Genomic DNA, 461,373 nt, shown 5'->3' on the forward strand with positions numbered 1-461,373 from the left:
AGTTATAGGAGCAGATGATGTTGTTTTAGGAGGAAGTCCAGTGTTTACGTTTGCAAGTGCAAATGTAGGCACAGGAATTACGATCAATACAAGTGGATATACAATAAGTGGAACTGATTCAGGAAACTATACGTTAACACAACCAACTTTATCAGGAGATATCACAGCTGCTACATTAACTGTAGTAGGTTTAACAGGAGATGATAAAGCATATGATGGCACGACAGCAGGATCAGCTTCAGGAACGGCAACATTAAGTGGAGTTATAGGAGCAGATGATGTTGTTTTAGGAGGAAGCCCAGTGTTTACGTTTGCGAGTGCAAATGTAGGCACAGGAATTACGATCAATACAAGTGGATATACAATAAGTGGAACTGATTCAGGAAACTATACGTTAACACAACCCACTTTGTCGGCAGATATCACAGGAATAGCATTAACCATCACAGGTTTAACAGGAGATAATAAAGTTTATGATGGCACGACAGCAGGAACTGCTTCAGGAACAGCTACTTTAAGTGGAGTTCTTGGAGGAGATGATGTAAGCTTAAGCGGCTCAGGAGTGTTTACTTTTGCGAGTGCAAATGTAGGAACAGGTATTACCATTACTACTTCAGGGTTTACCTTAAGTGGAGCAGATGCAGGAAAATATACCTTAACACAACCCACTTTATCAGGAGATATTACTGCTGCTACATTAACTGTAGTAGGACTTACAGGAGATAATAAAGTTTATGATGGGACGACAGCAGGATCAGCTTCAGGAACTGCTACTTTAAGTGGAGTTATTGGAGCAGATGATGTTGTTTTAGGAGGAAGTCCAGTATTTACTTTTGCGAGTGCAAATGTAGGAACAGGAATTACGATCAATACAAGTGGATACACAATAAGTGGAACCGATTCAGGGAATTATACCTTAACACAGCCAACTTTATCAGGAGATATTACACCTCCAACAGTGAGCTTTGCTGCTACGACTAGCAATGGTGCAGAAAGTGTAAGTTCAGCCAATCTTACAGTAAACCTTTCAACTGTTTATACAGCTGATGTGAGTGTAAATTATACCGTAACAGGTACTGCAACTGGAAGTGGAACAGATTATACATTAGCAAACGGGACTTTAACAATTACAACTGGAAATAGTAATGGTGATATTACTATTTCTGGAATTGTAGATGATGCAATTTTAGAAGCTAATGAAACAGTGATTGTAACATTATCTAATCCTACCAATGCTGCATTGGGAACAAATACAGTTCACACCTATACAATTAATAATAATGATGCAGCAGCAGTAACAATAGCTGATATAAGTGGAAATGAAAATAATGGAGGGATCACGGTAACTGCTACTCTAGATAATGCTGTTCAAGGAGGATTTACTGTAGATGTGAGTACGGCTGATGGAACAGCAACTACTGCAGATAGCGATTATACTGCAATTGCATCTCAAACATTGATTTTTGTTGGGAATGCAGGAGAAATGCAAACCTTTACACTAATGCCTACAGGGGACACTAAAGTAGAGACTAATGAAACAGTATCTATAAGTCAAAGTAATTTAGCAGGCACAACAACATCAGTTACAATTACTGACGGAGCAACTGTAACCATTAACAATGATGATTTAGCAATGGTTACCATTGAAGATGTTGCCGTAGGAGAATCTGACGGTACAGCAACAGTAACACTTACCTTAAACAATGCAGTAGACGGAGGTTTCTCTGTTGATGTTAGTACTGCTGACGGAACAGCTACCATAGCTGATAATGATTATACTGCAGTAGTTTCTGAAACAGAGGTCTTTGCAGGAAATGCAGGAGAAACTCAAACAGTAACCATTACCATTGGAAACGATGTTATTGGAGAAGACACAGAGAACTTTACAGTTTCTATGGACAATTTAGTTCCAATGACAGTAACTGCTGGTAATATTGACATTACCGATGGAGCTACCGTAACTATTAATGATGATGATGCTCCCGTATTAACTGCTACTACACCTGCAGATGATGCTGTTGATGTAGCTATAGGCTCCAACTTAACGATGACATTCAATCAAAATGTGATGGTAGGTACAGGAAATATCTTAATCAAGAATGAGAGAGATGATAGTACGATTGAATCGATAGATGTAACAGGTTCTCAGGTAACTATTGTTAACAATGTTGTAACAATTGATCCTTCTAGTGATTTACCAAGTGAAACTAAGATTTATATTGAAGTTCCAGCTGGAGCATTTGAAAATGCTAGTAACCAAGGAAATGATGCTATTACAGGAAATGCTGCGTGGAACTTTACAACTGAAGACATTACTTCACCAACAGTTACATTAAGTACAACCACAAGTTCACCAACAAACCTTCCGTTTACAGTAAATATTTTATTCTCGGAAGCGGTGACTAATTTTGACTTAACTGACATTACAGTAACTAACGGAACTGCGAGTATATTCAATCAAATAAACACACTTTCATATAGTGTATTAGTAACTCCAACTACAGACGGAGATGTAACTGTTAATATTGCGGCAGGTGTTTTACAAGATGCATCTAGTAATGCAAATGATAATTTAGCCTCCAATACGCTAATGCTTACCTATGATATTACCAAGCCAACATTAGATATGACTACAGATGTAACAGACCCAACTAATGGGGCATTTACGGTTACATTTACTTTTAGCGAAGATATGGATAGCTTTGAAGCAGCAGATTTAGTTCTTACCAATGCTTCAATTAGTGATTTTGTGATGGTAAGTAATTCTTTATTTACGGCTACTATTACACCAACTACTGATGGATTGGTTACTTTAGATCTTCCTGCTGATTCAATAGATGATACTGCAAACAACTCAAATGAAGCAGCAACTTTTAGCATTACATATGATGGAACAAATCCATTCTTTAATAGTGTTACAACTACTGCTGCAGACCCTACGAACGGGGCCTTTACATTAACATTTACTACAAGTGAAGACATTTTAGGTTTCGATGTAGGAGATTTAGTAGTTGCTAATGGTGCAGCTAGTAACTTTGTAACAGTTTCTCCTAGCGAATACACAGCGTTAATTACGCCAACAATAACTGTTAATGGAAACATTACAGTAGATGTGCCTGGAGGTTCAGCAACAGATGCTGCTGGAAATCCTAATCTTGCCGCTGGTCAATTTAGTATTGCTTTTGATGATATTAAACCAACGGTAGTAATAACTTCTGACGCTGCTAATCCAACAAATACCAGTTTTACAGCTACTATTACGTTTAGCGAAGATGTAACAGGATTTGATATTTCTGATATTGAAGTTGAAAATGGAACGCCAAGTAACTTTAATGCAGTAAGTGCTTCTGTTTATACAGTAAGCATTGCACCAGATTCAGATGGAGATGTAAATATAGATGTAGCAGAAGATGTAGCTTTTGATGCAGCTACCAATGGAAATGAAGCTGCAGAACAATATTCTGTAGAATACGATATAACCAGACCTACAGTTGTAGTTACATCAGCAGCTGCAAATCCAACAAATGGAGCTTTCGATGTAACAATTACTTTTGATGAAGATGTAACTGGTTTTGAAATGGCAGACTTAATAGTAGTAAATGGAACACCAAGTAACTTTATGACAACAAGTGCTAGTGTATATACAGTTACAATAACACCAACAATTGATGGTTTTGTTACTGTTGAAGTCCCAGAAAATGTTTCACAAGATGCAGCAACCAATGGAAACGAAAGTTCAGAGGTGTTTGAAATAGATTTTGACGGAACAAGACCTACTGTAGTTATTACGTCTTCAGTTCCAGATCCTACAAATGCAGCTTTTGATGTTACGATTACTTTCTCTGAAGATGTTACAGGATTTGAAATGTCAGATCTAGATTTAGGAAATGCAACAGCAAGTAATTTTGCTGGTACAGGAAGTGTTTATACAGCTACTATTACTCCAACTGCAGATGGAGGAGTTATTGTACTTATTCCTGAAAATGTAGCAGAAGATTCAGCTACCAATGGGAATGAGATTTCTGATGAGTTCTCTGTAGACTATGACGCAACTCGTCCAACGATTGTAATGAACACAACAGCTGCTGCACCAGTAAATGCGCCATTTACTTTAGATATCGTCTTTAGTGAAGATGTAACAGGATTTGATATATCAGACTTGGTAGTAACCAACGGAACATCAAGTAGCTTTGTTGCAACAAGTGCAAGTGTTTATTCAGTAGTATTAACACCAACTGCAGCTGGAGACATTATAGTAGATATTGCCGCTGATTCTGCACAAGATGCAGCAACCAATGGAAATGAAGCTTCACAGTTTATGATTGAATACGATAACATTCCACCAAATCCACCTCAGATTACACACATCTCTGAGTTTACTTGTAGTGGAAATATTACAACAACAGGAGATAATACCTTAGAGATTTCAGGAACTGCAGAAAGAGAGTCTACTGTAGAAGTATTTATTGAAGGAATTTCTGTAGGAACTACAATTACCGGGTCAAACGGATTCTTCACTTTTGATCATACAGGAACCACTCTAGCAGATGGTACATATAACATCACAGCTCGCGCAACTGATATAGCAAATAATACAGGAGCTTTATCAGCAACCTTTACCATTACAATTAATACAGTTGATTCAGATGGTGATGGAATCGCAGATTTCTGTGATGAAGATGATGGAGGAAATGGAGTAGATGATACTGAAGAAGATTGTGATGGAGATGGTATTGTAGATAGCTTAGATACAGACAATAGTTCTTGTGCGGCTCCAATCCAACAAACTAGAACTTATGGATTCTCTCCTAATGGAGATGGGATCAATGATGGATGGGTGATTGAGAACATTACAGCGTTCCCTAACAATGTTGTTAGCGTATATAGCCGATCAGGAAAGTTAGTGTTTAAGAAGAAAGGTTACCAGAATGACTGGCAAGCTGTATCGAATCAGGTTAGTAGTGGAGGTTTAGATAATAAACTACCCGTAGGTCCTTACATCTATGTAATTGATCTAGGAAATGGAAGCGCACCAGTCAGAGGTTGGTTATACATCAATTATTAATAAAGCAAAATGATTCAAGAACACAAAAAGAGAACAATCATGAAAAAATCAATCATAACACTTATCACGATCACTTTTGCTTTGTTAGTAGGAACCAAAGCAGAGGCACAACAAGACCCGAATTTTACCTTGTATAATTTTAACATGAATATTATCAACCCAGCTTTTGCAGGGATTAAAGAAACGCCAGAGTTAAACTTGGTATATAGAAATCAATTTTTAGGAATTGACGACGCGCCAAGGACTATTTCGATGGCCTATTCTAAACCTATGGGGAAGAACTTAGGATTGGGAATTTCGGTAATCAATGACCGCGTATTTGTCTTAACCGAGACCGATATCGCTATTGATGTTTCGTATAAGATTCAGATCGGAGAGGCCACAAATATGTACTTTGGATTAAAAGCTGGAGGAGGTTTTGTAAACATAGACCTTACGAAAGCCAACAATTCTGGATTGGATCAATTGTTTAACCAGAATCAGAGTTTTTTCAATCCACATATTGGAGCAGGATTGAACATTCAGAATGAGAAGTTTTATATCAGTATCTCAACACCGAATTTCTTAAGAGGAGACAGATATGAGAAGCAAGGAAACAGACCAAGTGCAGCGGTAGATCAAGCTCACTTTTATATGGGAGGAGGCTATCATATAGCAATCAATGATAACTTGTTGTTAACACCAAGATTTATGATGCGTTCAGTACAGGGAGCACCAACGAGTTATGATATAGGATCATCATTAGAGATTAACAAGAAGTTTACAGCAGGTGTGAATCTAAGAGTGGATGAGACCGTATCAGCTTATGGATTGTTTCAGGTTATAGACAAGCTAAAGTTTGGAGCAGCCTATGATGTAACAACAATGGATGCTAGTATCATCAACGACAATGGATCTTTAGAATTGATTTTGAAATATCAATTTTAATTCTAAGAATATACAGTAAAAAAAGCCTCAGAATTTTCTGAGGCTTTTTTTATACCTTATACACTAAATAAACTTAAAAATATTCCGATGAAAAAAATACTGACAGTTTTACTACTTGTTCTAACCATAACTGCGCAAAGTCAAGATAAAAAGAAACATGATTTTTCTAAAGAGATTGATGTGCAACTTTGGGAAAAGTTTGTAGAAGCCTACAATGCGAGAGACGCTAAAAAGTACAATGCAATTCATACTGACGATATTGTAAGAATTACCAAAAACGGAATTCGTCAAGGAAAAGTCTTTAAAGAAGGAATCATCAATTCCTATGGAAGAAAAAATCAACCTAAAAGAGAGATAGAATTTAAGCATGAACACAGAATTCATGAGAAAGAGATTGCCTATGAAGTAGGTTATTTTAAATTAACCTATTTCAACAAAGAATTAGGAAACAAAACCTATTATGGTAGATTTAGCGTAGTGCTAAAAAAAGAAAAGGGAAGATGGAAAATAGCCCAAGACTGGGACGTTGATCAAATAAATGGAGTTCCCATTACCGCAAAAGATTATGAGAAATTAGAGTCGAAAATTATAGCTAAAAAAGAATGATCTAATTACACTGTCCGTTTGAAATATTGCTCACGGAAGGGTTGTATAAATTCCCCAAGATAGAAATATCAACATAAGAATTAGTGTCAATTAAATTTTTGATACCGCAAAAGTCAGATAAGTTTAAATTATTGTGAAAGTCGAGATAATTCACAAAAATTAAATTTGACAAAGCATCTATATTTTCTAAAGAATCATTTTCTGAAACAGAAATTCCGCTTCGAGTAAATTGGTTCAAATAATTTAAATTTTCTAACCCTTCTAAATTTAACAAATCGTCATTATTAAATATCAACAAAGACTCAAGCGTAGAAATGTTTGTTAAACCCCTAATATTCTTTAAAGAGCTATTATTATCAATTGAAACTTCTCTTAATGTATTATTTAAGTTGGATAAAAGACCATCGATATTTAATAAAGAACTATTATTAGAAATAGTAATTCTTGAAATTATATTCGTAAGAGCATCTAATCCGTTTAGGTTCAATAAACCTTGATTGTCTATTACATTTAATGTGCCAATTGAATTCACATTTTGCAAACCTTCTAGATTGATAAGGCTATGATTATTTATCACTGACAAGGTACTTAGAGCGTCAACATTTTCACAAAACCCCTCAAAATTTATTAATGAACGATTATTTCTTATGGTCACATTATATTCAATTGAAATTAAGCTATCAAAGCCGCCAAGTGAAGTTAGATTTTCATTTCCGTCTAAAAAAAAATGATTGACCGAAGTAAGATTGATTAAAAACCCATTTAAACTTTCTAAAGAACTATTATTTCTAATGATGATTCCTCCTTCAATATAAGTAACACAATCTAACAACCCATTTAAGCTCATTATAGGATCACCTTTAGAAGGATCTTCAATAATATTTATTCCTCCAATAATAGAAGTGTATCCTAACTTATCAAAATCGTCTAATTCTTTTTGCGTTGTAAACGTAATATCATCATAATACGTTTTTAACCCAGAACCGCAACCTTCGTTTTCTTCCAAACCGTTTTTTTTACTACACATAGTTAAAAAAGGAATAATACAGAAGATGAAGAGGGTTTTAATTTTCATAACTTAAATAGAAAAAGAGTTTTAGGGTTTGATTTTTAAAATTAGTAATTTTTCGTGAATGAGTTATGCTTGTTTTTTTATGGCTTTACAATCTTTTTCAATATTTAATTAAAGTTAGAAAGTAGAGTTGTGCTAATATAAAAATCAAACAACAACTTCTCCAAAAGAGACTCCAATGAGCCTGAGGTTTTCTATTCATTAATTTAGTTAATCCAAAAATAACAAGTATTAAAAAAATGATGAAAACAACATTCCACAAAATAGGATAATTACCATAATTAATCACAAATGATAGTGTGTAGAAATTAGTGATAATAACAAGCATGGTAATTATTGCTAATATCTTTCTTGGATTCATTTTAGTCAAGGGACTTATTCTTGAGTTACTTTTTTAAAGTTAACCATTTTGTTTTAGCTTATTTGTAGCAAAGAGTAATTCTTTATTTCAATAGTTTAATAAAGGGCATAAAAAAACCAAGACTCTACCAAGTCTTGGTTTTTTATATGTACTCAAGGTGGGAATCGAACCCACACTCCCGAAAGAACTGGATTTTGAATCCAGCGCGTCTACCAATTCCGCCACTTGAGCATTATCTGAGACTTCTAAGTTGTCGAAGCTTTTCTTTTCCAACTCCAGATTTCCAATATTTTTCACGTTCTCTTGCTTCAATTCTAGTATTCATTTCTTCAGAGAATAACAAAACAAAAGGTTTGTATGGTCTGGTTGTCCTCTCATAACCATTATTATGTCTGGTTATTCGACTTTTCAGATCAGAAGTCAAACCTACATAAATATAATTTCTATTCAAACTAGAAATCGCATATACATAGAACATATTTCTTTTTTTTAGCAACTTTTACCACCTAAATGGTTTCCAATTCCGCCCTGTCTGCCGACAGGCAGGCACTTGAGCATTATTTGGGACTGCAAATCTAAAAAATATTTTACGATTCTAGTATTTAATCGGGAAAACTCATCAAATAATTTTATTTTTGTTGCGAACAACAACACAAACTTTTTAATACACAACTAAATGTCACAAAATACCTTAGCGCCAAAGCTATTTGCATGTTCACAAAGCATGGAATTAGCAGAAAAAATTGCAAAAGAATACGGAGCTGAATTAGGAAAGGTAAAAACAACACACTTTAGCGATGGAGAATTCCAACCTGCTTTTGAAGAATCAGTTAGAGGACGCCGCGTTTTTATTATCGGATCTACATTTCCTAGCTCTGATAATTTAATGGAAATGCTGCTAATGCTTGATGCTGCAAAAAGAGCTTCTGCTAGACACATTACTGCCGTGATGCCCTATTTTGGATGGGCTCGTCAAGACAGAAAAGATCAACCAAGAGTAGCTATTGGAGCAAAACTAGTTGCTAATTTATTACAAGCAGCGGGTGCTACCAGAATTATGACCATGGATTTGCATGCAGATCAAATACAAGGATTCTTTGAAAAACCTGTAGATCATTTATTTGCTTCTACAATCTTTATGTCATACATCAATAATTTAAAGCTAGAGAACTTAACAATTGCTTCTCCAGATATGGGAGGTTCTAAAAGGGCTTATGCTTACTCTAAATACTTAATGTCTGATGTGGTTATCTGCTACAAACAAAGGAAAAAGGCTAATGTTATTGGTCATATGGAGCTAATTGGAGATGTAGAAGGGAAGAATGTAATCTTAGTTGATGATATGATAGACACAGGAGGAACCTTAACCAGAGCAGCAGATTTAATGATAGAAAGAGGAGCGTTAAGCGTACGTGCAATATGTACTCATCCTATCCTTTCAGGAGGTGCTTATGAGAAGATTCAGAACTCAAAATTAACTGAGTTAATTGTCTCAGATACAATTCCTTTAAAACAGGATATTTCTAAAATAAAAGTTGTATCTTGCGCGCCCTTATTCGCCGATGTGATGCACAAAGTTCAGAACAATACGTCGATAAGTGACCAATTTTTAATGTAAATTATATTTAACAAAAAGTAATGAAATCAATTACAATCAAAGGATCTCAAAGAGAAAGCGTGGGTAAATCGGCAACGAAAGCCTTACGTAATGCTGGAAAGGTTCCTTGCGTATTATACGGAGGAGACAAGCCTGTTCACTTTTCAGCAGAAGAAAAAGCGTTCAAAAACTTGGTGTATACTCCAAATGTATATACAGCAGCGATTGAACTTGATGGACAAAAATTTGCAGCAATTTTACAAGACATTCAGTTTCACCCTGTAAGTGATAAGATCTTACACGTAGACTTCTATCAATTATTTGATGATAAAGAAGTAACAATGAACATTCCTGTAAAATTAGTTGGAACTTCTCCTGGAGTTTTAAATGGAGGATCTTTACGTTTTACAAATCGTAAATTAAAAGTAAAGGCATTACCAGCAAATTTACCTGACTTTATCAATGCAGATATTTCTAAACTTAGAATTGGAAATAAATTGTATATCACTGAATTATTCAATGATGAGTATACATTTATGCATCCTGATAACACGGTTGTTGTACAAGTTAGAACTTCTCGTAATGCAGTTGCTGAAGAGGAAGAAGAAGCAACAGAAGAAGTTGCAGCTGAAGCAGCAGCTGAAGCGCCTGCAGCAGAATAAATTTTTGAAAGATAAAATTCATAAAAGCGCTACAATTGTAGCGCTTTTTTATTTTGCTATTTTTACGGGATGAATATCTTAAGATTCTTTTCTAGAAAGTCAATAGAAAGTAAAGAAGAACTCATGAAAAAATTTTTAATCGTTGGATTGGGAAATATCGGAGAAAAGTATACCAATACACGCCACAATATTGGTTTTCAGATTGTAGATGCTTTGGCAAAAGAGCATGAAGCAAAGTTTGAAACCGATAAATTAGGAGATGTAGCTAGTTTCCGATTCAAAGGAAGAACCTTTGTATTACTCAAACCAAGTACGTTTATGAATTTAAGTGGAAAAGCAGTAAAGTACTGGATAACTAAAGAAAAAATATCTCTTGAGAATGTTTTGGTCATTACCGATGATGTAAATATAGACTTTGGAACCATTAGAATTAAAACCAAAGGAAGCGCAGGAGGTCATAACGGATTAAAAGATATTGAAGCCAAACTAAGCAATCAAAAATATGCGCGTTTTCGTTTTGGTGTGGGTGGAAATTATCCTAAAGGACGTCAAGTAGATTTTGTTTTAGGTCAATGGACCAAAGAAGAAGAAAGTCAGCTGATAGAAAGAATTCCAATGTCTATCAAAGCAGTAGTATCTTTTGGCACTGATGGAGTTGCCAACACCATGAATAACTTTAATGGGAAATAAATTCGATACTCAATAAAGAGTTACCTCTGCACCATTAACCATTAACCATTAATAACCGCTTCCTAATTATTGTCTAAAGCAAACCACTCAGCAAAAGACGTCTCTGTTTCTTGCAGTTTAATAGAGAATAACTTAATGTTTTCTGGTAATCTTTTCTGGATTTTTGCAGCAAAATCAATCACCATCATTTCACTTGTAGGTTGGTAATCAACCAACAAAACATGATGTCCTCTATCTTTGAGTTCTTTAGCCAATTCTACATGAGGTGTATTCTTGTTAAACACAGTAGCATGATCAAAAATATCTACAATCTCTTCATTTACAATTTTTTTCAAGTCACCAAAATCAATCACCATTCCGTACTTCACATTTGATGTATCATCAATAGGTTTTCCTACAACTGTTACCGAAAGTTTATAACTATGACCATGAACATTTCTACACTTACCATCATAACCATATAAGGCATGTCCTGTTTCAAAATTAAACTGTTTGGTGATTCGAATTGTACTCATGAAAAAAGTTTTGTCAAAATTAACTCTTTTCCACTAGTGGTAAAAACTTTCTTCTGAATTTGATAACCAAAGGAAGCCCCCTCGCTACAATCCAAAAAATAAAAGTATACCAGATTCCATAAAGATTTAGATCAAACCAATCGAAAAGTAAAAGTGCAGGAATAAAGATGATAAAAGTTGCAAATAGCAATAAATTCCTTAAAAAGGCCGTTAGCCCCATGCCTTTGAACATTCCATCAAAAATAAAAGTAATAGAACATAAGGGTTGCATGATTAAGATGATCCAAAAAACTTCGTAAAAACGATCTAATACTTCTTGATCTTTAATAAAAACTTCTCCAATAACATTGTAAAAAAGAAAACCAAAAGCCGCAAGGCTTAGTCCCGTATAAAATCCATATTTAGTGAGTTGATTCCCTAATTTCACCAAAGTATCATATTCTTTGGCTCCTAACAATCTTCCAGATAAGATATTTCCTGCGCTAGAATAACCATCAATAAAGAAAGCTCCAAAGAACCACAGTTGAATTCCAATTCCGTATGCAGCTAAAGCATCTGTACCATAACTGGTTGCTTTATATACTGCGAAAATAAGCGCTGCATTAAGCGCTACAGTTCTTAGGAATAAATCAAACACCATTTTTATTAATCGAGGGATCTCTTTGTTAAAGGGTAGCACTATTTTTAATCGAATTGAAGTTTTCTTTAGTAAAAGAATAGCAGCTGTTATTGCCATAGCTACCTGAGAAATTACACTTGCATAAGCGGCTCCATCTATATTCATTGCAGGAATCCACCCTTCAATTCCATAAACAAGAATTAAATCAAAAACGACATTTAAAACAGCACCCATAATTGCAATAATCATGGGATAAAAAGTATTTTGCAAACCTCTAAATGTTCCAAAAACTGCAAAGACAAATAATGTAAAAGGCAACCCAAAAACACGAATTTCATAATAATCTATAGCGTAGGCTAAAATCGTATGTTCAGCTCCATAAACTTTGAAAATATATTCTGCAAAAGGAAATGTTGTGGCAATGATTAGCAAACCAATACTCACAACAATTAAAAAGGATTGAGCGGGAAGTGTTTTAACTTCTTCTAGTTTATTGGCGCCTAAATACTGGGAGATTATAGAAGATACAGCACTTCTAAACTGAGCAAAAACCCAAATGAGCATTGATAAAAAAGATCCAACAATGGCAACAGCGCCTAAACTTTCTTTGGCGTGAAAATCTATGTTCCCAATAATAGCAGTATCAGTTATAGAAATAAGTGGTTCTGCTATTCCAGCAATTAAAGCAGGAATAGCCAAGTTGTTGATTTTTTTAAAACTAATATCTGTTTTCAAGAGAAAAGGTTGAAATACAAAAGTAAGGATAAGACCTGTTTTTCTCTCTAGATTTACATTTTAAAAAAAATGTACCTTTGTGTGAAACCAAAGTCGCTACCATGAAACATATCTTAGTTCCAATTGGCTCGAAAGAGAATGCTAAAAACACTTTACAGTACGCTATTGATTTGGCATCAGAGTTTAATGCTCAGCTAACTGTTTTTAGAGCTTACCAAGTAATATCAAAAGCAGGAACAATGACGAATGTTGATGAATTTATGGCTAAAGAAACTCAGTTGTATTTGAGATCTACGGTAAACTCAGTAGACAGAAAAAACATCGATATAAAAATAGCAGCAGCCAAAGGTGGAGCAATAGAAAGTATCAATGCGATAAAAAACGAAATCGGAATCGACTTAGTTGTTGTAGGTCCAAGAAGTAACTCAATTAAAGAGGAAGTTTTTTTAGGGAATACATCAGGAAGCATTGTCAAACAAACAGATATACCTGTTTTAGTTGTTCCGGAAGGATATAAGTTTCAACCATTTTCTACTGCATTAACAGCTTTTAAATCTGGAATTTTAAAGAAAGAAGGGATGTTAACACCTTTGTTAGACATTAAAAAAGCGTTCAATACGTCTGTTAACTTATTATTGGTAAAAACTCCAGAGTATAAAGAAGAGGACTTGGTTATAGATGAAGCATTATTGGCTATAAAAAGCACATTAAATACTACTGAGAATGTAACTACATTTCAAGGGGTTTTAGAGCATTTTCAATCTAACAATCCAGATTTATTATGTGTCTTCAGAAGAAAACGAGGGTTCTTTAAAAAGTTATGGGAAAAGAATACCGTTTTAAAATCAGAATTCCACTGTACGATTCCATTATTAGTTCTTAGCGGAGCACAATAATTTTTTGGGGCATTAGCTCAGCTGGCTAGAGCGCTACACTGGCAGTGTAGAGGTCATCGGTTCGACTCCGATATGCTCCACAAGTTTTACGAGACAACAATCTAAATGTGATGATATATACAAATAGATTGTTGTCTTTTTATTTTTATTGAGTAGGAGTTTGTTAGTGAGTCTTTTAGAAATTAAATGAACGGTTTTGTCTTTTTATTCTTGAATCAATAATCATTCCTATAGCAATAATTACAATTGCAGCTGAAATTACACCAATTTTAATACTCGTATCAATATGTTTTTGAACGGCAAAAGCAGTTGCAAATGAAATTCCGAAACCTGCGGTTAACGTAGAGTAATAATTAGCAGGCACAAAGCCTAGTTTATTTTTTAAATACTTTTTAAACAAGATTAATTTTTTCTTGAAAATTTCATTGTTAAAGGAAGGTATTTTTTCAAGTTCCAAGTACTCTAAATAACGTTCAATTCCTTCTAACTGTTCTGGACTTAACCCTTTTTCTCTAAGTCTCGTTAAAATGCTAATAAACCTCTCAAAGGTTTTGATTTCAGATTTTTCACCGGTTTTATTCAATTGTTTTTTTAAAAAAACAATAGTTGCTTTTATATCAACAGTTTCGGAAATAGTTCCTTCTTTAGATAGTTGACTTAATTCCACATCTAGAGCACTTGCAATTCTTTTTATGGTTTCGCCTGTAGGTGTAGATTCATTATTTTCAATTCTTTGAATTGTTCGTAAACTTACTCGAGATTCTTCTGCTAAATACTCTTGAGACATACCTCTCAAGGCTCTTAATTCTTTTAATTTTTTTGCTAAATTTTTTGTTTCCATTTTGAATGTAATTTTTGTTTCAGCAAATGTATTTTAGGTTCCATATTAGAAATAACGTCAAGTTTACGACATCTTTACGTAATGAACTATTGCTCGTTTATTTACGTTTTTACAATTTCTTTTGATATAGGTTGTTAATAGATAGTGGCATTTCTTTTTCTCCAACCTTCTTAAAACCTAGTTTTTCATAATATTTACAAAGACTGATATTGTTAGAAACTGCGTCTAACCTTAGATACTTACAATCGTTTTTTAACGCTCTTTTTCCTATAGCATCAATTACTAGAGAACCAATTCCTTTTCCATTATAGGTTTCTTTGATGACTAAAGAATGAATATATTTTGCCTTTTTGTTTTGTTCGCCCCAATACAAGAAATCTTCATTCATGATTCTCACCATACCGATGTTTTCATCGCCTTCAAGATTGATAAAAAAGAACTCATTATTTTGAATCCCCTTTTCAACCCATTGTATTTTTTCTTGAGGTGGATTTTTCCAATATTGCCAATGATCAACATTCATTTTATGAATCTTTTCAGCAGTTTCTTTGAATAGATTTAGAACAGTTTGTTTGTCTTTGATTTCTATTTGTTTGAATTGAATATTCATTAGCAGCTTAGTTTAAAACGGCAATTCTTCAGGTTCTTTAAAAGACATTAATGGATTGTATATTTCAGCAATAACCTCTCCAATTTTTTCAATAGCTAGCTCTAATTTTTCTTGAGTAATTTCATAATCAGGACTACTGTAATTGGATGAGAAATTGATTCTTAAAAATCCATTTTTTAGATTCTTAAAAGAATAAATACCAGCTTCTAACTTCAATTCCTTTTGAATTTGTTGTTCTTTTGTGAAGAGCAAAGAATATAGTAATACTTGAATTGCTTTGCTATACTTATAATCTTTGATGAGATTTAAATCAGGAATTTTAAGATCGTTCGCATTTACCATTCCTGTTTTATAATCAATTACCCTAGTTACTCCATTTAACTCATCAATTCTATCTACAATTCCTTTAATCTTAATAGGAAAATCTATTCCTGTAACATCGATAAAGGTTTCTAATTTTTGCTCTGTCGCAATAATTTTTAATTGATTCTTTTCTTTTAATAGCTGCTTATCTGAGGCTAAAAATCGTTGAACATACTTGTTTGCTACTTCAAAAATGAGACGGTTTTTACCAGTGTTGATGTCACCTTTTCTAAAATGTTTCAAGAAATACTTTTCAACAAAAGACCTCGAAACTTTTTCCATAGAATCTATATCATCGACTTTTAAAAACTGATTGATACAAGGTTTATAGAGTTCTTCTAAAGTATCATGAACAATGGTTCCTAATGTATTGGCAGCTACTGTTTCTTCAACTTCCTCAAGTTCTTTAATTTCTAAAATTTTGTCTTTATAAAAAGCTATGGGATTGTATAGGTAATTTGTTATTGCTGACGGAGAAACCCCTTTTTTTGCTAACAACCTTAGTTTTTCTGTAATTTTTGAATTTTTTTGAATCTCTTGCAGCGCTCTTTTGTTTGTTATTACTTTTTGATGAATAAACTGAGTCTTAACGTCTGAACGTAAAAGTTCTAATTGAGAAATAAATCGACTCTTTTCGCCATTTCCAAACGAATCATTCTCAGTATTATACAGTAGGTATACATTTTCAGCTCTTTGTAGCAACCTGAAGAAATGGTATGAGAAAATAGCATCTTTTTCTTTATACGTTGGTAATCCAAACTGAAGCTTTACATCAAAAGGAATGAAAGTGTTTTGAGTACTATTAGAGGGAATAACATTTTCATTTACCGATGTAATAATAATGTTTTTAAAATCTAAAACTCGAGTTTCTAGCATTCCCATTAACTGAAGTCCTTTTAAAGGCTCTCCTTTAAAGGAAAGCTTTTCTGAAGCGATAATCCTTCTATAGAAAACAAATAAGGTTTTTATATTCTGAAAGTAACCATAAGAACCATTAAGATTTTTTAATTGAGTGAAAGCGGTGTAAAACCTAAAAAGGTATTCTTTCTCCAATGTGGAAACATGATTTCTTACATGTTCAATAAAAAGAAGAATACGATCTATAAAGTTTTCTACTTCTTGTAATGGACTAAAAATAGCTGTAATAACAGATAACGTCGATTCATTTAAGGTTGAAAAATAGGAGCCTATATCTTCTTTGCTGATAAACGATTTATTGTCTTTGGAAATTTTACTTTGAATATCTAAAACTATTTTTTCTAAAGTTTCATTCAAAATCATTTGACTCACCAATGAGTTTTTAAAAAAACGAAGCACATCTTTATAATAAAAAACATTGCTTTCTGTTTTTTGCAATTTTTCTTGAGTGATAAACAGTTGAAAAATTGAAGTGATAAAATTAGAAGTAGGAACATTTTGCAACGGATATCCCATGGTAATGTTAATTGCATTTACTTTTTTAGGAATAGAATTCAAAGCAACGGGCAATAAAGATTCATCACCCAAAACCAAGGCAGAATCTTGATAATCTTCAAAATTTTCAAGAAGCTCGCCAGCGTATTTTAACTGTGAAATATTCTTAGCAGCTCCAATAACCTGAATGTTTTTATGCTTGTTGAAATGAGAACCCAACAACTTTATATCTCGACCTTGATAGTACTTCCATTGGGTTTTGTACTTTCTAATAAAACTTCCTGCAGAATGATTACTCTCAAAAAAAGCCTTGTCAATATCCCAATAAATTTCAGATCTATTGGTTACTAAAAATTTTTGAAACAAAAATTCTTCAGCTTTATTTAAAGCATTAAAACCAATAAAGAAAAATTTTTTGCCTTTGTTGTTCTCAATAAAACGATCAACTTTTTTAACAGCTTCTCTATATATGAGACCTTGGTATCCAACATTTTTTTCTAATAAAAACTCTTGCAAATGCTGATAATATTTGCCAAGTCTTTCCATGAAAATAAAATGATCCTTTATAAGGTCAGTTTCTTTAAACTCGCCTTTTACAGACCATTTTCTCAGACGTTGTATATCTCGTAAATAGGTAAAAATATCATTAGAATTTACTAAATATTGATCAACTTCATTAAAATCTTGTAATACAACAAAAGCCCAAGATGAAAAAATCTCAAAAGAATCTGGATTCTCTTCAATCTCACAGTAAATTTTGTAGAAATGAAAGAGTAGTTGAATCGTATCTATATTAGAAACTTTAGATATTTTTTCTGAAAAATGCTCAATAGTTAAAATCTCAGGTAAAAACCCATTTCCAATTCTATCTCTCAAATTGTTTTTTACAAAGACACCTGCTCTTTGAGAAGGCAAAACAAATACACAATCTTTAAAAGAACTGTTGGTTAGAAGTATGTCGTTTAAAGTTTCTGAAATAAAAGTTTGCATAGATTGTTCTTACTTTCTTATAACAATGTACAAAATTGTTATGCTAATTTTATAATATTGTTTAAAATTTACTAGCATGCAAGAAGCACTTACTGTTGTTGCAATTCAAGCCAATTTAATTTGGGAAAAAACACAAGAGAACTTAGACTTATTTGAAAGTAAAATCAATGAGTTGTCTGAAGATGTTGATTTAATCATTTTACCAGAAATGTTTTCTACTGGATTTACAATGGAACCAAAATCTGTAGCAGAAAAAATGAATGGGATAACTGTTCAATGGATGAAGAAAATAGCAATAACTAAGAAGATAGCTTTGGTTGGAAGTGTTGTGATAGAAGAAGATAATAAATATTATAATAGAGCAATTTTTATTCACCCAAACGGACTAATTGAAACCTATGACAAAAGACACTCTTTCAGTTTAGCTGGCGAACATAAAGCTTATACTTCAGGGAAAGAAAAACTAATTGTAGATTATAAAGGATGGAAATTACTCCCTCTGATTTGTTATGACTTAAGGTTCCCGGTTTGGTCTCGTTCCAATAATGATTATGATATACTGTTATATATGGCTAACTGGCCCAAGCCAAGAATTGTAGCTTGGGATTCTTTATTAAAAGCTAGAGCTATTGAAAACATGAGTTATTGCATTGGTGTGAATAGAGTAGGAGAAGACAAAAATGGTCATCAATATATTGGACATACAGCTGTTTATGACTACTTAGGAGAGCAAATTGGTTTTACCAAGGAAGCCGAAGAAGGGTATTTGAAAACTACATTATTCAAAAAGAGTTTACAAGAAACCAGAAAGAAACTTAATTTTTTAAATGATCGAGATCAGTTTTTAATTAAAGATTGATATGGTCTTTAATTACTTTTTCGGTTTGTGTAAGAACTTGAGCAATATTAGCATCTTTTAGAGGAATAGGCTGGTGACTTTCCAAAGTAATTTTATTAAAGATTCCTAAAGGAAAACTTCCATAACGAAAGACTTTCCATGAATTGTTAATAGAAATAGGAACTATATAAGCCTCTGGATTATATTTGATCATCATTTTTAATCCGTTTACCGAAAACTTTTTTGGAACACCATTTCTACTTCTGGTTCCTTCTGGAAAAATAGCTGCAGACCAACAATTGTTGTGAATTCTCTTACCAAAATTCTCAAGTTCTTTTAAAGCTTGATTAGGGTCCTTTCTGTTAATTAATGCAGCCCCACCGTGTCTTAAGTTAAACGAAACACTGGGAATACCTTTTCCTAATTCTATTTTTGAAACAAATTTAGGATGATGCTTTCTCAAATACCAAATCATAGGAGGAATGTCAAAAGTTCCTTGATGGTTAGCTGCAAAAATAATGGTTGTGTTTTCAGGAATAGGGTAGTGTTTGACAAAGTTAATTCTGTTACCAAGAATTAAAAGAGCTTGAATCAAGCACCAATTCATTATGTCTACGATGTTCTTATGAGACTTGTACCCGAATTTCAGTCCAACCCATTGTAATGGATGAAATATGAGGAGAATTAAAAAAAAGACAACTCCAAAAATTAGAGAAAGGAGATAGCTAATTATTTTCATGAGGATATAAAAAAACCTGAGAATATCTCAGGAATTTATATTAGAATGCTGGCCATTGATTCCAAGGAATTCTTGCCAAGATTAACACAAGTGCAATTCCGTAGAAAATAGCAAAGGTTTTAAATTTTGCACTATCATCAGTTTTCTTTTTGTGTTTAGACCATCCAATAGTGATTAGCACAATTGCTAAAATCATCAAGATAGGATGTTCTATAGCTAAGAGTCTTGAAGCAGAGTCTCCCATAACTTCACTTCCATTTGATTTTAATGCTTTATAATACGGACTAGCAAAATACCAACCTAAACCAATTAGCAATTGAATGTGAGAAACAATTAATGTAAACAAACCTATTCTTAGGTCTTTACTGTTGAAGGTTCTTTTTTTGGAAAGTCCAGAAATTGCATTAAAAACTGCAACAACTAGCATAATAACTACGATGTATGCCCAATAAGAGTGAATTAGTTTCATTATGATAGAATTTAGTTATTGTAAAAATACAAAAACCACCTCAAATGAGGTGGTTTTTTATATGTATAGATTTCTCTAGTTTAGAAACGATATCTTACAGTAAAGTTCCAAGTTGTTCCCCAACCAAAGAAAGCTTTGTTTGAAGTATCTATACCTTGGAAAGTTGCATCTCCAGGGCTAGCAAAAGTATTTGTTAACGATTCTGCGATATAAACTTGATCAAATAAGTTGTTTACGTTTAATCTAAAGTTAACAGAATCATCATTCTTCATGTTCCAACGGTAAGAAAGACCTAAATCAGATAAAGAATATCCTGGTAATTCTAAAGAACCTTGGTGATTTGGAGTATCAAAATCATCTGCATTAATTCTTGCATATAATCTCTTTACAAATCTTTGGCTATAGTCTACTCTTAAGTTGTCAGTAATATTTACATCAATACCTAACCTACCAGTAGATTGTGCAGCATCACCTACTTTTACTCCGTCTAAGTATAGTTGAAGTGTACCAATAGGGTTTTGATTTTGATCTAAAGCAACACCAGAAACATCTCCTCCGTATTCCCAATCTCCTACAGATAACATACCTACTACACGAACATTGTCAGTAATGTTATAAGTGAAATCTAATTCAGCTCCCATGTGGATTTGCTCAACTCCTTGGATATCTGCGCTAGCTTGCTCAAATACTCCAGGGCTTACTTCAATACCTCCACTTACAGAGATAAATCTGTCTTTCCATTGAGTTCTATATAAGTTCACATTAGCTCTGAAGTTTTCAGATCTATATCCATAACCTAATTCAAAACCAAGTACTTTTTCGTTTCTTGGGTCTGGGTTTACGTTGTTTTGGAAGTTTAAGAAAATTGCATCAAAGAATGGTTGTTTAGAGTAGTAACCTGTGTTAGCAAAAACGTTGTGGTTTTCATTAATGTTCCAGTTAATACCTCCTTTAATATTACCTCCTAAGATGTTTTCCCAATCAGTTTCTCTTGCAGGGTCAGTGCTTAAGAAATTGAAGTAATCTATTCTCTTAAATCCTTGTTGAGAAGCTCCTGCTTGAATGAATGCAGAAACATCATCATTTTTATATTCTAATTGACCGAATACTCCAAACCAACGAACTAAACCGTCATTGTGGTAGTCAATTTTTTCTTCATCGTCAGTGCTTTTGAAAACATTCCATAAGCTAGATAAATCAGAGCTATACTCAGTTGTTAAAACGTTTCCAGCTGTATTAAGATCGTCAGATACTCTATATCCGCTAGCTCCTAATAAGTTGTCAATTCTTCTGTAGTGAATACCTTTATATCTACGTAAATCGATACCAAAATCTAAAGATAACTTATCGTTTAATTGAGTATTGAAGTTAGATAATAATCCAACCCAGTTGTGAGAGTTAATAGAAGCTCTTCTTGTTAAACCATTGTTGCTTCTATCGTTGATGTTTCCATCAGTTAAGTCTCTTTGGTAAGTGTTTCCGTCAGAGAAAACAACAGCTTCACCTTGGTTATATCTTACGATATCATCCCATAAAACAACTCCAGTACCTTGGTCTCTAAAGATAGAGTTTGAAGCAAATCTAAATCCAGGAAGTCTTCCGATATCTCCTGTTCCACCTCCACGTCCAAAAGAAACGTAAGCAGATGTAGTTAATGTAGAGTTGTCGTTGATTGCCCACGTCCAGTTTAATGAAGTTACTGGTTTGTGGTAGAAATTCTTTCTCCAGTTAAATTCTTTACCATTTAAATAACCATGGTTAAAGTTATATTTTCTACCGTAACGTAAGTATCCACTTAATCTAGCAGTGTTAAAGAAACTTGTAGTTCTTTGGTTGTGAGTTTGAGGTGCTCCAGTTAACATGAACTGGATATTGTGATCACCTTTATCCCAACCTAATCCAACGAAGTAGTTGTATCCTTCAAATTGAGTTCCTTGAACATATCCTTCTCCAGCAGTTCTACTTAATAAGAAAGAAGCGGCAAAACCGTTTTCATTTTTACCAGTAGAGTAAGAGAATAAATTCTTAAAATAACCATCGTTACCAACAGAACTCATCACAGTTCCTCCTTGTTTTTTATCTGTAGTCTTAGTAATAATATTGATTGTACCTCCTACAGAAGAGATTGCTAATTTAGAAGATCCTAAACCTCTTTGAACTTGCATTGCAGTTGTTACATCAGATAAACCAGCCCAGTTAGACCAGAAAACTCTTCCGTTTTCCATATCGTTTACTGGAACTCCATTGATTAATACAGCAATGTTTTCTTGAGCAAATCCACGAATGTTAATTCTTGCATCTCCAAAACCTCCACCAGATTTAGTTGCATACACTGAAGGTGTATTGTTTAAAATCTCAGGAAATTCTTGAGAACCTAATTTGTCTTGAATCTCTGAAGCTTTGATTGTAGAAACAGCCACAGGTGTTTCTCTGTCTTTAGCTACGTCAATAAGTCCTTTGATTACGATTTCATCTAAGATGTTTCCATCTTCTTCTAATTTAATAGTTCCTAAGTCTCCGGCACCAGAGAAAGAAACTTCCTTAGTTTTGTAACCAACAAAAGAGATAACTACAGTACCGCTATTAGAGTTTGCGCTAAGTGTAAACTTACCATCAAAATCAGTTTGAGTTCCGTTAGTTGTACCTTTAATTACAACACTAGCTCCAGGAAGACCTTCATTAGTTTCATCAACTACGGTTCCTGAAATTCTTGTTTGTCCAATTACTGTAGCAGCACAAAAGAATAATGCTACGAATAATAAGTTCTTAAAGTTTTTCATTGTAGAATTTTAATGTTATTAAATGCTTTGCAAAAGTCTTCTATTTTGCGGGGTGCAATGTTAAGTAAATGTTAAGCTTTAACAGACTTTTAACTAAAGTAAAAGTAAGGGTTTCATTGATAAAAACCTGTTTATCATCAAGTTAGATATTAACTAGGTTATTAACAAAATGTGAAAGCCAAATTAAAGTAAAAAATATAGATTTTTTTAAGCCTTATTAAGGAGTTTTTTAGCCAATTCTTTTCCTAGTTCTACACCAAATTGATCATAGCTAAATATATTCCAAAGAACACCTTGTACAAAGATTTTATGCTCGTACATAGATACTAATTCACCAAGTGATTCTGGAGTTAACTTATTAAATAATATGGCATTACTAGGTCTATTACCTTCAAAAACTTTGAAAGGCATTAACGTAGAAATCTGATCTGTATTTCCCGAAAATTTTAATTCTAAGTGTACTTCTTCTTTACTTTTTCCAAAAGCTAAGGCATCCATTTGAGCAAAGTAATTTGCCATTAATTTTTTGTGATGATCAGAAAGTCCGTATAAAGATTGTTGATAACCAATGAAGTCAGCAGGAATTAATTTTGTTCCTTGATGAACCAATTGCATAAATGCATGTTGCATATTAGTTCCTGTACTTCCCCAAACAATAGTTCCTGTTTGATAGTTGATAACTTCACCATCTCTATCAACACTTTTTCCATTACTTTCCATAATCGCTTGTTGTAAATATGGAGCCAATTTTGTTAGGTATTGAGTGTAAGGTAAAATCGCTTCAGACTCGGCATTATAAAAATTATTATACCAAATACTTAAGAGTGCTAAAACAACTGGAATGTTTTTATCAAATCGAGTTTCTCTGAAATGAATGTCCATTTTTTCAGCTCCATCCAACAAAGATTTGTAATGATCAAATCCTACTGATAAACTTATTGAAAGACCTACAGCAGACCAAAGTGAAAAACGACCACCAACCCAATTCCACATTGGAAAAACATTTTTGGAGTCAATTCCAAAAGCATCAACAGCTTCTAGATTGGTAGATACAGCAACAAAGTGTTTTGCGATGTCAAATTGAGAAGCAGATTTTAAAAACCAATTTTTAATAGTATTAGCATTTGTGATGGTTTCTTGAGTGGTAAATGTTTTAGAAACAATAACAAATAACGTAGTTTCTGGGTCTAATTTTTTTAGAATTTCAGATACATGATCTCCATCTATATTAGAAACAAAGTGTGTGTTTAGGTGGTTCTTATAATATTGTAAAGCTTCAACAATCATATCTGGACCTAAATCAGACCCTCCAATACCAATATTTACAATATCTGTAATTTTCTTTCCTGAGTACCCTTTCCATTCACCGGAAATTACTTTGTTGGAAAAAATGCGAGTTTTACGTAACGCTTTTTTTACAAGAGGTTTGATATCTTTTCCATCTACCAAAACCGGGTCTTCAGAATTACTTCTTAAAGCGGTGTGCAATACAGCTCTACCTTCGGTTACATTGATTTGATCTCCAGAAAAATATTTTTCAATAGCATCTTTTAGATGTAACTCTTCAGCCAATTCAACTAGTAAATCTATAGTTTCTTTTGAGATTCTGTTTTTAGAATAATCCAAATGTAGATCATTGAAATCAATTGAAAAATTATCTTTTCTATTTGGGTCTTCTTTGAAAGATTGTTGGATAGAAAAAGAATTCATTTCTTGAAAATGATGTTCCAATTTTTTCCAAGCTTTTGCTTTTGTTGGATTGCTATTTAATAAAGACATGTTCAGTTAGTTAGTTTTGGGCAAGAATTTTCACAGATTCGGGTGCCTTTTTTTCGGGATAAGGAATATTGTTTAGTTGCTCTTCTAAGGGGTTTATAAACTTTAAATATGCAGGTTTTAAACTTTTCTTTAGAGGTTTTGCTGAAGGTAATTTTTGTTTAAAGGGATCTACTTGTCTTCCGTATTTCCAAAAACGATAGCAAACATGAGGTCCGCTAGTGTTTCCGGTCATTCCTACCCAGCCAATGATATCACCCTGTTTTACATATTGTCCTTTTCGCACTTTTCTTTTTCTCATATGCAAATACTGAGTAGAGTAGATGTTGTTGTGCCTTATCTTCACATAATTTCCATTACCACCTCTTCTTGCTGATTCTACCACTGTTCCACTAGCAGTTGCCATAATTGGAGTGCCAACTTTTGCAGCAAAATCTGTTCCGCGATGAGGTTTAACTCTTCCGTAGTAAGCAATCTTTCTTTTTAAATTATATCGAGAGGAAACTCTGTATTGAAATTTGATTGGTGATCTCAAAAACTGACTTCGAAGCATGTTTCCTTCTTCGTCATAATATTCTGGAATTCCTTTGATAGAGTCAGGAATAAATCTATAAGCATATAAATCTTTTCTGTTATGATTAAACAGTGCAGCTTTTACTTTTCCATAACCAACAAAAATGGTATCGTCTATAAATTTTTCTTCGTAGATAAGTTTGAATTTATCTCCTCTTTGTAGTTTGTAGAAATCTAAGGTCCATGCATAGATGTCAGCAACCGCATAAGTTAGATTTGGATTTAAATGAAGACTATCCATTGCCTCAGATAGTGTAGAGTATATTTCTCCAGCAATTTCTTTTTCAACAACTTTTATAGGTTTTCTGTATTTATAAGCAGTAATGGTTGAATCTTGAAAATCAACAATTGTGGCTGTAGCTCTACTGTCTTTGTAAATAAAAACTTGAGCTTTTTCTGTAGAATCTTTCTTGGCAAGAATCATATAAGGTTTTCCTGCTCGAACTCTTCTAACATCAAACGTGTCTTTAATTGTTTTGGCTATTTTGTTGATTTTAGGATAGAATACATGATGTCTGTCTAAGATAATCCCGAAACTTTCTCCTCTTTTGATTGTATCTTTAATAACCTTGTAATCATTTAGTTTATAACCAAATTCATAAATAATTTCAGGGATTGATGCTTTGAGGTTTTCTGTTTTAGGAAGGTCGATTTTTTTATCTTCACCGCAAGAGAATAGTATAAGAAGACCGATAAAAAAGACTACAAATTTTTTCAACAGAAAAGGGTTTATCTATTTTTTGCGGTAAAAATACAATTTAATCGAATATGATTTTAAATGAATTTGCTAATCCTTTAAATGCTTTTAACTCTGCTCTTAAAGAACCAACCGCTAAAGCAGCTTTTAATTTGATTGGAATTTTATTGTCATCTGCAGTTACCCATATAGTTACACTTTCATTTTCTTTAAAAACTCGCCCAGCTTGAACAATAGGTCTAAACTTGAGGGTTTTTATCTTTCCAAATCGAGTTTTTAAAATCTCTGTACCTAAAAATTTTAGCTTGAAGGGAAATGTCTTCGAATCAAAGAACATGTCTAAACTAATTTCATCACCAGATTTAAGAGTGTCAGTTTTTATATTTCGCAGATAATAGAAAGTAGAAATCATGTCTTGTACATCTCCTATTTCTGCTTGCTTTACTGTCTTGTATTTATAATCATGAATGGTAGCAATTTTATTCTTATGATCAAATTTCGTATCTCTTTTAATGATGTGACCACCTTCGTTTACATCTCTTTTAAACAAGTAGGGTTTAGAATCTTCTTTGTCAAAATAAGATTCGTAGGTATCTCTTACTTTAAAGAACCATCCAACAAATGTGCTAGTTTTTCCAAATCCTTTAGCATAGAAGACTTTTTTTCCATCAAGTAGGGTTTCCTTAAGCTCAAGTGTAGCAGTACCAGCTTTTAAAAAACCGCTATAACTCATTTTGTACTCAAGCCATTCACCACTCTTATAGGGTTTTACTTTTTTTTCTTGTCCAAAGGAAAAGACAGAAACAAAAAATAGAATAGCAATTAAAATATTTCTTTTCATATGAGTTCAAACTTATAAAAAATGCATGACAAATAATATTCCGTAAAAACAAAAAGCTATCCGAATTGAAAATCAGATAGCTTTTTTAACGAATCTTTATCATTTTTTAAAAGGTTCCCCAGTCTTTAAGTTCTTGATCGCTCCATAAATAAGGGAAGAAAATTCTTCGTTGGTACTTTGGATGCATATATTTTCTCCAGTTACTTCCGCCAGTTGCTTCCAATTCTTCATCACCTCCACCTAAATATTTTCCAGCAGCATTGTAATGTGCCATTACCCATTTTACATTTACAGTATAATCATAATGACGCATAGCTTTGATAAGATCTTTATCTTTTTGAACTTCATCGGGCAGTTGTTTAAACTTTTTAGAAAGATTACATTCGTTATAATCTTCCATAAAGTCGATAAAATCTCCCATATATTTTTTATCAAAAAGTTTAATTAAGATCGATTTTTCACCTGTTTGATGATTTTTTCCAGCTGCTTGCCAATACAAATGATCGTAGGCGTTTTTGAAAGAAGAATTCCTATCGATAGTATCTCTAAATCGCGCATCGATCAAATTAATTAACTCTGTTGATGCGAATTCTATCTTTCGGTATTGGGCACTTTGAAAACCGCTAGCCGGAGTTAGGGTATTTCTAAATTTCAAATACTGTTCGCGTTCCATACCATCAGCCATGACAGTAAAAGAACTACAAAGCATATCAAAATAGCGACTAATCCTCATCAAATGCATGGAAAATTTTTCTGCGCTAACATTTTCTACTCTGGCTACTTGATCTATTTCCCACAAAATCATTTTAAATAACAATTCATTTACCTGATGGTACATGATAAATACCATTTCATCGGGTTGATTTGTTCTTGGGGTTTGCAATCCAAGCAGGGCATCAGTTTGAATATAATCCCAATAGGTAATAGGAGTACTCCATAGTAATCCTTCCAACATAGATTCTAAGGGAACACCAAGCTCTTGGTATTTTTCCTCTATTGCTTTTAATATATCGTCTTTACTCATTTTTAATTTTTATATAAACATTTATTTTACTTTCCAATTTATCTATGTGAAAATAGATTTATGAAAAGGGTGATTTAATGTTTCTATAATTATGCATTTGAGTTAGAATTTTATTATAAAGTTCCTCTTTTTTGTTGCTCTCTTTCAATAGATTCAAACAATGCTTTGAAGTTTCCAGCGCCAAAACCTTTAGCTCCCATTCTTTGAATAATTTCAAAAAACAAAGTAGGTCTATCTTCTACTGGTTTTGTAAATATTTGTAATAAATATCCTTCTTCATCAGCATCTACAAGGATTGATAATTTTTGAAGCTCTGCAATATCTTCTTTCATAATATCCATATGAACACCTAGGCGATTAGGAATCTCATCATAATAAGCTTGAGGTGGAGGTGGTAAAAACTCAACGCCTCTTGCTTTCAATTGAGCAACGGTTCCAACAATGTCATCAGTAGTAACAGCTAGGTGTTGTACTCCTTCTCCTTCATAAAAATCTAAATATTCTTCAATTTGAGATTTCTTTGCAGCTTTTGCTGGCTCATTGATAGGAAACTTGATACGACCATTTCCGTTACTCATTACTTTACTCATTAAAGCAGAGTATTCTGTATGAATTTGTTTGTCATCAAAAGATAAGAAGTTTACAAACCCCATAACATCTTCATACCATTTTACCCATTTATTCATTTGATTCCATCCAACATTACCAACCATATGGTCTATGTATTTCAATCCAACAGAAGTAGGGTTGTAGTCTGATTTCCATTCTTCGAAGCCAGGTAGGAAGACACCGTTATAGTTTTTGCGCTCTACAAAAATATGAACGGTTTCTCCGTAAGTGTAAATTCCTGATCGAACTACTTCTCCGTGTTCATCTTTTTCAACTGTGGGTTCCATGTATGGTTTTGCACCACGTTTTGTGGTTTCCTCAAAAGCACTTGTTGCGTCTTCAACCCATAATGCAATTACTTTTACACCATCTCCGTGTTTTACAATATGATCATTAATAGGTGATTTACTATTTAAAGGAGTGGTTAAGACCAACCTAATTTTATCTTGCTTAAGTACGTAGCTTACAGAATCTTTAGATCCTGTTTCTAAACCTTTATAAGCATAAGATTGAAACCCAAAAGCAGTTTTATAAAAGTGGGCTGATTGTTTTGCATTACCAACGTAGAATTCTACATAATCGGTTCCAAGCAATGGAAGGAAGTCTTTAGCTTCCTCGAATATTTTTTCTAAACCGTAGTTTACTGATTTTATTTCTTTTGACATGATGTTTTATTTAATAGTTAATGTAATAATTGAATGAATTTACTTCTCATCAACTACCACATTGCTCTTAAGTGTGCTGTTATGTCTATTCTTTTTTCTAGCATGTTATTCTAGCCAAGATTTGTAATAATCTTCGTCTGCAATTTTCATTGCTTCTTCGGTTACTTTTAAAGGTTTAAAAGTATCAACCATTACGGCCAGCTCTTCGGTAACAGTTTCTCCAATGCTTCTTTCCGTTGCCCCAGGATGCGGTCCGTGCGGAATACCAGCAGGATGTAATGAAATGTGGCCGGCATCGATATCATTTCTACTCATAAAATCACCATCTACATAATACAGAACTTCATCAGAATCTATATTACTATGGTTATATGGAGCTGGAATTGCATCTGGATGATAGTCATACAAGCGAGGTACAAAACTACAGATAACAAAAGCATCTGTTTCGAAAGTTTGATGAACAGGAGGTGGTTGATGAACGCGTCCAGTGATAGGTTCAAAATTATGGATAGAAAAAGCATAAGGATAATTATATCCATCATAACCAACAACATCGAAAGGATGAGATGCGTAGACCATTTCTATGATTTCGTCTTGCTTTTTAATCTTCATTAAAAAGTCTCCTTTTTCATTATGTGTTTCCAATTCTTGAGGCTGACGAATATCTCGCTCACAAAAAGGAGAGTGCTCTAATAATTGACCAAACCAGTTTCTGTATCTCTTAGGAGTATAAACTGGACGATAGGATTCAACAATAAATAATCTATTGTCTTCCGAATCAAAATCTAATTTATAAATCATTCCTCTAGGAATAACTAGGTAATCTCCATATTTGAAATCAAGATTCCCCATATGAGTTCTTAGTTTTCCTGTTCCGCGATGCACAAAAATTACTTCATCTGCATCGGTGTTTTTATAAAAATAATCTTTAGTTGATTTCTTTGGGGCAGAAAGGATGATGTTACAATCTGAATTGGTTAAAACAATTTTTCTACTTTCTAAATAATCCTCTATTTGAGGAACTTGAAATCCTCTAAATCGATAGGATTGAATGTTATTTGCTTTGGCAATTTTTGGAGCTACAGAATATTGTTTTCTGATTTCTTTGACCATGGTTGGTCTGTATTCATGATACAAATTCGACGACATTCCATCAAAACCAATAGTTCCAAACAACTGCTCGTAATAAAGACTTCCGTCTTCTTTTCTAAATTGTGTATGTCTTTTGGGAGGTATCTTCCCGAGTGTATGATAAAAAGGCATTTTTTAATGTAATAATATGTTAATGTGAAAATGTAATAATGAGGGTATGCATTGCTACATTGATTAATTACTCAATTGCTACATTAAATAAGCTACTCAGGGTTCCTTTTAATAAGGTTTTTTAACAAGACTAATAACTCTAACCAGTACATAATAAGCGTTTTAAGAATAACGCTCTACAAATATAAATAAAAGTATGAATGATTCTTAACTCTCTGGAGCTAATTCTACTTCCAAACCATCTAATTCTGGCGTCATTTGAATTTGACAGCCTAAACGACTGTTATCTTCTACATAAAAAGCTTCTGCTAACATTAGATCTTCGTCTGGACTCATTTCAGGTAATTCATGGTTAGATTTCACATAGCATTGACAGGACGCACACATTGCCATACCTCCACAAACACCAATAGTTCCCTCAGGAGCCAATTCGTATGAGCGAACAACTTCCATGAGATTCATAGCCATATCAGTTGGAGCTTGTATTTCGTGCAATACTCCATTTCTGTCTGTTATTTTAATTGTTATATCTTCCATAAAGGAGCTAGGTTTTAGTGCCTAGTTTCTTAGCGTTATTTAATGACTTTATTAAACCAGAAATCATTTTTGCGATTTCATTAGAATTTTCAATTAACCTAGAAGCTTCTTTTTGAGTTAAAAATTTTAACCGAATTGCTAGATAAAGCATTGATCTTACTTCACTATTTGATGCTATTGCAAAGTAAAGAAATCTTTTAAAATCTGGGTTGGTACTCCTGTCAAAACCTTCAGCGATATTGTTAGATATTGAAACAGAAGCTCTTGTTATTTGATCTTTAAAAGAATAATCTCGGTTATTTTTAAAAGCCTCATATATATTAACCGATAAATCTTGAGCTTTTTGCCAGACAATAATGTCTTCAAATCTTTTTATTCCCATGATATTGCAATTTTTAGTAAATATACTAATACCTGGGAACTAACAAGCTAATTTATCTTCTTCACCACTGCCTTCGGAGCTTCTTTTTTGGTTCCGTCAAAACCTTCTACACCACCAACGGTTGTGTATTTCATCACATATTTTTTGTCAGGGAAAATACGCTGATATGCACTTTGACACATCAGAGTCGCTTCATGAAAACCACATAGAATTAATTTTAACTTTCCTGGGTATGTGTTTACATCGCCTATGGCATAAATTCCTGGAATGTTGGTTTGGTAATCCAAGGCGTTATTGACTTTGATGGCATTTTTCTCGATTTCTAAACCCCAATCTGCAATAGGTCCTAGTTTAGGAGATAATCCAAATAATGGAATAAAATGATCACACTCTAAAGTAACTTTTTCGTCTTTATTTTTAATAATTGAAACTCCGCTTACATGATTTTCTCCATGAATCTCTTTGACTTCAGCAGGAGTGATTAATGTAATCTTCCTAGCATCTTTTAACTCCTGAACTTTATCTACAGAATCTAAAGCTCCACGAAATTCGTTTCTTCTGTGAACTAATGTTACTTCAGAAGCAACGTCTGTTAAGAAGATAGACCAATCTAGGGCAGAATCTCCACCGCCAGCAATGACAACTTTTTTATTACGATAAATTTCTGGATCTCTAATAATGTACTCTACACCTTTATCCTCGTAGTTGACAATGTTTGAAATAGGTGGTTTTCTAGGTTCAAAACTACCTAAGCCTCCTGCAATTGCTACAACAGGAGCATGGTGTTTAGTCCCTCTATTAGTAGTAACGATAAATGTATCGTCTTCTAGTTTTTCAATAGTATCAGCTCGCTCTCCTAGAGTAAATCCTGGTTCAAATGGTTTAATTTGTTCTAATAATTTATCGGTCAAATCTCCAGCTAAGATTTCAGGATAAGCAGGAATATCGTAGATAGGTTTTTTTGGATAAATTTCTGAACATTGCCCTCCAGGTTGAGGTAATGCATCAATTAAGTGGCATTTTAGCTTTAACAATCCTGCTTCAAAAACGGTAAATAATCCAGTGGGTCCAGCGCCAATAATTAAGATATCTGTTTTGATCATTCTTTCTGTAAATCGAGGTAAAAGTAATGGTTAGGTGTTTTTAAAAAACTGATTTTTATCAGTTATTCTACATTGATGACTTCCTGAATATTTGGAGCGTACTTTTTAATAGTAGCTTCTACTCCATTTTTCAAGGTCATTTGATTTACAGAACAACCAATACAAGCTCCTTCTAATTGAACTTTTACAATTGCATCTTCTACAGATAATAGTTTGATATTTCCACCATCACTTTCTAAAAAAGGCCTGATTTCATTCAGTGCTTTTTCTACATTTTCTAATGTTTCTTGTGCTGTCATATCTTTACTTTTTAACAGGGCTACAACCACTCATTGTTGTAATACGAACAACTTCTGTTGGTGGTAAGTTAGCATTTCTTTTTAATAATTCAGAAACCATCTCTTTGGTAATATCTCCAAAAGCTTTTTCTAAAGGAGTATTTTCTTGCAAGGCTACTGGATGTCCAACATCTCCAGCTTCACGAATACTCTGTACTAGAGGAATTTCACCTAAGAACTTTGTTTGAATATCTTCTGCCAAATGTTTTGCTCCATCTTTCCCAAAGATATAATATTTATTATCGGGTAATTCTTCTGGAGTGAAATAAGCCATATTTTCTATAATCCCTAATACTGGAACTTTGATACTGTCTTGTTGGAACATAGCTACTCCTTTTTTGGCATCTGCTAAGGCAATATTTTGAGGAGTACTCACAACTACAGCTCCATTAATAGGAACAGCCTGTACAATTGATAAGTGTACGTCACCTGTTCCAGGAGGTAAGTCAATTAATAGAAAGTCTAATTCTCCCCAATCTGCATCAAAAATTAATTGATTTAATGCTTTAGAAGCCATAGGACCTCTCCAAATTACAGCTTGGTCAGGATTAGTAAAGAACCCTAAAGACAACAGTTTTACCCCATAATTTTCTATAGGTTTCATTTTTGAACGACCGTCTACATTCACAGACAGAGGTCTTTCTCTTTCTACATCAAACATCAAATGCATTGAAGGGCCATACACATCGGCATCTAAAACTCCAACTTTGAATCCCATTTTTGCTAAAGTAATTGCTGTATTAGCAGTAATGGTAGATTTTCCAACACCTCCTTTTCCAGACGCAATGGCGATGATGTTTTGAATGTTGGGTATTTCTTTTCCGCGAATTAAATTAGGATCTTCTTGTTTTGGTTTTGGAGCTGATTTTACATTCACCTTTACATCAATCTTCTGATCAACATGCTGATGAATAGCTTTCATAACTTCAACTTCAACTTTCTTTTTGGCTTGTAAAGTAGGATTGCTAATGGTTATATCTACAATTACTTCATCGCCAAAAACAACCACATTGGTTACATTTTTATTTTCAACTAAGCTTTTTCCTTCACCGGAAGCGGTAATGGTTTCTAGAGCTTTGTATATATCTTGTTTTTTAAAAGACATTCGACTTCTTTAAAATGTCAGGTCGAGCGCAGTCGAGACCTTCATTCTCATTGCCCAACCTCTCGACTGCGCTCGAGAGGATAAACGAGTTTATATAAAACCGTTCTAAATTGACTGCAAAGATACAGCTTAGAACTCAGAAAATAAAGTAAGTAAATCTCTAATATTGATGGGTTGATAATGGAAATTTATGAAAGCTCTTTCATAGGATCCCAAAAGATTTTATCTAAGTCTTGGATTTGATTTTCTTTCACAACAATTCCTTCATTTTCTAAGAGTTGTTGCATCAAATTAGTACCTTGGAAATGATGTTTTCCCGTGAGCAATCCTTTTCGGTTTACAACGCGATGTGCAGGAACATCTTCATGTTTTCCAGAGCCATTCATGGCCCAGCCTACCATTCGCGCAGAACGAGCTGCTCCTAAATATTTGGCAATGGCGCCATAACTTGTTACTCGGCCGTAAGGAATCAAACGAGCAACAGCGTATACCCTTTCAAAAAAATTATCGTTGTTTTCCACTAAGTGAAAGTACAAAAATTAATATTTCAATTTGAATTTAATATAGGTAATAGGCTTTCCTTGTTCTAAGTATTGTTGTTCGTAGAAAGTTTGGGTTTCTGTAACTTCTTGAGGAGAAGATTTTAGTTTGTATACATCATGACTTGCGTGTAGTACTTCATGACCTTCTCCATGTAGTAACCCAAGTGTATAACCATGCATAAATTCGCTATCAGTTTTCAAGTTCATTATACCATCTTCTTTAAGAATGTGATGATATTTTTTTAAGAACTCGGTATTGGTCATTCTATGCTTAGTACGTTTGTATTTAATTTGTGGATCTGGAAATGTAATCCAGATTTCATCAATTTCATTTTCAGCAAATATGTAATCAATCAATTCGATTTGAGTTCTAATAAAAGCAACATTTTCTAATCCTTCTTCTAAGGCAGTTTTAGCACCACGCCAAAAACGAGCACCTTTGATATCAATACCAATAAAGTTCTTGTCAGGATTTTTTTGTGCGAGTGCAATAGTGTATTCTCCTTTACCACACCCTAACTCTAAAACAATAGGCTTGTTGTTCTTAAAAAAAGAATGCCATTTACCTTTGTAAGAAAAGTTATTGATAACTTCTTCTCTTGTAGGTTGAATGACATTAGCAAACGTCTCATTTTCTTTGAAACGTTTGAGTTTGTTTTTGCTTCCCAAAACGAAAGATTAAGCTCTATCTTCTGTTCCTTCTTTAACGAATCTTCGAGATTCTTTCATCCAATACCAAAGAAGAACCAATAAGACAGCTAAAAAGAGCCAATTGATAACATTAGCAGACCACCAGTCTGATTGTCCTAACGTACGAAGTGCATTGAAAGGAATGAATAAAAAATTAGTGAATAATTCGCCAATCCAAGTCCAAATATTGAGAGCTATCATATCTTGAGTATATTTACGTTGCAAAAATATAAAAACTAACAATGCTAGCCAATTTTTTTGGAAAATCTAATCCAGCAAATTTTATTCTTCTTTTTTTACTCTTTTTAGGGTTCTTTTTTGCTGCTCTTTTTTCTGATTTTTCTTTAGTTGAAATAAAGTCAAACGATTGGGGAATGTATCTTACAACCATAGGGTTATTTATATTGTTGTTTTTCTTTTTCAATTTCATATTAGCGAAGAATAAACTCACCTTGTATAACTCTTATGGGTTTTTATTTTTTGTGTTGTTATTTGGTATTTTCCCCATTACAATGTTTGATAGACATGAGTTAGTTGTCAATCTGACCATTTTAATTTTGCTAAGAAGAATTTATAGTTTAAGAACTCCTAAAGTGGTTCTTAAGAAGATGTTTGATAGCGGTTTTTGGCTTTCAATTCTTTTTATTTTAAATCCGTTTACATTGGTGTATGGAGTTTTGTTATGTGCCTCTATATTTATATTTCAAAAACTAACAATTAGAACGTTCTTAATCCCAATTGTAGGGTTTGCAGCTCCTTTATTATGTTACTTTACCTACTGCTTTTGGTATGACAATATAGATTCGTTTTTAGACTTATTTGCCTGGTATACAAACTATGATTTTCAATTGTACAAAGAACCAAAACTTTTAATACCATTAATTTTTATTGGTGTTGTTTCTTTATTCTCTATTCTATTTAAGACACCTAAAGCTTTTCTAATTAGTGGGAACTATAGAAAATTCTGGTCGTTAACAATTTTAAACCTACTAGTTTCTGTAGCCTTAGTTTTGTTTACAGTTGAAAGAACTGGCGCAGAACTAATGTGTTTATTCTTTCCTATAGCTGTAATTTTAACCAATGGAGTAGAAGGGTTGTCAAAACGATTCTTCAAAGATTTAATCTTAGGAATTTTTCTTCTAATTCCTATTATCCTGCTTATAATTTAGATCCAAAAGCAAGATCACCAGCATCACCTAATCCTGGTACTATATAACCTTTGTCATTTAAAGTCTCATCAATATCTGCAATCCATAAATCTGTATCTTCAGAAAAATGTTTCTGAATATATTCAATTCCTTTTGTTGCTCCGATTACTGACATTAAATGGATTTTTTTAGGAGTGCCAAATTTTAAGATAGCATTATATACTGTTACTAATGATTGACCTGTTGCCAACATTGGGTCTGCAAGAATTAAAGTTTTTCCATCCAAAGAAGGAGAAGCAAAATACTCTACCTTAATTTCAAATTCATCGTCATTTTTTGGGTGATAACGATATGCTGAAATAAAAGCATTTTCAGCAGCATCAAAATAGTTAAGAACTCCTTGATGAAGAGGTAGTCCAGCTCTTAATATAGAGCAAATGACCAGATTATCATTTATGATTTCTGATTCTTTGACACCTAAAACAGTCTGAATCTGTTCAGAACTAAAAGATAAATCTTTACTCAACTCATAAGAAAGTACTTCGCCGATTCGTTCTATATTTCTTCGAAACCGCATCGAATCTTTTTGAATATCCTGTTCTCTTATCTCTTTTAAAAATGTATTGAGTACCGAGTTGTTTTTGGCTAAGTGATGAATTTTCATTTATGGAATTGTCTGAACTTTATGATTAGTGTTTCAATAAAATTTGTATCTTTCGACTGTTCAAAAGTAAACTATTTCATCAATTTACACATTGATAATCTTTTTATAAACAACCAAAAGTTACACAACCAAAACGAAGAAAGAGTCTAAACAGACTCTTTTTTTTATGATAAAATAGTATTGATTTTTTCTACTACAGTTTTTGGAGAAATAGATTCCATTACATTTTCATAACCTTCAAAAATGCTATTGCCATAAATAGAACAAGGAATTTTTGGGTACTTTTTTAAATCGGGAAGAAGACAATAATCTTGCGGTTGATTGTAAGGCGCAAACCCAGCATAAGGATGTGTTACACCCCAAAGAGTTACTGTTTTAATTTGTTGCATAGCAGCCAAATGCGCATTTCCAGAATCCATAGAAAGCATCAAGTCTAAATGGCTAATAAGTACTAATTCTTCTTGAAAAGAGAGTTTACCAGCAATGTTGATAGTATTGTTATATGTCTCTTCAAGTTTAGTGAGAATGTTGCTCTCTTTTTTACCACCTCCAAACAATAAAACTGTATGCTTTTTTGACAGTTCAGTAATTACCTCTTTCATTAATTTAATAGGATAAACCTTCCCTTCAAAAGCAGCAAAAGGAGCAATGCCAATCCATGAATTTTTCTTGTCTCCCGTCAACTCAATTGTTTTTTTTGAAAGAGTTTCTTTATCAAGTGGTTTTGGCTGAGTTATGTTTATTTCAAATCCTAAACTCTTCAAGACATCAGCATAGCGTTCATGAGAGGTTTTTAGTTGTTTGAAAACTTTGTTGCTTTCTCTTGTTAGTGCTCTTTTTTCAGCTCTCCCTTTGTCAATTTTAGCAATAGAAACTTTGGTAAATGAAAAGAATCTTCTTAGAATTTTAGAACGCAAAACATTATGAAAATCGGCAACATGCGTAATTTTTAATTCCTTTAAATCTTTAAATAATTGATACAGCCCTTGAATACTTTTGTGTTTTCCTTTTACTTCAGCAGCAAAGAAAGACACATTAGGAATGTCTTTAAAAAGAGGTTTTAAAAAAGGCTTAGAAAGTATAGTAACCTTACAGTTTGGATGTTGCTCTGTTAAGGCTCTTATCACTGGAACAGTCATGGCTACATCTCCCATAGCAGAAAGCCGAATGATTAATATATGTGTTTCTTTTGCCAAACAAAAAAGCTTTGAGGGTAAAAGTAATCTTTTCTGTACAAAAGCAAAAAGAGAGTTGGTTTAAGCAAAACCACACCTAAATAAAAATGTATCTTTGTGGCTTATTTAAAAAATGATTCATGATTCAATCCATGACAGGTTACGGGAAATCCGTATTGCAATTACCAAATAAAAAGATTACGATTGAAGTTAAGTCTTTAAACAGTAAAAATTTAGACTTAAATGTTCGTGTTCCTTCTTATTACAGAGAAAAAGAGTTGGCTGTAAGAAAAGAATTAGCTTCTCAGTTGGTAAGAGGAAAAGTTGATTTTTCAATCTTTGTTGAAATGACAGCTGATGAAACTTCTACGACAGTCAATAAAGGCGTGGTTAGTGAATACATGCAGCAATTAAAAAATGTGGTTCAAACTGGAGCTTCAGATGATGTAGAATTGCTAAAAATGGCAGTAAAAATGCCTGATGCCTTAAAAACCGAACGCGAAGAATTGGATGAAGAAGAATGGAATAAAATACATCAGCATATTCAAATCGCTACCAAAGAAATTATTCAATATAGAATTGATGAAGCCGCTTCATTAGAAGAAGATTTTAAATTAAGAATTCAAAATATTCAAAAATATTTAGAAGAAGTTAGGTCTTTAGACGATGAACGAATTGATCATGTAAAACAACGTTTACAAAAAGCCATCTCAGAACTTAAAGCAGAAGTAGATGAAAATCGTTTTGAACAAGAACTGATTTACTACTTAGAGAAATTAGATATTAATGAAGAAAAAGTTAGACTAGCTAATCACTTAGATTATTTCTTAAAACAATTAGCAACCAGTGATTCTAATGGAAAAAAGTTAGGGTTTATTGTACAAGAGATTGGTAGAGAGATTAATACCATTGGATCTAAAGCTAATTTTGCCGCGATGCAAAAAGCAGTAATTCAAATGAAGAACGAATTGGAAAAAATTAAAGAACAAATACTAAACGTATTATAATGTCAGACTTCAAAGGAAAGTTATTTGTGTTTTCTGCACCTTCAGGATCTGGGAAAACAACAATTGTTCGTCACTTGTTAAGTCAAGAGCGCTTTGGATTAGAGTTCTCTATTTCTGCAACTTCTAGAGAACCTAGAGGAAAAGAAGTAGATGGAACCGATTATTATTTTATATCCTTATCAGAGTTTAAGCAGAAAATAAAATCTGAAGAATTTTTAGAGTGGGAAGAAGTTTATAAAGACAATTTTTACGGAACATTAAAATCAGAAATTGAACGCATTTGGGACAAAGGGAAACATGTGATTTTTGATATTGATGTTGCTGGAGGGCTAAGAATAAAAAGAAAGTTTCCTGAAGAAACATTAGCAGTTTTTGTAAAACCTCCAGATATTAATGAGTTAATCATCAGATTGAAAAAAAGAGGAGAAGAGAGCCCTGAGAAAATTGCGATGAGAGTAGCAAAAGCTCCTGTAGAAATGGCAACAGCGCCTCAGTTTGATCAAATCATCAAGAATTACGATTTGGATGTAGCTTTGAAAGAAGCGGAAGATTTAGTAGAAGAATTCTTAAAAAAATAACATGAAAGTTGGGCTGTATTTCGGATCGTTCAATCCAATTCACGTTGGACACCTGATTTTGGCCAATCATTTGGCTGAATATTCCGACTTAGATGAAGTTTGGTTTGTAGTTACACCACAAAGTCCACACAAAAAGAAACAATCTTTATTAGACAATCACCATCGATATGAGTTGGTTTACACGGCTGTGGAAAACTATCCAAAATTAAGAGCATCTAACATAGAATTTAAACTTCCTCAACCTTATTACACAGTTCATACCTTAGCTCATATTTCTGAAAAATACCCCAACAAAGAATTCTGTTTGATTATGGGAGAAGACAATTTGAAGACTTTTCACAAATGGAAAAATTACGAAACCATTTTAGAACATCATCAGATTTATGTATACCCTAGGATTGGCGGAGGAAAAGTAAAAAATCAATTTAGAGATCACCCTAAAATTCATAGGGTTGATGCACCTGTAATTCAGATTTCAGCAACTTCAATTCGAGAAGGAATCAAACAAAATAAAAATGTAGAGCCTTTGCTCCCTAAAGAAGTTTGGAAGTATATCGATGAAATGAACTTCTATAGAAAATAGAATATATCATTGAATATCGAATGCTGAATTTAGAAAGCAGAGAGTTAAGAATTTGAACTAAACAACTATCTTGTTAATTTTATCACAACATCAAAATACCCTAATAAGGGTTTCGTTGTATATTTGTATCAATACACAAACAAAGTGGCTGAAAACAAAAAAAAGAAAGGAAGGCTAAAACAAAAGCTTACCAATAAATATAGATTGGTTGTTTTAAACGAAAACACCTTCGAAGAACGTTTTGCGTTAAAACTATCCAGACTGAATGTATTTGTTTTTGGAGGAATCTTTTCTGTCATTCTTATTGTAGGAACCATTTTGTTAATTGCCTTCACACCAATTAAGGAATACATTCCTGGTTATTCTTCTACACAATTGAAGAAGGATGCAGCCAGATTAACTTTTGAATCCGACTCTTTAAAGAATAGATTATCAGTTATAGAAAATTATACAAAAGCCATACGACCTATTTTAACAGGTGAAGTAGTAGGAGATGATCCTATAGATTCTATTCAAGATCTTAATAGAAGAACACAGATAGATGAAACTAAGCTAAACGCTACTCGCCAAGACTCTTTGTTTAGAGAAAAAATCGAAAGTAAAGACCGTTTTCCTTTGTCGGATGAATTACAAAACAAAGCCAAAATTGTATTTTTCGCGCCTATTTCTGGAAGCATCTCACAAGCTTTTAATGCAGAGAACAAACATTTTGCCTTAGATATAGTTGCCAAAACAGGAACACCCGTAAAAGCGGTGGCAGATGGAACCGTAATTTTTGCGGAATGGACAGCAGAAACGGGTTATGTGATTTTGATTAAACATGCAAACAATTTTATTTCAGTATACAAACACAATGGAACCTTGTTAAAACAACAAGGCGATTTGGTAAAATCTGGTGAAGCCATTGCCAGTGTTGGTTCTACAGGAGAATTAACCACGGGACCTCATTTGCATTTCGAGTTGTGGAGTGATGGCTATGCTGTGAATCCAACAAATTATATAGACTTTGAGTAGATGAGTGTAAAAACTGTATTTGCAATACCTTTTGCCAAGCGAGTAAGAAAACGAGTTTATAAATGGGCATTTCAACCCCATAGAACCCAAGAAAAAGTATTCAAAAAATTAATTTCCAAAGCAAAAAATACTGCCTTTGGTAAAGATCACCATTTTGATAAAATTCAATCGTATACAGATTTTAAAAAGTACGTTCCCATAAATGATTATGAGGGACTTCGGTCTTATGTAGATAGGATTGTTGCAGGTGAAGAAAATGTACTGTGGAAAGGGAAACCTATCTATTTTGCAAAAACGTCAGGAACTACATCGGGAGCAAAATATATTCCCATCACCAAAGATTCGATGCCTACCCATATCAAAGCGGCAAGAAACGCTTTGCTCTTTTACATTGCAGAAACCAATGATGCAAGTTTTGTAGATGGTAAAATGATTTTTTTACAAGGAAGCCCAGTTTTAGAAGATAAAAATGGAGTGAATCTAGGAAGGTTAAGTGGAATAGTTGCACACTACGTGCCTAAATATCTGCAAAAAAATAGATTGCCAAGCTGGGAAACCAATTGTATTGAAGATTGGGATACCAAAGTAAATGCCATTGTTGAAGAAACGATTAATGAAGACATGACTGTGATTAGTGGAATTCCTTCATGGGTACAAATGTATTTCGAGAAGTTAATTGAGAAGACAGGAAAAACCATCACAGAACTCTTTCCAAATTTCAACTTCTTTATTTATGGAGGCGTGAATTTTGAACCTTATAAAAATAAGTTTGAAGCTTTAATAGGAAAAAAGATAGATTATATTGAATTGTATCCTGCTTCGGAAGGATTCATCGCCTATCAAGATTCTCAGAATGAAGAAGGAATGCTGTTGCAACTAAACAGCGGAATTTTCTATGAATTTATTCCTGCTGAAGATTTCTTTAATGAGCATCCTACTAGAATCTCTCTAGAAGATGTTCAGTTGGGGGTAAATTATGTAATCATCTTAAATACAAATGCAGGTTTATGGGGTTATAATATTGGAGATACAATAGAGTTTACCTCACTTCTACCTTATCGAATTAAGGTAACGGGACGTATCAAGCATTTTATCTCAGCTTTTGGAGAACATGTGATTGGAAAAGAAGTAGAGAAGGCTTTGAATGATTCTATCAAAGGAACTGAGACGAATGTGAGTGAATTTACAGTAGCACCACAAGTAAATCCAGAAGAAGGATTACCTTATCATGAATGGTTTATAGAATTTGAAAATGAACCTGAGAGTTTAGAAGACTTAGCGGCAAAGATTGACGCTTCAATGCAAGAACAAAACATTTATTATTTCGATTTGATAGAAGGAAAAGTATTACGTCCGTTGATTATCCGAAAAGTTAAAAAAGGCGGATTTCATGAGTATATGAAATCCATCGGAAAATTTGGCGGACAAAATAAAATTCCGCAACTATCTGACAACAGAAAGATTGCAGATGTCTTGCAGAACTTTTTAAAAGAATAGTACAATGAAAATAGTCTCAACAAACATCGGCGAACAAAGAGAAGTAGAATGGAAAGGAAAAACCATTACGACCGGAATCTTTAAAAAATCGGTAAGTGGACCTATTTTTTTAGACGTGGAGACCGTGAAAGGTGATGCTATTTGCAACAGAGAATATCATGGAGGAATTGATCAGGCGGTGTATGGATATTCCTTAAAACATTATGACTATTGGAAAGAATTATACCCTAATCAAGATTGGGAGTATGGAATGTTTGGAGAAAACTTAACCATTGATGATCTTGAAGAAACACAAATTCACGTAGGAGATACCTTTAAAGTAGGTGAAGTAATTATTGAAGTAACAAAACCTAGGCAACCTTGCGAAAAGTTAGCCATGAAATTCGATACTCGAAAAATTGTACCACAATTTACAAGATCTACCATGAGTGGTATTTATTTTAAGGTTTTGCAAACCGGACATGTCCAAGCTGGGGATGTTTTACAGCAAATTAAATCTTGCCCTGAAAACCCAACGATTGCTGAGGTTTACAAAGAAAAGAATCTTTAAAAAATGCCAAGAATAGTTGTAGAAACCTTAATAGATGCTTCAAGAGAAGAGGTTTTTAATTTAGCTAGGAATATTGATTTTCACACAAAATCTGCGGCACATACTAAAGAGAAGGCAATAGCAGGAAAAGTTTCTGGTTTAATTGAATTAGGAGAAAGTGTTACTTGGAAAGCTAGACACTTTGGAGTATGGCAGACATTAGAGAGTAAAATCACAGAATTTGATTTTCCAAATTCTTTTGTTGATGAGATGCAAAGAGGAGCTTTCAAATCGTTTAAACATATACATATATTTGAAGAAGAGAATGGTCAAACAAAAATGATTGATGTATTTGAATATGTGTCTCCTTGTGGCCTTTTAGGAAAGCTAGCGGATATATTATTTCTTAAAAGCTACATGATCAAGTTTCTTACTCGTAGAAATGAAATAATGAAAGATGAAATAGAAAATAATATTATGTCCTGAAACTTTAGTATGAAGGTTGATGTAAAAAATATACTTACGTTGAAAAGTAATTCTCTCTTTGGGTATTCTGTTATACTTTACTGTTTATCTATGTTTCTGCCAGTTTTTTGGGGAGAATGGGTTTTTTTTGGCTTTCATGCCTATGTTATAGGGATGTCTAGTGTTTTTGAGTATGATCTTTTATTTTCGTTACCGTGTATGGCTAATGTTCTTTATATAGTATCTCTTTTAATCCGAAAGAAAAATATTTCATTAAGAATTTTGATTTCAATTTTTACAATTGCTTTTAGTTTATTCTCTTTTCTTTTTACAAGAATACCTTTAATACATACAGATTTAGGAGATTTTGAATTTTATCTAGGACCAGGTTTTTTATTTTGGATAACTAGTTTCATACTATTATTAGTAAGTCAAATAAAAGAATACAAAAAAACACCCCAACATTTAATTCAATAAAGAGTTGAGGTGTTCAAGTTTATAATGAACAAAGTTTAGCTTTTTCTCAAAAAGATATCACCGCTAATGGTATCCAAATCCAACGTTGCAGAACCACTTTTTACGGTTGCACGAATTCGATTGCTGTGATTTCTCTTTTTGTTTTGACTAAAATCAATATCTAAGTCAGAATAGATTCCTCCAGTCAATGTTTTTGCTTCAAAGGTTGCATCCGATACATAGATATCAATATCTCCACTAATGGTTTTCAACTTCATGTTTTGAGAGTGCTTTTTGATATCAATATCTCCACTGATGAGGTCCAAGTTCAAGTATCCAGCATAGGCATCGGCTTGCACGTTTCCAGAAATGCTTTTTACTTTTAAGTTCATCCCTTTTGGAACATTAATTACATAGCTGATTTCCATAGTGTACTCGATACAATCACAGTCATCATCATCGTCATCATTTTTTATTCTTTTACTTTTTCCTTTTCGGTAATAATTGCGATACTTTTTAAAGTAATCTCCATAATCCGACTTCACCGTGAATGTAGATCCAATTTTATCAGTTTTTAAGCTGAAATAATCGTTGTGTTCATTGTCGTCAATATTCACTGTGGCTGTTACAGATACTTCTTTTTTGTTCCATTGCACGATTTCAATATTATCGGCAAACTTTACATGAACATATACATCTTCAATTCCTGTGCTGCGGTCGTTGGCAGTCACTTTTTTCTGAGCTGATAGGTTGCTAATAGTCAATAACAATCCTATGAAGAAGACAATTCTTTTCATTATTAATTGATTTAAGTTTTAATTGAAATGTTTTAAATGTCACATCGAGCACAGTCGGGAAGCAATGGAGAATGTTGAGGATTCCTAATTCTCGACTGCGCTTGAACTGACAGTTTTATTCTTTCTTTCTAAGGTAAATGTTACCCATTGAAGATTTTAGTTTGATCTTTACACCACCACCATTTAAAGACTTTTCGATATTTTTCAATCCACTTCTGTTTGGCAATCCTTTCTTAGGAGGTGCTTTAAAATCGAAGTTTGTGTATACAGTTCCGTTGGTTCTTACACTCAAATTTGCTTTGGTGTTAGAAGGTAAGGCTACATCAATTTCTCCTACAGAGCTTGAAATACTTATGGGTGAAGACTGACTAACATTTGTAAAAACAACACTAATGGTTCCAGTACTTGTGTGTGCAGTAATAGGACCTGTTACATTCTTTAAAGTAATTTCACCTACATTGGCATCAGCTTCAACCTCAGAGGTAAATCCATCTATAACAATTCCGCCTAAGTTTCCACTATCGATATCAATATTCATAGTTTTTGGTAAAGTTACTTTGATATCTTCTCTTTGAAAGTGAGATTTAAGGTCTTTCACAATTAATACACCATTTTCTGTCGTTACTGAGAATCCAAACCCGTCAGTGTTATCTTCTCCTCCAGGATAAATTGCTCTCAATCCTTTTTTACGATCTTTTTTCTTTTTGTTATCGTCAAAATGACCTGGAAAACGATCGTGGTTGTCTTTATTTCCCATCTCAGTTAAGATCAACTGTGATGTGTTTCCTGCAACTACAGTAATATCTGCGCCGCTTTCAATTCGTACTTTCTTTATTCCTTGTAAAGATTTTTTATATGTGTTCTTTTGTGCAAAAGCTACTGATGAACAAAAGATAAATAATAAGATGATTTTTTTCATGATATTTTGTTTTTCTAGGATAAACTAGGGATGTTAAATTGTATTTCTTTTTTTACATATTGAGGAACGTCTTCGTTGTCTAGTAATCTCTTCATAGGAGGGAGCGCCCTTTTCTCCTGAATTTTTACTAAAACTTGAATGAGTTCTATTTGGATCGCTGGGTCTTTGTCTGTTTCCAACGATTTTATCAAAGCTTGCTTAACCATTTCTAAAGATGAGAATTTTGCCAAGGCTTCTACTGCAGCTAGACGCACACTGGGTTTTTCATCATATAACAAACGGTCAACTATAGCTTGTATAATTTTTTTATCTGTGGTTTCAATTTCTTCTGAGAGATTCATCGCAGCAATACGCTGACTCGCACTCTGATCTTCAATCTGCGTTAAGATGCTAGCAACCTGAGGATTTACAACAGCATTTCCCGGATCAGAATATTTACCAATCAAAAAGGCACTTACTACAATTAAAATACTTGCAGCAACTTGCAGATATGATTTCCAAGACCTTCTTTCTTGTATAGAGATTACTTTGGTCTCTTTACTTCGACTTTGCTCAGCACTAGCTTTAGCTTTTTCGGAAGCCAACATTTCCTCAAAATTTGAACGTAGAGAAGGACTAGGCTGTTCCATTTCATCTTCTGCCATGTCAAAGAACAACGCTTTCATGTCTTCAAGTTCTTTGTTGCAGTCTTGACAACTATCTGTATGTTCTTGGATTTTTTTCATGTCCTCGTCGTTTAAATTCTGATCCAAAAAATCAGCTATTTGATCTTGTATGTTTTCGCACTTGTTCATTAGTACTTAGTTTTTATTGCCTAGTAATTAGGCTTCATTTTCCTTACTCCTTACTCTTTTCTTCTTTCTCCTTATTAGATTGTTTGAAAATAAACTTCCTTTAATTTTTTAAGTGCTCTATGCACTTTTACTTTTACAGCTCCTTCAGAGCTTCCCATGATTTCTGCAATCTGACTGTATTTGATTTCCTGAAATCGATGCATTACAATCAATTCTCTGTCTGAATTGCTAAGCATCAACAACGCTCTTTGCAAATGACTTAACTCCTCTTCATTACTTTCAGTAATTAATATTTCTCCAGAATCTGTCATGTCATCGTTAATCATATGACTTCTCTCTTTTTTCTGCTTTTGGTAATAGGTTGAAAATATATTTCTGGCTATGGTAAAAATCCAAGAAGCAAAATTCCCTTGATTGTAAGAACTTCTATACCGAATTACCTTGGCAAACACATCTTGAGTTAAGTCTTCGCTAACAGCTTGATTTCGCACCATTTTTTGAAAGAAATTATAAATTCTTAGATGGTAACGATCAAACAGATGTCGCAATTGATCTAAATCTCCTTTAGATACTTCAATCATAATTTGTTCGTCTGTAGCTCGACTCAACGGTGTTTGTTTTTGGTTGGTTTCTATCTTGTAAACCAGCGTTTTTAGAAAAGGTTACATCCAAGGTAAAAAAAAATGAAATATTTTTTTGCTTTTAGTTTGAAGTTGATTCCCGTTCTACATTTTCAGATTACCCGAATTTATATTAAATGCAATAAATTCTAATATTCTATATTTAAATTGATGACACTCATAGAACTTATCCATTATTTCAGATCAGGAGGAAACGAAAACCAATTTATAAAAGAAAATTCTTTAGACCCAGAATCTGAAGTAATTGAAATCTATATGCAAAAGCCTTTTAGTTTTGATAAGGAAATTGCTTTTTTTGAAGCTGAAAAAACTGAAGGGAAAATTGAGTTTGAATTCGAAGATAGCAAGTATTATAATCTCATGGACTTTTACTATTTACATGATTTTATAGAAGAATCTAGGATGGAACAGCATAAAAACTTATCTAATATTGAATTGGCTAAAATATTTTTGAATTACTGTTTGAATGATGGTTAGCCGGATTTAACAAAATCACATTCTGCATAAGTTAACTAAACTGTCTCCTCCTTCTTATGCAAAAAACGTGTCAATTTCATAGAAAGATCTAGTAAAATAATCTTTGCATTTCCGTTACGTTCTATATGATACAAGGCATCGTTCAATTCTTTGGTGATTTCTTGAATGTTCCCACTATGAACAAACGGAGCAAAGTTTTTCAGATCAAACTTAGGCGTTTGTGTTTCTAAGAACACCAAGTCAGGAGATTTGTAATTCAACAACAAAGCCTGTCTAAAGAACTGTAAACAATAGGCTAAGAATCGCTTTTGAGTTTCGCGTCCCGATTTGGCAATCTCGTCACTCCACGCAACCAAATCCTGAATCACAGCTGCATTTCCTTTGGCCTTAAAGGCAGCACGAATCCATGTAATAAACCATTGCTCAAATTGTAAATCACTAGAATCTTGGTGTAGTAGATGCACAGCTTTGTTGTAATTTCCTTCTGATTGATGTGCAATTTTTACAGCTTCATTTTCAGAAATTTGCTCTCGTTCCATCAAAGCACTTGCAATATCTTCCTCACTTAAGGCAGGAAAATGTAATGATTGACAACGCGATTTGATAGTATTGATAATCTGATCTTCATTTTCAGTAACCAACAAGAAAATTGTTTTTGCAGGAGGCTCTTCTATCAACTTCAGTAATTTGTTAGCGGCGGCAATATTCATTTTTTCAGCCATCCAAATAATCATGACTTTAAAACCACCTTCATAGGATTTGAGTTGTAACTTTTTTACAATTTCTAGAGATTCGTCTACACCAATTAATCCCTGCTTATTTTCTACGCCAATAAATTGCAACCAATTGAACAAACTACCATAAGGGTGCTCAGAGGTAAACTCGCGCCAATCTTCCAAAAAGAGATTACTTACCGGATGTTTCTTTACCGAATCGTTTGTAGTAACAGGAAAAGCAAAATGTAAATCAGGGTGCTGTAATTTTTCAGCTTTCAGCTTTGTTGCTTCAGGATTGTTAGATGATTGTTCTAACAACAATTGAGCGTAGGCAATTGCCATGGGAAGTGTTCCACTTCCTTCTTTTCCTACAAATAATTGAGCATGCGGAATCCGACCATTTTCAGCTGAAGTTTGCAAATGGTTTTTAATATGATGTTGTCCGATAATGTGATCGAAAGGCATGGAACAAATGTAAAATTAAGAAATTAGAATTGCGAATTATGAATGATGAATTTTAATGTGCAAAAGTTACTATTGGATTTTAAACTTTAACGAACGGTGACTGAAGCTTACTAGGATACGAAAACGTTCTCTCAATTTTTAGAATTTTGCCTTCGGCATACGTATTGAAATGGTTATTTTTGTTTCGCTTTTAGGCAAAAAAGAATACAAGACTTTGAACTATAAATAGAAACGTTCCATGAAAACCATTCACGATTTTAATTTCGAAAACAAAAAAGCACTCATCCGAGTTGATTTCAATGTGCCGTTAAATGAGAATTTTGAAGTCACAGATACTACACGTATTGAAGCTGCAAAATCTACAATTATCAAGATTTTAGAAGATGGTGGATCTGCGGTTTTGATGTCGCATTTAGGTCGTCCAAAAGGTGTAGAAGAGAAGTATTCTTTAGAGCATATTGTAGAAAAAGTTTCTGAAGTAATTGGTGTTCAGGTAAAGTTTGTAAACGATTGTGTAGGCGAAAAGGTAGAAGAAGCAGTTGCTAATTTAGAAAATGGAGAAATCTTATTGTTGGAGAACTTACGTTTCTACTCTGAAGAAAAATCTGGAGACAAAGCATTTGCAGAGCAATTGTCGAAAAACGGAGATATTTATGTGAATGATGCTTTTGGAACTGCACATAGAGCACATGCTTCAACTACGATTGTGGCAGAATTTTTTCCAGAACACAAATGTTTTGGAAACTTATTAGCCAAAGAAATTGAAAGTATAGATAGAGTCTTAAATAATAGCCAAAAACCTGTATTGGCAGTTTTAGGAGGAGCTAAAGTATCTTCTAAGATTACAGTAATTGAAAATATTCTGGACAAAATAGATCACTTAATTATTGGTGGAGGAATGACCTTTACTTTCATCAAAGCACAAGGTGGTCAGATAGGAAATTCTTTGGTTGAAGATGATAAATTGGATTTAGCTTTAGAAATTCTAGACAAAGCAAAAGCAAAGAACGTGCAAGTTCACTTGCCTGTAGATGCTGTAATTGCCGATAGTTTTAGCAATGATGCCAATACAAAAACCGTGAGAGTAAATGAAATTCCTGATGGATGGATGGGTCTAGATGCAGGTGAAATTTCTGCAGAAGTTTTTGATAAAGTTGTGGCTCAGTGTAAAACAATTTTATGGAACGGGCCTTTAGGTGTTTTTGAAATGGAAACTTTTTCCAAAGGAACGATAGCTTTAGGAAATTCAATCGACCAAGCTACTCAGAATGGAGCATTTTCTTTAGTAGGAGGGGGCGATTCAGTTGCTGCTGTAAAACAATTTGGTTTTGCAGATAAAGTAAGCTATGTCTCTACCGGAGGAGGAGCGATGTTAGAAACCTTGGAAGGGAAAACGCTTCCTGGAATTAATGCAATACTAATTTAGTTAAGTTGTTTATTTGTGGATATGTTTATGTGTTAAACAGTCACAACAAATAAACGAATCAATAGAAGAGAATTAATAATGTCATTTCGAGCAAAGTCGAGAAATCTCACTAAATTAGTTTAGAGTTTTATCTATTGATGTGTTTGGAGATGAATTCAATAAAAAATAGAAAACGAATAAACTGTTTAAACAAATAAACACCTAAAATGAAATACACCACACTACCCAATACGGATGTAAAAGTGAGCAAGATATGTTTAGGAACCATGACTTGGGGAAAACAGAACACAGAAGCTGATGGTCATGAACAAATGGATTACGCTTTAGAACAAGGAGTTAATTTCTTTGACACTGCAGAATTGTATGCAGTGCCAGCTTCAAAAGATACTTACGGAAAAACAGAAGAGATCATTGGGACGTGGTTTAAAAAAACAGGAAACAGAGACAAAGTAGTATTAGCGAGTAAAATTGCTGGAGCTGGAGATTATACTGCTCATATTCGTACAAATGGATTTGCTAAAGAGGCTATTGTTGAGGCTGTTGAAGGGAGTTTAAAAAGATTACAAACAGATTATATTGATTTGTATCAATTGCATTGGCCAGAACGCGGTGTGAATTGCTTTGGCGTGCGCGATTATCCATATCAAACATCGGCAAAAGAAGCTGAAAATCATTTAGAAATTTTAGAAGCTTTAGGAGAATTAATCAAACAAGGAAAGATCAAACATGTAGGATTGTCTAATGAAACTCCTTGGGGAACAATGCAATATTTGCAAACTGCCAAAGAAAATGGTCTGCCAAGAATGATTACAATGCAGAATTCATACTCCTTAATTCACAGAGGATATGAAGTTGGAATGTCTGAAGTTTCTATGAGAGAAAATATAGGATTATTGGCATATTCGCCATTAGCACAAGGAGTCTTGTCTGGAAAATATATTGGCGGGAAAACTCCAGAAGGAGCAAGAGGAACATTATTTCCAAATTTTATTGCTCGATACAAAAATCCTGGGTCTGAAGAGGCTGTAAAAAAATATTTAGACATTGCCAACAGACATGGGATAACATTAACTGAATTGTCTTTAGCTTTTATCAATCAATTACCATTTGTAACTAGTAACATAATTGGAGCTACAAAAATGGATCAGTTGAAAGAAAACATTGGAAGCATTCATATAGAACTGTCGGAGCAAATTTTAAGAGAGATTGAAGAAGTTCATCAATTAATTCCAAATCCAGCTCCTTAAGTGAATCTTATGACATAAGAGAACAAAAACCGAAATCGTATAGATTTCGGTTTTTGTTTTCCTAACTCATTTATTTTTTATCAATTAACGTAATCGATTCTGCTCTAAATCGATCGCCTTCAATTTTTCCAATAACTTCTCCTTTTCTAACAACCTCACAAAAACCAGTTTCTTTGTCGTGAGCATCACCAAAATCATCGATGTGAGCGCCATCTACAAAATAAGCTTTGTCATCAATTCTTACTGCAAGATCACAACCATCTTGAGTTTTTAAATCAAACTGACATTGTCCGCAAGAGACTTCAGCAACAATGGGTTTTTCTTTCTTTCCAGTACAAGAAAAAACGAATACTAAAGAAACGAATACTAGTATTTTTTTCATGATAGATTATTTTATAATTCGTCTACTTTCAATTTCTTCTTTAATTTTTCTCATCATTTTAAATTGATGAGGCAAGGTTCCAAAACAAAAAAGACCAACTACTAAAATAGATAAAAAAACAGGATTGTTATCTTTTGTTATCAGCCCATAAACAGAGGCGCATATCAATACAGACAACATAACGATTAGAACAATTACTACAACTCTAGTTTTTTTTAAACGTGATTTTAATTGTTCAGTTGTTAGCCTTTTAATGTATTGAGGAATCATTTATGAACTTTGTTTTTTAGCCCAACTATCGCGCAAACCAACGGTTTTATTGAATACTAAATTCTCTGAAGTAGAATCGTTATCAACGGCAAAATATCCTAGTCGTTGAAATTGGAAACGGTCTCCAATCTCAGCTGATTGTAAACTAGGTTCTACAAAAGCATTAATGACTTCCAAAGAATTTGGATTTAAGAACTCCATAAAATCTTTGTCTTTATGACTGTCAGGAGCTTCGTCTGAAAACAAACGGTCATAAGCTCTTACTTCTGCTTTTACTGCATGATTAACAGAAACCCAATGCAAGGTTCCTTTTACTCTTCGTTTACTTTCTTCAGTTCCGCTACCAGATCTACTTAAAGGATCGTATGTACATTGAATTTCGGTAATATTTCCTTCAGCATCTTTTGTACAACTTTCCGCCTTTATAATGTAAGCATTCTTTAAACGAACCTCTTTACCTAATTTTAATCGGAAGAATTTTTTATTAGCTTCTTCTCTAAAATCTTCTTTCTCGATATAGATTTCTCTTGAAAAAGGAACTTCTCTAGAGCCAGAATTTTCATCTTCAGGGTTGTTTTCTGCAATCAACATTTCCTCTTCTCCTTCAGGATAATTGGTAATCACCACTTTTATAGGGTTTAAGACTCCCATGACACGATTAGCAGTTTTATTCAAGTCTTCTCGAATCTTAAATTCTAATAAAGCTACATCAATTACATTCTCTCTTTTCGAAACTCCAACGGTTTCAATAAAATTCTTGATAGAATTTGGAGTATAACCACGTCTTCTCAATCCAGAAATAGTTGGCATTCTTGGGTCATCCCAACCAGAAACAACACCATCTTCAACCAAACGCATCAACTTACGCTTACTCATAATAGTATAACTTAAGTTCAAACGAGAGAATTCGCGTTGTTTTGGAATATGCGGATAATCTGTTTTGCTATACTCGTACACGTTGTCACGGAACCAATTATATAATTCTCTATGAGGTTTAAATTCTAAAGAACACAATGAGTGAGAAATTTGTTCTATATAATCACTTTCACCGTGAGTCCAGTCATACATTGGATAGATACACCAATCATCTCCAGTTCTATGATGTGTTTTAAAAAGCACTCGATACATCAGCGGGTCGCGCATCAACATGTTCGGACTAGCCATATCTATTTTTGCACGTAATACATGCTCACCTTCTTTAAAATCGCCATTTTTCATTTTTTGGAATAATTCCAAATTCTCTTCTACAGAACGATTTCTAAAAGGACTATTGGTTCCTTCTAGAGTTGGAGTTCCTTTTTGCTCAGCAATTTCCTCCGAAGTTTGACTATCTACATAGGCTTTTCCTTCTTTGATTAATTGAACAGCCCAATCGTATAATTGCTGAAAATAATCCGAAGAATATAATTCGTTTTCCCACTCATACCCTAGCCAAGAAACATCATTTTTAATAGCATCTACATATTCTTGTTCTTCTTTTGCAGGATTGGTGTCATCAAAACGAAGATTAACAGGAGCATTGTATTTTTCTCCTAAACCAAAACTAATTCCAATAGCTTTGGTATGGCCGATGTGTAAATAGCCATTGGGTTCTGGAGGGAATCGAAAACGTAAATTTTCTTTCGGCATACCATTTGCCAAATCCTCCTCAATAATTTGCTCAATAAAATTAAGCGACTTCTTTTCTTCAGACATTTGAATCAATTATAAATTGAAAGGGCAAAATTAAGGAAAATCCCTAGATTAAATCCTCATAAAACAAGTTTCTATAGAAGTTGATGATAATAAATTGTTGTAATTTTGCTCTTTATCTTAAAAATGGAAAAAAAACCAGATTTAGTAGTGTTTAATGAAGAGACACAACAGTACGATGCGTCTCTAAAACCCTATGGAACTAATGCCAGTGCTCCAGCAATTACTCCATTGGACACAGCTACGTGGAAGAATGATGGAGTTGATAAGGTAAATAAACAGTTGAAAAGTAAATTTGATGAGATTAAAAAAGCATATCAGGAGTTAATGACTCAGTTTGAGTACAATGACCTTGTGTACAATGCAAAATTTAATTTTGAACCTGTTATTGGAGAGATTTATCATTTGTATAATAACAAAAAGCAAGAACCTTTTCTTTCTTTAATCTCACCAGATCAATGTAGTTTTCATCATTTAGGATCATTTCGATTGAACTCGCAAAAAATGTGGGAAAAAGTATAGCATGGGAAAAATTCAGGTAAATAATATTAAAATCTACTCCAATCATGGTTGTTTAGAAGAAGAAGCTAAGATTGGTTCTTGGTATCGAGTAGATGTTGAGGTGGAAGCTGATTTAACAAAATCTTCTCAAACAGATGAATTGACTGATACAGTAGATTATGTTCATTTAAATTATATTGTGAAACAAGAAATGGCAATTCGATCGAAACTTCTAGAAGAAGTTGCACAACGAATTTTGAATCGCTTTTTTGATGAACTCCTTATGATTGATAAAGCTATAGTTAAAGTAGCTAAGATTAATCCGCCAATAGGAGGAAATGTAGAAGATGTGACCATAATTTTAGAGCAAAGCAGATAAACGCAAAAAAATAGTGCAAAAAGCAAAAAAAATGTAAATTTGCACACTCATTAGGTGTCGTGGCCGAGTGGCTAGGCAGTGGTCTGCAACACCATCTACAGCGGTTCGAATCCGCTCGACACCTCTAAAAAGCATCGATTTTTTCGATGCTTTTTCATTTAACGAACAAAAACTACCATTCGTCGAGGTTTGACATCCATTAAACTAAAGCATACGTAAGTTCATTCTTTTTTAATGATTTTTGTACTCGAAAAACCAATGACAAATCAATGAAAAAATTAAAAATTCTATTAATTGAAGATGATGATATAGAACGCATGAAGTTTTCTAGAGTTGCATCTAAGCTAGGAGGACACTCAATTATTGAAGCTGAAAATGGAGAAAAAGCTTTAGACGTTTTAGATCAAATAGAATCACCTAGTTTAATCATCTTAGATTTGAATATGCCTAAGATTAATGGCCTAGAATTTTTAAAGACTCTTAAATCCAACAAAAACCTTCAACATATTCCTATCGTAGTTATGTCTACATCAAATAATTACAACGATATTAAAAAATGTTATGAGATTGGAGTTTCAGGTTACATGATTAAACCTTTGCATTATGAAGATTATCAAAAGAAAATTAGTAATTTGATCAACTATTGGATGGATAACGAACTAATTATATCGTAAATGAAAGGTATTGTTTTTACAGAATTTCTTGAATTAGTAGAAGCTAAATTTGGATTAGAAACAGTAGATGAAATCATTGAAAAATCGAACCTCCCTTCCAAAGGAGCTTACACATCTATTGGAACATATGATTTCTCTGAAATGATTGCTTTAATTAGTAATTTGAGTGAGAAAACAAACCTTACCATTGATGAGTTGTTATATGTGTATAGCTTACATTTTTTTAGTGTCTTAGAAAGAGATTATTCTATGATTCTAAAAACGTATAAGAATCCTATGGAATTACTTTCATCTGTTGAAAGTCATATTCATGTAGAAGTTAGAAAAATATATCCTGATGCAGAGCTGCCTAGATTTGAAATAAAAAATCAAACAAAAAATAAATTAGAATTAATCTATTATTCTTCTAGATCTATGTATGCATTTGCTCATGGTCTTATAGAAAAAACATTTGAACACTATGGAACTTCAGCTTCAGTTTCCTACCAAAAAATAAAAGAAGATGGTTCTGAAGTAAAGTTTGTAATTTTGGAGAATGAGTGATGAAAAAATTCATATTCTTCAAAAAGCCTTAGAAAGAGAAAGACTTGCCAGAAAAGAAGCTGAAAAGATTCTTGAACAAAAATCATTAGAGTTATTTGAAAAGACAGAAGAATTAGCTTCTATCAACGAAAATTTATCAAAAGTTATCGATGAACAAACCATCGAGTTTAATGATATTTTTGATAACATTATAGACTCCTATATCTTAATGGATTTGCACGGGAACGTTTTAAAGATGAATGAACCTGCAACAAAATTCTTTGGATATAACCTAAAAAAAGAAAAGTTCAATGTCACAGAAATTATCTACGAAGGCGACTATGAATATGCATATGAGTCTTTTTATAAGCTAATTGAAATAGGGCATTTTGAAAATTATCAGGCTCGCATTTACACAAAATCGGGAGAGATAAAATGGGTGCAGATTAATTCTAGAATCATTCGAGATGGAGAAACAGAACCTAGGTTTGCACACGGAATTGTTAGAGATATTACCGAAGCCAAAGAGAGACAAGAAGCTTTCGAAGCGCAAAAACAACAATTAGATGCGATTGTAGACAATTCTTCTTTAGGAATTGTACTTACAAAAAAGGGAAGAGTTTTAAAGTCTAACAAAGCTTTTCAAGAAATCATTGAATATTCAGAAGAAGAACTTATTGGAATGACTGTAGGGGATGTCTCTATGGGAGATGATGAAGAGTTATCTTATATGTACCTTAATAAACTCTTAACGGGCGAACTAGAAGAGTTTACAGTGAATAAGAGGTATATGTCTAAAAAAGGAAAGATCATTTGGGCAAAAACTAGTGTAGCAGCTGTAAGAGACCCTGATGGTTCTATAAAGTATGAGGTAGCTTTAGTAGAAGATATTACTGAGGAGTTAAAGCAAGGAGCTTTATTAGAAGCATTAAATAACTTAATGTCTTCTATTCTTGGAAAGACAAATATCTATGAAATAGCATGGGAAATTACCAAAAACACAATCGGACTTTTAGGGTTTGAAGACTGTGTTATTTATTTGTTAGATAAAGAAAAGAATGAATTGAATCAGATAGCTGCCTATGGCGAAAAAGTTTCTTCTGACAATGAAATTTTAAATCAAATAGCTATTCCGTTAGGAAAAGGAATTGTAGGTACAGTTGCAAAAACTGGAAAAGCTGAAATTATTGCTGATACAAGTAAAGATAATAGATACATTGTAGACGATAAGTTGAGGTTTTCTGAAATAGCTGTACCAATTATAGCTAACGAAGAGATTATTGGAGTAATAGACTCAGAACATACAAGCAAAAACTTTTTCACAGAAGATCATTTAAAAACGCTTCAAACTATTGCAAGCTTAGCCGCTACTCAGTTAAAAAATGCATTGAGTTTACGATTGAGAGAAAAAGCAGAAAAGGAGAAAGAACTGGTATTAAAAGATTTACAAAAAAGTAATCAAGAATTAAATGATTTTGCTCATGTAGTTTCACACGATTTAAAATCACCGTTAAGAAGTATGAATACTTTGGTAAATTGGCTTAAAGAAGATAGCGCCGAATTTGCCAATGAAGAAATTAATCAAAATTTTGAATTACTCTTAAAAAGAGTAGACAGAATGGATCTTTTAATCAATGGAATTCTTAACTATGCTAGTATTGATAAAGTAGAAAAAATCAACAAGAAAATCGATATACAAAATATTGTTGATGATATCTTAGAAGGAATACATATTCCTGAAAATTTTATAGTAAAAGTTGCTGAAAAACTTCCTGTAATAAAAGGAGACTCCTATAAACTCATCCAATTATTTCAAAACTTAATAAGCAATGCAATTAAATATTGCGATAAAGAAAAAGGACTTATTGAAATTAATTGTAATGAAGAAAAAAAGCACTGGAAGTTTAGTATTTCAGACAATGGTAAAGGAATTCCTAAGAAGTATCATGAAAAAATATTTCAAGTATTTCAAGTACTAGAAGAATCTGAAGATTCTACAGGAGTTGGCCTTTCCATTGTTAAAAAGATTATCGACTTTTATGAAGGAGAAATTTGGTTAACATCTAAAGTTGATATAGGAACTACATTTTATTTCACCTTACCCAAGTAATATGGAAAAGCCTAATTTGAACTATATTAAACAACTATCTGACGGTGATATTGATTTTGAAAATCAAATTTTATCAGTACTAAAAAGAGAGTTGCCCGAAGAATTTGAAGAGTTTTTAAAAAATTTTAAAGAAAAAAACTTTATAAAAACTGCGGAAAATGTCCATAAAATAAAACATAAAATTAGTATATTGGGACTCACAAAAGGTTATGAAGAAGCTGCTCTATTTGAGAATGATCTTAGAGATCGTCGAGAAACAAAGCGCTATGACTCTTTTGTAGAAATTATAAAATCCATGTTGGATTTTTTAAGCCCCACTAAAATATAATTGATCATGAATTGCATAATCATAGACGATGATTCGGCCGCTAGACTTATAGTATCTAAGCTATGTGGTGAAATTCCAGAACTAAATGTGGTTCAGGAATTCTCTAGTGCTATCGAGGCAATTAAATACCTCAATGGAAATGAAGTTGATGTGATTTTTTTAGACATTCACATGCCAACCTCTTCTGGATTTGACTTTATGCAAACCTTAAAGAACCCGCCAAAAATAATTTTAACAACATCTGATAAAAACTTTGCTTTAGAAGCTTTTGAATATCCGAGCGTGGTAGATTATTTGTTGAAACCAATCAAACTAGTTCGTTTTGAAAAAGCGATTAAAAAGCTGTCAAGCTTTGTTGTAAAAGGAGAAAAATCTGTTTCTTCCGAGGCTTCAGATGAAACCAAAGAACTTTATGTGAATGTTGATCGAAGATTGGTAAAAATTAATTTTTCGGATATCAATGTTATTGAAGCAAAAGGAGATTATATTCGAATTAAAACCGACGATAAAAGTCATATTGTTCATTCTACTTTAAAAAAGGTAGAAGATAAATTACCTCAAGAATTATTTTTAAAAGTACACAGATCTTACATTATAAATCTATCCAAAATTATTGATATAGAGGATAATAGTGTGTTAATCAAACAAGATATTATTCCTGTTAGTAGGTCTAACAAAAGTGAGTTAATGAAAAGACTTAACTTGTTATAACCATTCAACTACACTAACGGTTTGTTTATCCATTTTCATTTCCCTTTAAACGATTAAAAACCGTTTGTAACACCTTCCATAGCTAATTTTATGGCTATGAAAACCAACATGCTTTTTGCTGGAATCATTATTTTAATGATGTCCGGTCTTCACGCGCAAACATTAGGTGATTTGGTAAAAGAAGGCGAAACTCTTTTCCAGAAGACCCAATCTATGTTGGCTTTTCCAAAATCTTCTCAATGGAATCCACTTCAAGATTTCTATACAAATTTAGACACTATTAAGAATGTAAACCTTTTAGAAACTCAATTAAGAGAATTTCAATCTCAGCAATATATACAAGATGTTGGATTAGTTTTTAAAGCTAATGCACAGTACAACTTTAGAAACAATTTTGATGAAGAAACCAACAATTTTAATATTGGAAGAATACGAGCTGAATTGGAATGGAATATCTTAAGCTCTGGTTACACTTACAATAGAACAAAATCAAAAAGATTAGAAAATGAAATAAAAATGCTGCAAAATAATCGAATCAGAGATGAAAGGATTTTAATGAGAAGACAGTTTAGAATCGATTATACCTACAATATCAATCAAGAAACAATCAATTTGTTTGAGAACTTTATTCGATTTGAAAATAAATACTTCGACTTTTTAAACAAACTGTACTACAAAAAACACATAAAAAGAGAACGAATTATTGAAGTAAGTCAACAAATTAGTGTACTCAAAAATCAAATTCAAGTACTAAAAAAACAGAACAATATTATAAAAGATAGTGTTTCGCAACAATATCTTACAAAGAGAGAACTTCCTTATTTAAAATTACAGATAGACTCTCTATATTATTTAAACAGTACTAAAAACCTATATCTTCAAAAAGAAAATGTTCGTCTTCAACACAAACCTATAAACGATTTAAATTTCTCATTGTACGTTCAAGAAAGTTTTAATTATTCGAGAAACGGACACCGTTTTGTGCCTTCAGTTGGAATTCGGTTTCGAGCTCCTATCAGATTTAATCAAAGAAAGAAGATTGTAGAAACAAAACTCAAAATCTTAACTGCACAGCACATTGATAAATCTGTTGGAAAGCAAAATAGAATAATTACACTAATTGCTGGATATAATGAAAAACTAAAAGATGTTCAAAATCAATTCAAGAACTGGAAAGTAGTAGAAGAAAGAATAAGAATTTTAAGTGTGTTAAAATCTGAATTAAATCATCAAGAAACAGGAACACTTGTATTGGAACTACAAGAAGAGCAATTTAAAATTTTAGAAAATATTTTGCAGTTAAAACGTCAGTTATATACAACAATAGCGCACATTTTTGAAGTTACTGAGTTTCCAAAAATCACTATGATTGTTGAACCGATCGATTTTAGGTCATCATTACAAACACTAGAAATTTCCTTAAAACATAGTGATGTGTTTAATCTTGAATTACAAATAGAATTTTTAAAAGCTAAAAACTATAATCACATAGAAGTATTAGAAAAAGATATTGCTATTCAAGAAGCTTTAAAGAAAGCAAACATAAAATTTAATAAAGTAAAAACAACAACACTGCCAGAGTTAGAAAATGCAATTCTGTTAGAGTTAAATCAAATACAAATTAAGTCATGAGAAAGTTTACTTACAAGAAGAATACTGCGGTGATTAGAACCCTTAAAGAGCCAAAAGTAAAAAAGAAAAAATGGAATATAGACAGAGTCATTTATTTCATCATCTTAATATTATTACTTTTTTGGTTGCTGAAGTTTATATATAATAAAACTATTTGGATAGAAGGAAATGGTCAAGTATTAATGGAAAAGGTTGATGTAAACTTTACAAATGATATACGTGTTAAAGAGATTTTCATTAATGAAGGAGATACAGTATCCGTTGGAAAAAATTTGTTTAATTATTTTCAAAATGACTTTGATAGTGATGCCTCAATTGTTTTAAAAAGCCTAGATAAAAAAGAACGACTGAACAATAATTTACAAGATATTTTAAAAGACATTCTTAAAAAACGAATTCAGCTAAAGAACCTGAAAAAAAGATTACAATTATTGGAAAAACAAGAGGAACAAGTTACAAAGCTAATCTTACTAGATGTATACACGAAAAATAAATTAGAAGAAGTAACCTCGCAAAAACTTCTGATTAAAAATCAAATAGATTTACTAAAAAACGAACTTTATTTTTTAGGAGCTCAAAAAGAAATGGTAAAAGGAAATAAAGAATCCTATCAAATAGGAGGAAACGGGAGCTTTGGAAATACATATACATCTCCTATTAAAGGAGTAATAGGTCAGATTTTAAAGAATACTGAAGAATCATGCTACAAATCTGAAAATGTAATGACCATCCACAACATAGAAAAAGTATTTATCAAAGCGTATTTTAATTTAAAAGACTTAGCAGAGGTAAAAAAAGGAAGCGTTGTTGATGTAGAATTTCCAGATAAAACTACTTCTAAAGGAATTATAAACAAACTCTATATCTCTACCTACAAAGCTCCTTCAGAGTTTCAGAAAAAATATGAACCAACAGAAAGAAATATTTTGGCTGAAATTGTTCCGTTAAGTAAAGAGCAAATTCCAGAATGGGGCAAATTTTACAAACTTAATCTCAAAGTGAAAATAGGAAAACTCTAATATCTATCAAACCCTCAAGTTCGTCGCTTGAGGGTTTTTCGTTAAATGGAATCTAAAAACCATTCGTCTAAACGAATCATCTTTTTGTCTACAGAACAAACTCAATAAGCTAATATAAACTGCTTAATTACAAATACCAGATAATTTAGCTGTATCAAATAAAAACAAAGTTTAACCCTTTTAATACAAGCAAAAATGAGTTTAGCACAATTAAAAACAGAAAACTATAAGACGGCTAATTTTCCAAAGCTAGCTTACAAGAAAGAAAAACTATTCCACCAATTAATAACAAAAAAGGAAAAGATAGCTGTAGTTGGTTTGGGATATGTAGGATTACCTTTAGCAGTTCATATGGCTGAGAAATTTAAAGTCGTTGGATTTGACCTAAATGAAAACAAAGTAATGCAACTAATTCAACATAAAGACCCATGTGAAGAATTGGCTGAAGAAGAATTTAAAGGGAAAGATATTAGCTTTAGTTCTAATGAAGAAATCTTAAAAGAAGCTAAATTTTACATTGTTGCAGTTCCTACTCCAATAGATGATTTAAAAAAACCAAACTTAGGACCAATTAAATCTGCAACAGCTACGATTGCTAAGTATTTAAAAAAAGGAGACACTGTAGTGTTTGAGTCAACAGTCTTCCCAGGATGTACAGAAGAAGTATGTGTACCTATTTTAGAAAGAATATCAAGGTTAAAATTTAATGAAGATTTTACAGTAGGGTATTCTCCAGAAAGAATTAATCCGGGAGATAAAGAACACACCTTTACCAAAATACAAAAGATTGTCTCAGGAAGTACAGAAGAAGCTTTAGAGTTAATTGCTAATGTATACAGTACAGTAGTTGTTGCAGGAGTTCACAAAGCACCTTCTTTAAAGGTTGCTGAAGCAGCAAAAATAGTAGAGAATATTCAAAGGGATGTAAACATTGGTCTGATGAACGAATTGTCTAAAATTTTTAGTGTATTAGAAATCAATACAAAAGAAGTTTTACAAGCAGCAGGAACTAAATGGAATTTCCACAATTATTTCCCAGGTTTAGTTGGAGGACATTGTATAGGTGTAGATCCATACTATCTAATAAATAAAGCTAGAGAAATGAAATATGCGCCCAAATTATTAGAGCAGGTGAGGCATGTAAATGAAAGTATGACTCAACATATAGTAGAAAGGTTAGACAGAAGATTATATGCCAAAAAATTCAGAAAGAATAATGTTTCTGTTTTAGTAAAAGGAATTGCATTTAAAGAGAATGTAAATGATATTAGAAATTCAAAAACTGCAGAACTTTGTCAAGAGCTAATGAATAAAGGATATAATGTTGTTGTTCAAGACTATATGGTAGATCCTAAAGAAGTAAAAAGACATTATGGAATTGAAGTTAAAAATACTCTTAAAGGAGAATTTGATGCCATAATTCTTGCCGTAGATCATGAAGATTATAAGCACTTATCCTATTACGATTATTTAAAAAATGGAAACCAAGAAACTGTCATTTTTGACGTAAAAGGAGATAAGAAAGATAAGTTTCCATCAGAAGTATATATGTCCTTATAAATTCAAAAAAGTATTAAAAGACTATATCTGTGTTAAATTTAGTTAGACATACAAATAATTCAAGAAAAATCATCCAAGACGGTTATTCTCTACTCTTGGTGTCACACGTAAGTGAATTACAAAAAGAAGACTTATCGCTTTTGGATGGTTTTATTATCAACACAGATTCACAGATATTTATAAAAGAAATCATTGTTAGTATTAGAACAAATTCTGATATAAAGATAGCCTTAAAACCGCTCTTTATCAATAGTATTTATCATCTACCAAAACAAACAGCAATACATTTAGACGGTAAAGTAGAGCTTTCAATGATAAGCTCTTATATTCAAAGAATACTTACCATTACTAAAAGAATTAATAGTGTTGAACAACCCAGACTACTATCCCATGATGTATTAATTCAATACAAAACCTTGGCGTATTTGCACACAAGAAACACTCAGTTAACAGCTGTACAATCAAGAGATAGTTTTATAGGATATGAATTTCCATTCATTTCACTCTTCTATAAAAAAACAGAAGCCATTTCTTTATTAGAAAACCTAAGAAAGGCTTCAGAAAAGAACTATTTATCGTTTAAATTACAAGACTATATTCACCTGTGTAAAAGTTGTTCAGGTAATTATTTGAATTTTAGAGAATCTTGTCCTCAATGTGATTCAATAGATATTGATGCACATGATATGATCCATCATTTTGTTTGTGCTCATGTAGCTCCAGAAAAAGACTTTAAAAAAGAAGAAGCTTTAGAATGTCCAAAATGTGATAAGCATCTTAGACATATTGGGATTGATTATGACAAACCTTCTACAATTTATTCTTGCAATTCTTGCAGTCACGAATTTCAAAACCCAGGAATGCTCTCGTTGTGCGTAGATTGTGGAACTGAAAATAAATTAGAAGAATTACTGCGAAAAGCAATTGGAAATTATGCAATAACGCAAAAAGGAGAACAATTACTATATCAAAAAAACAATACTAAGATGTCTAAAGGAATAGATCATTCTGAAGATATTGGAAGCTTGGATGTTAATTTGTTTAAAATTCTTCTCAATCAAGAGATTAAGAGAGTGAATGTTACAAAAGGCGATAGCTTTTTTGCAACTATAAAATTTCAAAATAATCAATTACAATTATTAAACAATTCAGCTAAGAAAGGTTTAAGAAAAGAAATAGCTCAGATTATCAAATCCTATTTAAACGATACAGATATTCTGTCCTCTCAGAGCTTTAATAACTACTATTTATTACTACCAGAGACTAAAGAAAATCAACTAGATAGATTAGAATTAGTAGAATACAATCTGTCCAAATTATTGTCAGATAATTTAAAAGATGAAAAACAAAAAATAGAAATAATGATACATAAGATCAAAGGAACAGATCTTTTACAAAATTACTTTTTATAATGTTTTTTAGTATACATAATTTATTGCCAGAATACTTGAACTATTGGTTTGTAGTTGGTTTACAGAAGTTCATAAGAGTATTCTGGTATTTTGTTATTTTCGAATTCACGCGTTATATAATTATCGATTATGTGATAGCTTTTATCTTTTGGCTTACTGGGAAATCTAGAAATGAAAAATTTGAGAGGGCAAGACAAGAACTCTTTACAGAAAACCCTTTTGTATCTGTTATTATTCCAGGGAAGAATGAAGGGAAGCATCTTTTTAAACTAACAAAATCTTTAGACGAACAAACATTCAAGAATTTTGAGTTAATCATTGTAGATGATGGGTCTGATGATGACACCCCAATTATTGGTAAAAACCTTGAAGAGCTTGGATTAATAGATATGTTCATACGAAACGAAATGAGAGGCGGAAAAGCATCTGCTGCAAATCTAGCTTTACGGTATAGTAAAGGAAAATATATTGTTCATTTAGATGCTGATTGTTCTTTTGATAGAGATGCCATAGAACAAGTATTAATTCCTTTTTATTTAGACAAAAAAATTGGTGCCGTAGGAGGTAATGTAAAAGTGAGAAACTACCGAGAAAGTCTATGCGCTAAACTTCAGGCAATTGAATATTTAAAAACTGTCTCTGTTGGTAGAATTGTAACATCATATTTAGGAATCTATAAAATTATATCTGGAGCTTTTGGAGCTTTTAGAAAAGATGTTATCGATAGTATAGGAGGATGGGATATTGGCCCTGGTTTAGATGGAGACATTACTGTAAAAATTAGAAAATCTGGGTACAAGATTTTTTTTCAACCCAAAGCAGTTTGTCTCACAAATGCTCCTTCCAAATTTAAAGTACTTACAAAACAAAGACTTCGATGGGATAAATCTATTATTAGGTTTAGAGTCCGCAAACATAAAGATGTATACCTACCCAATGCTAATTTTAATTGGTTGAACTTTTTTTCTCTAGCAGAAAATGTGTTTTACAACGTGGTTTTAGATATTTTATGGTGGATATATATAATTGATATTGTAGTTAACTATTCAGGTTCATTAAAGTTTATCATTCCAATGAATTTTACACTCTACTTTGTGATGTCTTATGTACAAATGTTTAGTATATACATGTTTTCAGAACGAAAACAAGAAGAAAAATATTTATGGCCTTATGTTTCCTTGATGACTCTTTATACAGGAACATATTTAAGAATTGTTAGAACAGCGGCGTACTACAAAGAATTCTTTTTCAAAAGATCATACGAAGATGTTTGGAACCCATATAAATCCTCGATAAAAGCCAAAAAAGCTGGATTGTAAACCATTCGTCGAAAGAGGTGGGTAGCTCAGCGAAAAATCACTTAAAACACCTATTGATAGAGGTAGTTTTACATCAGAAATAATAACAAATTAACTATGTTTTTACAAGCAGAATTATCACCAGTTCTATCATTACAATTACTAGATCTTGTATTGGAAAATCAATATACATTAATTATTGTAGGGTGCATATTTGGGATTTATATGCTGAGAAAAACAACCAAAAACATTAATGAGATGATAACACAAGAAAAGAAAATTTACAAGAATTTTCAACAAGCGCTTTTAAAAGTTCTAATACTATCATTATTTTTTGCATGTCAAGAAAAATCATACGAAGATGAAAGCTTAGACATAATTGCCGATGAAGTAGCAAGACCCTATTCCGTAAATAATGATGCAAATTTACTCTCAAACAGAATCAAGTATATTAGAAGAACAGCAACTATAGAACCCGTTGTTAGTGGCCTTACAACTAGAGCAGCAAACTCAAATATAAACGGAGCACAAGAGTTGTATTATTGGGAACATGTAGCAGAGGTAGATCCTCTGGTAATAGAAGGAAAAACATTAAGCGCTACCCATATTTCGCTGGCAGATAACAAAGCTTATGTGAGTTATCATAAACAAGGAAATGATCATGTGGGAGCGATTGAAATTATAGACCTTTCCAACCCTAACTTTCCAATAATAGTCAGCCAGGCTTCGTTTCTTAAATCAGATATAAATGCAGTAACTTCAGATTTTGAAGGGAGTATTACTTCAAGAAAAATATGGCTTGCAATGTCGGATGCATTGCATGGAGCACAGGTCATAGAAATAGAATCTGTAGGAGGATTACTAACAGAAAATTATCAAAGAGTTAATCTGTCAAATATTTTAGAAGGTTCGGGTGTTTCAGCTTCAGCAAATGGAATTACATCAACAAACAATTACTTATATGTAACTTCAGGAAAAACATACGGAGGAACTGTTGTGTTAAATAAAGATAATTTAAACGGACTCTCTTCAGAGAGTTATAGTGATGCTAAATATGTGGCAGTAAACGGCAGAACAAATAATGCCAAAGTTGTTAGTTTAGTTACTGGCGACAATGCATCTATAAGAGTAGGAAATGTTGGAAGTGACTTAAGCACTTCTTCATATGGCATAGGATCTATCTTTCACCAAAATGTAATAGAAACTTATAGGGGAAAATCTACAATGGAGTTTTCACCTAAAAATAATAACAACATATATGTGGCAAAAGGAAAAGATGGAATTGCATTGGTAAATATAAATTCAGGAGATATTGTTTCGGAATCAAAAGGAACAATGTTAATAGCTGGAAATACTAATGGAGTAACAACCGATAACGACTATATATATGCTGCAAATGGCTCTGACGGAATTTCTATATCTCCTCACCCAGAAGCTGGAGGAGATATCGAACCTATTTTTTATTGGGATTTAGCACAAGAAGATGCTTCTGCAAACTTTATTATGGCAGATGGAGAATGGGTATTTGTTGCCAAAGGAGGAGGAGGATTTAAAATTCTCAGAAAGAGAACAAAAGACGAGTATAAGACGATAACAACTTATAACGACAAAGGGAAACCAGATGGAATGGAAGAGGATATTACAGTTTGTAGCACATTGTTGCCAAATATTTACGCTAACGTATTGCCAGAACAACAAAATGCTATGGAATTACATCCTGAATTTTTCGAGAATCCAGTCAAGAATATTACTGTAACAGAAGAAACAGAATTGTATTTAACTTTTATTGATGAAGGAGCTGGATATAAAAATGTATTGGGTTACTACACTTACCAAGAAGGAAATGTACCAACCTCAGAAGAACAATTAGATAAAATTGTGATTTTCCCAAATGCTTCTGCGCAAGGTTCTGGAGGTGAGTTAGTCAGAGGAAATACAATGAGGCTTTTAGGAACTTTCGAACCTGGAACTGTAATAGGATTCTTCGTCATTGCCAATGGATGGAGAAATGGTCAAATTACAGATGGTTATTACTCACAACATACAAATATTGATTACAATTTGAGCGGAAGACAACAAAGCCTCATTTTTTACGATGCAACTTGTAATTCTACAGTAATAGCTTTTGAAGACATTACCGTTCCTAATGGAGATAACGATTTTAATGATGCCATCTTTCAGATAACATCCTCAAACCCTAATGCTCTGGATACAAGTTCATTTATTCAAATAGGAAATTAAACCATTCATCGAACTAAACCAGCACTTTATCGAAAAAGAATGCTGGTTTAGATTCGATTAAATTAGCTTTATACCTAACTAAGAACAACTTAACATTATTTTTTATGGGGGTAAAAAATTACACTATTGTTCAAAGTTCATATAAACAAAGAACTTTAACATTCAAGAGAATTCCATTCTACTTATGGAAATTAAAAACAAGAGGATTTAACGGAGTACAATTGACAATTGTGACAGCATTAATGTCATTTTTTGTATTTGCTTTTGTGTCATTAATCTATTTCTTTATTACAAAAGGACTTTAATGCATTGCTTATGAAGTATTTACAAATCATGCCGCCAGAAGAATCCTTTTTTCAGCCTGATATGGGTTTGATAATAGCAATTTCCGTGATTCTTATTATGGTTATTGTATTATTTGATAGATCCAAGCTCTTATCAAGCTTGTTTGCTAGAAAGAAATAATAGGATTTCCGTTTAACGACACAAACCAACCATTCATCGAAGGTTTGTGTCTCCAGAACGAATAATCAAATGAATTATCTAAAAAAGATTGTTTTTTTGTAGTAGAAATCATGACAATAAAATTTGGGGGAATTTTATTAAACTTATGAACAAGCGGTACTAATTTAGTACCGCTTTTTTTATGAACCCTCTTTACATACCTTTTAAGGATTTTGTTAACATAAAATTCAGCTTTTTTCTGCATCTTTGTTAACGATGAAAATTTATCCTATAGAAACAGGAAATTTTAAGTTGGATGGCGGCGCTATGTTTGGCGTTGTGCCAAAATCTATTTGGCAAAGAACCAACCCTGCTGATGACAAAAATATGATTTCTATGAGTATGAGATGTATGCTAATAGAAGATGAAGATAGATTAACACTTATTGATACTGGATTAGGATCAAAACAATCAGATAAATTTTTTGGATATTACTACCTATACGGAGATGCTTCGTTGGACACTTCTTTAGCGCAATTTGGTTTCCATAGAGATGATATAACAGATGTTTTTTTAACACATTTACATTTTGACCATTGCGGTGGAGCAATTCAATGGAATAAAGATAGAACTGGATATCAACCAGCTTTCAAAAATGCACGTTTTTGGAGCAATCAAAACCATTGGAATTGGGCAATCGATCCTAACCCAAGAGAAAAAGCATCTTTTTTAAAAGAAAATATCCTCCCTGTTGAAGAAAGTGGTCAACTTAACTTTGTTCAATCCAATGCTATAGAAAAGCTGGGATTTGATGTATTGTTTATGGATGGTCATACAGAAAAACAAATGCTTCCTAAAATCAAATATCAAGATAAGACAGTTGTTTTTATGGCAGATTTGTTACCAACAACTGGGCATATACCACTTCCTTATGTAATGGGATATGACACAAGACCTTTGCTTACAATTAAAGAAAAAGAGCAGTTTTTAAATGAAGCTGCAGACAATGAATACTTCCTTTTTTTAGAACATGATGCATATTCCGAAATATGTACAGTGAAACATACCGAAAAAGGAGTGAGATTAAAAGAAACCTTTAAGTTTACAGATATATTTAATTAGAAAATTATGAGAATTTTAAAACCAGCATTGTACACGCTATGCATTGCTATAACAATTTCAAGTTGTAAATCAACTTCATCAATTACAAGTATTGCTGTTCCAGCAGGATCAGAAACGGCTATTGTAGCAACAGGTAAAAAAATTGCATTAACAGAAGATGAGAAAAAATCTTGGGGACATGCAGATCTTGCAAAAGACTCAATCCCAGGAATGAGTGTACAACAAGCTCATGATTTTGTAAAAGGAAAAAAAGGAACACAAGTAATCGTAGCGGTTGTAGATTCAGGAACAGATTTAGAACATGAAGATTTAAAAGATGTTGCATGGGTAAACCCAAAAGAAATCGCTGGTAATGGAAAAGATGATGATAAAAATGGTTTTGTAGACGACATCAATGGATGGAATTTCTTAGGAAAGATATATAAGGAAAATGCAGAGCTGTATAGAATCGTAAAGGATTCAACCATTGCAGATGCTGAAACTTACAAGAGAGCAAAAAGTGCTTATAAGAAAAAAGTAGCAGAGGCTACAACAAACAAACAAAGATATGGGCAAATATTACAAGCAGTAACATTTGCAAACACAAACATCATTAAAAAATTGAATAAAAAAGAGTATAAGAAAGAAGACTTAAAATCTATTGATGCTTCAAGCCCAGAAATGGCAAGAAGTGTTGCTATTGCAAATCAAATGTTTGATTTAGGGCTTTCTTCCTTACAAGAAGCAATTGATGAATTGACTGATTTAGTGAAAAATGCAGATGATTTGTTAAGTGGTAAAGCGCTAAAAACAAACTACAGAACAGTGTTAAATGATGATGAAAACTCTATGACAACTAAAGTCTATGGAGATAACAAATCTGGACACTCCGTTAAGAAGGAATCACACGGAACTCACGTTTCTGGAATTGTAGCTGCTACAAGAAACAATGGCAAAGGAATGAATGGTGTTGCTAACAATGTAAAACTGATGGCAGTAAGAGTTGTACCAGATGGAGATGAGTATGATAAAGATGTAGCGCTAGGAATCAGATATGCTGTTGATAATGGAGCTAAAGTAATCAATACCAGTTTCGGAAAAGGTTATTCGCCAAAAGTTCAGTGGGTATATGATGCGATTAAATATGCAGCAGAAAAAGATGTATTAATTGTAAATGCAGCTGGAAACGATTCAAAAGATATTGATACCAATGTTACCTATCCGAACGACACACCAGATATGGTAAATGAAATTTCAGATAACTTCATTACTATTGGAGCAATTAGTTCTAATTATGATGAAAACTTACTAGCTACATTTACCAATTATGGGAAAATAAATGTAGATATCTATGCGCCAGGAGTGCAAATTTATTCTACAACACCAGAAAATGAATATGCTTTCAAAGGAGGAACGTCAATGGCTTCACCAGGAGTAGCAGGAGTTGCTGCAATGATTCGTTCATATTATCCACAATTAAGTGCAAGTCAAGTAAAGAGAATTATAATGAATTCTGGTACGAAATTGGATTTAGAAGTCATCAAACCAGGATCTCCATCAAGAGAAAACCCTAACGGAGTAAAAGTTCCTTTTACAGATTTATCAGTTACTGGTAGAATCGTTAATGCTTACAATGCTCTTAAGATGGCCGATGCAATTGTAAATGGAAAATAATAGTATAAAACAATATAATATCATGAAAAAAATCACCGCTTTACTTTTCTTGTTTAGCGTTGCAGTTTCTGCTCAATCAACAGGATATTGGCAACAACATGCAGACTATACTATGGATATAGACATGGATGTAAAAACTTTTCAGTACAAAGGAAAACAAAAGTTAGTATACACAAATAATTCACCAGATGAATTAAACAATGTGTATTATCACTTGTACTTTAATGCTTTTCAACCAAACTCTCAAATGGACATAAGGTCTAGAAATATACAAGATCCAGATGGGAGAGTTAGAGATAGAATTAGCAAACTTACTCCAGAAGAAATTGGGTATATTAAAGTAAAATCGCTAAAGCAAGATGGGAAAGAAGTTTCATTTAAAACTGTGGGAACCATCTTAGAAGTAAAGTTAAACTCACCAATCAAACCAGGAAAAAAGACAACTTTTGAAATGGTTTTTGACGCTCAAGTTCCTAAACAGATTAGACGTTCTGGTAGAGATAACAAAGAAGGAGTTGCCTTATCAATGTCTCAATGGTACCCAAAAATGGCTGAGTATGATTTTGAAGGATGGCATACACCTCCATACATAGGAAGAGAGTTTCATGGTGTTTGGGGAAATTTTGATGTAAAATTACACATAGACAAAACCTATGTCGTTGGTGGAACGGGATATGTTCAAAATCCGCAAGAGGTAGGACACGGATATGAAAACAAAAACAAAAAGTTAAAGAAACAAAGAGGAGATAAATTAACCTGGCACTTTAAAGCACCTAATGTTCACGACTTTACTTGGGCAGCAGATCCAGAATATAATCATGATGTTTTAACTATGGATAATGGAATCGATTTGCATTTCTTCTATAAGAAAAACATGGAAGAGAAATTCTTAAAAAACTGGAAAGACTTACAGCCTAAAACTGCTGAATTAATGAAGTTTTTTAGTGAAAGAATCGGTCAATACCCATACAAACAATATTCTGTAATTCAAGGAGGAGATGGCGGTATGGAATATGCCATGTGTACGTTGATTACCGGTCAAAGAAGCTTTGGAAGTTTGTTTGGTGTAACCAATCATGAGTTAGCACATACTTGGTTTCAGTTCTTATTAGCAACCAATGAAAGCAAGCATCCATGGATGGATGAAGGTTTTACAAGTTATATTTCTGCTAAAGCTGGAAACGAAATTCTTAAAAGAGGACTTTCAAACCCACACACTGGGTCTTATGGAGGTTATAACTATGTTGTTAAAAATGGACTGGAGGAAACCTTGTCTACCCATGCAGATCGCTACCATACCAATACAGGTTATGGAGTTGCCAGCTATAGTAAAGGAGCAATATTTTTATCTCAGTTAGAATATATAATTGGAGCTGAGAATGTAGAGAAAGGATTAAAGAAATATTTCAAAGATTTTGGATTTAAACACCCAACACCTAATGACGTTAAGAGATCTATGGAAAAAGTATCTGGAATTCATTTAGATTGGTATTTAAATGAATGGACTCAGACGACTCATACAATAGATTATGGAGTAAAAGAAGTGAAAGGAAAAACAATTACTTTAGAAAGAGTAGGGCAAATGCCAATGCCAATGGATGTAGAAGTTACTTATGAAGACGGAACCAAGGAAATGTTTAATATTCCTTTAAGAATGATGAGAGGTCAAAAAAAGACCAATGCTACTGTTATAGATGATTGGACTTTCGCACATCCATCCTATACATTCACTGCTTCTAAAAATGTGAAAAGTGTACAGATAGATCCTTCAGGATTGATGGCCGACATAAATTCGGAGAATAATAAACTGGATGTAATTAGTCAGAAAGAAGAAATTAAAGAATAAAAAATAAGCGAGGTTTTTACCTCGCTTATTTTTTTTCTACTTGTTCTAAAAGAGTATTTATTTTAGCATCCTTCGGTAAAAAACTTTTTAGCATAAAAAAGACACCAAAGACGATTAATAAAATGCCCATAATTCGTTTTATTCTATAAATAACGAGCGGAGTCATTTTCTTTTTTAGCTGTTTAGCCAAAACTATTTTCCCTATATCCGTTACAAAATAGCTCACAATAATAATAGTGAAATAATAAAAAATATGAGTAGGGTTCATATCTAGTGTGGGTCCAATAACAACAATCAAACCTAGCCAAAAAGCAAGAACTCCAATATTAATAAAGTTTAAAAAGAACCCTTTTAATATGAGTTTAAGGTAATTATTGTTTACAGGTAATTTAATGGATTCTTCAACTTCTTTTTTTGCCGACTTATCTAAGTAAGTAATTGTTCCGTAAACAATTAGAATTAATCCTCCAATAAAGAACAAACGGGGATCATCTTTAATTCTTTCCAGTAAATGTCTACTCCCATAATAAGCAATGACAATAAAAGCAACATCTCCTAGAATGACTCCTGTGTTAAAAGCAATAGCTGCTCTGGCACCTTTTATGATACTAGTTTGAATCAGCATAAAAAAAACAGGTCCTATCATAAAAGATAAAGCGAACCCAAATAACACAGCATTTTTAATGTCGTAAAAATCCATCGTCTAAATATACAGATTTTTACACATCATCATAGTCGATAAATATTTTGGATGTTGTAGGGTGAGCCTGACAAGTCAAAATAAAACCATCTTCAACTTCAGCATCGGTTAAAATGCTGTTTTTAGTCATCACAGCTTTTCCTTTAGTTACTTTCGCCAGACAACTAGAACAGACACCTCCTTGACAAGAATATGGAGCGTCTAATTTATTACGAAGAGCAGAAGATAAAATATCATCTGTTTGCTTCATAGTAAAAGAAGTTTCCTCATCATCCAATAAAACAGTTACTTCAGTTTCACCATCTTTAACTTCTGAAGTATCTTCTTCAGAAGAAGCGGTAAACAATTCAAATAAAATATTGGAATCATCAAACCCATTAGTTTTAAGAGTTTGTGAAACAACATTAATCATTTCTTCAGGACCGCATAAATAGGCTGAATCAAACGAGGTGTTTTTGTATATGTTCTTTACATAATAGTTGGTAAATCCTTCATCAATTCTACCAAATAAAGATCCTTCTACATTTTGTCTACTAAAAACATAATGTAGGTTAAAACGTCCTGAAAAATCGTTTTTAAGAGTTTCTAATTCTGATTTAAAAATGGTATCTGATTCAGTTTTGTTTCCATAAATCAATGTGAAAGTTGCATCGGAGGTGTTTTGCAAAACTCCTTTGACCATTGATAAAACAGGTGTAATTCCACTACCAGCAGCAAAGCCAATGTAATTTTTTCCAGCAGTAGGCTCAAGAACAAATTTACCTTCAGGCTCATGAACATCAATTATATCTCCAGCTTTTAATTGCTTGGTAGCATAAACAGAAAAAGTTCCATTTTCAACAGCTTTAATAGCAACTTTTACTTCGGTACTATTTGGAGAGGAACATATAGAATAAGCTCTTCTAACGTCCTCGCCATTAATTTCTTTTTTAAGAGTGATATACTGCCCCGGCTTGAACGAAAAATTAGACTTCAAATTTTCGGGAATATCAAAAACAACAGAAACCGCATGAGCGGTTTCCTGAATAATATTTTTTATAGATAGTTTATGAAATGTACTCATTGAGTTTTACTAGATTATTTTCTACTAAATATTCTGCAATCTGCACTGTATTTGTTGCAGCACCTTTTCGTAGGTTGTCAGAAACGATCCACAAATTTAAGGAGTTTTCTTGAGATTCATCTCTACGAATTCTACCAACAAAAACGTCATCTTTATCATGAGCAGTAATTGGCATAGGATACGTATTTGTGTCTAAATTATCTTGAACAACAACACCTGGAGTTTCGCTTAAAATCTTACGAATTTCATTGATGTTAAAATCGTTTTCAAATTCTACATTTACAGATTCAGAATGCCCTCCAGCAGTTGGAATTCTAACTGCGGTAGCAGTTACAGAAAAAGAATCATCTCGTAAAATCTTTTTAGACTCTTTTACCAATTTCATTTCTTCTTTGGTATAACCATTTTCTAAGAATACATCGCAATGAGGTAAGGCATTTCTTCCAATAGGATGTGGATAAGCCATTTCGCCTTCAATACCAGCTTCTTCGTTGGCTAATTGTTGAACAGCCTTTACGCCAGTTCCAGAAACAGATTGATAAGTTGAAACAATAACACGTTTCATAGTATATCTTTCATGTAAAGGAGCTAAAGCCATTACTAATTGAATTGTTGAACAGTTTGGATTTGCAATAATTTTGTCTTCCTTAGTTAATACATCTCCATTAATTTCAGGAACAACTAACTTCTTTGTAGTGTCCATTCTCCAAGCAGAAGAATTATCTATTACGGTAGTGCCAACCTCAGCAAATTTTGGAGCCCACTTTAAAGATGTGTCACCTCCAGCTGAAAATAGAGCTACATCAGGTTTTGCATCAATAGCATCTTGCATTCCTACAATAGTATAGTTTTTCCCTTTATAAGGAATTTGTTTTCCAATAGATCTCTCAGAAGCAACTGGAATCAACTCTGTTACCTCAAAATTACGTTCTGCCAAAACCTTTAGCATTACATTTCCTACCATTCCGGTAGCTCCTACAACTGCAACTTTCATGTTTTTTAAATATTGTTCTGCAAATATTGCAAAAAAACAAAATAGGAATTATAAAAAAGTTGCTAAGAATTTGACAAAGTTTAAGAATGTTTCTAAATTAAACATAATGTTATATTTCAAACATTATTCTGCTTTCTTTGTTTTTGAGGCTTTTGATCGTCCAATGTTCTTTATAGCAATAACTTTTCCTAATATATCAAACCAAAAAGGTGCGCCAAAGCTTAAAGAACCAGCTGTAACTAATATCCCAAATAAGTAAAAGATAAAATTGCTACTGTTTTGATTTCTATCATTGATATACTTTTTAAGAGCTGTAGTATTCTCTTCTTTTTTATCAGGATCTTTTTTACTACAGATCCAGCTTAAAGGAGCACTGTCTTTTTTCCAACCAATAGGAAGGCTTAAGTCAGCAATCATATTAAAAGCTTCGTTAGTTTTAGTGTATTTTTTTGCAGCAACAGTATCTGTCATGATAAGAAGTTCTTCTACTTTACCTAAGTATTTATTTATCTCCTCTTTATTCATAGCTATTGTGCTTTTTTTGCTAGTGTCAATAGTTAAATCTGATTTTGCTTTTTTGAGACCAATTTTAGAAACGTTAAATAATTCATCGATATTTTCACGTTGATTCTCATCCAGCTTTTGGTATTCATCGTTTACATTTTCAGCTACTGAAACTAATTCATTTCTTAAGGCATCATTTTTACTAATTACATTGAAAAGAAAAACACTGTCAACGTTGAGTAATATAGCAACAAGCAATCCAGTTACAAAGAGCTTAGGGCGTTGTTTTTTCTTGTACCAGCTAGAAGTTCTTTTCATAAAATCTTCATACCAGTCTTCCACGTATCCTTCAAATTCTGCTAGATTTTTTGACTTAAAATGAAAGGCTTCTAAGAGTTCTTTTAGCTTTGAATCTTTATCCATTGAAGTAATGGCTTTTTGAACTACCTCAATAGGTTTAGTGGAAGTAGCTGTTTTATCTTTCTCTACAGTTTCAGTTTTTTTAACCTCTTCATTAATGGTGTTTTCTCCCTTAAGAATAATATCAGTAAAAACCTGAACAAAAAGTTCTTTAGAAATATTATCAGGCCTTTTGTTTTTATCTGTAATCTGTCCTGAAATCATGTAATGTTTATAGAATTCACCTGCAAGCTTTTGTCCCAATAACAAGCCAATATTTTTTTGCAGATTTTCGGCTCTGATGTTTTTGATAGAGTTCCAAAGCTCTAAAAGAATAGATACTAGAATACTGAGGAGTGAATAAATAAGAATCATTGAAATGATGGTTCCAATAATTGAACTGTTTAAAATTCCCATGTTAAAAATTTTTAGTTATTAAAATAAATTGAGTACCGTAATAGAATGATTCTATCAGGATCTAAAATTTTGAGGAGACAAATTACCTTTTCAGGTGCAAAAAACTGATAGTCACTAAACTATATAAAAAACAATTAGAATTCAATCCCCATTTATAGGGATTTTTTAAAAACTAATAGTACTTTTGCATTCAGTCAAGAGACACTAGATTTATTAATTATTTAACTCAATTCGTATAGCATGCAACTGTACAATAAGTTAAGCGCCAAAGAACGCGCTGCATTAATTGATGAGGCAGGAAAAGACCGCATCACTATTTCTTTCTATCAATATCACAAGATAGAAAACCCACAACTATTTAGAGACAAATTATTTTTAGAATGGAACAGCTTAGATGTTCTAGGAAGAACCTATGTTTCTTATGAAGGAATCAATGCTCAAATTTCTGTTCCAGCAGAAAATTTCAATGCATTGAAAAATCAATTGGATGCGATTTCATTTTTAAATGGAATTCGATTAAACGTAGCTATTGAGCAAGACAATAAATCTTTCTTGAAACTAAAAGTGAAAGTGAGAAATAAGATTGTTGCCGACGGACTAAATGACGATACGTTTGATGTAACCGATAAAGGAGTTCATCTAAATGCGAAAGAGTTTAATGCGATGCTAGCGAACCCGAATACGGTTTGTGTAGACATGAGAAACCATTACGAAAGTGAAATTGGTCATTTTGAAGGAGCCGTTACGCCAGACGTAGATACATTTAGAGACTCTTTAGATATTATTGAAGAGGATTTGAAAGAGCATAAAGAAGATAAAAATTTGTTGATGTATTGTACAGGAGGGATTCGTTGTGAGAAAGCTTCTGCGTATTATAAACATAAAGGGTTTAAAAACGTCTTTCAATTAGAAGGAGGTATTATAGAGTATACACGTCAAGTTAAAGCAGAAGGAATTGAGAATAAATTCATAGGAAAGAATTTTGTGTTTGATCACAGAAGATCTGAAAGAATTTCTGATGATGTGATTGCTAACTGTCACCAATGTGGTAAACCTTGTGATACACACACAAATTGTGCAAATGAAGCTTGTCATTTGTTGTTTATCCAATGCGATGAATGTTCTGAATCTATGGAGAACACCTGTTCTTCAGAATGTCAAGAAGTTATTCATTTACCTTACGAAGAACAAAAGACATTGAGAAAAGGCAAGCATGCCAGCAATAAAATATTTAAAAAAGGACGTTCCGAAAAATTAAAATTTAAAAAATAAAATCAGCCTCGTTTAGAGGCTTTTTTTATGATTTTTTTCGATTTCCCTATTCCTGTAGAATCCTTATATTTACTGATTAAATGCACTCCTTTGTTTTATCAAAGGGAATTTGCTTAGAAAAAGACTAAATAACTAAAAATCAATTAAGAACAAGAGGAGGTTTTTAACTTCTTTAAAAATATAGTCATCTTATGGGATGTAGTAGTTGTGGTACTGGTACAGATGGCAAACCTAGAGGCTGTAAAAGCAATGGAAGTTGCTCTACAGGAGGTTGCGAAAAATTATCAGTATTTGATTGGCTGTCTAATATGACATTGCCTAGTGGTGAAGCTCCATTTAATATATATGAGATTCGTTTCAAAAACGGTCGTAAACACTTTTTTAAAAACCCGGAAAACTTAAGTATTACAATGGGCGATGTGGTAGCCGTAGAAGGATCGCCAGGTCATGATGTAGGTGTTGTTTCTCTTGCAGGTGAACTTGTGAAAGTTCAAATGAAAAAGAGAAATGTTTTTTTTGATGATGAAAACATCAAGAAAATATATAGAAAAGCTACTCAGAAAGATATCGATGTTTGGCAGAAAGCAAGAGACAGGGAATTAGAAACGCAAACGAGAGGAAGAGAGATTATAGGGAGATTGGGACTTAAAATGAAGCTCTCTGATGTAGAATATCAAGGAGATGGAAATAAAGCAACATTTTATTATACTGCCGATACTAGAGTCGACTTTAGACAGCTAATTAAAGACCTAGCCTCAGCATTTTCTATTCGAATTGAAATGAAACAAGTTGGTTCTAGGCAAGAAGCAGCTCGTTTAGGAGGAGTAGGATCTTGTGGTAGAGAGTTGTGTTGTTCAACTTGGCTAACCGACTTTAGAAAGGTAACTACAACAGCAGCTCGTTATCAGCAATTATCGTTAAACCCATTAAAACTTGCAGGCCAATGCGGAAAATTAAAATGCTGTTTAAATTTTGAATTAGACACCTACTTAGATGCCTTAGATGATTTCCCGAAACAAGATGCAATTCTTAAAACAGAAAAAGGAGATGCTGAATTTGTAAAGATGGATATCTTCAAGCAACTGTTGTGGTATACTTACAAAGAAGACAGAGCTAAATGGTATAAATTAACCTTAAATCAGGTTCAGGAAATTATAGAATTAAATGAAAATAATGAACTAGCAATTCCGTTAGAAGAATATGAATCTGAGATAGAGGAAATTACTAAAGTTGATTTCGAAAATGTTGTTGGGCAAGATAGTCTAACTCGATTTGATGCACCTAAAAAGAGTAGAAGAAGACGCAATAGAAGAAATAACAAGAAAAAAACAAGCGTAGGAGTTAAGCAAAACCAGCAAAAACCTAGGAAAAAAGAACAGCCAAAAGGGCAAAGTCAAAATCAACCGAAGTCTCAGAAAAATCAACAAGGTCAAAAAAAGAAACCGAATAATAGAAGGAGAAATCAAAAACCGAATGGGAATCGAAATTAAAAGAAATAGAACACTCATTTATCTTTTTGCGCTACTAATAACATTTGTTTCGTGCGATTCAAATAGAGTTTATGACCAGTATGTAGCTGTTGAAGGAAATAGTTGGAGCCAAGAAAATCCGATTGAGTTTGAATTTCAGATTAAAGATACTCTACTTAGAAACAATTTATACATCAATATTAGAAACAATCAAGATTACGCCTACAGCAATTTGTTTTTAATAACACATTTAAATTTCCCAGATGGCAAGAAAATTGTTGATACACTAGAATATGAAATGGCAGATAAAACAGGACGTTTTTTAGGATCAGGGTTGTCAGGAATAAAAGAAAGTAAATTATTTTATAAAGAAAGAAGCATTTTTCCATCATCCGGAGATTATAAACTAGCAATATATCAAGCAATGCGAAAAAATGGAGACCCTGAAGGCTTGAAATCTTTAGAAGGAGTTACCGATGTTGGATTTAGAATTGAAAAAATTGAATAGAAATGGCTAAGAAAGAACAAACAAATTATAAAAAGTATATCAAAAGATTTTGGATCCTTGTCTTAGGAGGATTTGCATCGTTATTACTTTTATTTCTTCTAACTTCTTGGGGAGTTTTTGGAGCACTTCCAACTTTTGAAGAATTAGAAAACCCACAAAAAAATTTAGCAACAGAAGTCATTTCTTCGGATGGTGTTACCCTTGGAAAATACGCTTTTCAAAACAGAACTCCTGTTGGATATAAAGACTTACCCGAAAATCTTATAAAAGCTCTTATTGCAACAGAAGATGAGCGTTTTTATGATCATTCGGGAATTGATTTTAGAGGAACAGCTAGAGCAGTTGTTAAAATGGGAAAAGGAGGAGGAGCAAGTACTATTACGCAACAATTAGCTAAAAATTTATTTACAAAAAGAGCTTCAAGTAATACCTTTAAAAGGATTATGCAAAAAGCAAAAGAATGGATTGTAGCTATTAAACTAGAACGCCAATACACCAAGAATGAAATCATTGCCATGTATTTAAACACGCAAGGATTTTTATTTAACGCAGTTGGAATTCGTTCTGCAGCTAGAATTTATTTCGGAAAAGAACCCAAAGATTTAGATCTACAAGAATCAGCAATTTTAGTAGCAATGCTAAAAAATCCAAGGCAGTTTAATCCTTATAGAGAAGTTTCAAAGAAAAAATCGTTGGGAAGAAGAAATGTAGTCTTTGCTCAAATGGCGAAAAATGGTTTCATCTCAGAACAAGAAAAAGATTCATTACAAAAGCTTCCACTAAAAATTAACTTCACTCCAGAAAGTCATAATGATGGATATGCAACTTATTTTAGAGAATATCTAAGAGCTTACTTGAAAAAGTGGGTGAAAAACAACCCAAAACCCAATGGAGAGTTGTACAATATCAATCGAGATGGTTTGAAAATATATGTTACAATAGATTCTAGAATGCAAAAGTATGCTCAAGAAGCAGTTTATGAGCACATGGCAAACCTTCAGAAGTATTTCTATAAAGAGCATAAGAAAAACAAAACAGCACCATTTTACGATTTGGAAGACGAACAGATTGAGATGATCTACAATAGAGCAAGAAGAAATTCAGATAGATATAAAAGGATGAAGAAAGCAGGTAAGTCTGAAAAATACATAGACTCAGCTTTCGCTGCAAAAACAGAAATGAAAGTTTTTTCATGGAAAGGAGAAATTGATACAATAATGTCTCCTAACGATTCTATCAAATACTATAAATACTTTTTACGTTCAGGATTATTATCTATTGAACCGCAAACAGGACATATCAAAGCTTGGGTTGGAGGAATCAATCACAAGTATTTTAAATACGATCAAGTTGAACAAGGAAAAAGACAAGTAGGGTCTACATTTAAACCTTTTGTATATGCAACGGCAATCAATCAGTTAAGAATGTCTCCTTGTGACAAACTACCCAACACTCCATACACTATTCCAAAAGGTAAATATGGAATTCCAGAAGAATGGACACCAAAAAATTCTGATAAAGAATATGGAGGAGAGCTTACATTAAAAGAAGCATTAGCGAAATCAATTAATGTGATTTCAGCAAATTTGATAGATCAAGTTAGCCCAGCAAATGTAGTTCGTTTAGCGCAATCTGCTGGAATAGAAAGTAAAATTCCACAAGCGCCTTCTATTGCCTTGGGTTCAGTTGAATTGTCACTAATGGAAATGACCAGTGCATATGCAACATTTGCTAATAAAGGATTAAGAGTAGAACCAAACATGTTAACAAGAATAGAAGATAAGAACGGAACAGTTTTGGCTGAATTCACTCCAAAAACTAAGGAGGTTATGAGCGAAGAATCAGCCTATGTAATTCTAGACCTTCTTAAGGGAGTTACTTTGGCTGGATCTGGAGTGAGACTGAGAACCAAAGATCATTATTACAAAGATATTATTACTGGGTTTCCTTATCAATTCACAAATCCTATAGCAGGAAAAACAGGGACAACACAAAATCATACAGACGGTTGGTTTATGGGAGTAGTTCCCAATTTAGCTACAGGAGTATGGACCGGAGGAGAAGATAGAGCAACGCATTTTGAAAAAATTGCTGAAGGACAAGGAGCTACTATGTCATTGCCAACTTGGGCTCTTTTTATGAAAAAGGTATATGCAGATAAGAGCTTAAATATTAGCCTTGAAGATTTTGAAAAGCCAGAGTATGTTGGGATTAATATCAATTGTGGTAAAGAACCGAAAGAAGATGAAAAAGGGGAAAAAACAACAAAAGTAATAGAAGAAGACGATACAGATTTTTAACAACACAAACAATGATTAATAAAAAAGTAGAGAATGTTCAGCAAGCTTTGCAAGGAGTTGAAAGCGGAATGACATTAATGCTAGGTGGATTTGGATTATGCGGAATCCCAGAAAATTCTATTCAAGAGCTAGTGCGTTTGCAAGTAAACAACGTAACATGTATCTCAAACAATGCCGGAGTAGATGACTTTGGATTAGGGTTTTTACTTCAAAATAAGCAGATAAAAAAAATGATCTCTTCTTATGTAGGAGAAAATGATGAGTTTGAAAGACAAATGTTATCAGGTGAGTTAGAAGTAGAATTAACCCCTCAAGGAACATTAGCTGAGAAATGTAGAGCCGCACAAGCTGGATTTCCAGCATTCTACACACCAGCAGGATACGGAACTGAAGTTGCAGAAGGAAAAGAAACTAGAGAGTTTGATGGAAAAATGTATGTCTTAGAACCTGCCTATAAAGCTGATTTTGCCTTTGTAAAAGCGTGGAAAGGTGATGAAGCAGGAAACTTAATTTTTAAAGGAACTGCCAGAAATTTTAATCCGTGTATGTGCGGTGCAGCAACCATTACGGTAGCAGAAGTAGAAGAATTGGTTCCTGTAGGAGAATTAGACCCAAATCATATTCATATTCCCGGAATTTTTGTGCAAAGAATCTTTCAAGGAGAGAAGTACGAGAAAAGAATAGAACAAAGAACTGTAAGAAAAAGAAGTTAATTATGTTAGACAAGAATGGTATAGCGAAAAGAATCGCTAAAGAAGTACAAGACGGTTATTATGTTAACTTAGGAATTGGAATTCCAACATTGGTGGCAAATTTTGTAAGAGAAGACATAGAGGTAGAATTTCAAAGTGAAAACGGTGTCTTAGGAATGGGGCCTTTTCCTTTTGAAGGAGAAGAAGATGCAGATATTATCAATGCAGGAAAACAAACCATTACTACATTACCAGGAGCAAGCTTTTTTGACTCTGCAACAAGTTTTTCTATGATTCGCGGACAGCATGTAGATCTCACAATTTTAGGAGCCATGGAAGTTGCTGAAAATGGAGATATAGCAAACTGGAAAATTCCAGGAAAAATGGTAAAAGGAATGGGAGGAGCAATGGACTTAGTAGCTTCAGCAGAAAATATAATTGTTGCTATGATGCATACCAACAAAAGAGGAGAATCAAAATTGCTAAAGCAATGTTCCTTACCACTTACAGGAGTTGGATGTGTAAAAAAGATTGTAACCAATTTAGCAGTTTTAGATGTTAAAGATGGTGTTTTTCATTTATTAGAAAGAGCACCAGGTGTAAGTATTGAAGAGATTCAAAAAGCAACAGAAGGAACCTTAATTGTAGAAGGAGAGATCCCTGAAATGACGCTATAATATGAAGATAATTTCATACAACGTAAACGGAATTAGAGCTGCTATTAAAAAGGGCTTTTTAGACTGGCTGCAACAAGCCAACCCAGATGTAATTTGTATTCAAGAAATCAAAGCCCAAAAAGACCAAATCAACCCAATGGATTTTGAATTGGCAGGTTATCCATATCATTATTGGTTTTCAGCCCAAAAAAAAGGATACTCAGGAGTTGCCGTTTTTTGTAAGAACAAACCTAACCATATTGAATACGGAACCGGAATTGAAAGCATGGATTTTGAAGGAAGAAATCTTCGCGTAGATTATGATAAGGTTTCAATCATGAGTATGTATTTGCCTTCTGGAACTAATGATGAACGCCTTGGTTTTAAGTTCAATTATATGGATGAAATTTTAAACTATGCAAATGAGCTTAGAAAAACCATTCCAAATTTGATCATCTGTGGAGATTACAATATTTGTCACGAAGAAATAGATATTCACAATCCAAAAATGAAAGGAGTTTCTGGGTTTCTGCCAGAAGAAAGAGAATGGCTAGGAAGGTTTATAGATAGTGGGTTTATAGATAGTTTCAGGCATTTAAATAAAGAACGTCAAGAATTTTCTTGGTGGAGCTACAGAGCCAATGCAAGAGCAAATAACAAAGGATGGCGTTTAGATTATGCAATGGTTGCAGAGCCTTTAAAAGACCAAATTTCAAGAGCGTATATATTGCCTGAGGCAAAACACTCAGACCATTGCCCGATAGTTGTAGAACTAGATATTTAACAGATGTATAAAAAGCTACTTTTTCTTTTATTCTTTTTATCGATAAACCTTTTTGGTCAATCAGAAAGAGACTCGATACCCGCTAAGTTAGATTCTATAAAAATTCCAGAAAACGACTTTTTTTCTGATGTAGATCTAGCTATTATAGATAGTCTGGTTTTAGAATCTAAGTACAATTCACCTTTATACGATACGGTGAGTTATTATATAAAGGATGCTGATAAGAAGAAAGTAAGCGATGTTACATTAACGGCAAACCTACTTAAAGAACGATTAAAAACAATTGATGCTAAAACACCTTTTCACATAGCGTATAATCCAGCTCTCGAAAAAGTTATCAAATCCTATTTAAAGTATAGAAAAAAGTACTATCCAAATTTAATGGCTAAGGCAGCTTACTACTTTCCAATGTTTGAAAAATACTTAGATCAGTATGACATTCCTTTGGAGATGAAATATCTAGCAATTGTAGAATCTGCACTAAATCCAAAAGCTAGATCAAGAGTTGGAGCTACAGGATTGTGGCAATTTATGTATCAAACCGGAAAACAATACAAGCTTAAAGTAAGCTCATATGTAGATGAAAGGCAAGACCCTATAAAATCTACCATAGCCGCTTGCGAATATCTGAGTGATCTTTACAGAATTTTTGGTGATTGGGATTTAGCATTAGCGGCATATAATTCAGGGCCAGGAAATGTTTCTAAAGCAATTAAAAGATCTGGCGGATATAAAAATTATTGGAACATCAGACCCTTTTTACCAAGAGAAACTGCTGGATATGTTCCTGCTTTTTATGCAACGATGTATTTGTTTGAATACTCAGAAGAACACGATTTAGTGAGCAACGCTCCCAAAATCCACCATTTTGCTACAGACACATTAACAATCAAAAGAACTGTAAGCTTTGATCAGATATCAGAAAAAATTGGAGTAGATGCAGAATTGTTGGCTTTTTTAAATCCTGCATATAAATTAGATATCATTCCCTATATCAAAGGAAGAGATTACAAACTAATACTTCCTAAGGCGGCTACAGGAGGATTCCTAAAAACTGAAAAAGAATTATATGCATTAGCAGACCAAGACGACGCTAAAAGAGAAAAACCATTACCTAAATATTTTGAAATGGATCAACGAATTCGATATAGAGTTCGTAATGGAGATTATTTAGGAAAAATCGCTAACCGCTATGGAGTTCGAGTAAGCGATATAAAAAAATGGAACCGATTAAGAAATAATAGATTACGAATAGGACAGCGATTAACAATTTATCCGAAACGGTTAAGAATTCCTAAGCAAAAAACATCTTCTATAAAGAGTAAAAACAACCAACCTAAAGGAGAATACACAATCTATACCGTGAAAAAAGGAGATTCTTTATGGACTATCGCAAAAAAGTTTCCAAAAGTTTCTACCGAGGATATTAAAAAATGGAACAATATTTGGAGTGCCAAGTCTATAAAACCTGGAACAAAACTAAAAATATACAAAAGCTAATCAAGATGAAAAGAATTTTTATATCTCTAATAGCACTGCTCATACTAAATTCATGTGGTAATGATGAGCTAATTTTACCATCTTCTGTAGGAGCATTTGGAAAAGTTATGGTGGTAACAAACAATAGTAATTGGCAAGGTGATGTAGGAGATGAAATAAGAAAGTCGTTTGGAAAGTTGCAAGTAGGACTTCCACAACCAGAGAAAACACTATCTGTATCACAAGTTGCATCTAACGGATTCTCATCAATGATGAGAAATAGTAGAAATATTTTTATTGTAGAAATTTCAGACAAAGAAGGAGTTAATGTAATTCAAGATAAATACGCCAGACCGCAAACATTGGTTTACCTCACAGCTAAAGATAAAGAAGGGTTGCTTTCTATGATTAAGAAACACAGCAATGATATTATAAACACATTTAGAGAATCTGATGTACATTATCTTCAAAAACTTTTCACAAAGAGAAGATTAGATGACTCTAAATACAAAACATTCCAAAACTTAAACATCTCGCTTACCATTCCTAAAGAATTCAGAACAGTAGATGATACAGGGGATTTTTTATGGCTAAGACAGCACTTAAAAAGTGGAATAGCTAGAGGAACAGGAAGTAATAATATATTAGTTTATTCTTTACCTCTAGATGATGAAACGAAGATTGCAGACAATATTATTTCTATGAGAGATGCAATTGGAGAAAAATACATTCCTGGGGCTAAAGAAGGAATGTATATGATCACAGAAGCTGCATATACACCTTATACTATTGAAACAAAAATCAAAGAAAATAAAGCCTTTGAAACGAGAGGAAAATGGGAAGTGAAAAATGATTTTATGGCCGGACCTTTCCTAAATTACGCTATAGTTGATAAAAAGAATAATCGACTTTTAGTGGTTGAAGGTTTTACATACGCTCCTTCTGTAGACAAACGAAATTTTGTGATGGAGCTAGAGGCAATTGCCAAATCTGTCCAAATAAATTAGATAAAAAGATTGTAAAAACCGAAGCTTTAAGTTTCGGTTTTTTTATACTCTATTGTAAATCAAAGCGTTATTTGATTATATTTGAGTATTAACCAAAACTTTTTTTATGGAACCAAACTATTTATATCTGGCACTAGCTGCTTTAGTTCCCCTTGTGATGGGATTCATTTGGTACGGGCCTATGCTATTTCAAAAAGCATGGATGAAACAAATGGGATTCACTGAAGAATCTTTAAAAGGAGGAAACATGTTACTCATTTTTATTTTGAGCTATGTGTTTAGTTTTTTGCTAGCATTTTTCTTACAGTTTATTACAATTCACCAAACCGGTGCATTTTCATCAATGCTAGAGTCTGGAGCAACAGAACTAACAGGTGATGCTCTGGCGTATTTCGAAGATTATATGTCGAAATATGGAAATAATTATAGGACTTTTAAACACGGTGCGTTGCACGGAGCCATGGGAGGAATATTCTTTATCTTACCTGTATTAGCAACTCAAGCAATGTTTGAAAGAAAAACAGTTAAATATATCGCAATCAATGCTGGTTATTGGATTATCTGTTTGGCTTTGATGGGAGGAATTGTATGTCAATGGGGATAGTAGAATAAAATTTATCAAATAAAAAAAGCCTCGCATTCGCGAGGCTTTTTTTAATATCCTACTTTAATTCGTACTCTTTTTAAAACTTCTTGAGCAACCTTTCTGGCTTTTTCAGCACCAATAGCTAAAGCATCATCAATTTCATTTTTGTTTTTCATAAAATGATGATATCGTTCTCTTATAATAGCAAACTTATCTATAATGAGTTCATAAAGCTCTTGCTTTGCATGACCGTAACCATAATTTCCTCCTTTGTATTTGATTCTCATTTCAGCAATTTGATCTTCAGAAGCTAATAATTTATACAAAGCATACACATTATCTGTGTCAGGATCTTTTGGATCTTCAAGAGGAGTACTATCTGTTTTAATAGACATAATTTGTTTTCTCAACTTTTTATCTGGTAAAAAGATATTGATTATGTTATCTCTAGATTTACTCATTTTTTCGCCATCAGTACCAGGAACTAATTTTGTATGCTCTTGTACTTTGGCTTGAGGAGGAACTAATGTGTCTCCAACAATATTATTCAAACGATTAGCCACATCTCTAGTCATTTCCAAATGTTGCAATTGATCTTTTCCTACAGGAACAGTTTCTGCATCATATAACAGAATATCTGCAGCCATCAACATTGGGTATGTAAACAAACCAGAATTCACATCAGAAAGACGATCTGCTTTGTCTTTAAAACTATGAGCAAGTGTTAATCTTTGATAAGGAAAGAAACAGCTTAAATACCAAGATAATTCAGTTACTTCAGGAATATCACTCTGTCTGTAAAAAACACTCTTGTTAATGTCTAAACCACAAGCTAGCCAAGTTGCAGCGGTACTATATGTATTCTCTCTTAAAAGATTTCCATCTTTTATCTGAGTTAACGAATGCATATCAGCAATAAATAAAAACGATTCATTTTTAGGATCATTTGCCATTTCTATTGCAGGAAGTATTGCTCCTAATAAATTACCTAAATGAGGAGTTCCAGTACTTTGTACGCCTGTAAGTATTCTAGACATAAGTTCAATTTTGTTCAAGCAAAAATACAGTTTTCATTAGAAAAAGAGTCAAACAAAAGAATATTACTACATTCGCTACATGAAATGGGTAAAGATTCCTTTTTTGTTACTTTGGAGGGTCTGGTTTTACATATTGTTATTTTGTACCATTATTGTTATGGTGCCAGTATTACTTGTACTTACAGCTAAAGAAAGTTATTATCCTACCTTTTGGAAATTGGTAAGAGGATGGTCACATCTATTAATTTACGGGATGGGGTTTCGTTTAAAAAAACAATCAGACCAAGAGTTAGATAGAAACCAGAGTTATTTGTTTTGCCCAAATCACGCTTCTTTAATGGACCCTTTTGTATTAATCGCTTTGAGCAAAAACCCTATCGTATTTGTTGGCAAAAAAGAACTCGTTAAAATTCCAATTTTTGGATTTTTCTACAGGAGAGTAGTAATTATGGTAGATAGAAGTAGCCCAAAAAGTAGAAAGAGGGTTTACGAAATGGCAAAGAAAAAATTAAGAGGAGGTACAAGTATTGGTATTTTCCCAGAAGGACTTGTCCCGGAAGACGAAGTAATTTTAGCACCTTTTAAAAACGGAGCATTTAGTTTAGCAATGGAGTTTCAAATTCCGATAGTTCCTCAAACCTATTACGATTGTAAGCGATTGTTCTCTTGGAACTTTTTTAAAGGAGGAATGGGAACTTTTCGTGTCAAACAACACAAATTTATAGAAACAAAAGGGTTAACTTCAAAAGAAGATATGGAAATTTTAAAACAAAAAACTTTTGATGTTATATACAATGAGTTGTCTTCAGATAAGTTATATATGAAAGATACTCAAAGAAAAAAATGAAAGAACATTTAATAACAAGATATTCTGATAAAGAAGAGCGGTTAAATGTAATTACTCACGGTTTTGGACTCCTATTAAGTAGTATTGGATTCCCTTTTTTAATTCTTAAATCTTTAGATTTTGAAGGATTTATGAAGTCTTTAAGCTTTATAATTTATGGTGTTAGTATGATTGTTTTATACGCGGCATCCACATTTTACCATTTATCTAAAGAAGCCAAACTTAGAAGGAAACTAAATATATTTGATCATGCAGCAATTTACATTTTAATTGCGGGCACGTATACACCATTCACATTAATAGTTTTAGAAGGAACTATTGGTTGGGTTCTATTTGGATTAACTTGGGGTTTTGCATTAACAGGAGTTATTTTGAAGTTATTTTATACAGGAAAGTTCGATAAACTTTCAACGGTTATGTATGTATTAATGGGTTGGCAGATAATTTTCGCAATCAAACCTTTAATTGAAAACTTTTCAAGAGAAGGATTGTCATTTTTAGTAGCTGGAGGTGTTTTTTATACTATTGGAGCTATTTTATATTCGATAAAAAAGCTACCCTACAATCACGCTATTTTTCATGTCTTTGTGGTTTTAGGTAGTTTCAGCCATTTTTTAAGTATCTATTTTTATATATAATTTAAGGAAATGTTAAATTCTTTGCATTTCTTTCAAGGTTTTAAAGTACTTTTCGTAAAAATCTAGAAAATAAAACGTTATCGATTTCGGAATTTACAAAAGTCATGGAAACGTTTGTGAATCAGCAAAAAAGATTTATATTTGCGTACCTGAACGGGAGATAATAAATTTATTATTCGAACGTTTAGGTATTATAAATCTTATTTTAGGGGGTAGGTTTATTAAATTTCCTCGAACTTTCAGTTCGAGGTTTTTTTATACCCATTTTTGAAATGGGCTTTTACAAAGATTAGAATTGTAATATTTTTCTTGACCGGTTACTTCATTACCTAAATAAGAAGGAGTTTCAAAAACTTCTTTTTCATGAGAAAGTTCTACTTCCGCTAAAATCAATCCTTTGTTATCACCTAAAAACACATCTATTTCAAAAATGTGCTTACCTATTTTGTGGTAGTATCGATGTTTTTCAATAATTCCTGGTTCACAAAGAGTCATTAAATCTTGTGCTTCAGAAACTGAAATTTCTTGTTCCCATTCAAACCTAGTAGTGCCGCTAGAATTAGAAATTCCTTTAATGGTTAAAAAAGCAGTATCATCTATTATTCTAATTCGAACAACTCTGTTTTTATCAGAATTCAGAAACCCTTGTTTTATGTATTTCTTTTGATTGCTTAGCTTTTCAAAATCAGAATTAATTACCAGAAATTTTCTTTCAATTTCAACACTCATCAATACTATTTGTTTTGTACTAATGTAAAGGATTTATCGTTATCATATAAAGAAATACGATATATTTGATTTCAATTAATTTCTATGCGAAAATTTGTAGTAGTATTAGCATTATTTTTATACTCCACCTTATCTGCTCAAGTAGACTTTAGCGATTCATGGGAAGATTTTTTTTCCTACAACAACGTCAAAGATTTTGTAAAGGTTGATAATACTCTTTATGCTTTATCTGACAATGCAATTTTTACGTATAATATTACTACGCAAGAAATCCAGAAGCTTTCTTCAGTTCAAGGATTATCAGGTGAGACAACAACTTCTATACATTTTAGCAGAGCAACAAATAGACTTGTAATAGGATATGAAAATGGATTGATTGAAGTAGTAGATGAAGATGGTGGTATTACCATATCGGCAGATATTGTCAACTTTAATCAATCAGGAGAAAAGAGCATTAATGATATTTATGAATACCAAGGAAAGCTTTATTTATCAACAGCTTTTGCCGTTGTTGAATATGATATTAACGAGTTAGAATTTGGCGATACTTTTTTCATTGGAAATAACTCCACTGATGTTAAAGTAAATGAGATTGCAGTTTTTAATGATTTAATTTATGCAGCAACTGATGAAGGAGTTTTTTATGCAGATGTTAACAGTCCAAATTTAATTGACTTTAACAATTGGCAGCAGATTGTTGGTGGAAATAACTTGTTTAAAAACATAACAGTGTTTAACAATAGATTATTTACAATACTAAATACTGGACTTTTTGAAATTGTAAACACAAATGGGTTATCATTTGTTAGAGATTTTTTTGAAACAGTAAACGGACTAAAAGAATCTTCTACGAATCTTACAGTGGCTTTAAATCAATCACTATTTGTTTTTAATTCTTCATTAAATGTTGTTTTACAAAACAGTGCTAATACAGCATTCAACTATAACTTAAATACTGCTTTTTCTGAAAGCAATATACTCTACCTAGCAACGCAACAGTATGGAGTATTATCATCAAGTTTTGGAAATCCATCAAGTTTTACAGAAATACATCCCGAAGGACCCGTTTCTAATGATGTGTTTTCTATAAGTGCACAAAATAATCATGTATGGATTGTATACGGAGGATATACACCAACTTTTGCTCCCATACAAAGAAGATTGGGATATAGTCATTTTAATGGCGAATCTTGGTTTACAGCTCCTAATGATCCTGCAAACCCTTTCCCAGATTTGGTAGATGTTACTATTGATCCTAATGATGCAAACAATGCATTCATCAGTAGTTTTGGAGATACAAATTTAACTAACACTATAAATACAGGTGGTCTTTTTGAAATCCAAAACAATCAAACAACGAATTTTTATAATCATTTGAATAGTGGACTAGAAGAGATAGACCCCACAAATGCATCAAGAGTTACAATTCGCCTTAGTGGAAGTGTTTTTGATTCTCAAGGGAATTTATGGATGACCAATATTGGTACACCTAACGAATTAAAGAAGTTCTCTGGAGGAAGCTGGTCTAGTTTCGATATTAGTTCGGTAAAAACTCAGAATTCATTTGGTCTTTCTGAAATTGCTATTGATCGTAACAATAGTCTTTGGATTGGAACAAGAGGTGATGGAGTAATCGCTTTTAATGAAAACGGAAATAGATTAAAAGCACTAACCACAACTACAACACAAGGAAGTTTGCCAAACTCAAGAATAGAAAGTGTAGCAGTAGATAAAGACAATAGAATTTGGATCGGAACAATTTCTGGATTGGTAGTTTTTAATAACCCTTCAGGAGTTTTTGATGCAGATGTTACAGATGCTCAGCCCATTATTATTCTTGACGATGGAGTTCCTAGAAGATTATTAGGAGAGCAAATTGTAAATACAATTGCTGTTGATGGTGCTAATAATAAATGGTTTGGAACTGATAACGGAGGTGTTACCTACACCAATCCTAATGGACAAACAACTATCGCAAATTTTAGTTCTGAAAATTCTCCATTACCATCCAATAGAATTGTAAAAATAGCTGTTGATGAAGAAACAGGGAAAGTTTATTTTGCTACAGATAAAGGTGTGGTAGCATATAATAGCAATGTATCTCCTTTTGGTGATACCTTAGGAGAAGTCTACGCTTACCCAAATCCTGTTAGAAAATTCCACAATACTGTAACTATAGACGGTAGAAATGGAACAAGTTTACCAAGAGGCACTAATGTTAAAATAATTGATGTAGCAGGAAATTTGGTTTATGAAACTAATGTTGTAGAAGGTCAAGAGTTGCAAGGAGGAAAAGTTGTTTGGGATAAAACTAATTTGGCAGGAAAAAAAGTAGCCTCAGGAGTTTATATTGTTCTTTTATCCAATGAAGATGCAACAGAAACTTCTACTACTAAAATAGCAATCATTAATTAATGGCTATTGTATCTACCAAAGCAATTGTAATAAGTACCATAAAATATGGCGATTCTAGCTTGATTGCTAGACTTTATACTAATGAATTTGGTCTTGTTTCCTATTTGATAAAAGGAATCTTAAAATCTAAAAAAGGAAAACTTAAAGCAGCCTATTTTCAACCACTTACTCAGTTAAATATTGTAGCAAGTCATCAAGAAAAGAGAGGTTTACAATCTATTCGAGAAGCTCAAGTGATTAATATGTATAAGACGCTTCACCTCAATATAGTTAAGCAGTCAGTTGTGCTATTTTTAGCTGAGATGATGTCTGGGGCTATTCAAGAAGAAGAAGAGAACCAACCATTATACAATTACTTAGAAAAAGCATTCCTTTGGCTAGATAACCATGATAATATTTCTAATTTTCATTTACTTTTTTTATTAAACTTAACCAAGTTTTTAGGGTTTTATCCAGATACCTCAGAAATCCATAAAACTGGGTTTCATCTAAGAGAAGGGACTTTTACAGACTTTGAACACGAAAAAGAAGTTGTTAAAGGAGAAGAAATACTTCAATTTAAAAAGCTATTAGGCATAAATTTTGATACTATAGAATCCATAAATTTTTCTAAAAAACAAAGACAAGATTTATTAAGGATGTTAATTCAATATTTTGAATTACATTTGGGCGGATTTAAACACCCCAAATCTTTACATGTTTTAGAAGCGGTATTTAGTAGATGAGGACATTAGGATTTTTTATACTTTTTTTGATTGGATTTTCATCTTTTGCTCAAGAAGTTAAAGTAGTAGATAAAGAAACTGGAAGACCTATTAGAAACGTAAATGTTTTTAATGAATCACAGTCTTATAGTTCTTTTACAAAAGACGATGGTATTGTTGATGTAACTTCAGTAAAAGATAATGAAATACTTATTTTTTCACATATTTCTTACGCCTTAAAGAGAGTTAAAAAATCAGCTTTTCAGAAGAACAATTTTATTGTTTATCTAACCAGAGAATCAGAGCAATTAGATGAGGTTGTTTTATCGGTGTTTAAAGGAGATGCTAAAACCAATAGAATTGCAGAACAAATTGCTGTAGTAACTGCTAAAGATATTCAACAAATTTCTCCACAAACTTCTGCAGACTTATTGGCAGCTGTTCCGGGAATAAAGGTTCAAAAGTCTCAATTTGGTGGTGGAAGTCCTGTTCTTAGAGGAATGGAATCTAACAGAGTTCTTCTAGTTGTTGATGGAGTTAGAATGAATAATGCAATTTATAGAAAGGGACATTTACAAAACTCAATTACTGTTTCTCCAAATTTGTTAGACAGAACAGAGATTGTTTTTGGGCCATCATCTGTTGTTTACGGGTCAGATGCATTAGGAGGTGTTATTCATTATTATACAAAAACTCCAACGCTTTCTGAAAAAACAAATGTAAGCACAAGTTTTTTTAATCGTTTTTCGACCATTAACAACGAAATTACAACGAATGCTTCCGTAGAAATTAGCGCTCAAAAATGGGCTTCATTTACAAGTGTTTCTTATAGTAAGTTTGGCGACCTTACCATGGGGAAAAACAGATCACATGGATTTGATAACTGGGGAAAGGTTTTTGAATACTCTCAAAATACAGATGATTTTTATTCAGCAACAGCAACTGTAAACAACGATCCTAACGTACAGAGAAATTCAGGATTCAATCAAACAGATCTCTTGCAAAAGTTCTTTATACCCTTATCTTCAAAAACAGACTTAAAGATTAATCTTCAATACTCAACTACTTCAGATATTCCTAGGTTTGATAGATTGGACGAACAATCGGGAGGAACGCTAAAGTTTGCTGAATGGTATTATGGGCCTCAAAACAGACTTTTGATTTCTCCTCAAATTAATATTAATCCTGGGAAAAATTGGTTAGACAAAGGAGCGTTTACTTTGGCATATCAAAAAATAAAAGAATCAAGAATTCAAAGAAGATTAAATAGTTTAGATAGATCCTACAGAGAAGAAGAAGTAGATATTTTTAGTATCAATGGAGATTTTTCTGTGCCATTAACAGAAAACAAAAAAAGAAGTTTAACCTATGGATTTGAGTTTTCGCATAATGATGTTAACTCTAATGCTTATGGTAGAATCTTAAACGTTTCTGGAAATGAAATTCTAGGATTCTCAGGAGAGTTTGCTGTTCAGTCTCGTTATCCTGATGGAGGAAGCAGTTATATGAGTTCAGCAGTTTATACAGGATACCGTCAAGATTTAAATGCTAAGTCAACATTAAATACAGGAATTAGGTTTACTCGTACAAATTTAAAAGCTACATGGATAGATCAAACCTTTATAACATTACCTGCAACAGATATTGAAGCAAATAATTCTGCATTAACACTAACTACAGGTTATGTATATAGGCCTAATAAAAACTGGCAACTAAATGGGGTTATTTCTTCTGGTTTTAGATCTCCAAATATTGATGATGTAGGAAGAGTTCGTGAGAAAAGCGGTAATGTAACAGTTCCTAATATTGATGTAAGGCCTGAGTTTGCATATAATGTAGAAATAGGAATTCAAAAATATTTCAACGATAGAAGATTTAGAGTTGGATTTAATACTTATTACACGCTCTTAGAACATTATATAATTAGAGATTATTTCACATTAAACGGAGCTTCTACAATTACCTATGACGGAGAAGTTGGAAATATTGTAGCCAATCAAAATAGAAAAACAGCCTATGTTTTTGGGTATACTGCTAGTTACCAAGGTAAATTATCTGAAAAAATAAACACTTCTGGATTTATTACTTACACCAAAGGAAGAACCTATGATACGGATGAACCTTTATCATCTATTCCGCCTTTATTTGGACAGTTCGACTTAAATTATGTTGATAATAAATTCCAAATTGGAACAAGCTTGCGATTTAATGCCAAAAAAGATATTTCAGATTTTAATATTACTGAAGGAATAGATAATCATGATCTAACGCCAATTATAAACCCTAATGGAGCTACAGAAACTGAAATATATTATGGTTCTCCAAGTTGGATGACTTTAGCTTTAAATAGCAGTTATTCGTTTAATCAGAATTGGAAAATTCAGGGAATGATCAATAATATTTTCGATGAGCATTATAGAGAATTTGCCTCAGGAATATCTGCTCCTGGAAGAAACTTTTCCTTTTCTTTAATTACTACTTTTTAGTTTTTCTTTTTCCTTCTTGATCAAAGTTTTCATTCAATGCTTTTTCGGTTGTAATAATACAAACGATGAGTGTGAAAAATAAAAACCCCATAGGAAACCATGAGTTCATCAAATTAGGATAAAGGTATGTAAGTGCCAAAGCAGCAACAAAGCTAATGGCTGAGTATTTTAAGAGTGTCTTGGTAAATAAACTATTTGAGAAATTCCAAACATCCTCATTTTGCATTGTTCTATGTGTTCTATATCCATAAAGATTATTGATTTTTTTAGGTGGGAAAAAATGAAAGATTATACTTAGAAAAAAAAGCAATCCGTTTACAGTTAAAACATAGATATATGGGTTCATAATTATTTCTTTTTAGGTCTCATTAATCCTTCTTGGGCTACAGAGGCAATTAGTTTTCCGTTTCTAGTAAAAATATTTCCAGTTGCCACTCCTCTGGCTCCAGAAGCACTTGGTGATGTTGTAGAATATAGCATCCAATCATCAAAATCAAAATCTCTAAAGAACCACATAGAATGATCTAAACTAGCCATTTGTGTATTTCCAAAATGCGCTTTACTGGCATTGGGTTTTAAAGTTGCATTTAAAATGTTATAATCAGAAATATAGGTAAGAATTTGATGCTTGGTAGGTAGGGTAAGATTATTGTTGTTGCCTTTTAATTTAAACCAAACATTTTCTATTGGGGGTAAATCTTTTTGTTCTAGCGGATTCATAACCTCTACAGGTTTAAAATAAACCGGTCTTTCAATACTTAAAAAAGCTTTCATTTTTTCGGGTAAGAGATCTCCCATTGTTTTTAAAACATCGTCCCAACTCATCAATTCTTCAGGTTGCTTAATATCTTTTGGTAAAGATTCTTGATGTTCATAACCTTCTTCTTTTTGATGGAAAGAAGCCGCTAAAATAAAAATCGTTTTGTCATTTTGTATCGCAGTAACCCTGCGCGTAGAAAAACTACCACCGTTTCTCATTTCGTTTACCACATATTTGATAGGAATAGTCATATCTCCAGGTAACAAAAAGTAGGAATGTAAAGAATGTACAAATCGATCTTTTGGAATTGATTGATAAGCCGCATGCAGAGCTTGGGCTAGCACTTGTCCTCCAAATACAGCAGGAGTACCCACAGTTTTGCTAATTCCTGAAAATGTGTGCGAATCTAACTGGGCAAGTCTTAAAATGTCAAGTAGGTCATTGCTATTTTTCATACGCTATTTGATCCCATTTTAAACGGAAATTTCTGATGGAATTCAGTTGGTTGAATTCTCAACAAAAATAATTTTAAAAATTTATTTGTAATCGTTTTTTTATGACGAATATAAATAGTCATATGTTCTGGAATTGCTCCAACAGAACTTTTAATTTCGCTAGCAGTCCTGGCAAAATTTATGGTGTCTAGTTTTTGTTTAATGGCAATGTCTATATAATCATATAACATTCGTTGATAAATGGCAAATTGTTTATTGTAACGATAATCTATGCCAACAAAATGGGCATCTAATATATTCTCATGAATACTACCTGATAGAAAACCCACCATTTTGTTTTGTAACCAATACGATTTTAAAATATAGTCTTCTTTAAATTGTTCCTTTAAATCTTTATATGTTTTTAGATTAAAATCACCTAAGTTAAAATATGCCTTAGAGGCTACTTTTTGATATAAATTGGTCATAGACACCAATTGATCATCAATATTTTTAGAAGTAATCTCAATAGTTTTAAGTCCTTTACTTAGCTCTAGCGCTCTCTTAGCTTTCACTCTAAATTTAGTTTTTAAGGCATTTAAATAATCATCAAAAGAATTCCAATGAGAATTTACATTTAGCTTCATATTGGGTTCAACATTAAATGCATAATACCCTAAACTGATTAGTTCATTACTGATAGGTAAAGACTCTTCAAGAAAATCTTTGATAATAAAAATATCAGGGTCTTGATATTGCTGTTGTGAATATTTTAAAATGGCTTTAGCTAGTTTCCTTAAAACCTTTCTTTTGTTTTGATCAGATTTGATAAAGATTCCATGCTCACCACTTACAAAAGTGTTTCCGCAGTTTAAAATCTTAAGAGGTTTCTCTCTAGGTAAAATCCTCAACTTACGACCTATACAGGCAATATTAGTTAAGATACTTTGGTTTTCATTTTGAAGTGAGTCAATAAAGAAATCAATCATTTGCACACTCGCAAAAGCAATTGCTTTGTTGTGTTCATTTTTCAGTACTACATAAAAGAAATCAAGATGAGAATTGTTTTTCTCTAAAGCAGCTAAATACTTAGGGTGGAAGTAGAGCTTGTTATTACAATCTAAATCATTCCAAATATCTTGTGATATTTCTGAAATCTGGTTGAAATATAAAGTGTTTTGTAATGTTTGATGATTTCCCAATAGATAGGTTTTGTTAGGATAAAGATAAAAAAAGAGACCTAAAGCCTATTTTATTAAAATCCAAAACAATTATTTTTATTTATTCTAAATAAATGATTATTTTTGCATCAAAATTCCGTTAAATGATTGTTTTTTATACAAATCAGCCTAGAGTAAAACAGCTTGTAAATTCAAGTTGCGATAATATTTGTGATGCTAGTTGTATAAAACCAAAAAGTAAGTGTTGTCATAAGTACAAAAAAAAGGGCATCAACTGCAAGCGATGCCCAAATATATTGTTGCAACAAGCTTCTTAATTTTCTTGAGATTCTAATTCTTTCCCATGGAATGGGCAGTAAGACCATTTCCCACTAAATAATTTCTTTCCTTCAGGGCATTTTTTTTCTAGAAGGAGACTGCTTATAGGAAGATCCATTGTAACTTTAAAGTCATTTAATCCAAAATCGATCTTTCCTTTTTCCCAAACATTAATTGGGTTCTTTTTGTCATTTTTAAAAACAAAAACTTGCATGTTTTCTCCCATTTGTCCCATCATGTTTTTCATCATAGGCCCTATAAGAGTTATGAAGTTTTTTAGATCTGGATCTAAATTGTCTTGAGGAATATGTTTAAGTCCAGATCCATTATAAAAAACCTTTAGACCTTTTAAAATATTCTCTCTAGATTCATAAGTAACACCTCCGAACATTCCGACTTTTCCTTTAATAGCTATTACCAAAACATGTTTTTTTAGCATTTCGACTATTATTTTTGTTTCTTCTGAACTAGTATATTTGTCTTTGGAAAAAACAACTTCCCAATATTCTGATGGCATCCACCAAATCATTTCTATTCCTTCAGTTTGATCGTTGGAAAACTGAGTTTCTTCAATAAATTTTTCAATATTTACTTTATCTAATTCCTTTCTTTGAGAATAACAAAGAGAAAATCCTAAAGTCAATGTTAGGAAAGTAAGTATAATATTCTTTTTCATATTAGTTTTTATTTAAATGCATTTAAGCCTGTAATATCTAAACCTGTAATGAGTAGATGAATATCGTGTGTTCCTTCATAGGTAATTACACTTTCTAAATTCATAGAATGACGCATTATAGAATATTCACCGGTAATACCCATTCCGCCTAACATTTGCCTTGCTTCACGAGCAATATTAATGGCCATGTCTACATTGTTTCTTTTTGCCATAGAAATTTGAGCGGAAGTAGCTCTTCCTTCATTACGTAAAACACCTAATCTCCAAGTTAATAACTGAGCTTTGGTGATTTCTGTAATCATTTCAGCTAACTTTTTTTGTTGCAATTGAAATTGTCCAATTGGTTTTCCAAACTGAATACGCTCTTTGCTATAACGCAATGCAGTATCATAACAATCCATAGCAGCACCAATAGCTCCCCAAGCAATACCATATCTAGCAGAATCTAAACATCCAAGTGGGGCACCCAATCCAGATTTGTTTGGTAACAGGTTTTCTTTAGGAACTTTAACATTGTCAAAGATTAGTTCACCAGTAGCTGATGCTCTTAACGACCATTTATTATGAGTTTCTGGAGTAGAAAAACCTTCCATACCTCTTTCAACAATCAATCCATGAATTCTTCCTTCTTCATTCTTTGCCCATACAACAGCAACCTGTGCGAAAGGCGCATTAGAAATCCACATTTTAGCACCATTTAAAAGATAATGGTCTCCCATATCTTTAAAGTTGGTTACCATTCCTCCCGGATTAGAACCGTGATCAGGTTCAGTTAATCCAAAACACCCCATCCACTCACCGCTAGCAAGCTTAGGTAAGTATTTTTGACGTTGCTCTTCATTACCGTACTTCCATATTGGATACATTACTAGTGAAGATTGTACTGAAGCAGTAGAGCGAACCCCAGAATCGCCTCTTTCAATTTCTTGCATAATTAAACCATATGAAATCTGGTCTAAACCAGCACCTCCATATTCTTCAGGAATGTAAGGGCCAAAAGCACCAATTTCGGCTAATCCGTTAATAATTTGTTCTGGAAATTCTGCTTTTTGCGCATACTCTTCAATAATAGGTGATACTTCTCTTTTCACCCATTCTCTAGATGCATCTCTTACTAATTTGTGTTCTTCAGTTAGTAATTCATCTAATTGATAATAGTCAGGAGCTTGAAATAAATCGGGCTTCATTTTTTTTGATTTGTTAGGTCAAAAGTAGTAATAATAAAGGGTTAAAAAAAACTACCCTTTTTGGGTGGTTCACATAGTATATTCTAGAGCTATTTTTGTCTAAAAGATGGTATTGAGAAGAAAAAGTTCTTGAACAGTTTTATGTAATTAGTTGTTAAAGCGCCATAGTTATATGGCGCTTTTTTTATAATTTGTAAGAATCTTGAAGAAGCTTTTTTTTATATTATTTCTATATAGTCATTGGTTGTTTTCCCAAGATTTAATTCACTATTCTACTGAGGACGGACTTCCTCATGATATTACCTATAATATATATTCTGATGACAAAGGGTATATGTGGTTCGGTTCTGACGATGGATTGGTGAAATTTAATGGGAAAAAGTTCACGATTTTTAACGAAGCAAACGGGCTAAAAAACACTTATGCAATAGATGTTAAGCCTTATGCTAAAGATACCCTAGCCATTGCAACTTGGGGAGGTGGATTACATCTTTTGGCAAAAGACACAATTTTTAAAATAATTAATTCTACATCTACTAAAATAAATGAATTAGTTACAGGTAGTAGAAGGGTTTTTAGCTATATAGCAGGCCAGACAGTTTATTATGAAAAGAGAAATGGAAAATGGAAAAGTATAGCAATAGGTGTCAATAGTCAGATAGAGTATATAGAAAGAGAATCACAAGCTATCAGAGATAGAAAAATATATTCTCCAAGAGTTACCATTATTAGAGGAAAAGAATTTTTGCATAATAGATTTATAAAAGAGGCTAATATGCGAGAATTGAAAGGTGTTTTTATACTAAAAAAGAAGAAATTAATTCCCGTTTTTTCTTTTCTAAAAAACAAGGTAATTACTACCTTAAAAGATTATGGAGATCGCTATATCTGTAGTACAAAGGATAGTTTGTTTGTTTTTAACCGTCAAGAAATACTGCAAAAAGAAAAGTTAGAGATTGACGGTCAAGTCATTTTAAAAATAATTCCTTTTCTAGACACAAAAATTCTAATCTTATCCGCCAACAAAAATGGATTCAAGGAAGCTCACCAATATGATTTAAAAACAAAAGAACTTGTCAAATTTCGTGAGAAATATAGCATTAAGTCTAACATCTCTGATATTGGATTAGATTTTGAACAGAATATATGGATGACCACCAATGGTGAAGGCATATATCAAATTCCTAATTACAGTTATAATATTAAGTCTATACTAGAAAACAAAGACATTCATAAATTGATTGTTTTTGATGACAAAGTATATGCACTAAATCCTAGTAGATTGTATGAATTTTATGAAAAGAGGAATACAAAAAGTTATGAATTAAAAGGGTTTGGAAAGTTTTTAAGTGTTCACAATAAAAAGCTAGAAGTAAGCTCATATTTAGAAGGTAAAGAAAGAGAGATTACTAGCAAAATAAATGAGGTAAAGGGAACCTATTCTTTCTTTAACAAGGATATTAAAATTGTTGGTTTAGACACAATTTTAATTAATGGTAAGTACAATTTAAAACTCCCAAGCTCGGTTAAAAACGCTTGTGATTTTGAAGGCAAAGTATATTTTGCAACAGACTTTGGAATGTTCATATATGATAAAGAAACTGAAAAGATTGTAAAGTCTAATTATTCACAAATTAATAATAAAAGTGTAACAGATATTATAAAACAAGATGATTTTTTATGGGTTTCTACTTCAAGAGGACTCTATAAGTTAGATGAAGAAGGAACATCTTTGTATGATGTTTCAAAAGGGTTAATTAGTAATAATATTAAAGACCTATTGGTAACATCAGATAACAAATTATGGATCGCAACAGTGAAAGGAGTTTCCGTTTTTGATGGGACCTCTTTTTTTAATTTAACCAAAAACGAAAACTTACCATCAAACAACATCAACCATCTTTTAGAAGATAAAAAAGGAAATGTTTGGATCGCATCGGTAAAAGGGATTTCTGTTTTAGATAATCAAAAACAATCAATTCCTCAAAAATTACCAAAAATCAATGTTTATCAAAATAAAAGTGCTTTTAAGTTTGATGTTATTTCATATAATAGCTCTCATACAATTTTCGCACAGTACCAGATAAATAATGAACCTTGGGTAACAACAAATTCAAATGAGTTAAATTTCAAAAACTTCAAAGAAGGAAAATATACCTTTAAGATTAGAGCTAAAAAACCCAATAGCGATTGGCAACTAACTCCTATATATTCTTTTGCTATTGAAATACCTTTTTACCAAAAGAAGAGCTTCATCATATTTACTATTATGATTGTTTTTATTACAATTATACTCTTTACTTTACATAGACTTAGAGTTAGTAAACAATTGAATAATCGTTTGCATCAAGCAATTGACAAACAAAAGAAGCTGGAAGAAAGAATATCAACGGTGAGAGATCATATCGCAGAAGATTTTCATGACGATTTAGGGAATAAACTAGCAAGTATTACTATTCTAACAGACATTCTCTCTCAAAAAGTTACAACAAAAGAGTCTAGAAGTATTGTAAATCAAATTTTAACTAATACAGACAGCTTGTATAAAGGAACCAAAGATTTTGTTTGGTCATTAAAAAAAGAAAGTGATCAGGTTGAAGAGATGGTTACTTATCTCTCAGATTTTGGAGAAGATTTTTTTCAAAATCTAAACATTAAGTTTAGAATAGAGAAAAGTTTAGAAACAGACGTTAAGCTACCACATTACTGGAGTAGACAGTTAATCTTAATTTTTAAAGAAGCAATGACTAATGCAGCAAAACACTCTAATTGTAGTGAAGTAACTATAGTTTTTAGCTTTTTAAAAGGAAAATTAGAAATTAGTGTTACTGATAATGGCATTGGCTTTTCAACTGAAAAACTAACTCACAAAAACGGATTGAAAAACATCGTGAACAGAGCTAAGAAAATAGGAGGAGATATAAAAATCAACTCCTCAGAAGTAGGGACAGAAGTAAAGTTCTCTGGAATTATCTACCCAAAACAGGTAGTTGGTTGAATCTATAATAATTTTAAATTTATTCCCATGAAGAATGTTGTCGTTGTAGAAGATAATAAAACGCTAAACACTGCTTTTACTAGAATTATTAATTCTAGCACTAAATTTCAAGTTTCTGGAAGTTATGATAACTGTGAAGATGCAATTCAGAACTTAAAAGAAGACCTGCCAGATATTGTTTTAATGGACATACAACTTCCAGGAATTAATGGAGTAGAAGGAACTCGAAAGATTAAAAAAGTAGCTCCTAAAACAAACATATTAATAATCACTGTATATGAAAATTCAGAAACTGTTTTTGATGCTTTGTGTGCTGGAGCTATTGGATATCTCACTAAGAATACGACTTCAGAAAAATTATTAGCTGCATTAGAGGAGGTATTGGCTGGAGGAGCGCCCATGAGCATTCATATTGCAAAAATGGTGGTTTCTTCATTTAAAAAAACAATACATTCAGATTTAACATCAAGAGAGCTTGAAGTTTTAACTCTATTATCAAAAGGGAAGAGCTATAGAAGTATTGCTGAAGTATTATTTATTAGCACAAATACCATTAAATTTCACATAAAAAACATCTATGATAAACTCCAAGTTAAATCAAAAGAAGAGGCAATTAATAAAGCCAATAGTCAAAATTTGATTTAATACTACCTAAAATAGGTAGTACAGCGAGTAGCTTTCCTGAATATATTTGTTGTAGTAAAAGTAAAAGTGTTGTTTTCAATAACTATTTATTGGATTCTTTAAGATAGAAGATCACTAAATATTAGAGATTATTGCATTATAAAATTAAGTTCATCAAAGTAAAAAAATAAATATAATTGACCCCTCAAGTAAATTATCATTCTGCTTGCGAACATAACATTGTATAAAATAAAATCTAATTAAGGGGGAGAGGTTACAAGGCAATAACATAAATATAAATCAGGAGGGCACACCTTATAATACTTGTTTTGATTTCTAACTACTCCAAAACAAAAGCCGAGATTTAAATCTCGGCTTTTTAATTTTCAAAACTACCTAATTTGTGTAGTATGGTTTATTGCAGGATTAAATACTTTTAATCAAACAACTTCCTCCGTAAAAAACGTCAATATATTCATTAATGTTTGATAAGCTATTTTACAAGAAAAAGTATATAATGATTCAAATTTTGAAAAAGAATTGTCCTAAGTGTAAAGGAAAACTTAATTATAGAGAAAGAAGAAATTTTCTCCAAAGATTGGTTCCTTTTTCTAAAAAATTTAGGTGCTTACGATGCAATAAATCATATTTAAAAATAACCTAGGACTATATTTTTAAACAAATTTTTGTTTTTAAAGACATACAAACTACTGTTTTCTGTAAGTTTGTAAGTAATGAGCAATACATTTGGAAAACAAGAAAAATTAAAAAGTAGAAAACTAATAGGAAAGCTGTTTGATGAAGGCCGATCGATTAAAAAATTTCCAATCAGATTAGTCTACTTAAAAACAGAACATACTTCAGATTTTAAAGTCCAAGCAGGATTTTCTGTTCCTAAACGAAATTTTAAAAAAGCGGTGCATAGAAACCGAATAAAAAGATTGCTAAAAGAAGCTTACAGGTTAACAAAAAAAGAGGTTTATGATGAGTTAAATCAGTCCTACATTTTAATGTTTACCTTTATTGGAAAGAAAGAACCTTCATATAAAGAGGTAGAGCAAAAGATTCGAGAGATTTTAGCGTTATTTATTAAGGAAGTAAAAGATTCATCACAATGAGACGAGTTAAAGTAAAAAAATACCAAGTAATTATCCTCCTTATAGGAGTAGTATTAACCACATATTCCTTCAAATCAAAATTCTTTGAAGTTGCAAAACAATTAGAAATTTATACAACCTTGTATAAAGAGTTAAATATGTATTATGTGAATGAGATCAATCCTGCTGAGTTTACAGATAAAGCAATTAAGAATACGCTGAAAGATTTAGACCCATATACAAACTATTATGACGAACAAGAAGTAGAAGAAGCGAGAATAAGAAGAGAAGGAGAATATGCAGGAATAGGAGTATCTGTTTACTATGATGAAAAAGGAATTACACTTGCAGAAATTTATAAAGGATATGAAGCTGATAAAAAAGGATTGAAAGCAGGAGATATTATTACCAAAGTAGATGGTCAACCAATACAAAATATGGAAAGTGATGAACTTTCTCAATTTCTAAAAGGAGCTCCAAACTCCAGTGTAAATATAGAAGTTGATAGGCAAGGAAAATTAATGAACCTTACTGTAGTAAGAGAAAAAGTAGTTGTAAACCCTGTGCCTTATTATGATATGATTGATAATGAAACAGGATACATTGTACTAACTCGATTTAATGAAAAAGCATCTTCAGAAGTTAAGAAAGCATTTAAAGCCTTAAAAGATAAAGGAATGAAAAAACTTGTTTTCGATTTAAGAAGTAACCCAGGAGGATCATTACTAGAAGCTATTAATATTTCAAATTTCTTTCTACCAAAAGGAAGCACTATTGTGTCAACTAAAGCAAAAGTTAAGAAATGGAGTAATACTTATAGAGCTACAAATAAACCTTTAGACTTGGAAATTCCAGTAGCTGTTTTGGTAAATGATAGGTCGGCATCTGCATCAGAAATTGTGAGTGGAGCACTACAAGATTTTGATAGAGCTGTGGTTTTAGGAGAAAGATCCTTTGGAAAAGGGTTGGTGCAACGATATAGACAATTAACGTACGGGACTCAACTTAAAGTTACAATCTCTAAATATTATACACCCAGTGGTAGATGTATTCAAGAATTAGACTATGCAAATAGAGATGAGAATGGAAAAGTTCCAAAATTTTCTGACGGAACAGTAACTGCATATAAGACTAAAAATGGTAGAACCGTTTATGATGGAGGAGGAGTTCAGCCAGACATAGTTGTTGGTTTTTCAGAAAGAACAGAAGCAACAAAAGAATTAATAAAAACAAGAGCGATTTTTAATTTTGTTACCGATTTCACCATCAAAAACCCAACAATTTCAGCTGCTCCGGACTTCACTTTTAATCAGTTTAATAAGTTTCAAGATTACATTTTAACAACTGACACATCTTTTAAAACCGTTCAAGAGAAAATGTTTTTAAAAGCCTATGAATCTCTAGAAAGCGAACAATTACTTTCAAAAGAATATCAACAAATCAAAAAGAAGTTGAACAAAAATAAAGTGGAAGAAATCTCAAAAAATAGAGATTATATTTCTAATTTAATTCAAAATGAAATCTTAAGCAGATATTACTTTAAAGAAGGAAGCTATCAGAATAAACTTAAAAAAGACAAAGTAGTTTTAAAAGCAGTAGATGTTTTAAAAGATACAAAACAATACAGTAAAATCTTAAGTGGCGCTTAACTGTAGCTAATTTCTTATCTTTGAACCCTAAAAACATATGTCACAAACCAAACACAAGGAAAGAACACGTGCTCAAGAATCTACAAATGCCATAGAAAAACTATACATTTCTATGCGTCACCTTTTTAGTAGAGGGTTTTATAAACCTATGGGTGTTTCGGGTGAGACTCTAAGAAAATCCTTATTACTCTTACGACCAGAAATTTATGGTTCTATCGCAGAAGATAGAGTCGAATTGAATGGATTGGTCTACGTTATAGAACGTTTGCCAGAAGGAATTGAAGAATGTCAGTTTATTAATTTAACTGCTGATGAAGGATACGCTAATTCCCATTTTAAAGTTATAGTACCTCCCAAGAGAAGGAGAAATTGTTATAGAATTGATAGAGATCAGATGAATATAGAAATCACTAGAGGTAGATCTGAAATCTATGACATTCTTACACATCTTACATTTCTATTCATCGAATCACATAAGATAAAAGAGAGAGTTCTTTTAAATCTCGAAGAAAGTGTAACAAGAGAATGGGAACATTTAGAAGAAATAGTATTAAACAATAAAGCTCTTTCTGATGAAGAAAGAGAAATAACCATTGCTCATTTAGGAAATATTTTAGGAAGAACCTACGATGAAGTTGCTCATGCATATAAAAGCTTTACCAGTTCGGAAAACCCAGATAGATTTTTTCAAATTATATACTGGTTAGGAAAACTAGCTATTAATGAAAGCTGTCATCAACGCAAAAGAACTGTAACATTTAGTTCTGTTTTAAGCGAAAGTATCGGACATCATATTTACGGAGAAGTATGGGCTAATAATATTAAAAAAGTTTTAAAAGATAATAACCTTTTAGAAAGACCAATACATATTATAAGTGCAAATATGCATAGTGTGTTAAATTCTATTTATGCACCAAATGCTCTTCCTAACGAAGCCAAAAATAACGAAGGATTCGAATTGTATCAGCTGTTAAGTAATGATGAAAGTAAACCTTTGCATAAAAAGATAAAAGAATATGCTTCTCATAACGGTTTAATTTACATCAAGGATACATCAGGAACCAATATTAATGTTCAAGTAATAGACACTCAAAAAATCAATTTTAACGAGATATCTTTTGAAAAGAAAAATTCAAAAGAGCAAGATCCTGTAATTATTGTTATGGATTATGCTTTTGGAGAGCAAGCCTATGAAACGATGGACGAATTGCTAAAACCTTATAAAGAAAACGGAAATTCAACTCACTTAAATGTAGAGTCTGTTTCTATCATGGGTAAAGCGGGTATTTTAGAAGGTGGTAAAGGAGATATTATGATTCCTTCATCTCATATTTTTGAAGGAACAGCAGATAACTATCCGTTTAAAAACGAGTTAGCTAAAGAAGACCTAGAAGGATTTGGAGTTCAATCATTTGACGGAGCTATGGTTACTGTATTAGGAACATCGCTTCAAAATAAAGACTTGCTAAAATTCTTTCATGATTCAACTTGGAACGTTATTGGACTGGAAATGGAAGGAGCGCATTATCAAAAAGCAATTCAATCTGCATCAAAAATTAGAGGAAATATATCTGAAAATGTAAAAGTTAGATACGCATATTATGCTTCAGACAACCCTCTAGAAACAGGAGCAACATTAGCTTCAGGAGGTTTAGGAATGACAGGTGTAGTGCCAACATATGCTATTACACAACGAATTCTAGAACAAATATTTTAAAGATTAATTAATCAACCAGAATATGTCAACAAATCATCAAAATAAAGAAGAAGAAGTAGATTTAGGCTCTTTGTTTATTATCATAGGAAACGGGTTTAAAAAGCTTTTCAATTTTATTTGGAAAGTTTTACTCGGACTATTTGATTTTATCATTGCAATACTTCTTTTTATTAAGGGAAATATTGTAAAACTTACTATTGCAGCAATTATTGGAGCTGGAATAGGTACATTTTTAGAGTATAAAAAAGAAACTACTTACGGATCAGATTTATTAGTAGAGCCAAATTTTAAGAGTTCGAGACAGTTATATAATAACGTTAGTTTTTATAATGACCTTATTAAACAAAAAGATACATCTTCTTTAGTAAAGATATTTAAGATAGATAAAAATCAAGCAGGTTCATTGAGGAAATTTGAAGTTAGTCCAGTTGTAACAGACAATGATGTTTTAGAATTGTATGATGAGCTTATACTATCTGTAGACACTTTAACAGCTAAAAGCTATTCTTTTGCTCAGTTTAAAAAGGTATTTACAGATTACGACTATAAAGTGCATGCTATTCATGTAGAGGCAACAGATAATAAGGTTTTTTCCAAATTAGATGATGTTATTATTTCTTCTATTGTGGAGAATGAATATTTTAATAGATTAAAAAAATTAACAAGAGAAAATTTATACCGAACAGATTCACTCTTGAAAAGTAATTTAGTTCAAATAGACTCATTAAGGAAAGTCTATATGGAAGTATTACTCGAAGAAGCGGGCAAGGAATCTAGTGGTACAACCATAGATTTGGGCGGAGAAAATAGGACTACAAAAGAATTAGAATTATTTCAAACAAACAGAACAATAAATAAAGACTTGAAAGAAGTCTCTGAAGAGATTTCGGAAAAATCGGAAGTTATTAATGTAATTTCTAATTTTCAACCTGTTGGTTATGAAATTAAAGGAATAGAACGAAATTATATTTTTATTCTTGCAGGTGCTGGAATGTTAATTGTTTTTGCATTCCTGATGTTAAAAGCTCTCAACACATATTTAGAAGAGTATAAAAACAAGTAAATGCGAACTATTTTAGTTACTGGAGGAGCTGGTTTTATAGGTTCCAATTTTGTACCCTATTTTTTAGAGAATAATCAAGATGTTTATGTTGTCAATTTAGATGTATTGACTTATGCTGGAGATCTTGAAAATTTAAAAGAGATAGAGAACCACTCTAGATATACATTTGTCAAAGGAGATATTTGTGATAGAGAGTTGGTAGCATCTCTTTTTAATGAATATAATTTTACTGGAGTTATTCACTTTGCTGCAGAATCGCATGTAGATAACTCAATCAAGAATCCAGATGCATTTATTAGAACCAATGTATTCGGCACATTTAATTTGTTAGATGTGGCAAAGAATTACTGGATGAGCGGACCTAATGATATAAAACCTGAATTTAAATCTGCAAGATTTTTACACGTTTCAACAGATGAAGTATACGGTACTTTAGGTGAAACAGGTTTGTTTACTGAAGAAACCTCGTATGCACCCAATAGCCCTTATAGTGCTTCAAAAGCATCATCAGATTTTATGGTGAGAAGTTATTTTCATACTTATGGAATGAACGTTGTTACCACAAATTGTTCCAATAATTATGGACCAAAACAACATAATGAAAAGCTGATTCCAACCATTATTAAAAAAGCTATCACAGGTGATAATATTCCTATTTATGGAGATGGACAAAACATTAGAGATTGGTTATATGTATTAGATCACTGTAAAGGAATTGAATTGGTTTTTGATAAAGGAATATCTGGTGAGACCTATAACATTGGAGGAAGAAACGAAAGAAATAATCTGTACATTGCAAATAAGATTTGTGAAATTCTAGATGAAGTAAAAGGAAAAGATGTTTCTTACAAAGAGCAAATATCATTTGTAACAGACAGACCAGGACATGATTTTAGGTATGCTATAGATGCAACAAAGCTTGAAGGAGAGTTAGGCTGGAAAGCAGATGAAAACTTCGAGTCTGGAATTTTAAAAACAATCGAGTGGTATTTACAAAAATATCAAGACTAATATGAAAGGAATAGTTTTAGCAGGAGGTTCGGGAACAAGACTACACCCTCTTACCATTTCGGTAAGCAAACAGCTCATGCCTGTTTATGATAAACCAATGGTTTACTATCCGGTTTCTACATTAATTTCCGCTGGAATTAGAGAGATTTTAATTATTTCAACTCCTAGTGACTTGTCTTTATTTAAAAAACTATTAGGCGACGGGAGCAGAATTGGGTGTAGGTTTGAATATGCTGTACAGGAACACCCTAACGGATTGGCAGAAGCATTTGTAATTGGAGAATCTTTTATTGGAGATGATAAAGTAGCACTCATCTTAGGAGATAATATTTTTTATGGATCAGGACTATCGTCTTTATTACAAGCAAATAACAATCCTGATGGAGGAATTATTTATGCTTATCATGTTCATGATCCAGAAAGATATGGAGTTGTCGAGTTTGATGAAGATGGGAAAGCAGTATCAATAGAAGAAAAACCTGAGCAGCCAAAATCCAATTATGCGGTTCCAGGAATTTATTTCTATGACAATTCTGTAGTTGAAATAGCGAAAAACATCAAACCTAGTGATAGAGGTGAGTTAGAGATTACAGATGTGAATAGAGTTTACTTACAACAAGGAAAATTAAAAGTAAGCATACTAGACAGAGGTACAGCTTGGTTAGATACTGGAACATTCCATTCTTTAATGCAAGCATCTCAGTTTGTTCAGGTTATTGAAGAAAGACAAGGACTAAAAATAGGATCTATTGAAGAAGCTGCTTATAGAAGTGGTTTTATTTCAAAACAAGAGTTGCATGATTTAGCAAAACCTTTGCTAAAAAGTGGTTATGGTAAACATTTATTAGACTTATAATGACAGTAAAAGAGACCGAGCTAAAAGGGTGTTTTATTATAGAACCTAAGATTTTTGATGATGGTAGAGGTTATTTTTTTGAAAGCTTCAACCAAAATAAATTTCAAGAACTTACAGGACTCAATCCAATTTTTGTGCAAGACAATCAGTCTATGTCACAAAGAGGAGTTTTAAGAGGACTGCATTTACAAAGAGGTACTTTTGCACAAGCAAAATTAGTTCGAGTAATTAAGGGAAAAGTCTTAGATGTTGTTGTGGATCTTAGACCTGAGTCTTCTACCTATGGCAGGTCATTTTCTATTGTTTTATCAGAGGAAAATAAAAAACAATTATTTGTATCAAGAGGGTTTGCTCATGGCTTTTCTGTCTTAGAAGACAATACTATTTTTTCGTACAAGTGTGATAATTATTATAACAAAGAATCGGAAGATGGAATTATATATAATGACGCTGAATTGAATATCGATTGGATGTTAGAAGAGAGTGAAATTCAGTTATCTGAAAAAGATAAACTATTGCCTAATTTTAAACCTCTTTGATAATGAAGTATGATTATCTTATTGTAGGAGCAGGATTGTTCGGTTCTGTTTTCGCGCATGAAATGACCAAAAAAGATAAGAAATGCTTGGTGATTGACAAAAGAGATCATTTAGGAGGAAATGTATATTGTGAAGATATAGAAGGAATCAATGTACATAAATACGGAGCTCATATTTTTCATACCAACGACAAGAAAATTTGGGATTATGTAAACTCTTTTGTTGAATTCAACCGATATACAAATTCGCCTGTAGCGAATTATAAAGGTGAGTTGTATAATTTGCCGTTCAATATGAATACATTCTATCAGTTGTGGAAAGTAAAAACTCCCGAAGAAGCTAAAGCCAAGATTCAAGAACAAGTAGAAGAGTCTGGAATCAAAAAACCTAAAAACTTAGAAGAACAAGCTATTTCATTAGTTGGAAAAGATATCTATGAAAAACTAATCAAAGGCTATACCGAAAAACAATGGGGAAGAAAAGCAACAGAATTACCTGCATTTATTATTAAGCGACTTCCTGTACGTTTTACTTTTGATAATAATTATTTCAACGATAAATATCAAGGAATACCCATAGGAGGGTATAATAAATTGATAGAAGGGCTTTTAAAAGGAGTAGAAACCAAAGTAGGAGTAGATTATTTCGAAGAGAAATCTATTTATGACGAAATGGCCGATAAGATTGTTTTTACTGGAAAAATAGATGAGTATTTTAATTATAAATATGGAAAATTAGAATATCGCAGTCTCGACTTTAAACACGAGATGCTACAGATTCCTAATTACCAAGGAAATGCTGTAGTAAATTATACTGAAGCAGAAATTCCTTTTACTAGGATTATAGAACACAAACATTTTGAGTTTGGCAAACAAGATAAAACTGTTGTTACTAGAGAATATCCTAAAGAATGGGAAGAAGGGAGCGAGCCATATTATCCAGTTAACGATAAGAAAAACTCGGATATTTATGGGAAATACAAAAAATTAGCTGAAGCATCTGAGAAAGTAATTTTTGGAGGAAGATTAGCTGAATATAAATACTATGATATGCATCAAGTAATTGCTTCTGCACTAACGGTTACAAAAAAACAATAGAAGATAGATGAGTAAGATAGCTTTAATTACAGGGATTACAGGTCAAGATGGAGCATATTTGACAGAATTCTTATTAGATAAAGGATATATAGTACATGGGATTAAAAGAAGAGCCTCTAGTTTTAATACACAGAGAATAGATCATCTTTATCAAGATCCTCATATTGATAATCGAAAACTTGTTCTTCATTATGGAGATATGACAGATAGCTCAAATCTTATAAGAATTATCCAAGAGACACAACCTGATGAAATATATAATTTGGCTGCTATGAGTCATGTTCATGTATCTTTTCAAATGCCGGAATATACTTCCAATGTTGATGGATTAGGAACCCTAAGGTTATTAGAAGCAATTCGAATATTAGGTCTAGAAAAGAAAACAAGGATATATCAAGCTTCTACTTCTGAATTGTATGGAAAAGTTCAAGAAGTTCCACAAACAGAATTAACACCTTTTTACCCTAGAAGTCCATATGGAGTAGCTAAATTATACGCTTATTGGATATCTGTTAATTATAGAGAAGCTTATGGCATATTTGCTTGTAATGGGATTTTATTTAATCATGAATCGCCTATTAGGGGAGAGACTTTTGTTACAAGAAAAATAACAAGAGCAGTTGCAAAGATTGCTTTGAATATCCAAGATAAAATTTACTTAGGAAATTTGGATGCTAAACGAGATTGGGGTCATGCAAAAGATTACGTAAGAATGATGTGGATGATTTTACAAGCAAAAGAACCAGAAGATTGGGTAATAGCTACAGGAAAGACTACCACAGTAAGAGATTTGCTAAAAATGGCTTTTAAACAAGTTGGAATAGAACTGGTTTTCAAAGGAAAAGGAATAAATGAAAAAGGATATGTCTCATCATGTATGAATAAAAAATACCAAATAGAAATAGGTAAAGAAGTTGTAAATGTCGATTCTAATTATTATCGCCCTACGGAAGTAGATTTACTTGTTGGAGATGCTTCAAAAGCGAAAGAAAAATTAGGCTGGGTGCCAGAATATTCTTTGTTGGATATGATAAAAGAAATGATTGATAATGATATTTTGTTGATGCAAAAAGAATTGTATTTAAAAAAAACAGGAAACACAATGTCTTAAAAAATGGAAAAGCAATCTAAAATTTATATAGCTGGCCATAGAGGACTTGTTGGGAGTGCCATTCTTAAGGAACTAACTAGAAAAAAGTACACTAATATTATAACTAAAACACATAAAAATTTAGATTTAACTGATCAGAAAGCAGTTGCAGATTTTTTCGAAAAAGAAAAACCTGAATATGTGTTTTTAGCCGCTGCTAAAGTAGGAGGAATAGTTGCAAACAATACTTATAGAGCAGATTTTATTTATGAAAATCTGATGATTCAAAATAATGTAATATATCAAAGTTATAAATGTGGTGTAAAGAAACTTCTTTTCCTAGGAAGTACATGTATTTATCCAAAAAATGCTAATCAACCGATTAAAGAGGACTCATTATTGACGAACGTTCTTGAATATACAAATGAACCATATGCTATTGCTAAAATAGCAGGAATAAAAATGTGTGAAAGTTATAATATCCAATTTGGAACTAACTTTTTATCTGTTATGCCTACAAATTTATATGGGCCAAATGATAATTTTGATTTAGAGAAGTCACATGTACTTCCTGCTTTAATTAGAAAAATTCACTTGGCAAAAATGTTTTCAGAAGGGAGAAAAGAAGAGTTGATTAAAGATTTAGGAGTTAGAGATTATATTCAAGCATTAAAGATTTTAGATCAATACGGAATTGCAGTAGATAGTGTAGAAATTTGGGGATCTGGTAAACCAATGAGAGAGTTTTTGTGGTCAGAAGATATGGCTGAGGCATGTGTTTTTATAATGGAAAATGTAAATTTTGAAGATTTATATAAGAATAAATTAGAAATTAAGAATACTCATTTAAATATTGGAACAGGAATAGAAATCTCTATCAAAAATTTAGCTTATTTAATAAAAAAAGAAATAGGTTATAGTGGAAACTTCATTTTTAATACTGAAAAACCTGATGGGACTTTAAGAAAAGTAACTGATGTTTCAAAATTAGAGTCGCTAGGCTGGAAACATACTATAGGACTAAAAGAAGGGATCAGAAAAATATATGATTGGTACCTTAATAATGAATTAATTAAACACTAATATAATTGTAAGAGTATGTGTGGTATTAATGGGATCTATTCTAAGAATACTGTTAGCGAAATAAAAGCTAGAATAGAGTCAATGAATGATTCTATTTATCACCGAGGACCAGATTCAGGAAGCTTTTACTTTGATGAAAGTAAACTGGCACTTGGGCATAGAAGGTTAAGTATTATAGACGTAAGAGAAATTGCTAATCAACCCATGCACTCTAATAATGAACAGTGGCACCTTGTTTTTAACGGAGAGATTTATAATTTCCAAGAAATAAAAAATCTTGTAGATTATGATTTTAAAACAAGTTCAGATACTGAGGTAATTTTAGCGTTAGTTCAAGAATTAGGGATTGATGATTTCCTTGAAAAAGCTAATGGTATGTATAGCATAGCACTATACAATTCAAAAAACAAACAAATTACTTTAATACGTGATAGAATGGGAATTAAGCCATTATATTACTATAAAGATGAAGAGAATCTTATATTTTCATCAGAAATTAAAGCAATATTATCAAGTGGATTAGTTGAAGCAAAATTCAATGAAAATGCAGTAGATGAATATTTGGCTAACAGATATATTAGATCTCCTTATACTTTTTTTGAAAACATATTTCAAGTTCCTCCAGGAAGCTATTTAACTCTAGATAAAAACTTAAAGATTAAAGAAACTAGTTATTGGGGTCTACCAGAAGAGTTTAATAGAGATTCAGAATTCGATGAGAAAAAAATAGCTTCACAATTGGATAATAAGATTACCAAAGCAATTAAGTATCGATTAATATCAGATGTCCCTCTTGGAACATATTTGAGTGGAGGAGTTGATTCTAGCCTTATCACTGCAATTACAGCATTAAGTAAAGAAGAAGTTGTAAATACTTATACAATTGGATTTGAAGAGATGAATGAGTTTGAATATTCAAAGATAATCTCAGAAAAATATAAAACAGATCATCATGAAATTTTGATGAAAAAGGATGATTATATGGATCAATGGGAACGATTAATTCGTTTTAAAGACGCTCCATTAGGTGTGCCAAATGAGATTCCATTAGCAGTGATGTCTAAAAAGTTAAAAGAAAAGATTACTGTTGTTTTATCAGGAGAAGGAGCAGATGAGTTAATGGGAGGTTATGGAAGAATTTTTAGAGCAGCATTTGATTATAATCAACAAAGCCCTAATGAAAGCTTTTACGATTACTTTATATCAAAATACGATTACGTATCTAGAAGTTTAAGAGATCAACTTATTAGTACCCCAAAAAAATATAGAAAAATATTTGATGAAAAAATCAAAGCAGATTTTAGAACTCATGCCAATGATGAAAATATTTTTCGATTTTTTCATAAATATCATGTCAAAGGTTTACTTCAAAGAGTTGATATGACTACTATGCAAACTTCTGTTGAAGCTAGAGTCCCTTTTTTGGATCATGAATTAATTGAATTTACATATAAAAAGGTACCTTACGAACTAAAATTGAATTGGCTAAATAAAGAAGCAAAACAGAAAGCATTAGAATCTGATGCTAATAACTATAGTGAAGTTTTAGACATACCAAAATACCTGCTAAAGAAAATTTCGTACAATTATTTACCGAAAGAGATAATTGAACGAAAAAAAGTAGGATTTCCAGTTCCATTAACGAAATGGTTCGAGAACTTAGAAACTCAAGCAAAACAACTATTAGAAAACGCTAGTTGGCTGAAAGTAGGAGTTGTCGAAGACTTAATAAAAAAGAGTAAAACAGAAACAAGAGCAGGACAGATTTTGTGGATGTTTATTAATATTGAATTATTTAAAAGAAATTATTTCCACAAAGAATGGAGATGGTAAAGAAATATATTTATGTACAAAAGAGGAGATGAAAAAACAGTAATTGGGTATACATCTGGTGTTTATGACCTTTTTCATATAGGTCATCTAAATTTGCTGAAAAATGCTAAAGGATTATGCGATAAGTTAGTTGTAGGAGTAACAACAGATGAATTAGTCTCATACAAGAACAAAAAAGCTATTATTAATCAGCAAGAAAGGATGGAAATTGTCCGAAGTATTAAATTTGTTGATGCTGTTGTGCCTCAGGAGAATATGGATAAGTTTAAAATGTGGGAGCGTATTAAATTTGATATCATGTTTGTAGGTGATGACTGGTTTCAAAGCGATAAATGGAAAGAACTTGATGAAAAGTTTAAAGAAGTAGGAGTGAAGATTGTTTATTTCCCTTATACTAAAGGAATTTCATCTACTTTGATTAATGAAACCCTTAAGAAACTCAGAGAAGAATAATTATTATTGAATTCAAAATACTTACATCTTGGTATTTCATTATTGTGCAAAATAGGAATCAATATTTTTGTTGTTTTCTTTGTCGCCTCTAGGTTAAATGTAACAGATTTCGGAAGCTTTTCCTTGGCTTTTGTCTTTTCAGCTCTGTTTATTTCAATTTTTGATTACGGTTTAAACTTAAAAAGCTTAACACTAGCAGGTAAAGAAATTTCTATAATTTCCAAAGATATTTCATTGATGCTTTACACGAAGGTTTTTATAGTTTTTATTTCTTTAATTGCATTCACTATTTTTTTAGTAAGTAATAAATATGATGTTATTACAAATAAGGCAATAGCTATTTTAGTTTTGTCATCTGTGCCTATCTCTTTTGGAAATTTTTATGTAAATAGTTTTAAAATATTTCACAATTTTAAAAGTGAAGCGATAGGCTTTGTAATACAAGCTTTATTAATTCTAATACTAATTGTCTTCAATGAATTCTATGGAGAAAATAACATTATTACTTACACATATATTATAGCAATTGCTAGAACAATCTATTTTTTATATGCATTTCTAATTTTTCAAAAAAGATTTACAATAGTATCATCATTTGCTAGATCAGATATTTTAAATACTATAAAAACAACAACTCCTTATGCAGTTCATTTAATACTTGGCTCAAGTATTATTTATATAGATACCTTTGTTCTTTCTTTTTTATCAAGCTTAGACGATGTTGGAATTTATCAAGCAGGAATGAGAATAATTATGGCAGGAATGCTTATTTCGGTAATTTTAAGCGATGCTTTTATTCCCGAAATTTCATCTCTTAAGAAGAAAAAAAATATTGCCAAGAATAAATTGAAGAGCTTGTTTGAGTTTGTTATTTTCTTTGCCGTATTAACGTCTACTTTAATATTCTTTTTTAAAGAAACCATTATTACGTTACTTTTTAATGATGAGTATTTAGCTTTAAATACATTTGTGTTTTACATTATTTTAATTTTATTTTTGAGATATATAGGAATAGTTCCAGGGATTATATTAACAAGTTTTTCTAAGCAAAATGTTAGAGCCAATGCTGTAGTAATTTCTGTTATTGTTAGTGTTGTTTTAAATTGGGTGTTAATCCCTGTGTTAGGAATCGAAGGAGCATTTATTTCAAGTCTTATAGCTCATGTTGTTCTTAATATTATATATGTATATAAATCGTTTAAAACTGTTTCATTTTTTGTTCTCAGTAAACAATATTTAGTGATTTTTGCACTAATAGTGTTAAATTTAACCATACAAATTATTTTTCTAAAAGATAGTTTTTCGAATTTTATTATTGCAATGCTTCTTAGTATGATAGTCCTTGTTTTATATTTAAAATATACAAAGTGGAACGTGTTTTTAAACCCAGCAAAAAATATAGAATGAGGTATTCTTATAAAAGTGTTAAAGAAAGTTTTCATAATCAAGAACCTTGGTTAAATGTGCTTCTTCTTAAGTATATAACAATGCCAATGGTATATTTTATTATAAATTACACTAAAATTACACCAAATTTCATAAGCATTATTTCATTGATTTTTGGTGTTTTATCGGCTTATCTTTACTTTACTGGAGAGATATTTTTAGCCGCAATATCCTATTTTATATCGTATATTTTTGATGCGTTGGATGGAAAGGTCGCGAGGTTAACAAAAAAAGGAAAAGTATATGGGGCTTGGTTAGATATTTTCATTGACAGAATTAACTTAGTATTAATATCTACAGCCATATCATACAATTTTTATAGTAATACTGAGGATATAAGACTCTTGTTTCTGAACTCTATTTTTTTAGGGCTTGTTTTTATAGGTTCTGAGAGCAGACATCATATTAACTTATTTAAAAGTAAAGAAAGTATCAAAGAGAAAGAGCCAACATCTAATTTTAAAATTTGGTGTAAGCAAAGAGGACTTATTTATGAGCCTATTTCTCTTGTAGAAATTATTATTTTTTATTTGATTGTTGCTCCGTTGCTAAATATTGAACTATATTCATGTGTCATAATAATATTCTTTTTAGGTTTAAGAATTATAAAGCAACAATTATTTTGGATAAATGCGTCTAAATCTTAATAAAGCGATTCCTGTTTTTTTTATCATTTGCTTTTTGGCAATGGCAGTTCCCTATGTTTTTACAATAGGAGAGCCAATAGTTTTTCAACAAGACTATTACGCAAAAAGGATTATGACACTACTATCATTCCCTTTTTTTGGATGGGTGTTTTTTGAGCTTTTAAGAAGGGAAAAACTGAAGTTGAAAAATTGGGTTATTTTCTATCTCTTTATATACGCTATCGTTTTTATCCTATCCATAATTAGAGGTAATAAACTTACTTTAATAATCACTGATGCTTTTATTGCTTTATTACCCATTTTCTTTTATGTGTTGGTTTTTAAAACATCAGTATCTCTAGAATCGTATAAAAATAATTTTAAAACCTTTGTTTTTTTAGCTGTTTTTCTTGTACTTTTTGGAGTAAAGTTGCAGTTTTCATACTTTACTTTAATTGCTATTGCATACATCCTTTTTTACGTTAAATGGATGCCTCAAAATATTATTCTTTTTGCCTTAGTGCCAATTATTGCTTATCAAAGTTTAATAGGGAAAAGTGCATTTTTAATGTTGTTATTTGTAATAGGCTATTTGTTTTTTTTCGATTCTAAGAACATTAGTAAGAAAAAGAAAGTATACCTCTTATTAATTCCTTCTGTTATTTTTACAATTGCTGCTTTCATTTTTTGGGATAAAATACAAGGAACCGGAGCATATAAGAACTTTGTTTATTTTTTAAGGCACGCAGACTTTTCTAACTTAACATTTCAAGATCACTCTACAAGTCATAGATTATATGAAGCATCAGTAGTGAAAGAGAATTTTGCAAATAACAATATCCTTTATAAATTGTTTGGTAATGGTTTTGGAAGTACAATTGATCTTTCTGGGACATCAGATATGACAATAGCCCGATCAAATTCAGATATCCACAATGTGAGAAACATACACATGGGTTTTTTTGCAGTATTGAGTAGATACGGAATTATTGGATTAACAATATACTTAGGATTTGTTATTAAAATGCTCTTAGTTTGCTTTAAGACATTAAAAAGAGAAAATCATTATTCAATAACATTAGGATGTTTATACATTCTAATTCTTTTGTTTGATTCTTTTATTTCTTTTCCACATATGATGTCAAATTTCTTGTTTTGGTTTACTGTAGCAATAGTTTTGTACGATAGGAAAAAACAGAAAATGAATTACAAGTAGCAATAATATTAGAGATGAAACTAGATCAAGTTATAAAAATTTCGCTTATAAGTTTTGGAGCCTTTCCTATAATCCCTTTTAAGATAAAGGGATTACCAGTAGCATTATTATTAATTTGCGCGATAGTTGTTTTCACAAGAAACAAAATAAAAAAAGGCGATTTAAAACAGTTTTTTATATTCTCTTCTCTTTTTTTTATAAATATTGCAAGCCTACTAAATACATTTTCTTTCCCCGGGAAAAAAATAGAAATAATTCTATCGTTGTTGCTAGTTCCATTGTCTTTTTTAACTGTAAACTCTTATGTTTCAAGTAAAGTAAAAAAGAATTTTGCTTACACTTTTGCAATTTCAAGTGCAATTTTAGCAGCTAGTCATTTGCTATACTATTTTAATTTGGGATTATTTTCTGAAGACAGCTTGAAAGTTAATTCTTTTAGAAAAGCAGTTACTCAAATACCAATACTAAATGATCACCCAATATATGTTTCAATATTCCTGGCAATTGCAGTAATATTATCTATTAATTATTTTAAAAAAGCAGGGAAAAAACAAAAATTGATTTACTTTTTAGTAATGATGTTGTGTGTGATTGATCTTATTCTATTATCTAGCAAAGGCGTTTTAATAGGAATGGTTATATCTATATGTTTATATTTCTTTTTAGCTATAAAAAGTATCAAAACAAAAGGATTGTTAGTCGCAGGGTTTTTAGGCTTATTTATCCTTTCTATTTTCTATGTGCCAACATTGGAAAGAAGGTTTAGAGAGCTGAAGATTCAATCTACTTATAACAAGATACAGCCTAACAATTCTTCTAGCGTTAGGATTGGAATTTATAAATGTGTATTTAAAACAATTAATAAAAAACCAATAACGGGTTATGGGTTAGGAACTTATCCGCAAAAAGAATGCTATCAAGAGTTATCGGATCATCTGTATAAATTGAATTATAACTCTCACAATCAGTTTTTAGGTTATATGTTGATTGCAGGTGTTTTCGGTTTATTTGTTCTTCTGTTTTTTCTGTTTTATAATATAAAATCAGCGATGGTTTTTAAAGATCATTTGTATTTTACTCTAATTATTTTTTTCTCAATAATAATGCTTACCGAAAACATCCTTGAAAGGCAATCTGGGTTGATTTTGTTTATATTTGTCTCCTGTTTACTATTTTATCAAAATAGAAACCATAAGAAAAATGCTAAAGATATTGAATGAAAAAGATCTTAATTCTTTCCCCGTTTTTCTTTCCTGAACCTATTTCTACAGGAAAGTTTAATACAGATATGGTTCTTGAATTAAATGAAGAAGGGCATGAAGTTACCGTTTTATGCTTCCATCCATTTTATCCAAAATGGCAAGTAAAAGAATCCAGTGAAACTTTAGAAGGAATCAAAATTGTTAGAGGAGGAAAGAAAATAAAATATTCAAAAAAGACATTTTTGAGAAGAATGGTTTTAGAGCTTAGTTATGCTTGGTATATCATTTGGAAAATCATTAAGTATCAAAAAAATGCCGATATAGTAGTTCCAGTTTTCCCTCCAAGTTTAGCTTTTTATGTAATCCTTCCATTTCTTAAAAAAAGGATTCGAAAAGTAGGAATTGTTCATGATTTACAGCTGATTTACGCATCTCAAAGAAAAGGAAGGTTAAGCAAGTTTGTTAATTTTATTATTAGTTCAGTTGAAAAGAAATGTTTTAAAAACTGTGATAAATTAATTTTCTTATCAGATGAAATGAAAAACACAGCACAAGAACTCTATGGTCTGAATAGCAATAAATTAATAGCTCAACTCCCTTTTATTACGATTAATGAGAATATAACTACAAATGATTTAGGAGACATTCTATCTGAAGATGATCATAATATAGTATATTCTGGTGCTTTAAGCGAGAAACAAAATCCCGAGGGTATGTATGAGTTTTTTAGTTTTTTGACTAAAAAAAACTCACTATTTAAGTGTCATATTTTTTCTCAAGGACCTGTTTATGAACTATTACGAAGTAAAAATCAAAATGAAAACATTCTATTTCACGATTTGGTACCAAGAAAAAATATAGAAGAACTTTATAGAAGGAGTACAGTACAAATTGTTCCTCAACTTCCTAATACTTCAAAAGGGTCTTTGCCTTCTAAACTTCCAAACATTTTAGCGTCTGGTACTAAAGTGCTTGTTATTACTGATAAAGAAAGTGAAATAGAACAACTTTTTTTGAACCATAAACTAGATAAAGTAATTACAACTTGGGATAAAGAAAATCTTCTATTTGCAATTACAGAGCTCATTAATAAATCAGTAAATTCTAAAGAGCAGAAGGAGATAGCAAAGAGATTATTTGATATTGATAATCTGATTCAAAAGATTTTGAGTTAAAAAGCTATATTTGTTTATAAATTTACGCTTTGAAGTATCGTTACTCCTATCTTATATTGCCTCTACAACTTGCTTTAGATTTGCTAGCTATTGTTTTGGTTGTTTTTTTTATAAATGACAAAGCTTTTCTCAATTCTCTTTTTTTAGGGGTAATTGTTCCATTTTGGCTTATTACTTCTTTTTTTACTGGCTTTTATAAAGTATACAGATTTACAAAATTTCTTAGAGTTTTAAACTTGATAGTCAGGCAATTTTTTGTTTTTACATTAGGGTTTTTTGCTTTTTTTGGAATTTTTAAAGAAGGCCTTATAGTAAATAATCAATTTACGGTTTTAATTTCAATATTTACGGCTACTTCAATTCTAAAGTTTATATCTTTTTTCGTTTTAAGATTTTATAGAAACTTAGGTAAAAATTATAGAAAAGTTGTAGTATTAGGAGTAGATGATACAACTAGAAAAATAGTCTCTTTATTCAACCGAAAAACAGCCTTAGGATATAAATATTATGGAAGTTTTACGGATAAAAAAATTCAAAAAAAATTAGGCAATATCAAAGAAAGTTTTGATTATATACTGGAAAATTCTGTTGATGAAATTTATTGTTCCCTAAAAGAGTTAGATCAAAATACAATTAAAAAAGTTACTATATTTTGTAACAAGAATAACATCGGTTTAAAATTAATCCCTGAATCAGATAAACTTTTTAGTAAGAATAGGAATGTTGAGTATTATGATGATACTTTAAAAATATTGCATGTTAGAAGATTGCCTTTTGAGTTTTATGAAAATTATTTAATAAAACGATTTTTTGATATTCTTTTTTCATTCTTTGTTTGCCTATTTATAATGACGTGGGTAACTCCAATATTGTGGTTGCTCATTAAAATAGAATCTAAAGGGCCAGCTATTTTTAAACAGAAAAGAGAAGGATTAAATGGACGTCAATTTGTGTGCTATAAGTTTAGGTCTATGAAACTTAATTCACTTTCAGATAAAGTTCATGCCACTCAAAATGACATGAGAGTTACAAAAATTGGCAGTTTTATAAGGAAAACGAGTATTGATGAATTACCTCAATTTTTTAATGTACTACAAGGAAGTATGAGTGTTGTAGGACCAAGACCTCACTTGCCTTCATTGTCCTTAGAATATCAAAAAGATGTGGAAGATTACTTGAAAAGACATGTTGTAAAACCAGGTATTACGGGATTAGCTCAGGTTAGTGGTTATAGAGGAGAAATCAAAAGAAAATCAGACATAAAAAATCGAATTAGACTTGATATTTTTTATATCGAAAATTGGTCATTTTTGTTAGATATTAAAATAATAATAATGACTGTATTTAATGTTTTTAAAGGAGAGGAAAAAGCTTACTAATGATTGACTCAGCAAATATAACGGCTTCAATAGTCTTATATAAACAAGATCAAAAAGAATTATTAGAAGCAATAAAAAGTTTTAAAGAAAGCAATGTTACAGGAAAATTGTTTCTGATAGATAACTCTCCAACTAATCAAATTAAGAACATAATAAAAGATAAATCAACTGAGTATCTTTTTAATCATAAGAATTACGGTTTTGGAGCTGGTCATAATCAAATATTAGAAAAAATTTCGGATTCGCAGTATCACCTTATTTTAAACCCAGACGTTAGTTTTGGGCCTGAAGTGATTGGTAAATTGATTACAGAATTAAGCAAAGATGAAGATTTGTCTATGATAGCTCCAAAAGTCTTTTATCAAGATGGTCGACTCCAATATAACGCTAGAAGATATCCATCTTTATTAGGATTAGCTCTAAGATTTTTAAAAGTATCTAACAAGTATACTAAAAGAAAAGAGTATAGAAATATAAATTTGAATGTGCCTTTTATTCCTGATTTCATTCAAGGAAGTTTTTTGTTATTTAAAACCAAGGATCTTCTTAGTTTAAAAGGGTTTGATCAACGATACTTTTTATATATGGAAGATGTTGATATTTGTAAAAAAATTGAAAAATCTGGAAAGAAAAAAATGTATTATCCCCATGTACATATTCATCATACATTAAAAAAAGGTTCAAGCAAAAATTTCAGACTATTTCTAATTCATATCAAATCAATCTTTAAATATTTTTTGAAATGGGGTTTTTAGTTCCGTAAATTAAATAGAGGGAGTATATTTGTCAATATTTTCTAAACATAAACATGAATATACTCATTTTAGGATCCGGAGGAAGAGAACACGCATTTACACATAAACTCGTTCAAAGTACAAAAGTCAACCAAGTTTTTGTAGCTCCTGGAAACGCTGGTACCAATAAAATAGCCACCAATATACCTATTAACCCAACAGACTTTTCTGCAATTAAATCAGCAGTAATTAATCAAAATATCAATATGGTTGTTGTCGGACCAGAAGCGCCTTTGGTAGAAGGAGTTCATGATTTTTTCTTGAATGATGAAGATTTAAAATTGATACCAGTAATAGGACCCAAAAAAGACGGAGCTTTATTAGAAGGAAGCAAAGATTTCTCTAAAGAGTTTATGATAAAGCATGGAATTCCTACGGCTCAATATAAATCATTTACTAATCAAACTTTAGCTGCAGGGAAATCATTTTTAGAAACATTAAACCCTCCTTATGTATTAAAAGCAGATGGTTTGGCAGCTGGAAAAGGAGTTTTAATTTTAGATTCATTACAAGAAGCAAAATCTGAGTTAGAAGAAATGCTCTCTAATCAAAAATTTGGAGCCGCTTCTTCAACAGTAGTTATTGAAGAGTTTTTAAAAGGAATTGAACTTTCCGTTTTTGTTCTGACTGATGGGAAAAATTATAAAATTTTGCCTTCGGCAAAAGATTACAAAAGAATTGGCGAGGGCGATAAAGGATTAAATACAGGAGGAATGGGAGCTATCTCACCAGTACCTTTTGCTGATGAAGATTTCTTATCTAAGGTAGAAGAAAGAGTTGTGAAACCAACAGTTATTGGACTTCAAAAAGATAATATAGATTATAGAGGGTTTATTTTCATAGGATTGATGAATGTTAATGGAGATCCTTTTGTTATTGAATACAATGTGAGAATGGGAGACCCAGAAACGGAAGTGGTCTTACCAAGAATAGAATCAGATTTATTGGATTTGTTTGAAGGTGTAGCAAATCAAACCTTGAACGAAAAAGAGTTCTCCGTAACACAACAGACAGCAACAACTGTAATGTTGGTTTCTGGAGGATACCCTGAATCATATGAAAAAGGAAAAGAAATTTCTGGGTTTGAGAATATTGAAAGTTCTATTGTTTTTCATGCCGGAACTAAAGCTGAAAACGATTCAGTAGTAACAAGCGGAGGTAGAGTTATGGCAATTACCTCTTTTGGAAATTCTATAGAAGAAGCATTGTCTAAATCGTATGAAAACATCGAGAAGATTCATTTTGAAAAAATGAATTACAGAAAAGATATTGGGTTTGATTTAGTATGATGAAGAAGGTAATTGTTGCGCCGTTAGATTGGGGATTAGGACATGCCTCTAGATGCGTTCCAATTATAAAAGCTCTTTTACAAAATCAATTTTCACCAGTGATAGCTAGTGACGGAAAAGCATTAGCTTTTTTGCGTAAAGAATTTCCAGATTTGGAAGTTTTAAAACTTCCTTCTTATAATGTTACTTACAAGAAAAACTTAAAATGGAGCTTGTTTAAAAAGATTCCATCTCTTCTTAAAACCGCTAAAGAAGAAAGAAAAATTATTAACCGATATGTTAATGAAAACTCAAATGCTGTTGGAATTATATCAGACAATAGATTTGGAGTATATTCATCAAAAATTCCTTCAGTTTATATAACGCATCAATTGAATGTTTTATCTGGAATTTTTACACCAATTACAAGCTGCTTTCATCAAAGAATTATCAAAAGATTTGATGAGTGCTGGATTCCGGATGAAGAAGGTTCATTATATTCTGGAAGACTATCAAAATCTAAAAGAAAACTCAATCAAAAATATATTGGAATCTTAAGTAGGTTTCAAAAAAGAGAAGTTGAAAATACAATTGATATTTTAATTGTTTTATCTGGCCCTGAACCCAATAGATCAGAACTAGAGTTACTGTTGAAACAGTCTTTTCAAGACTCAGAAAAGAGTGTGGTTTTGGTTAAAGGTGTTGTAGAAGAAGATCAAAAAGAAGAGATGTATAGAGGAATTAGAGTTCTAAACTATATGTTGTCTGATGAATTGGAAAAAGCATTAAATACCGCAAGCTTAGTTATTTGTAGATCCGGATATTCGTCCATAATGGACTTGGTTAGACTGGATAAAAAAGCACTGTTAATTCCAACTGAAAATCAAAATGAACAGGAGTTTTTAGCAGAGTATGTAAAAGAAAAAGAGTTTTTTTCTTCAATAAATGAGAAAGATTTTTCTATAGAGGCGTTAGATTTTACAAAAGAATTTAAGAATAAAACTGAGACAGGAAGAGATTTAGATAGTCGTTTATTTCGCCTTTTCCAAAGTAAATGAAAACTCGGAACCTTCTCCATAAGTACTCTTTAGAAGAATTGTTTCATTATGAGCTTCAATAATGTGTTTTACAATAGAAAGACCTAATCCAGAACCTCCTTGTTCTCTAGATCTGCTTTGGTCTACTCTGTAAAAGCGTTCAAATAAACGAGGAATGTTTTCTTGCTTAATGCCTTCTCCATTATCACTAACCTTAATAATAAACTTTTTATCATTATAAGATTCAATTCCAACGGTAGTAATCCCATTTACTTTACCATATTTGATGGAATTAACAATCAAATTAATTAATACTTGCTCAATTCTTTCAATATCACCTTTAACAAAAATTGGAAATTCATTCGCCTTGTCAAACTGTAAAGCAATATTTCTTTTTTTAGCTCTCATTTCAAACAAATCAAACACATTCTGAATAACTTCAAGGATATTAAAGACCTCTGAATTCATATTCATTCCATCTGTTTCCAGTTTTGCAATCATATCTAAATCTTTCACAATAGAAACCAGTCTCTCAACACCTTTGTTAGCTCTAGATAGATACTTGTCTCTAATCATTTGATCGTCAGCAGCTCCTTCAATTAGCGTAAGAATATAACCTTGAACAGTAAAGAGAGGTGTTTTTAATTCATGTGCTACGTTTCCTAAGAAATCTCTTCTAAACGAATCTCTTTCAGTTAAATTTTGAATTTCAATTCGTTTTCCTTCAACGTAGTCTTGTACGCTTTTAGAAAGAGCATCAATATCTGTAGTTGCTGAAGATCGATTAAAATCATCAACATTTAAAATAGAAACCTGATCGTAGATTTTTTTTATTCTTTTATAAATAAATCTTTCAGCTCTATATTGAATAATAAAGAATGAGAGAAGAACAATAAGAATCACAAAAATGATTAAAGCAATCCATGGATTTTCTTTAAAAAACAAAAAATACAAAAGAGAAGCCGCTGAAATCGATGCTAAAGCAAGATAGATTGAAGACCAAAGAGCAAAAGAGTATGTTTTTTTAAGTCTCATGAAGCGCAAATTTATTTATCTGCACCTTCTAATACAAACTTATAGCCAACTCCTTTTACAGTTTTAAAATATTCATCCCCTATTTTCTCTCTAAGCTTTCTTATATGAACATCAATAGTTCGTCCTCCTACAACAACTTCATTACCCCAAACTCTATCTAAGATAATTTCTCTTTTAAATACCTTTCCAGGCTTAGAAGTAAGTAATGAAAGTAATTCAAATTCTTTTCTAGGTAAAGTAATTTTAGTACCGCTTTTTACGATAATATACTCTTCTCTATTAATTACAATGTCACCAACTTTTGTAGTTGTATCTGCTTTTTCTTCTTTTTTAAGTCTTCTAAGCAAAGATTTAACCTTGCTTACAAGGACTTTAGGTTTTACAGGTTTTGTAATATAGTCATCAGCACCAGCGTCAAATCCAGCCACTTGAGAGTAATCTTCTCCTCGGGCTGTTAAGAAAGCAATCAATGTATTCTCCAAGCCTTTAATGGCTCTTATTTTTTCGCATGCTTCTATACCATCCATTTCTGGCATCATAATGTCTAATAAAATAAGATGAGGATTTACTTTTTTGGCTGTTTTTACAGCTTCAAGACCATTGCCAGCTTTATAGATTTCATACCCTTCGTTTTTCAAATTGTAGCCAACGATTTCTAAGATGTCTGGCTCATCATCAACAAGAAGAATCTTGATGTCACTGTTATTCATGTTTTTGTGAATGATTGTTCCTCAAAAATAGGCATTAAAAAGTAAAAACCAAGGACTTAACAATCATTTAATATCGTAACATTCTAGTAACATTGGTCTAACTGAAGCATAATATATGAGTAACTTTTTATTTACAAAGTTGAGAGACTTTTGCACTTTAAAATCATTGTATTAAGAACATAAATGAAAAAATTCGTAGTAATTCTTGCTGTTATTTTTAGCCAAATGGCACTTTCGCAAGAGAAAGGAAGAATTAAAGGGAAATTGTTAGATAAAGAAATGAACAATGAACCCTTATCGTTTGCTAGCGTAATTCTGAAAGGAACAACCACTGGGGTTGAAACAGATTTGGAAGGAGACTTCTCAATATCTGTAGCTCCTGGAAATTATACAGTTGTTTTTAGCTTTTTAGGATATCAATCACTAGAAGTTGCAGTGGTTGTAAAAGCTGGAGAAACTGTCACTGTAAATAGAACTTTAGAAGCTGCGCAAGGAGTTGCTCTTGATGAAGTTAAGGTAACAGCTACAACAAGTAAAGAAAAAACTTCTGCTTTAATTATAGAGCAAAAGAAAGCAATTTCAATTGAAACTAAAATTGGAGCTCAAGAATTGTCAAAAAAAGGAGTTTCTGATGCTACAGGAGCTGTGGCAAAAACTGCTGGAGTTGTAAAAGGCTCTAAGAATGTGGTTGTAAGAGGACTAGGAGATCGATATAATTCTACTTCTTTAAATGGACTTCCTTTGCCTTCTGAAGATCCAGAGTATAAAAATATTTCATTGGACTTCTTTGATACAAGCGTGATTAAAAATATTGGTGTAAACAAAGTTTTTAATTCATCAATTATTGGAGATGTAGGAGGAGCTAATATTAATATCGAATCTAAAGAGTTAACAAAGAGAAAAACAGGGAGCATATCATTTTCTACAGGAGGAAATTCACAAACGGTTAGTAAAGATTTTTTAACAATAGATGGTACAAATCGTTTTGGAACAGGAAACGGGTTTTCTATTCCTGTAAGTAGCTTAACACAATATTCTTTCTCAAATTCATGGAAACCAAATACTCAGAACTTTCAATCAAATAATAGTATTTCTTTTTCTGTAGGAAGAAAATTTGATGTTGGTGAAGAAGGAAAACTAAGCTTGTTTCTAATTGGAGGTCATAGCGGAAACTATAATTTTACTGAAGGAAACATAAAACAAACAAATAGTACTGGAGATATTTATCAAGATCAGAATTTTGATAAATATGAATATAATGTTTCTCAAATTTTGATGGGAAATGTAAAATACAAGTTTCCAAAAGGTCATGAGTTGGCATATAATCACTTGTTTATTCATAACAACAAACAATCTATTGGAGATTATTTTGGTACTGTAAACCCAGAGCAAACAGGAGATTTAGAGTTCCAAAGAAGACAACAAGTAAATGACAATAATCTTTTTGTAAATCAATTTTTAGGAAAGTTCATTTTATCTGAAAGATACACGCTAGAAGGGAAAGCTTCTTTAAACTTTATTCAAGGAAATGAGCCAGATAGAAGAACTAATAAATACTTGTTTAGAGATAATTTCTATAGTCCACAAACAAATAGCGCGGGAGAAAATGAGCGATATTTTTCTAAACTACAAGAGCTAGATAATAACGCTTATGGTAAGTTAACTTACAAGTTAAACGAAGATGAAGAAGACATTAGTATTTTAGAAGTTGGAGGTCATTTTAGATATACAGAAAGATTATTTTCTGCTACAATATTCAATCACGGATTTAATACTAGAGTTCCTATCGATGTAAATGACCCAGATGCAGTTTTTAGCCAAAACAATTTAGACAGTGGTGTTTTTTCTTTACAAACAGGTAGAGGAGGAATCAATAATCCATTTGCATTTGATCCTTTTACCTATAGAGGTAAAAGATTAATTCAATCTGGTTTTGGAAATTTAGTTTATCAATTAAATGAAAACTTAATTGTGTCTGGAGGTATACGATTAGAGTCTGTTCAGCAGAGAGTGACTTACAGTACAAATATTGCAAATAGTGATACTAGTGGAGCGTCTAAAATTAATGAATTTTATGTGCTTCCAAGTATGAACGTAAAATACAATTTCAACGAAAACAGTATTTTGAGATTAGCAGGAAGTGTAACATACACAATGCCTCAGTTCAAAGAAACAGCACCGTTTAAATATCAAGACGTGAGTTTTTCTAGTCAAGGAAATCCAAATTTGATTCCTTCAGATAATTACAATTTTGATGCAAAGTATGAGTATTATTTTTCTTCAAGTGAGTTAATCACTGTAACAGGTTTTTATAAGTACATACAAAACCCAATTTCAAGAAGTGAGATTCCTAGTGGAGGAAATACATTAACCTACTTAAATGTTGGGAATGATGCCTCAGTTTTTGGAATAGAACTAGAAGCTAGAAAGAACTTATTAAAAAGCGATGAAGAAGCAGAGTTAGAATATTCATTTGATGCAGGGTTGAATACATCTTTCTTATCATCAAAAGTAAATTTAGATCAAGCCTCTGTCGCTCAGTTTACAAACTCATCAAGCAACTTAGAAGGAGCTACACCTTTTTTAATTAATGCAGACATTTCTTTTAACAAACAGTATAAGAATAGTGAGTTAACTAGCTCCTTAGTTTTTAACTACTTCAGTGAGAGAGTTTATTCAATTGGAACTAGAGGCTTTGAAAATATTTTAGAAAAAGGAATTCCAACGCTAGATATAGTTTCTTCCTTAAAACTAGGAGAGAAATACAATCTGAAATTCAAAGCACAAAACTTGTTAAATCCTGCTTTTCAGTTAAGTAGAGATGGAGCAAATGGAGGAAGCAATGTAGTGTTAGGAAATTATAAAAAAGGAGTTAACCTAAGTTTAGGTGTGACCTATGATTTTTAAGAAAAAGGACATTTAATTAATATTTTTTTAAAGCATTGCTGATACTTAAGAAACCTTTGATTTGAAAATTTGTGTCAGCTAATTAAAACAAAATAAAACACAGCAAAATGAAAAAAAATCTTTTATCAGCGTTCGTAATTGCAAGCCTTATTTTTACAGGATGTACATTAGATGATGATGACAATACAGGAGGAGGAACTACAGGCCCAGTAACTTCTCAAAACTTATCAGGAAACTTAACTTCAGATTTAACATTGCAATCTGGATTAGAATACACTTTAACAGGAGCTCTTTTTGTAAAATCTGGAGCTACATTAACCATTGATGCAGGTGTAACTATTGAAGCGTTAGCTGGAGGTACAGATGTGTATATTTTAGTAGAAAGAGGCGGTAGAATTGTAGCAGACGGAACTGCTGCAAATCCAATTAAATTTACTTCAAGTGCTTCTAGTCCACAAGCTGGAGATTGGGGAGGATTAATTATTAATGGAAGCGCACCTTTAAGTCGTCAAAATGGAGCACAAAGTAATGCTGCTACTGAAGTAAACAATACAATTTTTTTTGGAGGAGATAATGCTTCAGATAATTCAGGAATTATCAACTATGTGATTTTAGAATACACAGGAGCTAGAATAGACGATGAAGCTGAGCACAATGGATTAACTCTTAATGGAGTAGGTAACGGAACTACAATTAGCAATATAGCTATTCTAAATGGAGACGATGATGCAATTGAGTTTTTTGGAGGAACAGTAAATGCTTCCAATATCTTAGTTGTAAACGCTAAAGATGATATGTTTGATTTTACGCAAGGTTATACAGGAACTTGTACAAACCTTTATGGAATTAGAGAAGCGTCATATTCGGCAGTAACTTCAGACCCAAGGGGAATAGAAGCTGATGGAAATTTAGACGGAAACTCTCCAACAGATATCAATCAATCTGTATTTACCATTAATGGGTTAACTATTATCAATAATGGAAATGGGGTACAAATGTCTGATGCTATCAAGGTAAGAAGAGGTGCAACAGCTACAATTACTGGAGCTTATGTAGCATTAGGAACTGGAGCAACATACTCTGACTTTATTGACTTAGAGGATTCTAAGGGAACAGCTACAGCAGCAACTACTATTACAGTAGTTGGTAACTCTTCAAATGGATTAGATATAGCAGATAACAAGAATGCTCCTGGGGCAACAATTAATGCTTCTAACGGAACATCTAGCAGTGTAGATAATTCCATTTTTTCTTGGACTGGATATAATTTCTAAAGATAAAATAGAAGAATAATTTATAAAGCAGGCTTTATGCCTGCTTTTTTATACTCACCCTTATAATTTAATCTGTTAAAAACGAATAAAAAGACAAGATATTTTATATCTTTAAAGCATCTTTATTTTAAACTAAACTTTTATACATGAGAAAAAATTACTTTTTAACTTTACTATTCACCCTTTGCTTGTCTGCTTTTTCTTTTGGTCAAGTTATTTTGGCCGAAGGGTTTTCTTACTCTGATGGGAATCTTGTCCCAAATGGAGGTTGGACAAACTTTAGTGGAACAGCTTCGGAAATACAAGTCGCATCAGGGCAGGCAGTTATGTCCCATGGAAGCGGGTCTAGAGAAGACGCTTCTCTTACTTTTGCTACTGTAGCTGGAGATATTTATTATGCATTTAATCTGTCTATTGATGATTTAGGTTCTCCTGTTTCAGGATCAGATTCTGAATATTTTGCAAACTTTTTAGAAGGAACTAGTAATTATAGAGCAAGAATGGATATTGTACCTCCGTCAGGAGCTGGAGATTATTCTATAGGTATTGCATCTAATAGTTCTACAGCAGAAGCTACATGGGGAACTGATTTAACCTTTGGTCAATCTTATCGAGTTGTTGTAAAGTTTGATCAAGTAACAGGAACTGCTCAATTATGGGTTGATCCAACAGTATCAACTGATACATCAATCTCTGGATCAGCTATTGGAGCTTTTACTGTTGATCAATTCGCGCTAAGACAATCCAATTCATCTTCAGACGAAACTATTCGTATTGATGACTTAATGGTGGGTCAAACATTTAATGATGTTTTGGTTTTCTCTGTACCAACAAACCCAACAATTTCTATTGGTGGAATTTCAACGAATCAGATTTTTAACCCAGAAACCACTGAAGTGACCCCAACATTGAGTATTTCAAACTTTACTTTGTCTGCTGATGCTGGAGGAGGAGTTTCAGATAACTCTGGAGATGGTTACATTGCTACTGTCTTACAAGAAACTGGGCAAGCTGATGAGAATGCAAGTTTTTTTACAACTACACCACCGGCAATTACAGTAGTAGCTGGTAGATCATATACGATAACTGCCGAATTAGTAGATAATAGTGGGAACTCTTTATCGCCAGCTGTGTCAGCTAGTGTTTCGTTCTCTGTTGCTTCCTATGCACAAGTTGCTGATATCGCTGCTTTGAGAGCAGGTACAGAAGGAAATTATTATGAATTGACGGGAGAGGCAATCATGACTTTCGACGCGATGAATTCAAGAAATCAAAAATATATTGAGGATGGAACTGCTGCAATTTTAATTGATGATGATAATGGAACAATCACTACATCCTACAATGTAGGAGATGGAATCACAGGAATTAAAGGTCAATTAAGTTCTTTTAGCGGTGTCTTACAATTTGTACCACAAGTTGATCCTGGTGCAGCTTCTACTACAGGAAATGCAATTACTCCTCAAGTTGTTACTATTGCTGATTTAAATGCAAATTTAAATGACTATGAGTCGGAGTGGATTACAATTAACAATGTAACCTTTACAGATGGTGATGGTGTTGCTACTTTTGCTGCTAGCACTAATTACGATATTACTGAAGGAGGAAATACTCTAGTCTTTAGATCAGCATTTAGTACTGCAGATTTTATTGGAAATGTAATTCCTACAGGTACCGCAAATGTTACAGGTCCTGCAGCAGAGTTTAATGGTACAGCCCAAATTTTTGGTACTTCTTCTGCTAACATTGTATTAAGTGTTCAGCAAAATGAGATAGAAGGATACTCGGCATATCCAAACCCTGTGAAAGGAAACAACTTGACAGTTACTACTAATAGTATTGATAAAAAAGAAGTGGTTCTTTTCAATGTATTAGGAAGAAAAGTATTTACTCAAAGTTTTACTGGAACAAGAAAAACTCTTGATATTACAGGAATCAACTCTGGTATATACATCTTAAAAGTAACTCAAGGAACTAAGGTTGCTACACAAAAAATAATTATAGAATAAAAAATTCTAATTATAGATTTCATAAAAGCCTCGAATTTTCGAGGCTTTTTTATTTTTAGTAACTTAACATCAAAAAATAATTGCAAAAATGAATTTAAAGATCAACGTAAAAGACATATTGTTTCTAGATATAGAAACGGTACCCCAAAATGAAAAATGGGAAGAATTATCGCAAAACCATCAAGAGTTATTTACCAAAAAAACAGCCTATCAAAGAAAGGATGATATTGAGCCCGAAGACTTTTATGAGAGAGCAGGAATTTGGGCCGAATTTGGGAAAATCATCTGTATTTCTGTAGCTTATTTTGCTGAGAAAAATCAAAAAAGAACATTAAGAGTAACTTCTTTTTCTGGAGACGATGAGAAAACTATTTTACAGGATTTTAAAAACCTCCTAGAAACACATTTTAATAAGAATCAACACCTGTTGTGTGCTCATAATGGCAAAGAGTTTGATTTTCCATACATCGCTAGAAGAATGATCATTCATCAAATAGAATTACCTAAAAAATTAAACCTGTTTGGAAAAAAACCTTGGGAAGTTCCTCATTTAGATACAATGGATTTATGGAAATTTGGAGACTATAAACACTTTACTTCTCTTCAACTTCTAACAGCTGTTTTGGGAATACCATCGCCTAAAGACGATATTGATGGAGCAGATGTTGGAAAGGTATATTATCAAGAGAAAAACTTAGAACGGATAGTAAGTTATTGTGAGAAAGATACAATAGCTGTTGCTCAATTGTTGCTTCGTTTCAATAATGAAAAGCTTGTTAAAGAAGATGAAATTGTACAGATTTAATCCTCCAATTTCATAGAGAGCTCTAACCAACGTTCTTCTTTTTGTTCAATAAGTTGAATAATTTCTTGCAGTTCGTTAGATTTTTCGGTTACCTGTTCTTGAGAAATGTCTTCTTGAGTGAAAAAAGATTCTAATGTTTTCTTTTTTCGCTCTAAATTTTCAATGTCTTTTTCAAGAGAACCAAATTCTCTTTTTTCTTGGTAACTAAGCTTTGATTTAGAAGGAGTTTTTTTGATATCACTCTTTTTAGAGTCTTTTTTAGTAGATTCTGTTGGTTTTGAATCTTCATAGGTTCTAAAATCAGAATAATTCCCCGGAAAGTTTTCTACAATACCGTCACCTCTGAATACAAACAAAGAATCTACAATCTTATCCATAAAATAACGATCATGAGAAACAACGATTAAATTCCCTGGATAATCTAATAAAAAGCTTTCCAAAACATTGAGCGTAATTACATCCAAGTCGTTCGTAGGCTCATCTAAAATTAAAAAATTAGGGTTTTGAATTAAAACTGTGCATAAATACAATCGTTTTCTTTCTCCTCCACTTAGTTTTTCTACAAAATCATATTGCTTTTTGCGATCAAAAAGAAAACGTTCTAATAATTGAGCTGCAGAAATTCTTCTTCCTTTTGTAAGCGGTATTTCTTCGCCATATTCTTTAATGACTTCAATAACTTTTTGACCTTCTTTAATTTGGATTCCTTTTTGAGTATAATATCCAAACTTAACGGTTTCACCAACAATCACTTTTCCGCCATTAACGGTTTCTTTTTGGGTAAGAATATTTAAAAAAGAAGACTTACCAGTACCGTTTTTCCCAATCACACCTATTCGTTCACCTTTCTTAAATACGTATTCAAAACCATCTAAAATAGTTAAATCACCAAAAGATTTTTTTAAGTTATGAAGCTCAACAATTTTGCTTCCTAACCGCTCCATATTGATCTCTAACTGTACAGTATGATCTTGCCTTCTTTTTTTTGCCTTCTTTTTAATTTCGTAGAAATCATCAATCCGAGATTTAGATTTTGTAGTTCTCGCTTTGGGCTGTCTACGCATCCAATCTAACTCTTTTTTAAAAAGATTTTTAGCTTTTTCAGTAGAACTCGCTTCTTGAGCAATTCTTTCTTCCTTTTTCTCTAAGAAATAAGAATAGTTTCCTTTGTATTTGTATAACTCTCCTTGATCTAATTCAATAATTTCATTACAAACTCTTTCTAAGAAATAACGATCATGGGTAACCATAAATAAAGTAATCTTTTCTTTTTTGAAGAACGATTCTAGCCACTCTATCATCTCAAGATCTAAATGATTTGTTGGTTCATCAAGAATAAGTAAGTCTGGTTTATTGATAAGAATAATTGCTAGCCCTAAACGTTTTTTTTGACCTCCAGAAAGCGTTGCTACTTTTTGATTGAGGTTATTTAATTTAAGCTTTGATAAAATTAATTTGTATTGTGTTTCAAAATCCCAAGCATTATGACGCTCCATAAGTTCAAAAGCTTTCTGATAGTTTTCTGAGTCTTCAGGATTTTGAAGGGCTAAGTCGTACTGTTTGATAATGGGTAAAATCGTATTCTCTGTAGCAAAGATTGTTTCTTCGATAGAGAGTTGAGGATCTAAATTTTGCTCTTGGGATAAATAAGCAATATTAATTCCTTTGCGTTGAATTACCTGACCTGAGTCTGGAGTGTCTTTCCCAGCAATAATATTTAGTACGGAAGTTTTTCCAGTTCCGTTTTTAGCGATGAAAGCAATTTTTTGATCCTTGTTGATTCCAAATGATAAATCTTCAAATAAGACTCTTTCACCATAAGATTTTGATATATTTTCTATTGAAAGGTAATTCACAAATAAAATTTTGACAAAGGAAACAAAAAAACCCGAGTTCTCACTCGGGCTTAATCTTTAATTAAGATTAGGGGGAAGGTCTTAATTAAATAAGCTAACTTTTATAATATGTATGAAATAACAATTACAAAGTAAATTTACTGTCATTCATAAGATTACACAATACCATGATTTAGGGAAATTTTTTTCTCCCTAAAATGGGTGAGAGGTTTGTGATTTCTACAAAAGTGAGGAAAAAAGATATATAAAAAGAAAAACCCAAATCGGATGATTTGGGTTTCTAAAAATTATTAATTAAGATAGGGGGTATGTTCTTAATTAAAAACTTAATAACATGTATAAAAGAACAATAACAATGTAAATGTACCTAGATTATAAGTCCTAGACAATACCTTGTTTTAGGGAAATTTTCGCCTCCCCAAAAAAGGTGAGTCAAAAAAAGAGCCCGATTTTATCGGGCTCTAATCTTCTATATATGAAGAGTTGTTAACTATTGTTTAATGAATTTTTGAACAAAAGTTTCTTCTTCGTCTGAAAGTTCTATTAAATAGATTCCAGATTTTAGAGAACTTACATTGATAGAATTGTTTAGCATTCTACCAGCTAAGATTTGTTTTCCATTTAAATCTATAATTCTATAACCAGAGTTTACATTATATTCTGGATTGATTCTTAAAATATTTACAACAGGATTAGGATAAACAATTAAATCATCACTAATACCATTGTTATTGTCAGATTGATTAGTGTTTATTCCTATTTGATTTGTAGAATCTACCTTAGAAGAACTACCTGTAATACCCGTAATAGTTACTTGATCAATATAAATTCTATCAGCATTTGCAGAAGCATCACACTGGAATCTAAATCCTGAATTAGCAGCAAAGTTGTACTGACTAGCATCTAAAGTAATAGTACTTTCATAGAATGTATTGTTGTTAAAGTCTGTTCCGCTAGACCATGTTGCAACAGTAATCCATGAAGACCCGTTATAGAAACGTAACCAGAAGTCTTCACCAGTTTCCATACTATTAGGATAGAAGAAGAAGTTTACTTCTACTTGATCATAAGAGCTTACATCTATGTTGTTTAAAGTCATAGAACTTGCTGTTCCAGAATTATCTCTAATTCTGATGGAATAAGTTCCTTCATATGATCTACCACCAGAATATCTGAAAGCATCACTACCTCCATCTACCCAGCCGTCCCAGCCAGATTCAAAATAACTTTGGTTTAAGATTGTTTCGCTTGAAGAACAAGGCGAACAAGAAGATCCACCACAGTCTACACCAGTTTCATCACCATTTTGAATTCCATCATCACAAGTAGGTGCTGCTAGTGTAGTAACATTTGCGGTATTACTATCTCCAGAAATATTTCCAGCAGCATCTTTAGCTCTTACAGTAAATGAATAATTTGTATTCTGTGTAAGTCCTGTTACTTGGTAATTGGTTCCTGATACGCTAGCAATATTAGTTGCTCCTTGATATACGTCATATCCAGTCACAGCTACATTGTCTGTGGAAGCATTCCAAGAAAGATCTGTAGTTGTTTCTGTAGTATTAGAAGCGGCTAATCCAGTAGGATTGCTTGGAGCTTCGGTATCTGGACCTGCAGCGGCAATTACGATTGTATAATCTTCAACTTCACCATATGTAAAGGATTGACATGAAGTAGGAGTAGCATTATAACTCATAGAAACACGCATTCTTGTTGTAGTTTCAGTAGCGCCAGCAGGAACTGTAAAGTTTCCAGAAACTGGAGTTGTTTGTGTTGGTGATTGAGAGAATACCTGCTCTCCAGCATCTGTAAAGTCACCATCTCTATTATAATCAATCCATACAGAATATCCTTCTGAATAAACAGTTCCTGTCCAAGTTGGAGTTATGGTAACTGTATATTGATTTCCTTTTGTTAAAGTTGTAGAGATACTTGTAAAATCAGTATAGAATTGTCCTCCAGAGGCATTGTCAATTGTATTTAATTGTACACGACCTATGTATTCATCATTAATATTAGAACTTTGAGAAGAACAATAAGTAATTGGAGTAGAATCTGTAGTAATATTTACAGTATTGCTATCTCCTGAAACATTCCCAGCTGCATCTTTAGCTCTAACAGTAAATGAATATGCAGTACTAGAAGCTAATCCTGTTACATTGTAGTTAGTGTTAGCGGTAGTTCCTATTACACTTCCACCTTGATACACATCATAGCCAGTTACTGCAACATTATCTGTAGAAGCATTCCAAGAAAGATCTACACTAGAATCTGTTACATTAGAACTAGCTAAACCAGTTGGAGCTGACGGTGCTGTTGTATCTGGTGCAGAAGTTGTAGCATTTGCAGTATTACTTTGTGCTGAACTATTTCCAGCGGCATCTTTAGCAATTACATAAAAACTATAACTTGTATTGGCAGTAAGTCCAGTTGCTTGATAAGTAGTTGAAGCAGTGTTTCCGACTAAACTTCCATTTTGATATACATCATACCCTGTAACACCTACATTATCTGTTGAAGCGTTCCAGTTAAGATCTATCGTAGTTTCAGTAATATTAGAAGTAGCTAAACCACTTGGAGCAGTTGGTGCTTCTGTATCAGGAGTAGATGTGGCGGTAAATTGACCTGTAAAAACTCCTCTACCGTAAGTAGAAGCAATAATTTGATTGTTATTGTCATCACCATTTACAGCCCAATAATCAAATGCAGTAACACTAACATCGCTCATTCCATTATAAGATTGAACCCAAGTAGGACTAGCATCGTTGAAGTTTTCAGTAGACCAAACTCCAAGCTGAGTTGCTAAAATAGCTTCATTTCTATTTAATGGGTTTTGAAGTACATCTCGTACAGGAATATCTGGTAAGTTTCCTTCTTTGTTAGACCAAGAAGAACCAGCATTTGAAGAATACCATACACTAGTTACTCCATAATTATGAATAGTTACTATAAGATCATTTGCAGTTTCTCCAAAACGTACTGAAGATACAGATCCAACAAAAGGGGTAGTGACAGTAGTGAAAGAAGCACTATTGTTTCCAACACCAGTTAAACGAACCATTCCTCCATTTGCCATACCTACATACCATGTGTTACTTGCAAAAGGAGAAGCTCTAAAGGCAGTTGGTTTAGCATTTAACGCAGCATTGGTAAATGTTCCGCTGCTGTTAGAAGCAACATTAATACTTCTAATTGAATAACTTGTACCAGAAGAGTTATTTGTTAACAGTCTATTTGCATCACTGTCGTAGTCCATTTGGTTTACAAAGTCTCCAGTAGTTTGGCTACTAGATAATGTAGTTGCACCACCTTGTCTTCTTCCCAGACCGTTCCATGGCAAGCTAAATCTATAAATGACATTGTTTACAAAAGTAGCAATAGCGTACTGACCATCTTTATCAATAAATGTGTAGAACCCATCTCCATCACTTAGCTCTTCTGAAGAGTTAATTCCTGGAGAAGTATTTCCATCTCTAAAGGCTTGTGTTCCATTGTCTTGAGCTCCAGCAGAGAAGATTCCGTTTGTGTCTCCAGACCCATCAGGCCCAATACCTGCTTTTACAAATTGAGTTACATTATAATTGTTGTTTCTAGCTCCAATCACATTAGAGTTTTGAGCAGAAGACAAACTAGAAGCATAATAAACTCCTCCATCAGTACCAAACAACGCTTGATTAGAATTTCCTGGACGGAAAGTCATCGCATGTTGATCTGCATGGACTAAAGAACAACTTAATCCAGCTAAATTATTGTTGTTGGACCATTTTGAAATTTGTCCCCAAGAATTCCCTCCATTCGTTGAGCGGAATAAATCGATACCTCCTACATAAACAATATTGTCATTGTTAGGATCTGCTTCGATCATTAGATCATAAAAAGCTTGTCCACGACAAAAATCGTTAGCAGGAATTCCAGTATCTGCATCACTTGGTAAAGATTTAGAAGTTATGCTACTGAAACCATTTGTAGTTTCATAGATATGAACAGGAGATGAATTTCCTTCGGTCAAAGCATACAATTTGTTTGCATTGGATGCTGAAGGTTCTAATTCTACTCTGTCAGAATCGGTTAGAGGTGATGCTCCAGCCTCAGTCCAAGTAGAACCATTAGTGGTGCTATATACTCTACCACCTCCTTGACCAAAAGCGTTTCCAATTGTACCCATCCATAATTTGTTGTCGGCTCCAATTTCAAAATCATTAGGTATGTAATAATATGTCTTACTATTTTGAACATGGCTCATATTAGCTTGTTCTATTCTAGACCATGTGCTTCCACCATTAGTAGAACGATAAATACCTGCGGTTTGTAACCCTAGCCAATTAGATGGAGTAGAGGCGTCGCCGTAAACAAATGCTCCAACACCTACAAAAAGTTCTGTATTTCCTCCGTTGTTCCATGCAACAATATCATTTACATAGAAAATTCCAGAAAGGAATAAGTTTGTTGCACTATATTCAAAAGTCGCATCTCCAGCTGCAGGAATATTTACTGCGCTCCAAGTAGTTCCTCCATCAGTGGTTTTATATACTCCTGTTCCAACAACGTCTCCAGCAGTGTATTGCTCACCAGTTCCAGCATACCAAATGTTAGAATTGTTTGGATCTACCGTGATAGATGTCACTGAAAGGTTTCCGGGAACACCTGTAACTCTTGCCCATTGAGAGCTGCTACTTGTAATGTTAGTATTTTTCCATAGACCACCACTAACTCCACCAGCATAAACAGTATTGTTACTGCTGTCATTTGGGTCAAATAGAATAACTCTAGTTCTTCCTCCTACATTATTAGGCCCTCTTTCTTCCCAAGCATTGGATGAATGACCCGGGTTTCTATTAGCCAATCTTTCTTGTAGAAGTTGTTCTCTTAAAAGAGTGATTTTACCATCGTCTAATTTTCCAGTTGCAGGATTGATGGTTAACTCCCACATTTGTTCGAAGTATTTGTTTGGAGGTAGACCTTTTAGTTTCCTCTCTTTTTTACCCCAAGTTAAAGATTCTTTATAGGGGCTGTTTTTTAGAAATTCGCTATGAATTTTTCTTTTCTCTAGAATTTTTTGAGATTCATATTTGTCAATAGCCTTGACAGTAATAATGGATGCTAATGCTACAGCAGCAAAACCACCCATTATGAATCTAACTTTACGTCGGTTCATAATAAAATTGATTTAAGTTAGTTGAATAAAGATTTTTGTTTTGAACTAATGTTGAGGGGAATCGGTTTAGGGGGGGTGAGTTCAAAGATAATTGTGTAGATAGTATAGTTAAGTCATAATGCTTTTTGGGGGATTAAGGTTAATTTAAATATTTGATAAAAAAATGATAAGATTTTACGAGCTATATGTTAAAAACTCTTAAAAGAATATCAAATTCGCTTCAAATGTATATTTTTTTTATTGATATAACAATACCCGAAAATGGTGAAATTAACCATCCCCTAAAACAGGGATGTGTATTTTAAAAAGTATTTTTACCTTAGTAAAATGCTAGAATTAAAAGGCCTTTCTATAAAAATTTCACAGAATAATTCTGAAAAAGAAATTGTTAAAGACATCAGTTTTAAGCTGGGGAAAAATCAAATTTTAGGAATTGTAGGCGAGTCTGGAAGTGGAAAATCTATAACCTCATTAGCTGTTATGGGACTTCTTCCCAAATCGTTAAAAACTGAAGGAGAAATTTTATTTGATCAAGTAAACCTATCAAGCTTATCTCAAAAAGATTTTCAACAAATAAGAGGAAATAAAATAGGAATGATCTTCCAAGAACCTATGAGTTCTTTAAATCCAACTCTAGTATGTGGTAATCAAGTTGCTGAAATTTTAAAAAATCACACGAATTTAAAAAAGAAAGAAATTTATAGTGAGGTGATTTCGCTTTTTGAAAAAGTTAAATTACCAAGACCAGAAGAAATATTTAAATCCTATCCTCATCAAATAAGTGGCGGCCAAAAACAAAGAGTAATGATAGCTATGGCTATTGCTTGTAAACCAGATTTATTAATAGCTGATGAGCCAACAACCGCTTTAGATGTTACTGTTCAAAAAGAAATCATTCAACTTTTACAGGAACTACAGCAGGAGAATAAGATGAGTGTTTTGTTTATTTCACACGATTTGTCTTTAGTTTCTGAAATAGCAGACCAAGTTTTGGTTCTTCATAAAGGAGTCATTGTTGAAAAAGGTAAAACAAAACAAGTTTTTCAACAACCACAGAAGGAATATACGAAAGCTTTAATTAGATCTAAGCCCAGTTTAGGTGAAAGACTTAAAAAATTACCAACAGTAGATGATTATATAAGCAATTCTATAGACAATACTCTTTATTCTGAAGAAGAGAGATTAAATTTTCATAATCAACTCTATAAGAATAACCCTCTTCTTGAGATTGTTAATCTTAAAAAGTATTACTTAAAAAGTACTTGGCTTGGTGCTACTAGTGAAGTAAAAGCGGTGGATGAAGTATCTTTTAAAGTTTATGAAGGAGAAACATTAGGTTTGGTAGGAGAATCTGGTTGCGGAAAAACTACTCTAGGCCGAACTATTCTTAACTTAGAGAAAGCTACTTCAGGAACAATTCTTTACAAAGGAAAAGACATCACAAGACTTAAGGGTAAAGATTTAAAAAAAATGAGAAAAGAGGTGCAGATAATTTTTCAAGATCCTTTTTCGTCATTAAATCCCAGAATTTCTATCGGAAAAGCAATTTTAGAACCTATGAATGCGCATAATATTCTATCAAGTTCTAATGAGCGAAAACTATATGTACTAGACCTTTTGAATAAAGTTGGTTTAACAGAGGAACATTATAATAGATATCCTCACGAATTTTCTGGAGGACAAAGGCAAAGAATAGGTATTGCTAGGGCTATTGCCTTACAGCCGAAATTAATTATTTGCGATGAGTCTGTTTCTGCTCTTGATGTCTCTGTTCAAGCCCAGGTATTGAATTTGTTAAATGAATTGAAAAGTGAATTTAATTTCTCCTACATTTTTATTTCACATGACTTATCAGTTGTTAAATACATGTCAGATCAACTAGTAGTTATGAAAAAAGGCAAAATTGAAGAAAAAGGAGATGCAGATGTGATATATAAAAAACCAAAATCTAATTATACTAGAAACTTGATTAATGCCATACCAAAAGGTATATAAAAGGGTGTTTTTTACTTTTTCACAATCCCTTAATTAGTGGTATATTGCACCAGAATCAAAAAATGAAAACGAATACATGAAGATTATAGTTCCAATGGCTGGAATTGGGTCTAGACTTAGACCTCACACCCTTACAATTCCAAAACCTCTAACAGTCATTGCAGGAAAACCAATCGTTCAAAGATTAGTTGAAGATATAGCGGGTGTTGTAAATCAAAAAATTGAAGAAATTGCATTTATTATTGGCCCTATAGCCAAAGGATTTCCGTCAGACACAAGAGAAAAACTGCTTTCAATAGCTGAAGAGTTAGGAGCCAAAGGATCTGTTTATGTACAAGAAGAGGCTTTAGGAACGGCTCATGCTATTCAATGCGCTAAAGATTCTTTGTCAGGACCTTGTGTTGTTGCATTTGCTGACACATTATTCAAGGCAGATTTCACCTTAGATGCTACAGCAGATGGAGCAATTTGGGTAAAACAAGTAGAAGACCCAAGTGCTTTTGGAGTAGTGAAGCTTAAAGATGGTTACATTACAGATTTTGTAGAAAAGCCTAAAGAGTTTGTTTCTGATTTAGCCATCATTGGAATTTACTATTTCAAAGATGGAGGAAAGGTAAAAGAGGAGATTCAATATTTATTAGATAACGATATTAAAGAAAACGGAGAATATCAATTAACAAATGTTTTAGAAACTCTTAAAGAACAAGGTGCTAAATTTATACCAGGAAAAGTTGATGTTTGGATGGATTGCGGAAAAAAAGACCCGACAGTTGATACCAATAAGAAGATTTTAGAATTTGAATATGAGAAAGGAAATAATTTAGTGTCTGAAAACGTTGTTTTAGAAGATGCAAATATTATTCAGCCTTGTTATATTGGCGAAGATGTAGTAATAAGGAACGCTCAAGTAGGACCTTATGTATCTATTGGGAAAGGATCAATTATAGAGGATTCTGAAATTACAAATTCTCTTATCCAAACAAATGCACATATTTCCAATGCCAAATTAGATAATGCGATGATTGGAAATCATGCTAAATATAATGGTAACTATACATCAGTTAGCATTGGAGATTATACAGAATTAGTATAAACATCAAAATATTATGATTAAAAGGATTGTACTTGTCATTTTCTTAGGACTATTGTACAATCCTTTTATTTCTCTTGGTCAGGATAGTATTGTTCTTGCAAAAGACTTAAAAGAAGAGAAGCAATTAAAATTCCAACAGTATTTTTTCAAAGCTCTTTCTGAAAAATCAATAAAGAATTATGAAAAAGCTATTGAAAACTTAGAAACGTGTAATGAACTGTTACCTAATGATGTTTCCATTTATTTTGAGTTTTCTAAAAACTACTTTTTGCTCAATAAGTATCATGCAGCTAAAGAATATATTAATAAAGCGTTGATTCAAGAGCCTAATAATATTTGGATGCTTAGTCATTTGGTAGCCATTTATAAAAAAGAAAGAAACTATAAGGAAGCAATAGATGTCCAACAAAAAATAATCAAGCTAGATCCTCAAAAAAGAGAAGATTTGGTTCGATTATATTATTTCAATAGAAATTATCTTGAAGCACTTTCTCTGATGGATGAGTTAGAAAAAGAAAAAGGATTGCCAAGAAACTTAAAGCAACTTAAAAAAAGTTTAGAGCTCAGAAAGGGTCCAGCAAAAAAGAAAGAAAAACAAGATATTAAGAGTTTAATAGCAACTTTTGAAGACGATCAAAGTTCATTTAAAACGCTTAAAAAAATATTAGACCTAGCTTTTGAGGAGGATGTCAAGACTTTTCATAAGTATAGCAAACTAGCGATAGATCTTTTTCCGGCACAGCCTCATGCCTATTTAATGAGAGGGAAATCACTTCAAATTCTAAGCAATCATAAAGAAGCAATTAGTATTTTAGAGAGTGGTATCGATTTTGTTATTGATAACAGTAATCTAGAAGCAGATTTCTATGAAACCTTGGCAAAAGCTTATGACGGACTTGGAAATTCTATCAAGGCGCAAGACTATAGGAATAGAGCTAAAAAATTAAAAACTGTTGAATGAAATTTATTAAACTTTTACTGATTTTAACCATAGCAATTACAGCATGTAAATCTAATAAAGCTGTTGTGGAGAATTCTGAAAGTCTGAAAAAAATGACTGCTAGAAAAATTGTTAAAAAGTACGAAGACAATAAATTTACAGCTAATACATTAGACTCAAAAATAAAGGTTAGGTATACTAATTATAGGGGAGATAAAAGAAAAAGATTTCAGTTTACGGTTCGTTTAAGAATGAAAAAGGATTCAATTATCTGGATGAAAGTAACCAAGGTGGTTACTGCTTATAAGATAAAGATAACTCCCAAATCATTTAGTTTCTATTCACCTGTAGAAAAAGAATATTTTGAAGGGAATTATGAACTTTTGGAAGACCTTTTAGGGGTTAAAGTTACCTTTTCTCAACTTCAAAACCTTTTAGTAGGAAGAAGTATTTTAGATATGAAAGACCAGAAGTTTAAATCTGAAATTGATGGAAATTCCTATAAATTAACGCCTAGAAATCAACAAGAATTGTTTGACGTATTTTTTAGAATTAACCCTAGACATTTTAGACTAGATCAAATGTATTTAACAAAAACTGGAACAGACAGACGTTTGAGAGTTGATTATGGGAATTACACAGTACTTGAAGACAACTATTTTCCTTTAAAAACGATAATTAACGCCTATGAAGGAGAAAGATATACTTGGGTAGATATGAGAACAAGATCATTAACGCTTAACAAACCTGTAAATGTTCATTATAAGATTCCTTCAGGATATAAACGTATACATCTGTAATGTCTAACAAACATCAATACATATCTTTTCTTTTTCTTTTTTTATTAATAGCTCCTTTATCAGCTCAAAAAACAAGAAAGCAATTAGAGGCAGATAGAAAACGCCTAAAGAAAGAAATCAAGAAAGTAAATAAGCTTCTTTTTGATACACAAAAGAAAGAGAAGAATGCATTGGAAGATTTAAAGGATATCAACCAAAAGATTGAGGTTAGACAAAAACTAATTACCACGATTAATTTAGAAGCAAAATCGTTAACAGGAGAAATTAGCGGAAACGAAAAAAAGCTTAAAAAGCTTGAAGAAAAATTAGAAGCTCTAAAAAAAGATTATGCTGCAATGATCTATAAATCTTACAAGAGTAGATCAAAACAGAATAGAACGATGTTTATTTTATCTTCCAAAAACTTTTACCAAGCCTACAAGAGAGTAAAGTATATGAATCAGTATGCAACTTTTAGGAAAAAGCAAGGAGAAGAAGTAGTCATTCAATCAACAATTGTTCAGCAACTTAACGATTCTCTTCAATTTCAAAAACAACTCAAAGATTCGCTTTTAGCAAATGAAGAAGATGAGAAATTGAAAATTGAAACAGATAAGAAGAGTCAAGAAAAATTAATTTCTCAAATTAAAAAAAGAGAAAATAAGTACAAAAGAGAGCTTAGAAACAAACAGAAAGAAGAAAAGAAAATTGCAGATAGAATAGATAAATTAATTAGAGATGCAATTGCAAAAGCCAATGCAAAAAAAGGTGTAAAGATTTCTAAAGGTTTTGCTCTAACTCCTGAAGCTAAAGCCTTAGCTGTTAGATTTGAACAAAACAAAGGAAAGTTGCCTTGGCCAGTAGATAGCGGTCTAATAACAAGAAGGTTTGGAAGACAACCCCATCCAGTTTATAAAGGAAATTATATCAATAGTACCGGAATTCATATTACTACAGAAAAAGGTACAAATGCAGAGTCTATTTTCAACGGAGAAGTTCTGGCAATACAAGTACAATCTGAAGGGAAAAAGTCAGTGTTAATCCGTCATGGAAATTATATTTCGGTATACAATAATTTAGAAAACGTGTATGTGAGTGCTGGTGATCAAGTAAAAACAGGCCAAGCTTTGGGTAAGATTTTTACAGATAGAATTACTGGAAAAACAAAATTAATCTTCGTGCTATCTAAAAATACTACGCGATTAAATCCCGCAAGCTGGATCTTAAGAAGGTAATTTTTATTCCTCTTTTAGATAGCTCTATCAATTCTTAAAAGAAAGCATCAACAAAATCTTAAGTGAAATGTTAATTCTACTATGAAATTAGTAGAAATACTAAATTATTAGTAGTTTTGATTCTGTAATACAATTAGAATGAATTTAGAACTTACAAAAGCAGAAGAAAAGGTGATGAAAATTCTTTGGTCTATAGATAAAGGATTGATAAGAGATGTAGTTAAAGAATATGAAGAACCAAAACCAGCATATACTACAGTAGCCACCATTATAAAAATTTTAGAAAAGAAAGGTTTTGTAGGAAGAAAACCAATAGCGAATTCATTCGAGTATTATCCCTTAATAGAAAGAAAACAATATACCAATGGATACATGCGATCTTTTGTTAAAAACTACTTTTCGAATTCTTTTAAGAACCTTGTATCTGAATTAAGTAGTCAAGAAGATTTAACTACTGAAGAAATGGAAGAATTGATTACATATTTTAAAAATAAAATAGACGACAAAAAGAAAAAATAATGGAAGGATACTTGATTAAATCTAGCATATGCTTAGCATTCCTATACTTGTTATACAGAATCTTTTTTAAGAATGATGCACATCATCAAATCAAAAGAATTGTAGGGCTTGTTTGTATTCTTTTTGCTTGCGGATTTTTATTTATTCCTTTAGGAAACTTGTTGATTCCTGATACATATCCTGAAATTGTAAATGCTATTTTCATACAAGGTTCAGAAGGAGTACAGCAAGGATTATCTAAAGTCATTACCGAAGAAGTAACAAGTATTTATTTAACGGTGTATTTTATCGGACTAATCTTTTTTGCTTTTAGATCTCTTTTAGGATTCTTAACAATTTCGAAATGGTATTTTACTTCTATAAAGCAACAAAAATGGGGTTTTACTCTGGTAAAAGTTGACAAAGAAATTGCGCCGTTTACATTTTTCAATGCTTTATTTATTGGTAATAAAGAACTAGATGAAAAAGAAATGAAAGCTCTAATCGCTCATGAACAATATCATCAGCTTCAATATCACACTGTTGATACAATTTTATTAGAATTGTTAACTGTTTTCTATTGGTTTAACCCAGTAGTTTGGATGTTTCAAAAAGATATAAAAACAGAGCATGAATATATGGCTGATGAAGAGGTTCTAAAAAAAGGATTCAATGCATTAGAATATCAGCAACTCTTATTTCAAACAAAAACAGGTGTTTCTTTACCTATGGGGAATCATTTTAGCAATACAACAAATCTTAAAAAACGATTATACATGATGAATAAGAAAAAAGTAAAAAGCAAAAAAAGCTACCTAAAGGCATTCTTATTTTTCCCGATTATGGGAATGATTCTGCTATTTAGTGGCTTCTTAGAAGCAAATCATAATTTATCAAATGATATTCAAACATTTAAAGAGAAACAGTTGGACACTATTCCTTCTAAGAAAGAATTAGAAAAAGAGAAGTTTCAGTTTATGATTAGAAACAATAAAACTGTAATATCCGACAAACCACTAATCATAGTTGTAGATAATGGAAAAGAAAAAATGATAAGTTACTCTTATATGTCTAATTTGAATACAAATAAGATTGAATCTGTTCATGTGTTTAAAGGGGAACAAGCCCTAAAAAAATATGGTGAAAAAGGAAGAAATGGTGTTGTCTTAATTAAGATGAAGAAAAATTAAATTGTCACTTTTTGTAAAGTGACAATTACTTTCTAAAAACTCTCGTAGGTTTTGGAAAAAACAACCACTTCCCATTAAGCTTTACAAAGAATTTAAATGGACTAAAACGAGAATCAGAACCATTACTATCTTTATAAGTGATATGATAAAAGGTGATGTTAGGTTTTAAAACGTCTTTTATTTCACTCATACCATAATAAGATTTGCCATTATCTTTCTTGGTATCATTAGAATTAAAAGCTCTATAACTACTTTCAGTCAAAGTTTCAGGTTCTAATTTTGACACAATATTTTTAATAACACCTTTTACTTCCTGTATTTCATCAAAGTAAGTTTTGGCATTTTCTCCTGTAAAAACCAACTTACATTCCTCTAAGGTTGGAAGCGATTTTTCAATCAGGTCAAATATTTTTTTATTGGTTAAATATTGATCAAAGTATTTATTAACTGGATCTTTTTTTTGTTGAGAATAACTCGAAAATCCAATCAATAGAATGAGAAGAAAGCTTCCTTTTTTCATACGTGTTGATCTATAAGCACTGCATTTCCATCAGGATCCAATACTACAGCACTTGCAGGGCCAGATGTACTTTCATCGGCTTCTTTTTGTAGTTTTATTCCGTTTTCTTTTAAATGCTTTTGAATTTCTCTAACATCAGTAAAAGAGTCTAATTTCTGAGCATTTTCATCCCATCCAGGATTGAAAGTCAATATATTTTGTTGAAACATCCCTTGAAATAATCCTATCAAAGCGTTCCCATTTTTCATAATAAGATAATTACGTTCTACCTTACCAGCAAAAACATGAAAGCCTAAAGCTTCGTAAAATTCTTTTGAAGCTTGAATATCTTTTACATTCAAGCTCATTGAAAAAGCACCTAAATTCATATGTAATATTTTTTAATTTGAGATGAAACTAAGATATGAAAATAGGCAACACCTTCTACTATAATTTTTTGGTAGTAGAATTATCTGTCTTTTTAGGTTTTTGAACCCATTCTACAGGATGTTTTTTAAAGTTACTGGGATGATGAAAGATTCCTAACTCGCTTTCTTTCTTCTTTCGCTTAGCTCTAATAGATATGATGATTCCAAGCAATATGAAAAGAAAAATTCCAATCCCAATTAAAATAGCTACAATAGGCATTTTTTAGGAAGTAAATAATGCTTTTAGCTCAGTAGCATCATTAGGTTGCATTTTACCCGCAAGCACCAAACTTAGTTGTTTTCTTCGTAATGCTCCATTAAAACGTTCTTTTTCCAAATCGGTTTCTGGAGTTATTTGAGGGATTTCAACAGGTTTTCCAGTTTCATCAACAGCAACAAAGGTATAAATACCTTCATTCACTTTAGTTTTAGATCCAGACTGACGATCTTCGATCCAAACATCAACATAGATTTCCATAGAAGATTTAAAAGCTCTTGAAACTTTAGCTTCAATTGTTACAACACTTCCTACAGGTACAGATTTGTTAAAAGCTACATGATTTACCGATGCTGTTACTACAATTCTTCTAGAATGTCTTCTTGCGGCTATACTACAAGCTCTATCCATTCTAGCCAATAACTCTCCACCAAATAAGTTGTCTAAATAATTGGTTTCTCCAGGTAAAACTAAATCAGTGAGTATTGTTAATGATTCACTAGGTGTTTTTGCTCTCATCTGTAAATTTTTTACAAAGATAACAACACTCGCTAGAGCAAATGAGGAAATAAGAAGAAAAATAAAATCTTAGTGGAACTTTTTTACCAAAAGCCAGGCGTCTTTAGAATCAGCTTCTCGAACGTTAGCTAAACTCTTATAAGCATCAGATACTTTGTAAAAAGAAGCATAAGCTACTTGAATTAAACCGCTACTATTTTTTCCTAAAATGTAGGAATCATAACCTTTCTTTTTAAGTTGATCTACTTTTTTCTGTGCGTTTTCTTTGTAGTAGAAAGCACCAGCGACAACATGGTAAGGTTTTGGTAATTCTTTAGTTACATTTAACTCAATGGTAGGTAAAGGATTGTCAATAACAAAAGTTGCAGATTGAATCTTTTGATTAACCTCTTCTTGTTGTTTTGCCATTTTAGTTTCTTGTTGCTTGTTTTGATATCCTGTCCAGCCAGTATAACTTAATGTTAATACAATAGCAGCTGTGGCAGCGTATTTAACAAAAGCAGGGATTCCCTTTTTATTTTCTGAAGCAGGAACTAAAGGAACAACTTTTTCAACAGGTCTTTCAATAGAATTTGATTCGAAAGAAGACAAACCAAAAGAAGATAGTAAATAATTTACTTCATTATTAGGTTCAAAAGTCAATTGATTTTCAGGATTCAACTCCAAAACACCAACCTTATCCAATACCAGAGCTTGAGTTTTAATTTGCTGATTCCATTTACTTACAGTTTCAACAATTTTTTGGTTGGCTTTTTCAAAAGAAATGTTTTCAGCAGAAGCTACATAGTTTGCCAACAAACCATCATTATGAGTTAAATGGTGATTAAACCCTAACTGCTTTGAAGGCGGATAAAAAGTATGAGATTGCTCGTTTATTTTTGCACTAATTTTATTGGAAATAAAACCACCAAAATCAGGTACAATTACACAATCATATCTATACAGTAAATCTTTTATATAAGTTGCTAATGCCATTGAAACAAATATAAAAATTTTAACAAACCGTGCTTCAAAACGTTCAATAAATTATCAACAATAAATTTGTATCTTGAAAATCAAATAATTGCAAATTGAAAGAGAAAGAAATTTTTGCCGTTTTACGACTGCAGAAAACAAAATTTATTGGTGATATTTTAGCAAAAAAGCTAATCGCCACAGTTGGCAGCGCAGAACAAATATTTGCCGAAAAAAAACACACACTTCAAAAAATTCATGGTATTGGAAGTTTAGTTATAGAGAATTTGCTGGATGATTCTACTTGTTTTCTTGCTGAAAAAGAGCTTCAATATATCAACAAAAAGAACATACAATACAGGTATTTTCTGGATGAGAATTACCCCAAGAACCTTCAACATTGTATTGATGCTCCAATCTTGTTATTTCAAGAAGGAGCTATTGATGTTTCTAATCCTAGAATTCTATCTATTGTTGGTACAAGAAGCATGACTTCTTATGGACGTAATTTTTGTGAAAATTTAATTCGAGAGTTGAGTCCTTACAATCCTATAATTGTTAGTGGGTTTGCCTATGGAGTTGATATATGTGCTCATAAAGTAGCGATAGAAAACAACTTGCAAACTCTTGCAGTGTTGGCTCATGGCTTGGAAAAGGTGTATCCAAAGATGCACAAGAAATATATTCATCAAGTAAATAAAAACGGAGGTTTTATGACTGAATTTTTTCATGATGAAGAACCTTTGCGAGAAAATTTTTTAAAACGAAATAGAATTGTTGCCGGAATTTCTCAAGCAACAATAATTATTGAATCCGCAGGAAAAGGAGGGTCTCTAGTAACTGCAGATATTGCAAACTCTTACGATAGAGATGTATTTGCTGTGCCAGGAAAAATCAGTGATGTAATGAGCAGAGGTTGCAACAATCTTATAAGATATAACAAAGCACACCTCTTGCAATCAGCCGATGATATTGTAAAGCTTCTGAATTGGGACCTTCCAATAAAACCTCAAAAAGCGAAGCAGCAAAAACTGTTTGTAGAACTCAATGAAATTGAACAAAAGATATATGACTTTTTGTTAGTAAATAATCAACAATTGTTAGATATAATTGCTGTAGAAACACAGATTCCTATATATCAATTAGCACCAATTCTATTGCAAATGGAACTCAAAGGAGTTGTAAAACCGTTACCGGGAAAATTGTTTGAGCTAATCTAAATTGTAATCAATCATTTGTGCTGAATAGATTCTATTAACACAAGGAGTTAGAAAAAACAATAGTGTCATTCCCGAGAAATGAAGAGCCAAGAGCCTATTCTACATCAATTCGAATAGGTAAGGTATACCTTGTTCTTACAACTTTCCCTCGTTGTTTTCCAGGAATAAACACAGGTAATTTTGTAAGCATACGTTTTGTTTCTTTTTCAAATGAAGGATGAGGTGCCCTGATTTTTATGTTATTAATTTTTCCGTTCTTGTCAATTGTAAATTGTGAAATGATTCTATATTTTCCTGAGGGAATTTCTATACTAGATTGAGGAGCTTGAAAGTGTTCACCAAAGAATTTCTTGATTCTTTGATTAAAATCCTCTCTAACTTTTTCAATAGAAATATTTTTTGCTTCTGGAAACCTTGGATGTTCCTCGATGACAAGACCTAGCACAAAATCTTCTTTTTCTTCTTTTTCTTCAATTTCTTGAGAGAAATCAACATCTCCTAATGTAGTAAGTATAACTTCTCCTTCTATTTCTTCAGGTGTTTCAATAATTGGGACATCTTCAATAATAATTTCTTCCTCTTCTATCTCTATGGTGCTATCAATATGAAAATTCTTGTTGAACTCTGGAGGAAGAGTTTTGCCAGTTACAGGTAATTCGCCTAATGTTTGAATTATTACTTTCTCTATAGTATCAATCAAAATCACATTCTCTATTTTTTGTTTTTTGCCACTAGAGTTTTGGCAACTAAATAAAGTTGTGCCCATAACAAATAATAGTGCTAGTATAAACAGTTTTTGGAAGGAGAGTTGTTGTTGAAATGTTAAAGTAGGAATCTCCAAAACAATAGTATCTAACTGATTTCTTTGAAAATGCCCGCAGACCCTTTTGCCATTGTTTTCAGCAAGAAAATTCTGAATTTCTTCTTGAGACTTTTGCGTAAAATCAATTACAGTTTTAGAACAAGAATTACAAAATCGTCCTTTCTCTTTTGGGGTCATTTTAGACCAGTCTTCATGACAAGGTTTTGGAATAGAAACTTTGAAGTGCTTTTTCATAATTAGTAGTTTCTAAAAGCAATTTCAAAGATTGTTCCAAAAAGACTATTTCAATCTCTTTCCTATTACATCAGAACCTCCTAAGGTACCGCTTAAGTCATACCAATGCCTAATTTTTGGGATGGTCATACTATCAATCTGAAAGTTGTCAAGAAAATACAAACGCTCTCCTTTCATGGGATCTTCGGGGAAAATCATTTCAATGCCAATCAAAGAGAAATTCTCAGTAGAGAAAAATAAATTCCAAGTATCAGAAAACATGGGTTCTTTTAGTTGTATAGGAACTTTATATGCGCTTTTTTCATTAAAGATTACTTGAGTAGAACTGCCAACTTTTGACAATCTTTTTTCGGTTAACGACATAGGCAATCCAAGGAGCGTTACATAAAAATCTTGATAACGCTTTACACGATTATGCTCTAGAAAATAATGTTTAATCAAAGAAGAATCTTTCACAACTTGATTATCTAAAAGCACTATTGTTTTTCCTTCAGCATCAAGTTCATATAAAGCCATTTTTCCTTCTCTCGCTCTACTCAACATAAAAGAGTTGTCTTGATTGTTGATGGAAACAATAGAGAAACGTTCTGGATTTTTTGTTCTAGGTTCTCGGATGCTAAGTGTAAATTTAGCAGTACTCCATTCCTCTTTCGGATCGTGATATTGTAGACTTTTCTCTAAAAGTTCTTTGCCTGAAAATTGTTTTTCTTTAGCAGTACAACTTACTAGGCAAACTGTAAGAAGTAGAATGAGATAACGCATAATTGGTTGATTTGTGACAAGGTAATTCAAACTAGTAATTCTTCGTAATAAAATTTTGTTAAGCTATTTCTTTTTTGATCTGACGCTTTCAATAATAACAGTAGATAAGATCAAAGCACCACCAATATAAGTGTTTGTATGAGGAATCTCATTCAAGAAAATGAAAGCGAGGATAATTCCGAAAATTGGTTGAATACTACTAATAATTGTAGCCGCAGAAGCCGAAAAGAATTTTAAGGCATGTACCATTAAACTGTGTCCTATTGCAGTTGTTAGCAAAGCTAAAAGAAGCAAGTAAGGAAATTGAGATTGAAATCCAGAAAGATCCATAAAAAACAAAACAGGAACCAAAGCTATGGTAATAACTAAGGTTTGATAAAACATGAGCATACTTCCATGGTAATTATGAACATGTTGTTTTAAAATCAAAACACGAATCGAATAGCATAAGGCAGAAAGCAATCCAAATAAGATTCCTTTTACGTCTGAACTTTCTAAATTGAATTCAGGTGCTAGAATGTAAATACCAATCAAGACAATAATTCCTAACACAAGATGTATAGGGTTGAATTTTGTCTTCATAAAAGCAGGTTCCAGTAAGGCGGTTATTACAGGAAATGTAAACAGAGAAAGCATACCAATGGCAACATTGGATAGCTTTAAGGCATAGAAATAAGTTATCCAATGTCCAGCCATAAACAACGAACTGATGATTAGCGGAAGATGAGTTTTTTTATGGATTACTTTTAAACTGACCTTTTTATATCTACAGAAAAAATAGAGGAAAACCATTGCAAAAGAAGATCGAAACCAAACAATTACTTCGGAAGGCATAGCAATATATTTACCCAAAACCCCAGATGTACTAATAAACAAAGTGGCCAGTATTAAACCCGATAAATGTTGTAAATGTTTTTTCTCCATAAATACAATGAAAAATGTCAGTTCGAGCGCAGTCGAGAACTTTTAAAAAGAATTAATCTAATAATAACATCTCGACTGCGCTCGATGTAACATTATATTTTTTTTAGTGTTTCTAAAGCTACTTTTACAGAATCAATTTTGATAAAAGTAATCAATAATCGCAAACCATTTTTAGTCTGCTTTTCTTTCATTACACAACTCTTAGGATTTTGTTGTACGTATTTTAAGACTTTTGTAAAGGCTTCTGTTTGATAAAATTTGCTTTGTTGATCGGAAACAAAATAACCAATCATTCTTTTTTGTTTTAAAATAACTCTCTCTAAACCAAATTGTTTTGCCAACCATTTGATGCGAACACTATCTAATAAATCTACAACCTGTATAGGAAGCTCACCAAATCTATCTATCAAACGTTTTTGATAAGCTTGTAAAGCTTCTTCAGTATCTATGCCAGACAATTCGTTGTACAAATTCAATCGTTCTGAAATAGCATTGATGTAACTGTCAGGAAATAAAATTTCGAAATCGGTATCTATTTGAACTTCCTTTACAAATTCTTTAAGCTCAGAATTTTCAGAACCATAAAGTTCCTTAAACTCATTATCTTTTAATTCTTCAATAGCTTCGCTCAAAATCTTTTGGTAGGTGTCAAAACCAATGTCATTGATAAATCCGCTTTGTTCTCCTCCTAGCAAATCTCCAGCGCCACGAATTTCTAAATCTTTCATAGCAATATTGATTCCACTTCCCAAATCTGAGAACATTTCTAAGGCTTGAATTCTTTTTCTTGCATCATCACTCATCATGTGGTAAGGAGGAGTAATAAAATAACAAAAGGCTTTTTTGTTTGAACGTCCAACTCTACCTCTCATTTGATGCAAATCCGACAATCCAAAATTATTGGCATTATTGATAAAAATAGTATTGGCATTGGTTACATCTAATCCGCTTTCTACTATAGTTGTTGATACCAAGACATCAAATTCATTGTTCATAAAAGAAAGCATTAAACTTTCTAGTTTTTTTCCTTCCATTTGACCGTGTCCAATTCCTATTTTAGCATTGGGCACCAAACGTTGAAGCATTCCTGCGACTTCTTTGATATTTTCTATTCGATTATGAATAAAGAAGATTTGACCTCCTCTTGAGATTTCATAAGTAATAGCGTCTCTAATGGTTTCTTCACTGAATCGAATTACTTGAGTGTCTATAGGATGACGATTTGGTGGAGGTGTGCTTATGACAGACAAATCTCTGGCCGCCATCAAACTAAACTGTAATGTTCTTGGAATAGGAGTAGCTGTTAATGTAAGTGTATCTACATTCTCTTTTAATGTTTTTAACTTGTCTTTGATGGCAACTCCAAATTTCTGTTCTTCATCGATAATGAGTAAACCTAGATCTTTGAATTTGATTTTTTGATTGGTTAATTGATGCGTGCCAATAACAATATCTATACTTCCATCATTAATGCCTTCAATAACTCCATTTCTTTGTTTTGTAGATCGAAATCTATTCAAATAATCTACTCGAATAGGAAACCCTTCAAGTCTTTTTGAAAAGGTTTTAAAATGTTGAAATGCTAAAATTGTAGTTGGAACTAAAATGGCTACTTGTTTCCCATTATCTACAGCCTTAAAAGCAGCTCTAATAGCAATTTCTGTTTTTCCAAATCCAACATCGCCACAAACCAAACGGTCCATAGGCTGTTGACTTTCCATATCTTTTTTTACATCTTGGGTTGCAGTAAACTGATCAGGAGTATCTTCAAACAAGAAGCTAGCTTCTAGTTCATGTTGCATATGTGTATCTGGACCGTAGGCAAATCCTTTTTGCATTTTTCTTTTTGCATACAATTGAATTAAATCATAAGCAATTTCTTTAACACGTTTCTTGGTTTTTTGTTTGATTTTTTTCCAAGCTGCTGACCCTAACTTGTATACTTTAGGGGATTTACCATCTTTACCATTAAACTTAGAAATCTTATGAAGAGAATGTATACTTACATATAAAATATCACGGTCTCCATAGATCAATTTGATAGCCTCTTGTTTCTTTCCTTCTACATCAATTTTTTGCAATCCACCAAACTTCCCAATCCCGTGATCTATATGAGTTACATAATCACCTACTGTTAGATTGTTTAATTCTTTTAAAGTGATGGATTGCTTTTTTGCATACCCATTTTTTAATCGAAATTTATGGTAGCGTTCAAAGATCTGATGGTCTGTGTAACATACAATTTTTTCATCGTCATCAATAAATCCTTGATGTAATGGAAAAACAATAGTTTGATAATGAACCTCTTGATCGATATCGTTAAAAATATCTTCAAAGCGTTTCGCTTGCTGATCATTGGCACAGAAAAGATAATTTTGATACCCTTCTTTATGATGCTTATTTAGGTTGTCAATTAACAAATCAAATTGTTTGTTAAATGAAGGTTGTGGATTTGTGTTAAACTGAATTTGTTTTAGTATCTCATCATGAGATTTTGAAACATGTTCGGAATGTCTCTTTGGCGACAAATGTGCTACTGTAAAACTCTCTAGTTGTTCTTTAATAAAGGAACCGTTACAGAATAAGTCTTGTGGTTCAGAATGATTAAGTTCTTTAGATAATTCTTGAAAGGCATCTACAGCTTTTTCAAAAAGTTTGTCTAACCTACCCGCTAATAGATCAATATTTTTGGAAAAAACAATGGTCTTAGAAGAAACATATTTTAAAAAACTCTCACGTTTTTCTTGTAATGCCTTGTTTTCAACATTAGGCATAATACTTACTTTCTTAAGTTTTTCTTGTGAAAGTTGTGTTTCTACATCAAATGTTCGAATGCTGTCTACTTCATCACCAAAAAACTCAATTCGATAAGGTTCATCATTTGAAAACGAAAATACGTCTATGATTCCACCTCTAACCGAAAACTCACCGGGTTCGGTCACAAAATCTACTCTATTAAAATTATACTCAAAGAGCACCTCATTCACAAAATCTAGAGACAAATTATCTCCCATAGAAACTTTTAAAGTGTTTCTTTCCAGTTCTCTTTTAGTAACAACCTTTTCAAATAGCGCATCAGGGTAAGTAACAATGATTGCTGGTTTTTTTCGAGAATTGATTCTGTTTAAAACTTCAGATCTTAAAAGTATATTGGCATTATCAGTTTCCTCTATTTGGTAAGGTCTTCTGTATGATCCAGGATAAAATAGTACATTTTTATTACCATTTAATTGCTCTAGATCATTTAGATAATAAGCAGCTTCTTCCTTATCATTAAAGATAAGCACGTATGGTTTGTCAGCTTTTTTAAAAGTTTCTGAAATAACAAAGGACAACGAAGAACCCGCCAAATTCGTAATTTGAAAATGGTGCTGTTCTCGTTGGATTTCCTTTAAAACCTGCTGAGTTTTTGCAGATTTTTGATATTGATTGACAATCGTCTGTTTACTCAACGAATAAAAATTTTATGCAAATGTAATTCCTTCAGGATTAAAACTTAGTCAAAAACTTGAATTTGTGAGATAATACAATAACTTTGGCAATTCTTAGTTATAAAATAACCAACCAGTGGTAAAATAATAAATAATGAAAAGAATATTTGCTGTGGCAATTTTGCTATGTATATGCACCACTACTTTTGCTCAAAGTAAAGAAAACAAATGGGTCATAGGAGTTAGCGGATCTATTGTAAATTTTGGTGATGCTGGAGCAAGCAGTCCTTTAAAAGAACGATTTAATCTTCAATTACCAAAATTGAACGTTACTCGATATATGTTTGCAGGTCTTAGTTTAGAAGCTGGTGCTACTTTAAGTTTTTTAAATGAAATAGATGGCTTTTATAACAATTCATTTAACTACTTTTCTTTAGATGGAAATGTGCGTTATGATTTCAATTTGTCTGATAAAAATTTAGTGCCTTATATCGCTATAGGAGGAAGCATTATTGGCGCTCCAACAGAGGTGTTGCCCTCTGGAAAAGCTACAGCTACCATGAATTTTTCCTTTGGAGGAACATTTTGGTTTTCTCATCATTGGGGATTAAATGCACAAGGAACTTATAAATATTCGCCGGAAGAATATGCGAGTATGCGTTCTCATACCCAAATATCTGTAGGATTAGTATATAGCTTAAATCCTAGAGTTTTGGTGTATAGACTTTGGGATGGCAGGAGATAAGAAAGATTACTTTTCCAAAAAAGAATAATTGAAAATCAGAAGCATTCGCTTCTGATTTTTTTTGTGGTCTATTTTTTCCTTTTCGTTCCTAAAAAAGGATGTTTTATTCCAATTTTTTTAAAGTCAGTTATGTTTTTTCTTCTCTTTGTATAGAATTGCTCAATTAATCTAGCAATTCTATACAAAATGGCGGAATCCGAAAAGCCAACAGAGTAGGAAGTATAAAAATAAGTTCATTATGAAAATAACATTAATAAAAAGTCTACTTAAAAAAGTTCAATTAGTAGAGGGAGAGGGTTTGACCACAAAAAGTTTAAAAGTTAAAAATAATCTACAGGGAGATTCTTCTCTGTTGAATTTACCTATTATCTCCTCAGCGTTGAGACGTGGTGAGCTTTTGCAAATTTCAAGTGTCTTTTTTTATTCAGCTGACTATGAAGATGTAAAACTTAGTAGTGTTGAATATGGAGATAGTACATCAGATTGTTTGCACTTGCAGATAGGAATCTCTTCTAAAGAGATAACAAACCCTTCTCCAAAAAAAGGAAAAAAGGAAAAAGAAGGTGTAGGTGAACTCGTTGCCTACCACTTATTTTTTAGCTTAGTTCCTGAAACGAATTTTGCTTCAACTGAAAAAGTAAAAATAGTATTTAGTACTGTGGGAGATCCAGAAGGTGATAGAGGAACAGAAACCACAGTTCAAGATGACGATGATTAATGCGTTAACTTGAAGAGTAAAAACCAGTAGAAATACTGGTTTTTTTTATAGCTAAAATTGATATTTTGAGGCAATAACCCTTGAACGATGCTTAGGAAGATTGTTATCATAATTTTTTGCTTATATCCATTAATTTCGCCTGCTCAAAAAAAACAAAAGCTAAGTTCTTTTTTCAAAGCCGTTGAACTAAGAAGCAGTGATTTAATCTCAACGGAGAATCTTCGTCAAGCAAGAATATATTTTTTACAAAAAGTCTGGGATTCAACATTAATATATGCGTCCAAATATATTAATGCAAATGAATTAAATAAGAGAAATAATGATTATGCGTATTTCTTTAAGGCATATAGTTTAAGAAAGAAAAAATTATTTGAACAGTCGAAAAAGGAGTTTCATAAAATTTCTGAAACATTTGATTTTTATGATAAACTCTCGGTATATATGGGAGGAATTGCATTGGAACAAAGAAGATTTACAAGAGCAATTTATCACTTTGAAAGGGCTTTGAAAAATATACAGTCTGAAGCGATGATTGGTGTTAAAGTAGCAACCCTAGAAAACAACATCGGGCTCTGTTATTTACATTTAGAACAGTATGATTTGGCAGATAAATATTTGCTGAGAATTATAAAAAAACTTGAAGCGGCTAAAGATACCTTAAAGTTAATAGGCACATATGGTAATATTGCTACAATGTATTATGATCAGAATCTGGATGAAAAAGCCATTCCATATTTTAAAGCCGCTTATGACCTTTCTAAGTATGTACATGATTTTGATTTGAGGAGGAAGACAGCTAAAAACATGTCGATTGTTGAGGAGAATAAAAAAAACTATATCAAAGCACTACTATATAGGAAAGAATATGAGCAATGGAAAGATTCCTTAAATGATCAAAATCGCATTTATGAAACCGCACAATTAGAAAAGAAAATAGCTGTAAAACAAAAGCAAAATGAAGTTGACAGATTAGAAGCAGATAACAAAGTAAAAGCAGCACAAAACAAAGTGTTTTTGTATTCTGGAGCTCTTTTATTTGTTTTATTGATTATTGTCTTTACTTCTTATAAAGGAAAGGTAAAACGAAATAAGATAATCACGGCTCAAAAAGAAGATCTAGATGCTTTGAATGCTACCAAAGACAAGCTATTCTCTATTGTAAGTCACGATTTACGTTCTTCTGTGAATGCTATCAAAAGAAGTAATGCTAAACTCCTTGGAAATTTAGATACTCAAAATAAAAATGAGATTACTCAGAACTTACAGCAAAATTCTAGTATCGTAAATGCTGCCTACGGCTTGTTAGACAACCTTTTGAACTGGGCACTAATGCAAACGAAACAATCGTACTTTGAGATGACAGAATTATCTCTCTTTAGAATTACCGAACATGTTGCCTATAATTATCAGCCTATTTTACAGGAGAAAAAGATTGCATACACAAATTCTATTTCAAGAAAAACTGAGATTTTTGCAGATCAAGAGACCATAAAGATTATCCTTAGAAATTTACTGGATAATGCGATTAAGTTTACAAAAGAGAATGGAAGCATTCATCTGTATACAGAAGAAAAAGAAGAGACTTACGTTACTTTAATAATTGAAGATTCAGGAATTGGAATGGATAATGCTACACAAAAAGAATTGCTCAAAAACACACAGCTACTCTCTAAAAAGAAACATGAAGATACTATTGGAACAGGACTTGGATTACATTTAGTGAAATCAATGATTGCTAAAAATGAAGGGAAGTTTAATATAGAGAGTGAAGTTGGAAAAGGAACTAAAATTAGTATATCATTTTTAAAGCAAAAACCCAATGGAGCATCTTAATGTTTTAATAGTTGAGGATACACCTCAAGAAAGTAAGGAAGTGAAATTATTGTTAGAGAAAAATGGTTTTAATGTTGTTTCTGTTGTTACTAATTACAAAGATGCTATAGCAGCAATATTAAATGAAGATGTTGATCTGCTTATTTTGGATATTTTTTTGAATGGGAATCCAGATGGAATTAATATCGCAGAAACCATTGATGCAATGCCAAATAAGTTAAAACCTTTTATTTTTCTTACAAGTTCTATTGAACGAACAATTTTTGAAAGAGCTAAGTTAACAAAGCCTTTTGCATATATGGTGAAGCCTTTTAATGAACTAGAATTAGTATATACAATTGAACAAGCAATAGAAAGGTTTTATAATCAACCCAATGCTTTATCTGTAGAAGATGAAAATGCTGTTATTGGAGATGGGTACTTATTCATTAAAAAAGGAAAATCCTTGAAAAAAGTTCATGTTTCTGAAATTATATATGTAGAGGTGGAAGAGAAGTATTGTAATATAATCACCCAAAAAGAAAAGTTTGTCATCTTAATATCCTTGGTAAAAATATTAGATCTATTAAGTACAAGTAACTTCTGTAGAACTCACCGTAACTTTATTGTGAATACAGATAAAATTGTAGAGATTGTTCCACAAGATAATCTCATTATTTTGGAGGGAAATCACAAAGCCACTTTAAGTGACAAGTACAAGGATATTATTAAGAAGATACGTACACTGCGTTAAGTTATAAAATCAACTATAACTTCTTTGCTCGTTTCAAAACGGAAGCCATTTTTCGTTTGTTTACGAAACCATCTAATTGAAGAGAAATAGCAAATTCTTTATCTAAAATTGTTGTTGTTGGATATACCATTCTTTTTCTTTTGGTTGCCAACTCTGAAGCAAGCTCATGTGTTCCGAAATTTCCATTAGGTTTATAAACAAATGTTTTTCCTAAAAAAGTAATATTCTTTTTTTCTTCTCCATTTAACTTGATAAAGTAAAAAGAGCTGTTTAGTAATGTAATAACCTTTTCATCTGTAAAAGTTTTTTTTAACATACCATGACAATATTTGCACCAATCAGCATGAATAAAAACAACAATGGGCTTCGGAGTTTTTTTATGCAATTTTTCAACTTCCTCAAAGGAATACACTTTTAATTCAGTTGTTTCTTGCGACCAAGAAATAATCGAGGTAAATAGGAATAAGAAGATAAGATTTTTTTTCATCATATAAACTGAAACAAGTTAAACTAAAAAATAGTATAACGTAAGCCTAAAAATGCTCTAATTCCTTGGTTTGATGCATATACATATGAAGGATCAAAAGTTAAAGCATTCGGATTGTCTGGTGTAGCAATCACCTGTCCGTTTGTGTCGAATACAACATTTTCATCAAAAGGATCAAAAGATCTAGCAATACTATTAGAGGCAGGTGTAAAATTCAAAAGATTTTTAACACCTCCATATAATTCCCAATCATTATTTTTTCCAAGTTTTTTAGTGATTTGAATATTCTGAATACTAAACCAAGGCGAATTAGGAGCTCTTGGGTCTGTATCACTTAACAGAGGTAATCTCATTGGTCCATAAACATTTCCTGTATAATCTATAGTTAAACGACTTTCAAAGAAACGATAGGAAATACTCCAAACTCCGCTAAAACTTTCAGTTAAAATTTGTCTTGTTTTCACATCATTTTCTGTAATAGAAACATCCATTAAAGTAGCTCCTAAATTAATAGCAAATCCATTATGAAAACTGATGTCAGAATTTAAAGAGACTCCTTGAGAAACAGAATAACCTTCTAAGTTTGCGTAGATAATTTTGTTAGGATCGCTTTCGTAATCCGGTAAAATGCGATTGTCAAAATAAGTGTAAAAAGCACTAGCATCTAAGGTAATAAATGCATTGTTAGTAATAATTTTTTTTACGTAATTAACATTGGTGTTCCATGAAGTTTCAGGTTTCAATTCACCATCAAATTCAACTTCTCTTGCACCTGTTAGAGCAGCATGATCTTCGGTAAAAACATTAGCAACCCTAAATCCATTTCCGATGCTAAATCTAAAAATGTCACTTTTGTCTTCTGAATTCCATTTGTAATTCAATCTCGGAGAAAAAATACTTCCATGCAAGCTATTATAATCGTATCTGGCACCCAGCAATAATTTATTTTGTTCATTTAGATTGATTTCATCCTGTATAAAAACTCCCGGCAGATGCGTTGTTGATGGCATATTTGTAATACCATCTTCCGCAGATGTGGCAAACGTATTATCGTCATAAGAAGTATAACGATAAGCTAATCCTAATAATAAATCATGCTTTTTGCCTATTTGTTTGTTGTAAATAAATTGTCCGAAAGCGATAAATTGTTCAGCGTCATAAGAATCAGTACCGTAAAAAGAATCTTGGTAATGTCCGTTGGCACTAAATTGGAAACTAATATTTTCTTTGGTAGGTAACTGATATGTTCCAAAAGTTTCCCATCGATTGGTATAAATACTCTCGCCATAAATTTGATTTGTTCCTCTAAACTCTGGAGTCCAATTTACATCACCTCCCCATCGATCTTCATACACATAACGAAAAGCAACGGTAAAGACTTTGTTACTTTTTCTTTCAAAATTTAGCTTATTGAAAAATGATAATCTATTTTGTAATGTTAAATCTGTAAAACCATCATTGTTGTTGTCAATAATATTTTGGTAGTTAAAGTAATTGATACCTAGTAAACCTTTAGTTTTTTCTGAGATTTTATAACGCAACCCTATATCAGCATTTACTTCTCCCCAAGAACTTGAAAAACTATCTACAGATAATAACGGAGAATTAGTAGGTTTTTTTGTAATGATATTGATGATTCCACCTACAGCTTCAGATCCATATAAAGTTGAGGCGGGTCCTTTAACAACTTCTACTCTTTCAATCAAAGCTTGAGGAATACCTGTTAAACCATAAACAGTAGAAAGACCACTTACAATTGGCATTCCGTCAATTAACACAAAAGTATAAGGCCCTTCTAATCCATTAATATGAATATCTCCGGTATTACAAACGTTACAATTTAGTTGTGGACGAACACCATTTACATTTTGTAAAGACTCAAATATGGAAGGCGTAGGATTTTTCTTAAAAAATGTTTTGCTATAGACTTCAACAGAAACTGGACTGGCCGATTTAGAAACAGGTCTTAAAGTTCCAGAAACAACAATTTCATCTAATGAATTATCTGGAACCAGTGTAAAATTCTTAGTGATTTTTCGATTTCCTTGAAATGTAATTTTAAAAGATTCTGTTTTATATCCCATACTGCTAACAATCACAGTGTACATTCCGTTAGGAATATTTTTGATTTGATAAAAACCATTGTTATCTGAAGAACTTCCTAATTGAGTATTTTTTAAATAAATATTTACATAAGGTAATGCCTCGCCCTTTTCAAAAGTCTTCCCAGAAAGCGAGTTTTGAGATTGAGCAATTGTACAGAGCCCTAAAAATAAAACAACAACTATTTTTCGAAAAATATTCATTACAAAATTAGAATGTTTTGACAAAAGTAAATAAATTTTTAGACAAGACTAAAAATATTTTTAAATAAGCTAAAATAAACTATATTTGCCTCACTACTTATTCGTTATGTTTACGTTATCTGAAGAAAATTATTTAAAAGCCATATTTCATTTAGAAGCTATTTCTGGAAAAGGAATTAGCACAAATGCTATTGCAAGAAAGTTAGACACAAAGGCTTCTTCTGTAACAGACATGATTAAAAAATTAGCAGAAAAGAAAGTTTTAGTATACAAAAAGTACCAAGGCGTTTCTTTAACAGACTCTGGGAGACAGATTGCTATTGGAGTAATTAGAAAGCACAGACTTTGGGAGGTTTTTTTGGTTGAAAAATTAAACTTTTCTTGGGATGAAGTTCATGATGTGGCTGAACAGTTAGAGCATATAAAATCGCCTAAGTTAATTAATGAATTGGATGCTTTTTTAGGTTTTCCAAAAATGGACCCGCATGGAGATCCAATTCCTGACAAAAACGGAAACTTTCATAAAATAGAGAAAAAGTTATTATCGACATTAGAAGAAAATCAATCTGGAGTTTGTGTAGGAGTGAATGATTCTTCTTCTGAATTTTTAAAATACCTTGATAGATATGATATTTCTTTAGGGAAAAAGATTCAAGTTATTTCTAAAGAACCTTTCGATGGATCAATAACCATTCTCATCAACAAGAAAGAAATGTCTATTTCTCAAAAAATATCCAACAATATTTATATACAATCATAATGAGCACATTTGATCAATTAGTTGAATTTGGTAAAGAGAATCCAATTTTAGCAGCATTATATGCCTCTTTATTTACATGGGGGTTAACTGCTGCTGGGGCAGCATTAGTTTTCTTTTTTAAGAAAATGAACAGAGCTGTTTTAGATGGAATGTTAGGTTTTACAGGAGGTGTAATGGTGGCAGCTAGTTTTTGGAGTTTGTTAGCACCAGCAATTGACAATAGTCCGGGTGAAGGTTTTATGAAAGTGATTCCATCAGCTGTTGGGTTTGCTTTAGGAGCTTTAGCATTGTTTGGAATGGATAAGATTTTGCCACACTTACATATCAATTTTAAAGAGTCAGAAGCAGAAGGAGTAAAAACCAAATGGCACAAAACAACACTTTTGGTCTTGGCAATTACATTGCATAACATTCCTGAGGGATTAGCAGTTGGGGTATTGTTTGGAGCGGCATCAACTTTAGTAGGTGTTGAGCAAACAGAAATGATTATTGCAGCAATTACACTAGCAATCGGAATCGGAATTCAAAATTTTCCAGAAGGTTTTGCAGTAGCGATGCCTTTAAGAAGACAAGGTGTAAGTAGGTTAAAAAGTTTTTGGTATGGACAATTATCGGCAATTGTAGAACCTGTAGCTGCAGTATTAGGAGCTTTAGCAGTATCTTTCTTTACTCCAATTTTACCTTATGCACTAGCATTTGCAGCAGGAGCAATGATCTTTGTAGTAGTAGAAGAGGTAATTCCAGAAACTCAGCGGGATAAATACACAGATATTGCAACCTTAGGATTTATTGGAGGATTTATTGTAATGATGTCTTTGGATGTAGGTTTAGGGTAAATTCCAACGAATATAAATGAACAAAAGCCAAACAAAAACTGTTTGGCTTTTTGTATTTTGCAACAAAATAACTCTTTGCAAACAGAATCAACTTTTCAAGTATACAATGCCTCGGCTGGAAGTGGAAAAACTTTTACGCTGGTAAAGGAATATTTGAAAATAATATTGTCGAGTGAAGATGTTTTCTTATTTCAAAAGGTTTTGGCAATCACTTTTACCAACAAAGCCGCCAGCGAAATGAAGGAAAGAGTCCTTAAAAACCTAAAAGAGTTTTCAGACAATAAAGAGAATACTTTGTCTACCATACTTTTAGAAGAAACAGGTATTGATAAAACTGTTTTACAAAAAAGAAGTGAAAGAATAGTAAGTGCGATACTTCAAAACTACTCAGCATTTTATATTACAACCATTGATAGCTTTACCTATAAAATTGTTAAAAGTTTTGCTTTCGATCTTGGACTGAGTCAAAATTTTGAAGTAGAAATGGATGCTCAGGAATTGTTAGATGAAGCTGTAGATGTTTTAATTTCTAAAATAGGAACCAATAAAGAAGTCACAGAAACTTTAATAGATTATTCTCTTGATAAAGCTGATGATGATAAATCTTGGGATATTGCTAGAGATTTGTCAGAGTTTTCAAGAATTCTCTTAAATGAAGACGATGTTTTTTATTTTAGAAAGTTAGCCGGAAAGTCTTTAGCAGATTTCAAAAAATTACAGAAAAAGTTAGCCAGTCATCAAAAAGAAATTCTTCAAAGAATGAAGCTAATTGGTGAAGAAGCTATTCAGGTTATTAGTACAATGGGTTTAGAGTTTAATGATTTCTATAGAACTATGCTCCCTAACCATTTTTTAGCCTTGCAAAGAAACCCAGAAACGGCTAAATTTTTTGAAGCCAGCGCTTTGAAAAATAGAATTGAAGAAAAGATTTTTTACGCCAAATCAAAATCAGATGATGTCAAAGCCTCTATTGAAGGGATTCTTCCAGAGCTTTTGAGATTCTATGAAGAATCAGAAGAACTGTTTAAACAAATGACGCAAAACAAGTTGGTGTTAAAAAGTATTATTCCCTTAGCGGTTTTAAACAATATCAATCAAGAGTTAAATATCATTAAAGAAGAAAACAATATTCGATTAAATGTAGAATTTAATCAATTGATTTCCGATTATATTCAAGAACAACCAGCACCATATATATATGAAAGAATAGGTCAGAAGTTTATACATTATTTTATAGATGAGATGCAAGATACTTCTGTTTTACAGTGGCAGAATTTAATTCCTTTAATAGATAATTCTTTATCACAAGAAAACACCAGTCTGTTGTTGGTTGGAGATGGTAAACAAGCAATTTATAGATGGAGAGGAGGAAAGGCAGATCAATTTATAGGATTAGGTTCTGATGAAGAAAAGTCTGATAATCCATTTCTAATTCCTAAGAGAGTTCAAGAATTAAAAGTGAATTTTAGAAGTCATGCTGAAGTAATTAAATTCAACAATTCATTTTTCAAGCATACCTCTCAATTTATTCAAAACCTATCATATCGAGATTTGTTTTTTGAAAAATCCTATCAAGAAGAAAATGAAAACAAAGGTGGGTTTGTATCTATTTCATTTGTAGAAAAAGAAGAAGATAAATTAAAGTATCCTAAAAAAGTATTAGAAACCATACAATCTATCGAGGATGGTTTTGATTTGGGCGAAATTTGCATCTTAGTTAGAAAGAGAAGTGAAGGAGTAGCTATAGCAAATTATTTATCTGAAAACGGAATTGAAATAGTTTCTTCAGAAACCTTATTGCTTAGCAATAGTGATAAAGTTAATTTCATTATAGATTTTTTGAATTATACTTTACACCTAAACGATAAAGAGAGTTTGCTAAACGTATTAAGCTTTTTATTCAAAAACGCAAAAATATCAACAGATAAGCATAGCTTTTTTGAATCACATATTCATCAAGAGATTATAGAGCTTTTAGAATCATTTAAAGCATTAGGATTTAATTTTTCTTTGGTTGAATTCAATCAACTTCCTTTGTATGAAAAAGTAGAACAGATAATTCGTTCTTTTGATTTATTAGTATCACCAGATGCGTATGTTCAATTTTTCCTTGATGAAATTTTGTTACAGCAGAAAAAAGAAGCAAGTGTTCAAGACTTTTTAGATTTTTGGAATTTAAAAAAGCACAAATTAAGTATTGTAAGTTCTGAAAATCCAAATGCTGTTCAGATTATGACAATTCATAAATCAAAAGGACTAGAATTTCCAGTAGTTATTTTTCCATGTGACCTTAATATATATGGGGAACAAAAGCCAAAAGTATGGTTGAAGACTAAGAATGAAGGTTTCTCAGAATTAATGGTTTCACTAAATAAAGATGTGCAATATATCAATGAAGAAGCAAAGCAAAAGTATATAAATAGGAGAGAAGAGCTAGAGTTAGACAACTTCAACCTTTTATATGTTGCTCTAACCAGGCCTGTAGAACAATTACACATAATTACCGAAAAAAGATTATCTAAAAAAGGAGATGAAAACCCTAATTATTATTCAGGAGTATTTATATCCTTTTTGAAAGAAGAAGGAATTTGGCAAGATGATAAGAGTGAATACCTTTTTGGAAACCTAAATAGAAAAAGTAAAAAAGAAGAGAAACAAATAAATTCCTTTATACAAAATAGTTTCATAAGCACTCCATGGAAAAACCATAACATAAACTTACTAGCAAGTTCTTCTAAGCTTTGGGGGACTCAAAGAGGTGTTGCAATAGATTACGGAGATTTAGTTCATGAAATGATGTCTAAAATTTATACCAGAAAAGATATTAAGGGCGTAGTTGATTCGTATTTAAATCAAGGTAATTTAGATAAAAATGATTTAGACAAAGTATCTACATTAATTCGAAGAATTGTAGAAGATGAAAAGCTAGAAAGATATTTTTCTGAAGATAGAGTAGTTTATAACGAAAGAGAAATTATAGGAAAGCAAAATCAACATATAATCCCAGATCGATTGGTTTTTCAACCCAACGGAAAATTAGTAATTATAGATTATAAAACAGGACATCAAAAAGAAGAACATAAAAGTCAATTAAATTCTTACGAGCAAGTATTATTAGAATTAGGTTATTCTGTAGAAAAAAAGATTCTTATTTACATCAATGAATCTATTACTATAGAAGAATTTTAAATTATTTTTACAGTCTAAAACAAATCAAGATATACCATATACTATTATGTACGGAGCAATAAAGGATCATTTACAAAAAGAGATTCAAGAAATAAAAGAGGCAGGTCTCTACAAATCTGAGCGAATTATAACTTCATCTCAAGATGCAGTTATTAAAATTTCTACGGGAGAAGAAGTAATTAATTTTTGTGCAAACAACTACTTAGGATTGTCAAATAACCCTGAGGTAATTCAAGCTGCCAAAGATACTCTAGATTCTCATGGATTTGGAATGTCATCTGTTCGGTTTATTTGCGGAACACAAGATATTCATAAACAATTAGAAGCTAAGATTGCAGAATTTTATAATACTGAAGATACCATATTATATGCAGCAGCTTTTGATGCCAATGGAGGCGTTTTTGAGCCACTTCTCACCAAAGAAGATGCAATTATCTCAGACAGTTTAAATCATGCTTCTATAATTGATGGAGTTCGCTTGTGTAAAGCAGCAAGATATCGTTATGAGAATAATGATATGCAAGCTTTAGAAGAACAATTGATAGAAGCTTCTAAGCAAAATCATCGTTTTAAAATTATTGTAACTGATGGTGTTTTCTCTATGGATGGAATTGTTGCTAAGTTGGATGAAATTTGTGATTTAGCTGATAAGTATGACGCTCTAGTAATGGTTGATGAATGTCATGCAGCTGGTTTTATAGGAGAAACTGGAAGAGGAACTCTTGAATTAAAGAATGTTTTAGGAAGAGTAGATATAGTTACTGGAACTTTAGGGAAAGCACTTGGAGGCGCTATGGGAGGTTATACGACAGGTAAAAAAGAGATTATTGAAATTTTAAGGCAAAGATCAAGACCTTATTTATTTTCAAATTCTTTAGCGCCAGCAATTGTTGGAGCATCTTTAAAGGTTTTTGAATTACTTTCTAATGATACATCTTTGAGAGATAAATTAGAATGGAATACCAATTATTTCAGAACAGAAATGGAAAAAGCTGGCTTTGATTTAGTAGGCGCAGATGCGGCTATAGTACCAGTTATGCTATATGATGCCAAACTATCTCAAGTAATGGCGAATAAGCTTTTAGAAGAAGGAATATACGTCATAGGATTCTTTTTCCCAGTAGTACCAAGAGGAAAGGCAAGAATAAGAGTCCAATTATCAGCTGCTCATAACAAAGAACATTTAGATAAGGCAATAGCCTCATTTATCAAAATTGGTAAAGAGTTAAAAGTGATATAAACCTGCTAAAAACTTGCATTTCTTTGAAGTTTTTGTAGATTTGTCTTTGTAATTAGTAATGAACAAGTTACTTTTGCCGGTATATAAAGAACTTTTAATTTAAATTTATTATAATGAAACAATTAAAATTAGCTGTGATAGCTTTATTTACGTTAGTAGCAGTTAGCAATGTGAACGCTCAGGATTCGAATAATCCATGGGCATTTAGTTTAGGTGTAAATGCTGTTGATATCAGACAAGATATAGGGATTGAAAGCCTTGCAAAAGATTTTTTTGGTACTGCAGACTGGAATATTATGACTAGTATTTCCAGATTTACTGCTGAAAAGTACCTTGATAAAGGATTTACTTTACAAGCAGCTTTTTCTTTGAATGATTTAAAAACTTTTAGATCTAAGAATGATATTGATGCTAGATATTATGCATTTGATTTAAATGTAAAGTACGACTTAAATAAATTAATAGGTGATACTTCTTGGTTTGACCCTTATGTAGTTTTAGGTGGAGGTTATACTTACTTAGATTTACAATCGGATGACGCAAAAGAAGGTGTTTTAAATGTTGGTTATGGTTTCAATTTTTGGCTTGATGAAAATATAGGTATTAATTATCAGTCTGTAGCTAAGAAAGAGTTTGCTGATAAAGTAAGAGATCACTTCCAACACTCACTAGGAGTAGTGTTTAGATTTGGGGGAAAGGATACTGATGGAGACGGGGTCTACGACAAAGACGACGCGTGTCCAGACGTTGCTGGTTTGAAGGAATTCAACGGATGTCCTGATTCAGACGGTGATGGTATCAAAGATGGTGATGATGCTTGTCCTAACGTAGCTGGTTTAGCTGCTTTAAACGGATGTCCTGATTCTGATGGAGATGGTATCGCTGACAAAGATGATATGTGTCCTAACGATAAAGGAACTAAAGCTAACAACGGATGTCCTGATTCTGACGGAGATGGTGTTGTTGATAAAGATGATAAGTGTGCAACTGTTGCAGGACCTGCAGCTAACGGTGGATGCCCATGGCCAGATACAGACGGAGACGGTGTATTAGACAAAGATGATAACTGTAAGAACGAAGCAGGACCTGCTTCTAATAACGGATGTCCAGAGCCTGTAATTTCTGAAGTAGCTGAGAAGAAAATTGGAGAGTTTGCTAAAACTATCTTATTCAACTCAGGAAGATCAAGCTTCAAAAAAGGAGTTACTGAGAAATTAGATGGAATCGTTAAGATCATGCAAGAGTTCCCAAAAGCTACTTTCGTAGTTGAAGGACACACTGATAGCACTGGTAGCGATAAAATCAACAACAAATTATCAGGAGCTAGAGCTGCTGCTGTTAAAGATTATTTAGTAAAGAATGGAGTTGATGCTTCAAGATTAGATTCAAAAGGATATGGATCTGCTAATCCAATCGATACTAATGATACTAGAGCTGGAAGAGCTAACAACAGAAGAGTAGAAATTAAAGTTACTAACGAGTAATTTTAACTCAAAATATATAAAAAGCCTCATCATTTGATGAGGCTTTTTTTGTGCCCTTTTTTTTCGATATAATATAGCTTAAAAAGCTTTTCATTTTCAGGGAAATAAATTACCTTTGCACCCAAAATGAGGGAGATTGTTTTCCTCACTTAAAATTTCAATTTTAAAGCTAAAATAATGTCTACAATAACAGGAAAAGTTTCTCAAATTATCGGACCGGTAATTGACGTGGAATTTAACACTGAAGCAGCCGAACTTCCAAAGATTTATGATTCATTAGAAATTAAGAGACCTGATGGTTCTACTCTTGTATTAGAGGTTCAACAGCACATTGGAGAAGATACAGTTCGTACGATCTCTATGGACGCAACTGATGGGTTACAAAGAGGACAAGAAGTAATCGCAACTGGAAATCCAATCCAAATGCCAATTGGAGGAGATATCTACGGAAGATTATTCAACGTAACAGGAGATGCAATTGATGGTTTAGGGGATTTACCTAAAGAAGGTAAAGACGGATTACCTATCCACAGAGCAGCACCTAAGTTTGAAGAATTATCAACTTCTACTGAAGTTCTTTTTACAGGAATTAAAGTAATCGACTTAATTGAGCCTTATGCAAAAGGAGGTAAAATTGGATTATTTGGTGGAGCTGGAGTAGGAAAAACAGTATTAATTCAGGAATTAATTAACAATATCGCTAAAGGTCACGGTGGACTTTCAGTATTTGCTGGAGTTGGAGAGAGAACTCGTGAAGGTAATGACTTATTAAGAGAGATGTTAGAGTCTGGTATTATAAAGTATGGAGAAGATTTCATGCACTCTATGGAAGATGGAGGATGGGATTTGTCTAAAGTTGATAAAGCTGGAATGAAAGAATCGAAAGCTACTTTCGTATTCGGACAAATGAATGAGCCTCCTGGAGCACGTGCTAGAGTTGCATTATCTGGATTAACAATTGCTGAATATTTCCGTGATGGAGCTGGAGATGCTCAAGGAAAAGATGTACTTTTCTTCGTAGACAACATTTTCCGTTTTACACAAGCTGGATCTGAGGTATCTGCCCTACTTGGACGTATGCCATCAGCGGTAGGTTATCAACCAACATTAGCAACTGAGATGGGAGCAATGCAAGAGCGCATTACTTCTACTAAGAAAGGATCTATTACTTCTGTACAAGCAGTATATGTGCCTGCAGATGATTTAACAGACCCTGCACCTGCAACAACGTTTGCTCACTTAGATGCTACTACAGTATTATCTCGTAAGATTGCCGAGTTAGGTATTTATCCTGCGGTAGATCCATTAGATTCTACTTCAAGAATTTTAACTCCAGAAATTTTAGGAGATGATCATTATGATTGTGCTCAAAGAGTAAAAGAGTTATTACAGCGTTATAAAGAATTACAAGACATTATTGCGATCTTAGGTATGGAAGAGTTATCTGAAGAAGATAAACTAGCAGTATCTAGAGCAAGACGTGTTCAACGTTTCTTATCTCAACCATTCCATGTTGCTGAGCAATTTACAGGAATCCCAGGAGTATTAGTTGATATTAAAGATACTATCAAAGGATTTAACATGATTATGGAAGGTGAATTAGATCACTTACCAGAAGCTGCTTTCAACTTAAAAGGAACTATTGAAGAAGCTATTGAAGCTGGTGAGAAAATGTTAGCTGAAGCTTAATCAATTAATAATTGAAAATATGCATTTAGAAGTTGTATCACCCGAAGCTATTTTATTCTCATCAGAAGTAGATTCTATTGCTGTTCCAGGAACCAATGGAGAATTTCAGATGCTTAATAATCACGCACCTATAGTTTCTACTTTGAAAGAAGGAACTGTTAAGATTCATGTACACACTCAAGAGCATTTAGAACTTGATGATTTGCATGGAAAGATTGTAAAGCACGTAGATGATGATAAAGTATTAACTGTAGCAATTCAATCAGGGACGCTTGAATTTAAAGACAACAAAGCGATCATTTTGGTAGACTAAATGATCTTATTTAAATAGTAAAAAGTCCTCTGAAATTGTTTTCAGAGGATTTTTTTTATACATCTAGTTTACATTCTAAGTAAAGTTTGTTGTATTTGCTGAACCACTAAATACAATCTTTTCAAATCTAAGGTTTCTGATGTGTCTTTTTTTGTATGATAATTTTGATTCCGATAAAAAGCAGTATTAGTTATCATGACGGCTTCAAAACCTAATTTCCAATAGTTTAAATGATCTGAAAAATCTACACCTGTTAATTTTGGAGAACCTATAAAAAGTTTGGTTGGAATCAGTTTTAACTCAATCATTAAATTACTCACTTTAATACTAAACTTTTCTTTTCTGTTGTTTTGAACCACGGTAATATAATTGCCACGTGTTCCATAAATGGATGATAGTTCTTTGATAGGGTATGTTTGAGAGTTAGGATTATCACTAAAGTAACCAATACTTTCTAAGCATATCATTCCTTTTATTCGAAGCTTCTTATCATGAAGGTATTTAGCATGAATGTAACTTCCCATATTTTTAGTTCGGAAAAAAGGTGGTTCCTCTAATGTATAGAAGACAAAGTCTATGCGATACTTTAACTTTTCCTTTGCTAAGAGCCTAGCAAGTTCTAATAGACCTATAACACCACTCGCATTATCATCAGCGCCTGCTGAATCTCCATACACGTCATAATGAGCGCCAATAATGATTCTCTCTTTATGATTAAGTCCAATAGAGCCTACTACATTTTTATATTCTTGATTCTTTACTTTATAAGATTGAAAGGCTACAGAATCGCAAACCTTTATAAGTTCTTGTTTAATATGATCTGCCACTTTGTTTAACGAAGAAAGGTTCTTGTAGTTTCTAGGAAGTTCAAGATTTGTTAAAAAAGTTAGATCTTTTTGAAGTGCTCTGTAAGAAGATGAATCTGTTACAATATTTTGACTTAATAAAATAGCATAATAAAGTAATGCGAAGTGTGTCAGGATTTTCGTTTTCATAAAATCAAATTTTGAAAACTCAAGATAAAAAGATGACTAACCATGAAAAAACCCGATCGGTTAGATCGGGTTTTTTTATAGTTAAAGCGTTAGAAATATTAGTTACGTATCTTAATATTGTCTAATTCGTAAGTTCCATTAAAGTTATTATCAGCATCATTACCAGTATATCTAAAGGCAATATGAATAATTCCAGACCCACATGATAAGTCAACAATTCCAGAATCAAACCAAGATCCAAAGAAATCAGAATCTTGAACGATATATGCGGCAGGAATTACTCCCCAAGTAGCACTTGTAATATTAGCTGGGTTTCCATCCCAATCATTAGAGAATAATAATTCAAGCTCACTACTATCAGAGAAACTATTTGAAGTTTGGAAAGATAATGTTGCTCCTGGGTTTGCATCTAAATCAATTGGAGGAGTAATTAACCAAGAGATTGTACTTGGGTCACCAGAACCAAAAGCTCCAACTCTGGCAGAAACACCTAAAGAAGCATTTGAACCACCTGAAGTATAAGCTTCCCAACCTTCTGTTCCTTCTTGAATATAGTTAGTCCATCCATTTCCAGTGATTAATGAGAATGCAGTTTGTGTTTCAAAATCATCATCAAATAAGACATTGCTTCCTTCACTAGCCGCTATTCCACAATCTAAAACTGTTGGATCACATCTTTCATCGTTTGTGAAGTTGATATTCTCTGGAGAATTAATTACCAAAGTATAGAAGCTATCGAAGAAATCTCTAGTTAAAATACCATCAATACTACCTCTGTTCATAGGTAAAGGAAGTGATTTAAAGTCTGAAAAAGTACTTGTACTTAACACTACAGCAGTATTTCCTGGGCAAGTTTCTAATGTTCTTTCTCCATCAAACTGATCTGTTGGTTCTCCAGCAAAAGTTAAAGGTCTAGCCCCTAATACTTCATCTCTGTTAAACTGCACGTCATTTAATCGAATGAATAAGTTCTCTTTGTCGTTTGAAAAATCTGAAACACTTATTTCTAAAGGAACTATAGTTGCAACTTCAGAATCTCTAATAATGTGTTCGTTTCTTAATGGAGCCGGAATTTTTTCTAACTCGTTACCACTTCTTACTCCAATTTGAAGAACTCCATTATCTTCAGCAACTGTTAATCCATCTAACTTGATATAAACTTTTCTACCAAATTCATATAATGTATATAATGGATTTACATCTATTTGTACAACAATTCCAGCTGTTGGGTTAGAAGCAGCGTTCTGAATTACAATTTCTTCAAAGAAATTACCTCCTTCGTCACTAGAAATTACATATCCAGTTACGTATCTGCTATTTCCATTAGGTAATGGGTCGAAAGTAAAGATACCTCCTTGTTGTGTAAATTCTCCAATAACAGCGTTGATGTCCATTACAATATCGTTTGGACCTGGACTAAACGCAACATCTCCTGTAACAGGTGTATTAAAGTCATCTTTCTCTACACAGGCACTGAATGAAATCAAGCCAATGAAAAGTATGAATAATTGAATTTTTTTAAATGTTCTCATTTTTTATATATTGATATTTTTAGAATCTTAAGTAAAAGTTTACGAAGTAGGTTGTTCCATTTCCAAAGAAATAACGATTGCCAAATAATGGCCCTCCTTCTTGATTTTGTTCGGCGATTTGATCTCTATAACCAACTCTTCTTGATTGTTCAAATCCACCTGTTTTATATTCTTGATTGAATAGATTGTTTACAGTAGCAAAGAAACCAATAAAATAGTCTCCTACTTTCCATGATTTACCTCCAGTTAGATTTACCAGAAAATAGCTGTCAAACTGCTCTTGTCTTAGTAATCCTCTAGCAACAGTACTATCAAAATCATTGTAAGTAAATCCGCTAATATTTCCTCCTCTTGTTAAGTCTGCATCAGGAATTAGATCAAAATCAATAGCAAAAGCGTCTGATCTTTTTAATGCACTTGCATCAACAAATGCTCTAGAGAAATGATTTGCTGTAGCCCCAAACCACCAAAAATCAGGATCACGATATTCAAAACCAATTTGGAAAGCTCTTTCTGGCCCACCGGCTACGTGTAAATCTTTCAACTTAGTTGTACCGTCACCAAAAGTTCTGCGTGTTTCATTGTTTTGGTTTGGATTAGGTTGAAAATCATCACTAGCATAATAGATATTTGGGTTGTTGTTATATGTAAACTGTCCCATTGCAGCTACTCCTTTTAGTTTAATAGTTGGAGTAATTTGTGCTTCAATTCCTAACTCTCCACCAAAGTTTCTTCTTTCGATATTAGTCATAACCTCTTGAGTAAAAGTAGAACCACTTTCAGTAAAGAAGAAGTTAATATCTGTACCATCTTTAAAAGAAGTATGGTATCCTGTAAGTCTAGCTTTTACAATTGGAGTTCTTAAAACATAACTAGCGTCAATAGTGTGAATTTTTTCACTTTCTAAGCCTCTAACAGTTATGTTGTTTTGTCTAGCATTCTCAAAAGAATTCCTAATTGTTGGAGCTTTCGTTAAATAAGCAGTATTAAAATCTAATAAGTGCTGACCTGTTATTTTATAGGTCAAACCACCTTTTAAGCCATAATTACTAAAAGTAAGTCTCTCACTTTTCCCTAAAGAAAGATTCCCTTGAAAATATCCATTCTCATAAATACCATTTCTTTGATAACTTGTTTGACTGCTGCTTGCACCTAAATAGAAATCTACTTTCGAGTAATTAAATTGTGCTTGAACAAAAGATTCTAAAACAGAAGCTTCCATTTCATAATTGTACTTATAACGCTCACCAGTATTTACAAGTCTATTTGGGTTTTGTACATCACTCTGAGCAACATTATCTAAAATTTGACCGTTTTGTGATGTTTGTACTTCTTCAGCAAAAAAGTCTACATCTAGGAAACCTGTTCCTCCTAATAAGTCTTTAATTCTAGCATAAGTTTCATTGTTTAGTTTTCTGTAACCTACAGATCCATTCAACTTAATGTTTTCATTTAACTCGGTAAATAAAATAGAATTAAAAGAAAGTTGAGAGTCATCAATTCGATCCTCTTGAACTACATAAATAGAATTATAACCTAAAGCAGTTTGTCTTTGGTTAGCTCCAAATAAATCTACCCAGTTAAACTGTCCGTTATTTACAAACTCTTGCTGTGCTAAAAATGCTTGTTGATAATTAGCAGCAGTTAAATCATCAAAACGTAAATGGTAACTCGGTAAATTTTGATAATACATAGGAGAAGGGTTTCTAGCTCCACCTAAATAAATATCCTGACCATTAAAAGTAACTCTTCTAGTTCCTCCATTATCAATTCTTGTATTCCCAGTAAAACCAGTCTGATAAGAAAGGTTTGTGTTTAATGTTGTTTTTTCTGAAATATTCCAGTAGTGATTCAACATATAAATAGGTTCAACAATTCTACGTTCTCTTGAGTTTTTTTGCGCTCCGTTGATTTCTCCCCAGAAAGGATTGTATTGTCTTCCTTTTAGACGATAAACTTCATCCGTTAAAGCAGTAGAACGACCTCTTCTGTTTTGTGCGTAAATAAAGTTGAAGTTTAAACTATGGTTGTCTCCCAATTGTTTTTCAACAGCGGCAAAGAATGAATTAGAATCATATAGTGTTCCTTTAATATATCCTTCTCCTCCAAATCTTCTTGAACCTAAAACGGCATAAGACCAACCATTTTCAAGAGCTCCAGAACTATAACTAGCCATTACTCTACCTTGATAACTTCTATTTGCAGAAGAAACAGAAACTCTTGCGCCTTCTCCATAAGCAGAAGCCCTCATAGTAATACTATTTACACCGGCAATGTCTCCAAAAGTATTTTCATTAGGACTAACACCTCTGGTAAAAGCTTGATTTCTTTGTAAGTCATTTAAACCTCCCCAGTTTGCCCATTGTGGTCTACCGTTTAGAAGTTTGTTCATTTCAAGACCATTAATTAAAACTTTACCATTTGCGTTGTCTAAACCGCGAGGTCTAAAAAAAGTAGCGCTAAAGTCAAATGCAGCAGCACTTAAAAATACGTCTCTTGATGATTGTAAAAGACCAGCAATATTATCGGTAAATCCGTCATCTGAATTTAACTCGTCATCGGTAATGTTAACAATACTAATGTCTTGTTCTTCAGTTAGATCTTTAAACAAGAAAATTGTTCCTAGATCTACAGGATTTCCTGATAATTCAACTGGAAAATTTTGAGTTTCATAGCCTTTGAAACTTATCTCAACAAGATAATTCCCGTCTGATAAATTTTCAATGATGAAAGCTCCTTTTTCGTTGGTAAGAACACTAACTGTAGTATTCTTGATGTTGATAGTAACTCCTTGCATTGGATTCTCATTGTCACTATCCACAACAACTCCCTTGATATTGTTTTGAGCAAAAATGCTAAAACTTAGGCACAAAGAGAGCCATAAAGTTGCGATGATTTTTTTCATTGAATGTTAATTGTAATTTTAAGTTTTAACGTAAGTGAAACTCGACAAAATTACCAAAAATTAACACAAATACACGTTAAAATTCCATTATTTCAATGTAAGCTATTCATTTGTTTTTTATGTTTGTGGTCCAATTTGATGATATATGATGAAAAGAATTCTTTTTTACCTGTTAGTTTGCTCTGTAACCTTTGTTAATTCTCAAGACAAAAAAGGGAAGCAGTATAAGATTAGAACAGTAGCCTTTTATAATCTTGAAAACCTTTTTGATACAATTAATGATGTAACAAAAAATGATGAAGCTAGCCCAATTATGGAAATGAAAGGCGGAAGAGCTAAGGTTTATTGGGACAAAATAGACAAACTAGCAAGTGTGATAGAACAGATAGGGAAAGATAAAGCCAACACTAGTCCTGCTATTATTGGTGTTGCAGAAGTAGAAAATAGAACTGTTTTAGAAGATTTGATTAAATCGAAACGATTGAAGTCAAAACGATATGGAATTATCCATTATGAATCTCCTGATAAAAGGGGAATTGATGTTGCACTTTTGTATCAACAACGATACTTTAAGCCGATACATCACGAATCTTTTGACCCAAAAATTTATAGAGAAGGTAGAAAAGTTTACACAAGAAATCAATTGTTGGTTTCAGGATATTTAGATGACGAGTTAATTCATGTAATTGTAAATCACTGGCCTTCAAGAAGTGGAGGAGAAGCTAGAAGTAGACCTTTAAGAGAAAGAGCTGCCTATCAGAACACTAAGATTATAGAAAAACTACAATTAGAAGATCCTAATGCGAAGATTATTACAATGGGTGACTTCAATGATGACCCCATAAATAGTAGTTTTAAAAAGGTGTTAAAAACTAAATCTAAAAAGGAAGAGGTTCAAAAAGGCGATTTATACAATCCGTATGAAAGTATGTTTAAGAAAGGGTTTAATACACTAGGATATCGTGATAACATCAATCTTTTTGATCAAATATTATTTACTTCGCCTTTATTAGATAAAGGAGAAAAGGACTTTTCTAGTTACAAAATGTTTAAATCAGCAATTTTCAACAAAAGCTTTTTAACAACAAGTAAAGGAAGATATAAAGGATATCCGTTTAGAAGTTTCTCTTTCGGATCTTACACTGGAGGATATAGTGATCATTACCCTGTTTATATATACTTAATTAAGGATAAGTAGATTTCTGAATGTCTTTTGCTAAGAGTTGAATGGATGTTACGCCATTCCACTCATTTTCATCCAAGGCATAAGCAATGTCAAAATCGTTTTGAACGATCTCTATTTTGTTTCCTAAGCCAAAACCAATAGCATTATAGGTTTTACGGTCTGTACCGTATATGATATTTAACTTAAGATGACTTTGGTCAGATCCAACACGTTTTCCATAACCATTATCTCTTACAGAACTTGTTTTAAATATAGGTTTCATGTTTTCCGGACCGAAAGGAGCCATCTGTTGTAAAATTCTGAAGAACTTCGGAGTAATGTCTGTGAGTTCCATCTCAGCATCAATTTTAACCTCTGGAATTAAGAGTTCTTTGTCTATAGAATTAGCTACAACTTCTTCAAATTTCAGTTTAAAAGCCTCATAATTTTCAGGGAGCAAAGTCAGACCAGCCGCATATTTATGTCCGCCAAATTGTTCTATAAATTCAGAACATTGTTCTAAAGCATTGTATACATCAAAACCTTTTACTGATCTGGCAGAAGCAGCTAGTTTTTCGCCACTTTTTGTAAAGACCAATGTGGGCCTGTAGTAAGTTTCTGTTAATCTAGAAGCAACAATACCTATAACTCCTTTGTGCCAGTCTTTATCATAAACAACCGTAGTATATTTATTCTCTTCATTATTGTCTTTTATATACTGAAGAGCTTCTTTGGTAATCTTAGCATCTAACTCTCTTCTATTAACATTATACTCATTAATAGTATTTGCAAAATCAACTGCTTTGTCAAAATTAGATTCCGTTAACAATTCTACAGCAGCATTTCCATGCTTAATTCTTCCAGCGGCATTTATTCTTGGTGCAATGATAAAAACCACATCAGTTATAGTCAACTCTTTTTTATTGAGTTGATGAACAATTGCTTTAATTCCATTTCTTGGATTCGAGTTAATTACTTGCAAACCGTAATAAGCTAGAATTCTATTTTCTCCTGTCATAGGAACTATATCCGCAGCAATGGCTGTAGCAACAAGATCTAGGTAATGTATTAAATCATCTATGGTTTTGTTTTGTTTTGAAGCCAAAGCTTGGATTAATTTAAAACCAACACCACAACCACATAGTTCTTTATAAGGATACTCACAGTCTTTTCGTTTAGGATTTAAGATGGCAACAGCTTTAGGAATTTCATGACCCGGTTTATGGTGATCACAGATAATAAAGTCAATTTCCTGTTCTTTGGCATAAGCAACTTTTTCTATAGCTTTGATACCACAGTCCAATGCAATGATTAGTGAAAAATCATTGTCTTTAGCAAAATCGATTCCTTGGTAAGAAATACCATAACCTTCTTCATATCTGTCGGGAATATAAGTGGCGATATTGGGAGTAAATTTGCTTAAATAGGAGTATAATAAAGATACAGCTGTAGTGCCATCTACATCATAATCTCCATAAATAAGAATATTCTCGTTAGAACTAATTGCTTCCTCAATTCTTTCGACAGCAATTATCATATCTTTCATCATAAAAGGATCATGGAGCTCTTCTAAAGAAGGACGAAAGAATTTTTTTGCTTCTTCAAAATTAGTAATTCCTCTTTGAACCAATAATTTAGATAGGACAATATCTATCGATAATTCTTTGGATAATTGATGTACAATCTCAGGATTGGGATCTGGTTTTAGAGTCCAACGCATAGCAAATTTTTATTGCTCATGAAGATACACTTCTGTAGTCACATCTGCAAATTGTCTAAACATTTCCATTACACCACAATATGTTTCAACAGATAAGTTTACGGCTTTGTTGATTTTATTTTCATTTAAATCAGATCCATAAAAATGATATTCAACAACTACTTTGTTATAATATTTTGGGTGTACATCTGTCAATTCACCATGAACAATCATTTTAAAGTCATCTACTTCAGCGCGCATTTTCTTTAATAAAGAGACGATATCTAAGCCAGAGCAACCTGCTAAAGAGGATAACATTAATGCTTTTGGGCGTAAACCTTTATTTTCAATACCTTCTTCAGGAGCATCAATAGAAAGGGTTTCACCACTAGGGTTGTCAGATTCAAAAAGCATATTTTCTTTCCAGACTGTTGTTACTGTATTTGTTGCCATAAATATTTTTTTAGAATAGTGTTGTCGATAAAATGTATCTTAGCTAACCACAAAATTAACGTAAAATCTTATTATAATTATAAACAATGCCATTAGTAACACCATTATCAGCAGATCACGATTTAGAAACTAAAGAATTAGCCGAATTTTTTAATGAAACTTTAGGCTTTTGCCCAAACTCTGTATTAACAATGCAACGCAGACCAGCCATTTCTAAAGCGTTTATTAATTTAAATAAAGCCGTTATGGCCAATGAAGGAAGAGTAACTTCTGCATTGAAAAGAATGATTGCTTGGGTTTCTAGTAATTCTACAGGATGCAGATACTGTCAGGCTCATGCAATAAGAGCTGCCGAAAGATATGGGGCAGAACAAGAACAGTTAGATAATATTTGGGAGTATAGAACGCATCCTGCATTTTCTGAAGCAGAAAGAGCGGCATTAGATTTTTCTTTGGTTGCTAGTATGGTTCCAAATCAAGTTGATGAAGAAATCAAAGCACGTTTATACGAACACTGGGATGAAGGAGAAATTGTAGAAATGTTAGGAGTGATTTCTTTATTTGGATACTTAAATCGTTGGAACGATTCTATGGGAACTTCAATAGAAGATGGTGCTGTAGAGTCTGGAGAACAATACCTTGGAAAACATGGCTGGGAAAAAGGAAAGCACGTTTAAAAAGTAAACAACTAAATCTTTTCATCATGAAAAAAACAAACATACTTTTCTTGTTTTTGTTGTCGAGTTTTATGCTCACAGCGCAAACAAAAAATCAGGTCATTGAAAATATGATCAAAGAAGCGAATGAAAATTCGCAATTAGAAAGATTAGGACACGAAATGTTGGATGTTATTGGACCTCGTCTGGTTGGAACTCCGCAAATGAAAAATGCTCACGATTGGGCAGTTAAAAAATTTCAATCTTGGGGAATTTCCGCTAACAATGAAAAGTGGGGAGAATGGCGTGGTTGGGAACGTGGAATTACACATATAGATATGGTGTATCCTCGTATACAATCACTTCGTGGAACACAATTGGCATGGAATCCAAGCACTTCAGATAAAGGAGTAACAGCAGAATTAGTAGTCTTACCAACTGTTGCAAATAAAGCTGAATTTGAAAAATGGCTTCCTTCAGTAAAAGGAAAATTTGTAATGGTTTCTATGCAGCAACCTACAGGAAGACCCGATTACAATTGGGAGGAATTTGCCACAAAAGAATCGTTCGAAAAAATGAAAAAGGAACGAACTGAGCTTTCTAGAGCTTGGGGACAGAATATGAGAAATACTGGTTATAATGGAAGGACAATTATCAAAGTGTTGGAAGATGCTGGAGCAGTTGGAATTGTACAATCTAGATGGTCACGTGGATTTGGTGTAAACAAAATCTTTAGCGCCAGAACTAAGAAAATTCCAACAGTCGATTTAGAATTAGAAGACTATGGATTGTTGTATAGACTGGTAGAGTATGGAGATAAACCTCAAATTAAAGTAGTTGCAAAGTCAAAAGAACTAGGAAAAGTACCTACATTCAATACCATTGCAGAAATCAAAGGAACAGAAAAGCCTGATGAATATGTAATCTTGTCGGCTCATTTCGATTCTTGGGATGGCGCTACAGGTGCTACTGATAATGGAACTGGAAGTATGGTCATGATGGAAGCTGCTAGAATTTTAAAGAAATATTATCCTAATCCTAAGCGTACAATTATAGTAGGTCTTTGGGGAAGTGAAGAACAAGGTCTCAATGGATCTAGAGCATTTGTTGAAGATCATCCAGAGATTGTAAAAGGAGTACAAGCCTTATTCAATCAAGATAACGGAACAGGAAGAGTGGTAAGATTATCTGGACAAGGATTTTTACATGCTTATGATTATTTGGGAAGGTGGTTGGCTGCTGTTCCAAGAGATATTACAAAGCATATAGAAACAAACTTCCCAGGAACTCCTGGAGGAGGAGGATCTGATTATGCTTCGTTTGTTGCTGCTGGAGCGCCAGGATTTAGTTTGAGTTCTTTGAGCTGGGCTTATTGGAATTATACATGGCACACCAACAGAGATACATACGATAAGATTGTTTTTGACGATGTAAGAAATAATGTAATCTTAACAGCTATTCTTACTTATATGGCTAGTGAAGATCCTGAAAAAACATCAAGAGAAAGGGTTGTGCTGCCTGTTAATTCTAGAACAGGAAAGCAACGCGAGTGGCCAAAGCCACGCTCGCCTAGAAGATTAGGTGGAATGAACTAATAAAAAAGCCTCGTTACAACGAGGCTTTTTTTATCTATTCTTTTGTAAGCTCTGAAGTAATCGATTGAGCTTTATCTTTTATAGTAGTTTGACTTTTTTCGATCACTGATTTTATGAGAGTAGAATCTTTTACCATATCATAGGTAGTGTTCATGGCTTTTAGATACCAATCTTCCCAAGCATCAATAATTGCTAATTGCGTTTTCAGAGAATCTCCTTTTTGCAAAGCAATTTTTCCTTGTTTTAGTTCTTCCTCCAATCTGTTGATAGCAGCACTCTCTATACTATTGAGTAAAATTTTCGCGGTGACTTCGTCACTATTCAATAGAGTATAGGCCGAAACCAAAGCTGCAGTTCCCACATTCTTTAAAGTGCTTTTAGAAACTTTATCAATTCGATCATTGTCCGTATGATAAAACTGATCTGTAAAGTGCCAAAACAATACACTAGGGATATTCGATCGTAAAAAAGGAACATGATCACTTCCACCTTCAAAAGGATTGGTATTTACCGTCCAATTAGCTAGCTTTCCTTGTTCTTGAAATTTTTCAATTAAGAAATCATTCAAATAATGTGGTTTCATTTCTTTTAAACTCATTTTTCTTCCTCCCCATTCTGTGTGTTTGTCATTACCACGAGTCCATATAGCACTTGGGTCTGGCATTTTTTCAATTAAAAAAGTTCCGCCAGTTTTTTCAGTGTCTTCACCAACCATGTCCAAACTAATTCCCCATTTTATGTCTTTCGCTCGAATACTATCTTCCTTTACATAACGATTGGTTGATACAATTTCGTCACCCCATAAAAATGTGAGGCTTCGTTTTAAGTTTAATCTCTTTTCACGAATTAAATCGGCTGTTACTTTTGCCATTTCTAATGCAACACCAACACCAGAAGCATTGTCATTAGCACCTGGCTCTTGAACATGAGCACTAAACACCAAACGTTCTTTAGGAGAATCACTTCCTTTAACATCAGCAACAATTGTTAGCTCTTCTGACGGATATATGTTGGTTTCAATCTTCACTGTAGCAATAACTTTTCCTTTCGAGATTTCATCCTTTAAACGCTCTTTAGCTTCATAAGAAAGTGCAATTGTCCAAGGTTTATGAACTGTATCTAACGGAATTCCTCTAAATTGAATTGAGGTTGTATTTTTTTGAGATTGCAGGTATTTAGGATTACTATATGAAAAAATTCCTACCGCTCCACCATCAATGATAGCTGTTTTAAAAACACTATATGGGCTTCTTTCTACAAAAACAATTTTTCCTTTTACAGAGGTTGACTTCAGTTTCTTTAAATCTTTTATATGAACCACCTCAGCAGTAACCCCTTCTTTAGGAGTACTATAAGAATTTAAAGCAAGCATGTTTCTATTGGTGTCGTGCATCAATAGAGGTTTCTTTTGATTGTTTATAGTAACTAATGCATCTACAGATTCCCAAGTAGGGCGCTTCATAGGGCGCTTTTCAATTCTGTAAGTAAGACGATCTTCTTTCGTGGCCTTTTCTTCCAAAACATAACCTGCTTTTTCTAGTTCTTCGGCAACTCTGTATATACTTTTGTTGAATCCTGTATTTCCTACAACTCTCCAATAGTCTTCAACAAAATCAGTAGTCTCATAGGCCAAGTCTCCGGTAAAGCGTTGGTTGATTTCTTCAGAATATCTTGAAGTACTAAGTTCCTTTTCTGTAGTACAAGAAAAAGTAAGTAAGGTTACAAAACCTAAAAGTAAAAATCGTTGAAACATAACTGTTGAGTGTTTAGACTGTAATATTACAGTTTTTTACTTGATGATACTAGCAACTCTTTTTTGTAATTCAGGAACTACATTTTTTTCAAACCAAGGGTTTTTTGTCAGCCAAAAACGATTTCTAGGCGATGGATGTGGCAGCACAAAATATTCAGGCAAATATTCAGGGTAATTATCTACTGTTTCAGTAAGAGTTCTTTTAGCTTTATCTTCTAAGTAATAGTTCTGCGCATACATTCCAATAAGTATAATTAATTCTATGTTTGGCATCAGGTCAAACAAAGGCTTGTGCCATTTCGGAGCACATTCTTTGCGAGGAGGAAGGTCTCCACTAGAGCCTTTTCCTGGATAACAAAATCCCATAGGAATAATAGCAAAAATATCTTCGTTGTAAAATTGCTCATCTGTCACATTCATCCATTTGCGTAATTGCTTTCCGCTCGCATCATCCCAGGGAATTCCACTAGCATGTACTTTGGTCCCAGGAGCTTGACCGATAATAACAACTCTAGAATCTTTGCTAGCTCTAACTACAGGGTTAGCACCTAAGGCAAGGTGAGGTTCGCAAAGAGTACAATTTTTAATATTGGTTAGCAACTGTTGCATGTTGGTTTGGTCGGGAAAAATAATAGAGCTTACTTATTGTTTTACAAATATAAGGTTGTACTTTTCTTTTTTTACAACAAAAAAAGCACCTTAATTTCTCAAGGTGCCAAAATAATAGATAACATATGAGTAATCTGATTATTTAGTATACGTTATAAAAGAAGACTCTTTTATTGTATCGATAATAATGCAAATTTCTATACATGAAAACACAGAAATTTGAAGTGGAAAGTTATGTAGAAAGCAAAAGAAAAAAACAGGTGATATTACCTGTTTTTATTTTTAGAGAAAAGTATGTGTGAATAGTTTCTTTTGAGAGAGAAAAGAAAAAGAATAGTTAATCTCACTACTTATTTCTTCCCCTCAACAACGATCACGATTTCACCCTTGGCGGGTTTTTGGGTATAATATTCTAAAACCTCTTTAGCAGTTCCTCTTTTGGTTTCTTCGTAGAGTTTCGTTAGTTCTCTTGAGACAGAAACACCTCGTTCTTCGCCAAAATACTCAACAAAATTGTTTAGCGTTTTGAGTAGTTTATGCGGACTTTCATAAAAAATCATAGTGCGAGCTTCTTCTGCAAGGAGTTTTAAACGAGTTTGTCGACCTTTTTTTACAGGCAAAAATCCTTCAAAGACAAATTTTTCATTTGGGAATCCAGAATTCACCAACGCAGGTACAAATGCAGTGGCGCCAGGCAAACATTCTACGTCTATATTATTTTGAATGCAGGCTCGTGTGAGTAAAAAACCAGGATCGGAAATTGCAGGAGTTCCAGCATCCGAAATCAAGGCACAAGACTCTCCATTCAAAATACGTTGTACAATACCATCAACAGTTTTATGTTCATTATGCATATGGTGGCTAAACATTTGAGTAGAAATATCAAAATGCTTTAAAAGTTTTCCACTTGTTCGAGTATCTTCCGCTAAAATAAAATCAACATCCTTTAAAACTTTGATAGCTCTAAATGTCATGTCTTCCAAGTTTCCTATAGGTGTCGGAACCAAAAATAATTTACTCATAAATCTTTACTCCTTTCTCTTTTCTTCTTACTCCTTACTCTTTTCTTTTGTTTTTCTTTCTATATTTCTTCGTAGGTTTCAACGGTAATATCAGCCATCACATCACCAGTGTGTTTTGTACTTAAAGGTTCAAATAAGAGCAAGTGTGTTTCCTCTTTGGCAATAGGTTTGTGTTCTACTCCTTTAGGAACTACGAAAAACTCACCAGGATTAACTGTAACCGATCTGTCTCTCAATTCCAAGACCAATTGACCTTTCATAACCATAAACATTTCATCTTCATCATCGTGTTTATGAAACACAAACTCACCTTGAATCTTTGCTAATAATATTTGTTGACCGTTTAATTGTCCGATCCTTTTAGGAGACCATTGATCTGAAAAGAGATCAAACTTTTCTTGAATATTTATAACCTTGTTCATACCTCAAATCTACAAATTATAATAGTTGTTTTGTTATAACAGGAACAGAATCTACAACATCTGTATTCATGTAAAGAATTCAACAAAACAGAAAACAAATTGACTTCGCGAAAAGACGTGATATTCTTAGGATTTGATTAAATTTGCACTTCATTTTAAGAAGACTGAAAAATGTATAGAACGCATTCTTGTGGAGAGTTAAGAGCTTCACATATCAATACAGAAGTTACTTTAGCAGGTTGGGTACAGAAATCAAGAGATAAAGGATTTATGATTTGGGTTGATGTACGTGATCGATATGGAATTACACAATTAATTTTTGATGAAGAAAGAACTTCTGCTGATTTGATGGAAAAAGCGAAAGGTTTAGGAAGAGAGTTTGTGATTCAAGTAAAGGGAACAGTTATTGAACGTCAGTCTAAAAACCCTAATATGGAAACAGGTGATGTTGAAGTATTGGTTTCTGAATTAACAATTTTAAACGAATCAAAACTACCGCCTTTTACCATTGAAGATGATACTGATGGAGGAGAAGACGTACGAATGAAATATCGTTATTTAGATATCCGTAGAAATCCAGTGAAGGAAAATTTGATGTTCCGTCATAAAGTATCTATGGAAGTACGTAAGTATTTATCAGACGAAGGATTTATAGATGTAGAAACTCCCTATCTAATCAAATCTACACCAGAAGGAGCTCGTGATTTCTTAGTGCCTTCTCGTATGAACCAAGGGCAGTTTTATGCATTGCCACAATCGCCTCAAACCTTCAAGCAATTGTTAATGGTTGGTGGAATGGATAAGTATTTTCAAATCGTAAAATGCTTTAGAGATGAAGATTTACGAGCTGATCGTCAGCCAGAATTTACCCAGATTGACTGTGAAATGGCTTTTGTTGAACAAGAAGACATTTTAAATACATTCGAAGGACTTACTCGTCATTTATTAAAAGAAATTAGAGGTGTTGAGGTTGAGAAATTCCCAAGAATGCAATATGATGATGCGATGCGTTTGTATGGAAATGATAAACCTGATATCCGTTTTGGAATGGAGTTTGGGGAGCTAAATAAAGTAGCACAGCACAAAGATTTCAAGGTTTTCAATTCTGCTGAATTAGTAGTGGGAATTGCCGTTCCTGGAGGAGCATCGTATACAAGAAAAGAAATTGATAAATTAATCGATTGGGTAAAGCGTCCACAAGTTGGAGCTTTAGGAATGGTCTATGTAAAGTGCAATGAAGATGGAAGCTACAAATCATCTGTAGATAAATTTTACGATCAAGATGATTTAGCAAAATGGGCAGAAGTTACTGGCGCCAAAGCTGGTGACTTAATCTGTGTTTTATCTGGAGAAGTCAATAAAGTAAGAGCACAATTAAGTGCTTTGCGTATGGAAATGGCAGAACGTCTTGGATTACGTAAACCTGATGAGTTTGCTCCATTATGGGTTGTAGATTTCCCATTGTTAGAGTTGGATGAAGAAACCGGACATTATCATGCAATGCATCACCCATTTACTTCTCCAAAACCAGGACAATTAGATTTGCTAGATTCTCAACCTGGAGAAGTAAAAGCCAATGCATATGACTTGGTATTGAATGGAAATGAAATAGGAGGAGGTTCTATCAGAATTCATGATAAAGAGACGCAAGCAATTATGTTAAAACATCTTGGTTTTTCTGATGAAGAAGCTAAAGCTCAATTTGGTTTCTTAATGGATGCTTTTGAATATGGTGCTCCACCACATGGAGGAATTGCATTCGGATTGGATAGACTAGTATCAATCTTAGGAGGGCAAGAAACTATTCGTGACTTTATTGCTTTCCCGAAAAACAATTCAGGTAGAGATGTAATGATTGATGCACCGGCCAATATTGATGAAGAACAACTACAAGAGCTTAGTATCAAGTTAGAAATAAAAGAATAAATCAAATCCTGCAATAGCGGGATTTTTTTTTACATGGAAAATTCCTCCGGATTGTCTTAATTTTTTGTTTCGTTTTCTATCAAGACAAAATGAAAATAAAGTAAAGATTATTTATAAAGATTCTGAAACCAGTTCAGAATAACATTTTTTCCTACTTTTAAGGTATGAAGAAATCAACTTTACTTTTATTCTTAGCCTTTGCTACTATTTCGTCATTCGCGCAAGAAATTACTGGAAAACAACTCTTAGAGAAATCAATTAAATATCACGATCCTGAGGGGAAATGGGAAACCTTTCAAGGAACACTATACATTACTATGGAAACTCCGAACAAACCCAAAAGAGATTCGGAGATAAAAATTGATATTCCCAACGAGTATTTTTATGTGAAGGCAACTCAAGGAAATAAAACAACAGAGTATACCTTAGACAAAGAGAAATGTACCATTCAATTTAATGGGAAAACTCCTACAGAGAAGGAGAAAAAAGACAACAAACTTAGTTGTGAACGAGCAAACCTCTACAAGAACTATTACACATATCTGTACGGAATGCCAATGAAATTAAATGATCCTGGCACAATTATCGAAGAAAAAGTAAACTTAGAAAAGTTTATGGGAGAAATGTACTTAATGCTAAGAGTTACTTACAAAAAAGAAGTAGGAGAAGATATTTGGTACTTCTATTTCAATCAAGAAAACTATGCATTAGAAGCATATCAATTTTACCATGATGAATCTAAATTTGATGGCGAGTATATTGTATTTACAGGTATGGAAACAATTAATGGAGTAAAAATGCCTAAAACAAGAGCATGGTATTACAATAAAAATCAACAGTACTTAGGAACAGATATTTTGAGAAATGGTAAAGAATAAAGAATAAAGAGAAAAGAGAAAAGAGTAAAGAGTAAGGAGAAAAGGGAAGAAATGCCAACTAAAAAACGAAATATATTTTTGAAAATTCTCATTTGGAGATATAAACATATCTCTGAACGTCAGTTTGTTTTGATACTGAGTATTTTGGTTGGATTTCTTGCTGGATTGGGAACGGTAATATTAAAATATTTAACGCTCTTAATTCAATCCATTTTAGAAGATGGAATTATCAAAAACGTTCATTATTTATTGTACTTCATTTTTCCTATCATAGGAATTTGGTTGGTGTATTTGTTGAAGAAAAATTTTATCAAAAAGGAAATTGGACATGGTATTTCCAGTACATTATATGCTATTTCTAAACGAAGCGGAATCATAGAGCGCTACAAAATGTTTGCATCTTTAATAACAGCTCCAATCACAGTTGGATTTGGAGGATCTGCTGGATTGCAAGGACCTGCTGTTAGTACAGGAGCAGCTTTGGGGTCTAATGTAGCACAGTTGTTTCATATGAATACCAAAACAAGAATGTTGTTAATTGGTTGTGCAACAGCTGGCGCTATGTCATCTATGTTTAAAGCCCCCGTGGCAGCAATCGTTTTTGCGATAGAAATCTTTAGTTTAGATCTTGTTTTTGCATCGTTAGTTCCTTTGTTATTAGCATCGGTATCCGCAGTAATTACTTCTTATTTTTTTAGAGGAACCGACGTTCTTTTTGGATTCGAATTGCAAGAAGCTTGGAGAGTAAAAGATATTGCTTTTTATGTATTATTAGCAGTTGGAACAGGAGTAGCATCAGTTTATTTTTCTAAAATGTATTTCTTCATTACCCGATTTTTCAATCGTTTTTCTAAGGCTTATTGGAAAATAGGAATCGCGGCTGTTGGTATAGGATTGATGCTCTATTTAATACCTCCCTTGTACGGTGAAGGATATGGATTGATTAATAATTTACTTAATGGAAACACAGCTGAAGCCTTAAGTGGTTTACAATATGATATAGACGTTACCAAAGTTTGGACTGTCATTGGAATGTTGATGATAATTGTGATATTTAAAGCTATTGCTATGGCTACTACCTTTGCTGCAGGTGGAGTAGGAGGGATTTTTATTCCAACGCTTTTTATGGGAAGCGCTTTAGGAAATGTATTTGCGAAAATCATCAATCAGTTTGGGTTTAGTGTTTCAGAATCAAACTTTACGTTGATTGGAATGACTGGTTTGATGGCGGGAGTATTGCATGCGCCTTTAACAGCAATTTTCTTGATTGCTGAAATTACTGGAGGTTATGATCTCTTTGTTCCGCTCATGTTAGTGGCAACTATTTCTTACGGATTTACCAAATATTTTGTTCCAAATTCAATTTATACAGCCGAACTAGCCAAACGAGGTGAGTTAATCACCAAGGATAAAGACAAAAATGCTTTGATGATGTTAAAAATCGATCGTGTTTTGGAAACAAACTTTGTAACATTACACCCAGAAATGACTTTAGGAGAAATGTTGAAAAAAGGAGTTTCTAAATCGAGCAGAAATCTATTTCCTGTGATTGATGAAGAAGAACAATTCTTAGGAATTGTTTTACTCGATGATGTTCGCTCAATTATGTTTGATCAAACGATGTATAACAATACCACAGTTTCGTTATTTATGAAATCGGCACCAGATATTATCTTTTATAGTGATTCTATGGAAACCATTATGAAGAAATTCAAAGGAACAGGTGCTTGGAATTTACCAGTCATTAAAGACAAAAAATACATTGGATTTATTTCTAAATCAAAACTATTAACAGCTTATAGAAATAAGTTAATCGAGGTAACTGCTACCTAAGAAGTTTGTACCTTTGAAAAATAGTATTTTATCAATGAAAAATCTACTTATAATTCTCTTTATCATATTTATTATTTGGATGTCCGTTGGGGGTTATCTTGAATATACAGAACATCCAAAAGGAAAAGTAGTCATGGGTCTAGGCGTATTATATCTGTCGTTTATTTTGATGCCCATTTTTATCTATTGGAGATACAAGGATGGGAAGTATAAAAAATACGTTATCAAAGACGATTTATTTTTTCCTAAAAAAGAAAAAGAAGAAGAGAAAGACTAGGAATCGAAATTTTCAAAACCTAAGACTCCCAAACTTTGCCACTTGCAATGGTATTGCTACCTTTGTCGCTTATGATTGATAAGAAGGAAGCGATATCAGAAAAAGCCGTTTTAATTGGTGTAATAACTCAGCATCAAGATGAAGCTCAGTCTGAAGAATATTTAGATGAATTAGAGTTTTTAACCTTAACTGCTGGTGGAATTGCCGTAAAACGTTTTGTGCAAAAATTAGAAAGACCTCATCCTAAAACTTTTTTGGGAGCAGGGAAACTAGAAGATGTAAAAGCGTATATAGATACGCATACTATTGGGACTGCTATTTTTGATGATGAATTGTCTCCTGCTCAGTTAAGAAATATTGAAAAGATTCTCGATTGTAAAATCCTTGACAGAACCAACCTTATCTTAGATATTTTTGCTCAAAGAGCTCAAACAAGCTCAGCAAAAACACAAGTTGAATTAGCACAACATCAATACCTGTTGCCACGTTTAACTCGACTTTGGACTCACCTTGATAAGCAAAAAGGAGGTATTGGAATGCGAGGTCCTGGTGAAACAGAAATAGAAACAGATAGACGTATCATTCGCGATAAAATCTCTTTGTTAAAAAAGAAGTTAGTCACCATTGACAAGCAAATGGCTGTACAACGAAAGAATCGCGGTAAAATGGTTCGTGTAGCTTTGGTAGGATATACCAATGTTGGGAAATCTACTTTAATGAACGTGGTAAGCAAAAGTGATGTGTTTGCAGAAAACAAACTCTTTGCAACACTAGACACAACGGTACGTAAAGTGGTGATTAAAAACATTCCGTTTTTAATGACTGATACTGTGGGATTCATCAGAAAATTACCTACACAATTGGTAGAATCGTTCAAGTCTACGTTAGATGAAGTTCGTGAAGCTGATTTGTTATTGCATGTAGTTGATATTTCTCACCCAAATTTTGAAGATCATATTGAGTCTGTTAATAAGATCTTGCAAGAAATTGAAAGTGCAGATAAGCCTACAATTATGGTGTTTAATAAGATTGATGCCTATACTCATGAAACCATTGATGAGGATGATTTGGTTACTGAAAGAACCAAAGCACATTACACTTTAGACGATTGGAAAAAGACTTGGATGAATGATTTAGAGAAAGAGTCTATTTTCATCTCTGCATTAAACAAGGGAAATTTAGAAGCTTTTAAAGACAAAGTATATGATGAAGTGAAGAAAATTCACATTCAACGTTTTCCATATAACGACTTTTTATACTACGAGTACAAAGAAGAATAGGTTTATTCTTCTTCCTTATTAAAATCATCAATAATCCCCAAACGTTTAGCTCTTCGTTCCCAACTTTTTCTGGCTAGTAATTGAAGGTCTTCAATGTTATCACTTTCATCCATGATTTCCAATCCTAATAAGGTTTCTATCATGTCTTCTTGAGTTACTAATCCACTAACAGATCCATATTCATCTACTACCAAAGCAATATGCTCTCTCTGATCAATTAATTGTTCAAACAAGTTAGGAATAGGTAAACTCCTATTAGTAACTAAAATAGTTCGTTTAATCTCTTTTAAAGGATTTTCGCCATTTCCTTTAATAATAGCTTCCAACAATTGATCTTTTAAAAAGTAACCCGTAATATTATCAGGATTTTCACTGTAGATTGGAATTCGAGAAAAACGTAAGGTAGGATTTTCATCAAAAAATGACTGAATGGTTTGTGTTTCATCGGCCGACTTTAAAACCGTTCTTGGCGTCATAATATCTCTAACTAAAACCTCCTTAAAATTTAATAAGTTTTTAATGACTTTACTTTCCGATTCTTGAAAAACACCTTCTTGTTCAGCAATGTCTGCCATAGCTGTAAAATCTTCTCTACTTAAAACAGAGCCGTGACCGCCTTTACCAAAAAGTCTTGTAAACAATTGAAGTGTCCAAAGAATGCCGGTCCATTTAAAAAAGAAAATTAATGCTGAAAGCGTATTGGCAGAAAACTTTGCCAATTTTTTCCAATGTGTAGCGCCAATTGTTTTAGGGATAATTTCTGAGACCACTAAAATTAAGATGGTCATAATAGCAGAAACAATACCAACAATATTAAATCCTAAAATTTCTACTTTGTATGGCAACTGTTCTGCCTGTACTCCTACTAAAATTGCGCCGACTGTATGGGCAATGGTGTTTAGCGTAAGAATAGCAATTAGAGGTTTGTCTACATCATTTTTAATTTTTTCAAGTGTCTTTGCATAAGATTTACCTTCAGAGATTTTCACACTGATAAATGTAGGTGTTACGCTTAACAAAACAGCTTCAAGAATAGAACATAAAAAAGAAAAAAAGATAGAAAGTGTCGCGTAAACGATTAAAAGTGTCATTGTAAATGTTTGGTGGGATAAAGATACCAAAAAAAGAAAGCCACAGAAATTCAATTTCCATGGCTTCAAAATTTGTTTTTTTTTGTTTAGAAAATATAATTCACACCCAATCCAAATACTTCTTTAAACTGAACTCTGCTAGAAGCATTGTCATCAACAATCATGTGAAAGTTTAAATTAGTAGATAGGTATTTGTTGATTTGCATAACAAAATTCAATTGATAGTTTACATCAATATTTTGTGGGTCTTCTAAATAGTTAGAATATACATTTAAAATATTTTCCATACTCACGTTTTCCATCAAAGTAGCTTTATAATATAAAGCTGAATAGAACCCTAATTCATAACGTGAAGTTTTTCCTGCTTCAGTACCATATTGTCCAGCAAATTGGTTGCTTACAAAAGTTGCTTTTGTTGTTGCTGGAGATAAGTGAAGACTAAAGTTGTTTGATTTCTTGTATACCATACCAGGACCTAAGGTTACATAACCAGGTGCAAAAAACTCTGAAGTTGCAGTTTTAGGAGTAGTAGAATAGTCATAACCAGTTGTAAACTGACTGCGAATATTTAATAAGAAAGAATACGACCAATTTTCGCTAGCTTTTTTACCTAACAGTGAATTAAACTCGAACTGATCATCTGTTTTTCTAGTTCCGGTTCCACTAATATTACTAATACCATACTTAGTGATAATCTTGTTGTCCCAAGTCCAATCTCCTTTTTTGTAGTTAAAATCGTAATTGATACTTACCGTACCTGAAACCGAATTTTCTCCCCCAGCAATCCAGTTTGAAAACGAAGACTGATTAAATAATAGTGAAAACACACCCTTTTTTGTCCAATTAGAAGTAGAATCTACTTTCTTTTCCTGAGCATTGATTGACATCCCAGCCAATACAAAGCATAATACAATAATTCTTTTCATAAAATATACCCAATATTTGGGGCAAAAATAAGGTTTTAAATCTTATGAAAAGTGTAATTCACACCTAATCCGAAAAGTTCTCTGAATTGAATTCGACTTGAAGCATTTGTGTCAGAAATAGTATGTAAAGTAAGGTTCATAGATAAGTACTTGTTAACACTTACATAAAAGTTCATTTGGTAATTTACATCCACGTTTTGAGGATTGTCTAAATAATCTGCATACAAGGCAATAATATTTTCCATGGTTAAATCTTTCATAATTTTAAATTTAAGATAACCGGAAAGATTGAAACCCATACTAAACTTAGTAGTTTTTCCAGGTTCTGTACCATATTGACCCGAAAATTGTTCACTAACAAATGTAAAACGAGCCGTACCAGGAGCGATATTTATTCTTAGATCTTCAGATTTCCGCCATAAGATACCTGGGGCAAAACTCAAATAAGCAGGAGAAAGAACATTAGAAACAAGAAGTTTTGGATCTTTAGAGTAGTCAAAACCTTTTGAAAATTGCGAAATAAAGTTGCTAAAGAATGAAAAGTACCAATGACCACCTGCTTTATAACCTAAAACTGAGTTGTACTCAAAACGATCATCCGTCTTTCTATATCCTTGGCCACTTACATGACTAGATCCATAAGAAGAAATGATTTTATTATCCCATTTCCATTTCCCTTTCACATAATTGAAGTCATAATTCAATCCCAAAGCTCCAGACACAGTATTATTTCCCCCAGCAGACCAATTGGTAAAAGAAGATTGATTGAACAAAAATGTCATTCTTCCATCAACACTCCACTTTTTAGGAACTTCAGTTGCTTTTTTAGCTTTGTCTTCTCGTTCTTTAATGTCTTTGAGAATCTTGTTGATGGAATCAACCTTTTTGGTTAAGAATGCTTTGGTAATAGAGTCGACTTTACGAATGGAGTCGTTTGTTGTTTGTGCATTTCCAAAAGTTGATGCAAAAACAAAAATTAGGATAAGAACTCTCTTCGTAGAGGTCATTTTTTGGTGTTAGTTGTTGTTATTGTTGGCTCGACAGGCACAAAAATAATACCAAATATTAAAAAACAAAACTATTTTTTCTTTTTGAAAAGAGGAACTGTAGAGCAAGCTTCTCCGTACATGATATTTTTGGCAACAGGTTGTATGCGTTCTATTAAAAAAGAAAAGGCAGAAGCAGGAATAGGCTTGTTTGCACATCCTTTAATGATGATAGGTTTATTCTCAAATTGAGTAATGTCTATTGATGCAATAATGTTTTGAAAAAGAACAGTTTCAAGTAATTCTAAATTACCAACTACCACTTTTTTAGCATAAGGTTGTAATTCTGTAGAAAGCAATAAAAAAGCCCAAGAAGGAATAATAGCATCTTCAGAGCAAGTTAATGCTACATAAGCATCTTGGTATTGAGACCAATTATGATTTTTAACTGAGTCTCTAAAATCTTTTTCCCTTAAAATGATTCCTTCAAATAACCAATCTTTGATATCAAATAGCACTCTTTCTCCTTCAGGATAAAAGTCTTCTAAATCTATGTTGATTAAAGGACTATTCGCTACTCTATTGATAATTTCTTCAGCCATTATAACATTCCAAGTTCTAGTTTTGCTTCTTCACTCATCATATCTTGAGTCCAAGTAGGGTCAAAAGTAATTTCAACTTCAGCATTGTTAATCTCTTTTAGAGTTTTTACTTTTTCCTCAACTTCTACAGGTAAAGTTTCAGCAACAGGGCAATTAGGAGATGTTAGTGTCATCAAAATTTTAGCATCGTTCTCTTCATTCACAAAAACATCGTAAATCAATCCTAATTCGTAAATGTCTACCGGAATTTCTGGATCGTAAATGGTTTTTAAAACACGAACTATTTTATCTCCTATTTCTTGTACAGCTTCTTCTGTCATTTTCAATAAAAATTATGTTGCAAAGATACCACTAATTGTACTAATTTGCTTGTTGAGCAATCGCATACAATTTTATTTGTTTTAACATAGAAACTAATCCATTGGCTCTCGTTGGCGATAAGTGTTCTTTCAATCCAATTTCATCAATAAAATCGGTCTTAGCACTTAAAATATCTTCTGAGGTTTGATTGGTGAAAACACGAAGTAATAATGCAACCAATCCTTTTGTTAAAATAGCATCGCTATCAGCAGTGAAAAGAATTTTTCCTTCTTTTGATGTTGAATGCAACCATACTTTAGATTGACATCCTTTAATCAAGTTTTCATCAAGTTTGAATTGAGGATCAATAATGGGAAGCGATTTTCCTAATTCAATTAAATATTCATATCGCTCCATCCAATCATCGAACATTGCAAACTCATCAATAATTTCTTCCTGTATTTCTTTAATTGTCATTTTTAAAACTTATTTTTGCCCTTTCTGAAATATCGTTGCAAAACAAGTTGCAAAATTACGGTAAAAAAACAAGAAATGAGTAAATTATTAGCAGTTGGAACTGTTGCATTTGACGCCATAGAAACTCCGTTTGGAAAGACAGACAAGATTTTAGGAGGATCTGGAACTTTTGTTGGATTAGCAGCAGCTCAATTTGGAGTGCATACCGGCGTTGTATCGGTAGTAGGAGGTGATTTTCCAAAAGAATATTTGGAAATGATGAACTCAAAAGGAATCAACACTGACGGTGTTGAAATTGTTGAAAATGGGAAAACTTTTTTCTGGAGTGGGAAATATCATAACGATATGAATTCTCGTGATACTTTAGTTACAGAACTAAACGTATTAGCAGACTTTACTCCAGTGGTTCCAGAATCATTTAAAGATGCTGACATTGTCATGTTAGGAAATTTACATCCTTCAACGCAAATGTCGGTTTTAGATCAGATGAATCAAAAACCTAAATTAGCAATTTTAGATACCATGAACTTTTGGATGGATTCTGCTTTGGAAGATTTACATAAAGTTTTAAAAAGAATTGATGTGATTACTATTAATGATGAAGAAGCTCGTCAGTTAAGCGGAGAATATTCTTTGGTAAATGCAGCAAAGAAGATTCATGAGATGGGACCAAAATATGTTGTGATAAAGAAAGGTGAGCATGGAGCATTGTTATTTAATAATGGGAAAATGTTTTTTGCACCAGCTTTACCATTAGCTGAAGTTTTTGATCCAACTGGAGCAGGAGATACGTTTGCAGGAGGTTTTGCTGGATATCTTGCTAAAACAGAGGATATATCTTTTGAGAATTTGAAAAATGCAATTATTTACGGTTCAAACTTGGCCTCGTTCTGTGTAGAGAAATTCGGAACACAACGAATGGAGGAGCTATCAGGAGATGAAGTGAAAGAGCGACTTGGAGCGTTTAAAGAATTAACACAGTTTGATATCAAATTATCATAAATTAAAATCCGCGCATCACTGCGCGGATTTTTTATTAAAATAAACATACAATTATCTATCCATGAGCGACGCTATTAAACACGAATGTGGAATTGCTTTAGTAAGATTAAAAAAACCATTACAGTTTTATAAAGACAAATACGGAACAGCTTTTTATGGCTTGAATAAAATGTATTTGTTGATGGAAAAACAACACAATAGAGGTCAAGATGGTGCTGGTTTGGCAAGTGTTAAATTTAATGTAGAACCCGGTCAACGATATATTAGCAGAGTACGTTCCAATAAATCGCAACCTATTCAACATGTGTTTAAGAAAATTAACGAACGACTGAATGGAGTCTTTGAAAAAAATCCAGATAAATTAGATGATGTTTCTTGGCAAGAACAAAACATGCCTTATATAGGAAACCTGTTTTTAGGTCATGTTCGTTACGGAACTTTTGGTAAGAATAGTATGGAAAGTGTGCATCCTTTTTTACGCCAAAGTAATTGGAAGCATCAGAACTTAATTGTAGCAGGAAATTTTAATATGACAAATTCTATGCAGCTCTTGGAAGAACTGATAGAACTTGGTCAGCATCCAAAAGAGTTTACAGATACTGTTACTGTGATGGAGAAGATAGGGCACTTTTTAGAAGAAGAAGTAGCAGATTTATATCAGCAAGCAAAAGAAAAAGGAATGTCTAAGTTTGAGGCTTCTCCTTATATTGAAGAACATTTAAATATTCAGCGAATTTTACAACGTTCTTCTAAGAATTGGGATGGAGGATATGCTATGGCTGGATTAATGGGTCATGGAGATGCATTTGTGTTAAGAGATCCTAATGGGATTCGCCCAACATTTTTCTATGAAGATGATGAGGTTGTAGTAGTTGCTTCAGAAAGGCCTGTAATTCAAACTGTTTTTAATGTTAAGTTAGAAGAGATTAAGGAGTTAGACAGAGGACATGCTCTAATTATTAAGAAAAACGGAAAAGCTTCGGTAGAGCAAATATTAGAACAAAGAGAGAAAAAATCCTGCTCATTTGAACGCATTTATTTCTCTAGAGGAAGTGACGCTGGAATATACCAAGAGCGTAAAAATTTAGGAAAATATGTATTTCCTCAGGTTTTAGAATCAATAAATGATGATATTTCAAATACAGTTTTCTCTTTCATTCCAAATACTGCGGAGACATCTTTTTATGGAATGACTGAAGCTGCAGAGGATGTGTTGAATAAACAAAAGACATCAAAAATATTGTCAGGACAACGTGCGCTTTCTGCTGAGAAAGTCACAGAGATTTTATCTGAAAGACCTCGTTTTGAAAAGATAGCGATTAAAGATGCCAAATTAAGAACGTTTATTGCTGATGATAATAGCAGAGACGATCTTGTAGCACATGTTTATGATGTTACTTATGGAGTAGTAAAATCTACAGATAATTTAGTGGTCATTGATGATAGTATCGTTCGAGGAACTACCTTAAAGAAGAGTATCATTAAAATTTTAGATCGATTACAACCTAAAAAAATAGTGATTGTTTCATCGGCTCCTCAAATTCGTTATCCTGATTGCTACGGTATTGATATGGCTAGAATTGGTGATTTCATTGCGTTTAAAGCAGCTTTAGAATTGCTGAAAGATACCAATCAATATCACATTGTTGATGAGGTTTATCAAAAATGTAAAAATCAAGTAAATGATTCTGATGCAGAGATTGTAAATTATGTAAAAGAAATCTATGCTCCGTTTAAAGATCAAGAAATTTCTGATAAGATAGCTGAAATGTTAAAGACTGATGAAATTGTTGCAGATGTTGAAGTGATCTATCAAACAGTAGATAATTTACATAAAGCCTGTCCGGAAAACTTAGGAGATTGGTACTTTACAGGAGACTACCCAACAGATGGTGGTCATCGAGTTGTAAACAATGCGTTTATCAATTTTTACGAAGGAAATAATAAAAGAGCTTACTAATTGGCTAATTATTGATATAAACTAAAAAAGCACCCAATTGGGTGCTTTTTTAGTTTATAAAGATTAAGAGAATTATTTCCCTACGTTGTAACGTCTTGTAACTTCATTCCAGTTAATTACATTAAAGAAAGCTTCAATATAATCAGGACGTCTGTTTTGGTAGTTTAAATAATAAGCATGCTCCCATACATCAATTCCTAAAATAGGAGTTCCATCGCAAGCAACACCTGGCATTAATGGATTGTCTTGGTTTGGAGTAGCACATACTTCTACAGAACCTCCTTGGTTTACACATAACCAAGCCCATCCTGAACCGAATTGAGTAGCAGCTGCTTTAGAAAAAGCATCTTTAAATCCGTCAAAAGAACCAAAAGCAGCATCAATAGCATCTTTTAACTCTCCAGATAATTCTCCTCTATCATTTGGATCCATTACTTCCCAAAATAATGAGTGGTTATAAAAACCTCCACCATTATTACGGACAGCAGCATTGTTCATGTCTAAATTTGTAATGATTTCTTCGATGTATTTTCCTTCAAGTTCTGTTCCTTCAATAGCAGCATTTAATTTTGTAGTATAACCATTGTGATGTTTGCTATGGTGGATTTCCATAGTTTTTGCATCTATATGAGGCTCTAATGCATCATATGCATAGCCTAATTCTGGTAATTCAAAAGCCATAATATTGTATTTAGTAGTTAATTTTTCTTTTTTTAATCACACAAATTTAACTATAAAAAGCAGGGCGTACAAGTGGTTAACTTTTTGATAATTTATATTGCTATAAGATAAAATGATAAAGTTCTTTTTTTAGAAAAGAGTTAGATAAAGCATACAAGAGATAAATAATAACAGAATAATTAGCAGACAACCACTTCTTAATTTGCTGTTTTTAGATTTACTATCACTAATAGTAATGAATAAATCTGCTAAAAATTCTAGTAGATCACTCATTCTCTTTTTCTAGAACTTATTTTTTCTTCAATTTTTCTTTTTCTTTCAATTAATTTTTTCATTTTTCTTCTATCTTGAATTCCCCAAATAAAATGTCCAAGAAGGCTTAATGAGATGTAAACTCCTGCACATAATAATACGGCGTTCCAATAATTGCCATCCATCCGTTCTTGAATGGTGTCACTTGTATATCCTGTATAGCTGTCATGTTGATAATATCTTGGAGCTAAGAAACTAAATCCAATACCAAATAAGATTACTTTAATAATATTCTTGCCAAAAAAATTAGAGTTTTTTTCTAATCTTTTAATTTTACCATTAAGATACCTTAATCTTTTCTCAAGATAATAACTATCCATATAATAACTTTACTTTCTTTTGCCAAAAAGTCTGAGTAGATATAGGAATAGATTAATGAAATCTAAATAAAGAGTTAGAGCTCCCATAACTGATTCTTTTGTATCTTCTTCAGTGCCTTCATTTCCAATAATGTTCATTTCTTTAATCTTTTGAGTATCATAAGCAGTAAGACCAACAAAAATCAAAATTCCAGCATAAGTTGTAATCCAATATAACATTTCATTGTGGAAAAATAAATTTACAATTGAAGCTATTATTAAGCCTATTAACCCCATAAAAGCTAAATTCCCTATAGATGTTAAATCTTTTTTAGTATAGTAACCATAAGCACTCATTAAAGCAAATGTTCCAGCAGTAATCCAGAAAGTAGAAGCTATAGATTCAGTTGTATATATAAGAAAAATTACAGATAGTGTGAGTCCATTTAGAAATGAATAAAATATAAAGGCTATTATTGCAGTTTTCGCAGACATTTTATCAATCATGCCTGCTAAAAACATCACTAATAAAAGCTCAAAAATTAATAAGCCATAAAAAATAAATCTTTCAGAAAAAATAAATTCGGAAACAGCAGGGGTAATAGAGACCCAATAGGCTACAAAACCAGTAATTGATAATGCAACTGACATCCATGTATAAACTTTGGTAATAAATCGAGCTTGTTCGGAAGCAATTTGTTCCTCAGTAATTTTACGTGTATTCATAATATGTGATTAGTTTTAGCAATTTTAAAAACCTAAAACTAATTAAAAAAAAGTAAAAGTTTATTCTTAGAATTAAGAATTCCTCATAAATTCTTCAGCCTTTTCCACCATATTTTTACTTCCGCAAAAGAAAGGTACTCTTTGGTGAAGCTCAGTAGGCTCAAGATCCATAATTCTAGTAAATCCATCACTGGCTTTTCCATTGGCTTGTTCAGCTAAGAATGCCATAGGATTACACTCATACAATAAACGTAACTTTCCGTTAGAGTTTTTCGAACTTTTAGGATACATATAGATACCTCCTTTGATCATGTTTCTGTGAAAATCAGAAACCAAAGAGCCAATGTATCTACTTGTATAGGGTCTATCGCCTTCTTCTTCTTGACAATATTTAATGTAATCTTTTACACCTTGAGGAAAATGAATGTAATTCCCTTCATTTACTGAATAGATTTTTCCATCTTCAGGAAATTGCATATTAGGATGTGATAAATAATAACTTCCAATAGCAGGATTTAATGTAAAACCATTCACACCATCACCCGTGGTATAAACTAGCATTGTAGAAGTTCCGTAAATAACATAACCAGCAGCTACTTGTTGACTTCCTTTTTGCAAGAAATCTTCCAATTGAACAGGAGTGCCAACTGGTGTAACACGTCTGTAAACCGAAAAAATAGTACCTACAGAAACATTCACATCAATATTGGATGAACCATCTAAAGGATCAATTAAAACAACGTACTTATTTTGATGATTTTCATCCTGACTATTAATCGCAATAAAATCGTCTTCCTCTTCACTTGCAATACCGCAAACAATGTTCCTGTTAATTAAAGTCTGTATGAACTTGTCATTGGCATAAACATCCAATTTTTGTTGATCCTCTCCTTGGATATTTGTGTCGCCAGCAGCACCAATAATATCAACCAATCCAGCTTTGTTTACTTCGTGATTTACCACCTTAGCAGCTAATCGAATCGAATTGATTAATCTTGATAATTCTCCTGAAGTATATTTGAATGAAGACTGATTTTCAATAATAAATTCACCTAGAGTTTGGTTTTTACTAGCCATGCTGAGAATACAATTTAGGTATACAAAGATGCTACTTTTTTTTAAAGAACGATAACGTTTTCGTAAACTTATTTCTGTTGATTTGAATCTGTTAGATTATATTTGGTTTTTATTTATTACCCATGAGTTTTACCATTCGATTTGCAACCAAAGAAGACATGAAATCTGTTCATAGGTTAATTACCGAATTAGCAGTTTTTGAAAATGAACCCAATGCCGTAAAAATATCTGTACAGGATTTGGAAGAGAACGGATTTTCTGAATCTCCAAAATTTAAAGTCTATGTTGCAGAGGAGAATGATGAAATTATTGGAATGGCTCTTTTTTATGAAAGATATTCAACTTGGAAAGGAAAAACTATTCATTTAGAAGATCTTATAGTTACAGAATCAAAGCGAAAATTAGGAGTAGGAAAGGCTTTGTATTCTGAGTTGATGAGATATGCTTTTGGTAATGGTTATAAAAGAGTAGCTTGGGAAGTGTTAGATTGGAATAAAAATGCTATTGATTTTTATGAAAGTACAGGAGCTCACATTTTAAAAGGTTGGCAAGTAGTTCATATGACTGATGAGAAATTGAAAGAATTCATTCAAAAAGAAAACCAGTGAAAGTATATAAGTTTGGAGGAGCTTCAATAAAAGATGCTGATAGCATCCAAAACGTTGCGAAAATTTTAAAAAGCGAAGGAACAGAAGGTTGTTTGCTTGTTATTTCTGCTATGGGAAAAATGACTAATGCTTTTGAGAATATTGTACATGCTTATTGTTATGATAAAGCCAGTTTTAAAAAATCATTGGATTTTGTTGTTGGTTTTCATGAAGATATAGTGAACGCTCTTTTTGATGAACCCAATATTGTTTTGGATAAAGTAAGCGGCCTGTTTAAAAACTTAAACAGCTTTTTAGCTAAAAATGATTCTAAGAGTTATGATTATTTATACGATCAAATTGTTAGTGTTGGAGAGTTGCTTTCTACAACCATTGTTAGTAATTATTTTGTTGAAGAAGGAATAGAGAATATATGGAATGATGTTCGAAAATTAATCATAACCGATAATAGTCATAGAGATGCAAAAGTAGATTGGCAAAAAACTCAAGAAACTATTATAGAATCAATAGATCAGAAAAAACTGAACATTGTTCAAGGATTTTTAGGAGGTGATACTAAAGGAAATACAACAACATTAGGAAGAGAAGGTTCTGATTACACAGCAGGAATTTTTGCATATTGTTTAGATGCAAAAGAAGTAACAATATGGAAAGATGTAGAAGGTGTACTGAATGCAGATCCTAGAGTTTTTAAAGAGACACAGCTGTTAGAACAAATATCTTATGAAGAAACTATAGAGATGGCTTTTTATGGAGCCTCAGTAATACATCCTAAAACCATTCAGCCATTACAGAGTAAAGAAATCCCTTTGTTTGTTAGATCTTTTAAAGATCTAAACTTAAAAGGAACTAAAGTTACAAGAGGAGTAGCAATAAAACCTTATCTGCCTTGTTTTATTGTAAAGAAAGATCAAATATTAGTGTCGATTTCTGCATTAGATTTCTCTTTCATGGTTGAAAATAATATCAGCCACATATTTAAATTATTACATCAATACTTGCTCAAAGTAAATTTAATTCAAAATTCTGCAATTAGCTTTTCTGTTTGTGTTGATAATAAATTCAATCAGTTTGAAACATTTCTCGAAGAGTTGAAGTCTTCATATAAAGTAGACGTTGTCAAAGGAGTAGATTTATACACGGTTAGGCATTTTACCGACAAATCATTGGGTGAAATTCAGCAAAACGGATTGCCTCTTTTGACTCAAATTAATAAAGAAACTGCACAAATTGTAATCAAACAATAGAACTGTTTACAGTGTCGATTTTTTGACTATGTTTGTAGTTACGCGAAGGTATAACGTATGGGGCTAGTTACATCGAAGGAAATTGCTAAAGTAATAGGAGCTGATAAGTTTGGTTTTCTAGGTACTTTCTTTGGTTGGATTCTAATGCGATTGCTAAGAATATCAGCTCTTAATAGGATTTATAAAAAACATAAGGATAAAAAAGATTTAATTTTTTTAAATTCTGTGTTAGAAGAATTTCAAATTCAGTTTGAAATTCCAGAAGAAGATTTAAAAAGAATTCCTAAAGAAGGTCCATTTATTACGGTTTCCAATCACCCACTTGGAGGTGTAGATGGGGTGTTACTTCTCAAATTATTATTGGAGAAAAGATCGGATTTTAAGATTATGTCTAATTTTTTAATCCACAGAATAGAGCCTTTAAAACCTTTTACTCTAGCTGTAAATCCCTTCGAAAACCACAAAGACGCTAAATCTAGTGTTGGAGGAATAAAACAAGCTTTAGAACATTTAAAAGAAGGGTATCCGTTGGGGATTTTCCCCGCAGGAGAAGTATCTACCTATAGAGATGGGAAATTAATGGTTGATAAACCATGGGAAGATGGTGCTGTTCGATTAATCAAAAAAGCTGAAGTTCCAATTATTCCAATCTATTTTCACGCGAAAAACAGCAAGCTGTTTTATATTCTATCAAAAATTAGTGATACTTTAAGAACAGCAAAGTTGCCTTCAGAGTTACTGTCGCAAAAGAACAGAGTTGTTAAGGTAAGAATTGGGAAACCAATTTCTGTAAAAGACCAACAAGAACATCAAGATATCGACTCATTTTATGCTTATATCAGGAAGAAAACCTACATGCTAGCAAATCCTTTTGAGAAGAAGCCTCAAAAAATATTATCTACTCAGAATTTAAAAATAAGTTCCCCTCCAAAGAAAATATCATCTCAAAAGAATATAAACTCCTTTATAAAAGAAGTAAATTACTTAAGAGATAATGATAAGCGTCTCTTGCAAAGTAAAAACTACGAAGTGTTTTTTGCTTCCGCTAAAGAAATACCTAATCTTCTGCATGAAATTGGAAGATTGAGGGAAATCACATTCCGAGATGTTGGAGAAGGAACCAATAAATCTATAGATCTTGATAAGTTTGATAAGTATTACTACCATATGTTTTTATGGGATTCTTCTGAAAATACTTTGGCAGGAGCTTATAGAATGGGACTAGGAAAAGATATATACAAGCGTTACGGAATAGAAGGTTTTTATATACAATCACTTTTTAGGTTTGAACCAGAGTTATATGGAATGATGGAGCAAACAATAGAAATGGGAAGAGCTTTTATCATTAAAGAATATCAGCAAAAACCCATGCCTTTATTTTTACTCTGGAAAGGAATTGTACATGTTACTTTGCGTTACCCAAATCACAAATATTTGATGGGAGGAGTTAGCATTAGTAATCAGTTTTCCGAATTCTCAAAATCTTTGATGATTGAGTTCATGAAATCACATTATTACGATCCTTATGTTGCGCAGTATATACAGCCAAAAAAAGAATTTAAGGTCAAATTAAAAGACGCAGACAAAGATTTTGTATTTGATGCAGCAAAAGCAGATATGCAAAAATTTGATAAAGTTATTGATGAAATTGAGCCAGGAGCATTGAGAATCCCAGTTCTAATAAAAAAATATGTAAAGCAAAATGCTCGTTTGGTAGCATTTAATGTAGATCCAAAATTTAACAATGCTGTAGATGGACTCATGTATATCAAGATTGTAGATCTACCAGATAGTACAGTAAAACCAGTCATGGAAGAATTTCAGGCTGAATTAGAAAAAAAAGCTAGTGAAATAGGACAGAAAACAGAATAGAGTAAAAATTGATAATTCTTAAATCTTGGGGCTATGAAGAATTTTTTCAAAATATTACTAACGGCTTTGGCCGTAATTGTACTGGCGAGTTTTGTGCCAGGAATTGATATCGAGAATAATTATCTAACTGCAGTTGTTGTTGCAGTAGTTATTTCGTTGTTGAACATGTTTGTGAGGCCGCTTATTATATTTCTTACCTTACCAGCAACCATTATCTCATTAGGACTCTTTTTGTTCGTAATCAATGCAATTATTATACTATTGGCCGGAAAACTAGTAGAAGGATTCCATGTCTCCGGTTTCTTTGCAGCTTTCATCTTTAGTATTCTCCTTTCCTTGTTTAGATCTTATTTGTTTTCATTCTTTGAAGACGAAAAAGAAAATGACTGAAATAGAAGCAATTAAACTTTGTAGGAATTCAGAAAAAGCTGTAATTTTGCAGCCAATTTTTTAAGAATTTTAGAGTCAGATGAATATTACAAAAGAAAGCGTTGACGCATTAAATGCAGTTGTGAAAGTTGATATCGTAGCAGAAGATTATCAAACAAAAGTAGAAGAGATTTTAAACGACTACCGTAAAAAAGCAAACATCCCAGGATTTAGAAAAGGTCATGTGCCTATGGGAATGGTTAAAAAGCAATACGGAAAATCTATTATGATTGATGAGGTAAACAAGCTTTTACAAGAGTCGTTAAACAAATTTTTAGTAGAAGAAAAATTAGATATCTTAGGAAATCCATTACCAAAAGTAAGTGATGATTTTTCTTGGGATGCAGAAACCTTGTCTTTTGAATTCGAACTAGGTTTGGCTCCTGAATTTGATGTAAATCTTAAATCAAAAAAGAAAGTTACTCAGTACAATATTACTGCAGATGAAGCTTTAATAGACAAAGAAGTTGAAAACCTTCAATCTCGTTATGGGAAAATGTCTACTGTTGAAGCAATTGATGAAAAAACAAACGTAACTGGAACTTTTGTTAATGAAGAAAAAGAGATTAATAAAAAATCTACGATCAATGTTGTAGACATCAAAGGAAAAGTAAATCTTAAAAAATTCGTAGGGAAAAAAGTAGGAGATGTTCTTGAGCTAAAAACTAAAGGGCTTTTTACAGATTCTCATAAATTAATGGGAGCCCTAGGTGTATCTCACGATGATGCTCACGATTTAGACGTTAAAGTTACTTTTACAATAGAAGAAACAACAGAAATCGAATTAGCAGATTTAGATCAAGAGTTATTTGATAAGTTATTTGCTGATGGAAGTGTAAAAACAGTAACTGAATTAAGAGAAAGAATTAAAGCAGATGCTGAAAAGCAATTTCAACAACAAGCAGATCAGCAATTGTTAAACGCAGTAACAGAGCATTTAATTGAAAATACTAAGTTTGATTTACCTTCAGAATTTTTAACAAAATGGTTAGCAACTGCAGGAGAAAAGCAATTATCTACAGAAGAAGCTGTTGAAGAATATAACAAGTCTGAAAAAGGATTGCGTTATCAATTGATTCAGGAAAAAATCATGAGAGATAATGAAATCAAATTAGACTATGAAGAGTTAAAAGAATACGCTAAAGGATTTATTAGATCTCAAATGGCTCAGTTTGGAAACATGAATCCAGAAGATTCTGAATTGGAAGATATTGCAGGTAGAATTTTATCAAACCAAGAAGAAGCTAGAAGATTACAAGATCAATTAATTAGTCAAAAGTTATTAGAATTCTATAAAGAAAACATGAGCTTCAAATCAAAAGAAGTTTCTTACGAAGACTTTATTAAAGAAGTTTACAAATAAGAATTAAATAATTCATCAAAAAAACTCCTCCTAAAAAGAGGAGTTTTTTTAGCACTTCATTGTAACAAAATTATTCATCAATAGTTAGTATCTTTACAGAGAATCTTAAAAAGGAATATTTAAATGGATTACGGAAAAGAATTTGAAAAATACGCAATTAAAGATCGCGGCATTAGCAGTACATATTATCATCAGTTGATTACCAATATGACACCAAATATCATAGAAGAAAGACAATTGAATGCTGTTGCGATGGATGTTTTCTCTAGGTTGATGATGGATCGCATTATCTTTTTAGGAACAGGAGTAAACGATCAAATTGCTAATATTATACAAGCACAATTATTGTTTTTAGAAAGTGTAGATTCTTCTAAAGACATTTCAATTTATATCAATTCTCCAGGAGGAAGTGTATATGCTGGATTGGGAATTTATGACACAATGCAGTTTATCAAACCAGATGTAGCAACTATTTGTACTGGAATAGGTGCCTCAATGGCAGCCGTTTTAATGTGTGCTGGAGAAAAAGGAAAACGATCTGCATTACCACACTCTAGAATTATGATTCACCAACCTATGAGTGGAACACAAGGACAAGTTGCTGATATGGAAATTGCAGTAAAAGAAACACTAAAGGTAAGAGATGAGTTATATGAAATTATAGCAAAACACTCAGGGCAAACCTTTGATCAAGTATTAAAAGATTCTGATAGAGATTACTGGATGCGAGCAGAAGAAGCAAAAGCATACGGTATGATTGATGAAGTATTGGAAAGAAAATAATCTTTCAACAAAGAAAAATAAATCATGGCAAAAGAAGAAAATTTAGAATGTTCCTTTTGTGGTCGAAAAAAAGCTGAAACAGATTTGCTTATTGCAGGAATGGATGCCCATATCTGCGATAAATGTATCGAGCAAGCCCACGGAATTGTAGAAGAAGAGATTGCCGAAGCAAAATCTGGAAATCTTTCCAAAGAATTAATTCTCAAAAAACCTTTGGAAATAAAATCCTTCTTAGACCAATATATCATTGGTCAAGAAGAGACCAAAAAATCGATGTCTGTTGCGGTTTATAATCACTACAAGCGTTTACTTCAAACAAAGAATGATGAGAATGAGGTAGAAATAGAAAAAAGTAATATTGTCTTAGTAGGAGAAACAGGAACTGGAAAAACATTAATAGCCAGAACCATTGCTAAGATGTTAAATGTTCCTTTTTCTATTGTAGATGCTACAGTATTAACACAAGCAGGATATGTAGGAGAAGATGTAGAAAGTATCTTAAGTAGATTATTGCAAGCTGCAGATTACGATGTTATAAAAGCGGAAAGAGGTATTGTTTTTATCGATGAAATTGACAAAATAGCTCGTAAAGGAGATAACCCTTCTATTACTAGAGATGTTTCTGGAGAAGGAGTTCAGCAGGCTTTATTAAAGTTACTAGAAGGAGCCGTTGTAAATGTGGCACCTAAAGGAGGAAGAAAACATCCAGAGCAAAAATTTATCGAAGTAGATACTAAAGATATTTTATTCATTGCTGGAGGAGCTTTTTCTGGAATAGATAAAATCATTAGCAAGCGCTTAAATATGCAAGCCGTTGGTTACAGTGCATCTCTATCTGAAGACAAAATAGATGAAGATAACTTGCTACAGTATATTATTCCATCAGATTTAAAATCATTTGGTTTAATTCCTGAAATAATTGGTCGTTTACCAGTATTAAGTTATATGAATCCATTGGATGCTGATGCCTTAAGAGCAATTTTAACGGAACCTAAAAATTCAATTATAAAACAGTACACCAAATTATTCTCAATGGACGAGGTAAGTTTTGTAATTGAAGACGATGCTTTACAATATATTGTTGATAAAGCTGTTGAGTACAAATTAGGAGCTAGAGGATTAAGATCTCTTTGCGAAGCAATCTTAACTGATGCAATGTTTGAACTGCCTAGTACAGATCAAAAAGAGTTTGTTGTCACTAAAGATTATGCTGAAGGAAAATTAACCAAAACTACATTGAAAAAGTTAAGAGCGGCTTCTTAAAACCGTTATTAAATTAAATAGAATACAAACCTCACTAATAATCATTGGTGAGGTTTTTCAATTTGTTATATTTGTTTTCACTTTCCATCCATCAAAATAAATGATATCTAGAAGTACCATAGATCGTGTTTTTGAAACTGCTCGAGTAGAGGAGGTTATTGGAGAATTTGTTCAACTAAAAAAGGCAGGAAGCAACTTTAAAGGATTAAGCCCCTTTACAGATGAAAAGACACCTTCTTTCATGGTGTCGCCAGTAAAACAAATTTGGAAAGATTTCAGTACAGGCAAAGGAGGAAATGCGATTTCTTTTTTAATGGAACATGAACATTACTCTTATCCTGAAGCCATTCGTTATTTAGCTAAGAAATATAACATTGAGATTGAAGAGACTGTTCAAACTGATGAACAAAAAGAACAGATGAATGAACGAGAAAGTATGTTTTTGGTTTCCAAGTTTGCCAAGGATTACTTTCATGACACTTTGCTAAATTCAGATCAAGGAAAGGCTATCGGCCTTAGCTACTTTAAAGAAAGAGGGTATCGCGAAGACATTATCAAAACATTTGATTTAGGATATTGTTTAGACGAATGGGATGCTTTTACAAAGGAAGCTCTTAACAAAGGATATGATTTAAAATATCTCGATAAAACAGGGCTTACAATTGTTAGAGAGCAAAAACAATTTGATCGATTTAAAGGAAGAGTGATGTTCCCAATCCATAGTATGTCTGGAAGAATATTAGGTTTTGGAGGGCGAACACTTTCTAATGATAAAAAAACTGCAAAGTATGTTAATTCTCCTGAGAGTGATATCTATCATAAGAGTAAGATTTTATATGGAATCTATCATGCTAAAAAGGAGATAGCTAAACAAGACAATTGCTTTTTAGTAGAAGGATATACTGATGTAATTTCTTTCTACCAATCTGGAATTGAAAATGTAGTTGCCTCTTCTGGAACTGCATTAACACCAGACCAAATACGACTGGTAAATAGACTTACCAAAAATATTACTGTACTGTTTGATGGAGATGCTGCAGGGATAAGAGCGTCAATAAGAGGAATAGACCTTATTCTTGAACAAGGCATGAATGTTAAAGTCGTTGCATTTCCAGAAGGCGAAGATCCCGATAGTTTTGCAAAAAAACATTCAGATGCTGAGTTAAAAGAGTATTTAGAAACTTCTGCGCAAGATTTTATCAATTTTAAGGTTTCTCTGTTAATGCAAGAAGCTCAGAATGATCCTGTGAAAAAAGCAGGATTAATTCGTGATATTGTTACCAGTATTTCAAAGATTCCAGATAGTATACAAAGAGAGGTATATGTACAAGAATGCTCAAGAATTATGGATATTTCAGAGCGAGTATTGTTCAGTGAGTTAGCACAACTTATCTCTAAGAATACCAAAGAGTTTGCAAAAAACCAGAAAAAGGAACAACAATCTTTTGAAGTTGTTAAAGCAAAACAAGCTCAAGTAGAAGAAATAGATTCTTTATTTATTCTAGAGAAAGAAATCATTAGAATTCTTTTGCTCTTTGGGAACAAAGAGACAGATTTTATAGATTATATTGAGGTTGAAGATGAGGAGGGAAATATTCATTTAGAAAAAGAAAAATATTCAAATCAGGTTTCAAAAGAATTTTATTTGAACCTTCAAGATGATGAAATTGAATTTAGCAATGCAATTTTTAAGAAGATTTATTATGAGATGATTCATCAAATGAATCAATCAGATAAAATAGACATGGATGCCTTTATTAATCATGAAGATTCAGCAGTAGCATCTATGGTTACTTCTATTCTGATGGATGATGAGAGATATGCTTTAAGTGATTGGGAAAGAAAAAACATTTTTGTGACAGAGTCTGAAGAAATACTTTCTAAACTAGTAACAGATGCTATTTTAAACTTAAGACGCATTTTAATTGACAGAAAGATAAAAAATCTAATATCTCAAGACGATGCTTCAAAAATTACTTCTAATGACCTTGAAATGGTTCAAAACTATACTGGTCTTAAGAAAAGATTGTACAGTAAGTTAATGAGAGTAGTGTAGTTGTTATTATCCATTTTTAAAACTATATGTCAGTTTTAAGGTCTAACTATGTGTAAACACTAATTATAAAAGGGTGTTTCCACCCTTTTTTGCGCAACTCAGCCCATAAAAAGAGTTAGTTTGTATTTTTTTTGTACATTGCACATCCTTTAGTGTGCCCCCTGAAAAAGAAAATTTAATGTATTATGAAAAGAATTATGCAAATAATTAAGATTATTCAACTATTCTTAATTTTACCATTTCAAATTGCCAATGGGTCAAAAAAGAAGGCTTATTTGAGAATAAAGAAAATGCTAGTTGCAGCAAATCTACTTTAATACTTCAGGAATTTCACAGACTGGTATTGGAACCATTTTATGCTGATTGGCAGCATTTAGTTTGGTATACTTTTGAAAAACTTCTTTTTCTCTTCCTGAAAAATCATTTATAGTTTTTCCTTGTTCTTGCATATACATCGCCCATTCCAATTCGTCATAACTAGCGCCTAGCTGATCCTCATCAGTTCTATCATCTCCCCATAAACCATCAGTAGGAGCTGCTTTTTGAATATCTTGATTAACTCCTAAATACGCTGCTATTTGATATACCTCAGATTTCATTAAATCTGCAATTGGGCTTAAATCTACACCTCCATCTCCATATTTGGTATAAAAACCAACTCCAAAATCTTCTACTTTGTTTCCAGTTCCTGCAACTAAATAACCATCTAATCCTGCAAAATAGTATAGTGTAGTCATGCGCAAACGAGCTCTGGCATTGGCTAGTGTTAAAAAACGCTCTTTTTCATTCTCTACAGAAGGTAAAGAAGTAACTAAACTATCAAAAACAGGTGTTAAATCTACTTTTGTATTCTGAACATTACTAAAGTTTTCTTGCAACCATTTGATATGGTTTAAAGCTCTGCTTACTTGATTTGGAGCTTGGTGTATAGGCATTTCTAAACATAAAGTTTCAAATCCAGTTTTTGCACACAAAGTTGAGGTAACAGCAGAATCTATTCCTCCAGAAATCCCAATGACAAAACCTTTTACTCCTGCTTTTTTAGCATATTCTTTTAACCAATCTACAATATGATCTGTAACCTTTTCTACTTGCATCGGAAACTATTTTAGTATTTTTGACGTTTAGATTTTCTAAGCTAAGATACAAAGCAAATGCGTAATTTTTTTTTCTTTTTAATAGTTTCTACCTTCTTATTTTCTTGTGAAGATGAGCCTAAAAATATTGTTGATCTTTCAGGAATAAACGTAAATTTTACAGTAAAAAGGTTTGATGTTGATTTTTATCAGTCTAATCAAGAGAGTCTAGGTGCTTTAAAAGTAAAATATCCAGATTTATTCCCAAAAGAAACTAATGATAGTGTTTGGATTGCTAAGATTAATGATCCAGATGAGCAAGAGTTGTATAGAGAAACGCAAAAAGTCTATCAAGACTTCTCCAAAACAAGAAATGAGTTTGAAGAATTATTCAAACATGTAAAATACTATAATAAAGATTTTATCGCGCCAAGTGTTATTACTGTGCTTAGCAATATAGACTACGAATATCGCGTTATTTATGCTTCTCCTTTGCTTTTTATTTCCTTGGATGTTTATTTAGGAGTAACAAGTCCGTTTTATGCGGATTATCCTGACTATATTAAAATAAACAACAAACAAGAAAGAATTGTGGTTGACGTTGCAAATCAATTTATCGATTTACAAGTAAAACAATCACTAGATCGAACTTTTTTAGGAAAGATGATTGCCGCCGGAAAAAAACAATATCTATTGGATCTTTACCTTCCAAGAAAATCTGACTTGTTAAAAATAGGATATTCAAAGGAAAAATTAACTTGGGCTGAAGATAACGAGGCAGAGATTTGGCGTTATTTTATAGAAAATGATTTATTATACAGTACAGATACTAAGCTAAACAAACGATTTTTAGATGAAGCACCTTTTTCTAAGTTCTATTTAGCAGAAGATGCAAATTCTCCTGGTAGGATTGGTGAATGGATTGGTTGGCAAATTGTTCGCTCTTTTATGGAAAAGAATGATGTATCTTTGCAAACACTTTTAAAGATGAATGCTGAAGAGATCTTTAAAAAATCAAAATATAAACCTAAAAGATAATGGCAATAGCACATACATCCAAAATAGAATTTACTGTAGAGTTAGACGAAAATAGAGTTCCAGAAAACATAAGCTGGTCTGCTGAAGATGGTGGTATCAATGAAGAAGAATCTAAGGCGATAATGCTATCTGTTTGGGATCATAAACAAAAAGATACTTTACGAATGGATCTTTGGACTAAAGACATGCCTGTAGATGAAATGAAGCAATTTTTTCATCAAACGTTGGTTTCTATGGCGAACACTTTTCATCGTGCAACAAATGATGAAAAAATGAGTGCTACAATGAAGGATTTTTGTGATTATTTTGCTGAAAAACTTGAGTTGATCAACAAGTAATTTGTTAAAAAAAAAGCACTTCGAATTTTTATAATTAGTTTTTTTTCATACATTTAGCTGATTTTAACCCCCAAAATCCCCTAAAATGAAACCTCTAAAAGTGCTCTGTGCTATAGGAATCGTCTCCTTATTTTTTTCCTGTTCTTACCAAGAAGATACCGCTGCTTTTTTCATAGATAATACAATACAAGGAAGTATGGTGTTGGAGAGATCTCCTGAAGATCCCAGTAACCAAGTAGCAAATAATCTTTTATTAGATCTAACTTCTTCAGAATCTTACGAGAAATATATACTTAGATTAACAGAACTAAAAATCAATAAGTTTATATGTAATTTCAGTAATTATCAAGGAGAAATTGATAACGGACAAATATATATAGACGATATTTTATTAGGTTCTTTTGAATCTAATATGGAACATGTAAGTATTGAAGATCCAGAAACTTTATCTAGAATAGCAGAATTATTTTTAGAAAAGACAACATTAGACTTTTCTTTTGTGGGAGAATCTGATACATTTCACTTTTTATCAGTGAGTGTTCAGGTTGAAATGAAAGGCACATTTGTGTATTAAAAAAGGCCCGCTTTTAGCGGGCCTTTTTGTTTAATCATTAATTTTTTCGATCAATAATAACTTTCGTTTTCTTTTCATAAGGGCCAACAGATTTGATTTCTACTCTTCTGTTTAATTGTCTTCCTTGTGATGTACTATTATCGTATTTAGGATTTAACTCACCATAACCAGCAGAACTAATTCTATCTTCTTCTACACCTCTGGCAATTAAATACAATCTAGCTTCGTTTGCTCTTCTTTCAGATAATTTCTGGTTGTAATTCTCTTCACCTCGATCATCAGTATATCCAGAAACGCTAAATGATACATTTGGATTCTTCAACATGATGTTAGCAACTTCATCTAACATTGTGTAATAGTTAGCGCTCTTTATCTCGTTACTAGCAGTATCAAAATAGATGTTTTTAGAGTAGTTTAATACTTCAACAACTTCTGTTAACTTCAAGGATTCATTATCTGGACAACCTTCATATCTCTCTAATCCTTTTACATCGATACATTTATCTTTTCTATCTGGAATGCCATCTTTGTCTCTATCACCAAGTACAGGGCATCCATTGTTGTTCTCAGGTCCTGGTTCAAATCTACACTCATCTTTGTAATCTGGAATTTTATCTCCATCGCTATCAACAGAAACACCATTGGCATATACCATTACACCTTCTGGAGTGTTAGGTTCTTTATCTAATTGATCAATTACACCATCTTTATCTGTATCTACAAGCTGAATGCCAGGTGATCCAATAGAATCTTTTAAATCATCTTCACCCCAAATTGTAAACACTTTTTCCTTTCCTAATTTGATGGTAACACCTAAATGATTTACAAAGAAAGTCTCCCAATCTTGTTTGTTAGAAATTGCAGCATCTAAATGATCTTCGTAATTGAAATACCATGAAGGTCTAAATTCGATATCAACTCTTTTACTTACTCTATATTTGATTCCCAATTGAGCGGTTAAATAAATAGAACTCGCCTGCCTAATACTGTTTCTAGCAGGATTAAATCCAAAATCTACAAGTAAATCTCTAGATCCATCAGGGTTTCTTTCATATAAACTTGAATTGTACTGATGATACCCCATTCCAAAATAACCAGACACATGCCATTTTCTAGTAAGATGTTCGTATAAATTAGAGAAGCTAAAAATTAAATTTAATTCAGCTCCATATGCTCTACCTTCAAAAAATAAATTGTTAGTAATATTTGTATTGTCTACATATAGTACTTCATATATGTCTGAGAAATACTGAGCCCCTCCAGATATTTTATTATAATTAACTTTAAATTCTAGCCCAAGTAAAGGGTTAAACATTTTATCTACATATAGATAACCACCAAAGTTCCAGAAATTTCCTTGATTTCCAGTTCCAATTGAGCGTAAGTCCCCATGCATAATGAAATTACTGAAACCACCACCTATTGCCCAAGAATTACTATTTCTAAGGTTGATGCTCTTTTTATAAGTGTACTGGTCTGTTGTAAATTGTGCAGATAAGTGTATGCTAATAAAAGCAAATAGACTTGCAAGTAAAATTCTCCTCATAAACTGCGGTATTAAATCTGTTTCAGGGGGGGAATTTCATTGAGGTCAAAAGTATAAAAAAATGTTAACTTAAATTAATTTTTTTTAGAATCTCCTCATAATCATGGTTATTCTCTACAAAATCTAGTTCTGACACATCAATAATTAAGGTATTAAGATGTTGTTCAGTTTTAATAAAGTTGGCATAGCCATCATGGATTTTTTGCAAATACTCAGCTTCAATATTTTGTTCGTATTCCCTGCCTCTTTTCTTAATATTTTCAAGTAAACGGTCTGTATTCTGGTATAAATAGATGTACAAATCTGGTTTCGTAATCTCTTTATACATGATATCAAACATCTTTCTGTACAGCGCATATTCTTCTTTTTGCAATGTAACTTGTGCAAAAATTAATGATTTAAAGATATAGTAATCAGAAACAATAAAGTTTTTAAATAAGTCGAATTGCGCTAAATCATCACTTAGCTGCTGGTATCTATCGGCCAAAAAACTCATTTCTAAAGGAAATGCATAACGTTCCTTGTCTTCATAAAACTTAGGAAGAAAAGGATTGTCGGCAAATCGTTCTAAAACTACTTTCGCGTTAAACTCATCACTCATCATATTAACAAGCGATGTTTTTCCTGCTCCAATATTTCCTTCAATTGCGATGTAATTGTATTTTTCTGAAAGAGGAATTGGCCTAATTAATTGATCTGGTAATTTTTCAATTAAGCTATCATCTGTGCAATTCTTTAAACATTGATGAAGTTGCTTTTTTTCTACGGGATGAATACTGTTTTTTGCAATTTCCTCTAGAGGAACTAAAACAAATTTTCTTTCCAACATTCTTGGATGAGGAATTTTTAGTGTTTTAGAGAAAATAATCTCGTCATCAAAAAGAAGGATGTCTATATCAATGTTTCTATCAGTATAATTGTCAGAATTACTTCTCACTCTTCCTAAATCTGTTTCTACTTGGAGCAATCGTTCCATTAACGACTCTGGCTGTAAATATGTAGAAATTTGAATACAGATGTTGTAAAAATCTTCTCCTTCATATCCCCAAGAAGCCGTTTTGTATACAGATGAAACTTTTTGAACAGCTCCAATTTTATCAGCAATAGCATTAATTGCTTTTTGCAAATTATCTAATTTATTTCCTTGATTAGAGCCAAGAGATAGGTATGTAATTCTTTGAATTTTCATTAAGACTACAAAGAAACTAAAACTTATGTATAAAGTTTAGAATGTGAATAAAAATCGCTAAAATATTTCAGACTCATTTTTTATAGAAAGGAAGACTTTTTTTCAATAGCTATTCGCTCTCTTAGTGTATTTATTTTTTGATGCATTCTATTAAAGAATAGAGTTCTGTCTTTTTCTCCTGAATGAACTAATAGTTTCGAATTAATCATTTGACGCTCAAAAAAATCTTCCATAATGTTACAAGTTTCCTGATGCTCTATTTTTAAATACTCTAGTACTGTATAAGGAGTAAAAAAAACTTTCTTGAAGTTGGTTTTTACCATGATAATGTTACTCATTGTTAATAAATCGCTTTTGTACAAGTTGTAGGTAGCATTGTTCTTAGAATTGATAATGCTTTGATGAATAGTTTGTTGTTCTACATGATGTACAATCTCTTCTAAGTCATCACAAATTTTTAAAGCCAAATCTTTTGATAATAGCTGAGATTCATAAAAGTAGATAATTTGTTGAATGGTACCATTAATTGTATTGTCGTTCCAAAACTCCGTAATATTGATGTAGTTGTATGTCCTGCCTAATTCATAGGCTTTTTCTAATAATGAATTTGGAATGGTTTTTATGAATTTATCAAAAGAGACCTTGTTTTTTGTCATCTCTTTATTTGTTAATTTCAACCAAACATAAATTTTGTATCGAGTTATAAAAGAGTCTTTTAAAGTGTAAAACAGCGGGATGTCCTTTGCTGAATATATGATAGAGGCACTATTAAGTTTTGTTAAAGGAAGTAAGTTGTCAATAGATTGTGAGAAATAAGCTTCTAGTTTCTCTTCATTAGAGATGATTGGAGACCTTTCTACTAAAATAGTGTTTTGACTGCCTACCTCATATAACTTATTAAGCGAAACCTTAAAATGTTTTGCAAGTTTCACCCCTTCTTCTAAAGTTAAATTAGTTTTTAAGGTAGCTCTTCTATAGGCTGCATCATATCCTAAATCTAGTGCATTTGCTATTTCGTCAACAAATGAAGAATTTGTAGAACATCGCTCTTTTAAATAGTTGATAAATTGTTTTTGCATTATTTGCAATTTAAAATGTATGAATGAATTATTTTTTGTAAAAAATACTAAAAATAAAATAAAATCTCTGTATTAATTATTCTTTTCTGTTAAAAATCACAAGTAGTTTTGAATTGTATTAATAAAAAACAATTATGAAAACTAAATTAAAATGGGTAGCATGTTATTTGTTACTAACAATTGTAAACTTTAATTCAATTTCCAGTCAAGAAGATGTGTCTAGTAATAGATTTCAGTTCAGTTCTATTTCTTTTTCTACTTTTCCTCTAGAATATGCTTTTGCAGACGGAGGAATGATGTCTACCACTTTAGATATTGGTTTTGCAGTTCGGAAAAATCTTTTTTCAATCGCTTTAAATGGAGCAACTGGGATTTTTTCAACTTCTGCACATCAGTTCAATCTGATGTATGGAAGGGAGTTAGATTTAGGAAATCGATTCTCAACAGAACTTCACATAGGATTGGGTCGCTTTTCTAGAGTAAGGTTAAATCGAAGAGAAAGTTCGTTAGGTATTCCCTTGATGTTAAAGGTGAAACACACATTCCGAAAGAAGTTCTCTATGGGATTTAGAATTACTGGAAATAAAAATTCTGTAGAAGACCTAATAACTTTTGGTGTTTTATTTCAATGGGATTTTCTGAAGTAATTTAGAAATCACATATAAACAAAAAACCACCTGAAATCAGGTGGTTTTTTTATAAAAAAAGATATTTCTATTCTTCTTTCTTTTCTTGTCTAGGTTTGCGATCATCTCTACGATTATCACGTCCGCGATTGTCTCTTCCTCTATTGTTGTCACGACCACCTCTGTTTTTATTATCTCTTGGAGGTCTTTCAACATATCCTTCAGGTTTAGGTAAGATAGCTTTTCTAGAAACTTTTTCTTTTCTAGTTCTTGGATCAATTCCAAAGTACTTTACATCTAAAATATCACCTAATTTCACAACATCAGAAACATTGTTTGTGCGTTCCCAAGCCAATTCGCTTACGTGTAATAAAACTTCATTTCCTGGAGCCTCTGTATATTCTACTACAGCACCAAAATCTAACATCTTAATTACTTTTACTTCGTACACAGAACCTTTTTCAGGTTTAAACATCATAGATTCAATCTTTGCAATTACAGCATCAATTCCCTCTTGATTTGTTCCTAAAATTTCAACAACTCCTTCTTCAGTTACAGGATCTTCATTAATTACGATAGTAGTTTCTGTGTCTTTTTGAAGCTCTTGGATGTGTTTTCCACCAGGACCAATAAATGCACCAATTAAATCGTTAGGGATTCTTCTGGTAATCATTTTTGGAGCATGAGGTTTCACGTCAGCATTTGGTTGAGCTATAGTATCGGTTAATTTTTCTAAGATATGTAAACGTCCATCACGTGCTTGTTTTAAGGCTTGTACTAAGATTTCATAAGACAATCCTTTGATCTTAATATCCATCTGGCAAGCTGTGATTCCGTCTGCTGTACCAGTTACTTTAAAGTCCATATCTCCTAAGTGATCTTCATCTCCTAAGATATCTGATAAAACAGCAAATTTATCACCGTCAGAAATCAATCCCATTGCAATTCCTGATACAGGTTTTTTCATACTAACTCCTGCATCCATTAAAGCCATTGTTCCAGAACATACTGTAGCCATAGAAGAAGAACCATTCGATTCTAAAACTTCTGAAACTACTCTTACTGTATATGGGAAGTCTTCAGGAATCATTCCTTTTAAAGCTCTTTGTGCTAAGTTTCCATGTCCAATTTCACGACGAGAAGTACCTCTTAAAGGTCTTGCTTCACCTGTTGAAAAAGGAGGGAAGTTGTAATGTAGGTAAAAACGCTCTTCTCCTTGTACTGTTGGAGAGTCTATCATATTAGCATCTCTAGAAGTTCCTAGAGTTACTGTTGCTAAAGCTTGTGTTTCTCCTCTTGTAAAAATTGAAGAACCATGAGTTCTAGGTAAATAATCAACTTCACACCAAATTGGTCTGATGTCAGTTGTTTTTCTACCATCTAAACGTAAGCCTTCATTTAAGGTTAGATCACGAACAGCAGTTTTATGAGCTTTCCCAAAATACTTACCAATCAAATCTCCGTATTCTTCAATTTCTTCTTCGGTAAATGTTTCAACTAAAGCTTCTTTTACTTCAGAAAAAGCTTTTCCTCTTTCTTGTTTTGAAGTTCCTTGTTTTGCAATATCATAACACTTTTGGTAAGAGAAATCATGAATCTTTTTTGCTAATTCTTCATCTTCTCTTTCTCCTTCGTATTCACGAGTTTCTTTTTTACCAACAGCTTCTGCTAATTTCACTTGAGCTTCACACTGTATTTTAATTGCTTCATGGGCGAACTTGATAGCGTCTGCCATTTCTTCTTCAGAAACTTCATCCATTTCACCTTCTACCATGGCAACAGAATCTGCAGAAGCACCAATCATCATATCAATGTCAGCTTCTGCTAATTGAGCATAGCTAGGATTGATTACAAGTTCTCCATTGATTCTTGCTACTCTTACTTCTGAGATAGGAGTTTCGAAAGGAATGTCTGACAATTGAATTGCAGCAGATGCAGCTAATCCTGCTAAAGCATCTGGCATTACTTCTTCGTCATGAGACATTAATTGGATCATCACCTGAGTTTCAGCGTGATAATCTTTTGGGAATAATGGACGTAAGACACGATCCACTAAACGCATGGTTAAAATTTCATCATTACTAGGTCTTGCTTCACGCTTCATAAATCCTCCTGGGTAACGACCTGCGGCAGCAAATTTTTCTCTATAGTCTACCGTTAACGGTAAAAAATCTATTCCGGGATTGGCAGTTCTTGCCGACACAACGGTTGCTAGCAACATTGTATCTCCCATTCTTACAACAACAGACCCATCAGCTTGCTTTGCTAATTTTCCTGTTTCTAATGTGATGGTTCTTCCATCTCCAAGTTCTATGACTTGGTTAAATACTTTTGGAATCATACTTTAATAATTCGTTCTAAATTAATTCTACTAAATGTGTGTGTTGTTGTGTGTTGTTGTTTCCAATGGAAGTAAAATAAAAAGAGGCAGCACAATGCCGCCTCTTTTTGTAGGTATTATTTTCTAATTCCTAATTCTTTGATAATTGCACGATATCTAGTGATATCTTTTTTCTTTAAGTAGTCTAAAAGACTTCTACGCTTACCAACCATCTTTACTAACGAACGCTCAGTATTAAAATCTTTACGATTGTTTTTTAAGTGTTCTGTTAAGTGATTAATTCTGTGCGTGAACAATGCAATTTGTCCTTCTGCTGAACCAGTATCAGTTTTACCTTTACCGTGTTTTTCGAAGATGTTTTCTTTTACTTCTTTAGTCAAATACATGCCAATATTATTTAAATGATTTTTATGTACTCAATGATTTTTTCATTGAAGTGGCAAATGTACAATTATTTTTTGAATCTAAATTATTGAATGCCCTTATTTTATCTGCCTGTGAAAACAAACTTTTTAAATATTTTCAGGTCTAAAGAGTATAAAGCACAAAAAATTATGGTTGATAGTTTTATTAAATGAAAAAGCCAGCAGAAATGCTGGCTTTTGTGTTATGCTCTTACGGGTTGATTTTGAATCAAATCTATATATAAGTTGATTTGTTTCTTAAGATCTTTTCGTTCGTAAATCCCATCTAAGAATCCGTGCTCTAACACAAATTCAGATCGCTGGAATCCTTCTGGTAAATCTTTTCCTGTGGTATCTCTTACTACTCTTGGTCCGGCAAAAGCAATTAGAGCATTCGGTTCTGCGATGTTAATATCTCCTAACATAGCAAAAGAAGCTGTAGTTCCTCCTGTAGTAGGATCAGTACATAGCGAGATATATGGAATTTTGGCATCTGCTAATTGAGCTAATTTTGCAGATGTTTTTACCAATTGCATTAAAGAAAGAGAAGCTTCCATCATTCTTGCCCCTCCAGATTTAGAAATCATTAGAAATGGAATATTGTTTTGAATAGAATAATCTATAGCACGCGCTATTTTTTCTCCAACAACACTTCCCATTGAACCTCCAATGAAAGAAAAATCCATTGCCGCAATTACGATATCTTTTCCTAAAGATTTCCCTACAGCTGTTCTTACAGCATCTTTTAATTTTGTTTTTTCTTGTGCAGCTTTTAAACGGTCTGGGTATTTTTTAGTATCCTCAAATTTTAGAGGATCTTTAGCCGTTATTTTTGAGTTTAGTTCTTCAAACTCATTGTCATCAAACAATAGTTCGAAATATTCTTTACTTCCAATTCTTACGTGATATCCATCTTCTGGACTTACATAAAGATTTCGTTTTAACTCTTCAGTGTCAATAACTTTTCCACTAGGAGTTTTATACCACAATCCTTTTGGAGTATCTTTTTTAGCTTCAGTAGGAGTTTGAATTCCTTTATCTTTTCTTTTGAACCAAGCCATATGATAATAATTAGTCGTCTGTTTTATTAGTTGGCAAACTACAAAAAGTTTCGTTTATACCAGTTGACAAATTTAGGAGATTATTTTGAAGTAGGAAACTTAAAAAAACAAAGTCTGACAAATCGATAATTTTATCGTTAAGTCAGACTGTATTGTATAAGATGTAAATTCTTATAAAGTATTTACATTGTTTAAATCTTCAAAGGCTTTCTTTAGTCTTTCTTTGAAAGTATTTTCACCTTCTCTTAACCACTTTCTAGGATCGTAGTGTTTTTTATTAGGTTGATCAGCTCCGTCTGGATTTCCTATTTGAGTTTTTAAATAATCTATTTTACCTGTCATATAATCACGAATACCTTCAGTAAATGCAAATTGAAGATCAGTGTCGATATTCATTTTGATGACTCCATAGCCAATAGATTCTCTAATTTCTTCTAATGTAGAACCTGAACCACCGTGAAAAACAAAATCAATAGTGTTATGAGCAACACCATACTTTTCAGAAATATGTTCTTGAGAATTTTTTAGAATCTTAGGAGTTAATTTTACATTTCCAGGTTTGTATACGCCATGTACATTTCCAAAAGCAGCAGCAATAGTAAATTGGTCGCTAACTTTCATTAATTCTTCATATGCATAAGCTACTTCTTCTGGTTGCGTGTATAGTTTAGAAACATCAACATCTGAATTGTCTACACCATCTTCTTCACCACCAGTAATCCCTAATTCAATTTCTAAGGTCATACCCATTTTAGACATTCTTGCTAAATACTCTTTACAGATTTCAATATTTTCTTCTATAGGTTCTTCAGATAAATCAATCATATGAGAACTATATAAAGATTTTCCTGTTTGTTTAAAATGTTCTTCGCTAGCATCTAACAAACCATCAATCCAAGGCAATAACTTTTTAGCACAATGATCTGTGTGAAGAATCACAGGCACTCCATAAGCTTCTGCCATTAAATGAATGTGTTTCGCTCCAGCTACAGCTCCAGCAATGGCAGACTTTTGATCTTCATTTGATAAACCTTTCCCTGCATTGAATTGCGCTCCTCCATTAGAAAATTGAATAATTACGGGAGAATTCAATTCTTTAGCAGTCTCTAAAACTGTATTGATTGTATTTGAGCCTACTACATTTACTGCAGGTAGTGCAAACCCTTTCTCTTTTGCTAATTTAAAAATAGCTTGTACTTCGTAACCAGTTGCAACACCTGGTTTAATATTATGACTCATTTTAAAAGATTTTTTAATCGTGTTGTTATGAGTCCAAAAGTATTAATTTTTAAGGAATCAAGAGAATGAAAAAACGAAAACGTTGTAGGGTGTTGTACTAGAAAGGGTAGTTGATCCCTATATTATAAACTGCATTAGAGAAGTTGTAATTTCTGAACCATTTATTACCTGATAAATAAGGTTCATGCATTTTAAAACCTAGATCTAACCTAAATACTAAGAAGCTAAAATCATATCGAAGACCAAATCCTGAACCAACAGCAATATCTTTTAGGGACTGAAGCCCATTAAACTTTGCTTGATCTTCAGCAAAAATAGAATTGGTGATATCCCAAATATTACCTGCATCTACAAAAAGAGCTCCTTTTAAACTTCCAAACATATCAAAACGATATTCTGCACTGGTTAAGAATTTAAAACTTCCAATATTATATTCCAATCCAGAGTTTCTTCTACCAGGTCCTAGGTCATAAGTTTGCCAAGCCCTAATGTCATTTGATCCTCCAGCAAAATAACTTTTTGTAAAAGGAATGGCAGAATTGTCATAAGGAACAATTGCGCCTATAAAACTTCTAAAACCAAAAACAGAAGTTTCGTCAACATTCCAGAATTTTTTATACTCAAGGTCGGCTTTGAAGTATTGTGCTAAGGGAATATTGAAAATTGTTTTTCTGTTATTTGCATCTCTCTTCTTTGATAATAATGTTGCAACATTCCCAGAGTTAGCAACTCTTACTTTGAAGAAAGAAAAATTATTGTCCCTATAATTTGTTTGATTGTTATAAGTAAATGAATAGGCTATTGTTGGAATTAAGAAATCGGATGTAATAATATTATATCGATCTAAAATATTTAGATTGTCTTGATACTCTTGGGGATTAGAAGTTTGAAAAGAAGCATTGCCAAAAATTGTATTCATTGCCTCTACTGGTAGAGATCCTGAATTTGTGATATTAATATTTGAGTTCGTAACAGAATTGTAAGTCTGTACAATGTTTTCAAGTTTTACAAATTCTGAATTATAGATTTGGAAATAGTTTCCAATTCTTAGATTTCTTACATATTGTGTATTAAAAATTTCTAATTGGATGGTCTTTTTCTGATTGTATTGCCATTTGTAATCTATTAAACCTGTAACTGTTTGTCTATCCAAACCTATATTCTTTTGAATACTTGTTCCTAGAGTAAACATTGTTCTAGGAGACATTCTTTTAGGAACTAATCTATTCAATCCGAAAGGGGCTAAAAACCTTGGGACTTCTAAAGACAAGTCAGCTCCAATTTCCCAAGAGTTGAAAAAGTTTCCAGATTGATTTGCGTCTTGTGATGCATTAAAGAAAGATCCTAAAAAAGATAATTTAAAAATTTCGGCACCTTTAAAAGTATTTCTATTGATGATTGAGAATTTTCCAGAAACTCCTAAATCTCTAATGTTTGAATGTGTGAGTTCTGTTTCCAACCCTAAGGTGTATTTTTCAATAGGAGTGAGGTAAATATTAACATCCAATTGATTGTCTACACCTTGAATAGTGTCAATATAGCGGATATTGGTAGTTTTAAAATTCCGCAATGATTTTAAGTGAGTTCTGGTTAAGTTTCTCAGTGTATCTGTGTATACATCACCTGGTTTGATAAAAATAGATTCTGAAAGCAATTTTGGATTGTACCTCAATTTATCATAAGCCTTAAAGTTTAAGCCATTATAGATGGTAGAATCTTTAATTGACTGATCTCTTTTGCTGAAAGAATAATCTGTGTAAATATTTACATTTCGTATTTTTTGAATTTTCAGAGGTTTGGAAATATAATCCCCATTTCTTTCAATAATTCTGTCGCCAGAAATAATCAATTCTACATTTGTCTTGTTGTTATTAGTAACTGCTGTATCTATTTCATAAAAACCTAAATAGTTTTCAGAAAAGTGAAAAACACCCTTGTTTCTATATAGTTTGGTAATTCTAGAAGCTTCTTTGATAAAATTATCATTGTTATACTGATCACCACTTTTCAAAAAAGAAAGGCTCTTTTCTGTATTGTATAAAGAGTCTAAAACTGGAGAATTTATTTTGGTAACAATTGTATCTAAAAAAGTAGGATTTCCTGTAGTAATATTATATTGAACTGTTCCTCTTTTGTTTGCTAAAGTATCTTTTTGAGAACTTACTTCAACTCTAAAATATCCTTGATTTTTATAATAAGCCTTTAAATTTTGTACTGTTTTTTTTGTTTTTCTATCTTCTATTATTACTGGAGCTTGCCCGTTTCTTAAAAACCAGTTGTTTAAACCAATCATTGTATTGGCAAAGGCAATGCTTTGTTTCTCAGAAAAAACACTCTTGATGAAATTGTAAGTTTTTTGTCTTTTCTTTCCCCATTCTGAAGGAGTTTTTGGTTTATTCTCGTTTCCGAGATTGTAAAAATATAATGATAAAGGAATCCCTAATGTTTTATTATTGGGTTTTTGAATGATAAGTTCATTAAGTTTAGAACTAGAAGTCTTCTTATTATTAACAACAACAGTGTTCTTTGTTAGCAAATGTTCATTGTCTTTTACTCTTTTAACAGAATTACATCCTGTTAAGAAGATGAAAAGTAAAATAAGAGTAAAGAGTTTTTTCATGGAACGCATTCGCAATACAAAATCAAAAATACTATTTTTGGGCAGTATATAGAGATAAAATGAGCTTATCTAAAAATCACCTCAAACTAATAACAAGTTTACGCCAAAAAAAGTATCGACAAAAGCATAAAATGTTTGTTGTTGAAGGTGTCAAAGTTGTTAAAGAGTTTTTAAATTCTTCATTTGAGTTATATCAATTGTTTTCTGTTGATTCAACATTCGATGAATTCGCAAATGTTGTGCCAATTTCTGAACAAGAATTAAAAAAGATAAGTAACCTGACTTCTCCTAATAAAGTGTTGGCCCTATTTAAAATTCCTGAACTTTATGAGTCAAAAGATTCTGGACTTATTCTGGCGTTGGATGCAATTAACGACCCAGGAAATTTGGGGACTATCATACGTTTGTGCGATTGGTTTGGGGTAGAAAAAATTGTATGTTCTAAAGATACTGTAGATTGTTTCAACGCTAAAGTGGTACAAGCCAGTATGGGATCGTTAACAAGAGTATCTCTTTCATATGTTAATTTGAGTACTTACTTGAAAGAAACAAATGTGCCAATATATACAGCTGATATGGATGGCGAAAATGTGTATACCAATAAATTGCCTAAGAAAGCTGTTTTGGTGATGGGAAATGAAGCTAATGGTGTTTCTGATGAGATTAGCAGTTTCTCTAATTACACATTAACTATTCCTAGATTTGGAAAGATTCAAAAAACAGAAAGTCTAAATGTAGCTACAGCAACCGCTATATTGTTAAGCGAGTTTAGGCGCTAATTTTATTCAAAAGCAAAATTTAGAAAGATTCCTCTAGTGGAAAATGTATTGATGGGTGAAGTCCAAGGGCTGTTTGGGTTATTATCATCAACTAATTCTCTGTTCATTGCAAAAACTCCTCGGATAGAAGGGGAGAGTTTGAAAAAATTTAAATAAATATCTATTCCAATACCAACTTCATACATGAAATTAGTTGTTTTCATTCTAAACTCACCGCTAAAGTTGTCATCAGAATTATCTTGATTACTAGAAAAATTATGATCATAAGATACTCCAGCCAATACATAAGGTCTCACATTATTCCATCTGTCAGAACTAAATTTAAGAACCAAAGGTAAATGCAAATAGGTAGATCCGATTTCTCGTACACTATCTCTTGCTGTTGCTAAATGATTAAAATAAATAGTTTTCGAATTACTAACTAGACCAGGTTCAAAACGAAAGTTTATATTTTTATGCAAACGCAAATCAGCAATCAATCCAACGTTAAATCCAGTTGTTGGTTTAACTTCTACAGAAGCATTCGGAAAATTGCTAGGTCTTAAATTAACTTTAAAATCATTTTGATTGAGCCCTAGATAAAATCCATAATGAATTAAAGGTTCATCAAAAGTAGGTAAGTTATCTACATTTCTTCTGTTTCTTTTTTGAAATATCTGAGAAGATGCAGGTATTACGTATAGTAATGCAATAAATATAATGAGTGTTTTCTTCATGCTATTTTGTGGCAGAGTAAATCGTTGCTACTCCAAATGTCACAGGTTTGTATTCTGTATTGATAAACCCATTTTTTTTCAAAATATTGTCAAAAGCTTCACCAAAAGGAAAAGAATTTGCAGATTCACATAAATATGAATAAGCAACTTTGTCTTTTGAGAAAATTTTTCCGATGATGGGAAGAATATATGAAGTGTAAAATTTATAACCTTGTTTGAAAGGGAACTTTGTTGGATTTGATGTTTCTAAAATGACAAAAGTTCCGTTAGGTTTTAAAACTCTTTTAATTTCGGTTAACCCTTTATCTAGGTTAGCGAAATTTCGAACTCCAAAAGAAACTGTAATGGCATCAAAAGTATTGTCATCAAAAGGCATATTTTCAGAGTCTCCAACTACCATTTCTATTTGATTGCTTAAGCCAGCTTTTTCTATTTTCTGTTTCCCAACTTCTAACATTCCTTCAGAGATGTCTAGTCCAACAACTCTATCAGGATTTAATTGAGACATCATTAAAGCTAAATCTCCAGTTCCAGTTGCAATGTCTAAAATTTGTTTAGGATTGTTTTTAGAAACTAGTTTCACAACTTTTTTACGCCAACTTACATCAATTCCAAAGGAAATAACTCTGTTGAGGCCATCGTAATTCTGTGAAATATTATCGAACATGGTAGCAACCTGTTCTTTTTTTCCAGCTGATGAATCTTTGTATGGTTTGATTGTTTTAGACATATTATCCGTTAATAGCCACAACTTCGTTTATCTGATTTGGAAGCATTTCTTTGAGCATGGTTTCAATCCCGTTCTTTAAAGTAGCTGTTGAGGAAGGGCATCCACTACAAGCACCTTGTAGTATTACACTTACAATTTTGCTTTCTTCATCATAAGATTTAAAAGCTATATTTCCTCCATCTGAAGCAACAGCAGGTCTAATATACTCGTCTAAGATATCTACAATCTTTGCAGGTGTTCCTTCTAGATTTTCAGGAGTTATATTTTGTTTTACCTCTTCTTCTTTTTTCTGTTTAGGAAGCTCAGCAATAATGGTTTTACCTTCTTGTAAATATGCTCTGATAAAATTTCTGAGTTCACCGTAAATATCATTCCATTCTACAATGTCATATTTGGTTATAGAAACATAATTTTGAGAAATGAAAACTTCCTTTACAAAAGGAAAACCAAACAACTCTTGTGCTAAAGGTGAAGATTTGCTAGCTTCTTCTATGTTTTTGTATTCAACATCTGTTGAGGTTAATGCTTTGTTAGTTCCAAACTTCATTACTGCTGGATTTGGAGTTACTTCAGCATAAACTTCAATAGCTTCTTTTTTTGTGTTTTCCGTATCATTTACAACTGATTTCCCACTTTGTAAATAGGCTTCAATTTGTTCTTTTACTTCATTTTGAACATCATTCCATTCTACAATATCATATCGCTGAATTGCAATAAAATTTGCAGTGATAAAAACCTTTTTCACGAAAGGAAGATAAAACAACTGCTGGGCTAACGGAGAGTTTTTAGCTTCATCAATGTTATTAAATTCGTAACTACCGCCATTGATTAAAATTTGTTCAGAGACAAATTTTAGAATTGTAGCGTTATTTGTGTCTTGAATTGTTATTGAATATGCGCTCATATTTTCTTCTTAGGAAATGAACTGCAAAATTACGTCAAAAAAGTGAATTCGACACTCAAAATAGAAGTATAAAAAGAAGATTCTCAAAAACTTGAGAACCTTCTTTTTATGATATAGTGTTCTTGTTATAAATTAATTGAAACTCCAGCCGTAATCATTGTGTTATCAATGCTAAGATCTGCAGGACTAACCTGACTTGGATATTGAGGATAGAAATTATAAACCCCAGTTCTGCTGCTATTGCTGTAAGCTAAATCAAACTTCACATTTCCAAAGTTGTATCCCAGTCCTAAAGAGTATCCTTCTAAGTTGTCTGAGTTTAAGGCATTAGCATCTGGGCTCTCCTCAAACTTAAGTCCAGCACGTAAGCTTAATCTGCTTAAGCGCCATTCTGTTCCAACATTTAAAGACTTGGTGTTTCTTAACTCAGTGTCAAAGAATGAATTTTCAGCAGAAAAATCGTCTCCAGAGAGATTTAATCCTTGGTAATTTTTAGAAGAAATATCTAAACTGATTAGACCAACTTTTCCAAAAACAAGAGCGGTGCTCAACGTAAATTTACTCGGGGTTCTTAATTTATAAATCAAACTTTGAATTGGTAAATTTCCTCCTACTGTGTTATCATAAATTACATTATCGTTACTTACAATAATTTCTGTATCTCCTAAGAATCCATCATTGTTTACGATGTTTGTGTCTTCAATAATTTCTGTAAACCACGTTGGAGATTGATAACTAGCTCCTATTCTAAAAAAATTTGAAAGTCTGTATATGAAACCAGCACTTAATGAGAATCCAGTTCCATTTGTGAAGTTTTCTTGATAAAAACGTGCATCTAAAGTGTTTCCATTGCCGTCGTTATTTACTTCTCTTAAAGTAGCTCTTTGACTAAAAGAGATGTCATAAAAATTCAACCCTACACCTACATGTAAATTCCTTTGATAAACTCCAGAAACAGCAAGGCTTAACTCAGAAATGTCTCCATCATAAATGTTTGTAAATTGTTGGTTTTCTGCAAGATTATATACAATTGGAGTAGTACTATTATCTAGTGGAAAATTATCGAAAGAAGCAAAGCCACTATTACCATTTGCTATAAACGTATTGCTGAAATCTACCAGAGTTCTGTAATTGACTCCAATAGCCGTTCTATTCCAATCATTGCGTCCAGTATCATGGAAAGAAAAAGTTGCTCCAGCATTCGAAATGTTAAAGTAATCTTCATTCGTGTTTATAGAATTTCCATAATAAGTTGTTAGATAATCTGTATTTCTTGAGCTAAATGCTGCTGATACTTGACTTTCTCCAGTAAATACAGAAATACCTGCCGGATTCACAGTTATTGAACTGACATCTCCTCCTAAAGCTCCAAATGCTCCACTCATTGCTACAAAACGTGCGCTTCCATTTCCATCATTTTGAGAAAATAATATTGCTAAATCCTCGTATCCTAATGCTTGGGAATAGGATGTGAAAGTTGCTGTGGCAAAAGCCACAAAGAGTATAATTTTTTTCATGTTATTTGTTTGTAATTAACCTTTTCTTCTTGATGAACTACTTCTTGAAGATGAACTTCTTGATCTTGAAGAAGAACTTCTATTAGCAGAAGATCTACTTCTTGATGAACTTCTGTTGGCAGATGATGACCTGTTTCTAGAAGAATTTCTATTTACAGAAGATGATCTGTTTCTTGAGGAAGACCTAGATCTGTTTGCGTTGGATCGAGAGTTATTTCTACTTCTGGTGTTAATAGTTCTTCTTCCTCCATTACTATTGCTTCCAGTTATTCTAGTTCTGGTTCGTGTATTTGCAGATCGAGTATTGGTAGATCTAGTATTTGTACTGTTGCTTCTTGTAACTCCTGTTCTAGTTCTATACACATCAGAAGATCTTCTAGTTCGGGTGTTTACTGAATTACTTCTCCTTGTTGTGGAACTATTTCTTCTAGAAAAATTATTTGTAGCCAATGGATTGTAAATACCATTGTATGGTCCAGTATTGTATCGAGAACCTACTGATGTTCTTCGCCATCTATAGTATGCGTAAGACCCAAATCCTCCTGTTCCGCGTGGTCCAAAAAAGCTTCTTCCATAAAAAGCTCTTCTCCCATAGAATCTTCGACCACCATAGGCACTATACCTCCAATTGTGTGTCCAGTTACGATATGGTCTGTATCCCCAGTAAGGATTGAAACCCCAGCCGATAAAAGGAGGGCAGTACCAAGAGTATCCATAATACGGGTCCCAATAATCCCACCTGTTCCATCTATTCCATCGGTTGAAACCGAAACCCCAATAAGGATAAAAATCATTTATTACATTGATATGAACTACAACATCATCATTGTCATTATATCCCCAATCTTTATTAGTGTTAATTGTAGTATCTTCAATTTCATTAGTAGTATCTGGAATTGTATCGTTATAAGAAGAATAATTTTCTACATCTGTAATGATATCAGTTCCATTAATTTGATCGATTTTTTCTAACTCTTTAGAAAAATAATTTTTCTCATAGTCTTTGTGTTCATCACTATTTTCTACAATTACTCTAGGCTCTTTTTTTTCAGAAGTAGAATAAATCCCATCGTCATCTGGAACGTTTTGATAAATGGTACATGACGAACCTAAAACAAGCACAAATAAGGAAAGTAGGTAAGTTGAGATCCTTCTATTAGAGTAATTTCGTTCCATAATTAGTTTTTTAGAGATTATTAAAACACAAAATCGATAGCTAAAAATTCGAAAAACTTTCTTTGTCAATGCTCAAAATGCTTTAGTTTTGCTCTAATTTTCGAGTATAAACAAATCTACTACAAATTTTATAACAAATATTTAACAACATTTGTGCCAAAGTTCGGATTATGAGTAAGAAGTTAACAAAGAGAGCAGAAGATTATTCCAAATGGTATAATGAAATTATCGTAAAAGCTGACCTTGCAGAGAATTCTGCTGTAAGAGGATGTATGGTAATTAAACCTTATGGTTTTGCAATTTGGGAAAAAATGCAAGCAGAATTAGATAGAATGTTCAAAGAAACAGGACATCAAAACGCCTATTTTCCACTTTTTGTTCCCAAGAGTTTATTTGAAGCTGAAGAGAAAAATGCTGAGGGATTTGCAAAAGAGTGTGCGGTAGTTACTCATTATAGATTGCAAAATGATCCTGATAACTCCGGAAAACTTAGAGTAGATCCTGAAGCAAAATTAGAAGAAGAATTGGTTGTTAGACCAACTTCTGAAGCGATCATATGGAATACATATAAAGGTTGGATTCAATCTTATAGAGATTTACCATTATTAATCAATCAATGGGCAAATGTGGTTCGATGGGAAATGAGAACTCGATTGTTTTTAAGAACTGCAGAGTTTTTATGGCAAGAAGGGCATACTGCGCATGCAACAAAGAACGAAGCTATTGCTGAAGCAAAACAAATGCAAGAAGTTTATGCAGAATTTGCTGAAGATTTTATGGCGATGCCTGTCATCAAAGGAACAAAATCTGAAAGCGAGCGTTTTGCTGGAGCGGATGATACTTATACTATAGAGGCTTTAATGCAAGATGGAAAAGCACTGCAAGCTGGTACTTCTCACTTTTTAGGGCAAAATTTCGCAAAAGCATTTGATGTAAAATATACATCTAAAGAAGGAAAACAAGAATTTGTTTGGGCAACTTCTTGGGGAGTTTCTACTCGACTGATAGGTGGTTTGATTATGACACATTCTGATGATTTTGGATTGGTTCTTCCTCCTAAATTAGCTCCTATTCAGGTTGTGATTGTTCCTATATATAAAGGAGAAGAACAATTACAAGTAATTTCTAATCGTGTAGAAGGCATTGTTAAGTCTTTAAGAAAGAAAGGAATTTCTGTAAAATTTGATGATAGAGATACGTTTAGACCTGGAGCTAAATTTGCTGAATACGAACTAAAAGGTGTGCCGGTAAGAATTGCTATGGGAAATAGAGATATAGAAAATAATACAGTTGAGGTAGCAAGAAGAGATACGTTAGAGAAAACAACTGTTTCTCAAGATGATATTGTAGACTATGTTTCTGATGTATTGGAGAAAATTCAAGAAAACCTTTTTAGTAAAGCTGTTTCATATAGAAATGAACATATCACTGAAGTTGATACTTTTGATGAGTTCAAAAAAGTGGTTAAAGAAAAGGGCGGCTTTGTTTCTGCACACTGGGATGGAACAATAGAAACTGAAGATAAGATCAAGGAATTGACAAAAGCTACCATTCGTTGTATTCCAAATGATGGAAAAGAAGAGGCAGGAAAGTGTGTCTTAACTGGCAAAGAATCAACAAGAAGAGTATTATTTGCAAAGGCATATTAAATTTTTTAAAAAAGTATTGCAGAAATTTAAAAACGTTGTATATTTGCATCCGCAATCAAAGGATTATTATCTATAAGATTGTTACTGGTCCGTTCGTCTAGGGGTTAGGACGCCAGGTTTTCATCCTGGTAACACGGGTTCGATTCCCGTACGGACTACAAGTTTTTAAAACAAAAATTAAGTAATGGCAAATCATAAGTCAGCATTAAAGAGAATTAGAAGTAACGAAGCGAAGAGATTACGTAACAAATATCAGCATAAGACAACAAGAAATGCTGTAAGAGATTTACGTGCTACTACAGATAAGAAGGAAGCTGAAGGAATGTTAGTAAAAGTAACTTCTATGTTAGATAAGTTAGCTAAGAATAATATTATTCATAAGAATAAAGCTGCTAACCTTAAATCTAAACTAGCAAAGCAAGTAGCTGCTCTTTAAGAAAAGATTACAACGTACAAAAAAACGCTCAGATAAAATCTGAGCGTTTTTTTATTTTCTAGATTTCTTTTTTTACCAATCGTAACTTTTGTGGGCATCCAATTTTATAAAGACAAATAGTAAAAGTGTGAAGCCCCATAAAGATGAACCTCCGTAGCTTAAAAAAGGTAATGGGATTCCAACTGTAGGCAAAAGACCAATAACCATCCCAACATTAACAATCAGGTGAAAGAATAATATAGAAGCTACTCCGTAACCATATATTCTTCCAAATTTATTGGTATGTTTTTCGGCTCGGTTGATGATTCTAAATAAAAGAATCATAAATAATAGAATTACAAAAGTAGTTCCTAAGAACCCCCATTCTTCTCCTACGGTACTGAAAATATAATCTGTATGTTGTTCTGGGACAAATTTTCCTTGAGTTCTATCACCTTTCAAATATCCTTTTCCTTTTATTCCTCCAGAGCTAATAGTTTTAAGTGCTTGATTTAAGTTGTAACCTACATTTTTAGTGTCGTTATTCAATCCTAAGAGAACTTCAAAACGATCTCTCTGGTATTGATCTAAAACATTGTTATACGCATAGTTTACACTTAAAATAAATGTTAGACTAATGATGTAAGTAGAAATTATTTTTATCCAATTAAATCTCAAGTATCTTTTGTCTTTATACACTCTGTAAACTAAATACAAAGTTATTAGAGTAAATAGGGAAATGATAATGTATTTTACAGGAAATAAAATTGTTAGAATAAATAGGAGAATAGCAGAAGTTCCTAAAACAATGTAAGCTAATGATAGACCTTCTCTGTTTAGAACAAAGAATAATGATAGGTATATAATTGCCGATCCAGCATCATGAACAGCAATCAAAGCTGCGGGTAAAAATATAATAATGAAAGCTTTGATTTGATTTTTAATCAGGCCTAAATTGTATTTACGATCGCTTAAAAGTTTTGCTAAAGCCAATGCAGTGAAAGCTTTGGCAAATTCAGAGGGTTGTAAGCTCATTCCGCCAAAACTATACCAAGACTGAGCGCCTTTAATTTCTTTTCCAAAAAAGAAAAGACCTAAAAGAGATGCAATTGAAACCAAGTAAAAAATACTAGCAAACCGTTCGTAAAACTTTCCATTGATAAACAAGATCAATATAATGATAGGAATGCTTAACAAAATCCATAAAAGTTGCTTTCCGTATTTTGTAGATAAGTCTAATATTGCCGAATTTTCTTCGGTGAAAGTGGCAGCATAGATGTTCATCCAGCCAAACGCAACCAAGATTATGTAGATGAAAACTAAAAACCAATCTACACCAAAAAATATGTTAGTTCGTTCCTGTCTCAAGAGAATCTATTTTTTGAATTTGTTGATTGTAAATTGGATATAGATTTATGTCTAACATTTTATTTTCAATCCATTTTCTTTCTACTTTTCTCGTAAGATATTTTTCTACAAGCAAACTAGTTATTGGAGCAGCAACAGTAGAACCGTAACCTCCATTTTCAATAAATACAGCAATAGCTATTTTTGGATTGTCTTTTGGAGCAAAAGCTACTAAAATTGAATGATCTTCTAATTGTTTGACTTTCCCGTCTACGATGATAGAATTTTCTACTGTTCCAGTTTTTCCTGCAATTTCAATTCCTTTTAGTGGATAGTATCTACCAGTTCCAGTTTTAAACACTTCGTGCATGCCGTCTATGATAGGTTGAAAAAACTTTCTATCAATGGTGGTTTGTTTGGGAATTGTATAAATAGAATCTTTAATAGCAGTTTTATTAATACTTTTCACAATATGAGGAGTGTAAAAATAACCTCTATTGGCAATAGCAGCAGTAACATTAGCTAATTGAATAGGTGTTGTAATTACCTCGCCTTGTCCGATGGCATTAGAGATGGTTCTTGAGGCTCCCCATTTATTCTTAATTCTACGATCGTAATAGTTTCCGTCTGGAATTAACCCTTTGTCACCTTCAGGAAGGTCATATCCAAGGTAATTTCCAAGACCAAAACTTTTTACATGCTTACTCCAGTTATTCATTCCTTCTATTGAACTGCTGCTTTTCTCAACAATTCTTTTATAAGTGTTGGCGAAGTATGCATTACATGATTTAGAGATTGCTGTGTTTAAACGAATAGGTTTTCCGTAAATCTCACAATGACATCCCATGAACTCGTGTTTTCTTCTTCCGTAGCGATATCCATTGTAGCAATAAAATGGAGTGTTTGTATTAATTACTCCTTCTTGTAAGCCAATAAGAGCATTAATTAATTTAAAAGGAGATCCTGGAGAATAAGATGCTTTTAAACCTCTATCAAACATGGGTTTATGAATGGTGTCATTGAAAAGTCTTGTAGAGTTTTTTGCTCTCTTTCTTCCTACCATATCATTAGGATCATAACTTGGAGCAGTTATCAAGGCTAAAATTTCACCCGAACTAGGCTCAATTGCTACGATTCCGCCTCTTTTTCCTTGCATTAAAAATTCTCCGTATTGTTGGAGTTCACTATCTATAGTAAGTGTAATGTCTTGACCGTTAATAGCAAGAGAGTCGTACTTTCCATTGTCAAAAGAACCAATTATTTTATTTAGACGATCTCTATGGAAATGCTTCTTTCCTTTTTTACCTCTGAGGATTTTTTCATATTGGCGCTCAATACCAGCTTTGCCAATTAACTCTCCTTGTTCATAGTAATCATCTTTTTTTGCAACTAATTGGTCTACCTCGCTGATGTATCCAACAATATTTGCTGCAGATTTAATAGGATAATCTCTTATGACTCTTTTTTGAATAAAGAATCCAGGAAATTTATGAAGCTTCTCTTGTAAATATGCGAAATCTTCTTTGGCTAATTGTTTTAAAAAAACCGACGCTAACCATGGTGCATAATCTTTAGCTCTTTGTATGCGTTTTTTAAAATCCTCAGATTCAATTTTAAGAAGTGAACAAAATTCTAATGTGTCTAATTCTTTTACCTCATTTGGAATTACCATCACATCATACGATAGTTGATTGGCAACTAATAGCTTTCCATTTCTATCATAAACATAGCCTCTCTCAGGATAGTCAAATTCAACTTTTACGGCAGCATTATTCTTTATAGGGTCATTTTCAGAACCTTTTACTATTTGTATTTGAAAAAGCCTGACAATAAAAACAATACCAACAAGAAAAATTAAAAAGTATAATAAAAAACTCCGCTTCATACGTTAACCAATCTGCTTTTTTCTAAAGATATAAGAGCCAAAAAAGTAAAGCACTAGTGTGAAAATGCTTGAATAGAGAGTGTTTAACAAAACACCTCCTATATTTTGGAAACTAAAATTAGCCAAACTAAATAAAATAAGATGGTGGATGAGTGTTAAAGTTACTACATAATTAAATACTTGTCCAAAAGATTCTTTGTGTAATCTGAAAAGTAAATAATCAAGCTCTGTTTTCTTAAAAAAGATTTTTACAAAAAGCAATCTAATATAGGCTATTGATAGCAATGAAAAAGCGTGAATTCCTCCTGTGTCAGAAAAAAAATCTATTCCTAAACCATATAAAAAAGCGAGTGATAAAAATAAGAATCGGTTTTTGCTTAATGGAAATAGAAAAACAAAGGCTATATATAAATAAGGGTTTATATATCCTGAAAAATTAATGTTATTTAATACAAAAACTTGTAGAAAAAAAATGAGAATCAACCATATGATAATATTTAGCTTATTCATCTTGATTAGATTCTAATTTTCTAATTTCTAACTTATCGAAATTTTTAACAACATAAATATTTTTCAAATTACTCATATCATTAAAAAGCTGAATGTTTACAATTCTGCCAACACTAGTTTCTCCGCCAATTACATTAATGGCTGTTCCTACAGGAACACCTTCAGGGAAAATAGCGGAGTTGCCACTTGTAATTATAGTATCGCCTTTTTGTATTTCTGCTTGCCTTGGAAGGTCTTCTAATTGAACAACATTGTAATCTTTTCCGTCCCATTTTAGGTTTCCAATATGAGTGCTATTCTTTTTTAATCTAACGCTAATAGCACTTTTCTGATTTAAAATAGATTGAACTCTTGAATAATTGTCAGAAACTTTTTCTGTAATTCCAATAATTCCTTTGCTATTAATAACAGCCATTTCTTTATCAATACTATCATTTCTTCCAAGATTGATAGTCAGAAAGTTGTTAGCGAAAGAGTATTGGTTTTTTTGAATTCTACCAGAAATGTAAAAGTACTGTTGAAAATATTTCGTAGTATCTATAACTTTATATTGGCTAACAGAATCGAGTATGTTTTCTAGCTGCTCAATTCTGTTGATATATGAAGTATTTTCTTCAATAAGCTCTTTATTTTCATTATTAAGTTGAAAGTAATCTGAAATAGAACTAGTTTTATTATAAAACCCTCCAGTTATATTATTAGCAGAAGTTACAAACTTGCTTTTGTGAAAATTATGATTATTAATAATTAGTGTTAAAGCAATAAACTGTAAGAGTAAAAAGAATAAGAAATATCGATACTTCCGAAAAAAATAGATGAGTTGCTGCATAAGAAGTAAAGATGCCGTTTATTATTTCATTAAGACGCTCTTGTATTTGTCTAACTCTTTTAACGCAATTCCAGTACCTCTTACTACTGCACGTAATGGGTCTTCGGCTACATAAACAGGTAAATCTGTTTTTCTAGAAAGACGTTTGTCTAAACCTCTTAACATAGAACCACCACCAGCAAGGTATATTCCGGTATTGTATATATCTGCTGCTAATTCAGGTGGAGTTTTTGATAATGTTTCCATCACAGCATCTTCAATACGTAAGATTGATTTATCCAAGGCTTTTGCTATTTCTCTAAAAGAAACTTGTACTTGTTTTGGTTTTCCGCTTAATAAATCTCTACCTTGAACTAACATGTCTTCAGGCGGATTGTCTAAATCTTCAGTTGCAGCTCCAATCTGAATTTTTACTTTTTCAGCAGTAGTTTCTCCAATGTAAAGATTGTGCTGAGTTCTCATGTAGTACATGATATCATTGGTAAACAAATCACCAGCTACTTTTACAGATTGATCACATACAATACCCGCTAAAGCAATAACTGCAATTTCAGTTGTTCCTCCTCCGATATCAATAATCATGTTCCCTTTTGGCTCCATGATATCTATTCCAACACCAATTGCAGCTGCCATTGGCTCGTAAATTAAATAGATGTCTTTGGCGTTCATGTGTCTTGCAGAATCTTGTACAGCTCTTTTTTCTACTTCAGTAATTCCTGAAGGAATACAAATTACCATACGAAGAGCAGGTGGGAAGAGTTTCTTTTTAATGGCAGGAATCTTTTTAACAAATTCCTTAATCATTTCTTCAGAAGCTTGAAAATCTGCAATTACTCCATCTTTTAAAGGACGAATTGTTTTGATATTTTCATGAGTTTTTCCTTGCATCAGGTTTGCTTCTTTACCAGTAGCAATAATTTTTCCTGAAACGCGATTTCTTGCTACAATGGACGGACTATCAATCACCACTTTTCCATTGTGAATGATTAACGTATTTGCCGTTCCTAAATCGATGGCAATATCTTCCGTCATGAAATCGAAAAAACCCATAAAATTGTATTGTATCTCCTGTTATAAATGTATTCTTACAAATCTAGCAAAAATCCGCTAGTTAACAAGACGATTCTTAATGTTTAAAATGTCTTGTACCTGTCATTACCATCGATAGATTGTTTTCGTTGCAATAATCGATGCTTAATTGGTCTTTTATAGAGCCTCCGGGTTGAATAACACTTTTTATTCCTGCATTATGAGCAATCTCTACACAATCTGGAAAAGGAAAAAAAGCATCACTTGCCATTACAGAGCCTTCTAGATCAAAATTAAAATTAGTTGCTTTTTCAATAGCTTGTCTTAAAGCATCAACTCTACTAGTTTGACCAGTACCACTAGCACACAACTGTTTGTTCTTTGCTAAAACAATCGTATTAGACTTTGTATGCTTGCAAATTTTAGAAGCAAATAATAAATCTTCTAACTCGCTATTAGTTGGTTTATTGTTGGTTGCGTATGTTAAATTATCTTTTGTATCTGTTTTTGAATCTTTGTCTTGTACTAAAAGACCATTTAAAGCAGTTCTAACATTTTGTTGAGGTAATTTAACTTCTTTTTGAATTAAAATAATTCTGTTTTTCTTTCCTTTTAAAATCTCTAAGGCGTCCTCGTCAAAAGAAGGTGCAATTACAACTTCGCAAAACAACTTATGAATTTCATCTGCTGTTGCTTTATCGATAGTTGAATTAGAAATTAAAATTCCACCAAACGCAGAAACTGGATCTCCGGCTAATGCATCTACATATGCCTGATGAATAGTTTTTCTTTGAGCAAAACCACAAGCATTGTTGTGTTTTAAGATGGCAAATGTTGGATCTTCTCCAATAAATTCACCCATCAGATTTACGGCTGCATCTACATCTAGTAGATTGTTATAACTTAATTCTTTTCCATGAAGTTTATCAAACATGTTGTCTAAATCTCCAAAGAAGTATCCTTTTTGATGTGGATTTTCACCATATCTCAATGTTTTTGAGATTGTTTCACTCGCTTTAAACACAACTTCTTCAGTGTTAAAATAATTAAAGATAGCTGTGTCATAATGAGATGAGATGTTAAATGATTTGGCAGCAAATCGTTTTCTATCTACTAATGTAGTTGCTCCATTATGATTGATATATAAATTTAAAAACTCTTTATATTGGCCCATTGAAGAGATGGTAAAAGTATCTTTAAAGTTCTTAGCAGCAGCTCTTATTAGAGAAATTCCACCAATATCTATTTTTTCTACGATGTCTTGTTCAGAAGCTCCCGAAGCCACAGTTTTTTCAAAAGGATATAAGTCAACAATTACCAAATCAATTTGAGGGATATCATATTCTGCTATTTCTGCTACATCTCCTTGGTGATCTTGTCTGTTTAAAATACCTCCAAAAACTTTAGGATGTAAAGTTTTAACTCTACCACCAAGAATAGATGGGTAAGAAGTAACATCTTCAACTGCTACTACAGGAATTCCCAATTCTTTAATAAATTTCTCTGTACCTCCGGTAGAATAGATAGTAACGTTGTTTTCGTTAAGTGCTTTAACGATAGGCTCTAATCCGTCTTTATGAAATACAGAAATAAGGGCAGATTTGATAAGTTTTGTGTTGCTCATAATGTTGTGTTGTTAAGCGCACAAAACTACTAAATGTGAGTTGTTAAAACAATAGAAACAAAACTGAATTAAGGAAACTTATTCCACTATTGTGAATAAACCTTTCTTCTAAAAGAATCTACTAGAATACTGTAGTTTCTGATTTCTTTTTCTCTCTTACGTTTTTTTATGCCTGTTCTATAAAGAACAGCATCAATAATAGATGTATGTTTTTTCATATTTCGGGGGATGGTTTAACTTAATAAAGTAAATGTAGTACTACACTGAATTTGTGTCAATACCCAAAAATGAGGAAATTTGCATGTCCCTATTTTTGGGGATGACACAAGTTTAAAGGACTGTTGGTTAGATAATAATAAGTTCTTTATTCAGCGCTTTCCAGAAAATCTCGAAACCAGTAGGTAAATTTATCTAATAAGGTTTCTTTTTCTTGAAGTTTTCTGGCGTACCTGCTACTGTAGGTAGCAGTTCTTTGTAGATCTTCTTTTTTCATTAGTAAGGGGGGTTTTAATGATTAATAGAAAATGTTAATATTTAACTAATATAAATATATTTTTAAAAACAACACCAATCAACCCCCATATTTAATGAATTTTCAGGCTCACTGTTTTTGGTGGTGTTAGAAAAGAGTAGCTACTTTAGAACATACAAATTCTAATAATTCTTCATCTTGATTTGTAAATGGATTTGCTGTGTGGGAATCGATATCTATCTGACCAATATTTTCTCCACCAACAAAAATTGGAATCACTATTTCAGATTTTACTTTCCAGCCACAGGAAATATAATTGTCTTGTTCAGAGACATCCTGTACAACAAAGTTTTCGTTGCTAACAGCTACTTGTCCACAAATACCTTTTCCAAAAGGAATAATGGTGTGTTCTGTTGGTTCGCCAGTATATTCGGCAAGTTTTAATTCTTCTTTGTTTCCATTGCGGAAATAAAAACCAACCCAATCATAATAAGAAATTTGAGCTTCTAAAAAATCACAAATGCTTTGTAATTTCTCGCTTTTAGATTTTTCTGACAAGATGATTTCCTTTATGGTATCTTTTAAAAGATTGATGTTCACGATTTTTCTATATTTGTGTTATTGCAAATTCAAGTAGCAAAATTAAACCAAAATCCTGATGAAAAAGCAAAGAAGTATTGTTCTTTTTCTAGTAAAATTTTTTGCTACTTATTTTATATTGTTCGCACTTTACTCTCTTTACTTACAAAATACTCAACAAAAAGAGGATGTTTTTGTTTGTTCACCTATAACAACTTCAGTAGCTGAGCAAACGGAAGCTGTTTTAAGTTTTTTAGGATATGATGCTGCTCATATGCAACATGAAGATGAGATGTCTGTAAAGTTGTTGCTAAACGGACACTATACAGCAAGAGTAATAGAAGGTTGTAATTCTTTGAGTATTATTATCTTATTTATATCATTTATTATAGCTTTTCCAGGTTCTATAAAATCTACATTACTTTTCGGTCTTTTCGGGAGTTTATTTATTTACGGAATTAATATTCTCAGAATAGCATTTCTAACAGTTATGCTATATAAATATCCAGACCAACAAGAATTTTTACATAATTTACTATTCCCAGCAATTATTTACGGGGCAACTTTCTTATTATGGGTTGTGTGGGTGCATAAGTTTTCAAATTATAAGAAATGAACAAATCGTTAAGAATCATATTAATCTTTATACTTTTTGGGTTGTTATTCCTAGTTAGAGCCTATGAGATGGATTTGTTTTATGATCCATTAATTGAATATTTTCAAAACGATTATTTATATAAACCTATTCCAGAAATCAATAGCTGGCATTTAGTAGTAGACATGTTGTTTAGATACACAATAAACTCTTTAATTACTTTGGGAATTATTTACATAATCTTTCATAATAAAAAGTATGTAAAATTTTCAGGATTTCTACTCATGTTCTCATTCATGATTATGATTGCAATATTTTCTATGCTATTAAGAACTAATTTTGAAGCAGGTTATCTTTTTCCTTTTTATATAAGACGATTTATTGTTCATCCATTATTTTTATTAATCTTACTGCCAGCATTCTTCTATCATCAAAGAATTACAAAAAAATAATTAACAAAATATTTAAAATTTAGATTGTAACTTTGCACTTAGCAATGCGAAAAACTGTTTTCAAAATAAAAGCAATATTTCTTGCGATTGTAGTTTTGGTATCCTCAAACTCATATGCAATAAGCTCTCACTTTTGTGGTGAGCAGTTAGTTGCTATTTCTTATTTTGGAGACGATGTTAGTTGTGCGATGGAAACAACTGGAGATGATTGTGATGATAAACAAACAGTTTCAAAGAAATGTTGTACTGATGTTTTAACGTTGATTGAAGGTGAAGACCTGATGACAACTTTAGACGTCAATACCAACTTCACACAACTAAGTTTTGCTGTAATTTTTGTAGCTTCCTATATTGATCTTTTTCAAGAAGTTGTCCTGAAAAAGAACGAAGTATTTAAAGACCTTCCTCCTCCAGATACAGAAGAAGATATTCAGGTGCTGCATCAGACTTTCCTGATTTGATTTTTTACGAATAGTCAGTTTTTTTCATCCTTAATAAAGGATGTATAGTCTATTATTAAAAAATTAAAATTTAACAATGAAAAAAATATGTATTAGCATTTTAATGCTAATTCCACTAATCTCATTCAGTCAACAAACGTTGAAAGGAATGATTATGGATAAAAGTTTTCCGAAAGGAGAACAAGGGGTCTTTGGGGCCAATGTCTATTGGTTAAACACCAACGTGGGAACTACAACAGATGAAAAAGGGTGGTTTTCTATTCCTTATAAGCAAGAGTACAAAAAATTGGTTATAAGCTATGTAGGATATAAAACTGATACGATCTCTGTTACTAGTATTCAAACAATTCATCATTTTTTGACTCCTGAAAACCAGTTAGAAGAGGTGCAAATCACTAGCAGGAAGCAGGCTACTCAGAAGTCATTTTTACAAACAGCTAATGTATTTACGGTAAATAGTGATGAGCTGCTAAAAGCTGCCTGTTGTAATTTGGCCGAAAGTTTTGAAACTAACCCATCAATTGATGTGAACTTTTCTGATGCTTTAACGGGAACTCGACAAATTCAAATGTTAGGTTTAAAGAGTCCTTATTTATTAATCTCACAAGAGAATATTCCTTCAATACGAGGAGCTGCGCAAGTTTTTGGGCTTACGTTTACTCCTGGTACTTGGGTAGAAAGTATTCAGATTACCAAAGGAGCAGGAAGTGTTATTAATGGATTTGAAAGTATTTCGGGACAAATCAATGCTGAATTGGTAAAACCACTTACTGATAAAAAATTCTTTTTAAATGCTTATGGTTCTTTAGGAGGAAGATTGGAATTAAATACACATTTCAATCAAAAATTATCTAAAAAATGGCAAACAGGTTTGTATATCCACGGAAACTATAGAGGAAATAAGTTTGATAGAAATGATGATGGCTTTTTAGATTTTCCGTTAGCTAATCAAATAAATTTGATGAATCGCTGGCAATATATTGATGCTGAAAAAGGCTGGGTGAGTTTTATCAATATTCGTTATATGAATGATTCTAAGCAAACAGGTCAATCAGATTTTGATCCAGATATAGATAGAGGAACAACGAATGCTTGGGGAGGAGAAATAGAAACGCAGAGACTCGATTTGTCTTCTAAAATTGGGTATGTATTTCCTGAATTACCGTTTCAAAGTTTTGGTTTTCAATTGGCTTATAGCAGTCATCAACAGGATTCTTATTTTGGTTTAAGAGATTATAATATTGATCATCATAGTATTTATTCAAACTTTTTGTTCAATTCTATTATTGGAGACACCAGAAACAAATTCACTACTGGAATTTCGTTTACTCATGATGGATATAATGAGTTGGTTGACACCAGAAATTTCAGAAGAATTGAAAATTCATTTGGAGTCTTTTTTGAATATGCTTATGACGATTTAGAGAAAGTAAGCTTTACTGCTGGATTACGATTGGATAGCCATAACCTATTAGGCACTTTTGTGAGTCCTCGTTTTCATTTCCGTTATGTTCCTTGGGAAAAATCGGCATTTCGTCTTTCTTTTGGACAAGGAAGAAAAAGCGCCAATATTTTTGCTGAAAATCAACAATTGTTTTCTAGCGGACGACAGATCAACCTTCAGCCTTCTGGAGGAAAAATTTATGGTTTAAATCCTGAAGTAGCTTGGAATTATGGAGTTTCGTTTATGCAAGGATTTAATTTGTTTGAGCGAAAAGGGAATATCACATTTGATTTTTACAGAACAGATTTTCAAAATCAAGTGGTAGTTGATTGGGAAAATCCACAAGAAATTTCTTTTTACAATCTTCAAGGAGATAGCTATGCGAATAGCTTTCAAGTAGAGATAAACCATCCTATATTGGAAAAGCTTGATGTAAGAGTAGCTTATAAATATTATGATGTGCAAACCGATTATACATCAGGTAAGTTGCTAAAGCCATTAACGCCTAATCATCGCTTTTTTGCGAATACATCTTATGAAACAGTTGAAAGATCAAATGGATCTCAATGGAAATTTGATCTTACTTACAATTTTATTGGAGAGCAAAGATTACCGAATACAAGTACAAATCCAATTCAATATCAATTGGCAGAATACTCTAATGGTTATAATCTGTTAAATGGACAAGTAACCAAAGTATTTTCTAAAAGATTTGAAGTGTATTTAGGAGGAGAAAATTTAACAAACGTAAAACAGAAAAACCCTATCTTAGCAAGTGATAATCCGTTTGGCAATAATTTTGATAGTACTATCATATATGCGCCTATATTTGGAAGAATGTTTTATAGCGGTTTACGATTTAAAATAGATTAAAAAAATGAAAAAAATTTTAGTAATTATAGCTTTTATGTTGATTGGAATGTCAGCACAAGCGCAAAAAAAGAATGCAAAAGTTTCTATAGAAGTAGACGGTGTTTGTATGATGTGTAAAAAAAGAATTGAAAAAGCAGCGTTGAGCACAAAAGGAGTAAAATTTGCAGTTTGGAACGTAAATACTCATATGCTTTCTTTAATCATTGATGAGAGAAAAACGAATGTGAAAACAATTCAAAAAAAGATGGCTTCTGTAGGTCATGATACGAAAGCTGTTAAGGCTTCTGATGAGGCTTACAATTCTGTTGATCCTTGTTGCAAGTATCGAGATCAAAAAGTAGTTGATGCACATAAAAAAGGTGATGGGCATTAATGTGTTAACAATATTTCAGAACAAAAAAGCCTTAAGAAATTAAGGCTTTTTTTATTGTCATTCGTTAAGAACCATTAATAAGCTATCACAACTTTTAATGGCTAAATTAGATGCTCTTTTTTTCATTAATAAAGAACCGCTCATACTTTGAATAATGTTTTTAAGGAGCCTTTCATTTTCAGTAGGTTTTTCACCTTTTCTCATTTTATCATAATCAATATTTTCTATAAAATACTTTCCTAAATAATCTCTATGAATTACTTCTTGACGCTCGTAAGCTTCTAGTAAAGACTTCTGTCCTGAATAATACTTTTCGATAGCTTTTCTCTTGTCGAAATCATTAATAAGACTTAGATCACCTGAATTAATGAGTGTTTGATAAGTAATATTGTTAGGAGTAAAAGTAATCAGGTTAGCAATTTGAAATACTTTAAATATAGGTTTTCTTTTAATGGAAGGATCTCTGAAATCTGAAAGAATACTCTGGGTAGTTTTTATCTTAGCATCAATCTCTATAATATTTTGACCTAATTGCTTTTTATCTGCTTCTAGATCTTTCTTTAAATTGGATATGTACTGTTGTTTAAGTTCGCTTGTTTTTAAATTATCGGCATACTTGTTAATACCAAAGGCAATAGAGATTCCAATTATAACAATTAGAATTTCACCAAAAGCATATCTAAAATTTATTTTTTTCATTTTTTGGAAAGTTGATTCACTAAAGTTATAAAAAAAAGCGCTTCAAAATTTGAAGCGCTTTTATATGATTTATGTTGAATGTCTTTTACATCATTCCTGGCATTCCACCGCCCATTGGAGGCATTCCACCACCAGCAGGAGCATCTTCTTTAATATCAACTAAAGCACACTCTGTAGTAAGAATCATTCCAGCTACTGATGCCGCATTTTCTAGGGCAACACGAGTTACTTTTTTAGGGTCGATAATACCAGCTTCTAGCATATCTACATAAGCTTCAGATTTTGCATCATATCCAAACCCTTTTTTACCTTCTAAAACTTTATTAATAACCACAGATCCTTCACCTCCAGCATTTTCAACAATTGTTCTTAACGGAGATTCAATTGCTCTGTTTACAATTTGTACACCAGTTACTTCGTCTAAGTTATCAGTTGTGATTTTTTCTAAGGTTTTCTTAGCTCTTACCAAAGCAACTCCACCACCAGCTACAATTCCTTCTTCAACAGCTGCACGGGTAGCATGTAAAGCATCATCAACTCTGTCTTTCTTTTCTTTCATTTCTACTTCAGAAGCAGCACCAACATAAAGTACGGCAACACCTCCAGCTAATTTAGCCAAACGTTCTTGAAGCTTTTCTTTATCATAATCAGAAGTAGTTGTCTCGATTTGAGCTTTGATTTGATTTACTCTAGCTTTAATAGCTTCAGCATCTCCATTTCCGTTTACGATAGTCGTATTATCCTTATCTATTGTTACGGTTTCAGCAGTTCCTAAAAGATCTAAAGTTGCATTTTCTAAAGAGAAACCTCTTTCTTCAGAAATAACTGTTCCGCCAGTTAAAATTGCAATGTCTTCTAGCATAGCTTTTCTTCTATCTCCAAAACCAGGTGCTTTTACTGCGGCAATTTTTAAACCTCCTCTTAATTTATTTACTACTAAAGTTGCCAATGCTTGTCCTTCAACATCTTCAGCAACAATTAAAAGAGGTCTTCCAGATTGAGCTACAGGCTCTAAAATTGGAAGGATTTCCTGAAGATTTGATATCTTTTTGTCAAATAATAAGATGTAAGGATTTTCTAAATCTGCAATCATTTTATCTGCATCAGTAACAAAATAAGGAGATAAATATCCTCTGTCAAACTGCATTCCCTCTACAACATCTACATATGTGTCTGTTCCTTTTGCTTCTTCAACAGTAATCACTCCTTCTTTTCCAACTTTACCAAATGCAGTAGCAATTAATTCTCCAATTGTACTGTCGTTATTTGCAGAGATAGAAGCCACTTGTTGAATTTTCTCAGAAGTATCTCCAACTTTTTCAGCTTGTTTTTCTAAATCAGAGGTAATAGCCTTAACAGCTTTGTCGATTCCTCTTTTTAAATCCATTGGATTTGCTCCAGCAGCAACATTTTTCAATCCTTCTTTAACAATTGCTTGCGCTAGAACAGTTGCAGTTGTTGTTCCATCACCAGCTAAATCATTAGTTTTAGAAGCTACTTCTTTTACCATTTGAGCTCCCATATTTTCTAGCTCGTCTTCTAACTCAACTTCTTTTGCTACAGAAACTCCATCTTTGGTTACGGTTGGCGCTCCAAATGATTTCGAGATAATTACATTTCTTCCTTTAGGACCTAATGTAACTTTTACTGCGTTTGCTAAAGCATCTACACCTCTTTTTAGGCCGTCTCTAGCATCTACGTCAAACTTTATGTCTTTTGCCATATCGATTCGTTTTATAAAATTAAATGATAGCTAAGATGTCGCTTTCGCGCATCATTAAATAATCTTTTCCTTCAAACTTTAAATCTGTTCCACCATATTTTCCGTATAAAACAGTATCTCCAACTTTTACAGTTAATGGTTCGTCTTTTTTTCCGTTTCCTACGGCAACAACAGTTCCTTTTTGAGGTTTTTCTTTAGCGTTGTCTGGAATAATAATACCTGAAGCGGTAGTAGTTTCGGCTGCAGCGGGTTCTACTAGAACTCTATCTGCTAAAGGCTGAATATTCAATCCCATTATATTTTATTTTAGTTAATGTAATTTTTATGTTTTCTCAATAGTCAGAAATTATGCCATTAGATTGAAACTGCCATTTTTTCAAGATGAACAATTGAGAACGTATTTTAGGGTAAAAAAAATGCCAACGTGTCATTTCGTTGGCATTCTTTTATTTATAACTTTACTCCAATTACTGAACTGAGTCGTTAGTAGATGGAGGTGTAGTATTTGTTGTTGGAGCGGTAGTATTTACATCATTAATTGTGTTGTCTATATTTACTCCGCTATTGTTTCCTCTTGGAATAGCAAAATTTGCTAACAAAATTAAAGCAAACATTGCAATGGCTAATGTCCAAGTAGTTCTGTCTAAAAAATTATTTGTGTTCTGAACACCACCTATAGATTGTGCTCCGCCACCACCAAAAGATGAAGATAATCCTCCTCCTTTAGGATTTTGCACCATAACGATTAATATTAATGCTACAGCAATAATCAAGATTAATATTAAAAAGGCTGTATAACTCATGATTTATTTTTTTGTAAAATTCTGATTCTTTTAATTTGGTCTGCAAAGAAACCACTTTTTTCTGGATATTTCAAACTTAATATCTCGTAGGCTTTTATAGCTTTTGAAAACTTTTTTTGCTCAAGATATACTTTTGCTAAAGTCTCTGTCATTAGAGATTTATCTACTTTGTTTTTTGGAATATCTATGTCTACTTTTTCTCCTTTGTCAACAGGATTAATTTTCGGATTGTTTTCTATAAAACGATCTATAAGTTGAAACTTATCTAATTTTTTTTCTTCCTTTCTAACAATAGGTTTTCTGGCAGCTAATTGGAGCCATTCATTAAAAGAATGTGCTTCTTTAGAATTAAAATCAATGGGCTTTCCTAAGTCTAATTCTTTTTCAATTACTTCAATTTCTTTGACAGCTACAGCAGGTTCTTCTTTTGAAATTTTCTCAGAAATCTGCTGGTGAATATCTGCTTTGTTTTGAAAATTTTTCGAAGTTATAAAGTCAAATAAAACAGCTCTGTCGGTTGTGTAAGCCGCTGTGGTTTTTAGCTCGTTATTATAACGAAAACTATCTTGATTTTTTAATCCTTTTAAATACAAGGCTCTTGCAGATTGAAAAAAAGGATATTCTTTAATGATAGATTTTAGTTCAGAAACCTGCTCGTTTTTTAACTCTTCAGGTTTATATAATAGTTGAGAATATGTTTCTGTAGACATTACCATTTTCCAATAGAAGCATTAAAGATATCTTGAATAATTCGTTCTAAAATCTCTTCTAAAGCAGCATCTAATACACCTCCTGTTAATTGAGAATTTGCATCAAAATCTGAATAAAATGAAAAACGCTTTTCGAAATCATCTTCTTCTTTTAAACGATTGTAAAAACGAACATTTACAGTAATTGTTAACCTGTTCTGAGCAGCTGTTTGTTGAGAAGTAGCACTCATGGGGTTTACTCGGTAATCAACAATTTCTCCTTCAAATCGTAAATCTCCACCACCAGGGACTTGAGTTAAATTGGTTTGTCGTAAGAACAAATCTTGCATGTCTTGAGTGAAGCGTTGGCTTAAAGTTGGTTCTACCAAGGTTGACTGATTTGGGAAAAAATCAATTTGAATGGTTTTTGCATTTCCAACATTTCCAGTGTTAAACTTGTAAGCTCCACAACCTAAAAAAGTTAAACAACATATAGCGATAAAGAAAAAAGAGATGTTTTTTTTCATAAGTTTTTCAAATGTACAAATTCATTATAAATCATACTGTTTTATTTTACGGTACAAAGTTCGTTCCGAAATTCCCAACTCTTTTGCTGCTAGTTTTCTCTTTTTATGTTTTTCTAATGATCGCTTAATCATCTCAATTTCTTTCTCCTGTAAAGATAAATTCTCATCTTCTTCTACAGCTTCTATAAAATCGTAATTGCTTTGATCTGTTTGCTGTGGAATTTGTACAACTTCTACAGGATGTATTTCGTCATTCTGTTCTTGATAAATTTTCTCAATTAATTGATGATTTTCAGCTTGCACTTGTTCAGAGTTTCCGTTTTGCATTAAATCCAGAGTCAATTTTTTAAGATCATTGATATCATTTCTCATATCAAACAAAATCTTGTACATAATATCTCTTTCTGTAGCAAAATCGTTTGCATCTTTTGTTTTTCCAATCACAGCAGGAAGGTTTCCTGATTGATTTGGTAAATATTGCTGCAATTTTGAACCTGTTATAGTACGATTTTCTTCAACAACAGAAATTTGTTCTGCTAAGTTTCTTAATTGTCGAATATTACCAGGGAAACGGTAATTTAAAAGTAAATTAGTGGCGTTCTCGTCTAATCGAATAGTAGGCATTCTATATTTCTGAGCAAAATCAGCTGCAAACTTTCTAAATAATAAATGAATATCTTCATTTCTTTCTCGTAAAGCAGGCAAGTGAATCTCGATAGTGCTTAAACGATAATAAAGGTCTTCTCTAAATTTTTCCTTGGCAATAGCTTCTTGCATGTTAATGTTTGTAGCGGCTACAATTCTAACATTTGTTTTTTGTACTTGAGAGGACCCAACTTTAATGAATTCTCCATTCTCAAGAACTCTTAACAAGCGCACTTGTGTAGTTAAAGGTAATTCTCCAACTTCATCTAAGAAAATCGTACCTCCATCTGCTACTTCAAAGTATCCTTTTCTAGTTGCAGTAGCTCCAGTAAACGCTCCTTTTTCATGGCCAAAAAGTTCACTATCTATGGTTCCTTCCGGAATAGCACCGCAATTCACGGCAATATATTTTGCATGCTTTCTATGAGAAAGTTGATGAATGATCTTTGGAATGTTCTCTTTTCCAACACCACTTTCTCCTGTAACCAATACAGAAATATCGGTAGGAGCAACTCGAACAGCTTTTTCTAAAGCCCGATTGAGTTGTATGTCATTGCCAATGATGCCAAATCGTTGTTTGATGGCTTGAAGATTCTCCATAACTAATTGTTTTCGGAATATCCTTGTGCGGTTCCTAATAGAGTAGTTGAAGTACAATCTTCAATCTTTACATTCACAAAATCACCCATTTTGTAGTTTTCTTTTGGGAATACTACTACGGTGTTTTGCGTGTTACGTCCTTTCCAATGTGAATCGGATTTTTTTGAAGTTCCTTCAATTAAAACTTCTTGAACTTGACCAACATATTGTTGTGTTCTATATAAACTGTGCTTTTGTTGTAAATTGATAATTTCTTGAAGTCTACGTTTTTTAGTTTCCAACGGAATATCATCTTCCATTTTTTTAGCCGCTAGAGTACCAGGTCTTTCAGAATAAGCAAACATAAAACCAAAGCTATACTTCACATGCTCCATCAAATCGAGAGTGTCTTGGTGGTCTTGTTCTGTTTCGCCGCAAAATCCAGCAATCATATCTTGACTTAATGCCATTTCAGGAATGATTTTGTATATGCTATCAACCAATTCCATGTATTCTTCTCTAGTGTGTTGGCGATTCATAGCTTTTAACATAGCATTACTTCCACTTTGTACAGGCAAATGAATATACTTGCAAATGTTTGGATGTTTTGCCATTGTATGAATTACATCTAAACTCATGTCTTGAGGGTTGGAAGTGGAGAAACGAAATCGCATTTTAGGAAACTCAGATGCACATATATCTAGTAATTGAGCAAAGTCTACTGCAGTTGCTTGCGCCATTTCTGATGCTTTCTTAAAATCTTTTTTTAAGCCTCCTCCGTACCATAAATAACTGTCAACATTTTGTCCTAATAGTGTAATCTCTTTGAAATTCTTTTCCTGCATAGAGCGTATTTCTTCAATAATACTCTTTGGGTCACGACTTCTTTCACGCCCTCTTGTAAAAGGGACAACACAAAAAGTACACATGTTATCACATCCTCTTGTAATAGATACAAAGGCAGAAACTCCGTTAGAGTTTAATCGAACTGGAGAAACGTCGCCATAAGTTTCATCTTTAGAAAGAATTACATTTACAGCATCACGCCCGGCTTCTACTTCTTCAATTAAGTTAGGAAGGTCTCTGTAGGCATCTGGTCCTACCACCAAGTCTACAATTTTCTCTTCTTCTAAGAATTTTTCTTTCAAGCGTTCTGCCATACAACCCAAAACACCAACTTTCATTGTTGGATTTATTTTTTTTACAGCGTTGTATTTTTTTAAGCGGTTTCTAACAGTCGTCTCAGCTTTTTCTCGAATCGAACAAGTGTTTACCAATACCAAATCAGCATCTTCAATAGATTGGGTTGTATTAAAACCTTGTTCAGAAAGAATAGATGCTACGATTTCGCTATCATTCATATTCATCTGACACCCATAGCTTTCTATGAAGAGTTTTTTTGAATTCCCTTCTTTATTTTCTGTTACAAGAGCCTTTCCTTGTATTTTTTCATCAATTACTTTCTCAATCTGTTTCATATTCAAAAATTGGTTACAAAGATACAACCAAAATGGAAAAAATATGACAAATTGGCAGAAAAAAATATTTCCTTTAGATGAGTGAAAAACCCTTAGATTTTCATTAAAATAGTTACAATAAAAAAAAACTATATACTTTTGCATTCCAAAATCATTTTCAAAAAGGACTTGATTTTGCTGATAATTTAGAAGATATATGGCAAAGAATTTAGTGATAGTCGAGTCGCCTGCGAAGGCAAAAACCATTGAAAAATTTTTAGGGAAAGACTTTCAAGTTGAGTCTAGTTTTGGGCATATTGCTGACCTTCCTGCAAAGGAGTTAGGAGTGAATGTTGATGGAGATTTTAGGCCTAAATATATCGTGTCTTCTGATAAGAAATCGGTTGTTAAAAAATTAAAAGATTTAGCAAAGAAGGCAGAAGTAGTTTGGTTAGCTAGTGATGAGGATCGTGAAGGAGAAGCAATTGCATGGCATTTAGCTGAACAACTAAAGTTAAAAGAAGAGAACACCAAACGAATTGTTTTTCACGAGATAACCAAAAAAGCAATTTTACATGCAGTAGAAAATCCAAGAAACATAAACTATAACTTAGTAAATGCTCAACAAGCTCGTAGAGTTTTAGATAGATTAGTTGGTTATGAGTTATCTCCAGTATTATGGAGAAAAGTAAAAGGAGGTTTATCTGCTGGAAGAGTTCAATCTGTTGCAGTACGTTTAATTGTAGAAAAAGAACGTGAAATAGAAAACTTTACTCCTGTTGCTACTTATAGAGTAGATGCTGAATTTATTAATTCTAATGGAAAAAAATTCAAAGGAAAATTAGCTAAGAATTTTTCCTCAAAAGAAGAAGCCGAAGCATTTTTGAAGAATTGTATTGGTGCTATTCATAGCATAGCTGATTTGCAAAAAAAGCCAGCTAAAAAATCACCAGCGGCACCATTTACTACATCAACATTGCAACAAGAAGCTTCTAGGAAATTAGGGTTTCCAGTAGCAAAAACCATGTTGATGGCCCAAAGATTGTATGAAGCAGGATTAATTACTTATATGAGAACAGATAGTGTAAATCTGTCTGAAGATGCAAAGAATGCTGCTCAAGCTGAGATTATTTCTTCTTATGGTGAAGAGTTTAGCAAGCCTAGGAATTTTTCTACTAAAGCGAAAGGAGCTCAAGAAGCTCACGAAGCCATTCGCCCTACAAATATGAGCAAGCATACTGTTTCAGTAGATTATGATCAAGACCGCTTGTATGCTTTAATATGGAGAAGAACATTGGCTTCTCAGATGTCTGAAGCGCAATTTGAAAGGACTGTTGTGAAAATTAATAATAACAAAAACGAGAAACAGTTTGTTGCTAATGGAGAGGTAATCACTTTCGAAGGATTTTTAAAAGTTTACCTTGAAGGAACAGATCATGATGATGAAGAGCAAGCTGGAATGCTTCCGAAATTAGAAGTAGGAGAAGTTTTAAATAACCAGTCAATTACGGCTACAGAAAGGTATTCAAAACCTCCATACAGATATACTGAAGCATCTTTAGTAAAAAGATTAGAAGAGTTAGGAATAGGAAGACCTTCTACATATGCGCCAACCATTTCTACAATTCAAAGGAGAGACTATATAGCCAAAGGTACTGTTGAAGGAACTGAAAGAAAATATACTCAGTTTGTATTGGTAAACGGAGAGGTGAATTCTAAAATATTGACTGAAAAAGTAGGGTCTGACAAAGGAAAATTAGTTCCAACTGATATTGGAAATATTGTAAATGACTTTTTAGTAGAGAATTTTTCTAGCATCCTTGATTTTGGGTTTACAGCCAAAGTGGAAAATGAATTTGATGAAATAGCTGATGGAAAAGAAGATTGGACTTCTATGATTAAAGAGTTTTATCAAGATTTTCATGTAACTGTTGAAGATGTTGCTCAAAATGCAGATAGAGCTAAAGGACAAAGATTGTTAGGAATTGATCCTGAAACAGGAAAAAATGTATATGTCCGTCTAGGAAGATATGGTGCTATGGTTCAGATTGGGGAAGCTACTGATGAAGAAAAGCCGAAGTTTGCAAGTTTGCAAGGAGAACAAACTATGAACAATATTACATATGAAGAAGCGCTAGATCTTTTTAAACTTCCCAAAACATTAGGTGATTATGAAGGTGAAGAAGTAGTTGTTGCCAATGGGCGCTTTGGTCCTTATGTTCGCTTTGGAAAAATGTTTGTTTCTTTAGATAAAGGAGAAAACCCTATGTCTGTAGATATGAATAGAGCTGTTGAGCTTATTCAAGCGAAACGTAAAGCAGATGCACCTATAGGAAGTTATCAAGATCTTCCCATCCAGAAAGGAGTTGGAAGGTTTGGACCTTTTATCAAATGGAACTCTATGTTCATAAATGTGAATAAGAAATATGACTTTGATAATCTTTCTCAATCTGACATGGAAGAGTTGATAGAGGATAAGTTGAAAAAAGAAAGAGAAAAACTAATTCACAGTTGGGATGATGTTAAAATACGTGTAGAAAAGGCAAGATGGGGAAGATTTAATGTTATTAAAGGGAAGATTAAAGTTGAACTTCCAAAGACCACAGATATTGATAAAATAACAAAAGAAGAAGCAATTAAATTAATAGAATCCAAAACCCCAAAAAAGAAAACTGCAAAAAAGAAATAAGAAATCATTATCTTGCAAAAGTTTTTTTAGATTTTTAAATGAACTCTGACTTTTTATCCCCTATAAAAGATTCTGTAGTTGCACATTCCGTGTTACTACCTTCCAATAGTCTTGGTAGAACCTTTCTTGTACATTCTCAAACGGATGGATTTCCTGATTTGAGTGATGTTCAAATGGCTATTGTTGGTGTAGAAGAAGATAGAAATACAGAAGATAACTTTGGAAGCGGAAAAGACTTGCATCACATACGCAGACATTTGTATCAGTTATTTCCAGGTAATTGGAGTACAAAAATTGCCGATTTAGGAAACATCAAGAAGGGAAATGCTACTTCAGATACTCACTTTGCAGTTACTCAAGTTGTAAGAGATTTACTTAAGAAAAATATCATTCCAATTATTATAGGAGGAGGTCAAGATGCTACTTTTTCTAATTACAGAGCTTATGATCAATTAGAGCAAACGGTAAATTTGGTTGCTGTTGATAGCATGTTCGATTTAGGAACATTAGAAGATGAGTTGTCTTCTAAGTCTTATTTAAGTAAGATTATTATGCAAGAGCCTAATAATTTATTCAATTATAGCAACATAGGATATCAGACTTATTTCAACTCTCAGGAAGAAATCAATCTGATTCATAGTTTGAATTTTGATGCATTTAGGTTAGGAGAAGCAAAAAAGTTAGAAATTGTTGAGCCAGTATTTAGAGATGCAGATATCGTTAGTATAGATATAGGAGCTGTTAGGCAAAGCGATGCGCCAGCAAATAATAATGTATCTCCAAATGGATTTTATGGAGAGGAAATATGCGCTATAGCAAGATACGCAGGGATAAGTGATAAAGTATCTTCATTCGGAATTTACGAGTATAATTCTAAATATGATTCTAATTATCAAACAGCACATTTAATAGCTCAGATGATTTGGTATTTTATTGAAGGAGTTAACTTTAGAGCAAAAGATTATCCTTTCAGTACAAAAGAAGATTATCAAAAATTTACAGTTTTATTAGATAATGATGACCCTATCAATTTTTACAAAAGCGACAAGACTGGAAGATGGTGGATGGAGATAAATTTGATAAAGGATAATAAATATAAAAGACATGCGTTAATACCATGTACCTATCAGGATTATTTAGAAACTACTGAGCAAGTTATTCCTGAAAGGTGGTTTAAGGCACAAAGAAAAATGGTTTAAGTACAAGACATAGAAAAGTTTACGTTAAAAAGAGTACATTAGATTGTATTTTTACAAAAAAAACTCTAGGTTTACGGACTTTTTTAGGAAAGACTATAAAAATATGAAGAAAGCAGCATTATATGCATTTTTGTTAACCATCTTATACGGATGTGGATCTAATGACAGAGGAGAGCTTCTTGGTGTAAGAACTCAAAATAAGTGGTTTGCTGAAAGACCTTTTGGAATGGTATCTATTCCTGGAGGATCTTTTACAATGGGTAAACAAGATGAAGATGTGGTAGGAACAATGAGTGCTCCGGCAAGAACAGTTACTGTTAGACCATTTTATATGGATGAAACGGAGATTACCAATTCAGAATACAAACAATTTGTTCATTGGGTAAGAGACTCAATTACTAGAACCAAATTAGCTTACATGGCAGATTTTGCTGCCGGAGGAACTTTGATTGATACAGCTGGAGCTGCAAAGTCTGGTGGAATCTATGATTACGCTTTTGCTGTAATAGATACTTCTAACGCCACTGCCTATGAAAAATATATGTTCGAGAACTACTACGACATAGGTACTGGATTAGACTCTTTAAAACCATTGAATTGGGAAAGAGAAATTATTTGGGATACAAGTGAATACCCAGACGAGTATTACACAGAGGTTATGGACTCTCTATACATCAAAAAAGATGAAGCTAGTAATGGAATTAGAACCTTTGACCCTAAGTTTTTAAACTATACTTATTCTTGGTTTGATGGAGCTGCGGCAACCAAAGGTGTTGGAAGTAGAAAAGATTTCCTTAAAAATGAAACAGTAAATGTTTACCCAGATACAACAGTATGGGTAAAAGACTTCAACTATTCATACAATGATCCAATGCATCAAGACTACTTTTTTCACCCTGCTTATGAAGATTACCCTGTGGTAGGTGTAGACTGGTATCAAGCAGAGGCGTTTTGTAATTGGAGAACCAAATACAAGAACGATAAAATTAAAGGTAAAAAAGGAGCAGTTCCTGTTCCTAGTTTTAGACTTCCAACAGAAGCAGAATGGGAATATGCTGCTCGTGGAGGCCTTCAATATGCAAAATATCCTTGGGGTGGACCTAGTACTACTAGCGATAGAGGTTGTTTTTTAGCAAACTTTAAACCTGTAAGAGGAAATTATGCAGTTGACGGAGCTTTATATACTGTTGAAGGAAAATCGTATAACCCTAATGATTATGGGTTGTATAATATGGCAGGAAATGTTGCCGAATGGACTAACACTTCTTACAATGCATCTTCATACTACATGGGATCTACAATGAATCCAAATGTTGAAGATAGAAACAACAAAAGAAAAATCATAAGAGGAGGTTCTTGGAAAGATGTAGCGTATTTCTTGGAAGTAAGTACAAGAGATTATGAATATGCAGATACGGCAAGAAGTTATATCGGATTTAGAACCGTACAAAACTCTCTTGGAAAATTAAGGTCAATTACAAACAAATAATAATAATTAATACTAACCCCCAAAACATAATTAGTTATGGCACAATCAAAATCTACAAAGAAGTTATTTAACATGGCTTACGGTATCGGAGCTGCAATTGTAATCTTAGGAGCATTATTTAAAATTATGCACTTTAACATTGGTCCTCTTACTGGAGGAATGATGCTTACAATTGGTATGGCTGTTGAAGCTGTTGTATTTGCTATTTCAGCATTTGAACCTGTTGAAGACGATTTAGACTGGACTAAAGTTTACCCTGAATTAGGAGACGAAGACGGAGAAGCTTCAGGAGCAAACGGAATGTTGTCTCAAAAATTAGATAACTTATTAAAAGAAGCACAAGTAGATACCGAGTTAATGAATAACCTTGGTAACAGCATCAAAAGCTTTCATACAGCTGCAGAAGGTTTAAGCGTAGCTTCAGAATCTATTTCTACTACTGCTAAATACAATGAGCAAGTTGAAAAAGCTGCGACTCAAATGGAATCATTAACTGGACTGTATGAAGTTCAGATGGAAAATGCTAATAAGCAAGCAGAAATTAACAACTCAATGATAGAAAACTCTGAAAGATTAAAAGAGCAAATGGAGTCATTGGCTAGCAATTTATCTTCTCTAAACGGAGTATATGGTGGAATGCTTTCTGCAATGTCTAGCAAGTAATTAGTTCATTTATTGTTTAACTTAAAAAACTAATTCACATGGCAGGAGGAAAATTATCCCCAAGGCAAAAGATGATTAACTTAATGTACCTCGTTTTCATTGCAATGTTAGCAATGCAAATGGACAAAAAGGTATTGTCGTCTTTTGGATTTATGAAAGAAAAAATTGAAGACACCAATCAAGCGGCGTCTACAAATATTACAAATATCTTAAGTAACCTTAGTACTAAAGCTACAGATCAACCTGATAAATTTGGAGAGCTTAACAACAAAGCAAAACAAATTAATACGCTGTCTACAGATTTTTACAATTATATAGGAGCTCTAAAAGATTCTATTTTATCAGATACAGACCCAGAAGATTTAGATAATTACGAATCGATGAGTGGATCAGATAGAGTAGATGCAATGTTCTTTGCTGGAGATGGAAATACACCACAAGGTAAAGAGTTTTTAGATAAAATTAATAACTATAGAACAAGTGTTCTAGGAATTTTAGGAAGCGGTGCTAATTCTGACTTAATTACTAATATCAATAAACGTTTTGATACGTCTGATGAACCTTCTGGAGAAGAAGGTACACCAGATATTCCGTGGATACGTAGTCGTTATGAAGGAATGCCTATGATTACTACCTTGGCAAACATTACGCAAATTCAAGGTGATATCAAGAATACAGAAGCTGAAATTTATACCAATCTTTTAGGAGGCCAATTAGAAAGCGAAGTATCTTTAACCAATTATAAAGGAATTGTAGCCTTAGATAAAAACGCATATTTCGCTGGCGAAAAAGTAACTGGTAAAATTGTATTAGGACGTTATGATGCTACCTTGAAACCTGAAAAAGTTATCTTAAATGGTAGGAATTACACTAAAATAGAGGCAGGTCAGGTAATTGTTGATGTTCCCGCAGGAAGTGTTGGTAGTCATGATATAAAAGGTAAAATTACATTTACACAAGATGGAGAACCAATTGATGTACCTTTCGAAAGTTCTTACTCAGTAATTGCTGAGCCAAGTGAAGCAGTAATCTCAGCTGATAAAATGAATGTGGTATATCGTGGATTAGACAATCCAATTTCAATTTCTGTTCCAGGAGTTGGAGATAAGGATATCTCTCCAAGTGTACCTGGAAGTAATAAGCTAACAAGAACTGGTTTAGGAAAATACATCTTAAATCCAGGAGCTGGAGATGAGGTAAGAATTAATGTTTCCGCTAAATTAAGTAGTGGTAAAACCATTAATACACCTAAGGTATTTAGAATTAAAGACATTCCAGCAGCAGCAGGAACTGTTCGTGGAGACTTTGGTGTAGTACCTATGCCTAAATCAAGTTTAAATAATACGCCAATCAAAGCTGAGTTACCAGACTTTGTATTTGACTTACAATTAGAAGTTCAAGGATTTACTGTAAAAGTACCAGGACAATTAGCTGTAAAAGTAAACGGAAGTCAGTTTGATGCTCGTGCAAAAAGAATTTTGGCGAAAGCAAGAAGAGGTGATGTAATTACTATTTTTGATATCAAAGCGATTGAAAAAACTAAAAGAACACCTCTTAAAAAGGTTTTACCTGTAAGTATACAGATTACAAATTAGAAGAAAAATAGAAGTAGTATGATTAGGAAGCATTTTTATACAGTTGTTATCGCTTTATTAGCCACAGGTTATATGGGCGCGCAAGCCAATTTGTTAAATGCTACTAAAGTAGATCAAATTGGAAAGAAAACTGCCGAGAAAATAGCGGCAGATAACGATGCACCGTTATCTTATGGGTATATCGATGAAAGAGACATCTTATGGTCTAAAGTAGTGTGGGAGTTTGTAGATTTGAATCAAAAGATCAATCTTCCTTATTATTTCCCTATTGATACTGCTAATATTTCTAATGATAGAAGATCTCTTTTTGATACGCTTTTAAAAGCGATAAGAAAAGGAGATATAGAAAATGTATACTCTGATTCTTTCTTTACATCTAAAGTAGCTAGCACAGAGATTGATGAGAAATTAGTAAACATTCGTGTTACTAATAATTTCCCAGATACGTTTAGAATTCAAACGCAAGACATAGAAGGATACATGATGAAAGGGATGTGGTATTTTGACAAACGTCAAGGTGAGTTAAAATACAGACTCTTAGCTATTGCTCCTATGGGGAAAGATGTTTTAACTCTTGGTTTACCAGATATAGAAGATGATGAATTGTATGAGCTTTTTTGGATTTTCTATCCTGAAGCAAGACAAGTGTTACATGATGCTAAGGTTTTTAACCCTAAAAACGCTTCTCAACCTATTTCATTTGACCATTTATTAAATGCACGGAGATTCAGTTCTGTAATAGTCCGGGAGGAAAACATCTACGGAAATAGAAAGATTGCAGATTATATTAGAGGAAATGCATTGTTCCAGTTACTGGAAGCAGATAGAATCAAAGAAAATATTAGAAACAGAGAAATTGATATGTGGAACTATTAGTTTTATATACAATATAATTTAAAGCGCTTCGATTATCGAAGCGCTTTTTTTATTGAAAACAGTATTTTTGAATTGTGGAAGTAGATTATATTATCGTAGGTTTAGGATTGGCAGGATTAGCCTTTGCAGAAGAATTGAGTCAAAACAACAAAAGCTTTGTGGTTTTTGAAGACCATTCTCAAACATCATCTTTAGTGGCTGGAGGAGTTTACAATCCTGTAATTTTAAAACGATTTACTCCTGTATGGAATGCAAAAGAGCAGTTAGAAATAGCACTGCCTTTTTATCATTCCCTTGAAAAGAAATTGGGATCTAATCTAGATTACAAGTTTTCTACTAGAAAAGTTTTTAAAAGCATAGAGGACCAGAACAACTGGTATATAGCATCAGACAAGCCAATTCTTTCAGAATTTATGAATCCAAAGATTTTGAAGGAAAAGGTAAACGGAATTATTGGAGATTATGGCTTTGGAGAAGTCTACAAAACCGGAAGAATAGATACTCATAAACTTATTGAGTTCTATAGGAAAAGATTAGAAGAAAAAGATCAAATCAAATATGAAAAGTTTAATCATTCTGAGATTGCTTTTACTGATTCATCATCTACGTATAAAGGAATTGTAGCAAAACAAATTGTTTTTTGTGAAGGATTTGGGTTAAAACAAAATCCATTCTTTAACTACTTACCGTTAAATGAAGCGAAAGGAGAGTTAATTACCATTCATGCCCCAAACCTAAACATACAGTTTTTAGTGAAATCTACCCTGTTTATTTTGCCTATAGGCGACGATTTGTATAAGGTGGGCGCTACATTTAATTGGAAAGACAAAACATCTACTCCTACAGATGAAGGAAAACAAGAACTTATAGATAAACTCAAAAAAGTAATTGATGTTCCTTATCAAATAGTGGATCATTCAGCAGGAATAAGACCAACAGTAAAAGACCGAAGACCTTTAGTAGGTGTACATCCAAAATACAAACAATTGGTTGTATTTAATGGTTTGGGAACTAGAGGTGTTATGATAGCTCCTTCTCTAGCCAAAGAGTTGTATAAACATTTAGAAAATGGAGAAGAAATTAGTAAAGAAATTTCTATATCCAGATATAAAAAAACCTTACTTCAATAGAAATAAGGCTTTTAGTAGCTTAAAATGTGTATTTAAGGTCATATCAATCTACCCCCTAATGAAGATTAATGTGTTTGCTACTATGTCTTTGAGATCTAGTTTTATGTAAATAGTATCGCATTCTACTGCTACTATTAGCTTGCCTCATTTCCCTATTTCTTCTTATTTTTTCTTTTATTTTATTGATGATTGTGATCATAAAAGTGAAAGATTAATAAATAGGGGATCATGTAATTAGTTATGTTGCGAGCAACACTCAAATTGACGAAAAAAAAATCAAAAAACAGTAAGTATTAATACCCAAAATCAAGTAATTAACGAAAAAGATGCTTGTTTTTTTGAACCCAAATACTAAGTGAACCGGTTTTTCGCTCTAAATTTAATTTATTGATAATATTGCTTCTGTGTTTTTCAACTGTACGAGGAGAAATAAATAATAAATGCCCTATTTCTTTATTGCTTTTATGTTGAGAGATGAGTTTAGCAATTCTTCTTTCAGTCATTGTTAACTCCTTAAGAATGTTTTTAGACTCTTGAGTATAACCCAACATATTCTTTATTTTTTCACTGAAGTAGGGTTTATTTTCTGAGACAGATTGAATGCACTTTTCAATTTCTTCCAAAGCAAATTCTTTTAATAGATAGCCATAAATATTTATTTTCTTAGCTTGCAAATAAAGCTCTACCTCTTTGTGAAGTGTTATTAATATAGCCTTAGTCTTACAATTGTTCTTTTGTATGGCTTTAGCAATTTCAATTCCAGTTAGAAAAGGCATTTCTACATCTAAAATTGCTATGTCAGGGTTGTTTTTTAAAATAAAATTCATTGCAGCCTGACCATTTGTAGCCGTTCCTACTACTTCATGACCTTTTTCTACTAAGAGATCTTTTAATCCTTTAATAAGGATAGGATGATCATCAGCAATAAATATTGAGGGTCGTATCATCTTTACGTAGTTTGTATAATTATTTTAAAAACAGAACCACTGCCAGGAGAAGATTCAACTTTTAAAACACCATTTAAATACCTAACGCGTTCTTTAATTGTTTTTAAACCTAAACTTTTTAGATTTTTAAATTTAGTTAAAAAGTCGAAGCCTACACCATTATCTTGTAAAGTCATCACGATTTGATTCTCGTCTTTTTCTACCTGAAGCTTAGCCGATTTAGCTTTTGCGTGTTTGATGATATTTGAAAGACATTCTTGAATAACTCTGAAGAGGTTTAGTTCTTGCTCATTAGAGAGTATACCATCAATATTGTCTACATCTCCAAAGATGTATGTATCTGGGTAATTCTCATCTAATTGCTCTAAGAGATTATGAATAGCAGACGTAATTCCCAGTTCTTTTAATTGCAAGGGGTATAGCACTCTTGAAATACTTCTCATTTCTTCTATTGCATTGTTTAGTAATTCTTTCGCATCATTGTTTTCCTGTGGAATTTTGTTTTTTACAATCAACAAACTTTGTCCTAAACTATCATGTAGATCTTTAGATATACGTTTCCTTTCTAAATCTTGAGACATTAAAAGGTTTTGAGAAAAATGTGTTTGAAGCTGATTCTTTTTTTGAAGATGCTTTCTGTTTCTGTATAATAAAATGATAAGAAAAGTTAAGAACAAACCAATCCCTCCAAAAATGATTAAACGCCTCTTATTTTCGTTTTGTGCTGCTAGAAAATCGATGTCATTTTTTTGCTTTTGAATTTCAGCTTCCTTTTTTTCAGTTTCATACAAGGTTTGATAATAAGCTAAAGCGTTGGTTTTTGTTCTATTAAAAATAGAATCTTTGATGTTCGTATAAGTTGTATGGTGTTCAAGGGCTTTTTTATGATCTCCTTTTTCAAGATAAATTTCCGAAAGACTACGGTTAATATCAAGAATAGAAGAAGAGTTTTTGAATTTTTCTTGATCTCGTAAACTAGCAGTATAAATAGATATGGCTTTGTTTTTTTGTCCTGTTTTTGATAGATAATAAGCTTTAGCTAACTGATACCTTTTATAACTTATCGTGTTTTTGTCTTCTTGCAAGACAAGTTGTTCTGCATCATCTAAATATTGTTTCGACTTATTTAAATCAATACTAGAATAAAATTTAGATAGAGCAGCATAAATTGAGACTCTATTTTTTTGAACGTTTTTATTCTTAAGAGAGTACTCCAATGCTTTTAATAGGTTTTCTTTTTGTTTTTCTTTGTTGTTTGTTTTTTTATAGGAAGCATAATGGTTGTAGTAATCTACTGATAGCCCATGCAAAAAATTAAGATCTAATTTCTTTTGAATAAGTTTTTCTCTTTCTATAATAGCTTTTTCTGTAAATCCATTAGCTCCATAAATGCTAATAATACTTGCGAGAGTATAAAAAGTATACTCTTTGTCGCCAAGAGTTTCATAATATTTTGAAGCTAATTTGTAATCATTTACAGATTTCAAAAAATCACCAATTTCAAAATGAGCCTGACCTCTAAAAAAAATAGCATCAGCTTTGTGTATTGAGTCTTTGTCAGAATAAAGATTAATAGCTAAAGAATAATAATCAATCGCTTTTTCAAAATCTTTTCCATTAAAATAACCGCCTCCTTTTTTTAAATACAATCCACCTTTTAAATAGGAATCATTAGTTTTATCAATAAACTTTTCAAGTTTTCTTATAATTGTCAATGCTCTTTCTCGCTGACCTAGCCTGGTGTTGATTGTGTAAAAAACATGAATACCTGCTTCTATAGCACTCTCATATTTTTCTAGCTTTAAGGCTAGAGTGATATATTTTTCTGCATATTCTGCATGTAAAAGATCATTATGGTCTTTTTTATATATCTGAATTAAACTATCAATACTTGATAGTTTTAAGGTCTTATTGGATGTAGTATCTATTATCTTTTGAAAGTAAACAGTCTTAGCTTGCCCAAAAGAAAAAACAGACCATAGCAAAGCAATAACAGTAACTATGTGCTTAATTTTCATGAAGTTATGGTATTGGTAATCAAATATTAATAAAAATAAGTATTAATACGTACGTGTCAACACCTATTTTTAAAATAACAGATTTATAAGTAAATAATCTATTTTTTCAAAGGTGATTTGTATTTAACAAACATATTTATCCAAAGAATTCTGGATAGCCTCAAGTTTATAGGAGCTGATAAAATCAAAACGATAATAATAGCCGCAAAAGATTGAAGCATGGAAAGATCTAAAGCAAGTTTTGTGATTAAAAAAGTTAGAATTGAAATCGCTACGGTAATAGCATAGTTTACATACATAGCACCATAAAAGAAAGAAGGTTCTATCATGTATTTCAATCCGCAAACAGAACAGGATTGATGAAGCTTAGTTATCTTTTTAGGATTGAATGTAAAAGGAAATTCAAAAAAATTACCTTCATGGCATTGCGGACATTTCCCTTTGATGATGCTATAAGATTTTTCCCCTTTTTTAAACATGATGGTAATTAAGTTAGAATTTATTATACCTTTACGTTAAGCAAGATATTTACTGCAAAAATACTGAAAAATGAAAAGAAAATATTACTTACTACCCTTGTTTTTACTGACTTTTTTGTCAGTTAATGCTCAGTTCGCATGGGAGGCAATTACATCAATAACCAATGACCCTGCTAATGGGCAACGTTATGATGATGTCTTTTTTTTAGATCAAAATACCGGTTGGGCAGCTAATGGTTTTTATGCTGCCATCTATAAAACAACTGATGGTGGAGCAAACTGGACATTGCAAACAGATGGAAACACATTAGAACCAGGTGGAGGTTTGTATTTTAGAAATGTTGAATTTTTAAATGCAAGCATTGGATTCATAGGAACTTTTCAAGGAAAATTTTATAGAACAACAGATGGAGGGGCCAATTGGGCTGAAGTAACTGGTATTAGTCCTAACCCTTCGGGAATTTGTGGAATTGAAGCTGTAGGAACTTCTACAGTTTATGGAGTAGGTGAATTTAGAGAGCCAGCAGTGATGATAAAATCTACCGACAGTGGAGTTACGTGGACTCATACTGACATGTCTGCTCATGCAACAGCTTTAGTGGAAGTAGAGTTTGTAGATGAAAATTTAGGATATGCAGCAGGCAAAAGCGCTACAGGAGGAATTGTTATTAAAACTACCGACGGAGGAGCCAATTGGACAGAAGTATACAATTCAGGAGTAGCCGGAGAGTTTGTGTGGAAGTTACAAATATTAGAAGGGTCTAGTGGAAATACAATTTTTGGCGCAGTACAACAAGCTGCTACAAGTTCAGGAAGATTAATAAAAACAATAGATGCAGGTGTTAATTGGACTGAGAAAAATGTTCCTGGAGCCGATATTCAAGCTGTAGGATTCATTTCAGAAACTCATGGATGGATGGGAGGTTCAGATGTGGGAATCATGGAAACAACTGATGGCGGAGATAATTGGACAAATATTGGTGTTGGAGGAAACTTAAATCGAATTTTTGTTGTTAATAATACTTATGCTTTTGGGGCAGGAACAACAGTTTACAGATATTCTGATGCAACATTATCTACTGATGATGTGCTAGGAGAAAGATTGCCACTGAAAGTAGAGCTTTCTGAAAATCCAGTTGAAGATTTATTAAAGTTTACTATCACTTACAGATTTAATGACAATATGGTAATTGAATTGTATGACATTCAAGGAAAGTTAATCAGGCAATTAGCAAGAGATAGAATTTCAGATGTTTCTGGAGGTACAAAAAACTATGAGTTTAACGTAAGTGATCTTTCTGCTGGAATGTATATTTTGAATTTTCATAACAATACAGGAAGACAGTCTACAAAATTTATAAAAAAATAACCCACAATAGAATTGCGGGCTACATGGAAAACTAATTAAGGGACTAAATTTCTCACAGAATTAAGGAGTTTCTTTTTTATTTAAATCAAATGAATCTATAGCGAACTCTAGAAAGTCTTTTAATTCTTCTCCAGTTGTCTTTAAAGAATCTGAGGGCTTAATACCTCTTTTATTTCCAGTGAATTTGTAGTAAATATGATTGAAATCTTGATGTGTCATTTTTTGAAACTTCAATAAATTATTTGCAGCGCTAATAGTTATGTAAAACTATTTTTTTTACTATTTCCTTTTTAAGGAAATACACCCTTTATTTAGATAGAAAATAACTACTGATTAATTACTTTTACCTAGTTTTGTGTGATTAAAATTTTTCATGATACATGGTTAATGTTCACAATCTTACCGTTACATTTTCGGGTACAGATTTATTTTCAGGAATTACTTTTAAACTCAACCGAGGAGATCGTGTTGGATTGATTGGTAAAAATGGTGCAGGAAAATCTACATTACTTAAAGTTCTTTCTAAAGATATAGATAGTAGTGGAGGAACTATGGCTTTTGATAAAGACATCCGCATTGGATTTCTTCGTCAAGACATCGATTTTGTTCATGGAAGAACTATACTAGAAGAAGCCTATCAAGCTTTTGAAGAGATTCAACAGATTGAGAAAAAGTTAGAAGAAATTAACGAACAATTAGCCACTAGAACAGATTATGAAAGTGAAGGGTATAATCAACTTATCATTGATTTAAATGAATTCACTGAGAGATACGAATTACTAGGAGGATATAATTACCAAGGTGATACTGAAAAAATTCTTCAAGGACTAGGGTTTCAACGAGAAGACTTTGATAAACTTACAGATACCTTTTCTGGTGGTTGGCGTATGCGAATTGAACTGGCAAAATTGCTACTTCAGAATAATGATATCTTACTTTTAGATGAGCCAACTAACCACTTGGACATCGAATCGATTATTTGGTTAGAGCACTTCTTAAAATCATATGCTGGAGCAATAGTATTGGTCTCTCACGATAAAATGTTTTTAGACAACGTTACGAACAGAACTATAGAGATATCTTTAGGTAAAATATACGATTATAAGAAGCCTTATACTCAGTTTTTAGAATTGAGAAAAGATATCAAAGAAAAGCAATTGCAAGCCTTCAAAAATCAAGAAAAAGAGATCAAACAAACACAGCAATTGATTGATAAGTTTAGAGCAAAGGCTAGTAAAGCTTCTATGGCGCAATCGCTTATTAAAAAATTAGATAAGGTAGAACGTATAGAGGTAGATCAAGATGAGAGTGCAACCATGAATGTGAGGTTCAACGTTTCTAAAGATCCAGGAAAAATCATTTTTGAAGCAGAAAATTTAGCAAAAAATTACGGCGATAAGCAAGTGCTTCAAAATGTAGATTTATTAATTGAGAGAAACAGTAGAATTGCTTTTGTAGGTCAGAATGGTCAAGGAAAATCTACCTTGGCAAAAATGATGGTTGGAGAAATTCCTTTCGATGGAAATTTAAAACTAGGACATAATGTAGAGATTGGATATTTTGCACAAAATCAATCTGAATATTTGCCGCCCGAAAAGACGGTAGTAGAAATCATGGAAGATGCTGCAGATGATAATAATAGAGCTCGAGTTCGTGATATGCTAGGAGCATTTTTGTTTAGTGGCGAATCTGTAGATAAGAAAGCAAAAGTGCTTTCGGGAGGAGAAAGAAATAGATTGGCTTTATGTAAATTGTTATTATCGCCATTCAATGTATTGATCATGGATGAGCCGACTAACCATTTAGATATTGCTTCTAAAACGGTATTAAAGAAAGCACTACAAAACTTTAAAGGAACCTTAATCTTAGTGTCTCACGATAGAGAGTTTTTACAAGGTTTAACAGATAAAGTTTATGGATTTAAAGACAAAGTCATCAAAGAATATTTAGGAGATATTGATTACTTTTTGGAGGTTCATAAAATGGAAAGTTTACGAGAAGCTGAAAAAAGAACGGTAATAAAGGAAACTAAGAAAAGTTCTCAAAAAGAAAAATATCAGTTATCACGTGAGCAAGAAAAAGAGTTGAAAAAACTTAAAAATAAATTATCTAAGATAGAAACCCAAATTAGTGATCTTGAGAATGAAATTCAGCAAATAGATATTGCCTTAGCAGAGAACTACGATGAAGTCTCTAGCCAACCAAACTTTTTTGAAGATTATAAATCCAAAAAGAAAAAGTATGATGAATTGATGGAAGAATGGGAATTAGCTGAAGAAGAAGTAACTAATTTTTCTTAGAATGTTTACACATCCAATTAGAACAGAAAACCAACAAATTTTCTTGCCTGAATTGGAAGAAAGAAACATTCAGTTGTTCATCAAAAGAGAAGATCAAATTCATCAAGATGTCTCTGGAAATAAATTTCGAAAACTCAAATACAATATTCAAGAAGCTAAAAAGCAAGCCCAAACTACCTTATTAACTTTTGGAGGAGCATTTTCTAACCATATTCTTGCTGCAGCGATAGCAGGAAAGGTATCTGGTTTCAAAACTATTGGAATTATTAGAGGTGAAGAATTAGGAGAGAGTTTAGAAAAAACCTTCCTCTCTAATGCTACGCTTAAAAAAGCTTATGAAAATGGAATGCAGCTTGAGTTTATCTCTCGTGATAAGTATAGGCAAAAAACAACCCCAGAATTTTTGAATGAACTACAGTCTACATATGGAAGGTTTTACCTGATCCCAGAAGGAGGAACCAATGAATTAGCAATACAAGGCTGTGAAGAAATTTTAACAAATGAAGACGCTCAGTTTGATTATATTTGTTGTTGCGTGGGTACTGGAGGAACGATTTCTGGATTGATTCGTTCAACTGGAAAGCATCAAAAAGTAATTGGATTTCCCGCATTGAAAGGAAATTTTTTAAATGATGAAGTGAAGCGTTTTGTTGCTGATAGAGATAATTGGAACTTAGTTGATCAATATCACTTTGGTGGTTATGGAAAATTTTCCGAATCATTAATTTCATTTATCAATACATTCAAACAACAAACAAAAATTCCCTTAGATCCAATTTACACAGGAAAGATGATGTTTGGGATTTTAGAGATGATTAGAAAAGAAGAAATACCAAACAATTCAAAAATACTTATGATCCATACAGGAGGATTGCAAGGAATAAAAGGGTTTAACCAACAACTGGAAAAAAAGGGAAAAGATCTAAAAATAGATTTATGAGAATACGGTCACTTTTTATTTTGCTAGCGGCATTGTTTTTAGCAAGTTGTAGTTCGAGTAGAAGAGTTACAACAAAAAAGAAAAAACAAAAGGTTACCGTAACAGAATCGAAAACTAAAAATTTACCTTCGGTTAAGCAAATTCAACATGTTAGAAAGTTAGAAAGAGGAAATAAATCTTTAAACAAACACTCACTCAATTACATCAGAAAATATGCACCGTTGGCAGTAATGGAAATGCATGAATACAAAATTCCAGCTAGCATAACATTGGCACAAGGAATTTTAGAATCTGGAAACGGAAGAAGTCAATTAGCTTCAAAATCCAACAATCATTTTGGTATCAAATGCCATACTGGCTGGAAAGGTGGGCGAGTTTACCACGACGATGATGAAAAAGGAGAATGCTTTAGAAAATATAAATATGTAGAAAGTTCCTACAAAGATCACTCAAAGTTTTTAAGCTCAAGAAAAAGGTATGCTGGGCTATTTAAATTAAGAAGAACAGATTATAAAGGCTGGGCCAGAGGTTTAAAAAAAGCAGGATATGCTACAGATAGAAAGTATCCAAAGAAATTGATTAAAATTATTGAAGATTACAAACTATATGAGTTTGATAAATTTTCTAAAAAAGACTTAAGAAGAGGAAAACGAGTTGTCAAAGAAGACAAGAAACCTGAAAAAAAGAAAAAGGTTAAGAATTCAGTCAAGTATTACGAAGTGAAAAAAGGAGATACGTTGTACTCTATTTCTAAAAAATTTGGAACCACTGTTGAAGTTTTAAAAAAGCTAAATAAATTAAAAAGCAACAATTTGTCAATTGGACAACAACTTGTTGTTAAATAAGAAATTCGCGAAGACTAAGAGGGCCTCCGCGAATCCTAACCAAACAACTAACATATTCAATTCTACCATGAATAGTTTTTTCTCATAGCCTGTTTTTTTATGGCCTTAATCATAACACTTTCTAATTCGTTCTTTTTAGAAGATTCTTTTTGTTTTTGAGCGATAAAAGCTCTTCTTTTTTTATTCAATTCATTGATTTTTGTTTTAATCTCTGAACGAATCTTTTTTTGTTTTTCAACATATTTTTTTAACTCAGCATCAGACATTTTTTGCAATTCTTTAGGAAGTTGATTTCTTTTTACTTTAGAATAATCTACTTCCTCTTTTTCAGATCTATCAACCAAATCCCAAGCAGAATTGTTATACAATCTGTTGCTTTTACTCACGGCTCTTTTTACACTTACTGGAGCTGCTAATTTTTCGGCATTGGTATCTTGAATTGCCTGATTTGCATATTTGCTTCTGCCTTTAGAACCAAAGTAGATGTATGTTTTGTTCAACTTTTTGTTCAGAATGATGATTTGATCATCATACGGTGTTACGATATGAACTATCTTTTTGTTATGATTAATAGTCATATAATCTCCACCGCCTAACTCAGCCCCATCTTGCCACATTCCAGAAATTCCAGTGTTGTAATCTCCACAGTAAATCGTATTGATGATTACATCTTTCTCTTTTGCGTCAGCAATAGCTTCTTTGTAGTTGATTTTTCCTTGCGTAAAAGGTTCGTTTCCCGCAATGAAAATCAATCGTAAATCGTTTTTATTCTTACCCCATTTTAATCCTTTTAAAGAAGAATCAATTACTTGTCCACAATACTCTTGTCCGCCATTAGTAGTTAGAGAGAATAGTTTTTCGGAAATCTCATCCAGATCGCTACTAAATGTTAAAACCTGTCTAATATACCCGTCAGACGATTCCAATCGGTCATTTCCGTATTCATACAAAGCAATTTCTAAATCAGGTTTTTTTATACCATATTTAGCATAAGAAAGTTCGTTTACAATTTCCCATAATTGAGCTTTGGCTTGATTAATTAATCCGTCCATGCTATTACTCGTGTCTAGCAACAAAGCAACTTTAATTGTTTGCTTTTTCTTTTTGTCGTTCTTCGGATCGTTCGTTGCATAAGAAGCAACAGAGATTCCTAAAAGAAAAACAGTAATCACTTTTAACATTCTAGTTCTCATAATTTTTTTGTTTTTTGATGAATGATGAAAAGTTTGGTTTGTTAGCATTGACACTTCAATATTAGGGCCAACTTTTTGTAAAAAAAACTCAGAATGAGTGAACGAGTCTTTTCAATGAGTAAAATCTATTTTTAGTTTAGCCAAGGGCATAAAATAGCTTGAAAACAGCCCTTTTTGCAAGAAAACCGATTTTTTTGGACAATTATTTGTGTGTATGTTTATCACAGAAAAAGCATATCACTATGAAATTTGAAATTAAAATACCAAAACCCTGTCATGAAGATTGGAACAAGATGAGTCCTACTGAAAAAGGAAAGTTTTGTGCTAGTTGTAAAAAAGTAGTTGTTGATTTCACTCAAATGACAGACCAACAATTGGTGAATAAGATTCAAAATAATAGTAATCTGTGTGGTAGATTTAAAAAAGAACAATTAGATAAAGAACTAGCGGTAAACAGCGCATCAAATTTTTCAAAAGTGGCTGCTTCAGTTGCTTTAGTTGCAATGTTGGGAAATTCAGAACTAGCTTACTCTCAAGGTGCTCCAGTAAAAGTTGAAAAAGTTCAATTAAAACCCAATGCAAATACGAGTAAGAGTTTGATCAAAAAAGATTCTCTAGTAATTGAAGGAAATGTAGCTGATATTTCTGGAGGATTACCAGGAGTAGCAATCATTTTAAAAGGGACAACAATTGGTGTAGAAACTGATTTAGACGGTAATTTTATTTTTAAAATCAACAAGAAGATTCATAAAAATGATACTTTGGTATTTTCTTATCTTGGCTTCAAGACTGAAGAGGTAAGATTGGACTCCATCAAAAGAGGAAAGAAATTTAATTTGATAATGAAGGAGGATGAAACAGTTTTAGGAGGAGTTGTTGGATTTGTTGTTGTAGAAAAGAAACCCAATATTTTTAAGAGAATTGGAAATTTATTTAAAAGAAAAAATAAGAATAGAGTAAAGAAGAATGATTAAACGATTTAACATAGTACTTTTTTTCTTTTGTGTTTCTCAAGTGCTTATCGCTCAGAATAATGTAATTTCTAGCAAAGCTGTTTTTGAAGTACCTGTTCGTGTGGTTGACCAAACAACAGAACAACCCATAAGAACAGCTTATGTGTATGTAAATGGAGAAACTTTCCCTTTTAGTTATATCAAAAATTACTATCCAGTAAAAGCAAGAGTAAACGATGAATTAGTTGTTTGGCACCCAGGTTTTGAAACTATATTCTACCGAATAAAATCTAATGAAGACATTAAGGTGCAAGTAGTTGAAAACAAAGACAGTAAATTATACAGAGATGGTGTAAATTATAAAAGGAAAGTTAAATACAATTCGGAAGCAGATCAATATTTTGTCAACTTAGACTCTGCTAATTACTACAAGAAAAAGAACATCGAAAAAAGCCTTTCTTTTATTGAAAATATACTCAAAGAAGATTATGGTGATGGAAGAAATGCTGCCACTTATAGGTTGCTAGGAGATATTTATTTTGAATGGATGCAGTATGATTTAGCCATTTCTGATTACAAAAACTCATTAAAATATAGAGATGACGAAAGAACCAAACTACAGCTTATAAAAGCAGCCATTGCGTTTAAAGACTTTAACGAAGCTGAAACTTATTTATTAGCAATAAAGACCGATGATTTAGGACTGTTTGAAAAGATATTGGTGTATGAAACTTTAGGGGATATTTACTTACAGAAAAAAGAATTTGCTCTATCTATTCGTAATTATAACAAAGCATTACAGATTGCTGAAGAAAATAAAATTACTTCAAAAATTACGGATATAAACTCAAAATTAGGAGACGTTTCTGTAGCCCAAGGAAATATCCCGAAAGCCAACTTGCAGTTTAAAAATTCATTGAGTTTGGCATCAAAAGAAAATACCGTTAGATCCTTAGAAGAGAAAGATAAAGTAGCCGACTACTTTAATCAAACACAACAGTTTGATAAAGAGATCGATTTAAGAAAGGAGGCACTTTTGCAAACAAAACTCTTAAATGATTCTACACTAGTTATTGCTGATGGAGTTAAAATAGAATCAAACAATGATACATTAAGTATATCTAATGGTGCTTTTAACACTGAAAAATTTGTCGATAATCAATTAAATACGATAATCAATCCTCAGTCAATCAACTATAAAATTGGGCGAGCTTTGGTAGAAAAAGAAGATTATAAAGAAGCCATTCCTTTTTTAAAGAAAAGTATAGAGGATGCCGATAAGAACGAAGATTTGGTTGTAAAAAAAGATGCAACAAGAAAACTATCTGAAGTTTATGATAATGTAGGGGAGTATGACAAAGCCTACAAAACATATCGAGAGTATGTAGATCTTGTAGATACTTTATATGTTAGAAAAGAACAGGAAATAGAACAGTCCAAGCGTTTGGCGAAAAGAATTTCAGAAAAAAACAATAGGATTGTCAGTTTAGAAAAAGATAAGGCTTTAAATGACAATAAAATCTCCTTGGCAGAATTGAGTATAGAAAAAACCAAACTGCAAGAATATATCATCTATTCTTTATTGGTAGGAATTTTAGCTATGGTAATATTTGCTTATTTACTTTCTAGAAGTAATAAACGACAAAAATTAACCAATAATCTGCTAGCTCTAAAATCGATGCGATCCCAAATGAATCCACATTTTATTTTTAATGCCTTAAACTCAGTTAATAGTTTTATAGCGGTAAATGATGAACGGAATGCCAATCGCTATTTGTCAGAATTTTCAGTATTAATGAGGTCAGTTTTAGAAAATTCAGATGAAGATTTTATTCCGTTTTCTAAAGAAGTAGAGCTATTAGAGTTGTATGTAAAATTAGAACACAATCGATTTAAAGAGAAATTTGATTATAACATCACGGTAAACAAAACCATCGATTTAGATGAATACTCAATTCCTCCAATGTTGTTACAACCGTATATAGAAAACGCCATATGGCATGGCTTACGTTATAGAGAAGAAAAAGGGAATTTAGAAATCAATATCCAAGAGAATAATAATGATTCTATTGTCATTGTAATTCAAGACGATGGAGTTGGAAGAAAAAAATCACAAGAGTTAAAAACAAAAAATCAGTTGAAGCAAAAATCAAAAGGAATGAGTACCATTAAAAAACGTATTTCTATCCTTAATGATATGTATCAAGATAAAATAGACATTTCAGTTTCAGATTTGTATGAAGACGGAACAGGAACCAAAGTAGAAGTTGTGTTGAAAAGAAACTATTAAAAAGAAGAAATATGAAGTTAAGAGCTATAATTGTAGAAGACGAAGCAGTAAGTAGAGAGATTTTAAGCAACTATATTGGTAAATATTGTCCAAATGTAGAACTATTAGGAGAAGCTAGTAATATTAATGAAGCCTACGATCTTATTCAAAAGAACGAATTAGACTTAGTGTTTTTAGATGTAGAAATGCCCTTTGGAAATGCTTTTGATTTGCTTGAAAAAATCAATGACAGGAGATTTGAAATTGTGTTTGTAACTGCTTATGACCATTATGCGATAGAAGCTTTAAACAATCATGCATCCTATTATTTGTTAAAACCCATTTCTATAGATGAGTTAATAAAAGCAGTGAATCATGTTGCCGAAATCAAAGAGCGAGAAAACGATCTTCAGAATAAAATACTTTCACCCAAAGTTTCAAAAGCATCAGGAAAAATTACCATTCCACTACAAGACGGATTTGAAGTCTTGGATGTTAACGATATTGTTTTTTGCAAGGCCGATGATAATTACACAGAAATTCATTTATTAGATTCAAAAAAACTGGTAAGTAAAACCTTAAAATATTTTGAATTAGCACTTTCCGAATATGATTTTGCAAGAATTCATAAATCGTATTTAGTGAATATCAATTCAATCATCAAGTACAAAAAAGGAAAAGGAGGAAGTGTAATTGTTTCTAATGGAAAAGAAATTTTGGTTTCTTCTTCAAAAAAAGGAGCTTTGTTGTCTTATTTTAAATGATATGAGGAAATTATTATTAGTTTTATTTTTATTCATACATAACTTTTTCTTTTCTCAAGAAAAAGCATTCTACGAGCAACTGGCATTTGATTTTTACGCTACTGAAGTATTGCAGAAATTTCCCGTAAAAAAGAAAATTAAAATATATAAATGGTTTGATGATTACCATCCAAACAATTTTTCATTTGCTGTGCCAGATTGTCTAAAGAACATTGTTTGGAAAAATAATAATGAATTTAAAGTTATTAGCGGTTACCTAAAAAAACAATACAATTTAAACTCGCCTAACCTCGAACTTGATTTTTCAAAAATCGATACTAAGCAGTTTAAGATAAAGAAGAGAAAAAAGGGAAATTTCCCGAAACTCTTTATAAGCTATCCCCATATCGAAGGAAATAATCAAGATAGAGTTTTTGTAAATTTATATCAGTTAAATAGTAAGGTTGAAGTTATAACTTATCACATAGAGTTTAATTCAAAAGACAAGGTTATAGATTGGTGTAGGAAAAAAACTGAAACTATAATTTTACATTAAATAGAAATAGAATTATGAAAATCATCAAACCTGTTAATGGGAAGCATCCACAAATTCCAGAAGATTGTTTTATTGCAGAAAACGCTGTGATTGTTGGAGAAGTAACCATGGGAAATGAATGTAGTATCTGGTACAATGCGGTAATTCGCGGAGATGTACATTATATAAAAATGGGCAACAAAGTGAACGTGCAAGACGGAGCAGTGATTCATGCTACCTATCAAAAATCACCTACCAATATTGGAAACAATGTGTCTATAGGACATAATGCAATTGTACACGGTTGTACGATAGAAGATGATGTTTTAGTGGGTATGGGAAGCATTATTATGGATGATTGTGTCGTAGAAAGTAATTCTATTATTGCAGCTGGAGCGGTTGTTACCAAAAACACGCGAGTAGAATCTGGAAGTATTTATGCTGGAGTACCCGCCAAAAAAGTAAAAGATATTTCAGAAGAATTAATTTCTGGAGAGATCAATAGAATTGCTAACAACTACGTGAAGTATTCTAGTTGGTTTAAAGAATAAAAAAAAGCTCGGCCAACCAAAACCGAGCTTTTACAAACTATAATCAACTCAAAACTAATTATCTTTTTCTTCTTTCTCTTTCTTTTCTTTTTTCTTCTTTTTTAAATAAGCCATTTTTTTACGCTTTATCATACGTTGTTTCATTCCTCTTTCTCTGACTTTGCTCATTTTTTGAAACTTCTCGTATTGTTCAGCATTTAAGATAGACTTCATTTCTTTTTTGAAAGCTAACTTTTTGTCAAGCATCTCATTTGCTTTTTCATAACGTTGCTTTGCCTCCATTTTTTTCTTTTCTTGCTTCAGTTTTTTCATTTTTTCAAACTGTGCTCTACGTTCAGAGATTTGCTTTGTAAGAAGAGGTTTTAATTTTCTTTGCTGAGCATCTGTAAGATCTAATTGTAAAGCCATTTTCTTAACCGCTAAAGTAGCTTGTTGCTCTACAGTCATTTTCTCTTTTTGCATTCTCTTACGTTTTTTTTGCGCTTGTGTAGTTAAAGTAAATGCAAAAACTAAAACCAATACGCTTGCTAATTTTTTCATAATCTAAGTTACCTTGTTTATTTATTATGCTTTTTTGACCACTAAAAACAGAAAAGGTTTAAATTTGGGGTCTTAATTAACAGATGATTAACAGTTGAAAAAATGAAGAAGTTCCTGTTTTTATGGTTGCTAATCCCTTTCTTTTCTTTTGCTCAAGGAAATGTTCAGGTAGATTTGTCTAACCCCAAAGCTACGGTTTATACACATATTTATTTTCTACAGAATAACTCAAATGAACCTAAAAAATCTGCAAAGACTATCTATGGTAAAGATGAAGAGGAAGCTATAGATATTGCCATCAAGATAAAAAGAGTTTTAGATGGAAAAGGATTACAAGTTGATTTTAATAAGATTCCAATAGATTCAGCTTTTAGTGATACAGTTGGCTACGCAGTTCAGCATAAGTTTGTTCTTTTTCCTGAAAGGATGCCCTTAATATCTGTAGAAAGAATTGGAAATTCTTGGTACTATTCGCAAGAAACAGTCAATAACATAGACCTATTATACGAAGAGGTATTTCCATGGTATATAGATAAGATTCAAGAAATAGTTCCTGGGGCAGGACATAAAAAGTTGTTCTCTATTGAAATTTGGCAGTACATTGCCTTTGTTCTTTTAATACTAGTCTCATTTATTGTCTTCTTTGTAGCGAAGAGATTGGCATTTTTTGTGTTAAAAAGGATTTTGTTTCGATATACAAGAAACAGAAGTAGCGACATCAATGTTGCTTTAAAAAAACTGGCGCATCCTATTAGTTTATTAATATCTCTGTGGTTAATAGATCGTATTTTTCCTTCGTTGCAGTTTGGACTAGAAACAAATAAGTGGATCTTTTTAGCAATTAATATTGCCTCCACCATTTTCTGGATTTATGTATTCTTAAAACTCGCACAAGTATTAATTAGCTTGTATAGAGAATATGCCGAAAAAACAGAAGGAAAATTAGATGATCAGTTAATTCCAATTCTGAAAAATTTCTCCACAGTTATTATTGTTATCATTGGAGCGTTTAGACTCTTAGTTCTTTTTGGAGCAGATCCTACAACAATTTTAGCAGGTGCTTCTATTGGAGGTTTAGCTATAGCTTTTGCTTCACAAGATACTGTTAAAAATTTGATAGGAACAGTGATGATCTTTGTAGACAAGCCTTTTCATATTGGCGATTGGATTGAGGCTGGTGGTGTTGTAGGAACAGTAGAAGAAGTTGGTTTTAGATCTACTCGTGTTCGAGCAGCAGATACATCTGTATTTCAAATTCCAAACAGCAAGCTTTCAGAAATTGTAATCAACAATAGTGGTTTACGTTTATACAGAAGATACAATACACAGTTAGGGCTAAGATACGATACGCCGCCAGAACTTATTGAAGCTTTTGTAAACGGTGTGAGAGAAATAATTAAAGCTCATCCTGATACAAAATCTGATAACTATACTGTAGAGTTCAATGGTTTTGGAGACTCTGCTTTGTTAATATTGATGAACATGTATTTAAAAGATTTAGCATGGACAGCAGAGCAAAAATCAAGACATCAAATTCATATTGCTATAGTAAAGTTAGCAAAAGACTTAGGTGTTGATTTTGCATTTCCATCTACAACAGTAATGATTGAGCAATTTCCAGAGAAAAAATCATTAGAAATGTCGTATGATTCTGATGAAAAAAGAATCAATGATGTGATTGAAAAAACAGTTGCGGAGTTTAAAGACAAAATAAGTAAAGAAGAATAAACTAAAGAGTTTATTTCTTCTTTTCTGGCATTGGGCCTCTTAAATGGATAATCAATCCGTTTAAAAAATTACGTAGGATTTGATCTCCGCATTCCATATACTTTGGATGATTTTCTTTTCTAAAGAAAGCACCTAGTTCGCTTTTTGATACTTTGAAATCTACCAAAGCACATATCTTTACAATGTCATCATCTCGTAATTTATGAGCTACACGTAATTTTTTAAAAATATCGTTATTTGTTAATGCCATAGATTAAAGATAAGTGTTTTATTTTACCACGCTAAAGATGGCCCAAGCATATAAGGCAAAACGAAGAAAACGAAATAAACCAAAAAGTACAACTCCTTTTAAAGGATACTTAATCATACCAGCAGTCAAACAAGTAATAGAAAACGGAATAGGTAGTAAAGCTCCAATCAAGATTAAAAAACCACCCCATTTACTGGTGTTTTTTAAATGCTTAGCCATTTTAACCTCTAAGTAATTTTTTACCGCTTGAATTCTCAAAGTGGCTTTTCCTATAAAAAAAGTAATAATTCCTCCTATGTAGGATAGTGTTGCCAAAATAGAAAGATTTAAAATAGGATCAGCTGTCTTTTTAGACCAACCAATAAAAATCTCAGGCGGAATCAATCCTAGCAAAGTTTCAGAAATAAAAAAAGTAACTAAAACTCCAGTTGTAGAAAAAGACTCTGTGAGTAATTGCAAACCATCATCAATTGTAAAAACATACTTATTGATAATATATAATGCAGCAATTATAAGAATAATTGGTAGCGCAGCTTTTTTTAAGCTTCTTCCAATGAAAGAGTAAAAACCAGTATACGAATAATACTGATGTAATAACCTAGTTCTCGATTTTTTCTTCTTTTTTGTTTTCATCGCTTCTTTTCGAACGGAAACGCAAAAATAAGAAGGAAAATTATCTTATGTGTAAGAAAAATTAATTATTAACTTTTCTTTTTAATTTAGCTTACAAATTTTACCCAATGAATATTACCAAGGCAATTGAAAATATTTTTAAAAAATATTTACCATCACCTTTTACGATTGCTATTTTATTGACACTTCTTACAATTCTTCTGGCATTGTTTTTTACAAGACCTTCAGATGTTGGAATCTTAGATTATACTGGGGATATTTTACAATTTTGGGAACAAGGAATTTGGACCAATGGATTATTAGTTTTTGCCTATCAAATGATGTTGATTTTGGTGCTAGGTCATGTGTTAGTTCTAAGCAAACCCATTAGCAATGCAATTTTAAAAGTAACTCAATTTTGCAAAGATACAGCAACAAGTGCTGCTATTGTTGCATGTACTACAATGTTGGTAGCTTTTTTTAATTGGGGATTGGGATTGATTTTTGGAGCATTACTCGCCAGAAAAGTAGCTGAACATGCACAAAGAAATAATATCAAATTAAACTACCCAATTGTAGGCGCAGCAGGATATATGGGGTTAATGGTATGGCATGGAGGAATTTCAGGGTCCGCACCAATTAAAATTAATGAAGATGGACATATCGCCAGTATCATGAAAGACATTTCATCACCTGAAATTTTGAGTCAGCTTCCAGAAACCATCAACTACAGTCAAACTATATTCAGCTTGTCTAACTTAATAATCTTTATAGTGGTAGTAACCACGATTTCAGGATTGTTCTTTTGGCTGGGAAAAAAAGCCAACCCAACTAAAATTGATTTACCAGAATATCAAATGAACACTGATGAAAAGGCAAATACGAAAGCAGAAAAATTGGATAGTTCTAAAATATTAGCTATAGCATTTGGTGTAATTATCATCATCGCTTTTTCCTATAGATATTTTGACGATATCAAAATGTTGAAAATAACACCAAACTTGATCAATTTTTTCATGCTCGGGTTAGGAATTATTTTACATGGAAGCTTTAAAAGATTTACTACAGCTGTTGGAGAATCTATTTCTGATGTTTCAGGAATTTTAATTCAATTCCCTTTATATTTTGGGATTATGGGAATCATGAGTAGCTCGGGAATGGTTACACAAATTTCCGATTTTTTTGTATCGATTTCCAATGCAACCACATTGCCAATTTTTACTTTCTTTAGTGCAGGATTGGTTAATATTTTTGTGCCAAGTGGAGGAGGTCAATGGGTTGTACAAGGACCAATTGTTGTTGAATCTGCGTTAAAATTAGGAGTTCCTTTAAATAAAGCAATTATGGCTTTGGCTTATGGAGACCAAATTACCAATATGTTACAACCTTTTTGGGCATTACCGTTATTAGGGATTACCAAATTAAAAGCTAAAGAGATTCTCCCATACACATTAATTGCTATGATTGTAGGAAGTGCTATTTATATTGTAGGACTATTACTGTTTTAATTGAAGAGTATTTCATGATTTGGTTAAGTAATAAGATCGAATTTCCCTCCTATGAATCTACTTCTGAAGAAGGTATCATTGCTGTTGGAGGTGATTTATCTCCAGAGCGTCTAATGCATGCATATAAGAGAGGAATTTTTCCTTGGTACTCTGAAGAATATCCTATTCTCTGGCATTGTCCGCCTGAACGAATGGTTTTGTTTCCTGAAGAATTGAAAATTTCCAAATCTATGAAGCAAATTCTAAGAAAAGAAGAGTTTACAATTTCAGTAAATCAAGCTTTTGAAGAAGTTATAAGAAATTGTAAAAGCATAAAAAGAAATGATGGTTTAGGTACTTGGATTACTGATGATATGGAAAAAGCATATATACAATTATATGAATTGGGTCATGCTAAGTCCTTTGAAGTTTGGAAAGGAGATGAGCTAGTAGGAGGTTTATATGGTGTTGATTTGGGGAATGTGTTTTGTGGAGAAAGTATGTTTTCAAAGGTGTCTAATGCTTCCAAAATAGCTTTCATACACCTTATTAAATCTCACAATTACAAATTAATCGATTGTCAGGTATACAATGACCATTTAGCTAGTTTAGGAGCTAGAGAGATTCCAAGAGATGAGTTTCTACGTTACTTAGAGATTAGCAAGTAAAATATTTTATCGCTAAGAATAGAAATCATTTGAAATATGTATTTTGCACTACCCTTTTAGCTGATGAATATTATGAAGAAATTCCTTATAATCACCGTATGTCTTTTTGTTTTTTACAGTTCATTTTCACAAGATAATACCTCAGATTTTAAATTAAATAAAGATAGAAACCTATGGCAAAAATTTACTTATGACATAGAAAATATTTTTGGTGGTATGGGGCATGCTTATACGAGACCTTTACATTGGGAGAAAAAACAATGGAATAATTTTTTATATGTAGCTGGAGGAACTACTGCATTATATTTTGTTGATAGTAAAGTAGATCGTTGGGCTAATGGATGGAGGGGAGATGTTCCAAGATGGTTAGCAGATTATGGAAATGAATACGGAAGCCCAAATAGAAATTATTTAGTTACAGGAGCTGTGTATTTAACAGGATTGTTTACTAAAGATGAAAAACTGAGAAGAACAGGAGTTTTATTAGTTTCTTCAGCATCTGCTGCTGGGTTATTTCAACAAGTAACAAAAAGAATTGTAGGTAGAGCAAGACCAAGAGCTAATGTAGGTTCCGATGTTTTTGACCCCTTTCATATAGATAGAGTCAAAGACTATGATTCTTTTCCTTCAGGACATACAATACTAGGGTTTACAAATGCTTATGCCATAGCTAAGCAATTTAAAAATCCTTGGGTAAAAGCAGGTATTTATACTGTTGGAGCCATACCTGGTTTTATTAGAATTGTAGACCGTTTCCATTGGATTTCCGATGTTGCATTTAGTATTGCAACTAGTATTTTTATTGTAGAAGCTATTGATAAGTATTTAGACAAAAAGTATGATCAGAAATACAATGAAATAACTCAAAAATCTAATTTCGAGTGGGACTTACAACTAGGTTTAGGAAGAGTAGGAGTTGTAGTGCGATTTTAGAGGTAATGTTTAAGCACTTAATATTTCCTTTACATACTGGTCAACCATCCTAATATTTGAGATAGCCGTATCAAAATCTTCATCTGTCCATTCTTTAACATTTGTCCATGCTTGTCCTTTTGCATATAAAGTAAGTGCCAATTGTTTGTCTTCTTTTTTAAGTAAAGCAGATGCTTCTACCCATTTTGAAGCTATTGTATTTTCTAAATCTGGAACTGTATTCTCTCCATTTTTAAGCTTGTTAATAGCAACTTCAGTTTCTCTAGCTGCCATTCCTAAAGTTCGAATCAATTTCTCTTGGTTTTCGTCAATCTTATCTTTGATACCAACGAGTCCTTTCAACACGCTTAAAAAAACATTTAAACCTTTTAGAGATTCAATCATTGTAATAAATACTTAAGTTAAAATTTGTGATAGATAACGAATGTAAAATAATTTTGTCAAGAAGTCAATATAAAAAGAAACCACATCAAAAGTTCTTACCTTTGCTGTGGTTAAATAATAAGATATATATGAACATACAAAACGCACAGCAACAGGTTGATGACTGGATTAAAAACCATGGAGTTCGTTATTTTAATGAACTCACTAATATGGCACAATTAACAGAAGAAGTAGGAGAGGTTGCTCGTATTATTGCAAGACGATACGGAGAACAGAGTGAAAAAGAATCTGATAAAGGCAAAGATTTAGGAGAAGAATTGGCGGATGTTTTATTTGTAGTATTGTGTTTGGCCAATCAAACAGGAGTGAATTTACAAGAGTCGTTTGAAAAGAAATTGGACATCAAAACAAAACGTGATCATAATCGTCACCATAACAATGAAAAACTAAAGTAAAATGAGTTTATTAAGAAAAATAAAACAGCCTGGTTTTTGGAGCAATTTTGCAAAGATTGCTATTCCTTTTTTTATACTACTTACTGTAGCTATGTTATTAATGAATAGTTGGAGAGATATTTTTGCTGGGGATTTTGCCAAAGTAAACGAAGTTAATTTTGCAAACGGTGGTTGGATTCGATTTTTCGGATTTAAAGTAATTATTAGTGTTGTTTATGGTCTTTGGATGACAACAAGAAATACAAAATAAAAAAGCGCCTCTAAGGCGCTTTTTTATTTAATCTAATTGAATAAAATCAATCTGACTATCTTTTACTTTTTTATTGAGTTCTTTTACGCGTGTATTAAACATTGCATATAACTTGGCAAGCTCTTTATCGATTTCTTTACTAATTTCATTTTTAAAATCAATCGCTTGTTGTGTTGGTCCATAACTTCCAATTCTAGTAAGTGAGTTCAAATGAGCTAGCTTATTATTTAAGCGAATTGGAAAATTTAAAGGATCCTGATTACTTCTACTTTTCGTCTGATACAAAGTTTCTTCAACTTTGGTCATATCTTTCACCAATGCATCAGCAAAATCTATAAGTTCTTTGTGTTTCTTCTTATCCTTAATTGATTTTTTAAGTGTTTTTACTTGAGCTCTTACTTTTTTTACATTCTTTAAAGCTTTGTGAATTTCAGTAACCTTTGTGTTGATGTCATTGATAAAATCAAACTGAGCTTTCATATCTGTTAGATTTACTTCAGACATAGGGTTTCTTAAAATTGTAAAATTTTGCGTTGTTGATTTTTCTCCCACTTTCAATGTAACCTTGTAATCTCCAGGTAAAGCCATAGGTCCGCTTAAAGAGGCCCACCATAAAATCATTCCTTGAACACGTTCTGCGCCAGGGTACATCATATTCCAATAAAAAATGTTGTTGCCATCCTTTACAGTTAATTTTGCTTCTTTTTTCTCTTTGTTAGGTTTTGTACTATATACTTTAATCACCTTTCCATTGCTTTCTGAAATAGTTAGAGAAACCACATCTTTTTTATTCTGTTCTTTGATGTAATAGTTTATGGCAACGCCACCAGGATGATTGGTTCCTTGTGTTCTTGAAGTTGCTCCTCTACCACCACTCATTCTATAGCTGTCTTGCGGTTTAAATAAGACAACGTCTTTTTTAAGAACATCTTTGGTTAATTGATGTAAAGGTGTCAAATCATCAATCATCCAAAAAGAACGACCTTGAGTAGCAGCAATTAAATTATCGTTTTTAATTGCCAAATCTGTAATTGGAACAATTGGAAGATTTAGTTGGAAGTTTTGCCAATTTTTCCCATCATCAAAAGATATATACATACCTCTTTCTGTTCCGGCATATAATAACCCTTTTCGCTTAGGGTCGGCTCGTAGAGCTCTTGTAAAATCTTCGTTTCCAATTCCATTGGTAATTAACTTCCAAGATTTCCCGTAGTTTTCAGTTTTGTAGATGTAGGGTTGATAGTCTCCTGTTTTGTATTTTGTTCCTACGATATATGCACCACCCTTTGTGAAAGGATCTACTTCAATACAGTTAATCATCATCCATTCGGGCATTTTCTTGGGTGTAACATTGGTCCAATTCTTTCCACCATCTTTGGTTACATGAACCAATCCGTCATCTGAGCCAGCCCAAATAAGATCTTTCTCATATTTAGATTCGTTTACCGCGAAAATGGTTCCATAATATTCAACTCCTGTGTTGTCTTTGGTAATTGGCCCACCTGAAGGCCCAAGGGTTTTAGGGTCGTTTCTAGTTAAATCAGGACTGATAATTTCCCATGATTGCCCTTCGTTGTATGTTACATGCAAATGATTAGAAGCAGCATATAATTTGTTTTTTTGATGAGGTGAAAATAGAATGGGAAAATTCCACTGAAAACGATATTTAAAATCTTCAGCTCCATGTCCCATAGGGTCATCAGGCCATACATTAACCGCTCTTGTTTCTCCTGTTTTGTGATTTCTACGAGTTAGTAAACCTCCGTAACTTCCTCCGTATACAATGTCATTATTGGTGGGGTCAATAGCTAGATGAGCACTCTCACCACCGGCTGTTGATTCCCAATCAGATTCTCCAATAAAACGCCCTTGGGTTCTGTGAGGTATACGCACAGTTGAATTGTCTTGTTGAGCACCATAAATTCTATATGGAAAATGATTGTCGGTAGTCACTCGATAAAACTGAGAAGTAGGCTGATTAAAATAAGTACTCCAATTTTCTCCAGCATCAAAAGATACTTGTGCACCACCATCATCACCAATAATCATACGTTGATTGTCTTCAGGAGCAATCCATAAATCATGATGGTCTCCATGAGGTGCATTGTAAGTTTTGTAAGTTTTTCCACCATCTGTAGAACGATGATAGCGAACATTTAATACGTATAAAATATTCTCATCTTGAGTATCTGCATACAGACGAGTATAATACCAAGCACGTTGACGTAACTTCCTTTCGTTATTAATCAGACTCCAAGTCTTACCGGCATCAGTAGATTTATAGACACCACCTTTTTTATTCTCAATTAACGCCCAAACAATATCTGAGTTTACTGGAGAAACAGTAACTCCGCTAATTCCCCATATCCCGCTTGGTAATCCTTTGTTTTTAGAAATGTTGGTCCAAGTTTCACCCTCATCAGTGCTTTTCCATAGTGCAGAACCATCACCTCCACTTGACAAACTATAGGGAGTTCTTCGAACATTCCATGTAGTTGCATATAAAATTCTTGGATTGTTAGGGTCAATGATTAAATCGATGACACCTGCATCTTTATTAGCAAACAATTTTTTGTTCCAAGTTTTTCCACCGTCAGTAGATTTGTATACACCTCTTTCTTGAGAAGATTTATACAAGTCACCTAGAACTCCAGCATAAACAATATCTGGATTTTTTGGATGTATTCTTATTCTAGGAATATGTCGAGCATTCTTAAGGCCTACATGTTCCCATGTTTTTCCTGCGTTTACAGATTTCCAAACTCCATCACCAGAAGAAACGTTTCCACGAACGGTTTTTTCGCCATTTCCAACATACATTACATTATGATCCCATTCACTTACAGCAACAGAACCTACAGATCCTCCAAAAAATCCGTCAGAAATGTTCTCCCAAGTATTCCCAGCATCATTAGTTCTCCATACACCACCTCCGGTAGAGCCCATATAGAAAAGATTGGCTTTTCCTGGAACACCTGTTACGGCTGCGCTTCTTCCTCCTCTAAAGGGGCCAATATTTCTCCATTTGGTGGCGCTAAAATATTCTAAAGAATTTTTGGTCGGTTTTTTTTGAGCGTTAACTTTGTAGCTCTCAAAAACAAAAAGGCATACAAAGACAAAAAGTATTTTTTTGAACATGGTTAGTTTGTTTTAAGGAGACTAAATTTAAGGAATTAAAATCAGAGTTAAATTTTTATGGATATTAATATAGAAGGTGTAGAAAGTGAATTAATAAAAGATTCCGTTTTTATCTCTGGTTCGAAAAGCGAATCTAACCGATTGTTAATCATACAAAAGTTGTTCTCAGGAATCTCTATTGAGAATTTATCAGATTCAGATGATACACATCATCTTCAACATGCTTTAACAACATCGGATACAGAAATTAATATTGGACACGCGGGAACCGCTATGCGGTTTTTAACCGCATTTTTTGCGACGCAAAACAACAGAACAGTAGTTCTGTCTGGTTCCGATCGTATGCACAATAGACCCATACAGATTTTAGTAGACGCTTTACGAAGCTTAGGAGCTGATATTTCTTATGTGGAAAAAGAAGGGTATCCGCCTTTGAAAATTTCTGGAAGAAAACTTGTAAATGATATTGTTCAAATCAATGGGAACGTAAGTAGTCAATACATTTCTGCTTTATTATTAATTGCCCCAAGTTTGCCTAACGGACTGACAGTTGAATTGCTTGGCGATATTACTTCCATTCCATACATTCAGATGACCTTAAGTTTATTAAATCAAATAGGAATTGAAACTCAGTTTGAAGGACAAAAAATAGAAGTACAATCTTTAAAGAATGCTAAACTTAAAACTATCGTAGTAGAATCTGATTGGAGTTCGGCTTCATATTTTTATTCTATTATTGCTTTGAGTGCTATTGGTTCTGAAATTAAACTTACCGCATACAAAAAAGAGAGTTTACAAGGAGATTTTGTATTGAGCGAAATTTATAATCATTTTGGAGTAGAAACATCTTTTAATGAGAATACCATTCAACTGAAGAAAGTATCAAACTCAAAAGAAACTGCTTTAGAAGTTGATTTAATCAAAGCTCCAGACATTGCGCAAACAATTGCCGTGACCTGTTTTGGATTGGGAATAGCCTGTAACTTAACAGGGTTACATACGTTAAAGATTAAAGAGACAGATCGATTAGAAGCTTTACAAGCTGAGCTAACGAAATTAGGTGCAGAGATTAGTATAACAAATCACAGCTTACATTTAGAGACTTCTAATAAGTTTAATAAAGATGTAGCTATTGAAACGTATAATGATCATCGTATGGCAATGGCGTTTGCCCCTTTAGCAATGAGAGTTCCTTTGACAATTTTAGATGCCAATGTTGTGACCAAATCGTATCGAAATTTTTGGTCAGACTTACAACAAATAGGATTTCAATTCAAAGAAATATAAATTAATCAGTCAAACACTTGACAACCCCTATTTGCATATCGTATATTTGCCGCCGTTGTTAGAAAAACTTTCCAATGAAATAAGCTAGATTTTAGCAAAAATTGTTGACAGTTTTGATTAACAAATTCCATTAGAAAATAATAGAAAACTCATATGAAATTATCTAATTTTAATTTTGATCTGCCAGCAGATTTATTAGCTGAATATCCTTCTGAGCATAGAGATGAAGCTCGTTTGATGGTTCTAAACAGAGAAAAGCAAACAATAGAGCATAAATTGTTTAAAGACCTAATCAATTACTTTGACGAAGGTGATGTGATGATTTTAAACAACACCAAAGTTTTTCCGGCAAGAATGTTTGGAAACAAAGAAAAAACAGGAGCTAGAATTGAAGTTTTCTTATTAAGAGAATTGAATGCAGAAAACAGACTTTGGGATGTTTTGGTTGATCCTGCAAGAAAAATTAGAATTGGAAACAAGTTGTTTTTCGGTGAAGATGATAGTTTAGTTGCTGAAGTTATTGACAATACAACATCTAGAGGGCGTACTTTACGTTTCTTGTTTGATGGAAGTTACGAAGAGTTTAGAGCTAAGTTAATTGAACTTGGAGAAACTCCACTTCCTAAATATATTAAGAGAGATGTTGAGCCTGAAGATGAAGAAAGATATCAAACTATCTTTGCTAAACATGAAGGAGCTGTTGCTGCACCAACTGCAGGTTTACACTTTTCTAAACATTTGATGAAACGTTTAGAAATTAAAGGAGTTGATTTTGCTGAGCTGACATTACATGTTGGATTAGGAACTTTTAGTCCTGTGGAAGTTGAAGATTTGTCGAAACATAAAATGGATTCAGAACAAATTATTATTCCTCAAGCTAGTGCAAATACAATCAACAATGCTATTGAAACTAAAAAAAGGATTTGTGCTGTAGGAACTACTGTAATGCGTTCTATTGAGTCTTCTGTTTCTGCTAGTAATAGATTAAATTCATATGAAGGATGGACTAACAAGTTTATTTTCCCTCCGTATGATTTTAGTATTGCAAATAGTATGATTACAAATTTCCACACACCAAAATCAACATTATTAATGATGACTGCTGCTTTTGCAGGATATGATTTTGTAATGGAAGCTTACGAACAAGCAGTAAAAGAAAAATATAAGTTCTATTCTTACGGAGATGCAATGCTGATCCTGTAAATAGAATATAGTAAAGATAAATTTCAAAACCTCATAGTAGCTACTATGAGGTTTTGTATTTTTGCAACAAATGAAACCAAAGAAAAAAGATATACGAGCTTTAACCAAAGAACAATTAAGAGACTTCTTTGTGAAAAATGGTGATAAAGCCTTTCGAGGAAATCAAGTGTATGAATGGTTATGGAATAAATCATTGCATACGTTTGAAGATATGACCAATATTTCAAAAGCTACTCGTGAAATGTTGGAAGAGAATTTTGTTATCAATCATATAGAGGTAGATTCAATGCAACGAAGTTCAGACGGAACTATAAAAAACGGAATTCGGTTGCACGATGGTTTGATTGTTGAATCTGTTTTAATTCCAACAGATACTAGAACAACTGCTTGTGTATCTAGTCAGGTTGGCTGTAGTTTAGATTGTAAGTTTTGCGCCACTGCAAGGTTGAAAAGAATGCGAAACTTAAATCCAGATGAAATTTATGATCAGGTAGTAGCAATAGATCAACAAAGTAGACACTATCATAATCATAAGTTGTCTAATATCGTTTTTATGGGAATGGGAGAACCCTTAATGAATTACAATAATGTTCTAAAAGCGATAGATAAAATTACTTCACCAGAAGGACTTGGGATGTCAGCTAAAAGAATTACACTTTCTACCTCCGGAGTTCCTAAAATGATTAAAAAAATGGCTGATGATGAAGTAAAATTCAATTTAGCTGTTTCATTACATTCTGCTATAGATGAAGTAAGAACCTCCATTATGCCATTTAATGAAACCTTTCCTTTACAAGACTTGGCTGAGTCTTTAAAATACTGGTATGCAAAAACCAATCGGAAAGTAACCTACGAGTATGTAGTTTGGGATGGAATTAACGATCGAAAAGAAGATATCAAAGCTTTGGTTGATTTTTGCAAAATCATTCCTAGTAAAGTGAATTTGATTGAATACAATCCAATTGATGATGGTGAATTCCAACAAGCAAGTTCAAGAGCATTAGATAATTATATTTCAAATCTTGAAATGAATGATATTGTGGTAAATGTTAGACGATCTAGAGGAAAAGATATTGATGCTGCTTGTGGACAGTTAGCAAATAAGTCATAACTGTTGTTTTCTTTTCTATTTTTACAATTCAACTTTGTAACTTAGCAGCTCTTTTATGAAGATTGTAGAGGAAATAAAATATCCCATTCAAAAGGAAATGGAACTCTTTGAAGAAAAGTTCAAAGATTCTATGTTATCCAAGGTTCCTCTTTTAAATAGAATCACTTATTATATCGTACGTAGAAAAGGAAAGCAAATGCGTCCTATGTTTGTTTTCTTAGTTGCAAAAATGGTCTCTAACGGAGGTTTTGATCAACGTACCTACCGTGGAGCATCTATTGTAGAGTTAATTCATACAGCAACATTAGTTCATGATGATGTAGTAGATGATAGCAATCGAAGGAGGGGTTTTTTCTCAATCAATGCACTATGGAAGAATAAAATTGCAGTGTTGGTTGGAGATTTTTTATTGTCAAAAGGATTACTACTTTCTATAGATAATGAAGATTTTGATTTATTAAAACTCATCTCAATTGCTGTTCGCGAAATGAGTGAAGGAGAATTACTTCAGATCGAGAAAGCTAGGAAATTAGATATTACTGAAGAAGTATATTTTGAGATCATTCGTCAAAAAACAGCAACATTAATTGCTGCTTGTTGTGGAATTGGAGCGGCTTCAGTAGGAGCCAACCAAGAGACCATTCAGCAAATGCGAAAATTTGGACAATATATTGGGATGTCTTTCCAAATCAAAGATGATTTATTTGATTATTCAGAAGAAAAAATAGGAAAACCTACAGGGATAGATATCAAAGAGCAAAAGATGACTCTGCCATTAATTTATACTTTAAACCATTGTACTCCGAAAGAAAAAGCATGGCTTATCAATTCGGTAAAAAAACACAATAAGAATAAAAAAAGAGTGAAAGAAGTCATTGCTTTTGTAAAGAAAAGCGGAGGGATTGAATATACAACCGAGAAAATGCATGACTACAAAAACAAAGCCTTGGCAATATTAGACAATTACCAAGACTCTGAATATAAATCATCATTAATTAAGATGATTGATTATGTGGTGGAACGTAAGATTTAATCGATTATCAACCTTCTATTTTTAGGAAACCTCACCGAGTATTTCAGCTTTAATTTTTGAGTGTTTTTAGGAGTTAATACAAATTTCCATTCTACTTCTCCCGTTTTTTTATTCAGTTTACCGTCAAACTCTTTATCCAAATCAATTCTGATTTCTTCTCTTGTAGAAACAGGTATTTGATCTAAAACGGTCATTTGTATAGATTCCGTTTTATTGTTTTTAATGGTAAAATCCCAAACACTTGTTTCTTCTTGTTTGCTTCCAATAAATTGTCTTGTTGTAAAATCTTTAGCTTTCGTTCTCTGAACACTTACGTTTTTATCCATTCCAAGAGAAATGTCTAATTGATTTTCAGTAAATCGAGTGTCAATTAACGTAGTGCCAATAAAAGTATTTTCAAAGTACACATTAGCTTCGCCTTCAAGAAGATTGAATTTTTCCCAATCGCCTAAACTAGCCACTAAAAAGGCATTCTCTTCAATTCTAGGAACTGCATAGTAATTATATTTCGCTGCAGACTGATATGACTTCATGGAAATTACAAAATCTTTATTGCTAGATTTTATAGTATAAGGCTCTATAATTTCAAAACTTACAGATGTTTGATTGATGATTTTTTTAGTTGGAATTGAAGAAGAAAGGCCATATGCTTTTCCTTGGAGTTTTTGAGACAATTTTGCGTTTGGCTTTCTTCTTATATTCGAACTAGCATAAGCTGTAACTACAACTTCATCTAATACTTCGCTAGCTTCCATGGTCACGTTTATATTTCTATTGTAAGCTCTTCGTTCTACTGTTTTAAATCCTAAATGAGAAAACACTAATGTTGAATTGTTATCAGGAACTTTTATACTATATCTACCATCCCAATCCGTTTCCGTCCCAATTGTAGTTCCTTTTACAATAACAGAAGCACCAATTAAAGGTCCTTCGGAATCTCTTACGTAACCAAAGATTTCGTCCAACTCTCCTTTGTAATTAGGAGGGAAAGAGCCGTAATCTAAAAAATAGGGAGTGATTTTACCTGCTTTTGTTGATTGACTTGGATTTGCAGATGAAAAACTGAGTTTTACATTATTCCAATCTACTTGAGAGTTTTGTTTGAGATTAGCCTTATATGTGAGATATAAAGGAGAGTTAATATCTTTTACTCTAATATCATAAGAAGGATACCAGCCTACATTAGAAACATTGTAGGTTAATTGAAATTGAATTGTTTTTATAGAGTTTGATTTTACTTTGATATATATTTCTCCAGAAGCAAACTCTTTTTGTGGAGTCAGATCATTAATCTGTTTACGAATCTTTGTTTTTTCTTTTTGCAATTTTTTGATTCTGTTCTTCACAGTCAACTCCTTTGTTTTTAAATTTTTCATTTGACTACTGTAAAATGTAGAGGCTTCTTTTAAAGCATTTACAGTTAGTGTTTGATTTCCGCCTATACTTCTGTTACTTTTTAAAAACTGAATTTCATCTTGAATAGATGAGAGGTTTATATTCTCAAGATCGATTTTATCATCCAAAACAAGTAGCAAATCTTCTAAAGATAAACGAGTTTCATTTTTCTTTAAACCAGTTAAATAGTTCTTTTGAAAGTTAATGGACTGAATTTCTATATCTTTTGCTTTAACCTGAATACTTTTCTTGTCAATAAAAGGAGATAACTCTACAAATTTTAAAACTTGAATTCCATTTTTTAATTGAACGTTTTTTGTTCTTGTTACTTGAGCACTGTTTAAAAAAACAGTTGCAGAATTTACTTTAGATTTGATTTCTTTGTCTTGAGAGAAGACAGGGTTTACTGTTAAAAATAGTAAAAAAACGATGACCTTTTTCATAATTTTATATTTAATAGTTTCCTGTAAAACTAGAAAATATATGAGCTTAAGAATTTAAGAATGAGTTAAGTATTAAGTTGGATTAGTAAACAAGTAAAAATCTGAAGTGATTGATTTTTTGAGCTTATATCAGATCAGATTCAAACTCTATTTTTTTAGAACAAGAAGAAAATCATGAGAAGTAAGAAAGGTAAAATATTAAATAGAACGCCCATAAAACACCAAAACAAAAATGAAAACCAATTTAATTTTGAAGGCTTTTTCTTTTGAATGATTGTTTTTAATTCTGATACAGATAAGTTTATCAATTGCTCTTTTGGAATTTTTAAATCGATAACCCCTATACATTCTAACCCTTTTTTATAACCAAGATAAACTTCTTTTGGATGTAAGAACACCCCAACTCCCATACCACTTAGACTAAAGAGTCCTATAGGTAAATGTTTCCACATACCTGTAGCAATCTCCCAGCCAGAAATAAAAGATTCTCCCTTCCAAGTGGTATCACAATCATATAAAACATGCTGTACATCATGGATGTGAATTACTTTTCTTCTGAATTTAGGATTGGGAAGTTTAAGAGTGAAAAGTTTTAGATTTATGAAAAAGAAACGGTCATTTTCTCCGCCTTTTTCGGGAAGATTATTTTCCTTATAAAAGTACTCTAACTTGTTAGAAATGATCATAAAAACGAGTTATTTCTACAAAGTTATTTTACAAAAAAGACAATCTTCTTGACAATTGTCAAGAAATTACTTTCCTCGTATTCTGCTTAAAGTTTCTGGGGTAATATTTAAAAAAGTAGCAATGTGCTTTAAAGAAATACGTTGAAGATAATGTGGCTTTTTTTCTACCAATGTTTCATAGCGTTCTTGAGCTGTTTTTAATTGAAGATCATCAATTCTCTCAGCCAATTCTATATAGTTTTGTTGCATAAACAAACGACCAAATCGTTCATATTCGGGATGACTTTGAAATAAGTTTTCTAAATCTAAATGCGAAATTTTAAAAGCTTCAACTTCTTCCAAAGTTTCAATATAGTATTTGCTTTTCTTTCGTTGAATAAAACTATCAATAGCTGTAATGGTTTCCTTTTCTGCTGCAAAATAACAACTGGTATCTCTACCATCTTTGTAGTAGAAAACTCTTGCGATTCCAGAAATGATAATGTAAATATGATTGCATATAGAACCTTCTGAATGTATGATATGGTGCTTAGGGAATTTTTCAAAAGACATAATACTCTGAAAATCCTCTGCTAATTGAGGAGTTTTTTCAAGTAAAGAAGCATGCTGTTCAAAAAAAGAAATCATATCATAGAGCTAATAGTTCTTCAACAAAATCTCGTTTGTTAGACAATCTAGGAACTTTATGTTGGCCTCCTAATTTCCCTTTTTTCTTTAACCAAGAATAGAATAGCCCTTCTTTTGCTTGATGAACCATCGGCATATTCAACGTCATATTATTATAGCGCTTGGCTTCATAATCAGAGTTTAAAGATTTTAAAGCATTGTCTAATAACTCGGTGAAATATTCTAGGTTTTTAGGAGCATTTTTAAACTCAATAATCCATTCATGTCCACCTTTTTTATCTCCATTCATAAAAATGGGCCCCACTGTATAATCTGTAATTGTAGCTTTAGTTTTTGCACAAGCAAGTTTTAAAGCTTCTTCAGCATTTTCAATGATTAATTCTTCGCCAAAAACATTAATATGATGTTTGGTTCTACCAGTAATACGAATACGATACGGATCTAAGGATGTAAATTTAACCGTGTCTCCAATCAAATATCTCCACAATCCACCATTGGTAGAAATAACTACAGCATAATTAACATCCATTTTAACTTCTGATAGAGGAATCGCTGTTGAATTTTCTCCATCATATTCATCCATTGGAATGAATTCGTAGAAAATTCCATAATCTAACATTAGCAATAGATCATAAGAACCATTCTCATCCTGTAAAGCAAAGAAACCTTCTGAAGCATTGTAAGTTTCGTAGTATTTAAAATCCTTTTTAGGAATAAGTTTTTTGTATTGCTCACGATAAGGATTAAAGTTAACACCTCCGTGGAAATACACTTCTAAATTTGGCCAAACTTCTAAGATATTGTCTTTACCTGTCTTTTCTAAAACCTTGTTTAATAAGACTAACATCCATGAAGGAACCCCTACCAAACTAGTAATGTTTTCATTAATAGTTTCATTAATAATAGCCTCCATTTTGGTTTCCCATTCACTCATTAACGCAGTTTCTTGCTTAGGAGCTGAACTAAAATCGGCCCAAAAAGGCATATTCTCAATAATTATTGCAGATAAATCACCGAAGTACGAATTGTTGTCTTCATAAATAGCAGAACTTCCACCTAAACGAAGACCTTTTCCATTAAAAAGCTCAGCATTTTCATTATTATTAATGTACAAGCACAACATGTCTTTTCCTGCTTTTAAGTGACAATACTCTATTGCTTCATCACTAACAGGAATAAACTTACTTTTTGCATTGGTAGTTCCACTTGATTTTGCAAACCATTTTATTTTGGTTGGCCAGAATAAGTTTTGCTCACCTTTACGACAGCGTTCAATTAAAGGTTCGATGCTTTCGTATTGTTGAATAGGTACTTTTTTAGTAAACTCTTTGTAGGTGTTTATAGAAGAAAAACCATAAGTTTCTCCAAATTCAGTCCCCTTAGAAAATTGAATTAAACGCATTAATAACTCCTCCTGAACATCAATAGGATATTTGATGAATAACTCCATTTGATGCTTCCTTTTTTTAAGAAACCACGAAATGATAGAATTAACAAACGGAATTGCCATACAAATATTCTGAGTTTAGAAAGTTGATTTTTTGCCGTAAGTTTGTTTAGAACTTCATAGACGGAGTTAAAAATAGAAAAATATTTTAGATGCAATACCAAGGAGTTTTAAAAAAAATGCCAACTGAAATTAGTGATAAAATTCAGTATTATTTGGATATGATAACCGATTTTCTAAATGTAAATCAGCTGTTAAATAAGGAACTAGAGATATCTTTTGTGACTTATGAATGCTTGAATTGCCATTTAGAACGACCTATTTACCGACAGGGTTTTTGTAAATCGTGCTTTTTTGATACTCCAAGAGCAGGAGATTGGATCATGCGACCTGAATTAAGTACAGCACATTTAGGAAAAGAAGACAGAGATTTAGAATATGAGAAAGCTATGCAATTGCAGCCACATATCGTGTATTTAGCAAACTCTAGCAATGTAAAAGTAGGAGTTACAAGAAAGCAGCAAGTTCCAACTAGATGGATAGATCAAGGAGCGCATGAAGCGATAGAAATTGTAGAAGTTCCTAATAGGTATTTAGCAGGAATTACAGAGGTTGCCTTAAAAGAACATGTTGCAGATAAAACAAATTGGAGAAAGATGTTAAAGAATGAAGTCGAAGATGAAAATTTAGTAGAGTGGCAACAAAAATTACGACCTTACATACCAGAAGAGGTTCAAGAATATTTCATTGAAAACAATACAGAAACAGAATTGAATTTTCCTGTTAACCAATATCCAGAAAAACCAAAGAGTTTAAATTTGGTAAAAGAAGAGTCTTATACTGGAAAATTGGTAGGGATTAAAGGACAATATTTAATCTTTGAAGACCAAACAGTTTTTAATGTAAGAGCCAATGAAGGATTAGTAGTTAAAATAAACATTCTTTAAATGTCATCGAATTTATTAAAAGTAGCCCTAGCGCAAATAGCACCAGTTTGGTTAAACAAAGAGCTAACCATTCAAAAAATAGAACAAACAATCAATGATGCAGCGAAAGAAAATGCTGAATTAATTGTTTTTGGAGAAGCTTTACTACCTGGCTATCCTTTTTGGGTAGAGTTAGTTAACGGAGCTACATTTAACTCACCAATTACTAAAGAATTGCATGCACATTATGTGAGTAATTCGATTATGATTGAAAAAGGGGAGTTAAATTCTATTTGTGCACTAGCAAAACAACATCAGATGGCTATTTATTTAGGAGTCATGGAACGTGCTCAAAATAGAGGAGGTCATAGTATTTATGCTTCATTGGCATACATAGATCAGAATGGAGAGATAAAATCTGTACATAGAAAATTACAACCCACTTACGAAGAGCGCTTAACTTGGGCACCTGGCGATGGAAACGGATTACAAGTACACTCTTTGAAAGAGTTTACCGTTGGAGGTTTGAATTGCTGGGAAAATTGGATGCCATTGCCAAGGACAGCATTATATGGATTAGGAGAAAATTTACATATAGCTGTTTGGCCAGGAAGCGATTTTAATACCAAAGACATTACACGTTTTATTGCTAGAGAATCTCGCTCTTATGTGATTTCAGTTTCAAGTATGATGACTAAAAATGATTTTCCAAAAGACACACCTCATTTAGATAAAATTCTTACAGAAGCAAAAGATACCTTAGCCAATGGAGGTTCTTGTATTGCAGGTCCTGATGGAGAGTGGGTTGTAGAACCTGTTGTAGATAAGGAAGGATTAATCTACCAAACGCTAGATTTTTCTAGAATCTATCAAGAACGTCAAAACTTTGATCCAGTTGGACATTATTCTAGACCCGATGTTACGAAGTTACATGTAAACAGAGATCGTCAAAGTACGGTGGAATTTGATTAGAAATAAAACCTGATATGATTAAGAATTTTTTACTTATAAAATTTGATCAATTGAGAGGTGTAAAGTATGGGAAGAAAGCTGATATAGAAATTGATTTGAATGAGACTACAACAAAAAAAAAGATTCTTAGGATTGTTTCTAAAATGAATGAAAGGTATAGTTTACATTTCTATGATGCTTTTTATAATTTACTACCTGAACAAAAACCGTGGACACTTGGAGATACTGGAGCTTTTGCTGAGGTAAAAAAAGAAAAGAATATTTATAGAGTTAGGTTAGGTAATCATGGCGGATTTAAAAATAAAGGTCAATGGATTAAAATGTCTGAAAGTGAACTGATCAATTCTATATATGAAAGCAGGAATTACAATGGAGGTAAAATGAGAATAGTATCTCGATTAGCGAGGAAAATGTGGGTGAAAAAAGGAAGAGACAAATCATTATTTCATTTCTATCACGATATATCGGATATAAATAAAAAAATGAAATAAGAAGTTTAATTGATTGTTATGAAAAAATATCACATTTATTTTGCATTTCTTTTTTTTTTCTTTTCAAGCTATTATAATTTATTCTCAAACAACAGTTCAAAAAACTGAACAAGGGTGGAATTTATTTGTTGATGGAAAACCTTTTGAGATTAAGGGAGCTATTCTTAAAAAAAAAGTTACATATTATAACCCGTAGATAACAATTAATTTAATGTTTTTCCACGGGTTATTTTTTTCATAACATTTTTCCCTTTTCGACAAATATGCTACAAACAAACGTTAGAAATATTAAGGTTACAAACAAAGTAAGTCTGCATTCATAAATAACGACAGTTGATTTAAAAAATCGATAAATATTGAGGGTTAAAACGTATATATTTGAAGAAATTTACTGATTACTATGAAGAAACTTGGAAATTTCATTCAAGCTATATTGATTTTAACAATTATATCTAGTTATGGGCAAAATATTATCAATTTGCCTGTTGGTAAAGATTTTAATTCTTTATTTGATTTTTCTTTTAGAGATAGTGAAATAGATTTTTCCAAATATAATATTACTGGATATTACAGATTGAAAAAAAAAGCGAGAGATACATTATTTCCTGGAAACATTAGTAGATACATGGAAGGTTTAATGGAATTCGAAATGCAAAATTACAATGCGAGTATTGATAGTTTAAAAAGAATACTACCTGTTTTTGAAGAAGCTGATTTACTAATTTTAGAAGAAGTTAAATTATTGTCTATGATATACTTCTATATAGGGGAATCATACTCAAAACTAGAGAATGATATTAAGGCTACTAAATTTTTTAAAAAAGTGGATAGCCTTTATCAATCGTCTCATATTTTAACTTCAGTTTTAAGAAAAAATTATAGGAAGTTGATTACATATTACAAAGGTCAGAATAATCAATCTAAGCAAATAGAATATCTTGATAAGTTATTAAAAGTTGACAGTGTTTTAAATGCTAATTATAAACCTATCAAGCATAAATCATTTAATAATTATGACGAACTTATTTTAATTAAAGAAAAAAAAGAAATAATTACTGCTATTCAAAAAAAAGAAAAACGCACTCAAAAAATTATTTTTTTTGGAAGTGTTTTGTTATTACTTTTTATGGTTGGACTTTTCCTACAGTACCGAAAGAAAAAAATATATAAATTACGTTTTGAAGAGTTGATTAATGAGCAGAAAACTAATCTCATTCCTCATCAAAATAAAAGTGTGTTGATTGAAAAGAAAGTTAATATTCCTGAGGAGATTGTAGAAGAAATTTTGAAGAGTTTAAAAAAGTTTGAAAAAGAATATCAATTTATTAACAGAGAACTCACATTAAGTTCTTTAGCGAAAGAACTCAGTACTAATGCAAATTACCTCTCAAAAGTTATTAATCATTATAAGAAGCAATCATATACTAGATATATTTCGATTTTACGTGTTGAATATGCAATTAATCAATTAAAGATAAATCCTACATTTCGAAAGTACACTATAAAAGCAATTGCTGAAGAAGTTGGATTTAAAACTTCTGAATCTTTCGCAAAAGCTTTTTATAAATCAACAGGAATTCGACCTTCTTATTTTATAAAGGAATTAAATAAACAAAATTGACTTTCGACTCCTTAAACTAGTTGTTTCCCAAATCAATACTCCGTAAACAAAAACATATTCTAATCCTACAAACCATAAATTCTCTTTCCAAGGATCATTTGCATAAGCTTGATAACTCAAGATAATTACAACACTCCAAACAATAGGGAAACGATATTTGCTAAAAACACTTAATAAAACCAAAGTTGATAAATACCAAGGATGCATAGTGGTGGTGGTAAAATAATAGAAGGTCAAACCAATCAGCAGAGCGGTAATCAATTGTTGAGGTGATTTATTCTTTCTAAAAAAGGTGATAATTGCTAAAAAAACGACTGCTAACGCAGGTAGGATCTTTCCAATTATGGCAATTTCATTATAGCCTCTAAACAAGTACCCAATTTCTCTTGCGATATAGTAGATACTGGCATTGAATTCGAAATTCCGAAACCATAAACCTACAGAGTTTGTATAACTACTAATTAAATCAGAAGAAAGAAATGGTAGAAATAAAAGAACGTTCGTTAAAATAACGATTGCTCCAAAATAAAGAAGTTGTAAAAAACCTTTTGTTTTTTCTTTTCTGGTAAACCACTGAAAAAAGAGTGGTAGAAAGAGCAAAGGGATCAATTTAACAGAAACAGAAAGTCCTAAAACTACAGATGCCCAAATCCATTTTTTCAGTAGCAAAAGATGAATACTCCACACTAGAAAAAATAACATCACAGCTTCAAAATGCAAGTTTCCTGTTAACTCTATAATTATAAAAGGGTTTAGTGCATATAAAAAGATATGATGAATGGGTAAATTAAGTTTTTCTAAGATCTTTTTTCCAAAATAGATAATCCCAATATCTGCCAGAATAATCTGCAATCGTAATACAATAGCAGCTCCTAAAATACTCGAGTTAGAAAAAATTGCAGCTAGGAGAAAATTAAGTTGGTTAACTGGTGGGTAATTGGTAAAATGACTTCCGTTTAAATCTCCCATACCACCATATAAGTCTACAGCCTGATTTACAGGAAATATCCGTTGCTCTATAAATGTTTCTGGTAAAGAAATATAAGGGTTATAACCTTCTAGAATCATTCTACCGTCCCAAATAAATCGGTAAAAGTCTTGTGACAAATTTGGAATGGCAAACAAAAATACTAATCGGAACAAAATAGCAACTCCAACCAAAAAAGGGAAGTTTAATTTTTCTTTTCTCATAAAATAGAGAAATGGTAGAAAAAGAGCTAAGTATAATGAGCTAAGTTGGGCAAAATTGGTGCGGTCTAAATAATAAGCGAATAAAAAATACAAAACTATACTTACCAACATGGCTAGAATAGATTGATATTTTTTAGAAAAGGCCATTACTAAACTTTAGAAAAAATTGATTTGCAAAAAACATATCCAAAACCAATAAATAGCATCAAATGAAATGGGAACAATCCAAAATCGCCTCCTTGATCTCCTACTACAAAAGCGCTATACATCCCAAAACCGAAATACAATGTTAGTAATCCTTCAATAATAACATTTAGAGAAGGTTTTTTCCGAATGTATTTGTTGTTTTTCCAAGAATCTTTTAAGGATTTTATATTAAATTTTGGAGTTCTTACAAACTCACTTTTCTTTCCTATATGACCTTCTAAAACTGCAATAGTATTATGTAGAGAGAATCCCATGGCAATAGAGAAAAAAGTGAAAAAAGTTCCAATGTATTTGATAAAGTTCACAAAACCACCACCGTAGGTTCTTTTGAACATAAACCAATAACAGATAAAGAAGATGATTGTGCTAATCACAAAGAAACTCATCATGTAAAAATATGATTTCAAATGGGCATATTCGTTTTTGATATACAGCATAGGAATACTTAATATAGCAACCAAGAAAATCATGAGAAACATAGAGCTATTTAATAGATGTAGTAAGCTATGAATCTTAGTTTTTAATGAAATATGTTGATTGCTAAGAACTCTCTTTGCCATTTTCTGAAAGTTCTCTGCGCCACCTTTATTCCATCTGAATTGTTGAGATCTAGCAGCACTAATAATTACAGGTAATTCAGCTGGAGTTTTTACATCTTCTAAGTATTTAAACTTCCATTGTTTTAATTGTGCACGATAGCTTAAATCTAAATCTTCTGTTAGTGTATCTCCTTCCCAATTTCCCGCATCAATTATACATTGTTTACGCCAGATTCCAGCAGTTCCGTTAAAGTTGATAAAATGTCCTTTACTGTTGCGCCCAACTTGTTCTAAGGTGAAATGGGCGTCTAAAGCAAAGGCTTGTACTTTGGTAAGTGTAGAGTAATTTCTATTGATATGACCCCAACGAGTTTGTACAACACCAACATTTTGGTTTTTAAAGTAGGGTACAGTTTGTAACAACCAATCTTTTTCAGGCAAAAAATCTGCATCAAAAATGGCGATAAAATCGCCTTTGGCGATTTCTAAACCTTCTTTCAACGCACCTGCTTTAAAACCTTGTCGGTTGGTTCTTCGAATATGTTGAATATCGATTCCTTCTTGTTGTAGTTTTTCAATCTGAGTTGCTGTGCTGTCAACAGACTCATCTGTAGAATCGTCTAAAACTTGAATCTCTAATTTGTTTTTTGGATATTCTAATTTGACAATATTTTCGAGCAAACGTTCCATTACGTACAACTCATTATAAACGGGAAGTTGAATGGTTACAAAAGGAACCTCGTCAGGATTTGTCAAGTCGAATTTAGAACAAGAATCTTCTTTTTTTTGAGCGCTTACATAATTGAATAATAAATTCAGTTGTGCTAACGCATACATGAAAATCAAAATAAGCGCTACAGAGTAGATAGTGATAATTGTGTATTCCAAAATCATTACTTAAAACTGTATTTAAAAATCCAACTTAAAATTTTAAAACCTGCCATGATAGTTCCTTTTACTGTTCCAGAAACTTTAGAAACTCCAATTCGGTTTCTGTATTTTACGGGAATCTCTTTATATGTCAACTTTTGTTTAATGACTTTTAACTGCATTTCTACAGTCCAGCCATAAGTTTTATCCTCCATTTGTAAGGCTAGCAATTTATCGTATTTAATTGCTCTAAAAGGGCCTAAGTCGCTAAATTTAGCTCCAAAAAACAACTTCATTAGAAAAGTGGCAAGCCAGTTTCCAAATACTTGTTGAGGAGTCATAGAACCAGCTTCACGTAATTCTTGAACTCTAGCTCCTATTACAAAATCGATGTCATCATTTATAATAGGATCTACAATTTCTATTAATTGCTCAGGATAATCAGAATAATCACCATCTAAAAAAACAACAATATTGGGGTTATCTTTTTGTGTAGCAATGTATTCCATTCCTTTCAAACAAGCATAGCCATAACCGCGTTGATTTTCTTGCAAAACAGTAGCTCCTGCTTTAGCAGCATTTTCTTCAGTTTTGTCTGTAGAATTGTTGCTAACAACAATAATTTCTGTTACGATATCAGGAATATCGTTTACAACGTTGGCTATGGAACCTTCCTCATTATAAGCAGGAATGATTACCTTAATATTTTTCTTCATCTTCTTATCAGTGATTAATTCTCAGAGGTCAATTAAAAATGTTGACTTACTGATAACTAATCATTGTTCAATGTCTATTGTCTTAAATCTGACAGATTATTCTCTTTCCTAAAAGACTTAAAATCTGTCCATTCTTTTATCTTCTTTCCTTTGTGATATTTCTCTGCTCGAACTAGTTTTTTCATTTTGTACATCAAGCAATATCCGTTTTTTTGATTGTTTTTTAATTGACATTTATGGTTAATATTACCAGAATCGTCATAAAACAACCACCACTTATGTTGCATTCCTTTTTCATAATGGCCTTCCTTTTTTTTGGAAGCATCACGGCGGTAAAAATACCAATATTTTGTCTCTAAATTATTTTTAAAATGCCCTTCTTTTTTAAGTGTTCCATTGTTGTAATAGAACTTCCAATACCCATTTTTTTGATCTTTTTTAAACCAACCTTCTTCTTTTAAATTTCCGTTTTTGAAATAAGCCTTATGATATTTCTTTTTTTGAGCAGAGGCCAAAATTGAAAAACAACAAAAAACCAAAAAAAGCTGCTTTTTAAAGTTCATTATTTTTCATTTATCAAGTTCATTAAATCTACATCGTTTCCTAAGAGAACTTGTGTTGGATTAATTCGGCCAGCTTCAGGGCCATTTTCTAATTTTAATACTCCTCTAGGGCAAACAGCAGAGCAAATCCCGCAACCAACACAACTAGAGCGTACAATACTTTCTCCTTTTTGAGCATAAGCTCTAACATCAATACCTTGTTCGCAATAAGTTGAACAATTTCCACAGGAAATACATTGTCCTCCATTAGTTGTAATTCTAAATCGTGATTTAAATCTTTGTACTAGCCCTAAGTAAGCGGCTAAAGGACATCCAAAACGACACCAAACTCTATTTCCAAAAATTGGATAAAAACCAGTACCGATGACACCAGCAAACCAAGCTCCAATTAAAAAGCTATAAGTGTCTTTAATCCATTGAGAATTGATTCCAAATAAAGATTGAGTTCCGCTTAGGTATGCATAGATAGTAACAATTGTCATCACCAGAGAAAATACAAGTACGGAGTGAATAACCCATCGTTCTAGTTTCCATGCTTTTAAAGTTTTGTCTGAATGTTGTCTGTAAGGATCACCTAAAGTTTCTGCCAATCCACCACAACCACAAACCCAAGAACAATACCATCTTTTCCCAAAGAAATAGACCATTATAGGAACAATAATCACTGTAAGAATAATACCCCAGACAAGAATAAATAAGCCAATAGCTCCGCTATTCTGTAAACTTTCTAGGTTCCACTCAAAGAAAAAGTCATAATCTAAAGGGAAAGCATTTTTAAAATCATAACCAGGCATGTTTAAGCTTGTCATGATTTCAGGAATTAAGAAAGCAAAAACGATTTGAAAGAATAGAACTGAAGTTGTACGAATTACTTGATATTTGTTATGTCTGTATTTGATGTACATACGCGCAGCCATCACTATCATAATAACACAATACAAAAAGCCATATACAAACCACTGACTGGCTTCACCACCATTTAAAGTTTTACTTATAGGATCTAAGATGTAAGTCCAATTCACAACATAGTCTGCCATGAAGTATAGCAATAAATAAAAAGCAACTAAATAGATAAGAACTAGCCATGCTATCCAACCTCGATTGGTTGCAGATTCTAAATAAATTCCATTGTTTTTGATTCCTGCTGGGCCTAACAGTACATAATTTGGAAGGATAAAAAGAAGCGCTCCTAAGATTCCTAATCCAAAGGTAAGCCACCATAAAAGGCCCGAATTTTCTTTAATAAATCCTTTACCTGCTTTTTTTGCTAATTCATAACTTAATGTATGTGGCTTCCCATAAATTTTATATTGATATTGTTCGCCTTTTTTATCCCAATTTTTTTCTGCGTCATATTTGGCAATCAATGCGTCGTAGTGATTATTTGACGCTTTGTAAGCATTTCTAACACGACTAGAAAATTCAAAAATACTCAAGTCTTCATCTGTTACCACAGCTTTTTGAAGTTCTTCTTTAATCACCTCACTTTTGTAACCTTTACTTTGGATAAAAGCATCAACTTCTGATGTTGTAAGGTTAAAAGATCCTGTAAAAATAGATCCCGTAAAAATGGACAACCCTATGAGGAAAATGACTAATCCTAATTGTTTTATTGCTTTCATACTTTTAAACTCTTGAAAAGATTCTTTTCCAACTTTTCTTTTTAGGTTGAATATTCGTATTGTTCTCTTTGTTGAATTTAGCGATAATCTCTTTTTCATAAGCTCTATAAAACTCTGGATCAAAATTGGCATCGGCTAAATATTCCAATATATGGTATACATCCCTTTGTTCAGTGAGCCATTGATCAAATAGTTCATGTCGCATTCTTATTCCAAAGGTGTTAATTCCTAAGAATTTATTCGATTCTTTATCATAAGCTATGGTAATACATTTTGTATCATCTTTATGCTTCCAATGAAAATGTAATTCGTTGTCTTTCTTATGTCGTTCACTAAACACCCAGCCGTAAGTTTGATATTCGATATCAAAAAATTTCGCTGAATTAAACCAGTGTCCAGGTTTGTATTCTATTCGATTTCCGCAGATGGTTTGAGCTAAGGTTTCACCCATCATTCTTCCAGTATACCAAACAGCTTCAATTGGTCTGCGATTTCCTATAGCTTCACGTTGTTCAGCACAATCACCAATGGCATAAACATCTTTTATATTGGTTTCTAGGAATCTATTCACCAAAACACCTCTGTTGGTTTCAATTTCTGAGTCTTTGATAAAATTGATGTTAGGAGATACTCCTGCCGTTAATCCCACTACATCACATTCTATTTCTTCACCCGTTTCAGCAATAACTACAGAATAACAGTGGCCGTTTTCATCCGATTTAATTTCCTTTAGATTGACTCCTAATCTTAGGTCTATATGATTGTTTTTAATATGTCTGTTAATCATTTCACTTTCACGAGAAGGCAAAACACCATTCCAAAAACTTGTTTCTCTTACCAAAAAAGTAACTGGTATATTTCTTGAGTGAAGCATTTCTGCCAATTCAATTCCAATCAAACCACCTCCAACAATGACAGCTCTTTTGCATACTTTATTATTAGGAGCATGAGTTTCTAAATTCTCAAGATCTTGTTTATGATACATACCCATCACACCTTTTAGATCTTGACCAGGCCATCCAAATTTGTTTGGTTTTGAACCTGTAGCTAAAACCAATTTATCATAAGAAAGTTTTTCTCCATTAGAAAATACCAGCTGTTTATTTGAGGTATCAACTTTTTCAACATATCCTTTCTTTAAGTTGATTCTATTCTTTTTCCAGAACCAAGATTCATACGGTTGAGTATGCTCAAATTTCATATGCCCCATGTAGATATACATGAGTGCGGTTCTTGAAAAGAAGTAGTCTGTTTCAGCAGAAACAATGGTAATTTCTTTATCTGAGTTTTTACGAATATGTCTCGCTAGGGTAACTCCAGAAATACCATTTCCAATAATAACAATATGCTCCATAGTTTTCAGTTGCTGTGGTATCTGTCGAAGTTAATTCAATTTTCTTAAATCAATTTATAATTTAGAATGAATATAAATAAAAATACTTTGAAAGTAAATAGAAAAGACATCGACGGATATGACAATTAATATTAGAAAACTTAATCTAAAAAAACATTATGAAACGATTACTGTTAATTGCTATACTAATAATTAGTTATCAAGGATTCTCTCAAGAAGATGATTCAACTTCAAAAAGCAATATTCAAACCTACACACCTTCAAAACTCTTAAACAAAGGGCAATGGGATATCAAATGGTTTAACAATTTATATACGCAAACAGAAAGTACTTTTACTAATGGAACAGAGCCAAGACAGACATTTTTTACTTCTTCTATAGATATTTTTACTGGAATTTCAGAAAACAATAGAGTAAATATTGGATTGCTTTTAGAGTTTCGTTCTAATGTAATTGGCGGTAGAAAAGCGTTAGCAGCTTTGAGTTTTGGTAATGATGGGATTACAGAAAGATCTGGATTTACCTCTTTTGCGCCAGCTATTAAATTCAACCCCATTAAAAGTGTTGGAAATTTTACGATTCAGAGTGCTTTTCACATTCCTCTTGTTGATGAAGAAAGCAACAGTAATAATGTCTTTTTAGATCAAAAAGGATTTATTTGGCAAAATAGATTTTTTTATGACTATACTTTTCCAAGCGGAGATTGGCAAATTTTTACTGAATTAACTACTGAATATAACTTTGGTGATGATAATGATAGTTTTGCAAATGATAGTTTTAATCTAGTTCCAGGTATTTTTTTAAGTTATTTTCCATCAGATAAGTTCACCATTTTAGCTTTAGCACAACACAATCAACGTTTAGATTTAGGAAACAACTTTTCTCAAAACTTTACAGCTTTAGGAGGAGGCGCAAAGTATCAACTGTCTAAAGTGTTTAATGTAGAATTTCTGTACACCGATTTTGTGAGAGGAAATAACACCGGTCTTGGAAAAACTTTTAACATTGGATTAAGAGCTTTATTCTAAAGAATTGAATTATTTTAGGGTTTCAAAATGAAACCAATAAAACAGCTATTATTCATTTTACTGTTAAGTTCTGTATCTCTTTACGGACAGAAAATCAATGGAATTAGTTTCGTTGCTTCAGGGGATAGTATTTCTTACGTACATACAAATCCGGTAAGAAATGTAAATGCTAGTCATGTAGCATTAATGCCTTTCGGATTTATCAAAAATCTTTCTTCTCCAGAAATTCGATTCAATGAAAAGCGTCAGTGGTTTGGTGAAAGAGAGATAGGAATACAACAGTATGCTAAAGAATTCCGAAAAAAAGGTATAAAAGTGATGCTAAAACCTCAGATTTGGGTTTGGCGAGGTGAATATACAGGACATATTGAAATGGATTCTGAAGAAAAATGGAAGATTTTAGAAGAATCTTATGAAAGCTTTATTCTTACGTACGCCAATACCGCAAAGAAAATAAAAGCAGAGATTTTTTGTATTGGAACAGAGCTAGAAAAATTTGTAGCTCAACGACCCGAATATTGGAAATCTTTGATTAAAAAAATACGAAAAATTTATAAAGGAAAATTAACCTATGCTGCCAATTGGGACGAATTTAAACGAGTGAAATTTTGGAGTTTATTGGATTATATTGGTGTTGATGCTTACTTTCCGATTACAGATATACAAACACCAAGTATACAGGATTTTGAAAAAGGATGGAAACAACCCAAAGAAGAGATTCGTAAAATTCAATCAACTTTTCAAAAACCAATCTTATTTACTGAATTTGGTTACAGAAGTATACATTATACTGGCAAAGAACCTTGGGATTCTAAAAGAGTTTCTGGAGAAGTAAATTTAGAAGCTCAGTCGAACGGATTACAAGCACTTCACAATCAGTTTTGGAAAGAAAGTTGGTTTGCTGGAGGCTTTATTTGGAAATGGTTTCATCGTCATGATAGAGTAGGAGGAAAAGACAATAATAGGTTTACACCACAAAACAAACCTGCCGAAGATTTAATTAAAAAATTGTACAAAACCAAGTAGAAGATAAGCAATAATTAGTTTTGAAAACATGATAAATGTTATGAAATAAAAGCGATTTTGATTCTAACTTTGAGTTAGATTTAATGTAAAGCTTATGAAAACTATTATTGTACCCATCGATTTTTCAAAACATTCTGAATATGCGCTAAAAGCAGCTGCATTATTAGCTAAAAAGAATAATGATGCAATTATTGCATTGCATATGTTAGACCTTCAAATGTCATCCTTAAATGAGAGTGTTAGCTATCATCAAGAAAAAACAGCATTCTTATTGCAATTGGCAAAAAAGAGGCTTCAAAAATTTTTAAAAAAGGAATACCTTGAGGATGTAAAAGTTACTTCTATCATAAAACACTATAAAGTTTTTAGTGAAATAAGTGAGGTGGCTAAACAAGAAAATGCAGATTTGATTATTATGGGGTCTCACGGAGCAACAGGGTTTAAAGAATTTTTTGTAGGATCGAATACAGAAAAGGTAATTCGATTTTCAGAAATTCCAGTAATGATTGTTAAAAACGACCTTACAGATTTCGACTTTGAAGAAGTGGTGTATGCTACAGACTTTTCAAAAGAATCTGTTGGAGCCTATATTAGAATGAAAAGTCTTATTGAAGATTTTGGAGGGAAAATGAACCTTTTGTATGTGAATACGCCTTTCGATAATTTTAAAACCACAGCAGAAATGGAGAAAATGGCTGCCGACTTTTTTATGGTAGCAGATGGAAATACAAAAAAAATGAAAGAAGTCTCTTTCGTTTGCGACAAATCGGTTGAAAAAGGAATATTCAATTTTTCAAATTCTGTTGGAGCAGATATGATTGCAATGAGCACACATGGTAGAAAAGGACTTTCTCATATTTTTAAAGGAAGTTTATCTGAAGATGTAGCCAATCATGCAGCGCTCCCAATTTTGACTGTAAAAATATAAATCGTTGTAGATTCTGTAGAAAGAGTTGAAAATGCTTTATATCTTAGCTGTAAGATATATTCCTGTCAAAAATTATAGTGAGATATTTAAAAGCACTTTTGGTATTTGTTTTCCTTGTAGGAACATTCATTTCTTATGGTCAGGAAAAGATAATATATGATATCAAAATAAGAGGAGCAAAGAAGACAAAGGCCTCTTTTATAAAGAGTATGTTAGAATCTAAATCGGGAGAGGTCTTAGATTCTGCAAAACTGAAAAAGGATATTGCTCAATTAAAGAGATTGCCTGCAATTTCACATGCGTATTTCCAGATCTTCTTTTCTCATGACAATCTCTACAATGTATTTGTAAATATTGAAGAAAATTTCACCATTATTCCCTATGGAAATGTGTACACAACAAATAATGATGAGTTTGCTTATCGAGTTGGGATAAATGAATTTAATTTTTTAGGAAGAAATATTACGATAGGAGGTTTTTTTCAACGAGACATCTATAATTCACATGCATTTAACTTTAGAGCTCCTTTCTTATTTGGGCGAAAATTTGGGCTGTCCTTTACCTACCAAAACCTCACTACCCAAGAACCTGTGTTTTTTAATAATACTACCGCAGACTATAAGTACAATAATACTTCATATGAACTATTAGGACTGGTTCAGTTTAATTTTAGAAATAGAATAGAAGCTGGGTTGAATATCTTTACGGAAGATTATCAATATAAATTTGGAGCTACTAGTCCTAGTGTTCCTCAAAGTTTAGTGGTTGATAAATCGTTGCTCAAATTTATTTATGAATACAATGCCTTGGACTATTTTTATGAAAGTGTATCTGGATTTAGAAGCTTATTTAATTTTCAATATGTGAAGGCAAACGGAACACAGTTGCCCGATTTTTCTATCTGGTGGAATGATTTCTTTTATTACAAACGGTTTGGAGAAAATGGTAATTGGGCAAACCGAGTTCGTATTGGTTTTGCTAGTAATGAAGATACTCCTTTTGCACCATTTTCTGTAGATAATAATATTAATGTTCGCGGAGTAGGAAATATTATCGATCGTGGAACTGGAGTTATTGTGATCAATACAGAATACAGACACGTTTTGTATAGAAAAAAGAATTTAATGATTCAAGGAAATGCATTTATTGATGCAGGTTCTTGGAGAAACCCTGGAGGCGATTTAGGAGATTTTAGCGATAGTGATAACTTACGAATTTATCCAGGCTTAGGTATTCGTTTTATACATAAAAAGGTATACAATGCTATTTTTCGTATCGATTATGGATACGGAATTACCAAAAACGGAACGCAAGGTTTTGTGTTTGGAATTGGTCAGTATTTTTAAAAGTAAGACATGAAAAAAGGTATAATCATTCTATTTCTCATAAGCCTCTATGGCTGTGAAAAGAGACAAGTGATTAAGAAAGAACTAAAAGAGATTGCTAAAGAGCTAATTATTGCGTCTAAAAATTGTGCTTTGATTACTGTAGATTCTTTAGGAATAGCTCATGCAAGAACGATGGACCCTTTTTTACCTGAAGAAGATTTTACCATTTGGATGGCAACCAACCCTAAAAGCAAGAAAGTAAAAGAGATACAGAACAACCCTAAAGTAACTCTCTATTATTTTGATAAAACTGACCCAGGATATGTTACTATTCAAGGAAATGCAACTCTGGTCAATACAAAAGAAGCTAAAGAAAAGTTTTGGAAAGAAGAATGGGAAAATTTCTATAAAGACAGAAACACCAATTACTTGCTTATTAAAGTAATCCCATCTAAAATAAACGTGATTTCTGAAAAGAATAGCATTCTAGGAGATTCTATTACTTGGAAGTCACCAGAAGTTCAATTTAATAAATAATAAAAGATTACTTATCTATTTTATTTTTAACTTTGTGTTTATATAACACAAATAATGAGTTTGCAACAAAATATTAGAGTAGCAGTAGATGCAGTAATTTTTGGATATGAATCCAAAAGTCTTTCTGTTTTATTGATAAAAAGAGGTGTTGAGCCTTTTAAAGACTCTTGGGCGTTACCTGGTGGATTGGTTTTGGAGGATGAATCCTTAGAAAATGCGGTAAAGAGAGAGTTGAAAGAAGAAACAGGTGTTAAGATAGATTACTTAGAGCAACTCTACACGTTTGGCAAACCTAATAGAGACCCCAGAAACCGTGTGGTTTCTATTAGTTATTTTGGTTTAGTAAGGCCAAATCACTTTACAATCAAAGCTGATACTGATGCTGATGAAGCACAATGGTTTCCAATCAATAAGATTCCAAAACTTGCTTTTGATCATAAAGTCATTTTAAATATGGCTAAAAAAAGATTACAAGGAAAATTACAATATCAACCAATTGGTTTTGATCTTCTCAACAAAGAATTTCCTTTCTCAGATTTGGAACAATTATACTCTACTATCCTTGAAAATGATATCGACAGAAGAAATTTTAGAAAAAAAATTCTCAGTTTCGGTATAGTAGAGGAAACAGATAAAATTAGTCAGCAAGGTAGCGGTAGACCTGCAAAATTGTTCCGTTTCAATACTTCAAAATACAATGAACTCGTTAAAGAAGGTTTCCATTTCGAAATAAAGATTGTGTAATTTTTACACAAAAAGTTTGGTCAGTTTAAAATCATCTCTTAGATTTGCGTAAAAATAACACAAAAATGATTTTAAACTTAGATTCAAACTTTTCACCTTTAGGAGCAAATGCTATTGAATACTCATCATTCATTTTTTCTGGAGGAGAGCCTCATATCAAAATCCAAAGTGATTTAACTGAGGTTAATGAAGTGACAATTACGACCAGAATCCAATCATTTAATGATTTTGGAATATTGTTATGTGCAGTTGATGCTTTAAAGCGAATGCGAGTTGAAAAAATCAATGTGTTTTTACCTTATTTCCCTGGAGCAAGACAGGATAGAGTTATGGTAGCTGGTGAAGCGTTGAGTGTAAAAGTATATGCTGATATCTTAAATAGTTTGAGTTTAAATCGTATTACCATTTTTGATCCTCATTCTGAAGTAACTCCTGCTCTATTAAATGACTGTGAGGTGGTTACCAATCACAAATTTATTCAGAAGGTATTGAGTAAAATGAATAAGGACGTTCTTTTGATTTCTCCAGATGGGGGAGCTTTAAAAAAGATATACAAAGTATCAGAATTTTTAGACGGTATCCCTGTAGTCGAGTGCTCAAAGAAAAGAAATGTAAAGAATGGTCAATTAGAAGGCTTTAAAGTGTATGAGGATGATTTAAAAGGTAAGGAATGTTTAATTGTAGACGATATCTGTGATGGAGGTGGAACTTTTATAGGACTAGCAGGAGAATTAAAGAAAAAGAATGCTGGAGATTTATACTTAGCTGTAAGTCATGGAATTTTTAGTAAAGGAACAGAGAAGTTAAACAGCATATTCAAAAAAGTATTTACAACCGATAGTTTTAAGAATGTTCAGGAAGTTGAACAAATTAACCTAGAAAGTATTGTTGAAAAGATTACAAGATGGTAATAGAATTAATACAAGGAGATATTACTAAGATAGAGGCTGACGTGATAGTGAATGCTGCCAACTCATCCTTACTAGGAGGTGGCGGAGTAGATGGGGCAATTCATAGAGCTGGAGGGAATGCCATTTTAGAAGAATGCAGACAAATTAGAAATAGACAAGGGAAATGTAAAACTGGTGAAGCAGTCATAACTACTGCGGGAAATTTACCAGCTAAAAAAGTGATACATACAGTTGGACCCGTATATAACGGTGGGAAAAACTATGAAAAAGAAAAACAATTAGCCAACTGCTATCACAACAGTATGTTACTTGCTGCGGAAAATGATTTAAAATCCATTGCTTTTCCAAATATAAGCACAGGAATCTATCGTTTTCCAAAGCAATTAGCTGCTGAAATTGCTATCAAAACAATTAAAGAAAACTCGATTTTAGAGAAAGTAATTTTTGTTTGTTTTGATGAGGAGAATTATGAAATTTATAAATCCGTGCTTGATGAATAGTTCAGAATTGATTTTAGAAAAAGTATCTTCTGAGATTCATTTAATGTGGATGTCTTGGGCAAAGAAAATAGTTCAAGAAGAGAACATATCAAAAGAAAGAATCGAACGATGGGAAAGAGAATGTTTTTTATCATATGATGAATTATCAGAAGAAATGAAAGAACTGGATAGGAAATTTGCAAGAAGAATAATAAAGATTATAGATGGAGACAATTAAATACATAACGGGCGATGCAACACAACCAAAAGGAGATGAGAACAAGATCATTGTTCATGTGTGTAATGATATTGGTGGATGGGGAAAAGGCTTTGTATTAGCAATTTCAAATAGATGGAAAGCTCCTGAAAAAGCATATCGAGAATGGTATGCTTCTCAAAAAGATTTTGGGTTAGGAGAAGTTCAATTTATTAAGGTAGAAGATAATTTATGGATAGCAAATCTAATTGGACAGCATAAAATTAGAAAAGACAAGCAAGGGAATCCTCCAATTCGATATGATGCTATCAAAGAAGGAATGCAGAAGGTAGCTCATCAAGCTGGAAAGTTAAATGCATCAGTTCACATGCCAAGAATAGGCTGTGGGTTAGCAGGAGGAAAATGGGAAAATATTGAACCTATTTTGGAAGAAAGTCTAATTAAAAATAAAATCAAAACCGTTGTTTATGATTTTAAATGAAATACCATATCCAAAGTTAAGACGTATAGTCCACAGTAAATACTTAGATATATTTGCTGTCTCAATTATTTTGGTAACTAGCATTTCTTTAGGATACCATAAAACCTTCTACTATAAATCGAATCCCTTATTTAATATTGACTACGAACAGTGGTCAAATATGTTATCTAAAGGTGCATTTCCGCTTGGAATTTTCTCAATTGTTGTAGCTTGTTTTTCTATGATGTCTGCTAGATTAATATGCAAGCAAAGTAATATTGGAAACATCATAGGGATTTTTACTACAATCTGTGTTTGCTTTATCGACTTTGCACTGGGTAATAAGTCTGCTGTGATAACATATCCTTTAACATTTATTTTATCAATCTACGGATCAATAAAATGGAGTAAAGGGGTTTTGATAAAGCAAAAAGATAAGTTATACTTCTGGATAGTAGCAATAGGAATGATAGTTGGTTATGGGTTAACATTTATTGGGTTCTATGCTTTCGACACTTCTCTATCTTGGTATTCAGACCTAAAATCAAAACTTTTGTTTCATTCCATAGCAATTACTTTTGGTATTTCCATTGTTTCAAATACCGCAACAGCTTTTAAGTATCAAGAAACTTGGTTAGGTTGGTTAATCTATAACATTATACAAGTAATTAAAAACACACTACTTTTTAACTGGGCGAATGTTGGTAAGTACTTATTCTACATAATCAATGTAGTTCTAACTTTTTTTGATTGGAAGTTTAATAAAGATAAAAAATGATGGAGTTATGAAAAGAGCAGCTCTTTTTGGAGGATCTGGAAACAACAGAGAAACTAAAGAATACAAAGAAACTGTTGAGATAGGTAAGCTACTGCATAAGCATGACTATATTGTTAAAAATGGTGGTTATGGAGGAATGATGGAGGCGGTCTCTAAAGGAATTACTTCAGAAGGAGGTCAAGCTATTGGAATTACTTGTAAGCAAGTCGGAAAAGAAAAAGGAAACTCATTCTTAACAGATACTATTGTAACTGAAAAATTATTTAAAAGACTACAACTATTAATTGAAGATACTGATCTTTTCATAGTACAAAAAGGTGGTTAAGGAACACTCTCTGAGATTTTCTTAGCGTTGGATATTATTAGAAAAGAGACTAAGAAAAATCAAGCAAAGCTATTTTTTATAGGTGAATTCTGGAATCAAATCATTGAAACTCTTAAAAAAACCATCATTCCTGAAAGAGAACATCATCTGTTTTCTGTTATTAATTCTATTGAAGAATTGGAAATAGTCATTAAAAACCCCAAATAATTTTAATTTTTAATCGATTAATAAACAGTGTCTTACGTTTTAAATTGATTTTTTTGCGTAAAAAATACACAAAATAATTTGTGAAAGTAATTTCTTTATATATATTTGTGTCATTATTACGCAAATAAAAAACATTATGAACCCATTATTATACACAGACGGTTATAAAGTAGATCACAGAAGACAATATCCAGAGCAGACAACATTAGTTTATTCGAATTGGACACCAAGAAAAAGTAGAATCCCAGGAATCAATGAAGTTGTATTTTTTGGTTTACAGTATTTCATTAAGAAGTATATCATTGAAGACTTCAATAAAAACTTCTTTAACCAACCTAAAGAAGTAATAAGTAAGGGGTATTCTAGGAGAATCAATAACTATCTAGGAGAAAATAAAGTGGGTATAGAGCATATTGAAGCTTTACACGACTTAGGATATCTTCCAATGGTTATTAAAGCTCTACCTGAAGGGGTTTCTGTTCCTGTAAGAGTGCCTATGGTAACCATGTATAATACTAAGCCTGAATTTTTCTGGTTAACGAACTATTTTGAAACGCTACTTTCAACTACATTATGGTTGCCATGTAATTCAGCAACAATTGCAAAACAATACAGAACGATCCTTGATAAATACGCTCAAGAAACGTCTTCAATTCCTGAGTTTGTAGATTGGCAAGGTCATGATTTTTCAATGAGAGGAATGGCTGGATTAGAATCTGCTGTACTATCTGCTTCAGGCCACTTGTTAAGCTTTACTGGAACGGATACCATTCCATCTATTGATTTCTTAGAGGAGTATTACAATGCTGATTCTGATTATGACTTAATTGGGGGTTCTGTAGCTGCTACTGAGCACTCGGTAATGTGTATGGGAACAAATTCTGGAGAAGAAGAAACTTTTAAAAGATTAATTACAGAAGTATATCCAAATGGAATCGTATCTATTGTTTCGGATACATGGGATTTATGGAAAGTGTTGACTGAATATCTTCCAAACCTAAAAGAAGAAGTATTACAAAGAGATGGAAAAGTTGTGATTCGTCCTGATAGTGGTGATCCAGTAGATATCATCTGTGGAAATCCAAATGGAGAAACTGAGGTAGAGAAAAAAGGAGTTATTGAGTTACTATGGGAAACCTTTGGAGGGACTATCAATGAAAAAGGATACAAAGAATTAGATTCTCACATTGGAGCTATCTATGGAGACAGCATTACCATAGATAGAGCTACTCAAATTTGTGAGCGATTAAAACAAAAAGGATTTGCTTCTACCAATGTAGTATTAGGAATCGGTTCTTTTACTTATCAGTATAATACAAGAGATACTTTTGGATTTGCTATGAAAGCTACTTATGGTGAAGTGAATGGAGTTGGAAGAGAAATTTACAAAGATCCAATCACAGATGACGGGACTAAGAAATCAGCTAAGGGATTGATCCAAATTGTAAAAGAGAATGGTAGTTATCAACTGATAGATCAGGTTAGCTGGGAAGAAGAAAAACAAGGAGAGTTAAGAGAAATCTACAGAGATGGGAAATTGCTAAAAGATGAGAAATTATCTGAAATACGAAAAAGAATAAAATCCAATTCTTAACTCTTCAAAATGAAATCCCTGAAGTAATTCAGGGATTTTTTAATTTAATAGAATAAATTTTTCTGTTTTTTAGATTTCTCGACTACTCTCGAAATGACAGAGAGCTAACAACACCCACCACCATCGTAATGGAAGGTAGATTCAGAAAAGTAAATATCATTTCTTCCTAAAGCTTGCAAAGCAGCAGCAGTTTTATCACAAATAGCCAAAGGTTGGTTTTGTAGTAATGTGTGTCCGTTACCATCATCAAAATATTCTTGATCGCCGTAATATATTGCAGCTTTTCCGGTAAAAATACAAGGGCCATCTTCGGGCATTGGGTCTTTAATGGCCGCTACTTCTATAGATTCGATATAGATTAATTCGTCAGTAGGGTAATTCTTAGGATCTAAGATTCTATAAGGTTTACGAGCTCTAATTTCTATGGTGCCAAATCCAGCATCTGTTAAAGCTTTTACATAATCGGCAATAGATAAACTACCGCTCAAACACAAAGCACGTAAACGTTCGTCGTTGCGAAGTTCTTCATTCATAGGTTGCTCGCAAGTAGGATCACTCATTACCAAACGACCATGAGGTTTTAGCACACGATACATTTCTGCAATAGCTTTCTTTAAATCATCAGATTTAAAGATGTTAAATAAGCAATTTTGAGCAGCTACATCAATAGAATTATCTTCCACAGGTAAGTTCATAGCGTCTCCTTTTCGAAGGTCTACAAAATCGCTTTGAAACCAAGGATTCATTTCTTCTGCTTCTTTAAAATTTTTGCGAGAAGCTTCTAACATTTCATCAACAACATCCAAACCAATCACACCTCCTTTTTGACGATTGAAATAGGCAAACTGTAGCAACTCCATTCCGCCGCCAACTCCAACATATAACATCTTAGGATTATTCGTTAAATCACGAGCATGTACAGTGCTTCCACAGCCGTAATTCATTTCTTGCATGATACGTGGAATCTTTAAACCGGGTAATTCCCAAATAGGATTTGTGGTACAGCATAAGCCTATATCTGGTGTTAATGCCGCTTCTTTATATACGTCTTTTGTGGTTTCTAAATAACTCATTCTGCTTTTCCTATTTTTTTGCTGATAAAGTAATCAACGGAAAATTTGTCGTAATCTTTTGGTAATAATAACAAGCTTATTAAAAGAATTGCTCTATACATCACATGCGATAAATCCCAGATAGGATCTTTAAGTCCGTGGCCAATAGTAACAATCACTAAAACAGAGGCTAAAAAATACAATGTAATGTCTCTTTTTAACCCTATAATTAATAAGAAGCCTCCAATTAATTCTATAAAAGAAGTATAATACGCTGTAAAAAGTAAAACGAAATCAGGTAATATGTCTGCGTAACTCGCTTTAAAAAAGTTTGTATAAACAGCATCTAAACCAAATGTAAATACTTTTCCAAATCCTTGAAAAAAGAAGATAAATCCAAGTAAAAGCCGAATGGTGAGCGTAGCTATCTGTTGGTTTTTTTGCATTAAAGTTGCTTGATTAATTCTTTAAACAATAAAATCATTTTAGGTTCTGCTTCTCCAGCAACTTGAATAATTTCTTGAATATCTACAGGAGCTAGATTCTTAGGGTCACACTCGTCTGTTAATACTGAAACGGCAGCACAAGGTAAGTCTAAGTGTTTTGCTACAATTACTTCTGGAACAGTACTCATTCCAACTGCATCAACTTCTAAAATTTGCAGCATTCTATATTCGGCTCTTGTTTCTAACTGCGGACCTAAAACTCCAGCATAAACTCCTTCATGAAGATTGATGTTATTAGCTTTGGCAATAGACTTTAACAAACCATTAATCTCCTTCGAATAAGGTTCTAACATATCGGCAAAACGTTCACCAAATTCACCCACTTTTGCAAAAGCAAGTGGTGAACTTCCTTGTAGATTTAAATGATCATCAATTACCATTAAATCTCCTTTTTTGTAGGAAAGATTAATGGCTCCAGCGGCATTAGAGATAAGCAGTGTTTGAATTCCTAATTGGTGCATAGTGCGAATACCATAAGTTACTTCCCAAGGATTATAGCCCTCATACAAATGAAATCTTCCAGACATCACAATTACTTTCTTTCCTGAAAGATTTCCGTAGATTAATCTTCCAGAATGAAATTCTACCGTTGCTTGTGGGAAATGTGGAATATCAGCATACGAAACTTCTTTTTCGATTTCTATTTCATGAATCAATTGCCCTAATCCTGTACCTAAAACAATACCTATATCAGGATTATTAAACCCTTGACTTCTTAAAAATTCTGTGGTTTCTTGTAGATGCTTTTTCATTTATCGATTGATGTATTTTGTTGTTTTACAATTTCTTGAGCAAGAATACTGGTTTTGTAAAAATTAGAATTCACTAAATCTTCAAATGTATCTATATCATTTAAAGTTTCTAAAAGAAAAACCGATCTTTGTTGCTTAGAGATTTCTTGTAAAGTTACATCTAATAATGTTGATTTACTCCACGGTTTGTCTTTAAAAACAGAAGAATTCATTTTAGACATCCCAATCAGATAGTATCCACCATCGTCTGCTGGTCCAAAAACAAGCTCGTTGTTTTTTAAATTTTTAAACCCCTTTTCGATGACCTCTTTTGAGATGTCTGGTAAATCTGAACCGATTAAAATGATGTTTTCATAGCCTTCATCAAAACCTTGTTGAAATGCGTTTTGCATTCTCATTCCTAGATTTTCACCTTTCTGAACAAACTTTTGATCATTTTCCCATTTAGAAGGAATAATGACATCCGAGAAGTAAATATGTCTTTTAGCTTCTACTTTTTTAGACTCTTCTTCAGTAATAGAAAAGAGTTCGCTATAAATCTTAAAAGCTCCAACATCACCAATAGTTTTGGCCAATCTAGTTTTTACTTTTCCGAGAATGATATTTTTTACAAATACAATTAGTAAATCTTTACTCATTTAATGTTGAGTTTATTTCAGTACACTTTTTTCCCTTTTAAAAGCCAAACGGCCCATTCTTTTGAAAAAGCATGAATTTCTTCGGTTTCTTTTCCTTTTGGATTGTACACTTTATTCTCTTTATTTTTCCATTCAAAAATACCGCCATAAAGATTAAAAACATTTGTATAGCCCGCATTTTTTAGTTGCTCGGCAATATCTTCAGATCGAACTCCTAAAGAACAATACACAACTATTTTTGCATCTTTGTTAGCTATTGATTTGGTCGTTTTTTTTAAATTGAATTTTTCATATCCAACAAATTGGGCACCTTTCAAGTGGCTTATTTTAAATTCTTTTTTCTCTCTGGCATCGAGTAGAATAACTCCTTTATGAATAACCTTTTTTAAGGTATCAACAGTTATATAAGGAACGCTCTCTGAATTGTATTTTTTTAAAACATCTTTAAGAGTATTTTGAGAGAAAGCTCCTAAAGAAATAAAGATACATATGAGTGTAATAAATTGTTTCATGTGATTTTATGCAACTACTCCTTGACAACTACTTCCGGCACCGGCTGTACATCCGTAGCAATGTTGATTGATAATGATGTTTCTGTTTTGCAAGAGTTCTTCGTTGTATTCTGAAATATGCTTGACCTTGCTTGCTACTTTTAAATTTAGCATTTGATTGAAATCGCAATCATAGAGCCAACCATCCCAACTTACGGATAATGTATTGGTACACATTACGTTTTCTACAGCCAACGGATTATAAGCTTCTACCAAAGCATACATATAATCTTCATAGTTTTCTGAAGCGATTAAATAATCTAAAAATCGACTAATAGGCAAGTTCGTAATGGCAAAAAGATTGTGAAAATCAATATCAAAATCTTCTTTTAATGCCTTTTTAAAATCAGCTTCTAAAGCCATTTGATCTCCAGGTAAAAATGCTCCTGAAGGATTGTATACCAAGTCCAAACGCAAATCACTATCGGGCATTCCATATCCCACAGCATTGAGGTCTTTTAACGCTTGAATTGATTTGTCAAAAACACCATCACCACGCTGTTTGTCTGTTTTTCCTCGCGTCCAATGTGGCATAGAGCTTACTACATGCACATTGTGTTTTTTGAAAAATTCTGGGAGATCATGATATTTTTTATTCGCTCTAATAATAGTTAGATTAGAACGCACTATAAAGTCTTTGATGCCTATTTTAGAAGCTTCTTCAACAAACCAGCGAAAATTTGGATTCATTTCAGGAGCTCCTCCAGTTAAATCTAAGGTGTGTGCTCCAGTTTTTTTAATAACTTCTAAGCATTGTTGCATGGTTTCTCTGGTCATGATTTCTTTTCGATCTGGACCAGCATCCACATGACAATGAGCGCATACTTGATTGCACATGTACCCCACATTGATTTGTAGAATTTCTAATTTTTTAGGGCGAAGCGGAAACTGATTAGTTTCCTTTATTTTTTTGGCGAACGTAGGCAATTCTCCATCTTCAAAAATTCCATTTGAGAGAATTTCCAACTGTCGTTTGGTATTTGCCAGATCATTATTTCTAGCTAAGAGTGATTTTTTACTCATTTTACATTTCAAGCTTATTCACTTTGTTAATCATTTGAACTCCATGAACTAATGTTGCTCCACTTTTAATTGCTGCTCCAACATGAACAGCTTCCATCATTTCTTCCTTTGTAATTCCTCTTTGTAATCCGTCTTTAGTATAGGCATCTATACAATAAGGGCATTGTTCAGTATGAGCTACAGCTAATGCAATTAATGACTTTTCTCTGGCAGTTAAAGCTCCTTCTTCAAAGACTTTTCCATAATAGTCAAAGAACTTGTTCCCAAGTTCTTCGCTCCATTCTGTAATGTTGCCAAACTTTCGCAAGTCGGCTGGATCATAATATGTTTTTGACATAAAAAATTTATTTACCGTTCAAACTCCAATCGTAAGGTAGGTATTTTATTTTAGCTTTTTTGTTTACAGGGGTATCCGCATATTTGTTAATGTAATCTATTACAGAACCATTAGCCGTGAAATCTCCTTTGAACCAATTAAATATCTCTGAAATTTGTACTTTTTTCTTAGTGAGTTTGTTTTTTGTTGGATCATTTATAAACTCTTTCATTAATCTTTCTAACTCCAACTCTATGTTGTCTTCAGTAAAAGCAACATTCGCTAATTTAGGACACGATCCCGAGGCACAATTCACACCAACGTGAATCCTTGGGTCTTTAAATTTTTTGCGTAAAATCTCATGTTCTATATGGTCTAAGGTGTATGTTTTTCCGCTAACTTTTGCAAAGTCATATTTCCAAACAGTTTTACCCCCTTTTTTGATATTTGTAATACTTTTAAGAGGATAATTGTCTAGGATAATTTTAATCGTATATGCATTATAAGCGTTGATCCAAAAAGCTTTTTCTTTATCTGCAGACCATGTCTTGTCTGGAGATGTTTTGTTCAGGTAAGAAAGATAATTGTCTAACTGACTTTCGTTGGCTTTTAAAGCTTTATAATCTACATTTCCATTAGCATCTACATGTTTTTGTAATAAACTATTAAATGTTGAAGATTGAGCGTAGCTATAGACAATGACTAGGGTTAGAAAAAGTGTCAGAAATTGTTTCATCATTTTTGTTCTTAATTATGTCAATTTAGACGAAAGAACATTGAGTTAATTACAGGGAAAAATAAATTTGATTTAGTTGCCAATTTTGTTGATCTCTTTTTTTACTTCTACCATTATTTTTTCATGAATCTCTTCACCTTTTTTCAAGCCAAAGTACTTTCTAAACGCATACACTACTAGATATAAAATTGGAGTATCTAAGGCAGCTATCATGATTTTAAAAATAACTCCGCTAATCAAAAGTCCAGTAAAATTATCCCAAGAAATGATTCCGAAAGAACATAGGAGCAACAACACTGTGAGTGTATCTACTATTTGAGATGAAAACGTAGAAAAGTTATTACGCAGCCACAAATGTTTTCCTTTGGTTAAGTTTTTCCAAAAATGATAGATTCGGATATCGATAAACTGAGCAGACAAATATGCTAGCATAGATGCGAGCACAGCCAATGGAGCAGCTCCAAAAACGTTGACAAAGGTTTGGTCATCTACTGGAGACCAAGGTGTGGCAGGAACTTCTTTAGAAACATAAATGATTGCCAATGAAAAAAAGGAAGCAAAAATACCCGCAATTACAACTTGATTGGCTTTTCTTTTGCCATAGATTTCTGATAAAATATCTGTGATTAAAAATGTGATTGGATAAGGAAGCAACCCTACAGAAACTTCAAATAGTTTAGATCCAAAAATTTCAGCATCAAAAGGATACCAATAAAAGAATTTTTGAAAAATTAAATTAGAGGTTACTAAAGAAGCAATGAATAAAGCTGCTAAAATCAAATAAATAACCTCAGCATGTGATTTTTTTTGTTCTGTCATAAAACAAAGATAATATTCTATTACAGATATTTAAAAGCTATTAGGTTGGAAAAGAAATTCCTATTTTTGCGGCATCAAACAACGAAATTAAATTTATATGAAAGCATATATTTTTCCTGGACAAGGAGCACAGTTTACAGGAATGGGATTGGATTTGTACGAAAAATCGAATTTAGCACAAGAGCTTTTTGAGCAAGCTAACAATATTTTAGGTTTTAGCATTACCGATGTAATGTTTGAAGGAACAGCAGAAGAATTAAAGCAAACCAAAGTAACTCAACCTGCTATCTTTTTACACTCAGTAATTTTAGCAAAAGTTTTAGGAGACAGTTTTCAACCAGAAATGGTAGCCGGACATTCTTTAGGAGAATTATCTGCCTTAGTAGCAGCTGGAGTTTTATCTTTTGAAGATGGGTTGAAATTAGTTTCTCAACGTGCAATGGCTATGCAAAAAGCATGTGAGATACAACCATCTACTATGGCGGCTGTTTTAGGATTAGAAGATGAAGTAGTAGAGGGAGTATGTAATGACATTGATGGAGTAGTAGTTGCTGCAAACTATAATTGTCCTGGACAATTAGTGATTTCTGGAGAAGTTGATGCAATAAATAAAGCCTGTGAAGTTTTAACTGAAAAAGGAGCTAGAAGAGCCTTGGTATTACCAGTAGGAGGAGCTTTTCATTCTCCAATGATGGAACCTGCAAGAGAAGAATTAGCAGCGGCTATTGAGGCAACTCATTTTAATGAGCCTGCTTGCCCAGTGTATCAGAATGTACCAGCAAGAGCAGTAAATAGTGCTTCAGAGATTAAAGAAAATTTGATTGCTCAGTTAACGGCACCTGTAAAATGGACACAATCTATTCAAGCAATGATTGCTGATGGAGGAATCGAATTTATTGAGGTAGGACCAGGTAAAGTATTACAGGGTTTGATGCGTAAGATAGATAGAAGTGTAGCGGCTAGTGGAGCTAGTTTGGAAGCATAATCTTAAAAATAAAAATATGAAAGCCCGCTCATTAGAGCGGGCTTTTTTTATTCTCTACTTCAATAAAGAGTATGAGTATTAATGCTTAATAAATTTCGTTGATTTATTGAGTGTTTTACTTTTAATAACAATAGTGTAAAGGCCTTTTTTAAGGTTAGAAATATTAAATGATTTTTTACCTGATATTTTCATTACTCTTCGTCCACTCATATCAATAATATCAATTTGAAGGTCGCTAACTGAGGTAGTATTGTAATTAATGTTTAAAATGTCTGAAGTAGGGTTAGGGTACAACAGTATATCTTCAGGAATTTCCTTAGTAGAGTCACTTAAGACTGACCTACTACAAGAAATTAAAGCATCACCTGCAATATTCCATCCGTTAGTAGCAGTGAGTGTATTTCTAGCTGCAATTGCTGAAGTAGAACAGTAGGTTCTACCCAAGGCTCCAAAAAGGATGTTTTGTTGTAAGCTAGTAAGATTAGACCATCCAATTAAAGTGTTTTCATAATTTGTAGTTGAAACAGAAGTATTATCTAACATGTCGTCCATATTGGTAACATTGCTTACATCCCAAGAACCTAAGTCTTGATTAAAATCAGTAGCTTGTTTAAACATACGCTTCATATTAGTTGCATTGCTTACATCCCAACCAGAAATGTCTCCATTAAATGACCTTGCGCCTCTAAACATTTCATAAAAATTCGTTTTATTGCTCATATCGTCATTCCATCCACTTAAATCTTGGTTAAAATCGAAAGCTTCTAAGAACATTCCTTGAATAGCGCCTGCATTTAATGTCCATTTCCCTATGGGTTGATTGAACCTCCAAGCTCTGTGAAATAAGTAGTTCATGTTTCCTACAGAGCTTACATCCCAATTACTGATGTCATGGTTAAAATAATAAGCACTTTGAAACATTGAATACATATCTGTAACATTACCTACATTCCAATTTCCAATATATTGGTTAAAAGTTGTAAAAGAAAATGTACTTCTCATGGTTGTCACATTAGAAGTGTCCCATTCACCAATAATCCCATTAAATGCTGAAGCAAAATAAAAAACATGGTTCATGTTGGTAACATTGATTGTGTTCCAGTTATTCCAATTGGTTGGACTTAATGTGCTACAGCGAGAAAAAGCTAAATACATGCTAGTAACTATTCTTAAATCAGGAGCATCTTTTGCTGTAACTTCTAAATTTGAGCATCCATAAAAGGCTCTTTCCAATGTAGACCATTTGATATCACCCCACTGACTTACATCTGTAATCTTTGTTCTATCACCAGAATTATTAAAGTAAACTCTCAAGTTATCATCTGACTTTATTCTAACTTTATGAGTGCCAGCACTAGCAAAGGTGTGACTTTGAAATCCTGAAACACCTGTTGTTTCAAATATTCCGTCATCATCCCAGTCGATGTCGTAAGGTCCACCAATGATTGGAAACGTTATTGATTCATTAGCCGTAGTAGTTTGCCAATCGGTAATAAAAAAAGCAGCTTCGCAATTAAGAGTGTCTCCAGAAATAGTCCAACCATTGTTTGTCAGGTTTTGACGCCCTGTAACAGAGGCTGTAGAGCAATAAATTCTTCCTAAGGCTCCTAATGGAACATTGGTTTGAACAGATTGACTTCCCCATCCAATTAATATAGATTCATAGTTAGCTGTAGAAATATCTGTATTGTCTAACATATCATCCATATCTGTTACTTGGTCAATATCCCAAGCCCCTAAATCTTGATTAAAACGAGTGGCATCTTTAAACATAAACTTCATGTTTGTTGCACTAGAAACATTCCAACCACTGATGTCTTGATTGAAATTTTTAGCGCCTCTAAACATTTCATAAAAGTTCGTTTTGTTTTGCATATAGCTATTCCATCCACTAAGATCTTGATTAAAATCATAAGCTTCTAAGAACATTCCTTGGATGGCACCTGCATTTAATTCCCATTGACCGATAGGTTGGTTGAATTTCCAAGCTCTATGAAACATGTAGTTCATATTTCCTACAGAGCTTACATCCCAATTACTAATATCTTGGTTAAAGTAATAGGCGCTTTGAAACATTGAATACATGTTAGTTACATTACTTACATCCCATCCAGAAATATCTTGATTGAAAACAGTGAAACTAAACATATTACTCATATTAGTTACATTACTTACGTTCCAGCTAGAAATATCTGCATTAAAACTCCCTGATAACTTAAAAAGACTATTCATATTAGTTATAGTACTTACGTCCCAATTGTTTAATGAAGTAGTTTTTAAATTTGAACAGTATGCAAAACTGAGAGTCATATCTGTTACACCAGACAAATCAGGAGCATCTGTAGCTAGAATATCTAAATTTGAACAACCATAATATGCTTTGTTCATAGAAGACCATGGAGTAATACCCCATTGATTGATTTCAAGAATTTTATCTTTATCACCTGAGTTGTTAAAATAAATTCGAAATGAATTGGATGTTGCTTCAATAGTGATTTTGTGCTGTCCAGGAGTTACGTAAATATGACTTTGATATCCACTTACATTTGTAGCATCCCAATTTCCATCATCATCCCAATCAATATTATAAGTTCCTGTATGAACAGGAATAGTAATTGATTCGTTAGAAGTAGTTGTTTCCCATGTGGTTATATAATAATCACTTTGAGATTGAGCAATTGCTGCAAAGGCTGTTAAAAATAGACATAAAAATAAGAGGGTAATTTTTTTCATAATAGTAATAATTTGATTTTAGAAAATTAAGTATAGGGACATCAACGATTCTTGTTTGATGAATATTAAACAAGGCGTAAGGGGGCAAAATAATAATTGGAAATATTTCATAGCTTTTAGTCATGTCCAATTCAATGACATACTAAAGCTACAAAAAAATAAAGTAGAAAATATTAAGGATATACTAAAAAACTAAAATTATTGTTCCATCTGCCATTTCCAAGCAGAAGCAAGAGCTTCTTCTATAGTTTTCTCTGCTTTCCATCCTAATTCTTCGTTGGCTAAGTTAGTATCTGCATAAGCAGCGGTTATATCTCCTTCTCTTCTCTCAACGATTTTATAATTCAGTTTTGTATTAGATACTTTTTCAAATGCTTGAATAACTTCTAAGACAGAACTTCCCTTTCCAGTTCCTACATTAAAAACTTCAAATTCAGTTTTATTATTGTTTTTTAGTAATCTTTCTAGGGCAGCAATATGTGCTTTTGCTAAATCTACAACATGAATATAATCTCGAATAGCTGTTCCGTCTTGGGTTGGGTAATCACCTCCAAAAACAGAAAGCTCTTTCCTTATTCCTACTGCGGTTTGTGTAACATAAGGAATTAAATTCTGCGGAACTCCCAATGGTAATTCACCTATTTTGGCAGAATTGTGAGCTCCAATTGGATTAAAATAACGCAATGCAATTGCAGCAAGGTTATCTGCAATGCAACTTTCTTTTATAATTTCTTCTCCTATTTGTTTGGTATTTCCATAGGGAGATTCTGCTGGTTTTATTGGAGCTTTTTCAGTAATAGGAAGCTCATCTGCTTGACCGTAGACTGTACAAGAAGAGCTAAAAATAAAATTTGTAAGTTGATGCTTCTTCATCTCTTGTAAAATATATACAAGAGTTGTGATGTTGTTTTCGTAATACTTTAGAGGTTGTTCAACACTTTCGCCAACAGCTTTTGAAGCAGCGAAATGAATAATACCATCTATTTTTTGTTGTTGAAAAAAATGCTGAACTTTTTCTTTGCTTTTAAGGTCTATGTTATAGTAATCAGGTCTTTTACCTGTTATAGATTCAATATTATCAAGAACTTCAATTTTAGAATTGGACAGATTATCTATAATTACAACATTATATCCCGAACTTTGAAGCTCTACTACTGTGTGAGAGCCTATAAAACCCAATCCGCCTGTTACTAAGATTCTACTCATGTTTTGAAATTATCCTACAAAATCTAAAACAGTTTTTGTAATAAACTCTAACTGCTCTTTGCTTAATTCTGTATGCATTGGTAAAGAAATTACAGTTTCTACCAATTGATTTGTTATTGTGAAATCTTCTTCATTATACCTTTCGTCTTGATAAGCTTTTTGTTTGTGCAATTGAACTGGATAATAGATTGCATTCGGAATACCATTGTCTAACAAATGCTTGTGTAAAGTATCTCTCTTTCCGTTTGTAATTTGTATAGTATACTGATGAAAAACATGTGTAGAAAATTCACTTACTGCAGGTGTAACTATATTAGAATTTGAAGAAAATGCATTAGTATAATATGCAGCAGCTTCTCTACGAGCATCGCAATATGCATCCAAATAAGGAAGTTTAGCTTTTAAGACGGCTGCTTGAATACTATCTAGTCTAGAATTAACACCAATAACATCATGATAATAACGTTTGTACATTCCATGATTTACCATTCCTCTAATGATATGTGCTAAATCATCGTCATTTGTAAAAATAGCTCCACCGTCACCATAACAACCTAAGTTTTTTGAAGGGAAAAAAGAGGTGGTTCCAACATGTCCGATGGTTCCTGCTTTCTTTTTTGAGCCATCTAAAAAAGTATAGTCAGCACCAATTGCCTGAGCAGTATCTTCAATTACATATAAGTTATGCTCTTTTGCAACTTGCATTACAGCATCCATATTAGCACATTGCCCAAATAAATGAACAGGAACAATTGCCTTTGTCTTTGGCGTAATAGCTTTTTTTAAGGCTTCGATGTCAATATTGAAAGTATCTGCTTCAACATCTACTAAAACAGGAGTTAATTTTAACAAAGCAATTACTTCTACAGTTGCAGCAAAAGTGAAATCTGCAGTAATAACTTCATCTCCTTGCTCAAGGCCTAAACCCATCATTGCAATTTGCAAAGCATCAGTTCCATTCGCGCAAGGGATAACATGCTTTACATCTAAATATTCTTCTAAATCTGCTTGAAATTCTTTGACATATGGTCCATTAATAAAAGCTGAAGATTCTAAAACTTCTTCTATTGAATTTGTTACAGTGTTTTTAATTTTTTCATACTGACCCTTTAGGTCAACCATCTGAATTTTTTTCATCGAAGGCTTGTTTTTCTTGTCTTCAAAAATACAACTTAAATCTGTTATCTTTGAGAAAAATCAAATAGTTCTGTATGAAAGTTTTCAAAAAAACACTCAAAATTCTTGTTGTTATAATTCTCCTTATAGTAGTTGGAGGCTGGCTTTATTCTAGAAGTTTACATCCAACGTATCATGGAGAGTTAGAATTAGCTAATCTCTCTGATGAAGTAACGGTTTATTTTGATAATAATGGAGTTCCACATATCAATGCTCAAAATCAGAAAGATGCATACAGAACTTTAGGATATGTTCATGCACAAGACAGGCTTTGGCAAATGGAGTTGATTCGTAGAATTGCACCTGGAAGATTGTCTGAAGTATTAGGTAAAAAATTAGTTGAAGTAGATATGTTTTTTTCAGGATTAGGAATTGAAGAAGATGCTCATAAAGCTATTGAAAAACTAGATAAGAACTCAAAAGCGTATCAATTTACAATGGCGTATTTGGATGGAATAAATCAATTTATTGATGAAGGGCCTACACCTATTGAATTTTTATTGTTAGGTGTAAAAAAGGAGAAATATAACATCAATGATGTATACAATGTATTTGGTTATATGTCTTTTAGTTTTGCTATGGCTCAAAAAACAGATCCGCTCTTAACGGAAATTAAAGAGAAATTAGGAAATGCTTATTTAGAAGAGTTAAATATTCCAATCAATGAGAATACTGCTATTATAAAGAATGAAAAGAACCCTCAAATAAATGCTGAGGTGTCAAGAGCAATGAATCAAATTTATGAAAGCTTACCAGTATCTGCATTTATTGGTAGTAACTCATGGGTAATTGGAGCTGACAAAACACAAAATGGGAAAGTAATTTTTGCTAACGACCCACATATAGGATTTTCGCAACCTTCAGTTTGGTATCAATCACACATAAAGACTCCAGATTATGAAATGTATGGTTATAATTTAGCATTAACTCCTTTCGCCTTATTAGGTCATAATAGAAATTATGCCTACGGATTAACCATGTTTGAGAATGATGATATCGATTTTTATTTCGAAGAAAATAACCCTAACAATGAAAATGAGTATAAAACATCTGAGGGTTATAAAAAATATGAACTACTAGAGAAAACAATTAAAATAAAAGATCAGTCTGATACTACTTTTCAAGTAAAAATAAGTCAACATGGCCCAATCATGAATGAACTTTTAAAAGAGATTCATGATAAAAGACCAATTGCAATGCAATGGATCTACACAAAGTTAGATAACAAGATTTTGGACGTTGCTTATCAAATGTCGCATGCCAGTTCACTTGATGAGTTTAAAGACGGAGCTAAATTGTTACATGCTCCGGGATTAAATATTATGTATGGAGATGCGAACAATAATATCGCATGGTTTGCCTCTGGAAAATTATATAAGTATCGTGATTCGTTAAACACAAAACTTGTTTTGAATGGAGTAGAAGGAAAAGATGAAATTCTAGAATATTTAGATTTTGAACAAAATCCTCAGGCTATAAACCCAGGATGGGGTTATGTATACTCGGCAAATAATCAACCTGATACTATTGCAGGAATTCTATATCCTGGTTATTATTTACCTGAAGATAGAGGACATAGAATAGAGCAATTGTTAGAAGCTAAAAATGATTGGACGAAAGAAGATGTTCAGAAAATGATTTTTGATGTTACTTCGCCAATAGTAGGAAAGAATATTGAAAATATGGTAGGAAGTCTTGAAACTTCTGATTTTTCTGAGAACGAGCAAAAAGCATTAGAAGTTTTAAATGAATGGAATGGAGAATATGCTAAAGAGAAGAATGCTCCTACGATTTACACTAGATTTTTATATGAGTTTTTAAAGAATACTTTTGAAGATGAATTAGGAGCAAGCTTTTCGGATTTCTTAGGAACTCATTTAATGAAAAGAGTAATTGCTGTTCAGGCAGCTAAAGAAGAATCTGTATGGTGGGACAATGTGAATACTTCAGGAAAAGAAACAAAAAAAGAAATTTTACAAACTTCTTTTAAAAATACTGTATCCTTTTTAGAGAAACAATTAGGAGAGAATATTGAAGAATGGTCTTGGAATAAAGTGGCTTCAGTAGAGCATGGTCATGCTCTTGCTGCTGGAGGAAAAATGTTGCGAAATATGTTTAATATTGGACCGTTTCAAATGGATGGAGGAAATGAAGTGATTAATAATCAACTGTTTAAATTAGATAGCACAGGTTATTATAAAGTACATGCAGGACCATCTACTCGTAGAGTAATCGACTTCTCAGATATAGAAAATAGTGCGAGTATTCTTCCAACTGGACAGTCAGGGAACATTTTTAGTGATCATTATGACGATCAAGCGGAAAAGTATTTGAATGGAGAGTTTGTAAAGATGTTAATGAATGAAGAAGAAATTAAAAAATCAAAAAACAAACTCATTTTTAAAGTAAAGAAATAGCTTAATGTTATATAATAATGCGTTTGTATAAAAATACAAACGCATTACTTTAAACTGTAGTGAAAATTATAGTGATGAAATGCAGCATTGACCATCTACAATAACTCCAGCACACATAAAAGGACCTCCGCCAACTGGAGAGAAAATACACTCATTTTGTGATACCTGCGTGTAATTACTTGTACAATCGCAAATACCATTCATACCTCCGTTAACTTGTTTTTGTTCTGCTTTATTCAAAGCTTTTCCAATGTTTAAAATTGATTTTTTCATGATTAAAATTTTGGGTTTGTTAAATCCCTGAATTTTTAAAGACACTCAGAGTTTATGTCTATCCTTTGCGAGAAATTTTATAAAAGATGAGTCAAGTTGAAAAATTAATTTTTCAACTTGACTTCTCTTATTGTTTACTAGATACAGTAAGGTACTGGCCAAGCATTTGGGTTTCCAGGGATGAATTGACAATTACTGCCATTGTAGTTTGGGTTTGGCACACAGCAATCGTCAGCAGGGTTACAGCAAGGTCTTGGTTTTAAGCCTCCATTTACTTGTTTTTGCTCAGCTTTGTTTAAAGCTTTTCCAATGTTTAAAATTGATTTTTTCATAATTAAAAATTTAAAGGGTTTATTAGGTTCCTTGAACTATTAAAGACACTCAAGGATTGTGTCTGTTCTTTACAAATAAGTTGTAAAGGCTAGAGGCCTACAGCCTCTAGCCACAACTAAAAGCTAATGTTTGCATCTAAAATTGCGAACTTTAAAAAACGATGCAACATTGCTTGATTTTTTTGCATTTGCTTTTTAAGTGCTTAGTTTTAATTGCCTAGACAAAACCAAACAGCTGCATCTCCTAAGCAACATCCATTAGGAGTTGGAAAACCACCACAAGTTGAACATTCTTGAGGGTCAACTTGAGGACAGCCACGTCCGCCTTGGATTTCTTTTAATTCACCTTTGCTTAGGGTGTTTCCGATATTTAAAATTTGTTTTTTCATGTGAAAAAATTTAAAGGGTTTATTAGGTTCCTTGAACTATTAAAGACACTCAAGGTTTGTGTCTAATCTTCGCGAAAGAATATTGTCATATAACAACTCGAATAGAGTTGTTTATGTGTTGCTTAATATGGAATGTTTGACTAGAAGCTAGGTGATTCCGATAAAGAAAAAGTTGATAAGGTATTCTGTATTGATATACAGATTTTAGAAATCGGATTTTTCATAATAATAGGTTTTAAAGTTTTAAAACCCTCGAACATTTAAAGACATTCAAGGTATCTGTCGGGTATTCTTTGCGAGAGAATAATTAATTAATAATATTTTTAAGTTGATAGAAAAAACGATGTATCAAACGTAAATCTTCGGTAATAATCTTAGCCGTTCCTTTCATTTCTTGTCTGAAAGGGATCTTTTTATTATAGGATGTTGTTAGCTCTTTATCTATACTAACGTCAATTAAGTAATTTCCTTGTTGGTTAGGTGCTAAAGAAATAAAAGAGATAGCCCCATTAAGTTCTCCATACTCATCAGAAGGGAAATTTGCTAATTGAATTTGAACCTTTTGATTGATTTTTATTTTTCCTGAATTTGCTGCAGGAGCTTCTATTTTTGCAATATAGGATCGTTCTCTAATCGGAATAATGGTAAAGATTAAATCTCCAGTTTTTACAATCTGATTTTTATCCCATATTGATAGAAAACTCACTTGACCATTAATGTCAGATTTTAACACATATCTTTTTTCCCAATCATTAATTTCTTTTTTTAATTGATAGAAAGATTGAATAGCATTTTTTAAAAGTCTTGAATCTTTTTGTTGCTTTTCTATTGAGGTTCCTTTTAAGTTTTTATTAGAATTGCTAATCAACTCTCTTATTTGAGAAATTGAAGACTCTAAGCTTTTGAGTGCTTTTTCAGATTGAAAGAATTCCAATTCTTTTTGTTCAAATTTTAGTTCTGCAGAAACTCCTTTTTCAAATAATAGTTTTTCTCTTTTTAAACCTTTCTTTTTTAACTCAAACTCTCTTTCGGCTAACTTCTTCTGTTCAATTAGAATTTGCAGCCTAACCTTTGCTTGTGATAAAGAAAACCTATTAGCAATAGATTGGTTTTCATAAGGGTTGAGCCTTTTATTAATATCGTAATCAGAATAGTTGTTTTCAAACTGAGAAAAACTAGGATTGATGTCTCCAAGAATTAATGGAGGTAATACATGGATTGGAAAACTAAAATCGGATTTATCTACTTGAATGGTATCAACGATACTTTTTAATAAAAGAACATCTTTATACAAAGCAGAGTTTTCAATAATGGCAAGGTTCGTTCCTTGTCTGATTGTATCTGTATCTTCCACCAAAATTGCATCAAATTTCCCATTTGAGTTGGCATATAGCTTTTGAGGAGGATTAATGGTAGTTATCATTACTTGAGAAGTAATGGTGTCGGGATATTTTACAAACCAACTTATTGCCAGTAACATAAATACAAATGCAAGAATCAATGTGTTTCCCCAACGTATCATCCAATTAGGGATATGAGTAAGAATTTCTTGAACTTCTTCGCTTCGTATTTCGGTATTTATATGATTTTGAGGCATTTTTATTTGTTATAAATGTCAAGGTCTTATGACCCTAATTCTAACTGATTTTTGACTAAATGATAATAACTTCCTTTTAATTTTATAAGCTCTTGATGATTCCCTTTCTCAATAATCTTCCCTTTTTCTAAAACAACAATTTGATGAGCATTTTTCACAGTGCTTAAGCGGTGTGCGATAACTACAGCTGTTCTGTTTTCAAAAAAAGTGTTAAGGTTTTCCATAATTACTTTTTCATTATTTGCATCCAAAGCCGATGTAGCTTCGTCAAAGAAAAGGTAATTAGGGTCTTTATATACAGATCTAGCTATTAGTAATCGTTGTTTTTGACCTGTACTTAACCCAGAACCTTCATTTCCAATTTTTGTATTATAACCCAAAGGCAACCCTTCTATGTAATCAGAAATATTTGCAACATGAATTGCGTGATGCAATTTTTCTTTATCGATATAATCCTCACCCACAGCAATATTTTTTGCTATGGTGTCATTAAAAATATAACCTTCTTGCATTACTACACCACATTCTTGCCTCCATACTTTTTGAGAGATATTTTGTAAACTAAAACTTTGAACAGCAATGTCACCTTTGTCAGGTTTATAAAAACCTAAAAGAAGTTTCATTAATGTTGTTTTTCCACTTCCGCTAACTCCAACAATTGCAGTAGTTTTATTGGCTGGAATCTCTAGGGTTAAATTATTTAAAACGGGTTCTAAGCCACCAATGTATCTAAAAGAAATATTTTTGATTTTTATTGGCGCATTTTTTGGAATATTAGTTGCTTTATTATCACCTGGTTTTTCTTCATCTTCCATGTTGTGAATTTCACCTAGTCTGTCTAATGAAATCTTAGCGTCTTGAACGTCTCTCATAAAACTTATTAGCTGAGTAATTGGAGAGTTTAACTGACCAACAATATAACTTATAGCCATCATCATACCTAAGGTAATTTCGCCATCAATAACCAATTTGGCAGAGAGTATGGTAATGAGCATATTTTTTAGCTCGTTGATAAAATTTGAACCAACACTTTGAGTTTGTTCTAAAGCAAGGCTCCTTGTTGCAACTTTAAAGAGTCTGGCTTGTACATATTCCCAATTCCATCGCATCCTTTTTTCCGCATTGTGAAGTTTTATCTCTTGCATTCCATTAATGAGCTCAATAACTTTACTTTGTTCTTGACTCACCTCTGAGAAACGTTTGTAATCTAGTTCTTTTCTTTTCTTGAAAAAGAACAAAACCCATCCAAAGTAAAGTAAGCTTCCTAATACAAAAATGCCAAAGATCTGTAAACTGTAATATCCAAGAACTATGCTGAAAATGATGAGGTTAAATAAAGAGAATAGAATATTTAATGAAGATGTGGTTAAAATTCTTTCAATACGTTTGTGATCATTAATTCGTTGTAACAAATCTCCAGTCATTCTTACATCAAAATAGGAGATGGGTAGTTTCATAAGTTTGATGAAAAAGTCGGAAATCAACGAAATATTAATTCGAGTACTTAAATGAAGCAGAATCCAACTTCTTATAATCTCTAACAAAGCTCTTCCTACATAGAGGAACAATTGGGCAATTAAAATTAGATAGACAAAGTTGATATCTTGATTTTTAATACCAACATCAACAACGCTTTGCGTTAAAAAAGGAAAAATTAATTGTAATAAACTTCCAGCCAGAAGGCCGATAACAAGTTGAACAATAAACTTTTTGTACTTAAATAAGTATTTAAATATAAATGAGAAGCCAAATTTTTCGTCTTTGTCAAATTCTTTGTTGTAGAATTTTGGAGTTGGTTCTACCAAAAGAGCAATTCCATCTTCCGTTTTTTCATCTGAATTATTTCCTATCCAGTTTTTTAAAAATTCTTCTTTGGTTAATGTAATTAAACCATGAGCAGGATCAGAAACATAGAACATGTTTTTCTTTATTTTGTACAAAACAACAAAGTGATTTTTGTTCCAATGAAGAATGCATGGTAAAGGGGCTTCTTTTAATTTTTCTAGTGATAGCTTAACTCCCAAAGATTTAAAACCTACAGACTCTACAGCGTCACTTAAACCCATGAGACTGCTTCCTTCTCTTGTTGTTTCACTAAGATCTCGGAGTTGTTGTGTGTTAATTAACTTACCATAATGTTTGGCAATAATTTTAATACACGTTGGGCCACAATCTTTAGCTTCAGTTTGTCTGTAAGAGGGAAATTTCGGCATGCAAATTTTTTTGAATAAAGCTAGGTAATTTAAAGAAAACAAACAAACGTATATCTGGTCAAAACAAATATACGTTTGAGTTGTTTCTTAGACTTACTGGTGATTGTTAGTATCTACACAAGCCCAACATGGTGGTTCTCTGTGCCAGTTTACAGTCCATACACATTCATACTGACAAGAGCTCATACATTGAGATAGAGTTCCGCAGCCAAAAAAACCACCATTGATTTGTTTTTGTTCGGCTTTTGATAAAGCTGCTCCGATGTTTAAAATTGATTTTTTCATCATAAAAAAATTTAAATTACTTTTGCAGCGAACATTTAGAGACACTCACTGTTTGTGTCTATTCTTTGCGAGAGAATTTTGTTCAAATGCAAGGCCCTTTTGGGCCTTGTTGTTTTTTAAGAGACCTCATTGTTAACGGTTTCTGATATAATTAATTCTTTGTTATATTCTTCATGTAACTCTTCTATAAAGAATAAAAGGTCAGGTCTGTCATACTCCTTTGGATATGAATATCCATTGATTAAAATTTCTGGAGTAAAATTGATTTTGTTTTCATTACACCAATCTTTCTGATTTTGAAGTGTTTCTATGTAAGAATCAAAATCAATTCCTTCTTTAGACCATTTGGTTAACCAATCTTTAGGAGCTAGTTTATTATACGCTTCATCCATTGCCAATAATGAAGTTTTTTCTCCTTTTGTTTTATAAATATTCATCAATGTAGTAGTGATTTTTACTACATCGGATTCAAGATTCTTTAGATTAATATTAAAGCGAATACAAACTTTTACTTCATTATTAAACTGAGTTAATATATCTTCAATTATTGTATGAACTGGTCTACAATGTCCACAGAAAGGATTAGTAACAATCAAAATTTCTAAACGGGATTTTTTGTTTCCAAAAACAATTTCATTTGTATTTGTAATTTGGGTGTCTAAAGCAGGTTCGTTTTTTAATAATGTAGAGAATAAGCTATACTTTCTTTTGAACTTGTAATAATCAAGTTTATACTTTTTGTTCTCTGATGCTTCAATAAATTGTGGCTTTAAGTAACTCCAAATAGAGAAACTTGCTAAAAAACCAATGAGAACTGTAAGAGTTTCTATAATTTGGAAATCAATAGTAAATGCAAAAGCTTCAAATAAGAAAGGAATTGCAGCTAAAATCCATAAAACACCAACAATACTTAGGCACAATAGACACCAAGTTTTTACTTTAATAGCTTGATAATATATAGAGTATAGAGTTATTGGTATTGCTAATATATTGATGATATATATGAGACTCAGATTGTAACCCTGAATTAATAATAAAAAAATGCTGGTTAGAAGACCTAGAAAGTATACAAGGCTTAAATCACTTAATTTATAATTCTTAAAAAGCTTAGCTCCCTTTGAGCTTAAAACAGCATTGCAGTCTTTCTTTTCAGAGTCTGATGAGCAAAAAGCATCCCCAATTGCGTCTTTAATTCCAAATTCTTGTCTAAGAATAGAAATGCTAATTAGAGTTCCTGCTAGACCGAAAAGTAAAGTAAAGTAGTTGCTAATCTCATTGGTTGAAAGAGAAAATATAACAAGAGCACTAATAGAAAATAGAGTTAATCCTAAAGCATTAATAGGTACACTTTTTTTATGTGTTTTTTCAGTATTGTTCTCGTCTTTTTCTACAGCAACAATAATCCCAGTAAAATTTTTTAAAAACTCATCCGAAGTCATGGATTTGCTTTTTCCACCACCATCATATAATTTGCAAGACAAATCCCCTTTCTTTTCATAAAAAAACAAATCAGGACCTTGCTCATCATTAACATGAGCAATAAAATAATTAGGCAGTTGATTTAATACCTCTTGAGTATTAGGAACTTTTGCGGCTACATTTTCAATATTGAAGTGATCTAAAACTCCAGTAATAGCATGTAGACTTGGAAATGATGGGTGACTTTGAATTTGGAATGAAAGTTCTTCTTTATCAAAGGGAATACCGTTCTTACGTAGTAATAAACTAGCAATTTTTAACATTTTTCTTTTCTTAGAGCGTTGGGAAGATAAAGATACCTATTAGGTTATTCTGTGTCAATAACCAAAAATGGTGAAATTTCCTATCCCCAATTTTGGGGAGTCTATATATAGTTCAATTTAAACAAATGAACACATGACAATACTAGTGGGTAATTTTTGTTTGTATGAATTCATGTATCTATAATTGTTTTAAGGAACTGACATTTAAGATAAGGTTTAGGTATAATAAAAAGGAATCAAGGAGAACTTTTTCTCCTTGATTCAAAACATTTTTTCTTCAAATGTTTGATTTAATTATTGATTTGCATATCCAAAACAAGCAAAACCAGTAATACTGCCATTTGAGATACAAGCAATACATTCACCGTCACAAGTAGAATTACACCAACTTAGAGTTGCACAACTTCCTACATCAATAGGCGGGCCACCTCCGTTAATTTGCTTTTGCTCTTTTTTGTTTAGTGCTGTTCCAATGTTTAAGATTGATTTTTTCATAGTTTAAAATTTAAAAATTATAAAAGCAACGAACATTTAAAGACACTCGTTGTTTATGTCTAGTTATATTTTGTTTTCGAAAACAGGATAAATCTAGACAGAACGTTTACTGAAAAAAAAAGATGTACCTTAAAATTTATAAATTTTCAGTATAATTTGAGGTATAGTTATATAGGTGTAGAATAGGAAAAGGCTGTTTTTTGATAACTAGTGGGTTCTCAATATTGTGTTTCAGTTGAAATAAAGTGAATATTTATAAATTTTCACTTTATGATTGATTTTTGATAACCTTTTTCAAAGGTTTTTTCTTTACTTGTGATCAATTTTAATTTAATAATACAAAATATTATGAAAAAAAAAATGATGAAATTTAAAGAAGTAAACTTGATGACAAAAGAAGAGCAAATGAAAGTTTTAGCTGGAAGCGCACCAGATTGTGAAGAAGGATTTGTTTGGGATGATGGAGTATGTAGACCTGAGTTAACAGATTTAAATGGTAATGTTATAGACGATTGTCATGAGTATTAAGATTTTATATCGATATTGCTTTTGAAAAGTGAAAACCTTCATAGCTTATGGAGGTTTTTTTGTAGAATATCTTTTTACAAAGATTTGATGTATTGCAAGTACTGTTTAGGGGTAATACCAGTAATTACTTTAAAATGTTTATTAAAAGAACTTAAACTTTTATAGCCGATACTTTCAGCAATAGCTAATAATGTGAACTTTTGATATATTTCGTCTTCTTTAAGTTTTTGTAAAATATAATTTATTCTTAATTCGTTGGTGTATTGCACAAAAGACTTTTTCCGATGGGTGTTAATGATTTGTGACACATAAGATGAATTACTGTCAATTTTCTTAGCAACCATATTTAATGAATAATCTTTTGATAGAAACAGTTTTTGTTTTTCAATTGCCTTTAGTTTGATTAGAATTTTTTGAACTTTAGCTTCATCTACTATTGTGTTTGAAGTAGATTTCTGTTCGTTTTTTTCCATGTTTTTTAGCAAAGATTCAACTTTAGACTTTAACTTTGTTCGTTGACTTCTTGTATAAAATATAAATACTGTAAATAGTAAGAAAATAGAAGCGAGAATGATTGTTAGATAAAGATTGGTCTTTCTTTCTTGTTGTAGTTGATTTAAAACCTGTTTTTTCTTATCGAGTTGACTTTTGGTGAAAACATCAATTTTGGTAGAGCTTAAAGTCTTATAAAAATCATCAGCTTGATTGTAAAATGTATCAATATATTTTTCCGATTTTTCTAAATCACCTAGTTTAGAATAAATTCTAGCATAATAATATTTGATATCAATGCTGTTTTTTAGTAGTCTGTATTGATTTAGATCATCCAAAGAAATACTATCAAATATTTCTTTTGCCTTTTTGTATTCTTCTTGGTGAAAATGTGCTTCAGCAAGTCTAAACTTTACTTGGTAAATCCTTTTTTTAAAACCAAGTGCTTCAGAAACTTTTAGAGTTTTTTTATAAGACTCGATAGCTTTTTTGTAGTCGCCTTGAAAATAAAATAGATCAGCACGTAAATTTAATATTTGCCTTTTGTGTATAGTATTAGGTTGAAGGTTAACTTGTTCAGCAAATTGCTGAGCGGTATTTAGATAAATTGCTGTAGAATCTAGATAAGCTTCATTGTTTTCTGGTTCAAACAAAAAAAGACTTAACATTCTATTTCCTGTATTTAAGTAGGCTCGTAATAATTCATTGTTATAAAAAGGTTCTAATAATTCAGATTTAAGGGTTTTGATGTCATTTATTGTTTCTAGACCATTAGTTATGGCTTCTTTACTAAGACCTAATATTGAAAAGCTTCTACCTCTTAAGTTCCTAAATTTAATTTGCATTTTCGCATCGCCTAATTTTTTTGAAAGCTCAAGTCCATCACTTATTTTTTTTGTAGCTTTTTCTATATTATGTTTTTCTAATAAGTAAAGAGAATAATAATAAAGAGCATGAAGTTTTTCTTCTGATTTTGAATTTTCATTTTTAATTTTATTAATCTCATTAAATCCTTTATTGAATAATATTTCAGCATTATCGTAGTTTCCTTCTTTTGTTAATAAATAGCCTTTAGTAATATGTCCAAAAGCTCTTTCATTCAATTTTTCGGAGCGAATCAATTGATCACTATATATTTTTGCCGAATCTTTTGATTGATTGTATTTTGTGTTGAAATTATCGCGATATTCCTGAGATTGAATTGTGTTAAAATGTAAGAAAGTTGCAATAAATACTAGAAGTATATATTGCGAATAGAGTGACTTTTTCATAATTTTTTAATTGATGGTGAAATTGTCAAATTTCACGGTATATTTCTTCAAAAGGAATTCTAAAACGCTTTCCATAAACTCCTTCAGGTTTGCGAACACCACATGAAATAATCATATTAATTTCAGATCCACGAGGTAAGCCTAAAGCTTTTTTTACTCGCCAAGTATCTGACCCTTCCATAGGACAAGTATCATATCCTTTTGCAGCCATACTAATCATAAAGTTTTCAGCAGCTAATGCACAAGATTTATGAACAACTACGCGCATATCTCTCGCTCTTACTTCTCTATAAATAGGTCTGAACAATCCTGTAATTAAAATCATTATATACTTTAACCACCCGTATAAACCTAAAAATTCACCATAAGCAAACGGAATAATCTTTCCGTAATAATTTCTGCCAACTTTTTCTCTATTGCTCCATTCCGATTTAGGTTTAGGAGTAAAAATAGAATCCAACATTTTTAGATTGGCATTAGCTCGCTTTTTCCATAAATCTTTTCTGGTTACAAACACTACCATTTGTTGAGCTGTTTTAGCGGCATTCTGATTAAAACAGAATGGAGTAATCTTTTGTATCAGATCTTTAGATGTAATGTGATAGAATTCCCATAATTGCATATTGCTGCTGTTGGGTGCTAAAGCAGCTTGTTCAATGCACTCTTTAACAATGTTAGTATCAATTTCTTTTTCGGGATCAAATATTCTTACAGAACGGCGATAGCTTATAGCTTCCGAAACGGTTTTCTCTTTTGACATAATTAAGATTGAGTATTGAGTTTTTGAATTTTTTTATTCATAAAAGCAAACCAAATTGGAGGAAATAAAGAAAGAATCATCATACCAGGATAGCCTGTTGGCATTTGCGGGCTTTCAGGTAAAGATTTTAAAAGCTGATAATGTTTGCTGCCATTGTAATGATGATCTGAATGACGAGACAAATTAAACAACATTATTTTGCCAATAACATGGTCTGAATTCCAAGAATGTGTTCTTTTTACTTTTTCATACCTCCCGTAATCATTCTTCTTTCTTAACAAGCCATAATGCTCTATATAGTTAACAGTTTCTAGCAATAAAATTCCAATAACGGCAGAGATTAAAAAGGCAACAATTCCTAGCCAGCTAAAAAAATAAAAAATCGAAAGAAGTAATAGGGTGTTAGCAAAAGAATAAATTACCATTCTATTCTGGAGGTGAAACCATTTTCTATTGAATTCTTTCATTCTTTTGTTTTCTAATTGCCAAGCTTGTAAATAACTTGTGAAATGAGAGCGAACCCAAAAACTATATAGCAATTCGTTTCTCCTTGCTGTAGCGGCGTCTTTTGGAGTTGCAACATTATAATGATGTCCGCCATTATGGTAAGGTAAGAAATGTGTGTTTAAAGAAGTTAGTAATAAGATTTCTCCTAAGAATTCATCAGTTCTATTGTTTCTATGACCTAACTCATGACCAACATTAATTCCAATGACACCACACATCAATCCCATCGCTGAAATCCTACCAGATAAATCAGTTAAAGTTAAATTAGCCTCTTGAATTACAAGAAAAAAGTATCCCAAAAAAAACAGCTGAATAGGAATGGTTAGGTATAAAATTAAGCTGTAAATTTTTTGTTCTTTTTCAATTTCTTCTTGTTCTTTTGAGAAATTTTCTCTGTTAGGTTTAAAGAACAATTCTAAGAATGGAACAAGTCCAAAAAAAATAATTATTGGTAAGAAGGTGAGCCATCCTTTAGAAGTGAATGAAATATAAACACTTATAGGTAGTAAAAGAATGGAAAGGTACTTTAGGCGTTTCATGAATTGATTTGCCTAAAGATACAAAAACTATATACAAGCTTTCCAAAGTGGATCATTAGGTGGAGTAGCATTTATAGTAATCTCAACTTTGCTAACAGGGTGTGTAAATTTAATTTTGCGTGCGTGAAGGTGAATACTTCCATCCTTATTGCTTCTAGAAAATCCATATTTAAGATCTCCCTTGATTGGACTCCCAATAAATGATAATTGAGCTCTAATTTGATGATGCCTGCCAGTTTCTAAGTCTATTTCTAACAGTGAATAATTATCTAGTTTCTTCTCAACATGATAATGTAAAATCGCTTTTTTACTTCCTTCGGTTTCTTTTTGAAAAACGCTCGATTTATTGTTTTTGGGATTTTTTTTAAGGTAATTTATCAAAGTGTTTTTCTCTTTTTTAGGAGAGTTTTTTACAATAGCCCAATATGTTTTTTGAATACTCTTTTCTCGTAACATCTTATTCAAACGTTCTAAAGCTTTAGATGTTTTAGCAAAAACTACAATGCCTGAAGTTGGTCTATCTAATCTATGAACAACTCCCAAGAAAACATTTCCAGGTTTGTTGTATTTTTCTTTAATGTATTCTTTAACGATCTCATTTAAAGGTTTGTCTTGAGTCTTGTCTCCTTGCACAATATCACCAGCTCTCTTGTTGACAATTATAATATGATTGTCTTCGAAAAGAACCAATAAGTTGCCTTTGTGAGAATGCATATATACTATTGAAAATTAGCAGAAACATCTTCATTAACACCTTCAACAAATTGAAGAAATTCTTCTCTTCCGAAACCTGTAGAAGAAGATGTTATAAAAGAAGTAGGAACTTCTTCCCAAGTATGTAACAATTTCTTTTTGTAAGAAACTATTTGTTTGTTCAACTTAGAGCTTCCAAGTTTGTCTGCTTTGGTAAAAACAATACAAAAGGGAATCTGATTTTCTCCTAAAAAGTGCATAAACTCTAAATCTATCTTTTGTGGATCATGTCTAGAATCTACCAAAACAAAAGTGCAAACAAGTTGTTCTCTTTTTAAAAAATAGTCTTCAATAAAGCTTTGGAATTTTTGACGCTTCTTTTTAGAAACCTGCGCATATCCATAACCAGGTAAGTCAACTAAAAACCAACTATCGTTAATTTTAAAGTGATTAATTAATTGCGTCTTTCCAGGTTTTCCTGAAATTTTTGCCAAATCCTTTCGGCTCATCAACATGTTGATTAAAGACGATTTTCCAACATTAGATCTTCCAATAAATGCATATTCTGGAAGTCTATCCTTAGGGCATTTAGAGACATCAGTATTGCTTATGATGAACTCTGCAGATTTGATTTTCATGAGTTATATATTTCTAGAGACAAACCAATCTTTAAGAATTTGGTTGAACTCTTCAGGAGTTTCCATCATAGCAGCATGTCCACATTTGTCAATCCAAAATAAATCAGAATCTGGAAGTAATTTATGGAAATCTTCAGCCACCTCAGGAGGTGTAACATTGTCTTGCTTTCCCCAAATAATACAAGTTGGTTGCTTCATGTTGGGTAAATCACCAGCCATGTTATGTCTAATCGCACTTTTGGCAATTGCTAAAGTTTTAATAACAGAATTACGGTTATTAACAACACTATATACCTGATCAATTAATTCTTTAGTAGCTATTTTTGGATCGTAAAAAACATCTTTTGTTTTTTGCTCTATGTATTCGTAGTTCCCTCTTTTTGGGTAGCTACCGCCCATTGCATTTTCATACAATCCAGAGCTACCAGTTAAAATCAAAGCACCAACATCTTCAGGAAAATGTTTTGTGTAATACAAAGCAATATGACCACCTAAAGAATTACCTAAAAGAATAACATTTTTAAGCTTTTTAAAAGCAATAAAATCATGTAAAAATTTCGCTAAGTTTTTTACGTTAGTCTTCAGTAAAGGCATGGTGTATAAGGGAAGTTCAGGAATAAGAACTTTGTATCCATTATTCGAAAAATAGTCGAAAGTTTTATCAAAATTACTTAGTGCTCCCATCAATCCATGAAGCACAATAATTGCTTTGCCTTCTCCCGCTTCAGCGTAAGTAAATTTCCCTTCAGTCTTTAAGTTTTCAGTCATTATTTGTTGGTTTGACTTAAAGGCAAATGTAGGCTTTTTTTATGAGAAATTCATGTCGAGCTAATCTAGTTGAAATTCAATTTTTTACAACTCAAGAATGCTAAAAAACAAGCGAGGTGTTAAATTTTATTAACAAAGTGGTAAAAAGTGGTAAAAAGTGGTGATTTTTTTCTATTTTTGGCTTCAATAGTCAAAATCCAAACTGTTGATCAACTTAACTGGAACATATGAGTGTAAAGCAGATGCTAAAGGAAGGCTGATGATTTCATCAGCATTCAAGAAGCAACTTGCGCCTGTGTTACAAGAAGGTTTTGTTGTGAAGAGAGCTGTCTTCCAGCCTTGTTTAGAATTGTATCCTATGCAAGAATGGAATCAGATGATGGCTAAAATCAATAAGCTCAACAGGTTCGTGAAAAAGAACAACGATTTCATCAGAAGATTTACGGCTGGTGTAAAAGTTGTTGAAATGGATGCTTCAGGTAGATTATTAATCCCAAAAGATTTATGTGTGTTTGCAAATATTCAAAAGCAAGTTGTGCTTTCATCTGCAATTAACATTATTGAGATTTGGGATAAAGATAATTATGAGAAAGCAATTGATGATGCGGCAACAGATTTCGCAGCTCTTGCAGAAGAAGTGATGGGAAATACAGATGTAGATGAGTTATCATAATCCTGTTTTACTATCTGAGAGTATAGATGCTCTTAATATTAAGAAGGATGGTGTTTATGTAGATGTAACATTTGGAGGTGGAGGTCATTCAAGAGAAATATTAAAGCGATTAGGAGAAAAAGGAAGACTGTATGCATTTGATCAAGATGAAGATGCAGTGGAAAATAAAATAGAAGATGATCGTTTTGTTCTAATTGAAGAAAATTTTAGATACATCTCAAGGTTCTTGAAATTTTATGGCATAAAGAAAGTTGATGGAGTGCTAGCTGATTTAGGGGTTTCTTCTCATCAGTTTGACGAAGCGGGAAGAGGTTTTTCAATTCGATTTGAAGGAGAATTGGATATGAGAATGAATCAAAGCTCGAAAGTTTCGGCAAAGGATGTAGTCAATGAATATGAAGAAAAACAGTTGGCCGACATTTTGTTTTTGTATGGAGAGTTAAGAAACTCTAGAGCAATTGCAAGAACAATAGTGGAAGAAAGACAGAAAGAAAAGATTGAAACAAGTTTTCAGCTAAAGCAAGTGCTAAAAAGGTATTTGCCAAAAGCGAAAGAACATAAAATATTAGCTCAAATATTTCAAGCAATTCGTATAGAAGTAAATGAAGAGTTAGAGGTATTAAAAGAGTTTTTAAATCAAATACCAGGAATATTAAATCCTGGAGGAAGGTTAAGTGTGATCTCATACCATTCATTAGAAGATAGATTGGTAAAAAGATTTATACGTACTGGATTATTTAGCGGCGAGCCCGAAAAGGATTTTTTTGGAAACACAAATGTTCCATTAATGAAAGTAGGAAAGTTAATAGTGCCTACCCCACAGGAAATTAACGTCAATAACAGGGCTCGTAGCGCTAAATTAAGAGTAGCTACATTAAAAATGTAATGTCAAAAGTTAAGAAAAGTATATATGATCTTTTGAGAGGAAGCTTCCTCACAAACGATTCTGCTTTTAAGAATTGGAGGATGATCATCTTTATTGTAGCTCTCTTATTGATTATGATTTCAAATGCACATAATGCTGATAAAAAAGTGCTAAAAATTTCTGAGCTCAACAAGTTAAAACGAGAACTACGAGCCGAATATATAGATACACAAACAACGCTTATGCGAATGAAAATGGAGTCAAACATTCGTCAGAAAGCTAAAAAAATGGGTTTGCAACCCGCTAAGACTCCACCCAAAAGAATAAAAGTAATTAGTAAAGATTAATAAACGTCAATTATCTTGGAAACTCATAAAAAAAGCATACTCACAAAATTCTACATAGTGGCTTCTTTTATGACGCTTCTACTCTTTGCAATAATTTTCAAGGTAATAAATATACAATATGTTCAAGGAGATAAGTATCGCCAAATTTCCAAAGATTTAACGCAGAAGCCTTTTACTATTTATGCAAATAAAGGGAATGTCTATGCAGCAGACGGAAATCTTTTAGCGACTTCAATGTCAAAATTTACCATTCGCATGGATGTAATGTCTGTTGATGGTGAAATTTTTGACAGAGATGTTACTTCGCTTTCAAAATCCTTATCAAACTTCTTGGGAAAATCAAGCAGTTATTATGAACAAAAGTTACGTAATGCTAGAAAGTTGAAGAATAGATATTTGTTAATAGCAAAGAATGTTGGCTACAATGATTACGTAAAAATGAAGCAATTTCCCATCTTTAAACTGGGGGTTTTTAAAGGTGGGTTCATTGCTGAACAAAAAACTGTTAGAGCTCATCCCATAGGAAAAATTGCTGAGCGTACCATTGGATATCATGATCAAAGAGGCGAAGCAGGAATAGAGGGTGCATATGCAGATTATATGAAAGGAATAGATGGGTCTCGATTAAAACAAAAAATAGGAAAAGGGCAGTGGAAACCTATCAATAATGTAAATGAGAATGAGCCTGTTGATGGATATGATGTAATTACAACAATTGATGTTAACATTCAAGACATTACGCATCATGCACTTTTAAAACAATTAGAGTATTTCGAAGCCGATCATGGGTGTGCTGTAGTTATGGAAACTGCTACAGGGAAAATCAAAGCTATTTCAAACTTAGGAAGAACAAAAGAGGGGAAATATTACGAGAAGCGAAACTACGCAGTATGGGAATCTCATGAGCCAGGATCTACCTTTAAATTGGCAAGTTTAATGGCAGCGTTAGAAGACAAGGTAATTGATACTTCAACAGTTGTAGATACCGAAAAAGGAAGAATCTTTATTCATGGGAAAAAAGTAGAGGATTCTGAAAGAAATGGCTATGGGAAAATCTCAGCGGCTCGTGTTTTTGAAGTGTCTTCTAATGTTGGTATTGTAAAGCTAATTCGAAAACATTATGATGATAAGCCAGAGAAGTTTATCAAACATCTTGAAAATTATGGTCTGACTGAAAAAATAGGGCTTAAAATTAAAGGAGAAGGAAAGCCATTTATTCCTACTCCAAAGAATAGAAAAAGATGGTATGGAACTTCTCTCGAATGGATGGCTTGGGGATACGGAGTTTCTGTAACTCCATTACAAACATTAATGCTATACAATGCTGTTGCAAACGATGGTGTGATGGTGAAACCTCGTTTTATTAGTGAACTTAGAAAAGAAAATATTACGAAAGAAGTATTTGATGTAGAAGTCTTAAACCCTCAAATAGCATCGCCAGAAACCATCAAAAAGATGAAAAAGGTAATGGAAAATGTTGTTATAAGAGGTACTGGAGATAATATTTATTCATCCGATTTTTCAATGGCAGGAAAAACAGGGACTGCTAAAAAATTTATTTCTAAAAAAACTATTACTCGATACGGTGATACTCTTCCTGTTGGATATTCCAATAAACTTTATGTAGCCTCATTTGCTGGATTCTTTCCAGTAGACAAACCTAAATATTCTTGTATTGTTGTGATTCACGAGCCAAACAAGAAGAAAGGATATTATGGAGCAACAGTAGCAGCTCCTGTATTTAAAGAAATTGCACAAAAAATCTATACAAGTACTCCTGTACAAAGAGAAATTGTTCCTGACGATTTTGATCCAAATATGATTAAAGACTCATACGCTGATAACACAAAAAATGTTGATGGTAAGAAAGTTCCAAATGTAAGAGGCATGCCAGCAATGGACGCAATCTCTTTATTAGAAAATGTTGGTTTGAAGGTAAAGGTGAAAGGTGTTGGAAAAGTAAAAAAACAATCTATAAAAAAAGGGTCTCCTGTTAAAAAAGGAGCAACCATTATTCTAAATCTATCTTAATTGAAGCAGTTAAAAGATATATTATATAAAGTTCCTGTAGATGCTGTCTATGGAGATACTGCTATTCCTGTTTTTCAAGTTGTATTTGACTCGAGAAAAGTTAAAAAAGGAGATTTGTTTGTTGCTCAAAAAGGAGTGACAGTTGATGGACATTTATATATAGAAAGAGCTGTAGAATTAGGTGCTGCTTCCGTGATTTGTGAAAGCATTCCAGAAAAAAGAAAAGAAGGAGTTACTTATGTGCAGGTTGAAGATTCTAATACAACTTTAGCAATAGTTGCTTCTAATTTTTATGACAACCCATCTTCTAAGTTGAGTTTAGTAGGTGTAACAGGAACCAATGGAAAAACTACAATAGCGTCATTGCTTTATCAGCTGTTTCAAAAAGCGGGATATAAAACAGGGCTTTTATCAACAGTAAAAATTGTAGTAGATCGTAAAGAATATCCAGCAACTCATACAACGCCAGACTCTGTATCTATCAACCACTATTTAAATGAAATGGTTGAGGCAGGAGTTGACTATTGCTTTATGGAAGTGAGTTCGCATGGAATTCATCAAAAAAGAACAGAAGGATTAGATTTTTCAGGAGGTATTTTCACCAACCTATCTCATGATCATTTAGATTATCACAAAACATTTGCCGAGTATAGAGATGTGAAGAAGTCATTTTTCGATTCATTATCTAAAAAAGCATTTATGCTTTCCAATATTGATGATAAGAACGGAAGTATAATGATGCAAAACACAAAAGCTAAAAAAAGAACATACGCTCTTAAAACATTAGCTGATTACAAGGCGAAAATTATAGAAAAGCGATTTTCAGGAACATTATTATCTATTGATGGAATAGAAGTTTGGACTAAGTTAATCGGGACTTTTAATGCATACAATTTATTAGCCATTATTGGAACTGCAAATGAATTGGGGCTTGATAAGTTTGAGATGTTAACCATTTTAAGTGAGTTAGAAAGTGTAAGCGGAAGATTTCAATATGTAGTTTCTGAAAATGGAGTTACAGCTATAGTAGATTATGCTCATACACCAGATGCACTAAAAAATGTTTTAGAAACCATCAATGACATCAGAACTGACAACGAAAAGCTAATCACTGTTGTTGGTTGTGGAGGAGATAGAGACAAAACGAAACGGCCAAAAATGGCACATATAGCTTCACAGTTAAGTAACCAAGCCATTTTCACTTCAGATAACCCAAGGACAGAAGATCCAGAAATTATTTTAAACGAAATGGAAGCTGGAGTTTCTCCAGAAAACTATAAGAAAACACTTACCATTTTAGATAGAAGACAAGCCATAAAAACTGCTTGTAAGTTTTCTGAAAGAGGCGACATTCTATTGATTGCTGGAAAAGGTCATGAAACGTATCAGGAGATTAATGGAGAACGATTTCATTTTGATGATTTAGAAGAAGTAACACAATGTTTTAATCTGTTAAAAAAGTAACATGCTGTATTATTTATTTGAATACTTAGAATCTCAATTTAATTTCCCAGGAGCTGGATTATTTCAATTCATCACCTTTAGAGCTGCTGCTGCGTTCATTTTAGCATTGTTGGTTTCTTCTATTTACGGTAAAAGAATCATCAACTTTTTAAGAAAACAACAAGTAGGTGAAACTATTAGAGACTTAGGATTAGAAGGGCAAACGCAAAAAGCAGGAACACCCACTATGGGAGGGTTGATTATTATTTTTTCTACGTTGATTCCCGTGCTTTTACTTACCAAATTAGATAATATTTATGTAATCATTCTTTTGATAACAACTGTATGGATGGGATTAATCGGATTTATAGATGATTATATCAAAGTGTTCAAAAAGAACAAAGCAGGTTTAAAAGGAAGATTCAAGATTTTAGGTCAAGTTGGATTAGGATTAATTGTAGGATCAATGTTGTATTTCCATGAAGGAGTGACTATAAAAGAGCAATTACCAGTAGATCAGCAAATAGTGCAAGAAGATGGAAGAAAAAAGATTTTTGGAGAAGCTCATAAATCAACAAAAACTACAGTCCCTTTCTTAAAGAATAATGAATTGGACTATTCAAACTTCCTAAGCTTTTTAGGAGATGGATATGAAAAATATGGATGGATTGTATTCATCTTTGTTACCATTTTTATAGTTACAGGAATTTCAAATGGAGCCAATTTAACTGATGGTATTGATGGATTAGCAACTGGTTCGTCAGCAATTATAGTAATAGCTCTAGCGCTTTTTGCATGGATATCTGGAAACATCATTTTCTCAGATTATCTAGACGTAATGTATATACCCAATTCAGGAGAAATGACCGTGTATATCCTTGCATTTGCAGGAGCTTTAATAGGTTTTTTATGGTACAATACATATCCTGCTCAAATATTCATGGGAGATACAGGAAGTTTAACAATTGGAGGAATTATCGCAGTAATAGCTATTGCAATTCGTAAAGAATTGTTGTTGCCAATATTGGCTGGAATTTTTGTTGTAGAAAACCTTTCAGTGATGTTACAGGTTTCCTATTTCAAATACACGAAGAAAAAATTTGGCGAAGGTAGGCGCATTTTTAAAATGTCGCCTTTACATCATCATTATCAAAAATTAGGATACCATGAGAGTAAGATTGTAGTCCGTTTTTGGATTGTAGGAATTCTCTTGGCGGTATTCACAATTGTGACCCTCAAGTTGAGATAGATGAAAAGGTTGGTGATTTTAGGTGGTGGCGAAAGCGGGGTTGGAACCGCCATATTAGGAAAGAAAAAAGGATTTGATGTCTTTGTTTCAGACAAAGGAAAAATCAAAGAAAAATATAAAGAAGTTCTTTTACATCATAAGATAAATTTTGAAGAAGAGAGGCATACAGAATCATCGATTTTAAATGCTGATCTGGTTATGAAAAGCCCAGGAATTCCTGAAAAAGTAGCGCTAGTAGAAAAATTGGTGGAGAATCAAATTCCAGTCATATCTGAAATAGAATTTGCCTCAAGATATACAGAAGCTACCTTAATTGGAATTACGGGTTCTAATGGAAAAACTACAACCACAATGCTTACACATCACTTGTTAAAAGAAGCAGGAGTAAATGCAGGTATTGCAGGGAATATTGGAGACAGCTTTGCGCAACATGTAGCTGAGAAAGATGCCAAAAATTATGTGTTAGAGATTAGTAGTTTTCAGTTAGATGGAGTTGTGAATTTTAAACCACATATCGCAATCATAACCAATGTTACTCCAGATCATATGGATCGATATAATTATGATTTTAATAAATATCTCGCTTCAAAATTTAAGATTACTATGAATCAAGATGGAAGCAATTTTTTGATCTATGATGCAGATGATGAAGTTATAAATCATGGATTACAAACACACTTGCCCTATGCAAAATTGGTTCCTTTTTCTATTGAAAAGGAATTAGAGTATGGAGCATTTTTAAGAGAAGACAAAATAATAACAAGATTAAATACAGAAGAATTTAGTATGAGCATTTCTAAGCTAACATTACAAGGAAAACACAATGTAAAAAATACAATGGCAGCAACTTTAGCAGCACAGTTGTTAAATGTAAGAAGCCAATCTATCAAGGATAGTTTGACAAACTTTGAAGGTGCAGAACACCGATTAGAAAATGTTCAAAAAGTGAATGGAGTTCAATTTATCAATGACTCTAAAGCAACCAATGTAAATGCTACATTTTATGCATTAGAATGCATGGAAAAACCAACAGTTTGGATTGTAGGAGGAGTTGATAAAGGAAACGATTACGGAGATTTGTTGCCTTTGGTGAGAGAAAAAGTGAAAGCTATCGTTTGTCTAGGCGAAGATAATGAAAAGCTAAAACAGGTTTTTTCTAATGTAGTTGAAATGATGATTGAAACTGCAGGAGCAGAAGAAGCAGTGAAAGTAGCATATAAGTTATCTCAAAAAGGAGATGCAGTCTTGTTATCACCAGCATGTGCAAGTTTTGATTTGTTTGAAAACTATGAAGATAGAGGTCGTCAATTTAAAAAAGCAGTAAGAAGTTTATAAAAGTGAAAAGCTTATTACGACATATTAAAGGAGATAAAACCATTTGGGCGTTGGTAGCTATGTTAGCTATTTTCTCTTTTATGCCTATTTATAGCGCTAGTGTTAACTTAGTGAATATAGGAGGGGGTTCTACATTTGGATATCTTTTAAAGCATGTCGTTTTATTAATAATGGGGTTTGCCATTATATACGGAGTACATAGAGTGCCTTACAGATATTTTAGTGGAGGTTCTGTATTAATGTTGCCAGTTGTATTTGTGCTATTAATTTACACTTTAGCACAGGGAACAACTATTGGAGGAGCCAATGCAAGTAGATGGATACGAATTCCGTTTGTAGGAATTGGGTTTCAAACATCTACATTGGCTGGATTGGTGTTAATGGTATACGTAGCAAGATATTTGGCCAAAAACAAAGATGTTAAGATCAAATTTAAAGAAAGCTTATGGCAATTATGGCTACCAGTTGGGTTGATTTTAATGTTGATTTTGCCAGCGAATTTCTCTACAACGGCAATCATTTTTATGATGATTTTAATAGTGTCATTTATAGGAGGATACCCATTAAAATATATTGGTTATATTTTAGGAACAGGAATATTAGCTCTTACTCTTTTTATCTTAATAGCTAAAGCATTTCCAGATGCTATGCCTAATAGAGTAAGTACTTGGGAAAAAAGAATTGAAAGCTTTTGGAAGCCATCCGAAGGAACAGAAGCCTATCAAGTTGAAAAAGCAAAAATTGCTATAGCCTCTGGAGAGCTTATTGGAAGAGGACCGGGAAAAAGCGTACAAAAAAACTTTCTACCACAATCCTCTTCAGATTTTATATACGCAATTATAGTTGAAGAATATGGTTTATTTGGGGCAATTCTTATTGTCTTTGTGTATTTCCTATTGCTGTTTAGAATCTTTATTACAGTGCGAAAATCAACAACAATTTTTGGGACACTGTTGGTTATTGGAGTTGGATTGCCAATTATATTCCAAGCCTGTATTAATATGGCTGTAGCTACAAATTTATTTCCGGTTACTGGGCAAACATTACCACTTATTAGTAGTGGAGGAACATCTATTTGGATGACGTGTTTTGCTGTTGGAATGATTTTAAGTGTAAGTGCATCCAAAGAAGAAACTGAAGAATCAATTTTAGATGATAATCCATTAGATATTTTGCATGAAACATTGTAAAGAAACATATCATTTTTTTGTTGGAGAGCTTAAAAGCAATGTTCCATACAACCTAATCATAAAACTGTTATTGTTTGTATGAAACAATCGATTAACATATTGATAAGCGGTGGCGGAACAGGAGGACATATCTATCCTGCAATTGCTATTGCTAATGAGTTAAAAGCAAGATATCCAGATGCAAATTTCTTGTTTGTAGGAGCTAAGGATAAAATGGAAATGGAAAAAGTACCGCAAGCAGGATATGAAATAAAAGGATTATGGATTTCAGGAATTCAAAGAAAGCTCACTTTAAAAAACTTGATGTTTCCTATCAAGCTAATTGATAGTTTGATGAAAGCAGGTCGCATCATCAAGAAATTCAAACCCGATGTAGCTATTGGAACTGGTGGTTTTGCTAGCGGCCCTACCTTAATGGCTGCTCACAGAAAAAGAATCCCTACCTTAATTCAAGAGCAGAACTCTTTTCCAGGGATTACTAATAAACACCTTGGAAAGAAAGCCAAAATAATTTGTGTAGCCTACGATAATCTAGAACGTTTTTTTCCTGCCGAAAAAGTAGTCAAAACAGGAAACCCAGTTAGAGCAAGTTTACTTTCCATTCATGTAAAAGAAAAAATAAAAGAAGCTGTAAAGCTGTTTGACCTGAAAGAAAAAAAGAAAACAATTTTGATATTAGGAGGAAGCTTGGGAGCTAGAAAAATAAATGAGTTAATAGAAAAGAACCTTCCATTTTTCGAAGAACAAGAAGTGCAGTTAATTTGGCAATGTGGAAAGTTGTACTACGATCAGTACAAACAACACGATGAGAAAAAGAATGTACACGTACACGCTTTTATCAATCAAATGGATCTAGCTTATGCAGCAGCAGACATAATTATTTCTAGAGCAGGGGCAAGTTCTGTTTCAGAATTATGCATCGTAGGAAAACCCACAATTTTTATTCCTTCTCCTAATGTAGCAGAAGATCATCAGACGAAAAATGCAAAATCTATTGCCGATAAACATGCAGCAATATTATTAAGAGAAAGTGAGTTAGATACGTTTCCTATCCTTTTTGAAACACTCATTAAGGATGAAGGAAAACAAGAAAGCCTGAGTGAAAATATTAAAGAATTGGCGTTGCCAAACGCAACAAATCAAATTGTTAATCAAGTAGAAAAACTATTGAATCTGTGAATTTGAAACAAGTACATAATGTTTATTTTGTTGGAATCGGAGGAATCGGAATGAGTGCTCTAGCAAGATATTTTTATGCAATTGGAAAAAAAGTTTCAGGATACGATAAGGTGTCTACTAAGATTACAGATCAGTTAAAAGCAAACGGTGCTTCAATTCATTTTGTAGATGATGTAAACCTTATTGAGGTAGATTTTAAACAAAAGACAAACACGCTAGTTGTATATACACCTGCAATTCCAGATAATCATAAAGAACTTAACTATTTTAAAGATGAAGGTTTTACAATTTTAAAAAGAGCTGAAGTTCTAGGAATGATTACAGAAGATTCGTTCTGTTTTGCTGTGGCTGGAACACACGGAAAAACAACAACATCATCTATTTTAGGCCATATTTTGCAGCCTTATAATGCTACCAGTTTCTTAGGAGGGATTTCAGAGAATTATAAATCTAACCTAATTTTAGGTGGTGACAAATTAAGCGTTGTTGAGGCAGATGAATTTGATCGATCTTTCTTAAAACTATCTCCAAATATTGCCTGTATTACATCTACTGATGCAGACCATTTGGATATCTATGGAAATCATGAAGAATTACAAGGATCCTTTAAGGATTTTGCTGATAAGGTTTCCTCAAAATTATTGGTCGCAAAAGGAATTGATATAGATGGAATTACCTATGCAGTAGAAGAAAAAGCAGACTATGAAATTCAAAATGTTACCATCCGAAACGGAAACTATGTTTTTGATGTAAAAACAACAAAAGAAGTTCTTAAAAATGTAGAGTTTTCTTTACCAGGAAAACATAATTTGATGAATGCATTAGCAGCTTTAGCTATGGCAGATTCTTACGAAATTCCTTTAGAAGAAATTAAAAAGTCTCTAAAAACATACAAAGGAGTAGAAAGAAGATTTTCCTATAAAATCAAAACAGATGAATTGGTCCTGATAGATGATTATGCACACCATCCTACAGAGATTAATGCAGTTTATGAGGCGATTGATGAAATGTATCCGAAAGAGAAAAACATGGTTGTTTTTCAACCGCATTTATTTTCTAGAACAAAAGACTTTGCAGAAGGTTTTGCTATGTCGTTAGCAAAATTTGATAAAGTTCTTTTATTAGATGTTTACCCCGCTAGAGAATTACCAATTGATGGAGTAAATTCCCAATGGTTATTAGAAAAAATTAGAAACGAAAATAAAAAATTAACATCCAGAGGAAATTTAGTAGAAGAAATTAAAAAGTCAGAAGCTAAAGTTGTAGCGATGTTAGGAGCCGGAGATATTGGAGTTATGATCGAAGAGGTGACAAATCAACTCAATTCAACAGAAAAAGTATGAAACTTAAAAAGACATTGAAATATCTTTTGCTATTGATTCTATTAGGATCTTTAGGGTTTTTGTACAGTTTTTCTAACGTTAGAAATGGTGAAAAAATAGTTCGGAAAATAGAAGTGAAGTTTCAATCGGAAGAGAATAATTTCCTAACACATGCCATGGTTAATAAATTGTTAATACAAAACAATGAAGCAGTTGAAAACCAAGCAAAATCTGTAATAGATTTATATCGTTTAGAAAAAGAGGTATTAAAAAATCCTTACATCGAAAAAGCATCCCTTTTTATCACAATCGATGGAGTTTTGAATTCTCTTATCAAACAAAGAAAACCTGTTGCTAGAGTAATCACTAGTAGCAAAACCTACTACCTTGATTCACAAGGAGTAGAAGTGCCTCTGTCGGAAAATTATTCAGCCAGAGTTCCATTGATTACAGGGGTAAAAAAAGACGAAGATTTAGGAGAAGTCAACCGATTGTTAGAAAAAATAATCAGAGATGACTTTTTAAAGAAAGAGATAATTGGAATTCATTTTGACAATTCTAATGAGTGCTTATTGACCGTTAGAAGCGGAAATTATAAAGTAGAATTAGGAGAATTGACAGAATTAGACCAAAAATTTAGAAAACTAAAAGCGTTTTACAACAAAACATTTTTAGATAGTACGATACATAAATACAAAACCATAAACATTAAATATCACAACCAAGTTGTTGGTGTAAAATAATAGAGATGGAAAACAATAAAATAGCTGTCGGTTTAGATATTGGAACAACAAAGATTGTTGCAATGATAGGTCGCAAAAATGAGTACGGAAAACTTGAAGTTTTAGGTATTGGTAAAGCAAAAAGCCTAGGAGTTAAGAGAGGTGTTGTAAGTAATATTACACAAACCATCCAGTCTATTCAACAAGCAGTTGAAGAATCTGAAAGTGTTTCCGGACATAAGATAGAGAATGTTGTGGTAGGAATTGCAGGTCAGCATATCAGAAGTTTACATCATAGCGATTACATTACTAGATCTAATGCAGATGAAGTAATTGATGAAAATGATATAGAAAACTTGGTAAATCAAGTTCACAAATTGGTGATGTTACCTGGAGAAGAGATTATTCATGTATTGCCTCAGGAATTTAAAGTAGACAGTCAAGGAGATATCAAAGAACCTATTGGAATGTACGGAGGAAGACTAGAAGCCAACTTTCATGTGGTTGTAGGTCAAGTATCATCCATAAGAAATATAGGAAGATGTGTTAAGAGTGCTGGATTAGATTTATCCGACATCACTCTAGAACCTCTTGCATCTGCCTCAGCTGTATTAAGTCAAGAAGAAAAAGAAGCTGGAGTTGCTTTAATTGATATAGGAGGAGGAACAACTGACCTAGCCATCTTTAAAGATGGAATCATTCGTCATACAGCAGTAATTCCATTCGGAGGAAATGTTATCACAGAAGATATCAAAGAAGGTTGTTCTATCATAGAAAAACAAGCAGAGTTATTAAAAATTAAGTTCGGATCTGCTTGGCCAGGAGAGAATAAAGAAACAGAGATTGTCTCTATTCCTGGATTAAGAGGAAGAGAACCTAAAGAAATAACACTAAAAAACCTTTCTAAAATTATTCATGCTAGAGTACAGGAAATTATAGAACATGTGTATCTAGAAATCAAGAACTATGGGCATGAAACTCAAAAAGGCAAGTTGATTGCTGGAATAGTTTTAACAGGAGGAGGTTCTCAGTTGAAACATTTAAGACAGTTGGTAGAATACATAACTGGAATGGATGCAAGAATTGGATATCCAAATGAACATTTAGCAGGAGATTCAGATGACGCATTGTCAAGCCCATCCTATGCAACCGCAGTTGGATTGTTGATGGAAGGATTAGAAAACCATGCCCGTGAAGAAAAACAAGCTGAAGAGGAAGCTGAAGCAACAGCTATAGAAGCAGAGACAGAACAAGAAGAGAAGTCTATAGAAGAAGCTCCAAAACCAAAGAAAAAATCCTTCTTTGAAAAATTCACTGATGGATTAAAAGAATTTTTAGATAACGCAGAATAAAAAATATAAACAACCAAAATAAATAGAACCGTTATTATGAGCGCAGAATTTGATAACATTTTATTTGACATGCCAAAATCACAATCCAATGCTATTAAAGTAATTGGAGTAGGTGGTGGTGGAAGTAATGCAGTAAATCACATGTACACTCAAAATATTAGAGGTGTAGACTTTGTAATTTGCAATACTGATGCCCAAGCATTAGAAAATAGCCCTATCCCTAACAAGATTCAGCTAGGAGCCAATCTAACCTCTGGTCTTGGAGCCGGAGCCAACCCTGAAGTTGGAGAACAAGCTGCTAAAGAAAGTATGATTGAGATTCAACAAATGTTGAATACCCAAACAAAGATGGTTTTTATAACCGCTGGAATGGGAGGAGGAACCGGAACAGGAGCAGCTCCAATCATTGCTAAAATTGCTAAAGACATGGATATTTTAACGGTAGGAATCGTTACAATGCCATTTCAATTTGAAGGAAGAATGCGCTCAAAACAAGCTCAATTAGGAATTGATGCTCTAAGAGGAAATGTAGATTCGCTTATTGTAATTAACAACAATAAGCTAAGAGAAGTTTATGGGAATTTAGGTTTTAAAGCTGGGTTCTCTAAAGCAGATGAGGTTTTATCTACCGCAGCAAGAGGTATTGCTGAAGTTATAACACATCACTACAAACAAAACATAGATTTACACGATGCAAAAACTGTATTGTCTAATAGTGGAACTGCCATTATGGGATCTGCAAGAGAATCAGGAACCAATAGAGCAAAGAATGCTATTGTAAAAGCATTAGATTCTCCATTATTAAACGATAATAAAATTACAGGAGCTAAAAATGTATTACTATTAATTGTTTCAGGAACTAATGAGGTTACGTTAGATGAGATAGGAGAAATTAACGACTACATCCAAACAGAAGCCGGTTTCGAGGCAAATATCATAATGGGTATTGGTGAAGATGTAGAGTTAGAAGACGATATATCTGTAACTGTAGTAGCAACAGGTTTTGCGGCAGATCAGCAGAATAATATTACCAATACTGAAGCAAAGAAAATTATTCATACTCTAGAAGAAGATCAAAAAGCTACCTATGATTTCTCAGAAAAATTAGTGAGTAAAACACCAACAATTGAAGAATCAGTTTCAAAAGAAGAAAAGATTATTCACGTTTTAGAAGACGACTCTGAAGAAGAAGAAATTAAAATGGATTTAATTCCAACAACAGAGTTGATTAAAAACATTGAGGTTACTTACGATGAGATTGCTATAGAAGAAATAGTCGAAGAAGATTTTGTAATTACAAATGTCACTCCACAAAAAGAAGAAGTGATCGAAGAAGTAACAGAAGAAATATCAGGTGATTTGTTATTTGACCTTCCATTAAATAGTTACGAAGAAGTAACTCCAAACGAAACAACAACTCTTTTTGAACTTACAGAGGATGTCTTAGATTTAGAAGTAAAAGATGCTATTGAAGTTGTGGCACAAGAGGAAGAGGTTGTTGAAAAACGTTTTGTTTTAGAAGATTTTGATATTGAGCCAACTATTAGTAAAAGTTCTTCTATTGAAAAAGAAGAAGTTGCTGAAGATGAGATACAATTTGAATTAAAAACTACAGCACCTCAAGCAGAAATTAATGAGATTGAAACTGAAAGTGAAGAAGTTTCTCCTTTGAGTTTAACGATTGCAGAATTACAAAAAAGAGCCGAAGAAAGACGTCAGAAAATGAAAGGGTTCAATTATAAATTTACAGACCAAATGAATAATAACATTGACGAAATAGAGCGTCAACCAGCTTATAAAAGAATGGGAGTAGATTTAGATGCTACCGATGCTGCAATTAGCAAATCTAAAACAGCATTATCTACCGATGATAATGAAGATATACAATTAAGGTCTAACAATTCTTTTTTACATGACAATGTAGATTAGAAAAGAATTGACCCCAACCTAATAAAGCCGTGTTTAATTTTATATTAAATGCGGTTTTTCATTTTTATATGTTTAATATTATTTTTTTTGATAAATTTACGAGTGAAGCTAGGAAAATAGATAAAGTACTCCAATAATTTTTATACGTTTAATTTCATCTATGAAAAAGATAAGCATTACAATCTTGTTTTTAATGTTCATTGCATTCTCTCATTCGCAAGAGAATAGTAAATATCCATTTATATCTACGTATAACAAACTCTATACAAAAAATCAGGATAGTGCATTAGTATTTTGTAATGAATTGATAAGTGATATTCGTTCTGAAAAAAAAGCATTTGGATATGCTGGAAAAGCATACATCAACGCCTTAAAATCAAAATATAAATTAGCTGATGAGCTTTTCAACAAGGCTGAAGCAGAGCTAAATAAAATTGATTCCAAAAAAATAATTGAACTCAAGGCGAATATTATCTACCTAAAAGGATTGCGTTTTGTAGTAAGTTTAGAGTTGGTAAAAGCCATTGAAATCTTAAATGATGTAATGAAGTTATGTGATAATAACTGCTCTTCTTTTTTTAAATTAAAAATTCATTCTTCTTTAGGTAGAGCATATTCAATGTCTAACAAGCATATGGAAGCTATAGCCATATGTAAATCTTCTTTAAATGAAATAAAGAAATCACCCAATTTCTCTAAGAGCAATTATTTAAAAAAGGAATATGTAAGACAACTAGTAAAGTATGCCAGCCGTACATTAAACTTATATCAAGCAGATAAAGAGCAATACCTTTCGTACTTGGATTCTACTCAGACATATATTTCTATGTCGAAAAAATACTCGGAAAGTTATAAGATATCTGATTATAACAGTTATATATTAGGGCTATACGGCGAAATTAATTACTTCAAAGAAAGATATAGTATAGCTAAAAATTACTATAACAAAGTAGTAGAATTGCATAAAAAGGATGACAATATTAAGAAGGCTGAACAATCAATATTCCGTATTGCAGAATGTGATTTTTATTTAGGAAATTATGACGAAGCTGAAGCAACATTTTTAAGGCATGTTAAGAGTGATATGTGGTCTGATTACAATCGAATAACAATTAATTCTGATATTTATTTTTATCTATATAGGATTTATGAGAAAAAAGGAGATTCTGATAAAGCATATGAATATGGAACAAAGTCGAGAGAAAAATTAAAAGAATATTATGAAGCAAAGCATGAATCAGATCTTAAGATTAATGATATGGTGCATCTTGATAAAAGAGAAAAGGAAATAGAAGATTATCAGAAAAAATATCAAACCCAAGAAGAAGAAAAAAAACTTTACTTGTATACTTTGCTTATTTCAGTTATAGTTGTTAGTTTTCTTATAGGCTACTTTATATATGCGAAGAGAAGAGATAAAGAAAATATTAGTAAACTCCACTTAAGAATTGAACAATTAGAAAAGGATGTTTCTAAGCAAACAATTTCGAAACAAACATCAAGTCTATCTGATGAAGGAGCACTTAAGTTACTTGAGAAGTTAAAAGCTTTAGAAAAAGAAGAATTGTTTCAACAACCTAATTATACATTAAATTTAGTAGCTAAAAAGCTTCAAACTAACTCTAGTTACCTTTCTAAAACTGTGAATGAATACATGGATATAACCTTTGCAGAATATAGCAATAGGTTGAGGATTAATAGCATCATTAAAAAGATTAACAAACAAAAAAGTTTACAGAACTATACAATTGATGCTTTAGCACAAGAAGCGGGTTACAAAAGTGTGAATTCGTTCAACGCGAATTTTAAGAAAATACTAAAAGTAACCCCTTCTCAATACTTAAAGGAAATTAAAAAATAAATGGAATTAAACTCCATGTCCGCTTTGACCACCTTCATCGCCATCGTCTGGATTTGGTAATACCCATTCGCAAGTAGGGCTACATACCCAAATTAATCCATCTTTACCTACTCTAGTTTGTCCAGGCTCGCAATCAGTTACGGTACCTGCAAAAACATTTTTCAATTCTTTTTTTGTTAAGCGGTGTGCTTCTAAGTTTTTAAAATTCATAATATCTTTTTTTTAAAGTTCTGAGCAAACCTATTAAAATTTTATAAGCGAATTACATCATTAAAAGAGTTTGAACTCACATGAAAATATAAATATCTGTAAATCAAACACTTGAATATTTTTCTGCTTGCTCAAATTTATAAATTTACTAAAATCTGTTAGTAAAACTCATTAAATCAGTAATGAAATGATTATAAGAGAACCTATGAAAAACTGGATGAATTTGAACTTCTTAAATTATTGATTATTTAATTTTAAATAACTGTAAACCAATATTTTAAACCTGATTAAATTCACCTCAAATTTATAAATTTACAAGAATAGTATTTGTTTTACCCTATAAATAGCCATTACATTTGAAGTGTTCGTTTGGAAAAATCTATGATGAATTTTAGATTAAAACCTTAAGACTATTTCATATGCAAAAGATTGCAAGTTTATTACTAAGAAATAATGGGATTAAATTTGATAAAGAAGAGTTATCTTTTCAAATTCAAAGCCATCCGTCTTATCCTAGCCTATATGCAATTACTGGTGTATTGAATCATTTCAATATTAACAATATAGCAGCTAGAGTTCCGAACACCAAAGAATCTTTGGAGCTATTACCAAAAAGTTTTATTGGACAATTTAAGAATGAAAAAAACCAAGGATTATTTCTTGTTGAGAAATATAACAATTCATATAGACTTACAAATTCAGAAGGGAGTACAAAGACAATTACTTGCAGAGACTTTATAAAGGTTTTTACGGGCGTTATATTGGCAGTAGAAAAGCAAGAAAACAACAAAAAAATAATTCCTTCTAAAAACCTATACACAACAATAGGTTTTATCATTGCTATGATAAGCTTCTTAATGGTTGTTAGTATTTCTAGTACAAATGTGTTAGATAAAACAGTTTTGTTAGCATCCATGATTGGAGTTCTTATAAGTATTTTAATTCTACAACAAGAATTTGGAATTAAAAATATCATTGGAGATGCCTTCTGTCCTTCAGGTTCAGGTAAAAAAGATTGCAACACAGTATTAACCTCTAATGGAGCTCGACTTTTTAAATTGTATGCATTAAGTGATTTAAGCATTATCTACTTCTCAGGCTTTACGATTGGTGCCTTTTTATTTATTATAAATGGGCAAAGTTTACAATTGTTATACTTTACCAGTCTCCTAGTTCTTCCTGTAACTTTGTATTCGATTTATTATCAAGCTTTTACTGTAAAAGTGCGATGCATATTATGTATAAGTATCGTAGCTGTATTATGGATACAGGCAGGCATCTCTCTTTTTTTAAGACCATTTTCATCAAATGTTGATTTTGAATTAATCGATTTTCTTATAATTCTTATGAGCTTCTTTGGCAGTTTCTCTATCTGGAGTTTAGTAAAACCAAAATATATAGAAGCTATTGAGAATAAATCATACAAATTAGAATCCTTTAAGTTTAGAAGAAATTACAATTTATTTTATACACTATTAAAAAGTAAGCCCAAAGTAAATACTGTACTTCAAACCAAAGAGGAAATTGTTTTTGGGAACGTAGAATCTAAACTAGAGATTGTAATCATCACAAATCCCTTTTGTAGACATTGTAAGCCAGTACATACAATGGTTGAAGAGATTTTAAAGAAACATGATGAGGACGTTAAAATTATCATCCGTTTTAATATCGATCTTTCTAATGCAGATAGTGATGTTTTTAAGATTACTGCCACCATATTTCATCTTCATATTACAAAAGGAAAAGAAAATAGTATGGCAGCTCTACATGAAGTTTATAATGATTTATCTCCAAAAGACTGGATAGTCAAATGGAGTGATCAAACAGTTGACCTGAAAATATATAAGGAATTGTTGTCGGGTCAGATAGAATGGTGTTTAGAAAACCAGCTGAATTTTACACCAACCATACTCATTAATGGTTATAGATACCCAAAAGAGTACGAAAAAAATGACTTAGGTTTCTTTATGCCAGAATTGCATGAAGAATATAATGAATAAAAGATAAGTTTATGAAAATGAATAATATAAAAGTATTCTCTCGAGAAGAATAGACATAAAATAGTGAGTGTCTCTAAAGGATCGCTATGAAAAGATAATTTTAAAATTTTATGAAATGAAAAAATCAATTTTAAGTATTGGAAAAGCTTTGAGCAAAACAGAGCAAAAGGAGATTAATGGAGGAGGTCTAGACCTTAGTACTGTTCCTCATCTAGATCCACTTTCGGATAGTCCTTCAAACTATGGAGACAATAGTGTTGAAGATTGTCGTTGGCCCTTTGTAGCTCAAGGAGGTAGATGTAGACACGTTTGCGATTCTTATTGGCAAAATGTTGTTTGCAGCTAAGAAACGAGTTGAAAAATGCTATGAAAAAGAATTACAGTGAGTTTATTCTATAATTGAAAAACTTTCTGGTTATGAAAAAGAAAAAAATTGCTATGAATTTTCTCAAAATTTAGAGAACTATTCAGACTTAAGGATGTGTTAATTAGCATTATGAGTCACTTTCTTTTTTCAAAAAATTGTTTGTTTAATACTAAAAAAATCTTTTATGAAAAGACTTATTTTATGGGTCGCACTTATAGGTGTGACGGGGTTTTGTTTTGGGCAAAGCTCACCTACAGATTATCCAGAAGTTGTGCCACCACCACCAAGTGCGGCCAGCTTGATGCGATTTGAAGAAGTGCCTGTAGATTACTATACAGGACAACCTAATATTTCCATTCCTTTAGGAAATATTTCGATTAGCAAAGATTTATCCTATCCAATTGCTTTAAGATATAATACACAGGCCTTACGTGTTGATGAACGTTCTGGATGGACAGGAACAGGATTTTCCATGGCTACTGGAGGAACTATAACCAGAACAATAAAAGGGTTGCCAGATGATTTAAATCACCCATTGAAAGGAAAGGGGATTTTACACAATAACTATTATCATTTTAACTCCTTGAATAATGATCAAAAACAAGAGTTTTTGTGGAATTCTGCCTATGGAAAGAATTCAGATCGCTGGGATGCGGATCAAGATTTATATCAATATAGTTATCTAGGAGGATCAGGTAGATTTATTATAATCAAAGAATTCGGAGCTTTAAAGGCTGTCATTACAGAATCTGACACTAACGATAAGATCAATCTAACCTATAATCCAACAACTTTTGAGGTTACTCAATTCGAGATTATTGATACCAAGGGTTATAAATACATTTTTGTAGAGCATAATGAGAATCGAATTATATCAGTAAGCTCTACAACAAGTCAAAATGGTAGTAGTTCAAATGCTACTGGAGATTATATGGGAACTAATGATGTTCCGAATGTTTGGTATATAGATCGAATTGAACAGCCTAATGGTGAAGACCTGTGTAATTTCACTTATCAGATAGTAGAAGAAAACTATCACACTCCATATACAGCTACTTTCAATGCTGTACAAGGAACTCTTAGCAATGCTAATAATAATCAGATTGAGACTGCTAATCAAGGTATGCTGCTCCCAAAATCGGTCTATTCGAGCCAGACGATTGAGAGCAAGCAAAAATATGTGAATGAAGTAACTTTTAGGAATGGAGCGAAAGTGAAATATAATTTAGACCCTTCGGGACACCCAGAATATGGAATGGATTTGTGGGGGTATATCCCAGGAGGAAAATTAAAATCAATTCAAATATTCGAACCTGATGGATCAGAAAACAAAAAAGTAGAATTTACCTACCAAACTACTTCCAATAATAGAATGTTTTTAACTCAAGTAAAGGAAGTTTTTGGGTCAGATAATCTTACATATACTCTAGAATATAATAACATGAGCGAACTCCCAGGTTTTGATGATGTACATCAAGATGCTTGGGGTTACTATAACGGACAAGATTCTGATAATCCATATGCGCTCATTTCTTTAGCAGACCCTAGCAAAGCTACAACAGGAGCGATTAGTGCTATTACTTATCCAACAGGAGGCAAAAAAGAATTCGTGTTTGAGAGTAACAGTTTTGGTTATCAAGGAGCCGTACAGGTAGATCCAGCTACGATTCCAGAAAATAGAGTTGGAGCTGGTAGAATGGGATCTTTGAGTATAGATTTATATACGCAAGTTTCTTCAGGAGCTTACCTAATTTACATGGATGTTGGTCAAAGAATGATGGTGAATTCCAATATCACCTCGAGTGGAAGTGCCGCAAATTCAAGTAAACACAGATTGCGCTTTCATGCCGCTGAGCCTAAGCCAGGTGTAAATATTACAAACCCAACTAGTAGTCCTATCAATTATAGTAATTATAATATCAATGATTTTCAGTACGACACAAATGGAGTAGTGAAAGAACTTGACCTAGTTAATAATAATACAATGTCTGGTCTTTCTGCTGGATGGTATTTTATTGAGCTTACAACTCCACAAGTAGCCTTTCATTTTGATCCTACATTTATCAACATCAATTTTACGATCAACCATTCTTTCTTTCAGTTCAATACTGCTAGCAAAAGAGGAGGAGGAATTCGTATTAAGGATATTCTCTTTACTGATGAAGGAGTTGAAAAGCGTAAGGTAAGCTATGTGTATATGGATAATCCACATTTGGATCATGGTGGAATTGTTGGTGGAACTGCACAAGAATTGATTTCAAGTGGTTCTTTTGAAATAAATCCTAACTCAAGGAGCTATACAAAAACAAAAAGTCATCCGTTTTTTACAGATATTACGTGTAACGTGACTTTGAATCCATCTGTAACCATAGTGCCAGGATCGGTTAATTATACAGTAACACGAGATATTAGCGCTATTTATACATCAAATACGAAAGGGAATTATGTAGGTTATAAATATGTTTTAAGAAAGGAATCAGGTAACGGGAGTCAATTATTTACCTACGATTCTCCGCGAGAAATACAAGTTCAAGTTGGATCAGGTGTGGCAAATTACCCTTTCAAACCGCATGAAAATTTAGATTACCAAAGAGGAGTTCTAAGGAAAAAAGAAACCTTTTTAGAAAAGGCTTTAAATGAGTTAACTCCTAAAAAATTACAGGAAGAGGTTTATGATTATCACAACGTTTCTTCAATTGTTGAATCTTCATTAATGACCTATGAAGCTCAGAGCTATAGTTGTCCTTGGAATCAACTTTACGAGACATTTTATCAATATAAAAATCAGATTGTAGTCAATAGTCCAGATATGTGCGGACCTGCGACCATAGTTTATGGACTAGGTACTTGCTATAATATCAATCCAGATATGACCAGCACCACTTACAACCATCGTAAAGGAGTTATGCTTCCTAAAGAAGTAATTAAGAACCAGTATTTCTATGATGGGGCTAGTTTATCTCATACTGTAACATCTACTGATAATTTCACTTATAACTCTAAAAATAGACTTGCAGAACAAACAACTGAAGTTTATGAAGCTGGTAGTTTGGTCACTCTAAAGGAGAAGATGTATTATCCTTACAATGAGCCTTCAACTGAGTTCACTTCAAGCGAACGACTCGTTTTTGATCAAATGGTGGCAAAGAATATTATAGAAGTTCCTGTATACAGTGAGAGTTATAGAAATACAAATTTGTTGTCAAAAACAAAAACTATTTTCAATCAAGTAACAACTAATAATTTTCAGCCAATTAATATAGAAGTATATAAGGGTAGTGAAATTGAAGCGAATGAAATTGATTTTATCTCTTACGATGAGTTTGGAAATTTACAACAGGTTCGTAAAAAAGATGGAACACAAATAGCTTACATCTGGGGTTATGATAAAACAGTCCCTGTAGCAAAGATCGAAAATGCTACGTATTCTCAAATATCAAGTTATGTTACTAATATTCAAAACCTGTCTAATAATGATGATGATAGAACAATAGATACGGTAAATGCAAATAATAGTATTAGTTATCTAGGAGATGAAGGTGCTTTACGTCAGGCATTGCAAAATTTAAGGGCTGCTTTTCCGAATGCAATGGTCACTACATTTACCTATGACCCATTGGTTGGTGTGACTAGTATTACGGATCCAAGAGGGCAAACAGTCTATTATGAATATGATGATCTCCATCGATTAAAGCAAGTGAAAGATGCATATGGGAAAATCGTGAGCGAAAATCAGTATCACTATAAAAACTAAAAGCCATGAAAAAGAATATATTTAAAATTTTAGGGATTTGTTTGCTAATACTAACAACCCTTCAAGCAATGCATGCGCAAAAAGGAGGCGGAAGTTTGGCAACGGTTACCATTAACGGACCCACAAATTCTTCCGTAGGAAGTTCGGAAAATTATACCATTACTACTTCACCTGGCTTGGTGATTACTTCGGCCAATTGGTCTGTAATCGGTGGAGGAGGGTCTGTACAATCGCAGAACAATACATCAGCGACAATCAATTGGACAAGTTCAGGTACACATTCTATTAAATATGTGGTAACGGCATCCAATTATGGATCATTAATAGATAATCATAGTGTTACTGTGGTTTTTAACTTAGGGCCCTTGCCACCACCAACACCTAATATAACAAATGTAACTTGCACCTCAGCTACCTTAGTCGCTTCAGGACCAATTCCTTTAGGAGATACATGGTATTGGCAAGGAACCAATGCTTCTGGAACTAGTATGGCAAATCCTTCTACGAGTAATTATAACGTGACAAGCAATGGTACTTACTATATCAGAGCTAGAGATACATCAGGAGAATGGAGTATTGCAACACCAGTAACTGTAAGCTTACCATCATGTCAGACTTCTGTCAATTTGAGTAATGAAAATTATGTGTATACTATTACTCCTCAAGTAGAAATAACAAACATAAGTCAGTTAAACACAAATGCAGACGCAATTAAAAATGTAACATACTTTGACGGATTAGGTAGACCTATACAAAATGTAGCAATCAAACAAAGTGCTACGCAAAAAGATATTATCACGCATATTGAGTATGATACCTATGGAAGACAAACCAAAGATTTTTTACCTTATGCTTCTGCCAATAATACTGGTGCTTATGAGAGTATAGATCCATTAGGGAAAATAAAAACCTATTACAAAATCAATTATGGTGATGACTTTGTAAACATTCCTACTAACAATGTCAATCCATATTCTGAAAAGGAATTGGAAGCTTCTCCCTTAAATAGAGTCTATAAACAAGCAGCGCCAGGTGAAGATTGGAAGTTAGGAAATGGTCATGAGATTAAGTTTGAGTATACATCGAATGATGCAAATGAAGTTCGTTTGTATCGCGTAAGTTTAAGTTCAAACTATGTGCCAACTCTTACTGGTGGAGCAAGTTATTATGCTGCTGGTGAACTTTTCAAGATTATTACGAAAGATGAAAATCATACGAGTGGAAATGACAGGACTACTGAAGAGTTTAAAAATCTTCAAGGTCAAGTCATTTTAAAGAGAACGTATAATAACAATCAGAAACATGATACATATTATGTGTATGATGATTATGGAAATCTAAGTTTTGTGTTACCTCCTAAAGCAGAGGCTACTATCAATATTCCAAATAACACTGAACTAAATGAGTTATGCTACCAGTATCAATACGATTCAAGAAATCGTTTGGTAGAAAAGAAGATTCCAGGAAAAGGATGGGAATACATTGTCTATGACAAACTTGATAGACCTATATTGACTCAAGATGCTATTCAAAGAGCAAAATCTACCAAAGAATGGCTATTTACCAAGTATGACAAATATGGAAGAGTGATATTAACAGGTATATACAAAGACAATGGAACAAGAACTTCTGTGCAAACTTCTGCAGATGGTTCTTCAGTAGTAAGTGAATCATTTATGGGAACAATTTATATTCCAGGAACTTTATTCTATTATTCTAATGATGCATTCCCTAACAATATCCCTTATTACGATGTATATACGATTAACTATTATGATAGTTATGTTTATTGGGATGGAGATATAAACAACCCAAGTACAACCAATTATGGAGAGACATTAACAACCAGAACACAGGGATTAACAACCGCTAGTAAGATTAAAGTGTTAGGAGTAACAGATAAGTGGATTACAACCATCACAGGATATGATGACAAAGCACGACCTGTTTATGTATCTAGTAAAAATGATTATTTAAATACAACAGACATTGCACAAACAGAAATCGATTTTGCAGGAAAAATTCTTGAAACTACCAGTACACATAACAAGACAGACAGTGGTCAAGCAACGATTACAACCGTAGACATGTTTACCTATGACCATGCAACAAGATTGGTAAATCAAACACAAAAAGTGAACAACAAACCTATAGAAGTGATTGTAAGCAATACTTATAATGAATTAGGTCAATTGACTAGCAAACGAGTAGGAGGATTAGAGGCTGATGCGGATGGATTACAAACAGTAGATTATGCTTACAATGTAAGAGGTTGGTTGAAAAACATTAACCAAGATGCAAATAATGACAATGACTTGTTTAATTTCACCCTTCGTTATAACGATCCGATTAACGGAACTGCTTTGTATAATGGAAACATCTCCCAGACAAGTTGGAATACCTTAAATACTGATAGTAGTGTTAAGACTTATACTTTTAGCTATGATGCCTTAAACAGAATCTTAAGTGGAGTTGATAATACTGGAAATTATAACTTAACATCTGTAAGTTATGACAAGAATGGAAATATTATAAACTTACAAAGAAAAGGACATACCAATGCTTTGGGCACTACTTTTGGAATTATGGATAACTTAAACTATACATACGATTCTGGGAACAAGCTCATTAAAGTTTCAGACAGTGGTCATATTACATATGGATTTAAGGATGGAGCTAATACAACTACAGAGTACAATTATGATGCAAATGGAAACATGGTTTCTGATTCGAATAAAGGTATTGGTGCAATTAGTTATAATCATTTGAACCTCCCTACACAAGTGTCATTTCCTAGTCAGTTAGCTTCTATTAATTATATATACGACGCTACCGGAGTTAAACAGAGGAAAGTAGTATCTGGCTATGGAATTGCAACGACAACTACAGATTATGCAGGTGGTTATATATATGAAAACAATGTCTTACAATTCTTTAGCCATGCAGAAGGATATGTAAAAAATGAAAACGGTACATTTAGTTATGTATTCCAATACAAAGATCATTTAGGAAATGTACGTTTAAGTTATGCTGATACTAATGGAAATGGAAGTATTTCGCAATCTGAGATCATAGAAGAATCCAATTATTATCCTTTTGGTTTGAAGCATAAAGGGTATAATAATATAGTTTCGGCGAACGGAAATTCTGTAGCGCAGAAATACAAGTACAACGGTATTGAGTTGGAGGAATCTTTGGGGCTGAATTTGTATGAGATGGATTGGAGAGGGTATGATGCTAGTTTAGGAAGGTTTATGCAAATAGATCAGCTTACAGAGTTAATAAAAAGGCATTCTCCTTATAATTTTTCATTTAATAACCCTATTTTCTTCTCAGATCCTAGTGGTATGATGCCAGAGGAAATTGATTTAGATGAGGAGCCAAAGCCTAGAAGATTTGTAAATGATAGTAGACCAGTATTAGCAGATTGGTATGAAAACAAAAATGGCGATCTTGTTTTTGACGATAGAGTTAAAAGTCAGGAAGATCTTGTAAGGTTAGGAATAGATGGAACATACATTGGTGCATCATTTTTGGCAGAAGATCAAAATGGAGTTATCTTTATGTTTAATAGTGATGGAACTGTAACAAAGACAGAAGCTACGATTGCATTACTTGAAGCTAGTGGAATTAATACAAGTCAGATTGCTCATGTAACATCTACTATGGTAGATGATGGAGAAAGCCAGACTGCTAATTTTGCATTTGGTGCTGCTGGACTGTTACTGTTAGATGATGCAACTGTAGTAGGTGTACTTGATGATGTAGCTATACCAGTATTAGTAGTTATAGGTGCAGTTGCTACAATATTTGTTGGTGATGCTGTCTATGAATTTGCATCTCATAGAAAAAGAAGGGGAAGTAAAAAGAAGACTAATGATAAGCACACTAAACCTAGACCAGGGAGAGGTAATACAAAGCAGAGACAAAAACCAAATTGGAAACAAAACCCAAATAAAAAGAAAGAAATAATTCCTATAATTCCTTTTTTTGAAAATAATAATTAAAAAAGAATAAAAATGAAAAAAATATTTGAGAGTATACTTAATAAATCCATAAAGAATAGAACATTCGTCAGTGTATACTCAGATCAAGAAAATGTTGATAAATTTTCAATGGGTATAGTAGTTTCTTTTGATGATGATTTCCTTTTATTGAAAAAAGTTAGTCCTGAGGGTAACTACGATGGTTTTTCAATATTATTAATAGAATACATTTATTGTATTGAATTTGAGGATGATTATATAAAAAGGAAATCTTCCCTAGTAAAAGAAAATATTTCAGAAATTCATTTAAAAATTCAGAAATCATTATCTGATAATTTTCGATTTGATAAAGCTATTAAACTATCTAAGGAACAAAACTTTTTGTGTTGCATAGACTTAATATTTAATAGAAGTTTTATAGGGTATATTCAAGATTTTGATGATACTAATGTTGTCATTAGTAATATTGATGATAATCACAAACAAGATGGCTATTCCTTATTCAGGTTAATAGAAATAGAAAAAATGAGTTTTTTCTCAAGTGAATTAATTTCTATTTCCAACCAAAAATGACCTTAATCTATCTTGTTTCCACACGAATGTTTTGTATAGAAAATGGAAAATAGATAGTCATTAAAATTTCATACGTGAACCGTGCTTTCTGAAGCACAATAGCAATTTCCCAAGAGTTGAAAAACTCTTGGGTTTTTTGTGTTTTATAATCGTTAAAGAAGTCTTAAATGATTGAGAGTATGTAACAAAGATTCTTCTTGAGCGTCTATTTAGTATAATTAACCATTAAACTTTAAATATAAATAACATGAAATCAACAGCCCATCCACGAGTCATTGAGAGAGGAATTTTAACGTCTGCTTACAAAGAAGAAATCAGACAAAGTGCACGTGATATGAAATCAGAGTCAGTATCACAAATCAAAAACTCTCTTTTAAGCCAACACGAAAAACTACGCAGCCAAACTGCCGCAATTCTTCAAGTTTCTATCTTTACTTTGGCTTTAGTATTTATTTTACTATAAAATTCTAGCTTAGAATTTCTTTGATTCTACGAATCGCTTCTCTTAATTGCTCTTCAGAAGCAGCATAGGATAGTCGTATGCAATTCGGAGCCCCAAAAGCTTCTCCTGTTACGGTAGCCACATTCGCTTCTTCTAGTAAAAGCATCGAGAAATCGTTCGCATTGTTAATGGCTTTTCCTTGAATAGTTTTGCCAAAGAAAGCAGAAATGTCTGGAAAAATATAAAAAGCTCCGTCAGGAATATTCAACTTAAAACCTTGAATTTCTCCTAGAAGGTCCAATACCATATCACGACGCGTTTTAAATTCGTCTACCATATATTGTACTTTGTTTACAGGAGCCAACACGGCTGTGATAGCAGCACGCTGCGCAATACAATTGGTTCCAGAGGTAACTTGACCTTGCATTTTAGTACAGGCTTTGGCAATCCACTGAGGTGCGCCAATAAACCCAATTCGCCAACCAGTCATAGCAAAGGCTTTTGCTAATCCGTTTACGGTGATAGTTCTTTCGTAGATGCTTTCTACTGCAGCAAAACTAAAAGGTTTCGTACCATAGTTGATATGCTCGTAAATCTCATCTGATAGAATATAGATGTTAGGATATTTTTCTAAAACTTTTGCCAAAGCTCTTACTTCACTTTCCGAATAAATAGTTCCGCTAGGATTATTAGGAGAGTTAAAGAACACCATTTTGGTTTTTGGTGTAATGGCAGCTTCCAATTGTTCTGGAGTAATTTTAAAATCTGCATCAATAGAAGAAGGTATTTCTACAAACTTTGCTTCACATAAAGTAGCAATAGCAGAGTAACTAACCCAATAAGGAGCGGGTAATAAAACTTCATCTCCAGGGTTTAATAAAACTTGAGCTACATTCGCAATAGACTGTTTTGCTCCAGTAGAAACCACAATTTGATTTGGTTGATACTCTAAATTGTTGTCTCTTTTAAATTTTGTGCAGATAGCTTCTTTCAATTCCAAATATCCATCAACAGGAGTATACGAATTATAATCATCGTTGATGGCTTGAATTGCAGCATCTTTAATAAAGTTAGGTGTATTAAAGTCTGGTTCTCCCAAACTTAAACTTATAATATCTTTTCCTTGAGATTTTAATTCTCTTGCCTTAGCAGCCATTGCTAAAGTTTGAGAAACAGGTAAACTGTTTATTCGGTCAGATAAAGGATGTGTCATTAGTTACGCTACTTGCGGTTTTTTACCAAGATTGCCTAAATGTCTAAAATGTTCTATAATGGCTCTCCTAGTGGTTTTGTATTCATTATACGGTAAGTTAAATTCCTTAGCCGTTTGCTTTACAATTTTAGCCAATTTCCCATAATGTACATGAGAGATATGTGGGAAAATATGATGTTCAACTTGATGATTAAGCCCTCCAGTATAGAAATTTACAAACCAATTACTAGGTGCAAAATTAGAGGTTGTATATAGCTGATGCACAGCCCACGTGTGCTCTAAGTTGCCATCTTTATCCGGTAAAGGCATTTCAGTATTAGGAACAATATGTGCTAATTGAAATACTAAACTCAAAATCATTCCAGCTGTGTAATGCATCACAAAGAAACCAAGTAGTACTTTCCACCAAGCCACATCTAAAACTAGTAAAGGCAATAATATCCAAAGCGCATAATAAGCAATTTTAGAGATAACTAGTTTCGTCCATTCTACCTTAGGGTTTGGGAATTTACCATACGATAATTTGCGTTTTAAATAGCTGCGCATTTGTTTAAAATCGGTAGTAATTGCCCAATTAATAGTTAACAATCCATAAAGAAATATCGAGTAATATTTTTGAAGTTTATGAATCTTAAACCATTTTGAATGCTGAGAAAAACGAATAACTCTTCCAGCATCAATATCCTCGTCAACGTCTTTAACATTTGTAAATGTATGATGCAATACGTTATGTTGTACTTTCCAGTTATATACATTTCCAGCTAGAATATAAATGCTGCTTCCCATTAATTTATTCACCCATTTTCTACTTGAAAAAGACTCGTGATTACTATCATGCATAACATTCATTCCTACACCAGCCATACCAATACCAGTAACAGCCATTAAAATAATCATTAACCATTGTGGCATATCTACTGTAAGAACCAAAATAAATGGAACCAAAAACACAGCAAACATGATAACGGCTTTAGAATATAGTTTCCAATTACCAGTACGCTTAATGTTATTTTCCTTAAAATAGGTATTTACTCTTTTATTTAGAGTTCTGAAAAATTTAGCTTTATCTATTCTAGAAAAGTTTACAGTTTTCATATGTGGGAGAAAAATTTAAGAAACAAAAATACGGTTTTATGTGATTGGTACGATTATTAACGTTGCTTTTTTCATCTAATTGTTAACACGATTAATTACTTTTGCAATCTATAAAATAGATTATGGAAATTATTCAGAAATACTTTTCGAACTTGTCTGATACTCAGTTAGATCAGTTTTCAAAATTGCAGGACCTTTATCAAGATTGGAATCTAAAGATTAATGTAGTTTCAAGAAAAGACATCGATGAACTATACCTTAGACACGTTTTACACTCTTTAGGAATCGCAAAAGTGATGAAATTTAACCCAGGATCTAAAGTGATGGATGTAGGAACTGGTGGAGGATTTCCAGGAATACCCTTGGCTATTTTATTTCCTGAAACACAGTTTCACTTGGTGGATAGTATCGGAAAAAAAATCAAAGTAGTAAATGAGGTTTCTGAAGGACTACAATTACAAAATGTTAGAACTACGCATGGTAGAGTAGAAGAGATAAAAGAGGAATATGATTTTATTGTGAGTAGAGCTGTTGCTCAAATGGAAACTTTTGTAAGATGGACCAAAGGGAAGATTGCAAAAAAACAAAATCATAATCTAAAAAATGGAATTTTGTATTTGAAAGGAGGCGACTTAAATGAGGAATTGAAGAGTTTCCCCAAAGCAACTATTTATGACCTTCCCAACTACTTTGAAGAAGATTTTTTTGAGACTAAAAAAGTAGTACACTTACCTTTAAAGAAAAAATAAGGAACTGAAAAGCTTCAATCCCTTATTAGATAGATTGTTTGGGGGATAAACAACTTATCGTCTAACTAATTGGTTAGTATTTTTTATACATGCAATATGATATTTTAGTAGAGTCAGGTTTTATTTTTGCATTCAGAATTATTCTCGAGAAAAAAATTAATTATAAAGAATTGATCGAGTAGCTTTTTTATTGTTTGCTTGAATAACAAGATAATATAACCCTTTAGAAACAGATTGGTTAAGGTCATTTTTACCATCCCAAAGAGCGTGATGTACTCCAGAAATCAATTCCGATTTGACTAATGTTTTTACTTTCTGCCCTAAAGAATTATAAATTATGATTGAGCATTGAGAATTATCTTTTAATGTATATTCAATAGTTATTTGTTCATTAAAGGGGTTGGGATATGCAGTACTTTTAATAGAGAAAAAGTCTATTGTTTCATCAATACTGGCAGTAGCTGTTGAAGAAAAACAACCTAGGCTAGGAGCAGAATAATCACTCCTTGTAATATCAATATGGGGATTGACACTGTTAAAACCGACTGAGAGACCTAGGCTGTTCATAAGATCTACACCATTACCAATGCATGGTGAGTTATTGTTTAAAGTAAAATCGTTGCTGTTGGCATTAACAAAGCCTGGATCTGTTCCCTCAATAATATTGCTATCGCCAGTCATAAAATAACTTCCAGCATTTTCTGTTAATTGCCAGTTGTTTTGTGTGTTGAGAATTGAAAAATAAGAAGTGTCAAAATTAATGCTACCAGCATTATCAGTATTATTTGATCGAAAGATGTAAAAGGTTTGCATTCCAATAGCAGTAACAATATTGTTTGAGAATTCAACCACAGAGTTTGTGCTGTTTACATCAAAAAGATTTACTCTCCATATTCCATCATTTCTATCTATAGCTATTGTATTATTGAAAAAATATAGAGTTCCTTCTCTTCTAAAAGTAGGAGTGTTATCATAACCATAATGAACCATATTAACTCCAGCTCCAGTTACAGGAACATCTTTGTTGATTAATAGATTGCCATATACATAAACATCATCCCAATTAGGATCTGTAGTTAGAACCATATCTGTATCTTCAGGTTCAACTAAATCTAATGTTCTGGCCGAAGTTTCTATTTTGTTATATCTAATAACAGTATGAGAAGAACGATCTTTTAAACTGGCGCCAAATGCTCCAGTTCTAAGTGCTTCTATATTGTTAAATTGAATTAATGTATGCATGCCTTGAGCATAGATGTTATGGTGTAACCAGCCATTAACAGTTCCATTTCCAGTAAACTTGCACCCTTCTATTAAAATGTAAGTAGAAATTTCAATTAACAATTGATTAGCAGCTTGAAAGAACACTCCGTTAGCGCTATTTTCTAAGATGCAACCTTTAACAGAAATGTGATCTCCTTTTGCCCAAACACTGGCATATGGCGCATCTTTTATATGTAAATTCACGATGTCAATCCATGCAGGTTTGTTAGACCAAGTGCCAAAAACAACAAAAGCAGATCCTGATTCTAAAGTAGCATCAGTTGTATTACCCCAAGTAGTTGCGTTTTCAAAACTGATAACTGGTAAGTTTCCATTTGCATCAGGAATACCTTGAAAGCGAACACGTTCGTTTTCTGTTCCAATGACATCTACAAAAACTTTAGTTCTGTATGGATCAGTTCTGCGAAAGATTTTGATAAGTGTATTTTTAACAACACTGGTTAAAGGGATGTCGTGAATCTCTTGATATTGTTTTCCAGGACCAACTTCAATAACATTAGCATAATTAGAATCTGGAGATGGATACAAAATATACCCGTGACTTGTTATTGTATAGCCAGTTTCTAAAGTAGCTTCAGCTGGTATTTGAGAGAATCCTTTAGTAAAGAACAGAATAAAAATTAGAAAGATAATTTTTTTCATGGTGATTGATTTTTGAATAAAGGTATTTATTTTGCCAGTGGACTAACTGTCAAAAATTGCCTATTTATTCAAAGTTACTCTGTTATAACTGCCAAGAAATCAATAAAAAAGATTGATATGTCTCATATCTCTTTTTTGAGACATTAATTATGTTAAGATTTTATGTATTCAGTAGGAGTTTTCCCAGTTTTGTTTTTAAAAGCTCTATAAAATGAAGCTCTACTTTTAAAACCTGCAGATTTGCCGATAGCTTCAATAGTGAGACTATCTATTTTTTCCTTAAGTAGGATTTTAGATTCTTCAACTCTGTAGTTATTAATTAGTTGAGAAAAGTTTAGTCCAATTTCTTTGTTAATGATTATTGATACTTCATTATAAGAGCAGTTAAGTTCTTTTGACATATCAAAAATTGTATAATCTGGATTTAAATAAGATTTATTCCTTTCCAGTAAATCTTGAATATTTTCAGCGAGTAGCTTGTTTTTTATTGTTGGATTAGCCTTTTTAGCAATCGGTACAGAGTTGATTAGTTTTATATCTTTTAAGAAGATTTTATATGTGTCCTCGTTAAAGATTGCTTGATACTTAAAGGCATAATAAAAAATAAAATTGATGATTAAAAATATGACAAGTGGAATCATAATAAATTCTACCATTCGTCTAGAAAATAGCGAGTATGAAACTGTACTTATGATGTTTAAAATCCAAATAAGTATAATGAGTCTTTGAGTAAAATCTATTTTAAGATTGCTTCGGGAAGAAAGAGTATTGGCAACTTTCTTTTTAAAACGATAGATCTTAATAGCTGAGAATGTAAAATATATTTGTTGTAGAAAGAAAAAAAGAAGAGATAAGGTAAGTATTTCTGTAGGGAACTCATCGTTTTTTATACTTCTTACATATGCGTCTTTTTCTAAAGAAGATAGCCAGATGAATTTTACTAGTCCATAAAAACCGTAAAGTAAGGTAAGAGCAGAAACAATGAATAATGGATGTTTTAAAGATATCTTTTCACCACATAATAAATAGATATAGTAGAATATTAAAGGAGCAAAAAGGAATGCAATAGGGAAAGTTATAAAATATGCAATTCCAAAAATATCATTTGGAAGTATATTCAATATGTCTAGAACATTAAATACAAAAGTGATTGCAGGAATTAATAAAATAATAGAAAGTAACTTATTTAAGTAATTATTGTTTTTAAAGTAAAGAATGAGAAACAGAAATAGGATTTGTAGCGCAACAATAATATTAATGTATTCCATAATCTGTTTAATTTAAAGGTAAAATATATGAAAGAAATTGTAAGGGATTGTCAAATATTGCTCATTTTAAGTGCGATTTTATTTTCTAGCATATCCTATAGTCAAAGTAATGTAAGATTAATTTTTCCAACAGCAACTGAAGAAACGGATTATATATGGAGGACAATAATTGATACTCGCTTTTTTAAAGAGAATAATTATCAAGTATCATTACCTGAAGGAAAACTCATTAAAACTCTACAAGAGAAAGCTCTTAAAAACCAATTGTCAGATAAAGATTACAAAAAACTGAAACAATTTGTTACTGCAAAAGTCTTTAATAAGAAGGATTACTTGAAAGGATATGAAAAAACAAAGAAGGATATAAAACTTATTGAAACTCTTTTAAAGCAAATTGATGAAGATGAATTGAATTGGGATTTTAAAAAATTTAAAACGTATGAAGTCATTTTAACTCTATACGGGCCAGGTGGTAGTTTTGATCCTGAAACAGGGAGAATTATCTTATACATAACAAAAGAAGGGAACTATAAACAATACAAAAAGGCAGCTCATACAATTATTCATGAGATTACTCATATAGGAATCCAAGAGTCAATAGTCAATGAATTCAATGTTGCACATACTTTGAAAGAGAGAATAGTAGATCTTTTTGTAAAATTATATTTTGGAAAGCAGTTGCCCAATTACAAAATACAAGATATGGGAGATTATCGAATTGATCCTTATTTGAAGTCAAAGAATGATATAAAAAAGCTAAACAAATATGTTCGTTTAATAGAATAGTAAAATCAATAATGAATTCTAAAAAAATAGTAGCTTACAAAGAAGAAATAGTACATTTTTCTGAACCCAAAAGTCAGGAATTTTTTCCTGATAAATTTTCTAACGAGATTTATTATTCAGATGTAAAAAATGGTACGCCATTAAAATATACTTCTAGTTTTTCAATAAAATATGTCCTTGAAGGTTTTGAACAATATGGAGTAGGCAAGAATCAATTTAAAGTGAATAAAAATCAGTATTTGCTTATTAATGATGATCAAACTGTAGAAAACTTACACTCAAATGCGAAAGCACTATCTATATTTTTAGATAAGACATTAGTAAATAATGTTCTTGCAAATGTAATCTACTCTCAAGAGCATTTATTAGATAATCCTTTTTTAACCCAGAATGAGAGCATATGTTTTTTTGAGAATATTTATCCTAAAAATGATATGCTGGGAGTTTATCTAGACATGTTTTTTAGTCATTATGTCTGTCATAGAAATTTCCAAATTAACGAGGAAGTCTTTTATAGTTTTGCTTCTAATCTAATTTTTTCTCAAACAGATATTTTACGAAAGATCAATAGTATACAAAGAGTGAAATATGCAACTCGTTGCGAATTGTTTAAAAGAGCATCATTAGCAAAAGTATTTATAGAAGAAAATATCCACAACGATTTTAATTTAGATTTACTCTCTAAAGCTTCCTTTTTGTCAAAATATCATTTAATTAGAGTTTTCAAAACTGTATTTAAAACTACACCTTATAATTATTACTTGTCTTTAAAGATTCAAAAATCAAAGCATTATCTAAAGAACACCAACCTAACAGTTACTGATATAGCATGCTTATCTGGTTTTTCAGATGCAATTTCTTTTTCTAAGAGATTTAAACTAATTACAGGGTTAACTCCAATGAAATTTAAAGCGGCAGGATAAGTATCTCATAAAGATTTGTGGTATTTTAGCACAAAGAAATATCATGGCCCTTACACCTTCAAATCCTTTCGAAAGAGGAACTTTAGCCCCTAACTTTAAATTACCTGATACAATTTCAGGAAAGGTAATCTCTCTAACAGAAATTAAAGGAGAGAAAGCTACAGTAGTAATGTTTATTTGTAATCATTGCCCCTTTGTTATCCATGTAAATGAGCAATTGGTAGCATTGGCAAATGATTATAACTCAAAAGGAGTTGGATTTGTAGCGATTAGCAGTAATGATGTTGAAAGTTACCCACAAGATAGTCCTGAAAACATGAAGATTCATGCCAAAAAGTTAGGATATCCATTTCCGTATCTATATGATGAAAGTCAAGAAATAGCCAAAGCGTATGATGCAGCTTGCACTCCAGATTTGTACGTGTTTGATTCAGGTTTAAAATCTGTATATCACGGTCAATTAGATGATTCTAGGCCAGGTAATGGTATTCCAGTTTCTGGCAAAAGCATTCGAAGTGTTTTAAATGAAGTACTTGACAACAAAAATTATACTGGACCTGAAAAGCCCAGTATAGGTTGTAGTATTAAGTGGAAATAAGGAACTAAAAATTAATAATTTTTTCCTATTTCATTAATGGTAGAATCTGATATTTGTTTTGGATCTGGACCATATTCATTTGCCCCTCTGTCTCCTTCTGTGAGGTTGAAAACTAAAAGAGCGATAGCGCCAATAACAGGGATTAAACAAATAAATATCCACCATCCGGACTTACCTGTATCGTGAAGCCTTCGAACTTGAACGGCTAATTTTGGAATTATAATCGCTAAACTAAAAGCCCCTATAAAAAACCATAATAGAAATCCTCCTATAAAGAAAAGTATAAAAGACGCTATCCATGCCGTAAAAGAAATAATAAAATTAAATAAGATAAAATACCAGTATTCAGATCTTCTAGCTCTACCTTCAAAGTTGGCATAGTTTTGAAGGAATGCTTTTTTCCACCAATCTATCATGTTGTATTCTGATTCTGTTTTAACTCTTTCCATATTAGTCGGTTAGTTATTTATTAGGTAATCTGTTAATCAGATTATTTACGAATATACATTTTCTTTTGAAGTAATAAAAAAGGGTTGCTAATGCAACCCTTATATGTTTAATCTTCTTTATAGTTTATTTTATTTCTACAAACAAACCTTCATCAGTTTTTGTTACAGCAGCAAGATTGTTTTTTGTTAATCCTTTAATGGTTTTATCCCATTTTTTATTAGATAAGCCAGATTGAGATTTTAAATCGTTCAGTTCTATTTTTTCAGCTTTTTGAAGAATGGCTAATACTGCTTTTTCATCGTCATTTAACTCAACAGTTGGAGCTTGTCTTTCAGGTTTCATTTGAGGAAAGAATAATACTTCCTGAATCGATTGGTTATTGGTTAAATACATAATTAAACGATCCATACCAATTCCCATTCCAGAAGTAGGAGGCATTCCATATTCTAAAGCACGTAAAAAATCTTGGTCAATAAACATAGCTTCATCATCACCGCGGTCGGCTAATTTTAATTGTGCTTCAAAACGCTCTCTTTGATCAATTGGGTCATTCAATTCAGAATAAGCATTGGCAATTTCTTTACCGCAAACCATTAATTCAAAACGCTCAGTAAGTTCTGGGTTGTCTCTGTGTTCTTTACATAACGGACTCATTTCTTTTGGGTAATCTGTAATAAACGTTGGCTGAATGTAATTTCCTTCACATTTCTCACCGAAGATCTCATCAATCAACTTTCCTTTCCCCATAGTATCATCTACCTCAACACCCATAGATTTTGCAGCTTGTCTGATATCATCTTCAGATTTTCCAGTAATATCAAAACCAGTAAAATGTTTGATTGAGTCGGCCATGGTTACACGAGCATAAGGAGCTTTGAAATCTACTTCATGCTCACCAAAAGTTGCTTTCGTTGTTCCGTTTACAGCAATGGCACAATGTTCTAACAATTGCTCACAAAAATCCATCATCCAGTTGTAATCTTTATAAGCTACATAGATTTCCATTGCGGTAAACTCTGGATTATGAGTCCTATCCATTCCTTCATTACGGAAGTTTTTAGAGAATTCATAAACGCCATCAAATCCACCTACAATTAACCTTTTTAGATACAACTCATTAGCAATTCTCATATATAATGGAATATCTAATGAATTGTGATGTGTAATAAAAGGACGAGCAGCTGCACCACCTGGAATAGGTTGTAAAATAGGAGTTTCAACTTCAAAATATCCAGCATCATTAAAGAAAGATCGCATTGCGTTGAAGAGTTTAGTTCTCTTTACAAAAACTTCTTTTACATGTGAGTTTACTGCTAAATCTGCATAACGTTGTCTGTAACGTAATTCAGGATCGTTAAACTCGTCATATGTATTCCCTTCTGAATCTGTTTTTGGTAGCGGAAGAGGTTTTAAAGCTTTACTCAACAAAGTAAATTTTTTAACCATAACCGTTTTTTCACCAACTTTAGTGGTAAATAGTTCTCCTTCAATACCAATAAAATCACCTATATCTAGTAATTTCTTATAAACTTCATTGTATAAAGTTTTGTCTTCACCAGTGCAAATTTCATCTCTATTAAAATATACTTGTATTCTTCCTTCAGCATCTTGTAATTCAGCAAAAGAAGCTTTTCCTTGAATACGACGAGACATCAATCTACCAGCAACAATTACTTTTTTACCTTCCTCAAACTGATCTTTAATCTGTTTGGAAATGTGGTCAACTGGATATAAATCAGCAGGGTATGGGTTAATACCCATTTCTCTTAATCTGACTAGCTTTTCTCTTCGTACAACTTCTTGTTCTGATAATTGCATTGTAACTCTTTTTACTTTTGTGATTCAAAGGCGCAAAGATAATCAATAACTCAAAAGAAGCATACGCTAAAAAAAGAAAAAACGTTGGTGAGATTTAAAAAAACAAGTATATTTGTGGGCTGTTTTGAAATGAAACAGCATTTAGTTGTGTTGTTTTGGTACTTTCGTAAAAGTACCGCGGTTTTGTTAACCAATGGAAAGCTTCCCTGAAATGGGTTGCTTTTTTTTTGCTCTTAAAAGAAGGCTGATTTATACTCCCAAGCTATAGAAATGAACAAGCCTAAATAGATAAGCCCAGTAATGAATTTAAGTCCGGTTGAGAATAAAAAACCAATAAAAGAACCGAAAGCAGCTCTTAAAGCCCTTTTAGAATCGTTGCTGTCAAACATTAACTCACCAACAAATGCTCCTGCAAAAGGGCCTATTATAATTCCGAAAGGAGGAAAGAAAAACAAACCTATTAACAAACCAATAGTTGTTCCGTAAACTCCATATTTACTACCGCCAAACCGCTTAGTCCCCATAGCTGGAATTATATAGTCTAAAAACCAGATGATAACGGCAATGCCCAAGGTGATACCTAAAAAAGTCCAGTCTTGAGGGATAGCTTTTGTAAGATGTAATAACAATAATCCCACCCAACCTGTAATAGGCCCAGGCAAAACTGGAAGAAAAGCACCTATAATGCCTAAAATCATAAAAATGAACCCAAAAAAAACAAGTAGGATATCCATAGAACGCATTAGTTGTATATATGAAACGAAAAAAAGAAATGATTGTTACAAAATGTTAAATTCAACTAAAAAATTAGTTTAAACTAAAAATTTAGTTACATTTGGCAAAATCTATTTTTGATGAAGTCGATTTCTATGGTTAAAATTATAGTTTTTATTCTAGCTTTGACTGGAATAGATGGCGTAGCTCAAATTAATTTTGATGTGTCAGCTGTAGACAAAGAAATCTATAAAAAATCTTTAGAGGCTAATAAGGCGATAAAAAATGGAGCTTACGGAAACGTTCACAGTTTATTAGTTGTTAAAGAAGGAAAACTGGTCTATGAAAATTATTACAAAGGATGGAAAAAAGATTCTTTACACCAAGCACAATCTGTGACAAAAAGTATCATTGCTACAATACTTGGATGTGCGATTCAACAAGGAAAAGTAAATGGAGTAAAAGATAGAGTGGTTACATATTTTCCCGAGTACAAAAACCTGAGCAAGGAAATACAAAAGATAAAAATCAATGACCTTTTAACACAAAGACATGGATTGAAATGGAAAGAAAGTCCGTGGAATTCACCAGATAACAATTGGAGAAATTTGATAAATACAACTGGAGATTGGTACCAAGTTATTTTGAAAACAGATATGAATAACGATCTAGGAAAAGTATTTAATTACTCTAATGCAGCGCCTACTTTAATTAGTGGAATTATACAAAATGCAGCCAAAACACCAATACAAGATTTTGCTAAAAAATATTTGTTTGATGAACTTAATATAAAAAAATATAGATTTTGGAAAGGTAATGGTGGTCCATCTAATAACGGAATGGCTTTGATTTTTTTAAGACCAAGAGATTTAGCTAAGATTGGACAGTTGTATTTGCAAAAAGGAAAATGGAATGGAAATCAAATTATCCCAGAAGCTTTTGCTTCTAAAGCTACATCTTCTATTGTAAAAGCAGCAGAAGGAAATCCATTATATAAGCAATTTGATTACGGATATTTTTGGTGGGTAAACCCTGTTGATAGAAATGGAAGAAAGTATAATATATTTTTAGCGAGAGGAGCAGGAGGGCAGTTAATAATAGTTGAGCCCAAAACAGAATTAGTAGTTGTTATTACTGGGTGGAATTTGAGAAGACCTAATATAGCACAAACAATATTTGACAACTATTTTTCTTCTACAAAATAAAAAACAATATGAGTAAACAATTAACAAAAGCAGAAGAACAAATTATGCAAGTCTTATGGGACTTACAGGAAGCATCTGTAAAAGAAGTTATTGAAAAATTACCTAAGCCAAAGCCGGCATATAATACAGTTTCTACCATTATAAGAATCTTAGAAACAAAAGAATTTGTTGGACATAAAACTAAGGGTAGAGGATATGTTTATTTCCCTCTAATGGAAAAATCAGATTATAGCAACCAAAGCTTACATAAACTGATGAATGGATATTTTGAGGGATCTTTTAAAAGTATGGTGTCTTTTTTTATGAAAGAAAATAAGATGGATATGAAAGAATTAGAAGAGATATTAAAAGAAGTAAACAAAAAAGGAAATGAGAAGAATAGCTAACTTATATATTCTATCGATTCTCATATTCTGCCTTGGGTGCAAAGCAGAGAAAAATGATAATAAGAATCCAGAAATTATGGTTTTTAATATCGCAAATGAGACATCTAGAGCTAACTTTCAAAAACTGAAACTAGATGATACACACTCAAATTTACTAAATCCGTCAATAAGTAAAGATAGTATGAAATTTGTTTATAAATCATGGTCTGAGCTTCATACTAACATGAGTGGTTTTTTAAATAAAAAAGATTTTGATTGGGGGATTTCGGATGAAAAAATTAAAATTTTCAATAAAATTTATTTTCACAAAAATGGCAATGTAAAAGCCTACGCTTATCGAATATACAATCCAATCACCAATAAAAAAGGAGAGGAGTATGGAAAACTTATTGAAGAGTTTTTAAAGAGCACACAAATCTCAATATCCAAAGATAAAGACTTCGCTCAATGTGGTAAAGTATCACTTCCAAACACTATTAAAAATCAAGAGATATGATTAATTATATTGTTCAAGTAATGTTGTTTCAAGCATTGTTCTTATTTGTTTATGATGCTTTTCTTAAAAAGGAAACATTCTTCACGAAAAACAGATGGTATTTGTTGCTAACTCCATTAGCTAGTTTTGTCATTCCATTAATCAGAATTCCCTCCTTACAAAAATCTATTCCTACTGAAATAAGCATTCTTTTACCAGAAATTGTCTTATCTCCACAGAAAGCTATCGAACAAACCCCTATACAAGATTCAATTGCTTACGGACCTGTAATATTTTGGATAGGATTAGCATTGTTTTTCATTTTATTTCTTGCAAAAATTTCTAAACTAATTCTATTAATAAGACAAAATAAAGTTATTACCAATAAGACATACAAGTTAGTTGTGTTACCTAATTCTAAGAAAGCTTTTTCATTTTTCAATTATATATTTCTAGGAGAAAACGTAACAGGAAAAGATAAAGAAAAAATTATTTTACATGAGTTGGTTCATAGCTCGGAAAAGCATTCATTGGATTTGTTATTTTTTGAAATCTTAAAGATTGTTATGTGGTTCAATCCACTTATTTATGTTTATCAAAAAAGAATTTCAATCGTGCATGAGTATATCTCTGATGATAAAGTAGTAAAATCCTCTAGTAAAAAAGATTACTTGAATAAATTAATTAACGAGTTGTTTGATGTAGAAGATATTTCATTTGTAAATCAATTTTTTGTAAGCTCTTTTATTAAAAAGAGAATAAAGATGTTATCAAAAAAGAGATCAAAACAAGTAATGCAACTCAAATATTTACTTCTAATTCCTGTTTTGATAAGTATGCTTTTTTATATGTCTTGCAGCAATGAATTGGATAGTAGTTTAAATAGTAATAATGTTGGAGCAAAACAATCTATTACATACTACAATGCAAACGGTAAAACAAATACAAAGCAAAAGCTTTTAGAAGTTTATAGGAAAAGAACAAATGATAATGAGCAAGGTTTTCCAGATACATTCATGGACCGATATACAGATCGAGTAAAACCAACTTATGGTACTAAAATTAGTGAGAAAGAGTTAACCGATGAAGAGTTAACTGAGTACAAAGAGTTCCTATCTAATCATAACTATAATGGGTTTGCTTTTTGGTCTAAAGTAGAACTCTATAAGCTAGAAAATCAAAGGAAAATGATTGCTGTTATTTGGGATTTTTCTATGGATGATGCTCAGTTTGATCCTGGAAATGTAGAGCCGGCTGAGGAAGTTTCTTTTGCTAAGTTAAATAAAGTGCCTACGTTTCCAGGATGTGAAGACAATGATAAAAAATGTTTTGTGAAGAAAATTCAACAGCATTTTGCCAAAAACTTTGATACTGATTTACCTAATAAATTGAAATTGTCATCAGGGCCAAAACGATTGATTATCAACTTTAAGATTGATACGAGTGGAAATGTTGTAGATATTAATGTAAAAGCTCCTGTAAGAAAATTAGAAGAAGAAGTAATTCGATTAGTAAAAATGTTACCTAAGATGACACCAGGAGAAAAAGAAGGTAAAAAAGTGAAGGTTAAATTTACATTACCAATGCGAATTGACGTAAAATAGAATAGAATAAATCAAATTATTTAGGAGCCTTTTTTCTACAGCTTTTTGCAAGCAGTATAGGAATTCCTATGTAAAATTTTAAAAAATCATACAAATGGAAATTAAGAAAAACCCAAAGTCAAACCTAGAAAATTATAGCAAGTTGTTTATGCAAATAGGTTTAGTATTAGCGTTATTTATTACTTATGTAGCCATAGAAAAGAAAACCTTTGATCGGCAATTTGGAGACTTAGGTGATGTTGTAATGAATGCCGATTTAGAAGAGGAAATCCCAATTACAGAACGTATTGAACCAGAGATTCCTAAAATGCCACCACCACCAACACCAGAGAAAATAGAGATTGTTGAAGATGAAAAAGAGGTAGAAGAAACCATTATAGAAACCACAGAAACAGATGAAACCGAAGCTGTAGAAGTAGAAGAGATTGAAGAAGTTGAAGAAGCAGAGGAAGTAATTGAAGATGTACCTTTTACAATTATTGAAGACGTGCCAGTATTTCCTGGGTGTAAAGGGAACAAAGCACAATTAAAAGCGTGTTTTAATAAAAAGATGAAAAAGCATTTTAACAGAAAGTTTAATTCTGATATTGCTGGAGATTTAGGGCTATCACCAGGAAAGAAAAGAATCATTATGCTTTTTAGGATAGATGAGACTGGTAATGTGGTTGATGTAAGAGCTAAAGCTCCACATCCTAGATTGCAAAAAGAAGCAATTAGAATTGTGAAGTTACTGCCCAAAATGAAACCAGGAAGACAAAGAGGTAGACCTGTTGGTGTTAAGTATACACTTCCTGTGGGAATCATGGTAGAGTAAAGTGTAACAGATGTTTTATAATCTCTTATATTTGAAAAGAACTGCTAAATAGTATATGGTATGAAAAAGATTTTCTTGTTTATTTTTATCGCTTCAAGTTGTATAGGGTTTTCTCAATCTAAAGATTTGTTTCCCGAAATAGATAGTCTTATATCTAACGGTCGATACAAAAAGGCACTTGTTGAGTTAGACTTGTTAGAAGATTCATTTCGAAAATTTAAGACCATTGCTAATGTTCATTATCAATTAGATAAAACTAAATTGTCTGTTGTGTTTTTTGAAAAAGCATTACAAGAAAAGGAAGATTATAAGACCCAAGTACAATTAGGAAAAGCATATCAAAAGTTAAAAGCTCATGTAAAAGCGATTGAGATTTTTGAAAGTATTTTAGAGCAAGATCCTGATAATTTATTGATCAAATATCAACTAGGAAAACTATATCTGACCAAAAGAAAGGCCAATAAAGCAATTAAAACCTTTGAAGAATTATTGGTAACTGATAATACAAATCCTAACTATGCCTATCAAAAAGGGGTTGCTTATGCAATGAAAAAGCAACGTAATTCTATGATTGATAGTTTTCTAGAAGCATATCAAATAGATTCAACGCATGTGAAATCTTTGTATCAACTAGCTAACAGCTATTTTAAATTGCAAGATGCAGATTCTACCAACTTATTTTTGAGAAAAGGATTAGAGTTAGAGCCTTATCATATCAATTTGAACAAATTGATGGTCAATCAAACTTATAGAGAAAAGAAATATAATGAAACTCTAAAGGTGTTAGAAAAATTAGATACGATTACTCCTAACGAATTATTTGTAACAAATATGTTTGGTAGAACCTACTATAACATAGAAGAACACGAAAAAGCAAAGGAATATTTTGAAAAATCAAAAGAAATAGACAGGACAGATTTTAAAACCTTCACGTATTTGGGTCATACAGAAATGAAGTTGAAAAACTACCAAAAGGCCAAATTCAATTATATGATGGCAACTTATATTGGTGTTGAGAAACGAGATGAAGAATATTACGGAATGGGTCATGCTAATTTGAAAATGAACAAACCAAAGGAAGCAATGGCAATGTTTGACAAAGCTTATAAAGAGAACAGAGGAAATCATTTAGCGCTTTATCAATTAGCAAAAACAACAGATGATTACTACAAAGACAAAAAGAAAGCCTATAGATTGTATGATCAGTATATACTACAGTTTGAAAATATGGATAAAGACTTTACGGCATACGCTAAAAGAAGGTTGAAAGAGATAAAAAAAGACTACTTTTTAAAGGGAGAAAAAATAGAATGATAAAACAGACTTAATTTTTAGTAAATTCACGGAGTGTTAATTTGAAACAATGCGTGTTTTAGTTTTTATAATTTTTGTTTTTTGTTTGACTTCTTGCGATTACTTTTCATTTAAAAGAAATAAAAATCAAGAAAAAATTAATACAGAAGTAGATACAACTTCAGTAGACACGCCTCCTTCTTTTGAAGTTTGTAATTCTATTATAGATAAAGAAGAGAAAACAGATTGTTTTAGAAAAACGATCCACAAAGAAATTTCAACAAGTCTTAGCAAGCAAAGTATTCAAGTAAAAAAATCTGTAAATGAAACAATTGAAGTAGTTATTGTAATACAAGCAGATAATAAGGCGATTTTAAAGTCCTTAAAAGCTTCAGATATCTTACTGAAACAAATTCCAGATATTAAAGAAAAAGTAGAAAAAAGTATTCAAGAATTGCCTAAGATTTTAGCTGCTACCAAAAGAGGAATACCGGTTACATCAGAATATACACTTCCAATAAAGATTCAGTTAGAAAATTAATTCAACATTTGCCAAAGTTTATCCTTTAATTCAGTTAAGCCCAATTGAGCAACTGAGGATATAAATAAATACGGAATGTTTTCTGGAATTTCTTTTTCCAATTCTTCTTTTAACTCGTCATCTAACATGTCCGATTTAGAAATAGCTAACAAACGCTGTTTGTCTAACAATTCTGGATTGTGCTTTTTTAATTCGTTTAAAAGAATTTCATATTCTTTAGCAATATCATCGCTATCTGCAGGAATCAAAAAGAGTAATGTAGAATTACGTTCTATATGTCGTAAGAAACGATGCCCTAAACCTTTTCCTTCAGCTGCTCCTTCAATAATTCCAGGAATATCTGCAACAACAAAACTCTGAAAATCTCTATATTCTACAATTCCTAAGTTTGGTTTTAGCGTTGTAAAAGCATAATCGGCAATTTTAGGTTTTGCCGCAGTAATAACAGATAATAAAGTTGATTTACCAGCATTTGGAAATCCAACCAATCCTACATCAGCTAAAATTTTAAGCTCTATTTGAAACCAACCTTCTTTTCCATCAACTCCGGGTTGCGCATAACGTGGAGTTTGATTGGTAGGTGATTTAAAATGCCAGTTACCTCTACCACCCATTCCACCTTCTAAAAGAATCTTTTCTTGAGCGTCTTCAGTAATTTCAAAAAGGATATCATTGGTTTCACTATCTCGTATAATTGTTCCTAAAGGAACATCAATATAAATATCATCCCCATCTTTTCCTGTACTCCTACTTTTACTTCCATCTCCACCTTGTTCAGCTCTAAAGTGCTTTTTAAACTTCATGTGAAATAATGTCCACATATTCTTATTACCACGGATGATAATATGGCCACCGCGGCCACCATCACCACCATCTGGTCCACCTTTGGTGATATACTTTTCTCGATGTAAATGCGCAGAACCTCTACCGCCTTTTCCCGAGGAAGCATAAATTTTTATATAGTCGACAAAATTTCCTTCAGTCATATTCTGTTGTTATATGTTGATTTGTTTAATAGTTTATTTTGGCACCATAAGAAACAAATAAACGCACAAACTTTGCTATTTATAGTTTGTCAAATACTTCAGATAAACGCTCTGTAATCTCTTCAATAGAACCTACACCATTTACTCCGTAGTAATTTCCTTTTGCTTGATAAAAATCTTTTAAAACAGCTGTTTTTGTATTGTATTCGTTGAAACGATTTCTGATTTTTCCTTCATCAGTATCGTCAGAACGTCCACTGGTTTTTCCTCTTTCTAACAAACGGCCTACCAATAGATCTTCAGGAACTTCTAAAGCTACCATTCCATTAATCACTTCTCCTTTTTTTGCTAAAAATACATCTAGTGCTTCAGCTTGAGATTCTGTTCTAGGGAAACCATCAAAAATAAATCCTTGTACATCAGGATTCTTATCTACTTCAGCCTCTAACATGTTAATTGTAACTTCATCAGGAACCAAATCTCCTTTATCCATATAGGTCTTAGCTAAAAGCCCTAGTTCGGTTTCATTCTTAATATTATATCGAAATACATCTCCAGTAGAAATATGTTTTAATTTGTATTTCTCTTTTAAGATCTCTGCTTGAGTTCCTTTTCCTGCACCTGGAGGTCCAAATAATACAATGTTTTTCATTTTTATTGTTGTGTTGTTAGTTGGTAAATAGCAGGTAAATTTCTACCCAATCCATTATAATCTAAACCATATCCTACAATAAATTTGTCTTCAATACTTCTTCCAATATAATCAATTGGAAGCTCTTTTTTGTAAACTGATGGTTTAAAAAATAAGGTAGCTATTTTTAGTTGTTTTACGTTTTTGTTTTTAAAGATATCGTAGATTTTATGTAGGGTGTTCCCAGTATCAATAATATCTTCTAGAATAATGACTGTTCTTCCTTCTAAATTTTCATTTACACCAATCAATTCATTTACTTGATTGGAAGATTCTGTGCCTTGATAAGAGCTTAGTTTTACAAACGAAACCTCACAATTGCCTTTAAATCTTCTGATAAAATCAGAGGCAAACAAAAAAGATCCATTCAAGATTCCTATGAACAATGGAACCTCATTAGGATCAAGATCTTGACTTACTTCCAATACCAAGCGATCTACAATTTCTGAAACTTCTTTTTCAGAAATGAAGGGTTGAAAATGTAAATCGTGAAGTTGAATTGTACTCATTGTGCAAAGATACTTAGAATGGAAAAACCGTTTTGCACAAGCTGACCTTATTTCAGCTTTTATATTGCAAAACGGTTGTTCCTATAGGTTTCTAAAAATTAGTTCTTCTTAGACTCTTTCTTTTTAGATGTGTCATACATAATTGGAGTTGCAACAAATAATGATGAATAAGTACCAACTACTACACCAATAATTAATGCAAACATAAATCCTTTAATAGAATCTCCACCAAATAAGAAGATTGCTAACATTACTAATAAAGTAGTTAAAGAAGTATTTATTGTTCTTCCTAACGTACTACTTAATGCTTTGTCTACAACTTCTGAATATGCCCATTTTGTATGGATTCCTGCAAACTCTCTAATTCTATCAAAAATTACCACGGTATCATTCAGAGAGTATCCAACTACAGTTAGAATTGCTGCAATAAACGATTGCCCGATTTCCATATCAAATGGCATGAACTTATATAATATAGAGAAGATTCCCAATACGATTAATACATCGTGGAATACTGCAATTACAGCACCTAAACTAAACGATACTTTTCTAAATCGTAATAAAATATATAAGAACACTACTAAAAGCGATCCAAATACTGCATAAATCGCTGATGTTTTAATATCGTCTGCAATAGTAGGTTCTACTTTTCTAGAACTCATGATTCCGTTCTGACCTTCAGCTTTTTCAAACCCAGGTTTGAAGTCTTCGTATGTAGTTCCTTCAGATAGATATTTTTTCAATCCATTATATAACGTGCTTTGTACTTCTTCATCAACATCCTTACCAGTCTCTTCAATTTTGTAAGCAGTGGTAATTTTTAATTGATTGTCTGAACCATAGGTTTTTACTTCTGGAGCACCATCAAAAACAGTAGCTAAATCAGCTCTAACTTCTGTTGCATTCATAGCTTTGTCAAAACGAACAGTATAGGTACGACCTCCTTTGAAGTCAACTCCTTGTTTTAAACCAACTGTAGCAATAGAAGCAATACCTCCAGCAATAATAAGTCCAGAGATAACGTAAGCAATTTTACGCTTACGTAAGAACTCTACATTGATGTTTTGGAACCATCCTTTAGATAAGTTTGTATTGAAGGTTAGGTTTTTACCTTTTCCTGTAGCTCCGTCAATTAACAATCTAGTAATAAAGATTGCTGTAAATAATGAAGTAGCAATACCAATCATTAAGGTTAATGCGAAACCTTTAATAGGTCCAGTTCCGAATACATATAAAATTACCCCAGTTAATAAACTAGTAATATTGGCATCAATAATTGCTGATAAGGCTCCTTTGATACTAAACCCTTCTTCTACAGATTGTTTTAATCCTTTTTTCTTATTCAATCCTTCTTTAATTCTCTCAAAGATGATCACATTGGCGTCTACCGACATACCAATTGTTAAGATAATACCTGCAATACCTGGTAAAGTAAGAACAGCGTTAAACGAAGCTAATACTCCGAATAAGAATAAGATATTAACTACCAAAGCAACATCGGCAAATAAACCAGCTCTACCGTAATAGATAACCATCCAGATTAATACTAAAGCAATTGCTAATAAGAATGAATTGATAGATCTGTCAATAGATTCTTGACCTAATGAAGGCCCTACCACTTGCATTTCAATAATTCTTGCTTCAGCAGGTAATTTACCCGCTTTTAAAACGGTTGCAATATCTTGAGCTTCTTCAATAGTCATACTTCCACCAGAAATAGAAGAAATACTTCCTAACTTTTGTTGAATAATTGGTGCAGAATATACATAGTCATCTAAGACAATGGCTACGTGATTTTTAATATTTTTTTCTGTTAAATTACCCCATAACCTAGTACCTCTGGCATTCATAACCATTCTTACGTCAGGTTTGTTAAGTTGGTCGAATTCTTGAGTTGCATCAGCAATCAAATCACCGTCCATTGCTGGTTTACCATTTCTTTTAGACTTGATAGCATATAGATTAATTCTTTCGAAATCTTCTATTTTTTCACCAGCCTCATTCGTAGCTACAAATGGTTTGTAATCCCATAAGAATTTAACGTATCTCTGATCGTTAGATAATAACTCTCTTACTTCTTTTGTTCTTAGAAGTTTATTTACCATAGCAGTATCGCTAACTTTAGCGGATGCTACCACAGAGTTTCTATACTGATCTGTGATTTGGTAAGTAGGAAAGTTCAAATAAGTAATCAAAGCTTTTTGTTGAACACTTGTAGAATCTTGATCTTTTCCTAAGATGTCATCAATATTGTCTGTTTTTGTAGAATCTTTTTCTTGCTCTGTAGTTTCATCTTTTAACAATTCAGCTACTTTCGCATTGGCTGAAAAGAAAAAAGGTTGCATTTCCATGTTGGTAAACACTTCCCAAAATTGTAATTCAGCTTTGCTTGTGATTAACTTAGTAACACGATCAATATCTTTTGCTCCAGGTAATTCAATTTGAATTCTACCAGAAGTTCCAATTCTTTGAATGTTAGGTTGAGTAACACCAAACTTGTCGATTCTACTACGTAATACCTCAAATGCAGTAGTAATAGAAACGTTAATTTCTGTTTGTAAAACGGCTTTTACTTCCTCATTGGTTTTGTTGAAGTCTATTTTATCGCGCAATGCTTTTGTTCCGAAGATAGCAGGATCACTTAATTTAATTGCCCCGTTAGAAATTCTTTCAAATTCTGCATAGAACAAGTCTAAGTAGTTTTCATTACTTTCTTTTAGCTTTTCATCGGCAGCTTCTAAAGCTTGTGTAAAAGCAACACTCTTGGAGTTGTTTGATAAAGCGATTAATACTTCCTTTACAGAAACTTGTAATATTGCATTAATACCACCTTTTAAGTCAAGACCAAGGTTCATTTCTTTGTCCTTGATATCATTGTAAGTGAACTGAGTCACTCCTAGGTTAATTACCTCTTTGTTGGCAACACTATCTAAATATCTTCTTTCTAAAGTAGCTTGCTCTCTTACATTTGTTTCATCACCATTAGATATTGCATATTCTTTTGCTTCATCTTCTACTTTGTTTGTAAAATATGTGAATGATAATTGGTATAAACTTACCAATCCGAAAAGAATCGCAAATAACCTGATTAGTCCTTTGTTTTGCATCTTTATGTGTTTATTTGTCAAATTTTATAAAAACGAGCAAATATATGTCTTCTCGTACAACTTGACAATTATTTTTTTATTGATTGTTTTTTAATTATGAGTTAAGTGAACTCATTGAGTTTAAAGCAGTTTAGTAAATACACAAACTACTATGTTTTTAAATGTTGAAGACAACAGGGCCAGCTCTAACTTCTGGTTCTTTGTGTGAAGTATTATCCTTTGAAAAAGGGTTGTTTTTGTATGCTTTATAAGCTGTTTTAAAAAGCTGATTTGTTTTTAGATCTATTACGTTTTTTACAAAAGCATAGTTATGGTTAATTGTAGATCTTTCAGAGTAGTGCTTAATTTCAAATATAAAGCTGTCATCTTGATTTGAAATATGAGTTCCATTAGTCAACTCATATACATTTATCTTATATTCTAAAGAAGAATTATGATCCTCTTGGTTGTCAGAATTTTCATTAACAACTAGATGGTTTTCTTCTAGAAGAGCTTCTTTAATATTATCAATGTTAGTAACACTGTAATAAGAAATCTTTAAAACACCTCTTTTTGTTTCTTGAATATTAATATTAGAAACACCTACTTTTAAAAGTTTTTTTCTAACATCGTCAATGGTATTTCTAATATCTATTTGGTTGACTTTAGTGTCAGCAAATTCCAGAACAATTTCTTGATTGGGTATAGAAACTTCCTGATGGAATGCTCCAAAGTAAATAAATATTAATAGTAAAGTACTAACGTACCATTTTGAATTCATGTCCCAAATATATGTAAAAAAGTCGCTTCCTGTTTCTTAAAAAAACAATCTTATTTAAATATATATCCGTTCGCAATATTGAATAGCCTGTAACTTTAAAGTTAAATAAGATTAGCCTAATGAAATTATGTATATTTACTCGCTTTTCTTAGTGAAAAGTAACAAACAACCCAAAACTAAAACTTATTTTATGGCGCATTTATCTGATATAGAAATTGCACAAGCAAAAAAGCTACAGCATATCACTAAAATTGCTGAAAAAATAGGAGTATCGGAAGACAATCTTGAAATGTATGGAAAATACAAAGCAAAACTTCCCTTAGAGCTAATTGACGAGAAAAAAGTAAATGAAAATAATCTTGTTTTAGTAACAGCTCTTACACCCACTCCAGCTGGTGAAGGAAAAACTACTGTCTCTATAGGATTAACAGAAGGTTTGAACAAAATAGGAAAACAAGCAACTGTTGTACTAAGAGAGCCTTCTTTGGGGCCCGTCTTTGGAATTAAAGGTGGTGCTGCTGGAGGTGGTCATTCTCAAGTTGTTCCTATGGAAGACATTAATTTACACTTTACTGGTGATTTTAATGCAGTAGAAAAAGCTAATAACTTATTATCTGCTTTGATAGATAACAACTTGCAAAGCAAAGTGAATAACTTAAATATTGATCCTAGAACCATTTTATGGAAACGTGTGATTGATATGAATGATAGATCATTACGTCAGATCACAATTGGATTAGGAGGAACAGCTAACGGAATTCCTAGAGAAGACGGATTCAACATTACACCTGCATCCGAGGTCATGGCTATTTTATGCATGGCAACTAGTTTTGACAATTTAAAAGAACGACTTGGAAATATTTTTATCGGATTTACTTTTGATAAAAAACCTGTATTTGCTCGCGATTTAAATGCCGAAAATGCGATGGCTATCTTATTAAAAGATGCTATTAAGCCAAACTTAGTGCAAACCTTAGAAGAAAATCCAGCTATTATTCATGGAGGTCCTTTTGCAAATATTGCTCAAGGAACTAATACTGTTTTGGCTACAAAAATGGGACTCTCTTTGTCTAATTATGTAGTTACTGAAGCAGGTTTTGGAGCCGATTTAGGTGCAGAAAAATTCTTAAATATCAAATCTGCATTTGCAGGATTAAATCCAAAATGTGTTGTATTGGTAGCTACGATTCGAGCTTTAAGACATCACGGAGGAGCTTCAAAAGAAGAGTACAATACTCCAAGTGTTGAACGAGTTCAGGAAGGATTTAAAAATTTAGAAAAACACATCGAAAACATTCGAAAATTCAACATAGAACCCGTAGTTGCAATCAATTCATTTATCTCAGATTCTGATGAAGAAGTTAATTTTATTAAAGAAGCGTGTTCTGCTTTAGGTGTAGATGCAGTATTATCAGAAGGATGGGCTAAAGGAGGTGAAGGAACAAAAGAATTGGCATCTGCAGTAGTAGATGTTGTAGAAAATAAAGCAACTCAATTCAAACCTTTATACGATTGGAGAAGTCCTATGAAAGATAAGATTGCTGTTATAGCAAAAGAAATCTATGGAGCTGATGAAGTAATCTATGATAAGAAGGCTGAGTTGAACTTAAGAAGAATAGATAGACTTGGATTTAATGACTTTGCCGTTTGTATGGCAAAAACGCAAAAGTCTTTCTCAGATGACGATAAACTTATTGGAAGACCTACTGGATTTTCAGTTACAGTTCGTGAGATTGAAATTGCAGCAGGAGCACAGTTTGTAATTCCTATTTTAGGAAAAATGATGCGTATGCCAGGCTTGCCAGGTAAGCCTGCGTCTGAAGGAATGACTATTGATAACAACGGAGTGATTTCTGGACTTTCATAAATGTATCACGTAAGGGAGGCAACATCTGAAGAGTTTGATGAGCTGGGAAGTTTAATGGTTGAGGTGTATTCTCAATTAGAAGGTTTTCCTGGGCCAGATGAAATTCCAGATTATTACGATAGTTTAAAAAACGTAGGTGATTTTACTAAAAATCCAAAAACAAAACTCATTGTAGCCGTTTCTAACAATGGAAAGATAGACGGAGGTTTGGTATATTTTGGAGATATGAGGTATTATGGAGCAGGAGAAGAATCTACATTAAAGCAACAAGCTGCAGCTTTCAGGTTGTTAGCTGTTGATCCTAAAACTAGAGGTAAAGGTTTGGGTAAATTATTGGTAGAATTTTGCTTTGACTTGGCTCGTAAACAAGAATTTAAATCGTTAATGATTCATTCTACTAAATACATGATGGTTGCTTGGAAAATGTATGAACGTATGGGATTTGAACGTTTTCCAGAAATCGACTTTGAGAAAAACGAAGTTAAGGTATACGGATTTCAGTATAAACTTTAACAAAAAAGCTTCACTCTGGAGTGAAGCTTTTTTGATTTGTATAGCTTTTCACTATTAATCAATAGTTGCAGGTTTTGGAGCTTCCATTTTTGTATAACCTTCAGGAACGGTTAGCTTAAATTTAGCATCGTCTATTTTTTGACTATTAATCTCGGTAACTTCCATAGTCATTGTCATTGTCATTCCAGCTTGATTGATATCCATCGTCATGTACATTGGAAAGCCAACTGCTTTACTTCCTAAAACAGTAGTGTTTTGGTTTACAGCTTTAATCTTTTCTGTAGTATACATCGTCATTTTGTTTTCAACACCATCTGTTTTAACCACAATATCATATCCTTTGCATACATATCCTAAAATAGTCTTTGTATCTCCTTTTTCTTTAACACTGATATTCTTTAAATCTTCTTCAGAAATGTCTTTGATGTCGTTTGTTCGGTACTTTTTACCCATCATAGGATTGTCAAGCAACATCATCATTTTCTTCTCATCGCTATTAACAATCGTAACATTTTTTCCTGCCATTGGGTTGTTCATTTCAGTACGAGAGTTTTTTCCTTTAAATTCAGTAGACATAGTCATGTCTCCCATCATTGCTAGTTGAGAGTTTAATTGACTGTCTTCGCTAGACATTGTCATTTTGGTTTTAATAACCCCTTCTTTTATTTCTTTCTGTGCAAATACATTCACACTTAACGAAACAAGTAATACTATAATAAGTTTTTTCATTTTTAATATTTTATAATTCTAATAATCCATTAGTTTTAGAAACACCAGCAGCAGATTCTTGCATATGTGCTTTTTCAGCATCGCTTAATTCTATTTCAACGATTTTTTCAATCCCATTCTTTCCTAAAACTACAGGAACTCCAATACAAAGATCAGATAAACCGTATTCACCATCTAGTAAAGTAGAACATGGGTAAATTTTCTTTTGATCACAAGCAATTGCTTGTACCAATCCAGATACAGCAGCTCCAGGAGCATACCAAGCTGAGGTTCCTAATAACTTTGTTAAAGTAGCTCCTCCTACCTTGGTGTCTTCTTTAACTTGAGTTAATCTTTCTTCTGATATAAATTCAGATACAGGAACAGAGTTTCTTGTAGCTAATCTAGTTAAAGGTACCATTCCTTTATCTGAATGACCTCCAATAACCATACCATCTACATCAGAAATAGGAGCGTCTAAAGCTTCAGCTAATCTATATTTAAAACGAGCGGAATCTAAAGCACCACCCATTCCAATAATTCTGTTTTTAGACAATCCAGTTGTTTTATGAACTAGATAAGTCATTGTATCCATCGGGTTTGATACAACAATGATAATTGTATTTGGAGAATGCTCAATTAAACTAGCAGAAACAGTTTTTACAATTCCAGCGTTAATTCCAATTAATTCTTCACGAGTCATTCCTGGTTTTCTTGGAATACCTGAAGTAATCACACAAATGTCTGAATTAGCAGTTTTAGAATAATCGTTTGTGCTTCCTGTAATTTTTGTATCGAAACCATTTAAAGAAGCTGTTTGCATTAGGTCCATAGCTTTTCCTTCAGCATAACCTTCTTTAATGTCTAGTAGAACAACTTCAGAAGCAAAATCTTTAATAGCGATATACTCAGCGCAACTAGCTCCAACAGCACCTGCACCAACAACTGTAACTTTCATAATATTTTGTGTTTTTAATTGTGTTAAAATAAAGTAGTGCAAAAATAGAATAAATAATTACAATAGAAATGAAAAAAGACGCTGAAATAGCGTCTTTTAAGATAGTTTTTTGATTGTTTTTTATCGAATACTAAAAGCGATTCCTGCATTCAATGTATTATACTCTTGTAAAGTATAACTACCAAAGATTTTAAAGAAACCTAAACTAATTCTAGCTCCGATTGTAGTTTTAAAACCATTAGCGTCAAAATTAAGATTTAGGGGGTTAGATACACTTTCAGTTACAGTATCGTTAGGAACTGGTAATCCAGTGTCATACTCTAAATTATAGGTACCTAACATTCTTAAATCCGCTTTACCTCCATTGTATCCAATTCCTCCATATATATTGATGAAAGGAAAATTTAAAGAAGCAACAGCTTCAATTGTGTAAGAATTTAATTCAAATTCAGCTTTTTGACCTGATCCAGGAATTGAGCTGTCTGCTTGAATATCGTAATCTACATTCATAGATGTGAAAGCAGCTAATAAAGAAACGTGTAAAGGAGTTTTTTCCATTGGTCCAAACCAGCTTGTTATTTCTTTCTTCAAACCAATTCCTAAAAGATTTCCTTTTACATCATCTGATCCAACTTTAGGAACCATACGAAGCATACCATCTATTTTCCAAGGAAGCCCCATTGTAAATTGAACAGCAGGTGTAGGAACAGCATTTAAAGGGAGGTCATCTTTTGCTCCTCCAGGCATATTAAATGATGCCGTAACTGCTTGTCCTTGAATAGTTCCACTAAAAGTTACTGGAGCTTCTAAATTGTTAGGTCCAGCAACTGTAGCACCTGTTTGCGAAGTAGATGAAACATTGGTTAGTCCTAAATCGGCAAACCTGAAGATTTCATCTTTGCTTGGAACAATAGAAGCATTTAAGCCAATAGAAATATCAAAACCAAAAAGTTTATGAACTTTTGCGGTGTGATACCATCCATTGTTCATTCCATAAATAAGTCCAGTCATAGCAGGATTAATATATGCTTCAGTAAGTTTTTATGCATCATCTGCAGCTAATAAAATAGCTTCAAAACCATCATTGGTTTGAGCTTTTGCATGAAAAGTTATTGTGAATAGTGTCACAAAAACCAGGATTAGTTTTCTCATTGTTATTAAGTTATGGTTATTGTTTTAGTGTTTTGGGATAAGGCTAAGATAAAAAAAAAGCACAATCTGTACAGATTGTGCTTAGGGGAAAATTCCTGTTTTTTTATTTATGCATCAATATTTGCATAGACTGCATTCTTTTCTATAAACTCTCTACGAGGCGGAACGTCATCTCCCATTAACATAGAAAAAACTCTATCTGCTTCAGTTAAACTGTCAATGGTGACTTGGCGTAGGGTTCTAAATTCTGGGTTCATTGTTGTATCCCAAAGCTGTTCTGCATTCATCTCTCCTAAACCTTTATAACGTTGAATATTAACTCCACCACCCATTTGTTGAGCAATTAAATCACGTTGGTTATCATCCCAAGCATACTCTCTTTTTTGTCCTTTTTTAACTAAATATAAAGGAGGTGTAGCGATATATACATATCCTTGTTCTACCATTTCTCTCATATATCTAAAGAAGAAAGTTAAAATTAAAGTAGCAATATGGGATCCATCTACATCGGCATCACACATGATTACCACTTTATGATATCTTAATTTTGATAAGTTTAAGGCTCTTGGATCTTCTTCAGTTCCAATAGTAACTCCAAGTGCTGTAAACATATTTTTGATTTCTTCATTTTCAAAAACCTTGTGTTGCATCGCTTTTTCAACATTTAATATTTTACCTCTTAGCGGTAAGATTGCTTGAAAATTACGATCACGTCCTTGTTTTGCAGTTCCGCCTGCCGAATCTCCCTCGACTAGGAAAATTTCACAAACTTCTGGATCAGTTTCAGAACAGTCTGATAATTTACCAGGTAAACCACCAATACTCATTACTGTTTTACGCTGAACCATTTCACGAGCCTTACGAGCTGCATGACGAGCTTGAGCTGCTAAAATTACTTTTTGGACGATGGTTTTAGCGTCATTAGGATTTTCTTCAAGATAATCCGTTAACATTTCAGAAACTGCTTGAGAAACGGCAGAAGTTACTTCACGATTTCCTAATTTAGTTTTTGTTTGCCCTTCAAATTGTGGTTCTGCAACTTTAACTGAAACAATTGCTGTCAATCCTTCTCTAAAGTCATCTCCTGAAATTTCGAATTTCACATTTTTAAGAAGGCCAGAATTATCAGCGTACTTTTTTAAAGTTCCGGTAAGACCTCTTCTAAATCCTGATAGGTGAGTTCCTCCTTCATGCGTATTTATGTTATTTACATATGAATGTAAATTCTCTGCATAAGAAGTGTTGTAAACCATGGCAACTTCAACTGGAATTCCATTTTTTTCGCCTTCCATAGAAATTACTCCAGCAATCAACTGTTCTCTAGTACTATCTAGATATTTGATAAATTCTGGTAAACCTTCTTCACTGTAGAATGTTTCATTGATATCATTTCCTTCATCGTCTTGATTTCTCTTATCTGTTAAGGTAATAGTAATTCCTTTATTTAGATAAGAAAGTTCGCGTAAACGAGTAGCTAGAGTATCATAATTATACTCTATTGTTTGCGTGAAAATAGATTTGTCTGGTAAAAAAGTGACAATCGTTCCTGTAAAATCAGTCTCTCCAATTGTTTTTACTGGATATAATGTTTTTCCTCTTTCATATTCTTGCTGCCAGATTTTTCCATCTTTATGCACAGTAGCAGTTAAGTGATCTGAAAGTGCGTTTACACAAGATACACCTACACCATGTAATCCACCAGATACTTTATATGAATCTTTGTCAAATTTACCTCCTGCACCAATCTTAGTCATTACTACTTGTAAAGCAGAAACACCTTCTTTCTTATGAATCCCTACAGGGATACCACGACCGTTATCTTTTGTTGTTATTGAGTTGTCTTCATTGATGGTTACTTCAATTCTGTCACAATGTCCAGCCAAAGCTTCATCAATAGAGTTATCTACTACTTCATATACTAAATGGTGTAATCCTCTTACACCTACATCACCAATATACATAGACGGACGCATACGCACGTGTTCCATTCCTTCTAAGGCCTGAATACTATCCGCCGAATAATTGTGTTGCTTTTGTTCTTCGCTCATAATTTTATATGTTTTTCTCAAAAAAAATCGCCGCTAAATTGGCGATTTTGGTTCTATATCAAATATACGAATTTCGAAAGCTATTTAAAAAGATTTCAGCCATTTTGGTTGAAAATTATCAACAATTGTTAAAATGTGAAAAGTGCCTTAAAAGCGCTTAAAATGACTTTAAAATAAGTTTTGTGGATTTTGAATGTTAAATGAAGTTAGTGAAAATAAAAAAACTCTTCTAAAACGATTTTTTGCTATTCCATTTCCAGATGACATAGGTTACAAGAAGGAAAAAAGAGTTCCATAAGAGTACAAAAAGAATAAAAGAACTCCAAGTATTAAAGCCAACATTATTTGTAACATAAAAAATGCTTTCTCCATCATTATTTGTTGTTACCAAATGTCTTGTAGCCCAATTGTTTCCTAAATGAATTCCTATGGGTAAAAACAAAGACTTTGATTTTAGTAAAGCTGTCGCAAAGAGTAAATGTCCTACTGGTATGCTTATAGTTAATAAGATTATTGCTCCTGGGTTTTTTAAAACATTTTCATCTAATACATGAATTAACATAAATAGTATAGAAAAAATAATGTTTGCTCTAGTTACAGAACTTATCTCAATAGTTTTTTTAAAGAGATAACCTCTAAATAAAAATTCTTCTACAGCTACAGTTGGTAATATAGCATACAAAGCATATAAGATATTATTATAGTTTATTTCTAAACTTACATTGAATGTTTCGTCTAAGTATAGTGCTCTTAAATACTTTGCGATTAAAAAAGCAATTGAACCGATTAATAAACCTAATGGAAGTAAAGCTAAATTTTTAAGTTTAAGATTTAAACCAATACTATTTAAAGACTGTTGTTCTCTTTTGTATAGAAACCAAGTAACAATAGTTAACAAGATGATAGCTGTAAAAGGAAAATACTGTTTTATAATTCCTTTGTTTAACAATACGCTTAAAAATAAAGTGCAACCAAAAAGTAAGATTGCTAAACCATATGTTTTTAAAGTAGAGAACTTTCTGTTTGTTAGTTTCATTGCAATTCTTTTTAAGTGTTTTGAGAAAATAAACTGGTTTTAAGTAATAGTTTCACGCAGATTAAAGAGATGATTGAAGGGAATAAACCTTTGAAAATTAAAAACAAAAAGTTGTTCCATTCAGAGAGATCAATCTTAGAAACCTGTGTAAAAAGTAATTCACCGTAAGGATTTGATTCAAAGAAAAATGTATTGACAAGATTCGTTCCTAGATGAAAACCTAAAGCCATTAAAACTGACTTAGTTTTGTGAAAAGTATAAGCCCAGACATATCCTACAAATCCAGTGATAACAACTACATATGTAATAAGTATCATTCCTTCTCCAGTAATACCATATGAAAACACATGATAGATTCCAAAAGTTATTGCAGATAAAAGGATAGCCTTTGTTGCTCCAATTCTTTGAATAAGTATGTAAAGAATAGCGCCTCTAAAAACTAGATCTTCTGTTAATGCTGATCTTAAATGATATATAAAAGCATTAAAAATTGAGGTGTAATTTATGGTGTTCAATTTCCAATCTACTTTCAAAACAAGAGTTTCGATGTAGATGTTTAGTAGTATAATAACCGTAATGATTAAGAAACCAATGAAAAACTGAATGATTCGGGTTGTATTAGGAATAATTCCTAAAGCGTCTATGTTTTTTTTCTCAATAAAGTGTAGGAGCACCCAAGAGACTATTATGATGATTAATAATCCTAGCATTGTAAATAAATTATGTTAATATGTTTTTAGTTCTAGTACAATAGGTTTAACACCATTTGTACTATCTAGTGTTAGTTATCTCATTTATAGGTAACCGTGATAAATCATTGTGATAACGATTGTATTATAGATACCGTGACAAAAAATAGAATACCATAAGTTTCTTTTAAAGTAGAGGAATAAAGTAAGGTATACTGTTCCAACAAGTAATGCATTAATGAGGCCATCTATACCTAATTGAATGTGATAAATACCAAAAAGTACAGCTGTTAGAAAAAAACTAATTTTCGTAGCATATTTTCCTTTAAATATTTTTTCCAAACTTGAAAAGATGAAACCATGAAAAACGATTTCTTCATAGATACCACCTATTAAAAACCCCATGATAAGTATAAAAAAATATTGCCCTCTATTTTCTTTTAGAAAATTGTAAAGATCAACATCTGTTTCTTTGAAGGTTACGAAATGCTCTAAAATTGGGAAGAAGATCAATTGCATAAAGCTCAATGTAAGAATGGCAATGATGCTTCCTATTAGAATTGACTTAGGTTTAAATCGCTTAAAGCTAAAGCCAATATCATAAAAAGTTTGATTAGAACTTTTTAAAGCGAACCATACAAAAAGTAGAATGGGAATGCTGTATATAAAATTAGGAAAGATTCCTGTATGTGGTAAAACAACAATAAGGACTATAGCAATAATGTTGATTATTGTTTCTTTTAAATTCATAAGTAATTGATTAAACTATTTTTTTAAAAAAGAAATGGATAACGGATAATAGCATTTACCGTGACTTAAAGAAGTTGAGATGTTTCTCAGCATTACAATAATTGTAAACAAAACAATTCCTGCAGTAAAAAAGAAATTAAATCCAGGTATAATAAAGAATGAAATCAAAGAAGCAATCAAGTATAAGGTCACAGAAATTTGAAAATTAACAACGGCTCTTCCATGATTGTCATAAACTTTGTTATCATCGGCTTTGTGTATCCAAAGAAATAAAGGGAATAAAATATTACCAAAAGGAATGATCAATCCTAAAAAAGGAATTCCATGAAGCAATAACATCCATTTTCTTTGAATCGTTTCTTCGTTTGGATTCTCTATAGGAAGTAAGTCGTTTACTTCAATATCTAATCCAACAGCTAATAATTTAATTGTTTGTAAGTGAGGTTGTGTTTCTCCTTTTTCTATTCGTTGAATAGTTCGAACACCAACAGTAGTTTTTTCAGAAAGATCTTCTTGAGTATATCCTTTTAGCTTTCTCTGATAAATTAAATTTTCGTTGAGAGATGATTTTTTCATTTCTTAAATTTTGATGTTACAAAGGTATGTTGGTGTTCAGTATTTTGTAACGTCATTTACATGTCACCTATCTGTCAAGTTAAGGTGTGTAAAGGGTTTTAGGTGCAATATAAAGCAAAAATCCCGCTCTTCAGCGGGATTCTCAAAATTAAAACAAACTTCTAATATGCATCTTCATGCACTGCTTTTATAGCGCGACCGCTAGGCTCGTTGATGTTTTGAAAACTTTTGTCCCAAGCTAAAGCAGTAGGTGTGCTACATGCTATGGATGGAACAGAAGGTACAGTTAAAGCTGCTGTTTCTGATGGAAAATGTTGTTCAAAAACAGCTCTGTAATAATATTCTTCTTTAGTCCTTGGAGTTTGAATTGGAAAACGATGTTTAGCAGTTTGCATTTGTTCATCGCTAACTGAAGTGTCTACTAGAGCTTTTAAAGTATCAATCCAACTATAGCCAACACCATCAGAAAATTGTTCTTTTTGTCTCCAAGCAACAGACTCTGGTAAATAACTTTCAAAAGCTTTACGTAAAACCCATTTTTCCATTCGTTCTCCATTAATCATTTTGTCTTGTGGATTGATACTCATGGCAACATCCATAAACTCTTTGTCTAAGAAGGGTACTCTTCCTTCAATACCCCATGCTGCTAAACTCTTGTTAGCTCGTAGACAATCGTATTGATATAATTTGTCCAGTTTTCTTACTGTTTCTTTGTGAAGTTCCTCTGCATTTGGGGCTTTATGAAAATATAAATAGCCTCCAAAAATCTCATCTGCACCTTCGCCAGATAGCACCATTTTTATTCCCATAGATTTGATGACTCTTGCCATTAAATACATTGGAGTAGAGGCTCTAACAGTTGTAATGTCATAAGTTTCTAAATGATAGATTACATCTCTGATAGCATCTAAACCTTCTTGAATTGTAAATGTAATTTCATGATGAATGGTTCCAATATGGTCTGATACTTTTTTTGCAGCTGCTAAGTCAGGAGAACCTTCTAATCCTATAGAAAAAGAATGTAACTGTGGCCACCAAGCATCTTGTGTATCACCAGATTCAATTCTCTTTTGAGCGTACTTTTTTGCAATTGCAGAGGTTATAGAAGAATCTAGTCCTCCAGATAATAATACTCCATAAGGAACATCCGACATTAATTGCCTGTGTACCGCAGCTTCTAATGCATCTCTTAATGTATCTATACTAGTTTGATTTTCTTTTACAGCATCATATTCCATCCAATCTCTTTGATACCATTTTTTTAGTTCACCATCTTTGCTAGAAAGTAAATGTCCAGGAGGAAATACTTCAATCTTGTTACAAACTCCTTCCAAAGCTTTTAGTTCAGAAGCTACATAATAGGTTCCGTTTTTATCCCAGCCGTGATATAAAGGAATAATTCCCATATGGTCTCTAGCTACCAAATACTCATCTTTTTCAACATCGTAAAGAGCAAAACCAAAGATTCCGTTCAAATCATCTATAAAATCAACTCCTTTTTCTTGGTATAATGCTAGGATAACCTCACAGTCAGATTTTGTTTGAAATTCGTATGAACCTTCAAATTGTTTTCTTAGTTCTTGATGATTGTAGATTTCGCCATTAGCAGCAAGAACTAATTTTTCATCAGAACTAAATAAAGGTTGTTTCCCAGACGCAGGATCTACAATTGCCAATCTTTCGTGAGCTAAAATTGCTTTTTCACCACTAAAGATACCGCTCCAGTCTGGGCCACGGTGTCTAATAGATTTTGCCATTTCTAGGATTTGTGGTCTCAGTCTTTCCGAACTTTCTTTTATATCAAACGCACATACAATTCCACACATAATTTTAATTTTTTTAAATTTGTTTTAATTTCGATACAAAGAAGGGTATTAATATTTTTAAAATAAACTAAAAATGATTTTTTGATTTTTATTTGAAACAATAAATAAGGTATTTTATTAAATATGTAACTTTTTTTGTAAAAATCAGTTGTATCACTTACAAATTGTAAATCTTTTTAAAAAAGTGTAAATAAAATTTGTTGTATTTAAATTGAGTATATAAATTTGCTTCATCATGCAAAGACAACAAAATACTTGGTGGTGGAACTCTCTTATGTAAATAAGTGGGAACCTAATCTTGTATTATAATATATAAAAAAGGCTTATCTCACGATAAGCCTTTTTTAGTTCAAAGGACTATGTTTTGCTGTCACCTCGAGCGCAGTCGAGAGGTTTTGAATAGGTCTCGACTGCGCTCGACCTGACATTATTAAAGAATAATGAAAAAAATAACATTTAAAACAAAGAGTAGTAAACAAATTTCAGATACAATAACCCCTGTAGGTTTGTATTTGAGATTTAGGGACAAATATCCAAATACATTACTTTTAGAGAGTTCTGATTACCATAGCAAAGAAGAGAGTTTTTCTTTTATTTGTATAGAGCCTGTTGTGAGTATGAAAGTGGAAAATCATATTTTTTCTACTCATTACAAAGGAGCTTTACAAACAGAGAAAGCTATCAACAAAGACTTTTATGAACAGTTCTTAGATTTTACAAATGCTGTAGAATTAGATTGTGATGAATCTTTAAAATCATTTAATGGATTATATGGTTACACAACATTTGATAGTGTGCAGTATTTTGAGAATATCACTTTTAATACTCCTCAAGCACCATCTGCCATTCCTTTCATGCAATACAGTTTTTACAGATTTATCATAGCGATTAATCATTTTAACGATGAAATGACCTTGATAGAAAATGTTGAAGAAGGAACACAAGCAAGAATTTCAGAAATAGAAACCATTATAAAGTCTCAAGCTTTTAATACGCAAAAATTCGAGGTTGTTGGAGAAGAATCTTCTAACTGTACCGATGAAGATTTTAAAGAATATGTAACCAAAGCAAAATCACATTGCAAGAGAGGAGACGTTTTTCAATTAGTTCTTTCGCGCCAGTTTCAACAATCATTTAAAGGAGACGAGTTTAATGTATACAGAGCTCTAAGGTCTATTAATCCTTCTCCTTATTTATTCTATTTTGATTATGGGAGTTTTAAATTAATGGGATCATCGCCTGAAGCACAAATAAAAGTAAATGAAGGAAAGGCAGTCATCAATCCCATTGCAGGAACATTTCGTAGAACAGGAGATATTGCAGAAGATATAAAATTGGGAAAGATTCTTTCTGAAGATAAAAAAGAAACAGCTGAACATGTAATGCTAGTTGACTTGGCAAGAAATGATTTAAGCAAACATGCTAATGATGTCAATGTAGAGGTGTTTAAAGAGGTTCAGTTTTTTAGTCACGTGATTCATTTGGTATCTACTGTACAAGGACAGATCAAAGGAGATCCAATTAAAATTGTTGGAGATACATTTCCTGCAGGAACCTTAAGCGGAGCACCAAAATACAAAGCATTAGAATTGATTGATAAATACGAAAATCAGTCTCGAGGGTTTTATGGAGGTGCTGTTGGAATTATTGGTTTGAATGGCTCTGTAAACTTAGCCATAGCCATTCGTTCATTTGTAAGTAAACAAAACAAATTATACTACCAAGCAGGAGCTGGAATTGTAATTCATTCCGACGAAGAGAAAGAACTACAAGAAGTAAATAACAAATTAGCAGCGTTGAAAAAGGCTTTAATTTTAGCCGAAAAGATTTAAAATGAAAATACTCATCATAGACAATTACGATTCGTTTACCTACAATCTTGTTCATATGGTTGAAAAGATTACAGGGAAATTACCTTCTGTTTTTAGAAACGACGAAATAGAATTAGAAGAAATAGATCAATATGATCTAATTATGTTATCACCAGGTCCTGGAATTCCTGATGAAGCAGGAATTTTAAAAGACGCTATTAAAATGTACGCAAATAAAAAGCCCATTTTCGGAGTTTGCTTAGGACTACAAGCTATTACCGAAGTGTTTGGTGGAAGTTTAATTAATATGGAAGAAGTTTTTCATGGTGTTGCAACTGATATGAAAATTACACAGCCTAACGCAATAATCTTTCAAGGTGTTTCATCAGAATTCCCAGCAGCTCGCTACCATTCATGGATAGCCGCTAAAAATGATTTTCCAGATGAGTTAGAAGTAACTGCAGAAGATGAAGCAGGAAGTATTATGGCTATACGTCATAAAGAATATGCAATTAGCGCTGTGCAATTTCATCCAGAATCAATCTTAACAGAAGTGGGAGAAAAAATAGTATCTAATTTTATCAAAGCACATACATTATGAGAGCAATTCTGAACGATCTTTATCAGCACAAACGACTTTCAGAATCTGAAGCAAAAGAAGTACTATTAGACATAGCAGCTTCTAAATATAACGATGCTCATTTGTCTTCATTCATGACTGTTTTCATGATGCGTCCTATAACTGTAGATGAACTTTCTGGTTTTAGAAAAGCATTAAAAGAGTTAGCAGTAAAAGTAGACCTTTCAGAATTTGAAACTATTGATATTGTTGGTACTGGAGGCGATGGAAAAGATACATTTAATATTTCTACATTAACTTCTTTTGTAGTAGCAGGAACCGGACAAAAAGTTGCTAAACACGGAAACTATAGTGTGTCATCAAAATCAGGTTCTTCAGATATGCTTGAAAGCTTCGGTTACGAGTTTACTAATAATGAAGACACCTTAAAGAATCATTTAGAAAAAGCCAATATTTGTTTTTTGCATGCACCTAAGTTTCATCCTGCGATGAAAGCTGTTGGACCTACAAGAAAAGCCTTGGCTTTAAAAACTTTTTTTAATATGTTGGGACCTTTGGTAAACCCAAGTTCACCTCAAAACTCTATGCTGGGCACTTTCAATTTAGAAGTAGCTCGCTTGTACAATTATATTCTGCAAGAAGAGGATTCTAATTATGGAATTATTCACGCTTTAGATGGATACGATGAAATCTCATTAACAAGTGGTTTTAAATTATTTACAAAACAAGGAGAACAATTAATCACTCCCGAAGAATTAGGCCAAAAACGAATTTTACAATCTGATATTTACGGAGGAAATTCAGTAAAAGATGCCGCAAAAATATTCAAAAACATTTTAGATGGAAATGGAAGCGAAGCACAGAATAATGTTGTGCTCACAAATGCAGCTTTCGCGTTAAAAATTATTGATTCCAGTAAGTCTTTTGAAGAAGTATTTGAATCTGCAAAGGATTCATTACTAGGAGGAAAAGCAAAACAATGTTTAGATAAATTGGTAAATTAAATAATGTCACCTCGAGCTTAGTAGAGAGGTCTCAATCGCATTAACTAGCAAAAAAACATAATGACAATACTAGACAAAATAATAGCCTTTAAGAAAAAAGAAGTAGCAAAGATTAAATCAGATGTACCGATAAAGAAACTGGTAGAAAGTCCCAACTTTAAAAGAGAACCAATTTCATTAAGAAAATCTTTATTAGAACCTTATTCAACGGGAATCATAGCTGAGTTTAAAAGGCAATCACCATCCAAAGGAATTATTAATGATAAAGTAAGCGTAGAAGAAGTAACAACAGGATACTTAGATGCCAATGTAGCGGCACAATCCATTCTTACAGATACTTCATTTTTTGGAGGAACGATGGTGGATTTAATGCAAGCTAGGTCTGTCAATTCAGAAAAGCCTATCCTACGTAAGGATTTTATTGTAGACGGATTTCAGATTGTAGAAGCCAAAGCAATTGGAGCAGATGTAATTTTATTAATTGCCGCTTGTTTAACTAAAGAAGAACTAAAGAATTACGGAAAATTGGCGGAAGATCTAGGAATGGAAGTTTTATATGAAGTACATACGCAAGAAGATTTAGAGAAGATCGAATTAAGCAATAAGATTATTGGAGTCAATAATAGAAACTTGAAAACTTTTGAAGTAGACTTAGAACATTCTATCAGCTTAGCAAATCAAATTCCTGAAGGTTGTGTTCGAGTTTCTGAAAGTGGAATTAGTGACCCTAGAATTATCACTGGATTAAAAGAATACAACTTCAAAGGTTTTCTCATTGGCGAAAACTTTATGAAAGAAGAGAATCCAGGATTAGCATGTGAAGAATTTATCAGTCAAATTAGATAAGTATGAAACTGAAAGTTTGCGGAATGAAATATGTAGAAAATCTACAATCAGTTGCTCAATTACAACCTGATTATTTGGGGTTTATTTTCTATGAACAATCACCAAGAAATTTCGAAGGTGTTATTCCTGAAATACCAAAGACTATAAAGAAAACAGGTGTTTTTGTAAATGAATTTATTGAGATTCTAGTCTCGCTTGTTCAAGAGTATAAACTAGAAGCAATTCAGTTACATGGTGATGAAACTATTGAATACATTCAAGAAATAAAGAGTCATTTAAAGAATGTTGAAATTATCAAAGTTTTTGGAATCAAAGACGATTTCGATTTTTCAATATTAGAATCATATAAAGATGAAGTAGATTATTTTTTATTCGATACCAAAGGAAAAGAAAGAGGTGGTAATGGTGTAAAATTTGATTGGTTGGTTTTAAAAAAATATCCATATCAAAAACCATTTTTCTTGAGCGGAGGTATTGGTCCAAATGATATTGAAGAAATTAAAAAAATAAAAAATTCAGGTTTGCCAATTCATACAGTTGATATCAACAGTAGGTTTGAAATTGAACCTGGAGTTAAGAATATAAAATTGATTAAAAAATTTAAAAATGAGTTTAAAGGTTTATAAGTTTTAAGAAATAAACGAATTAACTACTAAACACATCAACTAAAGTATACTATGAAATCAAAATTTCAACCTGATGAGTTCGGATATTTTGGGCAATTTGGAGGAGCTTACATTCCCGAACTATTATATCCAAATGTGAAAGAGATTGAAGACAATTACATGCAAATCATCGAATCTGATGAATTTCAAGAAGAGTATAAAAGCTTACTGAAAGATTATGTAGGAAGACCTAGTCCGTTGTATTATGCAAAGCGATTATCTAATAAATACGGAGCTCATATCTATTTAAAGAGAGAAGACCTAAATCATACAGGTGCACACAAAGTGAATAATACTATTGGACAAATCTTGATTGCAAAAAAGTTGGGAAAGACTCAAATCATAGCAGAAACAGGAGCTGGTCAACACGGAGTGGCAACAGCCACCGTCTGTGCATTAATGGGAATGGAGTGCACGGTATTTATGGGTGAAACAGATATCAAACGTCAAGCTCCCAATGTAGCTCGTATGAAAATGCTAGGAGCAAAAGTAGTTCCAGCTACTAGCGGTAGTAAAACCTTAAAAGATGCAACCAATGAAGCTATTCGTTATTGGATTCAAAATCCACAAACTTTTTACTTAATTGGATCTGTAGTGGGGCCACACCCGCACCCAGATATGGTAGCGCGTTTACAAGCTGTAATCTCAGAAGAAATGAAATGGCAATTGAAGGAAAAAACAGGGAAAGAAAATCCTGATACTATCATTGCTTGTGTTGGAGGAGGAAGTAATGCCGCAGGAGCATTCTATCATTATATGGATGAAGAAGATGTGGAATTAATTGCTGTTGAAGCTGCTGGATTAGGAGTGAATTCGGGGGAAAGTGCCGCGACTTCTCAATTGGGCGAAGTAGGAATCATTCATGGAAGCAAGACTATTTTAATGCAAGACGAATACGGACAAATAGTAGAACCATATTCTATTTCGGCAGGATTGGATTACCCTGGGGTAGGACCTTTACATGCATATTTATATGAAACTAAACGGGCAAGGTTTATGAATGCTACCGATAAAGAAGCTTTGCAAGCAGCTTATGAATTAACAAAAATTGAAGGTATTATTCCTGCTCTTGAAACTGCTCATGCGTTAGCTGTTTTGTCTAAGATAGAATTTCAAAAAAATCAAGTAGTAGTAGTAAATCTCTCAGGAAGAGGAGATAAAGACTTAGAAACTTATATCAAACGCTTAGAAGAATAAAAGATGAATTCGATTGCACGTTTAATAGAAAAGAAATCCTCTCAACTTTTGTCGATTTATTTTACATCTGGTTTTCCCAAGTTAGATGACACAACAAAAATAATTCAAGAATTAAGTTCATCAGGTGTAGATTTTATTGAAGTAGGATTGCCCTATTCAGATCCGTTAGCTGATGGCCCAACTATTCAGAATAGTAGTCAGAAGGCGTTAAAAAACGGAATCAATCTAGATATTGTTTTTGATCAATTATTAGAAATAAAAGAGACGAATACAACACCTTTAGTTTTAATGGGTTATTTAAACCAATTGCTAAAATATGGCGAAGATAAGTTTTGTCAGAAGTTGGTTGACTGTGGTATTGATACAGTAATCATTCCAGATCTACCCATGATTGAATATGAAAATCATTACCAAGAGCTATTCAATAAATATGGAATCAACAATGTGTTTTTAATCACTCCATTAACCTCCGAAGAACGAATTCGGAAAATCGATTCCTTTACTAAGAGTTTTATTTATATGGTTGCTTCTAGTTCAATTACTGGAGCTAAAGGTGAGATTTCTCAAGAGCAGATCAACTATTTTGAACGAATTAAATCCATGGAGTTACAAAGTAAACGAATCATTGGTTTTGGAATTTCAGATAAAGCAACCTTTTCTAAAGCTTGTGAGTATGGAAATGGAGCCATTATAGGATCTGCATTCATCAAGCATTTAGAAAAACAAGGAGTTGAAAAAATTAGTGAATTTGTAAATTCTGTTTTGGATAAAAAAACACCTGTTAAGAAAATCTTAAAATGATATTTTTCATTAATTAAAGTTCTAACTTGTTGAACTTTATAAAAACCAAACAAAATGTCATCTAAATTTTTAACAGCCCTAGCATTCCTAGTTACTGGATTTGTCTCTGCACAAAGCTCTTTGATTAGAATGCCCAGTATTAGTCCTGATGCATCAGAACTAGCCTTTTCTTATCAAGGCGACATCTGGACCTATAACTTAAACACACAACAGACCAAAAGGTTAACTGTTCATGAAGCTTATGAAGGAAATCCTATTTGGAATAATAATGGAACTCAATTAGCATTTAGTTCAAACAGAAAAGGAGCTAATAATATCTTTACGATTTCCAAAAACGGAGGTACTCCCCAACAGATTACCTATTATCCTACAACAGACACACCCTATGATTGGACAAAAGGAAATAAAATTGTTTTTACAACCAATCGTGTTTTAAAAGGACCAGAATGGGATGCGCAAACTTATTCAGTAAGTGCTAATGGAGGAACACCAGAAAGATTAATAACTGCTTTAGGAAGTATGGCTACTGTTTCTCCAAACGGAAAATTTATAGCCTACGCTAAAGGAGCTTGTCGTATTTCCCGTGAAGATTATTCAGGGTCGGCTCAACGTGATATCTGGATTTATAACACAGCTTCCAAAAAGTATGTGCAAATTACAGATACGGCAAAAAATGACCATTCACCACAATGGGATGCAGCTGGAAATTTATATTATATAGGAGCAGAAAGCGGACGATATAATATCTACAAGCAAAGTATTTCTAGTGATGGATCTGCGCAAGGAAAACCACAAAAAATAACCAATCAAAGGAGAGACGGGGTAGTTTCGTATTCGGTAAGTGATAATGGAACAATTGTGTTTTCTACAGCATTCAATGTCTATCAAATTAAAAACGGATCTACTAAGAAGTTATCCTTGAATTTGGCAACTGATTATCGTTTTGAGGAAGAAAAAACAACAACAACTTCTGGAGGAATTTCATCTTTTGATGTATCTCCTAATGGGAAGTTAGTTGCAATGGAAATCAATGGGGAAATATTTGTAAAAGCAAATAACAAAGACAAAAGACGCTCTAATAATGTAAGTAATCACAGTTTTAGAGATCGTGAGCCACAGTGGATAAGTGATAAAGAAGTCATCTTTATTTCTGATAGAGATGGACACAATGAGGTCTATATTTCCACATCAAAAGATACTTTGGTGGGATTAGAAAGAAGCTTAAAGATAGAAACCAAAAAGTTAACAAAGAGCAAAGAAGATGTATACGAACTATTGGTTTCACCAGATCATAAGAAAGTTGCTTATAGAGTTGGCCGCGGAGATTTAATGGTGGCAGACATCAAAGATGGAAAAATTATCAATCCAAAAGCATTTTCATCAGGATGGGCAGCTGCAGAAGGAGTAAGTTGGAGTCCAGATAGTAAATATTTAGCATACTCACAGGAAGATTTAAATTTTGATAGTGAAATTTTTATTCAATCCGTAGACAATCCAAAAGACAAATTTAATGTTTCAATGCACCCTAGAAGTGATTTCTCACCAGTGTGGAGTCCAGACGGAAAGAAAATTGCCTTTACTTCTAACAGAAGTGGAAACAGAGGTGGAATTGATTTTGATGTTTGGATGGTTTGGCTGAAAAAAGAAGACTGGGAACGTTCTAGAACTGATAGAGAAGATGGAGACTATTACCCAGAGAAGAAAGCGAAAAAAGGAAAGTCAAAAGGGAAAAAGAAAGTAAAAGTAACGATTGATAGAGACAGAATTTTTGATCGATTGGTACGCATTACTCGTTTACCGGATGATGAGTTTGGAGGCGTGTTTAGTCCAGATAGTAAAAACATTTACTACTCTGCTACAGACCCAGCTACAAATAGCAGAAGTTTTTACAAAGTAAAGATTGATGGAAGAAGCCCGAAAGCAATCAAAGGAACATCAAGAGTTGGAGGTTTTGCAGAGATTAATGGAAAGTTCTATTTCACTTCGGCGGGAAGATTGAAAGAATTAAATCCAAAATCAGATAGAGTAACTTCATTACCACATTCAGCTAAATATAGAGAAGATTTCAAAGCGATGAATGAGCAAATGTTTGAAGAAGGAACTCGTGTGTTAACAATGGGATTCTATGACCCTAATTTCCATGGATACAATTGGAAGGCGTTGATTAAGAAGTACAAACCTTTAGCATTAAAAGCAAGTACTGAGCAAGATTATAGCTTTATTTTTAACTTGCTCTTAGGGCAATTGAATGCTAGTCATATGGGTTATCGTGCAGGAACTTCTGAAAGAACCAATAGCGATAATATTGGACTGCTTGGCGTAGAAGTAAAAAATACATCCAAAGGTGCAAGAATAGACTATGTATTAAAGAATTCTGTAGCTAATAAATCGAAAGTAAATCTTAGAGTTGGAGATGTTATTACTGCTGTAAACGGACAGAAAGTAGGAGCAAATACAAATTTCTATAGCTTATTAAAGAATAGTAGAGGAGACGAAGTGTTGCTAGCCTTAGACAACGGTAAAGAAGTTGTGGCAAGAACTTCTGGAAGCTTACGTACACTGCAATACGAAGCTTGGGTAGCTTCTAGAAAAGCATTGGTAGACAAATATTCAAACGGACAATTAGGATACATCCATATTCAAGGGATGAATGCTCCAAGTTTTGAGCGTTTTGAACGTGAACTCAAAGCAAGTGGATATGGTAAAAAAGGAATTGTAATAGATGTACGTTATAATGGTGGAGGATGGACCACTGACCGATTGATGGCTGTATTAAATGTAGATCAACATGCCTATACTATTCCAAGAGGAGCGGCAGAAAACTTACAAAAAGAGAATAAGAAATTCGCTGGAAACTATCCATTTAACGAACGTGCTATTTTGTCTGTAAATACAAAACCTAGCATTGCTTTATGTAATGAGAATAGTTATTCCAATGCAGAGATCTTCTCACATGCATATAAGAACTTAGGATTAGGGAAATTAGTAGGTCAACCTACGTTTGGTGCTGTAATCTCTACAGGAGGTTACGGATTAACTAAAGGATTTGTTCGTATGCCATTTAGAGCGTGGTATGTAAAGAAATCTGGAAAAAATATGGAAAATGATGCACCTGCAGTTCCTGATTACCTAGTAAAAAATGCTCCAGGATGGGGTGCAAGAGGAGAGGACGATCAGTTGAAAAAAGCGGTAGATGTTCTTCTAAAAGAAGTAAGATAATATTCGAAATATAGATAACAAAAAAGCCGAAGTTCAACTTCGGCTTTTTTTGATTACTATATCTAAAGGGATAATCAATTAAAAATATTTAATTGTACATGTATTCATATAGTTTATCTTTTTTATACGCTCTCACAGCTTTTTTAAGCTTCTTGTTGATCTTTGTTTCTGCATAATTTTCTATATAATTAAACAGTATTTTAGCACCGTTTAATTGAATCTCTCTAACATTATCCCTCTCCATAAATTTTTTATCTTTCTGCTTCTGAACGTCTATATATCTATTCTTGTTGAATCTTTCTTCCAATAAGTACTTTGCCATGCTTGCCATGTACATATTTACCATCAAATTATTCGTGCCAATGTCATCAGATATTTTTCCGCCAAGTATAATAGCATATTTAGATGTTCCATCCATCCAATCAATCATACTTTTTAAAGCATAAAAATAATTTTCTGTTTTTTCTTTGTATTTGTGTGTGAGTAGATAATTTATAGCTTCCAAAATGTCTTTATCTACACTGTCAAATTCTTCTTGGGTTTTAAATTTTTCAACTTTGTTGAATAAAGTTTTAAAGTTTTGAGCATTTGAATTAAGACTAAAAAAGATCAAAAAAGTAATTAAGAGTATTTTTTTCATTTTAGAATATATTTTAATAAACCTTCTCTCCATTCAAATAGGTAGCTACAGCTTTGGTATTGAAAAGTTTGTTTTCGTCTACTTCCATGATGTTTTGATCAAGAATCACAAAATCAGCAAATTTTCCAACTTCTATACTCCCTTTTTCATTTTCCTCGAAATTCGAGTAAGCAGCCCAGATGGTCATGCCTCTCAAAGTTTCTTCTCTTGATAATGCATTTTCCATTTGATAACCATCCTTTGGATACCCTGTGATGTCTTTTCTTACAACAGCAGCATAAAATGTTAAAAAAGGATTGACTTGTTCTACAGGATAATCAGTTCCTAAAGCTACTTTACCATAGGTGTCTAATAATTTCTTGTACGCATATCCACCTTTAATTCTATCTGCACCAACACGATCTCCAGCCCAATACATGTCACTAGTTGCATGAGTGGGTTGAATAGACGGAATGACATTTTTAAACAGCTCAAAATCGTTTATGTCTACAATCTGAGAATGCTCATTCCTCCAACGTCTGTCTTTGGCATCTCCTAATGCATCTTTATACACTTTTAAAACCCAATAATTAGCAGAATCTCCAATGGCATGCGTATTCATTTGATAATCGGAAGCAGCAATTTGTTTGGCAATCTCCTGATATCTCTCTGGAGAAAAAATTAAGGCGCCAAAATGATTCGCTCTATCGCTATACGATTGTTTCATCGCAGCTCCACGAGAACCTAAAGCTCCGTCTCCATATACTTTGAATGATCGCACATTCATACGATCCGTTTTATAAATTCCTTTTTTGGTGTAGTAGTCTAAGTTTTCTTGTGATGCAGAAACCATAGCATACACACGCATTTTTAAATCACCTGTTTTTTGCAAGCTGTCCATCAATTCGATTTCTTTTCTAGCCAACCCTGCATCATCAACAGTAGTTAATCCATAACTGAAATTAATTTTCTGAGCATCCATCAATCCAGAAATAGCTTCCTTGGTAGAAGTGTTTGGCATTTTGATGTAATTCATCGCTCTGTCAATCAACACACCAGTTAGTTTTCCGTTTTTGGTAATAAATTCGCCACCAGTCACATCTTTAGGGAAGTTGGTTTCAGACAATCCAGAATAATTTAAGGCAGCTTCATTCACTAACAATGCATGTCCATCAACACGTCTTACTGCTACAGGTATTCTTGGGAACAATTTATCTAATTTTTCTTTGGTAGGAAATTCTTTAACTTCCCAATCGTTTTGGTCCCAACCGCGACCCGTTACATAATCTACCTTTTTCTCATCAATAAAATCTGAGATCTTTTGCAAGACTTCATCGTAGCTTTTTGTTCCTTCTAAACTCACTTTTTGCAATTGCAATCCGTAACGGAAAAAATGACAATGTGCATCAATCAAACCTGGAACTAAAGTTTGTCCTTCAGCATCAACAGTGTTTGTAGAAGTAAACTTTTTTGTGATTTCATCAGTGCTACCAACAGCTACAAATTTCCCATCTTTTATAGCAAAAGCTTCTGCCTTGCTAAATGAATCATCTACTGTATAGATATTAGCATTTGTAACAATTAAATCTACTTTCTTTTGAGAGCAAGAAGCTAATAATACAAGCCCAAAAATGTAAATAAGTTTTTTCATTGTTTTAAGGTTTTATAGGCGTATTGTTGTACAAATATTTATCCATCAAATAAATAATACTACTCATAGAAGCACTTCCTAGCTCTAGTTCTCGCTTGTTTACTTTATCAAATGTATCTCTTGATGTATGATGGTAATCAAAATAACGTTGACTATCCGGTCTGTATCCAACCAAGGTAACCGTTTCACCTTTTAAAGGAGAAATGTCTGCACCACTTCCTCCTTTATCAATATCATGCAATCCATAAGGCGCTAGCAGTTTTTTCCAACTTTGTAAGAGTTTGGTGTTTTTGTTATTTGCATCGATAGAGAACCCTCTAGGAGTATGACCTCCGGCGTCAGATTCTAAACCGCCAATATGATTTTCCTTATTTACTTTAGCCAAACGAGCATATTCATTCGCTCCACGAGTTCCATTTTCTTCATTCATAAAAAAGACAACACGCAAGGTATTTTTAGGACGGATTCCATTCTTCTTGAATAAATACGCTACTTCCAATGATTGTACAACGCCTGTTCCATCATCGTGAGCGCCTTCGCCTAAATCCCAAGAATCTAAGTGACCACCTACCACAATAATATTTTCAGGAGTTTCAGATCCTCTAATTTCACCAACTACATTAAAAGAAGGCGCATCGGGTAAAGTCTCACAGCTTTGTTTGAAGTAGAATTTTAGATTAGGATTTGTTTTTAAATCAGCGCTTAAATTTTCGGCTGCTCTTGAGCTAATTGCAGCAGTAGGAATATATTGTTCTTTAGGAATATCTCTGTAGCTCATGGTTCCTGTGTGTGGATAATCATCTATACTATTTGTCATTGATCTAACAATAACACCTTTTGCTCCGTATTTTCCACAAACTGCTGCTCCAAAAACACGTTGCCCCACACAACCTCCGTAAGCTCTGAATGTGTTGATTAATGTATTGTCAAACGGACCATTAAAGAAGACAATTTTTCCTTTCATTTTGTCTCCTAACTTTTCTGCTTCTTCCAAACTTTTCACTTCAATAACTTCAGCAGTTACTCCATTTTTAGGAGTGGCTATAGAGAAACCTAAAGCACAAATAGGGACATCTTTCTTCTTTCCGTTTACAGTATAATGAGCTTCTTCTTTCTCACCACGAACCCAGTGAGGGACCATTACAGGTTGTAACCAAACAGAGTCTAAACCTACTTCCTTCATTACCTTTTCGCCCCAAGCTACGGCTTTAGCTGCTTCAGGAGATCCTGATAATCTTCCTCCAACATTTTGAGTTAAATCTCGAAGCCACTCGTAGGACTGGCCTTGTGTTAAGGCAGTGTTGAAGAATTGTTTAATATGTGTAGAATCTATTTTTTCTTCTGCGGATAAAGCAGCAGAATTGTTTGGTGATGTTTCTTTTGGTTGGCAAGCAATAACAAGGCTTGTTATTGCTAAAAACATAAGTTTTTTCATGGGTTGTGTAAATTTTTGAGAGCTAAATTTACGGAAAGTTTCGGAGAACTTTTTATGTTGATTTCTGCTTCCTTGAGAATTAACAGAATTGTGAAGCTTGTTGGATTGTTAATTCACCTGAACATGCAAGTGATCATCATGTCTAACAGCTTTACAACCTTGGAAGCGTATTTTTGATGAGGTCAGATTCATTCTTTGTTTAAGATGAGGCTCAATGAATATTTTTTTGACATTTTTGTTTTGGACAAACAACTCAATAAGTTTTTTTGTTGCTGTTTGATTAAATGTTAGGTTACTATTGGTGCCGAAGGTTAAATATTTTGGGTAATCGTACTGCCAAGCTCCTTTTTCTTTACAATTTTCAGTTTGGTTAAATTCATTCTCTTTAGGCTCTTCAAAAACACCGTAACCACTATTTGAAGGTTTGTCATTTGTTGGGCTTCCATTTTCGCCATTATAGATAAATGCAATATCTATTTTTTTACCATCATTATGACTAAGGTGAGGAAGAAGTGGAAATCCATCAAAAAAAGGAAAGTTAGCATCTAAATAAATAAGTTGTATTTCTGGGTATTTCACACTAATTTCCTCAGAAATTTCTACAATAACATCTTCGAGCTCTGGCGATACATAATTTCTATTCATAAGTTTTGTTAAGAAATTATGTGATTGAATTGTTGAGGCGTTTTTAATTTTAACCCTTCCGAAAATAGGAGCTGTGTAAGGAACTATTAAATAAGTGGCGAAAAGATAAATAACAGTAAACACAAGAAATCTTTTAAGGCGATATTGTTTCTTATTTTTTTTGACTACAAAAATAGAGATAAGGTAAACTACCCCTCCGATTTGGGTTGAAAGGGTTAGCAAGATAAATATTACAATAAGAGCTATTTTCCTCAAGATACATTTAATTTATAGAGGAGAGCTCAAATAATGTAATCTCTGGTCTCACATTGAAACGCACTTGCCAAAGATGACCTAATGCTCTATTTATATAAAGAGTTCTTCCGTCTTCTAAAGGAATTTTACCAGCAGTATAGTTTTTATTTTTAACAGGTAAAACCGGAGGTGGCAAAAAGGGAGGTTTTACTTGACCACCATGAGTATGACCAGACAGTATCCAACCTTTGTAACCATTCCATATATCAAGATCACAAACATCAGGATTATGACATAAAACCAGATTTGCTTTTGTTGGGTCTAAGCGATTCATAACTTTTTCTGGTTTGAAATTTATACCCCAAAAGTCGTCAATTCCTATAATATTTAAACCTTGAAAATCTTCTTGTTCATTTCTAAGAGTTTTAATTCCTGAATCATTTAATGTTTTTATAATTGTATTTGCAACATCAGCTTGCGACCAATTATGGCCGTAGTCATGATTTCCAAGTACACCAACAGTTGCCAATGATCCTTTAACAGCATTTTTAAAAACAGTTTCTAATTGGCGGATTTGTTCATCATTTTCGTAACTCACAAAATCACCAGTATAAACAACAAAATCAGGATTTAATTTTTGAGCTTTTTTAAACGATTCTATTAAATAATTCCAGTCAAATCGATTTCCTACATGTACATCACTGATTTGCATTAAAACTTTTCCCTCTAAAGATTTTGGGAGGTTTTTTATAGGCATTTTAATTTTTACAAATTCAAGCCAAAAAGGTTCTATCTGCCATGAATAAAGACTAGTAAATAATCCAGCGCCTAGCAAGCCCAGAGCGCTTTTTTTAATAAATTTTCTTCTTCTCAATTTTTTATAGTTTTCTAGAGATTTCTCTCAAAAATCAAACTTATAAGTAAAGCCAGCTAGTACTTGAAATCCTTGCACGTTAAAGTTAGCATATCTTTCGTAATCTGAACCTAACACATTGTTTAGCTTGATAAAAGCGGAAACAAAATCATTAAAATGATACCCCCCATTTAAATTTACGTCTACATAAGCATCTAAAGTTTGAACTCCTGCAAAGGTAGAAGGGAAAGTTCCTGTGTAGAGAAGATCTTTACGCTCTCCAACAAAGAAAACATTTGCTGATGCATACCATTTATCATTTTTATATTTTCCAAAAACAGCTCCTTCCATCGTTGGTAAGTTCCAAGCTTCAATCTGATTGGTAGTTGTGTAAGAATTGAACTGAGCATTTCCTCCAATCACCAATCTTTTGGTAACATCTATTTCCAACTCTCCGAAAATAGACAGGGTTTTAATGTCGTCATAATAAACACTGAAAGAGTTTCCATACTCAAACCCTAATAAAGGATTGAATGCATCAAAAACACCATTGGATTTCGAGTTGTTTCTAGCGTATAAGGCTCTATCTTCATCACTTTTATAGCTTGCTCTAATATTAAAGCTTACATCTGATGAAAATTTCCCGTTAATTCCACCAAATACACTGTATTGCTCATTGGTTTGCGTTAGAAATAGAGTAGGAGAAACAAATGGATTTTCTTCACTTAAACTTTGAAACGAATTCATATGCAAATCACCACCAGCACCAACATAGATATTTGCTAAGTTAGAAACTAAAGGATATGTTAATTGAATATCAGGATAAGCTAAGAAATCGGTTAAACTATTTTCTATATCAAAAGATAGGTAAACTTTGGTTCCTAATTTTACATTGAGGTCTTTCCAATCTAATCTGTAAGTTGGATTCAATCCAACATTTAAAAAACTATAAGTTACATTGGTTGCATCTCTGTAATTTTGTTCAAACTCGCCTTTTAAATAATCGATGGAAGTTTTTAAGTCCAAATCTTTCCATCGTCTATTAATTCTGTCTAAGGGAAGCTTAAAATTAGGTTGTAAGGTAAATCGTATCTCTTTGCTTCCAAAGTTGTCATCAAACATACTTATGGATGCTTTGATATCATCAAAATAAGAATCTTCAAAAGCAATTTCACCTTCTAATTCATACAAACCATAGGTTTGTTCTTCTTGAATAGCAGCAATAGATTGAGCATCAAAACTAATAGAAGGTAACCCGTACCAATTGTATTTGTTGCGTTCTACATTTCCTCCTATTTTCCAGGTAAAATAACGTTCTTCTTGTAAATAATAGGCTCCAACTTTTAAATTGGTGTATCCATTGTCTAAAGGTGTGTTTTCTACACCATCTTCTGATGAAATGTATTTTAAATAAATACCATAATCATTATCAAATTTACTGTTCTGATGTAAAAAAGCTTCTACGAAAGGTGTGGTATAGTTACCGAAACCAGCTGCGATATAATTTTCAAATAAACGCTCTTTTTTTCCAACATCAATTCCTTTTACAACTCCACTTTTAGGAACAAAAGTAGAGGCTACAGGAGCAGAAAAAATCTTGTATGTTAATTTTTGCTTTTGCGAGTTTTTACTCAATACAATACGCGGACTCTTTTTGATTTTAAAAGCGTCTGATATGGTAGGAGTATAGGATGTAATTACCGTAACTACTGTAGGCGAAAGTGTGTCTTTTTTCTTTTTTGGCTTCTTTTGAGAAAAAACTTGTACAGAAGCAAAAACAAATACGAATACTAGTATAACATTCTTTTTCATCAATTCTAGTTTTTGGGAGTTGTTACCGAATTATTGGTCTTGGCTTCGTTGAGTTTGATTTTTTTCAATTCGTTTTTTGCATCATTGATGACATCATCGAATTGCGTAAAATTCTTGATAATATTTTCTAAAATATAAGTGGCTTGATAGGGGTCATTGTTTTCCAAAGCATAATAGTTTTTTGCCATGATGATAAAACTTTTGGCTCCCCAATATTTATAGGCAGAATAATCTGAGGTTATGGTCTGAATTACCTTGTTAGATTCTGCATATTTTTTATTCTCATTTTTAAAGTAAGCACTATAATAGAGAGCTTCAGCTTTTAATTCACCTCTTGCATTTCTTTCAACTTCACGATAAAATTCTTCAGCCTTAGGATAATCTTCTGTTTGAAAAGCTGAACGAGCAATAATAATTTTAGCATCGTATTCAACTGTAGCTTCTAACTTATCCTGTAAAAGAATTTTCTCTGCATAGGTAACAGCCTTTTCATAAGTTCCAGACTGATAGTAACCTTTCATTAAGTTGCTTTGTGCATACAAGATGTTTTGTGGAAAATTGGCTTCTTGTTCTAACCTTTCTAAGAGCGGAATAGCATTCGCCCAATCTTCTTTTTCTAATAAAATCTGAGATAACTTGTTGATGGCTTCTTCGCTAAATTCGCTTTGAGGTTGATTCACCACAAATTGATAATGAGTAATGGCATCTTCTTGTTGATTAGACTTTGTAAGCAATTGCGCCAAATAGAAATTCGCTTTTAAAGCATTGATTCCATTTGGGAAAGCTTGAATATATTTTTGAAATCTATTAATCGCTTCAGGAACATCGTTTTCTTCAAACTTAGTTTCTGCAGATTCATAGGTGTCGTTATCCAATTCAGCATTGGGAACATTTACAAAGTCAATGTCTTTTATCCAAGTAGCATACTCATCAACTTTTCCAATATCTACATATACATTTCTTGCATTGGAAACGGCTTCTTTAGCTTCAGGAGAATTGGGAAATTTGGCTACAATATCTTTGTAATTGTTCAGTGCTTTTTCATTCTCATTATCGTTGTAATACAATAGGCCATCTCTTAACAATGCTCTTGGGTTGTATGAGCTTCTCGGGTGATTTTGAAACAATCTTTTATAAGCTCCGTGTGATTTTTCATTGTCCTTTAGCGCAGAATAAGTGCTTCCCAATTGAAATAGAGCATCGTCTCTAAAGTTAGAAAGCTCAAAGTTGGTTAGTAGGGTTTCAAGTTCATTAACTTTTGAAGTATTGTCATCTAAAAAACCGTAACTCATTCCCATTTGATATTGGGCATAGTCAGCTCCAGTTCCGACTTGATCTACAACAACACGGTATGAGTTAATAGCATTTTTATAATCTTTTGTAGCAAAATAACAATCACCAGCTCTGATAATTGCATCATCATTCATGCTTAAGTCTTCATTCTGAGTTTGAATAAAAACTTGAAATGATTTTACTGCATTAGAGTAATCTTTTAATTTGAAATAGCTATATCCAATGTTATAGTCTATTTGAGCGTATTCTTCTGTTTCTTTTGCAGTTGGATTTGCTCTAAAATCAACAAACCTATCTAAAGCTTCTTGGAAATTTCCAAGGCGATAATTTGCTTCAGCATTCCAGTATTGAGATTTTGCTTTAATATTACTATCAATAGATTTAATTCCTTGTAATAAATAGGGTAGTGATTCTTGTACTTTGTTTTCATTGAAAAGTTGAATACCTCTGTAATAAGAAACCTCATAGGTTAGTTCTTCATTTTGTTTGCTCTTATTTTTCGCTAAATAATCTAAAGCTCCTTGATAATCTTGTTGGTATAAATAAGAAGTAACAACTAATCCATTAATTTCATTATAACTAGGATTTTTAGGATAGGTTCTTAAGAAATCTTGCAACACTTCTGCAACACTCTTATATGGATTCCCTTCTTCATAACTCAGTTTCGCATAGTTTAGCGCTGCATCTTCTTTTACTTTCAAATCGAAATTCATTTCACTAGCACTTTTAAAAGCATTTAGTGCTTCGGATTTCTTTTCTAGGTATAAGTAACACTCACCTAAGTTGTAATATGCTTTTTGTGAAACATTATTTTTTTCGTCAATAATTTTATTGAAATTGCTTACGGCATTTTCAAAATCATTCTGTTTAAAGTAAGCATATCCCAATTGATAATAATCAGTATTATTCCATTTTCCTTTTTTTCCACGATAGGCTCTTAAATATGGAATAGCCTCTTCGTATTGTTTTAAATTGAAGTAACTTTCTCCAACAATCTTAGAAATTTCAGACTGATCTTTTGGTTTAGCTTTTTCTAATAACTGTTTTCCTACCTGAATACATTTTTCAAAACGTCCAGCCTTAAAGCTAATATCTAATAAGTAGTATGTTACTTCACTTTTATAAGCTTGTTCATCAGCTATTTCTTGTAAAGTTTTTTCTGCAATATCATAATCTTCTTGTTTGTAGGCAATATAACCGAAATAGTATCGAGAATCATTACCATATTTTGGGTCATTAACAAGTTTTGCAAATCTGTTTCTCGCCAGAGATAAGTTTCTTGTAGAAAGAAAAGCATATCCCATTTTAAAATCTAATTCTTTTTTATTGGCTTCGGAAAGTGCATCATTGTTTACTTTAGAATACCATTTTAATGCATAAGCAGCTCTTTTGTTAGCAAAATAATAGTTGCCAACATTAAAGTAAGCTTTGTCTTTTTTGTTGCTATTAGGATGATTATCAACAAAAGTCAACACTTTTTTATCTGCATCAGTTTGATTAAGACGAATGGCACACATAGCATCATAATAATCTGCATCTGCTTTTAAACGCATTCTATCTTCTGAGTTTTCAGATACTTCTACAAATGTCTTTTGCGCAGCAGCATATGCTTTGCTATTAAAAAGCTTTAATGCATGATTGTAATCAGCTAAAAGATTTACATCAATTTCAGATTGCTGTGCAAAAATATTTACAGAAAGAATAGTAAAAAACAGGATGGTTAGTTTGTGATAAAAAAAGCGATTTTTCATTAGAGAGTTTTTTGCTATTTACAAAAGATAACGCACGATTTGATATTTTGTTGGATTTCTCAACGAAAAAAATGTTCAAACCCTATTTCAAAAATAACAATAGATTTTATTCTTTCCTTGATTTCAGTGGGGAAATCTAAGGTAATCTTATCAAGAAAAATGTGTAGGTTTGTAGAAATAACAATTTCATGGAAGATTCGATTTTACATCTAGAGAACGCAGACATTTATCAAAGAGATAATTTAGTGCTATCGAAGGTGAATTTGAATGTTAAGAAAGGAGAATGGTATTACCTTATAGGAAAAACCGGAAGTGGAAAAAGTAGTTTGATGAAAACATTATACGGAGACCTGAAATTGCAAAGAGGAATTGGATCTATTGTGGGGTTTGATTTGAAAAAACTTAAAGAAAAAGAGATTCCTTTTTTACGAAGAAAAATTGGAATTGTATTTCAGGATTTCAAACTATTAAATGATAGAACAGTTTTTGATAATTTATCATTTGTTTTAAAAGCAACAGGTTGGAAAGATAAAGAAGAGATCAAGCAAAAGATAGAAGAGGTTCTAGAAAATGTAGGAATGAAAACTCAATACTACAAAAAACCATTTGAGCTGTCTGGAGGAGAGCAACAGCGAGTAGCTATAGCTAGAGCTTTGTTAAATGACCCAGATTTAATTTTAGCCGATGAACCTACTGGGAATCTAGACCCTAAGACTTCGCTTGAAGTGATGGAGCTTCTAAATCAAATCCATCAAAGTGGTAAAAGTATTTTAATGGCTACTCATGATTACGCTCTTATTGTGAAATTCAAGCAAAAAACTATAAAGTGTGAAGGAGGAGAATTGTTTGAAATGGCTATTGAAACTGCCAGTTAAAAAATAACATCAATTATTTTTTGAGCTCCAGTTTTTGGATTAAAATTGTTAAGAATATTTTCTCGTTTAACAAGCATATCTTTGGTAAATTCTTGTTGAAAAAGTTCTTTTGTTTTTTGAAGAAACTCAGCCTTGGTATTAGCCTTTTCACAAAGCGATTCTAAGCCAGTTTGGTCTATCATAAAATCATTAGCAATCACAAATTTCCCTTGATATAAAGTGTTTAGTAGCTTTAATTTTATACCTGTATTTTGAAATGTAGGAAGTACATTGATATGAGCATTTTCAAAGAGGCGGTTTAAATCGACTTCTTTTTCTAAGCTATGAAAAACAATATTATCATATTTCAAGATTTCTTTAGTTACTTCGTCATTAAAATAACTGCTGGCAATAACCAATTGGTATTCTGAGTCTTTATAAACATCAATTAAAAAAAGCGCTGCTTTCACATTTTCAGAGACTACAATATTTCCATGATACAAAACAAATTTTCCTTTTGAGTTATATCTAGTGTGAACTTGAGCATCATGAAATGCAGGAATATAATAACACTTATCGCCATATTTTTTAAAAAAGTATTCCTGTTCTAAAGGTGATATGGAAAAAATGGCATCCATTTGATGTAAGATGGCTTCGTACTTCTTAAGTTTTTTTGATTCTTGCTTAAAAAAATTGCGTTTAAAGATATTAGATTCACTTTTTGCTAACCCTTTGTAAAATTGATGTTCTACATTATGAGCTCTTAAAAAGAGTTTTCGGTCGCTAAAATTGTGAAGGTTTAAAATGTAAGTAGTATGCAATCCATCAAAAAGAATTGGGTTGTGGTCTTGTTTTAAATTGTAAATTAATTCATCATTCCCTCTACTTTTTACAATAAAAGGGTAACCATTAGAAAGCATACTGCTAACAAAAGAATTTCTTTTGTAATAATACACTTTGCTGCAAAACTTATTCAATTTGGTTTGCTCAGGTTTTCCATACTGAAAACAATGTAAAATAACATCTATATCTAAAGCTTTTAAGGCTTTTATTTTATAGAAAACATCAATAACGCCACCATATTTTGGAGGATAGGGGATGTCAAAAGAAATCAGGTGTAGCGTTTTTTTCATTTAAGACAAAAATAGAATTTAAAAAATGAATACTTTTATCGAAGAGTAAAATTTATAGGATTGTACATAAAAAGACATGATATATCGCAGTTGCTTCTAAACACTCTGGAAGAAAACAAACAAGACCTTAAAGATCAATTTAGCAAAACTAAAGATGAGATTGGGTATTTTATTCTTGATAATGTGTTACCCATAGAACTTGTTCATCAGATATTTGATTCATTTCCTAATTTAGATAATACTGTAAAGAAACACACATTACGTGAGCATAAACATGTGGGGTATCAAATGAATGAATTTAATACTCTTCTTGAGGAAGTAATTTATGCGTTTCAAGAAAAAACTGTTGTAGACAAAATTGCTAAACTTTGTGATATTGAACATCTAGAACCTGATGAGAATTTATATGCTGGAGGAATTTCTTTGATGAGACAAGACAATTTTTTAAACCCTCACTTAGATAATTCTCATGATAAAGACATTAATCGTTGGAGAGTGTTAAACCTTCTCTATTATGTTACACCAGATTGGAAATTAGAAAACGGAGGGAATTTAGAATTATGGCCTGAAGGAGTGAAAAATGAACCCATCACTATAGAAAGTAAGTTTAACAGGTTGGTTGTTATGGCTACTCACGATAAGTCATGGCACTCGGTAAGTAAAGTGCGTTCAGATAGGATTAGATGTTGTGTGTCTAATTATTATTTTTCAAAATCACCTTTAAAAAAAACAGATTCTTTTCATGTAACTACCTTCAGAGGTAGACCTTCTGAAAAACTAAAAAACATTGTATTGCAATGCGATAGTTTTTTGAGGAATTCTTTGAGAAAAGTAATAAAAAAAGGAATTCGAGAAAATAAGCATCAATACAAAAAGTAGTATTTTAAGATTGAAGTAGTTTGATTAGTTTAACTTTTTCACGAGACCAGTTGAGTTCTTGTTTGGCAACAGATAATGCTTTTGTGTAATCTTTTTGTGCTACTTCCTCAATTAGTTTTGCTAACTCCTCTGAAGTTCGTTCTTTGATGATCTCACCAACTTGGTACTTTTGAATAAGTTTTTTCATTTCTGGTAAATCCGATGCAATTACAGGTATTTCTGCATGAATATAGTCAAAGACTTTATTGGGTAAAGCATACCTATAATTCAATCCTAAATCTTCCTCAAGACTAATACCTATGTCAGCATTAGAAGTAAGACGTTTTAAATCTTCGGGAAGTATTTTTCCCATAAATTTCACTGAATTTTCAAGCTTTTCGTTAAGAACTTTAGCTTCTAAAACATCAATAATATCCCCAGTTCCAATAATAACTAATAAATGATTTTCGAGAAGCTTCATTGTGCCTATCATTAATTCCAATCCTCTTCCAACATTAATAGCTCCTTGATAGACGATTACTGTTTTTCCTTTTATGGAAAAGGGAAATGGATTCTGATTTATTTCTTGTAAATCTGGTAAATTTCTTACCACGGTTACTTGAATTTTGTATAAATCCTGATAATGCTTTTTTATAGAATCGCTAACGGTAATTACTTTTTTAAGTTTTGGAAGCATCCATTTTTCGAGTCGATGCCAAACACTTTTTACGAATTTTCTATTGGTAAGTTCTGGAATTTCTGAAAACAACTCATGGCTATCAAAAATCAATTCTTTTCCTTGAATTTTAGAAACTAAGTAGTTGGGTAGTAAGGTATCCAAATCATTAGAAAATAGAATATCCTTTTTTGTAAAAAAAAGCAAAAAGAACAATCTAATGTTGAGTTCGGCATAGAATAAGAAACCTTTGTTGAAAAGCATTCTCATTCTTTTAGTTTTATAATCTCTATTCACTACAAAAGGAGAATAGTTTTTTCTACCAATTAATAAGATTTCATAATCCAATTCGTGAAGAGTACGACAGATTTTAGCGACACGTTGGTCGGTTACTAAATCATTTGAGACAGAAACAACAATTCTTTTCAAAAAAGGAGTATTAGAAGAAGCAAGATAAAACAAAAAACCCACTCATAAATGAGTGGGAAAAATTGCTATGAAAAAGAATGATAAGAGGATCTTATCATAAAGTAAGACGACATATATTATAATCTCTTACAGATCTTTTTCACTTTAACATTATTTTAAGAATGTGGAGACGCCGAGACTATAATACTTTATTATATTTCATTCTATTTGTTTTCTGTAAAGTCATAATGTACTGAATAACAGCTATATGGATAAAAAATAAGTTAGTTTAGTAAAATGGGATAAAATAAGATAAAGAAATTGCTGACTAAATGCTGACTAAATCTATCTTTGCATAAAAATTAAAAATGGCAACGATAAAATTTATTTTACAATCTAAATCAGAAAGCTCTCAAATATACTTGAGATTATCTTTAAATAAATCAGAATCTTTTAAAAGAAAAACTGGATACACTATTAATGCCAAAGATTGGAGTTCAACTTCTGGATTTCCAAAAGCAAATAATCCTTCAAACAAAAACTTGAAAGTAGACTTAAAAAATCTAGAAATTTTTGTTTTAAAGAATTTAAATATTTCAAAATCTGAAGGAATAGAAATTACTTCTTCGTGGTTAGCAAAAACTATTGGAGAGCATTTTGGAGAAGTTGAAGAAACTGAAACGGATTATTTAATTCCCTATACCCAAAAATTTATAGATCGTTTAAAAAATAGTACTTCATCAACAGGAAAAAGGGGGGTATCAGAAGCTACCATAAAGAAAAGGATTACAATTCAAAATAAATTAATTAAGTTTCAAAAATCTATCAATAAAAAGCTAAAAGTTAAAGATGTTGATTTAAATTTTAGAGAAAAATTTATCGAGTTTTTGGATACTGAAGAAAAACTATCAGAAGGAACAATAGGTAAATATTTAAAAGAAGTAAAAACAATTTGTTTTGACGCTCAGAAGAATGGGGTGGAGGTAAGTCCAAAGCTGATTCACTTTAAAGGCTTCTCAGCAGAAACTTACAAAATCACACTTTCTTTTGAGGAAATCAAGCAGATTCAAAAAGCAAAACTAAATGATATTAATTTAAAAGGTGCTAGGGACTGGTTAGTTATTGGATGTTATACGGGGCAAAGAGTATCAGATTTATTACGAATGAATATTGAGATGATAGACACAATTCAAAGTTTTGAATTTATAGTTTTACATCAAAAGAAAACAGGAAAATTAGTTCAAATACCAGTTCATCCAAAAGTAAAAGAAATACTAAATACAAATAAAGGAGCATTTCCAAAAGTGTTTAGTTTTAATGAAGGAAGTAATTCAGCATTATTTAATAAGTATATAAAAGAAGTTTGTGAAATTGCAGGGCTAACAAAATTAACCAAAGGTAAACTAAGAAATAAAAAATCAGGAAGAACTGAAGTAGGAGAATTTCCAAAATATAAGTTGGTATCATCACATATTTGTAGAAGATCATTTGCAACAAATTTTTATGCTGCGGAAAAATATCCGACACCTCTACTAATGAACATCACTGCTCATGGAACAGAAAAAATGTTTCTAAGTTACATAGGTAAAAAACCAATTGAATATGGAGTGCAACTTGCAAAGATTTGGCAAAGTGAGAAATTAAAATAAATAAATAAGTAGTTTTTTAAAAAGTAGTAAACATTAAAAATGCATATAAGTTAAATATCTTATAATCAATTAGTTATAATTTAAAAACACTTCAAGATTCCCTTACCCACCCCTCTCTAAAATCACTTATTTTGTGTTGTTTTTTGCGTTTTAATCTCTTGTGAACCCTTATCAATAAAGGGTTTCAGAGTAGGTTGCTTTAAAAAAAATATTTACCAATAAATTAATGATTTTAGTATTTTCTATTGTTGAGGTTTACCAACTTTACAACGATTACCAATAGTTATAATTAAATACTAATAAGAACAGAATTTAGAGTTCTTGCAAGTATATGTAGTTTTAGAAATTTAACGAAACTAATTAAAAAAAGATGCAACAAACGTTGCATCTTTTTTTAATTACTATTTTCTACAAAAGAAATCACTTCACTCATAAGAGATTCCCAGGAAAACCAAGAAAGCCAATTATAATATTGTGTTTCATCCTGTGGACTTGGTTTATTAGCCAATTTACCACAGGCACATTCAAATTCATCTAGAATTTGTAATATCGATAAATGATACTTTTTTGCAAAAGATACTGTATCTTTATAATAAATCATCCCAGGAACTGATCCGCTATCTACTGCATAATAATCTTGTGAGTGTTCTATTAGAAGCCTCCATTTTACACCTCCTTGTTTCAGTAATTTCTTATGAAAATTTGGAAACGAACTGTGTTTTTCTAAAAACCCCTTTTTACTTAATTTAGACATAATTATTGTTTACATCTAAGGCTTTCAATAATCTTATTGGTTCTAAAATAAGAAGTCATTTTTTAATGAAATTATTGCTAGTAATTAAAAAACACATATTTTAATCTGTTTGATTACATTTAACTTTAATAAAATTTCTATTGTTTTGATGAATTAGAATTAATTACAGAAACTAGATTTGAAGATGAAAAATTTGATTCTACAAAAGATTGGTTATTAATTGGATGCTATTTTGGTCAAAGAGTAAATGATTTGCTTAGATTAACTAAAAAGGACTTTGTAAGTAAAGGGAATATGAAATTCATCGAATTAATTCAGCAAAAGACCAGTAAGAAAGTCACCGTTTTATTGCATCCAAAAGTTATAGAAATTCTAGAAAAATTGTGTAACATTTTTAATATATTTTTCGCTTTATGAGGAAAAATCAACCACAGTAGAACCCAAGCTCAAGTGAAGTAATGATAAAATAAAAATGGATAAGCTTTTTGTTTCATTTGTTTAATAGATATTAAGTTCAAAATACATTTAAGTAAAAAGGTTTAAAAGAAAAAAGGCGGGAAAAAAAGGAATAGGTAGATTTTCTACTCAACGTCTTGGCTCTAAGTTAACAATAATAACTAAGAACGAAAAGATGCCTATGGCTCTGAAATTAGTTATTAAATGGGATTCTTATCTAATAGATACAGAGCTTAGTAAAATTAAAAATGAAGTTTCTTATATAACATCTGATTTAGAATATCAAAGCGGTACTAGAATAACAATTGAAAATTTAAGAGAAGCTTGGGAAAATGTCGAAATAAGAAGGGTTTATAGATATATTTCAAATTTATTGCAGCCAGACTTTTTATCAGATAGATCTAATAACTTAAACATAGCTACTAAAAAAAGTGGCGATAATTCATTTACAGTCTATTGTTTTAGGAAAACTAATGAGAATGGTGAGGTTACTGAAGTTATGGCTCCAGAAAAAATCTTATTCAACAAAGCAATAGCTACTATAGAGGGTTGGGTAGACAAGGATATGTGTGGTTTTTGTTCTATTAGGAGCGAAAAATTTGAATTAGATGATAAAAAAATTCCAATTTCTTCTGGTAAAGACAAGGACTTAGTTGAAAAATTCTCCAAATTAAATAATATTCATTTCAAAGCGTATTATTTTATTTATAATAGACCAGAGTATTATGATTTAGATAATGACTTCACTAGTCTGGAACTTAAGAGTATCCAAAAAATTGCAGATGAATCTAGTGGCGTGAAGTTATATAGAAATGGTTTTCGAGTATATCCTTATGGAGAAATAGGAAATGATTGGTTAAATATTGACAGAAAATTAAATAAGCTCAGGGCAGAATCAGGTATTAATATCCCATTTGGTAATCAAAATTTATTTGGTTTTATAGAAATAATTAATAGTGAAGATGATAAATCCAATTTTGAAGAAACAGCTAGTAGGGAAGGTCTAATTGAAGATTACACTTTTAAAGAATTACAGGAATTTGTCTATAAAACATTACAAGTTTCGATGCTTCGCATAGCTAGTGCGGATAAGTTTATAGAAACTAAGAAGAATAGAGAGCGTCGATTAAATGAAGATTTAGAGATGCTTGAATATAAAAGAGAACATTTCGATGACATAAAAAAATCGATCATTGAACTGCAGCAGAAAATTAGATTAGATGACCCTGATAAAGATGAATATCTAGAGTCTTTCTTAAGAGAGTTACCAAAACAAATTGACGCCACAAAGATAGAGTTTGAGGAAAAAATCAAGGAAAACGGAATGTTAAGGGTTCTTGCGGGAATAGGCTTAGTGATAGGTGAATTTGTTCACGAAATTGAGCAATTTGACACAGTATTTAAAAGCCGAATAAAATTTTTAAAGAAAAAAATAATTGATAGCCTACTTTTAGGTAAAGTAGACGAATTAGAGGAAGCTTTTTTAGCATACCAGTCTTACACAGCTTATTTTAGAGCTTCTGTATCGCAAAATACTAAAAGGGAAATTTCGCCAATAAATTTAAAGATAACCGTCAATTCGTTTTTTAGGCAGATTGAAAATAATAGTAACAAAGCTAATATCAAAATCGCTAAAAAATTCGTAAATCAATATCTTTTTACTTGTCCAATGCATCCGTCAGAATGGCTTTCAATTTTATTCAACCTCTATACAAATTCAAAGAAAGCTATAAGAAGAAATAAAAGTATTAGCAGTGGTAAAATATTGCTTAAGGTTGAGGAAATTAATTCCCAAATTCATTTTGAATTTTCTGACAATGGAGATGGTATTTCGGATGACATAAAGGAAAAGATTTTTTTGCCTTTTTATACAACTTCTAATCCTATTAATTCAGAAAATTTAGATGTTAAAGATAATTCTGGCACCGGTCTTGGTTTATATATTGTGCAGAAAATTATTTCTTCATATAATGGATCAATTCAGGTCTCAAATCCTTTAGAGGGAGAATATAATACTTGTATTAAAATAATTTTACCTGCGAATGTCTAAACACATAACATATTTATATTTTGATGATACACCAAGAACTGCTGATCAGGTAAAAGAAAATTTAGAAAGTGAATCTTTATCAATTATAGTTAGAAGAGAAGAGCCCTGGAAAGAGATAATTGCTTATCTATTAGATAATGAAGCTACATTTGATGGATTAATACTTGATTGGAGGCTAGATGCTTCCGAAGATTCTAATGCAGATTTTTCATCTGAAGCTTTAGCTCAGCATTGTAGAAGGCTGCAGGTTGATAAAGTAAATGGAAGAGGTTTTAATAAAAGTTTTCCAATAATTCTTTGTTCTTCTCAACCTGGATTTAACTCTATTCATCAAAAGGATACTACAAGTGAAGATTTATTTGATGGTGTTTTTGAAAAAAATCACCTAGAAGATAAAGAAGATTTTTTGTTATCACTAATTGAGTCGTATGAAATTTTAGCTAAGAAAAATGTTGGAATCGAGGAGGTTCTTGGCCTTTCTGAAGCGGAACAATTGAAAATTGATAGTGGTTTACTTAGAAAGATTAATGAGATAAAAGAAAAGCAACCTCACGAAACTGTTCAATTCTTAAATAAAGAAGTTATAAATAAAAATGGCGTATTGATAGGAGAGGACGTTCTTGTTGCTAGATTAGGTATTAAAAGTGATTCTGAAGGGTGGGGTAGTTTAAAGAAAGAGTTGTCACTTTTCAAATACAAAGGCGTCTTATCTAGTGTTGAAAGATGGTGGAGCGACTTAATAGAAGAGTGGTGGAGTGAAAATTTTGATGGGACTACGTTAAAGTTTCTTAGTGCTCAAGAGAGGATTCAATATCTAGAAACTAAATATGAAAACCTGAAAGATTCTCTAAATGAGCAAGAATTGAGTTTTGGTGCTGATAGCAAAGAGTTTTGGACAGTTTGTCGTGCGACAGGTGTGCCTTTGGCTGAAATGGATGGATTTATAATTGATGAACACCAGCATTATTCATGGCAAGATAAAGGGTATATTTGTTTGGAAGAGGCTAAAGATGAGACATTCAGAGGTGAGTCTTGGAATGCTTTACTTCCATATGAAGAAGAAAGGTTAAAGTCTTATTTTGAAGATAACGTTTAATTCAGATTATGGCAAAAGTAGCATTTAAAGCATCTAACGTTTTTTCAAACATTTCAAGATTTATAATTCTCCTAAAAGATTTGAAAAAATCTAAAATTCAGATTGAAGGGTTAGATAGTCTGATGACAGAATTAAATAAGAAATTAAATGATCAGAATAATTGGAAATTAAATACTAAGTTAAGGTTTAAAAATATTAATAAAAAGGATTTAAAAATACCTGAACAAATCCTGCAAAATGTTAAAGAGATAATTTTAGAATTAAAAATATCCATAACAGAAAAATCTTATACTGTAAATTCGATATGTGACTCGATAATCCAAGATAGAAACGTTGTTTACGGTGTTCAGTTTGTTACTTATGGGAAAACTGTTGATGATTTAGAAAATTATAAGATGTCTTGGCATCTGGACAAACATATTAGAAATTACAATGAAGAAGATGGACGAGGTAAAGGTTTTATTCATCCTGAATATCACTTTAATATGGGGGGATTTGTTCTAACAAAAAGTAGTGATTTTAATTTTGGAAATGTCCTTCTCGCGAATACTCCAAGAATATACCATCCGCCTCTTGATATAATTTTATCTATAGATTTTGTGCTAAAAAACTTTTACGGAGTCAGGGTTAAAAATCTAACCGATTCAAATCAATATAAAAAAATCATATCGACTTCTAAGCAAAGATTGTGGAGGCCTTATTTTATTTGTGTAGCGAACCATTGGGAAAGTAAAAGATTTGATGACTTAAATATTGAAGTTAATTTTGCTGAAAAAATCTTTGGTGAGGTATAACTTTATTTTTCATAATTCCTTATTCTTGATTTTTGGTGTTTTACTCTGTAAAAATAGATTATTCTCTATTACTGATTCATTTGGAATAAAAGTAAAAAGATAAGGCATCTTAAGTACCTTAAACCAATCATGTAGTAACTCACAAAAAAACATGACTAAAGTAAGTAGTATAAATAATTTTAGACTCTTTAAACCTCACTAAGTCTACATAAGCACCTGCCTAATTATCTCCATCTTTGTGAAATATAAATTGATTTTCCTTAAGCATTATATTATGTATTACGTTTATAAATAATCTTGCCTATCACTATATAATTCAGTCTTGGTAAAGAGATTGTTTCTTTGAATAAAAACTGGCAGCACTTCAAAACTATGAGTTTTTATAAACAAGACCTAATTTTCAACTTAATTGTAATTGAAAAACATTACATTTGAATCGGAGAAACATCTCCACTTTTTCTTTTTCATAGCAATTTTTCCCACTCAATATTGAGTGGGTTTCTTTTTAATTTACATTATGACAGAGTCTTAGGGTCTAACTTATATTTTTCAAACAAAAACAAGTTTCGTTGTTCTAAAGAGTCAATTGAAAGAAGTTGGTCGTTTGTACACATACCAAAGAAGGAGTTTCAGCCTTAACTACATAAGTTGAGTGGTTTGATGTTCCTATTATCAATTCCTATCAAATGGTAAATACCAATGGCGCAGGAGATTCCTTCTTTTCAGGATATTTGTATGCTTTTGATAATGGTTACGATACCTTGCTTGCCTGAGATATGCAATCATTGTTACAGGATTGTTTATTGCTCATGAAGGCCTTTCCAATGTTGCTACGAACCCAAATTTAATTGAGCAAGATTACCAAAAATACTGTTTGTAGGTTATCGAATGATCTTCTTTTGAAAGATTACTTGATTGTTTTTAGAAATTCCTTTGATCAAATACACACCATTAGCCAAATCATTAGTAGCCATAGAAAATTGTCCATTGTGATTTTTTTTGATTTCTTTTTTCACAACTGCTCCAATAATAGAGACAACCTCAATTGTTAACTCTTGCAAATACGGAGTTCTAATATTGATTTCATCCTGAATAGGAACAGGATATATTAAAGTATTCGCTTGAATTTCCTCTTCATTCACACTTAAAATATCTCCTGTAAAATAGGCTTCAGCCAAGTCAAATGCATCCTTGCCAATTTTCTCTCCAATCAACCTTCCTCGAATATCATCAATAGGAGGGTGGATTCCACCCCAAATACGTGATAAACTTGTTTGGTCGGAAGCATCTTGATAAGTTGCCCATTGTAGAGTAAAGCTTTCTGAAGGACCTTGCTCAAAAACTAAGAAATCATTTTGCGCCACATCAAAAGTTCCCATTCCACCTGGGAAGAACTTATCTCCAGTAATGAGAGTAAGTGCTTCTGAAGCCGCTCTAGAGATGGTAGAATGTCCTGATAGATATCCTGCAAAAGGAGGCGTTACAAAAGTTGGTCTTTGATAAGGCCACCATTCAGTACCTAAAATCCAATCTACTCCTGCAATATCTGTTGTGGGATCTGAAATAAAATCTGGTCCTTTCCAAGACATTACTTTAATTCTCCCAACATTTACATCCATATCACCCGCTAGTGGATCACCGGTTTCAATGAGTTCAATCAACCCTGGAATTAAAGGCAATCCATGTGGATCAAAACTTGTCTGACCAGGATCTGTACTTTGACCTTTCAAAGCCATATATCGTATGGCAGAAATTGGTCGAATATAATCGTAATACCCTTTAATTCCCCAAGTATCAACCGCTGTATCGTGCATGGCTCCACCTAGAACTAAATAACTCTTTACATCCCATTCTAAATCACTCAAAATAGCACCTTGACCGTTGAATTGTTTTACCGTTTCTGGATGATCACTTACATAATTCATAAGTGTGAACCAGTGACCAGAAGGTGTTTCAGAATCAGGGCCATCTGCCCAAAACTCTGCCAATACACGGGCATAATCAGCTCGTTTTACTATTTGAGTTGCATAGGGAGCATTGGTGAATGGATTCAAAGTGTGTCCTGTTCCCAAATCTCCACCATCCATAAAGTTGTAGAAGTTTTGATATTCTGTAAAAGTTTCTGGAAATTGAGAGATTTGAACATTTCCAAGTGAACCTGGAGAAATATCAATCATGGTATTATCGGCTGGATCCAAATGAGCGGACCAAGCAATCACCAGGGCAAAATGCCATTTGTAGGGATCATCAATTCCATCTGAAGCGGAGTTTTGAATGTATTCTGGTGGTCCCGGATCATTGTATACATAGCTGTCAAATCCATTATTAAGGATTTGTAAATCTTCTCCTCGTAATGAAAAGGGAATTACTTCACCCCATTCTGGACTTAAAAAAGCAGGTGTATTCAAAGGGAAAGGATTTCCACTTTGATCGATAAAAACATCAAAAGCCAAAGGTTGCCAACGATTTGGATCAGTCAACAAATTATCTTCATACAAGTTCAAGATCAAAGGATCATTGGCTGGACTATAATGCAAGTTGTCATAATCATTTGCTTCATTAGACCCATCTTGCATTCCAAAAGCAATAATCTCTTGCGCCAAATAATTTCCCAAAGCGGCATAAGACCCTGAACTATAATCTACAGAATTAAAAGTATCGTCATATCCGTAAGACTGAAAAAGCGTAGCAATACTACTCATAATGTCTACGGATCCTGGAGAAGAAGCAAATCGATGGCTTATTAAACGAAACATTGCATAACTCATCATTTCATGTCTTGCGGCCTCTATATCGGTTGGAGTAGCTATTCCATCAAATGTAAATGTATATCCTCCATAAGTTTTTCCCAAGAAAACGGGTTCAGCAGTATTATCAAAAACGGCCCAAGAGTCGTACATAGCAACAGAGCTATGAAATAAATTACGTGCGTGTACCGTAGGTCTAGCAAAGTCATTCCGAATAGCATACAACAATTCTTCATTCCAATCTCTAGCTACCGAATGTTGTGCTTCTATAATCCCTGTCCATAGCAATACAATTCCTAGTAAAAGCCTCATTCTATTCATCCGTAAAATCTAGTTTTGACAAACTTAAAAAAAATATACAACAAAAATAGAAGTTTTTTAACATAGCTGAATCTGATTTGGAACACATGACTTGGTTTAAACGCCCTTATCCTCTTGTCGAAACTATTCAAACTAAGTTGATTATTATTTTAGGGTTTGGAATTGCTGATGTAGTTGAGAAATACAGAGTTTTATATGTTTCTGGTATAGGAATGCACATATCCTTTGTGTTGGCTCTGAATTATTTTCTTGTTCCTAAAATCTTCACTAAGTTTTTCCAGCCAGAGCGATGGTCTATTTGGCAAGAGGTCTTCTTGTAGTTGTCAATAGTGTCATCATACTTTTCAGGAAAATCGTTGAAAAACCTCCCTACTTTATTCATTAAATCATTCAGTTTTACATATGTAAAAGGCTTTTTTCTGCTGCCTCTACCACAACTATGTCTTCATCTTTTTTGCATCAAAATCAATATAAATTGAAGAAAAATCTTGATGCTTACCATTATCACGAACAATTGTTTCTCCTCTTAACACTGCAAAAAGAGATGTAATTCTTTGCTGAAAATCCAAAACATAATTAACAAATTCTCCTTCTTTAGGTTCAGGGAGTTCAATATTTCCTATATCTCTATATTGCTCGCAATCTTTCATTTGTTCTCCAATAAATGAAAGTACTTATAGGATATACTTTAAGAATACTATCAATCAATTTTGCCGAAGAAGCTAAATACCAAACAAAATGTCTTTGAAATTGTGGGATTTTTATTTGCTCTGTTTCGTTTTCTGTTAAATAGGTAATATTGATTTAAGTACAATATCCTTTTTGTTATTCTTTATCAATGGCTTTTTGATAGTTATATGTCCTTATAAGTAAAGAACTTAAATCTAATTTTTAATTGCAAGTAATTAGTAGTTTATTAATTTTACTGTACGTAAAACATAGGTGTTTGCTTAAAAAGCTCCTTGTGCAGGAAATCCACTAATTTCATTAACAAGTACTACAGCATCAGTACAAATAGTCTTTACTTCTTTAATATATCTTCCGATTGTTCCCTCAGATAACTTTTCATTTTTCATCTAAAAAATCTATAAAGGAATTTCTAAAGTTTAAGTCAATATCTTTAACCCTTAGCTTTCTCTTTGTTTTAGCCTCATATTTAATAAGCTTGTTTAGAATTGCAATTCTCTTTTTAATCGTTGATTTAGAAACCCCTTTTACTCCGTCTTTGCCAGTTTGTATTTTAAATTCTCAATTGAAAAAATTAATAAAATCAATGGTTTTAAGAGTATTTATAAACCTTAAGAGTAAAATGAATTAAATAGTTGTATTCTCAAAAGAATTCCAAGCTTTATCCCATAATTTTACGGCAGTTGCTTCTTTATCCAAATTCATATGTTGCATCCACTGAGCTAGCCAATAAAAAATTCGTGTTTTACTTTTAAGATCTGGGCCGCCATTTATTATTAGACAACTTTGGAGAATTGTATTTAATGGAAGTTGGCTTTCATTTTGTGGCTTCTCTTTCCAATAATCAACTGAGCCTATAGCATGTGCAAGGTTAATTATAGTAGAAAAAATATTTATTTCTGTAGCTGTATACTTCAATCCCTCATTTAAATCAATTGCCCAATCATATAAATAGTCTTTATGTTCTGATAGGCTTATAAGCATAGTTAAAAGAGTCATTTGCCCTATTAGTTCGTGAGGAATTCCTTGAATAATTGATTCAGTATTTGCATTTATTGATCTTTGCCTATCAACAAAGTTATGTAAACGATAGGTTAAATTATCTAATGCAAGTTCAAAAACACGGCCTGTTAAAAGTTTATTTTTTAGTACTTCTGGATGAGTTTCTGATTGTCTCCCCAATTCCGCCAGAGTATTAGCAAGATATTCATGATTGCCATGACGCAGAAATCCTTCAACACAAATGAAATAGTATTTAATAGCCTTGTTCGGCCTTCTCAATTCTATATTGCAATTTGCAATTTGATAATAACAGCTAAAGGCATTTACTTCATCCTTTAAACTTAATTGAATATTAAGTCCTTTCTTGTAATATTTTAGTGCTTTTTCATAATCTTGAGAGGACTCATAAATCTTTGCAATTTCCGTATATACTAATCCAATATTTCCTTTAGATTGAACTTTTGTCATTTCCCATAATTCTGTATTAAACACAAAATCATTTTTGTCAGAACTTTTTTTTATTCTTAGTTCCAACATAGTAATAACTTTATTAAAATAAGACAAGGAAACTTTAAATTCTCTATTTATGGAATGTAACCTTGCTTTCAACCAATTATAACAGATATTAACATACTCATCATTTGTCAATTTGGTCAAATTATACAAATCTTCTATGGTTTTAGTAAAACCTTTTAAATTATGCTGCCTAGACTGTATCTGGCTAAGATACATATATTGTGTTGCAGCTGATTCGAACATTTGTAGTTCTAAACTAATTTTTATCCCTTCTTTTGCAATTGAAACCCCTTGTTTGAAAAAGCCACGAACGAAAAAGAATTTGCCCAATGAAGAGGCAATATTTCCCATAATTAACCTAAAATCATCTTGATCTTTCTTCGTTAACTGAATATTAGAATTTTCTAGTTTCTTTTTTGAAAGATAGAATGCTTCCATAATATTAGGAAGCTCAGTCTCTATTCTAGAAATACCATATTCGGCGGAACCTCTTAAGCTTGTTTCAATATAATTATGATCAACTAGCATGGCTTCAATTGAAATATTAAGCCATATTTTCTTTTCATATTTATTATGACTTTCAATTGAGGATCCAATTGCATGATCGTAAAGAAATTTCCTAATTGGATTTTGTATTAAAATACGGCGAAAATTAAGAGTGTCAATATTAACATTAACTAGAAAGAATTGTTGTAAAACTGCTAAATCCGTATCAAAATCTGGTAAATTTAAATCGCCTTTTATCCAAGGTTCTTTTGAACCAGCTGGGAAGAACTTAGAGTAGTGTAAGATTTTTTTTTGATCTTTATTTAAGCTAGAATAAATAGTGTCTAAGCATATTGATAAAGCAGTTGATTTACTGTGTTTTACTCTAAGAGGTTGTTTAAGAGAGTTAGTTTTTTTAAGTTGGTTGATAGCTACATCACAATTTTTATAGAAATTTATTAATGAGGATATTAACTTAAGAGAAAGTGGATGACCTCCACAAAAATTTATGATCCAATTCAATTGTTGTTCCTCAACATGATTTTTTTCATTTACTAGATGATTTAATATGGACTTGCTAGACGAATCTGAAACTCCATATAAATTAAATAGTGCTTTTTCATTATCAAAAATAGATAGATCGATTTGACTAGTTATAAGTAGTTGAACATTGTCTGTCTGTGTCATCAAGAGTTGAATAAAGTCTTCTGTTTTGTCCCTATAAGGAATCAGTAGTTTTTCCAAACTATCTAACACAATAGTAATTTGGAGAGATGCTATAGTATCTATCAATGTGGTCATGATAGGTTTATCTATGATCTTTGCAATTTCATTTGATATGACTAATATAAGATCATTAATTGTACTAATAGGTTCAATATCTATCCATAAAACAGGGTTGTGATAATTTACACTATTTATAGCGTTCAATAAAAGTTGTGTTTTTCCGACACCTCCAATCCCTTGAATAACTATAAGTCTTTTAATCTCCATTAAAGAGGTTACTTTTAATAATTCTAAATCGCGTCCGATAAAAAGATGATATGGTTTGGGTAGACCAAAGGATAATCCATCAGCCTCATTCTCTAATCTTAAATTCCTTCTAATATTTTCAATCAAACTAGACTTAGTCTTTTTTAATAGTTCTTTAGATAGTAAACCTTTATCAAATTTAGTATGCTCATCTTTTGCAATTCGAATAATATTATGATGGTGATGGCTTTTCGAGACACTGTAATCTTCAATGTGAGCATTTTCGAGAGGGAAACCTTTTTCGGTTATTGGGCACTTTCCCCCAATTTCAGTTTTTAGATAGTCTTGGATATAAGATGGAATATCTGGACGCTTACCACCTTCATTTGACCATGGATCTTTCAAATATGCATCAAAAGAATCTAGTTCACTTACATCGAACATATTTTTTCCATTGACTTCTTCTGAAATAAGTTTTCGATTATGATCTAAAGCTTTTTTTGGTACATTTCGCACATATGCATAAAGGAGTTCTTTTGTTATTCCTAAATGGATACAGGCTTCAGTATCGTTTAAAAGTCTTTTTGACATATCTTTTTATTAATCAGCTAATCCTTGCATCATTTCTTCCATACCACCAAAATTCAAAATAAATGTAGAGTAATAATGGTCAAATAAGTCTTTTAAATATTGCCCTAAATCTACTTCTTCAAATTGATTCGTGTTTTCGTTCTTTTGGTTAATTTGATACCCTCTGTTTTTGGTAATGGTATATAAAAATAAAGTATGAAAATATACAGCAGTGTAGTACTTTCTATTAGCTATTTCAATTTGTTCTTCATTAGGGTTATTGTATTTAGATTTGAAGTTTTTTAACACAGTACTGTCCATGTTTATGAAAATACTGTTCAAATTATCTCCTTCTGCCTCAGGAACCATTACTGTTTTAAAATCTATATCTAAACCAGTAGCTTCTTCAACATCTTCCCAAGAGACTGCATTTTCACCCTTTTCTTCTTTGTTGTCATAAGCAAAAACCATTTTAGGTAACCCTAAAGGTTCATTATCATGTTCATCTGTAGGTATTTTTTCCTTTTTCTCTTCAGAACCAGATATCTTGACCCAAAAAATTTCATCAAAATCTCCATTTGGAGAAGTTAGAGACACTTTTAATTGAACAGTATCACTTACTTTTAGTTCTTCTTTAGGGTTAAAACTAACTCTTATAGCCCCTTTATTAGGGCTACTTTTGTTAACATTGAATAGTTCGCTAACTTCTTTTGGCTCTCCAGTTTCATTACCTCCTTTAGTTTCGTTTTCTTTTACTTTTAAAACAGCTATTTTGAGTTCTCCAGGTTCATCAGTTCTATCAAAATAATCATTTGCGCAATCTGTGCTAAAGCGAATAGTTTTCTCTCCATTAAGAGGAATTTTTGCAATCTCTGTATCTCCTTTAGCTTTAGAGTTTATTTTGAATTGTGATGGGAATCTTTGAGGTAAAAAGGGCGTTTCAATCTTTTTGGAATCAGATTTTTTCTTCTTTTTTTTGTTTTTAGTATCCTTTTTTAAATCTAACTTAAATGTGTCCCCTAGTAACTTCATTAAGTCTGAATTTAAGGGAAGGTTTTTAGTAAAGTTTTTAAGCAACTGATTTGTATTTGTTGATGTATCAACATTAACTGCTTGCCTTCTAAACTTCTGTATTTCGCTTAACCTTCCATCCTTCGAACTCAATTTAGATGCTAAGTAATGCCTCAATTGTTGTGTTTCTTCTCCATCTTTTAATCTG

General features: G+C 32.4%; 416 protein-coding genes, 4 tRNA genes and 2 pseudogenes (2 of these 422 cut by a window edge). 227 read left to right on the forward strand and 195 right to left on the reverse strand.

Annotated features, from left to right (window positions below; genetic code table 11):
• The 3 genes from AAON49_RS12250 to AAON49_RS12260 all read left to right on the forward strand — a co-directional run.
• Positions 1-5,065, forward strand: a 5,065-nt coding sequence (locus tag AAON49_RS12250; protein WP_349554993.1) for an Ig-like domain-containing protein, incomplete at its 5' end; no start/stop codon positions are given.
• A 39-nt stretch (positions 5,066-5,104) separates the two neighbouring features.
• Positions 5,105-5,992, forward strand: a complete 888-nt coding sequence (locus tag AAON49_RS12255; RefSeq protein WP_349554994.1) for a PorP/SprF family type IX secretion system membrane protein — start codon at positions 5,105-5,107, stop codon at positions 5,990-5,992.
• 87 nt (positions 5,993-6,079) lie between these two features.
• Complete coding sequence (locus AAON49_RS12260; RefSeq protein WP_349554995.1) at positions 6,080-6,598, forward strand: YybH family protein; 519 nt, start codon at positions 6,080-6,082, stop codon at positions 6,596-6,598.
• 1 nt (position 6,599) lies between these two features.
• On the opposite strand, the gene AAON49_RS12265 is transcribed toward AAON49_RS12260, so the two are convergent.
• From AAON49_RS12265 to AAON49_RS12275, 3 genes are all read right to left on the reverse strand, one after another.
• Positions 6,600-7,604, reverse strand: a complete 1,005-nt coding sequence (locus AAON49_RS12265; RefSeq protein WP_349554996.1) for a hypothetical protein — start codon at positions 7,602-7,604, stop codon at positions 6,600-6,602.
• Between the two features lie 576 nt (positions 7,605-8,180).
• Positions 8,181-8,262 (reverse strand) — tRNA-Leu (locus AAON49_RS12270).
• 1 nt (position 8,263) lies between these two features.
• Positions 8,264-8,509 (reverse strand): GIY-YIG nuclease family protein, encoded by a 246-nt coding sequence (locus AAON49_RS12275; protein ID WP_349554998.1) that lies wholly within the window; start codon positions 8,507-8,509, stop codon positions 8,264-8,266.
• A gap of 198 nt (positions 8,510-8,707) precedes the next feature.
• Between AAON49_RS12275 and AAON49_RS12280 the strand changes: the two genes are divergently transcribed.
• The 3 genes from AAON49_RS12280 to pth all read left to right on the forward strand — a co-directional run bounded on the left by AAON49_RS12280 (position 8,708) and on the right by pth (position 10,980).
• Complete coding sequence (locus tag AAON49_RS12280; protein ID WP_349555000.1) at positions 8,708-9,649, forward strand: ribose-phosphate pyrophosphokinase; 942 nt, start codon at positions 8,708-8,710, stop codon at positions 9,647-9,649.
• A 20-nt stretch (positions 9,650-9,669) separates the two neighbouring features.
• Positions 9,670-10,290: a 50S ribosomal protein L25/general stress protein Ctc gene (locus AAON49_RS12285; protein ID WP_349555001.1), complete on the forward strand. Its 621-nt coding sequence runs from the start codon at positions 9,670-9,672 to the stop codon at positions 10,288-10,290.
• Between the two features lie 123 nt (positions 10,291-10,413).
• Positions 10,414-10,980, forward strand: a complete 567-nt coding sequence (gene pth / locus AAON49_RS12290) for an aminoacyl-tRNA hydrolase (RefSeq protein WP_349555002.1) — start codon at positions 10,414-10,416, stop codon at positions 10,978-10,980.
• A gap of 62 nt (positions 10,981-11,042) precedes the next feature.
• On the opposite strand, the gene AAON49_RS12295 is transcribed toward pth, so the two are convergent.
• Both AAON49_RS12295 and AAON49_RS12300 read right to left on the reverse strand, forming a co-directional pair.
• Positions 11,043-11,495, reverse strand: a complete 453-nt coding sequence (locus AAON49_RS12295; protein ID WP_349555004.1) for a 6-pyruvoyl trahydropterin synthase family protein — start codon at positions 11,493-11,495, stop codon at positions 11,043-11,045.
• A 19-nt stretch (positions 11,496-11,514) separates the two neighbouring features.
• A complete protein-coding gene (locus AAON49_RS12300) occupies positions 11,515-12,849 on the reverse strand; it encodes an MATE family efflux transporter (protein WP_349555006.1) in 1,335 nt (444 codons plus the stop codon).
• 101 nt (positions 12,850-12,950) lie between these two features.
• On the opposite strand from AAON49_RS12300, the gene AAON49_RS12305 reads away from it, so the two are divergent.
• Together AAON49_RS12305 and AAON49_RS12310 are read left to right on the forward strand one after the other, a co-directional pair.
• Positions 12,951-13,745, forward strand: a complete 795-nt coding sequence (locus AAON49_RS12305) for a universal stress protein (RefSeq protein WP_349555008.1) — start codon at positions 12,951-12,953, stop codon at positions 13,743-13,745.
• A gap of 6 nt (positions 13,746-13,751) precedes the next feature.
• Positions 13,752-13,825 (forward strand) — tRNA-Ala (locus AAON49_RS12310).
• Positions 13,826-13,920: 95 nt separating this feature from the next.
• On the opposite strand, the gene AAON49_RS12315 is transcribed toward AAON49_RS12310, so the two are convergent.
• From AAON49_RS12315 to AAON49_RS12325, 3 genes are all read right to left on the reverse strand, one after another.
• Positions 13,921-14,586, reverse strand: a complete 666-nt coding sequence (locus tag AAON49_RS12315; protein WP_349555010.1) for a helix-turn-helix domain-containing protein — start codon at positions 14,584-14,586, stop codon at positions 13,921-13,923.
• A 109-nt stretch (positions 14,587-14,695) separates the two neighbouring features.
• Positions 14,696-15,196: a GNAT family N-acetyltransferase gene (locus AAON49_RS12320; RefSeq protein ID WP_349555011.1), complete on the reverse strand. Its 501-nt coding sequence runs from the start codon at positions 15,194-15,196 to the stop codon at positions 14,696-14,698.
• 12 nt (positions 15,197-15,208) lie between these two features.
• Positions 15,209-17,962 carry a PD-(D/E)XK nuclease family protein gene (locus AAON49_RS12325; RefSeq protein WP_349555013.1) on the reverse strand — a complete coding sequence of 918 codons (2,754 nt, stop codon included), beginning with the start codon at positions 17,960-17,962 and terminating at the stop codon, positions 15,209-15,211.
• A gap of 76 nt (positions 17,963-18,038) precedes the next feature.
• Here AAON49_RS12325 and AAON49_RS12330 point away from each other — a divergent pair, with 76 nt between their 5' ends.
• The gene (locus AAON49_RS12330; RefSeq protein WP_349555015.1) at positions 18,039-18,821 is read left to right on the forward strand and encodes an amidohydrolase; all 783 of its coding nucleotides are present in this window, start codon (positions 18,039-18,041) and stop codon (positions 18,819-18,821) included.
• On the opposite strand, the gene AAON49_RS12335 is transcribed toward AAON49_RS12330, so the two are convergent.
• The 17 genes from AAON49_RS12335 to AAON49_RS12415 all read right to left on the reverse strand — a co-directional run bounded on the left by AAON49_RS12335 (position 18,811) and on the right by AAON49_RS12415 (position 35,134).
• On the reverse strand, positions 18,811-19,539 hold the full coding sequence (locus tag AAON49_RS12335; protein WP_349555016.1) for a lysophospholipid acyltransferase family protein: 729 nt from the start codon (positions 19,537-19,539) through the stop codon (positions 18,811-18,813). The two genes, AAON49_RS12330 and AAON49_RS12335, sit on opposite strands and share 11 nt — an antisense overlap.
• 40 nt (positions 19,540-19,579) lie before the next feature.
• On the reverse strand, positions 19,580-20,008 hold the full coding sequence (locus tag AAON49_RS12340; protein ID WP_349555017.1) for a hypothetical protein: 429 nt from the start codon (positions 20,006-20,008) through the stop codon (positions 19,580-19,582).
• Between the two features lie 80 nt (positions 20,009-20,088).
• A complete protein-coding gene (locus tag AAON49_RS12345) occupies positions 20,089-22,788 on the reverse strand; it encodes a TonB-dependent receptor (protein WP_349555019.1) in 2,700 nt (899 codons plus the stop codon).
• A 207-nt stretch (positions 22,789-22,995) separates the two neighbouring features.
• On the reverse strand, positions 22,996-24,567 hold the full coding sequence (gene pgi / locus AAON49_RS12350; RefSeq protein ID WP_349555021.1) for a glucose-6-phosphate isomerase: 1,572 nt from the start codon (positions 24,565-24,567) through the stop codon (positions 22,996-22,998).
• 10 nt (positions 24,568-24,577) lie between these two features.
• Complete coding sequence (locus tag AAON49_RS12355; protein ID WP_349555022.1) at positions 24,578-25,855, reverse strand: peptidoglycan DD-metalloendopeptidase family protein; 1,278 nt, start codon at positions 25,853-25,855, stop codon at positions 24,578-24,580.
• Positions 25,856-25,895: 40 nt separating this feature from the next.
• Positions 25,896-26,675, reverse strand: a complete 780-nt coding sequence (locus AAON49_RS12360; RefSeq protein ID WP_349555023.1) for a DUF3108 domain-containing protein — start codon at positions 26,673-26,675, stop codon at positions 25,896-25,898.
• A 106-nt stretch (positions 26,676-26,781) separates the two neighbouring features.
• Positions 26,782-27,699, reverse strand: a complete 918-nt coding sequence (locus AAON49_RS12365) for a tryptophan 2,3-dioxygenase family protein (protein WP_349555025.1) — start codon at positions 27,697-27,699, stop codon at positions 26,782-26,784.
• A 113-nt stretch (positions 27,700-27,812) separates the two neighbouring features.
• Positions 27,813-28,973, reverse strand: coding sequence for a 4-hydroxyphenylpyruvate dioxygenase (hppD, locus tag AAON49_RS12370; RefSeq protein ID WP_349555026.1), 1,161 nt, complete (start codon positions 28,971-28,973; stop codon positions 27,813-27,815).
• A 105-nt stretch (positions 28,974-29,078) separates the two neighbouring features.
• Positions 29,079-30,236, reverse strand: coding sequence for a homogentisate 1,2-dioxygenase (locus AAON49_RS12375; RefSeq protein WP_349555027.1), 1,158 nt, complete (start codon positions 30,234-30,236; stop codon positions 29,079-29,081).
• A gap of 207 nt (positions 30,237-30,443) precedes the next feature.
• Positions 30,444-30,773: a 2Fe-2S iron-sulfur cluster-binding family protein gene (locus tag AAON49_RS12380; RefSeq protein ID WP_349555028.1), complete on the reverse strand. Its 330-nt coding sequence runs from the start codon at positions 30,771-30,773 to the stop codon at positions 30,444-30,446.
• A 7-nt stretch (positions 30,774-30,780) separates the two neighbouring features.
• Entirely contained in the window at positions 30,781-31,155 is a 375-nt protein-coding gene (locus tag AAON49_RS12385; RefSeq protein WP_349555029.1) for a four helix bundle protein, read from the reverse strand.
• A gap of 47 nt (positions 31,156-31,202) precedes the next feature.
• Positions 31,203-32,258, reverse strand: coding sequence for an NAD(P)/FAD-dependent oxidoreductase (locus AAON49_RS12390; RefSeq protein WP_349555030.1), 1,056 nt, complete (start codon positions 32,256-32,258; stop codon positions 31,203-31,205).
• A 62-nt stretch (positions 32,259-32,320) separates the two neighbouring features.
• On the reverse strand, positions 32,321-32,557 hold the full coding sequence (locus AAON49_RS12395; protein WP_349555031.1) for a NifU family protein: 237 nt from the start codon (positions 32,555-32,557) through the stop codon (positions 32,321-32,323).
• 4 nt (positions 32,558-32,561) lie between these two features.
• On the reverse strand, positions 32,562-33,701 hold the full coding sequence (locus tag AAON49_RS12400) for an Mrp/NBP35 family ATP-binding protein (protein ID WP_349555032.1): 1,140 nt from the start codon (positions 33,699-33,701) through the stop codon (positions 32,562-32,564).
• Between the two features lie 188 nt (positions 33,702-33,889).
• Entirely contained in the window at positions 33,890-34,237 is a 348-nt protein-coding gene (locus AAON49_RS12405) for an MGMT family protein (protein WP_349555033.1), read from the reverse strand.
• 3 nt (positions 34,238-34,240) lie between these two features.
• Complete coding sequence (trmB, locus tag AAON49_RS12410) at positions 34,241-34,912, reverse strand: tRNA (guanosine(46)-N7)-methyltransferase TrmB (protein ID WP_349555034.1); 672 nt, start codon at positions 34,910-34,912, stop codon at positions 34,241-34,243.
• A gap of 9 nt (positions 34,913-34,921) precedes the next feature.
• The gene (locus tag AAON49_RS12415) at positions 34,922-35,134 is read right to left on the reverse strand and encodes a DUF6341 family protein (RefSeq protein WP_349555035.1); all 213 of its coding nucleotides are present in this window, start codon (positions 35,132-35,134) and stop codon (positions 34,922-34,924) included.
• 41 nt (positions 35,135-35,175) lie between these two features.
• On the opposite strand from AAON49_RS12415, the gene AAON49_RS12420 reads away from it, so the two are divergent.
• Positions 35,176-36,102, forward strand: a complete 927-nt coding sequence (locus tag AAON49_RS12420; protein ID WP_349555036.1) for a DUF6427 family protein — start codon at positions 35,176-35,178, stop codon at positions 36,100-36,102.
• On the opposite strand, the gene upp is transcribed toward AAON49_RS12420, so the two are convergent.
• Both upp and AAON49_RS12430 read right to left on the reverse strand, forming a co-directional pair.
• Entirely contained in the window at positions 36,092-36,745 is a 654-nt protein-coding gene (gene upp / locus AAON49_RS12425; protein ID WP_349555037.1) for a uracil phosphoribosyltransferase, read from the reverse strand. The two genes, AAON49_RS12420 and upp, sit on opposite strands and share 11 nt — an antisense overlap.
• A gap of 164 nt (positions 36,746-36,909) precedes the next feature.
• On the reverse strand, positions 36,910-37,941 hold the full coding sequence (locus tag AAON49_RS12430; RefSeq protein WP_349555038.1) for a glycosyltransferase family 9 protein: 1,032 nt from the start codon (positions 37,939-37,941) through the stop codon (positions 36,910-36,912).
• Between the two features lie 119 nt (positions 37,942-38,060).
• On the opposite strand from AAON49_RS12430, the gene AAON49_RS12435 reads away from it, so the two are divergent.
• From AAON49_RS12435 to AAON49_RS12465, 7 genes are all read left to right on the forward strand, one after another.
• The gene (locus AAON49_RS12435) at positions 38,061-38,927 is read left to right on the forward strand and encodes a YicC family protein (RefSeq protein ID WP_349555039.1); all 867 of its coding nucleotides are present in this window, start codon (positions 38,061-38,063) and stop codon (positions 38,925-38,927) included.
• The gene (gene gmk / locus AAON49_RS12440) at positions 38,927-39,505 is read left to right on the forward strand and encodes a guanylate kinase (RefSeq protein WP_349555040.1); all 579 of its coding nucleotides are present in this window, start codon (positions 38,927-38,929) and stop codon (positions 39,503-39,505) included. The genes AAON49_RS12435 and gmk overlap by 1 nt, the downstream gene beginning before the upstream one ends.
• Position 39,506: 1 nt before the next feature.
• Positions 39,507-40,088 carry a nicotinate (nicotinamide) nucleotide adenylyltransferase gene (gene nadD, locus AAON49_RS12445; protein WP_349555041.1) on the forward strand — a complete coding sequence of 194 codons (582 nt, stop codon included), beginning with the start codon at positions 39,507-39,509 and terminating at the stop codon, positions 40,086-40,088.
• A gap of 144 nt (positions 40,089-40,232) precedes the next feature.
• Positions 40,233-41,102: a M23 family metallopeptidase gene (locus tag AAON49_RS12450; RefSeq protein ID WP_349555042.1), complete on the forward strand. Its 870-nt coding sequence runs from the start codon at positions 40,233-40,235 to the stop codon at positions 41,100-41,102.
• Positions 41,103-42,599: a GH3 auxin-responsive promoter family protein gene (locus AAON49_RS12455; RefSeq protein ID WP_349555044.1), complete on the forward strand. Its 1,497-nt coding sequence runs from the start codon at positions 41,103-41,105 to the stop codon at positions 42,597-42,599. It abuts the gene before it with no gap.
• Between the two features lie 4 nt (positions 42,600-42,603).
• Positions 42,604-43,149: an MOSC domain-containing protein gene (locus tag AAON49_RS12460; RefSeq protein ID WP_349555046.1), complete on the forward strand. Its 546-nt coding sequence runs from the start codon at positions 42,604-42,606 to the stop codon at positions 43,147-43,149.
• A gap of 3 nt (positions 43,150-43,152) precedes the next feature.
• Positions 43,153-43,614, forward strand: a complete 462-nt coding sequence (locus AAON49_RS12465; RefSeq protein WP_349555047.1) for an SRPBCC family protein — start codon at positions 43,153-43,155, stop codon at positions 43,612-43,614.
• Positions 43,615-44,105: 491 nt separating this feature from the next.
• On the opposite strand, the gene AAON49_RS12470 is transcribed toward AAON49_RS12465, so the two are convergent.
• The 4 genes from AAON49_RS12470 to AAON49_RS12485 form a co-directional block, all read right to left on the reverse strand.
• Positions 44,106-44,846, reverse strand: coding sequence for a DUF4097 family beta strand repeat-containing protein (locus tag AAON49_RS12470; RefSeq protein WP_349555048.1), 741 nt, complete (start codon positions 44,844-44,846; stop codon positions 44,106-44,108).
• A 115-nt stretch (positions 44,847-44,961) separates the two neighbouring features.
• Entirely contained in the window at positions 44,962-45,765 is an 804-nt protein-coding gene (locus tag AAON49_RS12475; RefSeq protein ID WP_349555049.1) for a DUF4097 family beta strand repeat-containing protein, read from the reverse strand.
• A gap of 14 nt (positions 45,766-45,779) precedes the next feature.
• Entirely contained in the window at positions 45,780-46,559 is a 780-nt protein-coding gene (locus AAON49_RS12480; protein WP_349555050.1) for a HEAT repeat domain-containing protein, read from the reverse strand.
• A gap of 74 nt (positions 46,560-46,633) precedes the next feature.
• Positions 46,634-47,167: an RNA polymerase sigma factor gene (locus tag AAON49_RS12485; RefSeq protein ID WP_349555051.1), complete on the reverse strand. Its 534-nt coding sequence runs from the start codon at positions 47,165-47,167 to the stop codon at positions 46,634-46,636.
• Between the two features lie 183 nt (positions 47,168-47,350).
• On the opposite strand from AAON49_RS12485, the gene AAON49_RS12490 reads away from it, so the two are divergent.
• A complete protein-coding gene (locus AAON49_RS12490; RefSeq protein ID WP_349555052.1) occupies positions 47,351-47,677 on the forward strand; it encodes a hypothetical protein in 327 nt (108 codons plus the stop codon).
• A gap of 35 nt (positions 47,678-47,712) precedes the next feature.
• Here the strand turns inward: AAON49_RS12490 and AAON49_RS12495 are convergent, their stop codons facing one another.
• Positions 47,713-48,858 carry a DNA polymerase III subunit gene (locus AAON49_RS12495; RefSeq protein WP_349555053.1) on the reverse strand — a complete coding sequence of 382 codons (1,146 nt, stop codon included), beginning with the start codon at positions 48,856-48,858 and terminating at the stop codon, positions 47,713-47,715.
• A 238-nt stretch (positions 48,859-49,096) separates the two neighbouring features.
• Here AAON49_RS12495 and AAON49_RS12500 point away from each other — a divergent pair, with 238 nt between their 5' ends.
• Both AAON49_RS12500 and AAON49_RS12505 read left to right on the forward strand, forming a co-directional pair.
• Positions 49,097-50,284 (forward strand): phosphoglycerate kinase, encoded by a 1,188-nt coding sequence (locus tag AAON49_RS12500; RefSeq protein ID WP_349555054.1) that lies wholly within the window; start codon positions 49,097-49,099, stop codon positions 50,282-50,284.
• Between the two features lie 206 nt (positions 50,285-50,490).
• Positions 50,491-51,531: an aldo/keto reductase gene (locus tag AAON49_RS12505; RefSeq protein WP_349555055.1), complete on the forward strand. Its 1,041-nt coding sequence runs from the start codon at positions 50,491-50,493 to the stop codon at positions 51,529-51,531.
• Between the two features lie 70 nt (positions 51,532-51,601).
• Here the strand turns inward: AAON49_RS12505 and AAON49_RS12510 are convergent, their stop codons facing one another.
• Genes AAON49_RS12510 through AAON49_RS12520 form a run of 3 tightly spaced genes read right to left on the reverse strand, consistent with a single transcriptional unit; the run spans position 51,602 to position 53,878 of the window.
• The gene (locus tag AAON49_RS12510; RefSeq protein WP_349555056.1) at positions 51,602-51,913 is read right to left on the reverse strand and encodes a DUF6370 family protein; all 312 of its coding nucleotides are present in this window, start codon (positions 51,911-51,913) and stop codon (positions 51,602-51,604) included.
• Positions 51,914-51,919: 6 nt separating this feature from the next.
• Positions 51,920-52,183, reverse strand: a complete 264-nt coding sequence (locus AAON49_RS12515) for a hypothetical protein (RefSeq protein ID WP_349555058.1) — start codon at positions 52,181-52,183, stop codon at positions 51,920-51,922.
• Complete coding sequence (locus AAON49_RS12520) at positions 52,184-53,878, reverse strand: glutamine--tRNA ligase/YqeY domain fusion protein (RefSeq protein WP_349555060.1); 1,695 nt, start codon at positions 53,876-53,878, stop codon at positions 52,184-52,186.
• Between the two features lie 123 nt (positions 53,879-54,001).
• Here AAON49_RS12520 and AAON49_RS12525 point away from each other — a divergent pair, with 123 nt between their 5' ends.
• The 15 genes from AAON49_RS12525 to AAON49_RS12595 all read left to right on the forward strand — a co-directional run bounded on the left by AAON49_RS12525 (position 54,002) and on the right by AAON49_RS12595 (position 68,567).
• On the forward strand, positions 54,002-54,397 hold the full coding sequence (locus AAON49_RS12525; RefSeq protein ID WP_349555061.1) for a DUF2452 domain-containing protein: 396 nt from the start codon (positions 54,002-54,004) through the stop codon (positions 54,395-54,397).
• Position 54,398: 1 nt separating this feature from the next.
• Positions 54,399-54,755, forward strand: coding sequence for a dihydroneopterin aldolase (gene folB, locus AAON49_RS12530; protein ID WP_349555063.1), 357 nt, complete (start codon positions 54,399-54,401; stop codon positions 54,753-54,755).
• A 53-nt stretch (positions 54,756-54,808) separates the two neighbouring features.
• Positions 54,809-54,879: transfer RNA gene (locus AAON49_RS12535), tRNA-Cys, on the forward strand.
• Between the two features lie 145 nt (positions 54,880-55,024).
• Positions 55,025-55,429, forward strand: a complete 405-nt coding sequence (locus AAON49_RS12540) for a response regulator (RefSeq protein WP_349555064.1) — start codon at positions 55,025-55,027, stop codon at positions 55,427-55,429.
• Complete coding sequence (locus AAON49_RS12545; RefSeq protein WP_349555066.1) at positions 55,430-55,972, forward strand: heme NO-binding domain-containing protein; 543 nt, start codon at positions 55,430-55,432, stop codon at positions 55,970-55,972. It begins immediately after the preceding gene.
• Positions 55,965-58,061, forward strand: a complete 2,097-nt coding sequence (locus AAON49_RS12550) for a PAS domain-containing sensor histidine kinase (RefSeq protein ID WP_349555067.1) — start codon at positions 55,965-55,967, stop codon at positions 58,059-58,061. The genes AAON49_RS12545 and AAON49_RS12550 overlap by 8 nt, the downstream gene beginning before the upstream one ends.
• A 1-nt stretch (position 58,062) precedes the next feature.
• Positions 58,063-58,389: an Hpt domain-containing protein gene (locus tag AAON49_RS12555; protein ID WP_349555068.1), complete on the forward strand. Its 327-nt coding sequence runs from the start codon at positions 58,063-58,065 to the stop codon at positions 58,387-58,389.
• A 6-nt stretch (positions 58,390-58,395) separates the two neighbouring features.
• Positions 58,396-59,100 (forward strand): LytR/AlgR family response regulator transcription factor, encoded by a 705-nt coding sequence (locus AAON49_RS12560; RefSeq protein ID WP_349555070.1) that lies wholly within the window; start codon positions 58,396-58,398, stop codon positions 59,098-59,100.
• A 96-nt stretch (positions 59,101-59,196) separates the two neighbouring features.
• Positions 59,197-60,732, forward strand: a complete 1,536-nt coding sequence (locus tag AAON49_RS12565; protein ID WP_349555072.1) for a hypothetical protein — start codon at positions 59,197-59,199, stop codon at positions 60,730-60,732.
• Positions 60,729-61,751 carry an HlyD family secretion protein gene (locus tag AAON49_RS12570; protein WP_349555074.1) on the forward strand — a complete coding sequence of 341 codons (1,023 nt, stop codon included), beginning with the start codon at positions 60,729-60,731 and terminating at the stop codon, positions 61,749-61,751. Before AAON49_RS12565 ends, AAON49_RS12570 begins: the two co-directional genes overlap by 4 nt.
• A 195-nt stretch (positions 61,752-61,946) precedes the next feature.
• Positions 61,947-63,311: a nucleotide sugar dehydrogenase gene (locus tag AAON49_RS12575; protein WP_349555076.1), complete on the forward strand. Its 1,365-nt coding sequence runs from the start codon at positions 61,947-61,949 to the stop codon at positions 63,309-63,311.
• Between the two features lie 29 nt (positions 63,312-63,340).
• Positions 63,341-64,723, forward strand: coding sequence for a TackOD1 domain-containing metal-binding protein (locus AAON49_RS12580; protein WP_349555078.1), 1,383 nt, complete (start codon positions 63,341-63,343; stop codon positions 64,721-64,723).
• Positions 64,723-66,042: a glycosyltransferase family 2 protein gene (locus AAON49_RS12585; protein ID WP_349555080.1), complete on the forward strand. Its 1,320-nt coding sequence runs from the start codon at positions 64,723-64,725 to the stop codon at positions 66,040-66,042. The genes AAON49_RS12580 and AAON49_RS12585 overlap by 1 nt, the downstream gene beginning before the upstream one ends.
• 96 nt (positions 66,043-66,138) lie before the next feature.
• Positions 66,139-68,262, forward strand: a complete 2,124-nt coding sequence (locus tag AAON49_RS12590; protein WP_349555081.1) for a DUF4114 domain-containing protein — start codon at positions 66,139-66,141, stop codon at positions 68,260-68,262.
• Between the two features lie 104 nt (positions 68,263-68,366).
• Positions 68,367-68,567 (forward strand): hypothetical protein, encoded by a 201-nt coding sequence (locus AAON49_RS12595; RefSeq protein ID WP_349555083.1) that lies wholly within the window; start codon positions 68,367-68,369, stop codon positions 68,565-68,567.
• A gap of 146 nt (positions 68,568-68,713) precedes the next feature.
• Here AAON49_RS12595 and AAON49_RS12600 read toward each other — a convergent pair whose 3' ends face one another.
• Complete coding sequence (locus AAON49_RS12600; RefSeq protein ID WP_349555084.1) at positions 68,714-68,839, reverse strand: hypothetical protein; 126 nt, start codon at positions 68,837-68,839, stop codon at positions 68,714-68,716.
• Positions 68,840-68,982: 143 nt separating this feature from the next.
• Here AAON49_RS12600 and AAON49_RS12605 point away from each other — a divergent pair, with 143 nt between their 5' ends.
• The 3 genes from AAON49_RS12605 to AAON49_RS12615 are packed head-to-tail and all read left to right on the forward strand — an operon-like array spanning position 68,983 to position 73,327.
• Positions 68,983-69,828 carry an MBL fold metallo-hydrolase gene (locus tag AAON49_RS12605; protein ID WP_349555085.1) on the forward strand — a complete coding sequence of 282 codons (846 nt, stop codon included), beginning with the start codon at positions 68,983-68,985 and terminating at the stop codon, positions 69,826-69,828.
• A gap of 6 nt (positions 69,829-69,834) precedes the next feature.
• On the forward strand, positions 69,835-71,481 hold the full coding sequence (locus tag AAON49_RS12610) for a S8 family peptidase (RefSeq protein ID WP_349555086.1): 1,647 nt from the start codon (positions 69,835-69,837) through the stop codon (positions 71,479-71,481).
• A gap of 22 nt (positions 71,482-71,503) precedes the next feature.
• Positions 71,504-73,327 (forward strand): M1 family metallopeptidase, encoded by a 1,824-nt coding sequence (locus AAON49_RS12615; RefSeq protein ID WP_349555087.1) that lies wholly within the window; start codon positions 71,504-71,506, stop codon positions 73,325-73,327.
• A gap of 25 nt (positions 73,328-73,352) precedes the next feature.
• On the opposite strand, the gene AAON49_RS12620 is transcribed toward AAON49_RS12615, so the two are convergent.
• From AAON49_RS12620 to AAON49_RS12635, 4 genes are all read right to left on the reverse strand, one after another.
• Positions 73,353-74,027: a LysE family translocator gene (locus AAON49_RS12620; protein ID WP_349555089.1), complete on the reverse strand. Its 675-nt coding sequence runs from the start codon at positions 74,025-74,027 to the stop codon at positions 73,353-73,355.
• 19 nt (positions 74,028-74,046) lie between these two features.
• The gene (locus tag AAON49_RS12625; protein ID WP_349555091.1) at positions 74,047-75,090 is read right to left on the reverse strand and encodes a 2Fe-2S iron-sulfur cluster-binding protein; all 1,044 of its coding nucleotides are present in this window, start codon (positions 75,088-75,090) and stop codon (positions 74,047-74,049) included.
• A complete protein-coding gene (locus AAON49_RS12630; RefSeq protein WP_349555093.1) occupies positions 75,074-76,084 on the reverse strand; it encodes an aspartate-semialdehyde dehydrogenase in 1,011 nt (336 codons plus the stop codon). The genes AAON49_RS12625 and AAON49_RS12630 overlap by 17 nt, the downstream gene beginning before the upstream one ends.
• Positions 76,085-76,207: 123 nt before the next feature.
• Positions 76,208-77,404 carry a hypothetical protein gene (locus AAON49_RS12635; protein ID WP_349555095.1) on the reverse strand — a complete coding sequence of 399 codons (1,197 nt, stop codon included), beginning with the start codon at positions 77,402-77,404 and terminating at the stop codon, positions 76,208-76,210.
• 240 nt (positions 77,405-77,644) lie between these two features.
• Here AAON49_RS12635 and trhO point away from each other — a divergent pair, with 240 nt between their 5' ends.
• From trhO to AAON49_RS12685, 10 genes are all read left to right on the forward strand, one after another.
• Positions 77,645-78,676: an oxygen-dependent tRNA uridine(34) hydroxylase TrhO gene (trhO, locus tag AAON49_RS12640; RefSeq protein WP_349555097.1), complete on the forward strand. Its 1,032-nt coding sequence runs from the start codon at positions 77,645-77,647 to the stop codon at positions 78,674-78,676.
• Positions 78,677-78,867: 191 nt separating this feature from the next.
• Positions 78,868-80,166, forward strand: a complete 1,299-nt coding sequence (locus tag AAON49_RS12645) for a PSP1 domain-containing protein (RefSeq protein ID WP_349555099.1) — start codon at positions 78,868-78,870, stop codon at positions 80,164-80,166.
• Positions 80,150-80,653: a gliding motility lipoprotein GldH gene (locus AAON49_RS12650; protein WP_349555101.1), complete on the forward strand. Its 504-nt coding sequence runs from the start codon at positions 80,150-80,152 to the stop codon at positions 80,651-80,653. The genes AAON49_RS12645 and AAON49_RS12650 overlap by 17 nt, the downstream gene beginning before the upstream one ends.
• Before the next feature lie 2 nt (positions 80,654-80,655).
• Positions 80,656-82,953, forward strand: coding sequence for a penicillin-binding protein 1A (locus tag AAON49_RS12655; RefSeq protein WP_349555102.1), 2,298 nt, complete (start codon positions 80,656-80,658; stop codon positions 82,951-82,953).
• An 11-nt stretch (positions 82,954-82,964) separates the two neighbouring features.
• Positions 82,965-83,666: a CoA transferase subunit A gene (locus AAON49_RS12660; protein ID WP_349555103.1), complete on the forward strand. Its 702-nt coding sequence runs from the start codon at positions 82,965-82,967 to the stop codon at positions 83,664-83,666.
• Between the two features lie 2 nt (positions 83,667-83,668).
• Positions 83,669-84,322: a CoA transferase subunit B gene (locus AAON49_RS12665; RefSeq protein ID WP_349555104.1), complete on the forward strand. Its 654-nt coding sequence runs from the start codon at positions 83,669-83,671 to the stop codon at positions 84,320-84,322.
• Position 84,323: 1 nt separating this feature from the next.
• A complete protein-coding gene (locus tag AAON49_RS12670; protein ID WP_349555105.1) occupies positions 84,324-85,085 on the forward strand; it encodes an exodeoxyribonuclease III in 762 nt (253 codons plus the stop codon).
• Positions 85,086-85,088: 3 nt separating this feature from the next.
• Positions 85,089-86,585: a lytic transglycosylase domain-containing protein gene (locus tag AAON49_RS12675; protein WP_349555106.1), complete on the forward strand. Its 1,497-nt coding sequence runs from the start codon at positions 85,089-85,091 to the stop codon at positions 86,583-86,585.
• Between the two features lie 5 nt (positions 86,586-86,590).
• Positions 86,591-87,571, forward strand: coding sequence for a DUF4837 family protein (locus AAON49_RS12680; RefSeq protein WP_349555107.1), 981 nt, complete (start codon positions 86,591-86,593; stop codon positions 87,569-87,571).
• A 106-nt stretch (positions 87,572-87,677) separates the two neighbouring features.
• A complete protein-coding gene (locus AAON49_RS12685) occupies positions 87,678-88,175 on the forward strand; it encodes a DUF1761 domain-containing protein (protein ID WP_349555108.1) in 498 nt (165 codons plus the stop codon).
• Between the two features lie 50 nt (positions 88,176-88,225).
• On the opposite strand, the gene trpS is transcribed toward AAON49_RS12685, so the two are convergent.
• On the reverse strand, positions 88,226-89,194 hold the full coding sequence (gene trpS, locus AAON49_RS12690; protein ID WP_349555109.1) for a tryptophan--tRNA ligase: 969 nt from the start codon (positions 89,192-89,194) through the stop codon (positions 88,226-88,228).
• A gap of 157 nt (positions 89,195-89,351) precedes the next feature.
• Here trpS and AAON49_RS12695 point away from each other — a divergent pair, with 157 nt between their 5' ends.
• Together AAON49_RS12695 and trhA are read left to right on the forward strand one after the other, a co-directional pair.
• Positions 89,352-90,041, forward strand: a complete 690-nt coding sequence (locus tag AAON49_RS12695; RefSeq protein ID WP_349555110.1) for a lysophospholipid acyltransferase family protein — start codon at positions 89,352-89,354, stop codon at positions 90,039-90,041.
• Positions 90,038-90,679 carry a PAQR family membrane homeostasis protein TrhA gene (gene trhA / locus AAON49_RS12700; RefSeq protein ID WP_349555111.1) on the forward strand — a complete coding sequence of 214 codons (642 nt, stop codon included), beginning with the start codon at positions 90,038-90,040 and terminating at the stop codon, positions 90,677-90,679. Before AAON49_RS12695 ends, trhA begins: the two co-directional genes overlap by 4 nt.
• A gap of 255 nt (positions 90,680-90,934) precedes the next feature.
• Here the strand turns inward: trhA and AAON49_RS12705 are convergent, their stop codons facing one another.
• Positions 90,935-91,408 carry a CYTH domain-containing protein gene (locus AAON49_RS12705; RefSeq protein WP_349555112.1) on the reverse strand — a complete coding sequence of 158 codons (474 nt, stop codon included), beginning with the start codon at positions 91,406-91,408 and terminating at the stop codon, positions 90,935-90,937.
• A gap of 84 nt (positions 91,409-91,492) precedes the next feature.
• Here AAON49_RS12705 and porZ point away from each other — a divergent pair, with 84 nt between their 5' ends.
• The 3 genes from porZ to AAON49_RS12720 are packed head-to-tail and all read left to right on the forward strand — an operon-like array spanning position 91,493 to position 97,013.
• Positions 91,493-93,823, forward strand: a complete 2,331-nt coding sequence (porZ, locus tag AAON49_RS12710; RefSeq protein ID WP_349555113.1) for a type IX secretion system anionic LPS delivery protein PorZ — start codon at positions 91,493-91,495, stop codon at positions 93,821-93,823.
• Positions 93,823-94,548: a DNA repair protein RecO gene (gene recO / locus AAON49_RS12715; RefSeq protein WP_349555114.1), complete on the forward strand. Its 726-nt coding sequence runs from the start codon at positions 93,823-93,825 to the stop codon at positions 94,546-94,548. The genes porZ and recO overlap by 1 nt, the downstream gene beginning before the upstream one ends.
• Positions 94,545-97,013 carry a TonB-dependent receptor gene (locus AAON49_RS12720; RefSeq protein ID WP_349555115.1) on the forward strand — a complete coding sequence of 823 codons (2,469 nt, stop codon included), beginning with the start codon at positions 94,545-94,547 and terminating at the stop codon, positions 97,011-97,013. Before recO ends, AAON49_RS12720 begins: the two co-directional genes overlap by 4 nt.
• Here the strand turns inward: AAON49_RS12720 and AAON49_RS12725 are convergent.
• From AAON49_RS12725 to AAON49_RS12745, 5 genes are all read right to left on the reverse strand, one after another.
• On the reverse strand, positions 97,003-97,359 hold the full coding sequence (locus AAON49_RS12725; RefSeq protein WP_349555116.1) for an SdpI family protein: 357 nt from the start codon (positions 97,357-97,359) through the stop codon (positions 97,003-97,005). The two genes, AAON49_RS12720 and AAON49_RS12725, sit on opposite strands and share 11 nt — an antisense overlap.
• A 2-nt stretch (positions 97,360-97,361) precedes the next feature.
• Positions 97,362-98,228 carry an acyl-CoA thioesterase gene (locus tag AAON49_RS12730; RefSeq protein ID WP_349555117.1) on the reverse strand — a complete coding sequence of 289 codons (867 nt, stop codon included), beginning with the start codon at positions 98,226-98,228 and terminating at the stop codon, positions 97,362-97,364.
• Positions 98,225-99,409 (reverse strand): GNAT family N-acetyltransferase, encoded by a 1,185-nt coding sequence (locus AAON49_RS12735; RefSeq protein ID WP_349555118.1) that lies wholly within the window; start codon positions 99,407-99,409, stop codon positions 98,225-98,227. Before AAON49_RS12735 ends, AAON49_RS12730 begins: the two co-directional genes overlap by 4 nt.
• Before the next feature lie 292 nt (positions 99,410-99,701).
• Complete coding sequence (locus AAON49_RS12740) at positions 99,702-100,382, reverse strand: hypothetical protein (RefSeq protein WP_349555119.1); 681 nt, start codon at positions 100,380-100,382, stop codon at positions 99,702-99,704.
• Between the two features lie 8 nt (positions 100,383-100,390).
• The gene (locus AAON49_RS12745) at positions 100,391-101,569 is read right to left on the reverse strand and encodes an acyl-CoA dehydrogenase family protein (protein ID WP_349555120.1); all 1,179 of its coding nucleotides are present in this window, start codon (positions 101,567-101,569) and stop codon (positions 100,391-100,393) included.
• Between the two features lie 202 nt (positions 101,570-101,771).
• Between AAON49_RS12745 and AAON49_RS12750 the strand changes: the two genes are divergently transcribed.
• The 23 genes from AAON49_RS12750 to AAON49_RS12860 all read left to right on the forward strand — a co-directional run bounded on the left by AAON49_RS12750 (position 101,772) and on the right by AAON49_RS12860 (position 128,843).
• On the forward strand, positions 101,772-104,567 hold the full coding sequence (locus AAON49_RS12750; protein WP_349555122.1) for a sensor histidine kinase: 2,796 nt from the start codon (positions 101,772-101,774) through the stop codon (positions 104,565-104,567).
• Positions 104,568-104,594: 27 nt separating this feature from the next.
• Positions 104,595-105,212, forward strand: a complete 618-nt coding sequence (locus tag AAON49_RS12755) for a response regulator (protein WP_349555123.1) — start codon at positions 104,595-104,597, stop codon at positions 105,210-105,212.
• Between the two features lie 713 nt (positions 105,213-105,925).
• Positions 105,926-106,309, forward strand: coding sequence for a ribonuclease P protein component (rnpA, locus tag AAON49_RS12760; protein ID WP_349555124.1), 384 nt, complete (start codon positions 105,926-105,928; stop codon positions 106,307-106,309).
• Entirely contained in the window at positions 106,306-107,937 is a 1,632-nt protein-coding gene (locus AAON49_RS12765) for a S41 family peptidase (protein ID WP_349555125.1), read from the forward strand. Before rnpA ends, AAON49_RS12765 begins: the two co-directional genes overlap by 4 nt.
• 37 nt (positions 107,938-107,974) lie before the next feature.
• Positions 107,975-109,654 carry a DUF6909 family protein gene (locus tag AAON49_RS12770; RefSeq protein ID WP_349555127.1) on the forward strand — a complete coding sequence of 560 codons (1,680 nt, stop codon included), beginning with the start codon at positions 107,975-107,977 and terminating at the stop codon, positions 109,652-109,654.
• A gap of 22 nt (positions 109,655-109,676) precedes the next feature.
• Positions 109,677-110,717, forward strand: a complete 1,041-nt coding sequence (locus AAON49_RS12775) for a hypothetical protein (RefSeq protein WP_349555128.1) — start codon at positions 109,677-109,679, stop codon at positions 110,715-110,717.
• Positions 110,718-111,728: a dTDP-glucose 4,6-dehydratase gene (gene rfbB / locus AAON49_RS12780; protein ID WP_349555130.1), complete on the forward strand. Its 1,011-nt coding sequence runs from the start codon at positions 110,718-110,720 to the stop codon at positions 111,726-111,728.
• Position 111,729: 1 nt separating this feature from the next.
• Positions 111,730-112,584, forward strand: a complete 855-nt coding sequence (gene rfbA / locus AAON49_RS12785) for a glucose-1-phosphate thymidylyltransferase RfbA (protein ID WP_349555131.1) — start codon at positions 111,730-111,732, stop codon at positions 112,582-112,584.
• Positions 112,584-113,123 (forward strand): dTDP-4-dehydrorhamnose 3,5-epimerase, encoded by a 540-nt coding sequence (gene rfbC, locus AAON49_RS12790; protein ID WP_349555132.1) that lies wholly within the window; start codon positions 112,584-112,586, stop codon positions 113,121-113,123. Before rfbA ends, rfbC begins: the two co-directional genes overlap by 1 nt.
• 2 nt (positions 113,124-113,125) lie before the next feature.
• Positions 113,126-114,220: a UDP-galactopyranose mutase gene (gene glf / locus AAON49_RS12795; protein WP_349555134.1), complete on the forward strand. Its 1,095-nt coding sequence runs from the start codon at positions 113,126-113,128 to the stop codon at positions 114,218-114,220.
• Positions 114,221-114,227: 7 nt separating this feature from the next.
• Positions 114,228-115,331: a GDP-mannose 4,6-dehydratase gene (gene gmd, locus AAON49_RS12800; protein ID WP_349555135.1), complete on the forward strand. Its 1,104-nt coding sequence runs from the start codon at positions 114,228-114,230 to the stop codon at positions 115,329-115,331.
• A gap of 3 nt (positions 115,332-115,334) precedes the next feature.
• Positions 115,335-116,393, forward strand: a complete 1,059-nt coding sequence (locus AAON49_RS12805) for a GDP-L-fucose synthase family protein (RefSeq protein WP_349555136.1) — start codon at positions 115,335-115,337, stop codon at positions 116,391-116,393.
• Positions 116,394-116,408: 15 nt separating this feature from the next.
• Complete coding sequence (gene asnB, locus AAON49_RS12810; RefSeq protein ID WP_349555137.1) at positions 116,409-118,226, forward strand: asparagine synthase (glutamine-hydrolyzing); 1,818 nt, start codon at positions 116,409-116,411, stop codon at positions 118,224-118,226.
• A gap of 12 nt (positions 118,227-118,238) precedes the next feature.
• Positions 118,239-118,679, forward strand: a complete 441-nt coding sequence (locus AAON49_RS12815) for an FAD synthase family protein (protein WP_349555138.1) — start codon at positions 118,239-118,241, stop codon at positions 118,677-118,679.
• A gap of 42 nt (positions 118,680-118,721) precedes the next feature.
• On the forward strand, positions 118,722-120,086 hold the full coding sequence (locus tag AAON49_RS12820) for an oligosaccharide flippase family protein (protein ID WP_349555575.1): 1,365 nt from the start codon (positions 118,722-118,724) through the stop codon (positions 120,084-120,086).
• On the forward strand, positions 120,083-120,772 hold the full coding sequence (locus tag AAON49_RS12825; RefSeq protein ID WP_349555140.1) for a CDP-alcohol phosphatidyltransferase family protein: 690 nt from the start codon (positions 120,083-120,085) through the stop codon (positions 120,770-120,772). The genes AAON49_RS12820 and AAON49_RS12825 overlap by 4 nt, the downstream gene beginning before the upstream one ends.
• Positions 120,756-121,967: an O-antigen ligase family protein gene (locus tag AAON49_RS12830; RefSeq protein ID WP_349555141.1), complete on the forward strand. Its 1,212-nt coding sequence runs from the start codon at positions 120,756-120,758 to the stop codon at positions 121,965-121,967. The genes AAON49_RS12825 and AAON49_RS12830 overlap by 17 nt, the downstream gene beginning before the upstream one ends.
• Positions 121,968-121,981: 14 nt before the next feature.
• Complete coding sequence (locus AAON49_RS12835; RefSeq protein ID WP_349555142.1) at positions 121,982-123,187, forward strand: O-antigen ligase family protein; 1,206 nt, start codon at positions 121,982-121,984, stop codon at positions 123,185-123,187.
• Positions 123,184-124,344 carry a glycosyltransferase gene (locus tag AAON49_RS12840; RefSeq protein WP_349555143.1) on the forward strand — a complete coding sequence of 387 codons (1,161 nt, stop codon included), beginning with the start codon at positions 123,184-123,186 and terminating at the stop codon, positions 124,342-124,344. Before AAON49_RS12835 ends, AAON49_RS12840 begins: the two co-directional genes overlap by 4 nt.
• 29 nt (positions 124,345-124,373) lie before the next feature.
• Entirely contained in the window at positions 124,374-125,723 is a 1,350-nt protein-coding gene (locus tag AAON49_RS12845; protein ID WP_349555145.1) for an exopolysaccharide biosynthesis polyprenyl glycosylphosphotransferase, read from the forward strand.
• On the forward strand, positions 125,723-126,478 hold the full coding sequence (locus AAON49_RS12850; protein ID WP_349555146.1) for a glycosyltransferase: 756 nt from the start codon (positions 125,723-125,725) through the stop codon (positions 126,476-126,478). Before AAON49_RS12845 ends, AAON49_RS12850 begins: the two co-directional genes overlap by 1 nt.
• A gap of 53 nt (positions 126,479-126,531) precedes the next feature.
• Positions 126,532-127,806: a phosphoribosylamine--glycine ligase gene (purD, locus tag AAON49_RS12855; protein WP_349555148.1), complete on the forward strand. Its 1,275-nt coding sequence runs from the start codon at positions 126,532-126,534 to the stop codon at positions 127,804-127,806.
• Positions 127,806-128,843 carry a glycosyltransferase gene (locus tag AAON49_RS12860; RefSeq protein ID WP_349555149.1) on the forward strand — a complete coding sequence of 346 codons (1,038 nt, stop codon included), beginning with the start codon at positions 127,806-127,808 and terminating at the stop codon, positions 128,841-128,843. The genes purD and AAON49_RS12860 overlap by 1 nt, the downstream gene beginning before the upstream one ends.
• Here the strand turns inward: AAON49_RS12860 and AAON49_RS12865 are convergent.
• Together AAON49_RS12865 and AAON49_RS12870 are read right to left on the reverse strand one after the other, a co-directional pair.
• The gene (locus AAON49_RS12865) at positions 128,817-129,857 is read right to left on the reverse strand and encodes a sensor histidine kinase (protein ID WP_349555151.1); all 1,041 of its coding nucleotides are present in this window, start codon (positions 129,855-129,857) and stop codon (positions 128,817-128,819) included. The genes AAON49_RS12860 and AAON49_RS12865 overlap by 27 nt on opposite strands.
• Before the next feature lie 11 nt (positions 129,858-129,868).
• Positions 129,869-130,567: a response regulator transcription factor gene (locus AAON49_RS12870; protein WP_349555152.1), complete on the reverse strand. Its 699-nt coding sequence runs from the start codon at positions 130,565-130,567 to the stop codon at positions 129,869-129,871.
• 183 nt (positions 130,568-130,750) lie between these two features.
• Between AAON49_RS12870 and AAON49_RS12875 the strand changes: the two genes are divergently transcribed.
• From AAON49_RS12875 to AAON49_RS12890, 4 genes are all read left to right on the forward strand, one after another.
• Positions 130,751-133,474, forward strand: a complete 2,724-nt coding sequence (locus AAON49_RS12875; protein ID WP_349555154.1) for a TonB-dependent receptor — start codon at positions 130,751-130,753, stop codon at positions 133,472-133,474.
• Between the two features lie 107 nt (positions 133,475-133,581).
• Positions 133,582-134,748 carry a beta-helix domain-containing protein gene (locus AAON49_RS12880; protein WP_349555155.1) on the forward strand — a complete coding sequence of 389 codons (1,167 nt, stop codon included), beginning with the start codon at positions 133,582-133,584 and terminating at the stop codon, positions 134,746-134,748.
• Positions 134,749-134,894: 146 nt separating this feature from the next.
• Positions 134,895-136,757, forward strand: coding sequence for a DUF5689 domain-containing protein (locus AAON49_RS12885; RefSeq protein ID WP_349555156.1), 1,863 nt, complete (start codon positions 134,895-134,897; stop codon positions 136,755-136,757).
• 88 nt (positions 136,758-136,845) lie between these two features.
• On the forward strand, positions 136,846-137,562 hold the full coding sequence (locus AAON49_RS12890) for a 3'-5' exonuclease (RefSeq protein ID WP_349555157.1): 717 nt from the start codon (positions 136,846-136,848) through the stop codon (positions 137,560-137,562).
• Here the strand turns inward: AAON49_RS12890 and AAON49_RS12895 are convergent.
• Complete coding sequence (locus AAON49_RS12895; protein ID WP_349555158.1) at positions 137,559-139,418, reverse strand: ABC-F family ATP-binding cassette domain-containing protein; 1,860 nt, start codon at positions 139,416-139,418, stop codon at positions 137,559-137,561. The two genes, AAON49_RS12890 and AAON49_RS12895, sit on opposite strands and share 4 nt — an antisense overlap.
• Positions 139,419-139,908: 490 nt before the next feature.
• Positions 139,909-144,573, reverse strand: coding sequence for a fibronectin type III domain-containing protein (locus tag AAON49_RS12900; protein ID WP_349555160.1), 4,665 nt, complete (start codon positions 144,571-144,573; stop codon positions 139,909-139,911).
• A 327-nt stretch (positions 144,574-144,900) separates the two neighbouring features.
• Here AAON49_RS12900 and AAON49_RS12905 point away from each other — a divergent pair, with 327 nt between their 5' ends.
• The 7 genes from AAON49_RS12905 (at position 144,901) to AAON49_RS12935 (ending at position 152,303) form a co-directional block, all read left to right on the forward strand.
• The gene (locus AAON49_RS12905; protein ID WP_349555162.1) at positions 144,901-146,568 is read left to right on the forward strand and encodes an ABC transporter ATP-binding protein; all 1,668 of its coding nucleotides are present in this window, start codon (positions 144,901-144,903) and stop codon (positions 146,566-146,568) included.
• A 76-nt stretch (positions 146,569-146,644) separates the two neighbouring features.
• Positions 146,645-147,661 (forward strand): sugar phosphate nucleotidyltransferase, encoded by a 1,017-nt coding sequence (locus AAON49_RS12910; protein ID WP_349555163.1) that lies wholly within the window; start codon positions 146,645-146,647, stop codon positions 147,659-147,661.
• 13 nt (positions 147,662-147,674) lie between these two features.
• Positions 147,675-148,622, forward strand: a complete 948-nt coding sequence (locus tag AAON49_RS12915) for a tetratricopeptide repeat protein (protein ID WP_349555164.1) — start codon at positions 147,675-147,677, stop codon at positions 148,620-148,622.
• On the forward strand, positions 148,619-149,401 hold the full coding sequence (gene lolB1 / locus AAON49_RS12920) for a lipoprotein insertase outer membrane protein LolB1 (RefSeq protein ID WP_349555165.1): 783 nt from the start codon (positions 148,619-148,621) through the stop codon (positions 149,399-149,401). Before AAON49_RS12915 ends, lolB1 begins: the two co-directional genes overlap by 4 nt.
• On the forward strand, positions 149,401-150,615 hold the full coding sequence (locus AAON49_RS12925) for a murein hydrolase activator EnvC family protein (protein WP_349555166.1): 1,215 nt from the start codon (positions 149,401-149,403) through the stop codon (positions 150,613-150,615). Before lolB1 ends, AAON49_RS12925 begins: the two co-directional genes overlap by 1 nt.
• Positions 150,616-150,753: 138 nt before the next feature.
• Positions 150,754-151,134 (forward strand): BlaI/MecI/CopY family transcriptional regulator, encoded by a 381-nt coding sequence (locus AAON49_RS12930; RefSeq protein ID WP_349555167.1) that lies wholly within the window; start codon positions 150,754-150,756, stop codon positions 151,132-151,134.
• Complete coding sequence (locus AAON49_RS12935; protein WP_349555168.1) at positions 151,134-152,303, forward strand: M56 family metallopeptidase; 1,170 nt, start codon at positions 151,134-151,136, stop codon at positions 152,301-152,303. Before AAON49_RS12930 ends, AAON49_RS12935 begins: the two co-directional genes overlap by 1 nt.
• A 25-nt stretch (positions 152,304-152,328) precedes the next feature.
• Here AAON49_RS12935 and AAON49_RS12940 read toward each other — a convergent pair whose 3' ends face one another.
• From AAON49_RS12940 to AAON49_RS12960, 5 genes are all read right to left on the reverse strand, one after another.
• Positions 152,329-152,823: a hypothetical protein gene (locus tag AAON49_RS12940; RefSeq protein WP_349555169.1), complete on the reverse strand. Its 495-nt coding sequence runs from the start codon at positions 152,821-152,823 to the stop codon at positions 152,329-152,331.
• Positions 152,820-153,191, reverse strand: coding sequence for a VOC family protein (locus tag AAON49_RS12945; protein WP_349555170.1), 372 nt, complete (start codon positions 153,189-153,191; stop codon positions 152,820-152,822). Before AAON49_RS12945 ends, AAON49_RS12940 begins: the two co-directional genes overlap by 4 nt.
• Positions 153,192-153,249: 58 nt before the next feature.
• The gene (locus tag AAON49_RS12950) at positions 153,250-153,450 is read right to left on the reverse strand and encodes a hypothetical protein (RefSeq protein ID WP_349555172.1); all 201 of its coding nucleotides are present in this window, start codon (positions 153,448-153,450) and stop codon (positions 153,250-153,252) included.
• A gap of 3 nt (positions 153,451-153,453) precedes the next feature.
• Positions 153,454-153,966 (reverse strand): acyl-CoA thioesterase, encoded by a 513-nt coding sequence (locus AAON49_RS12955; RefSeq protein ID WP_349555174.1) that lies wholly within the window; start codon positions 153,964-153,966, stop codon positions 153,454-153,456.
• A gap of 69 nt (positions 153,967-154,035) precedes the next feature.
• A complete protein-coding gene (locus AAON49_RS12960; protein ID WP_349555175.1) occupies positions 154,036-154,941 on the reverse strand; it encodes an HU domain-containing protein in 906 nt (301 codons plus the stop codon).
• 95 nt (positions 154,942-155,036) lie between these two features.
• Here AAON49_RS12960 and dprA point away from each other — a divergent pair, with 95 nt between their 5' ends.
• Positions 155,037-156,140, forward strand: coding sequence for a DNA-processing protein DprA (gene dprA / locus AAON49_RS12965; RefSeq protein WP_349555176.1), 1,104 nt, complete (start codon positions 155,037-155,039; stop codon positions 156,138-156,140).
• A gap of 94 nt (positions 156,141-156,234) precedes the next feature.
• Here dprA and AAON49_RS12970 read toward each other — a convergent pair whose 3' ends face one another.
• From AAON49_RS12970 to mfd, 4 genes are all read right to left on the reverse strand, one after another.
• Positions 156,235-157,197 (reverse strand): energy transducer TonB, encoded by a 963-nt coding sequence (locus tag AAON49_RS12970; RefSeq protein ID WP_349555178.1) that lies wholly within the window; start codon positions 157,195-157,197, stop codon positions 156,235-156,237.
• Between the two features lie 45 nt (positions 157,198-157,242).
• The gene (locus AAON49_RS12975; RefSeq protein WP_349555180.1) at positions 157,243-157,959 is read right to left on the reverse strand and encodes a DUF6503 family protein; all 717 of its coding nucleotides are present in this window, start codon (positions 157,957-157,959) and stop codon (positions 157,243-157,245) included.
• 63 nt (positions 157,960-158,022) lie between these two features.
• Positions 158,023-158,883, reverse strand: coding sequence for a DMT family transporter (locus AAON49_RS12980; RefSeq protein WP_349555181.1), 861 nt, complete (start codon positions 158,881-158,883; stop codon positions 158,023-158,025).
• Between the two features lie 92 nt (positions 158,884-158,975).
• Entirely contained in the window at positions 158,976-162,335 is a 3,360-nt protein-coding gene (mfd, locus tag AAON49_RS12985) for a transcription-repair coupling factor (protein ID WP_349555183.1), read from the reverse strand.
• Positions 162,336-162,468: 133 nt separating this feature from the next.
• Between mfd and AAON49_RS12990 the strand changes: the two genes are divergently transcribed.
• The 4 genes from AAON49_RS12990 (at position 162,469) to AAON49_RS13005 (ending at position 166,343) form a co-directional block, all read left to right on the forward strand.
• A complete protein-coding gene (locus AAON49_RS12990) occupies positions 162,469-163,059 on the forward strand; it encodes an outer membrane beta-barrel protein (protein ID WP_349555185.1) in 591 nt (196 codons plus the stop codon).
• A 238-nt stretch (positions 163,060-163,297) separates the two neighbouring features.
• Positions 163,298-163,777 (forward strand): hypothetical protein, encoded by a 480-nt coding sequence (locus tag AAON49_RS12995; protein ID WP_349555186.1) that lies wholly within the window; start codon positions 163,298-163,300, stop codon positions 163,775-163,777.
• Positions 163,778-163,864: 87 nt separating this feature from the next.
• Complete coding sequence (locus AAON49_RS13000; protein WP_349555187.1) at positions 163,865-165,610, forward strand: tetratricopeptide repeat-containing sensor histidine kinase; 1,746 nt, start codon at positions 163,865-163,867, stop codon at positions 165,608-165,610.
• A complete protein-coding gene (locus AAON49_RS13005; protein WP_349555189.1) occupies positions 165,597-166,343 on the forward strand; it encodes a LytR/AlgR family response regulator transcription factor in 747 nt (248 codons plus the stop codon). Before AAON49_RS13000 ends, AAON49_RS13005 begins: the two co-directional genes overlap by 14 nt.
• A gap of 13 nt (positions 166,344-166,356) precedes the next feature.
• On the opposite strand, the gene AAON49_RS13010 is transcribed toward AAON49_RS13005, so the two are convergent.
• Complete coding sequence (locus tag AAON49_RS13010) at positions 166,357-166,830, reverse strand: thioredoxin family protein (protein WP_349555191.1); 474 nt, start codon at positions 166,828-166,830, stop codon at positions 166,357-166,359.
• Between the two features lie 23 nt (positions 166,831-166,853).
• Positions 166,854-169,136, reverse strand: a complete 2,283-nt coding sequence (locus AAON49_RS13015; protein ID WP_349555193.1) for a TonB-dependent receptor — start codon at positions 169,134-169,136, stop codon at positions 166,854-166,856.
• Between the two features lie 106 nt (positions 169,137-169,242).
• Here AAON49_RS13015 and AAON49_RS13020 point away from each other — a divergent pair, with 106 nt between their 5' ends.
• From AAON49_RS13020 to AAON49_RS13050, 7 genes are all read left to right on the forward strand, one after another.
• The gene (locus tag AAON49_RS13020) at positions 169,243-169,896 is read left to right on the forward strand and encodes a metal-dependent transcriptional regulator (RefSeq protein ID WP_349555194.1); all 654 of its coding nucleotides are present in this window, start codon (positions 169,243-169,245) and stop codon (positions 169,894-169,896) included.
• On the forward strand, positions 169,896-170,732 hold the full coding sequence (locus AAON49_RS13025) for a ZIP family metal transporter (RefSeq protein WP_349555195.1): 837 nt from the start codon (positions 169,896-169,898) through the stop codon (positions 170,730-170,732). The genes AAON49_RS13020 and AAON49_RS13025 overlap by 1 nt, the downstream gene beginning before the upstream one ends.
• A gap of 75 nt (positions 170,733-170,807) precedes the next feature.
• A complete protein-coding gene (locus tag AAON49_RS13030; RefSeq protein WP_349555197.1) occupies positions 170,808-173,921 on the forward strand; it encodes a UvrD-helicase domain-containing protein in 3,114 nt (1,037 codons plus the stop codon).
• 46 nt (positions 173,922-173,967) lie between these two features.
• The gene (gene kbl, locus AAON49_RS13035) at positions 173,968-175,161 is read left to right on the forward strand and encodes a glycine C-acetyltransferase (RefSeq protein ID WP_349555199.1); all 1,194 of its coding nucleotides are present in this window, start codon (positions 173,968-173,970) and stop codon (positions 175,159-175,161) included.
• 113 nt (positions 175,162-175,274) lie between these two features.
• Positions 175,275-176,645 (forward strand): OmpA family protein, encoded by a 1,371-nt coding sequence (locus AAON49_RS13040; RefSeq protein WP_349555201.1) that lies wholly within the window; start codon positions 175,275-175,277, stop codon positions 176,643-176,645.
• Between the two features lie 177 nt (positions 176,646-176,822).
• Positions 176,823-178,334 carry a F0F1 ATP synthase subunit beta gene (gene atpD, locus AAON49_RS13045; protein WP_349555203.1) on the forward strand — a complete coding sequence of 504 codons (1,512 nt, stop codon included), beginning with the start codon at positions 176,823-176,825 and terminating at the stop codon, positions 178,332-178,334.
• Between the two features lie 19 nt (positions 178,335-178,353).
• Entirely contained in the window at positions 178,354-178,647 is a 294-nt protein-coding gene (locus AAON49_RS13050; RefSeq protein WP_349555204.1) for a F0F1 ATP synthase subunit delta/epsilon, read from the forward strand.
• Positions 178,648-178,715: 68 nt separating this feature from the next.
• Here AAON49_RS13050 and AAON49_RS13055 read toward each other — a convergent pair whose 3' ends face one another.
• The 3 genes from AAON49_RS13055 to AAON49_RS13065 all read right to left on the reverse strand — a co-directional run bounded on the left by AAON49_RS13055 (position 178,716) and on the right by AAON49_RS13065 (position 184,079).
• The gene (locus AAON49_RS13055) at positions 178,716-179,642 is read right to left on the reverse strand and encodes a M28 family peptidase (RefSeq protein WP_349555205.1); all 927 of its coding nucleotides are present in this window, start codon (positions 179,640-179,642) and stop codon (positions 178,716-178,718) included.
• A gap of 98 nt (positions 179,643-179,740) precedes the next feature.
• The gene (locus AAON49_RS13060; protein ID WP_349555206.1) at positions 179,741-181,174 is read right to left on the reverse strand and encodes a DUF5689 domain-containing protein; all 1,434 of its coding nucleotides are present in this window, start codon (positions 181,172-181,174) and stop codon (positions 179,741-179,743) included.
• 19 nt (positions 181,175-181,193) lie between these two features.
• Positions 181,194-184,079: a carboxypeptidase-like regulatory domain-containing protein gene (locus AAON49_RS13065; protein ID WP_349555207.1), complete on the reverse strand. Its 2,886-nt coding sequence runs from the start codon at positions 184,077-184,079 to the stop codon at positions 181,194-181,196.
• Between the two features lie 148 nt (positions 184,080-184,227).
• On the opposite strand from AAON49_RS13065, the gene AAON49_RS13070 reads away from it, so the two are divergent.
• Positions 184,228-185,277 (forward strand): endonuclease/exonuclease/phosphatase family protein, encoded by a 1,050-nt coding sequence (locus AAON49_RS13070; protein WP_502942983.1) that lies wholly within the window; start codon positions 184,228-184,230, stop codon positions 185,275-185,277.
• Here the strand turns inward: AAON49_RS13070 and recJ are convergent.
• Both recJ and AAON49_RS13080 read right to left on the reverse strand, forming a co-directional pair.
• On the reverse strand, positions 185,264-186,964 hold the full coding sequence (gene recJ, locus AAON49_RS13075) for a single-stranded-DNA-specific exonuclease RecJ (protein WP_349555210.1): 1,701 nt from the start codon (positions 186,962-186,964) through the stop codon (positions 185,264-185,266). The genes AAON49_RS13070 and recJ overlap by 14 nt on opposite strands.
• Positions 186,965-186,973: 9 nt before the next feature.
• The gene (locus tag AAON49_RS13080) at positions 186,974-187,396 is read right to left on the reverse strand and encodes an OsmC family protein (protein ID WP_349555211.1); all 423 of its coding nucleotides are present in this window, start codon (positions 187,394-187,396) and stop codon (positions 186,974-186,976) included.
• A gap of 86 nt (positions 187,397-187,482) precedes the next feature.
• Between AAON49_RS13080 and AAON49_RS13085 the strand changes: the two genes are divergently transcribed.
• Positions 187,483-188,073 (forward strand): carboxymuconolactone decarboxylase family protein, encoded by a 591-nt coding sequence (locus AAON49_RS13085; protein WP_349555213.1) that lies wholly within the window; start codon positions 187,483-187,485, stop codon positions 188,071-188,073.
• Positions 188,074-188,144: 71 nt separating this feature from the next.
• The gene (locus AAON49_RS13090; RefSeq protein ID WP_502942995.1) at positions 188,145-189,647 is read left to right on the forward strand and encodes a M20/M25/M40 family metallo-hydrolase; all 1,503 of its coding nucleotides are present in this window, start codon (positions 188,145-188,147) and stop codon (positions 189,645-189,647) included.
• A 34-nt stretch (positions 189,648-189,681) separates the two neighbouring features.
• Here AAON49_RS13090 and AAON49_RS13095 read toward each other — a convergent pair whose 3' ends face one another.
• From AAON49_RS13095 to AAON49_RS13110, 4 genes are all read right to left on the reverse strand, one after another.
• A complete protein-coding gene (locus tag AAON49_RS13095) occupies positions 189,682-191,400 on the reverse strand; it encodes a M28 family peptidase (protein ID WP_349555216.1) in 1,719 nt (572 codons plus the stop codon).
• Between the two features lie 36 nt (positions 191,401-191,436).
• Complete coding sequence (locus tag AAON49_RS13100; RefSeq protein WP_349555217.1) at positions 191,437-192,009, reverse strand: uracil-DNA glycosylase family protein; 573 nt, start codon at positions 192,007-192,009, stop codon at positions 191,437-191,439.
• Between the two features lie 350 nt (positions 192,010-192,359).
• Positions 192,360-193,031: a 16S rRNA (cytidine(1402)-2'-O)-methyltransferase gene (gene rsmI / locus AAON49_RS13105; protein ID WP_349555219.1), complete on the reverse strand. Its 672-nt coding sequence runs from the start codon at positions 193,029-193,031 to the stop codon at positions 192,360-192,362.
• Between the two features lie 59 nt (positions 193,032-193,090).
• The gene (locus tag AAON49_RS13110; protein WP_349555220.1) at positions 193,091-193,453 is read right to left on the reverse strand and encodes a cupin domain-containing protein; all 363 of its coding nucleotides are present in this window, start codon (positions 193,451-193,453) and stop codon (positions 193,091-193,093) included.
• Positions 193,454-193,624: 171 nt separating this feature from the next.
• Between AAON49_RS13110 and aspS the strand changes: the two genes are divergently transcribed.
• The 5 genes from aspS (at position 193,625) to hflX (ending at position 199,647) form a co-directional block, all read left to right on the forward strand.
• Positions 193,625-195,379 (forward strand): aspartate--tRNA ligase, encoded by a 1,755-nt coding sequence (gene aspS / locus AAON49_RS13115; RefSeq protein WP_349555222.1) that lies wholly within the window; start codon positions 193,625-193,627, stop codon positions 195,377-195,379.
• A gap of 164 nt (positions 195,380-195,543) precedes the next feature.
• Positions 195,544-196,257, forward strand: a complete 714-nt coding sequence (locus tag AAON49_RS13120; RefSeq protein ID WP_349555224.1) for a DUF6503 family protein — start codon at positions 195,544-195,546, stop codon at positions 196,255-196,257.
• A gap of 51 nt (positions 196,258-196,308) precedes the next feature.
• On the forward strand, positions 196,309-198,090 hold the full coding sequence (locus tag AAON49_RS13125) for a chloride channel protein (RefSeq protein ID WP_349555226.1): 1,782 nt from the start codon (positions 196,309-196,311) through the stop codon (positions 198,088-198,090).
• 34 nt (positions 198,091-198,124) lie between these two features.
• Positions 198,125-198,367, forward strand: a complete 243-nt coding sequence (locus tag AAON49_RS13130) for a hypothetical protein (RefSeq protein ID WP_349555228.1) — start codon at positions 198,125-198,127, stop codon at positions 198,365-198,367.
• A gap of 71 nt (positions 198,368-198,438) precedes the next feature.
• Positions 198,439-199,647, forward strand: coding sequence for a GTPase HflX (hflX, locus tag AAON49_RS13135; RefSeq protein WP_349555229.1), 1,209 nt, complete (start codon positions 198,439-198,441; stop codon positions 199,645-199,647).
• Between the two features lie 2 nt (positions 199,648-199,649).
• Here the strand turns inward: hflX and AAON49_RS13140 are convergent, their stop codons facing one another.
• The 6 genes from AAON49_RS13140 to AAON49_RS13165 form a co-directional block, all read right to left on the reverse strand.
• Entirely contained in the window at positions 199,650-200,738 is a 1,089-nt protein-coding gene (locus AAON49_RS13140; protein WP_349555231.1) for a CNNM domain-containing protein, read from the reverse strand.
• Positions 200,739-200,824: 86 nt separating this feature from the next.
• The gene (locus tag AAON49_RS13145; RefSeq protein WP_349555232.1) at positions 200,825-201,664 is read right to left on the reverse strand and encodes a DUF3078 domain-containing protein; all 840 of its coding nucleotides are present in this window, start codon (positions 201,662-201,664) and stop codon (positions 200,825-200,827) included.
• 35 nt (positions 201,665-201,699) lie between these two features.
• Entirely contained in the window at positions 201,700-202,671 is a 972-nt protein-coding gene (locus tag AAON49_RS13150) for a DUF3078 domain-containing protein (protein WP_349555233.1), read from the reverse strand.
• Between the two features lie 71 nt (positions 202,672-202,742).
• Positions 202,743-203,252, reverse strand: coding sequence for a DUF2480 family protein (locus AAON49_RS13155; RefSeq protein ID WP_349555234.1), 510 nt, complete (start codon positions 203,250-203,252; stop codon positions 202,743-202,745).
• Entirely contained in the window at positions 203,252-203,572 is a 321-nt protein-coding gene (locus AAON49_RS13160; RefSeq protein WP_349555235.1) for an iron-sulfur cluster assembly protein, read from the reverse strand. Before AAON49_RS13160 ends, AAON49_RS13155 begins: the two co-directional genes overlap by 1 nt.
• Positions 203,573-203,612: 40 nt before the next feature.
• The gene (locus AAON49_RS13165) at positions 203,613-204,029 is read right to left on the reverse strand and encodes a SufE family protein (RefSeq protein WP_349555237.1); all 417 of its coding nucleotides are present in this window, start codon (positions 204,027-204,029) and stop codon (positions 203,613-203,615) included.
• Positions 204,030-204,104: 75 nt separating this feature from the next.
• On the opposite strand from AAON49_RS13165, the gene AAON49_RS13170 reads away from it, so the two are divergent.
• Both AAON49_RS13170 and AAON49_RS13175 read left to right on the forward strand, forming a co-directional pair.
• Positions 204,105-205,031, forward strand: coding sequence for a PfkB family carbohydrate kinase (locus tag AAON49_RS13170; RefSeq protein ID WP_349555238.1), 927 nt, complete (start codon positions 204,105-204,107; stop codon positions 205,029-205,031).
• Between the two features lie 61 nt (positions 205,032-205,092).
• Positions 205,093-206,991 carry an amidophosphoribosyltransferase gene (locus AAON49_RS13175; protein WP_349555240.1) on the forward strand — a complete coding sequence of 633 codons (1,899 nt, stop codon included), beginning with the start codon at positions 205,093-205,095 and terminating at the stop codon, positions 206,989-206,991.
• Positions 206,992-207,063: 72 nt separating this feature from the next.
• On the opposite strand, the gene AAON49_RS13180 is transcribed toward AAON49_RS13175, so the two are convergent.
• The 4 genes from AAON49_RS13180 to fbp all read right to left on the reverse strand — a co-directional run bounded on the left by AAON49_RS13180 (position 207,064) and on the right by fbp (position 210,086).
• Complete coding sequence (locus AAON49_RS13180; protein WP_349555241.1) at positions 207,064-207,672, reverse strand: superoxide dismutase; 609 nt, start codon at positions 207,670-207,672, stop codon at positions 207,064-207,066.
• Between the two features lie 269 nt (positions 207,673-207,941).
• Complete coding sequence (locus tag AAON49_RS13185; RefSeq protein ID WP_349555242.1) at positions 207,942-208,304, reverse strand: hypothetical protein; 363 nt, start codon at positions 208,302-208,304, stop codon at positions 207,942-207,944.
• A gap of 9 nt (positions 208,305-208,313) precedes the next feature.
• Complete coding sequence (locus tag AAON49_RS13190; protein WP_349555243.1) at positions 208,314-209,009, reverse strand: Bax inhibitor-1/YccA family protein; 696 nt, start codon at positions 209,007-209,009, stop codon at positions 208,314-208,316.
• A gap of 72 nt (positions 209,010-209,081) precedes the next feature.
• Positions 209,082-210,086: a class 1 fructose-bisphosphatase gene (fbp, locus tag AAON49_RS13195; RefSeq protein WP_349555244.1), complete on the reverse strand. Its 1,005-nt coding sequence runs from the start codon at positions 210,084-210,086 to the stop codon at positions 209,082-209,084.
• 122 nt (positions 210,087-210,208) lie between these two features.
• Here fbp and AAON49_RS13200 point away from each other — a divergent pair, with 122 nt between their 5' ends.
• From AAON49_RS13200 to AAON49_RS13240, 9 genes are all read left to right on the forward strand, one after another.
• On the forward strand, positions 210,209-210,694 hold the full coding sequence (locus tag AAON49_RS13200; protein WP_349555246.1) for a GNAT family N-acetyltransferase: 486 nt from the start codon (positions 210,209-210,211) through the stop codon (positions 210,692-210,694).
• Positions 210,691-211,941 (forward strand): aspartate kinase, encoded by a 1,251-nt coding sequence (locus AAON49_RS13205; RefSeq protein WP_349555247.1) that lies wholly within the window; start codon positions 210,691-210,693, stop codon positions 211,939-211,941. Before AAON49_RS13200 ends, AAON49_RS13205 begins: the two co-directional genes overlap by 4 nt.
• A 57-nt stretch (positions 211,942-211,998) precedes the next feature.
• The gene (locus tag AAON49_RS13210; protein ID WP_349555248.1) at positions 211,999-213,813 is read left to right on the forward strand and encodes a GNAT family N-acyltransferase; all 1,815 of its coding nucleotides are present in this window, start codon (positions 211,999-212,001) and stop codon (positions 213,811-213,813) included.
• A 33-nt stretch (positions 213,814-213,846) separates the two neighbouring features.
• The gene (locus AAON49_RS13215; RefSeq protein WP_349555250.1) at positions 213,847-214,203 is read left to right on the forward strand and encodes a phage holin family protein; all 357 of its coding nucleotides are present in this window, start codon (positions 213,847-213,849) and stop codon (positions 214,201-214,203) included.
• A 79-nt stretch (positions 214,204-214,282) separates the two neighbouring features.
• Complete coding sequence (gene tig / locus AAON49_RS13220; protein ID WP_349555252.1) at positions 214,283-215,605, forward strand: trigger factor; 1,323 nt, start codon at positions 214,283-214,285, stop codon at positions 215,603-215,605.
• Positions 215,606-215,728: 123 nt separating this feature from the next.
• A complete protein-coding gene (locus AAON49_RS13225; RefSeq protein WP_349555253.1) occupies positions 215,729-216,388 on the forward strand; it encodes a ClpP family protease in 660 nt (219 codons plus the stop codon).
• A 24-nt stretch (positions 216,389-216,412) separates the two neighbouring features.
• The gene (gene clpX / locus AAON49_RS13230) at positions 216,413-217,651 is read left to right on the forward strand and encodes an ATP-dependent Clp protease ATP-binding subunit ClpX (protein WP_349555255.1); all 1,239 of its coding nucleotides are present in this window, start codon (positions 216,413-216,415) and stop codon (positions 217,649-217,651) included.
• A gap of 100 nt (positions 217,652-217,751) precedes the next feature.
• Positions 217,752-219,707 (forward strand): DNA primase, encoded by a 1,956-nt coding sequence (gene dnaG / locus AAON49_RS13235; protein WP_349555257.1) that lies wholly within the window; start codon positions 217,752-217,754, stop codon positions 219,705-219,707.
• Positions 219,708-219,892: 185 nt separating this feature from the next.
• Positions 219,893-220,024, forward strand: a complete 132-nt coding sequence (locus AAON49_RS13240; protein ID WP_349555259.1) for a hypothetical protein — start codon at positions 219,893-219,895, stop codon at positions 220,022-220,024.
• On the opposite strand, the gene nadE is transcribed toward AAON49_RS13240, so the two are convergent.
• On the reverse strand, positions 220,016-220,804 hold the full coding sequence (gene nadE, locus AAON49_RS13245; RefSeq protein ID WP_349555260.1) for an NAD(+) synthase: 789 nt from the start codon (positions 220,802-220,804) through the stop codon (positions 220,016-220,018). The two genes, AAON49_RS13240 and nadE, sit on opposite strands and share 9 nt — an antisense overlap.
• Before the next feature lie 57 nt (positions 220,805-220,861).
• On the opposite strand from nadE, the gene gldB reads away from it, so the two are divergent.
• From gldB to AAON49_RS13260, 3 genes are all read left to right on the forward strand, one after another.
• On the forward strand, positions 220,862-221,821 hold the full coding sequence (gldB, locus tag AAON49_RS13250; protein ID WP_349555262.1) for a gliding motility lipoprotein GldB: 960 nt from the start codon (positions 220,862-220,864) through the stop codon (positions 221,819-221,821).
• Positions 221,821-222,159, forward strand: a complete 339-nt coding sequence (gene gldC / locus AAON49_RS13255) for a gliding motility protein GldC (RefSeq protein ID WP_349555264.1) — start codon at positions 221,821-221,823, stop codon at positions 222,157-222,159. Before gldB ends, gldC begins: the two co-directional genes overlap by 1 nt.
• Before the next feature lie 85 nt (positions 222,160-222,244).
• Positions 222,245-222,733 (forward strand): hypothetical protein, encoded by a 489-nt coding sequence (locus AAON49_RS13260; protein WP_349555266.1) that lies wholly within the window; start codon positions 222,245-222,247, stop codon positions 222,731-222,733.
• Positions 222,734-222,770: 37 nt separating this feature from the next.
• Here AAON49_RS13260 and AAON49_RS13265 read toward each other — a convergent pair whose 3' ends face one another.
• From AAON49_RS13265 to AAON49_RS13275, 3 genes are all read right to left on the reverse strand, one after another.
• On the reverse strand, positions 222,771-224,279 hold the full coding sequence (locus AAON49_RS13265; RefSeq protein WP_349555268.1) for an OmpA family protein: 1,509 nt from the start codon (positions 224,277-224,279) through the stop codon (positions 222,771-222,773).
• A gap of 64 nt (positions 224,280-224,343) precedes the next feature.
• Positions 224,344-225,468, reverse strand: a complete 1,125-nt coding sequence (gene folK / locus AAON49_RS13270; protein ID WP_349555269.1) for a 2-amino-4-hydroxy-6-hydroxymethyldihydropteridine diphosphokinase — start codon at positions 225,466-225,468, stop codon at positions 224,344-224,346.
• Between the two features lie 80 nt (positions 225,469-225,548).
• Positions 225,549-226,547, reverse strand: coding sequence for a hypothetical protein (locus tag AAON49_RS13275; RefSeq protein WP_349555271.1), 999 nt, complete (start codon positions 226,545-226,547; stop codon positions 225,549-225,551).
• Positions 226,548-226,681: 134 nt separating this feature from the next.
• Between AAON49_RS13275 and AAON49_RS13280 the strand changes: the two genes are divergently transcribed.
• Positions 226,682-227,194 carry a hypothetical protein gene (locus AAON49_RS13280; RefSeq protein WP_349555273.1) on the forward strand — a complete coding sequence of 171 codons (513 nt, stop codon included), beginning with the start codon at positions 226,682-226,684 and terminating at the stop codon, positions 227,192-227,194.
• A 67-nt stretch (positions 227,195-227,261) separates the two neighbouring features.
• Here the strand turns inward: AAON49_RS13280 and AAON49_RS13285 are convergent, their stop codons facing one another.
• The 5 genes from AAON49_RS13285 to tamL all read right to left on the reverse strand — a co-directional run bounded on the left by AAON49_RS13285 (position 227,262) and on the right by tamL (position 234,838).
• Complete coding sequence (locus AAON49_RS13285; RefSeq protein WP_349555275.1) at positions 227,262-229,514, reverse strand: polyribonucleotide nucleotidyltransferase; 2,253 nt, start codon at positions 229,512-229,514, stop codon at positions 227,262-227,264.
• Positions 229,515-229,630: 116 nt separating this feature from the next.
• Positions 229,631-229,900, reverse strand: coding sequence for a 30S ribosomal protein S15 (rpsO, locus tag AAON49_RS13290; protein ID WP_349555276.1), 270 nt, complete (start codon positions 229,898-229,900; stop codon positions 229,631-229,633).
• A gap of 221 nt (positions 229,901-230,121) precedes the next feature.
• On the reverse strand, positions 230,122-230,979 hold the full coding sequence (accD, locus tag AAON49_RS13295) for an acetyl-CoA carboxylase, carboxyltransferase subunit beta (RefSeq protein ID WP_349555278.1): 858 nt from the start codon (positions 230,977-230,979) through the stop codon (positions 230,122-230,124).
• 171 nt (positions 230,980-231,150) lie between these two features.
• A complete protein-coding gene (gene fbaA, locus AAON49_RS13300) occupies positions 231,151-232,218 on the reverse strand; it encodes a class II fructose-bisphosphate aldolase (protein WP_349555279.1) in 1,068 nt (355 codons plus the stop codon).
• Between the two features lie 97 nt (positions 232,219-232,315).
• Complete coding sequence (gene tamL / locus AAON49_RS13305) at positions 232,316-234,838, reverse strand: translocation and assembly module lipoprotein TamL (RefSeq protein ID WP_349555280.1); 2,523 nt, start codon at positions 234,836-234,838, stop codon at positions 232,316-232,318.
• Positions 234,839-234,897: 59 nt separating this feature from the next.
• Here tamL and AAON49_RS13310 point away from each other — a divergent pair, with 59 nt between their 5' ends.
• Positions 234,898-235,617: an RNA methyltransferase gene (locus tag AAON49_RS13310; protein WP_349555282.1), complete on the forward strand. Its 720-nt coding sequence runs from the start codon at positions 234,898-234,900 to the stop codon at positions 235,615-235,617.
• A 2-nt stretch (positions 235,618-235,619) separates the two neighbouring features.
• Here the strand turns inward: AAON49_RS13310 and porT are convergent, their stop codons facing one another.
• The 5 genes from porT to AAON49_RS13335 all read right to left on the reverse strand — a co-directional run bounded on the left by porT (position 235,620) and on the right by AAON49_RS13335 (position 240,660).
• On the reverse strand, positions 235,620-236,333 hold the full coding sequence (porT, locus tag AAON49_RS13315) for a type IX secretion/gliding motility protein PorT/SprT (RefSeq protein WP_349555284.1): 714 nt from the start codon (positions 236,331-236,333) through the stop codon (positions 235,620-235,622).
• 1 nt (position 236,334) lies between these two features.
• Complete coding sequence (ubiE, locus tag AAON49_RS13320; protein ID WP_349555285.1) at positions 236,335-237,063, reverse strand: bifunctional demethylmenaquinone methyltransferase/2-methoxy-6-polyprenyl-1,4-benzoquinol methylase UbiE; 729 nt, start codon at positions 237,061-237,063, stop codon at positions 236,335-236,337.
• 1 nt (position 237,064) lies between these two features.
• The gene (locus AAON49_RS13325) at positions 237,065-237,967 is read right to left on the reverse strand and encodes a NifU family protein (protein ID WP_349555287.1); all 903 of its coding nucleotides are present in this window, start codon (positions 237,965-237,967) and stop codon (positions 237,065-237,067) included.
• Positions 237,968-238,092: 125 nt separating this feature from the next.
• Positions 238,093-239,484, reverse strand: coding sequence for an OmpP1/FadL family transporter (locus AAON49_RS13330; RefSeq protein ID WP_349555288.1), 1,392 nt, complete (start codon positions 239,482-239,484; stop codon positions 238,093-238,095).
• Positions 239,485-239,499: 15 nt separating this feature from the next.
• Complete coding sequence (locus AAON49_RS13335; protein WP_349555289.1) at positions 239,500-240,660, reverse strand: hypothetical protein; 1,161 nt, start codon at positions 240,658-240,660, stop codon at positions 239,500-239,502.
• A gap of 170 nt (positions 240,661-240,830) precedes the next feature.
• Between AAON49_RS13335 and proS the strand changes: the two genes are divergently transcribed.
• The 3 genes from proS (at position 240,831) to rpsT (ending at position 242,745) form a co-directional block, all read left to right on the forward strand.
• A complete protein-coding gene (gene proS, locus AAON49_RS13340) occupies positions 240,831-242,309 on the forward strand; it encodes a proline--tRNA ligase (RefSeq protein WP_349555291.1) in 1,479 nt (492 codons plus the stop codon).
• An 86-nt stretch (positions 242,310-242,395) separates the two neighbouring features.
• Positions 242,396-242,467: transfer RNA gene (locus AAON49_RS13345), tRNA-Glu, on the forward strand.
• Positions 242,468-242,493: 26 nt separating this feature from the next.
• Complete coding sequence (gene rpsT, locus AAON49_RS13350; protein ID WP_349555293.1) at positions 242,494-242,745, forward strand: 30S ribosomal protein S20; 252 nt, start codon at positions 242,494-242,496, stop codon at positions 242,743-242,745.
• A 72-nt stretch (positions 242,746-242,817) separates the two neighbouring features.
• Here the strand turns inward: rpsT and rodA are convergent, their stop codons facing one another.
• The 8 genes from rodA to AAON49_RS13390 all read right to left on the reverse strand — a co-directional run bounded on the left by rodA (position 242,818) and on the right by AAON49_RS13390 (position 251,020).
• Entirely contained in the window at positions 242,818-244,092 is a 1,275-nt protein-coding gene (gene rodA / locus AAON49_RS13355; protein WP_349555294.1) for a rod shape-determining protein RodA, read from the reverse strand.
• Entirely contained in the window at positions 244,073-245,956 is a 1,884-nt protein-coding gene (gene mrdA / locus AAON49_RS13360) for a penicillin-binding protein 2 (RefSeq protein ID WP_349555296.1), read from the reverse strand. The genes rodA and mrdA overlap by 20 nt, the downstream gene beginning before the upstream one ends.
• A gap of 3 nt (positions 245,957-245,959) precedes the next feature.
• On the reverse strand, positions 245,960-246,466 hold the full coding sequence (locus AAON49_RS13365; RefSeq protein WP_349555298.1) for a hypothetical protein: 507 nt from the start codon (positions 246,464-246,466) through the stop codon (positions 245,960-245,962).
• Positions 246,459-247,295 carry a rod shape-determining protein MreC gene (mreC, locus tag AAON49_RS13370; protein ID WP_349555299.1) on the reverse strand — a complete coding sequence of 279 codons (837 nt, stop codon included), beginning with the start codon at positions 247,293-247,295 and terminating at the stop codon, positions 246,459-246,461. The genes AAON49_RS13365 and mreC overlap by 8 nt, the downstream gene beginning before the upstream one ends.
• Before the next feature lie 21 nt (positions 247,296-247,316).
• Positions 247,317-248,345, reverse strand: a complete 1,029-nt coding sequence (locus tag AAON49_RS13375) for a rod shape-determining protein (protein WP_349555300.1) — start codon at positions 248,343-248,345, stop codon at positions 247,317-247,319.
• 76 nt (positions 248,346-248,421) lie between these two features.
• On the reverse strand, positions 248,422-249,948 hold the full coding sequence (gene purH / locus AAON49_RS13380; protein ID WP_349555302.1) for a bifunctional phosphoribosylaminoimidazolecarboxamide formyltransferase/IMP cyclohydrolase: 1,527 nt from the start codon (positions 249,946-249,948) through the stop codon (positions 248,422-248,424).
• 86 nt (positions 249,949-250,034) lie between these two features.
• Positions 250,035-250,166 carry a hypothetical protein gene (locus AAON49_RS13385; protein WP_349555304.1) on the reverse strand — a complete coding sequence of 44 codons (132 nt, stop codon included), beginning with the start codon at positions 250,164-250,166 and terminating at the stop codon, positions 250,035-250,037.
• A gap of 401 nt (positions 250,167-250,567) precedes the next feature.
• On the reverse strand, positions 250,568-251,020 hold the full coding sequence (locus AAON49_RS13390) for an XrtF-associated fRMsr-like GAF protein (RefSeq protein ID WP_502942986.1): 453 nt from the start codon (positions 251,018-251,020) through the stop codon (positions 250,568-250,570).
• 58 nt (positions 251,021-251,078) lie between these two features.
• Here AAON49_RS13390 and xrtF point away from each other — a divergent pair, with 58 nt between their 5' ends.
• The 5 genes from xrtF to AAON49_RS13415 all read left to right on the forward strand — a co-directional run bounded on the left by xrtF (position 251,079) and on the right by AAON49_RS13415 (position 255,197).
• On the forward strand, positions 251,079-251,615 hold the full coding sequence (xrtF, locus tag AAON49_RS13395; protein WP_349555306.1) for an exosortase family protein XrtF: 537 nt from the start codon (positions 251,079-251,081) through the stop codon (positions 251,613-251,615).
• Complete coding sequence (locus AAON49_RS13400) at positions 251,612-252,046, forward strand: exosortase F system-associated membrane protein (RefSeq protein WP_349555307.1); 435 nt, start codon at positions 251,612-251,614, stop codon at positions 252,044-252,046. The genes xrtF and AAON49_RS13400 overlap by 4 nt, the downstream gene beginning before the upstream one ends.
• A gap of 44 nt (positions 252,047-252,090) precedes the next feature.
• Entirely contained in the window at positions 252,091-252,507 is a 417-nt protein-coding gene (locus AAON49_RS13405) for an HYC_CC_PP family protein (protein ID WP_349555308.1), read from the forward strand.
• 76 nt (positions 252,508-252,583) lie between these two features.
• Entirely contained in the window at positions 252,584-254,824 is a 2,241-nt protein-coding gene (locus AAON49_RS13410) for a TonB-dependent receptor (protein ID WP_349555310.1), read from the forward strand.
• 4 nt (positions 254,825-254,828) lie between these two features.
• Positions 254,829-255,197 carry a heavy-metal-associated domain-containing protein gene (locus AAON49_RS13415; RefSeq protein WP_349555312.1) on the forward strand — a complete coding sequence of 123 codons (369 nt, stop codon included), beginning with the start codon at positions 254,829-254,831 and terminating at the stop codon, positions 255,195-255,197.
• Between the two features lie 57 nt (positions 255,198-255,254).
• Here AAON49_RS13415 and AAON49_RS13420 read toward each other — a convergent pair whose 3' ends face one another.
• The 8 genes from AAON49_RS13420 to miaB all read right to left on the reverse strand — a co-directional run bounded on the left by AAON49_RS13420 (position 255,255) and on the right by miaB (position 262,340).
• Positions 255,255-255,896, reverse strand: a complete 642-nt coding sequence (locus tag AAON49_RS13420; RefSeq protein ID WP_349555314.1) for a DUF6090 family protein — start codon at positions 255,894-255,896, stop codon at positions 255,255-255,257.
• Positions 255,897-255,981: 85 nt separating this feature from the next.
• The gene (gene groL / locus AAON49_RS13425; RefSeq protein WP_349555316.1) at positions 255,982-257,619 is read right to left on the reverse strand and encodes a chaperonin GroEL; all 1,638 of its coding nucleotides are present in this window, start codon (positions 257,617-257,619) and stop codon (positions 255,982-255,984) included.
• A gap of 19 nt (positions 257,620-257,638) precedes the next feature.
• On the reverse strand, positions 257,639-257,914 hold the full coding sequence (locus AAON49_RS13430; protein ID WP_349555317.1) for a co-chaperone GroES: 276 nt from the start codon (positions 257,912-257,914) through the stop codon (positions 257,639-257,641).
• A gap of 172 nt (positions 257,915-258,086) precedes the next feature.
• Complete coding sequence (secG, locus tag AAON49_RS13435; RefSeq protein WP_349555318.1) at positions 258,087-258,422, reverse strand: preprotein translocase subunit SecG; 336 nt, start codon at positions 258,420-258,422, stop codon at positions 258,087-258,089.
• Positions 258,419-259,132, reverse strand: a complete 714-nt coding sequence (locus tag AAON49_RS13440; RefSeq protein WP_349555319.1) for a DUF8458 domain-containing protein — start codon at positions 259,130-259,132, stop codon at positions 258,419-258,421. Before AAON49_RS13440 ends, secG begins: the two co-directional genes overlap by 4 nt.
• Entirely contained in the window at positions 259,132-259,638 is a 507-nt protein-coding gene (locus AAON49_RS13445) for an LptE family protein (protein WP_349555320.1), read from the reverse strand. The genes AAON49_RS13440 and AAON49_RS13445 overlap by 1 nt, the downstream gene beginning before the upstream one ends.
• A 24-nt stretch (positions 259,639-259,662) precedes the next feature.
• The gene (locus AAON49_RS13450; RefSeq protein WP_349555321.1) at positions 259,663-260,883 is read right to left on the reverse strand and encodes a sigma 54-interacting transcriptional regulator; all 1,221 of its coding nucleotides are present in this window, start codon (positions 260,881-260,883) and stop codon (positions 259,663-259,665) included.
• Positions 260,884-260,885: 2 nt separating this feature from the next.
• Positions 260,886-262,340 carry a tRNA (N6-isopentenyl adenosine(37)-C2)-methylthiotransferase MiaB gene (miaB, locus tag AAON49_RS13455; RefSeq protein WP_349555322.1) on the reverse strand — a complete coding sequence of 485 codons (1,455 nt, stop codon included), beginning with the start codon at positions 262,338-262,340 and terminating at the stop codon, positions 260,886-260,888.
• Positions 262,341-262,536: 196 nt separating this feature from the next.
• Between miaB and topA the strand changes: the two genes are divergently transcribed.
• The 7 genes from topA (at position 262,537) to AAON49_RS13490 (ending at position 271,960) form a co-directional block, all read left to right on the forward strand.
• Entirely contained in the window at positions 262,537-265,008 is a 2,472-nt protein-coding gene (topA, locus tag AAON49_RS13460; protein ID WP_349555323.1) for a type I DNA topoisomerase, read from the forward strand.
• A 38-nt stretch (positions 265,009-265,046) separates the two neighbouring features.
• Positions 265,047-266,207, forward strand: a complete 1,161-nt coding sequence (locus AAON49_RS13465; protein ID WP_349555324.1) for a formimidoylglutamase — start codon at positions 265,047-265,049, stop codon at positions 266,205-266,207.
• Positions 266,208-266,310: 103 nt separating this feature from the next.
• Positions 266,311-267,696, forward strand: a complete 1,386-nt coding sequence (gene porK, locus AAON49_RS13470) for a T9SS ring complex lipoprotein PorK/GldK (protein WP_349555325.1) — start codon at positions 266,311-266,313, stop codon at positions 267,694-267,696.
• Between the two features lie 36 nt (positions 267,697-267,732).
• Positions 267,733-268,359: a type IX secretion system motor protein PorL/GldL gene (gene porL, locus AAON49_RS13475; protein ID WP_349555326.1), complete on the forward strand. Its 627-nt coding sequence runs from the start codon at positions 267,733-267,735 to the stop codon at positions 268,357-268,359.
• A 38-nt stretch (positions 268,360-268,397) separates the two neighbouring features.
• Positions 268,398-269,954, forward strand: coding sequence for a type IX secretion system motor protein PorM/GldM (gene porM, locus AAON49_RS13480; protein WP_349555327.1), 1,557 nt, complete (start codon positions 268,398-268,400; stop codon positions 269,952-269,954).
• An 18-nt stretch (positions 269,955-269,972) separates the two neighbouring features.
• The gene (porN, locus tag AAON49_RS13485) at positions 269,973-270,830 is read left to right on the forward strand and encodes a type IX secretion system ring subunit PorN/GldN (RefSeq protein WP_349555328.1); all 858 of its coding nucleotides are present in this window, start codon (positions 269,973-269,975) and stop codon (positions 270,828-270,830) included.
• Between the two features lie 74 nt (positions 270,831-270,904).
• Positions 270,905-271,960 carry an NAD(P)/FAD-dependent oxidoreductase gene (locus tag AAON49_RS13490; RefSeq protein WP_349555329.1) on the forward strand — a complete coding sequence of 352 codons (1,056 nt, stop codon included), beginning with the start codon at positions 270,905-270,907 and terminating at the stop codon, positions 271,958-271,960.
• Positions 271,961-272,274: 314 nt separating this feature from the next.
• On the opposite strand, the gene AAON49_RS13495 is transcribed toward AAON49_RS13490, so the two are convergent.
• The 3 genes from AAON49_RS13495 to AAON49_RS13505 all read right to left on the reverse strand — a co-directional run bounded on the left by AAON49_RS13495 (position 272,275) and on the right by AAON49_RS13505 (position 275,404).
• On the reverse strand, positions 272,275-272,907 hold the full coding sequence (locus AAON49_RS13495; protein WP_349555331.1) for a response regulator transcription factor: 633 nt from the start codon (positions 272,905-272,907) through the stop codon (positions 272,275-272,277).
• Between the two features lie 2 nt (positions 272,908-272,909).
• Complete coding sequence (locus AAON49_RS13500; RefSeq protein WP_349555333.1) at positions 272,910-274,925, reverse strand: ATP-binding protein; 2,016 nt, start codon at positions 274,923-274,925, stop codon at positions 272,910-272,912.
• A 98-nt stretch (positions 274,926-275,023) separates the two neighbouring features.
• Positions 275,024-275,404 carry a DUF983 domain-containing protein gene (locus AAON49_RS13505; RefSeq protein WP_349555335.1) on the reverse strand — a complete coding sequence of 127 codons (381 nt, stop codon included), beginning with the start codon at positions 275,402-275,404 and terminating at the stop codon, positions 275,024-275,026.
• 70 nt (positions 275,405-275,474) lie between these two features.
• Here AAON49_RS13505 and AAON49_RS13510 point away from each other — a divergent pair, with 70 nt between their 5' ends.
• Complete coding sequence (locus tag AAON49_RS13510; protein WP_349555336.1) at positions 275,475-276,773, forward strand: T9SS type A sorting domain-containing protein; 1,299 nt, start codon at positions 275,475-275,477, stop codon at positions 276,771-276,773.
• A gap of 60 nt (positions 276,774-276,833) precedes the next feature.
• Here the strand turns inward: AAON49_RS13510 and AAON49_RS13515 are convergent, their stop codons facing one another.
• Positions 276,834-276,992: a hypothetical protein gene (locus AAON49_RS13515; RefSeq protein WP_349555338.1), complete on the reverse strand. Its 159-nt coding sequence runs from the start codon at positions 276,990-276,992 to the stop codon at positions 276,834-276,836.
• 161 nt (positions 276,993-277,153) lie between these two features.
• Between AAON49_RS13515 and AAON49_RS13520 the strand changes: the two genes are divergently transcribed.
• The 3 genes from AAON49_RS13520 to AAON49_RS13530 are packed head-to-tail and all read left to right on the forward strand — an operon-like array spanning position 277,154 to position 280,858.
• Positions 277,154-279,073, forward strand: a complete 1,920-nt coding sequence (locus AAON49_RS13520) for an ABC-F family ATP-binding cassette domain-containing protein (RefSeq protein WP_349555339.1) — start codon at positions 277,154-277,156, stop codon at positions 279,071-279,073.
• A gap of 1 nt (position 279,074) precedes the next feature.
• Positions 279,075-280,013 carry a 1-aminocyclopropane-1-carboxylate deaminase/D-cysteine desulfhydrase gene (locus AAON49_RS13525; protein WP_349555341.1) on the forward strand — a complete coding sequence of 313 codons (939 nt, stop codon included), beginning with the start codon at positions 279,075-279,077 and terminating at the stop codon, positions 280,011-280,013.
• On the forward strand, positions 280,010-280,858 hold the full coding sequence (locus AAON49_RS13530) for a glucosaminidase domain-containing protein (RefSeq protein ID WP_349555342.1): 849 nt from the start codon (positions 280,010-280,012) through the stop codon (positions 280,856-280,858). The genes AAON49_RS13525 and AAON49_RS13530 overlap by 4 nt, the downstream gene beginning before the upstream one ends.
• 62 nt (positions 280,859-280,920) lie before the next feature.
• On the opposite strand, the gene AAON49_RS13535 is transcribed toward AAON49_RS13530, so the two are convergent.
• Entirely contained in the window at positions 280,921-282,051 is a 1,131-nt protein-coding gene (locus tag AAON49_RS13535) for a vWA domain-containing protein (protein ID WP_349555344.1), read from the reverse strand.
• Positions 282,052-282,293: 242 nt separating this feature from the next.
• On the opposite strand from AAON49_RS13535, the gene AAON49_RS13540 reads away from it, so the two are divergent.
• Genes AAON49_RS13540 through AAON49_RS13560 form a run of 5 tightly spaced genes read left to right on the forward strand, consistent with a single transcriptional unit; the run spans position 282,294 to position 287,102 of the window.
• Entirely contained in the window at positions 282,294-283,025 is a 732-nt protein-coding gene (locus tag AAON49_RS13540) for a carboxypeptidase-like regulatory domain-containing protein (protein ID WP_349555346.1), read from the forward strand.
• A complete protein-coding gene (locus AAON49_RS13545; RefSeq protein ID WP_349555347.1) occupies positions 283,018-285,294 on the forward strand; it encodes a tetratricopeptide repeat-containing sensor histidine kinase in 2,277 nt (758 codons plus the stop codon). The genes AAON49_RS13540 and AAON49_RS13545 overlap by 8 nt, the downstream gene beginning before the upstream one ends.
• A gap of 11 nt (positions 285,295-285,305) precedes the next feature.
• Positions 285,306-286,037 carry a LytR/AlgR family response regulator transcription factor gene (locus tag AAON49_RS13550; protein ID WP_349555348.1) on the forward strand — a complete coding sequence of 244 codons (732 nt, stop codon included), beginning with the start codon at positions 285,306-285,308 and terminating at the stop codon, positions 286,035-286,037.
• A 1-nt stretch (position 286,038) separates the two neighbouring features.
• Positions 286,039-286,572, forward strand: a complete 534-nt coding sequence (locus tag AAON49_RS13555; protein WP_349555349.1) for a hypothetical protein — start codon at positions 286,039-286,041, stop codon at positions 286,570-286,572.
• A 14-nt stretch (positions 286,573-286,586) separates the two neighbouring features.
• The gene (locus AAON49_RS13560; protein WP_349555350.1) at positions 286,587-287,102 is read left to right on the forward strand and encodes a gamma carbonic anhydrase family protein; all 516 of its coding nucleotides are present in this window, start codon (positions 286,587-286,589) and stop codon (positions 287,100-287,102) included.
• Positions 287,103-287,156: 54 nt separating this feature from the next.
• Here the strand turns inward: AAON49_RS13560 and AAON49_RS13565 are convergent, their stop codons facing one another.
• Positions 287,157-287,642, reverse strand: coding sequence for a hypothetical protein (locus tag AAON49_RS13565; protein WP_349555351.1), 486 nt, complete (start codon positions 287,640-287,642; stop codon positions 287,157-287,159).
• 102 nt (positions 287,643-287,744) lie between these two features.
• On the opposite strand from AAON49_RS13565, the gene AAON49_RS13570 reads away from it, so the two are divergent.
• Complete coding sequence (locus AAON49_RS13570) at positions 287,745-289,370, forward strand: mechanosensitive ion channel family protein (protein ID WP_349555352.1); 1,626 nt, start codon at positions 287,745-287,747, stop codon at positions 289,368-289,370.
• A 10-nt stretch (positions 289,371-289,380) separates the two neighbouring features.
• Here the strand turns inward: AAON49_RS13570 and AAON49_RS13575 are convergent, their stop codons facing one another.
• Complete coding sequence (locus AAON49_RS13575) at positions 289,381-289,620, reverse strand: DUF1456 family protein (protein WP_349555353.1); 240 nt, start codon at positions 289,618-289,620, stop codon at positions 289,381-289,383.
• A gap of 18 nt (positions 289,621-289,638) precedes the next feature.
• Complete coding sequence (locus tag AAON49_RS13580) at positions 289,639-290,253, reverse strand: YqaA family protein (protein WP_349555354.1); 615 nt, start codon at positions 290,251-290,253, stop codon at positions 289,639-289,641.
• A 107-nt stretch (positions 290,254-290,360) separates the two neighbouring features.
• Here AAON49_RS13580 and AAON49_RS13585 point away from each other — a divergent pair, with 107 nt between their 5' ends.
• From AAON49_RS13585 to AAON49_RS13595, 3 genes are all read left to right on the forward strand, one after another.
• Positions 290,361-291,740: a short-chain fatty acid transporter gene (locus tag AAON49_RS13585; protein WP_349555355.1), complete on the forward strand. Its 1,380-nt coding sequence runs from the start codon at positions 290,361-290,363 to the stop codon at positions 291,738-291,740.
• Positions 291,741-291,754: 14 nt separating this feature from the next.
• Positions 291,755-292,387: a leucyl/phenylalanyl-tRNA--protein transferase gene (gene aat, locus AAON49_RS13590; RefSeq protein WP_349555356.1), complete on the forward strand. Its 633-nt coding sequence runs from the start codon at positions 291,755-291,757 to the stop codon at positions 292,385-292,387.
• Between the two features lie 72 nt (positions 292,388-292,459).
• On the forward strand, positions 292,460-293,320 hold the full coding sequence (locus tag AAON49_RS13595; RefSeq protein WP_349555358.1) for a phosphatase PAP2 family protein: 861 nt from the start codon (positions 292,460-292,462) through the stop codon (positions 293,318-293,320).
• A gap of 9 nt (positions 293,321-293,329) precedes the next feature.
• On the opposite strand, the gene AAON49_RS13600 is transcribed toward AAON49_RS13595, so the two are convergent.
• Positions 293,330-293,704, reverse strand: coding sequence for a hypothetical protein (locus AAON49_RS13600; protein WP_349555359.1), 375 nt, complete (start codon positions 293,702-293,704; stop codon positions 293,330-293,332).
• Between the two features lie 128 nt (positions 293,705-293,832).
• On the opposite strand from AAON49_RS13600, the gene AAON49_RS13605 reads away from it, so the two are divergent.
• Both AAON49_RS13605 and AAON49_RS13610 read left to right on the forward strand, forming a co-directional pair.
• Entirely contained in the window at positions 293,833-294,159 is a 327-nt protein-coding gene (locus AAON49_RS13605) for a nucleotide pyrophosphohydrolase (RefSeq protein WP_349555360.1), read from the forward strand.
• A gap of 1 nt (position 294,160) precedes the next feature.
• Positions 294,161-294,409 carry a hypothetical protein gene (locus AAON49_RS13610; RefSeq protein ID WP_349555362.1) on the forward strand — a complete coding sequence of 83 codons (249 nt, stop codon included), beginning with the start codon at positions 294,161-294,163 and terminating at the stop codon, positions 294,407-294,409.
• A gap of 27 nt (positions 294,410-294,436) precedes the next feature.
• On the opposite strand, the gene AAON49_RS13615 is transcribed toward AAON49_RS13610, so the two are convergent.
• Positions 294,437-297,547 (reverse strand): VPS10 domain-containing protein, encoded by a 3,111-nt coding sequence (locus tag AAON49_RS13615; RefSeq protein ID WP_349555364.1) that lies wholly within the window; start codon positions 297,545-297,547, stop codon positions 294,437-294,439.
• 57 nt (positions 297,548-297,604) lie between these two features.
• Between AAON49_RS13615 and AAON49_RS13620 the strand changes: the two genes are divergently transcribed.
• The 4 genes from AAON49_RS13620 to AAON49_RS13635 all read left to right on the forward strand — a co-directional run bounded on the left by AAON49_RS13620 (position 297,605) and on the right by AAON49_RS13635 (position 302,181).
• On the forward strand, positions 297,605-298,834 hold the full coding sequence (locus tag AAON49_RS13620; protein WP_349555366.1) for a 3-phosphoshikimate 1-carboxyvinyltransferase: 1,230 nt from the start codon (positions 297,605-297,607) through the stop codon (positions 298,832-298,834).
• 153 nt (positions 298,835-298,987) lie between these two features.
• On the forward strand, positions 298,988-300,037 hold the full coding sequence (gene queA / locus AAON49_RS13625; protein ID WP_349555367.1) for a tRNA preQ1(34) S-adenosylmethionine ribosyltransferase-isomerase QueA: 1,050 nt from the start codon (positions 298,988-298,990) through the stop codon (positions 300,035-300,037).
• Between the two features lie 70 nt (positions 300,038-300,107).
• On the forward strand, positions 300,108-301,148 hold the full coding sequence (gene rlmN, locus AAON49_RS13630; RefSeq protein ID WP_349555369.1) for a dual-specificity RNA methyltransferase RlmN: 1,041 nt from the start codon (positions 300,108-300,110) through the stop codon (positions 301,146-301,148).
• 55 nt (positions 301,149-301,203) lie between these two features.
• The gene (locus tag AAON49_RS13635) at positions 301,204-302,181 is read left to right on the forward strand and encodes a polyprenyl synthetase family protein (protein ID WP_349555370.1); all 978 of its coding nucleotides are present in this window, start codon (positions 301,204-301,206) and stop codon (positions 302,179-302,181) included.
• On the opposite strand, the gene AAON49_RS13640 is transcribed toward AAON49_RS13635, so the two are convergent.
• The 4 genes from AAON49_RS13640 to AAON49_RS13655 form a co-directional block, all read right to left on the reverse strand.
• Positions 302,178-304,019, reverse strand: coding sequence for a mucoidy inhibitor MuiA family protein (locus tag AAON49_RS13640; RefSeq protein ID WP_349555371.1), 1,842 nt, complete (start codon positions 304,017-304,019; stop codon positions 302,178-302,180). The genes AAON49_RS13635 and AAON49_RS13640 overlap by 4 nt on opposite strands.
• Positions 304,020-304,174: 155 nt before the next feature.
• Positions 304,175-304,705 carry a hypothetical protein gene (locus AAON49_RS13645; RefSeq protein WP_349555372.1) on the reverse strand — a complete coding sequence of 177 codons (531 nt, stop codon included), beginning with the start codon at positions 304,703-304,705 and terminating at the stop codon, positions 304,175-304,177.
• A 66-nt stretch (positions 304,706-304,771) separates the two neighbouring features.
• Positions 304,772-305,332, reverse strand: a complete 561-nt coding sequence (locus AAON49_RS13650) for a Crp/Fnr family transcriptional regulator (protein WP_349555374.1) — start codon at positions 305,330-305,332, stop codon at positions 304,772-304,774.
• Position 305,333: 1 nt separating this feature from the next.
• A complete protein-coding gene (locus AAON49_RS13655) occupies positions 305,334-306,842 on the reverse strand; it encodes a GH3 auxin-responsive promoter family protein (RefSeq protein ID WP_349555375.1) in 1,509 nt (502 codons plus the stop codon).
• A gap of 89 nt (positions 306,843-306,931) precedes the next feature.
• Here AAON49_RS13655 and AAON49_RS13660 point away from each other — a divergent pair, with 89 nt between their 5' ends.
• The 4 genes from AAON49_RS13660 to AAON49_RS13675 all read left to right on the forward strand — a co-directional run bounded on the left by AAON49_RS13660 (position 306,932) and on the right by AAON49_RS13675 (position 310,789).
• Positions 306,932-307,726 (forward strand): DUF2797 domain-containing protein, encoded by a 795-nt coding sequence (locus tag AAON49_RS13660; protein ID WP_349555377.1) that lies wholly within the window; start codon positions 306,932-306,934, stop codon positions 307,724-307,726.
• A complete protein-coding gene (locus AAON49_RS13665; RefSeq protein WP_349555378.1) occupies positions 307,727-308,677 on the forward strand; it encodes a carbon-nitrogen hydrolase family protein in 951 nt (316 codons plus the stop codon). It abuts the gene before it with no gap.
• A gap of 14 nt (positions 308,678-308,691) precedes the next feature.
• Entirely contained in the window at positions 308,692-309,168 is a 477-nt protein-coding gene (locus AAON49_RS13670) for a hypothetical protein (protein WP_349555380.1), read from the forward strand.
• 400 nt (positions 309,169-309,568) lie between these two features.
• On the forward strand, positions 309,569-310,789 hold the full coding sequence (locus AAON49_RS13675) for a helix-turn-helix domain-containing protein (RefSeq protein WP_349555381.1): 1,221 nt from the start codon (positions 309,569-309,571) through the stop codon (positions 310,787-310,789).
• Here the strand turns inward: AAON49_RS13675 and AAON49_RS13680 are convergent.
• The 6 genes from AAON49_RS13680 to AAON49_RS13705 all read right to left on the reverse strand — a co-directional run bounded on the left by AAON49_RS13680 (position 310,772) and on the right by AAON49_RS13705 (position 317,851).
• The gene (locus AAON49_RS13680) at positions 310,772-312,127 is read right to left on the reverse strand and encodes an MptA/MptB family glycosyltransferase (RefSeq protein WP_349555383.1); all 1,356 of its coding nucleotides are present in this window, start codon (positions 312,125-312,127) and stop codon (positions 310,772-310,774) included. The genes AAON49_RS13675 and AAON49_RS13680 overlap by 18 nt on opposite strands.
• Positions 312,128-312,129: 2 nt before the next feature.
• The gene (locus AAON49_RS13685; RefSeq protein WP_349555384.1) at positions 312,130-313,620 is read right to left on the reverse strand and encodes a cellulose synthase family protein; all 1,491 of its coding nucleotides are present in this window, start codon (positions 313,618-313,620) and stop codon (positions 312,130-312,132) included.
• Positions 313,620-314,312: a glycosyltransferase family 2 protein gene (locus tag AAON49_RS13690; protein ID WP_349555386.1), complete on the reverse strand. Its 693-nt coding sequence runs from the start codon at positions 314,310-314,312 to the stop codon at positions 313,620-313,622. Before AAON49_RS13690 ends, AAON49_RS13685 begins: the two co-directional genes overlap by 1 nt.
• 74 nt (positions 314,313-314,386) lie before the next feature.
• Positions 314,387-314,875, reverse strand: coding sequence for a toxin-antitoxin system YwqK family antitoxin (locus AAON49_RS13695; protein WP_349555387.1), 489 nt, complete (start codon positions 314,873-314,875; stop codon positions 314,387-314,389).
• On the reverse strand, positions 314,875-316,497 hold the full coding sequence (locus tag AAON49_RS13700; protein WP_349555388.1) for a 4Fe-4S binding protein: 1,623 nt from the start codon (positions 316,495-316,497) through the stop codon (positions 314,875-314,877). The genes AAON49_RS13695 and AAON49_RS13700 overlap by 1 nt, the downstream gene beginning before the upstream one ends.
• 4 nt (positions 316,498-316,501) lie before the next feature.
• Entirely contained in the window at positions 316,502-317,851 is a 1,350-nt protein-coding gene (locus AAON49_RS13705) for an NAD(P)/FAD-dependent oxidoreductase (RefSeq protein ID WP_349555390.1), read from the reverse strand.
• A gap of 158 nt (positions 317,852-318,009) precedes the next feature.
• Here AAON49_RS13705 and AAON49_RS13710 point away from each other — a divergent pair, with 158 nt between their 5' ends.
• The 14 genes from AAON49_RS13710 to AAON49_RS13775 all read left to right on the forward strand — a co-directional run bounded on the left by AAON49_RS13710 (position 318,010) and on the right by AAON49_RS13775 (position 328,413).
• A complete protein-coding gene (locus AAON49_RS13710; RefSeq protein WP_349555392.1) occupies positions 318,010-318,879 on the forward strand; it encodes a hypothetical protein in 870 nt (289 codons plus the stop codon).
• Positions 318,880-318,906: 27 nt separating this feature from the next.
• The gene (locus AAON49_RS13715) at positions 318,907-319,905 is read left to right on the forward strand and encodes a glycoside hydrolase family 113 (protein WP_349555393.1); all 999 of its coding nucleotides are present in this window, start codon (positions 318,907-318,909) and stop codon (positions 319,903-319,905) included.
• Between the two features lie 94 nt (positions 319,906-319,999).
• Positions 320,000-320,833, forward strand: coding sequence for a universal stress protein (locus AAON49_RS13720; protein WP_349555394.1), 834 nt, complete (start codon positions 320,000-320,002; stop codon positions 320,831-320,833).
• A 77-nt stretch (positions 320,834-320,910) separates the two neighbouring features.
• Positions 320,911-322,179: a POTRA domain-containing protein gene (locus AAON49_RS13725; protein WP_349555395.1), complete on the forward strand. Its 1,269-nt coding sequence runs from the start codon at positions 320,911-320,913 to the stop codon at positions 322,177-322,179.
• A 9-nt stretch (positions 322,180-322,188) separates the two neighbouring features.
• Entirely contained in the window at positions 322,189-322,698 is a 510-nt protein-coding gene (locus AAON49_RS13730; RefSeq protein ID WP_349555396.1) for a pyridoxamine 5'-phosphate oxidase family protein, read from the forward strand.
• Between the two features lie 54 nt (positions 322,699-322,752).
• The gene (locus AAON49_RS13735; protein WP_349555397.1) at positions 322,753-323,442 is read left to right on the forward strand and encodes an NUDIX hydrolase; all 690 of its coding nucleotides are present in this window, start codon (positions 322,753-322,755) and stop codon (positions 323,440-323,442) included.
• Between the two features lie 65 nt (positions 323,443-323,507).
• Positions 323,508-324,353, forward strand: a complete 846-nt coding sequence (prs, locus tag AAON49_RS13740) for a ribose-phosphate diphosphokinase (RefSeq protein WP_349555398.1) — start codon at positions 323,508-323,510, stop codon at positions 324,351-324,353.
• Entirely contained in the window at positions 324,347-324,853 is a 507-nt protein-coding gene (locus AAON49_RS13745; RefSeq protein WP_349555400.1) for an O-acetyl-ADP-ribose deacetylase, read from the forward strand. Before prs ends, AAON49_RS13745 begins: the two co-directional genes overlap by 7 nt.
• On the forward strand, positions 324,846-325,070 hold the full coding sequence (locus tag AAON49_RS13750) for a hypothetical protein (protein WP_349555402.1): 225 nt from the start codon (positions 324,846-324,848) through the stop codon (positions 325,068-325,070). Before AAON49_RS13745 ends, AAON49_RS13750 begins: the two co-directional genes overlap by 8 nt.
• Positions 325,057-325,530, forward strand: coding sequence for a macro domain-containing protein (locus AAON49_RS13755; protein WP_349555404.1), 474 nt, complete (start codon positions 325,057-325,059; stop codon positions 325,528-325,530). The genes AAON49_RS13750 and AAON49_RS13755 overlap by 14 nt, the downstream gene beginning before the upstream one ends.
• The gene (locus tag AAON49_RS13760) at positions 325,517-326,287 is read left to right on the forward strand and encodes a nicotinamide mononucleotide transporter family protein (RefSeq protein ID WP_349555405.1); all 771 of its coding nucleotides are present in this window, start codon (positions 325,517-325,519) and stop codon (positions 326,285-326,287) included. Before AAON49_RS13755 ends, AAON49_RS13760 begins: the two co-directional genes overlap by 14 nt.
• 7 nt (positions 326,288-326,294) lie before the next feature.
• Positions 326,295-326,612 (forward strand): SLOG cluster 4 domain-containing protein, encoded by a 318-nt coding sequence (locus AAON49_RS13765; protein ID WP_349555407.1) that lies wholly within the window; start codon positions 326,295-326,297, stop codon positions 326,610-326,612.
• A gap of 27 nt (positions 326,613-326,639) precedes the next feature.
• Positions 326,640-326,819, forward strand: coding sequence for a hypothetical protein (locus tag AAON49_RS13770; protein ID WP_349555409.1), 180 nt, complete (start codon positions 326,640-326,642; stop codon positions 326,817-326,819).
• A 136-nt stretch (positions 326,820-326,955) separates the two neighbouring features.
• Positions 326,956-328,413: a nicotinate phosphoribosyltransferase gene (locus AAON49_RS13775; protein ID WP_349555410.1), complete on the forward strand. Its 1,458-nt coding sequence runs from the start codon at positions 326,956-326,958 to the stop codon at positions 328,411-328,413.
• 104 nt (positions 328,414-328,517) lie between these two features.
• Here AAON49_RS13775 and arsM read toward each other — a convergent pair whose 3' ends face one another.
• The 9 genes from arsM to AAON49_RS13820 all read right to left on the reverse strand — a co-directional run bounded on the left by arsM (position 328,518) and on the right by AAON49_RS13820 (position 334,806).
• Positions 328,518-329,486, reverse strand: coding sequence for an arsenosugar biosynthesis arsenite methyltransferase ArsM (gene arsM, locus AAON49_RS13780; protein ID WP_349555412.1), 969 nt, complete (start codon positions 329,484-329,486; stop codon positions 328,518-328,520).
• The gene (locus tag AAON49_RS13785; RefSeq protein ID WP_349555413.1) at positions 329,483-329,911 is read right to left on the reverse strand and encodes a DoxX family membrane protein; all 429 of its coding nucleotides are present in this window, start codon (positions 329,909-329,911) and stop codon (positions 329,483-329,485) included. Before AAON49_RS13785 ends, arsM begins: the two co-directional genes overlap by 4 nt.
• Entirely contained in the window at positions 329,911-330,723 is an 813-nt protein-coding gene (locus AAON49_RS13790) for a purine-nucleoside phosphorylase (protein WP_349555414.1), read from the reverse strand. Before AAON49_RS13790 ends, AAON49_RS13785 begins: the two co-directional genes overlap by 1 nt.
• Positions 330,720-331,361, reverse strand: a complete 642-nt coding sequence (locus AAON49_RS13795; protein WP_349555415.1) for a TIGR04282 family arsenosugar biosynthesis glycosyltransferase — start codon at positions 331,359-331,361, stop codon at positions 330,720-330,722. Before AAON49_RS13795 ends, AAON49_RS13790 begins: the two co-directional genes overlap by 4 nt.
• A 17-nt stretch (positions 331,362-331,378) precedes the next feature.
• On the reverse strand, positions 331,379-331,873 hold the full coding sequence (locus tag AAON49_RS13800; RefSeq protein ID WP_349555416.1) for a rhodanese-like domain-containing protein: 495 nt from the start codon (positions 331,871-331,873) through the stop codon (positions 331,379-331,381).
• A gap of 6 nt (positions 331,874-331,879) precedes the next feature.
• The gene (arsS, locus tag AAON49_RS13805; protein WP_349555417.1) at positions 331,880-332,935 is read right to left on the reverse strand and encodes an arsenosugar biosynthesis radical SAM (seleno)protein ArsS; all 1,056 of its coding nucleotides are present in this window, start codon (positions 332,933-332,935) and stop codon (positions 331,880-331,882) included.
• A gap of 1 nt (position 332,936) precedes the next feature.
• On the reverse strand, positions 332,937-333,272 hold the full coding sequence (locus AAON49_RS13810) for an arsenosugar biosynthesis-associated peroxidase-like protein (RefSeq protein ID WP_349555419.1): 336 nt from the start codon (positions 333,270-333,272) through the stop codon (positions 332,937-332,939).
• 7 nt (positions 333,273-333,279) lie between these two features.
• Positions 333,280-333,987, reverse strand: coding sequence for a DUF547 domain-containing protein (locus AAON49_RS13815; protein WP_349555420.1), 708 nt, complete (start codon positions 333,985-333,987; stop codon positions 333,280-333,282).
• Positions 333,988-334,059: 72 nt separating this feature from the next.
• Entirely contained in the window at positions 334,060-334,806 is a 747-nt protein-coding gene (locus AAON49_RS13820) for a queuosine precursor transporter (protein ID WP_349555421.1), read from the reverse strand.
• 97 nt (positions 334,807-334,903) lie between these two features.
• On the opposite strand from AAON49_RS13820, the gene fabD reads away from it, so the two are divergent.
• The gene (gene fabD / locus AAON49_RS13825) at positions 334,904-335,791 is read left to right on the forward strand and encodes an ACP S-malonyltransferase (RefSeq protein WP_349555422.1); all 888 of its coding nucleotides are present in this window, start codon (positions 334,904-334,906) and stop codon (positions 335,789-335,791) included.
• Positions 335,792-335,869: 78 nt separating this feature from the next.
• Here fabD and AAON49_RS13830 read toward each other — a convergent pair whose 3' ends face one another.
• The 3 genes from AAON49_RS13830 to AAON49_RS13840 form a co-directional block, all read right to left on the reverse strand.
• Positions 335,870-338,524, reverse strand: a complete 2,655-nt coding sequence (locus AAON49_RS13830; RefSeq protein WP_349555423.1) for a BspA family leucine-rich repeat surface protein — start codon at positions 338,522-338,524, stop codon at positions 335,870-335,872.
• A 198-nt stretch (positions 338,525-338,722) separates the two neighbouring features.
• On the reverse strand, positions 338,723-339,730 hold the full coding sequence (gene galE, locus AAON49_RS13835) for a UDP-glucose 4-epimerase GalE (protein ID WP_349555424.1): 1,008 nt from the start codon (positions 339,728-339,730) through the stop codon (positions 338,723-338,725).
• A gap of 9 nt (positions 339,731-339,739) precedes the next feature.
• A complete protein-coding gene (locus AAON49_RS13840; RefSeq protein WP_349555425.1) occupies positions 339,740-340,867 on the reverse strand; it encodes a DegT/DnrJ/EryC1/StrS family aminotransferase in 1,128 nt (375 codons plus the stop codon).
• A gap of 74 nt (positions 340,868-340,941) precedes the next feature.
• Here AAON49_RS13840 and AAON49_RS13845 point away from each other — a divergent pair, with 74 nt between their 5' ends.
• Positions 340,942-343,323 carry a penicillin acylase family protein gene (locus tag AAON49_RS13845; protein ID WP_349555426.1) on the forward strand — a complete coding sequence of 794 codons (2,382 nt, stop codon included), beginning with the start codon at positions 340,942-340,944 and terminating at the stop codon, positions 343,321-343,323.
• 66 nt (positions 343,324-343,389) lie between these two features.
• Here the strand turns inward: AAON49_RS13845 and AAON49_RS13850 are convergent, their stop codons facing one another.
• The 8 genes from AAON49_RS13850 to AAON49_RS13885 form a co-directional block, all read right to left on the reverse strand.
• A complete protein-coding gene (locus tag AAON49_RS13850; RefSeq protein WP_349555428.1) occupies positions 343,390-343,596 on the reverse strand; it encodes a hypothetical protein in 207 nt (68 codons plus the stop codon).
• Positions 343,597-343,733: 137 nt separating this feature from the next.
• Positions 343,734-343,928, reverse strand: coding sequence for a hypothetical protein (locus tag AAON49_RS13855; protein WP_349555429.1), 195 nt, complete (start codon positions 343,926-343,928; stop codon positions 343,734-343,736).
• 209 nt (positions 343,929-344,137) lie between these two features.
• Positions 344,138-344,317, reverse strand: coding sequence for a hypothetical protein (locus tag AAON49_RS13860; protein WP_349555431.1), 180 nt, complete (start codon positions 344,315-344,317; stop codon positions 344,138-344,140).
• Between the two features lie 307 nt (positions 344,318-344,624).
• Entirely contained in the window at positions 344,625-345,914 is a 1,290-nt protein-coding gene (locus AAON49_RS13865) for an HlyD family secretion protein (RefSeq protein WP_349555433.1), read from the reverse strand.
• 26 nt (positions 345,915-345,940) lie between these two features.
• The gene (locus AAON49_RS13870) at positions 345,941-348,127 is read right to left on the reverse strand and encodes a peptidase domain-containing ABC transporter (RefSeq protein ID WP_349555435.1); all 2,187 of its coding nucleotides are present in this window, start codon (positions 348,125-348,127) and stop codon (positions 345,941-345,943) included.
• 93 nt (positions 348,128-348,220) lie between these two features.
• Positions 348,221-348,412 carry a hypothetical protein gene (locus tag AAON49_RS13875; protein ID WP_349555437.1) on the reverse strand — a complete coding sequence of 64 codons (192 nt, stop codon included), beginning with the start codon at positions 348,410-348,412 and terminating at the stop codon, positions 348,221-348,223.
• Positions 348,413-348,528: 116 nt separating this feature from the next.
• Positions 348,529-350,154 carry a vitamin K epoxide reductase family protein gene (locus AAON49_RS13880; RefSeq protein WP_349555439.1) on the reverse strand — a complete coding sequence of 542 codons (1,626 nt, stop codon included), beginning with the start codon at positions 350,152-350,154 and terminating at the stop codon, positions 348,529-348,531.
• A gap of 294 nt (positions 350,155-350,448) precedes the next feature.
• Positions 350,449-350,649, reverse strand: coding sequence for a hypothetical protein (locus AAON49_RS13885; RefSeq protein WP_349555440.1), 201 nt, complete (start codon positions 350,647-350,649; stop codon positions 350,449-350,451).
• Between the two features lie 348 nt (positions 350,650-350,997).
• Between AAON49_RS13885 and AAON49_RS13890 the strand changes: the two genes are divergently transcribed.
• On the forward strand, positions 350,998-351,177 hold the full coding sequence (locus AAON49_RS13890) for a hypothetical protein (protein ID WP_349555441.1): 180 nt from the start codon (positions 350,998-351,000) through the stop codon (positions 351,175-351,177).
• Between the two features lie 74 nt (positions 351,178-351,251).
• Here AAON49_RS13890 and AAON49_RS13895 read toward each other — a convergent pair whose 3' ends face one another.
• From AAON49_RS13895 to AAON49_RS13920, 6 genes are read right to left on the reverse strand one after another with little or no spacing between them, the layout of a single operon-like run.
• A complete protein-coding gene (locus AAON49_RS13895) occupies positions 351,252-352,940 on the reverse strand; it encodes a helix-turn-helix domain-containing protein (protein ID WP_349555442.1) in 1,689 nt (562 codons plus the stop codon).
• A gap of 25 nt (positions 352,941-352,965) precedes the next feature.
• Complete coding sequence (locus tag AAON49_RS13900; protein ID WP_349555444.1) at positions 352,966-353,700, reverse strand: nitroreductase family protein; 735 nt, start codon at positions 353,698-353,700, stop codon at positions 352,966-352,968.
• Positions 353,701-353,702: 2 nt separating this feature from the next.
• Positions 353,703-354,746 (reverse strand): alkane 1-monooxygenase, encoded by a 1,044-nt coding sequence (locus AAON49_RS13905; RefSeq protein ID WP_349555445.1) that lies wholly within the window; start codon positions 354,744-354,746, stop codon positions 353,703-353,705.
• 27 nt (positions 354,747-354,773) lie between these two features.
• Complete coding sequence (locus AAON49_RS13910) at positions 354,774-355,460, reverse strand: RluA family pseudouridine synthase (protein ID WP_349555446.1); 687 nt, start codon at positions 355,458-355,460, stop codon at positions 354,774-354,776.
• A gap of 5 nt (positions 355,461-355,465) precedes the next feature.
• On the reverse strand, positions 355,466-356,077 hold the full coding sequence (gene yihA, locus AAON49_RS13915; protein WP_349555447.1) for a ribosome biogenesis GTP-binding protein YihA/YsxC: 612 nt from the start codon (positions 356,075-356,077) through the stop codon (positions 355,466-355,468).
• A 3-nt stretch (positions 356,078-356,080) separates the two neighbouring features.
• Positions 356,081-356,845 (reverse strand): alpha/beta fold hydrolase, encoded by a 765-nt coding sequence (locus tag AAON49_RS13920; protein WP_349555449.1) that lies wholly within the window; start codon positions 356,843-356,845, stop codon positions 356,081-356,083.
• A gap of 205 nt (positions 356,846-357,050) precedes the next feature.
• On the opposite strand from AAON49_RS13920, the gene mraZ reads away from it, so the two are divergent.
• The 14 genes from mraZ (at position 357,051) to AAON49_RS13990 (ending at position 374,343) form a co-directional block, all read left to right on the forward strand.
• A complete protein-coding gene (gene mraZ, locus AAON49_RS13925) occupies positions 357,051-357,518 on the forward strand; it encodes a division/cell wall cluster transcriptional repressor MraZ (RefSeq protein WP_349555451.1) in 468 nt (155 codons plus the stop codon).
• Positions 357,505-358,404, forward strand: coding sequence for a 16S rRNA (cytosine(1402)-N(4))-methyltransferase RsmH (gene rsmH / locus AAON49_RS13930; RefSeq protein WP_349555452.1), 900 nt, complete (start codon positions 357,505-357,507; stop codon positions 358,402-358,404). Before mraZ ends, rsmH begins: the two co-directional genes overlap by 14 nt.
• Positions 358,404-358,730, forward strand: a complete 327-nt coding sequence (locus AAON49_RS13935; protein WP_349555453.1) for an FtsL-like putative cell division protein — start codon at positions 358,404-358,406, stop codon at positions 358,728-358,730. Before rsmH ends, AAON49_RS13935 begins: the two co-directional genes overlap by 1 nt.
• Positions 358,731-358,745: 15 nt before the next feature.
• Positions 358,746-360,761, forward strand: a complete 2,016-nt coding sequence (locus AAON49_RS13940) for a penicillin-binding transpeptidase domain-containing protein (RefSeq protein ID WP_502942991.1) — start codon at positions 358,746-358,748, stop codon at positions 360,759-360,761.
• The gene (locus AAON49_RS13945) at positions 360,762-362,225 is read left to right on the forward strand and encodes a UDP-N-acetylmuramoyl-L-alanyl-D-glutamate--2,6-diaminopimelate ligase (protein ID WP_349555455.1); all 1,464 of its coding nucleotides are present in this window, start codon (positions 360,762-360,764) and stop codon (positions 362,223-362,225) included. It abuts the gene before it with no gap.
• Between the two features lies 1 nt (position 362,226).
• Positions 362,227-363,453, forward strand: a complete 1,227-nt coding sequence (mraY, locus tag AAON49_RS13950; RefSeq protein ID WP_349555456.1) for a phospho-N-acetylmuramoyl-pentapeptide-transferase — start codon at positions 362,227-362,229, stop codon at positions 363,451-363,453.
• Positions 363,454-364,788, forward strand: a complete 1,335-nt coding sequence (gene murD / locus AAON49_RS13955) for a UDP-N-acetylmuramoyl-L-alanine--D-glutamate ligase (RefSeq protein ID WP_349555457.1) — start codon at positions 363,454-363,456, stop codon at positions 364,786-364,788.
• Between the two features lie 2 nt (positions 364,789-364,790).
• Complete coding sequence (locus AAON49_RS13960) at positions 364,791-365,978, forward strand: FtsW/RodA/SpoVE family cell cycle protein (RefSeq protein WP_349555458.1); 1,188 nt, start codon at positions 364,791-364,793, stop codon at positions 365,976-365,978.
• A gap of 78 nt (positions 365,979-366,056) precedes the next feature.
• Positions 366,057-367,157: an undecaprenyldiphospho-muramoylpentapeptide beta-N-acetylglucosaminyltransferase gene (gene murG, locus AAON49_RS13965; protein ID WP_349555459.1), complete on the forward strand. Its 1,101-nt coding sequence runs from the start codon at positions 366,057-366,059 to the stop codon at positions 367,155-367,157.
• Entirely contained in the window at positions 367,154-368,500 is a 1,347-nt protein-coding gene (gene murC / locus AAON49_RS13970; protein ID WP_349555460.1) for a UDP-N-acetylmuramate--L-alanine ligase, read from the forward strand. The genes murG and murC overlap by 4 nt, the downstream gene beginning before the upstream one ends.
• Positions 368,497-369,222 carry a cell division protein FtsQ/DivIB gene (locus tag AAON49_RS13975; protein WP_349555461.1) on the forward strand — a complete coding sequence of 242 codons (726 nt, stop codon included), beginning with the start codon at positions 368,497-368,499 and terminating at the stop codon, positions 369,220-369,222. Before murC ends, AAON49_RS13975 begins: the two co-directional genes overlap by 4 nt.
• Positions 369,223-369,227: 5 nt before the next feature.
• The gene (gene ftsA, locus AAON49_RS13980; RefSeq protein ID WP_349555462.1) at positions 369,228-370,553 is read left to right on the forward strand and encodes a cell division protein FtsA; all 1,326 of its coding nucleotides are present in this window, start codon (positions 369,228-369,230) and stop codon (positions 370,551-370,553) included.
• 36 nt (positions 370,554-370,589) lie between these two features.
• A complete protein-coding gene (gene ftsZ, locus AAON49_RS13985; protein WP_349555464.1) occupies positions 370,590-372,482 on the forward strand; it encodes a cell division protein FtsZ in 1,893 nt (630 codons plus the stop codon).
• A gap of 160 nt (positions 372,483-372,642) precedes the next feature.
• A complete protein-coding gene (locus tag AAON49_RS13990; RefSeq protein ID WP_349555466.1) occupies positions 372,643-374,343 on the forward strand; it encodes a helix-turn-helix domain-containing protein in 1,701 nt (566 codons plus the stop codon).
• 6 nt (positions 374,344-374,349) lie between these two features.
• On the opposite strand, the gene AAON49_RS13995 is transcribed toward AAON49_RS13990, so the two are convergent.
• Positions 374,350-374,553, reverse strand: coding sequence for a hypothetical protein (locus AAON49_RS13995; protein WP_349555467.1), 204 nt, complete (start codon positions 374,551-374,553; stop codon positions 374,350-374,352).
• Between the two features lie 419 nt (positions 374,554-374,972).
• Here AAON49_RS13995 and AAON49_RS14000 point away from each other — a divergent pair, with 419 nt between their 5' ends.
• The 6 genes from AAON49_RS14000 (at position 374,973) to AAON49_RS14025 (ending at position 385,696) form a co-directional block, all read left to right on the forward strand.
• Entirely contained in the window at positions 374,973-376,553 is a 1,581-nt protein-coding gene (locus AAON49_RS14000) for a vitamin K epoxide reductase family protein (protein WP_349555469.1), read from the forward strand.
• Between the two features lie 115 nt (positions 376,554-376,668).
• A complete protein-coding gene (locus AAON49_RS14005) occupies positions 376,669-376,899 on the forward strand; it encodes a hypothetical protein (RefSeq protein WP_349555471.1) in 231 nt (76 codons plus the stop codon).
• Positions 376,900-377,104: 205 nt separating this feature from the next.
• Complete coding sequence (locus AAON49_RS14010; RefSeq protein ID WP_349555473.1) at positions 377,105-380,674, forward strand: RHS repeat protein; 3,570 nt, start codon at positions 377,105-377,107, stop codon at positions 380,672-380,674.
• A 5-nt stretch (positions 380,675-380,679) separates the two neighbouring features.
• Positions 380,680-384,681 (forward strand): DUF6443 domain-containing protein, encoded by a 4,002-nt coding sequence (locus AAON49_RS14015; RefSeq protein ID WP_349555474.1) that lies wholly within the window; start codon positions 380,680-380,682, stop codon positions 384,679-384,681.
• 12 nt (positions 384,682-384,693) lie between these two features.
• On the forward strand, positions 384,694-385,233 hold the full coding sequence (locus tag AAON49_RS14020) for a hypothetical protein (RefSeq protein WP_349555475.1): 540 nt from the start codon (positions 384,694-384,696) through the stop codon (positions 385,231-385,233).
• A 247-nt stretch (positions 385,234-385,480) separates the two neighbouring features.
• A complete protein-coding gene (locus AAON49_RS14025; protein WP_349555476.1) occupies positions 385,481-385,696 on the forward strand; it encodes a hypothetical protein in 216 nt (71 codons plus the stop codon).
• 4 nt (positions 385,697-385,700) lie between these two features.
• On the opposite strand, the gene AAON49_RS14030 is transcribed toward AAON49_RS14025, so the two are convergent.
• Both AAON49_RS14030 and AAON49_RS14035 read right to left on the reverse strand, forming a co-directional pair.
• A complete protein-coding gene (locus AAON49_RS14030) occupies positions 385,701-386,888 on the reverse strand; it encodes a pyridoxal phosphate-dependent aminotransferase (protein WP_349555477.1) in 1,188 nt (395 codons plus the stop codon).
• 3 nt (positions 386,889-386,891) lie between these two features.
• Positions 386,892-387,983: a fatty acid desaturase family protein gene (locus AAON49_RS14035; protein WP_349555478.1), complete on the reverse strand. Its 1,092-nt coding sequence runs from the start codon at positions 387,981-387,983 to the stop codon at positions 386,892-386,894.
• A 122-nt stretch (positions 387,984-388,105) separates the two neighbouring features.
• Between AAON49_RS14035 and rsmG the strand changes: the two genes are divergently transcribed.
• The gene (gene rsmG / locus AAON49_RS14040; RefSeq protein WP_349555479.1) at positions 388,106-388,732 is read left to right on the forward strand and encodes a 16S rRNA (guanine(527)-N(7))-methyltransferase RsmG; all 627 of its coding nucleotides are present in this window, start codon (positions 388,106-388,108) and stop codon (positions 388,730-388,732) included.
• A gap of 156 nt (positions 388,733-388,888) precedes the next feature.
• On the opposite strand, the gene AAON49_RS14045 is transcribed toward rsmG, so the two are convergent.
• Positions 388,889-390,658, reverse strand: a complete 1,770-nt coding sequence (locus tag AAON49_RS14045) for a T9SS type A sorting domain-containing protein (RefSeq protein ID WP_349555480.1) — start codon at positions 390,656-390,658, stop codon at positions 388,889-388,891.
• A gap of 152 nt (positions 390,659-390,810) precedes the next feature.
• Positions 390,811-391,926, reverse strand: a complete 1,116-nt coding sequence (locus tag AAON49_RS14050) for a helix-turn-helix domain-containing protein (protein ID WP_349555481.1) — start codon at positions 391,924-391,926, stop codon at positions 390,811-390,813.
• Between the two features lie 27 nt (positions 391,927-391,953).
• On the opposite strand from AAON49_RS14050, the gene AAON49_RS14055 reads away from it, so the two are divergent.
• Genes AAON49_RS14055 through AAON49_RS14065 form a run of 3 tightly spaced genes read left to right on the forward strand, consistent with a single transcriptional unit; the run spans position 391,954 to position 394,233 of the window.
• Positions 391,954-392,712, forward strand: a complete 759-nt coding sequence (locus AAON49_RS14055; RefSeq protein ID WP_349555482.1) for a hypothetical protein — start codon at positions 391,954-391,956, stop codon at positions 392,710-392,712.
• An 11-nt stretch (positions 392,713-392,723) separates the two neighbouring features.
• A complete protein-coding gene (locus AAON49_RS14060; protein WP_349555483.1) occupies positions 392,724-393,635 on the forward strand; it encodes a helix-turn-helix domain-containing protein in 912 nt (303 codons plus the stop codon).
• Between the two features lie 43 nt (positions 393,636-393,678).
• A complete protein-coding gene (locus tag AAON49_RS14065) occupies positions 393,679-394,233 on the forward strand; it encodes a thioredoxin family protein (RefSeq protein ID WP_349555484.1) in 555 nt (184 codons plus the stop codon).
• Positions 394,234-394,244: 11 nt separating this feature from the next.
• On the opposite strand, the gene AAON49_RS14070 is transcribed toward AAON49_RS14065, so the two are convergent.
• From AAON49_RS14070 to AAON49_RS14080, 3 genes are all read right to left on the reverse strand, one after another.
• Positions 394,245-394,682, reverse strand: a complete 438-nt coding sequence (locus AAON49_RS14070; RefSeq protein ID WP_349555486.1) for a DUF805 domain-containing protein — start codon at positions 394,680-394,682, stop codon at positions 394,245-394,247.
• A 124-nt stretch (positions 394,683-394,806) separates the two neighbouring features.
• Positions 394,807-396,501: a lysine--tRNA ligase gene (lysS, locus tag AAON49_RS14075; protein WP_349555488.1), complete on the reverse strand. Its 1,695-nt coding sequence runs from the start codon at positions 396,499-396,501 to the stop codon at positions 394,807-394,809.
• Between the two features lie 233 nt (positions 396,502-396,734).
• A complete protein-coding gene (locus AAON49_RS14080; protein ID WP_349555489.1) occupies positions 396,735-397,235 on the reverse strand; it encodes a DUF456 domain-containing protein in 501 nt (166 codons plus the stop codon).
• Positions 397,236-397,355: 120 nt separating this feature from the next.
• On the opposite strand from AAON49_RS14080, the gene AAON49_RS14085 reads away from it, so the two are divergent.
• From AAON49_RS14085 to AAON49_RS14115, 7 genes are all read left to right on the forward strand, one after another.
• Positions 397,356-398,420, forward strand: a complete 1,065-nt coding sequence (locus tag AAON49_RS14085; protein ID WP_349555490.1) for a serine hydrolase domain-containing protein — start codon at positions 397,356-397,358, stop codon at positions 398,418-398,420.
• An 8-nt stretch (positions 398,421-398,428) separates the two neighbouring features.
• Positions 398,429-398,806 (forward strand): BlaI/MecI/CopY family transcriptional regulator, encoded by a 378-nt coding sequence (locus tag AAON49_RS14090; protein WP_349555491.1) that lies wholly within the window; start codon positions 398,429-398,431, stop codon positions 398,804-398,806.
• The gene (locus AAON49_RS14095) at positions 398,790-399,302 is read left to right on the forward strand and encodes a hypothetical protein (RefSeq protein ID WP_349555493.1); all 513 of its coding nucleotides are present in this window, start codon (positions 398,790-398,792) and stop codon (positions 399,300-399,302) included. Before AAON49_RS14090 ends, AAON49_RS14095 begins: the two co-directional genes overlap by 17 nt.
• Positions 399,299-400,885 carry a M56 family metallopeptidase gene (locus AAON49_RS14100; protein ID WP_349555495.1) on the forward strand — a complete coding sequence of 529 codons (1,587 nt, stop codon included), beginning with the start codon at positions 399,299-399,301 and terminating at the stop codon, positions 400,883-400,885. Before AAON49_RS14095 ends, AAON49_RS14100 begins: the two co-directional genes overlap by 4 nt.
• 94 nt (positions 400,886-400,979) lie before the next feature.
• On the forward strand, positions 400,980-401,699 hold the full coding sequence (locus tag AAON49_RS14105; RefSeq protein ID WP_349555497.1) for an energy transducer TonB: 720 nt from the start codon (positions 400,980-400,982) through the stop codon (positions 401,697-401,699).
• Between the two features lie 60 nt (positions 401,700-401,759).
• Complete coding sequence (locus AAON49_RS14110; protein WP_349555499.1) at positions 401,760-403,013, forward strand: tetratricopeptide repeat protein; 1,254 nt, start codon at positions 401,760-401,762, stop codon at positions 403,011-403,013.
• A gap of 49 nt (positions 403,014-403,062) precedes the next feature.
• On the forward strand, positions 403,063-403,533 hold the full coding sequence (locus tag AAON49_RS14115; protein WP_349555501.1) for a hypothetical protein: 471 nt from the start codon (positions 403,063-403,065) through the stop codon (positions 403,531-403,533).
• On the opposite strand, the gene obgE is transcribed toward AAON49_RS14115, so the two are convergent.
• The 4 genes and pseudogenes from obgE to AAON49_RS14135 form a co-directional block, all read right to left on the reverse strand.
• On the reverse strand, positions 403,530-404,519 hold the full coding sequence (gene obgE / locus AAON49_RS14120; RefSeq protein WP_349555503.1) for a GTPase ObgE: 990 nt from the start codon (positions 404,517-404,519) through the stop codon (positions 403,530-403,532). The genes AAON49_RS14115 and obgE overlap by 4 nt on opposite strands.
• Before the next feature lie 79 nt (positions 404,520-404,598).
• A pseudogene (locus AAON49_RS14125) lies at positions 404,599-405,719 on the reverse strand (adenylate kinase).
• Between the two features lie 98 nt (positions 405,720-405,817).
• Entirely contained in the window at positions 405,818-408,826 is a 3,009-nt protein-coding gene (secDF, locus tag AAON49_RS14130) for a protein translocase subunit SecDF (RefSeq protein ID WP_349555504.1), read from the reverse strand.
• Between the two features lie 157 nt (positions 408,827-408,983).
• Positions 408,984-409,586: a hypothetical protein gene (locus tag AAON49_RS14135; protein ID WP_349555505.1), complete on the reverse strand. Its 603-nt coding sequence runs from the start codon at positions 409,584-409,586 to the stop codon at positions 408,984-408,986.
• Between the two features lie 190 nt (positions 409,587-409,776).
• Between AAON49_RS14135 and AAON49_RS14140 the strand changes: the two genes are divergently transcribed.
• Positions 409,777-411,453 carry a formate--tetrahydrofolate ligase gene (locus AAON49_RS14140; RefSeq protein ID WP_349555506.1) on the forward strand — a complete coding sequence of 559 codons (1,677 nt, stop codon included), beginning with the start codon at positions 409,777-409,779 and terminating at the stop codon, positions 411,451-411,453.
• Positions 411,454-411,966 (forward strand): GNAT family N-acetyltransferase, encoded by a 513-nt coding sequence (locus AAON49_RS14145; protein ID WP_349555507.1) that lies wholly within the window; start codon positions 411,454-411,456, stop codon positions 411,964-411,966.
• Positions 411,967-412,020: 54 nt separating this feature from the next.
• On the opposite strand, the gene AAON49_RS14150 is transcribed toward AAON49_RS14145, so the two are convergent.
• From AAON49_RS14150 to asnB (AAON49_RS14190), 9 genes and pseudogenes are all read right to left on the reverse strand, one after another.
• Positions 412,021-412,695: a hypothetical protein gene (locus tag AAON49_RS14150; RefSeq protein ID WP_349555508.1), complete on the reverse strand. Its 675-nt coding sequence runs from the start codon at positions 412,693-412,695 to the stop codon at positions 412,021-412,023.
• Positions 412,696-412,705: 10 nt separating this feature from the next.
• Complete coding sequence (gene mdh / locus AAON49_RS14155; RefSeq protein ID WP_349555510.1) at positions 412,706-413,632, reverse strand: malate dehydrogenase; 927 nt, start codon at positions 413,630-413,632, stop codon at positions 412,706-412,708.
• A 120-nt stretch (positions 413,633-413,752) separates the two neighbouring features.
• Positions 413,753-414,661 (reverse strand): annotated as a pseudogene (locus AAON49_RS14160) (DUF6588 family protein); the annotation flags it as partial.
• A gap of 230 nt (positions 414,662-414,891) precedes the next feature.
• Positions 414,892-416,832 (reverse strand): DNA topoisomerase (ATP-hydrolyzing) subunit B, encoded by a 1,941-nt coding sequence (gyrB, locus tag AAON49_RS14165; RefSeq protein ID WP_349555512.1) that lies wholly within the window; start codon positions 416,830-416,832, stop codon positions 414,892-414,894.
• Positions 416,833-417,061: 229 nt separating this feature from the next.
• A complete protein-coding gene (locus tag AAON49_RS14170) occupies positions 417,062-417,868 on the reverse strand; it encodes a CPBP family intramembrane glutamic endopeptidase (RefSeq protein WP_349555514.1) in 807 nt (268 codons plus the stop codon).
• An 11-nt stretch (positions 417,869-417,879) separates the two neighbouring features.
• On the reverse strand, positions 417,880-418,578 hold the full coding sequence (locus AAON49_RS14175; protein ID WP_349555516.1) for a CPBP family intramembrane glutamic endopeptidase: 699 nt from the start codon (positions 418,576-418,578) through the stop codon (positions 417,880-417,882).
• An 84-nt stretch (positions 418,579-418,662) separates the two neighbouring features.
• Complete coding sequence (locus AAON49_RS14180) at positions 418,663-419,307, reverse strand: CPBP family intramembrane glutamic endopeptidase (protein ID WP_349555518.1); 645 nt, start codon at positions 419,305-419,307, stop codon at positions 418,663-418,665.
• 15 nt (positions 419,308-419,322) lie between these two features.
• Positions 419,323-419,883 carry a magnetosome magnetite crystal formation protein family gene (locus tag AAON49_RS14185; protein ID WP_349555520.1) on the reverse strand — a complete coding sequence of 187 codons (561 nt, stop codon included), beginning with the start codon at positions 419,881-419,883 and terminating at the stop codon, positions 419,323-419,325.
• Positions 419,884-420,044: 161 nt separating this feature from the next.
• The gene (gene asnB, locus AAON49_RS14190) at positions 420,045-421,709 is read right to left on the reverse strand and encodes an asparagine synthase B (protein WP_349555521.1); all 1,665 of its coding nucleotides are present in this window, start codon (positions 421,707-421,709) and stop codon (positions 420,045-420,047) included.
• 440 nt (positions 421,710-422,149) lie between these two features.
• On the opposite strand from asnB (AAON49_RS14190), the gene AAON49_RS14195 reads away from it, so the two are divergent.
• From AAON49_RS14195 to AAON49_RS14230, 8 genes are read left to right on the forward strand one after another with little or no spacing between them, the layout of a single operon-like run.
• Positions 422,150-423,541, forward strand: a complete 1,392-nt coding sequence (locus AAON49_RS14195; RefSeq protein WP_349555523.1) for an anthranilate synthase component I family protein — start codon at positions 422,150-422,152, stop codon at positions 423,539-423,541.
• 1 nt (position 423,542) lies between these two features.
• On the forward strand, positions 423,543-424,121 hold the full coding sequence (locus tag AAON49_RS14200) for an anthranilate synthase component II (protein ID WP_349555524.1): 579 nt from the start codon (positions 423,543-423,545) through the stop codon (positions 424,119-424,121).
• Positions 424,118-425,104 carry an anthranilate phosphoribosyltransferase gene (trpD, locus tag AAON49_RS14205; protein ID WP_349555526.1) on the forward strand — a complete coding sequence of 329 codons (987 nt, stop codon included), beginning with the start codon at positions 424,118-424,120 and terminating at the stop codon, positions 425,102-425,104. Before AAON49_RS14200 ends, trpD begins: the two co-directional genes overlap by 4 nt.
• Positions 425,105-425,164: 60 nt before the next feature.
• Entirely contained in the window at positions 425,165-425,950 is a 786-nt protein-coding gene (gene trpC / locus AAON49_RS14210) for an indole-3-glycerol phosphate synthase TrpC (protein ID WP_349555527.1), read from the forward strand.
• A 2-nt stretch (positions 425,951-425,952) separates the two neighbouring features.
• Positions 425,953-426,576, forward strand: coding sequence for a phosphoribosylanthranilate isomerase (locus AAON49_RS14215; RefSeq protein WP_349555529.1), 624 nt, complete (start codon positions 425,953-425,955; stop codon positions 426,574-426,576).
• A 51-nt stretch (positions 426,577-426,627) separates the two neighbouring features.
• Positions 426,628-427,812 (forward strand): tryptophan synthase subunit beta, encoded by a 1,185-nt coding sequence (trpB, locus tag AAON49_RS14220; protein ID WP_349555530.1) that lies wholly within the window; start codon positions 426,628-426,630, stop codon positions 427,810-427,812.
• A gap of 3 nt (positions 427,813-427,815) precedes the next feature.
• Positions 427,816-428,613 (forward strand): tryptophan synthase subunit alpha, encoded by a 798-nt coding sequence (gene trpA, locus AAON49_RS14225; RefSeq protein WP_349555532.1) that lies wholly within the window; start codon positions 427,816-427,818, stop codon positions 428,611-428,613.
• Positions 428,614-428,667: 54 nt separating this feature from the next.
• Entirely contained in the window at positions 428,668-431,832 is a 3,165-nt protein-coding gene (locus AAON49_RS14230) for a S41 family peptidase (RefSeq protein WP_349555534.1), read from the forward strand.
• Positions 431,833-431,920: 88 nt separating this feature from the next.
• Here the strand turns inward: AAON49_RS14230 and AAON49_RS14235 are convergent, their stop codons facing one another.
• The 7 genes from AAON49_RS14235 to AAON49_RS14265 all read right to left on the reverse strand — a co-directional run bounded on the left by AAON49_RS14235 (position 431,921) and on the right by AAON49_RS14265 (position 442,125).
• Positions 431,921-432,472, reverse strand: coding sequence for a hypothetical protein (locus AAON49_RS14235; protein ID WP_349555535.1), 552 nt, complete (start codon positions 432,470-432,472; stop codon positions 431,921-431,923).
• 13 nt (positions 432,473-432,485) lie between these two features.
• Positions 432,486-434,102 (reverse strand): amidohydrolase, encoded by a 1,617-nt coding sequence (locus AAON49_RS14240; protein ID WP_349555536.1) that lies wholly within the window; start codon positions 434,100-434,102, stop codon positions 432,486-432,488.
• Positions 434,103-434,106: 4 nt separating this feature from the next.
• On the reverse strand, positions 434,107-435,537 hold the full coding sequence (locus tag AAON49_RS14245) for a M20/M25/M40 family metallo-hydrolase (protein ID WP_349555537.1): 1,431 nt from the start codon (positions 435,535-435,537) through the stop codon (positions 434,107-434,109).
• 108 nt (positions 435,538-435,645) lie between these two features.
• On the reverse strand, positions 435,646-436,182 hold the full coding sequence (locus tag AAON49_RS14250; protein ID WP_349555539.1) for a hypothetical protein: 537 nt from the start codon (positions 436,180-436,182) through the stop codon (positions 435,646-435,648).
• 262 nt (positions 436,183-436,444) lie between these two features.
• Positions 436,445-437,290 carry a metallophosphoesterase gene (locus tag AAON49_RS14255; RefSeq protein ID WP_349555540.1) on the reverse strand — a complete coding sequence of 282 codons (846 nt, stop codon included), beginning with the start codon at positions 437,288-437,290 and terminating at the stop codon, positions 436,445-436,447.
• A gap of 27 nt (positions 437,291-437,317) precedes the next feature.
• Positions 437,318-439,081, reverse strand: coding sequence for a TonB-dependent receptor (locus tag AAON49_RS14260; protein ID WP_349555542.1), 1,764 nt, complete (start codon positions 439,079-439,081; stop codon positions 437,318-437,320).
• Between the two features lie 5 nt (positions 439,082-439,086).
• Positions 439,087-442,125 carry a tetratricopeptide repeat protein gene (locus AAON49_RS14265; RefSeq protein ID WP_349555543.1) on the reverse strand — a complete coding sequence of 1,013 codons (3,039 nt, stop codon included), beginning with the start codon at positions 442,123-442,125 and terminating at the stop codon, positions 439,087-439,089.
• Positions 442,126-442,313: 188 nt separating this feature from the next.
• Here AAON49_RS14265 and AAON49_RS14270 point away from each other — a divergent pair, with 188 nt between their 5' ends.
• Complete coding sequence (locus AAON49_RS14270) at positions 442,314-443,000, forward strand: cell division ATP-binding protein FtsE (RefSeq protein WP_349555544.1); 687 nt, start codon at positions 442,314-442,316, stop codon at positions 442,998-443,000.
• Here AAON49_RS14270 and AAON49_RS14275 read toward each other — a convergent pair.
• Entirely contained in the window at positions 442,997-444,112 is a 1,116-nt protein-coding gene (locus tag AAON49_RS14275) for a glycosyltransferase (RefSeq protein ID WP_349555545.1), read from the reverse strand. The two genes, AAON49_RS14270 and AAON49_RS14275, sit on opposite strands and share 4 nt — an antisense overlap.
• A gap of 60 nt (positions 444,113-444,172) precedes the next feature.
• On the opposite strand from AAON49_RS14275, the gene AAON49_RS14280 reads away from it, so the two are divergent.
• Positions 444,173-444,991 (forward strand): 2OG-Fe(II) oxygenase, encoded by an 819-nt coding sequence (locus AAON49_RS14280; protein WP_349555547.1) that lies wholly within the window; start codon positions 444,173-444,175, stop codon positions 444,989-444,991.
• A gap of 4 nt (positions 444,992-444,995) precedes the next feature.
• Here the strand turns inward: AAON49_RS14280 and AAON49_RS14285 are convergent, their stop codons facing one another.
• Positions 444,996-446,075 carry a glycosyltransferase gene (locus AAON49_RS14285; RefSeq protein ID WP_349555548.1) on the reverse strand — a complete coding sequence of 360 codons (1,080 nt, stop codon included), beginning with the start codon at positions 446,073-446,075 and terminating at the stop codon, positions 444,996-444,998.
• A gap of 347 nt (positions 446,076-446,422) precedes the next feature.
• On the opposite strand from AAON49_RS14285, the gene AAON49_RS14290 reads away from it, so the two are divergent.
• Positions 446,423-447,703 (forward strand): phage integrase SAM-like domain-containing protein, encoded by a 1,281-nt coding sequence (locus AAON49_RS14290; RefSeq protein ID WP_349555550.1) that lies wholly within the window; start codon positions 446,423-446,425, stop codon positions 447,701-447,703.
• Positions 447,704-448,097: 394 nt separating this feature from the next.
• Here AAON49_RS14290 and AAON49_RS14295 read toward each other — a convergent pair whose 3' ends face one another.
• The gene (locus AAON49_RS14295) at positions 448,098-448,457 is read right to left on the reverse strand and encodes a DUF7222 domain-containing protein (protein ID WP_349555552.1); all 360 of its coding nucleotides are present in this window, start codon (positions 448,455-448,457) and stop codon (positions 448,098-448,100) included.
• A 637-nt stretch (positions 448,458-449,094) separates the two neighbouring features.
• Here AAON49_RS14295 and AAON49_RS14300 point away from each other — a divergent pair.
• The 4 genes from AAON49_RS14300 (at position 449,095) to AAON49_RS14430 (ending at position 453,626) form a co-directional block, all read left to right on the forward strand.
• Positions 449,095-450,963, forward strand: a complete 1,869-nt coding sequence (locus AAON49_RS14300) for an ATP-binding protein (RefSeq protein WP_349555554.1) — start codon at positions 449,095-449,097, stop codon at positions 450,961-450,963.
• Positions 450,956-452,059, forward strand: a complete 1,104-nt coding sequence (locus AAON49_RS14305; RefSeq protein WP_349555556.1) for a hypothetical protein — start codon at positions 450,956-450,958, stop codon at positions 452,057-452,059. The genes AAON49_RS14300 and AAON49_RS14305 overlap by 8 nt, the downstream gene beginning before the upstream one ends.
• Before the next feature lie 8 nt (positions 452,060-452,067).
• On the forward strand, positions 452,068-452,853 hold the full coding sequence (locus tag AAON49_RS14310; protein WP_349555557.1) for a hypothetical protein: 786 nt from the start codon (positions 452,068-452,070) through the stop codon (positions 452,851-452,853).
• Between the two features lie 671 nt (positions 452,854-453,524).
• Entirely contained in the window at positions 453,525-453,626 is a 102-nt protein-coding gene (locus AAON49_RS14430) for a PfkB family carbohydrate kinase (RefSeq protein ID WP_502942997.1), read from the forward strand.
• Positions 453,627-453,734: 108 nt separating this feature from the next.
• Here AAON49_RS14430 and AAON49_RS14315 read toward each other — a convergent pair whose 3' ends face one another.
• Positions 453,735-455,921 carry a T9SS type A sorting domain-containing protein gene (locus AAON49_RS14315; RefSeq protein ID WP_349555558.1) on the reverse strand — a complete coding sequence of 729 codons (2,187 nt, stop codon included), beginning with the start codon at positions 455,919-455,921 and terminating at the stop codon, positions 453,735-453,737.
• Between the two features lie 86 nt (positions 455,922-456,007).
• On the opposite strand from AAON49_RS14315, the gene AAON49_RS14320 reads away from it, so the two are divergent.
• Complete coding sequence (locus AAON49_RS14320; RefSeq protein ID WP_349555560.1) at positions 456,008-456,241, forward strand: hypothetical protein; 234 nt, start codon at positions 456,008-456,010, stop codon at positions 456,239-456,241.
• Between the two features lie 117 nt (positions 456,242-456,358).
• Here the strand turns inward: AAON49_RS14320 and AAON49_RS14325 are convergent, their stop codons facing one another.
• The gene (locus AAON49_RS14325; RefSeq protein WP_349555561.1) at positions 456,359-456,571 is read right to left on the reverse strand and encodes a hypothetical protein; all 213 of its coding nucleotides are present in this window, start codon (positions 456,569-456,571) and stop codon (positions 456,359-456,361) included.
• On the reverse strand, positions 456,549-456,725 hold the full coding sequence (locus AAON49_RS14435; RefSeq protein ID WP_502942998.1) for a GmrSD restriction endonuclease domain-containing protein: 177 nt from the start codon (positions 456,723-456,725) through the stop codon (positions 456,549-456,551). The genes AAON49_RS14325 and AAON49_RS14435 overlap by 23 nt, the downstream gene beginning before the upstream one ends.
• A gap of 146 nt (positions 456,726-456,871) precedes the next feature.
• Positions 456,872-456,997 (reverse strand): hypothetical protein, encoded by a 126-nt coding sequence (locus tag AAON49_RS14330; protein WP_349555562.1) that lies wholly within the window; start codon positions 456,995-456,997, stop codon positions 456,872-456,874.
• Between the two features lie 238 nt (positions 456,998-457,235).
• The gene (locus tag AAON49_RS14335) at positions 457,236-460,175 is read right to left on the reverse strand and encodes a tetratricopeptide repeat protein (protein WP_349555563.1); all 2,940 of its coding nucleotides are present in this window, start codon (positions 460,173-460,175) and stop codon (positions 457,236-457,238) included.
• A 9-nt stretch (positions 460,176-460,184) separates the two neighbouring features.
• Positions 460,185-461,373: the 3' portion of a hypothetical protein gene (locus tag AAON49_RS14340; protein WP_349555564.1), read on the reverse strand. It continues 14 nt past the right edge of the window; only the last 1,189 of its 1,203 coding nucleotides appear in the window; its start codon lies beyond the right edge, outside the window; it ends in the stop codon at positions 460,185-460,187.
• A protein-coding gene (locus tag AAON49_RS14345) for a hypothetical protein (RefSeq protein WP_349555565.1) crosses the window boundary here: on the reverse strand, positions 461,320-461,373 show its 3' end. 1,287 nt of this gene lie beyond the right edge of the window; 54 of the gene's 1,341 nt are visible here — the last part of the coding sequence; its start codon lies off the right edge, out of view; it ends in the stop codon at positions 461,320-461,322. The genes AAON49_RS14340 and AAON49_RS14345 overlap by 68 nt, the downstream gene beginning before the upstream one ends.

Source organism: Pseudotenacibaculum sp. MALMAid0570, assembly GCF_040151415.1.
Taxonomy (GTDB): Bacteria; Bacteroidota; Bacteroidia; order Flavobacteriales; family Flavobacteriaceae; genus Polaribacter.

Bases quoted from the DNA above. Each gene is read 5' to 3' on its own strand.
- AAON49_RS12255 (WP_349554994.1), top strand. From the start codon at position 5,105: ATGAAAAAATCAATCATAACACTTATCACGATCACTTTTGCTTTGTTA.
- AAON49_RS12260 (WP_349554995.1), top strand. From the start codon at position 6,080: ATGAAAAAAATACTGACAGTTTTACTACTTGTTCTAACCATAACTGCG.
- AAON49_RS12275 (WP_349554998.1), bottom strand. From the start codon at position 8,509: ATGTTCTATGTATATGCGATTTCTAGTTTGAATAGAAATTATATTTAT.
- AAON49_RS12280 (WP_349555000.1), top strand. From the start codon at position 8,708: ATGTCACAAAATACCTTAGCGCCAAAGCTATTTGCATGTTCACAAAGC.
- AAON49_RS12285 (WP_349555001.1), top strand. From the start codon at position 9,670: ATGAAATCAATTACAATCAAAGGATCTCAAAGAGAAAGCGTGGGTAAA.
- pth (WP_349555002.1), top strand. From the start codon at position 10,414: ATGAAAAAATTTTTAATCGTTGGATTGGGAAATATCGGAGAAAAGTAT.
- AAON49_RS12295 (WP_349555004.1), bottom strand. From the start codon at position 11,495: ATGAGTACAATTCGAATCACCAAACAGTTTAATTTTGAAACAGGACAT.
- AAON49_RS12305 (WP_349555008.1), top strand. From the start codon at position 12,951: ATGAAACATATCTTAGTTCCAATTGGCTCGAAAGAGAATGCTAAAAAC.
- AAON49_RS12315 (WP_349555010.1), bottom strand. From the start codon at position 14,586: ATGGAAACAAAAAATTTAGCAAAAAAATTAAAAGAATTAAGAGCCTTG.
- AAON49_RS12320 (WP_349555011.1), bottom strand. From the start codon at position 15,196: ATGAATATTCAATTCAAACAAATAGAAATCAAAGACAAACAAACTGTT.
- AAON49_RS12325 (WP_349555013.1), bottom strand. From the start codon at position 17,962: ATGCAAACTTTTATTTCAGAAACTTTAAACGACATACTTCTAACCAAC.
- AAON49_RS12330 (WP_349555015.1), top strand. From the start codon at position 18,039: ATGCAAGAAGCACTTACTGTTGTTGCAATTCAAGCCAATTTAATTTGG.
- AAON49_RS12335 (WP_349555016.1), bottom strand. From the start codon at position 19,539: ATGAAAATAATTAGCTATCTCCTTTCTCTAATTTTTGGAGTTGTCTTT.
- AAON49_RS12340 (WP_349555017.1), bottom strand. From the start codon at position 20,008: ATGAAACTAATTCACTCTTATTGGGCATACATCGTAGTTATTATGCTA.
- AAON49_RS12345 (WP_349555019.1), bottom strand. From the start codon at position 22,788: ATGAAAAACTTTAAGAACTTATTATTCGTAGCATTATTCTTTTGTGCT.
- pgi (WP_349555021.1), bottom strand. From the start codon at position 24,567: ATGTCTTTATTAAATAGCAATCCAACAAAAGCAAAAGCTTGGAAAAAA.
- AAON49_RS12360 (WP_349555023.1), bottom strand. From the start codon at position 26,675: ATGAAAAGAAATATTTTAATTGCTATTCTATTTTTTGTTTCTGTCTTT.
- AAON49_RS12365 (WP_349555025.1), bottom strand. From the start codon at position 27,699: ATGAGTAAAGACGATATATTAAAAGCAATAGAGGAAAAATACCAAGAG.
- hppD (WP_349555026.1), bottom strand. From the start codon at position 28,973: ATGTCAAAAGAAATAAAATCAGTAAACTACGGTTTAGAAAAAATATTC.
- AAON49_RS12375 (WP_349555027.1), bottom strand. From the start codon at position 30,236: ATGCCTTTTTATCATACACTCGGGAAGATACCTCCCAAAAGACATACA.
- AAON49_RS12380 (WP_349555028.1), bottom strand. From the start codon at position 30,773: ATGGAAGATATAACAATTAAAATAACAGACAGAAATGGAGTATTGCAC.
- AAON49_RS12385 (WP_349555029.1), bottom strand. From the start codon at position 31,155: ATGGGAATAAAAAGATTTGAAGACATTATTGTCTGGCAAAAAGCTCAA.
- AAON49_RS12390 (WP_349555030.1), bottom strand. From the start codon at position 32,258: ATGATCAAAACAGATATCTTAATTATTGGCGCTGGACCCACTGGATTA.
- AAON49_RS12395 (WP_349555031.1), bottom strand. From the start codon at position 32,557: ATGACAGCACAAGAAACATTAGAAAATGTAGAAAAAGCACTGAATGAA.
- AAON49_RS12400 (WP_349555032.1), bottom strand. From the start codon at position 33,701: ATGTCTTTTAAAAAACAAGATATATACAAAGCTCTAGAAACCATTACC.
- AAON49_RS12415 (WP_349555035.1), bottom strand. From the start codon at position 35,134: ATGATAGCTCTCAATATTTGGACTTGGATTGGCGAATTATTCACTAAT.
- AAON49_RS12420 (WP_349555036.1), top strand. From the start codon at position 35,176: ATGCTAGCCAATTTTTTTGGAAAATCTAATCCAGCAAATTTTATTCTT.
- upp (WP_349555037.1), bottom strand. From the start codon at position 36,745: ATGAAAATTCATCACTTAGCCAAAAACAACTCGGTACTCAATACATTT.
- AAON49_RS12435 (WP_349555039.1), top strand. From the start codon at position 38,061: ATGATTCAATCCATGACAGGTTACGGGAAATCCGTATTGCAATTACCA.
- gmk (WP_349555040.1), top strand. From the start codon at position 38,927: ATGTCAGACTTCAAAGGAAAGTTATTTGTGTTTTCTGCACCTTCAGGA.
- nadD (WP_349555041.1), top strand. From the start codon at position 39,507: ATGAAAGTTGGGCTGTATTTCGGATCGTTCAATCCAATTCACGTTGGA.
- AAON49_RS12455 (WP_349555044.1), top strand. From the start codon at position 41,103: ATGAGTGTAAAAACTGTATTTGCAATACCTTTTGCCAAGCGAGTAAGA.
- AAON49_RS12460 (WP_349555046.1), top strand. From the start codon at position 42,604: ATGAAAATAGTCTCAACAAACATCGGCGAACAAAGAGAAGTAGAATGG.
- AAON49_RS12465 (WP_349555047.1), top strand. From the start codon at position 43,153: ATGCCAAGAATAGTTGTAGAAACCTTAATAGATGCTTCAAGAGAAGAG.
- AAON49_RS12470 (WP_349555048.1), bottom strand. From the start codon at position 44,846: ATGAAAAGAATTGTCTTCTTCATAGGATTGTTATTGACTATTAGCAAC.
- AAON49_RS12475 (WP_349555049.1), bottom strand. From the start codon at position 45,765: ATGAAAAAAATCATCTTATTATTTATCTTTTGTTCATCAGTAGCTTTT.
- AAON49_RS12480 (WP_349555050.1), bottom strand. From the start codon at position 46,559: ATGAACAAGTGCGAAAACATACAAGATCAAATAGCTGATTTTTTGGAT.
- AAON49_RS12490 (WP_349555052.1), top strand. From the start codon at position 47,351: ATGACACTCATAGAACTTATCCATTATTTCAGATCAGGAGGAAACGAA.
- AAON49_RS12495 (WP_349555053.1), bottom strand. From the start codon at position 48,858: ATGCCTTTCGATCACATTATCGGACAACATCATATTAAAAACCATTTG.
- AAON49_RS12500 (WP_349555054.1), top strand. From the start codon at position 49,097: ATGAAAACCATTCACGATTTTAATTTCGAAAACAAAAAAGCACTCATC.
- AAON49_RS12505 (WP_349555055.1), top strand. From the start codon at position 50,491: ATGAAATACACCACACTACCCAATACGGATGTAAAAGTGAGCAAGATA.
- AAON49_RS12510 (WP_349555056.1), bottom strand. From the start codon at position 51,913: ATGAAAAAAATACTAGTATTCGTTTCTTTAGTATTCGTTTTTTCTTGT.
- AAON49_RS12515 (WP_349555058.1), bottom strand. From the start codon at position 52,183: ATGATTCCTCAATACATTAAAAGGCTAACAACTGAACAATTAAAATCA.
- AAON49_RS12520 (WP_349555060.1), bottom strand. From the start codon at position 53,878: ATGTCTGAAGAAAAGAAGTCGCTTAATTTTATTGAGCAAATTATTGAG.
- AAON49_RS12525 (WP_349555061.1), top strand. From the start codon at position 54,002: ATGGAAAAAAAACCAGATTTAGTAGTGTTTAATGAAGAGACACAACAG.
- folB (WP_349555063.1), top strand. From the start codon at position 54,399: ATGGGAAAAATTCAGGTAAATAATATTAAAATCTACTCCAATCATGGT.
- AAON49_RS12540 (WP_349555064.1), top strand. From the start codon at position 55,025: ATGAAAAAATTAAAAATTCTATTAATTGAAGATGATGATATAGAACGC.
- AAON49_RS12545 (WP_349555066.1), top strand. From the start codon at position 55,430: ATGAAAGGTATTGTTTTTACAGAATTTCTTGAATTAGTAGAAGCTAAA.
- AAON49_RS12550 (WP_349555067.1), top strand. From the start codon at position 55,965: ATGAGTGATGAAAAAATTCATATTCTTCAAAAAGCCTTAGAAAGAGAA.
- AAON49_RS12555 (WP_349555068.1), top strand. From the start codon at position 58,063: ATGGAAAAGCCTAATTTGAACTATATTAAACAACTATCTGACGGTGAT.
- AAON49_RS12560 (WP_349555070.1), top strand. From the start codon at position 58,396: ATGAATTGCATAATCATAGACGATGATTCGGCCGCTAGACTTATAGTA.
- AAON49_RS12565 (WP_349555072.1), top strand. From the start codon at position 59,197: ATGAAAACCAACATGCTTTTTGCTGGAATCATTATTTTAATGATGTCC.
- AAON49_RS12570 (WP_349555074.1), top strand. From the start codon at position 60,729: ATGAGAAAGTTTACTTACAAGAAGAATACTGCGGTGATTAGAACCCTT.
- AAON49_RS12575 (WP_349555076.1), top strand. From the start codon at position 61,947: ATGAGTTTAGCACAATTAAAAACAGAAAACTATAAGACGGCTAATTTT.
- AAON49_RS12585 (WP_349555080.1), top strand. From the start codon at position 64,723: ATGTTTTTTAGTATACATAATTTATTGCCAGAATACTTGAACTATTGG.
- AAON49_RS12590 (WP_349555081.1), top strand. From the start codon at position 66,139: ATGTTTTTACAAGCAGAATTATCACCAGTTCTATCATTACAATTACTA.
- AAON49_RS12595 (WP_349555083.1), top strand. From the start codon at position 68,367: ATGGGGGTAAAAAATTACACTATTGTTCAAAGTTCATATAAACAAAGA.
- AAON49_RS12600 (WP_349555084.1), bottom strand. From the start codon at position 68,839: ATGATTTCTACTACAAAAAAACAATCTTTTTTAGATAATTCATTTGAT.
- AAON49_RS12605 (WP_349555085.1), top strand. From the start codon at position 68,983: ATGAAAATTTATCCTATAGAAACAGGAAATTTTAAGTTGGATGGCGGC.
- AAON49_RS12610 (WP_349555086.1), top strand. From the start codon at position 69,835: ATGAGAATTTTAAAACCAGCATTGTACACGCTATGCATTGCTATAACA.
- AAON49_RS12615 (WP_349555087.1), top strand. From the start codon at position 71,504: ATGAAAAAAATCACCGCTTTACTTTTCTTGTTTAGCGTTGCAGTTTCT.
- AAON49_RS12620 (WP_349555089.1), bottom strand. From the start codon at position 74,027: ATGGATTTTTACGACATTAAAAATGCTGTGTTATTTGGGTTCGCTTTA.
- AAON49_RS12625 (WP_349555091.1), bottom strand. From the start codon at position 75,090: ATGAGTACATTTCATAAACTATCTATAAAAAATATTATTCAGGAAACC.
- AAON49_RS12630 (WP_349555093.1), bottom strand. From the start codon at position 76,084: ATGAAAGTTGCAGTTGTAGGAGCTACCGGAATGGTAGGAAATGTAATG.
- AAON49_RS12635 (WP_349555095.1), bottom strand. From the start codon at position 77,404: ATGGGAATTTTAAACAGTTCAATTATTGGAACCATCATTTCAATGATT.
- trhO (WP_349555097.1), top strand. From the start codon at position 77,645: ATGCAACTGTACAATAAGTTAAGCGCCAAAGAACGCGCTGCATTAATT.
- AAON49_RS12645 (WP_349555099.1), top strand. From the start codon at position 78,868: ATGGGATGTAGTAGTTGTGGTACTGGTACAGATGGCAAACCTAGAGGC.
- AAON49_RS12650 (WP_349555101.1), top strand. From the start codon at position 80,150: ATGGGAATCGAAATTAAAAGAAATAGAACACTCATTTATCTTTTTGCG.
- AAON49_RS12655 (WP_349555102.1), top strand. From the start codon at position 80,656: ATGGCTAAGAAAGAACAAACAAATTATAAAAAGTATATCAAAAGATTT.
- AAON49_RS12660 (WP_349555103.1), top strand. From the start codon at position 82,965: ATGATTAATAAAAAAGTAGAGAATGTTCAGCAAGCTTTGCAAGGAGTT.
- AAON49_RS12665 (WP_349555104.1), top strand. From the start codon at position 83,669: ATGTTAGACAAGAATGGTATAGCGAAAAGAATCGCTAAAGAAGTACAA.
- AAON49_RS12670 (WP_349555105.1), top strand. From the start codon at position 84,324: ATGAAGATAATTTCATACAACGTAAACGGAATTAGAGCTGCTATTAAA.
- AAON49_RS12675 (WP_349555106.1), top strand. From the start codon at position 85,089: ATGTATAAAAAGCTACTTTTTCTTTTATTCTTTTTATCGATAAACCTT.
- AAON49_RS12680 (WP_349555107.1), top strand. From the start codon at position 86,591: ATGAAAAGAATTTTTATATCTCTAATAGCACTGCTCATACTAAATTCA.
- AAON49_RS12685 (WP_349555108.1), top strand. From the start codon at position 87,678: ATGGAACCAAACTATTTATATCTGGCACTAGCTGCTTTAGTTCCCCTT.
- trpS (WP_349555109.1), bottom strand. From the start codon at position 89,194: ATGTCTAGAATACTTACAGGCGTACAAAGTACTGGAACTCCTCATTTA.
- AAON49_RS12695 (WP_349555110.1), top strand. From the start codon at position 89,352: ATGGTGCCAGTATTACTTGTACTTACAGCTAAAGAAAGTTATTATCCT.
- trhA (WP_349555111.1), top strand. From the start codon at position 90,038: ATGAAAGAACATTTAATAACAAGATATTCTGATAAAGAAGAGCGGTTA.
- AAON49_RS12705 (WP_349555112.1), bottom strand. From the start codon at position 91,408: ATGAGTGTTGAAATTGAAAGAAAATTTCTGGTAATTAATTCTGATTTT.
- porZ (WP_349555113.1), top strand. From the start codon at position 91,493: ATGCGAAAATTTGTAGTAGTATTAGCATTATTTTTATACTCCACCTTA.
- recO (WP_349555114.1), top strand. From the start codon at position 93,823: ATGGCTATTGTATCTACCAAAGCAATTGTAATAAGTACCATAAAATAT.
- AAON49_RS12720 (WP_349555115.1), top strand. From the start codon at position 94,545: ATGAGGACATTAGGATTTTTTATACTTTTTTTGATTGGATTTTCATCT.
- AAON49_RS12725 (WP_349555116.1), bottom strand. From the start codon at position 97,359: ATGAACCCATATATCTATGTTTTAACTGTAAACGGATTGCTTTTTTTT.
- AAON49_RS12730 (WP_349555117.1), bottom strand. From the start codon at position 98,228: ATGAAAAATAGCAATGACCTACTTGACATTTTAAGACTTGCCCAGTTA.
- AAON49_RS12740 (WP_349555119.1), bottom strand. From the start codon at position 100,382: ATGAAAAAGAATATTATACTTACTTTCCTAACATTGACTTTAGGATTT.
- AAON49_RS12745 (WP_349555120.1), bottom strand. From the start codon at position 101,569: ATGAAGCCCGATTTATTTCAAGCTCCTGACTATTATCAATTAGATGAA.
- AAON49_RS12755 (WP_349555123.1), top strand. From the start codon at position 104,595: ATGAAGAATGTTGTCGTTGTAGAAGATAATAAAACGCTAAACACTGCT.
- rnpA (WP_349555124.1), top strand. From the start codon at position 105,926: ATGAGCAATACATTTGGAAAACAAGAAAAATTAAAAAGTAGAAAACTA.
- AAON49_RS12765 (WP_349555125.1), top strand. From the start codon at position 106,306: ATGAGACGAGTTAAAGTAAAAAAATACCAAGTAATTATCCTCCTTATA.
- AAON49_RS12770 (WP_349555127.1), top strand. From the start codon at position 107,975: ATGTCACAAACCAAACACAAGGAAAGAACACGTGCTCAAGAATCTACA.
- AAON49_RS12775 (WP_349555128.1), top strand. From the start codon at position 109,677: ATGTCAACAAATCATCAAAATAAAGAAGAAGAAGTAGATTTAGGCTCT.
- rfbB (WP_349555130.1), top strand. From the start codon at position 110,718: ATGCGAACTATTTTAGTTACTGGAGGAGCTGGTTTTATAGGTTCCAAT.
- rfbA (WP_349555131.1), top strand. From the start codon at position 111,730: ATGAAAGGAATAGTTTTAGCAGGAGGTTCGGGAACAAGACTACACCCT.
- rfbC (WP_349555132.1), top strand. From the start codon at position 112,584: ATGACAGTAAAAGAGACCGAGCTAAAAGGGTGTTTTATTATAGAACCT.
- glf (WP_349555134.1), top strand. From the start codon at position 113,126: ATGAAGTATGATTATCTTATTGTAGGAGCAGGATTGTTCGGTTCTGTT.
- gmd (WP_349555135.1), top strand. From the start codon at position 114,228: ATGAGTAAGATAGCTTTAATTACAGGGATTACAGGTCAAGATGGAGCA.
- AAON49_RS12805 (WP_349555136.1), top strand. From the start codon at position 115,335: ATGGAAAAGCAATCTAAAATTTATATAGCTGGCCATAGAGGACTTGTT.
- asnB (WP_349555137.1), top strand. From the start codon at position 116,409: ATGTGTGGTATTAATGGGATCTATTCTAAGAATACTGTTAGCGAAATA.
- AAON49_RS12815 (WP_349555138.1), top strand. From the start codon at position 118,239: ATGTACAAAAGAGGAGATGAAAAAACAGTAATTGGGTATACATCTGGT.
- AAON49_RS12825 (WP_349555140.1), top strand. From the start codon at position 120,083: ATGAGGTATTCTTATAAAAGTGTTAAAGAAAGTTTTCATAATCAAGAA.
- AAON49_RS12830 (WP_349555141.1), top strand. From the start codon at position 120,756: ATGCGTCTAAATCTTAATAAAGCGATTCCTGTTTTTTTTATCATTTGC.
- AAON49_RS12835 (WP_349555142.1), top strand. From the start codon at position 121,982: ATGAAACTAGATCAAGTTATAAAAATTTCGCTTATAAGTTTTGGAGCC.
- AAON49_RS12840 (WP_349555143.1), top strand. From the start codon at position 123,184: ATGAAAAAGATCTTAATTCTTTCCCCGTTTTTCTTTCCTGAACCTATT.
- AAON49_RS12850 (WP_349555146.1), top strand. From the start codon at position 125,723: ATGATTGACTCAGCAAATATAACGGCTTCAATAGTCTTATATAAACAA.
- purD (WP_349555148.1), top strand. From the start codon at position 126,532: ATGAATATACTCATTTTAGGATCCGGAGGAAGAGAACACGCATTTACA.
- AAON49_RS12860 (WP_349555149.1), top strand. From the start codon at position 127,806: ATGAAGAAGGTAATTGTTGCGCCGTTAGATTGGGGATTAGGACATGCC.
- AAON49_RS12865 (WP_349555151.1), bottom strand. From the start codon at position 129,857: ATGAGACTTAAAAAAACATACTCTTTTGCTCTTTGGTCTTCAATCTAT.
- AAON49_RS12870 (WP_349555152.1), bottom strand. From the start codon at position 130,567: ATGAATAACAGTGACATCAAGATTCTTCTTGTTGATGATGAGCCAGAC.
- AAON49_RS12875 (WP_349555154.1), top strand. From the start codon at position 130,751: ATGAAAAAATTCGTAGTAATTCTTGCTGTTATTTTTAGCCAAATGGCA.
- AAON49_RS12880 (WP_349555155.1), top strand. From the start codon at position 133,582: ATGAAAAAAAATCTTTTATCAGCGTTCGTAATTGCAAGCCTTATTTTT.
- AAON49_RS12885 (WP_349555156.1), top strand. From the start codon at position 134,895: ATGAGAAAAAATTACTTTTTAACTTTACTATTCACCCTTTGCTTGTCT.
- AAON49_RS12890 (WP_349555157.1), top strand. From the start codon at position 136,846: ATGAATTTAAAGATCAACGTAAAAGACATATTGTTTCTAGATATAGAA.
- AAON49_RS12900 (WP_349555160.1), bottom strand. From the start codon at position 144,573: ATGAACCGACGTAAAGTTAGATTCATAATGGGTGGTTTTGCTGCTGTA.
- AAON49_RS12905 (WP_349555162.1), top strand. From the start codon at position 144,901: ATGCTAGAATTAAAAGGCCTTTCTATAAAAATTTCACAGAATAATTCT.
- AAON49_RS12910 (WP_349555163.1), top strand. From the start codon at position 146,645: ATGAAGATTATAGTTCCAATGGCTGGAATTGGGTCTAGACTTAGACCT.
- AAON49_RS12915 (WP_349555164.1), top strand. From the start codon at position 147,675: ATGATTAAAAGGATTGTACTTGTCATTTTCTTAGGACTATTGTACAAT.
- lolB1 (WP_349555165.1), top strand. From the start codon at position 148,619: ATGAAATTTATTAAACTTTTACTGATTTTAACCATAGCAATTACAGCA.
- AAON49_RS12925 (WP_349555166.1), top strand. From the start codon at position 149,401: ATGTCTAACAAACATCAATACATATCTTTTCTTTTTCTTTTTTTATTA.
- AAON49_RS12930 (WP_349555167.1), top strand. From the start codon at position 150,754: ATGAATTTAGAACTTACAAAAGCAGAAGAAAAGGTGATGAAAATTCTT.
- AAON49_RS12935 (WP_349555168.1), top strand. From the start codon at position 151,134: ATGGAAGGATACTTGATTAAATCTAGCATATGCTTAGCATTCCTATAC.
- AAON49_RS12940 (WP_349555169.1), bottom strand. From the start codon at position 152,823: ATGAAAAAAGGAAGCTTTCTTCTCATTCTATTGATTGGATTTTCGAGT.
- AAON49_RS12945 (WP_349555170.1), bottom strand. From the start codon at position 153,191: ATGAATTTAGGTGCTTTTTCAATGAGCTTGAATGTAAAAGATATTCAA.
- AAON49_RS12950 (WP_349555172.1), bottom strand. From the start codon at position 153,450: ATGCCTATTGTAGCTATTTTAATTGGGATTGGAATTTTTCTTTTCATA.
- AAON49_RS12955 (WP_349555174.1), bottom strand. From the start codon at position 153,966: ATGAGAGCAAAAACACCTAGTGAATCATTAACAATACTCACTGATTTA.
- AAON49_RS12960 (WP_349555175.1), bottom strand. From the start codon at position 154,941: ATGGCATTAGCAACTTATATAAAAGATTTACTGTATAGATATGATTGT.
- AAON49_RS12970 (WP_349555178.1), bottom strand. From the start codon at position 157,197: ATGAAAAAGCACTTCAAAGTTTCTATTCCAAAACCTTGTCATGAAGAC.
- AAON49_RS12975 (WP_349555180.1), bottom strand. From the start codon at position 157,959: ATGCGTTATCTCATTCTACTTCTTACAGTTTGCCTAGTAAGTTGTACT.
- AAON49_RS12980 (WP_349555181.1), bottom strand. From the start codon at position 158,883: ATGGAGAAAAAACATTTACAACATTTATCGGGTTTAATACTGGCCACT.
- AAON49_RS12990 (WP_349555185.1), top strand. From the start codon at position 162,469: ATGAAAAGAATATTTGCTGTGGCAATTTTGCTATGTATATGCACCACT.
- AAON49_RS12995 (WP_349555186.1), top strand. From the start codon at position 163,298: ATGAAAATAACATTAATAAAAAGTCTACTTAAAAAAGTTCAATTAGTA.
- AAON49_RS13000 (WP_349555187.1), top strand. From the start codon at position 163,865: ATGCTTAGGAAGATTGTTATCATAATTTTTTGCTTATATCCATTAATT.
- AAON49_RS13005 (WP_349555189.1), top strand. From the start codon at position 165,597: ATGGAGCATCTTAATGTTTTAATAGTTGAGGATACACCTCAAGAAAGT.
- AAON49_RS13010 (WP_349555191.1), bottom strand. From the start codon at position 166,830: ATGAAAAAAAATCTTATCTTCTTATTCCTATTTACCTCGATTATTTCT.
- AAON49_RS13015 (WP_349555193.1), bottom strand. From the start codon at position 169,136: ATGAATATTTTTCGAAAAATAGTTGTTGTTTTATTTTTAGGGCTCTGT.
- AAON49_RS13020 (WP_349555194.1), top strand. From the start codon at position 169,243: ATGTTTACGTTATCTGAAGAAAATTATTTAAAAGCCATATTTCATTTA.
- AAON49_RS13025 (WP_349555195.1), top strand. From the start codon at position 169,896: ATGAGCACATTTGATCAATTAGTTGAATTTGGTAAAGAGAATCCAATT.
- kbl (WP_349555199.1), top strand. From the start codon at position 173,968: ATGTACGGAGCAATAAAGGATCATTTACAAAAAGAGATTCAAGAAATA.
- AAON49_RS13040 (WP_349555201.1), top strand. From the start codon at position 175,275: ATGAAACAATTAAAATTAGCTGTGATAGCTTTATTTACGTTAGTAGCA.
- atpD (WP_349555203.1), top strand. From the start codon at position 176,823: ATGTCTACAATAACAGGAAAAGTTTCTCAAATTATCGGACCGGTAATT.
- AAON49_RS13050 (WP_349555204.1), top strand. From the start codon at position 178,354: ATGCATTTAGAAGTTGTATCACCCGAAGCTATTTTATTCTCATCAGAA.
- AAON49_RS13055 (WP_349555205.1), bottom strand. From the start codon at position 179,642: ATGAAAACGAAAATCCTGACACACTTCGCATTACTTTATTATGCTATT.
- AAON49_RS13060 (WP_349555206.1), bottom strand. From the start codon at position 181,174: ATGAGAACATTTAAAAAAATTCAATTATTCATACTTTTCATTGGCTTG.
- AAON49_RS13065 (WP_349555207.1), bottom strand. From the start codon at position 184,079: ATGAAAAAAATCATCGCAACTTTATGGCTCTCTTTGTGCCTAAGTTTT.
- AAON49_RS13070 (WP_502942983.1), top strand. From the start codon at position 184,228: ATGAAAAGAATTCTTTTTTACCTGTTAGTTTGCTCTGTAACCTTTGTT.
- recJ (WP_349555210.1), bottom strand. From the start codon at position 186,964: ATGCGTTGGACTCTAAAACCAGATCCCAATCCTGAGATTGTACATCAA.
- AAON49_RS13080 (WP_349555211.1), bottom strand. From the start codon at position 187,396: ATGGCAACAAATACAGTAACAACAGTCTGGAAAGAAAATATGCTTTTT.
- AAON49_RS13085 (WP_349555213.1), top strand. From the start codon at position 187,483: ATGCCATTAGTAACACCATTATCAGCAGATCACGATTTAGAAACTAAA.
- AAON49_RS13090 (WP_502942995.1), top strand. From the start codon at position 188,145: ATGCTCACAGCGCAAACAAAAAATCAGGTCATTGAAAATATGATCAAA.
- AAON49_RS13095 (WP_349555216.1), bottom strand. From the start codon at position 191,400: ATGTTTCAACGATTTTTACTTTTAGGTTTTGTAACCTTACTTACTTTT.
- AAON49_RS13100 (WP_349555217.1), bottom strand. From the start codon at position 192,009: ATGCAACAGTTGCTAACCAATATTAAAAATTGTACTCTTTGCGAACCT.
- rsmI (WP_349555219.1), bottom strand. From the start codon at position 193,031: ATGAGTAAATTATTTTTGGTTCCGACACCTATAGGAAACTTGGAAGAC.
- AAON49_RS13110 (WP_349555220.1), bottom strand. From the start codon at position 193,453: ATGAACAAGGTTATAAATATTCAAGAAAAGTTTGATCTCTTTTCAGAT.
- aspS (WP_349555222.1), top strand. From the start codon at position 193,625: ATGTATAGAACGCATTCTTGTGGAGAGTTAAGAGCTTCACATATCAAT.
- AAON49_RS13120 (WP_349555224.1), top strand. From the start codon at position 195,544: ATGAAGAAATCAACTTTACTTTTATTCTTAGCCTTTGCTACTATTTCG.
- AAON49_RS13125 (WP_349555226.1), top strand. From the start codon at position 196,309: ATGCCAACTAAAAAACGAAATATATTTTTGAAAATTCTCATTTGGAGA.
- AAON49_RS13130 (WP_349555228.1), top strand. From the start codon at position 198,125: ATGAAAAATCTACTTATAATTCTCTTTATCATATTTATTATTTGGATG.
- hflX (WP_349555229.1), top strand. From the start codon at position 198,439: ATGATTGATAAGAAGGAAGCGATATCAGAAAAAGCCGTTTTAATTGGT.
- AAON49_RS13140 (WP_349555231.1), bottom strand. From the start codon at position 200,738: ATGACACTTTTAATCGTTTACGCGACACTTTCTATCTTTTTTTCTTTT.
- AAON49_RS13145 (WP_349555232.1), bottom strand. From the start codon at position 201,664: ATGAAAAGAATTATTGTATTATGCTTTGTATTGGCTGGGATGTCAATC.
- AAON49_RS13150 (WP_349555233.1), bottom strand. From the start codon at position 202,671: ATGACCTCTACGAAGAGAGTTCTTATCCTAATTTTTGTTTTTGCATCA.
- AAON49_RS13155 (WP_349555234.1), bottom strand. From the start codon at position 203,252: ATGGCTGAAGAAATTATCAATAGAGTAGCGAATAGTCCTTTAATCAAC.
- AAON49_RS13160 (WP_349555235.1), bottom strand. From the start codon at position 203,572: ATGACAGAAGAAGCTGTACAAGAAATAGGAGATAAAATAGTTCGTGTT.
- AAON49_RS13165 (WP_349555237.1), bottom strand. From the start codon at position 204,029: ATGACAATTAAAGAAATACAGGAAGAAATTATTGATGAGTTTGCAATG.
- AAON49_RS13170 (WP_349555238.1), top strand. From the start codon at position 204,105: ATGAGTAAATTATTAGCAGTTGGAACTGTTGCATTTGACGCCATAGAA.
- AAON49_RS13175 (WP_349555240.1), top strand. From the start codon at position 205,093: ATGAGCGACGCTATTAAACACGAATGTGGAATTGCTTTAGTAAGATTA.
- AAON49_RS13180 (WP_349555241.1), bottom strand. From the start codon at position 207,672: ATGGCTTTTGAATTACCAGAATTAGGCTATGCATATGATGCATTAGAG.
- AAON49_RS13185 (WP_349555242.1), bottom strand. From the start codon at position 208,304: ATGGATAGTTATTATCTTGAGAAAAGATTAAGGTATCTTAATGGTAAA.
- AAON49_RS13190 (WP_349555243.1), bottom strand. From the start codon at position 209,009: ATGAATACACGTAAAATTACTGAGGAACAAATTGCTTCCGAACAAGCT.
- fbp (WP_349555244.1), bottom strand. From the start codon at position 210,086: ATGGCTAGTAAAAACCAAACTCTAGGTGAATTTATTATTGAAAATCAG.
- AAON49_RS13200 (WP_349555246.1), top strand. From the start codon at position 210,209: ATGAGTTTTACCATTCGATTTGCAACCAAAGAAGACATGAAATCTGTT.
- AAON49_RS13210 (WP_349555248.1), top strand. From the start codon at position 211,999: ATGGGGCTAGTTACATCGAAGGAAATTGCTAAAGTAATAGGAGCTGAT.
- AAON49_RS13215 (WP_349555250.1), top strand. From the start codon at position 213,847: ATGAAGAATTTTTTCAAAATATTACTAACGGCTTTGGCCGTAATTGTA.
- tig (WP_349555252.1), top strand. From the start codon at position 214,283: ATGAATATTACAAAAGAAAGCGTTGACGCATTAAATGCAGTTGTGAAA.
- AAON49_RS13225 (WP_349555253.1), top strand. From the start codon at position 215,729: ATGGATTACGGAAAAGAATTTGAAAAATACGCAATTAAAGATCGCGGC.
- clpX (WP_349555255.1), top strand. From the start codon at position 216,413: ATGGCAAAAGAAGAAAATTTAGAATGTTCCTTTTGTGGTCGAAAAAAA.
- dnaG (WP_349555257.1), top strand. From the start codon at position 217,752: ATGATATCTAGAAGTACCATAGATCGTGTTTTTGAAACTGCTCGAGTA.
- AAON49_RS13240 (WP_349555259.1), top strand. From the start codon at position 219,893: ATGAAAAGAATTATGCAAATAATTAAGATTATTCAACTATTCTTAATT.
- nadE (WP_349555260.1), bottom strand. From the start codon at position 220,804: ATGCAAGTAGAAAAGGTTACAGATCATATTGTAGATTGGTTAAAAGAA.
- gldB (WP_349555262.1), top strand. From the start codon at position 220,862: ATGCGTAATTTTTTTTTCTTTTTAATAGTTTCTACCTTCTTATTTTCT.
- gldC (WP_349555264.1), top strand. From the start codon at position 221,821: ATGGCAATAGCACATACATCCAAAATAGAATTTACTGTAGAGTTAGAC.
- AAON49_RS13260 (WP_349555266.1), top strand. From the start codon at position 222,245: ATGAAACCTCTAAAAGTGCTCTGTGCTATAGGAATCGTCTCCTTATTT.
- AAON49_RS13265 (WP_349555268.1), bottom strand. From the start codon at position 224,279: ATGAGGAGAATTTTACTTGCAAGTCTATTTGCTTTTATTAGCATACAC.
- folK (WP_349555269.1), bottom strand. From the start codon at position 225,468: ATGAAAATTCAAAGAATTACATACCTATCTCTTGGCTCTAATCAAGGA.
- AAON49_RS13275 (WP_349555271.1), bottom strand. From the start codon at position 226,547: ATGCAAAAACAATTTATCAACTATTTAAAAGAGCGATGTTCTACAAAT.
- AAON49_RS13280 (WP_349555273.1), top strand. From the start codon at position 226,682: ATGAAAACTAAATTAAAATGGGTAGCATGTTATTTGTTACTAACAATT.
- AAON49_RS13285 (WP_349555275.1), bottom strand. From the start codon at position 229,514: ATGATTCCAAAAGTATTTAACCAAGTCATAGAACTTGGAGATGGAAGA.
- rpsO (WP_349555276.1), bottom strand. From the start codon at position 229,900: ATGTATTTGACTAAAGAAGTAAAAGAAAACATCTTCGAAAAACACGGT.
- accD (WP_349555278.1), bottom strand. From the start codon at position 230,979: ATGGCTTGGTTCAAAAGAAAAGATAAAGGAATTCAAACTCCTACTGAA.
- fbaA (WP_349555279.1), bottom strand. From the start codon at position 232,218: ATGAGTCATAATATTAAACCAGGTGTTGCAACTGGTTACGAAGTACAA.
- tamL (WP_349555280.1), bottom strand. From the start codon at position 234,838: ATGAAAAAACTCTTTACTCTTATTTTACTTTTCATCTTCTTAACAGGA.
- AAON49_RS13310 (WP_349555282.1), top strand. From the start codon at position 234,898: ATGAGCTTATCTAAAAATCACCTCAAACTAATAACAAGTTTACGCCAA.
- porT (WP_349555284.1), bottom strand. From the start codon at position 236,333: ATGAAGAAAACACTCATTATATTTATTGCATTACTATACGTAATACCT.
- ubiE (WP_349555285.1), bottom strand. From the start codon at position 237,063: ATGTCTAAAACAATCAAACCATACAAAGATTCATCAGCTGGAAAAAAA.
- AAON49_RS13325 (WP_349555287.1), bottom strand. From the start codon at position 237,967: ATGAGCGCATATTCAATAACAATTCAAGACACAAATAACGCTACAATT.
- AAON49_RS13330 (WP_349555288.1), bottom strand. From the start codon at position 239,484: ATGAAAAAAATTATACTCTTTGTGGCTTTTGCCACAGCAACTTTCACA.
- AAON49_RS13335 (WP_349555289.1), bottom strand. From the start codon at position 240,660: ATGGAACGAAATTACTCTAATAGAAGGATCTCAACTTACCTACTTTCC.
- proS (WP_349555291.1), top strand. From the start codon at position 240,831: ATGAGTAAGAAGTTAACAAAGAGAGCAGAAGATTATTCCAAATGGTAT.
- rpsT (WP_349555293.1), top strand. From the start codon at position 242,494: ATGGCAAATCATAAGTCAGCATTAAAGAGAATTAGAAGTAACGAAGCG.
- mrdA (WP_349555296.1), bottom strand. From the start codon at position 245,956: ATGAAGCGGAGTTTTTTATTATACTTTTTAATTTTTCTTGTTGGTATT.
- AAON49_RS13365 (WP_349555298.1), bottom strand. From the start codon at position 246,466: ATGAATAAGCTAAATATTATCATATGGTTGATTCTCATTTTTTTTCTA.
- mreC (WP_349555299.1), bottom strand. From the start codon at position 247,295: ATGCAGCAACTCATCTATTTTTTTCGGAAGTATCGATATTTCTTATTC.
- AAON49_RS13375 (WP_349555300.1), bottom strand. From the start codon at position 248,345: ATGGGTTTTTTCGATTTCATGACGGAAGATATTGCCATCGATTTAGGA.
- purH (WP_349555302.1), bottom strand. From the start codon at position 249,948: ATGAGCAACACAAAACTTATCAAATCTGCCCTTATTTCTGTATTTCAT.
- AAON49_RS13385 (WP_349555304.1), bottom strand. From the start codon at position 250,166: ATGAAAAAACATACATCTATTATTGATGCTGTTCTTTATAGAACAGGC.
- xrtF (WP_349555306.1), top strand. From the start codon at position 251,079: ATGAAAAAGCAAAGAAGTATTGTTCTTTTTCTAGTAAAATTTTTTGCT.
- AAON49_RS13400 (WP_349555307.1), top strand. From the start codon at position 251,612: ATGAACAAATCGTTAAGAATCATATTAATCTTTATACTTTTTGGGTTG.
- AAON49_RS13405 (WP_349555308.1), top strand. From the start codon at position 252,091: ATGCGAAAAACTGTTTTCAAAATAAAAGCAATATTTCTTGCGATTGTA.
- AAON49_RS13410 (WP_349555310.1), top strand. From the start codon at position 252,584: ATGAAAAAAATATGTATTAGCATTTTAATGCTAATTCCACTAATCTCA.
- AAON49_RS13415 (WP_349555312.1), top strand. From the start codon at position 254,829: ATGAAAAAAATTTTAGTAATTATAGCTTTTATGTTGATTGGAATGTCA.
- AAON49_RS13420 (WP_349555314.1), bottom strand. From the start codon at position 255,896: ATGAAAAAAATAAATTTTAGATATGCTTTTGGTGAAATTCTAATTGTT.
- groL (WP_349555316.1), bottom strand. From the start codon at position 257,619: ATGGCAAAAGACATAAAGTTTGACGTAGATGCTAGAGACGGCCTAAAA.
- AAON49_RS13430 (WP_349555317.1), bottom strand. From the start codon at position 257,914: ATGGGATTGAATATTCAGCCTTTAGCAGATAGAGTTCTAGTAGAACCC.
- secG (WP_349555318.1), bottom strand. From the start codon at position 258,422: ATGAGTTATACAGCCTTTTTAATATTAATCTTGATTATTGCTGTAGCA.
- AAON49_RS13440 (WP_349555319.1), bottom strand. From the start codon at position 259,132: ATGTCTACAGAAACATATTCTCAACTATTATATAAACCTGAAGAGTTA.
- AAON49_RS13445 (WP_349555320.1), bottom strand. From the start codon at position 259,638: ATGAAAAAAAACATCTCTTTTTTCTTTATCGCTATATGTTGTTTAACT.
- AAON49_RS13450 (WP_349555321.1), bottom strand. From the start codon at position 260,883: ATGGAGAATCTTCAAGCCATCAAACAACGATTTGGCATCATTGGCAAT.
- miaB (WP_349555322.1), bottom strand. From the start codon at position 262,340: ATGAAACAGATTGAGAAAGTAATTGATGAAAAAATACAAGGAAAGGCT.
- topA (WP_349555323.1), top strand. From the start codon at position 262,537: ATGGCAAAGAATTTAGTGATAGTCGAGTCGCCTGCGAAGGCAAAAACC.
- AAON49_RS13465 (WP_349555324.1), top strand. From the start codon at position 265,047: ATGAACTCTGACTTTTTATCCCCTATAAAAGATTCTGTAGTTGCACAT.
- porK (WP_349555325.1), top strand. From the start codon at position 266,311: ATGAAGAAAGCAGCATTATATGCATTTTTGTTAACCATCTTATACGGA.
- porL (WP_349555326.1), top strand. From the start codon at position 267,733: ATGGCACAATCAAAATCTACAAAGAAGTTATTTAACATGGCTTACGGT.
- porM (WP_349555327.1), top strand. From the start codon at position 268,398: ATGGCAGGAGGAAAATTATCCCCAAGGCAAAAGATGATTAACTTAATG.
- porN (WP_349555328.1), top strand. From the start codon at position 269,973: ATGATTAGGAAGCATTTTTATACAGTTGTTATCGCTTTATTAGCCACA.
- AAON49_RS13495 (WP_349555331.1), bottom strand. From the start codon at position 272,907: ATGATACGACCCTCAATATTTATTGCTGATGATCATCCTATCCTTATT.
- AAON49_RS13500 (WP_349555333.1), bottom strand. From the start codon at position 274,925: ATGAAAATTAAGCACATAGTTACTGTTATTGCTTTGCTATGGTCTGTT.
- AAON49_RS13505 (WP_349555335.1), bottom strand. From the start codon at position 275,404: ATGTTTAAAAAAGGGGAAAAATCTTATAGCATCATCAAAGGGAAATGT.
- AAON49_RS13510 (WP_349555336.1), top strand. From the start codon at position 275,475: ATGAAAAGAAAATATTACTTACTACCCTTGTTTTTACTGACTTTTTTG.
- AAON49_RS13515 (WP_349555338.1), bottom strand. From the start codon at position 276,992: ATGACACATCAAGATTTCAATCATATTTACTACAAATTCACTGGAAAT.
- AAON49_RS13520 (WP_349555339.1), top strand. From the start codon at position 277,154: ATGGTTAATGTTCACAATCTTACCGTTACATTTTCGGGTACAGATTTA.
- AAON49_RS13525 (WP_349555341.1), top strand. From the start codon at position 279,075: ATGTTTACACATCCAATTAGAACAGAAAACCAACAAATTTTCTTGCCT.
- AAON49_RS13530 (WP_349555342.1), top strand. From the start codon at position 280,010: ATGAGAATACGGTCACTTTTTATTTTGCTAGCGGCATTGTTTTTAGCA.
- AAON49_RS13535 (WP_349555344.1), bottom strand. From the start codon at position 282,051: ATGAGAACTAGAATGTTAAAAGTGATTACTGTTTTTCTTTTAGGAATC.
- AAON49_RS13540 (WP_349555346.1), top strand. From the start codon at position 282,294: ATGAAATTTGAAATTAAAATACCAAAACCCTGTCATGAAGATTGGAAC.
- AAON49_RS13545 (WP_349555347.1), top strand. From the start codon at position 283,018: ATGATTAAACGATTTAACATAGTACTTTTTTTCTTTTGTGTTTCTCAA.
- AAON49_RS13550 (WP_349555348.1), top strand. From the start codon at position 285,306: ATGAAGTTAAGAGCTATAATTGTAGAAGACGAAGCAGTAAGTAGAGAG.
- AAON49_RS13555 (WP_349555349.1), top strand. From the start codon at position 286,039: ATGAGGAAATTATTATTAGTTTTATTTTTATTCATACATAACTTTTTC.
- AAON49_RS13560 (WP_349555350.1), top strand. From the start codon at position 286,587: ATGAAAATCATCAAACCTGTTAATGGGAAGCATCCACAAATTCCAGAA.
- AAON49_RS13565 (WP_349555351.1), bottom strand. From the start codon at position 287,642: ATGAAAAAATTAGCAAGCGTATTGGTTTTAGTTTTTGCATTTACTTTA.
- AAON49_RS13570 (WP_349555352.1), top strand. From the start codon at position 287,745: ATGAAGAAGTTCCTGTTTTTATGGTTGCTAATCCCTTTCTTTTCTTTT.
- AAON49_RS13575 (WP_349555353.1), bottom strand. From the start codon at position 289,620: ATGGCATTAACAAATAACGATATTTTTAAAAAATTACGTGTAGCTCAT.
- AAON49_RS13580 (WP_349555354.1), bottom strand. From the start codon at position 290,253: ATGAAAACAAAAAAGAAGAAAAAATCGAGAACTAGGTTATTACATCAG.
- AAON49_RS13585 (WP_349555355.1), top strand. From the start codon at position 290,361: ATGAATATTACCAAGGCAATTGAAAATATTTTTAAAAAATATTTACCA.
- aat (WP_349555356.1), top strand. From the start codon at position 291,755: ATGATTTGGTTAAGTAATAAGATCGAATTTCCCTCCTATGAATCTACT.
- AAON49_RS13595 (WP_349555358.1), top strand. From the start codon at position 292,460: ATGAAGAAATTCCTTATAATCACCGTATGTCTTTTTGTTTTTTACAGT.
- AAON49_RS13600 (WP_349555359.1), bottom strand. From the start codon at position 293,704: ATGATTGAATCTCTAAAAGGTTTAAATGTTTTTTTAAGCGTGTTGAAA.
- AAON49_RS13605 (WP_349555360.1), top strand. From the start codon at position 293,833: ATGAACATACAAAACGCACAGCAACAGGTTGATGACTGGATTAAAAAC.
- AAON49_RS13610 (WP_349555362.1), top strand. From the start codon at position 294,161: ATGAGTTTATTAAGAAAAATAAAACAGCCTGGTTTTTGGAGCAATTTT.
- AAON49_RS13615 (WP_349555364.1), bottom strand. From the start codon at position 297,547: ATGTTCAAAAAAATACTTTTTGTCTTTGTATGCCTTTTTGTTTTTGAG.
- AAON49_RS13620 (WP_349555366.1), top strand. From the start codon at position 297,605: ATGGATATTAATATAGAAGGTGTAGAAAGTGAATTAATAAAAGATTCC.
- queA (WP_349555367.1), top strand. From the start codon at position 298,988: ATGAAATTATCTAATTTTAATTTTGATCTGCCAGCAGATTTATTAGCT.
- rlmN (WP_349555369.1), top strand. From the start codon at position 300,108: ATGAAACCAAAGAAAAAAGATATACGAGCTTTAACCAAAGAACAATTA.
- AAON49_RS13635 (WP_349555370.1), top strand. From the start codon at position 301,204: ATGAAGATTGTAGAGGAAATAAAATATCCCATTCAAAAGGAAATGGAA.
- AAON49_RS13640 (WP_349555371.1), bottom strand. From the start codon at position 304,019: ATGAAAAAGGTCATCGTTTTTTTACTATTTTTAACAGTAAACCCTGTC.
- AAON49_RS13645 (WP_349555372.1), bottom strand. From the start codon at position 304,705: ATGATCATTTCTAACAAGTTAGAGTACTTTTATAAGGAAAATAATCTT.
- AAON49_RS13650 (WP_349555374.1), bottom strand. From the start codon at position 305,332: ATGATTTCTTTTTTTGAACAGCATGCTTCTTTACTTGAAAAAACTCCT.
- AAON49_RS13655 (WP_349555375.1), bottom strand. From the start codon at position 306,842: ATGGCAATTCCGTTTGTTAATTCTATCATTTCGTGGTTTCTTAAAAAA.
- AAON49_RS13660 (WP_349555377.1), top strand. From the start codon at position 306,932: ATGCAATACCAAGGAGTTTTAAAAAAAATGCCAACTGAAATTAGTGAT.
- AAON49_RS13665 (WP_349555378.1), top strand. From the start codon at position 307,727: ATGTCATCGAATTTATTAAAAGTAGCCCTAGCGCAAATAGCACCAGTT.
- AAON49_RS13670 (WP_349555380.1), top strand. From the start codon at position 308,692: ATGATTAAGAATTTTTTACTTATAAAATTTGATCAATTGAGAGGTGTA.
- AAON49_RS13675 (WP_349555381.1), top strand. From the start codon at position 309,569: ATGAAGAAACTTGGAAATTTCATTCAAGCTATATTGATTTTAACAATT.
- AAON49_RS13680 (WP_349555383.1), bottom strand. From the start codon at position 312,127: ATGGCCTTTTCTAAAAAATATCAATCTATTCTAGCCATGTTGGTAAGT.
- AAON49_RS13685 (WP_349555384.1), bottom strand. From the start codon at position 313,620: ATGATTTTGGAATACACAATTATCACTATCTACTCTGTAGCGCTTATT.
- AAON49_RS13690 (WP_349555386.1), bottom strand. From the start codon at position 314,312: ATGAAGAAAAATATTAAGGTAATCATTCCTGCTTATAATGAGGAAGGT.
- AAON49_RS13695 (WP_349555387.1), bottom strand. From the start codon at position 314,875: ATGAACTTTAAAAAGCAGCTTTTTTTGGTTTTTTGTTGTTTTTCAATT.
- AAON49_RS13700 (WP_349555388.1), bottom strand. From the start codon at position 316,497: ATGAAAGCAATAAAACAATTAGGATTAGTCATTTTCCTCATAGGGTTG.
- AAON49_RS13705 (WP_349555390.1), bottom strand. From the start codon at position 317,851: ATGGAGCATATTGTTATTATTGGAAATGGTATTTCTGGAGTTACCCTA.
- AAON49_RS13710 (WP_349555392.1), top strand. From the start codon at position 318,010: ATGAAACGATTACTGTTAATTGCTATACTAATAATTAGTTATCAAGGA.
- AAON49_RS13715 (WP_349555393.1), top strand. From the start codon at position 318,907: ATGAAACCAATAAAACAGCTATTATTCATTTTACTGTTAAGTTCTGTA.
- AAON49_RS13720 (WP_349555394.1), top strand. From the start codon at position 320,000: ATGAAAACTATTATTGTACCCATCGATTTTTCAAAACATTCTGAATAT.
- AAON49_RS13730 (WP_349555396.1), top strand. From the start codon at position 322,189: ATGAAAAAAGGTATAATCATTCTATTTCTCATAAGCCTCTATGGCTGT.
- AAON49_RS13735 (WP_349555397.1), top strand. From the start codon at position 322,753: ATGAGTTTGCAACAAAATATTAGAGTAGCAGTAGATGCAGTAATTTTT.
- prs (WP_349555398.1), top strand. From the start codon at position 323,508: ATGATTTTAAACTTAGATTCAAACTTTTCACCTTTAGGAGCAAATGCT.
- AAON49_RS13745 (WP_349555400.1), top strand. From the start codon at position 324,347: ATGGTAATAGAATTAATACAAGGAGATATTACTAAGATAGAGGCTGAC.
- AAON49_RS13750 (WP_349555402.1), top strand. From the start codon at position 324,846: ATGAATAGTTCAGAATTGATTTTAGAAAAAGTATCTTCTGAGATTCAT.
- AAON49_RS13755 (WP_349555404.1), top strand. From the start codon at position 325,057: ATGGAGACAATTAAATACATAACGGGCGATGCAACACAACCAAAAGGA.
- AAON49_RS13760 (WP_349555405.1), top strand. From the start codon at position 325,517: ATGATTTTAAATGAAATACCATATCCAAAGTTAAGACGTATAGTCCAC.
- AAON49_RS13765 (WP_349555407.1), top strand. From the start codon at position 326,295: ATGAAAAGAGCAGCTCTTTTTGGAGGATCTGGAAACAACAGAGAAACT.
- AAON49_RS13775 (WP_349555410.1), top strand. From the start codon at position 326,956: ATGAACCCATTATTATACACAGACGGTTATAAAGTAGATCACAGAAGA.
- arsM (WP_349555412.1), bottom strand. From the start codon at position 329,486: ATGAGTTATTTAGAAACCACAAAAGACGTATATAAAGAAGCGGCATTA.
- AAON49_RS13785 (WP_349555413.1), bottom strand. From the start codon at position 329,911: ATGCAAAAAAACCAACAGATAGCTACGCTCACCATTCGGCTTTTACTT.
- AAON49_RS13790 (WP_349555414.1), bottom strand. From the start codon at position 330,723: ATGAAAAAGCATCTACAAGAAACCACAGAATTTTTAAGAAGTCAAGGG.
- AAON49_RS13795 (WP_349555415.1), bottom strand. From the start codon at position 331,361: ATGAGTAAAGATTTACTAATTGTATTTGTAAAAAATATCATTCTCGGA.
- AAON49_RS13800 (WP_349555416.1), bottom strand. From the start codon at position 331,873: ATGAAACAATTTATTACACTCATATGTATCTTTATTTCTTTAGGAGCT.
- arsS (WP_349555417.1), bottom strand. From the start codon at position 332,935: ATGAGTAAAAAATCACTCTTAGCTAGAAATAATGATCTGGCAAATACC.
- AAON49_RS13810 (WP_349555419.1), bottom strand. From the start codon at position 333,272: ATGTCAAAAACATATTATGATCCAGCCGACTTGCGAAAGTTTGGCAAC.
- AAON49_RS13815 (WP_349555420.1), bottom strand. From the start codon at position 333,987: ATGAAACAATTTCTGACACTTTTTCTAACCCTAGTCATTGTCTATAGC.
- AAON49_RS13820 (WP_349555421.1), bottom strand. From the start codon at position 334,806: ATGACAGAACAAAAAAAATCACATGCTGAGGTTATTTATTTGATTTTA.
- fabD (WP_349555422.1), top strand. From the start codon at position 334,904: ATGAAAGCATATATTTTTCCTGGACAAGGAGCACAGTTTACAGGAATG.
- AAON49_RS13830 (WP_349555423.1), bottom strand. From the start codon at position 338,524: ATGAAAAAAATTACCCTCTTATTTTTATGTCTATTTTTAACAGCCTTT.
- galE (WP_349555424.1), bottom strand. From the start codon at position 339,730: ATGAGTAGAATCTTAGTAACAGGCGGATTGGGTTTTATAGGCTCTCAC.
- AAON49_RS13840 (WP_349555425.1), bottom strand. From the start codon at position 340,867: ATGAAAAAAATTCAGATGGTTGACCTAAAGGGTCAGTATGAAAAAATT.
- AAON49_RS13845 (WP_349555426.1), top strand. From the start codon at position 340,942: ATGAAAGTTTTCAAAAAAACACTCAAAATTCTTGTTGTTATAATTCTC.
- AAON49_RS13850 (WP_349555428.1), bottom strand. From the start codon at position 343,596: ATGAAAAAATCAATTTTAAACATTGGAAAAGCTTTGAATAAAGCAGAA.
- AAON49_RS13855 (WP_349555429.1), bottom strand. From the start codon at position 343,928: ATGAAAAAATCAATTTTAAACATTGGAAAAGCTTTAAACAAAGCTGAG.
- AAON49_RS13860 (WP_349555431.1), bottom strand. From the start codon at position 344,317: ATGAAAAAACAAATTTTAAATATCGGAAACACCCTAAGCAAAGGTGAA.
- AAON49_RS13865 (WP_349555433.1), bottom strand. From the start codon at position 345,914: ATGCCTCAAAATCATATAAATACCGAAATACGAAGCGAAGAAGTTCAA.
- AAON49_RS13870 (WP_349555435.1), bottom strand. From the start codon at position 348,127: ATGCCGAAATTTCCCTCTTACAGACAAACTGAAGCTAAAGATTGTGGC.
- AAON49_RS13875 (WP_349555437.1), bottom strand. From the start codon at position 348,412: ATGAAAAAATCAATTTTAAACATCGGAGCAGCTTTATCAAAAGCCGAA.
- AAON49_RS13880 (WP_349555439.1), bottom strand. From the start codon at position 350,154: ATGTTAAAAATTGCTAGTTTATTACTACGTAAGAACGGTATTCCCTTT.
- AAON49_RS13885 (WP_349555440.1), bottom strand. From the start codon at position 350,649: ATGAAAAAATCAATCTTAAACATTGGAACAGCACTAAACAAAAAAGAG.
- AAON49_RS13890 (WP_349555441.1), top strand. From the start codon at position 350,998: ATGAAAAAAAAAATGATGAAATTTAAAGAAGTAAACTTGATGACAAAA.
- AAON49_RS13895 (WP_349555442.1), bottom strand. From the start codon at position 352,940: ATGAAAAAGTCACTCTATTCGCAATATATACTTCTAGTATTTATTGCA.
- AAON49_RS13900 (WP_349555444.1), bottom strand. From the start codon at position 353,700: ATGTCAAAAGAGAAAACCGTTTCGGAAGCTATAAGCTATCGCCGTTCT.
- AAON49_RS13905 (WP_349555445.1), bottom strand. From the start codon at position 354,746: ATGAAACGCCTAAAGTACCTTTCCATTCTTTTACTACCTATAAGTGTT.
- AAON49_RS13910 (WP_349555446.1), bottom strand. From the start codon at position 355,460: ATGCATTCTCACAAAGGCAACTTATTGGTTCTTTTCGAAGACAATCAT.
- yihA (WP_349555447.1), bottom strand. From the start codon at position 356,077: ATGAAAATCAAATCTGCAGAGTTCATCATAAGCAATACTGATGTCTCT.
- AAON49_RS13920 (WP_349555449.1), bottom strand. From the start codon at position 356,845: ATGACTGAAAACTTAAAGACTGAAGGGAAATTTACTTACGCTGAAGCG.
- rsmH (WP_349555452.1), top strand. From the start codon at position 357,505: ATGAGTTATCATAATCCTGTTTTACTATCTGAGAGTATAGATGCTCTT.
- AAON49_RS13935 (WP_349555453.1), top strand. From the start codon at position 358,404: ATGTCAAAAGTTAAGAAAAGTATATATGATCTTTTGAGAGGAAGCTTC.
- mraY (WP_349555456.1), top strand. From the start codon at position 362,227: ATGCTGTATTATTTATTTGAATACTTAGAATCTCAATTTAATTTCCCA.
- murD (WP_349555457.1), top strand. From the start codon at position 363,454: ATGAAAAGGTTGGTGATTTTAGGTGGTGGCGAAAGCGGGGTTGGAACC.
- murG (WP_349555459.1), top strand. From the start codon at position 366,057: ATGAAACAATCGATTAACATATTGATAAGCGGTGGCGGAACAGGAGGA.
- AAON49_RS13975 (WP_349555461.1), top strand. From the start codon at position 368,497: ATGAAACTTAAAAAGACATTGAAATATCTTTTGCTATTGATTCTATTA.
- ftsA (WP_349555462.1), top strand. From the start codon at position 369,228: ATGGAAAACAATAAAATAGCTGTCGGTTTAGATATTGGAACAACAAAG.
- ftsZ (WP_349555464.1), top strand. From the start codon at position 370,590: ATGAGCGCAGAATTTGATAACATTTTATTTGACATGCCAAAATCACAA.
- AAON49_RS13990 (WP_349555466.1), top strand. From the start codon at position 372,643: ATGAAAAAGATAAGCATTACAATCTTGTTTTTAATGTTCATTGCATTC.
- AAON49_RS13995 (WP_349555467.1), bottom strand. From the start codon at position 374,553: ATGAATTTTAAAAACTTAGAAGCACACCGCTTAACAAAAAAAGAATTG.
- AAON49_RS14000 (WP_349555469.1), top strand. From the start codon at position 374,973: ATGCAAAAGATTGCAAGTTTATTACTAAGAAATAATGGGATTAAATTT.
- AAON49_RS14005 (WP_349555471.1), top strand. From the start codon at position 376,669: ATGAAAAAATCAATTTTAAGTATTGGAAAAGCTTTGAGCAAAACAGAG.
- AAON49_RS14010 (WP_349555473.1), top strand. From the start codon at position 377,105: ATGAAAAGACTTATTTTATGGGTCGCACTTATAGGTGTGACGGGGTTT.
- AAON49_RS14015 (WP_349555474.1), top strand. From the start codon at position 380,680: ATGAAAAAGAATATATTTAAAATTTTAGGGATTTGTTTGCTAATACTA.
- AAON49_RS14020 (WP_349555475.1), top strand. From the start codon at position 384,694: ATGAAAAAAATATTTGAGAGTATACTTAATAAATCCATAAAGAATAGA.
- AAON49_RS14025 (WP_349555476.1), top strand. From the start codon at position 385,481: ATGAAATCAACAGCCCATCCACGAGTCATTGAGAGAGGAATTTTAACG.
- AAON49_RS14030 (WP_349555477.1), bottom strand. From the start codon at position 386,888: ATGACACATCCTTTATCTGACCGAATAAACAGTTTACCTGTTTCTCAA.
- AAON49_RS14035 (WP_349555478.1), bottom strand. From the start codon at position 387,983: ATGAAAACTGTAAACTTTTCTAGAATAGATAAAGCTAAATTTTTCAGA.
- rsmG (WP_349555479.1), top strand. From the start codon at position 388,106: ATGGAAATTATTCAGAAATACTTTTCGAACTTGTCTGATACTCAGTTA.
- AAON49_RS14045 (WP_349555480.1), bottom strand. From the start codon at position 390,658: ATGAAAAAAATTATCTTTCTAATTTTTATTCTGTTCTTTACTAAAGGA.
- AAON49_RS14050 (WP_349555481.1), bottom strand. From the start codon at position 391,926: ATGGAATACATTAATATTATTGTTGCGCTACAAATCCTATTTCTGTTT.
- AAON49_RS14055 (WP_349555482.1), top strand. From the start codon at position 391,954: ATGAAAGAAATTGTAAGGGATTGTCAAATATTGCTCATTTTAAGTGCG.
- AAON49_RS14060 (WP_349555483.1), top strand. From the start codon at position 392,724: ATGAATTCTAAAAAAATAGTAGCTTACAAAGAAGAAATAGTACATTTT.
- AAON49_RS14065 (WP_349555484.1), top strand. From the start codon at position 393,679: ATGGCCCTTACACCTTCAAATCCTTTCGAAAGAGGAACTTTAGCCCCT.
- AAON49_RS14070 (WP_349555486.1), bottom strand. From the start codon at position 394,682: ATGGAAAGAGTTAAAACAGAATCAGAATACAACATGATAGATTGGTGG.
- lysS (WP_349555488.1), bottom strand. From the start codon at position 396,501: ATGCAATTATCAGAACAAGAAGTTGTACGAAGAGAAAAGCTAGTCAGA.
- AAON49_RS14080 (WP_349555489.1), bottom strand. From the start codon at position 397,235: ATGGATATCCTACTTGTTTTTTTTGGGTTCATTTTTATGATTTTAGGC.
- AAON49_RS14085 (WP_349555490.1), top strand. From the start codon at position 397,356: ATGAAGTCGATTTCTATGGTTAAAATTATAGTTTTTATTCTAGCTTTG.
- AAON49_RS14090 (WP_349555491.1), top strand. From the start codon at position 398,429: ATGAGTAAACAATTAACAAAAGCAGAAGAACAAATTATGCAAGTCTTA.
- AAON49_RS14095 (WP_349555493.1), top strand. From the start codon at position 398,790: ATGAGAAGAATAGCTAACTTATATATTCTATCGATTCTCATATTCTGC.
- AAON49_RS14100 (WP_349555495.1), top strand. From the start codon at position 399,299: ATGATTAATTATATTGTTCAAGTAATGTTGTTTCAAGCATTGTTCTTA.
- AAON49_RS14105 (WP_349555497.1), top strand. From the start codon at position 400,980: ATGGAAATTAAGAAAAACCCAAAGTCAAACCTAGAAAATTATAGCAAG.
- AAON49_RS14110 (WP_349555499.1), top strand. From the start codon at position 401,760: ATGAAAAAGATTTTCTTGTTTATTTTTATCGCTTCAAGTTGTATAGGG.
- AAON49_RS14115 (WP_349555501.1), top strand. From the start codon at position 403,063: ATGCGTGTTTTAGTTTTTATAATTTTTGTTTTTTGTTTGACTTCTTGC.
- obgE (WP_349555503.1), bottom strand. From the start codon at position 404,519: ATGACTGAAGGAAATTTTGTCGACTATATAAAAATTTATGCTTCCTCG.
- secDF (WP_349555504.1), bottom strand. From the start codon at position 408,826: ATGCAAAACAAAGGACTAATCAGGTTATTTGCGATTCTTTTCGGATTG.
- AAON49_RS14135 (WP_349555505.1), bottom strand. From the start codon at position 409,586: ATGAATTCAAAATGGTACGTTAGTACTTTACTATTAATATTTATTTAC.
- AAON49_RS14140 (WP_349555506.1), top strand. From the start codon at position 409,777: ATGGCGCATTTATCTGATATAGAAATTGCACAAGCAAAAAAGCTACAG.
- AAON49_RS14145 (WP_349555507.1), top strand. From the start codon at position 411,454: ATGTATCACGTAAGGGAGGCAACATCTGAAGAGTTTGATGAGCTGGGA.
- AAON49_RS14150 (WP_349555508.1), bottom strand. From the start codon at position 412,695: ATGAAAAAACTTATTATAGTATTACTTGTTTCGTTAAGTGTGAATGTA.
- mdh (WP_349555510.1), bottom strand. From the start codon at position 413,632: ATGAAAGTTACAGTTGTTGGTGCAGGTGCTGTTGGAGCTAGTTGCGCT.
- gyrB (WP_349555512.1), bottom strand. From the start codon at position 416,832: ATGAGCGAAGAACAAAAGCAACACAATTATTCGGCGGATAGTATTCAG.
- AAON49_RS14170 (WP_349555514.1), bottom strand. From the start codon at position 417,868: ATGAAACTAACAAACAGAAAGTTCTCTACTTTAAAAACATATGGTTTA.
- AAON49_RS14175 (WP_349555516.1), bottom strand. From the start codon at position 418,578: ATGCTAGGATTATTAATCATCATAATAGTCTCTTGGGTGCTCCTACAC.
- AAON49_RS14180 (WP_349555518.1), bottom strand. From the start codon at position 419,307: ATGAATTTAAAAGAAACAATAATCAACATTATTGCTATAGTCCTTATT.
- AAON49_RS14185 (WP_349555520.1), bottom strand. From the start codon at position 419,883: ATGAAAAAATCATCTCTCAACGAAAATTTAATTTATCAGAGAAAGCTA.
- asnB (WP_349555521.1), bottom strand. From the start codon at position 421,709: ATGTGTGGAATTGTATGTGCGTTTGATATAAAAGAAAGTTCGGAAAGA.
- AAON49_RS14195 (WP_349555523.1), top strand. From the start codon at position 422,150: ATGAAAAAAATAACATTTAAAACAAAGAGTAGTAAACAAATTTCAGAT.
- AAON49_RS14200 (WP_349555524.1), top strand. From the start codon at position 423,543: ATGAAAATACTCATCATAGACAATTACGATTCGTTTACCTACAATCTT.
- trpD (WP_349555526.1), top strand. From the start codon at position 424,118: ATGAGAGCAATTCTGAACGATCTTTATCAGCACAAACGACTTTCAGAA.
- trpC (WP_349555527.1), top strand. From the start codon at position 425,165: ATGACAATACTAGACAAAATAATAGCCTTTAAGAAAAAAGAAGTAGCA.
- AAON49_RS14215 (WP_349555529.1), top strand. From the start codon at position 425,953: ATGAAACTGAAAGTTTGCGGAATGAAATATGTAGAAAATCTACAATCA.
- trpB (WP_349555530.1), top strand. From the start codon at position 426,628: ATGAAATCAAAATTTCAACCTGATGAGTTCGGATATTTTGGGCAATTT.
- trpA (WP_349555532.1), top strand. From the start codon at position 427,816: ATGAATTCGATTGCACGTTTAATAGAAAAGAAATCCTCTCAACTTTTG.
- AAON49_RS14230 (WP_349555534.1), top strand. From the start codon at position 428,668: ATGTCATCTAAATTTTTAACAGCCCTAGCATTCCTAGTTACTGGATTT.
- AAON49_RS14235 (WP_349555535.1), bottom strand. From the start codon at position 432,472: ATGAAAAAAATACTCTTAATTACTTTTTTGATCTTTTTTAGTCTTAAT.
- AAON49_RS14240 (WP_349555536.1), bottom strand. From the start codon at position 434,102: ATGAAAAAACTTATTTACATTTTTGGGCTTGTATTATTAGCTTCTTGC.
- AAON49_RS14245 (WP_349555537.1), bottom strand. From the start codon at position 435,537: ATGAAAAAACTTATGTTTTTAGCAATAACAAGCCTTGTTATTGCTTGC.
- AAON49_RS14250 (WP_349555539.1), bottom strand. From the start codon at position 436,182: ATGAATAGAAATTATGTATCGCCAGAGCTCGAAGATGTTATTGTAGAA.
- AAON49_RS14260 (WP_349555542.1), bottom strand. From the start codon at position 439,081: ATGAAAAAGAATGTTATACTAGTATTCGTATTTGTTTTTGCTTCTGTA.
- AAON49_RS14265 (WP_349555543.1), bottom strand. From the start codon at position 442,125: ATGAAAAATCGCTTTTTTTATCACAAACTAACCATCCTGTTTTTTACT.
- AAON49_RS14270 (WP_349555544.1), top strand. From the start codon at position 442,314: ATGGAAGATTCGATTTTACATCTAGAGAACGCAGACATTTATCAAAGA.
- AAON49_RS14275 (WP_349555545.1), bottom strand. From the start codon at position 444,112: ATGAAAAAAACGCTACACCTGATTTCTTTTGACATCCCCTATCCTCCA.
- AAON49_RS14290 (WP_349555550.1), top strand. From the start codon at position 446,423: ATGGCAACGATAAAATTTATTTTACAATCTAAATCAGAAAGCTCTCAA.
- AAON49_RS14295 (WP_349555552.1), bottom strand. From the start codon at position 448,457: ATGTCTAAATTAAGTAAAAAGGGGTTTTTAGAAAAACACAGTTCGTTT.
- AAON49_RS14300 (WP_349555554.1), top strand. From the start codon at position 449,095: ATGGCTCTGAAATTAGTTATTAAATGGGATTCTTATCTAATAGATACA.
- AAON49_RS14305 (WP_349555556.1), top strand. From the start codon at position 450,956: ATGTCTAAACACATAACATATTTATATTTTGATGATACACCAAGAACT.
- AAON49_RS14310 (WP_349555557.1), top strand. From the start codon at position 452,068: ATGGCAAAAGTAGCATTTAAAGCATCTAACGTTTTTTCAAACATTTCA.
- AAON49_RS14315 (WP_349555558.1), bottom strand. From the start codon at position 455,921: ATGAATAGAATGAGGCTTTTACTAGGAATTGTATTGCTATGGACAGGG.
- AAON49_RS14320 (WP_349555560.1), top strand. From the start codon at position 456,008: ATGACTTGGTTTAAACGCCCTTATCCTCTTGTCGAAACTATTCAAACT.
- AAON49_RS14325 (WP_349555561.1), bottom strand. From the start codon at position 456,571: ATGAAAGATTGCGAGCAATATAGAGATATAGGAAATATTGAACTCCCT.
- AAON49_RS14330 (WP_349555562.1), bottom strand. From the start codon at position 456,997: ATGAAAAATGAAAAGTTATCTGAGGGAACAATCGGAAGATATATTAAA.
- AAON49_RS14335 (WP_349555563.1), bottom strand. From the start codon at position 460,175: ATGTCAAAAAGACTTTTAAACGATACTGAAGCCTGTATCCATTTAGGA.